Here is a 461,373-nt window from a genome sequence, read left to right on the forward strand (position 1 = left end):
GGAGTGAAAAATTTATGAGCTTTTCCATTAAAGCCGAAATGCCGTTTATCGTGCAGCAATACGCACTTTATCTTCGCAATATCCGCGGACTCTCCGCGCATACTGTTGACGAGTACTGTATGGATTTACGGACGTTTTTTAGGTTTATCAAACGGGATCGCGGTTTAGCCGGCGACGAAAATAATCTGGAGGCCATTTCAGTAAACGATGTGGATCTGGATTTAATCCGCAGCATTACTACGTTGGATATTTTCGAGTTCATGAACTTCGTGGCTGATTCTCGCAACAATATGAGCTCTACTAGACAGAGAAAATCTTCCTCCTTAAAATCTTTCTTTAAATATTTGACTGTACATGAAAAGCTTTTGATGGAAAACCCGACAGAAAATCTCACTCCGCCTAAAAAAAAGAAATCTCTGCCCCATTTTCTGTCACTCGAACAAAGTATCGAATTACTCAATGCAGTGGAAGGGCCTGATAAAGAACGAGATTACTGTATCTTAGTGTTGTTTCTCAACTGCGGCATGAGGCTTTCTGAATTAGTGGGCATCAACATTTCCGACGTACTTCACAATAATTCTACAATCCGTATTTTAGGAAAGGGCAACAAGGAACGTATTGTTTATTTGAATCAGGCTTGTCTGGAGGCAATTGAAAGCTATCTCAAAGTCCGGCCTAAAGATGGTGTCAAAGATCGGAATGCTTTATTTTTGAGCAACCGAAAGACCCGTATCAGCCCGAAAACGGTTCAATTTATTGTGAAAAAGTATTTAGATAAGATCGGGCTGAGCGGTCCTGGATATTCAGTTCATAAGCTCCGACATACTGCCGCCACTCTTATGTACCGGCATGGCCATGTAGATATACGGGTTCTGCAGGATATTTTGGGACATGAAAATCTCGGAACAACAGAAATCTATACCCATACCTCCAGCACGCAGATGGAGGACGCAGCCAACGCTAATCCTCTTTCTAAGGTGCAAAACAAAAAGAAGAAAAAAACAACGGAATCGGAATAAATATAAAATACAGTAAAAATCCGACCACCTGAATCAAATCAGGCGGCCGGATTTTTTTACTTATCGTCTTCTTTTAATTCGGATTTGTGCACTAGTTTTCCGTTCACGTAAACAAACTTGTCCTCGTCTTCTTCCTCTTCCTCAATAGAATCTGGAGCAAACAGGCCAGAAAACTCTTCTTTGATTTCCGGCTTCTCTCCCCCACTCTTTTCTTCTTCCAACTTTTTCTGATAAGGCTGAATCAGGAAGCGGTCGATTAGAGGATAAACCGTGAAATTGATCAAAAAGCTAATCAATGCAAAAACCAGGAACAGATACAAGAACAATGCAATTAACAAGGTGAGCCCCATGATGGGCACATACATGATAATGACAAAGAGCAATCCGCCAAATAAAACGGTTAAAAGCAAATTCCGGAATAAACCCGCTAGAGAAAAAATAAATGCATTTTTATAGGCTTGACGGAATTTCAAATCAAAAGTCACAAACATAACCGGCAGGTAATACTGAGCAAAGACAAAGAGAACTGACAGCACCAGACATAACCCCAGTGGAATGTAAAATATCCCCTCCGAAGCAGAACGGGTATAATAATAGAGAATAGAAAAGCTGAGGATGACATAGGCCAGATAGCAAACAATACCATTGAGCAAAAACAGCTTCCAATTGTTCTTTACCGAAGCCCAAAAGTCAGACCACACGAAAGCATGTTCTTCTCTTGCAAAATTTCGCGTTACAAACGTCAGGCCAGCCAAAAAAGGAGAGAGCAAAACGAGTGGAAACGGAACCGCATACATGGCCCAAGCATCTAACTGCAGCACCCCGTCCGCCATCGGCAGCTGAAGCATAAAATGGGTCGGAAATAAGTAAATCAGCACCATCAGTGCAACAGCCACTGTTGCCGGGATTGCAAAAATCAAATTGAGCTGCACCAGCTTTGTGAATTTTCTGAGAAAAATCTCAAAAAATCGAACCGGGGCGGCCTTTTGAGGCTCGTCCTTATTTACGCCGGGACCCGGCTTGTCATAGTTTCCAAAAATACCTAAAAATGCCAAAAATGACCAACTCCATTTTTTTAATTTTCCTATTGCTAACCCAATTTAGCCTTGGGATGGCAGTCATTATAAACTTGCTTTACGTGACTGTCCAGAAGCTGTACATAAACCTGAGTAGACGAAATATCCGCATGTCCCATCATCGTCTGAATATCCTTGACAGAGGCGCCATTTTCTAAAAGATGTAAGGCAAAGGAATGCCGAAGTGTGTGAGGTGTAATTTCCTTTGTAATGCCGGCTTCTATGGCGTAACCCTTTACAATTTTCCAAAACCCCTGTCTAGTCAGCCGCCCGCCATTGAGGTTGACAAACAACGCGCTGCCGCTCTCAGGACCCGTAATCAGGCCGCGCATGCGGTAGATATAATCGGATACAGATACGACCGCAGAGGGGTAAACGGGAATAGAACGGACTCCTTTTGAGCCATGACAGTAGAGTACGCCAGAGCGCAGATTGATATCCTTTAAGTTCAGGTTGATCAATTCAGAAGCTCTGATGCCTGTGGCGTAAAGAAGTTCCAGCATAGCCTTGTCCCTACAGCCCTTCGGCTCCGTGATGTCCGGCTGCGCCAATAAAAGCTCAATTTCCTCTCCAGAGAGTACTTGAGGAAGCTTCTTTTCGGCTTTTTCCAATTTGATCCCTTTTGCCGGATTGTGATCCAACTGCCCTCTGAATATTAAGAATTTATAGAAACACCGTACAGAGGCCAGGTTCCTGGAGATCGTTGTAGGCGAACGTTTGAGTTCATGCAACCGGTCCACATATTTCTGAATCACCTCTTCATCTGCGTCTTGAGGAGCAGTTCCTATCCCAGAAAGATACTCCAAAAAAAACATGGTATCCCGGAGATAAGATTCCCGCGTGTTTGCAGAATTAGCTTTTTGATTTGTAAGATATTCGCTGAACATGGAATAATAATCGTTCATGCCCTTACCCACCCTCTACGGAAGAAATACCGAATACAGCGCAACAGGCAAACTGCCCACCAGCGCTAACGCCACCGCAAAAACCAAAGCTGTCAGAAAATCATAACAAAACTTTTTAAAGTTCAAAGTGTCCGATTTTGATGACAAGCTCTTTTTCGCTAAGCGTTCGGAAAATACCAGTGCTTGAACCGCAAATAAAAGCAAAAGTACAGATGCAGCAGCCGCAGCCGGCGTATATAATAAAACGCATTCTGCCAAACCATGATATCCATTCGCAGATAGGAAGGATATCACCCCAATCCCGACAGCCACACCCTTGAGAAAGACAAAGGCCGGAACCGCAAATACCCCAAATACGGTCAAACCGCACAGGAAAAGGATCATAAGGCAGAGCAGCGTATTCAATAAAAGAGTGGAAAAACAGGAAAAAATCCCATATTCAGGAACTGGAATTCCGGAAAACAACAAAGGCAAAACTGATTTATCTTGAAATGCTTTTGCACAAGTGGAGAGGATTGCCCCACAAGCAACCCCTGCCAGTAAAGAAAGTGAAAGAAGGATTACCGCCCTTTTTTTAACAAGACCGTTAACCACAAAAAAAGAGTCTTGTTTGGAATCGGTATCCATATGAGACGGAACAACGTATTTCACAGCAATCACATCCGTATCAAGAATAAAGGACACGGCTCATACTATGAAAAAAAGAAACAAGCTATTCCACCCTCGTCTCTCACACAGTTGGGAATCACCGACTGTTTTCAAACAAAAAGTGAATATACAATAAAATCTTATTGTTAACTCAGGTTTGCATTTCGCCAAAAAACGCGTCTCTAAATCAAAAACTAACAACCAGGAGAATTTATGAGACATCAGAACGGTTTTTAATCCTTTTTACGAATTAACCTTACCGAAAATTCGCAAAATATGCTATCTGTTTTTCTGGATAACAGCATATATTGAGTTTTTTCATCATCCGATTTCTTCAGGTTTTATCAGTGTTTCTCGAAAACCCAATTGAAATTTTCCCGATTTGCTCATGTTTTGTCAGCAATTCGCTCTCAAACCCTTGTAACTATATACTATAATACATAAAAAAGAATTTTTCAAGTCAAAGTCTCGAATATTTTTTCATTTTATCAAGAAACCTCTAAATTTTATGTATATTTTATTATGTAAACCAATGTATATTTTGGTTTTAGGGTTATGGAAAGTTGGTACGAATAAAAATACACACAGCTGAGCTGTGTGTATTTTTATCGTTAAAACTTGACTTTACTTTTCCTGTTCACGCCTAAAACTCCCCCCAATGCGCCGGAAATCAACACAGCAGCAGCCTTCCCCGCTCCCGCAGCTGTGAAATCATTCTGAAATACCAAGAATGAGACTAGCCCCGCGCAAAGTGCAAACAACAACCCGCTTAAGATTCCAAAGAGGATTCCTTTTTCCCGCAAATAAAGGGTGGAAAAAAGACTACCCAAAAAAACGGCAATACTGGCAGCAACCGTGGTCAAGACTGTTAACGACGCCTTGGGAAGGGAGGATGTCTTTGCAAAAATAAAGGACAGGATAGCCAACAAAAGAACACTGATAAAAAGCATCAGTCCAGCAGAGAGAATTGCAGCCTTAATTTTTTTCATAAAAAAGACCTCACAGCATCAGTATGGAACATACTATGCGCTGTAAGGCCAATTCATTCTGTATATTTCTGCATTGATAAGGCTTTTTTAGGTCTGATCATCCTCATGGACGGTATCCACACTGCCAATTGCCCATCTCTTGACACGAAGCTTAGCACGGTCGCTTCCCGTCTCAATAACAATAGAATCTGTCTCGTCCTTTACTGCAACGATCCGCCCACAGATTCCGCCGATGGTCGTGATTTCATCCCCTACCTGGGCATTCTTTCGCATGGCGGCTTCTTTTTTCTTCTTTTTGTTCTGAGGACGGAAAAAGATCAAGTAAAGCGCGCCGATAAAAACAGCATAGACAAGAAGCATTATGATCAGGCTGAAACCGCCGCCCTGCTGTTCCGCTGTGGTCAAGGTCATCATTTGATTCATTTAAAGTTGCACCTCCGAGTTAATGTTTTGATTATATCAAAAATGAAAAAAACATTCAAGTAATTCTCTCGTTTTTCCGATTTATTTATTAGAGCCTCAAATTCTTTTTCCCAGAGGTTCACGGTTTGACCTGTAAAACTCTTCATAGTTTCCAGCGTCCAGCGCATTCCGGATCTTCTTCATCAGGTTATTGTAAAAATAAAGATTGTGCATGACAGTCAAACGCATCGCCAGCATTTCCCCCGCCTTAAATAAATGGTGAAGATAGGCACGGCTGAAACCTCTGCAAGTGGGACAATCGCAATTTTCGTCCAGCGGCGCCTCATCGAGTTCATACTTGGCATTCAGCAAATTGCGGCATCCCAAAGAGGTAAAGGCATGTCCATGCCGGGCATTTCGGCTAGGCATTACACAGTCAAATAAATCCACTCCGCGATGAACTGCCTCTAATATATTTGCAGGAGTGCCGACCCCCATTAAATACCGAATTTTATTCCGCGGCATATATGGTTCTACCGTTTCGATGATCCGGTACATCTCATGAGTAGGCTCCCCTACCGCCAAGCCTCCAATGGCATAGCCATCCAGGTCCATCTCAGCAATGTTCTTCATATGCTCCACTCTTAAATCTTCAAAAGTACACCCTTGATTGATCCCGAAAAGGAGCTGCTGCGGATTAATAGTTCCTTCTGCCGCATTCAGGCGTTTCATTTCTGTTTTGCACCGTTCCAGCCATCGCGTCGTCCGTTCACAGGAAGCTTTGGCATATCCGTACTCTGCCGGATTTTCAACGCATTCGTCGAATGCCATTGCAATAGTAGACCCAAGATTTGACTGGATGCGCATACTCTCCTCAGGTCCCATAAAAATTTTATGCCCGTCAATATGGGAAGCAAATGTCACACCAGCTTCTGTAATATTCCGCAGTTTCGCCAGAGAAAAGACTTGAAATCCACCGCTGTCCGTAAGCACAGGGCCCGACCAGCGAGTAAAATCCCGAATTCCCCCGAGTTTTTTTACCGTTTCATCACCGGGACGGAGATGAAGGTGATAAGTATTGCACAGTTGAACCTGACAGTCCAGATTCTTGAGATCGTAGGCGGAGACAGCGCCTTTGATCGCTCCGGCAGTGGCAACATTCATAAATGCAGGAGTCTGGACAGTTCCATGTACTGTTTGGAATTCTCCACGCCGTGCGCTGCCTTCCTGTTTTAATAATCGATACATGCATATTTCCTTTCCTTGTCAGAAAAATTGCTGCTTCAAAAAGCGAGCGGTGCTGAAGAGGATCCCTCTAAGCACCGCTTTTCTATATTTTATAAGCTCTGAAATAGAAAGTCAACCCTGAAATAATCGTCTTCTTTCACTGTGTCTGCCAAGATACCGCAAATAAGCCTGAAAAACACATTTTTCTGATCAAAATAACGCTCTCCCTTGTAACGGCAGATCTTCTTTTTTTATCTGCCTAAAAAGGAGAGCATTTTTTCTATCTTTCTTTAAAACTCATATTTTCCTTACTCAACATACATGTGCATGGGCCAAGTGAGATAACCTGCTTCATCCAGCTTTTCTGCTGTGATAAAGCCAGCCGGAGCATTTAAAATATCTGGGATACGATTTACCAAAGTTGCGCAGGTATGCGCAGGCGTATCCGGTTTAACTACATGAAATTCCGTAGTAGGTTCTCCGACAATTTTCCAATCGCACATATCTCCGTCATCAGGGCCGTAGACCTTGCCGATGCACTGCGTTTCGATAACCGGCCCCTGAAATGTTTCTGTGGTAACTACAGCGCTCATACCGATACAATTTCCCTTAGGAATCGTCACTCCCATTGTACCGCACCACAAATCAGAAGCGTAGAAATAGGGAATACATTTTTGACTGATGGATTTGATTGTGAGTCCCAGCTTATTGGCCAGCGCTTCATTGGAATTCCACACATAGGCTGGTTCCAGCGTTTCGGGATGGGCAATCTGCGCCTCGAACTCTTCGGGAGTTAGACCTACGCCATGCGCCTTTGCCAACGCAAGGCCATAATCCTCCACATTGTAACTGACTGCGCCTTCAATTTTCTGGATGCTGTGTATGCCTCCCGCCACTGAACCGATCATGTTTATCCAGAAGATGTCCTGCATTCCTGTACCGGTAATTGTGCACCCATTCTCCTTGGCCATTTTATCGAGGCGATTGGTAACCGCCGCAGAGGTGGTCCATGGATAAATCGCCTCTTCACAAGTGGTCACTACATTAATGCCGCGGGACAGGCAGCGTTCAAAATGCGGCAGCACATCTGTCATAAAGCTGAACAATGTCACTACGGCAATATCAGGATCGCATCCATCCAGAACAGCATCCGCATCTGAACAGATTGGCACATTTAATTTCACACCAAGCTCTGCAAAGTCACCAACGTCCTGGCCGATTATTTCTGGATTTGTATCAATGGCGCCCACAATTTCAGCACCCTTCTCATACAAATAACGCAGGATATATTTGCTCATTTTTCCGCATCCGTACTGTACAACACGAATTTTTTCCAAATTAATCATAACCAATTGTCATCCTTTCAATTGTCAGAATTTTTAACAGGCAACGTTGTTTTATGTTTTCACGATGGGGTACCCGAGACCTTAGAAAAAAACTGGCATTTAGTTCCGCTGTCAGAATAATCGCTAACGGTTCATACACAACATAGCTTACAATCGTTCCATTATTTAATATATTCCCAGAATCGGGTAATATATTCTTTTCCCTGTAGAATTCAGTAGATATGCCCCCCAAGCAAAGACCATGATAATCAGTTCTTCTGATGCAAGGAAGCATCCGCTTAGAGTACCAGACCGAGTATGTTCTCTTTTTCATCGTGTCTGCTTCCTGTGCTATTTTTGTAGCTGTCATTTAAAACTGCTTATCGTACACCGCTCGCCTTATAAACTGGTCTCCCTTTCTGCTTTCGCTCTTTTTTCCATCCAGTTTATTTTACTCCCTCCACAGGAGGCTTTTGTCCATTTTTGCTGGAGCAGTCTAATATGGAGACACTCTATTATTTGATTTATATGAGCCTACTTTCACTCCCGCACCGCGTGCTTTTGCCGTTTCTGCTCATACATCGCACGGTCTGCCCACTGGACCAACTCCCGCCAGTCAGGGACCTGCGTACTCTGTATCACGCCATAGCTGACAGACAAGGGATAGGCAAACCCATCCAAAGAACGGAGACTCTCGTTGATCACCTCCGCCCGTTGCACCACCCTGTCAGCGGGCAGCCCAACGAACAAAACCAAAAACTCATCGCCGCCATACCGGAACACCCAGTCACTGCCGCTTCGACAGGCGCGGTGAATTTGCTCCGCGACCGTTATAATGTAGCGGTCACCCTCTTCGTGGCCATACCGGTCATTGACGTTTTTGAGCCCGTCCAGGTCGAGAAAGCACAGGGTAAACCCGGTTTGCTGCTGTGTCATAGAGGCGAGAGTTTCGTCCGCCGCCTGCCGGTTCTGCAATCCGGTCAGAACGTCAAGGGAAGCCTGCTGGCGCAGCTGTTCCTCCTCTATTCTTCGCTTTTCCAGTTCCTGTTCCATCTGCCAGTTTTTCTCCCGGTAATCGCCCAGTTCACACACCCGCTTGGTATAGCGGGCGGCGATGTAAAAGCCGATGATGCAGAACAGACAAGACTTGAGGCTCCATAGTTTCAAAAGCAAATCATTCAGCGGTGTCGAATAGAGCAGCAGATTGATGAACAGATAAAAAAACAAACCACCCATCATCTCCAGTAAAAAGGACTGCTGTTTGGGATGCCGAAGAATCAGCCGAATCCGTTCCACTATGGCAGTCCGTTTCATGAACTGCAGAATAACGCCCGCCAACAAAAATCCCAAAAGGACCGGAATCCCTTTCTCATTGACGGCGCTGGACGTATGGTTGTCAAAGTTCTGCAGGGGCTGACTCAGAACAATGGCGACGATACTCCGGCAAATGATGGTAGTGGATAATCCATAGAGGATTCCCAGCAGCGTGCTAAATAGTGCACACCGTTTGTCTCCGTTGTCATATAGCAGAGTTTCGCCAAATAGTAGGAAAGCAAACAGAAACCAGTTGAGCACCAGAGGGAATTCCAGCACGCTACAGAGAATAAAAAACAGATAATTGATGACAAAACCGAGAAAGACCAGCCAGATACGCCGACACGGCTGTTCCTTCAACTTTTTCACCAGGGTAAAATACTGCCAGTGAAAATAAAAATAAGCGGCCGCCGTCAGCAGCAACAGTATCATGGCTGACCCTCCTTTCTCATGAACAAGACCTCATCTGTTTATCTTGGTACATGGCTTGGTCCGACCGGCGGAAAACCTCCTCCACGCTGTCATCAGGCGTTTGGGAAGCAGAGGTAACGCCAAAGCTGAAAGACAGAGGCGGACTGTACGCCTGTTCCATCCGGGTTCGGATCTCCTTCATCCGGGTTTCCGCCGTTTCCTGCGTACAACCTGGAAGCAGTACGACAAATTCATCCCCTCCAACCCTGGCAAAGACGTCTGGCTTACGAAGCCATGCGCCAAATTCCTGCGCGAATTTTACAAGGTAACAGTCACCGGCTTGATGCCCTTCCCGGTCGTTAATCTGTTTGAGATGGTCCAGGTCAATATAAACCAGAGAAAACAGCTCCTTCGACTGGAGCAGGAATGCTGTCTGCTCCATAGCGTAGCGTCTCGAAAAAACCCCGGTCAGCGCATCCACCGCACTTTTGTGGCGCAGCTCCGCCTCAGTCTGGTTCCGCTGTTCCAGCTTCTCCACCAAACCGCGGTGCTCCTCTTCCAGATATCGGACATGCAACAGTGTATACAGATGCCGGAGAAAGCGCACCAGGTAAAATTCCAGCAAAACTGTGCTTGCAATCAAAAAAACCGGCAGAAGTCTCCAGCTGATCGTGGCAATACACAGCACGCTGTCCATCAGTAGGAAGAGATTGCAGAACCAGAGGAACACCAGGAACGGCCGAGTCTCTTCGCTTTCCGATTGGGTATGCAGCACAGTGAGGAGCGTCTGCAAGCGAGGAAGCAAAAACGCGATCAGAATATTAATAATCAGTATGGAGCCGATGGTAGCAATCCGCCAAAACGGCTGCCATAAAAGCTTGTTCATCGGTGTCTGAGTAGCCAACGAGCACACGCCAATCAGGGTCATGTGCAGCGCGATGGTCGTCAGATGGGATATATTGATGATGAAAACCGCCTTCACACTGCTCAGTTTCGCTCCTGCCAGATGAGACAGCTTGCCCAGGAAGGTCAGGATATATAGCACCGGCAGGGGGATATTGGCGATTCCCCAAAGCGTGAACAGGAGCAATGGGGGCAGGATTTCCCGCAGCCATGCCCAAGCCGTATTTTTCTGCACATATCCCAATGCGGCTCTGGCGCGACGGCCCATAAGCCCATAGAGCAGCGATAGACCCACCGGAACCAGTAGGCCCCATCCGGTATAGATGATATAAGGCATTAGACTCCCTCCTTCCTGCATTTGAATGGATACCTCCATTCTCTTTTGCCCATGCAAATAAAGCAAAGTTCAACCGATTAGGAAAATAATTCATAATTGCTTCTCTCTACATCGGTTTACCGAATACGCCTTGTTTTATATCAAAGACACACATCCATAACCTGGTCCCCTGCCTTTGGAAAAAACAATCAATGCTTAAATGAGGTCGATTGGTCCTCTCATCAGCGTTTCAAATGCTTCACAGGGCATGGGCTTTGCAAAGTAATAACCCTGCCCATAATCGCAGCCAATTTCGCACAGCCGTTCCAGCTGCTCTTTTGTTTCCACGCCCTCCGCCACGACGCGCAGGCCCATGGTCCCGGCGATGGCCATGATATGTCGCAGGATGCCCTGGCTCTTGGGTTTCGTTGTTTCACTGCGGATGAACTGCATGTCGAGCTTTAAGATATCCAGTGACAGCTGATTGAGCATGTTGAGCGAGGAATAGCCGCTGCCGAAATCATCCATCTCAATCAGGAACCCCAACTTTTTCAAGGACTCCACGGCCTCAATGATTTGGCTGGGGTTTTCCGTGTAGGCGCTTTCGGTGATTTCCAGTGGGAGACGGGAAACGCCCAGCCCATACTTTTGGACCGTCTTTAGCAGAATATTCGTCAAATCCGCATTGTAGATATCGGCCCGGGATACGTTGACTGAGACGCTCAGCGGCGGATAGCCCTTGTTGTCCCATTGCCGCAGTACAGCGCAGGTTTTATCCCAGACAAATTGATCGAGCTTTGTGATAAAACCGTTTTTCTCAAACAACGGTATGAACGTTGTCGGAGATAAAAATCCCTGCTTTGGATGGTTCCAGCGCACCAGCGCCTCAGCGCCAGCCAGAACGCCATCCTGCAGCCGATACTTGGGTTGCAGGTAAACCTCAAATTGTTCTGAGGACAGTGCCGTGGTCATCTCGTTGGTGATGGTCTGCTCCCACAGCAGTTCTTCGCGCATTGCGTCGTCATAGACCGCAAAATGCTGGTCGTACCGCCCTTTGATGCTGTGGGCAGCCAGCAACGCCCTGTCGCACATCTGCTCAATGGGAACCGCCGTATCCTCTACGGCGTAAATCCCCCACTTCAACCCTACATTCTTTGCGCAGGATAGGTCGTTAATCCTGCAAATGATATTCGCAAATAAATCGTTCGTATAATTGAAGCCGTGCTCGATCATGCAGGCAAATTGATCGGCTCCAATCCGGCCGCAGATTCCCTTCCCTCCTGCGAATTCCTTGCAGATCTTTACAATTCCCTTTAGCAAACAGTCTCCGGCTTGAGTGCCGAAGACGTCGTTAACCAGCTTGAAATTTTCAACGTTGGAGCAGACGATGTCGTATTCCTTTTCCGGGGCTTCAACAAAGGTATCTTTTACCTGTTGATAAAAATATTCCTTGCTGTAAGCACCCGTCAGCTGGTCGTACCGCAGCTGGTTGACTATCGCTGCGGTTTCCCGCAAATGAATCAGGCCTGCGATCCGGTGTCGGATGATTTCCGGCCGGTAGGGCTTGGAGACGAAATCGGTCGCGCCATGAGCTAGCGCTTCCACCTCATCCTCCTCGCTGCTGCTTTGGGTCGTGACGACGACGGGAATCAAGGAACAGGCATCGTCCGCCTTGATCCGAGACAGAAAAGCATACCCGTTCATAATCGGCATGACAATATCCAACAGAATGAGAGAAATATCTCCCTCCTGTGCCTGCAGTATGCTCAGAGCTTCCTGTCCGTTCTCCGCCTCTAATATCTCATACTCCGGGAAGAGAATGTTTTTCAGCATCTCCCGGTTGAGCATGTTATCCTCCACTACCAGTATCTTTTTCTTCGCCATCATTCGCAATTCCTCTATCCTTGATTCGGTTCTTTTAAGGTTCCGCTTTTTACAAAGCAGCACCCTATCCTTTTGGACTCATCCACGGTAGGCGCCGCCGTTTTTGCTGGCATGGGCAGTTACGGCAGAGGTAATTTTCCGGAGGCGCTTACCGTCTCTTTATTTTGTTTTCTTCACGGCACAGTGACAAGCCCCGGGCAAAACAGGCGCCTGAAGCAGATGCTCTCTTTTTAGCAGTTCCAATAATTCTTCCGCCGGCATGGGCTTTGCGAAATAATAACCCTGCCCATACTCACATTGATATTGACACAGCAGCTTAATCTGTCTGCCAGAGATTGGGTTCCGGGCAGCTCTTTGCAAATCTGCATCACATTTTTCATGACAATACAGCTTTGGGCATTGCTACCCAGCTCCTCCACAAACGATTTATCAAATTCAATCTCTTTAAAGGCCAGTTTGGTCAATAAACTGCATAATTTCCGCCGAGCGACATAAGAAAGGATTCCTGCCGCGTTTAAATTTATCGTTCCATTCCATAATGTATTCCAGAGGGATCTTCTGCAGATTATCGATTTCCCTCGAGATGCCCGGAACACACCATTCAAACGTATTGGAAATCGTATCTTGTTCATATTCAAAAATATACGCCCGGTCAGCCGCATAAAAGTGGCCGATCAGTTCCAAAAATCGGTTCACCGCCACCGGTCCGGTTCTCCGGAGAGCGTCTGGATGCAGTCTACCAGGGTTTCCTCCACGGTCAAACGGCTGGAGACCCGGTCAAGCTGTTCTTTTTGCTCTGTGATATCGCGTGCGATTTCAAGCCGGCGGTCTTTTCCTTGGAACGATACCAACAGTTCTGTAATATCCATCCACTTTTGCAGCTTTTTGTTAAAATGCTCCCACCGGTAGGACTCGGTGGTCGACAGCTTGTCATTGGTGCAGAACGGGCAAGGGGGTTCCGGCCTTGGATCAGCTCATAACACTTTTTGCCATAACACTCCCTGGCATTCTTGAATCCGCACAGGGACGCCGCAGCCTGCGTCATATACAGGATATCATGAGTATCCGGGTCACTGGCATAGGCGATCAAATTTTACTGTTCCATAATCGTTCGCTCAAAAAGACATCCCGCACCGCATCCCTAATTCTTTTCTTAGGCTTTCAGCCCTTATATCCGAACCGAATCCAAAAACACGAAGATACATCTGAAGCGGGCGTGCTTTAAACACGTCAAATCCTTACAGCCACTTTTCCAGCACCAGCCGCAGCTGATCCATATCGATGGGCTTTGCCAAATGCCCGTTCATGCCCGCGTCCTTTGTCTTTTGCCGGTCGTCCGCAAAGGCGTTGGCCGTCATGGCGATGATCGGGAGCGTTTTCGCATCCTCCCTCTTCAGTGCACGGATATGTTCGGCCGCCGTACAGCCATCCATAACTGGCATCTGCATGTCCATAAAGATCAGGTCGTAGGTTCCGGCGGGCGCGTCTTTCACTAGGTTCACGGCGATTTGTCCATTTTCTGCCGTATCGACGGCCACACCGGTTTCCGATAGAATTTCCACAGCGATTTCTCGGTTCATGGCGTTGTCCTCCACCAGCAGGATCCGTCTACCCTCATATGACCCGCCGATCAGTGGCCCAGCCACCAGCCTTTCTTCTTCGGCGGCGCCGTTTATGAATTGCTTCAGCTTATAGGCGAGGCGGGACCGGAACAGTGGTTTGGTGATAAACCCATTTGCACCTGCCTCTTTAGCGGTTTCCATTTGCTCTGACAGATCATAGGCTGAAAGCATAATAATGGGCAGATCGTTTCCCACTTTCTCCCGGATCAGCCGGGTAGTCTCCACGCCATTCAGGTCCGGCATCCGGTAATCGAGAATGACCGCAAAATAATCCTGAAAAGCGGCGTGAGCCTCTACTACTTTGGCAAGAGCCGCCCGGCCGTCACCAACCCCTTCCGCTATCATTCCCAATTCCTCCAGCCGCTCACAGGTGTTGTCACAGACAACTACATCGTCATCCACCACCAGCACCGGCAAGCCGGCCAGCTCACCGTCGTCAATTTTTTCCTCCTGTACTTTGAGATAAACCGATACGATAAATTTGCTGCCCTTCCCGTATTCGCTTTCCACCTCGATTGTGCCGCCCATCTGTTCCGCAATTTTTTTACAGATAGAGAGCCCCAGTCCGGTGCCTTGGACCGCCTGGATTTTCACATCTTCCGCCCGTTCAAAAGGGTCGAACACATGGCTTAAGAATTCCGGTTTCATCCCGATCCCGGTATCCGAAACGATAAACTCATAATGCGCCGTATCCGTTCCACCGATGGGGTTTTCCCGGATTTCCAGTGAAACGCTTCCACCTTCGGACGTGTATTTTACCGCGTTCGACAGCAGGTTCATAACCAGCTGTTGCAGGCGCTGCACGTCGCTGACCACCGTCTCGTGGATGACGCCGCTGACGTAAGTGTTGAACCGGAGGCTTTTGTCCTGGAACAGCGGCTGCACCATAGTGACCACACCCTGCACCAGTTCCGCCAAGTTCACTTCCTCTTCCGCCAGCAGAATCTGGCCGCTTTCGACCTTGGACATGTCAAGCACTTCGTTGATCAGGTCAATCAGGAGTTTAGACGATACATCGATCTTCTGGAAACAGTCCATCACCCGTTCCGGGTTGTTTACGTACTTTTTGCCGATCTTGGTCATGCCCAGAACCGCGTTCATCGGCGTTCGAATATCGTGGCTCATCCGAGACAGGAAATCTGACTTGGCTCGGTTTGCGTGCTCTGCCGCCGTGAGCGCGTCCTGTAGGGCCGCTTTCTGCTCGGTCAGCTGCTTTTGCATTTCCCTCAGCTCGGTGACGTCGGTAGCGTCGATGAAAACCGTCAAATAGACCGGGTCATCAGCAATGGAATCGGTGCAGGTACTGCGGATCTGAAACCACCGCACCCTGTCATTCCGATCCTTCATGCGCAGCGTTCCCTCAAAAGGTTCGCCTTTTCGGAAACGCGGATGGTTCGCCTTGATGATCGCCCCGCTCTCTGGCTCCAAAGCGGCATATACGTCAAAGGACTCCAGATGATCCAGATCCACGTTGAAAACGTCCGTAATGCCATCGCTGGCGCCGATCATAACTATTTTGTCTTTTAGGATACGGTGCTTGACGATAAAGCCCGGGATATTGTCATACGCGACGGCCTTTTCCTGCTGAATCTGCATCAACTCCGTGACGTCGACCATAGTGGTGTAAGCCAATTGCATACCGTCCTGGTACTCATCCGTGAAAAAGCCCGTCATTTTGACCCAGTTGGTGGATCCATCGGGAAGCTTCAGAGGCACAAAAAGCTCGTAGCTCGTTTTGCCCGCCGCGTACATTTCCTCGATTCTACTATGGATTTTCTCCCAGCTGCCTTCGTTGGTCTTAAAATATTCGTCGCAGTGGTTGTGGAAGGCCGCTTCATATTCCTCCCGGGTATACCCAATCAGCTCATAATAAAAGTCGTTGGCCTCGACCACCGTGAAATGCTTGTCCACCAAATGGCGGCTGACGCTGACTTTCATGGCCTGCATCAGCATCTCCTGCTCGTTTTTCGTTTTGACCAGTTCCGTCACGTCGGTCATAACTGTGTACGAGGTACGACAGCCATCGATATATTCCTCCGTGAAATAGCTGAACAGCTTGACCCAATAGGTGGAGCCATCCTCATATTTCATGGGCACAATCAACTCATATTGATCGCCGCCCTGCGTCAGGACTTCGTTCACTTTTTGCGTCAGCAGTTCCCAGCCCTCAGGGTTGTTTCGATAGTATTCGTCAGGATGGTTATGAAACAATTTTTCATATTTTTCTTTGGAGTAACCGATAAGCCGGTAGTAATACTCATTGGCCCGCACGCAGGTATAGTGCTCATCGATGAGATGCTTGCTGACGCTGACGTTTAAGGCGCTCATGAGCATATCTTGCTCGTGAGTCAGCTTTTCAAACTCCTGCCGGGCCTGCATCATCTCGGTCACATCGGTCAAGGTAGTGTAGGCAACCCGGAGGCCGTCGATATACTCATCCGTAAAGGCCGCCTGGAGTTTCACCCAGTAGGCCCCCCTGTCGGGGTGGATAAGGGGCAGGTAAACAGAATTGCCATTTTCCCCTTTGACAAGGGCACCCATCACGGATTCCACCAGAAGCTGGAACCCTTCCGGATTATTATAGAAGTATTCATCCGGACGGTTATGAAATCTGGTATTAAATTCCTCTTGGGGGTAACCGATAAGGTCATAAAAAAAGTCGTTGGCCCAGATGAGCGTGAAATGCTCATCCAGCAAATGTTTGCTGACACTGACGCTAAGCAGGCGCATCAAGGTACTGTATTCATAATCTGCTGCTGCCTGTTTTTCCAGCCGCCGCTCTTTTTCTTCTGTTTCATTCAGCATTATTCTACACCTTCCCGATTTACGAGCCTATCGTATGTATACTGCAGCTTATCATAGAAGCCGCCGCTCCTTCTTGTTTTTCTGCCAGTAGCAGAGATACGGTCTCCGAACAGACATCGAACAAGGGATAACCCTAGGTTGCCCGACACGTCTTTTTAGAGTGCGTGCTGCCATCTGCACGGCCTTCCAGTTTTTAACCAGCAGCGCGGGATAGATCTTCCCATGGGTGGTGTCCAACAGAAATTTCAGCATAAACTTTTAGTACAGGACGCTGTTTCTGGAAAAATGGCGCAGCGCGCCCTCTGTATCCTCATCCGTTTCCTGCAGGGTTACAAGCCATGTCAGTTCCATCATAAAATAAGCTTCCCTTTCCTAAATTGGGGAATGGTATCGGCCTATTGCTCGGTTTTTGTTCCCCTACTATTGTAATGACCATCTTTGGAGTAAAAGTTACAAAATCTGTTTAAAATGGAATACGCGTTTCCTGTGTATGATTTTCTACCTTGATCATTACTTTATCAGTTTATTATAACGTGTCTGAACAACAAATGCAACATCCGTTCCATGTGTCAGGATAGATTTTCGTGTTCAACTGTGCTATACTTAATTACTAAAATAGTTGCCCGTCAGTGGGTTTGATTACAGTACACGGACGCAGAAATTTTTCTTAACAGCGAGACCTGAATCGCCTGAATTCGGATAAAAAGGCTTTTTGAATATTCCAATGGATGACGACAACGAGTTCGGGACTTTTTTGATGAAAAAATTATAAACTAAGAGAATAAAGAATTTCCATAAGAAGGAGGCCGAACGGTGCAAAATAACAGTATGGCTGATATTATCTATGACTATTTTACTTCTCGAATCCTATTCGGTTATTATCTGCTTGGGGACCGCCTTCCCTCGATCAGTTATATCTGCCGGCAGTTTCAGGTCAGTGCTCTCACCGTTCGGACAGCATTATACCGGATGCACGACGAAGGTTACATAAAAATCACTGAGCGAAAACGCAGCACCGTGATTTACCGGCCGGACAAGCAGCAAGGGCAACGCTACCGGGCCGCTTTCCTCTCCCGCAGGGAGGGCATGGAAGACATATGCCGACACTCCGATCTTCTTTTCAGTTCCATCGTTCATTACTATCTGCAAAGGCAGACTGAGGATTCCATCCATCAAATCCGGACGCAGCTGAAAAGGCGGAAGGAACATCCGGTGAAACAAATCAACATGTTTTATGCGGAGGCCATGCGGCCACTGAACAATCCCTTGGTGCTCAATTTGCACTGGGAAATAGTCCGCTATCTCCAGACGCCCTACCTGCAGCGGCCCGCCAATTTTGAAGCTTCCGACGCCGCGGCAAAGCATATCGAACAAATGCTGACCTTGATTGAAACAGGGAATACCGATCAAGCGCTGGAAGTGACCCAGGCGTTCAGCAAAAATGTCACGCAGATGTTTTTTAAGAGTCTGGCTGTCCAGCTGGATACACCGGAGCCGGTGGAGCAGATCCCCTTTGAATGGCAGATTTACCGGGAACACCCGCAGCTGTGCTACACCTTGGCCGCCGAACTAATGAGCAAAATCGATGCGAGAATTTACAAGCAGGAGGAACTTCTTCCCTCCTGCCAGGCGCTGGCCCAGGAATATGACGTTTCCCTGATCACCATGCGGCGCACGCTTGAGCTTTTAAACGACATCCGTGTCACCGAGACGATAAACGGCGTTGGAACCCGAGTCATTTCCGGCAGGCTGGCCGGCCCACCCGATCTTTCGCATTTACAGATTCGCAAATGTCTGCTCATGCTGCTGCAGGCGATGCAGATAAGCGCTCTGACCTGTGAAAATGTCGCGGTACATACCTTATCCTCGTTGGATGAAGAAGATTTCCAAGTCCTCGGCCGTGAAATCGGGCGGCTTATAAAAGAAGGAACCCCTTTCCTAACCGCAAAAAGCTGCCTTCGATTTATTGGCGATAACAGCCCCTCGGCTTTTATCCGGGAGGTGTACCGTCAATTATATTTTCTATTGCAGTGGGGGCACGCCCTGCATATGTTTTCCCAAAAACTGGATTCCGGCGGGTTTTACGAGGTCTATGCAGAAAATCTGCGCGGGGCGCTTAGCCGCCGGGATATCGAAGGCTTTGCAGGAAAACTGTCAGAACTGATGGAGAAAAGCGTTGAGGGAACCAAAACATTGCTTTTAGAGCTTGGCTTTCAAAAGAAGCAGTTGATATGGACGTGAAATAGAAACGGCCAATAAAAAGGAACAAATCTCTTAGGGTTTGCCTGCCGCAAGGGCTTCTTCCAAAATACTCGATCCTCCGTATGCATTCTCATATACTTCAGCTTTACTTGCATTTCTTTCTAAGATAAAAGTAGACACTCTCCTTCTATGAGTGTCTACTTTTATCTTGCCAGATGCAGTTGGAATTTCCCATCGTATATTGAAGCTTTCATCAGTGTCTACTCTTGCTAGATAGATTCAGGTGATGGTAGTGAACAAATCCGTCCACGATCAGGTCAATTGCTTTTTAACATTCCGCATTCCTTTCCTGCATGACCTTTGCCAGCGGAATCGTCTCACAAGTCAGTACATTCTGCTTATGGGTGTCTCTCGGCTTTTTTCCGCAGACACTCGACACCATACAGCAATCCCTTTTGCAGTCTGTTCTCATTGATAACAAAACATATCTTCCATCATTTCAACCCCCTGGCATCCTTCCCTCCAGCACGCAGTGAAAATAGAGAATCATGGGCGATATGGGGATGCAGTATGGAGTCCCGTCGGAATTTACGATGGTGAGGGGCGCGTATTCACAGTCGCGCAGTACTTCGAGAGCAAAAGCTGCATCACTTTCCCGTTCTTTCTTCTCATCGGTCAGTCCTCCAGTATCCTTCCGTCAGTGGAAATCGTCACCACCTGCCACGGAATCATCTTGCCGCTGTTTTTTAAGGCCGTGATCACGGCCTGCTCAATCCCGCCGCAGCAGGGTACCTCCATGCGGACCACCGTCACCGATTCGATATCGTTGTCACGAAGAATGGCAGTCAGCTTTTCGCCGTAATCCACAGCGTCCAGCTTTGGACAGCCGATCAGGGCGATTTTGTTCTTCATAAACTCGTTGTGGAAATTCCCGTAAGCGTAGGCGGCGCAGTCGGCGGACACCAGCAGGTTGGCTCCGTCAAAATAGGGTGCATTCACCGGCGCCAGCTTGATTTGCACTGGCCACTGGTTTAACTGGGACGCAATCGACACGTTTTGTATGGGGGAAGGCTCCCGCTCCGCCTCTGCCCTCCTAATTGCTTTCGCATTGGATCCCGGACATCCACAGGGCAACGGAGGCCGTATCAGCTCCCCCCTATTCTTTTTTGCCTCCTCCCTATTGTAAGCGTCCGCCTCCCGTTCCTCGAACGTGATGGCCCCGGTGGGACAGGCAGGCAGACAGTCTCCCAACCCGTCGCAATAATCATCTCTGAGCAGTTTCGCTTTACCGTTTGCCATGCCGATAGCGCCCTCATGGCAGGCCTCGACGCACAAACCGCAACCGTTGCATCTTTCTTCGTCTATCATAATGATTTTCCGTTTCATGCTGCATTCCTCCTTGACTTTCTGTCTTTATCATACTATACTCAAAGCAAAAAATTCCGTGGTTATTACCACGGAATTATCGAAGAAGGTTGCTTTTTATGAGAAAATCAGATTCTATATTGCCATCGGTTTCTCTGTTCAAAGGCATCAATGATGATGAGCTTGACTCCATGTTAAATTGCCTGCAGGCCAAGACAGTGGAATACAGGAAAGGGTCTATTCTGCTTGAAGCGGGAAGCAAACCGAAATATGTAGGCGTTGTACTTTCGGGCTGCCTGCACATTGTACGGGATGATATTGACGGAAACCGTACCTTGCTGGCTACCCTTGGTGAAGCCGATATTTTCGCCGAGGCCCTTTGCTGCGCGGACGCAAGGGAAAGCCCGGTTTCCGTGCTGGCCGATTCGGATGCTGTCGTACTGCTGCTCGGCTTTTCACGCATCCTGCATACCTGCCCGAATGCCTGTGCGTTTCATCAAATACTGATCGCCAACATGCTGCAAACTGTTGCACAGAAGAACCTATACCTGCAGAGCAGAATGGAGATCATCTGTATGAAGTCGGTGCGGGCAAAGATACTGCAGTATTTGAGCACGCTTACGGCGGCAAAACACGGACGAACCTTCACCGTTCCGCATAACCGTGAGCAGATGGCCGATTACCTCTGTGTGGAGCGAAGCGCGCTGTCACATGAGTTAATGCGCATGAAACAAGACGGGCTGATTGAGTATCAGAAAGACAGGTTTACTTTACTATGAGGCTCCATTTTCTATGATTTACTTGTAAAGGATGGGCCTTACCGCCAAAACATCGAAGGCTTTCCAGCTAATGGAAAAGAGCTTCGATGCGCCAAGGGCCTGCTTCCTATTTTTTCAAAACTACTCAAGTGTAATATACTTGGCCTGCTTGCCATTTAGCGGGAACACACTTTCTACCTTAATAAATCTTTGCTTTCTGAACAAGAACAAAATCAGATACTACTGGCCTTGCAGGGATTAAATATCATTGACGAAGAAAACACAAAGACACTTCTATCAAAACTTAGAAGAATATTTCAGAAACAGCGTGTTAATTGGATTGAAGTGGATTTTTCAGAATGGAATAAGAAAAACGAACATATTTTCCATGTTCTCTAGGTCTAGAAAATAATCTCTGAAATTCGAGCCGAAAAGCTTTTTGAACAGAGTGCCCAGATGACCTGCTATCCCCCAGCTCCTTTGCCATGGCGCCGAGGGAATACCCTGCACCGGACAAATGCTCCTCCAAAGCTTTGGCTAATTCTGCGTGGACGCTTCCATTCGATCTATTCTTTCTCTAAGAGTGCGAGGGCTCCCTCGCCATTTTCGGCCTTAAAGAGTTCCGTCATGCCCAGGCCGCCAAAATCGATAAACACCAGGATTCCTTGGCAGATGATGCTTTCATCGTCTACCGCCAGCAGCCTGATACATTTCGCTCTCTCTTTCCTGCCCACCCTTCTATAGTTCCATACACCGGGCTAACAACTCTTCGTACTCTTCCTGGATGTGATTATACATATCCAGCACTGCTGTACAGTTTTCCGCTACATTTCCCATGATCTCGTCGTAGTACCCGCAGACCAGGTCGACCACCTGTGGACAAAGTTTGTTATCCCGCTTCATCTCTCCAAGAATGGTCCGTATTTTTTTCTTCCCAAATGCGGCCTTATAGCTGCGGGTGCCATGGAGTGCACTGAGGACATCTGCCACCGCCACTATCCGTTGAGCCGAAGTGAGAACATCCCCAGTAAGGCCAAGGGGATAGCCACTGCCGTCAAGCTTTTCATGGTGACGAAGGGCTATCTGAACGATTTCCGAATCAATCTCATCCCCCAGAATATTCCCCGTGATTTCCACATGGGTCCGCATGACTGTCATGGCCTGGGGACTGAGCTTACCAGGAAACTCCAGTATCTCCACTGGAATGGCGATCTTTCCTAAATCGTGGAGGAGCGCTCCATAACGCACCAGCATTATTTCATCCGGCAAGGCACCCAACAGAGTCGCTATTTCCACGCTGGCACTTTCCGTGGTGATGGTATGGGTGACGGTGTGGTGGCTGCGGAAATCAATCGCAAAAACAAGCATACGCAGGTAAACGTCGATTTCTTCCCGAGTAAAAGGCACTTTTACAAGCAGCTCTGAAAGTTCTGTACGGTACGCCCCGCTGTCCATCAAGCCGGCAATATCCCACAGCTTCATGGCGCGGTACATCAGATCGATTGCCAGCGGTGAAAAACACTCGTCTCTGCGGGCTCTTTCCCAGAAATCCTCAGGAAATGCCCGGCGCTCCACCTGAAGCAGCACATCCAGACGGTCCGCCAGATGGATCAGCCCAGTAAGTTTTTTATGACGTACGTCCAAATCCCGCAGCCGAAAATACGGCACATGATGGAGCAGAATGCTGGGAGCATAGTCTTTAAGCGGCGACATATACCGCAGGAACAGATATCCATATACAGAATGCTCCCATGTGTCGCCGGTTTCAAACTGCGCCATCCGGTCGATTTCCTCGGTCTTATAAGCTCCCACATCATGAAAAAGGGCTGCGAGAGAGGAATCCCGCAGTACCTGGGGTGTGGATTCTCCTTCCGCCTGCAGCATTTTATAAACAAGATAGGCCACACGTTCACCGTGGTCCACCAGGCGGGGATCCACCCGGTTCAATGTTTCCCGCACAATATTTACTAAATTTTGGCCGTTTGGCAGTTTCATTTTCATTATCTCCTCTACATTCTCGCACCGCTAGTTTTGGGCCACAGAGGACGAAAAATCGCGTGTCCGGCTGTCTAAAAATAGGTGTGGTATTATTTGCGTTTTGGGATACCAAGGAAAAACGCAAATATTCCCACACCGCCTCCAATGTCCATTGGGATGTTACGACACTTTTTTCTATTATATAGCACTGGAACTCACAGAACAAGTCTGTGAGTTCCAGTATTGCTTTCAGTATTCAACCCACTATTCAAAAACCTGGAGCAGGAATCTGTATCCTTCTAATTCCAATTTGTCATAGGGAGCAAAGCGGATAGGGGCGCCATTGATGCAGTAACGAAGCACGCCCAGCACAGCTGCGCGCCTCAGTTCGTACTATGTTAAACTGTGTGTTGGTTTTCTACGTTGCCATCTCCGAAATGATAGGTTTTAAAAAGCCAAACTAGCCGCAGTGGGGCTCTATCAAGCAAGTAATAAACCGGATACTGGCAAATTCACTAACACCTACACGCTGTTTTTCCATTGTGTCATTCAATTTTGCATTTGAAAGGCTACAGCCCAGAAGGTCTTATTTTGAAATATCAGGTGCATGGTGTTTAAATCCGTAGTATTACTGATTAATCAACTCATAACCTCTCAAAGTTTAATGCTATTACAATCTTCTTCAGCGTACCGTCTGATTGTTGAAATGGTGTTGATGTAAGGTCTGCATGATTTCCTAAAGTATTCAAAAGAGACTCTATTCTATTAAGAAAAGAGGCATTGTCACTCATGCAGTGACGTGACAACAAAAGCATCGTTTTGTCAAATCCATCTGTAGGAATATAAAATCCATGCCTTCCATTAACTGTAATAGTATTTAATAAATCTTCAACCGACGGAGGACAGTCTGCTCCATATCCACACCAATAAAGTCTTCCTGCTCCAGGCTGAGAATAGGCATCTTTTAGTGCTGACATTAGAGATTTGTCACGCCCACTATATCCGATAACGATAAGATTTCTCTTCGCAAGTTCATGTTGCAATGCTTTTATTAGAACATCGCTCTGGGAATCAAGTTCAGCAGTGGTGTTCTTTAATGCACCATATTTATAATCGCCATGAAGAGATACACAAAGGAGCTCTTTATCTACATCGTGTCTATAAATACGATCTTGTGATTCTAACGTAACTTCCACAGGGGTCAAATTGTATTGATGCGCCACTTTAAGGGATAAACCATCAAAATTAGTCGTCCAGATGCTTTTTATCCAGCCAATCTCAGCAAGCATGGCTGCCAAGTGGTACCCCAAGCTAGGATTCTTGTTTTCCGATAAATGTTGAAAATACTTTCTTCTGTCATCATCAATAGGATACGCTTTTTCAGCAAAAAAGGAATATTCTTCATCAGAACTTGCAATAGGGTAAACCCCTTGTGAATCCAACCAATTTTGAATTGCAATACGGACGTTATCAATCTTTATATTCTTAAATGAGTCTGCTGATGACGGATTTTGAGACATAAATATTTCATGTTTCCAATCCCATATACAGTCAGAGGCAGAAGGAACACCCGACTCCACAGAAGCTCCTGCACCTAAAAGCAACGAATGCGTCGTATCCTTATTTTGTTTAAGCGAACGAATAAACTCGTCAAATTTAAGTGTCTGCATTATAAACTCCTTTTTTAGTCCCAATCTATATTTTAGTACGTATCATTTTTTCATGCAATAATTAGTTTTAACAGCCGCCCTCAGCTTTTCTAAAACTAAAATTCCTTATACAACACGACTTCTATTTCTCATCTAATGAGCTTTATTACATAGTTTCAATCTCGTTAATATTGTTTCTCAGCATACTAATTATCTCTGCTACCTTAGCTGCAATCGCTAATTCTTCCGCAGGCAATCCGATAATATTTACAGTACAAGCTCTTTCTAAACCTTCACATGCATCGCTTAGAACGCCAGTAATTTTATTTCGCAACTCTTGTCCAGCCAGTTCTCCGGGCGACTGAGGAGCTCGCTGATAATGGCCACGCACAGGGTTAATGTATGCCCCATTACTATTGCGAACTAAATCACGAATCGCACCGGTAAACATGCCTTCTGTAAAACTATTTGCATTTGGAGAATGTGCTCTTACATATTGAGTAATTTCATCTCTCGTATGCATTTGCCCATCCTGTAGCAGCTCTTTTGCGTAAAAACGAATTTCCTCTGCATTGGATCTGTAATGCGGCATAATACCCCTTCTTTCCTCTTTTTCTTAAATTATACAACCATTTTGTTCCACAGTCAATTCTTATTTTCTGAATTTCTGAAAATAAGAATTATATATTTACTTCTATTTCTATTTTTTATCAATGTCCTTCATATTTCCTTTAGAAAGTAAAAAAGGAAGGTAATGATAAAATGTATAAAAACGAAAAAACAGTTCAGCTTTCAGAATCTGAAATACAATCCATCAGAGATTTGCTACTGAAAGAAAAGCAGGACACCATCACCTATATTTTTGGAGCGTACGAATTGCTTCGTTCTCTATCCCTCGTAGTCAGATTACTTGATTACAAACAAATCAAACCAAGGTCGAAAACAAAGTGGAGCATTGAGGCCATACGCTCTATTCTCACAGATTCACTTTATTGCGAATCCCCCACTCTCTTTGATCCTGGTACAAAAGAAGCTTGTATTCGTTGTCAAAGAATACTGACCGAGCAGACAGCAGGCAGCATCCAGACGCACTTGCGTAGCTATTGCCATGTCTTTTCTGGGTTCCTCTATTGCTCGGTTTGCGGGAAATCCATGAGCGCACGAGGCGGTAAAAGAAAGGGGCTGGGGAGATCCCCTGCAAACTACTCCTGCCCGGGGAAACGGAAGCAAACTTGCAATAGCTGTTATATCTCAGAAAGCATTCTCGGCGAATTCATATTTAATCTGATACTAAACTTGTATAAGCTCATAAGACATCCAGAATCCCTCTCTTCTGCAAGAGATACAGAAAAACAGATTTTGAGAGATAACATTTTTCCCACTATTATTCATGTTGACTCACAGGATTTAAAGATGCTTTTAGAACAAAGCGCTCAAAAAATAAATCCTCTCTTTGAAGGTTTTCCTTTCAGACCAAGTATTAGCTTGGATATGATCCGGATGCTAACGGGAAGTGAAACAGACGATTTTGTTTACTTGTTGAGTCCAGAAGAAGGAATTCAAAAACTCAACGATTCATTTTACCGTGAAAAAAGTTTTAATTATTGGAGCATGATGGATGAAATAAACCCTTGGATCCTAAAAGAATTTTTACAACAATTTGTCACAAGAATTATTGTCGATCGTGGGATTGTCTCATCCGTTACATTCAAAAACGGCCTTACACTGCATTTCATTATCAGCAATCCGATCAAAAATTTCACTGATCTCTTTGACACCCAAGCAGATTGAAGAAGCAAAAATGGCAGCGGCATCTAATACGATACCGCTGCCATTTTCTGCATATTACTATTCATTTTCAAAAAACATACCGTCAGCGGTACGAAAAACAATCTTTTTAGGGCCAATTTTACATACAGATTTTGAACAAAATTCATCCTTATGTCATGACACCTTTAGCCTTTTGGCAAACAGAGAATTGGTAATAACCCACAATAAACATTATATTTTATTATATATTTATTCCAAATTCTCTCTTGTTCGAATAGCATACCGTCGGGTTTTATACTATCAGCATGCTATCCCCAAAGCTAAAAAAGCGATACTTGTTTTTTACTGCATCTTCATAAGCGTGTAGTACATTCTCACGACCAGCCAAAGCCGAAACGAGCATTATCAGCGTGCTTTCCGGCAGATGAAAATTAGTAATCAGTCCATCGAGGCCCCGAAACTCAAAGCCGGGATAGATAAAGATATCCGTCCAGCCCTCACTCTCGCAGAATCTTCCCTCTTTTTGAACTACCGACTCTATGGTCCGGCAGCTGGTAGTTCCCACGGCGATTACACGTTTTCCATTCTTTTTTGTTTCATTGATGAGGTCTGCTGTGGCCTGCGGCATATAATAATGTTCGGAATGCATTTTGTGGTTCTGTATCTTGTCCTCACTGACCGGACGGAAGGTGCCCAGTCCAACATGCAAAGTGACAAATCCCAATTGGATCCCTTTCTGCTGAATCCGCTCTAAAAGTTGCGGAGTAAAATGCAGCCCCGCCGTAGGAGCAGCCGCTGAACCAGTTTCCTTGGAATATACTGTTTGATAACGCTCCCGATCTTCTAGTTTTTCCTTGATGTACGGCGGTAGGGGCATCTGTCCAATTTGGTCAAGCAGATTGAAGAAAATACCCTCGTAATTGAAATGGATCCTTCGGTTTCCATCCTCAAGTACATCTACTACTTCACAGGTCATCAGACCTTCCCCAAAAACAAATCGAGTTCCCTTTTTAGCCCGCTTCCCGGGCTTCGAAAGAGCCTCCCAAATATCATTTCCCTTGTTTTCCAGAAGCAAAAACTCCACTCTGGCCCCAGTGTCCTCTTTAATCCCGTAAAGTCTGGCCGGCAGTACACGGGAATCATTGAGAATCAGGCAGTCTCCCGGATTTAAAAAATCGATAATTTCATAGAAATGATGATGGGCGACGGCACCCGTTTTTTTATCAAGCGTCATCAGCCGCGAAGCGTCACGCGGCTCCACCGGCGTTTGGGCAATCAGTTCTTCAGGCAGGTAGTAATTGAAATCACTTGTTTTCATTGAATTTTCCGTTTTATTTTCCTCCCTACTTGGCACGGTTTCATCGATGATAGCATAAAATAGAAATGCACGGAAATTGCGCGAAAAAATTGACAACGAGCATAAACTAATGTATGATAAGAAAGAAATAGAGGCGCAGCTTTCAAAAGTAATGGGATCGAGGTTGCCAGGACTGTTGAAGTTCTATGAAAGGGTGGGCTGCCGAAGGGAATATCCGGCAAATATTACCTGGTTGCAACGGCGAAAGCTTTGTGACTGTCATCACTTATGATGGAGTGCTATTCTTACCTACTTTTGGGCTCATCGCGTCAAAACAGCATTTCTATTATATGGGATTGGCAGCCGGTTTTCAACCGGTTTTTTTCATTCCCCTGCCTTTTTACTTTTGCAGATAAATTTCATAGGAAAGGATCGATAAAGAGATGAAAAAATATCGTGTTGGAATTATAGGGTGCACAGGAATGGTCGGACAGCGTTTTGCCACTATTTTGGATGGTCACCCTTGGTTCACTGTTACAGCACTTGCCGCCAGTGCCAACTCCGCAGGAAAAAGCTATCGTGAAGCTGTAGGAAGCCGATGGGCAATGAAGAAAGCGATCCCTGAAGCTTTAAAGGATTTACCCGTTTATGACGCTGAGAAAGATATCGAAACTATTGTCTCTCAAGTCGATTTTGTTTTCTGCGCCGTCAATATGAAAAAAGAGGATATCAAAGCATTAGAGGAAACATACGCCAGACATGAGTGCCCTGTTGTTTCCAATAACAGCGCCCACCGCAGCACTCCGGATGTTCCCATGATCATTCCTGAACTCAATGCCGACCATGCCGATGTGATTGCCGCCCAACGGGCACGCCTTGGGACCAAGCGAGGGTTTATTTCCGTAAAATGCAATTGTTCCCTCCAGAGCTATGTGCCGGCGATTCATCCTTTGATGGATCTGGAAGTCACCAAAGTCTTGGCCTGTACTTACCAGGCAATTTCTGGTGCGGGTAAAACATTCGAGACCATGCCGGAGATTCTGGACAACGTCATTCCCTTTATCGGCGGCGAGGAAGAGAAGTCTGAGCAGGAGCCGATGAAAATCTGGGGACATGTGGAAAACGGCGTCATTGTCAATGCTTCTACTCCTTCTATAACCTCTCAGTGCCTGCGTGTTCCTGTCTCTGATGGGCATATGGCTGCAGTGTTTTTCTCTCTAAAGCAAAAGGCCAGCAAAGAAGAAATTATTGCACGCTGGAATAAGTTCCGCGGCCCTGCACAGGAGCTTGAGCTTCCCAGTGCGCCCAAACAATTCATTCATTATTTCACAGAGGACAACAGGCCTCAGCCCAAATTGGACCGGGATCTGGAAGGCGGTATGGCAATTTCCGTTGGCAGGCTGCGTCCCGACACCCAGTATGACTATAAATTTGTGTGTCTTTCTCATAACACGCTGCGTGGAGCTGCGGGAGGCGCTCTGCTGATGGCAGAACTGCTCTGTAAGAAGGGCTATTTCGATTGAATTGAATTCGGAGGTAATCGTCAACTATGAAAGAACTACTCTTTACCGGGGCAGGAACTGCCCTTGTCACCCCCTTCGATAAAAGCGGCAATATCGCTTGGGATGAAATTGAAAAGTTGGTGGAATATCAAATCGAAAGTGGGATTGACGCCCTCATTGCCTGCGGTACTACCGGTGAAGCGGCTACCATGACCTCGGAAGAACATTTGAAGACGATTGATTTCATTATTCAGAAGTCAAAAGGCCGTGTTCCGGTCATTGCCGGAACAGGCAGCAATGACACTCAGTTCTGCGTAGAGCTCTCTTTGCAGGCTAAAAAACTTGGAGCTGACGGTTTGCTGCTTGTCACCCCTTACTATAACAAAACGTCGCAAAAAGGCCTGGTTGAAAGCTTCAACTATATTGCCGACAGTGTTCAAATGCCCTGTATCCTGTACAACGTACCGGGCCGCACCGGCTGCAACATCTTACCGGAAACCTATTATGAGCTTTCCAAAAACCCCTATGTGGTAGCAACGAAAGAGGCCAACGGAGACACTGTTTCCGTTGCGAAAACAGCGGCTATGTGCGGCGATGAATTGACGATATATTCCGGAGAAGATAATCAGACGCTCCCCATCATGGCACTGGGCGGAAAGGGCGTTATCTCTGTTTTTTCCAATGCACTTCCCGGTAAAATGCATGAACTGACTGCCGCAATGCTGAAAGATGACCTCCCTGTAGCCAGAAAGCTTAACAATGAATACTTTGACTTGATGAATGGGTTCTTCATGGATGTCAACCCCATTCCGATCAAGGAAGCTTTGTTCCAGATGGGGCTTATCAGCACCAATCGCTGTAGAATGCCATTGACCACCATGACGGAAAATGGGAAAGCACAGTTACTTGCCTTGCTAAAAAAACACGCTGTTCTTTGATCATAAACCGGAAGTTGAACTTTTAGGAAGGATAATCTGAAAATGACGGATTTAATCTTATGCGGCTGTGGCGGAAAGATGGGCGCTGCGGTACGAGAATTGGCCTCCGCTCGGGAAGACTGCAGAATCGTTGCAGGCGTAGATCTTGCATGCCAGAACAGCGGGCTGCATTTTCCAGTCTACCGTGCACTTTCCGAGGTCAACGAAGCCGCCGACTGTATTATTGATTTTTCTCATCCCTCTACCCTCCCCTCCATTTTGAATTACTGCAGAACTCACCCGGGCACTTCTGCCATCCTTTGTACCACTGGCTACAGTGAGGAGCAAACGGCAGACATTCGGGACGCAGCGGAGGAGCTTCCTCTTTTCTATTCCCGAAATATGTCTCTTGGCATCAACTTATTGATTGAGCTTGCCAAGAAAGCAGAGGCTGTGCTGGGTGATGCATTCGACGTTGAGATCCTGGAAATGCATCATAACCAAAAAGTAGACGCTCCCAGTGGCACTGCACTGATGATTGCCGACGCAGTAAATGAGGTACGTGAAAACAATATGAAGTACGCCTACGACCGTCATTCTCAAAGAAAAAAGCGTGAGAAAAATGAAATAGGCATGCATTCTGTCCGCGGAGGAACTATTGTAGGAGAACATCAGATCATTTTTGCAGGCCGGCATGAGATGATCACTCTGTCCCATTCCGCCCAGTCAAAAGAGCTCTTTGCATCCGGCGCTGTCAATGCAGCGTTATTTATGAAAGGCAAGGGCCCAGGACTCTATAGCATGTCCGATTTGATATGAGGAGGAAACAGGATGAATTCTACCACAGTCATCAGTACGGTTGACAACATCACTCTGATTACCCTGCAGGGCTTTCCGGCCAATGTGGGCGCCATGTCCAGAATATTTGATGAAATCGCTAAATGCGGTATCAACATCGATATGATTTCCATGGCCCCCACTCACGGCGCCTATACAGGGATGTCTTTCACTATTTCCGATAATGACCTCATCGATATTCTCTCCTTTGTCAACGCTGTAAAAAAAGAGACGGATATCAAAGTGATCGTCAGCAGCGTCAATCACAAAATTTCGATCTATGACAAGGCTATGAAAAATACGCCTGGAATTGCGGCTAAAGTTTTTAACGCCATCTCCAATACGGACGCCGACATTCGCCTTATTACCACTTCCGAGGTGGAAATTTCTCTGCTAGTCACAGAGGCGGATTTTGACACGGTCTATCAGGCAATCACAGCCGCAATGTCTTATTGATATTTTCAATAAAAATTCTGATAAAAAAGGAAGCAGTCAATTGTGACCGCTTCCTTTTTTGTCAGAATATCCAAAGTAACACTGGAAGAATATAGATCACTGCAAGTACAAGGTAAAAAGCAATGTTCAGTAGGATGGGGGATACTCGCTCCAAACAGTTTTGCAGTTTATTTAATTTTTTCTTTCTATTATAAGAAACCAAGAATACTGCTATCAGGAAAGTTACTGAACTGATCCATAGGCCTGTCCATAAACCTTGAGGGATATAAGTGACGCATACATTATTCTCCCCTTTATCCAAAGGGATTTCCAAGAAGCAGTTCCAGACCAGCTTTGGCGTCGTCTTCACCCCATTGACGGTAATCTTCATTCCCGGACTATATGGGGTAGAAAGAAACAAGCTTTCCCCTTCTTCTGCTTCGGCACGAATTTCCATCCTGCTGCCCTGTACAGAAAACACGGCATCGGTTAACTGCTTCCTCAATAATTCCGTGTTCTTTTCTTCATATCCGTAAAGGCCAAAGGAGTACAGTTCTGCTTGTTTTTTTACTCTGACGGTGATATGAACTAAGCCCTGGTCAAATTTTCCAAGCTCCAGTATGCCGTTACAGCGCTGCGTCGGGTAACTTTCCTGAACGACTACTCCATTCACTTCGATTGCGAACGTATCATTGATCTTTTCTTTTAGCTTGGTGGAAATTTCATGAAATGCATCGAAATATAGCGTTTCTCCTTGCCTGGCCTCCAGTTCAAATACCAGGCAGCCTTCTTCTCCATCTGGTTCCAGATAGACAGTCTCTCCTACCCTTGAGATATTGAGTTTTTCTGTCCGGACTGGAGCGTACGGCGTCAATCCTTCTTTTCCGGTGAGGGAGCGAAAGACGGCATTCTGGAATTCCAGTCTATTTTCATGGGTGGAAAATTCAGGCAGAATGTTTTCTGGAATCAAATAGGCTAAATTTCCTGCCCCCGTGGCAGAAATCTGAAAATTTTCATCGATAGAATACTTGTTGGAAAGTAAAACGTCACTTATCGGCGTGCCACAGCAGGAAGAGGTTTCCATCCAATAAGAACTGTAGCCTAAAAGCTTCATGGTTTTCAGGTATTCTTCATCTGTCAGAGAAGTATAATGGTCCAATGTTTTGAAGCCTGCTGCTCCCAACAGATTTACATCGCATATTTTCGAATTCTGCTTCACCCGGTACATCCCATCGTCCGGAATCATTCCTTCCAGGTTTAGCAGATTTTTTTCTCTGTCAGGAAAATTAGCAGCAGAGCCCATCAATACAGATGCATGAAAGCCACCCTGTATGATACAGATTGATACCAAGGTGAATGCCAATATCCTAGAGGAAATTTTATGGTTCAGATAAAAATGAATTGCCAGTACTATGACAGATGCAGCATGAATCGAAATCAAAAGAAGCCAAATGAGACTTTCCGGATCAAACCATAAGGTTTTTGTGTAACTGGTAATTTTGTCAAAATTCAGGAAAAGAAGCAGCAGTGACAGTGTCAAAAGATGCACAGCAGCAGCAAAGAGAACTATGGGATATCTCTTTTGCTGCCGCAAAATCCCCTCTTTTTCTTCCTGCCGATAGTCTAAAGAGGATAGGCAATCGGCAAAATACCAGAGTCCGATAAAGAGTGGAATATATCCATACCTCGCAGGAAAAGCCTGGTAGCTTCCAGTGTGCCACAGTTTGTTGATTGGTTCGACAATCAACGGCAAGGAAAGCAGGACTAGCAGTAGCAGCAAGGTTTTTCGTAAATGGCTTTTGGGAAACAAGCGTATTATGACCGGAATACTGACCACTGCAGCCGAGCACAGCAATACCGGGAGAGTCGTTTCCGCTTCTGTAAAAAAGCCTCCCCTGCGCAGCTCTTCTAAAACTCCTGCCGTACGGGCAGAACGAAAACACTGCAGCAGCGAGGGCAGCCAAACCGGAGCGGACACTCCAAGGGAAAAAAACGCAGCACAGCCGATCTGTCTGGCCGCTCTTCCCCGATCCTCAACACAATACCTGAGAAAGAGTGCGCTGATGAGAATCAAGGCAAGGAACACCATATAGCTTAGATAGTAATTGAGAACTATGGTTATGGTAACAAAAACAGTAAACAGCAAGCTTCTTTTCTCTTTGATAAGCTTGAGGAATCCAAGCATGGTCAAAGGAAAGATCAGCATCAGATCTAACCAGACGATATTTTGATAATAGAGCAGGCCATATCCACAGAGAGAATAGCTGATGCAGAGAAAGCTGTGAAGCATATGATTCAACTTTGGCTCAGCATAGCGAAAAAAACAAGAGACCGTTCCCGCCGACAGGGCAAGTTTTAAGAGAATCAATAAATTGATAAATTCATAGAGATAGGATTTATCAATAAATACTGTTAAAAAAGTAAAAGGACTGGAAAGGAAAAAGAAGAAGACTCCGAAGAAGCTCATTCCTCCTGCGTTATTCAAGTTGTAGAAGAACCCGGCTCTTCCGGAAAGGATGTCCTTCCATTCCAGCATCAGTGGAATCACCTGCTGTTTCATATCCCCCCAGGCTGCTGACTTTTCTCCAAACGGATACAATCCAAAACAGAAAAAAACCAGACCAAGAATCAGGGCTGTCAGCAGCGCCGGCAGTATATGCCAGAAAAGTTGATTTACTTTTAATTTCCATTTCTTTTCCATATTCGTAATATTGCCAGATTATTCTGACATTACTCTTACAGAACACTGAAAAATACAAAAAGATCAGGCCGGCAGCTTGAAACTGCCGGCCTGATCAAATCATATGAATCTTATCTTTTCTCATCCTGAGGCACATCGGTCATTAATTCCTTTAAAGAAGTTGCCATTCCTGCCAGGCTCTGGATATTCGAGGGAATAATAATCTTGGTTGCTCTTCCATCTGCCGCTTTCTGAAAAGCCTCAAGACTTTTCAACGCTATGACAGGATCGCTGGGATGCGCCTCATTCATCAGTTTGATAGAATCTGCCAACGCTCTCTGAACAGAAAGAATCGCTTCCGCTTCGCCCTGTGCTTCGCGGATTTTCGTTTCTTTCACCGCGTCAGCCCGGAGCACCGCGGATTCCTTCTGTCCTTCCGCAATCAGGATTGCACTGCGCTTCTCACCCTCAGCATCAAGAATTTTCGCACGACGTTCCCGTTCGGCCTTCATCTGTTTCTCCATGGAGTCTTGAATTTCCGCCGGCGGAATAATATTTTTCAGCTCTACACGATTCACCTTGATGCCCCAGGCGTCAGTCGCCTCGTCAAGAATAACCCGGATCTTCGAATTGATAACGTCACGCGAAGTCAGAGTATGATCCAATTCCATATCGCCAATGATATTCCGCAGCGTGGTCGCACTTAGGTTTTCAATGGCAGAAATCGGATTTTCCACACCATAGGCATAAAGCTTTGGGTCGGTAATCTGGAAATATACTACCGTATCAATCTGCATCGTAACGTTGTCCTTGGTAATAACCGGCTGGGGAGGGAAATCAATAACTTGTTCCTTCAGACTTACTTTCTTGGCAATCCGGTCAAAAAAAGGAATTTTCACGTGCAGACCTGTTCCCCAGGAAGCGTGAAACGCCCCCAGCCGTTCCAGAACAAAAGCATGCGCCTGCGGTACAATCTTAATATTTGCAATGACGACAATGAAAAACAGCAAAACCACTACCAAAGCAATTATGATAGGCATAATAAATCTCCTCTCTCAAGACTGATATCCTTGATGGACAATCAGCTTTACACCCTCGATTTTTTCCACAATAACCTTTTCGCCGGATGGAATCACGCTTTCTGGATCCGCTGACCGGGCTGACCAGCTGTTCCCCAGCACGGTTACTCTGCCAGCCCCAAGAAGATTGTTGATTTCCTCTGTAACTAAGGCCGTCTTACCCAATACCATATCGGCATTGGTGCTTATGGTTTTACGACTTTGAATCCTCTTTACCAGAGGCCTCGTCAGAATCAACGCTGCACCGGAAACTACAAGGAACAGAGCGACTTGAAGCCACAGCGGCGCTCCGAATAGACTTGCCACCAAAGCAGCCAGTCCTCCAGGCACAAACCAGACAGATACCAGCGCCGGTACGGCCGCTTCCACAATTGCAGCGACCACAGTGATTCCCAACCAGATATAATCCCAAACTTCCAAACGCATTCCCTCCCCCTGTCAAAGATATGTTAAATTATAATATAACTATACTATATAAGGCTTTAAAATGCAAGAAAAAGGGAACCTCCGCAAAGGTTCCCTTTTTTCCTATTAAGAAATTTATCAATACATACCGCCCATATCGGGAGCCGCAGGAGCCGCAGGAGCAGGCTCCTTGATATCCGCAACCAGGGACTCAGTGGTCAGGATGGTAGAAGCCACAGAAGAAGCGTTCTGAAGCGCAGAACGAGTCACCTTGGTGGGATCTACAATACCGGCCTCAACCATGTCCGCGAAAACACCGGTCAGTGCATTGTAACCATAGCCCACTTTATTTTCACGCTTGAGCTGCTCCACAATAACGGAACCCTCAATTCCTGCATTCTCAGCAATCTGGCGAACCGGCTCTTCAAGAGCCTTCAGCACAATAGCTGCGCCCGTTTTCTCATCGCCCTCAGCAGCTTCTACATACTCCTTCACTGCGGGAATTGCATCAATCAGAGCGGTACCGCCGCCAGCCACAATGCCCTCTTCTACAGCTGCCTTGGTAGCTGCCAGCGCATCCTCAATGCGGAGCTTCTTTTCTTTCATTTCGATTTCAGTTGCAGCGCCAACTTTGATAACAGCAACACCGCCGGCCAGTTTTGCCAGACGCTCCTGAAGCTTTTCTCTATCAAAATCAGAAGTCGTGGTTTCGATCTGCGCACGGATCTGATTGACACGAGACTTGATGTCCTCTGCATTGCCGGCTCCGTCAACGATAATGGTATTCTCCTTGTCGACCTTTACCTGACGCGCATGACCCAGCTGAGACAGCTGGGTATCCTTGAGTTCAAGACCCAGTTCCTCAGAAATAACCTGGCCGCCGGTCAGGGTGGCAATATCTACGAGCATCTCTTTCCTGCGGTCACCGAATCCGGGAGCCTTGACCGCCACACAGGTGAAGGTACCGCGCAACTTATTGAGAATCAGGGTGGTCAGTGCTTCACCCTCGATGTCCTCGGCGATGATAAGCAGCTTTTTACCAGACTGAACCACCTGCTCCAACAAGGGCAGAATTTCCTGAATGTTGGAAATCTTCTTGTCAGTGATCAGGATGTAGGGATCATCCAGCTCAGCCACCATCTTATCCGTATCAGTAGCCATATAGGGAGTGATGTAGCCGCGGTCGAACATCATGCCTTCCACGACCTCGCTGTAGGTTTCAGCCGTCTTAGACTCTTCTACAGTGATTACTCCGTCGGAAGTAACCTTCTCCATAGCATCAGCGATCAGATCACCAATCTCATCGCTGCCGGAAGAAACCGCAGCAACGCGGGCGATATCCTTAGTGCCGTCCACTTTGTGGGAATGCTTAACAATGGTATCCACGGCAATTTCCGTTGCCTTCTGAACACCCTTGCGCAGGACCATCGGGTTTGCGCCGGCAGTAACGTTCTTCATTCCCTCGCGTACCAGAGCCTGCGCCAACAGCGTAGCAGTTGTGGTGCCGTCTCCCGCAATATCATTGGTTTTTGTCGCCACTTCTTTGACAAGCTGTGCGCCCATGTTCTCATATGCGTCTTCCAGCTCCACTTCTTTGGCAATGGTGACACCGTCATTGGTGATCAGCGGAGCGCCGAACTTCTTATCCAGCACAACATTTCTGCCCTTCGGACCCAGGGTGATCTTAACCGTATCGGCGAGCTGGTTGACGCCGCTCAAAAGTGCCTTCCTCGCATCCTCACCGTAAATAATCTTCTTAGCCATGCACTGTCATATCCTTTCAGTTTTAAGTTTCATTAAACAGAACCTGACGTTTCGTTTCCGTTATTCCACTACCGCCAGAATATCGGACTGGCGCACAATCGTGTACTCTTCTCCATCTATCTTTACTTCGGTGCCGCTGTATTTTGCTGCAATAACGCGATCCCCTTCTTTCAGATACATCTTCACTTCTTTGCCGTCAACTTCTCCACCGGGTCCCACTGCAATAACACTTGCGATTTGGGGCTTTTCCACTGCTTTGGCGGCCAAAACGATACCGCTCTTTGTAGTTTCCTCCGCCTCTTCGGCCTTGAGCAGAACTCTGTCAGAAAGTGGTCTAATCGTCATAACGCACACCCTTCGGCCCGTATGCTTTTGGTTTTACCGGGCCAATCCTTTCTCCCCGACTCTTTATTGTTTTCGCACTCCCCGGGGAAGAATGCTAAAACCGCACGGATATTCCGTACGAAAAAGAAAGATTACTAGGTATCTGCCGAAAACGACGGATCTGTGATCCGCTCGACCCCGGCCTTTCTTTAGCACTCTTTATCCCTGAGTGCTAACACATATTTTAGTCATATGGTCAGTAAAAGTCAATAGTCTTTTTTTAAAAATTTGACTTTTAACAAATCCTTCATATTTTTCATCTAGTTTCCGTTTTTTCATATCTGCGTCTGCTGTCCATATTTCCAATTCTTAGAAAAAAGCTGCCGTGCCTCCCCACAGGGAACCGCACGGCAGCCGGCTAATTTGTTGTTCAGGCGTTGAGTTGATCCAATAGGCCCTCAATCATTTCCGGTCGAATTTTATCTCCACCCATCATCAAGGCGCCGCGAAGCGGCATATATCCCATCATAGCCATCATGGCATCTTTGGAAATTGCCTCGCCGCCAATATCGTCCAAGTTCATCTTTTCAAGCATCTTTGAAACTATTTCCTGACCCTTGGGGTCTGCCATGATGTCGCCGAAGGTACTGTTTATGGTAAATACCCTCTTATATTGTCTGGTTGACTCCACCCGGACCACTGCAGACAGTGCGATATCACGGCTGGATTTCCCGATCATAATCGTGAAGTCTCCCGTTTCCACGTCCCAGTCTGATATCTCTGTGTTGTAATAGGCAAAGGAACGCTTATCCAGAGTGAAAGACACCTCTTTCTCTTCACCGGGCGCCAGCTCCACCTTTTCAAACCCTTTCAGCTCCTTGACCGGACGTATCACAGAGCTTTCGTTGTCCTGGACATAGAGTTGAACAATTTCCTTGCCCGCCCTATTTCCTATATTTTCCACTTTTACACTCACATGCAGCGAATCCGTATCTTTGAGTGAATCGCGGTCCAGCCGCAGGCTGCTGTAAGCAAATTCTGTATAACTCAACCCATAGCCAAATGGGAACAGAACCTCCATATCCTTTTTGTCATAATAACGATACCCTACAAAAATGCCCTCTCTGTATTCCGTAAGGTCGCCTTCTCCGAAGTAATACAGATAGGATGGATTGTCTTCCAGCCGGAGAGGAAATGTTTCAGCCAGTTTACCGCTGGGATTCTTCTCTCCATACAGAAGATCCACCACTGCGCTGCCTACGGCTTCTCCCCCCAAATAGGCATAGAGGACAGCCTTTACATCATTTAGCCACGGCATTTCAACCGGCGCGCCACAATGAATTACCGCAATTGTATTCTTTTGAACCTTTACCACCTCTTCGATCAGTCTTTGCTGCCCGAAAGGTATTTTAAGATTCTTTCTATCGAAGCCTTCCGACTCCATCTCATCCGTAATCCCAATAAACAACACGGCGCAGTCTGCTTCTTTGGCCGCTTTAACGGCTTCTGCGAGAAGTTCCTCCTGCGGTTCCTGCGACTCGATGGAATAACCGGGAGCGTAAACTATGTTTAAATCCTTAGCCGCCTCCACAGCTCCTGTAATTTTATAACAGGTCACATGAGAGCTGCCGCCGCCTTGGAACCGCGGGTGCTTCGCAAATTCCCCCAGAAAAGCCACCTTTTTCTCTTTGGAGAGAGGCAGAATTCCCGCCTCATTTTTTAGGAGAACCATGGATTCCGCAGCCATCTGACGCGCCATTTCATGATCCCGTTCATACTGAAATGCAGTGTTAGGCTGACGGTTTTCTATGTATTGAGCCACTACTTTAAGGACGCGCTCCACTGCCTTGTTTAAATCCTCTTCGGAAAGCGTTCCGCTCAGTACCGCCTCTGTGATCTTCGTCGCATTTTCTTTTCCTGGCCCCGGCATTTCCAGATCCATTCCTGCGGCCACGCCTTTCACCCGGTCGTTCACAGCGCCCCAGTCGCTGACTACCATGCCGTCATAACCCCAATCCTCTCGCAGAATTTCTGTGAGCAAGCGGTGGTTTTCGGAGGCATATGTTCCATTGAGTTTATTGTAGGAGCACATCACTGTCCAGGGCTTGGCTTCTTTTACGGCTTTTTCGAAAGCAGGCAGATAGAGTTCCCTAAGCGTACGCTCGTCGACCACGCTGTCGCTGGTCATCCGGCGGTGTTCCTGACTGTTGGCGGCGAAATGTTTCAAGCTGGTACCGACCTGCTTGCTTTGCACACCTTTGATATACGCTGCTGCCATTTCGCCTGCTGCATAAGGATCTTCTGAAAAGTACTCAAAATTGCGGCCGCACAGAGGAGAACGCTTTATATTGACTGCCGGTCCCAGAAGCACGGCCACATCTTCCGCTTGGCATTCCTCTCCAAGAATCTCTCCTGATCTTTGGATGAGTTCACGATCAAACGAACTGGCGATACAAGACCCCGTAGGATAACTCACCGCGGTCACACTGGCATTCAGTCCCAAATGGTCGCTTTCCCCTGCCTGCTTCCGCAGTCCGCAAGGGCCGTCCGTTACCATGACAGATGGGACCCCAAGCCGTTCCACACCCTTTGTATGCCAAAAATCACTGCCTGCACACATGGCGGCTTTTTCTTCCAAGGTCATCTCTGCCACTAATTTTTTGATATCCATTTGACCAGGTTCCTCCTAAACAGATTTACTAGATTTTCATTATAACACAAGCTTGAGTAAATTTCACCAGAAAAATTTCCGTATTATAAAACAAATTGTAAATGAGGATAATTTCACAAACAACGGGCTTTCGGAAAGCATCTCCGAAAGCCCGTTGTTTACAATTCTTTTACCATAACATAGTCATCCATCACATAGCCCGAACCAATATCCGATTTTACCTGCTCCTCAACCTGAAAGCCATAATGGCTGTAGACGCCTATGGCATGTTCATTCCCCTTATTGACCGTAAGTCGGATTTTGGAAAGACCTTCCTCTCTCGTCTCCTTTTCCACCAGGGCAAAAGCCTGAGACACCGCTCCGGTACCGTGGTATTCCGGCAAAAGATAAATTTTACTCAGGAACATCTCCTCCCTGTTCTCATACCGGGGAGAAAAACCGACAAACCCGGCAGGCTTTCCCTCGATCTTGATCAGATAATACCGGTATCCCTGGGCCTTCATCTGGGCTTTTACCGCATGATCAGACTGAAATTTATCCAGCATATACTCCACCTGACCGTCTGGCAAAAGCGGATCGTATGTTTCATGCCATACCACCCGTGCAATCTCACAAAGACTGTCGATTTGCTCTTGACTTTCTACCTTTTCCAAATTAATATTCCGCATATTGTTTCCCATTCTTCCTCTATCATATATTTGCGGTGTTTTTTAGAAAGGATACCGCAGATAAACCGTTATCCTTTAAAATGAAGAGCGTTGAAGCTTGAACAATTCCAAGATTCCGACTCTTTGAAACAGTCAGAGAAAACTTCAAAATCACTTTTTTAGTAGCCTGTCCTTTTAAAATTGTTTGGTCAAGCCTCGCGATAGTTTCCCAGAAAGGAAAACCGAGGTAATTCATCGTGCAGCGCACAAATCAAGTCCAGGGTGTCCGGAGTATGGATATTTCCGGAAAAATCCAGATAAAAATCGTATTCAAAATTGCTGCCGGGAATAGGACGAGATTCAATTTTAGTCAAGTTCAGACCGTGTATTGCAAAGCGTTCCAGAACATTATAGAGTGAGCCGGTAATATGGGGCAACGAAAAACAAAGGCTGATTTTATCGGCATTCTCCGGCAAAACGGGCTTCTGAGAGATAATGACAAACCGGGTTTTGTTATTCGCGGCATTTTGAATCCCTTTCTTTAAAACAATCAAACCATATTCCTCTGCAGCCTCCTCTGAACAGATCGCCGCCGTTCCGTCGGGGCGCTCCTGCGCAACAAACTTGGCCGCAGCTGCCGTGTTGGAATATTCTACAGTGGAAAGACCGTGCTGTTCGATGTAATCAGAACACTGGGAAAGGCCTTGTGGATGGGATATAACCGTCTTTATGTCAGCGTTTCCCCGGCATGCTGCCAGACAGTGCTCCACTTTGATCCCCACTGCACCCACGATATAAAAACGGTATCGGAGGATCAGATCATAGACGGCGCTGACCGAGCCAGCTGCAGAATTTTCTACCGGCAAAACACCGAAGTCAGCCTCTCCAGATTTTACGGTTTCGAATACCTCTTTCCAGGTACTGCGAAAGACAAGTTCAGGCGCTTCAAAAAAGCGGAGGGCAGCGCGGTGGGAGTAAGCCCCCGGCACGCCCTGGCAAACCGCCCTCACATCGCTTTGTTTCATGCTGCGGTCCGCCGTCTGCTCCAGCCGGCGCAGTTCGCCTCCGCCTACCAGCATCTGATGTTGCCGTGCACGGCTTACTGCCATAATCGCAGAATAAAGCGCCGCGGCACTTCCGCCGTATCCACCAGCCTCTTCCCTGACTCGGTCAAGGATTTCCTGTTCCCTTTTTGCGTTGAGCACTGGTATTCCCGCTTGTTGTTTGATCTCAGCCACTTTCTCCGAGCAATTCATCCGTTCTAAAAAAAGCGGCAAAAGCTGCTTGTCTATGCGGTCTATCTCCTCCCGTACAGCCGAAAGCTGCCGCTCAAATTCCTGCTTCTCCATCCTGCCCCACCCTTTCTTTACAGCTTTCCGTTTTGAGCCAGAAGTTCCAGTACCGCCACAGCAGCCGCAGACTCCAAAGCAGGCACCGCTCTCGGCACAATACAGGGATCATGACGCCCCTTAATCACCAGTTTTACATTTTCTCCCGTCTCAAGATTTACAGTATCCTGTTCCCGGCTGATGGAAGGCGTGGGTTTTACTGCAGCGCGAAAAACCAGAGGCATGCCGGTGGTAATCCCCCCCAAGATACCTCCCGCATTGTTGGTACGCGTTTTCACTGCGCCCCCATCGTCATAATAAAAAGAATCATTGTTCTCATGCCCCATTTTCCGGGCTGCCTGGAACCCTGCACCAAATTCAATTCCCTTAACAGCAGGCACCCCGAACACAATGGACGAAATCAAATTCTCCACTCCGCCGAACATGGGGTTTCCCATCCCTGTCGGCAATCCTGTCACAGCGCATTCCACCACCCCTCCCAAACTGTCCAAAGCGAGGCGCGCTTCCTCAATCTGCCTGCGCATCTCCTGCCGAATAGAGGGAAACAGGACGGGAAAATATTCCCGGCTCAAACTTTTCAGAATTTCCGGTTCGATATCCGCCATGTTGAACCGCCGGTCTTCTGCCGGTCCAACTGACAGTACATGCCCGCCGATCAGAATCCCATGTCGGGAAAGAATTTGGCGGCACACTGCTCCTGCAAAAACAAGGGGAGCTGTGAGACGTCCGGAAAAATGACCGCCACCTCGGATATCATTGTTGCCCTGATATTTTACGAAGGCGGCATAATCAGCGTGCCCCGGCCTGGGAGTAACCTTTAAATTCCCATAATCTTTGGAGTGCTGGTCAGAATTATAAATCAGCGCACAAAGCGGGGCTCCCGTCAAAACTCCGTCGGAAGACATCCCGCAGACCACGTGTGGTTCATCCTTTTCCACACGCCGGGTAGCGCTGGGGTCTTGCCCCGGCGCCCGCCTTGCCATCTGCACCAAGATCTCGTCCCAATCCATCTTTTCACCCGCCGGCAAGCCGTCCAAAGTAACGCCAATGGCTTCCGTATGGCTTCCCCCAAAAACAGAGAGCTTGATCCTCTCACCCCACATCGATGACATCTGCAATTCCTCCCAACTTTCTTAAATCCTCAAAAAATCCCGGATAAGATTTTCTGACACTCCATGCGTCCGTCACACACACCTCTTTGCTGCTTCTGCAGGCGGCGGCTGCAAGGGCCATGACAATCCGATGATCGTTTCTTCCCTCTGCCCGTCCTCCGGAGAAATACGGTACGCCTTTTATCATAAGACCGTCTTCCGTCTCCGTTACCCTGCCTCCCAGCGCATTCATTGCCGCCGCCATTGCGGCCAGCCGGTCACTCTCTTTCAGGCGCAGGCGTTCAGCATGGTAAATTTTGGTCTCTCCCTCCGCTGCACAGGCGCATACAGTCAGGGCAGGCACCATGTCGGGAATCTGCGCCACATCAATGGCAAACCCCTTCAGACCGCCAAACGGCTGTTTTGCATTTGGATTCCAGGCTTTAAGAACACCGTCTTCGAAAGCAAGCTGAAGTCCAAATCTCTCAAATAGGGATACACAGGCCCGATCTCCCTGGTGGGATGACTCCAGCAGTCCGGCTATTTGAATCTTGCCGCCTCCCAGTGCAGCAAGGCACAGAAAAAAGGCGGCTTGGGACCAATCTCCTTCCACCATATATCTTCGGGCACAGTACTTCTGTCCGCCCGGAATATGCCAGCCTGTAGCGGTTTCAATAACCGAAACTCCGAAATCCGCCAGTATAGAGATAGTAAGATCCACATAGCCTTTCGATTCCAGCTCTGAAGAAAGCACAATTTCACTGTCTCCTTCTAAAAGCGGAAGGGCCAACAGGAGGCCCGTGACGAATTGAGAGCTAACGTTGCCGGGAAGCGTATAGCTTCCTGCATGCAGCTTCCCTTCCATTTTCAGCGGCAGTCCGCCCTCTGTTTGAAGCAGGACGCCGTGTTCTGGAAGAAGCTTTTGATAAATCCCCAAGGGGCGTTGCGGCAACCGTCCTTTGCCGTAAAAAGTCGTTTTTACTCCCAAAGCGGCGGCAACCGGTATCATAAAGCGAAGGGTTGAGCCCGATTCCAAACAATCGATCTCTGCTGTTTCCCCACCCAAATCCGCGGATTGAACCAACAGAGTTTTCCGCTTCTTATCATAGGAAACAATGCCTCCAAGCGCTTTCACCGCGTTTACCGTTGCGGTCAGGTCGTCGCTCAGTTCAAGGTTGCCAATTTCACAGTTGCCTTGGGACAGTGCCGCACACAACACGGCACGGTGCGCCGCGCTTTTGCTGGGTGGAATCTGCAAAATCCCCTTCAGACCGCTTTTTCGGTAGATCACGTTGGCCATCTTTGTTGCCCTCCTTCTGCTCAGTAGCCGCTTTCCGAAAGAAATATTTCCTTTTTCTAATTCAAAACTTCACTAAAATACGAAAAGTGCCTCATGCCGTTTCAAGGATCCCGATTATTCCATCACACACAGCAGCTGGCTGCGATGAATCGGATAGATGATGCTTTCCCCTATTTCCTTCAGAAGAATCAGCTGCAGCGTTTCTCCATCACTCTTTTTGTCCAAAGCTGTGGCCTCGATTATCTCTTCTTTGGAAAAACAATCCTCCACAGGCAGGCCGTATTGTACCAGCACCTTTCGAATGCGCTCCGCTGTTCCTGCCCGGGTGATTCCAAGTTTCTCCCCGACACCTGCAGCAAGCACCATTCCGATTCCTACAGCCTCCCCGTGGGCCAATTCCTGGAAATGATGAAGCTTTTCCAACGCATGTCCGAACGTGTGCCCAAAATTCAGAATCATCCGGCGGCCCTTATCCCGGGTGTCCTCTTCAACCAGCTTTTTTTTGCTGGATACACAACGGATAATGATCTCCTCCAGGTCTACGGGCTTAATTCCCTTTTCCAGCTGTTCAAGCAGGGCCAAGTCTGAAATGCAGCCGTATTTGATCACTTCTCCCATACCGTCATGAAAATAATGCTCCGGCAATGTATTCAGCGTCTGCGGATCGGTAACAACTGCACGAGGCTGGTGAAACGCACCTACCAAATTTTTGCCAAAGGGAAGGTCCACACCCGTTTTTCCCCCTACGCTGGCGTCCACTTGGGCCAGCAGAGAGGTCGGAATCTGAAGAAAGGAAATTCCTCTCAGAAAGGTAGCAGCGGCAAAGCCGCCCATATCTCCTGTTACACCGCCGCCTAAGGTGACGATAAAATCGCTGCGGGTAAATCCGTTTTCCGAAAGCGCCCGATAAATATCGCAGACCGTAGCGATCTGCTTCGAGCTTTCTCCCGCTGGGAACAAGAATTCGCTGACCCGAAACCCGGCAGATTCCAGCGAATCTTTGACGCGTTGCCCATAGAGGGGAAACACATTGCTTTCACTGACCAGCATCGCTTTGGCTCCCGGTCTTTCCAATTCCGCAGCCAATTCTCCCACCCGGTCAATTATTCCGTTTTCCACTGTCACTTGATAGGGCACTGCAGTAGCTATCTCAATCTTCATGATGTCAAAATCTTCCTTTCTCCCTGACAGGCGCTGCCCCGTACGATTCCGCTGTAGTACCCCCTGTTATAAAACAGAGTACCGAGCCGGCTTCCCGCCTTTATCCTTCTTCCTGCTTGATCCGGGCTGCAGCCTGCAGCAGGCCGCGGAGTTCCCCTTCCTCCTGCCCGGCCACAGCATCTCTGAGCTTTTCCAGATTCCCTATCAAAGTATCAATTTCGCGTAGGAGCGCTTCCCGGTTGTCCAAAAACAGGCGGCTCCACAGCTCGTCATTGATCAGGGCAACCCGCGAAACGTCCCGGTAGCTGCCTGCTGAAAAGCCCTGGTGTTCCCGGCACCTCGGACTCATCACATAGGCGCAGGCCAGCACATGCGGCACCTGAGAGGTGAATGCTATTATTTGATCGTGCTTTTCGGGGGTAGTGAGTACCACACGTCCAAATCCCATCCCTTTTGCCAAGGAAGAGACCTCTTCTACAGCCCATTCAGGCGCCCCGCAAGGAGTAATCAAATAGGAAGCCCCCACAAAAATACTGGGGTCACTGGCAGAAAACCCACTGCGTTCCTTACCAGCCATGGGGTGCCCCCCTACAAAGATAAAGTTACCGTTTGCTTGCAAGAGATTCATCTGCCGGCAAACTTGCTTTTTGATTCCACAGGTATCGGTGACAATACAATCAGATTTCAGCCTTTTTCCATACTCCTCAATAAACCTTATAACTTCCTCAGGATAGACGCAGAGATAGATCATATCCGCCTCCTCCAGGTCCTGCAGAGTAGCCTTACGGTCGATTGCTCCGCAGGAACAGGCGTCCAGCAGGGTTTCATCGCTGATATCGACGCCTAAAACCTCGTGCTCCGTACTGAGTTTCAGGGCTTTTGCCAACGAGCCCCCGATCAATCCCAAGCCTACCAGAACGATTTTCTTTTTCATAGCGCCCGAACCGTTTCTGAAAGCTTCTTCACCTTTGCAGCCAGAGCGTCAAACTGAACTGGTGTAATAGACTGAGCGCCGTCGCAGAGAGCATGACTTGGGTCATTATGCACCTCAATGATCAGCCCATCCGCCCCAATAGCAGCGGCTGCAATTGCCAGCGGCTCGATCAGCCAGTTGATTCCAGAGGCATGGCTCGGGTCCACAATAACCGGCAGATGGGAAAGCTTCTTGATTACAGGAACTGCCGAGATATCCAGCGTATTGCGTGTCATCGTCTCATAAGTACGGATTCCCCTTTCACACAGAATGACCTGTTCGTTTCCTTCTGCCATGATATATTCCGCACTCATCAAAAGCTCTTCTATTGTATTTGCAAGCCCTCTCTTGAGAAGAATCGGCTTGCGCGTTTTTCCCAATTGTCTGAGAAGCTCAAAATTCTGCATATTGCGCGCTCCCACCTGAATGATATCCACATCCTCAAACAGCGGGAGATGCTCGATGCTCATGATTTCCGTTACAATAGGCAGGCCAGTTTTCTTTTTCGCTTTAGAGAGCAATTCGAGGCCTTCCGCTTTCATTCCCTGGAAAGCATACGGCGAAGTACGCGGTTTAAAAGCGCCGCCACGCAGAAACATAGCCCCAGACCTCTTTACACTCTCGGCAATTTCACAGATTTGGTCTTCGCTTTCCACAGAACAGGGGCCTGCAATAAGAGCCAGAGAGCCGTCTCCAATTTTCTGGCCTGTAGGCAAAGAGATGACGGTATTATCGGGATGAAATTTCCTGTTGGCCTTTTTATAAGGCTCTTGCACTCTTTTGACGCTCTCAACAAATTCCTGGGCAGCCACATATTCACTGTCAATTGCAGTGGTATCCCCGATCAGACCGAGAACTGTGCTCTGGGTGCCTACCCAGGTATTGACCTGCACATCATAGTTTGTCGTCAGTTTATTGACGAATTCATTAATTGTTTCCTGCCTTTGATTGGGCTTTAATACGATAATCATGGTTTTTTCTTCCTTTCAAAAACACTGTGAATTAAAAAAGCGAAGCCTGCATCGGCTCCGCTAATAACAACATTCCATAAAAATTCCAATTTGCCTGATTCAGCAATCAAACAAAATCGGTATTCTGGAAAACGCAGCCGCAAATTGATTCCATGCACAAAAAGCCCGCGCAGTAAATCGCGAGCTAAAATAGCCATAAAATCGTTTTGCAGCCAATGAAACCATTAAAATACTTCCTTTACACACATCGGAATTTTCTTTACTATCTTAAACCAGAGCAAATTATTTGTCAAGGTTTTTATACTTTAAAGTACAAAATTCAGAGAAAAGCCTCAGCAATTCGCTTTGCAACCACACAGGCAGGCGCTCCTGCCTCCACCGTCAGGTCTGCAGCCGCCTGATACAGTGGACAACGCTGTTCATAGAGCTCCGCGATCACTTTCCGTCTGTTGGGCTTCTGAAGCAGGGGCCGCTTCCTGTCCCCCTTCAGCCTTTCCTGCAGTGCCGGAAGCGGTACGTCCAAATAAAGGATGGTACCCTTTCCGGCATGAAATGCCTGTACATTGTCAGGAAAAAGCACGGTTCCGCCTCCGCAGGCCACCACCATGTTCGTTTTTTCTGCAATTTCCCGTACTGCCGCAGCTTCCCGTTCCCGAAAACCAGCTTCACCAAAACGTTCGAATATTTGAGAAACTTTTAAACCTTCTTTGCGTTCAATATATTGGTCGAGATCACAGAACTTCCGGTTCATGAGTTTGGCCGCCCGCTTTCCCACACTTGTTTTGCCGCATCCCATAAAGCCGCACAGCACGATATTTCCATCCATAACTATGCTTTCCCCCCGAAAATCCGTCTCATCTCTTCTGCAGCGTCTTTGCAAAGTACAGCCAGCTCTGAGGCCTTGAACTGCGTGCCATACCAGATTTCATGGGCAGCCACAGCCTGAAATACCAGCATTTCCATTCCTCCGATCGCCTTTACCCCCAATCTCTCTGCACGTTGCAGCAATTCTGTTTTCGCAGGATTATACACAGCGTCAAACACAGCGGAACAACGGGAGACCACTTCCTCTGAAACAGGGCATTCACCAGTGTGGGGATACATTCCCGCACTGGTAGCATTTATAAGCACGTCAAACTCCGTCTTTTCGCTTTCCAGCGCGGCATAAGTCAGAACACGCACCTCTCCGCCCACGCCGCGATACTTCTGAAGATCAGAGCAGAGCTTTTGCCCCTTTTCAACCGAATTTTCCCTGCTAACAATTGTGAGGCTTGTCCCCGGACATTCCGCCGCCTCAAAGGCGATTGCTCTGGCGGCTCCGCCGTTTCCAAGCAGCAAAACTTTTCCCGAAAGCTCTGCACCATGATTTTTCAACGCCGCACGGCACCCGGCGCCGTCGGTTGTATATCCAAAAAGCCTTCCCTGCTTCACTTGCACCGTGTTGACAGAGCCGGAAGCTTTCGCTTTTTCCTCAACTTCATCCAAAAAGGGAATAATTGCATTTTTATGGGGAATCGTTACGTTGAAACAATCCAGACCGCATAAAACCGGTATTGCCTCCTTCAAATCCGGAACATCCAGAACCGTGTAGGAAAGCGGACGTCCGGATAACGCAAACAACCTTTCATGGATGAACGGTGACATCGTATGTCCGATAGGATGGCCAATTACGGCAATTTTTTGTGGTTCCATGGCGGAAGAAACTCCCCTTTCCCTCAGTTTTCCAAAATATTTCTATTTCGTATTGACAAAGCAGAATCGAGTCAATAAAATGTAGGTGATGGATACGGTACGGCGAACGTTACCACTCGCCGGCGTATGGATTGTATCACATATTGACCGGTTTTGTCCATATCTTCCATTTTTGAACGGAAGCCCCCAAAAACAGAATTTTATTAGGAGGAACTAGAAATGGTACTAGAAAAAGTCAAGGCGATTCTCAGCGAACAGTTTGATGTGGAGGAGGATTCTATCACTGCAGAAACCACACTCGCCGATGATCTGGGCGCAGATTCTCTTGATGTTGTCGACCTGCTGATGTCCATCGAGGATGAATTCGAAGTTGAAATTCCCGATGAAGAGGTAGAAAATATTAAAACGGTCGGCGCGCTTGTTGAGTATATTGAAGGCCATTCTAAAATCTGATTTTGAAATACTATCGCTAAGTCGAGCGTCCGAGCCTTGTTCGGACGCTTTTTTCTTGCAAAACCCTTTTATTCAAGCTATAATTTTTGCATGGAATCTTAAATATCCGCTCGAAAGGACTTGTTTTTCATGGCACAGCAGAAAAAAATGGTCGAAGATATAACTTCGATGGAAGAAGATTTTTCCAAATGGTATACGGATATTGTCAAAAAAGCGGAGCTTATGGATTACTCCAGCGTTAAAGGCTGTATGGTCATTGAGCCATATGGTTATGCCATTTGGGAAAACATCCAGAAGGATCTGGATGCCCGTTTCAAAAAAGTAGGCGTTCAAAATGTGTATATGCCTATGTTTATCCCGGAGAGCCTCCTGCAGCGCGAAAAGGACCATGTAGACGGCTTCGCGCCGGAAGTCGCCTGGGTGACACAGGGCGGCGAGGAAAAGCTTTCTGAGCGGCTTTGCGTGCGCCCAACCAGTGAAGTTCTATTCTGTGAGCACTATCAGAAGGTAATCCGTTCTTACCGCGATCTGCCGAAAATTTACAACCAATGGTGTTCTGTAGTACGTTGGGAAAAAACCACCCGGCCCTTTCTTCGTTCTTCTGAATTCCTGTGGCAGGAAGGCCATACCATGCATGAAACCGCCGAAGAAGCCCAACAGGAAACGTTGACTATGCTGCGCGTCTACGAAGATTTTTACAAAAATACTTTGGCTATCCCGGCAGTGGTTGGACAGAAAACGGAAAAGGAAAAGTTTGCGGGCGCCTTGGCTACCTACACGATTGAACCCATGATGCATAACGGCGTAGCGCTGCAGGGCGGTACCTCTCACTATTTTGGCGACGGCTTTGCAAAAAGCTTTGGCATCACCTTCACCGGCCGTGATAACACCCTGCAGAGTCCCTTCCAAACCTCCTGGGGCGTATCCACCCGCATGATAGGCGCCATCATTATGGTGCACGGCGACGATAACGGCTTGGTGCTTCCGCCTAAAATTGCGCCTATCCAGGTTGTGATTGTACCGGTAGCCCAGCACAAGGAAGGCGTATTGGAAAAAGCGGGGGAGCTTTATCACAGTTTGCAGGAAAAATTCCGCATCAAACTGGATGACAGTGAAAATTCTCCCGGATGGAAATTTGCCCAGTATGAGATGCAGGGTGTTCCGTTGCGTCTGGAGATTGGGCCAAAAGATATCGAGAAAAACCAATGTGTTCTGGTCCGCCGTGATAACCGGGAAAAGCAGTTTGTCTCTCTGGACAACTTGGAGGAGGCAATTGAAAAAGCCCTGGACGAAATCCATGATGCTCTTTACCAGCGGGCATTGGACAATCTGACATCCAAAACCTTTACCGCAAAAAATTATGATGAATTTCTGGACATTGCAGCAAATAAACCAGGGTTCATCAAAGCAATGTGGTGTGGAGACAGCGCCTGCGAAGAAAAGATCAAAGAGGATACCGGCGGTGTAAAGTCCAGATGCATACCGTTTGAAGAAGAACATCTCTCTGATGTCTGCGCCTGCTGTGGAAAGCCCGCCAAGCATATGGTCTACTGGGGCCGGCAGTACTAAATTTCTTTTCTTTATCTTCCCAGTTTTAATTAGATGCTTCACCAAAATATACCTTTACATTTCTAAAATAATGTAATAAAATGATTGTGTAATCTAACATACTTCTCAAAGTATGTAAATAATAGGAGGAGATTCCCATGGCAAAATTAAAGATCGGTTTTATTGGCTGCGGCGGTATCGCCAACCAAAAGCATTTTCCCGGAATGTCTCAGCAGACCGAGTATGTTGATATGTGCGCATTCTGCGACCTGATCCCCGAAAGGGCTGAGAAGGCAGCTAAAGAGTACGGTACGCCTGACGCTAAGGTTTATACCGACTATCATGAGCTCCTGGCAGACCCCACAATTGATGCGGTTCACGTACTTACTCCCAACATCGCTCACTGCGAGATCACGATTGCGGCTCTTGAGGCCGGCAAGCATGTGCTCTGCGAAAAGCCAATGGCTGCAACTGAAGCAGACGCCAAAAAAATGCTGGAAGCCAGAGACCGTACTGGAAAAATGCTCACCATCGGTTATCAGTACCGTCACTTCCCTGTAAACCAGGTTGCTAAGGCCGTAGTGGACGATGGCTGGCTGGGCGATATCTATTATGCAGAAGCCACTTACCTGCGCCGCCGCGGTGTTCCCACCTGGGGCGTATTTACCGACAAGTCCAAACAGGGCGGCGGCCCCCTGATCGACATCGGCACCCACGCGCTGGATCTCACTTTGTTCCTGATGAACAACTATGACGTGGACTATGTGGTTGGCACCTCCTTTGAGAAGCTGGGCCGGCTGCTGGATCCTGAGCATCAGGGCCAGGTCAACTACAGAGGCGAACATGATTCCTGGAATAACGAAACCTATGATGTGGAGGATTCCGCATTTGGCCATATCAAGATGAAGAACGGCGCTGTGATCAACCTGCGTGCTTCCTGGGCAATCAACATGGTCGGTGAGACTGGCGCTAACAATGAAGCTCACGCCACGCTGGCCGGTACCAAGGGCGGCCTCGATACGCTGGAGGACAGAGTCAGACTGAATCACGTAGTGGCCAATCAGCCTTCTGTCACCTATGTAGGCAACAAGGTAGCTTCCTATATTCCCGGTTTCAGCCAGGGCCCGGCTCCTCTTTCCAAGGAAGCCGACATTTGGGTTAAGGCGCTCCGCGGCGAAGGCGAACTCTTTGTGACCGCTGATCAGGCTTATTGCGTCACCAAGATTCTGGACGCCATCTATCAGTCTTCCAAGACCGGAAAACCTGTCTATTTTGACTGATCGGGGTTAACAGCATGAATAATATCAATTTGCAGCTCTATTCTTTCGGGTTTGAGTGTAATCTTTCTCTTTTGGATAAAATCAAATGTGCTGGAGAAATGGGTTATGCCGGTGTTGAATTCGCCCGCGGTTATGAAGAGCTTCCGGTTGAGCAGGTAAAAAAAGCTCTGGATGATGCCGGTGTCAAGGCGGTTTCCGCTCATGTGGCATTGGATTTTATGGAGCAGGATCTTCCTTATCTTGCAAAGCTGGGTGTGAAATTTGTAGCCTGCCCCATGGCTCCCTTTAACACTGCTGAAGAGGCCAAAGAGCTTGCTGAAGACCTCAACAAATTTGGTCAGATGGCAAAGCAGTACGGTATTACCATCGGATACCACAATCATACCGGTGAATTTTATCAGGATCAGGGAAAATACTTGATGGATTACCTGATTGAAAATACCGATCCTGAAACGGTTGCTTTTGAAATCGACTGCGGTTGGGCTTCTGCCGCTGGGATCAATCCGGTAGAATATATCAACCAGCACGCAGGCCGTATCGCCGGTATTCACATCAAGGAAAACGGCGGAGTGATCGGAGCGGACAAGCCTCAATCGAGGCACGAAGCTCCTAACCATCCAAAATTTGAACTGGATGAGGATGGCAAGCCGATCATTCCTCCTGAATTCAAAAAGATGATGGAAGAACGTGAAAAGCTCAATGTTCCCCAGGGAAGCGGTATTGTGGATTGGAAAGCGGTGAAAGCCGCTGCTGATGCCCAGCGCGAAGGAGTCATCTACGTAGTTGAGCGTGAAGCCAGTTACGGAGGCAAGGGCAGAATTGACTGCCTGAAAGAAGATATCGCTTGGTTGAAAGAGAATCTGTAAAAAGTTTTAAGGAAGCGGGAAATGCATTTTGCATTCCCCGCTTCCTTTCCTTTTCTGCAAATGGAGATATCCTATTGGGACATTGGCTTCAACAAGATCCATTACAGTTTTGAGGGAAGGTGCCAGATGGCACTGCCCTCTTTCCGTGAGCTATTCCCAGCTTTTTTCTCTATCCCCTTCTTGAAATCCTGTTACTTTACCAATTCTTTCTGCGCTGCGAAATCCCGGAGTAGGCGAATTTCCTTTTCTCTGTATGGAGTCCCGTCCGGGTAGAGAATACAGTGAAACCAGTTGGGTGGTTCAGGCGCCCCTTCAGGCCAATTCCAGGGAAAGTGGTACCGTGCGCTTCCCGCGCAGAGCCCCCAAAAATAAAAACCGATTTCATATTTTTGAAAATAGGGCAGAAAATTTTCGAAAGTATTCCCTTCGCTGCGGGCCAGGCATTCCGTACATAATGCGGGACGCCCATAGGAGAGAGCTCTTTCCAACTCAGGCAGGAACTCCAACGAACCTCCAGACTGATTATGATACCGATCTGGGCTGCCCGGTTGCGTGTAGTTATGAAATGTGATTACATCCGATAAATCGAACGCTTCCCAGCAGGCGGTAAGTGGCTGTGAAGGTTTAAGAGAACGGGCATGTGCAAACATTTTCTCCAAGCAGCCCCGATGTTGTGGTGCGGCCTCATTCCATAGATCCCATGCGATAATTCTCCGGTCATTGCCGTATTTTCCAATGACCTCTCCCAGGAAACTATATACAGTTTCCATCAGTTCTGCTCTTTGAAAAGGGGCTAAATGCTCAGAATCTTCCACACGCATATAATCCGATTGAGAGGCAACCATCACGGTCATGACGTACCGATCCGCCAAATCCAGGAATCGGTTAATTTTACTTTGAACTACTTCCCACAAAATGTTTCCCCACTCCTTAGACTTTTCCATTTCTTCGTTGGCAGAGCATTTTCACACCTCAGTCCTAAACATGAGTCACCTGTTCAAATATGTAACTGGAATTGGTTACAAGCAGTATGTGGATTATCTGCGGGTGGAACGTGCAAAAACTTTTCTGGAAAACACTGGGATGACGATCGGGGAGATTGCAGAGTCCTGTGGCTACATCAGCGCTTCTAGCTTTATCCGTACTTATAAAAAGTTGACGGGACAGCCCCCCGGTATCTACCGGCAGAAACTAAAAAAGAACTGAGCCGTGAAAAAGCGGTGGCGTTGGAGTGCTCCCGAAAGGAATCCTCCCAACTCCACCACTTTTATTTGCTCCCGCCCATAGTTCTCATTTCGGCTTGTTTTCCTGAAAAAGTTGTTTACCCAAACTAAACAACAAAGTTATTGTTCTATATTGACTTTATCATGATATTTAATTATAATTAGAACTGTTCTTTTTATAACTATAAAGGATGATTTTTTATGCGTGAAGTTCTGATAGCCATCAGTCATTTCAAACGGTTTTACAGTCAGACTTTCCAGCCCTTGACAGAAAAGTTTCAGTTATCGCAGCTGGAAACTGATGTGCTTCTTTTCCTCCGGAACAATCCGGAGTATAACACGGCACGCGATATTGTTTCCATGCGTGGATTTGCAAAGTCAAATGTCTCCATGGCTGTGGATTCCCTACGCCGTAAGGGATTTTTAACTATACAAACTGACACCAATAGCAGAAAACTTCAGCGGCTCAACATCTCCCCCTCTGCGTATGCCATTGCAGAAGAACTTTCGGACTGTCAGACACGTTGCTTTTCCAGGATTATGAATGGATTCTCTAAAGAAGAACGCCAAATGCTCCGTGAACAATTGATGCGGATTGACCAAAATATTCTGGCAGCTCTCAATTCGTCTTTTAAAGAAATAAATTAGTGGAGAGGATTTCTTGTGGTTTATCAGTTCTTTATCTGTTTTTTGTCAGGTATCGGCGCAGGATTGGGTACAGGTTTCGCTGGAATGAGCGCAGCCGCAGTGATAAGTCCCATGCTCATCACCTTTCTCGATATGAATCCCTATATGGCTGTAGGGATTGCTTTGGCAAGCGATGTCCTTGCCAGCGCCGTATCAGCCTATACTTATGGAAAAAGCAAAAATCTGGATATTAAAAACGGATTGGTTATGATGTCCGCTGTCCTTTGCTTTACATTGGTAGGCAGTTATCTTTCCAGCTTAGTTTCCAGCACGGCAATGGGAGGCTTCTCCACAGTGATGACTTTAGTGCTGGGCATCAAATTCCTTATCAAGCCGGTTATGACTACAAAAGCCAGTATGGAAGCTGTCAGTCCCAAGAAACGAGTGATTCAGTCTATCTTTTGTGGTATCCTGATAGGTTTGATCTGCGGCTTTGTAGGCGCTGGCGGCGGCATGATGATGCTGCTCATTCTCACCAGTGTTCTTGGCTATGAACTAAAGACCGCAGTAGGAACCAGTGTCTTTATCATGACCTTTACCGCTTTGACGGGTTCTGCCGGCCATTTTGCAATTGGCGGCATGCCGGATCTCACAACGCTTCTTTTCTGTGTACTCAGTACACTTCTCTGGGCGCGTATTGCCGCAAAGTTCGCTAACAAGGCGTCTCCTGTTGTCTTAAACCGGGCCACAGGCGCAGTTCTTACAGTTCTGGGGACAGCCATCCTCCTAGTAAATTATTGTTTTTAATTCATTTCAACTAAATCTAAAAAATTTTCTGATAAAGAGAAGCCTGAAACAGCCTTAAATTGCTGTTTCAGGCTTCTCTTATTTTGTTCAAGTTCCAGCCAGGACTCAAAGATACAGCGTGTCAAGCAACCTTGTTCCAGTAGCGGTTCGGAAAATTCGCTGTCTGACCTCTCTGATTCCAGAAGCATCCATATTTCCCTCAAAAATATTCACTAGAAAATCCGCCTCTACCAAAGCCTGATAATCCTGTCCATCGATATCTTGATAGGTATGATGATGTCCTACCAAAAAGCAGACACGTTTGATCAACTCATCAGGATATCCCAGGTTTTCCAACATGACACGTGCGGCTTCCGGCCCTTCCTTTTCCTGATATTCTCCTGCGGAACTGCCGTACTTTTCCAAGCTGGGCTTAATTCCAATGTCGTGTACCAAAGCAGCGGTTTCCAAAATATCCTGTAATTCGGAAGGAAATTGCTCTCCTTCTCCTATGGCTTTTGCAAAAGCATAGACTTTCAAAAAGTGATTTATCCGTGAAACAGAGCCCTTTTCATACCGGCTCATTTCCAAAGTAAGTTCGCTTTGCTTCATAAATCTCTCCTACAGGGAAATCCAGTACCGTCGGTTCAGAGCACCTTCCCCATCCGGCATTTTATTATCCAAAATGCCTCCGCAAGCTTCAATAGTGGCAGCCGAGGCAAGGTTTGTATCCAGACAGGTGATCAAAACTCTCTCCAACCCCATCTTCTTTGCTTCTTCCAGCCCTAGAGCCAGCATGTATGGCGCCCATCCCTTTCCGCGGCAGGAAGGACGAATTCCATATCCAATATGTCCTCCGGTTTTCAGAAGCGCATCATTCAGCATATGACGTATCGAAAGGGCGCCGGCAAGCCTTTGCATGCTATCCAAAAACAGATAAGTGGTCTCGGTGACCAGAGGAGCTGGCACATGAATCCTATGGGCTATACTGCGTTCCAGCCATGCTTCAACTCCCATATCCTCCAAATGATCCAATGCCCCGGGAATCATCTTTTCCTCACTCCACTCTCTCGCATAAGAGAGTAGCTGACCTTCCGGCATTTTCTCCGGAAGAACAAGTGAAAAGCCGGCCTGTTTTGCTCGCATCAGATAGTATTCTGCGGCCGTCATGGAATAACAGCAATCGTCTCTCAGAGAATCGTCATAGATAACAGAACCGCAGCGAAGCGTCCCTTCATAGCGAAAACCGCATTTTTCAATAACTCGGCAGGAGCGGGAATTGTTCGGGTAGTGGTAGATCGTGAGCAGTTTAAGTTTCTTCCCGGTAAAGGCATAATCCATTACCGCAGACACAGCCTCCGGCATAAATCCTTTTCCCCAGAATTCCCGAGACAGAGCATACCCCATCATTTTACAGTCAGGCACATCTGAACGGCGTCTGTCATTATGAAGGCCAAGACTTCCAATAACCCGCTTGCTCCCCTTTTCTTCCAGAGCCCATATCTCTTCTTCTCCTGCTATCCAGGCTTCCAAAATCCCACGGGACTCTTCCATGGATTCATGAGGCTTCCATCCCGCATTGGGCCCTACTTCAGGATCGCGGCAATATGTATAGAAATCGGTCAAGTCCTCCATTTTCCATGGACGAAGGAGCAATCGCTCCGTTTCCAAAACTTTCAAAATCTTCCTCTCCTCTTTTCAGCAGTCTGTTTTGAGTTTCAGTGCCATAGCCACCCAGCCCTTTTCTTCGCGGCGTTCTACCACCTGGAATTGCTCCTGCAGAACATCCAATACATCCTGCTCTCTGGTATCAATAATACCGCTGACTATAAATACTGAGTTTTCATACATAAACCAGGGAGCATCCTGACTCAGCAGAATGACGATATCCGCAACAATATTTGCTGCCACCACATGGTATTTCCCCGTAACTTTCTCCGTCAAATCTCCGCAGATTCCTGTAAAACGATCCGCCACCTGATTGCTTGCTGCATTTTCTTCCGCCGTCTTTACTGCCAATGGGTCAATGTCTACTCCAACTGCGCTTTCTGCACCCAAAAGCAGTGCGGCCACAGACAGAATGCCGCTTCCACAGCCCATATCGAGAAAGCAGTCTCCTGCGCTTATGTATTTTTCAAGTAGTTCCAGGCAAAGCCGAGTGGTTTCATGTGTTCCTGTACCAAACGCTATGCCGGGCTCCAAATTTAGGACAACTCTGCCCTGCGGGTCTACCTCTTCCTCCCAAAGCGGACGTATTAAAAGCTTCTCTCCAACCGGGATGGGCTTAAAATATTTTTTCCAGTTGTTCATCCAATCCTCCTGCGCACAGGAAGAACAGGTGATCTCAAAGGGAATCTGTTCCGCACAGAAACGTTCCCGAAGATAGGAAATCGCCTCGTTTGGATTATCCTCAGGGCTGATATAAACATGGATCCATGCTTTGGATCGATCTTTTCCCAAAAGCTCTTCGTCTATCAAATCGATATGAGCGATTTCCGTGGCTTCTTCTTCTAAATTTGAGTAATCTTCAATATAAATACCATAAGGTACAACCATGTTGGCAATATTTCCTGCTTTTTCCACCATTTGTGCCGGAACTTCAACTTTTATCTCTGTCCAATTCATTTCCAACTCTTTCATCTCTTTCCTGCCGCACGGCAAAGCATAGTCCGCTCTGTGTATTATCGGCTATTATACCTTATTTTTCTTCGGTTTTCAAGCAAAGTGAAAGAAAGGGCCCGCTTCATGACGAAACAAAAATTTTTGCTCCAAGGCGCAATTCTAACGGCAGTATCTCTCTTTCTGCGTATTACTAATATGGGATACCGCTCTTACCTCTCCCAAAAGATAGGTTCTGAAGGAATGGGGCTCTATCAACTAATTTTTTCGGTCTTTATGCTGACGGTCACACTGTCTACTTCCGGCATCAGCCTTGCGGTCACCAGAATGGTCTCTGCCGCCATCGCTGCAGGCCGCAGAGAGAGTATCCGTTCTACGGTGGCGCGCTGTTTTGGTTTCTGTCTTACAATCAGCCTCTGTATTGCGGCAGTCCTGTTTTTTCTCGCCGGCCCTGCTGCTACAGTATTCCTCGACAATCCTGACGCAGCGCCCTGTCTGCGGATTTTGGGATTAGGTTTGCCGTTCATGTCTCTCTGTACCTGCATGAAAGGCTATTTTCTTGCTGTGGATGAATCCCTTTCCACAGCTGCCTCCGATACGCTGGAACAGATCCTGACAATTCTGGCTACTGTATACCTCTTCTGGCATTTTTCTCCTCAGGGAATAGAAGCGGCCTGCTTGGCGGCTATGGCAGCCTCCACTTTGGGAGAGATGACTTCCTTTCTCTGCAGTTGGACCGCGTACCGGCACAGCCTCCACAAAAACACACCAAAGGAGAAGGTCAAAAGCAAGGGTGTACTGAAAGGGCTTTCTCACATTGCGCTTCCCTGTACGCTCAGCTCGGCGGCCAGGAGCCTTCTCAATACCAGTGAAAACCTGTTGATTCCAAAGGAACTTCAGAAATTCGGACTAAACTATTCCGCATCACTCTCCCAGTATGGACTCCTGCAAGGTATGGCAATGCCGATGCTCTATTTTCCCTCCTCCTTTCTCACCTCTTTTGCTTCACTGCTGATTCCCAAAATAGCCAAAGAGCGGGAACTACACCATGGAAAAGCTGTGGCGCATATCACAGGGAAAGCCGTCAGTTACGCCATTGCTTTCGGTTTGTTTTTCTCCGCTGTTTTTGTAGTCTTCGGGCAAAGTTGGGGAAACGCCTTTTACCATAGTGAAAGCGCCGGAGAATACCTGCGCGTTCTGGCCCCCATAGTACCGTTGATCTACTTGGACGTAGTGGTAGACAGTCTTCTCAAAGGGTTGGATGAGCAATTCAATTCCATGAAATACAATTTTTCCGACTCTCTGATCCGGGTATTGCTTGTACTTTGTCTGCTGCGTTTTTTCGGAATGGAAAGCTACATCTGCATCCTGTTTTTCAGTACAATCTTTAACGCCGCATTAAGCCTGCACCGGTTATTAAAGGTTACAAAAGTCCGTCTTTCTCTGCTTAAAAACGTACTGCTCCCTTTGCTCTGCGCTGTGCTCTCTGTAGCAATCACAAATTTTCTGCTGTCTGGTTTTTCCCTGCAAAACGCTTTTCTTCAGCTGGCGCTGCAGACGATCTTTTCCGGTGCGATTTTCACTTTCGGTTTCTTTACCGTCTGTCAGCCTGAATCCCGGTCAAAAAACTAGGCTGTGCTTCTTTCAAAGCACAGCCTAAAAGCTGAATCCAATGATTCTTTATCCAATAATCATCCGGCCTTCCGGAAGAATAGAATCTCCGCCTCTTTTGTGCCGCATCATAATAGATAATCCAAATGAAATTGGCCCCACACGCCCAACAAACATGGTGAAGCACAATAACAATTTGGAAATCCAGTCTAGCTGTGGCGTTACATTGGCAGAGAGGCCGACCGTACCAAATGCCGACACCGCTTCAAAGACGGCATCCAGCATGGAAACATCCGGATTAAGCGCCGCGATAATCCCAGCATCTACAAAAATCAAAACGATAGCCAAGCTTACCACAGTAAGCGATTTATAGACCAGGCCTGTAGCAAACCGATGTTTCAGAATAACGGACTCTTCTCTGCCCCGAATTGTGGAGATTACGGTAATCAACAGCACTACAAAAGTAGTCACTTTGATGCCGCCCGCAGTAGATCCTGGACATCCTCCAATAAACATCAGCACAATTGAGATTATCTTTGTAAACTCATTCTCTTCTGCTATGTTGACTGAGGCAAACCCGGCAGTCCGGGTATTCGTTGACTGGAAGAATGCCGCATTCAGCTTTTCAAAAAAATTCAAATCCTTCATGGAGTTGTCGAATTCCAAAACCAAGAAGGCTAAAGTGCCAATAATCAGCAAAACGGCAGTAACTCGAAGACAGATCTGTGAATGGAAATTGAGCTTCCCAGCATCTTTATGGTGAAAGCGCGGCCGGATTTTACTCTCGTAGATGTCCTGCACCACAACAAATCCCAAACCACCGATTATGATAAGAGCCGATATTGTCAGACAGACCAAAGGATCCCCTGCAAAAGCTGAGATACTGGAATTTCCTGAGACAAATCCCAGAATATCAAAACCTGCGTTACAATATGCAGAAACGGCAACGAAGATCGCTGGCCATATCCCGTCCGTCCCATAAAGCGGGACAAAACGAAGCATCAGGATTGCTGCGCCTACCGCTTCACAGGCAAAGGTAAAGCCAAGTACCAAACGCAGTAAAAATGCCATATTCAGCATATTTCCGCCGGAACTTTCGCTGACTATCAGGATTTCACGGATGCCCAGCTTTCTGCGTACCAGCAAGGTAAAACCTATTGCAAAGGTCGCAAGTCCGAGCCCGCCCAATTGTATCAGACAAAGAATAACGCCTTGTCCAAATATGGACCAATGGTGAAATGTGTCAGCTACGGCCAAGCCTGTTACACAGGTTGCAGAAGTCGCCGTAAAAAAAGAATCAAGCAGCGATACCGATTCTTCCTTGTGTGAAACGGGCAGTGCCAAAAGTAACGTGCCAACGATAATCAGCAGAAAAAAGCTGACTACGATCAGCCGTACAGGCGGGGTACTTTTCATCCGATCATTCAATTTCTGCTTTATTTCATCAAAATCAGGCATAATAGCTCCGGAATGTCCCGCCTCCGGGACAAATTAATTACGCAAATATTTTTTGGGAAGCCCCCGTTTTTTCCAACGCCAGAATAAGAGGCAGCCCCAGCGCATAACAAACCACCAATTCCCCAAGACCAACAGAAAGCGCTCCCGCTCCAAACGCCGCCCAGGAAAAATGAGAAAATGAAAATACGCCCGCCTCAGACAAGCAGGCAACTTCCAAACCAACCAGCATAGCATTTGCCAAAACAGGAGGTAAGGGTGCCAGAACAGACACGCCCTTTATCCGCAGCTTTCCCGCAGCTTGGGTACCAAAGGCGGCCAATAATGTTGCAGCCGTACCAAACACCCAGTCCACTATGCCCAACGGGCTTGCCAAATTTGACAGGAAGCAGCCCAAAGCAAGACCCGGAATAGCTGCCGGAGTGAACACCGGCAATACGGTCAAAGCTTCTGAAAAACGAAATTGTACCGGACCATAAGCCAGATTCATAGCCGCCGCCAGATAGGTCAGGACAGCATAAAGCGCCGCTATCACAGCGCCCTGCGCCAGAAAGCGGACTTTTGAGACAGTTCTCATATTTAGTTTTCCCCCTAGTATTTTTTAAGGTCAGGATTTCGCGACTGACCGCGGCAAATAACCGCATGAGTAAGGATACTCTTTTTTTGCAGAAATTGCAAGTCAAATAGCAGAAGACATCCACATGCATTAAAGTATTCCTATTAGGTCAGTGAGGGCATGTATAGTGTATTCTGGCACATCAATATACTTCGGAACCGTAAAGAAACGATTTGGCGGAAACCATGCTACAGACATATTGGCAGAGTGGGCACAGAGCACGTCGAAAGGATGATCACCTATGTAAATACTGTTTTTACAGGGGACTTTTAGTTTTTTACAAGCTAATTCCATGATTTTGGGATCTGGCTTATACAGATTAACTTCTTCTGAAAGGACAATGCAGTCAAAATATCTATCAATTCCAAAATCAATCAGTGGCTGTCGTATTTTTGTTTGGTTATTGCTGACAATTCCCAGAATTAAGTCCTTACGCTTTAAGTATTCCAAGACAGCAATGGCATTTGGAATGAGCGTATAACTACCACCATAATTACGAGATAGAATGGTAATCATTTCTGAGTTGTCCAACTCAGTAGGCAAATTTGCAGGAAGAAAACTCAGGTAGACCGAAAGTACATTCCGGAAATATTCTTCATCATTCATGCGCTGACCAGTTTCGTTTTCTTTTTTTAGCTGCTGCCCTTGCCACAATTCGCTGGCCGCATAAGCTTTCTCAATCGTTTCAACACATAATTTGGGGTAATACTGATGCGCAAACTCAAACACCTTTTCCACGATGGTAGGTTTCTTTTGAAGCAATGTATTATCTAAATCGAAAAGGACACATTTAAATGTCACAGCTATTTCCTCCATACAAATCAATTACCTTTAGGCGGTATATCCTGTCATAAGCTCTTATATTTGTGAATTTTTTGTATTCCACATAGAGGTACGAGTTCTAAATTTCGACCTCTGTTCAACCACCTAACCGTGATTTGAAATCTGAATACTCAAATTTTTTCAAACATTGCAAATCGTTGTCGGCGCGCATGGCAAATATACTGGGCAAGGGCATCCCATTAAAGGTATTGTTCTTACAAGTGGTATAAATAGCCATATCGCCAAACAGCAGCAGGTCCCCTTCCTGCAGAGGAACCCGGAAACTGTATTCCCCAATAATATCGCCCGAAAGACAGGTAGGCCCACCTAAATGAAATGGATAAGGCAGCTCATTTGCCGCGCCCGCGCCATACAGTGGCGGCTGGTAAGGCATTTCTATTACATCAGGCATATGGCAGGCTGCACTGGCGTCTAAGACGGCAATTCGGGTCTGACCGTTTTGGACGATATCTAATACCCGGGTTGCCAGGTATCCTGCATTCAGCGCACATGCCTCACCCGGCTCTAAATATATCTGCACACCCCACTTTTCCTTAGTTGCACAGATACACTGTTCCAATTTGGGGACATCATAGCCAGGACGGGTTATGTGATGCCCACCACCCAAATTCAGCCACTTCATTCTAGGCAGGATGTCTCCAAAAAGATTTTCCACTGCCTTCAGGGTAAGCTCCAGTGCATCAGCATCCTGTTCACACAATGTGTGAAAGTGAATCCCGTCAAGCATCTCTACTAACCGGGGAGTCATTTGACCATCCCACTGGGCACGAGTAGTCCCCAACCGACTGCCTGGAGCACAGGGATCATAGATGTCATGCCCCTCCTGGGTAGAACATTCCGGATTGATTCGCAGCCCAATACTTTTACCTGCATTTTTTGCCAGCCAACCAAATCTTTCCAACTGCCGCGGAGAATTAAACACGATATGGTCCGCGTAACACAGCAGTTCGGAAAACTCGTCCTCCCGATATGCTCCGCAGAACACATGTACCTCTTTTCCCGGCATTTCCTCAGCTCCCAAACGGGCTTCATATAGACCGCTGGCCTCCGTCCCGGCCAGATAAGGAGATAAAGACGGATATAAATTGTAATTAGAAAACGCCTTTTGTGCCAGCAGTATTTTACAGCCGGTACGTTGCGCTACTTTGGCCAATATTTGACCGTTTTTTTGCAGAGCAGATTCGTCCAGGATATAGCAGGGGGTGGGCAGGGTATGAAACAGTTCTTTAGGAGAGCGCCCTTTTAACCCAGAAAAAGGCGGGCGGGTATCTTTGTTAAAAATCCCCATTACTTCACCAATACCGGATCCCAGCTTTCCTTTCTTGGCAAACCGTACTGGTCTAAAGCCTTGAGAAATGGATCCGGATCGAATTCTTCCACAGTATAAACGCCCGGTTGACTCCATTGGCCGGTCAGCAGCATCAAGGCGCCACACATTGCCGGAACACCAGTTGTATAACTGACCGCCTGACTTCCAACCTCATGAAAACATGTCTGATGGTCACAGACATTATAAATATAGTAAGTCTTATCCTTCCCGTCTTTTTTTCCGGTAAAAATACAGCCGATATTTGTTTTCCCTTTCGTGCGGGGGCCTAAGCTTGCCGGATCAGGCAATAAGGCTTTTAAAAATTTAATAGGAACGATCTGTTGCCCCTCAAATTCGACCGGAACAGTAGAAAGCATGCCGACATCTTCTAAACAGCGCATATGCTCCAGATAACTCTGTCCAAAGGTCATAAAAAAGCGGATCCGCTTTACTTCCGGAATGTTCAGTGCCAAACTTTCAATTTCTTCATGATGAAGCAGGTACATGTCTTTATGCCCCACCTGGTCGAAATCATATTCCCTTTTGATACTCATGGCAGGAATTTCTATCCAGCGGCCATTTTCCCAATAACTTCCAGGGGCGGAAACTTCCCGTAAATTGACTTCTGGATTAAAATTTGTCGCAAACGCATAGCCATGATCTCCGCCATTACAGTCGAGGATGTCGATGGTTTCAATCGAATCGAATTCATGTTTTTTAGCATAGGCGCAATATGCCTGTGTGACGCCGGGATCAAAACCACAGCCCAGCAGTGCGGTCAAACCGGCTTTTTTAAACTTTTGGCGGTATGCCCATTGCCAGCTGTAGTCAAAATACGCCGAGAATCCGGCGTCTCGACAGCGTTTTTCATAAATAGCACGCCATTCTGGGTCAGCAGTATCTTCCGGTTCATAATTTGCAGTATCCATATAGTTGACGCCGCAGGCAAGGCAGGCGTCCATAATCGTCAGATCTTGGTACGGAAGCGCTATATTCATCACCAAATCAGGCTGATAGCTGCGGATCAGATCGATTACTTGCTGGACGTCATCTGCATCCACTTGTGCTGTGGTGAGCTTGGTCTCGGTTTTGGGCGCCAGCTCCGCCGCAAGTTTATCACACTTGGATTTTGTGCGGCTGGCAATACACAGTTCTGAAAACACTTCGCTTATCTGGCAGCATTTATGAATGGCGACAGAAGCAACGCCGCCGCAGCCAATTATAAGGACTTTACTCATAACCCAAATTCTCCTTCATTTGTTTTTTGTATCAAGCGCAATCAAAAATTCCCGAAGCACCTTGCAGGCAGCCGCGGTAGAGATACCGCTGTGATCCAGGGTGGAAGCCAATTCATTAAGATCAGCTCCAATGACATTGGCGGTGCAAACTGCACGCAACGCTTCGAGAAGCTGTAGGAAGCTGACGCCACCGGCTTCCGGTGTGCCGGTTCCCGGAAAGATAGACGGATCCAGGCAGTCCAGATCTATTGTAAAATAGATTGGGACATTTTGCTTTTTCAACATAGACAGGGTGTGCCCTAATCCTTCGAAGTCAAACGGATGAAAATCTGTGTGTTCTTTGGCAAATTGGAACTCTTCCCGTTCTCCGCTGCGAATCGCAAACTGATGGATGCGTCCGTCGCCAAGCAGATCCCAACAGCGCCGTATTACACAGGCATGACTAAGTTTTGCGTCCAAATACTGGTCGCGTAAATCCGCGTGGGCATCAAAATGAATGATATGCAGATCTGCATATTTCTTTGCGGCCGCACGCACCGCTCCCAAAGTAACCAGGTGTTCCCCGCCCAGCAGCAGGGGGATTTTCTCATCTTGTAAAATCACCGCTGCACGGGTTTCAATATCATACAGCGCTCGCTCCGGGCTGCCAAAAGACAGCTCCAGATCGCCGCTATCGAAAACAGCGCATTGAGTAAGGTCCGCATCTTGGTATGGGCTGTAAGTTTCCAGTCCAAAACTTTCATGCCGCATAGCAGAAGGTCCAAAACGGGCGCCGGGCCGGAAACTGGTAGTAGAGTCGAATGGTGCGCCGTAAAGTACAATCCGTGAATCCGGATACTTGGCTTCACAGCCAATAAAAGTTTCGATATTGGGGGCTAACATTATTTATCTCTCCACTTCTTGCAGCATTTCTTCCAAAAATGCAGGGAGCCAGAAAGCCCCTACATGCAGTTTGGTCGTATAATACCGGGTGTGCAGATTCAAAGTGTTCCATGCTTCACTGTTTAAATCGTCAATAGGGTGGTATTTTTTGCTGGCAAAGCCAAACAGCCAGTATCCTGCCGCATAGGTAGGAATATGTGCCTGATAGACTTTGCTGATCGGGAAGGTGCTGACAATTCGCATATGACTGCGTTGCATGGCATTGGCATCCTCCGCATAAAAAGGGCTTCCCTGCTGATTGACCATGATGCCGTCATTCCTTAAGGCATTATAGCAGTTCCCATAAAACTCCCGTGTAAACAGGCCTTCAGAAGGGCCAAAAGGGTCTGTTGAGTCCACGATAATCAAGTCATAGTTATCTTCACACCTGCGGATAAACTTCAACGCGTTTTCGAAATAGATATGTACCCGGCGGTCGTCCATCCTGCAGGCGTTGCTGGGAAGGTAAGTGCGGCAGGCTTCAACCACTTGAGGGTCCATTTCTACCAGGTCAATCCTTTCTACCCGGTCATATCTGGTTAATTCCCGCACTACGCCACCATCCCCCGCACCGATTACCAGTACATCTTTAATGCCGGGATGTACCGCCATTGGCACATGGGTAATCATTTCGTCATAAATAAATTCATCCCGCTCTGTCAGCATCACATTGCCGTCAAGCGTTAAAACACGTCCAAATTCCGGCGTTTCAAAGATATCGATTCTCTGATAATCGCTCTGTTTTGAATACAAATGCCGATTGACCCGGATGCTGTGTTTTACATCCGGTGTGTGAAATTCGCTAAACCACATTTCCACCATATTGCCACCTTTCATGCCAGCACATTAAGCCGCTTTATTTCCGGATCTTCCGGGCCGGTCATGCTGCACCCTTTTTCCTTTGCATATTGAATATGTTCCAAGATTTCGGCTGTGATGCGTTCTCCAGGAGCCAGTATGGGGATGCCGGGGGGATAACACATTACAAATTCACTACAAACGCGGCCCCTGCTCATTTCCAGCGGCAAACTGATCTTTTCCGCATAAAAGGCTTCCTGCGGGCTGGTGACCACTTCCGGCTCAATATATTCCTGGCTTAACAGCCCTGTGCCGTCTTTTTGATAGCGGCGGCGAATCTCGGCCAATGCACTGACCAGACGTTCCAGTTCCTGCGGCCGGTCCCCCATAGACAGATAGGCTAAAATATTCCCGATATCCCCAAATTCTATTTGAATATCATACTCGTCCCGCAAGATGTCATAAACTTCAATTCCCGCTAATCCAATATCTAAAGTATGGACGCTCAATTTAGTAGTGTCAAAATCAAATACTGAATTCCCATTCATCAGTTCTCTGCCAAAAGCATAATAGCCGCCTACAGCATTGATCTCTTGGCGAGCGTATTCGGCCATATCTGCAACTTGATGAAATACTTCCCGGCCCCGCAGGGCCAGATTACGGCGGCTGATATCTAGACTGGACATCAAAAGATAGCTTCCGGAAGTAGTTTGAGTGAGGTTAATGATTTGACGTACATAACCGGTATGGACGTTCGGTCCAACCAACAGCAGACTGGATTGCGTGAGGCTTCCTCCGCTTTTGTGCATGGACACCGCAGCCATGTCGGCCCCTGCCGCCATAGCGGATACAGGAAGGCCGTTTCCGAAATAGAAGTGAGTGCCATGGGCTTCATCAACCAAACAGCGCATACCAGCGTCATGCGCCATTTTTACAATTGCCCGAAGGTCGCTGCAAACACCATAATAGGTAGGATTATTCACTAAAACAGCTACAGCACTGGGATGATCTGAAATCGCTTTTGCCACCTGTTCTCGCTGCATTCCCAAAGAAATCCCCAGGCGCTGATCCACCTCTGGGTTTACATATACTGGTATCGCCCCGCATAAAACCAATGCGTTGATCACGCTTTTGTGAACATTTCTGGGTAAAATAATTTCTTCGCCGCGCTTGCAGGCGGTCAATACCATGCTCTGTACTGAACTGGTGGTACCGCCTACCATTAAAAAAGCGTGAGCCGCGCCAAAAGCATCAGCCGCAAGTTTTTCCGCTTTCTGGATCACTGAAACGGGATGGCAAAGGTTGTCCAGCGGTTTCATGCTGTTGACATCCACTCCAACGCATTGTTGCCCTAAAAAGTTCGTAAGTTCCGGATTGCCGCGCCCACGTTTATGCCCTGGCACATCAAAGGGAACAACCCGCATTTTTCGGAAAGTTTCCAAAGCTTCATAAATTGGAGCACGGCTTTGATCCAGTCGAAAGTTACCCATTTTCAATTTCAAATCTTCCCCCCGTCAACTACTTGGATAACAAAAAACGCAAGTTGCACTTTTATGCACAACTTGCGTTCACCCGAAAAAGCCATTTCTTCCTATTTCCCTACTTACCTATAATAACAGCAAAAGGGAAAATATGAATTAATTTCAGATAGACGGATTGATCAGAGTCTATATAGCAATATTACTTTTACTACTCTTATTGACCGTTTCACAAGTCTGTGCACACAAGCACATTTCGGTTATGAAGTAACCAACTTATAAAATTTGAGCTTCGAACTCAATCAATAAGGCAACGCAAAGGCCGCCAATCGGCAGTGGACCCGGCTGTCCGTATGGCCTTAACTCCAAATCAGAGTGGTCCCGATATTATTGCTTTGAAAAGACTCTAATAATTACCCTTTCAAAATTAACTAAACTTTAGCGTACTTGAAGCATTTTGTCAAGTATGAACAAGTAACATTTTTGCAAAATTGTTGGTTACTAATATATCCTCACTTTGGTGAGATGTCGGTTTGGTTTTCTTCTTCACCCTCCTTTGTCTGCCAACGCTTTAACGTTGGTAAAAATTTTTGCAGTTCAGCTCTTGCCTCTTGCTCTGTGAAATGCAAGCCATTTTCTCGATTCCAATCGTCTAAATCCTGCAAGTTATGTTCAATCAATTCCTCGACTGTAATTTCTTGCACAAATTGTCCTTGTTGGTAGCAAAAGGCACAGTATTCTTCTGATTTGCACCCATCGCTCTCCGTCCCTTTGTCACTATTTTTGATTAAGAGCATTCCGCAACTCTGGCACTGCCTTATGAAGCGACCCAGAAGAAAATCCACCGACACATCAAAAGTATCAGCAATGAGCTTCAATGTATCAATATTTGGTACAGTGTCCCCGTTTTCCCAACGGGAAACAGCCTGCCGTGTGACCGATAGCTTTTCTGCAAATTCATTTTGAGATAAGTTCAGATATTTTCGCAATTCTAAAATCGTGTTTTTCGTTTCCATTGATATAAACCTCCGTATCCATTATAGGCTTTCACATAGGGATGCACAAGCAACTTGACGTTGCTCCCCTATCTATGAGTAAAGGCTGCAATGTTTCTTTTATGATAAAACGCAAAAAGCAAATTACTTTTGTTGCCATTGATTTCTATTAAAAAAATTGTAAAGGCGTGATAAAAAAAATCGGTTTTGTTTCTTTGAATGGGGACTTGAACCCACGCAACCCGCAAAAGATTGGTAGCAAACCAAAGCCATTGTGAGCACGCTTGTAAGCGAACAGGCGAGGTGAGCATGACCTTTTGCGGAGAGGAGGAATGGCGGAGTGGTATGAGAAAAGCCCAGCCAAATGGCTGGGCTTTTTGAATGGAATGCGGTCCATTCCGACGTGTAATGATGAGACAAAAAAGATCGCCTGCCGTTTTTTCATGGCAATTTGAACTCTCACACAGGCAGCTCCGTTTAACATTTATCAGCCGTCTGAATACTTTGGGGTTACAGTTTAACCACGCTTATACCAGCGTAATTGATACCGTCCGCATTATAATATTCGATTTCATATGTGTCGCTGAAATCAGGCGTCAAGGCGAATCCTCTTTCCTCGTTGCAAAACAGTTTTTCACACAAACCGAAAAGCGGAGCCATGTGCCATTGAGGGTTATCTTCCCCGGTGATTTTCTTTACTAGCTTCCATGTTGCTTCTGTTGATTTCACTTTTATCATATGGCATGCGGGAGATTCAAGAACCGTAATCCCTTCGGGTTGATTTCTTTCCGATGTTTCCTGACAATGCATGAGGGAACGACGCGCATTATGTCCGTGATTGCACTCCTTATAATTTATACTAAGGCAAAGCATAGAATCTGGTGTCAAACTATTTTTTATATTTTTATGACCAGCCTGGAAAAGTTGATATGTATCCACGCTCGATTCTACATCCTCATTATCGGCATCTGCCTTATAACCTGCATACAAAGTCGCGGGCTTTTGGATAATTTGAAATTCGATTCCTTCAATAACTATTTTTTCTATGAGCTGTTCCATTCTATCAAGCTCCTTAACAATTTGGAATTTATGTATATTCTACAATAAACGCCAAAAAAGTCAATCGCTTTGCAACAATCGACTTCTTTCGACTTTGTGTTATAGCGACAAAATAGATGCCAGCGCGGGTACCAGGCTTGAACAATAAAAAAATGCTGTGCGCGACTTGCTCACCGCAGGTGTCTAAGGGTGAGCAAAAGGATCGCCTTGCCTAATTGCAGGAGAGACACGAACTATCACAATCGTATTCGTAGTCCAGAATACTCATAATTATATCCGAATAGTATTTGCCTTCAATAAATGCACTTTCCCGCAAAATTCCATCTTTTTTGAACCCGCATTTTTCATAACAACGAATAGCTCTATGGTTGTATTCTAAAACCTTCAGGTCAATTCGATGCCACTTCTTTATTTTAAAACCATATTCTAACAGGAGTCTGGTAACTTCTGTTCCAATACCTTTCGAGTGTTTCTGAACATCAAAAATGCCTATCCTGTATGTGGCAGAATTATCTTCTTCTGAAATGTGATGAAATCCTGCTGTACCGATGCAATGGCCGTTTAAGTCTATAATCCAGGAATAATCCGCAGTTTTGGCGCTGTTATACCAATTAACCCACGTGTCACGGTTCGGATATTCCGGTTCGGTTAGTGTTTCTCCTCCGCACATGTGTATAAATTCATGGTGCCTTCCAAGCACCAGCCTATCATCTACATCTTTTTCTTGTATTTTTCTTAGAGTAATTTGTTTCCCCTGAATTGTCGGTACTGTTTCCATAATATAATATCACCCCAACGTTATATGGTTTATTTTATCACACAGCTATAAAAAATAAAAGAAGTCAATCACTTTATAGCGATCGACTTCTTTCGACATTGGTGCGGGCGACAGGACTTGAACCTGCACGGGAGTACCACCAGAACCTAAATCTGGCGCGTCTGCCAATTCCGCCACGCCCGCAAAGGATTTGAATTCTCTAAGGAAAATCAAATGCCTATTTATTATAATGGATCAGTACTAAAACTGCAAGAGGAAATTGCCGCAAAAGCGATTGGTTTTCCTTTTCACCTGTCAGTGAAAAGATTTTCTTTTACCCCTTGAAGGAAGTCCTCCAAAGGTACCGCCGGACTATATAAAAAACCTTGAAAAACCCCGCACCCCAACTCCAGCAGGATATCCCTGGTCTTTTTGTTCTCCACATACTCTGCAACAATCTGGAAGCCGAGATTGCGGCCTAAAGCAGCCATAGAACCCACAATTTCCCGGGAACGGTCATTTTCTTCCACTTGGCGCACCAAGCTGCCATCCAACTTTACATATTGAAAATGATTGCTTCGCAAATAATTCAGCGAAGTTTGGCCCATGCTGAAATCATCAATAGCCAGCTGAATCCCGTGTCTGCCCAAAAATTCAATATTGGACGTAATGTAAGGGAGATGAATCAAAGAGGTTTCCTCCGTTACTTCCAAAACCAAATGTTGAGACACCTCCTCTTTTTCCGCTAAAGCGGCAACACGCTCCATCAATCCCCTGTCATTCAGCTGTTCCGCAACAATATTTACCGAGATTCGAAAGTCATCTCCCAAATTCGGCCGCATAGTTTGAATATCCTTACACACTGTACGGAGTACCGACCAGGTGAGCTCTTCGTAACATCCGTCTTCCTGGGCCAATTCTACAACTAAGGGCGGATAAAGCAGCTTCTCACCAAATCTCCACCTCAGCAAAGCTTCCGCGCCAATTACTCTCCCCTGTACATCCACCTGCGGCTGATAATATACCGGAACATTCCCTGCAGTCACATCCGTATGCAGTGTTCCTGTCAGGCTCTTCGCTATTACGCCCAAACTGTCGTACCGTTCCAGATAACGCTGCTGTTTCCCCTCCTGTTCCTGCATCCGAAAATGTTCCGTCAGCTTTCCGAGTAAATAGTTTTCTCTTCCTTCCTGGAGCCGTTCAGAAAGCCGGACAAACGGAATATAGAGCATTGTTCCCAAAACCACCGAGATCAGCTGTACAACAACGCCTTTCCAAGACCCTGTAGCCAAATATCCGCTAAAAAAAACCGGAGTTGTCCAATTAACAGTTTGCTGGACAATTGGCATCCATCCAATTGCCACAGCGCCATATGCGACAAGCATAGAAACAATGGGGGTCAGGATAAAAGGAATTACAAGGATAGGATTCAACACAATGGGTAACCCGAACACCAAAATCTCATTGATGTTGAAAAGGGCAAGCGGAAATGCCGAATAAGCTAACTGGCGGTTGTTTTTCTGTCTGGACGCAAATAATAAAGCAAGCAGAAGACACAGGGTGGCGCCGCTTCCGCCAATCACAGCAAAATTATCCAAAAATGATTTTGTTATGACGCCTCCAGTTTCTCCTCCGCTGAATACGGTCTGCGCAACCGGATCCAGCGCGTTCCCGCCATGAATTCCAAAAGCCCAGAGGAAATCCAATAAGAACAGAAATACGATTCCATTCCCAGGTTCATACTGCAGTCCTCCAAAAGCACGGAACAGGATTCCGCTGATGAGATCGTTCAAATTTCCCACATGAAAAAATGTCTGCAGCAAAAAATTTCCCAGCGCAAACACCATGACGCAGATTGCCACAGGGAGTATGGCCGACATGGAACTGCGAAAATGAATATCATTTCCGGCTGCATAGGAACGATAGCGTTTGTAAATACGCAGATCCAGCAGAAAGAATAGTTTCGTCGCCAGAATGGAGCACAGCATGGCGGTAAAAACCCCAGTCGTTCCAAAGCAGGACAACGCCAAAGAGCCGCTCTCGCCACCGAAGGACGCGATGAAGCTGGCAGACGCCGCCACCATCGCCATAATCCGCAAGGTTAGATTCTGGCTGGCCATAGGCGCTGAGTAGAAATAGCTGATTGCCAAGACCAAATATAACGATAAAAAACCATTTGTAGAATCAACTATGAATTGCAGGAGGGATTGCAGAAAGCCGCCGCCAAAAACTGCAAGGAAATCTTGATAGGCCGATACCGGAAAATTGAGCAGAAGCAATGCAAATGAGCCGGTCAATACGATAGGGATCACCAGAAGAAATCCCTTTTTGACTGCACTGAGTACCGGGCTGTTTTCTATTGAATACAGTATTTTGCGGATGTGCACAGACACAAAAGACCACCTTCCCGAACCCAATGTTTTCTGTATGAAAGTTATGAATGAGATATATTAACTCTTTACAGCATGTATTATTTATTATATCACATCAAAATCATGGATGGAATGGCCGAAGCGTAATTGCAAAAAATATTTTCTTAAGTTTCTTCATGAGATAAATCAACTAAGCATTCGTGGTAACCAGCTTCTGTGTCCCCTTCCGGATTCACTTTGCATTTTATAAGAAATCTGTTATAATATTTTTAAAATGTCATTTGAACTATCAAACAACTGTGAAACTGCTATATAGGAGTCGAATGCAGTCCTTTTACTATAGCTGCAAGGACATAGTGTTCTCCCTAACCCCGGACAGAAAAACCAGAAAGGATTGTCTTCACATGAAAACAGCTATCATCTATTACTCTTATACGGGAAAGACAAAAGCCATCTCTGAAAAGAAGGCCAGAAAAGAAAAGGCTGATCTGATTGAGATGAAAGACCTTAAGCATCGTTCTGTTTTTTCCGCGTATGTCTTCGGTTCTCTCGCTTCTATGATGAAGAAAAAAGCCAAAGTACAGCCAATATCCTGCGACCTTTCTACTTATGACCGGATTATCATCGCCGTCCCGCTATGGGCAGGTTCTCCTGCCTCCCCTTTTCACAACATTGTCAAGATGCTTCCGGCAGGAAAACCTGTTGAAGTAATCATCACCTCAGGCAGCGGAGATTCTAGCGGCTGCAAGGAAAAAGTGAAGGAGTGTATTGCCGCTCAGGGCGCTCGGATGACAAAATATCTTGATGTGAAAACCTCCTGAAATAAATTGACTCCATCCTGTTCATACTAAGTACAGGGTGATGAAAATGCCATACCGAGACCTTTTTGATTTAATCGACCATAATAAGCCCTCCAGAGAGTATTTTTTCTCTCTTCCCTCTCGTACTCAGATGCATTTAAGACGTCACGACAGTCTGGTAACCGATCCCCACGAATTATTTCAATATGCCGATTTCTTCTCCAAGCTGCCGCCTTCCCGGGAAGAAGCAAAAAGACGTCCTATCAGCTGAAACATAGCTGATAGGACGTCTTTTGTTCATTGCCTGCCGAAAAAATCAATGCTGGACAGGTTCATCCGAAGCGGCAAAATTGAATTTAGGAGCGACTTTATCATGCAAAGAGATCAACGCTGCATCAAAGTTATGTTTGACTTCACACTTTTTATCAAAAATCATCACTGCCTCGTCCCCCGGCTTGCATGCAGGCCATTGAGGAAGAGCCGGGCCGCTGGGATCACCGTTGCGGGCAAAATTGATCCACGCGCTGAAGACCTGATCCTCCAAGCGATCAGACACGCCGGGAAGGTTACATACAGGAACCTTATCTGCATTGTGGAATACAAACGGGATCTCGGCGCAATGCCAGGCCACATGCCCGTCGTCATAGGGGAACTCAAAGGTAAAGAGATAAGAAAAAGTAGGAGCTTCCGGATGAGCCGACTTTTTCTCTATAAAGTCTCTGGTCGGAGCCCGGAACATGGAATCCAGGAACAGCAGATCGCTCAAATCCTTTTCCGGATAAGCAGCCGTAAACAGTTGGATCAACTGCTCCGTATGTTCTCCGTATTTTTCTTCAAGCATTTTTTTCTTTTCCGAATCCGGCAGGCTGTATTTTCCCGCAATAGCCGGGCCAAATGCAAACTCTCCAAACACTGTGCCGGCCATTACCGGGATTGTTTTGGCATGCTCGGTAAAGCCCACCTCACGGGGATCTCCCACATAAAACTCATTGGGGATGGGATTTCCACCGATATACTCTCCCTGTTTTGCCAACGCAGGAGATACCTTATTGTATGCCTCCGCTAGTGTGGAATAGGGAATAGTTTCCAGCTTCTCTACCTCATCAGAACCAAATCCTAATTCTTCAAGCAGCGCCTGAACAATTTTGGTTCCATCCTGTTTTTTTCCACTGACAAATCCATCAATCAGGCCACTCTGGATTACACCTTTATGGAAGAGCCCATCCGCGCTGGGTGTCTGCATCAGAGTCCATACCTTCATGCCGCCGCCGGACTGACCAAAGATCGTCACATTTTCAGGATCACCGCCAAACGCGGCTATGTTATCGTGAATCCACCGGAGTGCGGCCACCATATCGGCATTTCCGGCATTCCCAGAATTTGCATATTTTTCACCGAAGGGTGAGAGATCCAAATATCCCAAAATATTGAGCCGGTGATTGAGGGATACGACAACTGCATCGCCGTACTTACTCATATTCTCCCCGTCATATGCCTGCTGCTCGATGGAAGAACCCGCTGCAAAACCGCCGCCATGCAGCCACAGCAACACCGGTTTTTTCGCATCCTGGTCAAGTGTTTGAGTCCACACATTCAAATATTGGCAATTTTCATCCATCGGCCAATACCGGTGCGGCACCATAACCTCTCCGTTGGGCGTATCCTGACTCAGCATCGGAGAGACAAAACCATAGGAAAGCGCGTCCTTCACTCCATCCCAAGGTTCCACCTCCGTCGGCATTTGAAACCGTTTGGCATCCGCATACTTTATGCCATGAAACGTATAAGTGCCATCCAAAATAAAACCGCGAAGCTTCCCCGCCTTGGTTTGTACAATCGGCTCCGTTTTCGAACAGACGAACATTTTTGCCATGATAAAACTCCTCCTTATCTTTTGAACAACCAAATTCATTCAACTTTGCAAGGCCGACTTTCGTTTACAGTCAAAACCTGTATTTTATTTTAACAAAATATTGTGTTACCTGCAACCATTTTCTTGTCAATAAGACGACCTGTTTTATTCAAATTCCGATTTATCCGTACTATTTCAAGCTTGCTTTTACCCTGCTTCTCTGTTATTATCACTACACCGAAAAAAAACAGTTCCCCCAGGAAAGGAAGACATGGTTTATGAATCAAAGAGTACAATACGTTTGTCCCAAATGTGGCTGTCAGCAGTATGAACACGATCAATTCCAGGCCACGGGAGGAAATTTTGCAAAGATATTCGACGTGCAGAACAAAAAATTCGTCACGATTTCTTGCGTAAACTGCGGGTATACGGAGCTTTACAAAGCGCAGAATTCTTCAGGGTGGGATATCCTGGATTTTCTGATCGGCGGATAAGCGCTTCTGTTGAAAGGCGATTGCCTCCGCCTTTTAAAAACAAATGGGAAAAGGCACATGTTCTGAAGCTATCACCGCTTCAGAGCATGTGCCTTTGTTATACAAGTGCTTTCCTGTTCAGTCTGCTACAGTACGCCTGTTCTGCCGCAGCTATTCTACCTTCTGACTGGAATACCACGGCCTGCTAAATATTCTTTTAATTCCGGAATCGTAATTTCCTTGAAATGAAACAGAGAAGCCGCCAGCACCGCATCCGCCTTACCTTCTGTAAAAGCGTCATAAAAATGCTCCATACTGCCGGCACCGCCGGAAGCAATCACGGGAATCGAAACTGCTTCCGAAACCGCCCGGGTCAATTCTAAATCATAACCGTTCTTAACGCCGTCACAATCCATACTGGTCAGCAAAATTTCTCCCGCTCCCAGCTGTTCTGCCTCTCGGGCCCATTCCAGAACATTTTTTCCAGTATCGATGCGTCCGCCGTTCAAATAAAGCGTCCATCCGCCTCCCTCACTGCGCTTAGCGTCCATCGCGACCACTACACACTGGCTGCCGAATTTTTTAGCAGCGTTCGAAATGATGGAAGGATCCTTCAACGCAGCTGAATTCATTGACACCTTATCCGCCCCTGCACGGAGAATTGCCGTAAAATCCTCCACCGTGCGGATTCCACCTCCCACAGTAAAGGGAATAAAAATGCTCTCCGCTACCCGGGAAACAATATCCGTCATAATATTTCTGGCATCCGAAGATGCTGTGATGTCCAGCAGCACCAGTTCGTCCGCTCCCTGCCGGTCATATTCAACCGCGGCTTCCACAGGATCTCCCGCATCCCGCAGTCCGACAAAATTTGTCCCCTTTACTACCCTTCCGTTTTTCAGATCCAGACAGGGGATGATCCGTTTCGCGTACATAACGATTACTTCCCCCCTTTCTCCAAATAACCGGCAAAATTACGCAGAATCTGCAAGCCTATCTCCCCACTCTTTTCCGGATGGAACTGGCAGGCAAATACATTGCCCTTCTGCACGGAAGCATGGATTTCTGCTCCATACTTTGTGGTAGAAGTAATGATATTCTCTTCCGCCTGCAGGTAATAAGAATGCACAAAGTAGACGTAAGGTTCTCCCGTCAATCCCTGAAAGAGTCCGCCGGACTTCTCCAAGTGCAGAGAATTCCAACCAATATGGGGAATTTTCAGACCACTTTCTGCAGGTAGACGCACGATTTTCCCCTTCAGGATTCCAAGACCCGGAATCTCCGGCGACTCTTCACTGTTCTCAAACAGAATCTGCAGCCCTAGGCAAATTCCCAGAAAGGGTTTCCCACTGGCAGAAAATTGGAGAATTGGCTTCTCCAGCCCCCGGCTTCGGAGATTCTCCATGGCGTCCCCAAAAGCTCCGACACCGGGCAAAATTGCCGCATCCGCCGATAAGAGGCATTCCGGATCCGCCGTAATCTCACAGGCGCAGCCAATATGGCGCAGCGCCTTTTCTACACTCTGCAGATTACCTGCTCCATAATCTATGACAGCAATCATTTCGCTTCACCTCTCTACTACAATAAAGCAAGTATATCAGAAAACATACCAAAACACAAGCTTAATTTTAGAACAATACAAAACAGGGAACCGCAGTGTGCAGTCCCCTGTTTTAGACACAATGTCTGCCAAAAATTTCACTTGGCCCACTCCATACTCCTGTTTACCGCTTTGTGCCAACGGGAAATATCCTGTTCTCGGCTACTATCGTCATAATTCGGTGTAAAAGAAGTGTTTTCTCTCCAAATAGAAGAAAGCTCCTCCAGGTTATCCCACACTCCTACGGTAAGCCCTGCCATCATAGCGGATCCCAATGCAGTAGTTTCCAAGCATTGCGGCCGGCATACCCGCGTATTCAGAATGTCAGCCTGATACTGCATCAGGAAACGGCTTCTGGAAGCCCCTCCATCCACACGCAATTCTGAAATACAGATACCGGATTCCTTTTCCATGGTTTTCACCAAATCGAAACTCTCCAAAGCAATACTTTCCAGTACCGCCCGGCAAAGATGGGCGCGTTTTGTGCCACGGGTGACGCCAAGCAGCGCTCCACGGGCATACATATCCCAATAGGGAGCCCCCAGTCCTGTAAAAGCCGGCACAAAAGAGACTCCGCCTGTGTTTTCCACTGTCTCTGCCAGCATATCAGCTTCCTGAGGGGTTTTGATGATTTCCAGTTCATCCCGCAGCCACTGAATGGCAGACCCGGCATTAAAAGCGCTCCCCTCCAACGCATAAGTCACTTCACCGCCAATTTTCCAGGCGATTGTAGTAAGCAAGCCGTTCTGTGACTTCACAGGAGCTTTGCCTGTATTCATCAGAACAAAACAGCCTGTTCCATAGGTATTTTTAGCCATACCTTTCCCAAAACAGCACTGTCCGAACAGCGCTGCATGCTGGTCTCCCGCCATGCCTGCAATGGGTATTTCCTCCCCCAGCACTGAGTCAAGGCACATACCCACAAGCTCTCCCGATTCCACCACTCTGGGCAGAGCACTTCTGGGAATTCCCAGTTCTTTCAGCATAGTATCATCCCAGCAAAGCTTTCGGATATCGAACAGCATCGTGCGGGACGCATTGGAAACGTCCGTCACATAGGAAGCGCCATCAGTCAAGGAGTACACCAGCCAGGTATCGATCGTACCAAACCGCAGACGATCTTTTTTTGCCAATTCCCGTGCAGCCGGGACATGGTCCAAAATCCATTTCATCTTAGTCCCTGAAAAATAGGGATCTATAATCAGGCCTGTAGTATCTTTTATGTAGGATTCCATACCGGAAGCCTTCAGACGTTCACATTCCGGCGCCGTACGCCGGCATTGCCAGACAATGGCATTGCAGACCGGTATCCCGGATACCGCATCCCAGGCAACTGTCGTTTCCCTCTGGTTTGTAATACTAATTGCCGCGATATCTGATGCGGTAATGCCGGCCTCCTGTACTGCCTGGCGCATAGCATACAAAGTCGTTTGCAGAATTTCCACAGCATCATGCTCCACGTAACCCGGCTGTGGGTAAATTTGTTTAAACTCTTTCTGCCCCATCCCCGCCACGCCGCCGAAGGCATCAAACAAAACGGCACGGGAACTGGTGGTCCCCTGATCCAGAGACAGAATATACTTTCCTATCAACATATCAATTCCTCCAGACGCTTCTTTTATCTTGCTAGACCTATTTCCTAAATTTTTGTTTCAGCCAACCAAAAAAACCGCCGTCTACCGAGGCTGCAGGCAAAAGCTGATAATGTTTCAGCCAAACTGGATTGATCTTTTCCAAAACCACCTGTGGGGACTTATATGCAGAAACCTTCTTTTGCTGTTTCAGATTTGCAATAATTTCCGCCAGCCTGCGATCTGAAACTTCTTCACATCCAGGCAGCAAAGAACGATAGTTTCCCGGCTTCGTAAATTTATAGGCGTACAGAAAGTCTGCCCATTCCGAAAATTCCGTCAGGCGCACAAATTTATCTGGCACATCTAAAATCAGCTTGACCGAACCTGACACCTTCCCAAAAGTTTTTTTCTTCTTTCCTTTTACAACGCCAAAGATGGGACACTCACATTTAAGCCCCAACATATCGATCAACGCTGCATATTCACCTCTTAACGTAAGATTTGGCTTAGCCCGGTAAATTTCTCCAGACTTCAGGATTCTTAACACATATTTAGACTGATAGGTTTCAACAATCATAGTTCAGAAAACCTTTCTCTCGTTCAATTTTCTATCTCTTGCTTCATCTTTTCTGGAAAAGCAACATCTGATTTTGTTGCCCAATCATACAGAAATGTATCAAAAACACCGTGGTCATCCGGTTTAATCAGAAAACGCCTCAACAGCGCTTCTTCTTCCAACCCAGTACCTCCATAATATGCATCCGCCATTCCACCTGCAATACACGCCACGGTATCGGTATCACACTTTACACTGAACACATTGCGGATGCAGCTTTCCCAATCTTCACTTTCCAAAAAGCAACGGATAGCAAGGGGCATAGTCCCCATAGCCGTGACATCAAACTTTCCAAAAGGCCGGTAAAACATCAATGGCTTGCGAACTGTATAACCATACTCTTTCCTGAGATAGCCTGCAATCTCTTTTTTAGATGCGCCAGTCCGGGCCATAAAGACGGCTGCAGCCGTAGCCATGGCGGCTTTTTGACCCTGCACATGATTATGCGTGCACAGAGAACTTATGCGGGCCTGCTCCTCTACTTCCTCCAGGGTGTCAAAATACTGGCCGATAAAACTTACACGCATCGCAGAACCATTGCCATAGCTGTTGTATCCCTTTTCCGAATGGGCGTTGAGCCAGTTCTTAAACATAGTGCCATATCCTACCCAGGAATACTTTCTTCCAAATTTCCCATATGCCCGCGCATACGGAACACCTTTCAAAATCGCATATTTGGTGGCAACCGTCAGTACAGTGTCATCTGTGAAGGTGCTCATCCCCCCAAACAAATCCACTGTTCTCCAGTCGAAATTCTTCGGTCTGCTGAATTCAAACCGCGACCCCGCGATATCGCCCAAAATTGCGCCGTACATAGTATTCCTCCGTTTTGCCCAGAGCTTCTAGAAAATCATATCATATTCTTTTATTTATTTCCATATTTCTATCCAAAACAATCTAAAATATTTCTAAAAAAGAAAGCCGTCTACAGGATTTTCTCCTGAGACAGCCCTCTCTTTCAAGATTTAGACCTCTGTAAAAACAAATTTCCCTTCGTCGTACGTGCAACGGTACCCTTTATTGGCCGCGATCACCCCTTCCAGCATTCTTTCCGAGACCGCATCCTCAATCTGATTTTGAATCACCCTGCGCAAAGGTCTGGCGCCATAGAGAGGATCGTATCCCTGTTCCGCCACCGCGGCAACAGCTTCCGGTGTGAACTCCATGCCGATTTCCATATCGCAGAGTTTTTTCCGAAGGGTATCAAGCATTTTCCCTGCGATTTGAGAGGTATCCTCCTTGGTAAGCTTGTGGAACACGATGATGTCGTCCACCCTGTTCAAAAATTCCGGCTTGAACAGGTTCTTAAGTTCTGCCATCACCAATTCCTTGGTTTTCTCGAAGTCGGCATTTTCACTGTTCGCTTTTTCCGAAAAACCCAAGCTCTTCTGTTTTTCCGTGATGAGCCTTGCCCCCACATTGGAGGTCATAATGATCACTGTATTCTTGAAGTCCACAGTCTTTCCCTGGGAATCGGTGACACGGCCATCCTCCAAAATCTGAAGCAGAATGTTGAACACATCGGGATGCGCTTTTTCGATTTCATCGAAAAGTACTACAGAATAAGGCTTCCTGCGGACAGCTTCGGTCAACTGTCCGCCTTCATCGAAGCCTACATATCCGGGAGGTGAACCTACCAGACGGGACACCGTGTGTTTTTCCATATATTCGGACATGTCAAAGCGCACCATTGCCTTTTCATCCCCGAACATGGCCTCTGCCAAAGCCTTGCAGAGTTCAGTCTTTCCTACGCCCGTGGGACCCAGAAAGATGAAGGAACCGATAGGCCTGTTTTTGTCCTTCAGTCCTACCCTGCCTCGGCGAATAGCCTTCGCAATTGCAGTAACCGCTTCCTCCTGGCCTATAACACGCTTGTGAAGTGTGTCTTCAAGCCGAAGAAGTCTCTGGCTTTCTTCCTCCGTCAGCTGTGAAACAGGGATTCCCGTCCACATCGCTACAATATCGGCAATATCATTTGGCGTTACAACACTATTGGTTCTCTCGTTCTTAGCACTCCATTCATCCTTTGCGTGCTCAAGCTGTTCCTGAAGCTCCTTCTGCCTGTCACGCAGAGACGCTGCCCGTTCAAAATCCTGAGAGTTGACTGCCGCCGCCTTGTCAATTTCGATTTCCTTGATTTTTTTCTCCAAATCCTGTAGATTATCCGGGGCGGTGAAGGTGCGCAGACGCACCCGGGACGCCGCCTCATCAATCAGGTCAATGGCCTTGTCTGGCAAATAACGATCGGAAATATACCGGGAGGAAAGCTTTACCGCAGACTCTATGGATTCTTCTGTGATCTGCACTTTGTGGTGCGCTTCATACCGATCCTTCAGCCCTTTTAAGATACTGATTGCCTCTTCCTCACTGGGTTCTCCCACAGTCACCGGCTGGAATCTCCGCTCCAGCGCCGCGTCCTTTTCAATATGCTTCCGGTATTCGCTGATCGTCGTCGCGCCGATCACCTGAAAATCGCCTCTGGCCAAGGCTGGCTTCAAAATGTTGGCCGCATCGGTAGAACCTTCAGCAGAACCCGCGCCAATGATGGTGTGCAGCTCATCGATAAACAGAATAATATTCCCATCTGCTTTCACTTCGTCGATGGCGCTTTTGATCCGCTCTTCAAAGTCTCCCCGATATTTAGTACCGGCTACCATACCCGTCAGATCCAGGGATACCAGTTTTTTGTTCTTCAACAGCTCCGGCACATCGCCCGAGTGGATCTTTAATGCAAGTCCTTCTGCGACTGCAGTTTTACCGACGCCAGGCTCACCAATGAGAACCGGGTTATTTTTCGTCCGTCTGGAAAGGATCTGAATCACCCGTTCAATCTCATTTTGGCGCCCGATCACAGGATCAATTTTTCCCTGAGCAGCCAGTTGTGTCAAATCACGTCCAAACTGCTCCAACGCCTTTCCACTGCCCTTACTCTGCTCTCCCGTACCGGCGGCATCGCCGTTTCCGCCGGAAAAAGATGTGTTGTTCAGAACACTGGAGAGCTCAGATATAATCCTATTGGGATCCACACCCAACAATTGCAGAAAACGCATTGCATAACTCTGCCCATCCTCCAGAATGGCAATCAGCAGATGCTCGGTCCCTACGTAAGAAGTATGCAGCCTTGCGCCCGCCATAGCGGCCACCTGCAAAATCCTTTTTGTCCTCGGGGTAAAATCGTCCGCATTCAGTACAGTAGGAGAGCCGGAACCGATTTTTTCCCGGATCATCTTTTCAAAGTCCTCCGCGGTAACTCCCAACTTATTGAGCACCGTGCCGGCGACGCCTGTCCCTTCCTTTAGCAGCCCCAACAGGAGATGTTCGCTGCCGATATAATCATGCCCCAGCTCTTGTGCGGAGGTGATTGCCAAATTCAAAGCACTGTTTGCTTTCTCGGTAAAGCCGTTAAAACGATACATCGATCATCACTCCTTTATTTTTGCGCAGATTTCGCGTGTCAACGTTGCACGCAGAATATCTCTTTCATTCTGATCCATAGACCGGCCTTCTCTGGCCATTAAGGTGGCGGGCTGAACCCGTACGCTCAGTGTGTTGAGTTCTTCTTCCCTGACGCCATGCAGTATGCCAGTTGAAAGCCCGAAGCGAAGGTAGGAAAGCAGTTCCATAAATTCATTGGCAGACAGCAGCTTGGCGCTTTTCATTACACCTGCCGCACGGTCAATTTTGTCCTGCAGGACGATGCTTGCACTCATTTCCTTCCTGGCCCTACGCTCTTCTTCAATCAATTGTGAGGCAATCGCATTTAAATTAGCCACTGCTTCTGTTTCACTTAGTCCCAGCGTGATTTGATTGGACAGCTGGTACAAGCCCCCTACTACCTGCGTTCCTTCTCCATAGGTTCCCCGCAGGGTTAGCCCTAACTTGGAAAGATTATTGGAAATTCTGGACATTGCCCCGTTCTCTATCAAGGCGGGAAGATGCAGCATCACGGAGGCCCGCATCCCGGTTCCGAGATTTGTAGGACACTGCGTCAAAAATCCGAATTCAGAATCAAACGCAAAGTCCAGGCTTTCTCCTAACAGCGTATCGATACGATCCGCCATCTCTGCTGCACCTTTCAGAGACAGACCTTCCCTCAAAATCTGAATCCGCAGATGATCCTCCTCATTAATCATGATTGAAACACTCTCATCCGCGGAAATAAGAATTGCTTTTCCCCGCCGGTCCGATATAAATTCCGGACTGACAATATGTCTTTCTACCAGGGAAACAGCTTCCTCTTCCGTTAGATTTTCCAAAGGGAGATAGGAAAATGTATCAGCCAAGATGCTATTTCCAGAAAGAAGCGCTTCCCGTATCTTGGCGGCAATCTCTTCCTTCTGTTTTCCAGACGCATGGGCGGGAAAAGGATAGGAACGCAGGTTCCTTGCCAGACGGACACGTGTGCTGCATACCACGTCACTGCAGTCTCCAACCTTTTCATACCATTTCTCTATCCTAGCCATTTTGCTCCATCTCCTTAATTTCGTCCCTCAGAACAGCCGCAGTTTCAAAGTCCTGTGCTTCCACTGCCTTTTTCAGCAACCGACGTTTTTCCTCCACAGGCGCTTCCCGTACAGGCATGATCTTGTTATTTAAATCTGCAATTCGAAGAGCAGATCCTCCTGGAACCTTTCCTTTGTGCTGTGTGGTACCGTGAATTCGTTGAATGACAGGCGCCAACTTCCGGCGGAAAATCTCGTAGCAATGTGCGCAGCCAATTTTGCCCGTTTTAGAGATTTCTTCAAAACTGGCTCCGCATTTCTCACACCGCAGAATCTCTTCTTCCTGTATGGTTGTTCCCAATAAGCCGCCCAGCATATTGCCGAAGCTGAAACTCCAGTCTTGAAAGATATTGCCGTACCCCTTCATTTTTGCGCAATCCGCGCAGAGATGGTACTGCGTAAGCTTCCCATTGACAATTGTCTTAATATGTGTTGTCGCCGTCTTTTTTCCACAGGATTGGCAAAGCATCTGATATCCATCCTTTCATATTTCCTGAATACTGTTGCCTAAGAAAACTTTCAAAGATTTAGGTTTTGACCACCAAAAGCATATTTTTATAAATAGAAGCACGCACTGCATCCCTGAATTCTCTGGGAATCAAGGAAAGGCTTTTGTCAGAAGCCGCTGCCTGAAGCAATGAAGCAGCTTCAGAATCAATAACGCCGTTTTGCAGCATATTTTCTGTCATAGCTCTTGCTGTTCCTCCATCCAACGAATCTCCGACTGCGTTAATAATATGCATCACTACATCCGACTTAGAAAGCTGACGTCTTGTGATTCTGATATAACCTCCACCGCCCCGGCGGCTTTCGACATGATACCCCTGTTCCGGCGTAAACCGGGAAGTTATGACGTAATTGATCTGACTTGGAACACATCCCAAGACATTGGCCAATTCGTTCCGTTGGATTTCTGCCGTTCCGTCCGCTTCATTGAGAAGCTGCATAATGTATTTTGCCACACTGTCACTGATTCTCATTGTTCTCGCCTCTAATTTGTCTTTGACTTTCTTTGACTTTCTTTGACTTTTATTATATCAATTTTAGAACTCCTGTCAAGGTCAATAAAAGTCAAAATAACTATTTTAAATTGAATTAGATTAAATTAGCTCCCAATTTCTTTCAATAGCTCACCTATTCAACTGTTTTCTTTTCATTTTAAATCCTCGAACCTTTTTGGTGCTCCGCCATAAGATAGAGTGTAAATGAAAGGAGGCGTTCTTCATGTGTGGTAACGGAGGTTGTTCTTGGATCATCATCATTCTGATTCTCCTCTGCTGCTGTGGCGGCTGTGGTTTCGGTGGCTGCGGCAATGGCTGCGGCAACGATTGTGGTTGCAATGGCTGTGGCAACTGCGGAGGCTGTGGTTGCTAAGTAACGCAACTGCGTAAAGAGCGCATTCTGCTGCAGAATATCTTGCTGAATGCCAAAAAGGCCGGCGCTGTTTTTAAAACAGCGCCGGCCACTCTTTTTTATACTATAATAATTTTATTAGTCCGGCTTAAGCGCCTCAGCCAGAGCTTTAGCAAGTTGATCCGGACAAGAGGTCTGCTTAAAGCCGCAGCGGATTCCTTTGCACCGCTCAATATAATCCTGCACCTTCATGCCCTTCGCCAACGCGGCAACCCCTTGTGTATTCCCGCTACAGCCGCCGGTAAATTGAACCGATTGAATGGTGTCGCCCTCTACTATGATATCAATTTTTCTGGAACAGACCCCTTTGGGTGTATAATGAATTTCCATCTATTTACCTCTCCCGTCTTTATGATATTTTTTTCTTTTTCAGTAATTCAAATTGATTTTCAGGCGTCAAATAGGAACCTAAAGGCAGACAGGCAGTCGTATAACATCCATGAAAATCTGTACCGCCCGTCATCGGAAGCTGATATTTTTGACAGCAGTTTAGAATCGCCTGAAGGTCCTCATCGCTGTTTCGGGGATGAAACCCTTCAATTCCTTCAAGCAACCCTTTTTCACACAGCTCCTGCATCAGATCTATACTTTCATATTCACTGGGATGTGCCAATACGGCGGCTCCACCTGCACTGTGAATCTCCTCAATCACATCAAAAACATCGGGATATTCAATACGGGTATAAGCCAAACCGTATTTGGGATGAAACAACTTTTTAAATGTATTTCCAAAAATTTCATCCGTATATCCGGCATCCATCAATGCCTGCATGACATGCTGTTTAAATATGTTGGTTGAACCGTGAGCCCTGGTAAGTATCATCGTCATCGGCATCGGATAGATATGGAGCACCTTTTGGATCGATATGGACATTGCCGCCCGTCTGTTCTCTGTAATTTTTCGTAGAAGCCCTTCCAAACGCCCCGCATTCTTCGGGTAGTAGCAAAGTAAATGCGCCCGTTTACCACGGGAATGATCCAACGTGGAAATTTCCACGCCTGGAACTACGGTTACACCTGCTCTTTTCCCCAAAACCACCGCTCTGACACTGCCGGCAAAAGTATCATGATCCGTCACTGCCAAGGTTTCGATTTGCCTGAGCTTAGCAAGATCTATGAGTTCTCCGATACCAGTAGAACCATCCGACATTTTTGTGTGACAATGCAAATCGATATTCATTTTAATCCTCCAAAGGCCGTTCAAGAAGCCGTTCTGCATAAAAACGCCTTGCCGATACATTAAACATCACGACCGATGCCACTGCAAGCAAAACGGAAAGTATGAGCAAAAAAACGGCATTTATTTTGATAATACCGGTAAACTGAACTAGGAAAAGAATCACAAAAGGCAGGATAAGATATCCCATCGTCTGCAAGGATTCGCCGGTACTGTGAACACGGGAGATAACAAGGCTTACAAATATTACGGAGAAAAAAGCCAGCGCAGGCATGAGGAAAAGCAGCAAAATGAGCCATTTCCAATTAAAAAAGAAAGGCGCGCCAAGAATGATGTCCGCTACGGAAACTGTAATGGCGAACGCTAAAAACGACAGCAGCGAAATCACGACGGAGAGCAGACTGCAGCTGGAAACTTTGGAATTGAACACAGACTTGGCATCCATAGAAGAGAGTAATACCGTTTCCAACGTTCCCTCTTCTTTTTCTCCTAAAAACGCATAGGAAGCAGACGCAACCGAACAGATAACTGGAACTGTCAGGAAAAGCATGGGACAAAGCAGGGTGGTAAATGCGTCGAACCATATCTGACGGTATCCGAGTTCTGCAGAAGCTGATTCCAGCAAAGACTGAATCGCCTCCGGCACCTGTGCATCTTCTGTGACCGGAAGAAGGCTTGTGGCAGCTGAATAGACCAATGGGATTACCACCAACAGGATCACAGGCATCAGCATCAATAAGGCGCGAATTCCTTTGCGCTGCCAAATTGCGCCTAAATCTTTCTTTGCCATGACAATCTCGGCAGACGTAAAAAAGCTGTGCAGACTAAACTTATCCTTCTTCTGCTCCGCCCCCTCCCTCTTCCTCTGAGAGGAACTCCTCTGTGCTTTCACGCGTCGCGGAGGTGACGCCCTCTTCTGTCCGTTCTTCTCCAAACGTTTCTCCCCCATTCTTCATCCCGCCGTCCATATAGGCCTTATAAATTTCTTCCAGCGTAGGTTTTAGGAGTTTTGCTTCATAAACCCTTTTTCCCGAGGATACTGCTTCCGAAACCAGGCGCGGCATGTCGCTTTCCGCCTCGATATTCTTTTGCCAAAAGCCGTCCATCCAATAAAAACCATCAGGAGGATCTTCCTCTCCAGCAAAACGAAACGCCGCCCGGTACTTCAGCCCCGCAGCCTTCCGGAGACTCTCCAAATCCCCTTTCGCCAGCAAGGAACCCTGGCGCAAAATTGCAAATCCACTGCACAGCAATTGCGCATAGGCCAGGTTCCGGGTGCAGAGCAGAACTGTTACCCCTTCTTCCTCTCTCAAATAAGAAATCAGTTCTTGAGTTCTATCCATTGTCTCTTGATCGATTCCGCCGGCAGGTTCATCAATTAAAAGCACCTGGGGGCGGTGCATCAGCGCCCTCGCCAGAGAGGCCCTGCGCACCATACCTGTAGATAAATCCGACACTTTTTCCTCCCTGCCTTCCCAAATATCCAGCTTATGCATTAGAAAAGAGGAACGGTCGATTGCATCATTGCTGTCTATCCCATTGACAGCAGCAAAAAAATTCAAGTTTGCAGAAAGCGTCATCTGACCATAGAGACGTGCGGTCTCCAATACGGTACCAGAAACTGTATGAAGCCTTTCCGGCTCCACACCAGGCGAATAGCCCATAACTGTACATTCTCCCATAGTCGGCCTGCAAAGTCCGGAAAGCAGTCTGACCATAGTCGTTTTCCCGGATTGCTCCCCACCGACACATGCAAAAATACTTCCCTGCGGAATCTGAAGATTCAGTCCGCAAAGAGCTATCCTTTCTCCGTATTGCTTGGAAAGATCATAAGCAACAATGGCATCCATTTTTATACTAAACCTTCTTTTTTCAGTGTTTACGCGCTTCCGAGGTACCATGCTCCATTAAATAAGTGGCCTCCAAATCGGAGAGGTGAAGTTTCACCGCCAAAGGATACTTATCAAAGGCAGTGCTGATCGCGAAACTTCCCCCCTTAACGGATTCATCGAACCCGCCCATGTGCCATCGAACCGCCATAGCTTCCGAGGGCTTGAGCCGTACAAATCTTTCGATCAAGAATACGGATTTTTCCCCATGGCCGTAAGGAAACGCATCTTCCACTGAGTAATACGGCTTTTTCTCCCATGCGCCGGTTTCTTCGTTTTTCACATTTCGGGTCGATATCTTATAAAACTGGGCCTTACAAACATCATGAAGCAGGGCGCACAAAGCAAAGCTTTCTTCGCTGTCTCCCTCTTCAAAATACTTTCCACGCAAAACTTTGTAGACATTCAGACTGTGCATCACAAGGCCGAATTCACAGGCACAATGAAATTTTGTACTGGCCGGAGCTGTAAAAAAATCCGTAGTTGACAGCCATGACAGCAGGCGGTCTCCGCCCTCACGTGTTACATGCTCTTTATAAATATTGCAAAATTCCTCTTTATATAAATTCTCCATCATAACTCTCCCAATTCCGTTAGATTTATCCGGCCTTTCTAATCATAGCACAAGAAAGAGGCATTTTCAAACAGAAATGGACAGGAACCAGGCCCTGTCCACACAAATTCAAAGTATTTTTCATGAGGCTTTCATTTCACAGCTGTTCTTTCATAAAAACAGCTGCATCTTCGGAAATAGAATTCCGGAGACACAGCTGTTCACTTGGGCTGTTCTTGTTTCTATTTGGTCAGGTCCATCAGGAATTTGACTGCAGCGCCAATATCGCCTTCCGGATCGTCCCCCACTTCCCGTTCAATCGTAAGGAAGCCCTGATAGCCAATTTCATGGAGAGCTTTGAGATAATTGGGAAAATCTACATCTCCCTCACCCAAAGGCAGTTCAATATAGGAGGCGTCTCCCAGCATTTCCGCCTCTTCCAAACCGTAAAGCACCTCGGGTTCCACGTGATGCAGCCTGCGGCCGTCCTTTGCATGGGTATGCACAATATAATCCTTTAACGTATAAACCGCCTGAACCGGATCGTCACCAGTGACCATCACGAAATTAGCGGGATCTAAATTGACAGCCACACCGGTAGAGTGAAGTCCATCCAAAAACTCCTTGAGCACCACCGCCAATTCAGGGCCCGTTTCGATGGCAAAATGCGCCTTCAGCGTATCGGCATATTCGGCAAGCTTTCCACAAGCATCCTGCATAATTGCGTAGCGCGGATTTTCCTTTGCCGTAGGCACCACCCCAATATGGGTGGTGACAACATTGGTCTCCAAGTCCATCGCCAAATCCAAGATCCTTTTAGATTGTTCAATCAGCTGAGGATTCCATGCAGGGTCGCCAAAACCCTTTCCAAGATCCCCGCACAGTGCGGAAATGACAAGCCCATGATCTTTCACTGATCTCAAAAAATCCCGGCGGTTTTGCGCCGTCATGTTTTCCGGCGCCATTTCACCTTTCGTGGCATACACCTGAATCCCTTTGGCACCCAATTTTTCCGCTTTGTCCAAAGCTTCCGGAAACTCAGTACGGAAAGAATCCAGCATCACTCCGATAGAAAAAGGATACATCCTTCACCGCTCCTTTAAAATTCAGTATTAATTCAATCTAAGACAATTTCCCGGTGCTGATCCGCAGAGTCATAGATCGCCTGCATCATCTGGGCTGTAATAACTACCGTATCAATGTGGGAAGGCAGCTTTTTCCCAGTTTTTATGCAGTCAATAAAGGCATCAATTTCGTTTTGAAAATGATCCCGCATCTGGAACACAGGCTTGTATTCCACCAGCGCCCCATGCTCCGCCGTATACACAGTAAAGTCCTTTCCGTACTGCAGACGGATTCCGGCCTTATCCCCCATGAAATCGATATACTGTTCCGCTACGCCAATATTCTGCGCCCACGCCCCGTTTAAAGTGATCACCGGGCCAGAGGTACGAATCAATCCGGTGACGGAATCGTCAACGTCATAGATGCCGTTATAATCCGGAGGCCCCGCCCACATATCAGTATAAGCGTATTCCTCCATATTCTTTCCCAACTTACAGAAAGTCTCCCCAGTTACCGTACGAACTGCCGGATCACCGCAGCAGTACATGACAATATCCAAATAATGGACGCCCCAATCGATCAATGCGCCGCCTCCGGCAATCGCCTTCGTGGTAAACGCGCCCCCCAAGCCTGGAATGGAACGATGCGCCCGGAAACTCACATAGACATGATGGATATTTCCCAGTTTTCCACTGTCGATATATTTCTTGATGAGATTGACACTGTCATTAAACCGGTTAACTACGCCGATATTGAGGATTTTCCCTGTCTCGTGCTGAACTTTCTGCATTTCCAAAGCTTCTGCATAAGTTCTGGCAGCAGGTTTTTCACAAAGTACATGCTTACCTGCTCGAAGCGCGTCAATGGCAATCACAGGATGCACGTTGTTGGGGGTACAAACGGACACTGCAACTACTTCCGGATCTTTTAAAACCTCATGATAATCAGTAACTGCAACTCCGCAATCATATTTCTCAACGGCAGCCTGCGCACGTTCCGGAATGATATCGCAGAAATATTTGATTTCCGCCTCCGGATTGTTTAAATAAGAGGGAATATGTGCGGCATTGGCAATAGTACCGCAGCCGATGACAGCAACCTTCATCTTTATGACGCTCCTTCCTTTTCTAAAACCCTTCTTGAGTTCACCGTGATTATAGCACCAACCTTTATTCAGTGCAAGGAATTTGTTTCATTTTCTCATCAAACAGAGTTACTTTCCCGCTCTTTTCATTCTCTCTGCACAAACGTCCCCCTAGTTCTCTCATTTACATTCACCCCAACCCATGCTATACTACACTGTAAAGAAAAGATTAAGGGAGGCTTGTTTATGACGAATGAAACCATCGAATTACTGCTGAAAAGGAAATCCATGCGGGTTTTCGAGCAGAAACCCATTCCCGAAGACATTAAAGCGTCTATCCTTGCCGCAGCCATGCGTGCACCTACTGCAGGCAATTCTATGCTGTACTCCATTTTGGATATCACCGACCAGAAACTGAAGGATAAATTGGCAGAAACCTGTGATCACCAGCCTTTTATCGCATCTGCACCCATGGTATTTATTTTCCTGGCCGACTATCGCCGCTGGTTTCGCAAGTTCCAACAGGCGGGGTGCGAGGCCGTGCCTGCGCCGCGTCTCAGCGACCTGATTTTGGCAGAAAATGACGCAGTCATCGCCGCCCATACCGCCTGCGTTGCGGCAGACAGCTACGGGATAGGCTCCTGTTACATCGGAGACATCATCGAGCAATGGGAAACCCACCGCGATCTGTTCCATCTGCCCCAATATGTAGCGCCTGTCTCTATGCTCGTGTTTGGCTACCCCACCCAGCAACAGAAAGATAGGAAGCAGTTGACCAGATTTCCCAAAGAAATGATTGTATTCGAGAACGGATATCACGATCTGACAGACGAAGAACTGATGGAATATTATAATAACGACAAAGCCAAAGCTTTTTGTACACGGAAGTACACATCAGATTTTGCTCTGGAAATGGAACGCTCAGCCAAGGAAATTTTAAAAAACTGGATGGGCAAATAAACAGAGCCCGGGAAGGCCCGCTGATTCTTGTAGAAAACAGCAAGGGGCTGTGACGCAATGAAAAAGCGTCACAGCCCCTTTTAATGAAGAACGAGGTGGGATAAAATGTTGAAAACTTTTTGATAAATGTCGATTCAGCGGACAACAAAGCAAGGCATAGAGCCTTTTGTTTAAAACATTTTTAGATTTCCGAAGGTTTAAGCAATAAGTTTACCGTGAAGTTGGGAGCGAGTGCGGTTTTGCTGAATTTTGTTGTGGTATTTGTTGATGTTGCACCCCATGGCAACGATCAGAGTTTCGGTAAAAACATTTTTGTTGCCCCAGTGCAAAAATCGCTGGAACCCGTAATCCTGTTTCACAACGCCAAAAGCGCCCTCACTCTGGATGGAGCGGTTGCTGCGCAAAAGAATTCCCATCGGTGAAATGATACGCTCCAGAGATTGCTGCCTCTGCTCTATAAACCGTTTGGAACCTTGCATCTTGCGGTTGCCCTTTGCTCGGGTGCAGCTTTTCTTGTGAGGACAGCCGGTGCAGTCCTCACATTCGTAATAGGTGACTATACTTTCAAAATCGGACTTGCTCTTTCGTTTGCCCTCATACACAACGCGCAGCTTTTTGCTGCCTTGGCAAGTGTATTCATCAAGAATCTTATCGTAGAACATATTCTCTCGAAGTGCCATATTACTCTTGAATTTCTTGGTTTTTGAGCGCTCATAGTTTTGAGGCTTAATGTAGCATTGTGTTGTTTTCTTTTCAAAATAGGTGTAAATTTCCTCGATTCCGAGTATATGTGCCATAATTAGCACTGGTTAGTTGTTTTTTCATCAATCCAATTATACCAAAAAATGAGCCTTTTTGCACTACGCTGTAGCGCTTAAGGCTCGTTTTTTTAGGCTTTTTGTCACAGCACCTTCATTATTGTGCTGCTTGTAACGCTTGTTGATAACTTCCCATCAGTCCGTAATAGTTCATCATATCGGGAAACTGGTTTGATGGGTGCCAGTAGTCCAGCGCGATCAGGGGGTGACCGTTTAGCTCGCTTAAAAAGAAAAGGTCCGCTGAGAAAGTTTCAGGGCGGGCGTAGTCTTTGACTGTTTTACCCAGGATAATATTCAAACAGGAAATGGTATATCCGCAAACGATCATGGTGGGATCAATGAGTGTTATCTGTTCCAGAAGCTCTTTTTGATCGGTTTCCGCGTAGTGGCGGATGGCGTTCATCTTTGAGTTTTTTTTCCCTCCGCTTTTGCGGACATTCATCACCGCAATTTGATGGTAGATGGGATCGCCCCGTTTTATCCCCTTTTCCACTTTGCTGTAAGGAAAGACAGAGGTTGCTGTAGTGTGAAAAAGGCCCTGCGTCCATTCGCTAATGCGTTTCCAGGTTGTGTGCTTGCCAACGGATTCCTCTGCCAGCAGATAGGAAACCAAACTCCAGTCGGGGTCACCGGGATCGCTGTAAGCCTCTTTCAGGAGATAGAGAGGCCGTATCTGTTGGGAGAACCAAATATCAGGGCAAACCACACCGTCCCGGACAAAGATCTCTTCCCGGTGGTTGATTTCCTCACAGGGTTCTTTTTGCTTCCAGCACTCAAACAGCGCTTCGCTTTGCTGGCAATACCGTGCGGCTTTTTCAGTGGATGTCATGGGATACCTCCGTTTCGTATTTTTCCGCCGCCTCCCGCAGCGCCCGGCCCACCCTCTGGCGCAGGGCAGCGGGCTCCAGCACCTCTACGAAAGGCGCATACTGCAGCGCCCAGTAGAACATAGCCTCCTGGTTGACCTTTACCGTCACATCCAGGGTATCTTCCGTCTCGTGGGAATATTTCGCCGCCGGGCCGAACCAGTCCTCCAAGTCGTTGAGCAGGTGCTTCTGGACCCGGAATGTCACACGGACACTCTCCCCGGCAAAAAGGTAAGGGTGCTCCGCCATGTGCTGGGACAGGTGCAGCCCTTGTTCCAAGCCCTGCACCTGTTTGGAGTCCTTCACCGATGATTTCAACAGGCGGATGTCCGAAATCCTGTCCACCCGGTAGTGGGATACATTGGAATGGGGCTCCGTGTTGGCAATGAGATAGTACCGGCCATTGGCCGCCACCAGTTGGTAGGGGTTGACCACATACTCCTTGGGCTTTCCCGACCCGTCCAATTTAGGGTGGAATTGATGGTCCGTCCCTGCCTGACAGTAGTGAAAGCTGACCTGCCGGCCTTTTTCCATGGCCTCGTCCAGCAGGTCGATGGTGTAGAACAGCTGGCGGTTGTCCAGCCGGTTGTGGGGCAGGGCGGCGATGTGCTTCACCCTGGCCTGGAAGTACCGGCTGGAAAGTCCTTCCAGCTTTTCCGCCAATTCCCGGCACTGGCTGTAGGGAATGTGCTTGGAGAACAGCAGACTGTCAATGAGGAGCCGCAGTTCTCCATCAGTGAATTCCCGATTCAGGTACCAGTCGGTAAGGAGGGGTTCTTCCTCACCGTCGGACTTTACCCGTACCGACTGGCTGCACCCCACGTCATAACCCAAGTCGATCAGATCCAAGAGGTTTCGGCGGATGGACTTCCGGTCTGCCTTCATGTCATACTCCCGCTCCAAAATCTCTCCGATCTCTTTTTGAGAGAGCTGGTGGTCCTCATCGGTGTAGCGCTTAAGAATGTCCAAAATGTGAAAGATCAGGAACTTTTTCGGTTGGGTGTTCATGGGATCACCTCCTGGTTCCATGGTATCAGGACTGGTGGGGAAAAAATTGGACACAAATGGGAGTATCCTTATTATAACACCAGAAAAGGAGCGTGTCACTAATGAATGTGTATGAATGGGTAGAGAGCCCGGATGTCCGGGAGCACTTAGAGAAAATCCACTATGAATTCACCTTGCCGGTAGCGTTCTATGTGGTGAGGGCAAACCAGCAGAGGGCTTTAGAGGAGAAGATCGCGGCGTGGGAGGAACTGCTTGCCACCATGCCGGACTGTCCTTTTTCGTTCGAATCTAAATCTGGGGAAAAGATTGAAATCGACAGTTTTCACAGGTCAGCTCGAAAATATATAGAAGAACTGCGGAACTTGCTGGAGGATGTTTGCCGGAAGGATGAGAAAGGGGTATATAAGGTCGCGGCTCCTCAGCGTTATAAGGAAGGAAAAGGGGTGGCCCTGTCGGAATTTTTAGAAGAGAACTGGAAGGAATTCAAGGGGAAGAGCATTTTACCGTCTGCAAAAATATGGAAAGGAAAACGGAAATGTCTGTTCTTCTATGTGAATCCCCAAAAACAAGTGATAACTATCGGCAACGATCATCCCTTACAACAATACTGGGTGCCATTGCCCACCCCCTTCCGTCGCGGGGATATTTTGGATATAGGCTTATCTACTCCGGTTGTGTTGGAGTATATTGGCAGTTGGAGCGAGGATGAGTTGTTGGAAAATGGTTTGTCCCCCAAAATATTTGATGAGGATGAGGACAAAACAACAGGAACGGCCTATAGTCTGTTCAAAGAGAAAAGTGAGGACACGCCCAATATGATAGAAGATATTCTTGTCTGCCCCCTGAGGCTGCGCTATTACCGCAAGCCACTGGAGGAGAGCGAAACGCTGCTGTTGGCAGTGAGCAACTATCTGAAAGGAAATCTAACTCTGGACCAGATGTGCATGGCCTATCATGTCCTGGCCAAGGAGTGGGAAGCCCGGGCTTTGCGAAAGGATTTCGGGGAGCTCTATGATGAGGATGTTGTCTGCGCCGCCGGGCTAGAGAAACTTGGGTTTGAGGAAGGCTGGGAAGATAATGAAGAAATATGGAAAGAATAACGACGTCCAAGAGAAATGATTGATATGGAGTTTTTTGCAAGGGCCGGGAGTGATCCCGGTCTTTCAGCTTGTCGAAAAAGGTCGTTTCGCCAAGCTGGGCAATTTTGCGAGGAACTTTGCAGTAATGAAGGTAGCCATTTGCGTGCAAAGCGGGAGAGGGAAATGAATTCTATTTTTCCTGGAGGAACCCTGACGGTTCCCGCAGAACCCTGGTTCTGTCCACTCCCTTCCTCCCCCCGAGTTTTTCACCAATAGGGTTTATCGACAGACGAAAAGGACGCCGAAAGGCGTCCTTTTTCATGTGACCAGGTCTATAAGCCGAGTTCTGTCTTGAACAGTCATCTATCTTGGCCGGGCGTTGCCGCCAGGCTCACGCCACCTCCACGGAACGCGCAGGGCTACGCTTGATGTTCCTCCACGGTGTTGCTCCGAATAGGGTTTACAGGGCCGTGCAGTCTCCTGCACGCCGGTGAGCTCTTACCTCGCCTTTCCACCCTTACCGGGAAAATCCCGGCGGTATTTCTCTGTTGCACTATCCCTAGGGTCGCCCCCGGCGGCGGTTAGCCGTTATTCTTGCCCTGAGGAGCTCGGACTTTCCTCAGACGCGCACTTTCGCACTGCGCCCGCAACTGTCCGGCCTGCTCACATGTTTTTATTTTACGGGACTTCTGCAATTTTGTCAATCCATAGAATATCGAACTTGCATCGCATGAAAAAGGCAATGCTGAAAACGGGATATCTATCTGCCTATCCCTATCGTACCCGGTTGCAAAAAAACAAAACTATTCCTCGGGGTTTCCCCTGTAGACGCTGCCATTGGAAAGAAAGAAAATGCGCCGGAACAGATACGCCCGATAAATTGCATTAAAAATCTATATGCCTTACTTAATTACGTATTTCTGTTCCTTTTAAATATTCTACATACTGTTGTATTTCTTTTTCTGTAGAATCATATGGAATTATATTTATAAACCCTTCTCTACATAAAATTTTGTAATACCCATACTCACTTTGCCCCTTTTCATATACCTCAGAATTTATGCTTTTCCCCAAAGCAATGTAATTATCAATATGCAATTTTTCGCATATTTTTTTATTGATTACTGTTGGATTTATCAATGCTGTCTGAATATATCCCATAGAATATATATTTTCAAGTTTTAAATCGTTGCGTGCATCCATAGAAATTAAAACCAAAGCGTCTATATTACTATCTAATAATTTTTCATATACTCCTCTTGAACGATTAAATAAATATGCAAAAAACTCTTCAAATGAAGTTGAGGCATTTATAAAAAGTACGCCTACATTAAAAGGAATATATCCAGATAAATTTACTCCTCTACATTTATTGATTATTCTCTTTATGTTTTGTCCTGTTTGATAATAATATGTGCTTGCTTGTAAAATAATGGCATCTGAATCTTGTTTTAATTTCTCTGAATTTCTCAAATCAGGAAACAACGGTTTAATAAGTTTCTGCCCATCAATAATTTTTAATCCGCTTTCTTTTATAAAAGGGTCACAGGTAAGGGTTTTCACTTCTGAATTTACTATATATTCCTTATTTGAATCTATATCTCTCAGTAAAAATGAATATTCAAACTTTTTCCCATTATCATAAATGGAAATACTTTCATCAAAAATCTGTTGTAACATATCTACTGAGTTAGTCTTAATAAGTCCAATATATAAATAGTAGAACCATACTACTTCACTGATGCTCTGATTATACTTAATATATGAGAATACACCACCTTCTATTGATTTGCATTTTTTAAGAAATGATTTCACAATATCATCTTTGTTAGTAAGTGCCTTTATTAATATAATCAGTTCTAATATCATAGACTCAGGTGTATTCGGGTAATTATTGAATGGATGATTTGAAGGATAATTCAATTTCTCAAGCTCACATTTTACAAACGCAACAGCATTTGTATATACTTTTTCTGTATTCAAAATTTCTACCTCCAGTTTTCCTTATGATACTGGTTATTACTAATGCAATTATTATACATCAGAACAAGTCCTGATTCCAATGGTAAGTATAGAAAAGGACGCCAAGAAAAGTATTTCTACCTTCCTTGGCGTCTTTTCCTAAACAACACCTGCAATGGCTAGTCTTATGACGTGTTTTTAATTACTTTCTTATGAAGCGTTAGCAAAAAGCGCATCTTTCTTTTTTCAATAAGTCTTTTCCGAAAGCATGCGGTTCTTTTCATCCCAAAGCCTTTGAGAAAGATCCACATAGTAATTATGAGGATTTTCAAAGCGGGTAACCTCTTCCCAAAGAGTATCCACCTGCGCCATGCAGTAGGCACGGATCGCTCCCAGCGCCCTGGGCGTATAAACACATTCCCCGCCCTTAAAAATTTGCGTCAGCAACGGCACTGCCCGGAAATTTTCCACCGTCTTCCGTTTCCAGATATGATCCGGGTCAAAAATCGTATAGGGCTTCTCATCCTCAATCACCTCGTCATGCATGGTGATGACATCCGCAATCGCCTTATCGGTTTCCCGATCAAAAAGTCGCCAGACATTTTTAAAACACGGTGTGGTAATCTTTGTCACGTTTTCACTGATTTTTATCTTCGGAATCAGGCTGCCGTCCGCCCTCTCGACAGCGGCAAGCTTATACACGCCGCCGAATACCGGTTCTGATGACGAAGTGATCAGGCGCTCGCCAACCCCAAAAGAATCCACCTTTGCCCCCTGCATCAGCATATCCCGGATGATATACTCATCCAACGAGTTGGATGCACAGATTTTGCAATCCTCAAATCCAGCCTCGTCCAGCATCCTTCTGGCTTTTCTGGAAAGGTAGGTGATATCGCCGCTGTCGATGCGTATGCCTGCCGGACGGAAGCCTTGGGGTACCAGCACCTCGTTGAACACTTTGATTGCATTGGGAACACCCGATTTTAAAACATTGTAGGTATCCACCAAAAGCACACAATTGCCAGGGTACTCCGTAGCATAGGCTTTGAACGCCTCATACTCGCTGTCGAAAAGCTGCACCCAGCTGTGGGCCATCGTACCCAGCGCCGGCACACCAAAAAGCTGGTCGCTGATTGTACATGCAGTACCCGCACATCCGCCAATATAGGCGGCACGGGCGCCGTAAACCGCCCCGTCAAACCCCTGCGCTCTGCGGGAGCCGAATTCCATTACGGCCCTTCCCTGCGCTGCACGGACAATACGATTGGTTTTTGTGGCAATGAGGCTCTGATGATTGATGCAGAGCAGAACCATTGTTTCAATAAACTGAGCTTGAATAGCCGGTCCGCGTACCGTTATAATTGGCTCTCCCGGAAAGATAGGGGTGCCTTCCGGCACAGCCCACACGTCACAGCAAAATTTGAAGTTCTTCAGATACTCCAGGAATTCCGCGTTAAAAATATTCTTGGATCGCAGATAGTCGATATCTTCCTCTGTAAACCGAAGCTCGGAAAGGTATTCCACCAGCTGTTCAACACCAGCCATAATGGCAAACCCGCCGTCATCCGGAACCTTTCGGAAAAACATGTCAAAATAACAGATTCGATCCTTGAACTCATTGGCAAAATACCCATTCGCCATGGTAAGCTCATAAAAATCGGTCAACATGGTGAGATTCTTTTCTCCATAAAAACTCTTACTCATTTTTAAATCTCTTTTCTTCCGAATTTTTCAGCAGCCCGTTCCGCGCCAGCCTGTAGAATCCTTCTTATTATATCAATTTTCAGTAAAAAGTACAGCTCTATTTTGCACTTGCAAGCTCTAAAGAAACACTGATCTTTTTAAAATAATTTGTATATTTTCCAAATGCATCCATAAAATATTCGGGAAAACAGATTGATTTTTTCCCATTTTTCTTTATAATATATAATAAAGGTTTAAAATGGATTTATAATTATTATATAGAAATCCGAGGTGGATGGCCATGAGATTGAGAAGCCAGCCCTTAGGCAATAAAAACTTGATTGGTGCCCGGGTAGAAGCTGCACGAAAGAGCCAGGGCATGAAACAGAAGGAACTCCTTGCTCAGCTTCAGGTACGGGGGGTAGACCTGAATGCTTCTGGCCTCTCCAAATTAGAAGGTCAGATCCGTTTTGTGACTGATTTTGAACTTCTGGCTTTGTCCGATATTTTAGGCGTCTCAGTAGTATGGCTTTTAACCGGCGAAGATAAATAGTGTTACTGCAAAGGGTTCCGCTTTGAAGCGGAACCCTTTTTCTATTCCCAGCGTGTATAAAAACCATCCTTATCAATACTATAATGTTAGGAGTGATGGATTTTACCAATCCACAATAACTATAGGCTGCTCCCGGAAGGCGGAAATCATGTTTCAAAAAAGTGAAATCAAACGAATCCTGCCATTGCTGCTATTTTTTCTATGTTATACGCTTTTGTTTATCATTTGGGTTAAAACTTTCTTTTATACTTTGCCTTTCCTGCTAGGTTTAATCCTTGCAATTCTCATTCAGCCATTTATTGGCTTTCTGGAAAAGAAGCTGCATTTTCCCCGTACTGTAGCCTCTCTAGCTGTTACCCTTGTTGTCCTCACAGCAGTATTTGCAGCCATTGCTTTTTTAGGATTTTTTGCCATCAAGGAGATAGCATCCTTCCTTATCACAGTTTCCAGCGGAAATTTTACTGGGTTCTCCGAACCTGTCACACATTTTTTGAACCGTATTGGAGAATTTCTCGGCCAGTTCAATATCGATTTTGTAAACAGTAATAAACAGGAACTTTTGGAGCTGGTCCAAAACAGTATGGATCTCATTGCGGCATGCTTGAGTACGGTGTTGTCAGTAGTCACGTCACTTCCCACGGTAATCACGCTGTGCATTGTGCTGATCTTCTCTACCTTCTTCCTCGCCAGAGATCTGAAGCAGCTGCAGGCATGGGTGAAATCCATCATCAGTGCAAGCGCTGTATTTCACCTGAAAAGCGCTGCAGAAAACAGCAGCGGCACAGGAAGAAAATATATGCTTTCCTACCTTTTAATCTACTTTATCACCTTTTGCGAAACCTATGTCATTCTCACCATTCTTGGAATCCCCTACCCGTTGACCATCAGTCTGATTACTGCCGTTGCCGATCTTCTTCCAATTCTTGGTCCCGGAATTGTTTTTACCCCTCTGGCTATCTATCAGCTTCTGATCGGCGCCTATTCCCGGGGAATAGGCCTTCTTATCGGCTGGCTGATTATCACCTGTATTCGTCAAATCATCGAACCAAAGCTGGTATCTTCAACGGCGAAAGTACATCCGCTGGGAATGCTCTGCGCCATATATTTTTCCTTGGTTTCAGGAAGCATTTGGGTCTTATTCTACGTGATGGGGCTTCTTATACTTTATTCAGCGTTCAAAGAAACAGGGGCTCTTCCCTCGCTTACCCACAATAACAAGAACACCCGGTCTGAATTCTGATTTCAGACCGGGTGTTCTTGTTATTGCAGTAACTTAGATCCTTATGCACGTTCAGAGAGCAGTTTTTCAGAAGCAGCTAGCCGTACACAAATACAGAGCAGATGCATTGCCCCGGCAAGTTCTTCTTCCGGCGGGAAGGTGGGCGCGATACGGATATTGCTGTCATTGGGATCCTGTCCATAGGGGTAGGTGGCCCCCGCATCGGTCAGGATCACGCCCGCTTCCTTGCAAAGCCCTACCACACGCTTAGCACACCCATTCATCACATCTAGATTTACAAAATAACCGCCATTGGGTTCACTCCATTTGGCAATGCCTAAATCCCCGAGTTCTTTTTCCAGAACATCTACCACCAGTTTGAACTTTGACTCCAAAATTTTCCGGTGTCCCTGCATCAGGGATCGAACACCGTCGATATCGTGCAGAAAAAGGATGTGCCGGAGCTGGTTAAGCTTATCGGGACCAATTGTCTGCACATTGAAGCGTTCTTTCAATTCGGCAATATTATTTTTGCTGGCAGCCAGTGCAGCCACTCCTGCGCCAGGGAAGGAAATCTTTGAGGTTGAAGCAAAAAAAAGCACATTGTCTTCTGTTCCTTGTTTCAGGCATTCCTCGTACAGATTCAGCAGCGTATCCGGCGTATCCGTCAAGTCATGAACGCAGTAAGCGTTGTCCCACATAATACGGAAATCTTTCGCGGCGGGATGCAGGGATGCAAAACGGCGCACTGTTTCGTCAGAATAGGTGATGCCCGTGGGATTGGAATATTTCGGCACACACCAACAGCCTTTGATCGTCTCATCCTCCTGTACCAGCCGTTCGATTATATCCATATCGGGGCCGGTTTTCAGCATGGGGACAGGAATCATTTCAATGCCGAAATATTCTGTAACGGCGAAATGCCGGTCATAGCCGGGAGCTGGGCACAGAAATTTCACAGAATCCTGCTTGCACCAGGGAGCATATCCGCTGTAGCCGTGAGTATATCCCTTGGAAACACAGTCAAACATCATCTGAAGGCTGGAATTATTCCCCAATATTATCTGCTCTGCAGGTACGCCAATCATTGCACTGAAGATCCCTCTCATTTCGGGAAGGCCATTCCAAACGCCGTAGTTCCGGCAGTCATCTCCATCGGAATTAGCAAATTCACTTCTCGCCCGAAGTGCTTCCAGCACGCCCAAAGCCAAATCCAGCTGCTTGGCACAGGGCTTCCCCCGGGCCATATTCAGTTTCAGTTTGAGCGCCTTGAAATCCTCATACTGTCCAAGGGCATTATCATGCAGCTTTCGAATTTCTTCATTTCTCATAGCGGCCAGTTTCATCTAAAGCATCTCCTATAATTAGGGTCTTGAATAAAAACATTTTCAGTAGATTCATTTTTTCAAATCAAACTTCCTGTATTTTAATATATCAGGCAATAAAATGCAAGATTATTTGTGCAGTCCTGCATTTTTTCTGTTTTGCATCATTATACTGCGGTTTAAACAGCTTTTCTGTGCAATCTCATAATATCCACAGAACGAAATGAAAACCCGCCGTTCTCCTGTAATTTCAAATTGTAGTTTGCTTTGTTTCGTGGTATAATATCAGCGATATTTTTGTAATAAACCGGGAATATAACAGCAATGGAGGATCTGTATGGGCGGATTTTTTGGAGTAGCATCAAAAGAAGACTGCATGTTTGATCTGTTTTTCGGCACCGATTACCATTCCCACTTAGGCACACGACGGGCCGGTATGGCTGTCTACAGTGATGAAAAAGGGTTCGACCGTGCAATTCACAACATCGAAAATTCTCCGTTCCGCACTAAATTTGACAAGGATATTGGCTGCATGGAAGGACGCCTCGGCATCGGCTGTATCAGTGATTACGAGCCACAGCCGCTGATCGTCCGCTCGCATCACGGCACCTACGCCATCGTAACCGTAGGCAAGATTAATAACACAAATGAAATCGTGAAGCAGCTGTTCTCTTCCGGTCACTCCCATTTTCTCGAAATGAGCGGCGGCGACATCAATGCTACTGAATTGGTCGCCGCTGTGATCAACCAAAAAGATAATTTAATTGAAGGAATTCAGTACGCCCAGGAAACTATCGAGGGTTCCATGACAATGCTGCTTCTGACTCCGAAGGGAATTTACGCAGCCAGGGACAAGCTAGGCCGCACACCGGTCTGTGTAGCGCAGAAGGACGGCGCCTGCTGCATCTCCTTTGAAAGTTTTGCCCATCTGAATTTGGGGTATACCCAAGAGCGGGAATTGGGACCTGGTGAAATTGTTATCGTGACACCGGAAGGAGCAAAAACTCTGGTCAAGCCCGGAAAAGACATGAAAATCTGCACCTTTCTTTGGGTATATTACGGATACCCTTCCTCTTCCTATGAGGGCATCAGCGTGGAAAAAATGCGTTACCGCTGCGGCGCCATGCTGGCGAAGCGGGACAATGTCAATCCCGACACTGTGGCTGGCGTCCCCGATTCAGGCACCGCACACGCCATAGGTTACGCCAACCAATCGGGAATTCCCTTCTCCAGGCCCTTCATCAAGTATACGCCGACGTGGCCGCGTTCTTTCATGCCCACCATTCAAAGTCAGAGAAATCTTATCGCAAAAATGAAATTGATTCCTGTCCACGATCTTATTCAGGACCGGAGCCTGCTTCTCATCGATGATTCCATTGTGCGGGGTACACAGCTTCGGGAAACCACAGAGTTTTTGTACCAAAGCGGCGCCAGGGAGGTGCACGTGCGTCCTGCTTGTCCTCCTCTGCTCTATGGCTGCAAATATCTGAATTTTTCCCGTTCCACCTCCTTAATGGATTTAATTACACGCCGTGTCATCCGGGATTTGGAGGGCACCGGAGAACCTACAAATATAAAAAAGTACTCCGATCCGGAGGCTGCAGAATATCAGCAAATGGTAGATATCATCGAAAAGAAATTGAGCTTCACCACGCTTCGCTATCACCGGCTTGACGACATGATCGAATCGGTGGGGCTGGATAAGTGCAAACTCTGCACGTACTGCTGGGACGGCAAGGAATAAAAACAGGCATAAAAAACATCCTGTCGGAAATTTTCCGGCAGGATGTTTTTCTGATTTCTGTCGATTAAAATTCAGCCGAACCTGTGGTGCGGGGGAACGGAAGCACATCACGAATATTGGAAATGCCCGTAAGATACATGACCAGACGCTCGAATCCGATACCAAAGCCGGCATGTTTATTGCCGCCATATTTCCGCAGGTCAAGATACCACCAATAATCCTCCTCATTGAGCCCCAACTCCCGGATCCGGTCCAGCAGCACATCATAGCGTTCCTCACGCTGACTGGCTCCTACCAGCTCCCCAATACCGGGCACCAGCAGATCTGTCGCGGCCACAGTGCGGCCGTCATCATTAAGCCGCATATAGAAAGCCTTGATTTCTTTCGGGTAATCCGTAACAAAAACCGGTTTTCCAAAATGCTTTTCCGTCAGATACTTTTCATGCTCCGTCTGAAGATCCACACCCCAGGAAACCTTGTATTCGAATTCATCGTTGTGCTGCTCCAAAATTTTCACCGCATCCGTATAAGACACTCGCACAAAGTCAGATTCCATTACATGGCGAAGCCTTTCCAGCAGGCCCTTATCCACGAAAGCGTTGCAGAATTCCAAATCCTGAGGGCAGGTTTCCAGCACATAGCTTACTACATACTTGATCACCGCTTCGATCACATCCATATCGTCCGTCAGGTCGGCAAAAGCCATTTCCGGCTCGATCATCCAGAATTCAGCTGCGTGGCGCTGCGTATAGGAGCGTTCCGCACGGAACGTGGGCCCGAAAGTGTACACCTTTGAAAAGGCCATGGCCATACATTCCGCTTCCAACTGTCCGGAAACCGTCAGAGATGTCGGCTTTTGGAAAAAATCCTCTTTGTATTCCACCTTGCCTTCTTCTGTACGGGAAGGATTTTCCAGGTCCAGAGTGGTCACCTGGAACATCTCCCCGGCTCCCTCGCAGTCGCTGCCTGTGATAATGGGAGTATGGGCGTAGACAAAACCGTTTTCCTGAAAAAACTTGTGTACCCCAAAAGCAGCAGCGGAGCGGACACGGAACGCCGCACTGTAAAGGTTTGTGCGGGGCCGCAGGTGAGCAATCGTCCGCAGATACTCCACACTATGACGCTTTTTCTGCAAAGGATATTCCGGTGTAGATGCTCCCTCAATTTCAATTTTACTCGCATGGATCTCAAAGGGCTGTTTAGCCTCAGGCGTCGCCAGCAGCATCCCGGTAACTTTGAGGGCAGCCCCCACGTTTTGAGATGCAATTCCTTTAAAATTCTCTATCTTCCCATCTTCGAAAACAACCTGCACGCCCTTGAATGAGCTGCCGTCATTCAAATCGATAAATCCCAACGTTTTGGAATCGCGGATCGATCTGGCCCATCCGCAGACAGTCACTGTCTTTCCCTCGTAGGAGGAAAGATCCTTATAAAATGCCGCTACTTCGTCTCTTTTCATACTGCCGCAGCCCGTCTTTGACGGGATGCTCCCTCCATTTCTTTCATCCAATTCAAGATATCTTTTCCTAATCATACCGCAAGCATATCGCCTGTTCAAGGAAAATATAGAAAAAAGCGCCGAATTCTGAGAATTCAGCGCTCTTGGCGGAGAGGATGCGACTCGAACGCACAATGCCTTGCGGCACACCACATTTCCAATGTGGCTCCTTACCATTAGAATACCTCTCCGTATCCTCGGCTTAAATATTATAGCCAATCTATTCCAAAAAATCAAGAGAAAATTACAGAAAATTTTTGGAAATATATTTTTGTGAAAAACGATGTTAAAAATAGATAAAATTATCAAAACTAAATTTGAAACTCGGTTCAATATTTGGTATAATGTGGTAAAGTTTATCCTATGGAGTGAATTTTCTTGAACAAAAAATATGCCGCACGTGCGGCGGCAGTTATCGAAATCGGTTCCAACAATGTTAGAATGCAGATTTCACAGATGTCCAAAGGCGTCTTTTCCACACTGGACAATCTGGAATATCCGGTAAACCTCGGGCATGATGTTTTCGGAGACGGCTATATAAGCTTTGACAGTCTGCGTGAACTTTCAGCTGTGCTGGGAAAATTTTCCGAAGCCCTGCTCTCCTACGGAATTGAAAAGCCCAAGGTCATATCCTGTACCGTTATGCGCGAGGCAAAAAACCGATCCTTAGCGGCGGACCAACTGAAGGTACGCAATGGAATGAATGTTTCTGTGCTGGAGGACAGCGAAGAAAAGGCATATCTCTACTCGGAAATTGTTCAGAAATTGGAAAATGCTGAATATCTCAAAAACTGCCATTCTTTGATTGCCTTTATAGGCTCCGGCAGCATCGGCATTGCCGTATATGACGGAAACAAGGTAATTTATTCTCAAAATATATCCATGGGTGCATTAAAGCTTCATGACGTGATGGCAAAACTGCACCGGGATGTGGACGATTTTCATCAGATCATTGAAGAATATTTGGATACGGTTTTAAACCGCATTCACATCTCCGAATTTCATATTCAAAATTTGATTCTAACCGGTTCAGAAATCCATCAAATCGCCCGCCTCTGCGGTGCAAAAGGAGACGGCGCGCCTTACCGGATCGAAACCAAAAAACTCACTTCCCTGTACTATACCATCCGTTCCATGTCGCCGGAAAGCATCGGACAACGTTATGGAATTTCCACTGAAAAAGCTGCTGTTTTTTACTCGGCGCTCTCTATTTACTGCGGCATGCTCCGCTTTTGCAAAGAAGCTTCTGGTATTATCTCCCCTGCCGTTGACATTTCCGAGGCAGTGGCACGTTATCTGCTCGCGCCAAAAACCGCACCGGATTTTCGTGCATATCTGCGGGAAAGCGCGCTTGCTTGCGCCGAGGTCACAGCAAAGCGTTTTGGCTGCAATTTGGAACATTCTGAACGGACCAGCAGCTTTTCCTGTAAACTATTCGACAAACTGAAAAAGCTTCATGGACTGGATCCTTCCAAACGCCTGATTTTAGAATTAGCATCCCTGCTGCACAGCTGCGGCAGCTATGTCAGTGTACGGCAGCATAATAAGTGTACCTATGACTTAATCAAGGGTATGGATATTTTCGGTTTGCGGCAGTTGGAGGTTTCCGAAATTGCCTTCGTTGCAGGCAGTATTACAGAGAACTTTGCCGCAGAAAGCAATTCAGAATTTGTACTTTTACCGGAAGAGGAAAAAATCATCATCTCTAAACTTGCCGCCATATTCCGAATGGCGAACGCCCTGGATAAATCTCATCAGGGAAAACTCAGCAATTTGCGGGTTAATTTAGAGGAAGACCGTGTTTTGTTCCGGGCTGACGCAGTTGACGGCAATTACATGCTGGAAAGATGGGCATTTGAAGAATCCGCAGGCTTCTTCAAAAACGTATTCGGTCTTTCCCCGGAACTAATTGTAAAATTAGACATGATTTGAGAGGTGTTTTCCCCATGGCAGAAAAAACGATGCCCTATTACAACCGGGAACTCAGTTGGATGGATTTTAACACCCGCGTTCTCGAAGAAGCTTTCAAAAAGGAAAATCCATTGATGGAACGGCTGCGTTTTCTGGCAATCACCGGCTCTAACTTAGATGAGTTTTTCATGGTACGAGTCGCAGGAGTCAAAGCCCAGGTCAATTCCAACTACAAGAAGCACGATGACTTCGATCTAAGTCCGGAAGCGCTTCTCAAAGAGTTGGAAGAAAAGACTCATCGATTTATGGAACGGCAGTACTCCTGCCTGCATCGATCTATTTCCCCTATTTTAGAGAAAAACGGCATTCGCTTTTTAAATGCCGAGCAGATGGACGGGCAGCAGAGAAACTATATGACGGAATTCTTCCATAAGATTCTTTTTCCTGTGCTTACCCCCCTCGCCGTGGATGCCAGCCGTCCCTTTCCGCTGCTTGCCAATAAAAGTTTGAATATTGCAGTATATCTCAAAGGAAAAGAGAAGAGCAAGGAGAACAAAAATGAGGGAGAAAAGTGCTTTGCCATCGTACAGGTCCCCTCTATTCTTCCTCGCTTTTTAGAACTGCCCGAAAAAGCCGGACGCTCCTTTATTCTGCTGGAGGATATCATCATCGACAAGTTGGAAGAGTTGTTCGAACTGCATGATATCAAAGCTGCCTGTCCTTTCCGGGTTACCAGAGATTCTGATTTGGAAATTGATGAAGAAGCTGAAGATTTCATGAATGAAGTAAAGAAATCCATCAAGCTGCGTAAGCGGGGCCGTCCGGTTCGGCTGGAACTGCTGCAAAAATGTGATAAAGATATCCGAAGCTTCCTGATTGATATGTTAAAAATCAAAAAAAATGAAATCTACGAGCTTCCTGGTCCTCTGGATCTCACATTTTTCTCCAAATTTGCCAGCTTACCCGGCTGCGAACAGCTTTGTTTCAAACCGATCCAACCTGTATCGCCTGCCTGTGATTTCTGGGGCAGTGAAGATATTTTTCAAACCATTCGGGAAAAAGATAGAATGGTACACCATCCCTATGAAAGCTTCGATTGTGTGGTAAAATTTATTGAACAGGCTGCCGTGGACGAAAATGTGTTGGCTATCAAGCAGACGCTTTACCGGGTCAGTGGAAATTCCCCAATTGTCGCAGCGCTGATTAAGGCCGCTGAAAACGGGAAACAAGTCACTGTTTTGGTTGAATTGAAGGCCAGATTTGATGAGGAAAACAATATTAATTGGGCACAAAAACTGGAAAAATCAGGGTGTCATGTTATCTATGGCCTGCAGGGCTTGAAAACCCACTGCAAAATTGCTCTGGTTGTGCGCCGTGAAGAGGACGGCATTCGTCGCTATCTGCATCTGGGAACCGGCAATTACAATGATTCCACAGCAAAAATTTACACGGATATCGGCCTTTTTACCTGCAGCAGCCAATACGGCGCCGACGCCTCTTCTCTATTCAACGTCATTACCGGTTATTCCCGTCCTCCCGAGTATAGGCATTTTATTGTCGCCCCCCACGGCATGCGGAATTTTTTTATCCGCATGATCCGCCAGGAAATCGAAAATGCAAAAAAAGGCCTGCCTTGCGGTATCACTGTCAAAGTAAATTCTTTGGTGGATTCTGAAATCATTTTTCTCCTTTATGAAGCGTCTCAAGCCGGGGTTCCTATCAGGCTGGTGGTACGTGGAATATGCTGCCTGGTCCCTGGTCTGCCAGGTATCAGCGAAAATATCACCGTTATCAGTATCGTTGGGCAGCTTCTGGAGCACAGCCGTATTTTCCGCTTTGAAAACGGCGGGGTTCCGCAGATCTTTATGGGCAGCGCAGATTGGATGCCCCGAAATTTAGACCGGCGTATCGAACTTGTCTTTCCCATCGAGGATGAAGAATTAAAACAGCGTGCTTTTGAGATCCTTGAGACTCTCTGGAATGACAATACCAACGCGAGGATTATGCAGCCAGATACCACATATCAGCACGTAAACCGGCGCGGAAAGGCAGTCTGCAGCAGTCAGCTCACTTTTTACCGTCAGGCACAGGAACGGCTGAAAGAACTGCAGAAGCTGGAAAAGGACAGTCCGCTCATTCCCATCCACACAGCAGAATAGTTAAACTAACCCCCTATAGAAAGGATGCGTAAAAATGAAGCGAGTAGGTATTTTAACCAGCGGCGGAGACTGTCAGGGCCTGAATGCTGCAATCCGCGGCGTGGCAAAAGGGCTCTATTTTGAATTCGGCTCTGACGTCGAAATTTATGGAATCAAAGACGGTTATAAAGGTCTCATCTTCGGCGAGTACACGCTGATGAAGGAATCTGATTTTTCCGGCATTTTAACCTTGGGAGGCACCTTGCTGGGCACCTCTCGTCAGCCCTTTAAGACTATGCGGGTCATAGATGAAAACAGCGTTGACAAAGTGAAGTCCATGAAGGAAAATTACAAAAAGCTCAAGCTGGACTGTCTGGTGATTCTGGGAGGCAACGGCACTCAGAAAACAGCAAATCTACTGCGTAGCGAAGGGCTGAACGTCATTCACCTCCCTAAGACAATCGACAACGACATATGGGGTACGGACGTCACATTCGGGTTCCATAGCGCCGTGGAAATTGCCACCAATGTGATCGACTGTATCCATACCACCGCCACCTCTCACGGCCGCATTTTTATTGTTGAGGTGATGGGTCACAAAGTAGGATGGCTCACATTGTCTGCGGGAATTGCCGGCGGCGCAGACGTTATCCTGCTGCCTGAAATCCCCTATGACATCGATAAAATCGCCAAAACTCTCAACAATCGGATTGACAGCGGTAAAAAATTCTCTATTCTGGCCGTCGCGGAAGGAGCTCTTTCCAAGGAGGAGGCCGCTCTCTCTAAAAAGGAATTCAAACGCGCCAGGGCGGACTTCAAACATCCCTCCATTGTTTACCGGATCGCGGAAGAGCTGCAGGATAAGATCGACAATGAAATCCGCGTTTGTGTGCCGGGACATTTTCAGCGCGGCGGCAGTCCCTGCGCCTATGATAGGGTACTGTGCACCCGTCTGGGCGCCACAGCCGCCCGCTTCATCAAAGAGAAGAAGTTCGGTGTCATGGTTGGAATGGTAAACGGCGAAACAGTACCCGTCCCGTTGGAGGAGGTCTCAGGAAAGCTGAAATCTGTACCTGTGGACTGTGGAGAAATTCTGGCTGCCAGACAGATTGGTATCAGCTTCGGCGATTGAACAGGAGAACAGCTTTGAAAAACAAAGCGGAAAGGTTGAAACACATGAAATATTCAGTCAGTCTTTATAGCTTTTATAATGCCTTGAAACGAAATTTAATTACTCCTTTTGCCTGCATTGAACAGGCAAAAGACTTGGGGTTCGACGCCGTGGAAGCAGTGGACTTCGTCAACTTTGACTGCGTACCTGAGGAACGATTGGAGCGGGCAGCGGAAATCCGCAGCGAGGCAGAACGGTTGGGCCTGGAAATATCGGCTTTGGCGATCGGCGCTGACTTTATCAACGGCAGCGATGGCGACACGAAAAAGGAGATTGAGCGCGTGAAGTCCTATGTTGACGTAGCCGCTGCGCTGGGCGCGCCGCGGATGCGGCATGACGTGACCCAGGGATATCCAAAAAATTCCGGAAAATACTGCAGTTACGAGAGCCTGCTGCCGAAACTCGCAGAAGCCTGCAGGGAGGTTGCAGAGTATGCCGCCTCCAAAAATGTGATGACAATGACAGAAAACCATGGATTCTACTCTCAGGATTCCGAGCGTGTAGAAAAGCTCTATACCGCGGTAGGACACCCGAATTTCGCCCTGTTGTGCGACCTGGGCAATTTCCTTTGCGCCGATGAAAACCCCGCCTTGGCGGTGTCCCGCGTTGCGCCGTATGCACGTTACGTTCACGCGAAGGATTTTATTGTAAAAAGCTTTTTCGATGCCGATCCCGGCGAGGGCAGCTTCCGCAGCCGTGCCGGCAACTATTTGCGCGGTACGATCATCGGACACGGAAACGTACCTGTCAAGCAGTGCCTTCATATCCTGAAAAGCGCCGGTTATGACGACACCATTTCCATTGAATTTGAGGGGATGGAGCTCCCTGAAGACGCTCTGCGCATTGGGCTTGCAAATCTGAAAAAATATTGGAACGAGGTTTAAACGCAATGAATGTTAGAGAACTGTTTCTTGATCTGGTCTCCTATCCTTCCGCTTCTGATGAAAGTGCCGTCTGTACTCCCAGTACCCCCGGCCAAAAGGTATTGGGCGCCCGCATCGTGAGCCTGATGAAAGAGATCGGTATCGAAGATGCTTTTCTGGACGAAAAAGGATATGTTTATGGCAGCATCCCTGCAACGGATCCCAGAGAGCATACAATTGGATTCATCGCTCACATGGATACTTACGGCGGTGTCAGCGGGGAAAATATTAAGCCGCAGATTATCGAAAACTATGACGGATCGTCTATTCCGCTGCAGGGCGGACTGTGCCTTTCTCCCGAAGAATTCCCCTCTTTGGGGGAACAGGTCGGAAAAACACTGATTACCACAGACGGCACCACTCTTCTCGGCGGCGACGACAAGGCCGGGATAGCAGAAATTCTTGTTGCCGCTGAAGAGCTGATTCAGGAAAAGAAACCTCATGGGTCTGTCAAGATTGCCTTTACGCCGGATGAAGAGATTGGAGCCGGGGCGGAGTATTTTGACGTGAAAGGCTTCGGATGCGACTACGCTTACACGGTAGACGGCGGCGGCCTGGGTGAACTGGAGTATGAAAATTTTAATGCAGCCTCTGCCGTCGTGGAAATCTCTGGATTGAGCATCCATACCGGCGCCGCGAAAGGAAAGCTGGTTAACTCTATGTCCATCGCCATGGAATTTTGTGGGCTACTCCCCCAAGCTGCAGTACCGGAACATACTGAGAACTATGAAGGGTTTATCCATCTGGATGCCATCCATGGGGATGTGGAGAAAACCGTTATGCAGTTTATCATCCGAGATCATGACAGGGCGCTGTTTGAACAGAAAAAAAACTTGATGAAAGCTGCTGCAGACTTCCTCAATGAAAAGCATCCGTCAAAGCCGGTAACACTGGTTTTAAAGGACACTTATTCCAATATGAAGGAACAAATCCTTCCTCATATGGAAGTGATAGAGACGATGCGGCAAGCTATGCATGAAAATGGCGTAACCCCTGTTACCCTGCCGATCCGCGGCGGTACAGACGGCGCCCGGCTTTCCTATATGGGTCTTCCCTGTCCCAACATCTGTACCGGAGGCGCCAATGCGCATGGAAAACAGGAATATGTGGTAGTAGATGATATGGAAAAGATCAAGGACATTATTAAAACTGCAGTTTACATCACCCCGTAAGCGAAAAGGAGAATGGTATGCTGAGATTTGGCACAATCGGCTCCGGTTGGATCACCGACGAATATATTCACGGTGCAAAGGACAGCGGCCTGTGGGAACTCACTGCCGTCTATTCGCGTACTCCTGAGAGAGGCTGGGAATATGCGAAAAAGCATGGAGCCGCCGAAGTCTTCACTGATATCCGGGCAATGGCCGCTTCCGATTGCATCGATGCTGTCTACATTGCCAGCCCCAACGTGATGCATTATGAGCACTGCAAAGCTTTTCTGGAAAACGGCAAGCATGTTATCTGTGAAAAACCGCTGTGCGCCCAAGCTGAAAAAGCAGCCGAGCTCTACAGGCTGGCCGAAAAAAATCACGTGATTTTTTTGGAGGCCATCATGTTCCTTCATCTCCCACAGCGCAAGCTTCTGGAAGATGCATTGAAGAAAATCGGCGATATCTCTATGGCTAAAATAGATTTCTGCCAGCGATCCTCCAAACTGGATACTTTCCTGAATGGGGAACTGCCCAACATTTTCAACCCGCAGCTGGAAACTGGGGCGCTGATGGATCTGGGCGTTTACTGTGTCTATCCAGCTCTCCATTTCTTTGGAAAACCACAGAGTTTTCATATTGATACGGTACAACTGAAAAGCGGAGCAGACGGCTGCGGTGTGATCACCATGCGTTACCTCAACAGGCTTGTCACTCTCACGTATTCAAAGCTGGGGCAGGCTGGAGCCAATACAGACTTCCAGGGGACAGAAGGCAGCGTCCGGGTGGATTCTATCTCCCGAATCGCTGGCGTCTCCCTTTGGCACAAGGATACCACTGTGGAAACGCTTTGCGGAGATGATGAGAAGTACCGGCTCATGGGTTGGGAAGCAAAGGACTTCTACCGCTATATTACAGAGCCTGAAAAAAGCCGTGCAGAATATCAATACTGCGTAAAGCTGAGTATAGATGTGGCCGAATTCTTGGAGGAGGCCAGAAAGAAAGCGGGAATCCGTTTCCCGAGCGACCCCAAATAGAAAAACATCCCCCGATGACAAATAAAACCGCTGCTTCAGCAGCGGTTTTATTTTGTTACTTTCAGATAATCTTTGATCGCTTCATATCTCTTCTTCCCGATCCCTTCCACTTCCATAATTTCCTCCACAGAAAAGAACTGTCCACACTCTTCTCTATACTGTACAATTTTTTGTGAAAGTTTTTCCCCGATTCCAGGAAGACGCTGCAACTCTTCCGCAGTAGCAGTATTGAGATCGATACAGTCTGATACGGCAGTTGGCGGCAGTGTTGAGGGAGCAACCCCCTCTTGTGCTGAGGAAACATCTGCGGAGGGCTTCGGCTCCGTCCAATCAATTTCAAGCGCCTGAAAAGAAGATGCATTTCCCACCAGCAGGGCTGCACAGGCTAACACAGCAAAAGCTCCCAACAGGAATATCTGAACTCTGCATTTCAACTCTTTTCGCCTACTTTTCTTTCAGTTTCGAGAGAAAATCGGTAAAATAACTCGGAAGCGGAACAGAAAACTCCAAATAAGTATCGCTTCGCGGATGTTGAAAACCGATCAAACCGGCATGCAGACATTGGCCGCAAAGAGAGGTGATTACTTTCTTGGGGCCGTAAACGGGATCTCCGGCAACAGGATGCCCCAAATAGGCCATATGGACCCGGATTTGATGAGTCCGGCCAGTCTCAAGCCTTAGCCGAAGCTGTGTAAACCCTTCGAACCTGCGGACCACAAAGAAATGTGTCACCGCATTTCTGCTGCCAGCAGTTGAGGGGGGCATCACAGCCATTTTTTTTCGTTCTATGGGGTGACGGCCGATTGCGGCGTCTACCGTTCCCTGTTCTTCCCGGATATTTCCATACACGACCGCGTTGTATTCGCGGGTAAAGGTATGCTCCTGAATCTGCAGCGCCAATTTTTGATGAGCAAAATCATTTTTTGCCACAATAAGAAGGCCGCTGGTGTCCTTATCAATTCTGTGCACAATTCCCGGACGCATTACTCCGTTAATTCCAGAAAGGCTGTTTCCACAATGATATAGCAAAGCGTTTACAAGAGTGCCGCCGTTGTGACCGGGCGCCGGATGTACCACCATTCCCTTCGGCTTATTGACTACCAACAGATCTGCATCTTCATATACAATTTCCAGGGGAATATTCTCCGCCTCAACATCCAGAACTTTGGGCTCCGGAATCCGGACTGTAATTCTGTCTCCACGAACGGGACGTGCACTTTTCAGCACTGGTTCACCATTACAGAAAACTAAACCCTGACTGATCAAATTCTGGACAGCTGAGCGGGTCAGTTCGGGAAGTTCTTCTGCAACCAGTTTATCAAGCCTTGCATCCCCCGTTTGGACGATCCATTCGATTTCCTTGCTCATGCCTGATCCCCATGCGTTTTTCCCATCTCTTTCTTCTCTTCTCTTGTACAGAACAGGACATGGATGACAAAGAGCACTGCACTGACCGTAATGCAGCAGTCGGCAAAGTTAAAAATGTAGTCAAAAAACAGAACATGGATAAAATCCACCACATAACCATAGAGGAAACGGTCAACCAGATTGCCGAATCCGCCTGCCAGGATCAGCGCTGAAGTGGCATAACTGAAAAAGCTGTGATTGCGGTATCGGAAGAGCAGGACAATAATCACAGCAGAAGCCACCAAGGTAACAAGTACTACAAACCAGATATGGCCTTTAAAAAGGCCGAAGGCCGCACCTGTATTCTCTGTATAAGAGAATTCCAAAAAACCTGGAATCACCGGAATTGCCCCCATAGGCTTCAAATATTGCAGAACAAAGTATTTGGTTACTTGATCCGCTGCCAACAGCAGTGCAGCAGCCGTCAGCACTATGAAAGCGTGAAATCCTTTTCGACTTATCTTCTCCTGTTCCAAACTGCAAACTCCTTTTTGAATGGGATAACGAAAAGGCGCAAAGAGTCTCTGTTTGCGCCTTTTTTCAAACTGATTTACCTGCTCGCCTGCCTTCTTTACCTTTTGTGCTTTTTCTTTCCGAATTCCAGTCCCTCTCCAAATTCCAAGTTGCTGAAATGAGAACTTTTTTCTTTTCGCAGAGTCTCAGGAATATCGGAATAAGCCCTTACGTCAATGCCTACGTCGGTAAGATCATCGTCAGCTGGGAAATTCGTGTCAGTGGAAGCAGCTTGTTCCTGGGCGTAGTTGATACGATCATGCAGGGTAGGCTCATGCGCTTCATATGAAAGAGCCTCTTCAAAACTCATCTGCTGCCGCTGGAGAGCCTCCTCTTCCGAAGTATCGTCTTGGGTACTGCTTTCTGAAACCACCTCCGGCTGCTCTTCGAACTCAGGTTCTTCCTGAATTTCCCTTTCAGGTTCTTGTTTTTCCGCAGGGCGGACCGGTGGATTTTCTTCTTCAACAGCCGGAGCAGGCTGTTCCTTTTGGCGAAATGCCGGAATATGATTGATACACTCCAAATGCTTCTTGTACATTTCCAGCAGGGAAACCCGGAAAGCCGAAACCTGGCGCTTTATTTCTTCCAATTCATTCTTCTTATTTTCCGCTTGTGCCATATAATCCTTGGCTGCTTTGGCAGCATCCAATTTGGCATTGTCCATTAGCTTTTTAGCGCTGCTCTCCGCATCTTCCAGAATGATCTGTGCTTTATCCTTTGCTTCCCGAACAGAATCCTTCGCCAGCTTTTGCGCGCTGAGAAGCGCTTCCTTGATACCATCTTCCTCGTTGCGATAAGATTCGACTTTTTCCGCCAGAATGGAAAGCTTTTTTTGTAAATCAGAATTTTTCCCCTGCAGTTCAGAGAGCTTTGCAGTCAACTCTGCCGATTTTTTGGCAGCCTCATCCCGTTCCGCTATGAGTTCCTGAAAAGAATCGACTACCTCGTCGATAAAATTATCGACGTCCTCCGGTTTATATCCGGAAAACCCAGCTTTTCCAAAACTCACCTCATTGATTTCCTTCACAGTCAACATCCCGCTGTCCCCCTTATCTATATTTCCTGCACTGTACCGACAAACGTCCTTTGCCAGTCAAAGGACCGAGCCGGTCAATTACGAATCTTCCCTTTCCACGAACAGATATCTGGTCGCCTTCGCTTGTCTTCATCGAAACAGATAGCACTTCCAGATGATTCAAAGCAACCATCCCTGATAAAATCAATCCGGAAGCCTTTTCGCGGCTGGTTTTGCACAATAGGGCCACGATACAGTCCAATCGCTGGGAGGCGACCACTCCCGAAATTTCCTGAAATTCATGTCCCAAAGGCAGAGGCATTTCCGCCCCTTCCTGAACCCGAACACCCACATTTCCAATTTTTCTGAGATTGAGGCAGAAATAATCTGCCAGTTCTGACCGAACAAACACCACACAGCGGCCGGATTCCGGAAGGATATCCCCCACTACACTACGCTCCACTCCCAAAGACATCAGAGCTCCCAAAAAGTCCCGGTGTGTAAGGGCGTCCTCTTTTCGATAGAAAAAAGTCAGCGGCATAAGGGGAAATAAATTCTGATCCGGCTCCAAATAATCTGGAAAAAGCCCCAACAGCTTTCGCTCTGCTTCCTCATAGCCGCCCCAGAACATTGGGGTGCCAGCAGCAGCGCCGCGTTTCAAAAAATCCCAGGCAAAAGCGGACTCATTCTCATTCAAAAAGCCCAAAAAGCAGGGCCTCTTTTGAGACCGCTTTCCGGCGTCTGCCAACTTTGCCAAAAGCAGCTCTTTCTCATTCTGTCCCATCGTTAAAAATAGAGCCCGCTGTTTTCCAACTCATCCAGCACATCATCACCGGTGAGATCCACGTTATAGGGCGTAATAATAAAAGTATTTGTTGCAATCCTCTTGATTTTCCCGTTGTTGGCATAAGCAACGCCGCTGAGAAAATCTACAACCCGGCGGGATACGTCCTTCTCTGTTTTCTCCAAATTTAAAACCACGGTATGACGCTTCAACAACTCGTCCGCAATGGCACGCGTCTCTTCCCCAAAGGAAACCGGCTTAAACAGTACCACCTGAAGCTGTGCCTTGGCATTTATATTGACAACCTTATTTTCCTGCGGCGTCCGGGACGAAAAAGATGAAAATGAGGTACGGCGCACCGGTTCGTCATAGGAATGATCATATTCCTCTTCCGGTTCATCTTCATAATACTCTTCATACTCATCATCCGGCGGATTCCACATCTTGTGCAATTTATCGACAAATCCCGGCATGTTATCAACCTCCCGAAACCGGTGTATAGTTTGCTCAGCGTAACTTTCTTTTTCCAAAAAGAGACGAGCCTATACGGACCATGGTAGCGCCGCAGGCGATCGCCTCCTTATAATCGGAAGACATTCCCATTGAGAGACAATTCATATTAACATTATCTATTTTTTTCGCTCTTATGTCAACATAATATTGATGCATGGAAGAAAAATACGCATAAAGTTCCGTACTTTTCTCACAAATGGGAGGAATTGCCATTAAGCCATTGATCTGCAGTCCCGGCAGCGCCGCCGCTTCGCTCACAAAGTCAAACAATTCCTCCGGCAAGACGCCTCCCTTATTCTCTTCACGCCCGATATTTACCTCAACCAACGTATTTATCATGAGGCCCGCCCGGTTTGCCTGACGAGATATCTCCTCAGCAAGTTTCATACTGTCCAAAGATTGGATACAGCTGACTTTCCCAACCAGGTACTTTACCTTGTTTGTCTGCAGCTGCCCGATAAACTGACAGTCGCACGATCCCAGCTGCAGCAACTCATATTTATCCAGCAACTCTTGTACTCTGTTTTCCCCAATACAGGTAAGCCCCTGGGAAATAGCGTAATTGATCACCTGAACGGGCACCGTTTTGGTTGCCGCAAGCAAGGATACCTCGTCCGGATTTCTTCCAGATTTTAACGCTGCTTCGGCTATTTCCTGCCGGATTACAGCAAAATTTTCATCAAAATATCGATACTGTTCATCGAACGAGTTTTCCATCATAGAGATCCGTCCCTTCCGTCACCACTTCATCGTAGAGCTGAATGGTGGAATCTGTTACCAGCCTGTCCCGGTCTTCCTCACTGAGCTCTGTTTTGCAGATCGCATATCCGTTAACTGTTTTATCGGAAAACACCTGTACAAATTTCAATGTACTTCCGTATTTGACAAAAACGCCCATGACATCTTTTTCAATTTTCGTCACCGGATTTCCTGCGTCATCTAATACGACTTCCCCGTCTTCATCGTATAGCGTATACGCAACGTCTCTGAAACGCAGCGCTTCCTTTCTGACCAGAACTCCGGAATATGTTTTTACATCAATCTGAATGGATTCATTTCTCAACAGCGCAATTCCCGGATCCATATAGGAACATTCAAAAATCACCGCTGTTTCCCCTGTTGATTTGTCTTTATTGGAGGCTGCAATCGTTGCAGGAATTTGTTCCGTACTGGCAAAGGGGATTTCCAGATACACATTCGTAATCCCTTCCAGCTTAACCATGTCGCTTTCGGAGAAAACACAGGCGAGATACCAATTAAAATCGCTGCAAATCTTTCCTATTGCATCTGTTTTCTTTTCTGAGGTAACATTCTCCTGCTTCTCTTGCAGCGTCCTGATTTCTGTAACTGTCAATTTCTTCACTTGATCAATATCTACTGCATTTTCAAAACCGTCAAGCGAGCTTACAAAATATCCTGCAGTATCTGCCGATATCACGTCTACCTTATCTCCCGCCGATGCAACCAGGGAATCCCTTTGCGATTGTAACGCGGCAATCCGCTGCTCATAGTCCTCTCCGCTTTCATCTCCCGTGAGCAGCTGTTTACGGTTTAAAGCCGTTTGCAGTTCTTCCTTCAAAGAAGCAATCTTGGAAAAATCATTTTGGCGGGCTTCCACCAGAATCTCACCCAGAGCAGTATAGATCTGTGTGCCAATTACAGAAGGATTGGAAGCATAATAATCGCTTGGTCCGGTCAACAAGCTCAGGTTTTCTATTTCCCTGTCAATACTCGCAAGTTGATTTTGAGCTGCTGCATCGCTTTCACTGGCATAAATATCGGCGATAGCCTCCCCCTTTGAGACCCGGACTCCGTCTGCCACATGATAGCTTAGAATCCCGCTGTACGCCTCATGAATCACACTTTCCTTCCGGACAGCAAAGCCTTTTGTCTGAAGTGTATCCGACACCGAGGCATACATGGCCGTCTCGGTTGTGATTTCCTTGTGGCGGATTGTATAGACCTGATATCCCACATAAATCAGAACCAAAATGGCAATTGCCATAGCTGCAAATTTTCTGATCTTTTTGCTGTTCACCTCTGCGTTCACTCTCCTTTTTCAGAAAACAGACCGGATTGCTCCCAAATTCTAAAGGCTTCCTGTAGAAGTTCCTGCTCATCTTTCCAATCATCTACATAGAGAAATATTGCATCCTGCTCTCTGTTAAACCAGGTGAGCTGCCGCTTGGCGTAGCGGCGGGTTTCGCGCTTTATATTTTCTACCGCTTCCTCAAGAGAAAGTATGCCGTCAAAAAATGGAAAAAGTTCTTTATAGCCGATCGCCTGGGCAGCCGTAAGCGGACGGCGAGACTCCCGTACCACCTGATAGAAGGCCTTGGCCTCTTCCTCCAGTCCTGCGCTCATCATGGCTTCTACCCTGCAGTTAATCCGGTCATATAGCTTTTGCCTGTCGCGAAAGGATAAACAGAGCACCAGGGAACGATAGCGCGGCGGCACCCTGCGGGAACGCTCTTCCTGCTCGGAGAAGCGTTCCCCTGTGGCAAGACAGAATTCCAAAGCCCGAATAACCCGCTTCTCGTTGTGGGGATGGATTTTTCGGGCTGCCTGGGGATCCAACCCTGACAGCCTTTCATAGAGCGGTTCAATACCGTTCAGCGCCGCCTCTTCTGTCAGAGAAGACCTCAAAATCTCATCTCTGCCCCGCTCATCAAAGGACACTCCGCGCAGAAGTGAACGTGCATACAGGCCGGTCCCTCCCACCAAAATCGGATGTTTACCGGCCGCGCATATCTCATGGATCGTCTGCTCTGCCATTGTCACATATTCAGAAACGCTGAACGCTCTGTCCACATCACAGAACCCAATCAGATGATGGGGCGCCGCGTTGAGCTCATCGGAAGACGGTTTCGCAGTTCCAATGGACAGCCCCCTATAGATCTGCATGGAATCGCAGGAGACAATCTCGCCGCCATACCGGCGTGCTAAAGCAATTCCCAATGCAGTCTTGCCAGAGGCCGTCGGTCCCAGCACTGCCGCCAATGCTATCTTCTTTTCCAATGGCAGCTTCTCCTTTCCCAGTCAGGCCCTTCCAAACTGCCGTTCGATATCCTTCTTACGTATCAGGATAAAAACCGGACGGCCATGCGGACAATATCGAACCTGCGGATTTTCCTCCAATTCTCTGGCCAACGCGATCAATTCTTCCCGGGAGGAAGTATCTCCCGCCTTGATGGCGGCACGGCATGCTACATTGTGGTATACCCAATCAAGTCGTTCCGTTGTCAAATCTGTTTTAAAAGATGCCAGATATCCGGCAATCTCCATGATTGCTGCGGAAGCATCGGCGCCGTCCAGCAAAAGAGGTGCGGAACGGACAAGTACGGTTCCCGCTCCGAAATCCTCCACTTCAAATCCAACCTGATACAGTTGTTCCGCATGCTCCAGAACCGCTGCATACTCTTCCTTCGCAAGCGTCACTGCTACAGGCTCCAGCAAGGTCTGCGCTTCTCCTCCATTTTCCCGGGCTTTCAGCTTTTCATAAAGCAGACGTTCATGGGCGGCGTGCTTATCGATCAGCATCAGGCTTTCGGAATCATACTCCAGGATGAGATAGGTGCCGAAAGCCTCTCCAAGCAGCCGGACATGAAATTCCTTTCCAGGCTCATTGGGTTCTGGGCACTTTTTTTCTTTCGGATCTGCAAAAGAAGCGGCTTCTTCCCTTACAAAAGCAGGATTCGATTTATTCTCAGAAACCGGCTTTGCATCGGCCTCTGAACTAAGAGCTTCCTGCTGGGGAAGCGGCGCAGAATCCAAAACATTTTTGAGGAACCGTTCAAAAGAAGAAGGCATCTCCTGTGCCGGCCCAATCGCTCCGCTGTCCTGCAGCAGACCGCCGTTGATGGCCTCCCGCTGCTGCGGCGCCGCTTGTTTGGGGAGTTCGGATGCGGAGTGGGAATGTATCGGAGGCTGGGGCTGATGAGGCAATTCAATATTTTGCGACATATTCTGGCCCTGCCGGGGAAAATGAAGCTGTTCCTGATGCTCTGCAGGCGTTTCAAAGGGTAAAACCGGCTTGCGAAAACTCATAACTTTGGGTTTGTCTCCCACAGCCAGCGCTGATTTCACCGCATGATAGACAGCGTCAAAAATTGGCCGCTCATTGACAAAACGTACTTCCAGCTTTGCTGGATGCACGTTGACATCCACCGCCTCCAAAGAAAGTGACAGATGCAGGACACAAGCAGGAAACTTTCCTACCATAATGGAACCCTTATATGCCTCTTCCAGAGCGACCCCTGCCGTCCGGCTTCTGATATAGCGGCCGTTGATAAAGAAATTCTGCATGCTGCGGTTGGGCCTGCTGCCCGACGGCGCACTGACAAAACCTGCCACCTTGATATGATTGAGTTCATACTCTACAGGAAGCAAAGTGGAATAAAATTCCTTCCCATAGACCGCATAGATCGCAGAAGAAAGCTTATTGTCTCCGGGCGTATGAAGCTGCTCTTTACCATCCCGCAGAAAGCGGAAGGAAATTTCCGGGTGAGAAAGCGCAATTTTATCTAAAATTCCAGCAATGGCATTGCCTTCCGTGGAATCCTTTTTTAAAAATTTCATCCGGGCCGGGGTATTGAAAAACAAGTCCCGCACGAGAATTGTCGTCCCTTCAGGACATCCCGCCTCTTCCAGACTGGGGGCTTCTGCACCTCCGCCTGTATACCTGCAGCCGGTTTCAGCGCCTCTGGCACGTGTGAGCAGCTCTACATGAGCGACTGCGGCAATCGATGCCAGAGCCTCTCCACGAAAGCCCAGGGTCCCTATCGCGTCCAGATCATCCTCGCGTACAATTTTGCTGGTAGCGTGCCGGAGGAATGCCGTGGGGACGTCTTCCGGAGCAATTCCGCATCCGTTGTCTGTCACCCTCATAAATGTGATCCCGCCATTTCGGATTTCCACGGTGATGACGCTTGCGCCGGAATCCACAGAATTCTCCACCAATTCCTTAATTACCGAGGAAGGTCGTTCCACTACCTCCCCCGCCGCTATGAGCTCTGCAATCTGTTTCTCCAAAACCCGGATTTTAGGCATGTTTTTCCCCCTTTCTGGCAGTCTTTACGACAGGTCTATCAATTTGAGAAGAAGCCCGGTACTTTCCGAAGGAAAGGCGGGCATTTTATGCCCGAGGGCTTCTTCCAGATAAGGGCTGAACCACTGTGAAGCCCTTATTTGAGCATATTTCTCAATTCAAACAGCACATTCATACACTCGATGGGCGTCAGGGTATTGACATCTACACTGCGCAGTTTCTGCAAAACTTCTGAATCCACCGAATTCATTGTCAGCTGAACCGGTTCTTCCAGGACATGCAGTGAGGCACGGTATTCTGAAGCAGCAGGATCTGCAGCCTCTAACTCGGCAAGCACCTGCTTGGCCCGCCGAATCACCTTCTCCGGTACCCCTGCCAGCTTGGCCACTTCAATGCCGAAGCTGTCGTCAGCACCACCCCGTACGATACGGCGCAGAAAAGTGATATCGTCACCGCGCTTTTTCACGGCTATATTAAAATTTTTCACTCCCGGCAGTAAGTTTTCCAGCTCTGTCAGTTCGTGATAATGAGTCGCAAACAGAGTTTTCGCCCCTACCAGCTTTTTGTCGTGGACGTATTCCAACACTGCCCTCGCAATGCTCATACCATCAAAGGTAGAGGTTCCGCGTCCGATTTCATCAAAAATCACCAAGCTGTTGGACGTGGCATTTTTTAATATATCAGCCACTTCTGACATTTCGATCATAAAGGTTGACTGACCGGCCGACAGGTCGTCCGAAGCACCAACACGGGTGAATACATTGTCGACAATCCCGATTTCCGCTACGGTAGCCGGAACAAAACAGCCTATCTGCGCCATAATGGTTATGATGGCCGTCTGCCTCATAAACGTGGATTTTCCCGCCATATTGGGTCCGGTAATAATTGCCACCCGATTGTCGTTCATATCCATATCCACGTCATTGGGTACAAAGGGAGTGTCCTGAAGCAGAGCTTCCACCACGGGGTGGCGGCTGTCCTTCAGATACAGTTTTCCGCTGAGATTGAGCACAGGCCGAGTATAATCGTTTTTGACGGAAACAGCGGCGAAAGACTGAAGTACATCCAGAACAGCGACCGCTTTTGCAGTTTCCTGCACTCTGGAAAGCTGCGCGGCAATTTGTGTACGCACGTCTTCAAAAAGTCTGGATTCGATGGCAATGGAACGGTCATGAGCCCCCAAAATTCTGTTTTCCAGTTCTTTGAGCTCCGGCGTTATGTAACGTTCTCCGTTTGTCAAGGTCTGCTTTCGGATATAGTCGTCAGGAACCTGGTCCTTGTAGCTGTTGGACACCTCGATATAGTAACCAAACACCCGGTTATAGCCTGTTTTCAGCTTGGGAATTCCAGTTCGTTCCCGTTCTCGGGACTCAACGGCAGCAATCAGATCTTTGCCTCCGTTCATATCATGGCGTACCTCATCCAGTTCAGGATTATAGCCCTGCCGTATGATACCGCCCTCCCGAATCGTGAAAGGCGGATCATCCACAATGGCGGCTTCCACCAGCCGGCAGATATCCTCTAAGCCATCCATCTGCGCATTGAGATTCCTCAAAAGAGTCGCATCGCAGCTTTCCAGCAGCTGTTTGATACCGGGTATCCGGCTTACCGCCGTGCTCAGGGAACGCAGCTCTCTTCCGTTTGCAGAGCCATAAACAATGCGCGTCATGATTCGCTCCAGGTCATAGATACCTGTCAGCCGTTCGGTGAGTTCATCTAAAAGCGGACGGTTTTGTGTCAGCTCTTCCACTGCATTGAGCCGCAGTGTGATTTTTGCGGGACTCAAAAGCGGCTGTTCCAGCCAAGCCTTAATCAGCCGTTTCCCCATTGCGGTTTTCGTTCGGTCCAACACCCAGAGAAGGGAGCCCTTCCGCTCCTTATTCCGCAGGGTCTCTGTCAGCTCCAGATTTCTTCGGGCATTGAGATCCAGGCCCATTACCGCTGAGTCGGAAGCCAGCTCAAGTTCAGACATACGTTCCAGACCAGTAATCTGCGTGCGGGAAAGGTAATCAAACAATGCGCCCAGAGCCAGTACGGTAAGCGGCCTCTCTGACAGAGAAAGCTCTTCCATGCTTCTTCCTTTGAACTGATGCGAAACCGCCTGCTGCGCCCGAGCTTCGGTATATACTTCAAAATCCAGGCATTCAACTGCGGCAGAAAGCTTATCTCTGAGAAAATCCTCAAGTCCCGATAGGTCGGTGGCCTGAGGATTCAGCAGGATTTCGCTCGGCATGTAGCGCGACAGTTTGTTCTGCAGCGTATGGGTCAGGACATCCAGATCAGGAGCATGGCATTCATCCACATAGAGCTCTCCTGTGGAAATGTCGGCAAAACAAAGCCCTGCCGCATTTTCCTCATAGTAGAGTGAACAGATGTAATTGTTCTTTGACTCATCGAGCATGCTGTTTTCCAGCACCGTGCCTGGGGTAATTACCCGAATGACGTCGCGCTTTACCAGTCCTTTGGCAAGCTTCGGATCCTCCATCTGTTCACAGATTGCCACCTTGTAGCCCTTTGCAACCAGCTTCGCTATATAGGTTTCCGCACTGTGGAAGGGAACGCCGCACATGGGCGCCCGCTCCTCCTGACCGCATTCCTTCCCGGTCAGCGTCAGTTCCAGTTCCCGGGAAACGGTCTTCGCGTCGTTATAGAACATCTCATAAAAATCCCCCAGCCGGAAAAAGAGGATTGTATTGGGATATTTTTCCTTCGTTTCAAAATATTGCTTCATCATCGGGGAAAAATCCGCCATTTTTATCAACCATTCCTTTCGGGGTAAGCCCAATCCCTTTTCACAAAACCAGTATCAGTGACAGCCGGCGCAGGAGGCGCAGTTCCCGCCGCAGGAGGCAGCATCATAATCACAGGTTTCCGGATCTTCTCCTTCCGCACACATCGTGATAATTGCCGTGAGACGCTGTACCTTGGCGTCCAATTCCGTCTTAGCATCATTATAGCGCTGCATGTTTTCATTCTGCATGATTTTGGCATAAACAGCGCGGAATTCCTCGTTCAGGCGTTTTAAAGTTTCCTCGTCTCTATCTTCCTTCTGCGCTTCGTTGTTGATTGCCATTCTTTTCAAATTGAATTCTCCAATCGCATCCTGCAGCGCCTGATCCTCATCGCTTGCCTGGCGCGCCAGCTGCATATTGAGATAGCTTTCATCCTTCTGAAGCTCTCTGCCGATTTCTCTTGCCAGTTCGATCATATCCATTTTTTGTTCCTCCAAGACTATAAAAAATTTTAAAATTCTTACTTTTCCCGGTATCTTGCAGCCATAGGTCGCTAGTCAACGAATCAGCTCGCCGTGCAGTTGAAACCCTCTTGCATCGGTAACTGTAATTTCAGCGAAATTGCCGATCAGCGCATCTTCCCCTGAGAATTCCACTGTATGGCTGCCGCCTGTTCGCCCTGACAAAAGACCGCTTTTCTGGTTCCGGTCCTCTACAAGCACCCGTTCATTAGTCCCCACCATTCTTTTACTCCGCCGGACAGCTATTTCCTCCTGGGTTTCAAGCAGTTCGGCGAACCACTTTGTTTTTTCTCCGTAAGTGACGGGATCCGGCATTCTGGCAGCTCTCGTACCCTCGCGGGAGGAATATATGAAGGTGAACAGATTCGTAAATTCCACCTCACGGATTAACGAAAGCGTATCCTGAAACTCCGCGTAAGTTTCTCCTGGAAAGCCCACAATGACATCGGATGTAAAGCTGATATCCGGCATGACTTCTCTGGCATACCTGATGAGGGACAGATACTTCTCTCTGTCATATTTCCGGTTCATTTCCCGCAGCACCCTGTCGTTCCCGGATTGGAACGGCAAATGGATATAGTGGGGAATATGCCGGCTGTGGGCCATAACGTCGAAAAGCTCTTTGGAAGCGTCTTTGGGATGCGAAGTCATAAAACGGATACGGTAATCCCCGTCAATTTCGTCCAGGCTGCGCAGCAGGGAGGAAAAATTCACGCCTTCCTCCAGACCTTTTCCATAGGAATTCACATTCTGGCCAAGCAGCGTGATTTCCTTATAACCCGCTTCTACCAAAGAACGGAACTCCTGATAAATCTCTTCAGGCCTCCTGCTCTTCTCCCTCCCCCGTACATAAGGGACAATACAATAGGAGCAAAAATTGTCGCATCCGTACATGGCTGTAACCCAAGCCCTGGTTTTCCCATCTCTGCGAACCGGAATGCCCTCCATGATTTCCTCTTCCTCATGTCCCTGAAGAAAAACACGTTCAGAATTGACTAAAACATCTCTCAGCATTTCCGGGAGCCGGTGAATTACATGCGTGCCAAAAACCAAATTCACGAAAGGAAAGCTCTGCTTCAAACGCTGTGCCACGCGTTCCTGTTCTGTCATACAGCCGCAGACCGCTATAATCGTGGAAGGATGACGGCGTTTCAGATTTTTTAGAGCCCCGACATTGCCAAACACCCGGTCTTCTGCATGTTCTCTCACCGCACAGGTGTTGAAAAGAATGAAATCGGCGTCCTCCGGTTCAGAAGTAAAGGAAAAGCCCATTTCAGCCAACAGCCCTTTTATTTTTTCCCCGTCCGCCACATTTTGCTGGCATCCATAGGTGCGCACATAGGCCAAAGGATTTTCTCCACGAGCCCGTACCTTCATAATCTGAGCTATCTCTGCAGCAAATAATCCCTGCCGCGAAAGTTCTTTCTGTGCAACGGCTTTCTCCAAAAAACGTACACTCCTCTGATTTTGGCATGTTATTTAATATACCACAAACTGCAGAAAACTGCAAGATAAACACTAGCAATAGCATAGCATATTTCTATGGAACTCCCTGTGGTATTGCTTTCGAAATCTTATCTGCAAGCACACTACAAAAAGACGCTTTTCCCGCAGCTTCTGGCTGGTTAAAAGCGTCTTTTGCTCCCGTTATTTAAGAAATGCCGTTCCGCAGCAAAAAATGTGAAAGTTTCTTTTACTCACCTTCCTCATCTCTGATTCCCCGTTGGTTCCTACGATATTGCGCGGGCGGAATTCCGTTGGCATTTTTAAAAATTCGATAAAAATAGGTGATATCCTGAAAACCAACTTGTTCAGAAATTTCCCGAATGGGCAGATCAGTTTCTTCGAGCAGCCGCCGTGCATTCCCTATCCGCACAGAGACCAAATATTCCGCCACCGACTGGTTCATCTGTTTTTTAAACAGCCGGCCCAAATAGGCTGCTGACATTCCCACTGCCGGAGCCACATCTGCCAGTGAATATCCAGGATCTTGATAATTCTGATCCAACAGTTCTTTCACAGAAAGGGAAATCATATCCTGTCGAGCGCCGCGCTTTTGTTCGTAAGCTTCCTGCAGACGCGCCATGATCTGCTGCAATTCTTTCACGATATCTTCCGCTGTCTCCAAAGTGGACAGCTGGAACACCTGCATGTCAAAAGCTCTTCCGTTCCCAATAGCGTTATTTGACAGAAATTTCTGCAAGGCGTCATCTAAGTCAATAATAAACTGCATCAAATATTTACGGTAAAGATTGTAAGAGCATGCAGTTAAAAGGGAGAAAAAAGCCTGTATTTTCAGGGCAGCTTGAGAAAATCTGCCGTTCATCAGTTCCAGCACGATTTCTCTGGCTTCGGTCTCCGGATACCCCAGATCTGCCTTTGATTCCCGTTCCTCCAGTTCGCGGGACCAACACACACTCTGTCCGGAAAGCAACTGCTGGTAAGGCAGCATATCTCGCAGAGCGGCATATTGTACCGCCGATCCATAAAAATTGTTATAAACGTCCGACACAAACACCGACAATGAAACTTCCAAGGACTGTTTTACCTGTCTCAGTACCTCTTTTAATCTCTGCCATGCCAAGACGTCCTGACCCATCTGTTCAGTACTGCAGATTGCGGCGATGGTTCCGTCATTTTCATATACGCAAAACACCGCTCCGAAAGGCTGTAGCAGCTCTTCCAGAATATTACAAATTCCATACTTCAAAAGGCTCTGCTCAGAATTTGTAGCGTGTTCTACCAGGAAGCAAGAACGATAACGGTCTATTGAAAATAGAAGTACCCTCCAGTTCCCAAACGTGTCTGGAAACTCCTGACATAAAATGTCCCGGCTACCAACGCCTTCATTCAAAAATTTAAGATAGACTTGCCTTTGTTTTTGCTGCGCATCCTTCCGTTGCTGTTCCTCCGCCTGAAGTATCTGCTGTTTTTGCTTGTTAAAAACAGCCAAAAGTCTTTTTGACAACAGGAAGAGCAGCCCCAGCATCACAGACCCTCCCACGGCCAGCCCCACAAAAAGATAGGTACGCTCCTGCAGGTTCAGCAGATCATAAAAACTGCTGCAGGAAGCGCTGACCACCAGCAAGTATTGATCGGAAAAAAAATTTTCCCAGCAGACAATTTGCTTTTTTCCATCCACCCTGGTGATCAGATATTTTTTGTCTTGATTCTGCAATACATCGCGAATCACCGGCCTTTGGGAATAATCAGAGAACAATACGCCTTCTTCATCTGGCAGGAAAGCGGTTCCCTCTCTGTCAATCAGAGTAAACGTTGCCGGAACCCCTCGAAAGGAAAGAGCAAATTCCTTCAAAAAGTCTTCTTGCCGGACATTGATCATCACGATATCGCCCCGTTCAGAGGGTTCCAGGGTATCATAGCGTATAAAAGAGACCAGGTTGACCGTCTCATATTTTGGATAAGCCACCGTCACTTGGCGGAAAACCGGCTGCATAAAGCTGTAATTCCGGTGATTTTCAATTAACTCCCTAGCAGACACATCGTAGAAATCCTGTAGCTTGTAGAGAGAGTAGGGGGCATTCCCGCTGGATACATAAACAGTTTCACCAAGCGCATTATATACATAAATAGAGTCAATCCAGGCATTGGATTTACGATAAGCGGTCATCTGCTTCAGCCCTGAAAGCAGTTCTGAAGCTTCCACGGAATCATAATTGGAGAGGCGAAACACTCTGCTGTCTGAATAAATCTGTTCATGCACGTTTTTTACAGAAGAAGTGATCGCTTCTCCGCCATTCAGGCTGTAATCCAGTTTAGTCCGACAGAACAGATAGATCTGGTGCTCCATAATGCCGGTAAACAATGCATACATAGCATAAAGCATCAAACCGACCAACAGCATCAGGCAGAGCGCCCATGCAAGAATTTTTCTATAAAGCGGTTTTCTGTCCTGCAAACACACTCTCTCCCTTCATCCCTTCCAGCTTTGCGGTTCATCCTAGCACATTTCTCTCAGGAAAGTCAACCGGTCAAGTTCCACCCTACCCTTTTGTACCAACACTTTGACTGCTCCCTTCTCCGCTTCGTTTAAAAAGAGTGGGGCCGTTTTTTGAAGCGTTTCACCGGGCTGCACCGACAGAGTGCCAAGGGGGCTTCCATCCTGGGTCAGAGACAGTTCAGCTTCTTCCCGACAGACCAATTCCAAAGAAACCTGGTCGCCAGCCTGAAGTTCCGCCGCTGTGTAAACAGCGAACTCCCCTGTACGCAGCTCGAGAGTGTTCGAATCCCAGCCACTGTCAAAGCCCCGCTTTTTTCCCTTTTCTCTGCCGCGCAGAATCCCCATGCCGGTACCCATCCGGTACTGCATCCAGTTGTCTTCCTGGCGCAGTCCGCTGAAGGAAATTCCCTTTCCGGGAAATTGGTCAAAATCCACCCCCAGGATGGCAAAACCTGGCCTGCGGCACACTGCGTCAGTTATATAACGGTTCTTTCGGCAATCCTCAAAACGGATATTCTGCAGGTATTCTGTAAAAATCTGCTGTGCACGCTGGTAGGAAGGCCGTGGTCCCCCTGCTGTATAGCCGATAATTTCCTCCCAACCCTCCGGACGTTTTACCGATAGGGGCGAGCAATCGCTTTCCATTCGCTTCCATGTCCAGAGATTGTAGCCAAAGCCCAAGGAAGCGGCCAGGGGATACATAGCAGTGAACCACTCCATACAATTCTCCCCGGTTTCCCCCAGCCACAAAGGCTGGTCCAGCCGCTGGGATGTCTCCAAAAACACCCGATAGCAGCTCAAATCCGGCAAGCAGCCGTAGCGGTGAAAATGAATAACCATATTGTCGTCAAACTTCTTGCAAAAAACGGCAGGGTCGGTAGACCAGTGATGCCCCTCTATGGAAAGCATATGCCTCTTGTCATGCCTGCGGATCCGGTCGATAGCCTCCTCATAAAACTGGATCAGCCGCGGCACCAAACCGTCATAATTTACCATATTCCCCGAAGCAGGCCGAATGGGCTCATTAAGCAGATCATACCCACCCACAATCCAACGGTCTGCGTATCGATCTGCCAATTTTCCCCAAATCTCAAGAGCTTTATTCCAGCTATCCGCATCCAGAAACAGACGCGGCACATCATCGATGGAATCATCGATATTCGCGCCAGTCTGTCCACCGGGCGCACCATGCATATCCAAAAACACATAGATTCCGAACTCCTCGCACCAATCGATGCAGCGATCCAAGAGCTGGAACCCCTCTTCCCTCCAAAGGAGTCCCGGCTCCTCTTCCAGCAACACTCTAGAGGTAAATGGGATCCTTACGGAGTTGTAACCCAATTCTGCAAGATGCCGCACATCCTCTCGGGTAATATAATTTTCCCGGAATTCTTTCCAGAATCTTTCGGCAAAATCAGAGCCAGTTAATTCCCGCACCACTTCCTCTATCCGGCGCGGGCGTTCAAAGCGATTCCCCTCCCCGCACATCCACATGTACCCTTCACAGAGCAGCCAGTTGCCGAACCCCCAGCCGTTGAGTATAACCTCTTCTCCCTCGCCATTGAGTACCCGGCAGCCCTCTGTGTGCAGAAAGCCTTTCACCCTATTCCTGTCCATAGCCTGTGTCAACATTTTCAGTCTCCTCCCGCTTTTATAAGAGAAACATGGAAGGGCATTGGAAAAATATTCCAAATGCCCCGTTCTTGTATGTTTTGGAATTTTTATGAAATCCCCTTTTCGGTATAATATTCCAGCATTTGTGTCTTGATCTCGCTGACCAGCGCATCAATTCCCGCGTCAGTAAGGGCTTTGCGGTACTGTTCGATTGCCGCGTCCACGTCTTCCACCAAACCAATATTTAACGGCGTGCCGTACTGCTGTGCAACCTGAGTCACCGCAGCCAGTTCTGCGGATACCTCGGTTTGATCCAGAACTGCAGGGCCGAACTTGTTGTCTACTGCCAGCTCTTTGATTTCCGTCATCAGAGGAGCAAAACCCTCCCATTCGGTAGCGCTGGTCCGGATCAGAGGTTCTGTACGCATGGCCCAACCGATACTGGCCGGATCGTATACGGCGCCTTCCGTTCCGGGAGCCGGGGCAATAATTTTTTCGCCCTCCAGTTCATAGTTATATCCTTTCACCCCGTACATGAACGTATCATAAAGTGCTGAATCTGTCTTTATTTCCTCCAAAATTCTCAGGCAGCGCTCGGGATTGGGCGCAGATTTTGGAAGGGCAAAGCCGTCCTGATTGATCACGTTGGGAATCACATATCCGTTCAGGTTATAGAAGCCCCAATAATCAAAGGTGAAATCCGGATTTGTGCCGCCGATGCTATTGATTAAGTAAGCCAGTCCCTCTGGATTTTCAATGGAGGTAGCCGAGGTACCCACCTGGATATTGTCCCAGGTGCCCACTGTGGCAGAAAGGGCATTGCTGGACCACCAGCCACGGTCGGCATAATCCTTCATCCGCTTGGACCACTCCACATACTCGTCGGTAAAGGGATACGCGATGATGTTCTCGATGTCATCATAGGATTTCACCATGACCAGATCAGAACCGGAACCGGAAATAGGTTCGAAACCGTAGATAGCCCGGAAAAGCTGCTTCATCCCATACTCTGGGTTGCCGTTATAGGGCATGATATCTGTCTCGTTGGCCTTGATGGTATCCATATACTTTTCGTAGGTTTCCAGGCTGGTGATGGGCTGCAGGTTATATTTTTCCATCAGATCCTTCCGGTACATGACACCATAGGGGATGTACCCGTGACGGCTGGCCGGAATCCCATAAATTTTCCCGTTGGCCGTGATGGAGGAAAGCTCCGCCTCGGAAAAATAGGCGTAGGTTTCGGGCATATATTCCGGGAACATCTCGGTGATGTCCAGAAAAGCTCCATTTTTGGCATAGCGGTTATAAGATCCCGCGCTGACATAGACCAGGTCTACTTTCTCCCCGGAGGTCAATATCAGGTTCAGCTGGTTGTCCCAATCGTTGAAACCGACATAGTTAAGCTGGATCGTGGTATTACATTTTTCCTTCAACTGGCTGTTAAAGGCATCCATCACCTTGCTGGTATCCTCGCTTGTATTGCCGCTGCAGTACCAAATCAGCTCCGTCTCCTTCTCATAGGGGTTTGTCTCCGCCGTTTGAGAGGTGACGCCTGAATTTTCGGAGATGGAAGCGGAGCCGCCGGTTTCAGCTGTTCCGCACGCGCTGAACAGCGCAGCAACCATCAGCAATGCAAGCACGAACGATAGTTTTCTTTTCATGTTTTTCCTCCTAATATTTCATTTATGTAAAATGGGAAATCCCATTTTATCCCTTTACGGAGCCAATCATCACACCCTTTACAAAATACTTCTGAACAAAGGGATACAATAAGATAATCGGACCGGTAACCACTACCGCTGTCGCCATTTTCAGGGTTTCGCTGGGTGTTTGTATCACTCCTGTAGCGACGCCGGAAGCCGCCGCTTTTTTCAGATATTCCGCGCTGGAAAGCAACTGGTACAACAGATACTGCAGGGGATACATCTCTTCCCTTGTGATATAAAGGCTGGCAAAATACCAGTTGTTCCAGTAACCCAAAGCAATGAAAAGCCCCACTGTGGCCAACCCCGCCTTGGACAGCGGAAGAATCATTTGCCAAAAAATTTTCCAGTCTCCCGCGCCGTCTATTTTGGCCGCCTCAACAATGGAAAATGGGATAGATTTGATGAAATTGCGCATCAGCATCAAATACCAGGGCGTCAACAAAGAGGGAAGGATCAGCGCAAGATAAGTGTTTTTCATATTGAGATAGGTCACCATGAGAATATAGGTTGGGATCAGCCCGCCGGAAAACAGCGTGGTGAAATATACAAAAAAGGAAAGCTTGTTCCGGTAGGGAAAATCCTGCCGTTGAAGCACATACCCTCCCATAGAGGTAAGCATCAGGGAAAGCCCCGTGCCAAGAGCCGTAATGCCAATCGTCACCAAATAGGAACGCAGGATACGTTCCCAGCCTGAAAAGATGGAGCGGTATGCGTCAAAACAAAAATCCCGCGGCAGAAGGCTGAATCCATAGCGCACCACGCTCTGCTCACTGGACAGAGAGCCGGAAACGATCAACCAGAACGGAATCAGGCAGATCAGCGATACCGCCGCCATAAAAAAGTATCCTAGCAGGCTGAAGCTGCGTTCACCCTTGTCCGCCCGAATTAGATTTTTCTGTCCCCTCATCTCTTGTCTCCCCCTTTCTTAAAACAGCGCATATTCTTCGTTTTTATGTTTCACAATAGTGTTTACCACAACGATCAGGATAAACCCAAATACCGATTGGAACACGCCCGCGGCGGAACCCATTCCGACATCGAAATTTACCGTCAGCGACCGATAAACATAGGTATCGATGATATCCGTGGTGGAATACAGAAGCCCATTGGTACCGACCAGCTGGTAAAACAGCTCAAACTGGCCCTTTAAAATGCCGCCCAGACTGAACATTAACAACAGCGCAATAGTGGGCTTAAGGATGGGCAACGTTACATAGCGAATTTGCTGCCATTTGGTGGCCCCGTCAATGCGGGCGGCCTCATAAAATTGCGAATCGATTGTGGTGATGGCCGACAGATAGACGATGCTGCCGTAGCCCAAACCCTTCCATACATTGACTGCCACAATGATGGGCGGCCAAGCCTGCGGGCTGTTATAAAAATTGTACTTCGACAGGCCCAGCGCCGAGAGCGCGGTATTGACAAATCCGTTATCAATATTGAACAGGTTATAGGCGAACAGCCCCACCAATACCATGGAGATGAAATAGGGCAGAAAAATGATCGACTGCGAAGTCTTCACAAAAGCCCTGTTTTTCAGATCACTTAGAAATACGGCGCAAGCCAGCTGGAACAGGTTTCCTAAAAACAAAAATGCCAAATTATAAAGAATAGTGTTTCGAACCAGGGAAAGCAAAATTCCCGATTTGAACAGATATTCAAAATTCTTCAGCCCGACAAACGGGCTTTGGAAAAAACCCAAATTGAAATCAAATCTGGTAAACGCCAGATAGATTCCCACCATCGGAATATAAGAAAAGACCACGAAAAACAGAATGATCGGCAAAAACATCAGCCAGAGCACCTTGTGATCCCGAAAGTCCTGAAGTAACCGAAATCTGCTTTTCTTCTCTGTCTGAAGATGATTAATATTAGCCATTTGTCCCTTCCTTTCCCAGCGGCTATCGATTCAACGCAAGATGTACCGCTGTGGTTATCAGTATAGAAATTAGAAAAATTTTTTCAATTTTCATTTTTAAATTTACTTTGCCAAATTACCGTTTATCTATTAAACCCTCTGAAAACACTGTATTTTCAAGGCATTTCGCCTGTTTGGTGTTCCAGCCTTATGTATTTTCCCTTGTTTTTGCCCTTACGAGCCGAAACAAGGGAAAGTTTTTTTAGTCTCCGCCGACTACCTTATCCAGCAGTCTTGCGGAAGTACGCTTCGCTTCCCTTGTAGCGTGAGCGTAGATGTTCATTGTGGTACTGACATCGGCGTGTCCGAGAAGCTCCTGCACATCCTTCGGCGCTGCCCCGTTTGAGAGCAGATTGCTCGTGAATGTGTGGCGAAGCTGGTGGAAATGAAAGCCTTCCAAGCCCTCGACCTTTTTGCTTGCCGTCCTGCACATGATCCCTACCGTACTCGGTGATTCGTATGCGCCGTCAGGTCTGAGGCAGACAAAGGATATTTCCTTATAGTCCTCTGGGATTTCTTCTGTTCTCGGCAGGCTATAAACCTCGTAGTAAGTGCGGTCTTTTTCTTTTACCTCGGTGTAGTAGTTGAGGTGGTAAAGCCCGCCATACTGGAAGCGGTTTTTGTGCTGTTCGGTTTTTGCCGCTTTGAGGATTGCCGCCAGCGTGTCGCAGAAGTCCACGGTACGGACTTTCTTCCGCTTGGTCGCTCCTATCTCGGTTTTGTGTCTTGCCCCGTTGTAGCGCATACTGCGGCGCACCGTAAGGTACTGCTTGTCAAGGTTGATGTCCTGCCAAGTCAAGCCGCAGACCTCGCCAATGCGAAGCCCCGTGTAGTAGGCAATCTGAATGGGCAGTAAAGCAGGATTGTCTTTCCTTTTCAGAAATTCCTCCAGCTTCAGATACTGCTCATGGCTGAGCGTGGGTGTGGAAGCGGTATCACCGTCCTCGTCTGAAAACAGGTCATAGTCCTCTTTCTTGCCCCGCCATACCACATACTGCATCGGGTTGAAGGTAATCAGCCGTTTGGGGAATACCGCAAAGCGGAACGCCCCTTGCAAAACTGCCGAGAACAACCGTAAGTATCCCTTGCTGAGTGCTTTTGCCGTAGTGCCGTCGGGATTTGTTCCTCCGAAGCTGAGAAAATCCATATACGCCTGCAAATGGTCGGCGGTGACGGTTTTCAGCTTTCGGCTGCCGATAGGGTGCTGCTTAATGCGATTGACCGTACCCTGATACGCCATTACCGTACCATTGCTGAGACTGCCGGGCTTTAGTTCTTCCTCCACCCACATATCCAGCAGCATTCCCACCGTGGTGTTTTCGGATTTTGCAACGAATTTCTTTTCCTCGTAGTCCTCCATCGCCTTGCGGAGCAGGGCTTCCGTTTCGGATTTGCTTTCTGTTCCCACGAACTCACGCTGTACCAGATTTCCGCTTTCATCTTCGATATAGAAGCGGTAGTACCACTTTTTGCCTTTCTTTCTTACAGAACCTTTTGCCATAGATAAAAACTCCTTTCTATCCGTGGCAATCGGGACTTATGACTATGGTGTGCGTAAAGTAAAGAATGTCACTTCTGCCGGTTGGTTTCAATCGGCGTATTTTTTTTCAAGGTGCCACGGAATTTTCTTTTTCGGACAGCCTGTTCTCGGCTTCCGTCACTATCCCGAAGAGGTCGCCCATGGATACTTTGGTGCGTCCCTCATCGTAGATATGTAAAATTCCATCTAAAAATCTCTTCATATCTTCGATAGGTATTTCCATTTCTTTGCGGTACACTCTTTCTTCGATTGCTCCAACCTCAATCGCATACCGCATAATCGACTGTTTCAAGCCTTCGTCCTCCGCCACACGGTCAACCTCCGCCATAGCGTTGGCAAAGTAGTGGCACAGCACCGAGTACAGGTCAATCATCTTGCCGAGGAATGTAGTAAGAAGCTGCTGATGCGGTTCTCCGCTGACCGTAGAGGAAACTGTATCAAGGTACTTTTTGATATGCTCCTCAATGTCCTTTTGGCAGAGCGTGCGGGCGTCATATTCCTTTTCCTCAGAAAGCCCTGTCAACCATTCGGAAGTGGTAAGCAGCGCATCGGCAAGACCGTTGATAATCATAGTACGCTTCGGGTCAACGCCGTCTGCTTCATACCGCTGAATGGTGGATTTGTTTACGCCGATACGCCTTCCAAGCTCCGGCATGGTAAGGTTTAGCTCTGTTCGGCGCTCCTTTACCCGTTCACCGACCTGTTTTGCGGTGAACTCAATTTCTTTTTTCAAGGTTTTCACCTCCTGCAGGTATCATTATAGCACATCAAAACGCAGATTGCAACCCTAAAACGAGATAAATATTAAAAATAATTCCTGAACAGTTGCAAAATGGGTTGACATGAGATAGCAAAATAAGTATAATTAGGATTGCACAGTTGCAAAACAAGTATTTCAAAAGGAGGATGAGATAATGAACGCAGTTAAAATGGGTATGACCATCGAGGAAGCCGCCGAATGTACGGGTATCGGCAGAAACACAATGCGGAAATTGGTGGACTGGGGCAAGCTGCCTGTCTTAAAGGTAGGACGCAAGACCATTATCCGCAGGGACACACTGGAGCGTTTTATGACGGTCAATCAGGGCAGAAACCTGCTCAGTCAGAACGATGTCCGCAAGGTCGAGTAACCGTTCTCTTAAGCCCTCGGCGTTTGAGAGCGAAATACACCCCTCGCACAAATCTGACGATTTGTACTCAGGGTATTTCGCCCCTGCGGGGAGCTTGTGATAACGCTGACACTTCCGTTTTCAGCATTATCACAGAGAAAACCGCTGCGGCGATTTTCTCTGCTGTTCCGTCAGCACAGCCGCCGAAACAGCGGCAACCGTCAAGACGGTTGCAAAATGAGAATGGTATATTTCAAAGAAAGGTTGGATTATGGCAAGACACAGCTTCATACAGATGTCGAAGCTGCCCAATGTCAAAGGACGAATATCGTATATCACCAGCCACGCAAAACAGGAAAACCTATACGCCACCTACCGCACCGCAGACAATGCGTTTTGGAGCAACCTTGCAAGGGAGAGCCAGCAGGAGTTTCAGCGCAGCGGCACAGAGGGGAAATGTATCGAGGCAAGGGAGCTGATTATCGCTCTGCCCGAAGTTTACACGCAATACGAGCCGCAGCAGGTGCTTGAGGATTTCACAGACGAGTTCCGCAGGCGGTATGGTGTAGAATGTGTGTCGGCATTGCACCACAATAAGCGCAAGACCAATTACCACATTCACCTGATTTTCAGTGAAAGGAAGCTGCTTCCTGAGCCTGATGTAAAGGTTGCCACAAGAAGCGTATTCTTTGACGAAACAGGGAAACGGGTACGCACCAAGAAGGAAATCACTGGAGAGGACGGACAGATCAGAAAGGGCTGTACCGTTATCAAAAAGGGAGAGGTTTACGAAAGTCATCTGTTTACCGTAAAGGATGACCGCTTCAAGAGCGAGGCTTTTCTTCGGGAGGTAAAGGAGGTTTACACGGAACTTATCAACCGTCACATTTCCGACCCTGAACAGCGCCTAAAGGTGTTTGACAAAAACAGCGTGTACCTGCCCACAAAGAAAATAGGCAGGAACAATCCCAAAGCCGCAGAGATTGAAGCCGACAATGCCGCAAGGCAGGAATGGAACAGGACGGCGGATATGGCACTTGTATCGGGGATTGAGGAAGCTAAGATTTTGGAGGTTAAGCAGACCGAGATACACGACAAGGTTAGCAGTTCTATCCGCAAGAGCGGCTGGCTGCCAAATCTGTTCCGCCGTATCGTGCGCAAGGCAAAGGACTTTTTACAAAACCTTATCCGTGAACACGGGATTCCGCCGAAGCCCACGCTCAGTATCAATATGGCAGAGTTCCGCACCATGCGAAATCTGATGATACGGGTACAGGACGAAGCGAGAGCAATCCGCAGCTTGCAGAAGGAAGTTCCCAAACTAAAAGAACAGCTTTCCGAAGCAAAGGGCATTTTCAAAGGCAAGGAGCGCAAGGCTCTTACCGAGCAGATACAGCAGACCGAGAAGGAAATATCCGAAAGGCTGGATAAGCTCCCCGATATTCTCAGGGAGGACGGATATCCCGATGTGCAGGCGTTTATGGCGACCTATCGGGAAGCGGAAGCTGTTGTGGAACAGTACAACCGTGACCTTGCTAAGTGGGAGCGACAAGTGAAAGAAAAGAGCAGACCGCCGAAGCCGCCCGAAAGGGAGAGCGTCCGAAACAGGCTCAGGCAGTTGCAGGAACAAGGCAGACAGCAAAAGCCACGAAAGAAATCCTTTGACAGAGACAGCCGATAGGCAATGAAAAACCGCCGCTATGGTCTTACCCATACACGGCGGCATACATATAGAGATTAGTGTTCCTGCTTCTTTATAATGGTCACTTTCAAATTCTCCGCTTCTATCAGCGTTTCCTGCTTGCATTTCGGGCAGTAGAGGGGATAGTTTTTCAAGACCGTATCTTCTCGGATTTTTAGTCTTGTTTTACCTCCGCAAATAGGGCACAACCTACTTTTCGCACATTTCACTATCTCCTTTTGACTTAACTGCATTCTCAATAGTGATATTTCTTTCGCTTCACAACGAGAAAAAACGCAGAGATTGCAGCCGCCATAACTTCTGCAACTACGATTGAAATCCAAACACCGTCAATCTCCCAAATGAGCGGCAGAAGCAAAACGGCGGCTATTTGAAACACCAATGTCCGCAGAAACGAAATCAATGCGGAAGTCAAACCGTCATTGAGTGCGGTAAAGAAGCCTGAACTGAAAATAGCAAAGCCCATAAATATGAATGACAGAGCAAATATTTTGAATCCCGATACCGTCAGATTCATAAGCTCTGCATCATATCCAACGAAGATGTTTGAAAGCGGCAGCGCCAATAATTCCGCTGCGGCAACCATGCCGACACCGAAAACACCAATCATAATCAAGCTTTGGCGAAGAAGCCCTTTTGATTCCTTATAATTTTGCGCACCGTTGTGATAGCTGATGACAGGAGCCACACCAATGGAATATCCAATGAAAGCTGCGGAAAAAATCATGCTCACATACATCATCACACCGTATGCGGCAACACCATTTTCCCCGGCATATTTCAAAAGCTGGATATTATAAAGCATACCCACAATGCTCATAGAAACATTGCTCATAAACTCCGAGGAACCATTTGCGCAGGCTTTTAGAATTGCTTTTCCGTCAAAACTCGTTTTTCCAAGCCGCAAAATGCTGTTGTTTTTTCGGAAGAAGTAGAAAAGCGGAATAACGCCGCCGACAAACTGGCTCATAGCAGTAGCAATCGCCGCACCTGCAAGCTTATATTCCTGCGGCAGTAAAATAACCAGCACAGCGTCAAGAACCATGTTTGTAACGCCTGCCAAAACTGTTACCGCAAGACCAAGCTGCGGTTTTTCAGCAGCCGGAAAGAAGCTTTGAAATAAAAGCTGCAACACATAAAAGGGCAGAGCGGCAAGAATAATGCGGGCGTAAACAACGCAGTTTTCCAACAGTTCACCCTCTGCGCCCAGCAATGCAGATATCGGACGAATGAAAACAATGCCTAATATTGCAAAAATCACGCCTAAAGCAAAAGAAACATAAACGAAAAGCGAGAAATATTTGTTTGCTTTTTCCTTGTCGCCTTCTCCAAAGATTTTGGCAACAAGTGCCGTACCGCCCGTGCCAAACATAAAACCGACAGTCGCTACAATCATCAAAAACGGCATAATGAGATTGACCGCCGAAAAAGGCGTTTTGCCCGCAAAGTTTGATACAAAGAAGCCGTCAACCACGCCATAAACAGAGGTAAATATCATCATGGCGATAGACGGCATGGTAAAGCGTATCAGTTTACCGTAAGTGAAGTGATCTGAAAGTTGTATCCTCATAATTTTTCCCCAAACCACCGTGCTGCGAAATCAGCAACAGCCGGTGTTAATTCTTTTATGCTCCAATCGCTTGTATTGATAATCAAATGATATGCATCTCGTTGTCCCCATGCAGAGGAAGTAAGTATTTCTCTTGTCTGTGAGCGCACTTTGTCAACTTGCTTTATTTTATGAAGCAGTTCTTTTTCTGACAGATTTTCGTCTTTTCCAGCACGCTCCATACAACGCCTGACCTTTGCGTCCATCCGGGCGCACACAAAAATATTAAAGGGGTGATATTGATCTAATAAAATATCTGCGTTCCTGCCCACGATAATGCAATCCTTTCCAAGTGAGGCGATTCCCTCAATCACCTTCTTTTGTTCAAGCAGAAGATCTACCTTATTTGCCTGCAAGTAGGGCAGCGTACAGAATGTTGAGCGAAACGTGACCGGGAAGTTTTGCCAACCGTGATTGTTCAATACTTTTTCAACATATTCACTATCATTACCGCTGTTTCGAGCAATAGCGGTAATGATTTCATTATCGTAATAATCAAAGCCCATCCTATCGGAAAGGCGTTTTCCAAGTTCTCTCCCGCCGCTGCCAAACTCACGGCTTATCGTTATAATTTTCATCTGTTTTACTCCTAAATCCTAAAATACCGGGGATTGAAGCTATCAAGCGTAATGGTTGACATCAGTTCCCGAAAGTGATCGATTTCAAAATCTTTTCCTGTACACATGATCTCATAGGTTACGCCCCGGTAAGAAAGCCCATATCCTGTTGGGCAATAAGCGTTGCGGAGATAGAATAAACGGCGCTTTTGACGCTGCTCATTGTTTGACGCTGTTTCGTCCAGCATTTCAAAATCCACTACCTGCTCATAGCCTTTATATAGAACCTTTAAGGTTTCGACAGCACGGCTGCCATACCCTTTGGATCGCAACGAAGGATCAATGGCAAGAAAGAATAAATAAGACATATTTTTGTGTGTTTTTACCGCCATGAATCCAACAAAAGTGTCCTCATCGTAAAGTGCCCAGAAATCAAAATCATCTTCCTTTGACATTTCGATCATGGTATCCGGCGAAAGATATTCTTCCGGCGGAAAAGCCTCTTTTGCCAAAAGATTAACCTTTTCAATATCACTAAAATCTTTTGTGACAGCGATGGTTCGTAATATCATAAATCCTCCCAACAACTTGCCTGCGGCAGCTATGGTATGCCGCATTATTATAACTTTTCAACTTGCTCACGGAACGAATCGATATACTTTTCCATAAATCCGATATGAGTGTTGATTTCTTCTTCCGTCCAAGACGCAAAAGCGGCAGCTTCCGCATCAAATAACCGGGCTGTTGTTTTTTGCACATATTCCTTTCCGGCATCGGTAAGAACAACTTTTTTCGCCCTGCCGGAGTGCTGCTCCAAATAGATAATGTGTTTCTTTTCTAAATTGCGTATGGCGGAATTCACCGTCTGCTTGCTTACGCCGGATTGCTTGTAAATATCACTGAGCAGACAATCCTCGCCGTTGTCGTAGATGGTATAAAGCACGATGGAAGCACTATCCGTAAGACCTAATTTCAAAGACGCATGATGATAGAGGGCATCTAACTCGGCGTTAAGATAATTGATACGGTGAATTCTGCTACAAATCTTTGTTTCCATATTGCGCCTCCAAAAGTATGAAATCGTACTTGCAAAGTGGATTATAGTATGATTTCGTACTTTTGTCAATAGACTTCAAAGAAAAGTTACAAATGACGGTATCGATACGTATATATACAAGTTACAAAGAAAGCGGCAGAGTTTTCACACCCTGCCGCCTGTCTACTATGCGTAAATGAGTTCTTTATCCACAATCTCCATCGCACATGCCCGTATGTTACCCAGCCGCTCAACCCATTCTAAAGCATTGTCAGCCTTTAGTTGTTCCGTTATGCCCTGCAATTGTTTCATATCCTCTATGAGCCTTTCAAAGCGTTCCTGCGCCTGTTCGTTGATGTCGGCAAGATAAGTGTTGAGTTTGCCGCTGGTCAAAAGCGTTGTGTAGGTCGCTTTTCTATGCTCTTTTAGGTAGCATTTGTGTTGCTGCCCCCATATCCCGATAGGCTTTTCTTCTTCGGGTGGTAAGGTAAGGCATGGCAGATAGTAATCGTCTTGCAGTTCGTACCAAAGACCGTTGTTTTCATCATAAATGCACTTGTCCATCTTGAAATCCTCCAGTATAATATATTCGCACATATGTCACATTCCCCCGATTGCCGCTTGCTGTTATAGCTTGTTATCAGATTTTTCTTCCCTTATTTTTGCCCTTATGAGGTGGCGAGGGAAGCATAAACACAAGTGAAATCGTATAAAGGGATAAGGCGGACACATTGCGATAAATCCTTTATTTGGGGGCGTTTTGGAGGATTTTATTAAAACCCTATGAGGGGCAGTAACCACCTATGAAATCGTGGTTTTCAAATTACAATTTTACGATTGAAAAAACAATACAAACTTCGCAAAAACCGTAAAACTGATATTGATAAATGTCAAAGAAGCAAGAAAGCTAACTTTTATCTTCTCTTCTCTGTTCGATGAATTCCTGTATTTCAAATATCAATGCCTTTGCTTTCAACGCAAAAAGCGGAGCATGCTGCTCCCGCAGCATAACTCCGCCTCCTCCCACACAATTTTCTGCAGGAAACCTTTACAATAGTTTTAGCCAGAAGAAAAGACACCCATTCGCTTTTTCCGTCATAGAGTAAAGGGCGTCGGAATCTCCGACGCCCTTTACTCTATGGCCTCTGGCCGAACCCTATTTCATCAGAAGCGCGCTTCTTCCGATTCTGTAAAAATTCCCATCCAAAACACCACAGCAAAACCAGCTCTTTCAAATTCCCTCTACCTTTGTTCCACCCGCAGACCGGACGGAAAGCACATAACAGGAGCCCTCTCCAAATACCTCTTCCATGTTCGTGCGGTACTCCTCCAGAAGATCAAGGGGTACAAAAGCCTGAATCGTTCCGGCAAAGCCGCCGCCGTGCACCCGGAACGCCCCCCTGCCGGCCAAGAAACGCCCGCTCAGGGCAAGAGCAAGGCTGACGCCCTGTTCTTGTGGAGAACCCACAGCAAACACATTTTGCAGCCGCTGGAAAGAAGACCGGCCCGACTCCAGGATTTTCTGTTTAAACCCATCAAAATCTCCGGCCTTCAGCGCCTCGGCTTCCTCTTTGGCCAGCCTGTCATCGTCAAAGAAATGCATGGCGCGCAGCACCGCCCTGTCGCCGGCTTCACCGCGCACAGCAGGCAGCTTATCATAGAATTCCTGTTCCTCCACATCCCGTAAGTACTCCTTGCCGAAAAAGCCTGCAACCCGTTTCATCTCCGCCGGAATCGCCGCGTATTCCCCGGTCAGGTTGGCATGATTTCCTCCGGTGTCCACCACGCACAGAGCATGCCCGCAGGCGGAAAAGTCAAAATCAACCTTTTCAATGACGGGAGAAGAGGGATCTTTGAAATCAATGGAGGTAAAACCACCCACTGAACAGGCCATCTGATCCAAAAGCCCTGACGGTTTTCCAAAATAGACATTCTCTGCATACTGTGCAATAATGGCGGCTGTAACAGGATCAATCCGGCCTTCATTGTACAAATGGCTGATAACGGTCACCACCAATACTTCAAAGGCCGCGGAACTGGAAAGGCCGGAGCCTTTGAGAACCCTTGTCATGGTATAGCATTCAAAGCCGCCTACCTTGTAGCCAAGCATCTGACATTTGGCACAAATCCCCTTGAGCAGTGCCAGAGAGGTCCCTTCCTCCTCTTCCTTCCGGGTAAGATCTCCCAGGTCAAACGTATCCATTCCCGGATATTCTGCCGATTTCAAAGAGATGCGTCCGTTTTTCTGTTTTCTGGCAAGACCTACGATATCCAGATTCACGGCAGCTGTCAGCACTCTTCCATGATTGTGATCCGTATGATTTCCCCCGATTTCGGTTCTGCCCGGCGCACTGAAATATGCTGCGCCCTCCGCAGACCCGAAATTCTCTTCAAACCCCTTCTGCAGCTCCTCGTACCGCTGTCTTTGCGACTGTGCTTCCCCGCCATACAACTCTTTAAATTCTACAACCATTTCAATACCACCCTTCTTTATTCTTCCACCATTTGAAGCAAATCCGCTTCAGAAAGTACGGGAACTCCCAGCTCATTTGCCTTTGTAAGTTTGCTTCCTGCCTCTTCTCCAGCCAAAACATAGCTAGTCTTTTTCGACACAGAAGAAGTCACTTTTCCGCCGTGCAGCTCAATCAGCTCCGACGCTTCTTTGCGGCTCATGGTCGGCAGAGTTCCAGTAAGCACAAAAGTGCTTCCAGCAAGGGCGCTACCCTTGCGCTGTTGTTCCGTCCTCATATTAACGCCCAACTCCCGAAGCCGCGCAATCAATGCTTTAGCTGATTCTTTCGAAAAGAATTCTGCAACCTCTTTCGCCATGATGCCGCCAAAACCTTCAATTTGAGCAATTTCTTCCTCTTGTGCCTGCATCAGTTCATCCATGGTGGGATACGCGCTGCAAAGAATCTTTGCAGCCTTTGCGCCAATGTGAGGGATACCAAGCGCATAAACCAAACGATAAAGGTCAGCCGATTTTGATTTATCCAGAGAATTCACTAAATTTTCGGCGCTTTTCTTCCCGAACCGTTCCAAATCCTTTAGCCTGTCCGCCTGCAGCAGATAGAGATCGGCAGGTGATGCAACCAGACCTTCCGCCAAAAGCTGTTCCAAGATAGCCGGTCCCAGCCCGTCAATATCCATAGCATCCCGCGAGGCGAAATGAATGAGGTGACGCAGCAGCTGTGCCGGACACTGAGGGTTAACGCACCGGACCGCGGCCTCTCCCTCCAACCGCGATACCGCCTCCCCACAGGAAGGGCAGATTTCGGGCAGGAGGAAAGGAATTGAATCCTCCGGATTCGAAAGCACAGCCACGACCTCAGGGATAATTTCCCCTGCCTTGCGAAGCACCACCCGGGATCCTATCCGGATATCCTTCTCCGCAATAAAATCCTGATTGTGCAGCGTTGCCCTGCTGACCGTCGTACCTGCCAGCGTCACCGGCTCGAACCGGCCGGTGGGTGTCAGAACGCCGGTTCGGCCCACATTTATTTCGATATCCACCAATACAGTCTCTTTTTCTTCCGGCGGATACTTAAAAGCTTCCGCCCAGCGCGGGAATTTCGCCGTACTGCCCAGCTCTTCCCGCTGCAAAAAATCGTTGACCTTCACCACAGCGCCGTCTATGGGATATTCAAAGCTGCCCCGCTTCTCTCCGATTTCCTGAATAAATGCCAGCACCTTTTCCATATCTTCCGTTTTGAGATAGAGCGGCGGCACCGAAAAGCCCAACTGCTTCAAACGTTCCAGGGACTGGTCATGCCGGGTAAGTTCTTCTCCCCTGAGCCGCTGAACATTGAACACGAAAATATCCAGTCCTCTTCCAGCCGTAATTTTCGGGTCCTTCTGACGCAGGGAACCGGCAGCGGCATTCCTGGGATTTTTAAAAGGCTTCTCCTCCAGAAGTTCCTGGCGTTCACAAAGCTTCTCAAAGCTTGCGTCGGACATATATACTTCTCCGCGTACTTCCAAATAAGGAATCGGTTCCTTCAGCTTTTTGGGCACGGTGCGAATGGTTCTGATATTTTCCGTGACGTCTTCCCCGGTCACGCCGTCCCCTCTTGTGGAACCCCGTACGAACAGGCCATCCACATATTCCAACGCCACGGAAAGGCCGTCAAATTTAGGCTCTACCACATATTCCGGATTTGCCACTGTTTCCCGCACTCTCCGGTCAAATTCCCGCAGCTCTTCTTCGGAGAAGGAATCGTGCAGGCTTTCTAACGGAACTTCATGCGTCACCGGGGCGAAGGTATTGTAAATAGCCCCCCCCACCTTCTGTGTGGGAGAATCCTCCGTGGCAAGTTCGGGGAACTCCCCTTCCAAAACCTCCAGACGCCGGTACAGAGCATCATACTCAAAATCAGAAATTTCCGAAATATCTTCTGTATAATACTTTTCTCCATAGTAGCGAAGTTTCTGTCTGAGCACCTCTATTTCTGTTTGTGCTTCCTTGAATTCCATAATTTCCTCTTGTCTTCTCACCCGTCCGCTGCGGGCTGATTTAAAAACCCCGTGGTGAACTGCGGCACTTCTCCCACGATCACAGTTTCTGACAACACGGTAGAAATTTCTGTTTCCTCGTAGACTTCAAACCGCTTTGACTGAGAAAACACACTGGCACGCACAACCATGGTAATGCGGTGACAGGTCTGGTTCACTCCAGCGGAGAGAAATTCCGTATGAAAAGTGATATCGGCTGATCCCTCAAAATTAAGACGTATTGGCACTGGAAAACCTCTTCCATTGAAAAGGCCCACCTCACTGAGACTTCCTATAGGGACAGAAACCGAACATTTTCCATTCAATTCCTTCGTCAGCTCTGTGAGAATGTTTCCTTTCAAACGGTTGATAGCCTCCGAGTCCGCACTCACAGCCGAAACCTGGCCGCTCCCGCTTCGGGATACTTCTACAAAAGAGCTTTTACCGCTTTCCAATTGGTTATTCACAGCCCGGTTCACAGTTGAGACTAAATAATTTCGTGCCGTTTCTTTGGTGAGCTCCTCGGAAATAGAAGAAAGGCCCTTCTCGGAAACTGCAGCACAAATCACGGCAAGCACCCCCAAAAACACCAAAACCAGACGAAAACGACAAACTCCCTTTCTTTTCTTGCCGCGACGGCTTCGTGTGCGGAACCGTCTTCCTATGTATCGCATAACACCACCCCGCTTTTCCCATAGTACGCAGGGCAGCCTGTCTGTGTTATTGCAACGATAGCTTCCGCAGCCGTCGTAGAGTTTCCGCCACTGGAAGGCCCACTACGTTGGAGTAGTCTCCGCAGATTGAGCGGATCAGAGTAACGCCTTTTCCTTCAATCCCATAGGAACCAGCTCTGCCGCGGGATTCGCCTTCCCTGACGTAGTCCTCGATTTCCTCATCCTCCAACGAATAAAAATCCACCCGTGTCCTTTGATGAAACACCTCTGTATAGCCGGGCGCCAGGATACAAACGCCTGTGTAGAGGTCATGGCTTCTGCCTGAAAGCCGCCGCAGAGTAGCCTTGGCTTCCGTATCATCTTTGGGCTTTCCCAGCATTATCCCGTCAATACTGACCATGGAATCCGCCGCTACGATAACCTGATCTGGGTGCAGCTCTGCCACCGCTTCCGCTTTCCGTTTTGCCAGACATTCCACCGTCTCCGCAGGGCCATAAGTTTCCGGAACCGTTTCTTCGGCGCCGGAGACCACCACTTCGAATTCCACGCCTGCTCTTTCCAGCAGCATTTTCCGGCTGGGCGAGGCGGAAGCCAGAATAAAGGGTTTACTCTTCATAGCCATTGGGATTCATCCTCTGCCAACGCCAGGAATCAGCGCACATATCATCCAGCGTTTTTCTTGCCTTCCAGTGAAGCTCTTCCAAAGCCTTGGTGCAATCCGCATAACATGCCGGAATATCCCCTGGACGCCGGTCTGTCACCTCATAGGGGATCTCTTTTCCCACTGCTTTTGAAAAAGCTGATATCATCTCCAAAACAGAATATCCCATACCCGTACCTAAATTATAGATGTGCAGCCCACATTTTTCCTGTTCAAACAATTTCAACGCCGCTACATGTCCCTCTGCCAAATCTACCACATGGATGTAATCCCTCACGCCCGTACCATCCGCCGTGGGATAATCGCTGCCAAAGACACGTACCTTCTCAAGCTTTCCTACTGCTACCTGCGTGATGTAAGGCACTAAATTATTGGGAATTCCATTGGGGTCTTCGCCGATCCTTCCGCTTTCATGCGCTCCCACCGGATTAAAATAGCGTAGGATAACAGGATTAAACCCGGAGTTTGCCCGGGCATAGTCGGTCAAAATCCGCTCGATCATCAGTTTTGTGGTTCCATAAGGATTCGTAGTGGACAGGGGAAAATCTTCCCTGATAGGAACCGATGCGGGATCTCCGTAAACCGTGGCGGAAGAACTGAACACAAAATTTCCTACCCCGAATTCCCCCATGACTTTCAGCAGAGTCAGAGTGGAAATTAAATTGTTTTCATAGTACCGCAAAGGGATGGCAACAGACTCACCCACCGCCTTTAGACCGGCAAAATGGATTACTGCATCAATCTTTTCTTTCTGAAATACCTCACGCAGCTGCTCCTCGCAGCATACGTCGTATTCATAAAAAGAAACCTGCTTGCCGCTGAGTTCCTGAATCCGGTCTACCGCAACTCTTTTGCTGTTGCAGAGGTTATCCACCACAACCACGTCATACCCCTTATCAAGAAGTACAATTGAGGTATGTGATCCGATGTATCCGGCGCCTCCGGTAACGAGCACCTTCATAGAGAAAAACCGCCTTTCCATTGATGATTACTTATCGTTTCACGTCAAAAGCTTGTCCAATCTACAGATTTATATTATAGGGAACTTTGCAAAAAAAGACAATAAGTTTTCCAAAGAAAGGCAGGCAAAACGCAAATAAACGCAAGAGAAATGCGCACACTTTCTAGTACGGTTTTAACCGAATCAATGGAATCCAGGAGTTTTGACGATGAATATGGATGGGCTGATTTTTCTCACAGGCAGCTGTGCCTATCCCACGCTGGAAATGATCTGGCGCGGGCATACTCATTATTCTATGGCGATTGCAGGTGGAATCTGCCTTTATCTGATTGACAAGATTTGCTGCGGCCGCCTGAAAAGCCGCAGTATTGGGTGCAAATGCTTGGCAGGAGCAGGTATTATAACCGGGGTGGAGCTATTTACCGGCCTGGTCGTCAACAATCTTCTGCATTTTAATGTTTGGGATTATTCTGATGTGCCCTTCAACCTGCTTGGACAGGTATGTCTTCCCTATACAGTCCTATGGGCTGCGCTTTCCCTGCCTGCTATGGCGCTTTGCGAACTGTGCAGGCGTTCCTCTGTTTTATCCTGAAACAGACAGAGAAGTTTCAAAAAACCATTGACATTCTACCGAGTCTTATGGTAATATATTACTCGCGTCAGATGTGGAGAGGTGTCCGAGTGGTTTAAGGAGCTAGTCTTGAAAACTAGTGATCCCGCAAGGGACCAAGAGTTCGAATCTCTTCCTCTCCGCCACATGTCTATCAAGTTACATACTTTATGGTATAGATTTCACCTTGGAGAAGTACCCAAGTGGTGAAGGGGCTCCCCTGCTAAGGGAGTAGGTCGGGTAACCGGCGCAAGGGTTCAAATCCCTTCTTCTCCGCCAAACCTGCGGCCGGTAATTTGCGGCCGCAGGTTTTTCTTTTCATATTTTGTGCCGCACCCCAGTTTTATCAGATACCAATTCCGGCACAGTGACATAATAAAGCCGTAGACAGAACCGAGTTTAGGGGGATACTAATGGTTTCTATAACAACTGACAGCAGAAATTTTGAATCCAATCGAAACTACAGCTTTGATATTTTGCGAATTTTTGCCTGTTTTATGGTAATTGTCAACCACACCAATAGTTGGGTTTTTATGACCTACTTCCCATCAGCTTCGGGGCATCTTTCTTTAGCGTTGTTTTTTATTTCTAAAACTGCCGTTCCAATTTTCTTTATGATCTCGGGGGCTTTACTATTAGGGAAACGGGATACGTATCGAATTGCATATGGAAAAAGAGCTTTCCGCATTTTTCTGGACATTCTGGTCTTTTCAATCATTTCTTTTTGTATTACCAATCATGGGTTCAACGGTTTTTCTTTTGATACCATACGTTCGATGATTAACAATCCGATTATCACGCCTTATTGGTATCTCTATTCTTATCTGGGCATTATGTTAATGCTGCCCTTTTTGCAAAAAATGGTACAAGCCCTCAACAAAAGGGATTATATTATTTTGTTAAGTCTTCTATTTATATCAAGGCCCTTCTTATCTTTTTTATCATACCTTGGCCTGTTGCCCGCGATTTCAGACTTTTTTTCAAGAAATCTTTTTTCAGGGGAAATATTTTATTTCTTATTAGGATATTTTATTATGAATAATATTCCTGATTGGTCCCAAAAAAAGAAACTCAACTGCCGTATTATGATTGCCTGTCTTATTCTGTTTTTAGCCGGCATCCTGTTTTGTTGGTATCGAACAGGCCTGGAGTTTTATCAAAACGGCAAATTTACCTTACGATTAGATCACATCTACAATTTGCCTATTTTCATTCCTTCCCTTTCGCTTTTTATATTGACCATCTTATTGTTTCAGAATGTCCAGTTCCATGCGATAAGTTCCAAGTTCATACGTACTGTAAGTCAAGCTACTTTCGGGGTTTATTTAACTCATAATATCGGCATTACTTTATCCCGTCCGGTTCTACAGTTTTTGTGTTCCAATATGAATGACTGGATTGCCGTACTTATTACGGATTTCATTATATTTACTTGCTGTACGATCATTATTTATCTTTTGAGAAAAATCCCCTTGATAAAAAAATTATTATAACGATATTGTATTAATTTTTTCGGATAGGCGTAAAAAGAAAACCCGGATCAGAAAGAGGAACGTATATCTTATACGATGTACTTCTCTCTTAGTGATCCGGGTTTATTTCATCCATTGAAACAAAATAAGTCCGACTTCATCTTTCCAGTCCGCTTTTAGTTATGAAGCGGTCTGAGGTTTGACCGTACTCTGAATCTTCGTGCCGGAAATCCATCCATGGAGGTAGTCCCTGCCGGTACGGGAAGAACGGTTGAGCGCCGTTTCCAGAAAAAACAGAAAAATGACCGACAGATACCAACCTGCCAACAAAAACAGGTAGAACAGCTGCTTTTCCGCCGGAGCCACAGTGAACTGTATCAAAAGAAAATTGGATATAAATAGAAATAGTACGGCTTCTCCACATACTGCTCCATAGCGCAGTAAACTGCGCCACAATACCACTCTGCTTCCATCCCGATTCGCAATACAGAGCTTAGTCATCCTTTTACCAAGGCTTTTCCCCTTCCAAAGCCACTGAAACACACCAAAGTACAGCAGGTAAGCGGCGGCAAAAAGAAAGTCATCCCAGAAATCCGATACCGGCAGAACCCAGTCCAAAAATCCTGTAAAAATCGAAACAAAAAACAGATCTACGGCAAACGACAAAAATCTCCGGGTAAAACTTACCCTTTCCCCCTTCTTATAGGATTTCTCATCAATCTTATCGCGGTCCGGAAGGATACGTTCCAACAACTTCGTAAAATAATATCCTAACATTCCTCCCAGCGTGTTGCAGAGCAAATCATCCACATCAAACAGCCGGTAAGGTCTGGGATAAATTCCATAAAGTCCGGAAAGCTGCGTCAGTTCAAAGAAGAGACTGAAACAAAAGCAGAATATTACCGCCGGCAGAGGCTTTTTTCGGAAATAATACCGCAAAAAACATCCGAAAGGAAATAGTAACGCTATGTTAAAGACGAATTGCAGCGTAAAATTGCTGGTAAGAGCCGGAAAATAAGTAGCAGGCTCTGAAACCCGGAAACCGGTTTCCTTGGAAAGTTCCCGAAAAAAACTGAAAGGAATCAGCTGCACTTTCGGCGTAGTTAACTTTGCCACCTCTGCGCGGTCAGGCAGTGGAAGGATAACCAGAAAATAGGCGCATAGCAGATAGAGCACAAAGGAATAAGCCAGAAAAAAACGCAGAAAAGTAACACTGCCGAATTTTCGATAGTGATGAATCAAAAAAGGCAACGTTATCAGTGCTGCCGCAAATGGGAAAAAAATACATGCCTCCCAAATTATGTTCAGGTAAAAATCCATCGTTTTTTCTTCCTTCTCTTCTGTGTCTTTCCGCCAAGACTTTCAACAGCCTCTATACGGATGCACTCTCTGACAGAATGCCAGTCTCAGGGCTCCGTTCTGCCAACAGCCCGCAGAAAACCGGTCAAGGAGCGGTTAGCTACCAATTCTTCTGGAAAGTGAATCTCTTCCAACATGTTCAAGGCGCGTTCGAAATGTCCTACCGAATAAGCGCTATGGGCATCGGAACTTACCACGATTCCTACTCCCAATTCTGCACAGGTCTCTGCAATTTTTCTGCATTCTTTCTGAACTGCCAAATCCGCCTGAAAGCTGAGATTGTTGATTTCTATCAGTTTTCCGCAGTCCCTGGCCGTTTTACACACCTCTTTCCGGTCAAAACGCAGACCTGCCCTTCCCGGATGCCCTATAATATGGACTTTGGGATTCCGCAGCACATTGCAGTACATCTCGGTATGCTGTATCACACTGCCGCTATCCCGTCCCGGAAAACTATGAACACTTGCAATCGCATAGTCCCTGGTATCCAACAGCATATCACAAAGAGAACGGCACTCATTTCCCCCATCCCGAAAGCCGTCAGGCGGAAAATCGTTCCAAAAAGCCAAATTTCCCTGAAAATCCACAATGTCAATTTCCACACTAGCCAAAATAGTGACCCCATGGATTTTTCTTGGCAAAGCCGCCATGTTCATCATCGCACCCCAGGCAGGCATGCCGTCTGCACGAATTGGAGTAAGCAGCGAATTGAAATGTTCCGACATACCAATCGCTTCCAGTCCTATCTCTGCAGCGCAGGCCGCGTTTTCAGAAATCGTGGAAAATGCATGCTCTGAAAAAATAGAATGGGTATGAGGGTCAACCTTAATCTGATACAAAACAGCGCCTCCTTTCTAAACGCTTGAACGAGGGCCCACACTGTCCGCCCTGCGGTATAAAAAAGCGTTTCTCAGTTTACCCGTACGCTCCAGCGCACCGACGGAATATAAAACATTGACAGCCGCAGAAGCTGCTTTTGCCGACATTCTTGCAGCGGACGCGAAATCCCGCACGGTAAAAGTCTCCTGCAGGCTCTCTGGGAGGAAACGCCGATACTCCTCCAGAGAAGTGATCCACAGCTCTTCCAGGAGGTTCACAGGCATCCTGTCAAACCGGGTGGAGCCCCGCTTTCCCCCGTTTCCCCAACCATTTTTCAGACGGTATTCCTCAAGTTCCAGCATCACGATACACAACCGGAGATTGGGAGCAGAGAGAAGGGGCTTGAGCTTATATAATTCCGGAAGTATTTCACAGGCTGACGCACTCTTGGGGCTTTTTCTGCGGGGACTGTCTGTTCCGTCCTCCTCTATCCAAATCAGCCACTTTCTAGCCGGCACCGGATAGACTACCGTGACAGGTCCCAACTCCAAAAAGAAAGCAAGTTTTTCCCGAAGCCTGTCAAATCCCCTGGTCTGAATTTCAAAGATACCCTGTTCATTGCAAATATCCGCCACGTACGGACCTACGGGAACTTCCTGATTTTCCTTCCGCGGCTCGAAATACTGTTTTAAAACTGCGTGCAGCGTTTTTTCTCCCAGGGTTCCGATTCCTGTCCGCTTTCCGGCTCCATCCATACATTCACTACACGCTTCCAGAAACCGGGCGGCAGAGTCTTTCTCCATACTCAAACCTGTTCTTCCAAATGAAACAACCGGGCAAAATTTCCGTAGAGTATTTTCCGGTTTTCCTCCTCGCTTAACCCCAAAGCAAAGAAACGTTCCAGCTCTGTTTTGGGAAGCCACATGGGGAAGTCCGTACCAAACATCGTGCGTTCCACTCCAAAATGTGCGATATTCTCCAAAGCCTGTTCCCTCGTAACCACAAAAAGGGAACTGGAGGTATCAATATACACGTTGGTCCCTTTGAGATCCCGACGGGCAGCTTCCCACTCGGAATATCCGCCCAAATGTGCCGCAATACAGGTAAAATCCGGAATTTTTTCCACCACATTCATCAGCCTTCGGGGAGAGGAGAAATCTGTGCGGCTGTCGCCCGTATGGAACAGGACAGGCAGACCCCGGCGATTTGCCTCTCGGTAAACCGCGATCATCCGGTCATCGTCAATGTGAAACTTCTGAAAATCCGGATGCAGTTTGATACCCACCAAACCCTTTTCCTGAATATCGTCGAATTCCCCATTGATATCCTCGATATCCTGATGCCAGGCGCCCAAACCTAAAAACTCAGGATATTCTTCACATTTTTTCCGGATAAACTCATTGATGGAACGGACCTGTTCCACCTTGGTGGCTACGGAGCAGACTAGATACCGGTCGATCCCGGCCTCTCTGCCTCTTTCACGCAGGACGTGGGGCAGACCGACATTCTGCATCCTGATATCATAGAAATCCCCTACTGAAGCGGTCGCCTTCTCCGCAATTTTACCCGGATAAATATGCGCATGAGCATCTGCGGCCCGGTACTTTACGCCATTGTGTATAACAGCCATTTATCTCATCCTTTCCTGCCTTGCCTGTTCTGATTCCCGTTGAGAATAAATACAGCCGCAGTAATTCTGGCGGTAGAGTCCGTATTCCCGGGAAAGCTCAATGGAGCGTTTATAGCCATCTTTTTTCTTAAAATCCGCCGGAAGGTGCGCAATACCATACAACGCTCCGATTTCCTCGCCGATTTGATTGAGAACCGCTGCATTTTTTAAGGGGCTGATAGATAAAGTTGTCGTAAAAAAGTCGCAGGACAGCTTCTGTGCTGCCTTCGCGGCGGCCTCCAGCCGCAGACGGTAACATTGGCGGCAGCGGCTCCCGCCCTCCGGCTCTCCTTCCAATCCTTTCGCAGTCTCTTCAAAGGCTTCCCCTTCATATCCGCAGGACACCAAGGTGACCGGATGCACCACAGGCATGGAAGATGCCAGCCGCTCCAGTTCTGCTTTCCTTTTTTCATATTCCTCTATTGGAGAGATATTGGGATTATAATAGAGAAGATTAATGGAAAAATAACGGGAAAGATATTCCAGCACATAGCTGGAACAGGGAGCACAGCAGGCGTGCAACAAGAGCTTTGGGACTGCAGCGCCATCCTGTAGCCGCTTCACAATCTTGTCCAATTCTTTGGAATAATTTCTTTTCGTCTCTATGGTAAGCACCTCATTTATTATGGAAAACGGAACAATTAAAAATTTTAGCACAGGTACTGAGTGATTGCAAGCGGCAGAAAAAAGCTGAGCCGGCAAAAAATCAAGCAGAGAAAAGCTTTTGCTTTTCTCTGCTCATTTTTTAGCAGCGGCCTGTTATTATTTTACAGTCACATTAAGTAAAATTGGCTTTTATACCCAGCGCAAATCCGTCATTTTGTCTTCAAAGGTGATAGAGCGATTGAGCACGTCGCAAGCTTTGACCAGGCCTTCATTCTTACTCATGAGGCTGTCCTCATGCTCAATGGAAAGCACATAATCATAGCCCACCAGACGAAGCTGGCTTACAAAATCCTTCCAGAACAGCTCGTCATGGCCATAGCCGATGCTGCGGAAAATCCAGGAACGATGAATCTCATCGGCATAGGAATGGGTATCCAGTGTACCGTTGATTGCAGCATTGATGGGATCAATTTTTGTATCTTTCGCATGGACATGGAAAATCGCCTCACCGCCCAGCTCACGGATGACCTTCAACGGATCCATCCCCTGCCAGACCAGATGGCTGGGATCCAGGTTGGCGCCGATTTCCGGACCCACCGCGTCCCGCAGCTTCTTTAAAGTATAGGTATTGTATACACAGAAGCCCTGATGCATCTCAAGGCCGATTTTATTGACGCCATGCGCTTTTGCAAAGGCCACAAAATCCTTCCAATAGGGAATCAATACCTCGTTCCACTGATACTCCAGAATTTCCAGATAGTCATTAGGCCATGCACAGACCACCCAGTTGGGATTTTTCGATTCCGGACAGTCTCCGGGACAGCCGGAAAAGGTGTTGATTTGATGAATCCCAAGCTTTTCAGCCATAAGCACCGCATCATGCAAATCATCGTCAAACTGTTTTGCAATCGCCTTGTTGGGATGAATCGGATTTGCGTGGCAGCTCAAAGCGCTGATTTCCAGACCGGATTCCTGAATGGTATCCACGAACTCCTGGAATTTCGCCTCATCGTGCAGCAGCACGCTGGGATCGCAATGATCTTTGCCGGGATATCCGCCGCAGCCGAGCTCTACCATCTGGGCGCCCAGGGATTTAAAATAGGCCAGAGCCTCTTTCAGCGGCGTCTCGCCGATGACATTGGTCAGTACACCGAGTTTCATAATGACAGCACACTCCTTTGTATTTTATCGGATTGGCAAAAAAACAGCTTGCACACCGATTGCCTTTGGATACAGTATATATAATCCCTCCCAAAAAAGCAATCCCGCAGCAGAAATTTCTCCTTGGCGCCAGCAGGAAAAGGCTTTCTATTTTTGACGCTTTCCTGTATAATCAAAAAGCATGCTAAAGGGGGAATGGTAATCTATGGAACAAAAACAGAACTTCAAATCCACACGGCTGGCTTGTTACAGAGGTTATATTGTACAAGGGATCGTCAACAATCTAAGTCCGCTGTTCTTTGTTATTTTCCAAAAGGAGTTCGGCATCTCCTATGGGATGATTTCTTCCCTGATTCTCTTTAACTTTGTTACGCAAATCATCGTGGACATTCTTTGCGTCAAATTTGTGGACCGCATCGGTTACCGTATCACCGCTGTTGCTGCGCACGTCTGCGGCGCAGCAGGGCTGCTTTCCCTGGGAATCCTTCCCAGAATCCTGCCGTTTCCCTTTTTGGGTCTGGCGATTGCCACAATGATCACCGCTGTGGGCGGCGGGATGATCGAGGTTATCATCAGTCCCATCATCGATTCTCTTCCCAGCGATGCAAAAGACGCCAAAATGAGCCTTTTACACTCGTTTTACTGTTGGGGCCAGGTCGGCGTAGTGCTGATCACTACTCTGGCTGTAAAACTGATTGGAGAAGAATACTGGTGGCTACTTCCCTTGTTCTGGGCGCTGGTACCAGCCTATAACATCATGAAATTTGCCAAGGTGCCTCTGATGCCCACCATTCCAGCAGAAGAGAAAATCCCGCTGGGCGCTCTCTGCCGCTCAAAAATCTTTTTTTTAGCCATGGTGCTTATGCTTTGCGCCGGTGCGTCCGAACTTGCCATGAGCCAGTGGAGTTCTCTGTTTGCAGAAAAGGCGCTGGGCGTTCCAAAAGTTTTGGGAGACCTGTTAGGGCCTTGCCTCTTTGCCGTGTTCATGGGAATCGGCAGAACGATTTATGGAATTTGGGGTGCAAAGCTTAACCTGCACCGGGTTTTAGCGTTGAGTTCCGTGCTCTGTGTTCTCTGTTACCTTGGGGCTTCCTTGGTACCGAATCCCATGATCGCCCTGCTTTCCTGCGCTCTGTGCGGCTTCTCCATCAGCCTGATGTGGCCCGGCGTTCTGAGCACCACCTCTGCAGCATATCCAAAGGGAGGTACCGCCATGTTTGGCGTTCTGGCTGTATGCGGAGATATCGGTTGTTCCGTCGGGCCCGCGCTGACCGGCGCTGTGAGTGATTTTGTCAGCCGTTTCGGAGCCTTTGCCGCTTCCCTGTCTGTGACAGCCGATCAACTAGGGCTGAAAGCCGGCATGCTTTCTGCCATAGTCTTTCCCTTGATTTTGCTTCTCTGCCTCGTCTTGTTGAAGCGGGCTCTGCAGAAAAAGAAGCTGCCTGGCTGAACAAAGTAAGTTTCCCTATCCCGATAAAAAAGAGACGTCAAGAAGCAATAAACTGCTTTCCTGACGTCTCTTTTGTCAACGCCTTATTTAGACTTCGCTATAGATTCCAGCAAGCCGCCGCAGGCAATGATATTCTTGATAAACGGCGGAAAAGGGTGGGCCTGATAGGTCTTCCCCGTCGACTCATCCGTGATGAGGCCGGTGTCAAAATCCACAGCAACAATGTCTCCTGACCTAATCTCTTCCGCTGCTTCAGGACACTCCAGAATAGGCAGGCCGATGTTGATGGAATTCCGATAAAAAATCCTGGCAAAGGTAGAAGCTATCACACAGGAAACGCCGGAGGCTTTCAGCGCAATGGGAGCATGCTCCCGAGAGGAACCGCAGCCAAAATTCTTTTTAGCCACCACGATATCCCCTTGTTTCACCTTCTTGACAAAGTCCTCGTCAATATCCTCCATACAGTGCGCCGCCAGCTCACTGTGGGAGGAAGTATTCAGATAACGAGCGGGGATAATAACGTCTGTATTCACGTCATCCCCATATTTATGTACGGCACCTTTTGCATCCATATCACTCGCTCCTTTCTTCACAGCACGGCAGGATCCGTGAGATAACCGGTAACCGCACTGGCCGCCGCTACAGCGGGAGAAGCCAGGATCACTTCGGACTCCGGATGTCCCATACGTCCTACAAAGTTTCGGTTGGTCGTGGAAACCGCCCGTTCGCCTTCCGCCAAAATTCCCATATAACCGCCCAAACAAGGGCCGCAGGTAGGCGTGCTGAATACCGCGCCTGCTTCAATAAAAATTTCCGTCAGCCCTTCCCTGACACAATTCAAGTAGATTTCCTGTGTGGCCGGGATGACGATACAGCGTACCCCTTTGGCGATTTTGCGGCCCTTTAGAATACTGGCCGCCATTCTCATGTCTTCCATCCTGCCGTTGGTGCAGGAACCGATCACGCTTTGATCGATCCTGACGTCGGAAACTTCACCGATGGTTTTTGTATTTTCTGGCAGATGAGGCATGGATACCGTGGGCTTTAAAGTGCTCAGATCAATTTCCACCGTTCGCTCGTACACCGCGTCTGGATCTGCCTCATATCTTTTGATGGTTCCCTGATAACGATCTTGGCAATAGGCCAGCGTCTTTTCATCTACAGGGAATATACCGTTCTTAGCCCCTGCCTCAATGGCCATATTGGCTATCGAAAAGCGGTCGTCCATCGACAGAGACGCAACCCCGTCTCCAGTAAACTCCAGAGACTGATACAGAGCGCCGTCCACCCCGATCAAACCGATCAGATGCAGAATTACATCTTTTCCACAGACATAGCCTGTGAGGCGGTTTTTCAGCACGACCTTTATGGCAGAAGGAACCTTGAACCAGGCTTTCCCTGTGATCATCCCCGCCGCCATATCCGTTGAACCCACACCCGTGGAAAATGCTCCCAGTGCGCCGTAAGTACAAGTATGAGAGTCCGCGCCGATCACACAGTCGCCGGGGCCCACCAGCCCCTTCTCCGGAAGCAGCGCATGCTCGATGCCCATCTCTCCTACATCAAAAAAATTGACAATATCATATTGATTGGCAAATTGTCTGGTTTGCTTGCACTGCTGCGCTGCTTTGATGTCCTTATTCGGCACAAAGTGATCCAGCACCAAGGCAATCTTACTGCGGTCAAACACGGCGTCTGCGCCGCACTTTTCAAACTCATTGATAGCTACGGGCGAGGTGATGTCGTTGCCCAATACCAGATCCAGCTCTGTCTCAATCAACTGGCCGGCTTCAACGTGTTCAAGGCCCGCATGGGCAGCCAAGATCTTCTGCGTCATCGTCATTGCCATAAAAATTCCCCCTCTTATTTCGTCTGCAGCAGTCCCAACGTCTCAGTATCTCGCCGGATTATCTTATTTGCCACAGGCGCCGTTTGTCTTCAGCAACAGATATTCCATGGAGTCCTCTAAAGCTTTCCAGCTAGCTGCCACCACGTCGTTGGAAACGCCTACCGTAGTAAAACTTCGAACCCCGTCTGTAGAAGTAATCAGGACACGCACACTGGATCCGGTAGCATTTTTTCCATCCAAAACACGAACCTTGTAATCCGTCAGTTTAACATGGGACAACACCGGATAGAAAACCTCCAACGCCTTGCGGAGGGCCTGGTCCAATGCGTTCACAGGGCCGTTTCCTTCGGCCGCCATAAGCTGAATTTCCCCGCCCACGCGAACCTTCACCGTCGCGCTTGCCCCACAATCTTTCTCTGCGGCAAAATCCGTATAGATGTGATAATACAGCAGTTCAAAAAAAGGTGAAAAAGGAGCCAGAAGCTTACGCACCAACAGTTCGAAAGACGCGTCAGCCCCTTCGAACTGATATCCCAGACGCTCCAGTTCCTTGATCCGCTCCAGAACCTCCTGGACTTCACGGGATTCTATTTTGGCGTCCGGAAAAATTGTTTTGATTTTAGCCAGAATAACCGCTCTGCCGCTGATTTCCGAAGCTGGAAACCGTCTGCTGTTTCCCACCAAAAAAGGGTCCACCTGTTCAAAGGAGCACGGAGCTTTCAGCACGCCGTCTGCATGCATGCCTGCTTTATGAGAGAAGGCGTTCTCTCCCACATAAGGCAGATTGGCGGATAAATCCAAATTGGATACTGCCGCTAATTCCCTGGCAGTATGGGTCAACGCGGCCAACTTTTCCTGCGGGATACAGTCGATTCCCAGCTTGATCTGAAGGTTGGGAATCACAGCAGAAAGATTGGCATTCCCACATCGTTCTCCGAAACCTAGAAATGTTCCCTGTACCTGAGAAGCTCCCTTCAGCACAGAGACGACACTGTTGGCCACCGCCATTCCACAGTCATCGTGAAAATGTACGGCAACTGGCACAGAAAGCCGGGAAACCGTCTCTGCAACGATTTCAGCCGCCTCTTCAGGAAACACGCCTCCATTGGTATCGCAGAGACAGATCATACCTGCCCCTCCGGCCACTGCCGCTTCTGCCATGCGCAGCGCAAAATCTGCGTCGTCTTTATAGCCGTCAAAATAGTGTTCGGCATCGAAAACAACTTCTTTGCCATGGGCCTTGAGATAGCGGCAGCTTTCCCGGATCATCCGAAGATTCTCTTCTTCCGTTGTCTCCAACACACAGTCCACGTGAAACCGCCAGCACTTTCCGAAAACTGTACAGAAATCCGTCCCCGCCTGCACCAAAGACCTGAGATTTTCATCATCCTCCGGCCTTCTGCCTTTCCGACAGGTGCTGCCGAAAGCGACCAGCTTCGCATACCGCAGAGGGATTTGGCGGGCACGCTGGAAAAATTCCAAATCCTTGGGATTGGAGCCAGGATTTCCGGCCTCTATGCACTCTACTCCCAATTGATCCAGTATCTTTACGATCTTGAGCTTGTCTTCCACAGAAAAAGTAACGCCGCTGCCCTGTGCTCCATCCCGCAAAGTGGAATCGAAAATTGAGACGCGCCTCATCTCAGCCCTCCGTCTTTGTCAGCTTCTCATCATTTTGGAGTCTTTTATAGAGCGCCATGCAATCATCATAGTACGCCATGGCCTTCTCATCCTTCTCAAAGGCAGTCCCTCGTTGTGTACGAAGTGAAATCCGCAAATCGTCAAACAACGTACGAATGTCTTCGTCACTGGCCATCTCTGTTCCCACACCATTCAGCTTAAACTCTGCAAGCGCTTTAACGTCGTTCCAATTCACCATGGCATTCTCATAATCGGTGGCGTCTTCCGGCATGGGCGTACCGTCATTGTACAAGAAATACCCTCCGAAATTCGTCTTCATCGAATCAAAAGCCGGTCCGTTATGAATATAGAGAATACTCTCACCTGTCGACGCATCCGCCGTAAATTTCACCACAGAGGCCTGCTGCTGAGTCGGATCCGTCTGCGCAGTTGACTCTGAAAATATGTAATTCACCACTGTGACGACTGTTTTTCCATCTCCATTGCGGTCTTCCGCATACTGGGTCAAGTATTCCTCCAGCTGCGTTACCGCCGCATCCGGCATCGTATAAGAGGTCATCAGGGCTATAGTGTAGTCCGGGCTTACCTTAGTGGCAATTGAATAGACAATGCTCCCCAAAAGCAGGACACAGATAGCGCCAACCAAAAGCTTTACCCTGTTGTAAAACCACCAGTTCTGCCGTTTTTCTTTCGGCGTGGTAGGCACAATCTCATTGGCATGGATTGTATCCTCGCTTTCATCCAACAGATATCTTTCTCTTGCCATGGCGGAACGACCTCCAATAATTTTCTATCGGTTTAACTTGATTTAAGCTGCCTAAAACACGTATAAAAGCTCTTTAGTTTAGCGGTTTCATCGTCGGAAATAATAAAACGTCCCGAATAGACTGAGCCCCTGTGAGCAGCATAACCAGACGGTCCACTCCCATTCCCATACCACCGGTGGGCGGCAGGCCATATTCCAGAGCCGTCAGAAAATCCTCATCCACATCGCAGGCCTCATCATCACCGGCAGCTTTCAATGCGGCTTGGGCTTCAAAGCGGGCACGCTGGTCTATCGGATCGTTCAGTTCGCTGAATGCATTGGCATATTCCGCCCCCATGATAAACAGTTCGAAACGCTCTGTATACTCCGGAGCATCCTTGTATTTCTTCGCCAAAGGAGAAATATCTACCGGATGCCCAGTCAAAAACGTGGGCTGCACCAGCTTCTCCTCGCAATAAGTCTCAAAGAACAAGTTCAGAATATCGCCCTTCTTGTGGCGCTGTTCATATTCGATATGATGCTCGTCTGCCAATCTCCGGGCTTCCTCCAGCGTCTCTACCTGCGAAAAATCCACACCGGCATACTGTTTTACAGCTTCAAGCATACTGATTCGGGCAAAAGGCTTATCCAAATCGATTTCAATGCCATTGCGCTCCACTTTTCCCGTACCCAACACCTTATGCGCCACAGTGCGGACCAAATCCTCTGTAATATTCATCATGCCTTCGAAATCGGTATAAGCCTGATAAAGTTCCAGCATCGTAAATTCAGGATTATGACGGGTGTCCATTCCCTCATTGCGGAACACCCTGCCGATTTCATAAACACGGTCAAAGCCGCCGACAATCAGCCGCTTTAAATGCAGTTCCAGCGCGATACGCAGATACATATCGATATCCAATGTATTGTGATGGGTGATAAAAGGCCTCGCAGAAGCGCCTCCTGCCTGCGTATGGAGAACCGGGGTCTCCACCTCCAGGAAGCTCAATTGATCGAGATATTCCCGAATCGCAGTAATAATGCGGGAACGCTTGACAAATACATCCTTTACCTCGGGATTTACAATAAGATCAAGATAGCGCTGACGGTATCTTGCATCCGTATCCTTCAGGCCATGATACTTTTCAGGAAGCGGCAACAGAGACTTTGACAATATCGTCATGGAAGAAGCCTTGATGGAAATTTCTCCCCGGCGTGTCCGAAAAGCTTCACCGGTCACTCCTACAATGTCCCCGATATCCAGAGAAGAAGTGAGCGTGCGATAGGCATCTTCTCCCAACACGTCGATTTTGACATAGAGCTGAATCCTGCCGGAAACATCGCGCAGATCCATAAAAGCGGCCTTCCCCATGTCACGCCAACTCATAATGCGGCCTGCTACAGAAACCTGTTTTCCTTCAAACTCTGTTTCAAAATGATCGACAATTTCCTGTGCCTTCTGCTTTACATCAAAAGAGGTCAAAAAATAAGGGTTCTCACCGTTCGCCTGCATCTTCGCAAGCTTTTCCCTGCGAATCCGCAGAATCTCGCTGAGATCTTGTTCTTCCTCTGCCTGTACTGCCTTTTCCTTGTGCTCCGCCATCTTCAATTCCCCTTCACTGAATTTTGATTTCAAAAAAGGAGCATCCCTGGGAGGCTCCTTCAAGTCTTATATCAGGCTATGGTGACAATCTTGTATTTGGAAATTCCTGCAGGTGTCTCAACAGATACCACCTGACCGGATTTGCGGCCGATCAAAGCCTTCCCCACTGCAGATTCATCCGAAATCTTCCCGTTTCTGGGATCCGCTTCATTGGAGCCCACAATTTTAAAATCCCGTTTTGATTTTCTTCCATCAGCAGCCGTAATTGCCACTTCAATCCGTGATCCGATGTGAACCGTCTCATTATTGAGCTCGCTTTCATCGATCACCACAGCATTTTTCAGCATCACTTCCACGTCTGCGATGCGGGCCTCCATCATCGCCTGTTCATTTTTAGCCTCGTCATATTCACTGTTCTCGGAAAGATCACCAAAAGAAAGTGCTACTTTAATCTTCTCCGCAACTTCTTTACGTCTCACTGTTTTCAGGTAGTCCAGCTCTTTTTCCAGAGCTCCGAGCCCCTCTTCTGTTACAAAATACTGCTTCTCTGCCATAACTCTCATCCTTTACAAGTGCGGCTGCAACTCTCTGCAACCAATTGTTTTCTATTATAGTTAGAAAGGCTGTCAATGTCAATGAAAAAACTTTTAACAAATGGCAGCTTCACCTCATAAAAAACAGAAGTTGGGAGACGCCGGTACGGCGTCTCCCGCTTTACTGCCCATTTAGTATACGCTGTTATTTCAATAATACCCCATAGGATCTGTTAAGCTATCCTGATAAATCACTTCGAAATGAAGGTGAGGGCCGGTGGAATTCCCCGTGCTGCCTACATAGCCTATAACCTCATTCTGCGCCACAGATGCTCCAGTGACTGTACCCAGCTCGCTCATATGTGCATAACGCGTTTGGTAACCATTTCCATGATCCAGAAAAACACAGTACCCATAACTGTCATTCCAGCCGGCATACTGCACAGTGCCCCCGTCGGCGGCTACGATGGCTTTGCCATAAATGTCTCCGCCCGCTATATCGATTCCACGATGTCCTCCTTCACCAAAATAACAGGTGAGATACGTATAGCCAGGCATGGGCCAAAGAAAACTTCCTGTACCGGACAGTCCTCCGGAACCTATATTTCCCAAACTTCCGCTGCCAATGCCATCCTGCCGAAGCTGTTCCTCCAGCTGCGCGATCGCCTCCTCGTTTTCCGCTATCTGAGAACCTAAAATTTCAGAGCCCGCAAGGACGGTCGCTTCCTCATTTTCTGCCTCCGCTACCAGCTGCTGTGCTTCTTCATACAAGGCGTTCAGTTCGGCGCTCTTCCGTTCCAGCGCTTTTTTGCTTTTATTGAGTTCCGATTTATCGCTGTTGATTAAAACAAGCTCATCCTCCACGCTGCTCATCTGTTCTTTCAGGGAATTGATGAGCTCCTGGTCTGAAGCTGATATCGATTTCAGCATTTCCAGCCTATCAGCATAGTCCATTATATTTTTGCTGCTGAGGACAATCTCTATGGCGGGAGATTGTCCGGACATATAAATGGCTTTTACCCGCTCCCGAAGCAGCTCCACATTTTTATCGATTCCGGCCTGCTTTTCAGCAATGGCATCTTCCGCCTCGGCAATCTGCTTATTCAAACGGTCAATTTGCTGTCTATAAAGATCAAGCTGACTCTGCACGGTTTCAATTTGTTGATAAAGGGTATCCCGATATCCCTTTTTTTGAGCCGTGTCTTCCTTCAGTTTCTCCAATTTGGCATCGTTGTCTTCCTTTTGCTCTTCCAGCGCAGCCTGTCTTTCCTGAAGTTCCAAAAGGGATTCAGCAGAAACGCTCATTCCTGTGCCAAACAAAAGCGCCAGTGTCAGCATGACAGCTGCAGCCGGTTTCCAGAAACCATTCAGCTTTCTTTCAGACAATTGCATTCTCTCCTTCTTTTTTCAGGTATTTGCTGATTGAAATCACGCCGCCCATAATGCCAAACAACATACCAACCGCAATATAGGCCACATAAAGCAACCAGATATACGGATCAATATCCATTGCAGTAATAAAAGGCACAATGCCATATACCACCTGTACCGCCTTATCATAGGCAAAATAGAGCACTGTTGCTGAGATAGCCCCTGACAATATACCGATGACAATTCCTTCTACTATAAATGGAATTCGTACAAATCCGTTGGTAGCGCCCACCGATTTCATGATGTTGATTTCCATCCTGCGGGAAAACATAGTCACCTTTACCGTATTCGCAATGATAAACAGCGAAACGATACTGAGCACAAGCACAATACCGATACTGCAGTACCGCACAAGTCTATCCAAATTACTGAGCTTTGTCGCTATATCGCGGAAATCAGAGGCTTTTGATACACCGTTTATGTTTCTCACCTGTTCCATGGTCTGGTCATAAAGACTCAGATCCACCATGGAAATAATGTAAGCATCCGGCAAAGGGTTTTCATCCCCCAGCAGACCATTGAACAGGTCTGTACTCCCATCCATGTCCCGCATCATGCGCTCAAGCCCTTCATCCTTGGTGACAAGAGTGCATTCGGAAATATTGTCTATCTTCTTAATTTCCTCGCCGACTTTTACGGCAGTCAGCGAAGGGAGGCCGTCTTCCAGGTAAACCGTAATACTGTTGTTGCCTTCAATGGATTTCATCGTCATAGAGAGATTGACGGAAAGCAGGCCTGCAATTCCCGTCATCAACAAACAAGAAATCAGTACGGCCACAGAGGCAATACTCATGGTTCTGTTTTTCCAAAGGCTTTTGAGACCTTCCTTAAATAGATATCCGATACTATGCATCAGCGGCGCACCTCCTCGTTCCCATTCTGCATTGAATCTGCGACGCTATCTCTCCTGTTTCTGAGAATTTCCTGCGCTATTTCTTCTGCATCATCTTCTTCATCCACATAGGGTTCCGGCATCACGGCTGTCTGGCTGAACTCTTCTTCACTGACCTCCACAGGATTGTAATCTTCCTCGCCTTCTGCATAGTCGTCAACTGCATCAAACTCCCCGGTATCCGCTGCCGGTGCTTTGGCGCTCTCTTCCCGCATAGCGGCTGTATCCGCCACAATTTCACCACTGTGGATTTGAATAATACGTTTATGAAAATGTTTCACCAAGGAATGTTCATGCGTAACCATCAGTACAGTGGTTCCACGCCGGTTGATCTCACTGAGCAGATCAACTATTTCAAAGGAAAGCGCGGGGTCAATATTGCCGGTAGGCTCGTCCGCAATGATCATGGATGGATTGTTTACCAGCGCCCTGGCAAGTCCAACCCGTTGCCGCTCTCCGCCGGAAAGCTCAGTAGGATAATGCTTTGCCTTATGCTGAAGTCCAACCAGACTCAAAATGTAGGGAACACGCTTTTTTATAGTTTTGGGAGAAGCTCCCACCACCCGCATGGCAAAAGCAACATTGTCATAAACCGTCATATGATCAATCAGACGGAAATCCTGAAATACAATGCCCATCCTTCTGCGTATGTATGGTATTTTTCCCTTTCTGAGCCTGGAGACATCCACGTCATCCACGATAATCTGCCCGGAATTGGGACGCTCTTCACACATGATCAACTTTAAAAAAGTACTTTTTCCGGCGCCGGAGGAACCGACAATAAAAACAAATTCCCCTTTATCCACCTTCAAGTTGATATTATGCAAGGCTTCCGTACCATTGTTATAGATCTTCGATACATTTCGAAATTCAATCAAATGGATCCCTCCATATCTTTCTTCCGCCTGCAAACCCAGCGGCTGTCCGTTACTTTTATCCTGCAATCTATCATGAATCCACAGGGTTCCTATGCGCTAACGCAACGACACCCATCGGCATAGCAACATTATACCAACGGGTGCCGTGTTTTTAATTCCAATTAAGAAATTATTTGTAATCGAACTGTAATGTCTGTAATTTTTTGTTAACAGTTTTCAGCCGTTTTCCTGATATTTCAGAACTTAACGGGATTACTCGACAAATACTTCTTTACCATCAATGCTACCTTAAAAACAATGGCGTCTTCAAATTCTCTTAAATCAAGTCCGGTTATTTTCTTTATTTTTTCCAGACGATACACCAGCGTATTACGATGCACAAACAGTTTGCGGGACGTTTCGGATACATTCAAATTATTCTCGAAGAAACGCTGTATGGTAAAGAGAGTTTCATGATCCAACGAATCAATTGAACCGCGTTTAAAAACCTCTTTCAAGAACATATCGCAGAGAGTGGTGGGCAGCTGATAAATCAGCCGTGCAATTCCCAGATTATTATAACTTACAATTGCTTTTTCTGTATCAAAGACCTTCCCTACTTCCAAAGCGACCTGCGCTTCTTTGAAAGAACGGGCCAGCTCCTTAATGCTGCCGACAACTGTACCAATCCCCACCGTACAATGCGTATAGAACTCACTGGAAAGCGTATCTACAATAGAATTCGCCAGCTTGTCCAAATCCTTCTCATCAATGTTGGGTTTAATTTCCTTGACCAACGCAATATCTGTTTCGTTGACATTGATGATAAAGTCCTTATTTTTATCCGGGAAAAGATTCTGAAGGACGTCATAGGCCGAAATATCATTTTTATCTGTAATTTTGATCAGCATACAGACACGGCTCACATCAGAATCAAAGTGCAATTCATGGCTCTTCAGATAGATATCGCCAGGCAGAATATTGTCCAAAATCACATTTTTAATGAAATTCCCGCGGTCATATTTCTCGTCATAATATTGTTTGATGCTGTTGAGCGACACCGCCAAAATTTTAGCATACTTTTGAGCCTCCGGATCAGTGCCTGCCACAAAAACAGCATACTCAGCACGGGGACGACCGCCGAAGGCTTTAAAGGTATAATCCTCCGCCTGAAAAAGGTCAGGAGAGGCAAAATCTTCTAATGCTACATTTTCATTGACTTCCCCAATCTTACCCAACTCACTGCAGGCGATGATGACTGAGGACTCATCGATCACACCGATAGTACGGTCAATCGTGTCCCTCATCTGGTGGATGATTCCCTGAAACAATCTATTGGACATGGTTCTTCCCCTTTCTTCGATGAAAAGATTTTTCTCACCGAAACAGCATTGCTGTATTTTGTCATTACTGCCAAATTCAAAATCGAACGGCAGGGAAATTCATACGCTTTTATTTTACAGAATTGACAAGTAAAATTCAACCTTTTTTTGAAAAAAGCATGCTCACAGAGCAGGAAAAGTCCTGTAAAAGCCTGAAATTCATCCTCAATGTGAAAAAACAGGGATACCGGAATCCGGTATCCCTGCACAGGTTCAGGAAATTTTAGTTCAGAATGGTCTTCTCGGTTTCCTTATCAAAGAGATGCATTTTGTTCAAATCAAATGCAATCTTTGACTTATCCCCGGACTTAGCTGTAGAAGTGGGCTCAACACGGGCGGTAATGGCATTGCCTTCACAGTTGAGGTACAGATAGGTTTCAGCGCCCATCAACTCGGTAACTTCCACGTCGGCAGTGGCATGTGCACCGCCAACCTTCTCGATGAACTCAGGCTCGTCATGTACGTCCTCAGGACGAATACCAAACACAACCTCTTTGCCTACATAGTTGGCAACTTCAGTTCCCTCAGCCTTCTTGGCAGGGATCTTAATGGTGCATGCACCAAAGGTCAGAGTATAGTCAGAACCGCTCTTGCCCAAGGTAGCATCGATAAAGTTCATCTGCGGAGAGCCCATAAATCCGGCCACGAATTCGTTTACAGGATAATCATACAGGTTCTGAGGAGAATCCACCTGCTGAATGAAGCCGTCCTTCATAACCACGATGCGGTCGCCCATGGTCATAGCCTCTGTCTGGTCATGTGTAACATAGATAAACGTGGTGCCCAGTCTCTTATGAAGCTTGGCAATCTCCGTTCTCATCTGCGCACGGAGCTTTGCGTCCAGGTTGGAAAGCGGTTCGTCCAGCAGGAAGACCTTAGGATCACGAACAATAGCACGTCCCAAAGCAACACGCTGTCTCTGGCCGCCGGAAAGAGCCTTCGGCTTACGGTCGAGCAGATGGGAAATGTCCAGAATGCGAGCAGCCTCTTCCACGCGGCGCTTGATTTCATCCTTCGGGGTCTTACGAAGTTTCAAGCCAAAAGCCATGTTGTCAAATACCGTCATGTGAGGATACAGAGCATAGTTCTGGAACACCATGGCGATGTCTCTATCCTTAGGAGCGATATCGTTGGAGAGGGTATCGCCTATGTAAAGCTCGCCCTTGCTGATTTCTTCCAACCCGGCAATCATTCTCAGCGTAGTGGATTTACCACAGCCAGAAGGACCGACCAAGATGATAAACTCTTTATCCTCAATATCGAGGTTAAAGTCAGTTACAGCCGTTACGCCGCCGGAGTAGATTTTATAAATATTCTTTAGAGTTACACTTGCCATTCAAATTTCCTCCTGTTTTTAAACGCCGCATGCAGATGACCTACGACGTTTTTTATTGCTATAAGTATATCAGATAAATTTCCGAGTGGATATTCTTTAATTACCCAAAGATTTTTCCTCAGGTTTATGAACTTTCTATAAAATCCAAATTGCTATAGTGTTTTTGGTGCATGTTGCTATTGGAAAATGGAAGCAATTTCGGACTGTTCCAGCAGTCTCGCCTCCCCTTCCTGTAGTGTTTCATCCAGAGAAAGACCGCCTATCTTGAGTCTCTTCAGAGACACCACCCGGTTGTCGCACGCTTCGAACATCCGTTTTACCTGATGATATTTTCCCTCTCTGATCTCCACAAACGCCATCTTCCGGCCCTGGTATTCTTCCTCCCACAGGCGTGCAGGCGCAAACGTGATATCTCCCTGCCGGATTCCGTTTTTAAAGGCTTCCACATCCGCAGCAGTGACCGGGTTTTGTGTTGACGCCGCATATCGTTTGTACACATGACTTTTGGGAGAAAGCATCCTATGGGCAAATTCACCGTCATCTGTGAGGATCAGCAGTCCAGTGGTATCCTTGTCCAGCCTTCCTGCCGGAAAAAGTCCGCGGCGGCTGAGCGGCGGCGGCAGCAGATCCAAAACCGTCCGGCTTTTTCGGTCTTCTGTCGCCGAGAGCACGCCTGCGGGCTTATTCATCATAATGTAAAGGAACCGTCGATAGACAATTTCCTTCCCCTCTACTGTGACCTTGCTGTTTTCCGGATCAATTTTACAATCCGCTGTGGAGGTAGGCTTCCCGTCTACCATCACAGCGCCTCTTCTCACCAAACGGGTTACTTCTTTGCGGCTTCCTATTCCTTGGGACACCAGAAACTTATCCAATCGTTCTGTCATTTTTTACATTCCTTCCTTAGAACGGAAACGTACAGTTCCCATCAGTCAGTAGGAAAGGCCTCCTCCGGCACGGCTTCTCCTGCCGTCGATTCCACGTTCTCTGCATCTTCCCCGCTGACTGTACTTTCTTCCTGCGCAGCGGAAGAAAGCTGGGCGTCGCCCTGTACTGTGGAGCTTTCCGTACTGCTCTCAGACAAACTGCTTTCCGTCATGCCGCTTTCAGGACCGCTGCTTACCGTTTGACTGGAAGCGGAGGATACGTCGTTTTTCTTACCCGTTTCACCATAACGGGCGCTGTCTGCAGCAAATCCATGCATGAAACCGTCCACTTCAGCACAAGCCAGATCCCCGCCGACAATAAGCTTTCCATAGACCAGAAGCGTTGCATAGACTTCCTGTTCGCCTGGATAATTGGTCACTTTATATTTATATTGCGTGCAGGTTTCTCCCGCATAGGGCTTCAAATCAAATCCCTGCGCCTTTTGCATCACATTATACGTTGTGTAAACATCGTTGAACTGTGCAGGTATCATTACTTCCCGGGTCTCCGCGGGCTCCGTATCCACCTGCCAGCCAAAGCTCTGCAGATAGGCGACCCGTTCTTCATTCGTTTCGCCTGAGATTTCTTTTACCGGTTCCGTTTCTCCGTTTCCGCGCAGGAGAAGACATGCGCCTACCACTACTGCGGCGAGCAGTAGAAAGGCGATGATGCGTTTTTTGTTGGCTTTTAGCGATACTACCATCTTTCACCGTTCCTCTCTGATTCATGCTGTTGATAGATATGAGAGGATCCGTGTCTTTATGCAGGGCTTTTCCCTCTGCTGCAGAAGCGCCCTGTTATTGAAGATTTTCCAGTACGTCTTCAAACCTTACTTCCATGATTTCCAGCGGGACAGGTTCCGCCGTACATAAGGTAAAAAAAGCATCTTCAAACTCTGCGCAGACAAAATTTGCCCTGCCGGAACAGAGTTCCGGCGTTTTTCCCAACATTCTGAATTCCGTTGAGAGAATTCCCTGCGCGAATCCAAGGCCAGTGTATTTCATATAGCTTTCTTTCATGGTCCACAGCTGCGTCAAATTTTCATTTTCCCGGCTGCCGGAAGAAACCAGAAGATATTCCGCAGGAGTACAAATACGTTCCTTCAGTCTCTGAGAAAACTCGCGCTTTTTTTCCACATCCAAGCCCACCTCACAGGTCTGCACCGCACACGCCACGATCCCTCCGGAATGGGAAAGGTTGAAATAAAATGGATTTCCTTTCAGAAAAGGCTTTCCGTGAGGGCCGTATACCAGCAGCTCTCTTGCATCTTTACCGGCCCACTCCGGAAGTTCCCTGCGGACAACCCACGTGAGCAGCGCGGAAGCAGCCATACGCTCTTTTTCTGCCGCCTTCTTTCGGGTAGACTCCTGTACCAGCCTTGTCACGTAAACCATTACAAGCCTCCAGGTTACGGGGCTGTTTTCTCTTCAAACAGATGCTCCCGTGTAATATTCTTCAGCCATTTCCCGCTGCGGTAATGCTTGATCACCCAAGGCCATTTCACAAACTCGTCGGTACACAGCAGAAAATAGACCCACAACACCGGCAGCTTCAGGACAAATGCCGCAAGGCATCCCAGTGGGATGGCATAGACCCACATGTCGACGGCGTCGCACAGGAAACCGAAACGGCTGTCCCCCCCCGCTCGGAAAACTCCGGCAATCAACGTGGTGTTTACCGCAGCGCCCATGACATAGTATGTATTGATCAAAAGCATATACTTCAGATAATGCATGGCTGTCTCTGAAAGGGATGCATAGCGCAGCATGAAGGGAGTAATTGCCAAAATCAGCAGTCCGCCTAAGACCCCGCTTACAATTGTCAGCTTTACCAGCTTTTTCGCATCGGACGCCGCTTCCTGCAGCTTGTTTTCTCCAATCTTCTGTCCCAGCAGAATTCCTCCAGCACTCGCAAGTCCAAAACAGAGAACGGTCCCGAAGTTCCGCACCACTACAACTAAAGAATTAGCCGCTACCGCATCGGAATCCAGATGGCCGATGATCGCTGCATACAGGGAAAATGCCACACCCCATAGGACATCGTTGCCCAGCGCAGGCAGTGACAACCGGATAAAATCAGAAAAAAGCAGCTTGTTCCGAACGAACAGATAGGAAAATTTGAGCTTGATATCTTTGCTTTTAAAGGATACTACAAAACAAAGGATCAGTTCCAAAAACCTTGAAACAGAGGTTGCAATGGCGACGCCCAATACCCCAAGCTTTGGCGCGCCGAACAGGCCGAAGATAAAAACCGCATTGAGCAGCACATTTGTGACCACTGCGAAAGTATTGAGAGCAGTCCCCACCGTTACCCGGCCGATGCTGCGCAATACAGATAGATACACTTCAATAATGCCCCAACAAAGATAGCAGATACTGAGCACCCGCAGATAAGAGGCTCCCAGTCCAATCAGTTCCGGATCCGCGGTAAATACACGCATCATCCACTCTGGAACTGTGAGAGCCAGCACCGCAAAGGCGGAGGAGATCACCAGGGAAAAGCGAAGTGCAATGCCTTCCACTGCCTGAATTGCCTTCTTATCGCCTTTTCCGTAGTATTGCGCACAGAGCATCGTAGCGCCCGTGCCCAACCCATAAAACACCATGAACAACACATTCGCATACTGTGACGCCAATGAAACAGACGCAATGGCCGACTGCCCCACAAAATTCAACATGATCACGTCCGCCGAGCTGACCGCTGCGCTCAGCAGATTTTGAATGACAATCGGTACCACCAGTTTGCCGATCTGCCCATAAAAGGGATCCTTCAGCTTTTTCATCTCTCTCCCAACTCTCCCGCAAAAAAGCTTTGTACTTTCTTCAATATTTCGTAAATAATGGCATCATTCCATAGAAACCATAATGCTTTTAGTATAGACAGCCTATGCCCCTTTTGTCAATCACAAGTTCAACTGCCTCTCTTTGCAAAAATATTTTTAATAAAGAAAAGAAGAAAGCTGCGCTAAACACGCAGCTTTCTTCTTTTAGAAAAACCAATTTTACTTTCTCGGATTCTTAATCGCTGCCTGAGCCGCTGCCAGACGGGCAATCGGCACACGGAAGGGCGAGCAGGAAACATAGGTCAGCCCAACATTGTGGCAGAACTCGATGGTGGTCGGGTCACCGCCGTGCTCACCGCAAATGCCGAGCACGATGTCAGAACGAACAGACTTGCCCTTTTCAGCAGCCATCTTAACCAGCTGGCCTACGCCCTCCTGGTCGAGACGGGCGAAGGGATCGTTCTCATAGATCTTATTCTCATAATAAGAGTTGAGGAACTTTCCAGCGTCGTCTCTGGAGAAACCAAAGGTCATCTGAGTCAGGTCATTGGTGCCGAAGGAGAAGAATTCAGCCTCTTCTGCAATCTTGTCCGCGGTAAGAGCAGCACGAGGGATCTCAATCATGGTTCCGACCTTGTACTTCAGGTTGGAGCCTGCTTCCGCAATCACTCTGTCGGCGGTATCGGTCACTGTCTTCTTGACAAACTTCAGTTCCTTGACTTCGCCGACCAGCGGGATCATGATCTCGGGAACGATGTCCCAATCCGGATGCGCCTTGTTCACATTGATGGCAGCCTTGATGACAGCCTCAGTCTGCATAGCGGCAATCTCAGGATAGGTGACGGCCAGACGGCAGCCGCGATGGCCCATCATGGGGTTGAACTCATGCAGGGAAGAAATGATAGCCTTGATATCCTCAACTGTCTTGCCCTGGGTCTTGGCCAGCAGCTCAATGTCCTTTTCCTCGGTGGGAACGAACTCGTGCAGCGGCGGATCCAGGAAACGAATATTAACGTGCTTGCCTTCCATGGCTTCGTAGAGCTTTTCAAAGTCGCCCTGCTGCATGGGCTCCAGCTTAGCCAGAGCTGCGGTTCTCTGCTCAACAGTATCAGAGCAGATCATCTCACGGATGGCGGCGATACGGTCGGGATCAAAGAACATATGCTCGGTACGGCACAGGCCAATGCCCTGGGCGCCGAACGCAGCAGCCTGCTGGGCATCCTTCGGAGTGTCGGCGTTTGTGCGGACCTCCAGCTGACGATACTTGTCGGAGAGCTCCATGATCCGGCCAAAGTAGCCGCCCTCAGCGGAAGCGGGAACCGTGGGGATGGCTTCTCCATAAATATTGCCGGTAGAACCGTCCAGAGAAAGATAATCGCCCTCATGGTAGGTTCTGCCGCCCAGTTCGAACTTCTTGTTGGCCTCGTCCATCTTGATGTCGCCGCAGCCGGAAACACAGCAGGTTCCCATGCCTCTGGCCACCACAGCAGCGTGGCTGGTCATGCCGCCGCGCACAGTCAGAATACCCTGGGCATAATGCATGCCCTCGATATCCTCAGGAGAGGTCTCCAGCCGGACCAGAATGATCTTTTCCCCCTTGCTGCCTTCCTCGACGGCATCCTCGGCAGTGAATACGATCTTGCCGCAGGCAGCTCCGGGAGAAGCGGCCAAAGCGCTGGCCACAGGAGTGGCAGCTTTCAGAGCCTTCTGGTCAAACTGGGGATGCAGAAGAGCGTCCAGCTGCTTGGGATCGAGCATCAGCAGAGCCTCTTCCTCAGTCTTCATTCCCTCGTCGATCAAATCGCAGGCAATCTTAATGGCAGCGGCAGCGGTACGCTTGCCGTTTCTGGTCTGAAGCATAAAGAGCTTGCCATGCTCCACAGTGAACTCCATATCCTGCATATCATGATAATGGTTCTCCAGCGTCTGGCACACAGTCTGGAATTCTTCAAATGCAGCGGGGAACTTCTCCGCCATCTGGGCGATGGGCATGGGCGTACGCACGCCGGCCACAACGTCCTCACCCTGGGCATTGGTCAGGAATTCGCCCATCAGCTTCTTCTCACCGGTAGCGGGATCGCGGGTAAACGCAACGCCGGTACCACAGTCATCACCCATATTGCCGAAAGCCATCGCCTGTACGTTAACGGCGGTGCCCCAGGAATAAGGGATCTCGTTCTGCATTCTGTAGAAGTTGGCTCTGGGGTTGTCCCAAGAACGGAACACCGCCTTGACGGCGCCCATCAGCTGCTCCTTGGGGTCGGAGGGGAAATCGCTGCCGATCTTTTCCTTGTACTCGGCTTTGAACTGTCCGGCCAGCTCCTTCAGGTCTTCGGCGGTCAGCTCAACGTCCTGCGTGACACCCTTCTTCTCCTTCATCTCATCGATGAGTTCCTCGAAATACTTCTTGCCGACTTCCATGACGACATCGGAGTACATCTGGATAAATCTTCTATAGCAGTCATATGCCCATCTGGGATTGCCGGACTTCTTTGCCAGAACCTCTACCACTTCCTCGTTGAGGCCCAAGTTCAGGATGGTGTCCATCATGCCAGGCATGGAAGCACGGGCGCCGGAACGTACGGACACGAGAAGAGGATTTTCCTTGTCGCCGAACTTCTTGCCGGTAATCTTCTCCATTTCGACGATGTTTTTCATGATCTCCGCCTGAATTTCGTCGTTGATCTTTCTTCCATCCTCGTAATACTGGGTGCAGGCTTCCGTAGTGATCGTGAAGCCCTGCGGCACAGGGAGACCAAGATTGGTCATCTCTGCAAGGTTTGCACCTTTACCGCCAAGGAGCTCTCTCATAGATCCGTTGCCTTCGCTGAACAGATAAACATACTTGTGGCTCATTGGTAACAACCTCCTAAAAATGTTCAACCGGACTTTTAGCCCTCCGGATTGACAGCAGAATAAACCGTTCCAGGGTTCCGATGGCTTGTCCCGTACGGTTTCTGTTAAGAATTATAACAAAGATTGCCGGAAAATTCCATAGCTAATTAGAAGAAAATCAAATATTTTTCCCATCCTGTGCCGAGAAGTGGAAGATTTTCAATCCCAGACAAAATTCCGCTTGAAAAAAGACGGTCATACTGGCATAATAATGTAATTGGCAAGCAGAAAATATTTTTATTTTTCAAAAAATGCTTTAGGCGGGTGAGACCTTCTTGCCCGCCCTTGAGTTTTGTTCAAATACTCATCCGAATTTACCTCTTGAAACAGGAAAGGAAACTTCTCCATGCTGAACTTTTGGAAAAAGGACATTTCTCCTTCCGGCCCGGTAGAGTTTTTGGTAGCCGGACTTGGAAATCCGGGCAGACAGTACGAAGGCACCCGGCACAATGCCGGATTTATGGCTCTGGATGCCATTGCAGCGAAAAATCATACCGAGATCAAAAGGGTCAAGTTTAAAGGCGTCATCGGGGAATGCCGGCTGGGCGGCATGCGGACCCTGCTGCTGAAGCCTTCCACCTTTATGAACCTCAGCGGTCAGTCTGTTCAGGAGGCCATGCAATTCTACAAGCTTCCGCCGGAAAGGGTGCTCATTCTGTTTGATGATATCAATTTGGAACCTGGAAAGCTGCGGATCAGGCGCAAGGGCAGCGACGGCGGACATAATGGTATGAAAAACATCATCTATTTGAGTGGTTCCGATCAATTTCCTCGTATCAAGCTGGGAGTGGGCCAAAAACCGCACCCCGACTACAACCTGGCCGACTGGGTGCTCTCCCGCTTTTCCGAGCAGGAACGCGAAGCGTTGGAAACTGCATTCCAAAATGCGGCTGCAGCTTCCGAACTTATCGCCAAAGGAGAAATTGACAGAGCCATGAGCCTTTACAATTGAGGAAAGGATACGCTATGAAATTTATCCAGCAAATGCTTCAACAGTATCCCGAGTTCACAAGACTGTCCGAGGCTGTAAAAGCGGGCGAGCTTCCAGCTGCCGTGACAGGTGTCTCAGGGATTCATAAGTGCTGTCTGATCAACACGCTCTGTACACAATTCAAAAAAAGAGCTCTAATTCTGGCGGCAGATGAAGCTGAAGCGCAGCGTTTCTATGAAGACTTATACGCCATGGGCAGAAAGCCTGTTCTTTATCCGATCAGGGATTTCAGCCTCCGGGATACAACTGGCGTATCTCACGAATACGAGCGTCTCCGGCTGGAAGCGCTGACAAAGCTGCAGAACGGAAGCGCCGATTGTGTGATCGCCTGCATTGACGCAGCCCTGCAGTACACCATCAGCCCAGACAACCTCTCCAGCAGGCTGTTCCCTGTATCCGCAGGTATGGAAATGAAGATCGACGATTTGCTTTCCGCCCTTATCAAATGCGGATATACCAGGGAAGATCAGATTGAGGGGCCCGGGCAGTTCAGCCGCCGGGGAGGGATTGTGGACTTCTTTTCCCCCAGCGACCAGTTTCCCGTCCGCGTGGAATTCTGGGGCGATGAAATAGACTCTGTTTCCTATTTTAACACGGATACACAGCGCCGTACGGAATCTGTGGCAACTGTAACCCTCGCTCCCTGTGTGGAGGTGATTCTGGACCGTCCAGACCTGCTGGCCGGGCGTATCGGAAAACTGCAGTCCAGTCTGCGGGGGAAAAACGCGCCGAAAGCAAAGGCCGTACTTTCCTCTGAAGTGGAAAAGCTGGAAAACGGGCTTCATCTGGGCTCTTTAGATAAATTTATCACCCTTATCTATGACCAGACGGCCACACTGTTCGACTACTTTCCTCAGGAGGAAAGCCTTCTCTTTTTCTCTGAAGGAAACAAACTGAAGGAACGCGTGCGTACCACCCTGTGGCAGTGGGGAGAAGACGTCAAAGACTATCTTGCAGAGGGCGTGCTGTGCAAAGGGCTCGATCTCTACAGCCGGGATTGGGAATATGCGTTGGAATACGCATCAAAAGCCTCCGCCCTGTTTCTGGACGTTTTTGCCCGGGGCAGTTATGAGGTGCCTGTGAAAGCCCTGCTCAACATGACAGCCAAGCAGCTTTCTGTCTGGGGGGGCGGCACGCAGCTGCTCGGTGAAGACCTCTCCGCTCTCCTTGCCCAGGGCCGGGCCTGCGTGGTGTTGGCAGGCACTGAAAGGGCGGCAGAAACGCTGGCAGAAGACCTTAAGCAGTCAGGGCTTCCCGCCTCTCACCTGGAGAGCCCTTCCACTCTCGCCAAGGGCACTGTCACAGTGACCTCTGGAAGCCTTTCCGCCGGTTTTGAGTTTCCGGAAGCAAATTTTGCGCTCATCTCTTTCGGCAGGTTGATGGCCGCAAAGGCCAAAAAGAAAAAAGATAAAAACAGCAAGGAAATCTCCTCGCTTTCCGAGCTTTCTCCCGGTGATTATGTGGTACATTCCGCACATGGAATCGGTGTCTTTGAAGGGATCCACAAGCTTGAGATGAACGGTATTGTAAAGGATTATATCAAAGTTCGTTACGCCAAAAACGACACCTTGTATGTTCCTGTCACACAGCTGGATCTGGTTTCCAAATACATTGGTCCGCGGGAAGACGCCGCCGTAAAACTCCACCGCCTCGGGGGAACGGAATGGCAAAAGCAGAAAATCAGGGTCCGTGCCGCCGTAAAGGACATCGCCAAGGAGCTTATCCAGCTCTATGCGGAACGTATGCACCAAAAGGGCTTCGCTTTCCCGCCGGATGGAGAATGGCAGCACGATTTCGAATCCCATTTTGAATTCGAGGAAACAGAGGATCAGCTGCGGTGCATCAACGAGATCAAGGACGACATGGAACGCGAAGTGCCCATGGACCGTTTGCTCTGCGGCGACGTAGGCTTCGGCAAAACCGAAGTGGCATTGCGCGCTGCCTTTAAATGCATCACTTCCGGCAAGCAATGTGCGCTTCTGGTTCCCACCACAATTCTGGCATGGCAGCATTACCAAACGATTCTGAAGCGCATGGAAGGATTCCCAGTCGATGTGGAGCTTCTCTCCCGGTTTCGCAGCCCTAAGCAGCAGGATGAAATCCTGCGGAAGATCAAACGCGGCAGCATTGATATCGTGGTAGGGACTCACCGGCTGGTTTCAAAGGACGTCCGGTTCCGCGATCTGGGCCTTGTGATTATCGACGAAGAACAGCGGTTCGGCGTGGCGCAAAAGGAAAAGCTGAAAGCCATGTGCAAAAGCGCCGATGTGCTCACTCTCTCCGCCACACCTATCCCCCGCACACTGAATATGGCGCTTTCAGGTATCCGGGATATGTCCGTCATCGAGGAAGCGCCCCATGACCGGCATCCTGTGCAGACCTATGTTCTGGAGTACGACCCGGGCGTGATTACAGACGCAATCCGCAGAGAACTTCGCCGGGGAGGGCAGGTTTACTACCTTCACAACGACGTGGCCTCTATTGCGCGTACGGCCGCCCGAATTCAGCAGAGTATTCCGGAAGCTAGGATCGGCATCGGTCACGGCAAAATGAACGAGGAGGAGCTTTCCGAGGTTTGGCGGCAGCTGCTGGATCACGAGATCGACGTCCTGGTGTGCACCACTATCATCGAGACAGGCGTGGATGTGCCCAGCGCCAATACCTTGATCATCGAAAACGCAGACCGCATGGGACTTTCTCAGCTGCACCAGCTGCGCGGGCGCGTAGGAAGAAGCAGCCGCCGGGCTTACGCCTATCTCACCTATACGCGCAACAAGGTGCTCTCCGAAATTGCGCAAAAACGGCTTTCCGCCATCCGGGAATTCACAGAATTCGGTTCCGGATTTAAAATCGCAATGCGGGATCTGGAAATCCGGGGAGCGGGAAACATTTTGGGCGGCGAACAACACGGCCATATGGAAACAGTCGGCTACGACATGTACATCAGGCTGCTGGGCGAAGCAGTCAGTCTGATGAAGGGCGAAGAGCCGGAAAACCCAATAGATGAAGAATGCCTGATCGACATGCAGGTACAGGCTCATATCCCTGAAAGCTACATCGACAGCACCAGCCTGAGATTGGAAGTTTACCGCCGTATTGCGGAAGTCAGAAAGGAAGAAGACGCTTTTGATGTGACAGACGAGCTGATCGACCGTTTTGGCGAGCCTCCCGCCGCCGTCAAGGGGCTGATCGATATCGCCTTGCTGCGCAACACTGCCTCCCGTCTGGGTATCACAGAGATCAAACAGCAGGGAGACGCCCTTTTAATCTATAAAAAGAAGTTCGATATGCTGCAGGTTTCCAATCTGATCAAAGCAATGAACGGCAGGGTTTTGCTGAGCGCTGGAAGCCAACCGTATATCAGCGTCAAAATAGGCCCGGAAGCCCCCCTCGCTGTTCTGACCGGAATTTTGAAGATCATGGAACAAACCACAGAAAACGATTCGGATAAAACCTGACAGCATGCCGCCAGCATCCCTCTGTTTTTGACAATTCCTGTAGACAAAACCTGCTGTTTGCGGTATAATGTTTTGCGTTCGACGTAAATTCAAATTTGTGAAAGGCATGATAACCCATGAGAAACACACTGAAAAAGCTGACCGCCGCCTTGCTGGCGCTGGCAATGTGTCTGACCTTTGCAGGCTGCTACGACGAAAACAAGACCTGGGCCGCAAAGAAGGGCGACTCCACCATGCCCATCGGCGGATATATCTATTATCTCTACTCTTCTTACGGCGAAGCATCTTCCAAGGTGAACTCTGACACCGACGTGCTCAAGGGCACCATCGATGGCAAAGAAGCAAAATCTTGGATCCGTGACCAGGCCCTCAACCGTCTGAAGGCTTTCTACTACGTCAGTGACAAATTCGACGAGCTCGGCCTGGAACTTACAGAGGAAGACAAAACCAGCATTGACAGCCTCACTTCCGGCCTGTGGCCCTATTATCAGACCGCAATGGAAACGTTTGGAGTTTCCAAGGATTCCTTCAACCTGGCCTATTCCACCTACAGTGTCAAATATCAAAAAGTGTTTGAAGCCATGTATGGGGAGGGCGGCGAACTTGCCATTCCTGAGGAGGAGCTCAAGACCTATTATACCGACAATTATTACAGCTATGAGTTTTTCTATGCGCCCCTTTCCAAATCCAACGAGGACGGAACCAGTACAGACCTAAGCGACGATGAAAAAGCGGAGCTCAAAAGCACCTTCGAGAAATACGCAGAACAAGTCAACAACGGCAAGACTACCGTCAACGAGGCCGCTAACGACTATGCGGAAAAATCTTTAACCGATTCCACTTATAACTCTCCCATGCCGGCGATCAGCACAAATATTAACAGTACCATTCTGAACGCTTTGAAAACGCTGGATGACAATAAAGCTACTTTTGTGGAAACCTCCACCAACTATTATGTACTGCGCAAACTGCCTGCTGCCGACAAATTTGAAGAGCTTCTCTCCAGCGATTCTGACAGGCTCAGCCTTTTGAGCTCTATGAAAGGCGAGGATTTTGACAAGTATGTTTTGGAGAAAGCTGCCGAAGTGCAGGATGTGGAAGTGAATGAAAAGGCGCTCAACAGTGTCAACCTCTCCACTCTGGTCAACGACAATAATAAAAAAGGAACCGCAAGTTCGTCTGCAGAATCCTCTGCGACTGAATCCAGCGAGTCCTGACTTCCCGCCTCTGCCAGTAAATAAAATTCTCCTTTTGAACAAGTTTTGTTCGAAAGGAGAATTTTTTTAATTCCTGTACCGGGGATCAATTTCCAGAACAAATGAAGAAGGTTCCCCCCTTTCCTTCTATCCTGTCTTTCCTGCAGGTTCCCTCTTTTTTCCCCGCACTCTTGGCTCTACCGCACGTCGAACCGTATATTCAAAAATATCCCCGTCATTTTTGGCAACGAGCTTTGTCAGCCAGGAAGCTACGTTCTTATTATCCAAAAATCCAGTATCTCCCAAAAGAGATTCAAAGTCCGGAATTTCTGCAAGCCGCAGCTCAATGGATCCGTCGCGGAAGAAAAAGATCTTTATCTTCCGTCCATTGGAATTTTCCAAAAATGGCAGCAAGACTTTCAGCACCGTGTTGCCATCTTCGTCTCTGGCAAATCTGGCGCTGGCGGCCACCAAATAAGGTTCATGGTTTACCGTGATATTAGAGCAGGCAGGCTCTCCCCCAAAGCTTAACTCAATCCGGTTTTTCTCCGTCCCTTCCCCCACAGTCAGGAAAAAGCGGTTCTCCCGAATAGAGAAGGACAGCATATCGATGCAGGTGGTATAGTTATTCTGAAGCAGCTGCGTAAAGAGCGGCAGCAGCCGTGCTCCGCAAGGTGTCACCTCATAGGTTTTCCCATCCAGCAGCACACATTCCTGAGGCAGTGCGCTGCTTCTCCCCAGGGAAGGGAAAAAGCCTCTTTTCTCCTCGTGAAACATGCCGTTAAGGTTATATGCAGCAGCCTCAAAGTTTCGAAGTTCTGCCAAGGATTTCTTGTCAGGCGGAATTGCCCCGGGAGGGGAGAACGAATCCGAAGCAAAATACTTTTCGACAAGTGAAATAATCGTGGAGGTTTTAAAGAGGCAATCATTCCCCCCTGTCGTGACGATTACCATACTCACATCGGGCATTACAATGATATTTTGTCCTAAAATTCCGTTAAACAAATAGGAACCGGGCCGCTTTCCCATCCAGGTTTGATATCCATACCCCTGCTCCCCCATCTCCGGCGGAGTATCAATCTTTTTCGAGGTCATCTCGTCGATGAACTGCGAGGATATCAGGCGGCGGTTTTCCCAAATCCCTTTTTGTAGCATCAGCTGTCCTATTTTTGCCATATCTTCCGGACAGAGATAAAGCCCCCAACCGCCCTTTTCAATTCCCCTGGGACAGGTTTCCCAATGAACCCGTTCAATCCCCAAAGGGACAAACAACCGCGGCCGCAGAAACTGCATCAGCCCCATACCGGCGCGTTCCTTTACTACTGCCGAGAGCATATAGGTATTCATGCTGTTATAGGCAAACTCTGTGCCCGGATCAAACCTCACGCCGGACTCAAAAAACTCTTTGATCCAATCTTCCGTGGTCACCGCACCAGCTTCATTAAAATTCACCCCGCTGCTCATGGTGAGAAGATGGCGGATGGTGATGGTCTTAAACCTGCGAAATGCCAATGGATTTCCCAATGGAGTGAGTTTGCCGGGAAAGATATCACAGAGCTTTTCGTCCAGAGAGAGCTTTCCCGCATCTGCCAGCATGCCGATTGCCAAGGCTGTGATTCCCTTGCACATAGAATGAGTGACATGCCATACATCGCTGCGATAGGGCGCATAGGAGCATTCCGAAATAATCTTTCCATTTCTAAGCACCAGGATTGTATGGGGGTTGATTGTGGGGTGGACCTGCGCTTCTCTGAGGAACTGCGTCAAATGGCCTGAAGATATTCCTTCCCGCTCCGGCGTACTTCTGGAAAGCCGGAATTCTCTTTTTACCGTACTCCTTCTATAGCGGGCTTTCTGCGGTTTGAACTTAATTTTTGCAACTTGTTGTTTTTGCTTGAAAATATCCAAAAAAAGGCCTGCCGTACGCCTTTGCATGCGAAAGTCCATCAAATCACATCCCTTCCATTCTAGTATAGCGGATAAATGTGAAGAAATTATAACAGGAGCCCGGAATGTTTCCAGACTCCTGTTATTTTACAACTGTTCTTCTGTTTCTTTACGCCTCAAAATAGGCCTTGAATCCCTTATAAGCCATATAGACGTCCAATTTGGAAACGACTTCAAAAGGAGAGTGCATCGAGAGCACCGGCACGCCCACATCGATCACGTCCGCATTGAGCCTGGCCACCTCAAGAGCAACCGTACCTCCGCCGCCCTGATCCACCTTGCCCAGCTCACCAATCTGCCATACAACATCATTGTCATCGAAGATCCGGCGGACCCAGCCCAAAAATTCAGCGGATGCATCATTGCTGCCGCCCTTACCGCGAGAGCCGGTATATTTGGAAATACCGATTCCGCGATTCAGATAGGTGGAATTGTTCGCCTCAAAAGCATAGGCATAATTGGGGTCATAGGCCGCGGACACGTCGGCGGAAAGACAGTTGGACTTTGAGAGAACATGCCGTGCCTCTTCTCCGTCCTGCGCAGCCAGGTCAGCCACAAAATAATCCAGATATTCCGAGGCAAGACCCGTATTTCCTACACTTCCGATCTCTTCCTTATCCGCCAAAACAGTAATGACCGTCTGTTCCGGAACTTCACAATCAAGAATCGCCTCTAAGGCAGGATAGGCACAGACACGGTCGTCGTGGCCATAGGCGCCCACCATACTGCGGTCAAAACCGATGTCCGCCGCAGGGAAAGCAGGAACAAATTCTAGCTCGGCGGAAATCAGGTCTTCCTCCACAATGCCGTACTGCTCATTCAGAATTTTCATCACATTCAGTTTGAACAGCTGCTCGCCTTTTTCGTCTCCCACCGGCAAACTGCCGGCGAGAATGTTCAAATCCTCACCGGTAAAGGCTTCCCCCAGCTTTTTGGCCATCTGATCTTTGCCCAAATGCGGCAGTATATCAGTGATGCAGAACTGGGGCTCCCCAGCCTTTTCCCCCACGCTCACCGTCAGTTCGCTTCCATCCCGGCGCACAATCTTCCCATGCATGGACAGAGGAATGGCAGTCCATTGATACTTCTTAATCCCGCCGTAATAGTGGGTTTTCAGCATAGCAAGCTCATTCGACTCATACAGGGGGATCGGCTTCAGGTCGATCCTAGGACTGTCTATATGTGCCGCAGCGATACGCACACCGTTTTTTGTTCCCTGCCTGCCGATTACCGCCAGGCAGATGGCTTTTCCCCGATTGTTGTAGTAAACCTTATCCCCGGCCTGATATTTCTGCGCAGCGTCAAAAGGCTTGAAACCGGCTTTCTCAGCAGCCTCCACAGCAAAGGAAACTGTCTCTCGTTCGGTTTTGGAACGATTCAGAAAATCTTTGTACCCTTCACTGAATTCATCCGCCTTCCTCAGTTCCTCCGCGCCGGCCTTCACAGCGCCGTGCCTGCGGTCGCTGAGCAAATCCAGAGCCAGTTTTTCCACATTAACCGTTTCTGTTATTTTATCCATACCTAATATCTCTCCTATCCTACTTCATTTTTAAAGGCAGTATTGTTTGACCAAGCCTTTTTAACAGTACCGCTTTTTCCTGAAAATGTCAATTGTTGAAACTCCATTCTATGCCGCCAGTTTCGCACAATTTTTAGAATTCCCCCATTTTCCCCGCTCATGAGAGGCAAAATAGGGAACCCTTTTATTTGTAAAGCTTTTGATACATTTTATAGTTTTCCTTTACTCTTCGGAGGTACGCCTTTGTCTCCGGAAAGGGGATGGTATGCAGGCTTTTTCCATCATCGGAATATTCGCCGCCCTGCAGCCAGCCTGACACATTTCCCATCCCTGCATTGTAGGCGCAAAGCGCCACATCCAGACTGCCGTACTGATCCAAGAGCAAGCGCAGCAAAGCACATCCGCAATGAATATTGTCGGAAGGATCAAAAAGGTCTTTTCCTCCATTTTCAGGGGGATGCAAAGAAGAAATCCAATCAAACGTGGCTTCCGTCAGCTGCATCAGACCATGCGCGCCGGCATGGGATTCCGCCTGTTCGTCGAAACCGCTCTCTGCTCTTATCACAGCATATACCAAGTTTTCTTCCAGCCCAAACTCAGCCGCCTCCCGCCGTACAATTTCTTCATAAGGGCGGGGATACAGCCATTTCATCACTTGCTCTATGACCTGCGGCCCTCCAATTACCATGCCCGCACTGAACAGGCAGATCAGGACGAGGCCTATAAGACAGCCTTTCTTCATAGGGTATCTGAATCTCCTTGCAGTTCTTCAAAAATTTTGGAAACAGCGTCCCGAAGATTTTCCTCTCCCCTATTTTCCACCACAAAATCGGCACGGGAAGTATAGAAAGCATTTCCCTGCTGTGCAGAAAGCCGCAGCGCAGCCTGTTCCTGTGAAATGCCGTCCCGCGCCATGATCCGGGAAGTCCTTATTTCTTCCGGAGCGCTTACAGCAATAATACGGCAGCATACGGCGTCCAATCCCGCTTCAAACAGGGTTGGGGCATCCAGAAGAATAATTTTTTTTCCAGACCGTTCCTCCTCCTCTACCTGCTTCCACATCTGCCTCAGGATCCTGGGAAACGTGATTTTCCCCAGAATTTTTTTCCCCTGGTTGGTGCGGAAAGCCCGCTGCGCCACCAGCGCCCGGTTGAAACCGCCATCGACGAGAATGTCCTCCCCAAAGGCCCGTGCCAATTCCAGAAGACAGGCTTTATCATAGACCTGCGAGCTTCGTGTCAGGGAGTCACAATCCACCGCGCCGCAGCCCAATTCACAAAAAAGTTGGGAGACTGTACTTTTCCCAGCACCACTGGGACCTACCAGGCCGACCAGACGCCTGGTTCCGGGACGTGCTATTTGAAAGCCCGCTGAACGAATCAGCCTGTTATAAACGGCCAGTCCCACGCCGCTTTTGGATGGAATGTGTGCGAATACCCGTTGTGCGCCGATTTCATCCAGATAATGAAGCGCTGAAAAGAGAAGATGCGCCTGTTTTTCCCCATCATACCGGGTGCCGTAACTGACAAAAGGCACTTTCAGCTTTTCTGTGTCCTCATCAAAGCAGAGCGCATGACAGTTTTGTTTCGAATTGACAAAAGTCACATACTCTTCCGGTGAAGCGTCGACAATCACCACATCTGCTTTGGGAGAATAATGCTTGTATTTCATTCCGGGAGACGCTGCGCTCTTACCCTCCTGCAGCCGATGAACGACTGCGTCGTCCACCTCTACCTCTCCCAGAATACTGCGCAGCTGAGAGACCGTAACGCCGCCGGGCCGCAGGACTCTGGGCGTACCTTCCGCCAGGGTGATCACCGTAGATTCCACTCCCACGGCACAATCTCCTCCATCCAAAAGCGCATCCACCCTGCCGTTTAAATCCTCCTGCACATGGGCGAACATAGTCGGGCTCGGTTTTCCCGAAAGATTTGCCGAGGGGGCTGCCAGAGGTACGCCAGCAGCCTGAATTACGGCCCTCGCTATGGGATGGGATGGGAAGCGAACCGCAACCGTATCCAAACCGCCGCTGGTTTCCTCAGGGATCAGCTCTGATTTTTTTAAGATGATAGTCAAAGGTCCCGGCCAAAACGCCGCCGCCAGCTTTCTGGCGCTTTCCGGCACTTCCCGTACCAGCGGCTTCAGCTGGGTAAATTCGCTGATGTGAACGATAAGAGGATTATCGGAAGGCCTTCCCTTCGCCTCGTAGATCTTCCGCACCACTTTTCCGTCCAGAGCATTCGCCGCCAGGCCGTACACCGTTTCCGTAGGGATGGCAACCAGCCCCCCGCTCCGCAAGATTTCTCCCGCTTTTTCGATATCATTTGTATTGTGTCCACTCAAGATTAATGTCTTCATTTAAAAACCCATTCCTTGATTTTTGCTGCAAACCCTTTTACTGGGATTCCTCCAGTTTGGCGGCCCGGTCTGCCGCTATGAGAGGATCGATCACCTCATCGAGAGCCCCATTGAGAACATCCTCCAGCTTATACAGGGTCAAACCGATACGGTGGTCCGTTACTCTGGCCTGCGGATAATTATAAGTTCTGATCCTCTCGGATCTGTCTCCTGTTCCCACCTGGCTTCTCCGCTCCTCCGCCACCTGGCTGCTGGCCTTTTCCACCTCTTGGGCCAAAAGACGGGCGCGCAGTACTTTCATAGCTTTATCCTTGTTTTTATATTGGCTGCGTTCATCCTGACATTCCACCACCATACCAGTGGGAAGGTGAGTGATACGGATCGCGCTGCTGGTTTTATTGATGTGCTGTCCTCCTGCGCCGCTGGAACGGAAGGTATCGATCTGCAAATCCTTAGGATCAATCTGCACATCCACATCTTCCGCTTCCGGAAGCACAGCTACAGTGGCGGTCGAGGTGTGAATCCGTCCCTGCGCCTCTGTTTCCGGCACGCGCTGAACCCGGTGGACGCCGCTTTCAAATTTCAACCTGGAGAAAGCGCCCTCCCCATCGATCATAAAACTCACTTCCTTAAAACCGCCCAATTCGGTTTCATTGAGGTTTACAAGCTCGGTTTTCCAGCCTTTCTTTTCCGCGTACATACTGTACATGCGGTAAAGATTGGCGGCAAACAGCGCCGCTTCCTCGCCGCCTGCCCCGCCCCGGATTTCCACGATCACATTCTTTTCGTCGTTGGGATCCTTCGGCAGAAGCAGGAGTTTCAGCTGTTCTTCCAGCCGGGCAAGCAGTTCCGAGTTTTCACGAATTTCTTCCTGAGCCAGCTCCCGTAATTCTTTCTCCGACGTCTCTTCCAGAAGTTCTTTGGCCTCGGCCAGAGACTCGACACAGCCCTGATATGCTCGATACGCCTCTACAATGGGAGTGATCTCCTTATGCTCCTTCATCAGCGCCGCATACAGTTCCCGGTCGGCAGCGCTCTGCGGATCATAAAGCTTCAAATTCAATTCCTCATAGCGGTTTTCAAATACCTGAAGATTCTCAAACATAGGATACAACCTTTCCAAAGAGTAGAACTATTCCTGAAAAGCAGTGAAACATTCTGTATTCTTTCACCGCGCTCATCTTTTTATCTTTCAAGGGTTCTCACTTGTAAAAAAGCTATAAGGTGTCTTCCTCTTCTTTTCGAATAATCTTTTTGATGTTCTTTTCACATTTGAGTCGGGGAACCATCACTTCTCTGCCGCAGCCGTTGCACCTGATCTTGAAATCCATACCGGAACGCAGAACGGTAAACTCCATACTGCCGCAGGGATGCGGCTTTTTCATTCTTAAAACATCTCCTACCCGAACATCCATGCCCAGAACCTTCCTTTCTCTTCTCGCTGAATAAAACTGATTTTACATTATACACTGCTTCCCCCTCTTTTGCAAAGAGAGGATTTTAAGACCAGCCGCTGAAAAGACAGTTACGGAAAGAGCGGAAATATCCTGCCGGATACCCCCGCTCTTTTTCACTGTTCTGTCAATCAGAATCTATTCCTGAGGGGTCGCCGCCACTCCCCCTGCAGAAGACTCTTCTTTCGCCGTTGTGGGCACTGCATTTTTATCAGTAATTGTCACATACACGCTGTAAGATCCCACAGACCAGCAGGAATCCGCTCCCGACACCGTAACAGTAACAGGCACTTCGATAATGCCGGTCTGTTCGGCGTAATTCGTCATATCCACCGTACAGGAAACAGAATCGCCAGTAAGCTTGCCCACCTGCGCCTCAGAACCTATTAGAATGACCTCCAGAGATTTTGTGGTCAGCTCCACATTCTTTCCTGCCGGCTTCTTGGTCACAGAAATATTGGCAGTGGTCACCCTGGCCTCCTCATAGCCGTTGAGGTTTACCGTAACCTTGGCGGTACTCATATTGCCTTCTGCCAGATTGGTAATATTTTTTGCTCCTGCCGGAAGAGGAATTTCAGATTCAAACTCATTCTTTTTGTTCGGCGAAAGCTCTGAAAAATCAATCACATCCGTCAAGGCAATCTCCTCTATGGAACTGAGCACCTCTGTCGGGGCTGCAATATCTATCTGCGCAGGCTCAACTGTGATACGCCCGGCAGGGAAATTCTTGGGTCCGTTAATGGTATTTGCAACCACAGGCACAGTTTTCTTCGGCATGACCGGAATGGTGATTTCTACCGTTTCCGTGCTCATAGAGAGATACATGCCGGAATAATCCGTAATCTTTTGATTGTTCTGGTCATAGAGCGTGAGAGAACAGGAAGAAATCACTTTGTCTTCCCTCAGGGTATCGGGCACGGTATATTCCGCAGCAACCCTGCTTATTTTATTGACAGAGGATTCCGGTCCGGATATCGTTACCGAATCTTCTGAGAAAGTGGCAGTCCCCGCATAGTAATGAGAATCCGCACTATACTTTACGTTATCCTCAATCGGGAAGGTCACCTCTCTGTTACGGTCAAATTCCACGGTAATTTCCTCAGGATTTACCGCTACTATACTGTAATCGGAAATGGCGTTTTTCTTTTCCGTCCGAACGGGCAATACTATTTTCTGCAGCGTGTTGCCTGTCGTCAGCTTATTGGACGTAGGGTTCAAAGTAGCGCTGACAGAAAAATTATCTGCTTTCAGCTTGTTGACAATCATACTGTTTCCCGTCACAGAAATGTCCGCTGTGGTGTAAGAAGAATTATACACCTTTAAACCCTCTTCTTCCGCGGCGGCGGAAAGCTTTACCTCGATCGGCACATCGTAAATCACATAGGGGCTGCCATCGCTGCCGGCTTTCATAAAAAACCAGATGACAACCGCTGCGAGAATGGAAAAGACAAGCACAAAGGTATTATGGTAAAAAATGTTGCGCAGGTTCACCTTGCGCTCCTTTTTTGGCGGCTTTCCGCTTTCCGGCATGCGTTTATTTTCTTCACCCATCCGTCAGGCCTCCTTTTTCGAAGAGCTGAAGCCCAGCTTTCCGAGAATCCGTTTCCCACCCGAGGCAGCCCCTTCTGAACTGCTGATCAGCAGCTGTTCCAGCTTTTCCCGCAGGGTTACCCGATTGTAATTCCGGGTCAACCTGCCATTCAAGGCGATGGAAATCTGACCGGTTTCCTCTGAAACCACTACCACCACAGCGTCGGAATTCTCACTCATGCCCAGACCGGCCCGGTGCCGGGTGCCTAAATCCGCACTGATGGAAATGTTGCTGGAAAGCGGAAGGATACAGCCGGCGGAATAAATCCTTCCCGCCCGGATAATCATGGCCCCGTCATGTAAAGGCGCCTTGTTGAAGAAGATATTCGCAATGAGCTGGGCAGATGGATCCGCCTCGACAATCGTACCGGTCTCCACAATTTCACCCAGCTTGGTATGCCGCTCAAATACAATCAGCGCTCCCATACGCATCTGTTGAAGCACTGCAGTGGCGTCCACTACGCCCTCAATCGCCTTACGGATCTGCGTCTTGTCGCTCTCCTTCTCCTTGACGCCGACAGCGTTTGCCAAAGACTGCCCTACTTTGCTGCGCCCCATCTGCTCCAGCGCCTTCCGGATTTCAGGCTGGAATACGATGAGCAGTGCAAGGAAAGCAAACTGAAAGAAAGTGCGGAGAATGGTGCTGAGCATCAGCAGCTCAAACTGGGAAGAGAGCAGGAATATTACCACAAGGATGATAATTCCCTTGACCAGCTGGCCAGCCCTGGTCTCCCGCACCAGCTTTATGGCGCTGTAGATCAGAATTGTGACAATGATCACGTCAATGGCATCTTTGAAGGTAAATTGACGTGCAAGGTTTAGCAGAAACTGGCCTTTCTGCACTATGTAGTCTGCCAAACTGTCCATTTTCGTCAATCCTTTCTGTATCAAGCTGAATCATACCGTTCACGCAAAAGGAAAGCAAGACCGGGATACTGCCGTAAAAAAACAAAGCCGCCCTGCCTGTCCAACGTATCTCCGAGTGTAGAAAAGGCTTTCTCTTTTTCACAAGCCGCCTACCAAACTGCCAGAGCCGTCTGATAAGACGTTTCCCCTTGTTCCCAATATCACAACTGGGCTATTCATGCGAAGACTGGCTCCGCATGAAGCCCAATTTTTTATCATTCTACCATAAAAAAAGCGCAAATAAAAGGTTTTTTCGTTTTTTGGTCAGATTATCTCCCGTTTTTTCCCAACCGATAGCCGCGTATGCGCGACAGCAGCAGATCGATCTCCTCCCGGCGGGTAAATACAGAAGGCGAAACCCGCACAGTGCCTTCCTCTGTGCCCATTTTCTCGTGGGCAAGAGGAGCACAGTGCAGCCCGCACCTCACCGCAATACCGTTTTGCGCCAGATACTCTCCAACGTTTTCACTTGTTTCCCCTTTGATATTAAAAGAGAGCACAGGAACAAAAAAAGGTTCCCGCGGAGGCATTGTATACAATTCAACCTGGGAAATAGCGGCTAAACGGTCATATAAATATTCGATCTTTTTCATTTCTGACCTGAAGATATTCTGCTGTCCCTTTCTTTTTACAAACTCAATTCCAGCCCGAAGGCCAAGAATTCCGGGCACATTCTGGGTACCGGGCTCATAACGCTCCGGAGGGTCATCAGGCTGAAGCAGGCTGCGGGACTGCGTACCTGTTCCTCCCTCTGTCAAGGTGGCCAAACGATCCTGAGGATTACGCAAAATCAATAAACCCGTCCCCATGGGTCCATACAAACCCTTATGACCCGCCACACATAAATAATCGATCCCTCCCGCGGTAACGCTGATCGGTACCAGCCCGGCCGTCTGCGCACAATCCACACAGATTTTAGCTCCATACTGGTGAGTGAGGGCCGCTATGCGTTCCACTGGAAGCCTGATGCCAAACACATTGGACGCATGGGTACACACCACCAGCTTTGTGTTGGGCTGCATCGCTTTCCGAAAAGAATTCAGCGTGGCGTCATTGTCACCGGGAAAAGTTTCCGCTACCGTGTAAGAAATACCCTTGTCCGCCATAACGGTCAACGGACGCATAACCGCATTGTGTTCCAAATCGGAGACAACGACATGATCTCCGCTTCTTAAGCTTCCCTTTAACACCAAATTCAGGGATTGAGTACAGCTTGGCTGAAAAACGACGCACTCCGGCCCGCTGGCGCCAAAAAAATCTGCCGCTGTACGGCGGCAATCATAAAGCGCCTGTGTCGTACGCATGCTCATTCCATAGCCGCTACGGCCAGGGTTCGCCCCAAATTCCCGCAGCGCCTGCTGCATGGCTTCTCGTACTGGAAGCGGTTTTGGGAATGTTGTGGCGCTGTTATCGAGATAAATCACCCGCCATCATCTTCCGTCTGGTCCAGCCGTTCTATAACGCGGATCCCATTCTCACGCAGGATCCTCTCTGCCTCGTCTGTTCTGTCCGGCACATATACACCGTAGCCACAGCCTGTCTCCCGAGTCTTGGGAATGCGTTCCACATAGGAACGTATACCGTAGCCAAATAAAATTTCTTTACCTTTCATTGCATAAGTGACGGAACTGACTATGATTAAAGGCTTGCCCAAAAAATCACCTCATTTATAACTGACGATTTTGTCGCTTGCGATATCTTATGCAGGCAGCAAAATTTCGGTTACGCCTGAAGCACAGACGGCAAGTCAAGCAGAAGGCTCCTCTTTGAAGGAAGACGCTCCGGATTCTCCAAACAGCGACAAAAACAGAAGAAACGGCAGCACATAGGGCAGGGCAAGTACATATCTCATACTGCAGTATAGCGGCGTGGCCACCAAAATCGTCAGCCAAACCCCGGCTGCAGGCAGATAGGCCAGAAGCGTTCTGTAGTTCTTCCGGTATAATAGCAGGAGCGCTCCCGCAAGCAATATCCAGACTATCGTTCCCGTACTGGGAAAATCCATGGTTTGCTGCAGAAAACCGCTGAGGTCCACACCGGTCCACTGGAAAAGCCAATTTACCTTTGTCACACCCAGTTCTCTTGCAGCGTTGGCGATGCCGCCAACCGGTATGGTCTTCGGTTCCCAGTTCCAATAACCATAGGTCTGCATCAGGTAAGCCCGGCAGTATTCCCCAAAATTTCCAGGCAGCAAGGAAAACCATAAGCGGAAAAATTCTCCCTTATGGGCGTTTAGATACTCCCGGTTCAATGAATTTTTCGCAGGGTCAGCCAGAAAAGGATCATATCCTTGCAGCTTTTCCACGTCGAATAATCTTTCCAAGCTTTCTTGCTGCTCCGGGGTGATCGTTCCATTGAGCTTGACGGTACGGGCAATCTGCTGAACCGGAATCGACAGCGATTCGCTGAAAGGACCCTTCTTGACACCGCAGGCATAAAACGCATTCAGCACCAGAGGCACCAACAGAGCGCCGCACAAAAGGGCCGGCAGTGTCCGGCGAAGCTTTTTCCGGAAACAGACCAGCAACACAACGGTGGAGAGTATTAGCACATAGTAGCCGTTATGCCGGAAAATTCCCATCAGGAAAGAAACCAAAACATATCCCGCAGCGCCCTTGAAGCTTTGCAGCTTTTCCCCCCTGCTTTCCACCACATCCCAGGTGTAGAGCGTATAAAGCAGTACAGCAGCAGCAAAGGGTACGTCCTTCCAAAGCGTAAAGGAAAAATCCGCAAACATAGGCGACAGGGCAAACCACAAGACCGCGATTACAGGGACTGCCGGATGAGGCCTTCTGCGGCAGAGCCAAGCAGTTCCATAACCCACAGTAAAGGCGCAGAAAAACATCTGTGCCAGAGAAAATACCGCTACTCCCACCGTGGGGCCGCCCACCAGCATCCCCAATTTGACAAAAAGACGAATTAGCAATGTATAAACAACCGGGTGATAATCTGTCAGCGGCGTAATGCCCATGGCCTGGCGCAGCGTATAAAAAGAATCAATGCTCAGACTGCCGGGATAATAGACCAGAAAGCTGATCAACCAACAGACAAATACGACCAAAAAAGCCAGCAGCCCGGCCTTGCGGGGGCTGAACCGGAAAGTTTTTTTCACACCGATTTTTTCACTCCATTGAACCAAAAGAGGAAGAAGGACAGCGAGTACAACAGTAAATAGCACGAACAGTCCCAGCAGAAAGAGAAAATCAGAGGAGCGCAACGCCAAAAAATCCTTCGTTTCCACCTGTATCTTCCTGCCCACTACTGCGGCAGCAGCCATAGCAGCGCCGAATACAGCAGACAAGACGACGGCACGCCTTTCCCGGGAAACCAGTATTTTATCCGAACACCATAATACCGTCCCAGCCAGTAGAAGCACCCAGACCACATTCCAGCGCCCTGTGAAAAAATAAGCGGCAATCAACCCTACTGACAAAGAAAGCGCCACCTGTGCCGAAAACAAAAGTGGATTTTTCTTTTCTCTTCTCAAACTCTGTTCCACAGGCATTGTTCTCCTTTACTTGTTCAGGTTGTTTTTCCAATGACGGACCTGATTCAGTTTAAATTCAAAGTCCTGCTTTTCCTGCTGGGTTACCACACTTAGAATCAGGCCGCCGAAATACGACATCACCGCAGCCAGCGCGGCAAAGCCGCTGACGATCAAAGTGGGAAACCGTTCCACCAGTCCGGTTTTGGCAAAGCCCACCAGAACAGGAAGAAATAACGCAAGCGCCAACAACAACAGCAACGCGGAAAAGGCGCCGAAAAATTTCATAGGCTTATAGTTTTTAAACAATTTCCAAACCGTTTTAATCACTTTCCAGCCGTCGGAATACGTGTTCAGCTTGGATTCGCTGCCCTCCGGTCGGTCCCGATAAGTCACCACTACATTCCGCAGACCCATATTCTTATCCAAGGCATGAATGGTCATTTCCGTTTCAATTTCAAAGCCTTTGGAAAGCACGGGAAAGGTTTTGACGAATTCATAGCTGAATGCGCGGTATCCCGTCATGATATCCCGAACATCACTGTGAAACAGGGTACGGATCAGCCCCCTGACCAGCACATTCCCGAAATTGTGAAACGGCCGTTTGTTCTCCGTAAAATACGTGGAAGAAAGCCTGTCGCCAATGACCATATCGGCTCCCTGCTCCAGAATTCCAGATACCATTTCTCTGGCGTTTTCTGACGGATAAGTGTCGTCTCCGTCAATCATCAGATAGCATTCGGCATCGATATCCCGGAACATACTCCGTATCACATTGCCCTTCCCTTGCCTGTACTCATACCGTACCACCGCTCCTGCATCCCGGGCAAGTTCATCCGTATGATCAGAAGAATTGTTGTCGTATACATAGATTACCGCTTCCGGAAGCTCCCGTCGGAAATCCGACACTACCTTGCGAATCGTCCTGCTCTCGTTATAACATGGTATCAAAACCGCAATTTTATCCATCTCGATCTCTCCTCTTTTCCCTAGCCTGCGCTGCCCGGCGATTTGTCCGGTAGCATTGCAGATACAATATTTTAGGACAGCAGGCAGACCGCCGAGGCCGACATTCCCTCCCCGGAGCCTGTAAAACCCATCCCCTCTTCCGTGGTGGCCTTTACACTGATCTGTTCTGTGGTGATCCCGCATGTCTCTGCAAGTTTTTCCCGCATTTGCAGAATATAAGGCGCCAATTTAGGTCTCTGTGCCATAACAGTGGCATCGATATTTTTGATTTCATGGCCCGATTCCCGCACTCTGCGGCAGACCTCTGAAAGAAGCAGCAGGCTGTCCGCTCCCCGGTACCTCTCCTCAGTGTCCGGAAATAGTTTTCCGATATCTCCCAAAGCAGCCGCACCCAATAACGCATCGGCTACCGCATGGGCAAGTACGTCTGCATCAGAATGTCCCAAAAGCCCTTTTTCAAAAGGAATTTTTACACCGCCCAGAATCAGCGCCCTGCCTTCTGTCAACCGATGAACATCATAACCGCTGCCAATTCTCATTTTTTTCTCTCCCGCCAGAAAGGCCTCCGCCGAAAGCAGATCCTCCGGTGTCGTAATCTTGAGATTTTTGTAATCGCCCTGAACCAGATGCACTCTTCCTCCGGCAGCCTCCACCAGCTGGCAGTCATCGGTAAAGGTCCTTCCGGAACTGGCCGCCCGTTCCGCGGCATAGAGATAAAGCGCCCGCTCAAAGGCCTGTGGCGTCTGCACCGACATCAATTTTTCCCGAGGCGGCGTTTCCAGAACAAATCCTTCTTCATCCACCAGCTTACAGGTATCCTTTACCCGGACAGCTGCTGCGGAAGCTCCATATTGGAGTGCATCCTCACATACCGCCTGAACCAAATTCGAAGTGACCAGCGGCCGCGCCCCGTCATGAATCAGCAGATAATCGCAGTCCTCCAAAACATGGATTCCGTTCAAAACCGAATCCTGGCGTTCCGGCCCTCCGGCTATCAGCTCAACCTGCTTTGGCGACGCTGCCGCTATCTTTTCTATTTTTTCCCGGTCCTCGTCCCGGCACACCACCGCAAGCCGCGCAATCAACGGGCATGCACAAAGGGCGTCTAAAGAATAGGAAAGTACCGGCCGTCCCGCCAAATTCATCAGCACTTTAGACTGTGAAGCACCCATTCGCCTTGAGCTGCCGGCAGCTACAATCACCGCGCCGAAGTTATTCTGCAACATGCTCTGCCTCTTTCTTCAGAATTTTCTTAATTCTGGAATATTATACCTCATTTCAGCGGTTCGTCAACATAATCGACGAATTCTACCATTTTCAGTACTTTCTATTGTACACAGCATAACTTACAGCCTTCAATAGCGCGGTAAAAAGTAGAAGCCCCAGCGAAACATAAAAAGCCGGCATATTCCACAGAGCCGCCGTACAGGTAACAAACAGCATTGCCAAAATCAGCACATCCACTACAAGCCCGCCGCTTTTATCGTGCAAAAACCGATCTCTTTCCTCTTTCTTGCTTTTTTCTTCCTCCCACAGCAAACGCTGATTGGCAAGCATCTTATTGCTCCGCACTATCTTGGCAATTACTACGCCCATACCGCCGAAAAAGATAATTCTGCTGACTGCCGTTGCAAGCCGTGTCATTTTTCTGGAATCACCCAGACCAATCATGCCCACTATAACCATATAAGCCAGCATTCCTGCGAAAATGATCCACAAAATCCTGACTCTCAGCTTAACCTGTTCCGAATATGATTTATGCCTGCATCTGTTCATATTTTCTCTCCTCCAGCTCCTTATTTTCCTGCAGGCAATATAAATCTTCCACTGTGGTCTCAAACACTAAAGATATCCTGTAAGCCAGCATCAAGGAAGGGTTATATTGTCCTTTTTCCAGTGAAATGATAGTTCGGGAAGAAACGTCGACCAATTCAGCCAGCTCCTGCTGCGTCATGCCTCTCAACTGCCGGTACTCTCTTATCCTGTTTTTCAGAGATTTCACCCCTTTCAACAACATGAAGCACGCTTCGCATGAAGTTTACTTCATGTTAGCATTTTTTCAGTATTCTGTCAACAGTTCGAGGACGCTATTGGATAAAAAAACATAGAACGCGAAGTTTTACAAAGATTTAACGTTTGACAGTACCCTTTCTCGTCTCTTTTTCGTAAAAACGGATTGAACTTGTCAGATGTTCTATGGTAATATTATGATTGTTAAGGAAATGAAAAAAACAGGTAAAATTGAATCAGGGGATGTATTTGTGGATATCTTTTCTTTGTTCACGCTGTTTGGAGGGCTGGCATTTTTCCTTTATGGAATGCATGTAATGTCAAGCGGTCTTGAGAAGATGGTGGGAGGGAAGCTGGAACGCATCCTGAAATCCATGACTTCCAACAAGTTTAAAAGCCTTGCTTTGGGCGCTGTGATCACCATTGCTATTCAGTCCTCTTCCGCCATGACCGTCATGTTGGTAGGCCTCGTCAACTCCGGCATTATGCAGCTGGAACAGACGGTGGGCGTTATCATGGGTTCCAATGTCGGCACCACGCTTACCGCCTGGATTTTAAGTGCAGCCGGCATTCAGGGGGACAATGTGTTTATGCGTCTCCTAAAACCGGAATCCTTTGCCCCAATCATCGCGTTGGTCGGCATTGTGCTTATCCTCTCTTCCAAAGAGGGGAAAAAGAAAGACGCAGGTTCGATTCTGGTGGGTTTTTCCATTCTGATGACAGGTATGACCTTCATGAGCGATTCGGTAAGTCCGCTGGCGGACATGCCTGTTTTCAAGGATATTTTGGTCATGTTCCAGAATCCCTTGGCAGGTATTCTTCTGGGAGCCATCGTGACGGGTATCATCCAGAGTTCAGCCGCATCAGTCGGCATTCTGCAGTCTCTTTCCATGACGGGGAGCATCACTTTTGGGATGGCGATCCCCATCATCATGGGACAAAATATCGGCACCTGTGTCACGTCGCTAATCTCCAGTATCGGCACGAATAAGAATGCAAAACGCGTGACTGCTGTGCATGTCTATTTCAATGTGCTTGGCACCGTCATCTGCCTTTCGGGCTTCTACGCTCTCAATGCGTTCTTCCATTTCGATTTTATCGACCAGCCTATATCCACCGTCGGCATCGCTGTAGTACACAGCCTCTTCAACGTCCTCACCACGCTGATCCTGCTGCCCTTTTCCAAGCAGCTGGAAAAGCTGGCCAAAATTACCATTCGGGAAAAAAGCACAAAAGAAGAGCTTTTGGACGACAGACTTCTGCTCTCGCCTTCTTTTGCCATTGCCGAATGCCGTAACTTGACAGTAAAGATGGCGAAAACAGCCCGCGATTCCATGTTGACCGGTATCGGCCTGATTACAGATTATGACGCTAAAACAGCGGACCTCCTCACCCAACGGGAAGAAGAGATTGACCTCTATGAGGACAAGCTGGGTACCTATCTGGTTAAACTGAGCAGCAAAAGCCTATCCCACAGCGACAGCAACGAGGTTTCCGAGCTGCTACATGCAATCGGCGACTTTGAACGGATCGGCGACCATGCCGTCAATATTCTGCGCGTTGCCACAGAAATTCACGATAAGGGCTTGGCTTTCTCAGAGGATGCACAGAATGAGCTCAAAGTGCTGACGCAGGCAATCGTTGACATTTTAAACCTAACCGTAGACGCATTTGAAAAAGACGATTCTGCACTCGCTTCCCGTGTAGAACCTTTGGAACAGGTGATTGACGGCTTGAAACTGGAACTGAAAAACCGTCATATCCGCCGTCTGCAAAACGGACAGTGCACAATTGAACTGGGGTTTGTTCTTTCCGACATCCTGACGAACTACGAACGTGTTTCAGACCATTGTTCCAATGTGGCTGTTTGTATTATTCAGATTAAGGATTCTGTAATGGATACCCACGGATACTTAAACGAAATTAAAACTGCCGGCGGACAGGATTATACGGATGCATTTAATCTCTACCAAAAGCAGTATCAGCTGCCTGTTTCCCATCAACAGGAATTGGCGGAAGTTTCCGTACCCTAAAGTAAAAAAGAATAGATTGCAAAGACGCCCTGAAACCTGATGAATCAGCAGGTTTCAGGGCGTCTTCCATTCTATATAAACGGTTGATCGAAGGACTCCGGCAAAAAGCAAACGATATAGTTTGGCTGTACAGGAGAATCATGCGATATACTTTCCCGGACGGCCTAAATTTTGAAGTGCCTTTTCTATATAATTAACTATTTACCTTCTTTCATGGCAAAACAGCTGAGCTTCCCGGCTTGGCTAACCGAAGCCAGAAAAACCTCCTCCGGATTCTTGTAGCCCATCTGCCGCAGCTGCTCCCTCAGCCATTGGGGATCCTTTCCCGCAAGGCTCAATTCCCGCTCCATAACCTTTCCGTCCACGATCACATTAAACGGCAGGGTTTCCTTTTTTACCGGCAGCTTCATGTCATCGGGCGTAGCAGGCCGATATAAGCTTTTCGGAAGAAAACTCACGTTTCCGTTCTGTTCAAAAATGGCGGTTTCAATCTGGCTTAAATCATAGAAACCGGCTATGCGGGCCATTGCCAGCAGTTCATTCACGTCCAATCTCGCTTTCTTCATCTTGGCTTTACTCAGCCGTCCGTTTGTCATGAGGATGATAGGCTTTCCTGCAAAGAATGCCCTTGCTTTATTGGATTTCGTGCTGATATAAGAAATGAGCACCGCCACAATACCATAGATGATCATAGCCGTGGCAGGCTGAACCGGATCTTCCAAATCCGTGGCCAGCTCCGCCGCTATCGAACCAATTGTAATGCCAATGATGTAGTCAAACATACTGAGCTGAGAAATCTGTTTATTTCCCATTATCTTTGTCAAGATAAAAAGGATAACCAGCGAAACCACGCTGGAAATCAGAATTTGTAGCAGTACCATAGAGAAACCTCCACTTCGTGCGGATTTTTAACTATGGTACGTCATTTTCTTCTTTTTATTCCCGACTACCGCTCCAATCCTGTATCCTGTCATAACAACAGTCTATCGCATTTGACAGGATCTTTTTTGCAGCTTCTGCATGGACTTCGCCAGATTTACATAATTCCGTTTCCGCCTGCCTCGCTGCATCAAACAGGACCTGAAACAGTTCATGGTATCCATCCATTTCCTTCATCCCTTTTCTCCATTAGAATTGATTTTCAATTCAAATTAAATTTGTTATGAATACTATCTATATAGTAGAACAAATTATAAAATAATGCAAGAAGAAGATTGAAGGGACTGACCAACCATGGGAACCTTTCTTCCTAAACCTTATAGACGGCAGCAGGTAACCATCCGGCTGACCAGTGATAACCTGCAGAAGATTGATGAGTATGCGGAACGCTTGGGCCTGACCCGGAGTGAATTTATCGACCAATGTGTTGCTTTTGCTCTTGCCCATATGGATGAATCCAAACTGAAAGATGTATAGCATGTAGGCTGGCTTGAAAGCGAGAAAGTATTTTTGATACTTTTTCGCTTTTTTTCTGCCTGTACGTACCCGCATTTGCAGTTCGGTTTCTCCCATAACTTTTTTGCTTTCCCACTTGACTTATCGAGAATATTGTATATAATCAATATATACGATATTTCATCTGCAGAAGACTATATCGAGGTAAACTATGGATATTATTCTCAGCAATCAAAGTGGAAAACCCATTTATGAACAAATCTGCGAGCAGATCAAATCCCTGATTATTTCCGGGAAGTTATCGGAAGGGGACGCCCTTCCCTCCATGCGTCTGCTCGCAAAGGAACTGCGCATTAGTGTAATCACCACCAAACGGGCTTATGAAGAGCTGGAACGGGAAGGCTTTCTCTATTCTGTCCCTGGAAAGGGAAGCTTTGTGGCCGGCAAGAACATGGAGTTTGTTCGGGAAGAACAACTGCGGAAGTTGGAGGAACATCTCAATAAAGCAGTAGAAATTGCACGGATGTGCGGCATGTCTCAAAAGGAACTTTGCACTACAATCGCCATTCTATTTGAGGAAAACCAAGGCTGAATCCTTCAGCCTTGCCAGCTTGTCGAAAAAGGCCGTTTCGCCAAGCTGGGGAATTTTGCTAAGTAACTTTGTGTCTTAAAAATATCCATTTTCCTGCAAAATTTCTCTGAATCAACGCGGAAGAGGGACCCTGATGGTCCCCTTCCACACCTTTCCCCCTTCCGAACGGGGTGGATTTTCGGTTTATCGATAGCCTTAACCAAGGCTGAATCCTTCAGCCTTGCAGCTTTGTTTTTCGGCCATACAGAATTCGGTGTTCCAAGGCGGAGCAAAGGCTCCGCTGATGCCGGAAAATTTTGGCCGGAGAAAGGAAGATGATCACGACAATGAAAAATGCCATTGACCTCCGGGGCCTCCGGAAAGAGTATAAGGGCTTTACCCTGGACAACATCAGTCTTTCCCTTCCCATGGGATGTATCATGGGTTTTATCGGAGAAAACGGCGCCGGTAAGAGTACGACGATCAAGGCCATGCTGGGCCTGATCGGAAAGGACAGCGGGGAGGTACTGCTTTTGGGAAAGGATCCGCTGAAAGACCGCACTGTGATGGAAGATATTGGCCTGGTGCTGGATTCCGGCTTTTTCCCTCCGGAAATGAATGCAAAAGCCCTGGGAACCGCCCTGTCCTCTATTTATCGAAACTGGGATTCTGCGGCATTCCAGGCGTTTCTCAGCCGCTTTGAGATTGATCCTGCCAAAAAGGTAAAGGAATACTCACGGGGTATGGTCATGAAGCTTTCCCTGACAGCCGCTCTATCCCATAAAGCGAAGCTGCTAATCCTGGACGAGGCTACCAGTGGTTTGGACCCTATTGTACGGGATGATATCCTCGACCTCCTGTTCGAATTCATTGAGGACGAGCAACACAGCGTCTTCCTCTCTTCCCATATCACCGATGATCTGGAAAAAATCGCAGACTATGTCGCCTTCCTGCACAAGGGAAAGCTGGTGCTCTCCGCAGAAAAGGACCTCCTGCTGGACAGTTTCGGAATCCTGAAATGTTCAGAAGCGGAGCTGCAGTCACTTTCTCCAACATCTGTCACCGGAATGCGCAAAAGCGAATTTGGCGTCACTGCGCTGGTAAAGAAATATGAGTTGCCAGCCCGCTATCAGGTTGAACCCGCTTCCCTGGAGGATATCATGCTTTACAGCATCAAGGGGAAAAGGCAAGGAAAGGAAGGTCTGTAAACACATGAAAGGTTTGCTATATAAGGATTTTGCCAGCACAAAAAGGGAAACATGTATCTGTGCCTTGATGTGCGTGATCTTTCTGGCCTTTGCTGTTGTGACGGGATCTCAAAGTGTTTTAGCCCCCACGATTGGCATAATGATTGCTTTTGGAGCCATGTCCCCCACCTATTCCCTTCAATATGATAAGACTTCCGGCTGGAACCGCTTTATTTCTGCATCCCCCATTTCCCGGAACAAAGTTATCTTCTCCAAGTATGTCTTCGGCCTGGTTGACGCCGCCGTCTTCACTCTGCTGACCATGCTGGCCAATGTCCTCACGGGAAACGCGTTGTCCTATCTCTGGCTGTCAGCCGTCCTGCTCCTGATCTTGGCTCTCCAAGCCATCATGCTGCCGGTTTGCCTGAAATTGGGTCAGAATGCCGTAGCCGTTATCTTTATGCTTCTGGTCTTTGTCCCCATTGGAATTGGAGCAGTACTTTATAAGACCGGTATCATCGACAAGGCCTTCCTGGATTCCATTTCAGCGGCCGCTGCCGCCGCCTCCCCTGTTTTGCTGTTTGGAATGCTCGCAGTTGCCGCTGCATTGCTCTATGTGATTTCCTACTTACTTTCCTGCCGGTTTTTTCAGAAACAGGAATTTTAATACTCCCTTTCGCCATACTTTGCTTGTGCCTGATGCCTCCGCGTGGTATAATGCCCCTATTGACCGGTAATCGATCCGGATAAAGGAGAAATAAAGTATTATGTCAAAAAAGAAGGATGAAAAAAAAGGCAGCAGGGCAAAGCGCCATATGATCGCCATTGTCCTTACGCTGATTGCGTTCGTTGTGTATGACTATGTCATGCTGCCCGCCTACAACATTCAGTCCACGGAAACCTGGTTTACGGTGTGCGCCGTACTGTTCGTGTTCGGCCTGTTAGAGCTTATCCTCAATGCGGGGCTGAAGTTGGAGGCCGCCGCCTCCCAAGGCTCTGAGATGCGGGGCGCGGTTGGCAGCTTTACCATTGTGACCGATTCCCAATCCGGCAAAAAAAGCCTTGGAAAGTATTTTATTTACGCAGCTGCAGCTGTTGCTGTAGTGGGCGTGGTAGGTTCCTTCTTTTCTTCCGAGTTGTTCCATGCAAAGCGATACGCTTCCATCGCCGGCGATATTGAAACCAGAAATTTCATTGAGGACACCCCTCCTTCAGAAACCATCTCAGACATCGCTCTTATGGACACAGACAGCGCCCGCATTATCGGCGCCAGGGCGCTGGGCTCGCTCAATGAACTTGTAAGCCAGTTTGAAATCAACGAGTCTCTTTATACGCAGATCAATCTTGGGGGTAAACCCATGAAGGTTACCCCCCTGGAATATGCTGATTTCTTCCGCTGGTGGGCCAACCAGGGCACAGGAATTCCTGGATACATCGCTGTGGATCCCGTAGCAAATACCAGCAAATACGTGGAACTGCAGCAGCCCATGCAGTATGCGGAATCCGCCTATTTCAGCAAGGATCTGCGCCGGCACCTCCGGTTCCGGTACCGTACCGCTATGTTCGGCAAGAGTTACTTTGAAATCAGCGAGGACGGCACGCCCTACTATGTCACCGCAGTGCTGAAAAAGGATGTGTTCCTGTTTGGCGGAACCACTGTGAAAGGCGCTGTGATCCTCAACGCGATTACCGGAGACACCGAGTATTACGACGTAGACGATATTCCCAACTGGGTGGACATTGTCTATGACGGAGACCTGCTGACCCAGCTCTACGATTGGTACGGTGAACTTTCCGGCGGATTCTTCAACAGCGTTTTTGCCAAAAAAGACTGCAAGCATGTCACGGCGGATTTCGGTTACAAAATGTTCGACGACGACGTCTGGGTCTTCACAGGCGTCACCAGCGTCGCCTCCGACCAATCGAATATCGGCTTTGTGCTGATGAACTCCCGTACCGGAGAGATCCGCTACTATGGGATTCCCGGGGCAGAAGAATACTCCGTCATGCGTTCTGCAGAAGGTGAAGTACAAAATTTGGGATACACAGCCTCCTTCCCCTCCGTTATCAATGTAGAGGGCCAGCCCACCTATATCATGACCCTCAAGGACAAGGGAAGTCTGGTCAAACAGTATGCGTTGATCCATGTGGAACGGTATAATATCGTCGTTACTGCGACCACGCAAAGGGAAGTTATGGCCAAGTATAAAAATGCTCTGGCCGAAAACGGAATATTGGAAGGCTCCGGTGTTCCCGCAGAGGATTCCACCATGGAGACCGTGACCGTGGACGATATCAAATACCTCGTGCAGGACGGCAATTCCTATGCCTATCTGATTTCCGGAAAGAAGATTTACAAGGTGGACTGTGCAGAATTTGAGACAATTGTGCTGGTACAGCCCGGTGACAGAGTTAAGCTTTCCGCCGCCGAGGAGGACAATGGTATTCAAGTCGTCATTGACTTTACCCCCATGGGTTGAAAAGCATAGAAAGGGCTGGAGAGCGGCTTTGAACTGCTCTCCAGCCCTTCATTTATGTACAAGTCAAATCTTCTTAATCCATTTCTTACTGCCGAGCCGGAACACACACCAGACAGCTTTGATAAATTGATCAATCTTCAGGAAGGTATAAATCCAAAACGCGGGCAGATGCCATACAAGGCCCGCCAGATAGCCGAGAGGAATGGAGGCGATCCACAGAAACAGGATATCCGCAAGCATCAAGAATTTTGTATCCCCGCCGCCCCGCAGTACGCCTTTTGTGAGAATAGAGTTCATGGATTGAAAGATGACGATCACGCCCACAGCCAGCATCAGCTGTTCGGCAATGGCTTTGGTTTCCCCCGTCACATTGTAGCAATTGATCACAGGCCAGCTGAGAATCATAATAAGGCCGCCCGCCAAGACGCCTATCACGGTACCGAGCCCCAGGAAAGTGACGCCCTGCCGCTGTGCCCTTTCTGTGTCCCCCGCGCCAAGGGTATGGCCAGTGATAATGGAACTGGCGTTGGAGATCCCCTGGATAAACACTGTGCTCAGCTGCTGCACCACCATAGTAATGGCGTTTGCTGATACAAACTCCTTGCCGATCCGGCCCATCACCATTGCCACAGCGCTGTTCCCGAAGGCCAGCAGCCCATCGCTCACAAGCACGGGGATGCTGATACGCAGGTAATCTTTCAGGAGATCGCCGCATTTCATCAGTATCATTTTGACGCGATAGCTTACTTTTTTGTCAAAGAAAAGAAAATAGCCGCAGATAAAGAGGAACTCAAAGGTACGTGAGATCAGCGTTCCCACGGCCGCGCCTGCCACCTCCATGCGGGGCGCCCCCAGTTTGCCGAAGATAAAGACCCAGTTAAAAAAAATATTGATAAAAAACGCTATCACGGAACACAGCAGGGGCAGCTTCACCTGGCCCACGCTCCGCAGAACGATTGTAGTGGTCAGAGAGAAACCCAACAGCCAATAGCAGGGTACGGACCAGCGGAAATAACTGACGCCTGCTCGAATGACCTCCTCGTCTGAGGTGTAAATCCGCATCAAGGCGTCTGGCGCTATTATGGTTGCAGCTGTAAACAAAAGCCCAAAGACGAAGCAGAGCCTGTACATGATGGTGATTGTCTTGCGCAGGGAATCCTTGTCCTGCATCCCCCAAAAACGGGAGGTGAGCACCGACGCGCCCATCCCAATTCCCATACAGCAGATATGGAAAATGTTGATAAACTGGTTTGCCAGGGAAGACGCTGAAAGCGCCACCTCCCCCATACTGCCCAGCATGATGGTGTCCATCATGTTGACCCCGATTGTAATCAGGCTTTGCAGGGAGATTGGGATGGCGATTACCGCCACCGTTTTATAAAACTCCCTGTCTCCCAAATAAGGACGTATTCTTTCCTTCATTGACAAACTACTCAATCCTTCACAAAAAGTTTCAATTGCAACAAATTAATTTTACCTGATTTTTCTCTTGATGGCAAGAACAATCCAGTTGCAAATGCAATTATTTTTTACATTGTACTTTCCGAGTCAGTATCGTATAATAAAAAAACAAAGTAGTTTATGGAAAGCAGCATAAATTTTCTGAAGGGAAAAAGAAAATGAATATTGAGATTCGCAGACTTACTCCCGACCTCGCGGAGGATTACGCCCGCTTCTTTGATGTGACGCCCCACAACGTGAACACCAATAGCGGTAAATGCTATTGCGTAACTTGGCGCAGCGATGATTCCTATGTTGGGAACGGCGACCATTGGTTTCCGACTTGTGAAGAAAGAAGGGAGCGCGCCATTCAATTTGTCAGTACCGGTAGTCTGCAGGGCTACCTCGCATATTGCGGCGACGAGATCGTGGGCTGGTGCAACGCAAATGGGAATTGCCGGTACTGCATCGATTATCTGCGTTCTTATTGGCCCATAGAGGAATACCATGCGGGCATCAGAATTAAATCCGTATTCTGCTTTGTAATTGCACCGAAGATGCAAAGAAAGGGCATTGCCACGCAATTGTTGGAGCGTGTCTGCAAAGATGCAGTCAACGATGGTTATGATTTAGTCGAGGCCTACGTCGATAAGATACTCAATGATACAGATGAAGATTTCAGAGGATATCTGGCAATGTATGAAAAATGCGGTTTTACCAAATACGCTGAACGAGAAGGCAGAGTAGTTGTACGGAAAGTTTTAAAATAGTCAATCGTTTCTTTAAAGCGGGGATTTCATGATGGCCAAAAACAAAGATAAAATTTTGATGCAATATAGTTCCGGAAAAGAACGTGGCAGGCCGACCAGCGATAGAAATACAAGTCTTGAGTTTCATTACACGAAAAAGCACTTAGAGGGTTTTGTAAAACCCGATGACAAGGTGCTTGAAGTAGGCTGCGGAACTGGGTATTACGGCTTATATTTTGCTGATAAATGCAGCGCGTATCATGGGATAGACATTGTTCCGATTCATATAGAGTTATTTGAACGTGCTATTAAAGATAGAGGATATGCAAATGTAACCTGTGAACTCGGGGATGCAACTAATCTGGATACTATCAGCGACAGCAGTTATGACGTTGTTTTGTGTTTGGGTCCTTTGTATCATCTTCCACAGCATGAGCGGGAATTCGTCTTTAGCGAGTGCAAAAGAGTATGCAAAGACGGCGGCATCCTCGCTTTTTCTTACATTAACAAAATTGGCGTATATGCAGGCGCCTGCATTTATGACAGTACCCACTATCCAAATGAAACCGCCAATGAGTTGGTACTTTTAAAAGGCGAAGATGATCTGAGACCCGATACATTTTTTTATACTACTCCGGAAGAAATAAAACGGCTTGCTCAAAAGCATGGATTATCTGTCATAAAGAATTTGGGAACAGACTTTTTTATCGCTCTTGGGATAGTAAATACTATGACAGATGAACAGTTCGAGATCATGCGGCCTTTGTATGACCAAATGACAACCCATGAAAGCTGCACAGGCATGAGTAACCATGCCCTGATCTTGTGTAAAAAATGAACGTTTTGTTCCTTCCGTTTGTATCAATGCTCCGAATACTCTCAAAAGAAAGGAACGTGACCTGTGTTATGCAGCTTTTGTTTAAACAGCGCTTTTTTTCCTGGTTTGACAGCTATGACATCTTCGATGAGACCGGAGCCGTTGCTTTCACCGTTAAGGGAAAGCTTTCCTGGGGACACTGCCTTGAAATCTATGACCGAACCGGTTTCCATGTCGGCACTGTAAAGGAGGAAGTGCTCACCTTTCTCCCGCGATTCGCCCTTTATCAACAGGGGCAATATTTAGGGCAGATCAAGAAAGAGTTCACCTTTTTTCGTCCCTCCTATACGCTGGATTGCAACGGCTGGCAAGTGAACGGGGATCTGTTTGCCTGGGATTACACAGTGACCGATCCTGCCGGAAATCTGATCATGCAGGCGTCAAAGCAGCTGTTCCAATGGACGGATACCTATGTGATCGACGTGGTGAACCCTGCCGACGCTTTACTTTCTCTGATGATTGTTTTGGCTATCGACGCCGCAAATTGTTCGCAGGGAAACTGAGTTTAAGTCCCATTCGCAGGCAACGTTAAGACTAAGGAGGAATTGTTTTGAAATGCAAGCTGTACCAGACCCCGCAGGATTTTTTAGAGGATAACAGAGGTTTTCTGCTGAAGTATGAGGCTGCCGTGCAGCTGAACATGGGAAATGCGCAGTCCCATAGCGGAGAGGCCTGCCACCCCGGCCTGCTGTTCGGCCGCTACGAAGAACAGGGAGAGCCCCTCCTTCTCTTCGGCAACACGCTGCCCTGGAACTTATGTCTGAACGCTGTCCCCGGAGAGACACACGCCCCAGCCGCTGCGACAGAGCTGGCGAAGCATTTGAAGCAAAGCGGCATTGTGATCCACGGTCTTAACGCCCGGAAAGATTTATGCGAAGCCTTCCTTCCCGCCTATGGCGGAACCTTTCACATGAGGACAGGCATGGATGTTATGGTGCTGGAGGTACTCATTGAACCTCCCCGGGCGCCCGGCCATGTCCGAAAGGCAGTGCCCGCCGATCTGGGTATGTTAACAGAGTGGGGGCTTGCTTTTCAGCGGGAAGCAGTCCATGAAAGCCCGTCTGAGAAAGAAATTCAGGAAAAATTCTCTCAATATGTGGAAAAAGAGACAGTTTATCTGTTCGAGCAACCGGACGGAACTGCCGTCTCTCTGGCGGCTTCCAACCGTGCGCTGCCTCATGGGGCCGGTATTTCCTGGGTCTATACTCCCCCGGAACATCGGGGACATGGCTATGCGCAGTGCACAGTGGCAGAAATTTGCCGGGAAAAGCTGGCGGAGGGAAAAAAATACTGTACTCTGTTTGTAGATAAAGCAAATCCCATATCCAACAAGATTTATCAGAAAATCGGCTTTCAAATTCTGGAGGATTGTTTTGACTACAAACTGAATGAGGAGGATGGAGTATGATACTTTCCGGAAAAGAAATTGAAAAACACATGGGGAAAGAGATTGTCATCGAGCCTTATGACCCCAAACGCCTGAATCCCAACAGCTATAACTTGTCCCTCCATCACGAGCTGCTGGTCTATGAAAACAGGCAGCTTGATATGAAGATGCCCAACCCAGTCAAAAAACTGATTATTCCGAAGGATGGCCTTCTTTTGGAACCAGGCAGGCTGTATTTGGGACGTACCAACGAATTCACAAAAACTGATCGCTTTGTTCCCATGCTGGAAGGGCGTTCTTCCATCGGCAGACTGGGGCTGTTTATCCATGTCACCGCCGGATTCGGCGATGTGGGTTTCGCCGGATTCTGGACCCTGGAAATCTTCTGCGTACAGCCTATCCGCATTTACGCCGGCGTGGAAATCTGCCAAATCTATTATCACGACATCCACGGCGAATATGAACGGTACAGCAGCGGTAAATATCAAAACAATACTGGAATTCAGCCAAGCCTTTTGTATCAGGATTTTAAAGAGTAGGTCCTTATGAAACAATTCTTTCATGGCAAGATTGAAAATTGGTCCGACTGGGGCTGTGTGTTCCAGTCCATACCAGCCTTTGATGGATTGATCCGGGAAATTTTCCGGCGCGAGGCTCTTCCCTGTTCCGGGATTTCAAATTTAACGCCCGGCACAAACGCAGTTTTTCGTGTGGGAGATTATGTGATAAAAATATTTTTCCCGATGGAATCCGGGCTCGATCCTCTCCCAGACTTCCAGAATGAAGCCGCCGTTTGCGGCCGTTTGGCAGACCTGGACGTTCCCATGCCCCGACTCGTTGCTCAAGGAGAAATTCAGGATAGCTATCATTTCTACTATCTCATTTCTGAATATTTTCGGGGACAGGAAGCAGGAAATTTTCTGTCCACTGCTTCCCGTGAACAAAAATTGGATTTCATTCAGCAGCTCCAGAGGCTATTGCAGCTGCTGAACCGTCCCGCCGACGGCTTAATTGCCCCTGTGGATCTTCTAGACCGGGCGGTTAACAATCCGCGGCTGGACAAACTGCCTTCCTCTTTGGCAAAGGAAATGAGGCAGCGTGCCCGCAGCCTGCTTCTTTCCCCTAGAGTGCTGGTGCACGGTGATTTAACAGGAGAAAATCTGCTGGTGGACCGAAACGGCCGTCTGGCTGTGATCGACTGTGCCGACGCCTGTCTTGCGCCTTCCTGGTACGAGTTGGCGCCTCTTGTCATCGAACTGTTCCGCTGCGACGCCGAATTGCTCCGCGCCTTTTCCGAAGGGAATCCTCTGCCTTTTTTGAAACAGACGCTCGACTCTCTGTGCCTGCATGATTTTGGAGCCAGCCTGCTGCTGGAACTTCAAAAACGGGAAAAGATCAAATTCACCCATCTGGAAGAAGTAGAAAAATTTCTATTGGGGAGGGTTTCTTAATGATGTGGATCCTTTTTGCGTTCGGTTCCGCCTTTTTCGCAGGACTTACCGCAATCCTTGCGAAAATCGGTATCCGGAACATGGACTCCGATTTGGCTACCGCCCTCAGAACCGGGGTTGTTCTTATTTTTGCCTGGCTGATGGCCTTTCTCACTGCCGGTGTCCCAAATTTTTCTTCGATTGAACCGAAGACGCTTCTCTTTCTTGTGCTGTCCGGTATTTCCACCGGGGCCTCCTGGATCTGCTACTTCAAGGCGCTGCAACTGGGCGATGTGAACAAAGTGACGCCAATCGACAAGAGCAGCATCTTGCTGACGATGCTGCTGGCCTTTCTCTTTCTGGGAGAACCGCTCAATTGGGGAAAGGCTCTCTGCATGGTTTTAATCGGCGCCGGTACCTTCCTGATGATTGAAAAGAAACGGAACACAGAGGAACCGAAAGCGGGGAAACACGGTTGGATGTTCTATGCGGTTCTTTCCGCCGTCTTTGCCGCGCTGACCACCATCCTGGGAAAAATCGGCATCGAACACATCGATTCCAACCTGGGTACGGCGATCCGAACCATCTTCGTGCTGCTCATGGCCTGGATCATCGTATTCACCCGAGGGAAACAAAAAGGGATCCGGCAGATCGATACGAAAAGCTGGTTCTTTCTGATCTTTTCCGGCGTTGCCACAGGCCTGTCCTGGCTCTGTTATTACCGGGCGCTGCAGACTGGCCAGGCTTCTCTGGTAGCTCCCATTGACAAGTTGAGTATCCTGTTTACTGTGGCGTTTTCCTGGTTGTTCCTCAAGGAAAAGCTCACCTGGAAATCTGCCGCAGGGTTGGTACTTATTGTGGCAGGCACCTTGCTTCTGCTTGTTTTTTAGTTTCCCAGTCAGACTGCAAACTGCCAAAAGAGGATAGGAAAAGACAAGATTCTTTTCCTATCCTCTTCTTAACTGTTTCTCACACGCTCAGTCCTCAATCACGATACCCAACGCAGCCAGCAGATTTACCGCCTCAGGAAGTGAAAATTTTGCTTTCTGCGCTCTGTTATTGGTCAGAGAAAAGCAATAATCTGCAGCCCCTCTAAAATCCGCTGCTGACAAATTATTTTGTGAAAAGGACGAACCCTTTAATAAGGCTTCCCGAAAACTGCTCTCTGAGAGATCGCATTCGTCAAAATAGCTGCCGGCCAGATCACAGCCGGTAAAATCAAATTTTCTCAGGTTCAATCGATAAAACACACTGTGACGAACCGTGCAGCGTTCCAAAAGATCAAAGGGCAGAAAGCCCATTTCCCGCTTTTTCTCCTCTAATAGATCTGACCAATTGACTCCCGTTAAAGAACAAGCACGAAAGGTGTTGCCCAATGCCTCTGTATTTTTTATGTGGAGCCCAGAAAACCGGCATTTGATGAAAACGCAGCCGCTGAACAGGCAGCCTTTCAGCAAAAGCTCCTGAAATTTGCAGTTTTCAAAGATACAGTCTTCGAAAACGCACTTCTCAACGCTCTGATCTTCCAATATCAGTTCCTGAAATTCTTCTCCGATATACTCTTTCATCAAAGCTTCCTCCGCCAGAATACCAAAAGAGGCCTTTCAAGATCATCCTTGAAAGGCCTCTGGAGCTGGTGAGCGGACTTGAACCGCTGACCTGCTGATTACGAATCAGCTGCTCTACCAACTGAGCCACACCAGCACAAAGCAATCATACTTTTTTGACCGCTTCGTTATTATACTAAAAAAAAAACTGCTAGTCAAGGCAAAGTTACACTTTTTTAATATTTGAATCTATGCTACAATAGCCAGTGGATATTTTACGAAAAGAAACGGGTTTTGAATATGGGATATCAACTGAATTTGGGAGACTGGAATGCAATTTTTGCCGTACCCAGTGTTTTGGTGGACAGGCACCTGAAATTGGCCGGCAAAGAGCAGCTTCAGGTGATTTTGTGGATTCTCCGGCACACAGGAGAGCCCTTTACTCCGGAAACGCTCTCCTCTGCTTTGGGGATTAGTATAGATAGCGCGCTGGATGCGCTCGATTATTGGACAGACTGCGGCCTGCTTGCCGCAAACGGGGAGCAGCTGCATCCTCCTGTTTCAAAACTCCAAGAAGCTGACGTTACCAAGGCTGCTGCCCCGTCCGTTCCCGCAGTGCCTCTGAAGCGTGAGTCGGCAGCTGTGGAACCGGCAATACCAGAAAATCTTGCCAAGGAAACAGTCAAGACACCTGCTTTACAAAAACCGAAAAGGCTTGTCAAGCCGGATGGTCTTTATCTGGCCACCAGGATGAAGGAATCTGATGAAATCCGTTTTCTCATGCAGGAAGCGGAGATCACATTGGGAAAAACCATTTCCCCCGCTCTTTCCTCTACCCTGCTTTCTCTTTGCGATGATTACGGCCTCCCGGTTGAAGTGATCGTCATGATCCTTCACTATGCCAAAGATGTGGGAAAAACAGGAACCGCTTACATTGAATCCGTAGCCCGGGACTGGGCGCAGAGCAACATTTTCACACTGGAGGCCGCTGAAGAAAAGCTGCAGGAGCTCAGTGAGCGCAGGCTGGCTTGGGGACGGGTGGAATCCGCTGCGGGGCTTTCCCGCCGTTCGCCCAGCAAGAAAGAGGAAGATGCCGCCTTCCGTTGGGTGAAGGAATGGAAGTTTTCCCAGGAAATGCTGTCCGGCGCCTATGAGCGCTGCGTGGACAACCTGGGAAAATTCCACATCGGTTATATGAACAAAATTCTTGAACGCTGGCACAAAACAGGCTTCACCTCAATGGCCCAGGTTACAGCAGACGAACAGTTTAGAAAAAATGAAGAGGAAAACAAGAAAAGCTACGATATCGACGAACTGGAACGCATGAGTTTCTTTGACCCGCCGGAGGATTTATAAATGGGATACGGAAAAAGAATTTACGAGGAAGCTTGTGCAGAGCTGGCCCGCAGAAAAACGCGGGCGGAGCAGACCGCCGAGATGGGCCTGCAGAATTTCTACCGCCAATGCCCCAGGGCAAGGGAAATACGAGAAGAAATGGCGGTGAATTCAGCCAGGGCTGCTAAAACGGTGATCAGCGGCGGAGACGTACGGCGGGAACTGGAAAAGTTGAAGGCGACCGGCCTGGCCCTGAAAGCAGAATTTTCCGCTTTGCTTTCCCAAAATGGTTTTACAGAGCGGGAGATCACGCCGCAGTATATCTGCGAAAAATGCCGTGACACAGGTTTTCAGGACGGCAGGATGTGCAGCTGCCTGAAAGCGCTGCAGCGGCAGATGGCCTATGAAAAGCTTTGTATGGATGTACCTCTCTCCGAAAGCACCTTTGACTCCTTTTCATTGGAATATTACAAGGAAGACGAACGAACCTATCAGCAGATGAGTAACATTCTCCGTGTCTGCAAGGAATATGCAGGAAAATTCCGGGCCGACTCATCCAACCTCTTCTTCAAGGGCGGCACCGGCCTTGGAAAAACCCATCTTTCCCTGGCCATTGCGAATGCCGCCGTCCAAAAAGGGTACGGCGTCATCTACGGTTCCGCGCAAACCTTTGCCGTGGCGTTGGAAAAGGAACGGTTTGACAGAACGGATCTGGATGGCGCTGGAGACACCAATTCCCAGCTCATCGCCTGCGATTTGCTTATTCTGGACGACCTGGGTATGGAATTTCCTTCAGCGTATGTCAACGCTGCGCTTTACAATGTCATCGACACCAGAATGTTGGCGAAACGTCCTACCATCATCAGCACAAACCTGACGCTGAAGGAGTTGGAAAAACGGTACGGGGAACGCTTTGTTTCCCGCATCACCGGAAATTACGGCATGCTGGAATTCATTGGAAGCGATATCCGCAGACAGAAGCGAATGCAGCGAAAAAACAAAAAACAGCTTTGAACTCGAAGGCAGCAAGGCTGGATTTCAAGAGACATGGGCTGCCGGTACGAAACACAGACGAGGTAATCCCATGCCTCTGACTTGCAGGCATTCTTTAAGACGGTACGCAGGCAGACACTATGAGGAAATGTTAGGCCCGTTTTTTGCAGCTGATAAAATATTTCTTGCGCAAATGAAACCCTCGGAACGGAGACTGATCGGTCATGAGCGACAACAACAGCATTCTGGAGCTCTCTTTCGCCATGGGAGAAACGCTCCTGGTGAACGGAGCGGAAATATCCCGTGTCCAGGAGACGATGGAGCGGGTGGCAAAATCCTTTCACGCAGACGCCTTTAACGTTTATGTGATTTCCAACGCCATCTTCGCAAATGGTGTGGAAAATGGAGTAAAGCACACCACTCAGCTCAAACATTTTCCCAATACGGCCATACATTTTGGACGGATCTCCGCTGTCAACCAGCTCTCCCGCGAAATAGCTGCCGGGAAACACAGTGTGAAAGAGTCCTTCCGGATCCTGGAGAATATCAAGGGGCTCCCCTATTCTCCCCTGCCGCTGGCGGTTTTGGCCTGTGGTGTAGGAAGTGCCGCCTTCAGTTATTTGTTTGGAGGCAGCCCCTTTGATGCGCTCACCGCATTTCTCTGCGGCCTTGTTCTGGAGCTTTATCTGCATTTCACCTCCACGCACAGCCTCTCCAAATTTTTAACCAATCTCTCGGCCAGCGCTTTTGTAACGCTTTGCAGTGTGCTGCTTGTGCTGTGTGGATTGGGAAACAATATCGACAAGGTTATCATCGGCTCCATCATCCGGCTTGTGCCAGGGGTGGCTCTGACCACTTCCATTCGGGATTTCTTCAACGGCGATTATCTCAGCGGTACCATCCGTATGATCGACGCCGTGCTGGTAGGCGGCTGCATCGCCGTTGGCGTAGGCGTAGTCATCCGGCTGATGTCTATCATAACAGGAGGTATGCCTCTGTGATTTCTTGGTCTGTCTTACTCAATTGGCTCTTCCAGACCGGCGTTGCCTTTATCGCTACGATCGCCTTTGCCATTATCTTCCACACGCCGAGAAAAGAATATGTATTCGCCGGGATTACTGGAGGGGCCGGCTGGCTGGTCTACCTGGCCTCCATGGGCTTCGGGGCAGATACTGTAATCGCCTCCTTTTTCGCCTCAGTAGCCCTTGCCTGGCTTTCCCGGATTTTCTCTTTTGCACGCAGGGAACCTGTTACCATCTTTTTGATCTGCGGCATCTTCCCCATTGTCCCCGGCGCCGGAATCTATTACACTGGCTATCATTTCTTTATGAGCGATAATTCCCTGGCCCTGAGCAAGGGCTTGGAAACCATAAAAATAGCCATCGCCATCGCTCTGGGCATCGGTATCGTCCTCTCCCTGCCCCGGTTCTTTTTTACTTTACGGCGAACAACGGCTTGCAAGAAAGGAGCGTCCTCTTGAAAACCGTAGTCATAGCAGAAAATGACGCCAATCAGCGATTGGATAAATTTCTGACGAAATCCTATCCCAACCTTCCGCAGTCAATGCTTTACAAAAGTATCAGAAAAAAGGATATTAAACTGAACGGGAAGCGGTGTGAAATTTCCACACGCCTTCAGCCAGGCGATGTGCTGAATCTTTATTTGAAGGACGAATTTTTCCAAAAAGACGAACGGGAACACGATTTTATCAAGGCGCCCAACAAGCTCAATATTCTCTATGAAGACGGGAACCTGATGCTTCTCGATAAAAAACCCGGCCTGATTGTCCATCCGGACGAAAACTATCATTTTGATTCCCTGATCGCCAGGGTAAAGCATTATCTCTATGAAAAAGGCGAATACCTTCCGGAAGAAGAAAGTTCCTTTGCTCCGGCGCTCATCAACCGGATTGACAGAAACACCGGCGGTATCGTGATGGCTGCCAAAAACGCTGAGACTCTTCGGATTATGAACGAAAAAGTAAAAAAGCGGGAGATGCATAAGCTCTATCTCTGCGTGGTATGCGGTCATTTGTCGGAAAAAGAGGGATTGCTCACGGGATATCTGGAAAAGAATGAGGCGCAGAACCGGGTCTATATCAGCAAAAAACCGACAGAAAATGCAAAAAGCATCCGAACTAAGTATCGTGTTCTGGAAGAACGAACCGAATCTTCCCTGTTGGAAGTAGAGCTGCTCACCGGACGGACCCATCAAATACGCGCCCACTTCGCTTCCATTGGCCATCCTCTGGCCGGGGACGGGAAATACGGCAAAAACTACGTAAATAAAAAAGCTGGGTATCCCTATCAGGCGCTCTACTCCTACCGGCTGATTTTTGATTTTACCTCGGACGCTGGAATTCTCAACTACCTCAACGGAATGGAATTTACCGCACAGGATGTGTGGTTTCTGGAAAAATTCCGCTCTCTTCCTCTTTTGGAACCAAGGGAATCAACGGCAGAACCGCGCCAAAAAAGCCCCCTCGGCAAATCCGTTTTTCCGGCTAACGAGAAAGCTGAATGCCGGACAGTTTCCGAGAGCCCAGGCTCCCAATCATCTCGGTCCGGAGAAAGGAAGAAAAATAGAACATGAGAGTGATTCATTTGATCGGCGGCGGCGATACAGGAGGCGCCAAAACTCACGTACTCAACCTTCTGAAAGAGCTCAACCGGTATATTGATGCACGGCTGGTCTGCTTTCGCAAGGGAGAGTTTTCTGAAGATGCGGAAAATATGGGAATCCCCATTGACGTCATAGAATCCGGAAATCCTATTGTGGGTTTGAGGGAACTGAAAAAATTGATCGGCAATCAAAAGATTGATATTATACACTGCCATGGCGCCCGCGGAAATCTGATGGGAAACCTTATCAAAAAATATGTGCACGCCCCTGTAGTAACTACAGTGCACAGCGATTACCGGTTGGACTACCTTGGGCGGCCCGTTGCCAGGCTCTCTTACGGTACCACCAATATGCTGGCCTTACGCAGAGTCAATTATTATATCGGTGTTTCCGATCCCATGACCGACATCTTGATCGAACGCGATTTCCCCGCTGATCGAATCTATACCATCTATAACGGCATTGACTTTAAAACGCCAATCCGCACAATGAGCCGGGAGGAATACTTTCAATCCCTTCAGTTTCCCGTGGAAGACGGCGACGTGGTTGCCGGGATTGCCGCCCGACTTTCCCCGGTAAAAGATATTCCCACCCTGCTGCGGGCCATGAAGCTTGCAGCTGAACAGAACCCGCACCTGAAGCTTGTGGTGGCGGGAGACGGCGAGGACCGGCAGAAGCTGCTGGACATGGCTCAGGACTTAGGCATCTCCCAGCGGGTCTGTTTTGCTGGCTGGGTCAGCGACATCAATTCCTTCTACCATGCTATCGACATCAACCTTCTCACCTCTATCTCCGAGACCTTCCCCTACGCTTTGACGGAAGGAGCCCGCATGAAACGGCCTACCATCGCCTCCAGGGTAGGCGGCGTTCCAGTGCTGATTGATGACGGAAAAAATGGTTTTATCTTTGAGCCGGGCAATGAAGCAGAGCTGGCAAAACACCTAGTTACCTTAGGAAGCAGCCAGGAGCTGCGCAGAAAAATGGGTGAGCTTCTCTATGAAAAGGCCTCCAGAGACTTTTCCATCGACCGTATGGTGGAGCATCAGCTGGAAATCTATGAGAGTATTCTCAGGCGCAGCGCCAGGCGGGAAGAAAAGAAGCAGGCTGGCCTGCGGGACGGAACAATCGTCTGCGGCGCATACGGCCACGGGAACGCCGGAGACGACGCAATCCTGAAATCAATCATTCAATCCGTCAAACAAATTGACGAATATATGCCTATAACGGTGCTTGCCAAAAACACCCAGAGCATCAAAAAAAGGTACCGGGTAAATTCTGTCTATACCTTCAATCTGTTTGGCATGATACGTGCCATGCGCCACTCCCACCTCTATATCAACGGCGGCGGTACCCTCATTCAAAACGCCACCAGTTACCGGAGCCTGTGGTACTATTTGTTCACCTTGCGTATGGCTAAATTTTTAGGAAATAAAGTGGACATGTATGGTTGTGGCATCGGCCCCGTGTCTGGCGAGAGAAACATCCGCCTGGTGAAAAGGGTTCTGGACCGCTCAGTGGATACCATCACGCTGCGGGAAAAGGATTCTGTTCAGGAGTTGAAAAGCTTCGGCGTTCAGAAGCCGGATATCATCCTCAGTTCTGATCCTGCTCTGATTCTGGCTCCTGCTCCCGATGAGGACGCAAGGCTCTATTTGGAACGGCACGGACTCTCTCCCGACGGGAAGTATCTGTGCTTTATGCTGCGTACTTGGTATGGCTTCTCCGAAAGGGCGCAGGCCTTTGCCGCCTGCGCCGACTATGCTTTCGAAGTCTATGGCCTAAAACCTGTATTTCTCTCTTTGAATATCTTTCATGACACGGAAGCAGCGAAGCAGGTCTGCGGGCATATGAGAAACCCGGCGGTGATTTTGGACGACCGTGCTGAGCCGGAGCTATTGATATCTGTGTTGGCGCATATGAGCGCCGTGATCTCCATGCGACTGCACGGGTTGATTTTTTCTTCCGTCAGCGGCGTACCTCTGGTTGGAGTCTCTTATGACCCAAAGATCGGCTCCTTTCTCGATTACCTGCACTGTGGAACCTGCCTTGATCTGGAAGACGTCACTGCAGAAAAGCTGATGCAAGCCACAGACAGTGCAGTCTCTCTTATCCCGGAACGGGAACAGCTCAAGGCAAACGCTAACCGGCTCAAATCCATGGAGCGAAAAAATATTGAAGCAGTGGAACGTCTGCTGCGTAGCGAAACAAAACAATAAATAATACAAAATCAAGATAATCAACAAAAATTATGACACCCAGTGGCACCCCAGCCACTGGGTGGTTTCGTCTCTTTATTCCCGCTCCATAACTGCATCAACGATGAGCTGCCACTCCTTCTCCGGCAGCAATTTCATATCTGTGATATGTTCCGCAACATAATTTCCTATTTTTCCCGCCTCTGCCTCTTTCAGCAGGTTGTCAAACATACCGCTGAGAGACATCTGACTGCCCTGCAGGCTGCCGCAATGAGGACAGGTATTGGCCATGTAAGAGAAGCCTGCTTTTTTACTATACCTCATCTGAATATTCTTATACTTTTGAGAGAGATAGGCATCCAGCGTGTCCGCCACAGACAGCCTGACAACGCTCAAATCGTAAAGCTTTGAAAACACTGGATCAGCCAGATAAAAATCTATCTGCGGAAAATAGCTGTGAAGCTTAATCATCCTGCCGCATTTCCAGCATACATGGCTGTCCTCGTAGATGTCAATCCCCTTTTGCTGCAAAATCATATAAGACAATCCGGCAATCGTCTTCGTATTTCTGCAGTCAGGATAATTACTACAGCCAAAGAAAGGACCGTATTTACTGTATCTGTGTACATAATAACCGCCGCAAGCCTCACAGTGTGTATTCAGCCGCTGTTTTCTCCGACTTGTCCTTTCCTGAGGAGGGATACCCGGATTGTTCTCTGGATGCAGAATGCCTTCAAGTGTCTCTTTGAATTCATCCCGCGAACAAATCGGCTGCAGAGATACGACAGCTGCACCTTTTGAAGAAGCTTTCCCTATTCCAAATCGGTTGCAATAGATTTCATGCTCTCCTTCCAACAGAAAATCCAGCGGTTTTTCCACACTGATGTATTCGCATCCATCCCTCTGCTGTATTCGAAGATACCCGGCTCTTTCCAGATCCTTGAGACAGCTGCTGATAACCTGCGAATAGCCATGGTCCGGTTTGTCATAGATACCGTCGTAAACGGCGTAGCTCATCCTCCGCACATCAAGCGACTGTTTCGGGATAGCAACCTTGAAATCACCTCCGCAAGCCTGGTAGATCAGATAATAGGTACGCACTACAAATTCAGTGTAGTTTCCTGTCGGATTCTGCCTCTGCGCCTGGAAATACGCTTTTCTACCCTCATTTCGCCTATTTGATCTCATCAAATGCCTCCCCTATTTGCAAATTTCATGCCGTCATTCTTACATCCCTACTGCAAACAGCTTTTCTACGCCCTCTAAACGACCGAATTTTAAGAGCCCCCTGCACAGATATTACAGGGATCCCCATGCCCGGAATTTTTAGCTTCTGAAACGGAACCAGACAAAATCGTTTTGGATCGGGAAAGCGTAGGGCAGCTTTCCCGGCTGTGATAAGATTTCCCTTTCGGCGTCCAATACACGATTCCGTACCCGGTATTTTCCTCAGTAGAGCGCTGTTCCTCCAGTTCTGCAAGCTTCCTGGCTTCCTCTGCTTGGCGTTCCGCCTCCGCCTTATCCGCTTTTAACGTATTTATGACGCCGACGGCCGCTGTCAGTATGCCATAGCGCTGTACTTTTTTCTTTGCGCTTTCCGGAAGCCTCGAATAGGCCGAGTAAACCCTCATCACTGCTTCTTCTTTTTCCAACGTGACTTCCCCAATAGAAAGAATCAATTGATCAAGCTCGTCCGCACTGAGGCAAAAATCCAACTCCTCTTCAGCCTCTTCCAATACAGCCAGATTTGTTACAAACTGCTTTGCTTCATCGTTTAAAGCATCGTATGCCATTCGGCATTGTTCAATCAGCTGTGCTTTCTCCAGTGTTACTTCCCCGACAGCATCCACCTGATCTGCAACCGCTTCTGCCTGTTTTTGATAGGATGCTTCTATCTTTTTAATTTCATTTTCAGCCCTTACGAGATTGCTTTCAAGGGTGACATACTGAAGAGCTCTGTCCGAAAGGGCATTATACGCCGTTCTGCACTCCTCTACTGAGGATTTATCTGAATACGACAGTTGATTTAAATCCAACTGCCCAATTAATTGATCAACACACTCAGCATCCTCCTTCAGCTCCGCAATTAATGACTTATCTTCTACTTTCACAAGTACCGTGGCGTTAACTCCATTCTTTTGTACTTGGCGAATTTGTATTTGAGCCGTCCCTTCCAAGTCAAAAGACACCAGTTTGCATGTTAACTTGTCCGTTTCGTCCGGTATAACAGACAGCACATCCGGATCTGAACTGATATATTCCACTTTCCCATATTTGCACCGTTCAGGATCCGCATGGAACTTTAGATTGTCTTCAGAATGAATATCCATTACGAGAGAAGTTTGATCTGTATAAAAAGATTGTACAGTGGGCAATGCAGATTGATAAAACACAACACCAAGCAACGACACTAAAACAATCCCAGCTATTAAGAAAATTAAGTTTTTCTTCTCCCTTTTCATTGAAAAAACCGACTTTCATATTTATTTTCACCATAATTATATCTTATTGGTTAATAATGTCAAGATTTTTACAATACGTCCTCTGGAACTCATGTCATCCTCCTAACATTCATACATAATACATAGCAACTCCTTATAGTAATTTCTCCTTTGATTTGAGTTTCTGCACTCTTGCATCTGGGATATCACTGCAAGGATTGCGTCATTTTGATTATGCTCCACCACCGGATCTCTCAAAATTCAAAACATCAAAAAAAACCGAAAAAAGGGGTTGCTTTTTTCGAAAAGATCAGATATAATATAACACGTTGTCCGGGTGTGGCGCAGTTGGTAGCGCGCTTGACTGGGGGTCAAGAGGCCGTGAGTTCAAGTCTCGCCACTCGGACCAAATAGAGCTTTTTCGGCCTTTTCGGCTGGGAAAGCTCTATTCGTTTTAAATGCGAAACTTGATAGAGAGAGCTTTGTCACACTGTCCATTCATAAGGCTAAAATTAGTGTACCGAAGGGGGGATTTGCATGTCTAAAATTGAATATGATAATTTCCCGAAGTTTTTGGTTTCTGCCGGTATTGTCTTATTTGCACTCCCTATCGTAATAGTTCACTTCTTCTTGCAGGAAAATTCTGTGCTCTTAATTTCCGAACAGGAATTATCTCAACTTTCTTCAACAGCCAGTCAAGTCATTATAGCAAAGCAAAATTTATGTCTTTGGCTCACCAATAACATATGGATTCTGTCGATCGTTTGCATTTTATGTGGCGTCGTTCTTTTAATTCTGGGGTGTAAAATGTGGTATTCACGCCAGAAAAAAACTGATGCTAAACAAGACTTAGATCTTCAAACAGCTGAGGCACAATATAAAAAGATGACAATGGAAGAAAAAGACGAGAAAATTGCCAACGAAGTATTAGCATTGGAGCGTCCCAATATGATAGAGGGCTCTCCCGATGACGGCCGGGAACTTAGCGTCGAAGAAATACAAATGCGGCAAGCTGCTGTCAGAAAAGAGAACCGTTTGATTTACAGTCAAATTACGCAACGTTATAAAGCTGTAGAAAAAGCGGTTAGCGATAGAATTAAAGAGGAACTAGGAGCCAAATACGAAGTACAAGATAATATAAAGATTAACAACCTCGAATATGATCTCATTGCCATTTCAAAAAATCCAGACCTCCATGATTACATTTTTGAAATAAAATATTCATTTTCAAAAAATTCATGGAATTCCAGCACTTTTCATTATATCCCGCAACATATGGCTGACCAAGCAACAAACTATAAAGCCAGTACAGGCAGGAAAGCTGCCGCCATCTTATTGGTTGTTACCTTAGAAGATCAAGTGACACAAATTGAAAGTATGTTAATCAGGAGAATGCAGAAATTGAATCCTGCTATGACTATCCGAGTGATAGCTGAAAATAAAATCGGCTTGCTGAATGCAGAAAACATTTTGTAAATACCGCTTGTTCGTTGACATGGCCGACTTTTACAGTAAACACAAAAAAACTGCTGCAAACCTTATCCAGTCAGGAACAACTCTGGTGAAAATGCTCTGCCGTCGCCGCGGCATATGCTTCTACAGAATGATGTTCCGACCGTCTAGCTTTGCAGCAGCTTGCTTTGCCGGGAACGAGGAGGTTATCGTCTCAGCATAAGCTCTTTCGCCATTTCTCTGAGGTCTTCTTCCGAATGAATCTCATCTTTGTGAATCTCAATGGCTTCCCGCACCTCTTCAGGCAGGTCCTGCAGTCCAAGATCATTGTCCAGCAAGGTAGCAAAAGGGAATGCCATCGCGCCTCCGCTGGGGTTTCCGCCCCAATAATAAGGATACATAAAAATCACCCCCGAACATAGCTTTTGCTGTCCGGGGGCGATTAACCTCTACTTTTTCTTTCAATATCTGGTTGGCTTACCAATTAAAACAGGTCAGGCGTTTTCAAAAAATTTCTCATGAATTGCTTCTACGGCACGTTCGCCGTCCGCCTTATTGATCAATACAGAAATCTTGATTTCGCTGGTGGAAATCATCTGAATATTTACATTTCTGGTGAACAATGCTTCAAACATCTCAGCGGCTACACCAGGATGGGATTCCATACCGGCGCCTACAATAGAAACCTTCGTGACCTTGTCGTCGGAGACGATCCCAGAGGCGCCCAGCAGTTCAGCATAGCTGTTGAGCAGATTCATGGCGTCTTCCATCTTATTCTTTGCCACAGTAAAGCTGATATCCTTCGTGCCATTGCGGCCAATAGACTGCAGAATGATGTCCACGTTAATGCCTTTAGAAGATAGCTTCGAAAAAATCTTAAACGCAAGCCCGGGCTTATCCGGCACTCCGATAATGGATATCCTTGCTATATTGTCGTCCTTGGCTACGCCGCTGATGAGCATTTCTTCCACGTTGTTTTCCTCCCTCACGATCGTCCCTCTCCGACGGGTCAAGCTGGAGAGGACCTCGAGTTCAATGTTATATTTTTTTGCCATCTCCACGGAACGGTTATGCAGAACCTGCGCCCCCAGCGTGGCAAGCTCCAGCATTTCATCATAGGAAATATAATCGAGCTTGATGGCTCCGGGAATTTTCCGAGGATCAGCCGTATAGACGCCATCTACATCCGTATAGATCTGGCACAGGTCAGCATGCATGGTAGCCGCGATAGCCACAGCGCTGGTGTCGGAACCGCCCCGTCCCAGCGTGGTCATGTCGCCGTAACGGTTTACGCCTTGAAATCCTGTAATCACCACGATTCGGCGTTTGTCGATTTCCTTTTTGATACGGGAGGCATCCACCTTTTTGATACGGGCATTGCCATAATCAGAGGTAGTATCAAAACCGGCCTGCCAGCCCAATAAAGAAACTACCGGATACCCCATGCGTTCGATAGCCATTGCCAGCAGCGAAGCGGAAATCTGTTCTCCGGCAGAGAGCAGCATATCCATTTCCCGCTTAGAGGGCTTCTCATTGATTTCCGCAGCTTTGGCGATGAAATCATCTGTGGTATCTCCCTGCGCGGAAACCACCACCACCACGTCGTTGCCTTCCCGATAGGTAGAGGTAACAATGTCCGCCACATTGTTGATACGTTCGGCATCGCGGACGGATGAGCCGCCGAATTTCTGCACGATCAGTGCCATAAAAACATTCCCTTCCTGCCGGCCGCAGCCTAAAACCGGGGCCAGTTCCGTATAATTTCACAGGTTTCCCTGGATGAAGGCCTATTACCCTTTTTAACCTATTTTATTCAATTACAATTTTTGCTCCGCTTTGTGCGGCGCTTAAAAGCTCAACACGCCATCCGTCAATTCCTTTGTCTTCCAAATGACTGATACAGTTTTTGCTAAAGGCGCCGGCATTTTCCGAGTCAATCATGGCGATGATGGTGGGACCTGCACCGCTGACGTAGGTTCCCAGGGAACCCAGTTCATAACTCATACGAAAAACGTCGTCATAATGGTCAATCAGACTGCTGCGGTATGGCTGATGAATCCGGTCCTGCACCGCTACACGAAGATTCTGAAGCTCTCCGGAAAACAACGAAGCCGTCATAAGTCCGGAACGGGATAAATTGTAAACGGCGTCTTCGCGGGAATACTCTTTCGGGAGTGCGGCTCGCGCCTTTTCCGTTTTGAGTTCAAAAGGAGGAATCATCACTGCAAATCTGATTTTTTCGGAGACAGGCACGCTGACGCTGTAGACCCGTTCCCCTTCCATAGCGGAAGCAACCAGCCCGCCCGAGAGAGCCGGGCTGGTATTGTCCGGATGCCCCTCGATCTTCGCCGCCAAGTTAATTAAATCGGTATGGGACAGGGGATTTCCAAGGAAGCGGTTTGCTCCCAGGATTCCCGCCACAATACAAGCCGAGCTGCTTCCCAGGCCTCTGGCCATCGGAATGTTGTTCTCCTGAACAATTTTCAGCCCAGGCAGCTTCTTCCCGCAAATCTCATACAGATGGCTGGCCGCCCAGAAAATGAGATTGCTGCTATCCCTGGGGACGTCGGTGGAATCGGTACAGGTAATCTCCAGAGAGTCTGATTCCTCCATCCACACCCGGTTCTGCATCGTCAGAGCAATTCCCAGAGAATCAAAGCCCGCACCCAGGTTGGCGCTGGTGGCAGGCACATCGATACGAATCATCAGTTACAGGCCCCCGTTCAAAAATCGGATATCTTGATATGGTTCAGCGGTTCCACACCCAGCTCTTTCAAGCGGGCAAATCTTGCTTCCAACTCTTTCACTTTCACATCCTTTACAGTAAAACCAATCTCTCCCTCTTCTTCCTCCCTGCGGATCAGGCGCTCTGCTCCTTCAAAGACCTGTTCCACAACCTCAAAGGCAGCGTCGGAATCATTGCCCTTGGCCCGGATAAACACATCTTCCACCATGTTTTCATAAGGCTCTACATAACCGGGTTTGGCGTCCTCCCAGAACAGATATTTTCTCGCTTTGAAATGTTTGACACAGTCGATCACATCTGCAACTACAGCGCTGGCCGTGGGCAGTTTTCCCGCCCCTTTTCCGTAAAAGACCACGTCGCCGGTGGCGTCCCCGCGCACCATAATGCCATTAAACACATCGTCCACACTGGAAAGCTGGCTCTCTCGGCTGACAAACATGGGGCAGACCTCAATCTGAATCTTTCCATACTCCAGCGTCTTTACTTCCCCGATCAGTTTGATCACACCGCCCCAAGCCTCGGCATATCCCACATCTCCCAGCGTGACATGAGTGATTCCCTCTGTATATACATCACGGGGATATACGTGGGTGCCAAAAGCCAGGGAAGCCAAAATGCAGATTTTGCGGCAAGCATCGTCGCCTTCTACATCCGCAGCAGGGTCTCTCTCGGCATATCCCAGCTGCTGGGCCAATTCCAGCGCCTCCTCAAAACCCATGTGCTCCCGAATCATCTTCGTAAGAATAAAATTTGTGGTCCCATTTAAAATACCGGCAATCTCACTGACCTCATTGGCAGCCAGGCACTGGCTGATGGGACGGATAATCGGGATGCCTCCCCCCACGCTTGCCTCAAACAAAAAGTTCAAATTATTCCTTTGGGCGATAGCCAGCAGCTCCGCCCCTTTGGCCGCCACCAGCTCTTTATTGGAGGTCACCACGCTTTTTCCATGCTCCAGGCAGGCTTTGACATAAGGAAAAGCAGGTTCGAGACCGCCCATCACTTCCACCACAATCTTCACGCTGTCGTCATTCAAAATTCTGTCGAAATCTTTGGTGAACCTATCGCAATAGGGCAAATCTGGAAATTCACGGATATCTAGAATATATTTAACGTTAAGCTCTTCTTTAGCGCGCTTTGCGATACTCTCCCTGTGAGAAAGAAGCACCTCCAAAACACCGGATCCCACAACGCCATGCCCCAGAACTGCTATATCTGCCATGATTATTCCCTCTCTTCATAAATCTTTCCCGGATCTCTCTCCAAACCTTCGTACCCAATATTTTACCATTTCATCGGCCTTATCTTGATTCAGTCAACGATGCTTTCAATTTTAACGACCCCGTTTACTGCCTTTAGCTGTTCCAAAAGCGCATCCGGGGTCTGAGACATTCGTCCGATTCTGGCTGAAACAGAGACAAAAGCTCTGCCTTTTACCGGGATATTTTGGTTCACTGTGAGAATATTCGCGCCTGCCTCATAAAATACCGTCAGCAGGCTTACCAGAACACCTGGACGATCTACCAGGATAAATTGTACCGTTAAAATTCCTGTATTCTCCTTCTTGATGTAGGGAAAAACAGCATCCTTATATTTATAATACACACTGCGTGAAATTCCGGCAAGCTTTACCGCCTCAGAAGTATTGGCCGCCTCTCCGCTTTCCAACAGAGAACTGGCAAGAACCACCTTTTGATAGACCTCAGGCAATACCCTTTCATCAATTACAAGGTAAGAATTCTGTTCCATTGTCCACCACCAATAAACGTTTGTATCGCAGCAAGAAACAGTTTATCACACCACACTGGAAAAATCAAGTGTTTTTTCTGCCTTTTTCCACAGACAATTCCGATTATCGCCGACAGTATTCCGGAATCATCGTATCGGCAGATGTCTTAAAAAGACAACCATACTTTTTTACAATGCACAAAATGCCGCGCAACACCCTTATGAACCAAAAACTGCCGGGAAAATTCCGGCAGTTTTTACTGAAACAGATTTAATTGCAAAAGGACTCTTCCATCACTCCCCGGCAGGTTCCGGAGGCGCCACAGTGGAGTTGTCAGGCGGCAATGTAGGCGTCGGTTCCTCCGTTGGCGGCGGCGGTGGTTCGGGCTCTACCGATGGCGTAGGAGTCGGATTGTCTGACGGCGTCGGTTCCACTTCGCTGGACTCGCCGCCTGAACTGGGATCATCGGAAGAATCCGGAGGCAGCTCAGATGGAGTCGGCGTCAAAGACGGAGTAACCGACGGTGTCACAGAAGGTGTGACGCTTGGCTCTATAGATGGTGTAATGGAGGGCGAGGGGGATGGAGACGGAGAAGACGGCTTTTTGCCGTAGGCGATGTGATCTGAACCACCATTACAGGTGCGCGGAACATTATTGGGGGTATACCAGCCGGTGGCAGTGTCATAACAACTTCCCCCTGCCAAAAGCCCGCTGCTGCGGCAAAACGTGGCCTGCACCACATCGTCGCTGAGGTTATAACTATAATCCGACCAATCGTAATTATCCAGCATATACTGCATCACAGCACGCCAGGTGTATTTGTGAATGGTGGAGTCCTCCAGATAATCCGGATTGGGATAGCCGTTCCAGATACCGGCCACACAGAATGGCGTGCCGCCGATAAACCAATAATCGTACATATCATCGGTAGTACCTGTTTTGCCGAACACGTCAACCGGAAGTTCCTGCATGATACCGGTAGCCGTACCGTTCGGCCCCTCTGTAGGGCGGTGCAGCAGCTTATTCATGACAGTGGCGTTATCCGCAGTCATGACTTGCTCTCCCTGCTTTTCGCGGTTATCTAAAATGACGTTGCCGTCATGGTCTTTGATATAATTATAGGTGTAGGGCTTGTTGTAATAACCGCCGTTCCCAAAAATCTGAAAAGCAGCGGTCATCTCCCGCACCGTGGCGCCCTCGGAAAGGCCGCCCAGCGCCATAGCCGCCAAGCTATGGGAATCCTCCTCTGTCAGTTTCTGGAAATGAAGTTTGTTTGTAAGCCAGTCGAAACAGGCCTCCGGCGTCACTTCCTGACAAAGCCAGGCAGCCGGTGCGTTCTGAGATACCTCGATAGCATGGTCCACGTTCATGGTACCCTCGTATTCCAGAGAGAAGTTGGCCGGCCATTGTTCCGTCGGGTCATCGAGGATATTGGGGATGGGCTCGTCCTTAAGCACCTTGCCGTATGTGATGGCATCGGTGTTAAGGCCCACGCTGTAAGCGCTAATGGGCTTGATGGCGGAACCTGTCTGCCGGTAACTTTGCGTGGCGTTGTTCCACAGCCGAATACCGGTGCGCTGGTTGCGGCTGCCTACCACAGCCATTACTTTTCCGGAATAGTCCATCATAAAGAAGCCGATTTCCGTATTGGGATCCTCCGGCATGCTTTCCGAACCCAGGAAGAAATTCTCAATGTCCGTTTGCATTTTCAAGTTCATAGCGCAGTGGATTTCCAAGCCCGAATTGTAGATTTGGTCCACAGCGTAGTCATAAGCCCATCCGTATTTTTCCATCAGATCGGCTGCAATGTCCTCAAACATGGTATCGATATACCAGTTCCATTTTTCCGCATCCTGGTTCTCGTCTACGTCGGTGGTTTCCAGCTCAGCGCCTACAAATTTCATCGTTTGCAGCTCAGCCATTGCCGCATCGTATTCACCTTGGGTGATCTTTTCCTGATCCACCATCTCGCCCAGCACCGTTTTGGCCCGGCCTTTGGATTCCTCCGGAAAAATCAAAGGGTTGAACTGGTAGGGGTTTTGGGTGATGCCCGCAATCAGCGCGCATTCCGCAATTGAACATTCCCCGATACTCTTGTCAAAATAGCAGTTGGCCGCGGCCTCTACGCCCTGGCACTGGCCTCCGTAGTTGACCACATTGAGATAAGCTTCGAGAATTTCATCTTTGCTGTAGCCCGGCTTTCTTTCCCCATCCTCCGCAGTATAGCCGTTCTCCAAATTGAGAGCGGTGAAAATTTCCTTCACTTTCCGCAGAATGCTCACCTGATTTTCATTGGTCAAATTCTTGATGAGCTGTTGGGTAAGAGTAGAACCGCCGCCTCCACCTGTATGGGTAAAGAGCTTCAGCACCGCACTGGCCGTCGATTTCCAGTCCACGCCACTGTGTTCGAAAAAACGCTTATCTTCGATAGCGATCTGCGCATCCTCCATCGCTTTCGGAATCTCGCTGAGCGGTGTCCAGACGCGGTTTTCGTCACTGTAAAAGGTCGTATATTCCGTCGAAGTGCCGTCGGGATTATCCAAATAGACAAAACTGGAAAATTTCAGCTTCATAGCGGAGATATTCGGCGGCACCGAATTCTTGAAGCTGAAAATGAAAGTGGCAACCGAAATAAACACTAACATTCCCGAAAGGAATAAAATGCACAGCAGGGTCTTCACAGCCTTCCACACCATGCCGCCAACTGTCTTCGCCGTGGCCCCGGCTGTCTGCGAAAGTTCTCCCTCTGCACGCCCCGAGGGTATCTCCATCGATGTAGTGTTGTATTTATTGATATCTTCTCTGTTCAGCACGGCGTACCTCCCTAACAGGTTTAGACTCCCACCCCTGGTATATTCGCCATAATTTGGCACATAATAAGCCGGAGGTGATTGCTCATGAGTGGAAATAGACCAAAAAACTACAAAAAACCAACCCTAATTCTCTCCATTGTCACGATGACCGCCTTGGTGGTGAGCGCTGCTGCTTTCTCTTTGAAGCAGAATACAGCAATTGCCGTACAGGGCGATCCCGCAAAAAATGCTAGTAGCTATTATACCCTAAACAGTTTCTCAAGTCAAGAAAGCCAGGACTCACAAGCTTCCAGCACGGCGGTCCGGGAAACAGAACATTATCTGATAACAGTGTGCGACGGAAAAATCGGAGTATACAAAAATGGAGCTTCCGATCCTTTTTTAACCGCCGATGTGGATGTATATCTGCTCCCCGAGGAAGATCTCAAGCTTCTGAGAAAGGGAATTGCCACTGACAGTTTTATGGAAGTAAAGGCGATTCTGGAAGATTATGAATAGGGCGGCCTTTCTTTCCTCGCTTCGAACTGCCTTTCTGATAAGAGAGACGTATTTCATCGGAAATACCTTACACAGATTCCTGCAATCACGAAAATTAAGAACTATCCCCCAAGCAGGGCGGCATGCTTGGGGGATAGTCTCGCTGGCAAAGAATTTCATCTATCTCAAGGAGGAAGCGCCATCTCCCGATCCCGAGTATAAATCTTCTTTTCCTTTTAGAACACTTTCTTTAAATTGATCTGCCTCTTAGGACTCTGGTACCCTAACGACCTGTAAAACGCATGGGCTTCTGTACGAGATTCACCGGAAACCAGCCGAACGCCTGCAGCGCCTGTCTCTGCGGCCCACTTTTCCCCGGTTTCCAGCAATACTCTCCCGACACCTTTTCTTCGATACTGCGGGCTGACTGCGATTCCCATGATGTTTTTCATAGACGGGGCATACAGGACATCATAGTCCACCAGATGTGCATAGCCTATGACTCTGCCTTCTAATTCTGCCACAAAAATCTTATTCCGACCGTCGGCCAGCAGGCTGCAAAGCTTTTCCCTTGTAGCCTCTTCTGGATAATCGTACCCCATACTTTCCCGGTTCATCCGGGAAAGCGCGCCACAGTCTCCCGGTACTGCATCGCGAAGCAACAGCTTCCCATTCATCTTTCTTCGCTCCATTCCACACATATCTGTACCAAAACAAAAGGAGGAGTTCCTTTTCAGGTTCCCCTCCCAGCAAATCAAACCTCTGCTGCGGCATCCCCTGCAGCTGCAGAAACTTACTAATTTAGCTTTCTTATTTCCCCAGCGCTTTTTTCACAGTTGCCTCAATATTCTCTGCCGACAGGCCAAACTCCTTCAGCAGGTCAACAGCAGGGCCGGAATGGCCGAAGACATCATTCACACCTATTTTGATAACAGGTGTGGGACAGGCTTCGGAGAGATAGGAAGCTACCGCCTCACCTAATCCCCCTATCACATTGTGCTCCTCTACCGTAACAATGCGGCCGGTCTCCTGCGCAGCTTTAAGGACCAGTTCGCGGTCGAGAGGCTTAATCGTATGCATATCAATCAAACGCACATCGATTCCATCCGCTTCCAAAGCCTTCACCGCCTTGACCGCCTCACCCACCATCAGACCGGAGGCAATCACGGTGATATCCTTGCCGTCCCGCAGGGTGATACCCTTGCCAATCTCGAATTTGTAATCGTCATTGTTGTTGCAGCTTTCCACTGCCAGACGCCCCAGACGAATGTATACGGGACCGTAATACTCCGCCGCCGCTTTTACCGCAGCCTGCATCTCGTAGTGATCTGCAGGATTCAATACTACCATTCCGGGAATCGTGCGCATCAGGGCGATGTCTTCACAGCACTGGTGGGTGGCGCCGTCCTCACCCACAGAGATGCCTGCATGGGAGCCTACAATCTTTACATTCAGATGAGGATACCCAACAGAGTTGCGCACCTGCTCAAAAGCACGGCCTGCAGAAAACATAGCGAACGATGCCGCAAAGGGAATTTTCCCGCAGGTGGAAAGACCGGCCGCAATGCCGATCATATTACATTCCGCAATGCCGCAGTCGATAAAACGTTCCGGATATTTCTTTTTGAAAATACCAGTTTTAGTAGCCTCCGCCAGGTCGGCGTCCAGCACCACAATATTTGAATTGGTTTCAGCAAGCGCGGTTATCGCTTCGCCGAAGCTCTCTCTCGTTGCTTTTTTTACCATTTCAGCCATTGATCTGACCATCCTTTCTATTCATCGGACCTGAAACACATGCTGTTCCATCGCACAGCACAAACAGTCTGAACACTTTTTCAGGCCTGCAAAGCTTTCAGACTCTCTGTAAGCTCCTTTTTAGCAGCCTCATACTCGTCGGCGTTGGGGGCTTTTCCATGCCAGCCCACCTGATTTTCCATGTAGGAGACGCCTTTTCCTTTGGTGGTCTTGGCAATGATTGCAAAAGGTTTTTCCTTACAGGCTCTCGCCGCTGCAAAAGCTTCTTCCAAATCATCAAAATTGTTGCCGTCAATCGTCATGACCTCAAAACCAAAGGCTTCAAATTTCTTATCAATGGGTTCGGGGCCTCCTACCTCTGCTACAGGGCCGTCGATCTGCAGGCCGTTGCTATCCACGATGACACAGAGGTTCGAAAGCGCATGGTGGCCGGCAAACATCGCAGCCTCCCAAACCTGGCCCTCTTCGATTTCCCCGTCGCCCAGCAAAGCGTAAACCCGGTAGTTTTTTTCGTCCAGTTTTCCCGCCAGCGCCATGCCTACAGCAGCGGAAATCCCCTGCCCCAGCGAGCCGGAACTCATGTCCACACCTGGGGTGCCTTTCATGTCCGGATGGCCCTGCAGCATTGCTCCGATATGGCGGAGCTTCTGAAGCTCGCTCTCAGCAAAATAGCCGCGCTGCGCCAAAGTAGAATAGAGCCCTGGGGCACAGTGGCCCTTGGAGAGCACAAAGCGATCCCTGTCTGCTTTTTCAGGATCCTGAGGATCGATATTCATTTCTTTAAAATAGAGATATGTGAAAATATCCGCCGAAGAGAGCGAGCCTCCCGGATGGCCAGACTTTGCATGGAACACGCCTTCTATGATACCAAGGCGTACCTTTGCCGCGGTGATCTGAAGTTCCTTGCATTCTTGTGCGTTCATGTTGATAAACCAGTCCTTTCCGCCATGATTCCTTTGTTTTGAAACAAACAGTATTCTTTCAAAAATTGTAGCTTATTTCCTATAAAAAAGCAATCGAAACTTTTAAACCGGCTGCCCGTTGTCATGTTTTCCGTGGTATACTACTTTCCAGAAAAGAAAGTTTTCTGTTTTAATTCGTTGAGAACAACCTCTTGCTGCGCCACATTAAAAACACACCTGAAAGGGGCAATGATGATGAACTACCCTTGGCTCTATGACGAACTGGCCTCTAAGCCCGGCGTTACAAAAGATTATAAGGTCGAATGGCAATGGACTCGTTATCAGGTAGGAGGAAAATTATTTGCCGCAATTTGCAGAGACGAAGATGGGCAGGATTCTCTTGTTACACTGAAGTTGGATCCGGCAGAGGGAGCTTTCCTGCGGGATCAGTATGCGGATATCACTCCCGGTTACTATATGAACAAGGAGCATTGGAATTCTGTCAATCTCAACGGCGCTGTTCCGGATAACCTTCTGAAAGATATGGTAGAAAAATCCTACAGGCTTGTGTTGGGCGGTCTTTCCAAAAAAGCCCAGCGGGAAATCCTGGAAGGAAAATCCGAATCATAAGCTACTTCCTTTTCGTAAGCATTGCTGACAATTCATCTTACAATGAGCCGTATTCTTTTTTCTTAGAGATTGAAAAAAGAATACGGCTCATTGCCTTCATGGATCAAAAGAAAAACGCCGCCCCGGAGGGCGGCGGTAAGAGGGGAGTTAATCTATGAAAAAGCAAATTTTCGTTTGCTGTACCCATAGGATACCCGAAATTTATGAAAATCATTTGAAAAAACTCTGACTTTTTCTGGAAAGTTTTTTTACTTTTTTAGAAACTTTCCTTTATCTCCCTTCTTCCTGCGCCCGACGCTCAGTGCGCCGTTTTGCCTTCCATTCCTCCACTTGGCGTAACCGCTCTCTGGCCCGCAGCTCGCTGCCCTCTCCTGTGGGACGGTAATATTTTCTGCCCTGCAGGGAATCGGGCAGGCACTGCATATCGGTCAGCTTTTCTTCCGTATCGTGAGCATACTGGTAACCTTCGCCATAATGCAGTTCCTTCATCAAACCAGTGGGAGCGTTCCGGATCACCAGCGGCACTGGCTCCGCCAGCATTTGCTGGGCGTCCTGCTTGGCTGACTCATAGGCCAGGTACAGGGAATTGGATTTCGGCGCCAAAGACAGATAAACCACCGCATGGGTCAAATTCACGCTGCACTCCGGCATCCCGTTAAAGTGGCTGGCTTGATAGGCGGCAACCGCAACCTCCAACGCACGGCTGTCTGCCATGCCAATATCTTCACTTGCAAAGCGGATCAGCCTTCTGGCCACATACAGCGGATCCTCTCCCGCCTCCAGCATCCGGGCCAGCCAGTATACCGCCGCGTCCGGATCGCTGTTGCGCATGGACTTGTGCAGAGCGGAAATGATATTGTAGTGTTCCTCCCCTTTCTTATCGTACAGCAGTGATTTTTTGCTGATGCACTGCTCTAGGGTTTCGCGGGTGACTCTTGTAATCTCACCTGTCCTGTCGCCGTTGAGGACCACCATTTCCAGAGTACCCAGAGCTGTGCGTGCATCTCCGTTGGCGAAAACGGCAATCATCCCCAGCATCTCGTCGGAGATGACAATTTTCTGTCCGCCAAAGCCCCGAGGATCTTGAAGGGCACGGCGCAGCAAGTTCTGCAGAGCCTTCTCCGGCAGGCTTTGCAGTACAAACACCTTGCACCGGGACAAAAGCGCCGAGTTAATTTCGAAGGAAGGGTTTTCCGTGGTTGCGCCAATGAGCACGATGCTCCCCTTCTCTACAAAGGGCAGGAAGGCGTCCTGCTGCGCCTTATTAAAGCGGTGGATCTCATCGACAAAGAGGATGGTCTTTTCCCCCATCAAGCGGTTTTTTTCCGCTTCGTTCATCACTTCTTTGATCTCCTTAATACCGCTTGTCACCGCGCTGAAATTGATGAAATTTGCTTTTGTCCTCCCGGCGATAATCCGGGCCAACGTCGTTTTCCCAACTCCCGGCGGGCCCCAAAAAATCATGGAGGAAACCCGGTCCTGATCGATGAGCTGGCGCAGCACCTTGCCTTCTCCCAGCAGATGCTCCTGTCCGGCAAACTCCTCCAGCTCCCGGGGACGCATTCTGGTGGCGAGAGGAACATCCTGTGGATCCGGTTCGAAAAATGTCTGCTGCCTCATATTCTCTCCTCCTTTGAGTTTTCCTGTGTCCGGCAAAGAGCCCGGGCGTGCTGCAGATGAATACCAATATGCCCTGCTGCCAAAACGGCATCCGCCAGCAGAGCCCAAATCACTTTTCCATAGACACCCAGACAGAAAAATGCAGCCACGGGAAGCGTTGCCCCAGCCAGCGGGATTCCCAGGAAGCTGCTGTAAAAATCCTGCAGGGTTCTTTCACTGCGGAAATAGCGGATCCACCAGCATTCATAACACGCCATCAACGCTCCGGCTGCCGCCAGCCAAAGCGACCACAGCGTCCAACCTCGGGGGTTGAAATCCGAAAAAAGAAGAGCTGACGCCGTCACACATACTTCGCCTGTGCGTTCCAGAAAAAGCAGCACCCGATTTTCTCCCTTCGGATCATAACCCACCGGTTTTCTGCCGGCCCAGAACAGGTTGGGCAGAAAGAGCAGGAGCAGGAAAAGCAAGCCGGTATAGGAAAAACCAATTTGTCCCATTTCTTCCCCTTCAATGAGACCCAGACTGGGTCAGCCTTCCGCCTGCCCAGTGCAGAGCCTTCTTCCACCGGGCATCCACCCCTTTTCCGTGGCCGCCCCGGTTCCATTCCATCGTCACAGCGAAGCCCTTTCCGGAAAGAATACTCACCGCTTCCCGGGTCCGCTCTCCCACAGTGCGCAGCAGGGGCGGCCCCCCGAATTCCTCCCGGTCTCCCAGGGAAAGATAAAACTCTGTGCCGTTGCTCAGCCTCATTTCTCGCAGATATCCGGCAAAACCCTCATACCACAGAGAGCCTGAAAGAGAAGCATACCGTCCGAATGCTTCAGTCTGCCCGGCTGCCCACAGGGCGAACAGGCCACCCAAAGAATACCCCAGCAACGCCCTTTTGTCCCTGTCTGCCGTTGCGCCGAACTTCTCTTCTAAAAACGGCAGCGCCGCCTCTGTCAGAAAGGAGAGATACCCGACGGCTTCGCCGGTGAATTCTTCTTCCCGGAGCCCAGGAGAAGGCCAAGGCGTAAAATCCCGGTTTCCCTCGGACTCAGCGAAAAACAATAGCATGGGCGGCAGCTCTACTGCAAACCCCGGCATTTTGTCTTTCATTCCCCAGCCGCATAGAACCGATACAGGCAATTTTCCCTTTATACCGCCATTGGGCACAAAACAAGCGCACTCTCTGCCCTGCAGAGAGAAGAGATTCATCCGCCCCTCCATATGGATACCTTCCTTCCCCGCAATCATTGATCTGTTTTTATGATAATCCTTTTTTCAGGGAGATGCAATCCCTCCTTCCCTGCGGTACTCGCTGGGAGAACGCCCGGTACGGCTTCTAAATACCTTGGCAAAATAAGCGGGCGTGGAAAATCCCACGCTGAGAGCCGCCTCCGTCACCGTACATCCCTCCTGCAGCAGAGAGAGGCTGCGCCCGATTCGGTAATCCAGCAGATAGTCGAACAGCGATTTCCCCATTTGCCGCTTGAAAAAGCGGCAGCATTCGCTCTTGCAGAGACCCGCCTGCCGGGCCACATCTTCCAACGTAAGTTTTTTCGCGTAATTTTCATGAAGATAGGTGAGTACTGCCCGCAGGCGCTCAATTTTTTCCAGGTCCTCCGGCAGCGCTTTTTTTGCTTCTTCCCCATAGTTCCGGTACAGTTCGCCCCAGATACCCAACAGCAGCCGCTGTACCTCCAGTTCAAACAGCTCCGGCTTTTCCTGAAACAGGCCGTATATCTGCCAGAAGCTGTCCAGCGCCGCCTGCTGCCAGACGGATTCAGATGTCAGCAGAATGGATGACAGGCCTTTCTTATTCACAATTCCTTCCACATACTTTTTTCCTATCACGCTCCCCTCAAAACCTGATAGAAGCCTGGGATGAAAGGTGAGGGAGAGATATTCACAGTCGATTTCTCCGGACATAGCGCCGGCATGCAGGGCGTCTGCATTGCAAAACAGCCCTTCTCCCCTGTGCAGCAGATACCGGCTGTCATTGACCCGGTAATCAATTTCTCCATGCAGTACCAGTGTCAGCTCCACTTCATCATGCCAATGCCAGGGAAAGGCTCCAGACAGATAGGAGGACAGCTTTTTCCGGCTCAAATTCACCGGAAAGCTGTAAGTCCCGTGGTTTTTCAGCTCGCGCCGTTCCCTGTCAATCTGTAATTCCATGACAACTCCTCAATATAATACTCACAATTCCCACTATTCTTGTTGCTGTAACTCTTCTTATCTCATTATAATGATCACAAAGACAAAAAACAATCTATTCTTGCAGCCAAAGGAGGATTTTTATGGCAATTCTGGTATTGGGCGGAGCCGGATACATCGGCTCACACACTGTATACGAACTGATCGGCAGCGGCGCAGACGTGGTGGTGGCGGACAATCTGGAAACCGGACATCGGGAGGCGGTACATCCCCAAGCCCGGTTTTACCAGGGCGATATCCGAAGCAGGGACTTCCTCGACCGGCTCTTCCAGCAGGAAGCTATCGATGCGGTGATCCATTTTGCCGCCAATTCCCTGGTGGGAGAGAGTATGATGAATCCTCTGAAGTATTACGACAACAATCTGTGCGGCACCAAAGTTCTGCTGGAGGCTATGGTGGCTCACAACGTTCGCAAAATCGTCTTTTCATCCACCGCCGCCACCTACGGCGAGCCGGTAAATATTCCTATTTTGGAAACCGATCCTACCCATCCCACCAACACATATGGCGAAACGAAGCTTGCCATGGAGCGAATGTTCCACTGGGCGGGAAAAGCTCACGGTCTGCGGTATGTATCCCTGCGGTATTTTAATGCATGCGGCGCACACAAAAGCGGAAAAATCGGGGAGATGCACCAGCCTGAAACTCATCTGATCCCCATCATTCTTCAGGTTCCCCTGGGAAAAAGAGAAAGCGTCTCTATCTATGGTGAAGATTATGATACCCGCGACGGCACCTGCGTACGCGACTACATCCATGTCACCGATCTGGCGCAGGCTCATATTCTGGCGGTAGAATACCTGAACAGGGGCGGTGAAAGCGACATCTTTAACCTGGGAAACGGCGTGGGCTTTACCGTCAAAGAGGTAATTGAATGTGCACGGAAGGTAACCGGCCATCCGATTCCTGCCATTTCTGCGCCAAGGCGTGCCGGAGACCCGGCCCAACTCGTAGCCTCCAGTGAAAAGGCCAAGAATATACTGGGCTGGAATCCCCAGTATGATGACCTGGAGACTATCATAGCCTCTGCCTGGAATTTCCATAGGAAAAGGTAGGACAGAGCAGTTCCCTTTTTGAAAAAGCAGTGCCGCAGGAACGGTTTCTTCGTCCCTGCGGCACTGCTTTTTCCCGAACATCAATTCTGCTCCCGCAGTCTTTTCACAGCTTCCTGCAGTTCGTCAAAGCTGCGGATATCCATATCCATCAGCCTTTTCCTCTGTTTTCCGCTGAGAGACTGAAAATACTCAAAGCTGGAAATATCCTGATCCAGCAGATCGGTCAGATCCAGATGCATTTCGCTCATCACCATCACCTCCTGCTGGTTTATGGTTCCACAAAGGACGGCACTATAACCATATGTCCAGCTCTTATCCGGCAGCTTAACGCTGCAAAGCGTTCTTAACGGCACGCTGTTTCTTTTAGAATTGCAGGAGGTCGTATTCCGGCAGAGTTCAGTCAACTCCACAAAACTGCAGCGTCCCTTCATCCGTATTGAGGACAGCCATTCTGCCCATAGGGAGAATCCCATGATTTTCCCCATGTCCAAAATCATCACAGTAGGCCACGGGAACCCCATATTTTAAGCCAAACCGCTTCAGCCTCTCCAACAGCTCAGCCGGCACATCTAAACTGTAATGCCCAAACAAAAGTCCGGCTGTCCGAAAGGCCAAACCGCTCTGCTCAAGATGGGAAATGAGAGCGCTTACATGAGCCACGCTGCTGAATCTTTCATGGTCCTCCAAGAAAAGCAAATACGGCCCGCCATCCAGTCTGGGAAAATATTGCCCGCCTGTCAGTAGGGCTGCATTCCCCAGATAACCGCCGGCCAAAATTCCCGTTCCCTCCCCGGGGCAGAGCAGGCGCCATGGGGCGCTGGGCACAAACTCCTTTGCAGGGCCTTCTACGAAATGAGAGAAAAACTGCTGCTTGTTATATGGCGTAAGATTTTCAAACATTCCAGGCAACGCGCCGTAATAGGTGACCAAGCCTGTCTTTCGGGTAATGGCGCTGAGGATGGATGTACCGTCGCTGTAGCTCACATAAAATTTCGGATGTGCCCTGATGGCAGAATAATCCAGATAGGGCAGTACCTCCTCTCCTCCCTCACCGCCGCCGAACAGTACCATTTTAACTTCTTTTTCCCTGGCCATGCTGTTGATATCTTCGGCACGCTCTTCCTCTGAGGCCAGATACCCATAGGTATTTCGAAAAAAATGATCGCCCAGCCTCACCTGAAACCCCAAGCTGCGTATCGCATCCAAAATGGGGGCATATCTTTCCCGCTCAGCCACATGGCAGGGGGCTACCAGCCCAATGGTATCTCCCTGGCTCAAGCATTGGGGCCGCATGTTCATACGCTTCCACCTCTATTTCTCATCGGGAGCCCCTGCTCTTCAGGGCACGGCTCTCCTCTGGGGTACATCCTTCCAAGCTATATCGCGCCTTTTCATAGAGCTGGTGCAGTGTTTCATCCGCTATGCCCGCTCCAGCTTCCAGCTCTGCAGGGGCAGCCCAGTCTTCGGGCTTTTCCTTGGAACCCCTAAGTATGGTCTTCCGGTATCTCCTTCGTATTGCCGCATTGGGAGAAAAATCCAAGGCGGAGATTTTTCTGTGCCGGCGTTCCCCTTCCAGCCTTTCCTCCTCCTCCTGATTGCCCAGGAACTGTACCACATCTCGGTTATCCGTATAAGACGACCTGAAATTCTTGAAAATCTGGTAGATGCCATAAAGGATCAGTGCTGCGATACCTCCCACTGCCAGCGCATAAAAGAGATAGGAGACAAAGGGAGGAATCTGGAACCAAGGTTCCCTCTCCTCTCCCAACAGCTCCTCCGGTATTTCAAAGCCGGAGGGCTGTTCCTCCATTACCGTTTCAGGCTGTGCTGCCGCCCCCATATGGTTCAGCCGGGAAAAATCCACTCGAAAGGAACCGGTACTCAGTACGGAAGCAGGCAGCAGCAGCGCGCCCGCCAAAAGCACCAGAGCGGCCACCGCTATTCCTGCCGTGCGTACAATCCGGCGAACCGGAAGGCCGTGCATTCCCCTGTTAAGCTCCAGATATTCCTCCACACGGCCAATCCCGCTGTAGGCCAGGAACAGCAAAAGATACAGCGCTGCGCTGAATACGGAAAGCTTCTGCAGCGCTGTCTGTCCCGTACCGGCACTATAAAGAAAGGGAACCAAAAATACCAGGAGAACCGCCAGGTGGGGCACGTCAAACGCAGATTCCTCCTTCTCTTCGGAGAGCCTGGACCGCCCACGGAAGAAACAGAGCACAGCCCCTGCGATAAAGCCCGCCACCGTGCCGGTAAGCAGCCAGGAAATCCCGGAAATCATAAGAGACGCCAAAAGAAACTGCCAGAGAGCAGGCAGTTTTTTGGCCGCATAAAAGCTCAAAAGTATCGGAACAAAAAACAGCAGTCCCCGACAGTAGACAGCAAGTTCCACGCCCTCACCCTGTATGATATTCATAACCATGGCGTAGGCGATTGCGGTGATCAAAGCACAGTGAAAACGAGAGAGAAACCGCATCAGCAAAACCCTGCCGTTTCCGGCGTCCAGCCATTCATATACCTTCTTCACAGAGCCGCCTCCTCACACATCCATCCATATGGTATCCACATTTTGAGGGATCTCACGAGGCTTGCGCTCTTCCCGATAGGGGATGATCTGCACAGCCTGCCCCTTGCCCACAAAACTGGAGAAAGTCTCAGCCAGAGCCTCAGACTGATTTCTTGAGACCAGCACATAGAGATCATCCTCCCTGCCGCTTCCCTCCCGAACCGGAAAAAAGCTGGCAATCGGCGTCAGATCATTCTGGGCCTGCACACAGGCGAATTTCTTTCTCAGAAACAGGCTGCTGCCCGCTCCTGAAACAGTTTCCAGCCGAAGGGGCTTTCCGGTAAGCACATCCGGGCCGTTGCTGCGCACGCCGATTTCCACACCAGCGGAGAGCAGCTTTTCACAGAGGGAACAGGCAATGCGCACTGCGGCCTCGTTGAGCACATCCGCCTGCTGTACCCCCAACCCCTCCATGTCAAGCAGCACCACCACCTTTTGGGACAGAGTGGACTCGTGAATATTGGTCAGCAGCTTTCCCTCCCGGGCCGTGGCCTTCCAGTTGATATATTTCATAGGGTCTCCCCTGGAATATTCCCTCAACCCGGCAAATTCAAAGGGATCGTCATACACTTTTTTCCTGCTCAATACGGACCCCATGATGCGGGAAAAAGGAATCATGATCTGCCCTGTAGGCACTGGCTTCGGCAGCACATAAAATTCCGTATTCTGCGCGTTGCGTGTCAGATAACGCTTCGTCAGAAAAAGATTTGAGGCGTTGATGCCTGCCTCGTCAATACGGAAATACCCCCGGCGCACACATTTAAACTCCAGAGTACGAGTGATTTTCTGCCGCACGGACAAGGCAAACACATCCCTGCGGTAAGAGCGGTCGCTGACCGAGGAATTCTGACCGTCTGAAAATTGAAGCCTCTTGTCCATGTGAAAATCAATTTCCACAACTGGCATAGGCAGCAATTTATCGTTTACAATAACCTCTGTCAGGGTGGAAGTTTCCTCTTCCGTCCGGTATTCCTCCCGAAAAGCGACGCCGGCGGACAAGCCCCGGTTCCAGAGCCTGTCATAGAGAAAAGCCTGAACCAGATAAAGCAAAAACAGAATCAGCAGAACTACAAAGACCGTCATATCACTTTGTCCACTCCTCTGTGGGCACTTCCACACTGTGCAGCAGTTCTTCCACTACCTGCTTTTGTACGGCGGTAGAGTTCATGGCGCCGCTCACAGAAAGCCGGTGGGCAAGCACTGGGACCGCTACCCCTTTCACGTCCTCCGGGGTCACAAATTCCCTTCCCTGCACCAGCGCATAGGCCTGCGAGGCACGCAGCAGTGCCAAAGTACCACGAGGGCTGACGCCCAGCTCTACATTCCGAAATTCCCGGGAGGCTTGGGAAAGGCCGGCCAGGTACTCCATCAGCGCCGGATGCACATAGATTTTTCGCACTGATTCCTGCAGGGAGGCAATCTCCTCCTTGGTACAGACCGCCTCCAGAGACTGCAAAGGTTCCGCGTCCCGGAAGCGTTCCAAAATCGCAATTTCCTGACGCTTTGTAGGAGGCTCCATGGAAATACGCATCAAAAACCGGTCCAGCTGTGCCTCCGGCAGCGGATAGGTGCCCAGTGTTTCCACGGGATTCTGTGTGGCGATCACAAAGAAGGGGCTTTCCAGGGTCCGCGTCACACCGTCCACTGTCACCTGCTGCTCTGCCATACATTCCAGCAGGCTGGACTGGGTGCGGGGTGTAGCGCGGTTGATTTCATCCGCCAGCAAAATATTGCAGAAGACCGGTCCGGGACTGAATACAAATTCTCCCTTTTTCTGGTCAAAAAAATTAAGGCCAGTCACATCGGAGGGAAGCAGGTCCGGCGTAAACTGAATCCTGCCGAACCCGGCATTCACCGATTTGGCCAGGGAACGGGCAAGCACAGTTTTTCCCATTCCGGGCACATCCTCAATCAGCACATGTCCCCCCGCCAGCAAAGCGGCCAACAGCAGATTCACCGTGTTTTCCTGCCCCACCATAACCTTTCCGATATTTTCTTTGATCAAAGACGGTATCTTTTCCATCGATTATGCATTCCTTTCCTGATGCCGGTTTCCAGATTCCAGTATACCTTCACAAAACTTGTTAGGAGGGTAACTGTTTTTTTATTCTACCAGAGAACTCCATAAAACACAAGGAAACTTTCCTTGACAAGGAAGAAAAAACATGATATTGTATCTGTAAATTAAAAGTTGAAAGGGCGGGTGTTTTTTGTTGTCGGTATCTGCGTAAAAAGGCATAAGGGCTTGGCTGTCTGTGGCCAGGTTTATTTGTTATTGCCTGTTTTCCAGAACCGAACACAAAGAACGCCGCCATTTGACAGAGCAAATGGCGCGGAGTTTCCCGCGCTTTTTTTCTGCCCTTTTTTACAGAGGATCCCGATAATTCTCTCTTACGGCGGCAGGTCTGCATAACAGGCAGGTCTGAGAAAAGGCGCCATACCGGAAGGAGACAAATTTTTTCCCGTTTGGGTTCATTCTCTCTCCGGCTTCCAAACATGATAGAAAGGCAGAAATAATTATGAGTAGCAGAACTGATTCCGTTTTGGAATTCGATCAAATACGAACTATCCTGGCAAATTACGCCGTTACAGAATACGGACAGCAGCGTTTAGGCAGCCTTTCCCCCACTTTGGAGGAATCCAAAGTGCTTGCCGCGCTAAGAGATACCTCAGATGCCCGCAAGGTCATCGATACTGTGGGAAACCCACCCCTCACCGCCATGAAGGAATTGCGGCCCATGCTCACTATTGCAGAAAAGGGAGGGATGCTCCTGCCGGAACAATTGGAACGGATTCAGCAGTTTATCTCTTCCTGCAGGAGGATGAAAACTTACTTGAAAAAGGCGGAGGCTGCCGATGTGCCCCTGGCCTCCTGGGGCGCTTCCTTTGATACGCTGGATTTCCTTTGGGATGAGATCAACTGCGCCATTCGAAACGGCATGGTGGACAGCGGAGCTTCCAAAGAACTGCGGGATTTGCGCAGAAAGCTGGAAAACCTGAATCTGCGGATAAAAACACAGCTTGAAGAGCTGCTGCGCAAACGGAAAGAGTATTTTTCCGACAGTTTTATCAGCAACCGGGACGGGCATTTTACTTTGCCGGTCAAAAAGGAGTACAAATTCCAGGTGCCCGGCCTTGTGGTCGGAAGTTCTTCCAGCGGAGCCACCTATTTTATCGAGCCCACCTCCGCCTCCAAGCTGCGGGGAGAAATTTCCGCGCTAAAGGCAGCGGAGAGCGCCGAAGAAGATCGGATACTCTATGCCCTCACTTCTCTGGTAGATGATTGCCGCGCTCCTATCCTGCAGAATATAGAGGCCATGGAAGCCCTTGATTTCATCTTTGCCAAGGGGAAACTCAGCGCAGAGATGGACGCAGTCTGTCCCAGGATCAACCTGGAACAACGTTTTTCCATCAAGCAGGGGCGACACCCGCTGCTGAACCGTTCCTCCTGCGTTCCCCTTGATTTTTTCTTGGGAGACGGCGTCCAGGGGTTGGTCATCACCGGTCCCAATACCGGCGGGAAGACCGTGTCCTTGAAGACAGTGGGGCTTTTCACACTGATGGCCCAGAGCGGCCTCCACCTTCCCTGTTACGAGGCGGATATTCCGCTGTGTTCCGCCGTACTCTGCGATATTGGAGACGGGCAGAGCATTTCTGAAAACCTTTCCACCTTTTCCGCCCATATCACAAATATTATCGCCATCCTGCAGGAAGCCAACGCGCAGAGCCTGGTTCTGCTGGATGAACTGGGCTCCGGCACCGATCCCGCTGAGGGCATGGGGCTGGCAGTAGCGATTCTTGAGGAGCTTCGGAAAAAACGCTGCCTTTTTGTAGCTACCACCCATTATCCTGAGGTGAAGGAATATGCCGAACGTACACCGAACCTGCTGAATGCCCGCATGACCTTTGACCGGGAAAGCCTTAAGCCCCTCTATCAGTTGGAAATCGGCGAAGCTGGCGAAAGCTGTGCCTTGTATATTGCCCGTAGGCTAGGCCTGCCCCGTCATATGCTCCAACGGGCTTTTGAGGAGGCGTACCGGAACCGTCCGGCAAATACGACTGCCCCGCCGGACATCGGTTTTTTGGAAGGCGCGGCGGAAGGGGAATTCTCCCAATCCGCCCAAAGCGTCCTTCCCAAACGAAATGCTTCGAAGCAGAGCAGCCATGCTCTCAAGTTCCACGTGGGGGATTCCGTCATCGTCTATCCGAAAAAGGAACTGGGGATCGTGTGCCGCACCGCCAACGAAAAAGGGGAAATCGGGGTACAGATACGCCGGGAAAAGCGCATGGTCAGCCACAAACGGCTGCAGCTGAAGACGCCGGCCGACCAGCTCTACCCTGAAGATTACGATTTTTCCATTGTCTTTGACAGTGTGGAAAACAGGAAGGCACGCCATCAAATGGAAAAACGCCATGAGCCCGGTTTGGAAATCAGACTGGAAGAGTTTTGAGGAGGAGATGATTTACCTGAATGATTTTTCGATGAAACACACCGAATGGGGTGCTCTCACCGCATTGACAAACCCTTTTCTTGAGGAACTGGGACACAGGAATGACGGTTTTTGGGATGATGGGGTTTCTCAGGCGGAACCCCACATGCTCTTTTGGCAGGGAGAACAGATTGGTTTTTGTGCCGTTGAACCTCAGCCGGAGGGAAGCGGAATGCTGCGGGCCTTCTATCTTCTGCCCTCCTACCGTTTTACAGCTCAGGCAAGCTTTCAGGCGGTATTGGACGCATGCCGGGTTTCTTCGGCCATGGTTCCCAGCAACGACGAGTTCTTTCTCTGCCTTTCCCTGGAAACCATGCGTGTTCAGGGCGGTTCCCTGGACCTGCAGGCCTATAACATGACTTACGGGCCTCCCCGCAGGGAGGCTGAGTACGGACCGGAAAGCTTTTCCCCTGTAAGCGACTTGGACGAGATGCATGCTCAAACAGAAAACATGTGGAGCGGCGAACCGCTTCCGGAGGACGCACGCTTTTACAAGGTGGTGGAGCATGGAGAAGTATTGGGCTATGGCAGCCTCTACCCCCGCAGACTTGATCAGGAGTATCTGGACGTGGGGAATTATGTGCTTCCCAGCCACCGCGAAAAAGGTGTTGGCAGAAGCATTCTGATCCAGCTTTCCCGGAAAGTCCTGGCCGAAGGGAAAAAGCCCTCGGCCGGCTGCTGGTATTACAACCACAGAAGCATCTGCACCCTGATAAGCAGCGGTTTTCTGCCCAACAGCCGTATCTTCCTGGTTCATTTTACCTCCAGGAATACCGGAACGAGCTCTGGAGTTCAGTTATGAAAAGAGACGTTATCCACCATACTCTGGCGCCTGTTTTTGACGGAAATTCCCGAATTTTGCTGTTGGGGACCATGCCCTCTCCCAAATCCAGGCAGGAAGGCTTTTATTACATGCATCCCCAGAACAGATTCTGGCCTGTTCTGGGAGCTGTACTTAATCTTCCCGTTCCGCCGGACAGGGAGGGAAAAAGAGCATTGCTGCTTGAAAATCACATTGCCCTGTGGGACGTACTGGCCTCCTGTGAAATTTCCGGGTCGGCTGACAGCAGCATCCGGCAGCCAGAGCCAAATAATTTTTCTCTCATTTTTTCCAAAGCAGATATCCGAATGGTTTTCACCACGGGAAAAACTGCTCAGCGTTGGTTTGAACGGTTTTCAGACCGGCAGAGCATCTGCCTTCCCTCCCCCAGCCCTGCGAACAGGCGCGTCAGCTGGGAAGAGTTGCTGAAAGCCTACCGGCGGCTTCTGGATTATCTGGAATAAACAGCCGGCAGCCAACTGTTTCTGTCTCTACCTTATATATTCACATAAACTATAAAGCTGCGCTATAAGCATCCTTAGCTGACGATGAAACGGCACTAATCAGAAGTCTCTTTTTCGAAACCAACAAACCTATTCCGTATAAAAGCAGGATACACCGTAAAAACACGGCGTATCCTGCTTTTTTTAATGAAAAATCACGATGTATGAATCACCATTGAATTCTGACATTCTGCCTGTCTGTAAAGTATCCGTCGGCACCCTGGCGGGCCATATCCACCATCCAATCCAGCTTATCCACCACATAGCAGAGCAATGGAATCCCTGCTTTCTGTGCGGCGGCAAAATATTCCCTTTCCTGAAATGGCGCGATAGCCACTCCCGCCAAATCCTTTTCCTTTGCAAAGGCCATAACCTGACTCGGGTCACGCTTTTCAGCAGCCGGCATTCGATACAGGATAAGAAAGATGTTCCGAAATCCCAAGTTTTTGACGCTGTCGTATTCCCTAATGCTGTAAATATAAGGGAGAAAGCGTTCTATCAGGTCAGGATACCGAACACTGATCATGCGCAGGCCTTCCGTATTGCGTTCCTTAAAGTCAGGAATCACCCGAACTTCAGGATGGGAGCGCATCCAAGCGGCCAGCGTATCCAAATTCATCGGTGTGAGAGATCCAAAAATCTTAGTCTGCATAAATTGGCTGAGCGTGGAATAGGGAGGGTACTCCCCACCCCAACCGTGGACACAAGCCAGCTGCTGGTCTGCGGTCCAGGAAAAATCCACCTCGATCATACGGTTTCCCCAGCCATAAGACTCCTCCATAGCCTGCAGGGAATTGGACACCAAAAACTGTCCAGTCTGTCCGCCTCCGTGCATGATATACCGCAAATCGTCTATATTACAGCCCTGTTCAAACTTTTGATAGGACCCTAAATAATTATAAATAATCTGAGCCGCCTCGGCACGGGTGGCTTTCCCCCAAGGCCGAAAAGTGCGATCCTCATAACCGGAAAGCAGTCCTGCGCCGGATACCTTCGCCACTTCCTTTGCCGCCCATCCTGCACAGGAGGAAGCGTCGCGGAAATTCATCGTCCGGTTCTTAGGCAAAACTCTTCCCATGGCATTTTTATTGTAGCGCCACAGCAGTACCGCTATCTCCTGACGGGATATGGGGGAATTCGGCGCAAAACGGTTATCCCCTACTCCGTTTGCTATCTTTTCTTTGACGCTCCAATAGACGTATTCGGCATACCATGCATTGTTATCCACATCTGAAAACTTGCCCTGCAGTCTCTGAGAGTTGATTTTTTTCCCAGAAACCAACGCCAAAAGCTTTAAAAACTCAGCCCTAGTCACCGGATCCTCCGGATGGAACTTTCCATCCTCCTTGCCCCCCAGCACTTGCCGCCTTGCCAGGTAATTAACTGGAAGCGCATACCACTCCGATCCCTGAACATCGGGAAATTGCCGCTCATTTTCGAAAGCCAAAGCAGGCAATACTGAGCCAAGCAATAAGAGGCCCGCAAAAAAACAAGCGGCTATCCTCCTGCCAAAGTTCTTTCTCAAAGCCTCTCCTCCTCATTACTGTTCCTTTACCACTGTATTTTTATCGTCTGCTTATTTGTTATAAAGCCGTCCGTTCCCTGCTGTGCAAGAGATCGCATGGTGGTTGGGCTGTCAATGACAAAGGAAAGCAACGGAATCCCAGCCTTCTTAGCCTCTGCCTCATATTCTTCGATTTTTTGATCCGGAGAAACCGCGATAGCCGTCAAAGCCTTATCTCTGGCAAACGCTACGTTTTCCTTCACCTTACCCCGTTCCGCAGCTGTCATTTGATAAAAGATGAGAATCATATTTTCATATCCCAAATTGTGGATTGCCTCATAGTCCGAAGTGTGATAGAGATAGGGAATAAATTGACCCAGCAAATCCGGATAATAAGTGCTGATCAGCCGCAGCCCCTCCACGCTTCGCTCTTTGAAGTCCGCCACTATCTGTACTTCCGGATGGGCACGCAGCCAGCTGCTCAGGCTTTCCATGCCCATCGGAGTTAAGGCGCCATAAATCTTCGCCTGCAAAAACCCATTCAAAGTGGATTTCGGCGGATAGGCGCCGCCCCAATTGTGCAGGCAGACCAGTTGATTATCCGTAGTCCAGGAAAAATCCAGTTCCACAATTCGGTTTTGGCTGCGGGACGCCTCCTGCAGAGCTTCCAGAGAATTGGAAACCTGATACCTGCCGCCTACCTCACCGCCGCCATGCATCACATACCGCAAATCATCCAGAGAACATCCGCGCTTATACTCCCGGTAGGCGCTTAGATATTTGTAGAGGATTTGAGCCGCTTCCGCCCGGCTGGCATTATTCTGAGGGCGGAAAGTTCTGTCGCTGTATCCACGGATGATACCTGCACCCTCTACGGCTTCTACCTCTTTCTTAGCCCAGCTGCTTACGGCAGAGGCGTCTTTAAAATATGTTTTCTGGTAGCGGGGCATAATTTTTCCCAAGGCATTTTTATTATACCGCCAGAGGATGACGGCTATCTGTTGACGGGTGATGGGACTGTCCGGGGCAAAGCAGCCGTCCCCTACTCCGTTAATAATCTTCTCTCTGACGCCCCAGTATACGTATTTCGTATACCAAGCATTTTCCGGCACATCAGAAAAGCTGCCTCCAAGCCTTTGGGAAGTCAGATCCTTCCCGGATGCCATCGCCAGCAGTTTTAAAAATTCAGCACGGGTAATCTGGGCTTCCGGATGGAATTTTCCATCCTCCTTGCCGCCAATAATTCCCACCCGCGCCAGGTAGCGCACCGGCTCTGCATACCAAGCATCCACAGGAACGTCCGGAAAACCGGCCACAGCCTCCGCAGCGGCTGCGGGGCAAACAGCATTCAGAATAAAAACGCCGCTCAAAACAACAGCTACAGCTGTTCTCCAAATCTTTCCTCTCATTACCTTTTCCCCTTCTGACTTTCAAGCCAGTTTTCAGTCATCTATCCGATATCTGCGGTCAAAACGGCTTTTCTTACGGTCATAACAGATGTATTTCAAAATCCAAGCAGCAGCCAATACAATGGCGGGCCAAAAGCACAGCTCAGACCAAAAACGGCAACCTAAACCACCCAACAAAAATATAAGGGCAAGCACTAGGCAGAAACCTGCCGAATCTCTGCGCAGCTTTTTTTCATTATAATGCGCCCTCTCCGCAGGCAGCTTGAAATTATACCCAGGCACCATATTGCAAGCATGATTTCCCAAAAAAACAAACGCCAAAAAATACAGAAAAAAAATAAGCGCCAGTCCAAAACACAGAAGATAGAGCTCGTTCATTTTGCCCCTCCTTTTATCCTTTCCAAAACGGATACGGTAAAGTATAGCATATTTAACCGAAAATGGCAAAAACAGAAAAACAACCTAAAACTTCAAAGCATCAAAAAAGAAAGCCGGGATACCCCGGCCTTTTCCCAACATGATTTTTATCCTGCCTGCCGAGGATTTTTCTCCAAATTGCCCTCAGGCTTCCTTTCAGCCTCTCGTTCCTTCCTTGACTTGATTACCTTAAGACGGGAGAATTCCTCTCGTTCCTTTTCCTCCAAGGCTTCCGTAATCACCTTGACTGTAGTTTCAAGCATGGGAATGCTCACATTTTTCAAAGCGTTTGCTCTACGCTGAGTCTTGACGATAGCCTGTGCCAGCCGAAAAGCGCTGTTTTCCACCTCGGCCAGCATCGCCGTCATCCTCTTGGCCTCACAAAAGCACCGGTAGGCGTCGTCCAACTGAGAATTGCTTTGAGAAACCCCATACGAAAGACGCCTGGGCGGCTCCTCATATTCCACAATTGGTATATCCACGCCCATGACACTGCGAAAATGAATTCTGCTGATGCCGTTATCCACCGGCACCGCCTGGACCAGATCCCCTACCGTACCCAGCGTCCGGTTTGCCAGCTCCAACTTCTGATAGGCCTGCTGGTAGGCAGAACCGATTTCGCTGCGCAGCAGTTTGGATTTATCCAACAGGCCCATCATTTCCCGAATGAGAACATTGCGTTTGCGGTCCAAAAGGTCGAATCCCATAGAGGAAAGCGCCAATGACTTCTTCGCCGCCATCAGGTTCCCTTTGGTCGCAAAAATCTGTTCGCTCACATTACGTCACTCCCCTGTTCCAATAATGCCTTTGCCTCTTCCGGACAGTAGTGAGCTTCCAACATATCATTGTCCACCCGGTCCAACTCGCTTTTGGGCAACAGGGACAAAAGCCGCCATCCCAGATCCAGCGTCTCTTCCATAGCGCGGTCCTCTTCGAAGCGCTGTGCGATAAATTTTTGTTCGAAAGCCTCCCCAAACTTCAGATAGAGCTGATCCACTGTGGAAAGATCCTCCGCCCCAATGACGGAGGCCAGGGCACGGGTATCCTGTACATGAGCATAAGCGGCAAACAGCTGATTTGACACGGCGGAATGGTCGGCACGGGTATAACCTTCTCCAATCCCATCCTTCATCAAACGGGAGAGGGAGGGAAGCACGGATACCGGCGGATAGATACCGGTGGCATCCAGAGAACGGTCCAAAACAATCTGCCCCTCCGTAATATATCCGGTCAAATCCGGTACCGGGTGGGTAATGTCGTCGTTGGGCATGGTGAGAATCGGTATTTGCGTGACCGAGCCATCTACCCCCTGAATAATCCCGGCCCGTTCGTAGAGGGAGGCCAAATCAGAATAGAGATACCCGGGATAGCCCTTCCTGCCAGGAATCTCCCCTTTCGAGGAGGAAAATTCCCGCAGGGCCTCACAGTACGCCGTCACATCAGTCATAATGACAAGAATGTGCATTCCCTGCTCAAACGCAAGGTATTCTGCAGCCGTCAAGGCGCAGCGGGGCGTCAGAATCCGTTCGATGATAGGGTCGTTTGAGAGGTTCAGGAACATGACGGTTCTATCCATAACGCCCGCCTCTTCAAAAGAACGCCGGAAATAATCGGCCACATCGTTTTTCACACCGATAGCCGCAAAGACAATACCGAATTTGGAGCCGTCGTCCTTGGCCAGCCTGGCTTGGCGCACAATCTGTACCGCCAGCTTGTTATGCTGCATGCCCGGACCTGAAAAGATGGGAAGCTTCTGCCCTCTGATCAGCGTCATCAGACAATCGATAGAGGATATTCCGGTATGAATATAGTTGAGCGGATAGACCCGGCCCACCGGATTCAGCGGTTTTCCGTTGATATCCGCCTTCTTTTCCGAAAAGAGCGGCCCCAGACCGTCAATGGGACGTCCGGCGCCATCAAAAATGCGGCCGGGCAATTCGGGCGAAAGCGCCAATTCCATGGGACGACCCGTCATTGTCACACTGGTATCGGTCAGACCCAGGCCATTGGTTCCCTCAAAGACCTGAATCACACAACGGTCTTTTTCTATCTGCACGATTCTGCCGGTACGGAAACTGCCGTCCGGGAGACGCAGGCGCACCATCTCATCATAACTGCCTCCCGATGCACCTTCCAGTACGACAAGGGGCCCATTGATTTCAGAAAGGCCTGTCAATTCAATACTCACAGCAGTTCCTCCTCGTTGTCAAAGCGCTTGCAAAACCTGATCGACCTCGGCATCATATTCATCAAACAGCTCGAGCCGGTCATTGGGAATCTCATATTTCATCTTCGTAAGGCGGCTGAAAATACCGGTTTCCAGAATTTCGGAAAGCGCCACGGCGTGCTTCTGCACCCCACGTCCCGTGATGGCGTCACGGGCGCCGTGATACAGATGCAAAATCACTTCCATCATGCGCAGCTGTTTTGGCAGCGGCACAAAGGTATCCGCCGGGTGATAGGCATTTTGCTGTAAGAAACCGGTGCGCACCAGCTTTGCCGTCTCAATAATCAACTTCTGATCGTCGGGCAAAACATCCGAACCGATCAGTTTGACAATCTCCATCAGCTTGTTCTCCTCGTGGAGAAGCCCCATCAGCTCCTGCCTTCGTGCCAGAAAGGAACGTCCTGCATGTCCGGCGTACCAGTCCGCAAGGTCGTCGGCATATTCGCTGTAGCTGTCGTTCCAATTGATGGCAGGATAATGCCGGGTATAGGCCAGCGATTTATCCAACGCCCAGAAACAGCGTACGAACCGCTTTGTATTTTGGGTAACCGGCTCGGAAAAATCAGCCCCCTGCGGAGAAACAGCCCCGATAATGGAAATGGATGCATCCTTTCCACCCAGCGTCCGGATCATCCCGGCCCGTTCGTAAAATTGTGAAATCCGGCTGGGCAGATAGGCTGGGAAGCCTTCCTCTGCCGGCATCTCTTCCAACCGGCCGGAAATTTCACGGAGCGCCTCGGCCCACCGCGAGGTGGAGTCTGCCATAATCGCCACATGGTAGCCCATATCCCGGTAATATTCCGCCAGTGTGATTCCCGTATAAATGGATGCTTCTCGCGCCGCAACCGGCATGTTGGAGGTATTGGCGATGAGTACCGTGCGGGCTGTCAGAGGCTGTCCGGACTTAGGATCTACCAGCTCGCTGAATTCCTCCAACACCTGCGTCATCTCATTGCCCCGTTCTCCGCAGCCCACATAGACGATAATATCTGCGTCGCACCACTTTGCAAGCTGGTGCTGAGTCATCGTCTTCCCAGTGCCGAAGCCTCCCGGAATTGCCGCAGTGCCGCCCTTGGCAATAGGAAACAGCGTATCTATCACCCTCTGCCCGGTAATGAGAGGCATGGTGATGGGCAGACGTTTCCCAATTGGACGCGGCGTTCGGATGGGCCATTTTTGACAAAGCGTCAGCTCGTGCCGCTTTCCCGCTTCATCTTCCAGAAGCACCACGGTATCTTTGACCCGGTAAAGGCCATTCCCTGCCGCGGACACCACCTTTCCCCTCAGGCCGGGCGGGACCATACAGCGGTGTTCGATCAGAGGCGTTTCCGGGCATACCGCATAGATCTGCCCTTCCTCAAGCGTCTCCCCTTCCCTGACGCAAAGCGTGACCTGCCACTGCTTCTCTTCATCCAGGGAAGGAAGGTTGGCCCCCACGTCGATCATTGCGCCGGACATCTGCATCAGCTCCGGCAAAGGACGCTCAATTCCATCGTAAATATTGGACAGGATCCCGGGACCCAGCGTGGCGGAAAGAGGCGCTCCAGTACCCAGTACCGGCGCGCCGGGAGCAAGCCCCGTCGTAGATTCATACACCTGAATTGTGGTCTTTTCCCGGGTGATGCCGATCACCTCACCGATCAGGCGCCGCTCCCCCACATAGACCATTTCCAGCATCTTAAAATCAGATGCATTCTGCACCGTCACCACGGGCCCGTTGACAGAAAACACCACATTGCCTATCAAATCTGTTCACCTCGCTGTTCCTGCGAAAGAAAGAGTCCTGCATTTTCATAGAACCACTGCCGCTGTGCCTCCAAAGCTGCATCCAGAGTTTCATCGGCTTTCCAGCCGGTCAATTCCAGCACAAACCGCAGGCCGCCCAACCTGATGGTCTCGTCTTCTTCGACTCTGGCCGGCATTCCGCAGGCGAGCAGCAGTTCCCCACTTTGGTGCAGATCGGCAGGCCTGACCTGCAGCAAAACGGGTTCCCCATCCTTCCGCAGCTTTCCGGCTTTTTCCGCTTTTTGACGCAAAAATTCCGAATATTCCTGTCCCGAAACGAATTCGCTCAGGCTCTCCTCTGCTTTTTGAAAGACCTCGTCGGTCAGCTGGATTCGGCGTTCATAAAGCTGGCGGCGAAGTTCCGCACGGCGCTCTGAAACAGCGTGCGCCGCCGCAGTCTCTATCCGGCGGCTCTCTTCTTCCAGAAGATGGGCCGAATCCCCGCGGGCGTCGTCTTCATATTTTCCGAGTTCAGAAACGCGGTATTCCTTCAGTTTCCGATCGATTTCGGCAATCTGAGCGTTGGCCCTCTGCATAATACTTTGGCGGAATCGCTCGCATTTTTCTCTGACATCCCGCTGATCTTCCTGCACTCCAATCCCCCCTACAGCCTGATCCCTAATGCTTCCCCGATGTAACGCTCTAAAGAGGAGCCCACATCCCCACCATGGCGGTCCGGAATTTCAACGATCAAAGGCCGTTTATAATTTCTTTTCCGTTCATTGAAAAGCGCCGGACAGAGATTCATCAGTTTACCGGTCACCAGGAGAATCCCCACATCGGGGTCCTGTACCGCCAGCTGCACGGCAGCCTCAACTTCTTCGGCCTCATGCGCCACAACGCCCTCGATCCCCGCCAGACGCATTCCCATCTGCGTATCAATATTGTCGCTGATTAAAAAAAACTTCATACCATCGTCCATGTACGCGGGTTAACACAACTCTCATGGAAAGCGGCGCATGAACCCACGATCGCCTTTCTTCCGTTTCTCCGTTCTCTCGCACGGATATTCCTTACAGACGGTTGATAATCAAAATAGAGATCAGAAGGCCGTATATAGCGATACCTTCGCCCAAAACCACAAAAATAATCGCCTTGCCAAAAGCCTTGCTGTTTTCACTGACGGCTCCAATCGCGGCAGGCGCCGCAGCAGCCACGGCAATACCTGCTCCCAACGCGGACAGTCCTGTAGAAAGAGCTGCGGCTAGGAACCCCATCCCTTGAGCCGAGGTGCCGGCAATCGAAACCGCCGCATCGGCCACGGCGCCGGATTCTGCAGCAAAACCGGTCATCGGAAGCGCGATTCCGCACAGGCAAACCGCTCCAAACACACAGAGATTCATCCAAATCCTGCGCCGGGCGGCTTTCCCGGTCAGACGGCCGCGGGCCACAGAAAGCAGCGGGGCACACATCAGAAGAAGCGTTAAAAAGCAAACCAAAATAGCAATCCAAATATTCATTGTTTCTTTCCCTCCAGAATTTAATTCATGAAAAGCCGTAAGCTACGGCCGCTGTGCAGAAAGTGAAGAAAATGGAATCCCCTGCCCTTCGAAGTAATGGCTGAACATCTCATAGAATTCCAGGCGCAGTACCTGAATTCCCACAATAAACCCTTCAAGCGCCATGACAAAAATATTTCCGCCGATGAGCATCAATACACTGCCGGAGCCCTGCATCATATCGGTCAAGGTCAGCACCACCGCCATCATGCCCGCATGGCTGATGACAAACCCGCCAACCCGCAGGAAGGACATCGTGTTTGTCACAAAACTCAAAAGCACCTCTAAAAGCTCGAAAACCCCCTCTACCAGGAAGCCGCCCAAACTCTCCCCCCGCGGAAGAAAAGAATCTCCGCGAATCAGCCGCCCTAAAGGCTCCTTCAAGAAAATCACCAGCACCGGCAGGACACAGCAGGACAGGAGCACTGGATTTCCAAACCAGTTCTTGCCCAGAACTATTCCGACCACGCCGGTAAGAACCGCCGAGTAGAACACAAGACCGGCCAGCCCGTTTTGAGAAAAAACCGCACGCTCGACGTCATGGGTCTTAATCCCCAGGGCAATGTTCATACAGATTGACAACACAATCAGCACAACGCCCATGCCTATGGCAAAGAACAGCAGGTTGTTCATTGTGATAGGATTCATGATCTCAATCGGCTTTTCCGCAAAACCCAGTGCATGATAAAGCGGGTCGAGCAAGTTTTCCAGGCCAAACACCGACCCATAGAGCAAGCCGAACGCAGCGGAGGAGGCGCCGATACGGATAAGTATCTGTCCGAACGCCCTATTCTTCCTTCTGGCAAGGAACAGTCCCAGCAGAGCGATTACAATTCCCTGGCCCAGGTCACCGAACATGATACCGAACAGAAGGGTGTAACTCACTGCTAAGAAAGAGGTGGGGTCAATTTCTTCATAAGAAGGGACGCCGTACATCTCCACAAACATTTCAAAGGGCCTGGAGAAACGATTGTTTTTCAATAAAGTTGGAGTTTGGAAACGTTTGTCGCTGTCATGGGGCTTAAAATCAACCGTCACATCCTTCACTCCGGCAAACCGCTGCCCGAAGGACTTTTCGTCTGAACTGGGAATAAATCCAGTGATATGGAACATATCCTGATAGGCTCCCACATACTTTCGAAATTCGAAAGAACGGTTCAGATCAGTGAGGCGTGTATAGGCGGCCAGAATAAAATCCGCATTTTCCTGCATCAGCTGGGTAAGGCTTTCATTGATTGCCTTCAGATCACGGTCAGTCTGCTCCAAGCTTTGCTGCAGGCTTCTGCGCGCCTCCTCCGGCGTTCCATGAATCGTCTGCGGAACCCAGATCCGTTCAAAGTAAAGAGAGGCAAAGACATCGTCAATCTCCGCAATGTTTTCTTCCATTGTGAAGTAAAAGCCGTAGCAATAATCCCTGTCCTCGCTCAGAGACACAAACAAAAACAGCCGGTCGGCATAATAATCCAGTTTTCGAAAGCTGTCTACGGGCAGCCTGCCAAACCGGACTTTTACATATTTGCAGGAAAAGATATCGTCAATGCTGACATCCAACGTTTTCAGCCATTCCAACATCTCGAGCGCCTGACGGTTTTCCTCTGCAAACCCGGTAAGCTTCTTCTGGAACTTAGCGAGCTCCTCAAACTTTTCCCGCAGCTTCGCAATAGACTTTTCCACCTCCTCCGGCGAGGCAGGCAGCGATACGGCGGGTTTTTCCACCGGCTTCAAATCGAATCCGGTCAGCCTGGAAAGCTCTTTCATTTGCTCCAGCAGCGGCTTGTATGGGTTCTCCTGAGAAATAGGAGAAAAACCTTTCACCTTACCGGCAAGCTGAAGGGGCTGTTCTGGATGAAACCTCTCCGCATCACTCAAACACAACAACGCATCATCCAGCGATTCCATCCTGCCGGTCAGCTGTACAAGCGTCATTTTTGCAATCGCCATGGTATGAAAACTTCCTTTCTCGAGACGCTGGGGAAAGCTTTCCAACTCCCGCTCTAAGCGTCCTTTCTGCTATATTGAACAAAAAAATCCCTGCCGCCGTTCTTCCGTTTAACATTTGGCTGTTTTCCTGAAAAAAACTCTGCCGAACCATTCTTCTCATCTGCTACAGAACCAGCATTGAGGTGATTTCCTCAGCCGAAACGCCGTAGCGCACACCTTCAATAATTGTGGTGATATTATCCAATTCCAGCTCGCTTAAAATCATAAACGCCGTAAAGGCCGTTGGAGCGTCTGAGGCAAAGTGCAGATATCGCCTGGCCAGATGATAGGAAATGCAGTCAGCCTTATACTCAATAAAGAGAAAATCATCCTCCCCGAAATATTTTGCATATCGGGATTGGTTCAGCAAGCTGAGAAACTGTCCGGCCGTCTGTGCAGAAAGCAAGGCGTCCAATTCGCTCCCCCGCACTCTTTTCCAAGAAGGCAGCAGCATGCCGCGAAGGCGTTCCGGATTCGTGTCCGGAAAAAATTTTTTGACCCGGTAAATACACCTGATATTGTAAAGCTCCACACGGGTCTGGAGCAGCTCATGAAGCTGCTGCCTTACCCTGCCCCGGAAATAGCGGTCAATAATCTTTTCCAACCTCTCATAATACCCGGTCAGCAGCGCCGCCTCACAAGCGGTATAATCAATCCTTTCCCCAGTATTGGAAGATTGACAGGCTCGCAGCTCTTCCGCATAAGGGGTTCGCTCCAGCACCTGCAGCACATCCTGAAAACTGTGGGCTTTGGCAAGCGCGGCAAAGGAGAAACTGGCGCTGTGCTCGAGAAACGCCGGATACCGTGTCACGTAAAGTTCAGGATGACCGGCATTGATAAGACGAACCATCTCCAAAATCTGCTCGATCTCCGTCTCTCCCATCAGCTGGCGATAATAACTGCCTGCGGTAGCCGAATCGTAGTGGATCAGGCGGGCGTATTGATTGTAACGGGCCTTTCGCAGCATGCTTTCCAGCTGGCCCCGATGAACTGAGGTGGGCTGTACTGCGGAAAGAAGTTCCTGGTACGCCGTCTCTTCCTTCAAATAAGCCGCAATTTCCGGAACGCTTCTCCGGTTGATCATCTCCCGGTACTGCTCAGGGGTCAGATGACGGCTATACATGGCTTTTGCCTTTGTCATAATCGCTTTGCTTGACAGAGCTGTCAGCATTCCCTGCGCCCCCTATTCCTGCCTGCAACGTTTAACAATCTCGTCCACCCAGAACCTCTCCTGCTGGCGGAAGCTTTCCTCCAAACGTTTCATAGAATCCCCATAGCGCGCTTCGAGCTTCTGGAGCTCTAATTCGGCTTCCTGTCTTTTCCGATGCTCCAACTTCTGTATTGTCTGCTTTGCCCTTTCCCGGTAACGGGCAGAAAGCGCCTCCTTCTCCTGCACGATTCGCGCCCGTTCCGACGCACTTCTTTCCTCGGCGGCCCTCACCGCTTTCTGTGCCTGGCGATCAAATTCTACCAGCTCTAAAATTACTTTTTCCAAAGCAGGAACACCTCCTCGTTCAATCACTGAGCTCTCTGTAACAATACTTATTAGATTACACCTAATCTTGAAAAGATTCAAGAAATCTTAATAAAATTATCTAATTACTGTGATATCAACTATGATTTTTGACATTTGCCTCTAAATTTCTCCGCTTTCAGGGGTTGGGTACAGGTAATCATTCCGCCGAGGGACAAATTCCGGCTGACACGCTTGCTTACTGCAGTCTCAGTCTGTCGATAAACCGAAAATCCACCCCCGGTCGGAAGGGGGAAAGGTGTGGAAGGGGACCATCAGGGTCCCTCTTCCGCGTTGATTCAGAGGAATTTTGCTCATAAATGGCTGTTTTTAAGACACAAAGCTACTCAGCAAAATTCTCCAGCTTGGCGAAACGACCTTTTTCGACAAGCTGGCAGTAAGAAAGCGTCCCTAAAAAGAGACGCTTTCCTACTGCTCAGTATATTTTCAGCTACGCGCCGGCATCTGGAATTGTTCCAGCGCCTGGTTCAAAAAATTGTTAAACGGCTGCATTGCTTGGTAAACCCCAACCGCTTTCTGTACAAATTGCGGATCAGACAGTTCCTCATCCGCTATAGGATACTCTAAATACCAGCTCTTATTTTTCAGGTACTCGGCCTGAGGGTGATTGGGATCAAAACCGTAAGGCACCTTTTTAAGCGCGTTTCCTTTCACAATAAATCTCTCTGTAAATGAGGTTGCAGAAAGAATTTCCTGCCATTCCTCTCCGCGGTCTGCGATAGCCGCTCTCACCATTGCAGTAGCATCCCGAAACATATCAGCAAACAGACCGCCTCCTAGGAAGGAACGTCCTCCTGGTCTGAGCATCAAATAATACCCAACGGGTATGGGGAGCTTTCCCTTGGCAGAAATATGAGCCCGGAATGCCGGAAGATAGGGGGATTTATCGTTGCTAAAGCGGGTGTCCCGTACAAGCTTAAACGTCAATTTCCCAGGTTCTGTAAGCAAGACAGTGGGATCGCTTTTCTTCAGTTCCAGCATCAGCGTTTCCACCAGTTCTTCAAAGATGCCGTTTGCTGCCTGATATTGTTGTTTGTGGTCGTGAAACCATTCCCTGCAATTGTTCTGCTCTAAATCGTATAGAAATTGTAAAATAAGATTCTGGTTCAATGGTCAAACTCCTTTTTCATAATTTTGATTCTGCACAATATCCAATCGAGACTCCGCTTTTCCGCCGTCCCGCACGGTGGAAAAGCTTTTTGAGGCCATAAGCTCACGGAGCCATTTGACGGTATGCTCCGGCGTACGGTAGGCCGGAAGGTCTGCAAAAAGCTGTGAGAGCTCATCCAGCTGCTCCATAGCGTCGGTACAGCTGACAATCTCTTCATAACCGCATTCCTTGAGATTTTGAAACACAAGCCGGGAAGGAGCGATCCTGTGTGTCTGTACGGCATAATTGATTCTTCTGCTGCAGGAGCAGGAACCCGAACCGCTTAGACCGCAGTACTCCGCCAAAAAGGAGGCCACCTTCCTACGAACCCGCGAAAGCCTCTGACGGTATGCTTCTGGGGTAAATCCCAAAATTTGTGCGGCAATGCGGCTGTCCAACCGGAACATGGTACCCAGCACATAAACACAACGGCTTTCCGTATCCAGGCACTGCAGCATCACATTGGTGCAGGAAAGCTTCAGTTCCCGCTCCAGCAGCTTCCGGTCAACCCCGCCGCTCAAATCCGGCGCATCCTTCTCCCGGCCGGAGATGATATCCTCTCCATACTCCTCAAAGCTCAGGGAATGTTGGGAAAACATGCCCTTCCGGTAACGCTTCAGATGATTTACCGCAATGCGAAATACCCAAGTATTTAAACTGCTCTCCATCCTGAAAGAAGAGAGATGGGTCATCACCTGAATGAGGATTTCCTGGGTAGCGTCCTCTGCGTCTGGAAGCATACCCAGCATCCGTAGGGAGAGGTTAAATACCATGTCCTGTACGCTGTTCAAAAGTTTTTCCAATGCTTTTTGATCTCCGGAAACTGCCGCGGCAACAATTTCCTGTTCCTGTTTCAATGATTCCACCATATATATTTTCCTTTCTTGAGGCCGCCGGCTTGGAAGCAGGCTTTACCGGTCTGTTTTTCCTTTTTCTGCCCCCGCCCTATCCAGTCTCATCTGTTTCATTAGATACCGGAAATTCTTCCATGTGACAGCTTTCTAAAAATTTTTCATACTATCCTATCATTTTTCCTTCCCGACACAGCATGATACCTTGTCCTGTTCCTCACGTATTTCCCATATATGTCCGGCGCTCACACTCTGTACTACGATACGTCTACAAAGAAATTATCCGTTTGACAGGGAGCGAAACACCTTCCCATTTTCAATCTTACAGTGTATAATGATGAAACAAAAGGGTAATGAGCACAGGCTCTGTTCTCCGCGGAAGGGGGCGGTTTCGGCTATGTCTGATCTGGAGAATCTGTTGGATACGTTATCGGAAACCTGTATCTATGTCATCGAGGAAAAAAGCCACCGGCTCCTCTACTTCAACTGTCTAAGCAGTGATACAAGCTATGGCAGCGCCGCGTTAGGAAAGATTTGCAGCGAGGTTTGGCCCGAGTTATGTGCCAATTGCCCTCTCAATGCGATGGAAAAAGACCTCCCAGGCCATATTATTTGTTACAGTCCTCTGCTGAAAGCTACTGCAGATATTACGGCTACCCGCATTATCTGGGGAGAAAATACGCCGGCAGTTGCAGTGGTCGCCCGGCCGCACCAGCTGAATATGAGCGGGAAACAAGTCCTCCGAAAAGTGGAACAAGTCTATGTTAAAAGCCTTGTCACTGTATTTGATGAATGCATCATTGTCAATCTGTCGGAAGACTATTATGTAAACTGCCAAAAGGACCCTCTGTGGAGCGGCATTCCTGAACAGGGGGACTTTGGAGAAGAAAATCGAAGGTATGCCAAAAAAGCGGTTCATCCCGACGACCGCCAAAGCTTTCTCCGTGCCTTTTCCCGGGAAGCCATGCTGAAATTTTTCGGGGAAGGAAAGAAAAAAATCACGCGCCGTCTTCGCAGAATGACGGAAAGCGGCGCTTACCATATGGTGGAATTTACCGCTACAAGAATTGAGCAGCTGGGAGACGAGCAGTATTGGTGCGTACTGGTCTACCGGGATATCCAGGAAGAGTATCAGCTGGAGCAGCAGCGCAATCTGGAAGTCAGTCAGCTGGCCACCGCAGCCAGAAGCGCTTACCAGATGGTAATCGCGGTAAACCTGACGCAAAACACTTATCACATGCTGGAATACAATCGATTTCCGGTGAAAAACCCGGGCGTGGAAGGCACCTTTCAGGATCTGATCCGCAGCGAGCTTTCTACTGTCCATCCTAACTACCGGGAAGAATTCCTGCAGAAATTCTCTCACGCTTCTCTGATAGACGCCTTTTCCCGTGGAAATCACATCGTGTCTATGGAGGTCCCCCATTTGGGGGATGACGGCAGCTGCCACTGGAATTTTACTCAGGTCGTGCACGTGGACACTCCGTATACTGACGATATGATCGAAATTACCCTCTCCAGGAATATAGATGAAGATCGCCGTGTTCAAAAGGAAGCGTTGGAAAAGGAACGCCGCTCCAAACAGCTGTTGGAGGAGGCACTGGAAAAAGCGGAAAAAGCCAGCAGCGCCAAAAGCGATTTTCTCTCCAAAATGAGCCATGACATTCGTACTCCGCTTAACGCCATCCTGGGAATGACAGAGCTGGCGCAGAGGCATACCGGAGAAGAGGATAAGCTAAAAGACTATTTGGGGAAAATTTCCGCCTCCGGGACCCATCTTTTAGGCCTGATCAATGAAGTGCTGGACGTCAGCAAAATTGAAAGTGGTTCCGTTCAGTTGGCCAATGAGAACTTCAGCATGAACCACCTGGTCCAGGAGACAGCTGAACTCGTACGCCTTTCTATGGAGCGGAAGCATCAAACCTTCTCGCTTACGACCGCGCAAGGCCTGCACGATCAAGTGTTGGGCGACAACCAGCGGTTGAAGCAGGTGCTGGTAAACCTTTTGGACAATGCTTCCAAGTACACAGACGATGGAGGTCGAATCACCCTTTCTGTAGCTGAACTCGAAAAACAGGACCAGCGAATGGGAAGCTATTGCTTTGTGGTGGAAGACAACGGCATCGGTATGAAGCCGGATTATCTGGAGCACATTTTTGAACCATTCAGCCGGGCTTATGACAGCAGGCTCAGCAAAATCCCCGGCACAGGGCTTGGCATGACCATTGTAAAAAACCTGATTTCTATGATGGGAGGCACGATTCAGGTAGAAAGCGAGTACGGAAAAGGCACGAGCTTTACCGTACTTTTGCCGTTAGAAAAATGTGCCGCTCCTGTATTTACGGACGCCTCCTGCCCCACAGCGGCGGAGGAAACTTTCCCCGGGCTCCGTGCTCTGCTGGTTGAGGATAATGAGCTCAACCGTCAAATTGCCAAAGAAATGTTGGAACTGCTTCTTGTTGCGGTAGATACTGCTGAAAACGGGCAAGAAGCTGTAGAGGCCATTCGGAACCATGCTCCGCTTTATTATGACATTGTCTTTATGGATGTACAGATGCCGGTACTCAACGGATATGAAGCCACCAGAGAAATCCGCAATTCCGGAATGGACCGCATTGGAGAACTTCCAATCCTGGCCATGACTGCTGATGCCTTTGCGGAAGATGTCAAAAAAGCGCTTGTTGCAGGGATGAACGGCCATCTAGCAAAACCAATTTCCATTGATGGGCTGAAAAATGCCCTTTCTAACTGTCAGGCCTGGAAACAGCGTAATTCAGAACAGAGTCCTGCACAATGAAATAAACAAGTAAAAGGCCAGGGGTAGATGTGAAGCAGATTCTTCTTCACATCTACCCTGTTTTCCTATGAAGTTGTACCGAAGACTTTCGCTCTTTCATCATAAAATCGGGCAGGCTTTTCGATCTTCGCAGATTTCACGGCCGTACCAATTCCCGTTCTATGCTCCGGATGAACCGAAATACCTCTGCAGCGCCTCGTGCGCTGTCCCAATTGCTGATTCTGGAATAGTACGCGGCAAACAGCAGCTCAATACACTCCATCACATAGGGGATTGTTTGGCACTCCGCCAGATTCATAGAAATTTTATTATCGTATCCGGAAAAAGTGCAATCCTGAAGTTCCAGCCAGTCTTTCTTTCTGGCTGTCGGATTTTTTTCCTTTGCCAGCAGCCCCAACAGAAAGTAGCAGGGGTCAAAAATTCTGATATTGCGTTGTGTCAGATCGAAATCAAGATACCCCGATAATTCATCCCCATCAAAAAGAAAGTTTCCAAAATGAACATCCCGGTGGATCAGTTGGCAGGGAAGCTGTGCATAATACATCTCCAAGCTGGTTTGCGCATGGACAAACTCCAGCTCTTCCACCAAACTCCATCCCGTTCGGGCCAGTTCTTCCCGTACCCAGCCCTTTGTCTCGTCCAACAGGCTGTTCTCCTGCAGCTTCAGCTCATCCTCACAGTGACGGAACGCCAACTGCAAGATCCCAATCGTTTCCCCCATTTTTCGGGCAAGCGTCCTGTTCTGCCAAATATCCGAGAGAGGCTTTCCCGGCAGCTTCCTGGTCAGCAGATAACAATTTTCCCCATACTGCACCAAACTTTTTCCGGATATGGTACGGACAACCCTGGCAGTAGGAATCTGCAGCCGCCTTAACGCCTCCAATACCCGCACATTCTGTTCCAATTCCTCCGGATTCAGGTACTCCTTCAACACATAGCGTCCTTCCACCTCCCAGGCGGAAGGATGAATTCTGTGCATTTCTCCCTGATCCAGCCCCCAGGCCCGCAGCACTTCTTCCATGTCTTCTCTTCTCCTATTCCGTTCTCTCCAGTACAGATGGGTTCTCAAAGGGAAAGTACCGTTCTCCGGATAGTTTTTCCGCCGTACTCCATCTCCCTACCGCTTTTTAGTACAGGCAGAGAAGTAAAAGCGTTCCAGTGGAACGCCTTCCGACAATCAGTTCCCTCTGGGACGGCTTTTACTCAGGCTCTTTCAATTCAGAAACTCTGATTACAGCAGGTTTCCCCTTTCATCATAAAAAGCGTCACAGTAAATCAATTTCCCCGAAACCTCGTTTTTCACTTTATCGTCTAAAAACAAGATTTGAATATGGGCGTTTTCAAAAGGATTATCAGATACGGTGATTCCATAAGGCTGTCCGCTCTCAAAGCCAAACCTCGAATAATATGCGCCGCCCAGCAATACAATCCAGGGATAACCGGCGCTTCTGGCTCTTTGAATGCTCTCTTTTACCAGACAGGAACCTACGCCTTGATTCTGATACTCCTGCCTTACCCCCAACGGACCCAAAGCCAAACCTTTACTTTCACCAATCGACGCCATTGTCAGCGCATTGTAGCCGATGATCTTATCCTTTTCCCGCGCAATAAAGCAGAGGCCCGGAAGATACCCCTCCGAACGCAACACTCTTTCTGCAAACTCCCATTCGTTGAAAATCTCATCACTTTCTTTCCGAAAAAAAGCGCTTTTCAGTGCATCCTTCGCTTCCTGCAGATACTGAATTTCAAAAGTTTCTATCTTCACAATTTTCTCCTCAAATCTCCTCAAGCTTTTTTGCTGCTTTACGCACGTTCTTTTTCCTTGTCAACTCGGGGTTGAAATACAAAAACAGACGAATAACTTTCATTTTTTAAGAATCCTTTGCAGACTGGTCATATCTGGCAGCAGATTCACCGTTTGAAATTCCCCTTTATAAAACACAGCCCAGTTATTGAATACACAGGGCAATTTCTTTGCCTTTTGCAGGCTGTCCACCGGACAAAAGGTGACGGGAACTTCGTTTTCTTCGCAGTATTTCTTTATCGTCTCCACATTTTGATAGACAAAAGGACACTGCATCGTATAGTAAATCGTCAGTTCTTTGTTGGGAATTATTTCGTTTTTTGCCGTGGATGCAAACCGAGGTTTTGTACCGTCAAAAGAAAGCGCAAGCAATTCATATCCCGAACCGACAGTATCCACAGTCTCAAATCCAAATTTTTTTGCAAACGCCTGGTCAGAAAGCCAGGCTTTCTGTTTCTTGGCGCCCAGCATACAAACGCCGGATTTTCCATGATTCCTGGCATCGGATAAGCAGTACTCCATCAGCATTCTTCCGTACCCCTTCCCTTTTTCGCTGCCGGAAACCCACAAGCAGTACAGATATAAATAATTGTCGCCGATGACAGGAACCCATGCTGTTTCCAGAGGCGCATACTCGATAAAAACCGTGGCCTTTGCATTCAGCTTCCGGAACACATGCCCTTCCCCCAGCCGCTCCGAAAGCCATTGCCGTTTCGCCTCTACTCCGGGGTGGAGCTTTTTGCTGCGGATAATGCAGCATAAATGCTCCTCCGAAAGATTTTCAGCCGTCAGATTTACAAATTCAGCATCCATAGATTTCCTCACTTTCACGTCCGCTTATCGCTTTAGCCCTTCAGGACTTGTTCTTTCTTGACATTCTACCACACTTTTTTCTATCAGAAAAGAGGAAAGGGCTGCCAAACATTTCATAGGTTAGCATATGGATGAAAAGCCTTGTAAATAGTACATTCGGCCATAAACCCTTTGTCCGTCCCAACTCTTTTAAGACTTAAATTACGGCAACTGTTGGGGTGAAATAGTTGCCTGCGAATCCAAATATTCCCCTGGTTTTGCTATAGAAAAGCTCCCCTCGAAGAGCCGCAGGAGAAGAGAGGGAAGAGAGAGAAGAAGAGAGGGATCTAACTGGATATTAAACCCATAGTGTTCCAGCCTCTTTCATTGACGTCAAAGGGGAATAATGATAGAATGAACTGAATTTTGCAGGCACAAACGGTTGGAAAGGAAGGATTCTCATTTCATCTATCAAAAAAGAACTCACTGCACTTTTGTGTTTGTTGACGGCACTGATTCTTTTCTGTGCCGGGTTTTCTTCTGTGCTGCTCCCCGAACGTCTCGATTACGGCGCTACCTGGGGAATGTATGAAAAGGAAAAGAAGCATTCGGTTGATTTCATGTTTTTCGGGTCTTCTCTGGCTTATTGCGATATCATCCCCTCTGTAATCTATGAGGATACCGGGCTCACCTCCTATGTAATGGCCGGCCCGGAACAGACCATTCCACTGACTTACTGGTATTTGCGGCAGGCCTGTTCCACACAGTCTCCAAAAGTGGTATTTATCGAGGCCACCGGCATGTTCTTTTCCAGCCATTCCAAATCTGTCAAAATCAACCTCACCTATATGCCGTGGAGCATCAACCGGTTGGCCCCTACTTTTACCGAAGCAAGTGAAGACGAACGGGCCGGCCTGTTATTTCCCCTGTATGCTTACCACGACCGCTGGGACAGAATGACCTGGGACGATTTTTCCAGGGGCATCCTGGGCTACGATCCCGACCCTTTGGCGGGATATACCTTTCTGGATGCTGCCAAACCCATCGAAACCATAAAGGACAGGCCTTTTGAACTCCAGGAAGATCTCTATTCCCGCAATTTGAAATACGCTGAAAAAATAGCCGCTTTTTGCAAAGAACGGGACATTCTTCCCATTTTCTATCTGACTCCCAACACTTCCCGGCCAAGCGCCGAACTCACCGCGAAGCTCAGAACTGATTTTGAAGGTCTGGGTGTGGAGTTTAGGAATTATAACGATGCTTTCGATTCCCTGAACCTCGATCTTTCCACCGATTTTTTTGATACTTTGCATTTCAATTACAGAGGAGCCTGCAAGTTCTCCGCATATTTGGCTTCCGAACTGAAAGAATTCGGCCTCACTCCCTCTGCAGATGCTGACGCGGCGCTCTGGCAGGAGCGCATCCGTCATTTTTCCGCCCTGAAGGACAAGGCGGACAGCGGCCCCGTCAAGCTCAGCGGCGCGGCGGATACCCCATCGTGAGCCGGTTCACGCAGATTACACGAAAGGGCGGTTTTGTTTGAATTTCAATTCGCTTTCCTACCTCATCTTCCTGGTGCTGAATATTGTCGTCTATTATTTGCTTCCCGGCAGATTCCGGAATCTCCAGCTGCTTGCAGCAAGCTATTATTTCTACATGTGCTGGAATCCCAAATACGCTCTGCTCATGCTGTTTTCTACCGCCGTCACCTATTTTTGCAGCCTGTTTGTGCAACGCTCCGTGTGGGGCAAACGGCGGTTCTGGCTGGTTCTCAGCCTCCTGCTGAACCTTGCCATCCTGTTTTTCTTTAAATACTACAATTTCGCTTCCAACGTGGTCACCCGGGCCCTTTCCTTCGCCGGACTCCAGATGGACATCCCTTTCCTGGATGTGCTTCTTCCGGTAGGCATCTCCTTCTATACCTTCCAGGCGCTCGGCTATACCATCGACGTGTACCGGAAAGATATTGAAGCTGAAAAAAGCTTTATTGATTACGCGCTGTTTGTCTCCTTTTTCCCCCAGCTTGTCGCCGGACCCATTGAGCGTTCCGGGAATATCCTGCACCAGCTCAAGGAATACCACCCCTTCCGTTTCGACAACATCAAAGAGGGGATTCTTCCCGCTCTGTGGGGGCTTTTCAAAAAGGTCGTGGTCGCCGACAACCTGGCCGTCATCGTCAACCAGGTTTACAACTCGCCCAAAGAGCACACTGGGGCGGAGTTCCTGGTTGCCACTGCCGCCTTTGCCTTTCAGATTTACTGTGACTTCTCCGCCTATTCCGACATTGCACGGGGCTCCGCAAAAATGCTGGGCTTTAACCTGATGCAGAACTTCAACTGTCCCTACTTTGCCGTATCCATCAAGGACTTCTGGCGGCGCTGGCACATTTCCCTGTCCAGCTGGTTTAAGGATTACCTTTACTTTCCCCTTGGGGGCAGCCGCTGTTCCAAATGGCGGCACCGACTCAATATTATGATTGTGTTCGCCGTCAGCGGCCTTTGGCACGGCGCCGCCCTCACCTTTGTGGCATGGGGCCTTCTCAACGGACTCTACCAGGTCCTTTCCGACCTGTTTCAGCCGGCCAGGAAGAAGCTTCTCTCCCTGCTTCACATTTCCGATGAGAACAAGGGATACAAAGTGTTCCGGATCCTTGTCACCTTCTGTCTCACCTGCCTTGCCTGGGTATTGTTCCGGGCCAATTCCCTGTCTGACGCCATGCAGATCTACGGCGCCATCTTCCGTATTCCTCTGTCCGGCATTCACGGCAGCCTGGCCGCTTTCGGCGTTTCCTTCCCCACCCTGGTCCTCATGCTCTTATGCGTTCTCGCCCTGCTTGCCGCCGACTGGTTTATCCACAACAGGAAACTCCCTCAGAAACTGAACAACACCCTCGTCCTGCGCTACGCCGTCTATTTCATCCTGATCGCCGTCATGCTCCTTTTCGGCTCTTACGGCGACGGCTACGACCCTCAGGATTTTGTCTATTTCCAGTTCTGACCTCCCACTCCCCACTCCCCACTCCCCCTCCGCTTGAGTTCCCGGAGCCTTCTTCTTTGCTCCTTTGCTTCGTTCTTAACTGATTTCTGCAGAATTCTTCTATCGATTGCAGGGTACAGGCACTTTCCCCTTCCATAGCTCATAAATATGAATCATCACGGATAAGGGGATTGAAATTATGTTTTTATCACAGCTCTTGAACTTTCTCTCCAGTATCGTCTATCTGATTTTGCATGTAACCGGGGGAGGCACTTTCCCAAAAGCTCTTTCCGCCGCCCAGGAACGGGAATGCCTGCAGCAGATGGCCCAGGGAAGCCAAAGCGCCCGGCAGACTCTTATTGAACACAATCTGCGGTTGGTAGCGCACATCATCAAGAAGTATTATGCAAATCAAAACGACCAGGAAGATTTGATTTCCATTGGGACCATCGGCCTGATCAAAGCCATCGACAGCTTTGATGCGGGCAAAGGGATCCGGCTTTCCAGCTACGCCTCAAAATGCATTGAAAATGAAATTCTCATGTTTTTCCGCAGCGGGAAAAAGACCGCGCAGGACGTCTCTATCAACGAGCCCATCGACACCGACAAAGACGGAAATGCCCTAACCATACTTGATACTATGGCCACTGACGATACTATCATCGAAAATATAGATATCAAAATGAAAAGTGAACGCCTCTATGGTTTTATCCAGCACGCTTTGACACCCCGGGAGCGGGAAATTATACTTCTGCGCTATGGCCTCTGCGGACACAAACCTCTCCCCCAGAGGGAGGTCGCAAAACATTTAGGCATCTCCCGAAGCTATGTATCCCGTATAGAAAAAAAAGCTCTTGAAAAACTGAAGGACGAATTCGACGCCGGAGAAAAAATTTCTGTTCGGAAATAAAGCCAGGTGATATCGCAAACCGTTCGCAGTTCAACAGCAAACCAATATAAAAAGCTGATACTGCCCCACCACTTTCTCATTTGGGAATTTATCATTCCCTGCCTTGACGGCAGAGACACAATCAAGTATCATAAATACGACGTATTTTTCACATATTCGGGGGAGAGAGAGGGCGGGAAAACTTGGATAATCAATCTGACAACAGCTTCGGACAACGCCTGGAAAAGGCAAAATCACTCGCAAGCCATCTGATGCATTTGCATTATTGTGAGGACAGCGCCGAAGAAGTTGCCCGTTATTTGGCACCGCAGGTTTCATGGCTGGGCGCCGGCGAGGGGGAATATCTCGTCGGGCATGACGCGGCCGCAGAAATGTTCCGGCACTATCAAGGCTCTATCCCAAAATGTGAGATTTCGGGGGAAGAGTACGATGTCGTCACACCCGTCCCGGGTATCTATGTGGTGACCGGCCGGATGTGGATTACTACCGCGCCCGGTGTAAAGATGTATCTGAGGGTACATCAGAGAGTGACCTTTGTCTTCCAGGAGACAGAACAGGGGCTGCTCTGCGCCCATATTCACTGCTCCAATCCGTACGAGGATATGGTGAGCGGGGAGCTTTTCCCGGAAAAAATCGGCAGGCAGTCCTATGAGTTTGTTCAGGAGCGGCTGGCAGAGCTGGAGGCCCAGACCCTCCAGCAAAACCGTCAAATGGAGGTTGTGATGTCCTCCATCGCTGGAGGGCTGAAAATCAGCAGGGATGACAGTGCTTATTCCTACGCCTTTGTAAGCAAAGAAGCCGCCGCCCTGTTCGGCTATACGGTGGAAGAATTTATGGAAGTCACAGGCGGCACTGCCGTTGGCGCTGTCTATCCGCCAGACCTGGAGCAGGCCTTGGCTGACTGCGAAGAAGCTTTCCGGGACGGCGGCCTCTCCTACTCCACCCGATATAGGGTACGCTGCAGGGACGGCAGCCTGAAGTGGATTATCGACAGCGGAAAAAAAGCAAAGGACTCAGAGGGCTGCTGGATGGTCAACAGCCTGTACCTGGATATTACCCGCGCCGAGGAGGACGCCCAGCGGCTGAAAGTCCAGTCTCAGCTGCTTGCCAGTATCTATGACACGGTACCCTGCGGCATTCTTCGTTTTGTGTACCACAACAGCGATGACTGCGAACTGGTCTCCCTCAACCGTGCAGCCCTCTCCCTCTTGGGCTATCAAAGCATGGAAGAAGGTCTCAAAGACTGGAAAAACGGCGTTTTGGGCAACGTGCTGGAAGAAGATCGGGAAATGCTTCAGCAAACCTACAGGCTGCTCCATAAGGTGGGCGACCGCCAGGACCGGGAATACCGCGCCCTGTGGCCGGACGGATCTATTCACTGGCTGGACGGCACCACCATGATTGTGAGCCTTACTCCGGAAGGATGCCCCGTGATGCAGCGGACAGTGGTGGATATTACCTCTCGGGAACGCCTGCAGCGGCAGCTGGAGCAGGAGCAGGAAATGTACCGCGTTGCTATGGAATCCAGCTCTGACGTCATGTTTGAATATCTGTTGGATACCGATACCTTTATCAGCTATGAGCCCAAGTCTCCCCAGGGCGTAGTCCGCCGCGAGCTGCCCAATTATTCCCAGCTGCTTCAGGACAAATCCTTTATCCATCCGGAGGATGCCCCTATGGTGCTCGACAATATCTGCAACGGCCGGGGAGAAATGTTCGAAGTACGGGTCATCACGCCGGATACCGCTCCCGGGGACTACCGATGGCATCAGGTAAACAGCAGGCTGATCCGGCACGAGGGGCACCCCAGCCGTGTAGTGGGGACAATCCGGAATATCCACGCCATAAAAGAGACCCTTTCAGAAAATACGGAACGCCTGCATATGAGCCAGTCGGCGCTGCAGGTTATCAGCGGCGTATATGTGGGCATTTTTTATGTAAACTTAACCGAGGATCATTACTACGCTGTTCGTCTGCCCCAGCTCAGCGATTCCCTCTCCTTTTCCCGCACAGGCAGCTATTCTTCCGATTTTTGCAGCCGCCTGATCCCCCACATAGGCGAATCCGACCGTTCCAGGATATTGCAGCTCTTCAGCAGGAATACACTTTTGCAGGATTTTCCCAAAACCAGCTATCAGACAGAAGTGGAATTCCGCCAAAGCGACGTTTCCAACTCCAACTGGATGCGCCTGGGAATCTATCCCGTCTCTATGGAAAAGGCTGAACAAAAAATTGTGATTATCACCCTGCGTAACGTCAGTGAAGAAAAACGGCAAGAATTGGAGCGTCAGGCAGAGGAGAAGGCGTCAAAGCAGGCGCTGGAAGCCGCTTATGAGGGGGCGAGACATGCAAACCAGGCTAAAACGGAGTTTCTTTCCCGCATGAGCCACGATATCCGCACACCCATGAACGCCATCCTGGGAATGTCGGAGATTGCCAGGCGCCATCTGGATAACCCGGACAAGCTGGATGACTGCCTGACCAAAATTCAGGTATCCGGCGACCATTTGCTGAGACTGATCAACCAGGTCCTGGACATGTCCAAAATTGAATCGGGCAGCACATGCCTCAGCGAAAACGGTTTTTTGCTCAGCACCATGCTGGAGAACGTGCGGGAAATTATCCTCCCGGATACTCAGCGAAATAATCAACAGTTTACGATGCATACCTGTTTGACGCATGACTCTGTCTGCGGTGATGAGACGAGGGTACAGCAAATCCTGCTCAACCTGCTCACAAATGCCGTAAAATATACGGGAGCCGGAGGCCACATCTCCCTTTCTGTAGAAGAAAAGCCATCCGGACATTCGGAAGTCGGCTGTTTTGAGTTATCCGTAGAGGACGACGGCATCGGTATCGCTCCGGAATTTTTGGAAAAAATGTTTGTCCCCTTTGAACGTGCGGAGGATCCACGGATACGCACAGTTCCGGGCACAGGCCTTGGCCTCTCCATTACCCAGAACCTGGTGCAGATGATGAACGGCACTATCCGGGCTGAGAGCGGCCTCAATCAGGGCACCCGCTTTACCGCAACCATATTTCTTAAACTGGAGGAGCAAAGCTCTTCCTTTGTTCCCTGCGAAGCCCCGCATGAGGAATCCTCCGCTTTTCCGCCCGGAGTAAGGATTCTTTTGGTGGAGGACAATGAAATTAATCGGGAAATCGCCTGGGAACTGCTCTCTATGGCGGGTCTGGAGGTCGCCTGTGCCGTTGACGGAAGACAGGCCGTGGAACTGTTCCAGGAAAACCCGCCGGACACCTACTCCCTGATTCTCATGGATATCCAAATGCCCGTGCTCAACGGCTATGAGGCAACAAGGGAAATCCGAAGCATGGCGCTGCAAAGGCCGGACGCCGCCCGTATCCCCATCATTGCCCTTACGGCCAACACCTTTGCCGACGACGCCTATCGTGCCCGTCAAGCCGGGATGAACGAACACGTGGCAAAGCCGCTTGAGGTAAACAGTCTTCTTGCCACCCTACACCGCTGGCTTCCCTGCCCGTAATTTTCAACATGAAAAACAAATAGCTACTCATAGAAAAAACCGGTCTGTCAGCCTGCTAATAGGCTGACAGACCGGTTTTTTTCCTATTCTTTCAGGACAAGGTTTTCCGCCGTCAGACCATCTCAAGCGCCTGGGAGAGATCCTCCAGCAAATCCTCAATGTGTTCCGTACCGATGGAAAGGCGGACTGTGTTCCCACGGATACCTGAATTCAAAAGTTCCTCTTCCGTCATCTGTCCATGTGTGGTGGAAGCCGGATGAATGACCAGGGATTTCACATCCGCAACATTGGCCAGAAGGGAGAAAATTTGAAGTCCGTCGATAAACCTTTTGGCAGCCTCCGCCCCGCCTTTGATCTCTACGGTAAAAATGGAAGCGCCGCCTCTTGGAAAATATCTGCGGTAAAGCTCGTAGCCGGGATTGCTTTCCAGGGAAGGGTGGTTCACCCGCTCTACTTTGGGATGACTGTTCAGATAATTCACGACCCGCAGAGCATTTTCCACATGTCGTTCTACCCGAAGGGAAAGGGTTTCCAAGCCCTGAAGAAACAGAAAAGCATGGAAGGGCGACAGTGCCGCGCCGGTATCCCGCAGCAAAACCGCACGTAAATAGGCAGTAAATGCAGCGGAGCCGGCGGCCTCTTGAAAACTGATTCCGTGATAACTGGCGTTCGGTTCTGAGAGCTGAGGAAATTTTCCAGAGCTGCTCCAATCAAAACGCCCGGATTCCACCACCACGCCGCCCATAGCCGTACCGTGCCCGCCTATAAACTTGGTGGCGGAGTGTACCACCAAATCTGCCCCGTATTCGATAGGACGCAGCAAATAGGGCGTTGCAAAGGTGCTGTCCACTACCAGAGGAATCCCATGGGCATGGGCGATTTCGGATATTTTTTCCAGATCGATCAGGTTTGCATTGGGATTGCCGATGCTTTCCACAAAAATCGCCTTTGTATTCGATTGCACCGCTTGTTCAAACCCAGTTTCCTTCGCTGGATCCACAAAGCTCACCGAGATTCCCCGGTCCGGCAGGGTATGGGTAAAATAGTTGAAGGTTCCTCCGTAAAGAGTAGAAGCGGCCACAATATGATCTCCGGCCTTGGCCAGCGCCTCTATGGTATAGGCAATGGCAGCAGCGCCCGAGGCCACGGCCAGGGCGGCCGTACCGTTCTCCAGCGCTGCAATTCGTTTTTCGAACACTTCCGTCGTGGGATTGGTCAGCCGGCCGTAAATATTTCCCGCATCCGTAAGCCCGAACCGTGCCGCCGCATGGGCGCAGTTTTCGAACACAAAGGATGTACTGGCATAGATGGGAACCGCTCTGGCCCCGGTTGCGGGATCTGGCAGCTCCTGCCCCGCGTGGAGCTGTAGCGTTTCAAAATGAAGCGATCTATCTGACATTTCTATTTCATCCTTTCTGTACTGACGGAGAACCGTCTGTTTAGCCTATGTTTTCTGCATCCGTTCTAAAGGCATGCAGGTGCTCTTTCAATTCCAGCAATTTCCAGAAGACCTTCGGATTCCATTCTACTGTCCCAGTCTCCGCGATGAAATTGCGCAGCAATTTCCAGAAGACTTTCGGACCCCATTCTCCTATCCCAGTCTCCGCGATGAAATTGCGCAGCAATTTCCAGAAGACTTTCGGACCCCATTCCCCTATCCCTGCCTCCGCGATGAAATTGCGCAGCAATTTCCAGAAGACTTTCGGACCCCATTCTCCTATCCCAGTCTCCGCGATGAAATTGCGCAGCAATTTCCAGAAGACTTTCGGACCCCATTCTCCTATCCCTGCCTCCGCGATGAAATTGCGCAGCAATTTCCAGAAGACTTTCGGACCCCATTCCCCTATCCCTGCCTCCGCGATGAAATTGCGCAGCAATTTCCAGAAGACTTTCGGACCCCGAAAGTCTTCTGCATTCGTCCATTCCGAAAATTACGACGCAGCATCAATTGGAACAATCCCTTCATCAGCTGCCTCCTTTAATTTTAAGTTTTCCTATGGGATTAGTATGATTATAGGCAGTCTCTTTCCTTTTGTCAAGTTTTCTTTCCGTATTGACTTCTTCTAAGATTTTGTCATTTAAAAAGCCGGCATACGGAACCGCCTATTTTACAGGCATTCCCGCCCTGCGCCAAAACCAGCCGTAAGACGGAAACCATCCATAGCCGGAGGTATAAAACGTAAGTACGTCGTCCCTTTTTGAATCCAGCAGCAAAAAGAAGCTTCCGCTGATTGCTTGCCGCAGAAAAGCCCGAAACAACAGGATACCAGCCTCGTAAGTTGCGCCGCCATCTCCCCGAGCGGCCCTCTTTCACCGCTTCTTCTAAAAAAAGAAGTAGGAAGCGGTTACATGCCGCTTCCTACTTCTTTCAATTGCCGGATTACTGTTCTGCGCCCAGCTTTACAGCCTTGCGGTTGAACTCCAGCATATCGGCCTTGCGGGCCGGAATGCACTTTTGAATCGCCTTGTCCAGAGTCTCTTCCTTGCAGAAGCCGTAGTCTCCTTCCGCCATGCAGACCTCATGGAACAGCTTTCCGATCAAAATCATATTGGCGAGGCCGCTTACGCCGTTTTCTTCGGCCAAGGTGGAGGACGGCACATAGTACACGTTTATATCTGTACGCTCCACTTTTTTATCAATCAGGCTGCTGTCCAAAATGACCGTGCCGCCCGGCTCCACCGCATTGATAAATTTATCCAGAGAGGGCAGGTTCATAGCCACCAGCACATTGGGCGCCGTGACCAGAGGGGAACCGATGGGTTCGTCAGAGATGCACACGCTGCAGTTGGCCGTGCCGCCGCGCATTTCAGGCCCATAGGAGGGCAGCCAGGAAATTTCCTTGTTTTCAAGCAAGCCGGCATAAGCGGCCACCTTACCTGCAAACAGCACGCCCTGCCCGCCGAATCCGGCAAAGACCATATTCAGATCTTTCATTTCACCTTAACCCCCTCTTCAATATCCTTGTAAACACCCAGCGGATAATAGGGAACCATGTTGTCCTCCAGCCATTTTACCGCCTCAATGGGAGAAAGCCCCCAGTTGGTCGGACAGGTGGAAAGCACTTCTACAATGGAATATCCCTTGCCGTCAATTTGATTCTGGAATGCCTTCTTAATGGCCTTCCTGGCGGCATTGACATTTTTTACATTGTTGACCGCCACCCTCTGGGCAAATGCCACGCCGTCCAGAGTAGAAAGCATCTCACAGACCCTGACAGGGTAACCAGCCGTATTGGTATCACGGCCGTAAGGAGTGGTCTGGGTGACTTGCCCCGGCAGGGAGGTGGGCGCCATCTGGCCGCCGGTCATGCCGTAGATTGCGTTGTTGATAAAGATTACGGTGATGCTTTCGCCGCGGGTAGCGGCATGCACCGTTTCCGCAGTACCGATGGCGGCCAGGTCGCCGTCGCCCTGGTAGGTAAAAATCACATTGTCAGGCCGGGCACGCTTAAGACCCGTAGCTACAGCCTGAGCCCTGCCATGAGGAGCCTGCACCATATCGCAGGAAAAATAATCGTAGCACATTACCGAACAGCCCACGGACGCAACGCCCACGGTTTTCCCCTCCACGCCCAGCTCATCCAGGGCCTGAGCCACCAGACGGTGGACGATTCCATGCGTGCAGCCGGGACAATAATGCAGCGGAGCATCCGTCAAAGAAGACGGTTTCTGAAATACAATAGCCATAAGGTAGATCCTTCCTTTCTTACACTGTGCTGCAGCCAGATTGCGCAGCCAAAATCCGGGATATCTTGAACCCGAAGCGTAAAAACACGTTTGCTTTGATATGTTCGCTTCTTCTTTATTTGAGAAGCTTTTCTACCTCGCCCAGAATTTCTGCGGGAGCCGGAATCATACCGCCGGTACGGCCGTAAAAATGAACCGGTACCCTGCAGTCAATCGACAGCTTCACATCGTCTACCATCTGGCCCATGCTCATCTCTACAACGAGCATCTGTTTTACGTGGCCGGCAGCCTTGCGCAGAGCGTCCACAGGGAAGGGCCACAAGCTGATGGGACGGATCAGCCCCACCTTCAGGCCCTTTTCCCGCGCCTTGTTCACCGCGCCGCGGGAAACACGGGAAGAGGCGCCGTAAGCCACGATCACCAGTTCAGCGTCGTCCACCAAATACTCTTCCACACGCTGCTCATTCTTTTTCACAGTTTCGTAGCGCTCAAAACGCTCCTTCACCAGCTCTTCCAGCTTATCCGGCGTCAAATACAGGGAATTGATGATGTTATGCGTACGCTTTCCGTCGTGGCCGCTTGCCGCCCAGGGCTTCTCAACAGGCTTCTTGGCCCCTTCTTCCGGAAGAACCACAGGCTCCATCATCTGGCCCAGCATGCCGTCCGCCAAAATCATGGCGGGCATACGATACTTGTCTGCCGTATCAAAGGCATCCGAGACCAGGTCTACCATCTCCTGTACTGTGGAAGGGGCGTAGACCAGCAGCTGAAAGTCACCGTGGCCGGTGGCCTTGGTGGCCTGCCAATAATCCGCCTGAGAGGGTTGGATACCGCCCAGACCAGGGCCGCCGCGCTGCACGTTGATGATAAGCGCCGGCAGGTCGGAGCCTGCCATATAGGAAATGCCCTCGCCCTTCAGGCTAATTCCGGGAGAGGAGGAGGAGGTCATGGCGCGGATGCCTGCCGCCGAGGCGCCCAGCACCATGTTGATGGCTGCGATTTCAGATTCCGCCTGCAGATATGTACCGCCAATTTTGGGCATCCGCTTGGACATATGTGCAGCCAGCTCCGTCTGAGGAGTGATAGGATAGCCGAAGAAGTGATGGCAGCCAGCCCGGATAGCGGCTTCAGCCAACGCCTCGTTGCCCTTCATCAATACTTTTTCCGACATAATGAGTTCTTCCTTTCTTGCGCGTATCGCGCAGGCGCTGTACTTGAGGAACCGGAACTCTCTCCGTACCCGCCAGGACCGCGCAGCCAAATTTTACCGCAATTATTTCTCTACCGTGATGGCTGTATCAGGACACATGGTGGCGCATGCAGCGCAGCCGACGCACTTATCGGGGTCGATAAGCTTTGCCGGATGATAGCCCTTGCTGTTGAGCTTATCCTTTGCCAGAGCGATAATTTTCAGCGGGCACGCGTTTACACACATGGAGCAGCCCTTACAGACTTTCTCGTCCACAATGATTCTTGCCATTTTATTTCCCTCCTTGGCTAAATCTACCTTCTATAATAAACTTTATGGAAAACATAATGAATCTGCCTTTATTCCCAGAGAAAGCGCACAAGCCGGCTGATCTTTCTGCAGCCCGCCGGCAGCTGCGCCTCCTTCTCCAACGCAAAATCGGGAACTGTGGAATAAAGCAGCGGCAGCCCGGTCAGACGATGCGTCTCTTCCGCATAGGGCATGGAATCCAGCACGGTGGAAAGCTTCGTCTCCACGCCCAGATGGGAATTGTTCACAAGGCCCGTAGCCTTTAGACGCGAGGCCGACTCAATTTCCCGCAGCAAAGCCGCGGCTTCTTCCGGCTTCTGAGAAAGCACCCGGTAACGGTTGATCACATAGAGCATTTCATAGCCGGCCGCCTCCATCTGTTCATGCAGGCCTCCCAACGCAGTGATGCCGGCATCATCTCCGCCCACATCAAGGAACACCTGTCCCCCGCCCTCAAAGATGGAATAGATCTCCGGCGGCAGAGTCGGCGTATCCAGCGTGGTGCCCGCAAACACCGGGGCTATCAGCCGGATTCCCCTGCTTTCCAGCAGCTCTCCATATTCGGAGGAGCGGAAATAAGGGTTTACAATATCCATATCCACCACAGTGACCTGCCCGCCTTCCTGTGCGGCCTCCAGCGCCAGATTCAGCGCCAGATTAGTCTTGCCGCAGCCGTAATGCCCGCAGACCACTGTGAGTTGCAGTTTCTTTTGCATACTCGGTTTCCTTTTTTATCTCTCACTTTTCGGCCTGTTGGCCTATTGTTGCTTTTGGAATTACAATATATAGTACCACAAACACATCCTGAGTTCAACAAAAAATGCTACTTTAAAGTGGTAAAATATTGGAACAAATACGATTTTCGTCACTTTTCATAGTTTCATTTAAAAACAGTTCACAATTGACTTACAGAAAGTTTAAATTCTCCTGATACTCCCTTCATATTTATCCGGTAGACTAATGTCATCGAAAGAAAGGGAGGCGATATTACCGGAATTGGAAAGCCAGTCCATACTTCGTTAACTTACTTTCTTTAATCATACTGTCCTTCTATCGGGCAAGAACGGCAGCCGTCGTTCCGCCCAGCGTCCGATAGATGCGGCAGACCAAAAATTCCACCCCTGTGAAATTCACAGGGGTGTTTCTGATTTTATTTTAAAATTAGCCTGTACTTTCCTTCTTCGCGCCACGGAATTCCCGTTCCAAAAAAAGGCTTCCCGCTGAAACTGCGGCTTCGTGCCAATTCGCTGGATACTGTAACTGAATGTGGGCCGAATTGTTAAAATAAAATTCAGACCTGGTGGAACAGTAAAATTGGGCGGAAAAGAAACCGTTTCTTTCTTTTCAATCCTGGCCCCGAAGGGAGTGAAAAATATCAAACGATTTAAATTCAATCAAAAATCAATTGCAAAAGCCATTCGGACGTTTTCCCTTTCGGTAGGAGCAACAGCAATCTGTATGCTGACTGCATCCGGTTTCCTTGGTCCGGGACTTCCTGCACAGGGCAATGTGCTGGAGGCCTCCGCTTTTAACAGCAGCGGAACTTTAAAGGACAGCGGCGTCATAGCAGCTTCCTCTCATGAGGAAACCCGCTATGTGATTCCTCTGGGCACCACCTTTGGAATCAAGCTGTTTACCGACGGTGTTATTGTTGCCTCTCTTTCTGACATTTATACGGAAACCGGCCTTTGCTGTCCTGCCGCCGAAGCTGGGCTGCGTCCGGGAGATTACCTTCTGGAGGCCGATTCCAAGCTGTTGGAGAGCAACACAGATCTCGCAAGGATCATCGGAGCCAGCGAAGGCCGTGAGCTGCGTCTCAAGGTGCGCCGTGAAGACGAGGTATTTGAGACCTCGGTGACGCCTGTTTATGGAGACGGATCATTTAAAACCGGCATGTGGGTGCGCGACAGCGCCGCAGGCATCGGAACCCTCACCTTCTACGACCCTAAAACCGGCATTTTTGCAGGTCTGGGCCACGGCATCTGCGACATGGACACCAGCGGCATCATGGCCCTGAAAAGCGGCGAGCCCGCAGAAATTACGCTTTGCGGAATCACCAAGGGCGAGGTCAACAACCCAGGTCAGCTCAAAGGTTACTTCTCTTCAGAGGAAGCGCTGGGAACCCTCCTTGCCAACAATGACGCCGGAGTTTACGGCACGTTAAGCACCGTGCCCGCAGGCGCGCCGATTGAAGTACTCTCCCGGAAAGACGTAAAAAAGGGAGCTGTACAGCTTCTCTGCAGTCTGGATCAAAACGGTCCTCAGCTCTATGACGCTCAAATTGAGAAGACCGGTCCTGCAGATCAGAAGACAAAAAACCTCGTAATCAAGGTTACTGATCCGAGGCTTCTCTCTCTAACCGGAGGAATCGTACAAGGCATGAGCGGCTGTCCTATTCTGCAGGATGGCAAGCTTGCCGGAGCAGTGACTCACGTGTTCACGGAAGACCCAACCACAGGATATGGTATATTCGCAGAGACCATGTGTGAATATGCTGTTGGATTTGGTTTGTCGAAGTAAATCGAAGTCTTAGAATCTCCGATTTTCGGCGGCCCTTCGCTGTTTTTCGTCAAGTTATTTTTCCTGATTTTTCCCGTAAACCTCTTGCCATGCCCGCAAGCATATGGTAAAATCGTATCACTTCAAAAAAATACCAGGAGGTTCGTCATGGAAAAACAGCTAAAATTACTGATTAGTACGGAAGACGGCGAATGGGGCCGTGAACCGATGCAGAGATTGGCGGAAAAAGGAGGAGTAGCCGTCTTCGTCAAGCGGGACGGAACAGAGCTGATACGACGGATCAAAGACGAAAAGCCACAGGTCGTCCTTATGGATATGTTTATGCCCGGTTATGACGCAATGGGTGTGATGCACGCCATTTCAGAAGACACCGCCACAGAAAAACCCATGTACATAGTCGCCGCTTCCTGCCCAATGCCCAGCCTTGAACGGGAACTGATCAATCAGGGAGCCACCTATTTTGCAATTTCCCCGTTCAACAAAACTGAGATGATCGAACGCATCTACTCCCTCTATTCCATGAAGGGCAAACATTTTGAAAGCGAACCCTCCAATCCTTCTCTCCGGGTCCAAGTCACGGAAATCCTTCACCAGATCGGCGTTCCTGCTCATATAAAAGGTTACCATTATCTGAGAGATTCTATCATGATGGCCATAGAGGATCCTGAAATCATCAATGCAGTGACAAAGCAATTGTATCCCAGTGTGGCCAAGCAATATAATACCACCAGTTCCAGAGTAGAGCGCGCCATTCGCCATGCCATAGAGGTGGCTTGGGACCGCGGAAACGTAGATGTTCTGAACTCCTATTTCGGATACACCATTCACAGCTCCCGCGGCAAGCCTACCAACAGTGAGTTTATCGCCATGATTTCCGACAAACTTTGCCTTGAGATGGCCAGTGCTTCCTGACATTCATAGCATACTTGATTACGACAAATTTTTTGTCGAAATTTGTGACCTAACATCACTTTATTGTAAACAAAATGTGAACCGACACTAAATATAGTACGGAATCCAAGTTGATATAAATTTGGATTCCGTACTTTTTTCGTTTTTTATACAATTTGTCTATTCCATTATTTGCTGTTACTGCTATTTCATCAAGATATTCGGTTTCGTGCTTGGGTACCTTAAAAATCCGCCCATTGCAGAATACAACGGGTACTATCGTTTTATGGCAATTCTTTTTGCATTACTACTGCTGTATAAGTATCTTTCTTGCTCTCTATACCAATTTCAACAAATCCGTTCTTTTTCCAAAAAGCTTCACTTTGTCTGTTCCCCTTGGCAAAAGCCAAACGGACACAAGAATATCCCAGTGTTTCAATATAGGAAAAGCATTCGTTGATAATGGAGGTGCCCGTCCCTTTACCTTGATCGGATTTATCAAGCATAAATAAGCCAATAAAGGCTGTAGAGGAATTGGGGTAATCCAAAATCAAATCGAGAATGGCTACGAGTTTTGTATGGCGGAAAAACCCGATATAATATTTATCTTTATAGGTCTTGTTAGGCGGCAATGCTCTCATATCCTCAATAATACTCTCTTTCGTTACAAACGGTGGACAATATTGATAGTAGATAGAGTTGGTAATAGACAAGTCATAAATTGCATTTATATCTGTTTCTGTTAAAAAACGCACGACAAATTCACAAGACAGCTTGGTGATGTCCAATTTATTCCCTCCAAACATTATTATACGTTATTATACATCAGGAATAGATCTACTCACAAGTCAGAAGTATTCAAAAGAAGGTGGGACGGTAAAGTCCTTTTTCAAAATTTCATTCACTTTCTGCACGCTGGGAAACTTCCCAAAAAAGAAGCGGGACCCTCGCCGCTTCTTTTCGCTTAGGCAAAAGTGTTTACACTTCGGCGGGTAGTGCGCTCTGTGCAGAAGACCAGCAGCAAAGCCAGCAGCAGCAGGAAGGCTGGAAAGAAAAAGAGGCCAAAAGTTCCTGCCGCAGCTCCAAACAACGGCGGCATAAAAGTGGAACCCAGATAGGCCGACGCCATCTGAACCCCCATCATGGCCTGTGAAAGGTCTTTGCCAAACACCTCAGGCGTACGGTGCAGCATGGAGGGGAATGTGGGCGCACAGCCAATGCCCACAAGGCAGATGCCCAAAAACAGCTTCCATTGGGGCAGCGGAAGAAGCAGAAGCAATACGCCGCAAAGGACGCAGGCCTCTCCGGTACGGATCAGCGTCCCCGTCTTTATCCGGATTGAGACAAAGCCTGAAACAAGCCTTCCCAGAGTGATCCCAAGAAAAAACAGAGAGCTTAAGGCAGCGCCGGTATCCGCGTTGACTCCATAAACCGAAACGGCGAAGCTGCTGGCCCAAAGATTGGCCGTGGTCTCCAGGCTGCAGTAGCAAAAGAATCCCAACAGTGCCGGCTTCGCGCCGGGAATCCGCAGCACTTGCCGCAGGGGCAGGCTCTTCACCGCAGCCTCTGCCTTCAACTGTGCACCTGAAGCCTTCTTCCAAAGCGGCAGGGTAAGAACCAGCACCAACACAAGCGCCGTCTGCAGAAGGCCGATGGTACGGTAGCCCATGCGCCAGCCGCCTTCCTTGGCCAGCCAAACGGCCATGATCACCGGCCCGCTGGTGGCGCCGATTCCCCAAAAGCAATGCAGCCAGTTCATATGCATAGCCTTATAATGGAGCGCCACAAAATTGTTCAGGGCAGCGTCTACTGAACCTGCGCCCAATCCCAGCGGTACCGCAAGCAGGCAAAACCATATTGCAGAATCGGAAAAACCAAAACCCAGCAGCGCCGCAGCAGTCAAACCTACGCTCACCAAGGTGACTGTTCCGGTGCCGAATCGTTTGATCAGCCTTGTGCTCATTAGGCTGGAAATCACGGTGCCGCAGGAAACGATCATGGAGATCACGCCCGCAAAGGAAAGCTGTACACCCAAATCCGAATGAACAGCAGGCCAGGCAGATCCCAAAAGAGAATCAGGGAGTCCCAGACTGATAAAAGAAATGTAAATGATTATGAGCAATACAGTTAACATCCTATTTTCTCCTTATTTCCAGCTTTCCCTGCAGCCTCCCGCGCCCAATCCGTAGGATCTCCGAACAGCTGGCGGCGAAGCGCACGCAGCAGGAGTTCTTCTATTCCCAGTTCATAATCCTTTTCCGGACTGGACAGAATCTCAGCGAATACCTCATATCCGCCGCCCAGACGAGTCCTTGCCCGTTCCAGGATGGGCTCTCTGTCCTCCGGTATGAAAAAATCCCCATAGAGCGCACATCTACCGGGAGCAGCTACGCTGCACACAATCGCCAGCAAGTCCCCTACTGCCGACCGTACCTGGTCTCTGTCTTCATAATCCAACGCAAACCAATCTGTGCCAAAAGGCAGAGATCCTATCTCGCCGGCAAAGCTGCAATGCCCCAAATAGGGCGAGCCATTGACAATCAGGCCCATCCCCGGAGGAAAATTCCGAGGAAAATATATCCCCGATACCGGATAGGAACAATTCCCTTCTCCGAACAGTCTTCTGTAATAGCCATAAACCGTGGCATTGATATCATTGTAGAACACTGCGGGCACCCCGTATTTTTTGCGGCAGCCCTGCAGCAGCTCCGTCCCCAGCAATGTTTTATGGTCACAGAGGGTGATCTCTTCCCCCACCGCCTCTCCCGGCAGCCCAAAACCGATCAGCCGAATCCCGGCAACAGCCTGGAATGCCTTTTCCAACATTTTTCCAAAGCTATCCGGCTGGAGTAGATTGAACCAGGCGTTGTCCTGATAAACGCAGTTCCCCAGCAGATCGATCACATGCAGTCTGACCAGGCTTCGGCCCCGGTCTTGAAAACTGTAGAGTGCCAGCGCGTGCCCATAGCTGCCCCGATACCGGTACAATGTGGAAGGACGCCCTCCCTCTGACGGCATCCTCCCCTCTTCCTCCGCCTCGCCGTTCTCCTGGAGCCCTGCCAGCACATTGTTTACCGTCATCTGACTTAGCCCAGTCTCCTGTGCCAACTGATATTTCGTCGCCTCACGCAGTTTCCACAGCGCCTGACGTATCCGGCTCTGGTTCACTTTGCGAAGCAAGGGTGCATTCGCCTTTTGCAATTTCATACCTCCCCATTTATTAATTCACTTATTAAAAGTATTATAATAAGTGAATTATACAAAGGCGAGCTTGTTTTGTCAAGCTCGCCTTTGTTTCAGCTTTCCAGCTGTGCCGTATAGAGATGGTAATAATTCCCTTCCTGCCGGAGAAGCTCTTCGTGAGTGCCCATCTCCGCAATTCCCTTGTTGGAGATGTAAAGGATGCGGTCGCAGTTTTTAATGGTGGAAAGCCGGTGAGCAATGATAAAGGAAGTTCTCCCCTTCAGCAGCGCCTGCAGGCCTTCCTGAAGCAGCCGTTCCGTCTTGGCGTCTATGGAAGAGGTGGCCTCATCCAGCACCAGAATTTTCGGATCGGAAAGCAGGGTACGCGCAAAGGCGACCAGCTGTTTTTGGCCCTGGGAAAGTCTGGAACCCCGTTCGTTGACCTGCGTGTAATACCCGTCTTCCATTTCACTGATAAACTCATGGGCACGTACGGTTTTGGCCGCCGCGATAACCTCCTCGTCCGTGGCGTCCAGCCTGCCGTACCGGATGTTATCCATAATGGTTCCGGAGAAAATGAAGCTGTCCTGCAGCATGATGCCCATCTGAGAACGCAGGGAATGCAGCGTCACTCCGGCAATGTCGTGCCCGTCCAGCAGCAGCCTTCCGCTGTTGATATTGTAGAACCGGGAAATCAGGTTGACCACAGTGGTTTTTCCCGCGCCGGTGGGGCCTACCAGGGCGATGGATTCTCCCGCCCTCACCTGAAGGTTGAAATTTTCCAGGATATTCACGGCGCCGTCATAAGAGAACGTCACATTTTCAAAGGTGACGTTGCCCTGGATAGGAGGCAGCTCCGACGCATCCGGAGCGTCGTCCACAGTGACCGGCTCGTCGATCATTTCGAAAATACGCTCCAGATACGCCACTGCGTTGATAAAGGTGTTATACAGGTTGGCCAGGTTCAGGATAGGCTGCCAGAACCTCCAGGCATAGGAAGAGATGGCGATCAAGGTGCCGATCTGTACCTGCGGCCCAAGCATCATCAGCCCTACAAGATACATGGCGCCCACCACCCAAGTGGAGATATTGTCCACGGAGTACCACACCAGGTTGGAGGTGTACTGGGCCTTCATCCAGGTTTTATAGCAGTTCTTGTTGAGTTTGTCGTATATCCCGGCGTTTTCCTCTTCCCGGGTGAAGGCTTGGGTGATCTTCATCCCGTCCAAGCTCTCATGGAGGTAGGCGTTCAGGTTGGAGCTCTTGTTGGAAACATCCTGCCAGGCTCTTCTCTGGGCAGGTTTAATCAGCAGCACCAACACCAGGAACAGCGGCACGCCCGCCATCACGATCAGCGCCAGTTTGACGTCGCAGGCGAACATGAAGATTGCAATGAGGATCAGGTTGAAAATTTCCAGCACGAAATTGATAATGCCGTTGGACAGCGCATCGGACACGCTGTTTACATAATTTATCACACGGGTGAGAATTTTCCCATGTGGCCTGTCGTCATAGAACTGGAAGGAGAGCTTCTGCAGATGCTCAAACAGATCCTTCCTGATGTCATAGATGATCTCCTGCCCCACCACGATCATGTATTTGGAACGCGCCCGGGCAAACAGGATGGAGAGGATGATGGATACCAGCATCAGCACAGACAGCAGCACCAGCTCGCCTATATTCTTTTCCGGCACCGCCACGTCGATTGCCCGCTGAATCAGCAGGGGACCGACCAGGGCGCAGGCAGCGGAAATGGCGGAATAGAGCAGGGACAGTATCATTTTTTTCTTGTGCCGGCCAATGTACACACCGGCGCGCAGCAGGTGCTTTATATTAAACGGGGTTTCCAGGTTTTCGTCTACGTCAAACCGGTTTCTCGCCATTTCAAATCGCCTCCCCTTCCGTCTCTTCCATGCCGTTCTGCAGCAGGAACACTTCCCGGTAATAGCCGGGTTTCTTTGAAAGCTCCTCATGGGTGCCGTATTGGGTGATTTCCCCATGCTCCAGCACGGCGATCTTATCCGCACGTTTGGTGGTGGAAATACGCTGGGCCACGATGATTTTTGTGCAGGGGAAGTCCAGGCTGGAAAGCTGCTCCTGAATATATTTTTCGGTCTCCAGGTCCACCGCAGAGGTGGTGTCGTCCAGGATCAGGATGGATGGCCGGACCGCCAGAGCCCTGGCCAGGGCGATCCTCTGCTTCTGACCGCCGGAAAGCCCGGTGCCGCGCTCTCCAATCACCGTATCAAATCCATCCGGCAGCTTTTCCGCAAAATCCACATCCGCCATTTTTGCAAACCTCTTAACCTCCTCTTCAGAGAGGGAGGTATCCCCATAGGCAATGTTCCCGTCTACCGTGTCGGAGAACAGGAACACCTCCTGTGTGGCCAGCCCCACGGAGGCCCGAAGATCGTGCAGGGGATACATTCCTACCGGCACGCCGTCCACACAGACCTCCCCCTTCGTCACGTCGGAAAACCTGGGAATCAGGCTGACCAGAGAGGACTTCCCGGAGCCTGTGGGACCCATAATGGCCAGAGTCTCGCCCGGCGCTACATGCAGGCTGATATCCTTCAGCACCTTTGCACCGTGAAGCGTCAAGTCCACATTCCGGAACTCCACCTCCCCCCTCAGTCTTCCTTCCACCTTTTTTGCATCTGCACGGGAAGTGATGGTGGATTTTGAATAATAGAGCTCAATAATCTTGTTGGCGCTGGCAAAAAAGCGCTGCAGGTCATTGATATGCATCCCCAACATGCGCATGGGGTTGGTGAGCGTCCAGCAGAGGGAATTAAAAAGGGTAAACGTCCCGATGCTGATGCGGCCCCAAATCAGGAAAATACCGCCTACCAGCAGAACCGCAATGGCCAGAGACTGGGAAACCCCGTCGATATAAGGGCTGAATTTCAGCCACAGCAGGGAAGCCTTGGTATTGGCCGTCTTATAGGCTTCATTTTTTTCGTCAAACTTCGCTATCTCATAGTTTTCCCGGGCAAAGGCTTTCACCACCCGGTTTCCGGAGATGTTTTCCTGCGCGCTGGTGTTCAGCTGGGAAAGCCTCTCCCGCAGGTCCACATAGAGGGGCTGCACCTGCTTGGCAAAACGCTTTGTCAGCAGGAAAATGACCGGCGTCACCACCAGCAGCGACAGGGCGAACAGCCAGTCCGTCACCAGGAAGCAGATGGAGGTGGTGAGAAACAAAACCGTACAGTCGATGAGCTGGCGGATGATCCAGGCGACCATAAAGCGCACCATATCCATGTCTCCGGTGAGGCGTGTCATCAGGTCCCCGGTGCGGTTCCGTGAATAGAAATCCTGGTCCTGCTCCTGCATGTTCCGGTACAAGTCTTTCCGAAGCTTGTAAACCAGTTTCTGAGAACAGGTTTCATAGGTGATTACGGAAAAATAGGCCATCGTTGTGCGCAGCAGCGTGTAGCCGATGAGCACCGCCACCAATACAATAAGGCGCTGCCTTGCCTCCTCCGTCACCTGCCCCGTCTCCATCAGCGGCTTGAATACCGTGTCCATAATGTTCGCCGTGATGAGAGAGGTGCCAAGCACCATCACCGCCAGCACCACCGTGGAACACAGCGCCGCTATGTACCGTTTCCGGCAACCCTCCAGATTCTTCCAGACCCATTTGAGCTGAAACATAATTTTCCTCCTCCCTTTACCGCACCTCAATTTGAATGCGGAAAAAGAAATTGCATCAAGCTTCAACTATTATAGCGGACAGGCCAAAAAAGGAAAGAGGATTTGGCAAATTTCCTTTCGGCAGAGTGCCGAATTTTGCAAGTTATCCAGCGCTATTTTGCACAGTAATCCCTTACATCCGGTAAATCCGAAAAGAATCCTGGTATTCTGCGCAAATTATTCCCAGAATCCTGCACAGCGCTTTCTCTTTCGGAGATGGAACAAGCGCCGTACAAATCCAATCTGACCTATGGTTCTTCTGTAAGAAACACAGCTTCTTTTTCCTTTAGAATAGAAGTTAGGCCAATAAACCGGCAGACGGCGCCCAATAAAAACACGCTTTCATGCGCATACTATCAATTATTTTCAATGGCAGGCTTTCTGCAGACAGGCCTGCCACCAGAAAAGGGGATATTCATGAAATTCGACGCCGTGTATTATGAACCCGACAGCCTATCCTATCCGTTGGGAGAACAGCTGAAGGAACAATTCTCCGACTTGCCGTGGATCCCGGTGGAGAGCCACAACTCCATAGAGGAAATGAGGAAGAAGGAAAATGCCGAGTTTGGGAGAATGAAGCGGAATTTAGTCATCGGGATTCGCAAAACTCATAAGTATACAGAGAACCATAAAGTATCTGATTATCTGGTTCCCTACACCTCCTCCGGATGCAGCGCCATGTGCCTGTACTGTTATCTGGTATGCCACTACAACAAATGCGCCTATCTCCGCCTCTTTGTCAATAGGGAGCAGATGCTGGAACGCCTGATCAAAAAGGGCCGGAGCAGCCCTTCCCCGCTGACTTTTGAGATCGGCAGCAACAGCGATCTTATCTTGGAGAACACCATAACCGGCAATCTTTTATATACGATACCCCGTTTTGCCAGAGAGAACGCCGGCATGCTTACCTTTCCATCCAAATTCCACATGGTGGACAGCCTGCTCGAACTGCCTCATGAAGGAAAGGTAATATTCCGTATGAGTGTGAATCCACAGCCGCTTATCGCCCGATATGAGCTTGGAACTTCCAATTTAAAGAAAAGGATAGCGGCGGTGAACAGCATGTGCGAGGCCGGCTATCCCTGCGGGCTGCTGCTTGCGCCGGTTATGCTGGTGGAGGGGTGGAAAGGGCTGTACACAGAACTTTTGGAGCAGCTCAGGACAGGCCTGACCGAAAAAATGCAGAGACAAATGTTCCTGGAAATTATCCTGATGACCTATTCCTTTGTACACCGTGCTATCAACAACGCCGCCTTTCCAAACACTCCCGATTTATACGACAGCAGCCTGATGATCGGCCGGGGAAAGGGAAAATATTGCTACCGGCCAGAAGCAAGGGCAGAAGCGGAATTATATTTGCGCACCGAGATAAAAAGAATTCTGGGAAACGTCGCAATTCGTTATATCAGCTGACGCAGCTAGAACTGCTTCCCGCCGCCACCGGCAGCTGGGAAGAAGGATTGACTCCTTTTCTCTCAAGAAAAATTAAAAAAACGGAATGAAAAGCTTGACTTTCCAAATTTTTTTGGTATAATAACTATTGCTGTCCGATAGTACAGCAAGTGAAGCGGTATTGTGTAAAGGTAGCACAGCAGACTCTGACTCTGTTTGTCTGGGTTCGAATCCTGGTACCGCTGCCAAATGGCCTCGGTTTTATTCAGAAAAATCCGAGGCCGTTTTTACGAGGTGTGGCTCAGTTTGGTAGAGCGCTACGTTCGGGACGTAGAAGTCGCAGGTTCAAATCCTGTCACCTCGACCACACTCAGCCCTTCAAATTTGGCTTTATTGCTGGATTTGTAGGGCTTGTTTTTTCGTCTTAACCTTCGTTTGGTCATTGTTTGGACATCACATCAACCAAAAAAAGCCCCCGGCCTCTGGAACAAACCAGGAAGCCGGGGGCTCTCACTATGCCCAGGAGAGGGTACGCCCGGGCAGTCTTATTCTGCATCTGCGGGAGCAGGCTCCTCCGCCAGCATTTTAATCAACCTGACGGCGCTGTACCGGATGTTGAGAATCCTCACGCCGTTTACGGGAGCCTCTTCGCCCTCCAGGGTCCCCCGGTCGATCAAAGCCTGTACATAGGGCCTGCCCCAGGCCGGTACGTCGTCAATGGTGCGGTAAATGGGGTCCTCCGCCTCCAGAGCGCGTTTTACAAGAACCGCCGCCTTCGCGTCACTGTGCCGCAGCTCCAGGTCTCCCGCCGTGCCGCCGCGGATGACGCCCTTGTCCATCAGCTCCTGGATGTCCTTTCTCCAGTAGTCGGGCACTTCGCTGACCTTATGGTAGGTGGGGTTAGCGTAGCCGATTTCCTCCCGTGCGATCTTCCTTGCCTCTGCTTCCGTCAAATCCGGTTCCTCCTTTTCCGTGTTCAGCCCAGGCAGATCCGCCGCAAGATACGGGGCCGGGTCAATCCTGACGTCGTCTGTGTTGCGCACCTCGAAGTGCAGGTGATTGCCATAGCTGTTCCCGCTGTTGCCCATGTTGCCGATCTGCCGGCCCTTTTCCACCTGCTGCCCATCAGATACCTTCACCCCGCTCAAATGGGCGTACAGGGTAAAATAGCCGTTGGGATGCCTGAGCTTCACGCAGTTTCCATAAGAAGCGTTCCCACTGGAGCCCTGGTCGTTCCCATAGCCAGTCTGGCAAAACACCACCGTGCCGCCGCTGTGGGCAATGATAGGCGTTTCCGGGTCGGTTTTCCAGCCCAGGTCAACGCCGCCGTGCCCATTCCCAAACCCTTGGGTGATGGCGTTTTCCTGGGAAGAAAACACCCTGCTTTTCGTGCTCACGGGGTTCCCTCCTTTCGTGAGAGACGGGTAATCCTTGTAGGCATAATTGCCGTCAAACGCTTTCCCTCCGATCACCAGGTTGTCCGTAAACTGCCAAATACCGTAGGGCTTCCCATAGCCGCAGGAGGTATCCCAGTCCGCCACCCATTTGTCGTATTTGTCCAGAACAGGACTGCCGAGCTTTCCCCGCAGCCAGGATAGAAAGGAATAGATTCCCACATATAGCCCCGCCGCCTCCATCGCCCTGCAGTAGGTATCGCAGATCACCGCCAGATCGCACCCGGCCTGCTGAGAGTCCTCCACGTCATACCAGACGCCGTAGGCGGGCTTTCTGCCGTTCAAAACCCGTAGGGTATGGGCGGCTTCGCTTTTGGCCATGTCCGCGTTTTTCGCATAGGAGTAGAGATAGGCGCCCCAAGGCATGCCCGCCGTGTCGGCTTTTCTGACGTTCTCTGCAAAGCACGCGTCGTCCTGGAAGGGATAATCGCTCCCGTACCCGCAGCGGATCAGGACAAATTGGATTCCCGCAGCCTTGAGCGCCTGAAAATCCACACTGCCGTTCATTTCGGAGACGTCCACGCCTTTTATCGCCATCACAAGTCCCCGCCCTTCGTGAGCTGTTTCCCAATCTGGTTGGCGCCGGTGGCGGCCAGCCCGGAGACGATTCCCACGGCCGCGGCCGTGAGGAAATCATTGGCCGGGAAGTCAGGCATAAAGAGCATGCCTACGACCCCCAGAATCCCGCCTAAAAGCCCGCAGACAATGGGGATGAGTCCGTTGTTGTCAAAGGGCGTGGCCTTCACCACCACCCCCGCCAGATAGCAGATCACCGTAATCGCCGCCACGCTTCCAATTCCCGTCAGTTCCATTCAAGTTCCCCCTTTGATATGTTCCAGTTCCGAATTGACATCATCCAGCCTGTGATGCGCCGACTTGATGGCATTCTCCGCCACCGCCATGCGCTCCACCACCTGGTTATGCTTTTCCACTTTCTTTTCCAACTGCTCCAGCCGGAAATTGGTCATCCTCGCGCTGCCGAATATTCCCAGCAGGGAACCGATAAACGTCCCCGCCAGGGACAGCAGCGCCACAACTACAGTGCTGTCCGTAACATCACTTCCTTTCTGCTCAGGCTTCAGGGAGAAGCCNGCAGATCACCGTAATCGCCGCCACGCTTCCAATTCCCGTCAGTTCCATTCAAGTTCCCCCTTTGATATGTTCCAGTTCCGAATTGACATCATCCAGCCTGTGATGCGCCGACTTGATGGCATTCTCCGCCACCGCCATGCGCTCCACCACCTGGTTATGCTTTTCCACTTTCTTTTCCAACTGCTCCAGCCGGAAATTGGTCATCCTCGCGCTGCCGAATATTCCCAGCAGGGAACCGATAAACGTCCCCGCCAGGGACAGCAGCGCCACAACTACAGTGCTGTCCGTAACATCACTTCCTTTCTGCTCAGGCTTCAGGGAGAAGCCTGCTTCGGCCGCCGCTCAGTTCGACCCGCCGGCATGTGTTCCTCCGTTTATTTTATTCTCCATCCCCCCATACCCATATGCCTTCACATACAGGGACACAGGCTTAGAGGAGTCGGCGCAGGAGATCACAATATTCCTGCTGGAAAGAGACAATGTGGATCGAGACAGATTGACAACGCCCTTGCTGGAGTCGCTTCCTGTCAGAATCAGCTGTGCACTTTCCCCTTTGTCTATTCCGGGGATAATAAAGTAAGGCACGAATTGCTGATAGTCCTGAAGGATCAGATACCCTCCTGTGGCTGCCAGTGAATTAGCCGCCACACTTACCGTCGTGGCCCCCGCCGATGTCTCATCCAGCCTTTCCGGCAGAAAGCCCACATATTCCTCTCCAGGAACCAGCAGCCCCGTTTCCATCTTCACCATCACCGGATTAAACACAGCCATCACATCACCTCCCAAATCAGCGCCTGATAGGTAAGGTCGGCCGCCGGGAGGGAAGAGCAGGTAAAGGTCAGGCTGTCCGGCGCCTGGGCCGTACAGCGCACCCCGGCCTGGCCCGCCTCCTCCCAGCTGTCCGGAGCTGGGCAGGGGAACACTGCGTTGTCCGCCGTGACCCCCAGCGCCGCCACCGTCTGTACGCCGTCCGTCCACCCGGACGCAGCCAGCGTCACGGTAACGCAGAGGGCCTTTTGCGCTTTCTTGTCCCAGCCTTCTATTTTCTGCGCCAGAGGGACCCCCTGGGCGTCGTACACCGCCGCCGCAGAGGTCACCGGGTACAAATTTTCTCCCGCCGCCGTCTTCAGCGGCTTGATGATAGCCATAAAACCACTCCTATCTTATCAGCGGGCTGCCGCCCAAATACAGTTGTACCGCCTGTTTCGTTCCCAGATACGCCGTCTTGATCACCCCCGCGCCGATGGAAGCACGCAGAGATTCTTGAATCGGAGCTATCGCATACAGATTGGCAAACAACGGACTTTCTGCTGAAAAGCTGCTGCCGTCCACACCGCATTCAAATAGGTAGCTCTGGTAATTGTCTTCCGTGGAAATCCGGCAGCCATAGCCTTCAAGGAAATTATTCATTTCCTCAATCACCAGACTCACAGACGCCGCGGTGATACTGTTTTTGTATCCTCCACCGGGAAGGGGGACGCTTTTAATTTCACCAGCCAAAACCTCATAGAGAGTGGGAAGGAAGACTGCAAACTCCCCAACAAAATCGTTCATTTCAGTCGAATCTTCATTGCTGATGAAAAAGTTCCTGATTTTATCCAGGAATCCCGCGTTCATAAGGATATTGGGATCCCCTTCCGGAAGGGGGAGAGGCGTATTTTTCAGATAGTTCAGGATTTCTGCTTCACGAGTAGAAGTGCCGCTCGGCATGTTGTTTCTCACCCCACAATCAGATACAGCGTCTCCGGGTCCTTGACGGCTATGGCGTCATACTGCGCCTGAGAGCCGCTCCAGATGGCCTTAACCGTGGCGGACCGGGGATATTCCTCCGCCGGACGTCCCCCCAGCCTGTCGGCATTCAGCGCGGCGTCCTCTATGGGCAGGGCGTCCCCTTCCGCGTAAACCAGAGCGTCCGGCAGCTGGTTCGCCGGCACCTTTCCCTGTACCAGGTCCGGTTTTCCTTCCAGCCCCGCGGTATGGGCATCCGCCAGCTCCTTCAGTTCGGCAAGGTTGACGGTCACTGGATCAGTACCGTCAGGATTCCTGCTCACTTCCAGCCCTCCCGCCGTTATCTTAACGGGGCTGGCGTCCGGCAGTACAGTCAGTTTTTGTCCCTGTCCAGAAAAGACCTGCAGCTCGGATATCTTGCTTTCGGATTCCTCCACCCGCAGCCCGTAGCCTTCGGGCAGATAGAGCTTTTGGAAGGCAAATTGAGCGGGGCTCGCCTCCGAGGTGATCCCCAGCGGGACCGTGGTGTCCGTGGTGCTCAGCGTCACCTTGACGTAGGCGCAGTGGGAGGGCACCACAACGCTGCCGCCGTCGCTGACGTTCTTGTAGGAATAAGATTTCCCGTCGCTGAGATACCAGTCCAAGATGGGCGTTTTCCCGCCGTCATAGCAAAAGAGCACGTTCGTCAGTTTCTGACCGTTGTCCACGCTGACCTTCCTGCCCGGGTTCACTGGGATAAAGTCCGCCGTGCGCACCTTGGAGGAGCTTGCTTCCGGTTCTCCCGTGTCACGATTGATTCCCCCGGCTTCCAGTGCAGGAGAGGAGGTGCTTTCCGGATTTCCTCCCAGCGGATGATTGTCCGGATCCGACACTGCTTGCAGCAGCGCCAGAGCGGGGGTGCGCTTTACAGCCCCGTCCTGCCTGGCGTACAGCTCCGTCTCCACTGTGAGCAAGCCTGCCTCCGGCGCGTCTCCCGCCCATTGGCCCGCTTCTCCCCTGTCTCCTTTCGGCCCCTGGATCCCAGGATCCCCCTTGTCTCCTTTTAGGCCTTGCGCTCCCGTAGAGCCGGTCTCTCCCTTAGGCCCTTGAGGCCCCGCAGGGCCAACCACCAGCCCAAGATCCACTGTCCTCAAAGCCATAACGCCCTCCTTATTCGTAGGTGGCAATCAGATGTCCGTTGTCGTCGATAGCCAGGGAAGGGGTCTTGCCATCCGCTCCCGCTGCGCCGGGGGTGCCTGTGTCTCCTTTTTCTCCCTTGGCTCCGGTCAGTCCGGTGTCTCCTTTGGGCCCTTGAGCTCCCGCAGCGCCGGTGTCGCCTTTTGCTCCCGTATCGCCTTTGGGGCCTTTCAGGGTGCCGCGTTTCGTCCATCCGCTGTCCGTCTTTTCGTAAATGTCCCCGGCAACTGTGTCCAGCGCCCAATCTCCCACGATTCCCAAGGATGCTCCAGGGGCAGCGGTTACATTGTGCATTTGACTGCCGACGATTTTTCCAAGATCTATTGTCTGTGCCATACCATTTCCTCCATATTCATTTCAAGGTCATTCGTAACTCACCAGCAGATGACCCGCCGAATCGATGGAAAACACCGGCGTCCTTCCATCCGCTCCCGTTTTTCCGGGAGGCCCCTCCGCATTTCCGCAGTCAATTGTCTCCCCACTTGCCATCGTCAGAACAAGGTGACCATCCTCCCGGACTGCCGCACTCAGAATCGTTTTTCCTTCGGCGCTCTGGTCCTGCAGCAGCCGAACCGCCTTGATGTTGTTGAGAATTGCCGTGAACAGCGGATTGAATGTTCTAGACGCAGAGGCAGGATCTGAATCCAGAAGGGCAGGGATTTTCTCCGTGTATTCCGGAAAATCCGCAAGCTGATAATCTTTCCGTTTCATGAATATCCCCTTTCCATAAAAATTCACCTATTTTTTACACTCGCTGTCCCCCCTGCGCCATCGACATATTCGTGCCCTGAAAGGTCATACACCACCGGCCCCCTCCGGGTTCTCCGGCTGTCTCTCCAAAGTGACAGTCAGGTTTTTCTTCCCGTCCACCAAGAGCCGCTGGGCTATATCAGTGATGCTGGTGTACCCTGTGTAAACAGCGCATTCCTCACCCCCGCAGGAAACGGTCAAGGTTTCCAAAGCCCCGGGGGCCTCCAGCAGTTCCCTGTAACTGTCCAGCCCATTCTGGGATCCGCTGTCCTCAATGGACAGCCTCCAGGGACTGGCACTGAACAAATTCGCCAAATTATAGCTCTCCTGCACCGAGGTGGCCGCAAAGGACGTACCATTTTTCAAAGTGACAGTAAACATTAAACTTCCTCCAATTCTTTCAGCATGTTCCATTCTGTTTCGTCGATAATTTCAAGCGCCCAGTCTTTCGGAATATAAATTTTGTGCCGCTTCCGGGAATCCTCCGCCCGGTATATTCGGTTCCAGTGGTAGGCGTTTGCCAGAGCCCTGGCTTTGTGCATCACACAAATAAAAGTAGCACGCCTGTCCGGCGTGCCGAAAATCTGGTAATTATAGGCCGAGCACCAGGAGCAGCCCTCCGCAATGGGGCAGGAAAAGCATTCGTCGGTGCTCTGGGTGCGCCGGTCGATACACTGTAAACAGTGGGCGCAGTTTTTGTGTTCCTCCGAACGCAGAATCCCCGTGTCCACATGCCCAACGGTAAGGGGCTTAATCCCCTCTCCCAGGGAATTTGGCATGTACCTGATACAAGGGTAAATGTTCCCGGTGTAGTCCACGGAAATCATGTCCCCGGTGCCCCCGCACCAATTTTGTAAATCTTTGGGATCCTTCGGGTGGAAAAAGTTTTCCTCAAACATGGAAATGTAAGCTTCCTTTTCCAGCCCATGTTCCAACACATACTCCGAAAGGTGCTTGAGCTGTCCATAGAGGATGCGGGCGTGGGAAAGTTCCCAGCCTTCTTCGTAGACGCAGTTTAAATTGATCTCCCGGTATCCGTTTTCCAGCAGGGACTTCACCGCCTCAAAGCTGTGCTCCACGTTTTGGGGGCAGAGGGTCATTTTGGAGCCCATCGTCCCGCCCAGCACGTCCACAAAATGCCGCACGCCCTTCATGGCCAGGTCGTAGCTGCCCCGGCCGTCAGGAAATACCCGGCAAGCGTCATGGAGTTCCTTGTTGCCGTCGATAGAAATAGAAAAGGAGAGATGGGACATATGCTTTTTCAGATATTCCTGTACTTTTGGTTGGAAATAATGAGTCCCGTTGGAACAAATGGAGATACAAAATCGTGTAGCCCAGGGATGCTGCAGCCGGATCAATTCCCCGATGAAGTAATCGGTAATCTGGTCAATGAGTTCGATTTCCAACAGCGGCTCCCCGCCGATGAACTCAATGATAACCCCTGGGGAAAGTTCCGGATTGATGTACTCGTTGTCCGAGAGGATTAGGTCAATGAATTTTTTTGCCGTTTCAAATCGCATCACGTGATTTGCTTTCACACCCTGGTAGCAGTAGGTACACCGCAGAGAACAGGCGTCCGTCACGGCAAAGGTCACGGTGCGGGTGAGGACGCCCCGTTTGGAGACGCCTCCTCCAGACGACTGGTTGACAGGAAACAGCCGGGCAAGCCTGTCCTGGAACTGCTCCGTCCGGCGGGTCATGCCCCTTCCCCCTGGGACAGCGCCACCTCTCCGGTCTGGTAGTCCAGCGTCCAGTTTAAAAGCCCTTCCTTTGCCCGGGGCAGCACAAATTTCTGCTCGAATTCCTTTTTCGCCGCCTCGAACTGCACAAAGAACTCCCGGTACTCGTCGTGGTACTTCCGGAAGCTCTCCCCGGTGATGTCCGCCCCCTGGCGCAGCATGGCCTCAATCAAAGCCCGCCTTGCCTCCACCTCAAACCCCAGGCTTTCGATGTAGTCGATCAGTTCTCTTTCCTTCACCATAAACGTCTTCATGTTGCATGTCCTCTTTCTGTTATATTTTGTATAGGTCAAAACGGTTTTTAAAATAAAAACAGCAGGGGAGAAGCCTCCTCTGCTTGCAAACCCTTATGTGCTGGTAGCTGAACCGTAGCACTGGGCCGCGCAGGTCCCCGTGCAGGTGGCCGTGCAGGCGGTGGAGCAGGAGGCCTTGCACTGTCCGGAGCACCCGGAAGAACATCCGGAGCATCCGGAACAGCCCCCGCAGCCCGAACAGCCCGAGCAGCCCCCACAGCTGGCGGAACACCCTCCGGAGCAACTTCCCCCGCAGCCGCTGCAGGTGTTGGAACAACCAGAGCAGCCGCTGCCGCAGCCTCCAGAGCAAGAACCCCCGCACCCGGAGCAGCCTCCGCAGCCCTTGCACCCGGCGCTGCAACCTGTGTTGCAGTCCCCGCTGCAGCCTCCGCAGCCGGTACAGCCCACGCAGCCCACATGACAGCCTGTGCAGCTGCCCAGACAGGCTGTGGTGCATCCACCGCCGCAGCCGTTGCTGCAGCCCTTACAACCCGTGCAGCTTCCCGTGCAGCCACTGCAGGCGTTGGTGCACCCGCTACTGCAGGAGGCACATCCGGAGGAGCACCCGGAACAGCCATTACAGCCTGTACATCCGGAACTGCAGTAACTGCCGCAGCTTGCAGAGCAGCCTCCGCAGCCGCTGCTTCCACTGGATCCTCTGCACCCGCTGCAGGTGCTGGTGCAGGTGGCGGCGCAAAGCCCCGAGCAGGCCCCCCGGCAGGAGCTGGAGGAGGCCGTCATGCCTTCCGTGCCATAGTTCGCAACCTTGTCCAACAAGGCCCCGTCAAAGGCGGCAGGGATGGGGTCCCCCGCACCGGAAGGCGTTTCTCCCCCCGGCGTAATCCCCTCCACCAGCAAAAGGCCGGGAATGTCCGCAACCTCCAACAGGGGATTAATCACCTTTTTCCCGTGCTCCGCCAGCACCCGGCCCCCGGATTCCGGCTGGATCGTAAACTCCCAGTCCGCCCCGGAAAAGGAAGCGAGGCTCCCGTTTCCGGAGCGCCTTGCCATCTCCGTTTTCACCGCTTGCTTCAATTCCGCGATCTGTTGTATTGTCAGCATTTTCTCACCCCCAGACCGCGTTCACGGCAATCCAATCCGTTCCGTTATAAAACTTCAAAATGTTCCCATTCCCTGTGTCAATCCACCCGAGCTTCACATTCTCCGGCGCTGCTTCCTGCGCAACTAGCCCACCTTGGGCATTGAGGTATGTATCCGGCACCTTCCCGTCCGCCCCCAGGGGGGCCACGCCGTTCGCCTCGCCTTTTTCTCCCCTGCCGATGTAATCCATGTCCGGCAGCTGCGCCTCCGGCACTTTCCCGTTTACAAGGTCCGCCTTGTATAGATGATTTGCATGGATATTGTCCACCAGCTTCTGGAACAGCGGGTTGAATACCTCCTCCGCGTTGCCGGGATCGCTGTTCTGCAGCCTGCGGATTTGTACCGTATATTCCGGCGATTGCGCCGGGTTGTAATAACTCTCTGGCATCCTTCCGTTCCCCCTGTTCCTATAGCTTGCAGTCAAAGACGAATTCAAACTCTTCGTCTTCCTCTTTGAACTTCGGCAAGGTGTTCCTCAGCATATAGAGGGCGCCGTCCCCGGACACCAGCGCCATTTCATTCAGGCCCATGCCGGCCAGTTCTCCCTCCGGGACCACGATGCTGAACCGCGCCGTGGTCTCATCCGGATAGGCCGGTTCCGCAACCGGGTAGCGTCCCACCTCGTTGTGGAGGGATGCCTGCGTTTCAGAGGGGATTAGGGGGTTCCCCGCTTCGTCCTGCCCTCCGGTTCCCAGTGCAATATACCGGACAGGGGAGAGTGCCTGCAGCGATCCGCTGAGCAGCCCGCAGAGGCGTCTGCGCAGCTCCAGGCAGATCACATTGTTTTCACTTTCCATTTAAAAATCCTCCTTTTTTGTCTGTCCCGCACGCAGCCGTTTTGTGCCATCCAGCAGATAGGTCCCGTCCAGCCTCCAGACAGGAGAATGCATGGTGACGGAAGCGCCGGACCGCACCGGGAGCCTGCATGCCCACCGCAGCCGGAACGCATGGGGAAGGAAGAGGCCGAACCTCCAGAAACCCGGCTTCCAGCTTCCGTCCAGAAGCCTGCTGCCGTCCAGGGGTACCGGCTTCAACGCCCAAAAATCCACGCCCGCCCTTATGGTAAACAGAACGGGCGCAAGGCTCTGCTCAAGCAGGAATTCCGACAAATAGGGAATCTGAAAGGAAAAGGAGACTCCCGCCGGCAAAAGCTGGTCCAATATGGCCTTGATCTCCGCTTTGGAAGCCGGAGACTGTTCCAGAACCTGCGTGCCGGCGACCCGCATCCTCACCCGTCTGTCCCGGTCCTCCCTGTCGCGGATCGTGAACTCCCCCGGTCCGCATTCCATGATGTTCTGCAGCGCCACAGAAATGTCCGGCTGAGTGCCGTCCCCCCGGTCCCGGGCCATTTTATGATACAGCAGCACCCGGTATCTGGCGTCGTCCGCGCTTCCCCGCGGCTGGCCCACCTTTTCTCCGTGCAGGTCCAGGGTTTTTCCAATCGCCGTGCGGATATCCTGGCTCTCCTCCGTCAGGGCGGCAGCCTCCCGCAGCTCCTCCAGAGCTTCCGCTGAAAGCTGCAGCAGCTTGTAGTTGTTGCTCTTTGGATCCTTCCGGTATACGTCGGGCAGCTTCCTTACCAGGTCACTGGTCTTCATAGGTTTCCACCTCCACCGTCACATGCTCCGGGGGAATTGTAGCCGCCTCCATTGCCGTACAGGAGATGTTTGCGGCGGAAAACGTCTCCCCGTCCGCAGAGAGCTCCAAGCTCACCACGTCACAGACCCCGGGCACGGAGAGCACCGGACCGTACAGCCTGGACAGGATCACATCCGCTCCGTTGGAAAGCTTGTCCAGACAGGCGGAAATTTCCGCTTTCACCTGGTCGCTTCCTCCTTTAGGGAAGGAATCGTCCACAGCGATTCTGACCTTTGCGTACAGGATCTTGTCCAGTACATGGGAAAACCGGATAAGATGGGGCGTGCCGCTTTCATCCTTCACCTCAACGCCCACACTTCCCCAGGCCTTAATGCCGGCCGGCTTCCTGCGGAAAATCGCCTGGGCAATCTGCGCGTCAAGTTCCGACGGGGCAAACACGGCGCATTCAAAGGAGCCCGGAGGACGTCCAGCCGCATCGGTCTCCTCCCCGTCGTTTTCCATCACCGTGCAGGCGCGGACTCCGGAAACCCGGAGAACCGCCGCCCGGATCGCATCGGCGGTGGAACTGCCCGTGCCGGACCTGGCCTGGCGGTACCTGGTCCGGAGTTCCGGATCCGTCTCCTCGTCCTTTCCGGATTCCTCTATGCCCAAATGGCGCAGCCCGGTCACGCGGGCATCAGCCTCCACAATCCTGACAAGAGAGCCTGCAGGCACATTCCCGCTTTCACCGGGTTCGTTAGCGTAGAACAGCGCTTCCGCCGTGCCGTCATCCCCCAGAACGGTATCCTGCTCCGTGTGGAATTCCAGACCATCTTCCGTCGCCGCCAGAAAGCCCGCAGGGACAGCGTATCCCGGAAGCCCTGTGAGCAAAACCCGGTGAACCGCCCGTGTCGCCGGGTTCCTCCCGTTGAGCCCCGCTTCTATGACGAGGCGCTGCAAACTGGACCCCGTTGCGGTGTTGGGGAAGATCGCATAGTAAATCCGTTCCAGTTCTTCATAAGCCTGCGCCAGGTTTTCCACCTCAAGCCGGATATATTTCCCGAAGGGCGTTTTCTCGTCCGTCTCAATATCCGCCCCAAACAGAGCCCTTGCCCGTTCCACCCGTTTTGCCAGCAGCTCTTCATACAGGGGCCGCTGAAATCCTTTTTCCGTCAATGCCGCCATACGTTCCCCCTTTATACCATCCTGCTGCCCGTCACTGCCTCCCCGCTTCCGCTGCGGGCGCTGAAGGTGAGCAGCAGCCTCCGCTCCGAGGTCATCTCACAGGAAAAACTCTCCAGAGAAAAGCTCTCATCCACCTGCTGCAGCCCTGCCAAAAGCTCTCCCCGCAGCGTTTCCCCGTCCGGATGCTTCCCTGTCAGCAGGGCCCTTCGGTCGATGCCCTCCTCGGGGTTCCCCGCCCATTCGCCCCGGTTTGTCCCCAAGACGCATTCGCAGGTCTGCCGGAGCAGCTCGTTCCCCTCTATCATTCGGATCCGTCCGCCGCGCAGCTCCAAATCACCGCCGTGGTCCAACGCAAAGCCCTTCATACGATCACCCCCGCCACCACGCTGTCCTTGATTTCGTGATGCCCTGCCGGCGGCGTTTCGGACCGCCCGCGCCGGGCGCCGGAAATGTCCCGCTCACACACCACGCACAGGGCGATCTCCCCCGCCCGGATCGGCTCCATCACAAGATGCCGCCCCAAGCCCCCTGCGGCGGCGCAGGTCTCGCCCCAGCCCAGCTTGTACCGGGCATTCCAGAGGATGGGCACTCCCAGCACCGGGGGCTGCGGCGTCCCCTTTCCGCCCAGAGGCTTCTGCAGCGTCAACGGCTGCACGTCGGCCACCCCTTTTTCTAAATCCACCCGAAGCAGCCTTGCCAAATAGGCTGTATGGGTATGTAAAAGAGCCTGCTCAGCGATACCGCTGCCCAGGCCCCCTAAAGAATTTGCCATACCTCAAATCACCGTCAATTCCGTAATAAAATCCGTGCCGTTATACACGTGCTTTCCCTCCAGCACATGGAAGGCCCCCGTCACATCCCTTGTCCTGAGATTTACCAGAGAACCCGTCATGGCCCGGTGCTGCAGCAGCAGCTTCAGCCTGTATCCCTTCCGGATCTCCGTCTCCCCGTCCTCCTTGAGCTCCTCCTGAAAGGGCTCCGGACTCTCCAGCAGCCCGTGGGAGGAATCCAAATCAAAACGCAGCCCGTTTGTGCTCTCCCGCACGTCCTGCGCATAAATCTTCCCGCGCTGGATATAGGTGGAGATGCCGCAGGTCCGGGCGTACCTGTCAATGCTCTGCATGATTCCCCCGCTCACCGTCACAGCGTCCTCATAGATGTGATCCTTCCGCGCCCGGAACACGGCGATCGGCAGCCCCAGGCGTTCCAGCAGAGCCCTCAGAATGTAGGATGCGCTGGTCCCGGCGGAAAAGGATATGTTCTCCACGTCCTTTTCCTTCAGAGCGGGATTGTCCACGGCGCTGATGACCGTCTTCCGGTCCACGCCCACCCAGGGACTCTTTACGTCCGAGATGACGCCGGAAAAGATCACGCCGGTATCGTCCCCATATCCCGCTGTCAGCGTGACTGCCTTGTCCAGCTCCAGCCGTTCCCGTGTGGCCCGGCTTAAATTGTATACGGTAAATTCCGCCTCATTGGCGGTGGTGTCGTCGTCAAAAGGAACGGTAAACTCCAAATCCAGATTGGCAAGGTCAATAACGGACCCGCCCGCTCTCAAAACCGCTCTGGCGCCGAACAGCCCCGAAGGCGGCGAGGGTACCGATTGGGAAAGATCCTCCTTCAGCAGATCCAGCGCCCGGATCACCCTGGAATACCGTTCCCTTTCCCCTCGGGGTCCCAGCGCTTCCCCGCTGTATCTTTTGTCAGCCAACAGCGCCGCCCCCTTCGTCGTCCACGGTCAGGAACACCGTCTCCCCCAGGTTTTCCCAGGTCACGGCCTGCTCCTGCCCGGATTCATCCAGCGGCGTCAGGTCCAGCGCCGGGAAAACCCCGGCCCGGTACACGTCCCGGAACAGCGGCATCCCGTAAACCAGGGGTTCCCCCGAGCAGAGCAGGGATCCTGCGCTGTCGTACAGGCTAACGGTAAAAAAACAGGCGGTCCGGTTGTAATCCACGAAAAAGGTATAGGCCCTGCCCGCCAACACGATATCAAACCGATAGGGGATCAGATTTTTGTTAATCTCGATCCTGTCTCTCATATCACTTCCTCCTGTTCCCTACCCAAAGCCTCGCCCCCACCTGCATGGAGGTGGGATCCCCGGATATGGAAAAGGCCTGTGGATTCCTGGCAATCACGTCGCTGCAGGTGAACCCATAGGTCTTGGTGGGATACGGCGCATGAGGGGCAGCCACCAGATCCCAGATGGTGTCCCCCGCCTTCACAGTATAATAGACTTTTTCCTCCGTACTGTTTTCCTGAATCTGCTGCGTCCCGGCGTTTTGCCGCGGGTCGGAGGACTGGCCAACATAGGAATTTCTGGCAAACCTCCCGTGCTTCAGCTCCATCTCAAAGGTGAGCCCCGCCATCACACTGCCGGGGTGCCCCGTGTCGAACCTGGTAATAAGCATGTTTTTGTCGTAATTCCGCCCGGCATAGGTCACCGGTGTTGCGGTGGCGGCCAACTGCCGCAGCTTTGCCAGTTTCTGCGCCGCATCCGGCCCCACCACCTCCCCCTGCAGCTTGATCACAAAGGGCTGAGGCCGCAGATGGTCCGCAACCGCCTCCCCATCCTCCACCGGATGGCTGGAAAGCTCATATTCCTGTTCGACCCTTTCCCCGTCCTCATCGATAAACACATAGATCCCGTTGATCAGCGCCAAGCAGCCCCCTCCTTTCCATAAAAAAGAAGCCCGCCGCGTGGCAGGCCTCCTCTTTTTGATCTTTTTACACCCTGGGCTGATCGTCGAGCCCCAGAGTCTGTTTCAGGGCGCTCTGCAGCACCTGCGAGAAATTGACGTTCTTCCGCTCCGCCGCGCTGTTCAGCCATGCGGGGATGGTCAGCGTTTTTTTCACTGAAACATTTTTCACCTGCTGGCGGACAAGAGGCATATAAACAGAGATCAGCGCAGGGACTTGGTTCTTCTCCAGATGGATTTTGCTGATTGGCGTTGATTCGGGAATCTCTTCTCCATCAGCCTCCATCCCATAAATGTGCAGTCCCATCGCCTCCTCCGCGTTACGCAAGGCTTCCTCCTGCGTCTGCGCGCAGGGCAGGCAGCCGGGGAGATCAGGAAACTCGATAGAGATTCCGTCCTCTGCAAAATCCAGTATGGCGATATAGGAATACGTGTCCTTCATTGCCGGTTCTCCTTTCTGTACAAACTAGAGGGAAAGCGGAAGCCCGTCAGGGGAATTTTACCCCTGACTGCTTCTCTATGTTTCTTACTGTTCCCGCCGGGATATCCTTTTTCGGGTGGGTTACCGTTACCCGCCCTTTCTTTGTGGGATGCTTGAATTGATGATGGTCCCCAACGCAGCTCACTTCGTACCAGCCATCGTCCTGAAGCATCTTGATAATTTCCCGCGAGGAATAGCTTTTCATTCCGCCTTCCCCCTTTCACTGTACTTATTATAGCACGTATTACGATACGTGTCAATAAGAAAAGAGAAAATTTACACGTGTTTTCTTACGTATAAATCATAATAGGTATAAGAATTCCGCCCTAACAGTTATCGGGACAGGGCGTTTTTGGCGGTTCACCATAGGATTTTAAAAATTTGTTCCTATGAAAAATTATAGTCTTGAAATCCCATCCCTATCTCTGCTATTTTTTCATCCTTGACATGGATGGTCATGCTATACACTTTTCGACCTTCCTTTATCATTCTGGCGTAATCATAATGTCCTTTTTCATCTGTTTCTAAATAAACTAGCTTTCCATCATCATCTTCATAATAGGAATACGTCAAGCCTAAGCACTCCTTACCTTTCAAGAAGTCGGGGGAATGCTTTATCGCTTCTTCTACAGTATATTTTTGTTTAAGATCAGCAATATTTGCTTTCTCTTCTTCTGTAGCAGAGCGCCAGTAGATGATTGTCCAATAAAATTTGTCTATATCATACTTTTCAAAAGCTGTTGTTGCCCTATCTCCTATTTTCACACCACATCTTGTTTGAAAATCCCCGCCCTTTTCTGCATTCAGCCTCGTTAAATAGATCGAACTGTCTTCCGACGTAGGGAAATCTATCTCTTTACCACTATCGTCATAAAAGGAAAAGTCCTCTATTGAAACAGTATTTGCAGTTTGTGAACACCCAGCAAACACAAGTAGCAGCAGCAGGCAAACAGATACTGTTAAACCTTTTTTCATGCCATCATTTCCTCTCCCCATTTTACTTTTATAATATCACAAAACAAGGAAAAGAAACAGCATTATTCACATGTGGCTATACCTCTAATACCGCCGGATTCCTTCGGCTCTCCCGGGCCGTGTAATCATCCAGCGCGCCCAGAACCCACGCCCGCACCTTTTTCTCCATTTCCCGGTCTGTCGCCGTACCGCTGCCGAAGTTGGCGATAAACTGCGGGGCGTACTGGCTGTTGTCCACATAGCTTCGGGAAGAGCCCGACACCGCGGAAGGCCGGTAACTGATCTCCGGCTTTGGAAGCGGGCGGCTCCGGTCCGGCAGATCTGTTACGCCCAGGGCGCGGGCTGTGGTGCGAAGCAGTCCCAGGGAGCGGGTTCGCCGGCCCGGGTCCCAGGAAATGACGGTTTCCGGATACTGATCCTCCGCCAGCCAGGAAAGCTGTTTTTGCCGGACAACGCCGCCCGCGGCATTTTCCCCAATTGCTCCTGCTTTAGCCCCGTTCGCCACACTCTCATAGACAGTTTCCGTCCTCACGACCTCCACATGCGCCGTGATAGGGTTTTCATTAAAGATGCCCTGCATGATGTCCAAAGCATTGTTTGCCACGGTCTGGCTGTTTGCTATTTCCCCCATTTTGGGGGCCGTCAGCGTGGACGCCGCAGATTTTGCATCCATGCTCTTTACAACATCCCCGATTTTCCCATTGGCTATATAGGCCAGCTGCCCGTCGTTATTGATCGCAAGCCCCATTTCGTCCAGCAGGCTTTGCGACAGCTCCACTCCCAGATTGTTGAGAGTCGCCGCAATCGCCGGTTTCTGCTCATCCGATACGGACTGCAGCTGGCTGAACAGCAGCATTGCCTGCACCCGCACAGCGGGCTCCTGCTCCATCAGGGACTGGACCAGCGAACCGGCGGCGTCTGTCCCCAGCTGGGAAAGCATGGTTTTAACCTGCGCCTCACCGGCTACCGCCGCCTCGTTAATCTGCAGGAATTGCCCGGCGGCGGAATTGTAAATCAGGCCATAATTCGAGGCCAAAGCATTCGCCAGTTCCATCGGGATCATTTCCCCTGTTTCCCGGACAGCCGCCGAAATGCTGCCCCGATAGGCCATGTTTCCCGCAATTTCAGAGGCCATCAGCCCCCACATATGCTCACCGGAAAGCTTTCCCGACGCCGCTTCCAGCCTGTAGCCCTCTTCCAGCCCCTTTGTGATGTTCTGCGGCGGGATCTGCCCGGCCCTGTAAAAGGTCTGGGCAATTTCCTCCAGCATAGACAGCTTCGGCCGCATGGATTCGATCATCTTATCAATGGCTCCGGAATCTCCCCAATCCATCGAGGCAAACGCCTCTGTGACCAAATCGGGAATTCCGCCGGCCAAAAGATTCTGCAGGTTCTCCGGATTTTGGAGCAGCTCCTGCATCCTGCCGTTCATGCCTTCGTCCAGAGCCTTGGAAAACTGATTGAGAGGCTCTTCGAAATTCGTCTGCAGCGTCCCCAAATCCACCCGCAGGCTGTCCAGCACATAGCTGCCCCGGTTTTTCGCATCGTCCGTCAGGATGCTCTGCAGCATCCTGTCGTATTCCGCGCCGCCGTCAGGGTATTCCAGCCACAGCTGCCCCAGCGTCATGGTGAGCGAGGTGTCCGCATGGTCCAGGTTTTCCTGAAGCGCCTCCGTTGTCAGGCGGGAAACCTCGGCAAAGCTTTCCGCGTCCAGCCCTTCCCGGGGCGCGTCCAGCTGAATTTTCGCCAGCCTGCCGTGGATCTCCACCTCGGCCAGCTTGTCCGTATAGGCCTGCAGTTCCTTCCTTTTCTCTTCTATGACCGCGAATTCCTCCGCGCTCAGAATATTGTCCGACAGCGCGTCGTTGGTAAGCTGGGCCAGCTCGTCGCCCAGGCGGGTCATCTCCGCGCCGGTTTCCTCCTGGAATTTCTTCGTAAACGACTTCAAGTTGTCCGAAGCCGCGCTTCCCGGCGTCAGGGTAGCGTCGATCGCCAAAGTGGCTGTAAACTGGCTTTGCTGGAGCAGGTGGAGGCTCTCCTCGATGAAGGTCTCCATATTTTCCCGGAAGCTTCCGGTTTCTTCTTCCGTCAGCTCCAGGCCGATTCCCACTTTCCAGCCTGTCTTTTCAATCTCCTGGATCGCGGTCTCCAGATCGGAATAGATTTGATCCAGCTCCGCTTTTGCTTCCACCACCGCCCCCAGCTTCATGGTCCATCCGTTGGTGGTAAGCCGTCTGGCCACGTCCTCGCATTCCTCCATCGACAGCCTGACATCCCCAAAATGTTCCTTCAGGCTGTCAGCCGCGGCCTTTTCGCGCATGGCCTTAAGAGCTATCCCGGTCACTGCCGCCGCAGCTCCAACCAGCTTCAATTGTACAGGGAGCTTTCCAAGAATTCCCAACACGCCCTTGCCGCTCCCCAGGGATTTCGCGATCCCGCCAATCCCCTTGGTTACGCCGCCGATCACCTTTAGGGCGGGGCCCGACGCAGCAAGAATACCGCCCAGGCCCAGGAGATCGCCCTGCTGTTTGTCGGACAGGCCGCTGAACTTCTCCGCCGCGTTCCCTATGAACTCTACCAGCTTGGTTACCAACGGCAGAAGCTTTTCGCCCGCGTCTATCCCCGCCAGCTTGAGCTTATTCAGTTCCTTCTGCATTCGGGCTGCGGGGTCGCTGTCCATTTTTTCAAATGCCGTTTGGGTGGATCCCGCACTGTTCTTCATCTGCTCCAGAATGGAGTTGTATTCCGCGCCCCCGTCTTTCATGATGGTCAGCGCGGCCTTTCCGGCCTCCTGGCTTCCAAACATATCGGAGAGCTTTTTCCCGCTCTCCTCGGCGTTTGTTTTCAGGAGGTCCAGAACTTCGGTCATGGACTTTCCCTCGTTCAGCAACTCGGTAAAACCAAGCCCGGTCATTTCCCGAAGCGCCTTGTCCGCCTTGGTGCCGCTGGCTCCCAGCTCATTGAGCATGGAGTTAAAATAAGTCGTGGATTCCGCCGTGGCAATACCGTTCTTGGTCAGGTCGGCCATTGCCGCGCAGGTGTCGTCAATCCCAACATTGAACGCCTTTGCCGTGGGGATCACCCGGCCCAGGTTGCTGGCCAGCTGGTCTACCGTGGTCTTGCCGACATTCTGCGTCGTGATCAATTTATCCGAAACGCTCACAGCCTGGTCCGCGCTCATCTCATAGGCGTTCAGGGCGGAGGTGACAACGTCCACGGCTTTTTCCGTGGAGGTAAAACCGCCTTTCGCCAGCTTTACCATATCTCCGGTGAAGGCAATGGCGTTTCCGCTGTCCACACCGGCCGATAGAGACTGATACAGGGCTTCGTTGAGGTCTGTGACCGCCACGCCCGTTTCCCTGGATGTCTTGGTAATACCGGATTTCAGCTTATCGTAGGAAAGCACTGTTTCGTCGGCAATCGTGGAAACCTTGGCATAGCTGGTTTCTGCATCCATGTAGAGCTTGGTGGCGGCAGTCGCCGCCGCTGTCAGCGGGACGGCAAGCTTCGCCGTCAATTTTGACCCCAGGCCATCCAGCTTCCCGCCGAAGTTCTGGAGGGAATCCCCCATCCCCCGCAGTTTTCCCGAGGAGGCGTCCGCTGCCGTCCCAATCCCCAGCACATGGGAGGCGGCGGTTTTGGCAGGGGAGGAAAGGCCGCGCAGCCCGTCTCCCGCCCGGTCCGTGGCGGAGACGACGGAGGTTTTCATCCGGTCGGCGCTTTTGCCGACCTTTTCCACAGGATCGTCCCGCACCTCGAAGGAAATCTCTACTACGTCCTGGCGTATTACATTCTTCCCCGCCACATTATCCCCTCTTCCTGGCTTCGTTCTGAATCTGGATATAATAATCCAGCGCCGCGTTGGCTTCGCCAACCTCCTCCGGCGTCATCTGGTTCCAAACCGTGTTGTAACTGAGGCCTCCGTCAAAAATCAGCCTCCACATGGGCCAGTTTTCACTTGCCCTGTTTTTCAGCGTCTGCGTCTCCGGATTCTCCGCGAAACTTGCCGTTCGCTACCCCCAGCCCCCAGGTAACGACCTCGTTGAGCGTCTTCATATCCGGAAAAACATCGTCGTCCGCCGTAAGATGGGGCGGGTCCACAATGACATTTTCAAAAATATAGGCAGCCAGCTTTTCGTTGCTGGTCACGCCCGTACCGTCCATATTAATGGAGTCCTGCATTTTCAAAGCGGCGGAAAGGCCGTTGAATTGGGCGGTAAACAAAGTCCCGTTGAATTTTCTTTTGACCTGATAGGGTTTCAAGTTTCATTCCTCCTAAATTAAAAAAAGGGCCGCACGCTTTGCAGCGCACGGCTTTCCCATACTTTTCCTACGCGGGCTCTACCACGTAATCAAACACCTTAAACTGGAGCTCCCGGTCCTCTGCCTTGGCGCCGTTCTTCACATCCGGCACCTTGAGAATGCGCGCCTTGGTGCCTCCGAACCTCTCTCCCAGGCTCTTATTGGTTGCCCATACCGGCACCACTCTGCGGTTGCGGGCCAACTCCAGCAGGAAATTGTACTGCGGGCAGGTAGCCTGCACCGTAGCCGTCACCGTGCCCAGATCGTTGTTCCTCTCGTTGATGATCACGTCGCCCTGGGCGCCCACAACGGCCTCAAAGTCGTCCTCATCCTTCGAGCCGCTCACCATGCTTTCTCCAAATCCGGTGATGATTACATCGTCCACCGTAAAGGTGCATTCCTTTGCGTTGTACTGTTTTGTCATCCTGTCTTCCCCCTTCCCTTAAACAATGATGCTGCCCTTGACCTTAGCTGTGTGAATAGCGCCCAGCAGGGAAAAGCTGAACCTTCCCAGCGTGTAGCGCCGGGCCTGCCTGTCAGCCGCGCTGGTCTCGCTGCGCCTGCCATAGTTTACGCTGTAGGCGGGTTTTCCGCTGTCATCGGTGTCGATAATCAGGTTCCCGTCGCCGTAGCATTCTTTCATGACGGTCACACAGACGTTTTCCAGCTGGGTGATCCCGCTGTCCGTATAGGCCACCTTGTCGTTCTGGTTGAATACCTTCTGGCTCCCGTACTGAATGCGGTAGATCACATAGTCCTTGCTGTCGATAATGTCGATGTACTCGCCGCCCAGGGTCTTGCCCTCCGTGGTCACATTGTCCCCGGCCTTGGTCACAAAACAAAGGCAGCCCGCGTCATGGGCCGTCTTGATCTGCGTATCGTCCAGGGCTTCCGGTTCCAGCTCCTTTAAAATTTGATTTTTGCAGGTGTAGGTGCCGGGGTCCTTCTGGGCGATAGCCCCTACCAGGGCCGCAGCGGCATAAGCGTTTGTCCCATGCTTAAAGCAGACCGTGCGGTCCCTGGGCGCGGTTTTACCCGCCTCCAATTCCACCGTTTTTCCCGGCGCTTCAGACAGGTCCTTCACCGTGGCAAAGTACATGCGGTCCGTCTTTTCCACCGCGTCGGAAATCTCCTTGATTGTGCTGTCCGCTTCAGTCCCCGCCGTGGGCACTACCAGCTGCCGCCAATCCTTCCCCAACAGGGAGAAAACCTTCACCGCACTTTTTTCCTTCGCGCCGCATACCGCAATCTTGAACCGCTCCGTACTCTGGGCATACATCAGCTTTGCCGCATCATGGACAGGCGTCCCCGCGGGGAACACCGCGGCCACCTCGTCCGCGTCCAGGCATTCGGTATAGGGGATCTCTTTCTCCTGACCGCCCACCAGGATCAGAGGGATCCCAAAACCGGACTTACCCACCGATTTGGAAAGGGAAAGCTCCACGTCCACATCATAGGAAGCGAGGTTCCCGGTATCGGTATCCGCGCCGCCCACAACAGTATCCCCCGCCGCCGTTTCCCCGGCCAGCAGGGCCCTTGTTTTTTCTGCCATATCTCTATCACTCCTTGTTAAATTCAATGGTTTCAATGGCCCCCGCCACATCGAACACAGTTTCCTTTGAAGTGTGCCGGAGCAGGAAGGTCACATCGAAGCCCTCCCGGTATTCGTATTGGATGGAAAGAAGATTGTCCCGGTTCCCGATATTTCCCAGGCCTTGTACGACGATCCCCCGCTCTGCCAAGTACAGGTTCCCGGACTCTGTGGAAAGCCACTCGTAAGCGTCCAAAGCTATCTGTGCAGCTTGAAAGGGATCTTCGGACTGAACCGTGAAGCTCCATATCTGCGCCAGGTCTTTGAACTCTCTGCCGTCACGGTCCCTGGCCCAGCCTTTCCCATCGGAAACCACCGGCGTTGTCACGGTAAAGGACACATAAGGATAAGAAGGGGATGGCCCCGTCTGGTTGGAGGCGATCACCTCACAGCCCAGAGCCCTTTTCATCCCCTCCGCGATATCCGTCTGTACTTTCTTCTGATTCTCCAAATTTGCTCACCCACTTCAAAACGTACACGCACACGTCCGCATATTCCGTCCAATCGGCATCCTGGACCGGCTCATACAGGTTTCCCCGGTATTGCACCTTTGCCCCCTCCAGCGCGTCCGGCAAAGGCGCCGGCACATAGAGCTGACAGTCCCTTTCCGTATAGGTCCCGCCGGAATCCTGGATACGCTTCTGGGACATGGGAACGACGGCCCCTGTTCTTGTTTCCGGCTCCGGCTTCTCCAAAGCCCGCCAGTAGCCGCCCACATATTCGCCTCCGGAAGACGGCCGCAAAAGCTCAAATTCACAGGAGTATTTCCGCAGCAGGCGGGTAAAATTGAAAAGTTTCGGCATCATTCCACCTCGTAGCTGATACTTTCGATCAACCCGCCCGTGTCCACCAGAGGATTGGAGCCGCCCTTGCGTTCCCGGGTCATGGAAGCGTTTGGCGGATTGGACAGATCGCGTGCATACTTTTTGATCTTACCGGCAAGCTCCAGGCCAACCCCCTGCAAAAACTTGTCCATTGAAATCCCTCCCGCCAGGGCAGCGCTTAAATTGCCGTCGTACTTCTCCAATACATCCTCTGCATATTCGTCGAATCCGGCCCGAAGAAAGGAACGTTCGGGAATCACGATTTCCGTGGTGCCTTTTTTCAGGGGGAATCCATTCCTGGCAAACCAGGCCCGCATTTTCGGCGTCACCTTAATCCGGCAGCCGTATTCATGGATTCCGGCGAGCCAAGCGTTTTCCCCGGTACTCCCCACAGTCACCTTCCGCCCCTGCAAATCCTTTACCGCAGCCTGCATGTCTGGAAATTTGTTCTTTGCCGTGGTCCACTTTACCGCCAATCGCTCCACCGCCTCTTTGCCGGGATTACCCTGCCCTCCGGTTTCAGCCACGGGCTCAACAGGGCTTTGGCATAGGAACGCAGGAGCAAGCCTTTGTTGGCGCTGTCCATCGTTTGGGACATTCCTCCCAGGCTTTCAGACGTGACCCCGGCCGTGGAGGCCATCAGGTCGATATACTTCAGAACGAACAGCTTCACGGCGTTGGGCAGCTCCTTTTCCTTGGAAAGCGTGGTATGCTCCCAAACCCATTCCAAAGCCGCGTCCGCCATCAATCCCGTTTCCGGGCTGTCGTCCGGCAGCGGAATCTCCAGCCGCGCCCAATCCTCGGCGTTCATTCCGCCAGCACGCCGGAGGCGCGCAGCGAGGCAAGCAGAGCATTGAGCGTCGCGGCAAGAGCCGCGGCGTCCGCATCCTGCGCCACGTCCGCAACCGCCGCGCCGGGAGCCGTATATGCCTCAGCGATCCCCTGCTCCATATGGTTCAGGTGTTCCGCGTCCAGGGGCGTTTCATGGTCTGCCCAGGTCTGTTTGGTATAAGGCATTTGTCACCCCTCCTTATGCGATGGTGATAGTCGCGGTCACAAGCCCGTTGGGATTCGGGATGACCGGGATAAACACGCCGCTGGCCTTGGTCCAAACCGCCACCGGGTCCGGCGTCGCCCAACGGGTCAGGGTGATAAACTGCTTTGCCGACTTCTCCGTATAGGGACCGGCTTCCTCTTCCTCGGGCGTTACGCCCCACAGGCCCGCGCCCAGGGCGCCGCTGTTTCCAGGCTCAAACAGGCTCATGGCGTTCTCTGCAAAGAAACGGCTGGTCTTTTTCTTGCCCGTTTTCTGAGAATCCTCGTAGGTCACATAGCGCTGGTCATCCACCGTAAGCGTCAAGCCGCCGAACATATCGGAAAGCAAAGCATTGAGCTGCGCAGCGGATGTGAACACGCCCACCCCTGTGGAGCCGTGAATGGCTTTCTGGATGGCTTCGTTCTTCTGCATCAGGCGCAAAATCTTGGTGGAGGTCACGCCCTTGGTCAGCGCATGGCCGTTTTCCGCTCCAATATCCACCCACTTCTGAATATCTCCCAGAATGTCCGCCGTGGGTTCTTTCCAGTTTGCCGTCACCTTATTCCCGGCGGGTACGCCGTAATCCATCTGGATCTTCACGCCGTTTTCCGCAATGGTCACCTTGCCGGTCTGCAGGGCTTCCATCTTCATGGCTTCGGTGCGGGTCTTCACCGCTTCGGCCATATTCCCCATATCGTCCCACAGGGTATTGATCAGCGCGGTATCCTTCACCCCGTGATTCAACAGCAGACGGGCCTTTTCGGAGAGATTGATCTTCTCTTTGATCAGAAGCTTTTCCACCGTTACGCGGGTCAGGTCTTTTCTTGTGCCGATACGGGCCTCGGTATCAAAACCGTGGACCTCCGCCGCATAGGGTAAATTTGGTTCGTCCGCCAGCCGCATATATTCGGCCTCCAGGTGTTCGGTCTTCCGGTCCGGGAACAGGGCGTCCCCCATAAAGCTGCGCTGGATGGGATAATTCTGCGAGAACTCCAGCAAGTCCTTGTCAGAAATCAGTTCCAAAAGATTCATCTGTTATTTCCTCCTTTACTTCGTGGGTGTCTCGGGAACCGCAGGAACCCAATCGTCAAAATACAGTCCCTTCGCCAGAAGCGCCTCCTGGGCCTCCGCCGTAGGCTCGGCGGGAAGCTGCTTGCCCAGCAGATGGCCCGAGGTCACAATCGCGCCCACACGGTCCCCGTTGGTCACGTTGGCGTCCTCGAACAGCACCCCTTGCGCCGTGGCGTCATTGGCCGGGATGACAGTTCCCGCAGGAACGATCTTAAACTTCCCGTCCTGTTTCCCCAGGGAGGCGGGCACCTGTACGGTCTTTTTGATCAGCCCCACCTCACTCCCGATAAAATTGGGCCTTGCGGCGGTGCTTTCCGTATGGAAGTAACCGCCGGTCGCATACTCTGCCATGTTGTTGTCCTCCTTACAGTTTGATTTTTTCCGCATACCGCTTTGCGGCGCGAATCCCTATGCCGGATTCCTCCAGCTCTGCCTCCGTCCCCTTGCCGGGGATTCTTCCCGCGGACTTAAAAGTGGCTTCCACCTTTGCGTCCACATATTTCTGCACCAACGCGCCAAACGCTTTCACCCGTGCGTCGATCTGTGCCTCGTCGTCGCCCAGCACGAAATCCACCAGCTCCAAGGCGTTATCTCCGCCGTCGTCCAGTCCGGCTTTTTTGATGGCCTTGACTGCGTACATGCGGCTCCGCTCGTTCTGCAGCTCCGCCTCCCGCTGGGCCAGCTCCCTTTCCCTCTCGGTAAGGTCGGCCTGCTTTTTTTCGTCCTCGGTCATATGGGCCTTTTTCACGCTGTCCAACTCCCGGCGCACCTTTTTCAGCTCGGCTTCGGCCTCCTTCTTGGCTTCCGCCACCGCCTTGGAAATGCGCTCCGACACGTCTTCCTGCGTATCAGGTTCCGCGCTCAACGGCTCTGCGTTCCTCCCCGCGGCCTCTCCCGGCTGCATGGTTTCTGTCTCTTCCGCCATCTCTTTTCCTCCTTTGGATCGTAAACCCGCGCCCTTCCGGCGCCCTGTTTCTGTCTTTGGGTATGAAAAAACCACCCCGGCAAACGCCGGGGCGGTCTGTTCCTTATTTTCTGCGCTGATCGTGCCGGCCGGGCCGCAGCCCCGCCAACCATCAGTATTTTAGTATCCTACAGCTCGACCTTTTTTGTATTGGAAGCCATTACGAATAAACCAGTCCTTCCGGCGGCGTATGACCCGTCCGAAATCCTGGAAGAACCTCAATGCGGGAAATATGGCAGGCGTGTTTACAGTCTTCACACCAGATATCTCCGTAGCCAAGACGCTTCTCGGGCACCACCACGGAAAAGGAGCAATCCGTATGGCTGCCGCCGCAATGCGGGCATTTCCCCGGCGGGCCGCCGTGGGTAATCGCCTCCAAATTTTTCAGCCAGATCATCCTTTCACCTTCTTTTGGATTTCATTCCGCTTCTAGAGTAAACCATTGAAACCCTGCTGAATGAATCGTACTATATCCCCTAATGCGGCAGCTTTAAGCGGGCCTCGAAGTCATAGTCATCACCGTTTTTCACGGCTTCTTCAGCCTGCCGCAGGGTTTCCCGAATGGTCTCCCAGGAATAATTCAATGCCTTTGCCCGCTCCACATAGCTTTGAGACCGTCTCGCCATTTCTTCCTCACAAAGCCTTTGCCAGGTGGCCTCCATGCGGTCCCTGTCCATATCCCCGTCGAACATCAGCTCATCATATTCATACGGTTTAGCCTTTTTTGTATTGGAATCCATACCTTTTGGCCCCCTCTAGCAGTTTCTCCATAAAATCCACATAGGCTTCCGGATCCCTATCATACCCCGGATGCAGGCCCTGCAATGCTTTCCTGAATTTATTGAAACCATTCACATTGCTGTCTCCCACCTTTTCAAACAGGTACACCGAACCATCATTGCCCACAGCCGTCATCATACGCAGCTTATCATTTGCCAGAAAAGCTGTGACGTCCCCCATCGAGAATGTCTCCCCGCTGGGATGGTTATGAATCACGATGTAATTCTGATTGAAACGAGGCACCTTTACTTTACCCAACATACCAATGCGGCTGTCCAACAGGCCCATCTCCGAATCATAGGCGCGAAACGCCTCCGTGCCCACGGGCTGATCCATGACGACGCGGAGCAAGCTCTGGTGGGATTCCTGCAACTTACGATTATTCTCCGGGGACAAAAAGCGGCTCTCCACCAGTGCTACCCGGTTGATGCTCTCTCCCGTCACAGGCAGATATTCTATGTTCACTGTATTCAGTATATCCCCATTTTCCGGGGATTGCAACGGTTTCATCCCGTATTCCAGAAAACATCTGCAGTTGATATCCTGCCCCGCCACTCCGGATTGACCGGGGGCTTTCGCTTTTACGCCGCCGCCCAGATCGAACTCCTGATCCACAGGTACGGAAACGCCCTCCATCTTTTGATGGTCCGCCGGACCGCGCCGCACCGTCTTCCAGCCGCTCTTAGTCCTATAGCGGGCATTGGGCCGCACCCGTTCGTCTTTCATGGTGCGCCAGGTTTTCACCATCTGCAGCCCAGCCGCTCTGGCAGCACTGTCTACTTCCAGGGCCGAGTCATGGAAGCCCGCTTCACGGACCCGGTGCGTTTCCGTCCGCACGATACGCACGGCCTTTTTGTAGTTTCCCTCCACCTCCCCCGCCACCCGGCGGGCCATCGTGGAATAGCGGTCTCCCTGGGTCAGTCCCGTGCCCAGCTGCTGCTTGATGTTGTAGATCACCTCCTGGCGGTGCTTTTCCAACCGGTCATTCAGGGTCAGGCCGGAAACAGGGTTGATCACGGCCCGCTTCACCACCTCCGGCGTGACGCCGCGCACTCCCCGCAGGGCATCCCGCAAGGCAGCGGAATCGGCGCTTTTCCCCACAGCCTCCTGAAAATCCCTCCAACACCGGGCATAGGTCTGCTCGATAATGTCCCGGACTTCCCGCTTCACCTCGGGCTCGTGGGCGTTTACGATCTTTTGGGTTTCCTCCAGAAACCGGGCGAACTCCCCTTTTTGCTGAAGTATGGAGAAATCCAGCCTGTCATCCACGGCAAACCGCTCGTACTCCCCCGCCACAAAGGCCCGGAGATCCTTCAACAGGTTTTGGTATACCCGCCGGATTTCGCCCTCCGCCTCTTTCGTCCGGTGTTCACTGATCCGCCTGGCCTGTGTCAGCAGCCTTTGAAGTTCCGGCATTCACAGTCACCTGCCCTTCCTCCAGCGGTGGGATATCCTCCTTCTCGTTTTCGATCTCCTGCAGCACCTCGTCCACGTCGTCAATGCCGGAGAAAGCCAGTCCATAAACCACACGCTTTGGAAGTCCCGCGGCGATCATCGTCTGCGCCGCCTGCGCCTCGCTTACCAGATCCAGCGGGAAGTTCCGGCTGAACTTCATGTCCACCTCCAGGGGATCAAATCGAATTCCTTTTTTGCCCCAGGCTTTCGCAAGGGCACGGAATAGGTAAATGCCCGCTTTCTGCATTTTGGACTGAAACATGCCGCATTTGCTTTCCAACCCCGTGAGCCGGAATTTCAGCGCCACGCCGGAAGCCGTCCCGAAGGATTCATCGTTGAGATTCGGGGTCTTTGAAAACCGGTAAATATTGTCCTCCAGACGGTCCAGGTGCTGTTGGGTCTGCGTGCCGCTGGTGTCCTTCGTGATAAAGCCCACATGCCCATCCACGCCTGGATCTGTGGAATACTGGATAGACCCGCTTGACTGCGCCTTGTCGATGTCTCCATCTTCCATCTGGACATTCTTATATTCCATGTAGGCGTTGGCAAAGGATTCGATCTCGTTGCTCTCGTCGGAAAATACCCGGTCGTAATCGTCGATCTCGCCCAACACTTTTTCCGCATCCCCCAGCATTTCCAGGTTGTTCGGGACTCCCTGCAGCGGGCATAGCTCATACAGGTTTTCCTTTGTCTCGCCGGTGTCCTTCAGCGCGCCGTAATCTCCCCGGTAAAACCGGATGGTTTCCCCATCGTAAAATTCCGCCGTCCAGTATTCGACGTTATCCAGGTCCTTGTGCTGGCAGTAACGCACCGCAAAATCCGGCTCCGTGATATCTCCCATCTCGGAAAGCAGGATCGTCTCCCAGGGCGGTGTGGGCATCGCCCGTTCCCGCCCTTCGGGATCGTGGTATAAGAGCCTGCCGGAATAGCCGCAGACCGTGGCGAACTTGGTGACCTCCATATCCACATCCGGGAAGCTGTTCAGGTACACGAAGTCTGCCAGAACCTTATTCGCCCTGCCCACTGCCTCCTCGCCGCCCGTGTCCGCCTTGCTGTCCTCCGACCTGTTGTAGCTATAGGAAATAGGCTTGCCCGCAAAGTATCCGATCTTAAAGTCGCAGATCTCGCCAAAGAAGTCATTGTTCACCCGGTTGTTGATGGTGTCCTCTTCGAACCGCGGCTTTCGCTGGAAAATCGGCACCGCTTCCTGCAGCACCTCGTATCGTTCATACAGCTTTTTCATGCAGTTCCGGCAATGCTTGTGCTTGTCTATCATACTGTTGAGCAGCTCTTCCGAAATGCCGTCCTGCTTGATCTTGGCCGCTTCCGCCCCGTAATCCGGGTATAGTTCCTCTCTTTTCCGCACCGTATCCCCCCTTCCGCGTCACAATCTACGGGCGGCACGAGCTATGCCGTGACCGCTCAAGACCGTATTGACAAAGTAACGTATTTCATCCATCGCATGGTCGTTCTCCTTGATTGGCTTGTCCTCGTTCTTCTTGTCATCCCAGCGGTAGGAAGAAAACTCCGACACCGCGCCGGAGCAGCAGTCGCACACCGCCACCTTTCCCTCCTGAAACGCGCCGGCGGTCTTCCTGATTCCATCCAGCACATCGTTCCTGGCATGGCGAACGAAAAAGCGTCCGTGCTTTCTGATACAGGCAATAAAAGAAGCCGCGCTGGGGTCCACAACCACCATTTCAATTTTCCGGTCCCCAGCCAGCTTTTCAAGCTCCTGATAATATTCCTCGTCGGTCAACTGCCGGCGCAGCTCCCGCCCATTATGGTAAAACTCTTTGAAGCGGTACCATACCCCATCACACAGGCCCCATAGGCCCATGCTGCAGGGATTCAGCGTGCCGTAATCGATAGAGATCGCATACTTGACATAGTTCCTCGGTACGCTCGGCACAATCCCCAGGCCAGCGGCCACCTCGGGGTAAATCAGTCCCTCCGCCACCGTCCATTTCCCAAGGATATACCTGTCCCGGAACACACCCGAATACATGTTTTCGTACCGCTCCTTGACCTCTTGGGGCAGCGACGGGTTATCGTCCAGCAGGAAATGCAGATGCAGCCGGTTTTTCTTGTGCTCCCGGTCTATGACCCATTCCTCATTGAACCAGTGCCGGGGATTCTCCGGGTTGCAGTTAAACCAGAACCGGGAGCCCTGTACAGAACACCGGGCCAGCGCCTGCTCCACAAAGGACCGGGGCATCAAGGCCACCTCATCCAGCAGCACCCCGGCCAGCGTCACGCCTTGGATCAGCATATAGGAGCTTTCGTCCTTTCCGCCGAATACAAAGAAACGATTTGTCCGGCTGCCCCTTGTTACCGTGAGACAGTGCGTGGAAATGGAGTAATTCAGCCGAAACCCGTTTTTGGGGAAGTATGTCACCCCCATGAGCGGCTGGATCACGTTGCGGACCGCGCTTTGCACGCTTTTGCCGCAGATCGCAAAGTTCTGCTGGTCAAAGTTCGACATGGCCCAAAGCAGAAAGGAGAGGGACATGACGCTGGTCTTCCCAGAGCGGATCGCACCGTCGCACACCAGGGCGGTATATTTAGTCTTCGGGAACAGCAATATCTCCAGCTGCTTTTTCGAGAAGGCCATCGTCTATCACCTCTTTTATAGACCGGCTCAAAGGATCGTCGGCCAGCTCTGGACCAGCCTCTCCAAACCTGACCTTTTCTTCCAGCTCCAAGCGTTTCTGGTCGTATTCCACCTTGTGCTGGTCCATTGGGTTCGCCATAAAGTAGGTGGAAAGCCATTGCAGAGCCTTATCCCTGTTAGCCAGCTTCACGCTGGCCCCGTCCCGGCCCACCTTGACCTCCTCCAAAACCGAGCCGTCCACCTGTGAGGACTCCTTGAATCGAACGGCGTTTACTTCTTTCATCAGCGGCACTTTCTCCCCGGTCTCCGGGTCTGTAACCTGCACCGGGCCGAACGCCGCCATCACCGGGACCTCTTCCCGGCCCCACTCTATGTAATCAGACAGGTCCGCAAATGCGATCCGCATCTGCTTTTCCACCAGATCGTCCACATCGGCAAAGAGAGACTGTCGCTTGATTTCCTTTAACCGCTGGATTTCTACCCGAATCCGAGGATTTGTCAGGGTTGCGGGACCTTCCGTCAAGGCCGTGGAATAGGCGCAGCCATATGCCTTTAGGTAAGACTGTGTGGCGTTGAAGCTCTTCACATAGTAAAGACAAAAAAGCTTCTGTTTCTCGGTCAACTCCTCGTTGGCCTCAACAGAAGCGATCATTTTTTTCTCTGCCGCTCGTTTTGCTTTCCGAGCGTTCGCTTTCTCTTTCCGAACGTTCGCCTCCCGCTTACTTCCCTCTCCATCCCACTTATAGGTACTTTTCCAGCGACGCACGGTGCCAGCGGGTATTTCCAGCTTACGGGCAATGTCGGCCAGCTTTTCGCCATCACGGTAAAGCTGCTCGGCTTCTACCGCTTTTTCATTCTGCTTTCCTGCCACCGGTTTCCTCACCCGCTCTCCAGCAGCTCGGCATACTGCGCTTTGAGCCTGTCCAGATAAGCCTCCTGCCTCTCGGTACGGCTTTCCAGCGCCGCCAGCTGCTTAATCTGGCCGGCAAGAATACGCCTTGTATGGATCCGGTAAGGGCATTTCACACGGCCGCACGTATGCTCGCCGGTGCGTCGGAACGCGTCATATTCACATGCAGTAGGATAAGGGCAAAGCATCGCGTCACTTCCTTTGTCACTATAAGTCACAATATATCACAATTTGTTTCTCCAGAATATTCCAGGGATACAATAGCAATTGTCGATTTTACGCTAAATTTGACAACTATTGTATTGGAGGTTTTTTCTTATGAACAAAATGATTAAAACTCTCAAACCGCTCGTACAAGGAGGCTATCACACGGATATCCGATATCTTGTGCGCGCCATGCAGATCATCCTGGACGCCGGGAAATTTCCCAAGAATCTCTGCGATCTGGTGGCTGCTCAAGAAGAAACCACCCGTCTTGCCGTCCGAAAAGGATTTTCCCGGATCGCCAAGATAATCTGGAAAAACAGTGCCGGAATCCTTCACGAGGAAGGTGAGAAATGCCCCCTGCCTTTCGACGTACTGCACGATCTGGCCTTCCTTTTATCCGACGGGGAAATCCTGTGAGCATGAGAAAAGCGTCCTGCCGAAGCAAGACGCCATATGTATCTTCCGTAAGCCTGTAATCTATACTGGCTCTATTATTATTATAGACGGACACGGCGGACATGGCGGACACGGCGGACAAAATTATTTGCAGTCAGTAAAGATTCTGTCATAGGTTTTTCTCAAGCTTTCTGCTGCGCTGGGAGGATATCCAAGTTTCCTTGCAATTTTAGGCCAGGGAGGAAGTTTTCCGTGTTCAATAACTGCTTTGGCAATCCTCCGTTGCCTGCTTTCAGGTAATAGCGCTATAAAGGATTCAATCTCAAGTTTTTGCCTCAAAAGGATCTCTCGCTGTTGGGCCATATCAGGAGGGATTCCCTTGATAGAAACCGCGTGCTGGGTATAAGGGTAGTCCTCACTGGAACCGGAAACCGTATCTGTCACCGGCTCACGCATCCGTTGCTCCAGTTCCTTAATCTCCGCGCAGATATCCGGATACTGCTCTAAAAGCTCTTTCGTCAAGTTCTTTCCTCCCATTCGTCGCAAAATCCATCCGGCTCCTTGGTAGTCAAATAATTCTGGCAGATAGGCTTGTCTATGTCGCATTGGTACCAATCGCAGGAGCCGCAGCACTTGATCCCATACCTCTCCGCCAGCTCAAACCAGCTGCACACCTCCCGCCTGACCTCTTCCGGAGCGCTCCTGTGGTCGCACCTGTCCCGCATAGGGCAGCAGCTGCAGGGGCTCATGGAGCGAACTCCTTCGGCGGTTCTGGAAGTTCCATCCAATGGGTGATATCAGTGATTTTGTACTTTGCAATTTCGTCAAAATCATAGCAGTTAAATGCCTGATGCCTTGATGAAAAATGCAACACATATTGATTTACGGAATTTTGAAGCGCCAAATAATCCCCGCTTTCCTCTGGAAGCCTGTCCTTGACGCTGATCCAGTCACTCGTCGCATAGTGACCCTCCAATCTCTTTTTCAACTCTGTCCAAGCCTCATCTGTGAGAGGACGGCCACAAAATGGACAAAAGCTGATTGTTTCACCTTCCCATCCGTAATGCCGATCAAAGTAGTAAATAGCATCTTCATGCACTCTAAATTCGTGTGGCATTCCATCTTCCCATTCTAAACATCCATCCTGAATACAACGCTCACAGCTGGGCCATTTTGTATTTTCAATCACGGTCTATCTCCTTTGATTCGGCCTTGCGCTTAGCATAAAACTCCGTACGCTTAGCGTTGTACTTTTCTTTTGCCAATGCTACTTCTTCCTCAAGGCGCTTAACCTCGGCAGATATTTCCGGTTTGACTTGTTTTCTTTCTTTATAACGAAACATTTCATTTGTGAAATTGATTGCCTCGGCAAAGTCGGAAGCCAAACGCTCCACGGCCTTTTGAGCTTGCAAGGCTTTTTCCGCCTGTTTTAACTCTCTAATCTCTCCCCGACAATACCAGCGCATTTCCCGTCTGGTCTCTACGGCTTTTTCTGCACGTTCTTTCTTTTTCCGTTCTTCCCGTATTTTTCTGTCTTCGCGTTCCTCCCACTTCTGTTGTTGGATTAAGAACCTTTCCACCCATATGTCAAGATCGGTGTCGTCGGCGAAACTGCAACACGGAGGTTCTATTGGTTCATTGCCATAACATTTCCAGCCTCCCGGGCAGATTTCATTTTCAAGTAAAGGGCATCCGTCGCAACTTTCTTTCTCAGCAAAATCTTTCCAGAGCATTTATTCCGCCTCCTTTGGCTTGCGGCGGTAGGCAAGTCCAAGCGCATCCAAAACTCGTCTTGTTGTTACCCTATCGTATTCTTTTACTTCCTCGGATAACTCCGAATATGGAATCATATCAGGATGATCGGTTACTCCCTGACGTTTCTTCTCTTCCCACCAGCCATTATGTACTGCTTCACAGATTTCCTCGAACCGTTCTTCTGAAAGCGGCTCGTTCTTCTCCTTTTCTATCTGTGCTTGGTTGGATGACTCGGGGATAGAGAGCTCCTTGATTCCCATGCCGACTGCTTCTAAAAAGTTGTCAATCTTGTCACCGTCCACACACAGTTGACCGCCTAGTGAACGGAACCAATCATTCTTTAGATGATTAATCGCTTCCTGTCTAGTCATTTTGAACTCTCCTTTAATTAATTATGTTTCCTCTATAGATATTGATGGCATAGTCGCCGTACTCTCCGGCACGGCCTTTCGGTTTATAGATAGGTTTCATTTTTCACGCTTCCTTTCCAATCCCGCCGGGTGATCAGCTCCGGGGCGTCGTCATGATGTTGTAGATTGCCTGAAAGATAGGGTAGAACTGCTGGGGCACTACGGCGTTGCCTAAGCATTTAAGTCTGTCCACCCTATGGGGAATCCCATCAGCCACTCCATAAGGGCGGGATTCGAGCGTCCACCATTCCCCTGCGTCAAATTTCGGCGCTCCTCCTCTGTGATTATTCCTGCATCCCGCAGCGCCTCCATCTGCCGGAAATTCCCCGTTCCTCCGCATAACGGCGCTCCTGTCGTTGGACGCGGCCACAACAGCGATCCTTTCCCCTGCAAAGAGCGCCCCGACTTCACTAGCCTTGAAAGTGTATGCCCTCGCGGCGTAACCCGCCTGTTCGAGATTCTCAAGTATTTCGTCAAGTACAATTCGAACCAGTCCGGAAACATTCTCGCCAACGACCCAAGCAGGCCGGAGCTCCGAAACAACGCGGAGCATTTCAGGCCAGAGGTAACGGTCATCCTCCTTGCCTCTTCGCTTTCCGGCAACAGAAAAGGGCTGGCAGGGGAATCCCCCGGAAATAACGTCAACTGTCCGTATACCTGTCCGCTCATAAAAACTCTCCTTTGTCAGCGTCCTGATGTCCCGCCAGCGGGGAACCTCCGGCCAGTGCTTTTCCAGCACCTTTGTGGGGTAATCCGCCCATTCGCATTGGCCCACGGTCTTGAACCCGGCCATTTCCGCCGCCAGGTCCAGCCCTCCGATTCCGGAAAACAGGCTCAAATGGGTCAGTTCTCTCATGATTCCCTCAACCCCAACAAAACGTCCGCCGAAACCCCCAGCGCCCTGCAAAGCAGCCCCAGCCTGGCCGCAGTGGGCATGACACCCCGGGCGTATTCCTGTATCGTGGTATAGGGAATCTCTGTCCTCCGGGATAATTCCGCCAAGCTCATGGCGCTGCTGTTGATGGCCTCCGCCAGCCGGCTCTTTACTTCTTGCTCATATTCCATCATAGCCGGTCCTCCCGCCGCACGTTTTCCCGCCGGCTCATACTCTCCACTTCCTCGCTAATTCTATCATCGCTCTTTCATAGGCCAGCGGGGAAATCCCCAATTCTATCAGCTTCTGTTTCTCCGCCTCGTATCTCTTCAAACGTTCTTCATAGCTCACGGTCTTTTCCTCCCATCAAATAGTTGAACCAGTTCCCGGCAGTGAGGGCATCCGCTCTTTTCCGCCGCGGTGAGTCTGTGGCTCATGGTATTTCGTATTCGGATGTTTTCCTGATATATTTCGTGAAACCGTTGTTCTTGCCGGAAATCATCCACCAGCAGTTTTTTCTCGCGCCTTGCCTGTTCCCGGCCGATGATCCTGTTTCTGAATTCCCAATGCAGAATCCGCAGGGAGAGGAACAAGAGCTGTTCCGGCTGGCTGTATCCCTCCGGCAGCCCGCAGCCCGTCATGGCCAGGCGTTCTATTTCTTCTATCCTGTGTCTCATCTTTCCTCCTGTGCGGAACCTGCGGAACGCCGCGGTACAGCTGTTCCGCGCAAAATATTCAGCGTTTCTGCGGGTTTGAGGCCTCCCGCGGAACTGCGGAACAGATTTACACGATTTCTCCTATAGGGAAAACTTTTTATTTTATGGGGAAATTTAAAAATATTTTATCTCTATAAGATGGTATGTTTTTCTGTTCCGCGTGTTCCGCAGTTCCGCAGGCCCAGTATTTATGCGGGTTTGCGGGATTTTCTTCGTTCCGCGGAGGATCCGCGTGTTCCGCATCAAAACAAGTCGTCATCGGCGGTGATTTCCCCCGTGTCCACCCGCAGGCAGACGCATTCGGTGCGCACCCCGTTGATCCGCCGGGAACAGGTCATGGCCCGGCCCCGGGTCTCGATGAGGTTTTCCTCCTTCAGATAGGACAGCAGCGCCGCCGGGGAGAAGCCGGCTTCCTCCGCCACTTGATTGAAAACTTTGCGGATGATGCACACCTGCGCCCCGCTGATGACGCCGTACACGTCGCCCTGCTCGTTGTCCTGGCGCAGCCGGTTGGCGTTCTGGGCCGCCCAATCGCAGAAATACTCGTATCCCCGCCGCCCGCTGGATACCGCCGCCCTGCTGGCCAGGAATCCGGAGATTTCCTGCACCGTGACGGCGTTCCCGTCTTGAAAGAGCCAATCGGTTGCCAGCTCGTCCGCCGTCAGGATCACCGCGGCAGCCATTGCCTGCTTTTCCGTGGTGTCGTTTTCGGAAAGCACCCGGAAATGCTTCTTGTACAGCTCTGCCGCCAGTTGGGCATTGTCCTCCTGATAGAGCTTTTCCACGAACTCCCGTCCCGCAAAACCGTAGTTCTTGCGAAGCACTCCGGCTGTAGCATGCCCGTCCTCAATGATCCTGTGGGCGGTCCGGCATTCTATCTCGATGACCCGGTTCACCGCTCCCGCGCCGCTGGAAGCCCCCGTGATGGGCGTCTCTCCGCTGGTGAGGATACAGTTCTGCCAGGTGGGCGTCTGGTCCACGCCGCCGTTCTTGTTGCCCCGGGTGCGTCCCACGCCTTCCGCCAGGGCATATACATCAAAATTGAGCTTTCCACGTCCATCCCTTGCAAGCTGCAGTTCGTCCACGATCAGCGGCAGGTGGTTCAAAAACGCCGCCAGCTTTTCCCGGCCCACCACCGTGCTGTTAAAGGTCTGGATGTACCGCCCCATCTCCGGGTTCCCCCAGACGGAGGCCGCCAGCATCAAGGCCACGGTCTTTCCCGTGCCGGATTCCCCGCCCCAGAGATGCACAAAAAAGGGCAGGGACCCGCAGGGCTTCACCAGCACGGACGCGAAGGAGGCCGCTAAAACGATCCGGGCCATCACGTTCCCCTGCCGGAGGGAAAGCGCCAGCTCCAGCCATTCCCGGCGTTTTCCAGCGCTCCGGATGCTCTCGAAGATGTGCCGGAAATTGGCGTCACCGTCGAAGATCAGGCCGTCCACATAGGGAGAAAAGCCCTCGCTTTCGATATATCCCAGCCGGGAGACGCTTTTGCGCTCCGGGATCAGGTCATAGTTCAGGTTTTCCAGGTCGGATATGTAATGCACCAGGGCCCGGCTGTTCTCACTGGTGACGGCAATGCCCATGTTGGCCAGCTCCAGAATGCTGTTGTTGGAAGCCAGCAGCTTCTTGTCCGCCACCACCTCCCGCCAGCGCCGGTCCCCCTTGCAGAAGGCCAGCTTCAGCTTCTCCACGCCGGTGTCGATGTTCACCAGCCGCTCCACCGGCAGGATGGGATGGGGGCAGGCAATCTCCTCCCCGAATTTTCCCCGGCGGGACACCCCGAAATCGTCCGCCTGCCATTCCCCCGCGTCCAGCTCCAGCTTTTGGCCGGTGAACTCCGTCACCTGGTCCACATACACCATGCGCTCGTTCTGTTTTTTCGATTCCAGATAGGTCTTGAGCATCCGCTTGAACCCGCTGGCGCCGATGCCCACCTGCTTTGCATATTCCGCCAGTTGATTGGTGGCCACCTCCCGCTCAAAGGGGTTTGAAATGGACAGTACCGCCTCATAAGGCTCCGGGGTGGAAAAGTCCTCTTTCTGATAGTCAAATTCCAAGTTTTCACCTCCAGGGATTTTCCCGGAACCAGTGCTCCAGTTCGTCCAGCCGCCCCAGGAGCTCCCCGGCACGGCCCCCGCGGGGGAGCATAAACAGCTCCTGCCGCAGGTCGATAAATTCCCGCTGGCGCTCCAGATAGGCGCTTTCAAAGGCCTGCTCCCGCTGCCTGCGGCGATAGGCGGCGTGCTGCCGGGCTCTGGCCTCCAGCCGCCGGGCGGGCCCGGCAGCCAGCCCCAAAGAAAAATCCCCGTTGAGCTTCAGGGCGGCCTCCCGGGGGCTGATGGAAAACAGCCTGCTCACAAAGTCGATGACGCTGCCGCCCTGATCGCACACATAGCACCACCAGCCCCGGCCATTATGGTAGAGCTGCAGGCTGGGGTGGCTGTCCTCATGGAATGGGCAGCGGATTTTGCGCTGCCTGTCCGGCTCAAACCCGTACCGCCGTGCCGCCTCCTCCATGGATACCAGCCGCCTCACTTCCCCGAATAGGTCCATGCTCATCCCTCCAGTTTGTTCTTCAGCCAGTAATACAGGATTCCATATAGGATGCGCCCGGTCTCAGCCGGACGGCAGAATTGCACTGTAACGTTGTATCTAGCTTGCCAGGAAAGCAGGCTGCCGTAAAGGGATTTCGGGTTGAGTCTGCTTTGATAGTTGTGGGAGAATACATCTTCCCAAGAAGCGTTCTCGATAAGCAGGAATACCTTGATGCCGTTTGCCTTGGCCCGGATGAATTCCCGTTCGAACCTCTCCCTGCCCACAGTGAAATTCCCCGCGATTTCGTCCAGATTTGCCTTCCGTTCAATCACGATTTCATCCTGCAGGGAAGTTATCCCCGGGACGCCGCCGCACCCCGGGAAAGCATTCATAGGGACAAAGGCCGTGTAATCTCCTTGATCCAGCTTGCCTCTCTCCACAGGACATTTTAGGGATTCCAGGGATTTTTTCACATGGTCCCACACCTGCTCCCTGGTATCGGCCAGTATTCCCATTTGTTTGAGAATGGCTGCCGCCTCTTTTTCAGTAAAACGCCGCTTCATGGCGTCAGAAAGGGAGGTCTTCTTCCGTCAGCTCCTCAAAGCTTCCAGAAACTGAATGGATTTTCTGGCGTTCCGGAAGGTCTCCCTCCCAGGGGGGAAGCTTGTCCTGCTTTTCTGGAGAAAGAAAATACTGCACCTTCAGGTAACCGTCTTTGTCTTCTCTTAGTTTTGCTCCGCCGACAGCTCCAATCCAAGAAAGCGTCTCATAGTTTCCTTCCTCAATCCCAAAACTGTCGAAAAGGTCCGTCAGGTTGCGGTTGAAATATTCATTCTTGACGATGTAGTGATTGATCCTGATATCCGACCCGTTGGGCTGGATCGCCACCACCAGCATAGGGTTTCCCGCCTGGCTTTCTTTTTCCTCCACACCCACAATGGATACCCGGTAATCTCCGGGTTCCGTGCGTTTCCGTTCTTCTCTTCTGTACCCGTCAAAAATGCTCATTTCTGTTCCTCCTTGGTTTCGTCTAAATAGGTGGCCTGCATATCCGCCAGATGAGTCAGCAGGGCCAGGGGGTACTCTCCGTAAGCTCCGGTCAAAGCATAGCTCCCGCCTTTTACCGCTTCGTCGAATCCGCCCATATGCCAGCGGATCGCCATCGCTTCTTCCCGTGACAGCCTCATAAACCCGCTGATGATATATACGCTCTTTTCACCATGGCCATAGGGGAGCTGGTCGTTCACCACATAAAACGGGTACTTCTCCCATTGCCCCTGCCCGTTTTTACGGTTTCGCATCTCAACGGCATAGAAGTCGGCCTTGCAAATGTCGTGCAGGAGCCCGCAGACGGCCATCGTCTCCACAGACGGTCCTTTCAAAGCTGCTTTCCCCTGGGATTCCAATCCGCAAAGCGCCCGCAGCCGCTCAAAAACATGGATGCTGTGCTCCGCCAGCCCTCCCTCATATGCCCCGTGATACCGTGTGCTGGCCGGGGCGGTGAAAAAGTCTGTCTTTTCCAGCCAGGCCAGCAATTTGTCCGCTCCCTCGCGGTGGATCTCTTTTCGATAGATCTCAATGAATTCCTCTTTTTTGGTCATAACGCTTCCCACTTTTCACAATAAAGTTTGTCCAGCCCGGTGTCTTCCAAATACCGGATAAAATCCCGGATGATTCTCTCGATGGGAACCGTTTCCCCGGGAGTATAGGATTCCACGCATACGTCTTTGCCTGTGTACACTACATAATCAAAACGTTTGGCTTCCGGTACACAGGCGAAATACATGGGGTGTTGGGGACTATCCAAATATTTTCCGACCTGATAACCCCGGCTGAATTTGATGTCAAAAATAATTCCCGCCTGCAGCCCGTCCAACCTGCCGTAGAGCAAAAACGGGATCCCGTCCACCAGGATATCCCGATAGGCCGGCACCTGGAATTGACACCCGCGCACTCTATTTCCAATGCCGCGAATACCTTCTTCCCATTCGTGACCTTGGGGCAGTTCAGCCCCCGCACAGAATTCCGTTACCATGTTCTCAAATTTGATCCCGTCCAGCATGGCCTGGTTCGGCCTGGTTTTTTCCCGGCGCAGCGTCCGCAGGAATTCCCTGTGAGCGCTTTCCGGGTCAAAGGCTTTGAATTGCCACTGCCATGCAGACAACAAGGATTGTGTCATGAGCAGCCTAGGCTTCTTCGACATACGCTTTCGCCGCCTTATCCCATTTCAAGCCCAGATCCTTTGTCCTGGCTGACAGCATAGCCCGGGCTTCCCGTTCGCTGGAAAGGGCATGCTCCAACTTTTTTAATCCCTCCGCGGCCGCTCCGGCGCTTCCGGCGTCTTCAACCCCGGCGACGATCTGTTTTACCTGTTCCATGGCAGCCTCGTATTTTGCCTGGTTCTCTGCTCCTTCCGACGCTTCCCGGACAATGTTTTCACGCGCTTTTTGGAAAAGATGTGTAATCAGGTCGTTGGGCGTGGATTCCGTCAGTTCCGGGACCTCGACCAGGCCGCTGATCCCATAGCATCCTTTCGCAAAATACTGCTCTGTCGGCGTAAATCCCAGGTAGCGCTTGTTCCCTGTGATCATCATGTAGCATCCCAGGTCGCAGGGCTGCCAAACAATGTTCCGGGCCGAACCCTCGCACATCAACCGGTATTTGGTGACATCCCCGTCCTTTTCCTCCACTGTATGAAAAATGTAGATCACATTCTTTTTCATGACCGTCCGCAATACGTTGGTGAATCTCACAAACTCTGCTTTTACCGCTCCAAATCCTTTCTGGGAGATGGCGTTGCTGCTTTTTTGCTTATTCACAGTGGAGTTGTCCCGGATAGCCCAGTCTTGCAAGTAAGTAATGAAGGCTCCTCCTGTGTCGATCACGATAGTTTTGGCGTCCTTCACCAACTGGGAGGTCTCAATATCGTCTCGGATTTCCTCATAGGTCTTTCCCATGATAGTCGGCTTACGGTGCCTTGCTTTGACACGGCTCACACCTTCGTCAAAATCCACCAGCACCGGATCCGGCGCTGACAGCGCCAGCGTTGTCTTGCCAATACCAGGCGATCCGCTGATAATCATGGAAAAATTTTTGCCTTGAAAATCCATTTCATTGGGCATATATACCGCCATTATTAATCCTCCTATGCCGCCCCGTCCCGGCTCTCTATGTAGTCCGCAAACTCGCTCTTGCTGCTGTGAATGTACTCCGACACAATTCCGGATTTCTCGTTCTGCTTCTGGGGGAACGGCGTCTCATACTCATGGCAAAAGGCCTCCATAGCGATCCGCCCCTGCTCCTCCGGCGGCAGGTTCTGAAACCAGAATTCCAGCGCAAACCGCCGCTGCTCCTCCCTGCTCCGGTTGATAAAGCTCCAGTACCGGCCCCGGCAGGCCTCCCGGTAGTACTCCGTCCGGCATTCCAGGCACAGCAGCTGCCCGTCCACTTCCTTCAGCCCCCGGTGCCACCCGCAACGCTCACACCTTGCCCCTTCCTCCGGCAGCTCCGGCGCCTCCGGATAGCTCCCCGCTCCCAGTCCCCGGGTCTCTATCGTGTTCACCATTTGACAAACACTTCCTTTCTCATATTACTCTCTGGGCAGGGTGAAAGAATCTTAAGTAACCCGGCCCAGTATATAGTTGAGCCCGTTTTCTTTCTCTACCACGCGGAATACAATCCACTTTCCTGTTTTGAGCTTTTCTACCAATTCGGATATTTCCATGGTTTCATAAACCTCTTTTACTTCTCGTAAGATTGCTTTCATTGACTTTTTTCCTCTTTTCTGCTATATTCTATTTAGGTTATTTTTTGTGCGCCGCTTTTCCGATGCCAGTCGGAGAGCGGCTTTTCTTATTGCTCCGGGTTGTGCAGATAGTCCACCGCCCCCTCCCGCCTTTTCGGCTCCGGCAGCGCCCTGCGCTCCCTCTTGCGGGGCCTGTCCATCAGGTACCCCATCGCTCCCAGCACCAGGCTGGTCAGGCCCAGCGTTCCTAATATGTAAATCATGATAGGTCCCCTCCCAGTTCTCTATCCGCTGCTTTTTCCAGGAACAGCTGCTGCTCCAACGAATCGATGTCCACCAGTTTTTTTCTTCCCACCTGGAAATAAGGCAGAACTCCCGTCAATACGCTTTTCCGTATCAGGTCGTATGTAACCGCCGTTTTCGGATCCTGCTTTTTCAGTTCAAACGCCGCGTGCTTCATATCTCGTAACCGCATTCTTTCACCACCTTTCTCCCATCATTTCCTTTCTTCACGCTCCGGCCCTACCTACAATAGGCATTCATCTTGCTTTCTGTTTTGTAGCTGTACCAATTGTCTTTTGTTCCCGCCCCATCTGTTTTACCTCCCTTCTCCCCCTCCTTTCTCACTCCGCCGGGTCATATAGTCCGAGTAAAGTAATCACTCGCCATATGTTTAAGAAGGTTATAGATATCCACAAAATGTTGTAAACCACCTCTTTAAATTCTCGTATTTAACACCATATATAGTGTTGACGTTTCCTTCCCATAAAGATATAATAATTCCGTAGAAGGGAGGTGAACGAATGAATAAGAGACAAACGAGTCCTAGAGCTGCATCTGCTGCATCAAAGGTATTGCGTGATGGCCGCACAAGTAAAGCCAGTAAAACCGCAGCCGGTAGTGCTTTGTCACAGACACGCAGTAGCAAGAAAAAGTAAATCGTTCTACCAACTGGGCCGGATGTTGCAGCATCCGGTTCAATTTTTTGCTTTGTCACTGGTAGCAAAAAGATCTTTTACCTCCACATCGGGGAAAAAATGCTGTTGAATTATTTGTACTTCCGGCCAGGTAAATTGAACCTTGCCTAATAATCGGTTAGTCAGCGATTTGCTGCACACCCCTATGCTGTCAGCTATCGTTTTCTTTTTAATTCCGCGTTTTGCAATTTCCCCTATCAAAACTGGATAAGTTACCATTTCATTTCACCTCCTTCTTAAGCCGGCTTGTCGTGCGGGGCGGGTGGGCAATTTTTTTGGTCGTGCAGGGTTTGGCTGGCAAGCAGTAGTTGAATGGAATGGTCTACTATCACCTGATTCTGATGATCCAACTTGCACAGATCCTCTGCCATTTCTCTGGCTTCCCTCTTTTTCTTTGGTTGTAACATGGCGTCACCTCAAATCTTATGCTATTTGGGAAATGTCATTTGAAACTTGCAGATCACTTATAGATTTTTCAAGTTCCATTATTTCCTTTTTCAAAATGTCTTCGCTTAATTGTAGACGAGATAACTGGGATTCCTTTTTGAAAAGTTTGCATTGGTATTGTTTGATTTGTCGGCTTATTACAGAATTAATCTTAGGTGGATTGTTTGATTTTAAATACGCACGTTTAATGGAATCGTCCACACATTGGCGGGAAACGCCGTACATATCTGCAATTTCCTGCAAAGTGTACCCCTCTATCCTTAAATTTAAGTATTTCTGCTGTGTAGGTGTCAGCCGAGTTTGATCAATCTGCAGTAAGGAATCTCTCAATTCAGCAAATCGGTCTACTCTTTTTGCTTCGCTTTTCAAATGAATTTTACAGTCGTGGCAAATTACGTCTTTTGAAAGAGTAGGTTCACCACAATATTGGCAGGGAGCGGCTTTCGAATAAGGATTAATCAAACCTGTTCTATAAGCGTGCTGTACATTTTCCTTTGCTGTACACCACTCTAAATTCGTCACATCATTGTTAGAAGGATTGCCGTCAAGATGATTTACCATAGGCAAGTTGTAGGGATTCGGGATGAACGCCTCCGCAACGAGTCTATGGACATAAAAATGTTTTTGCTTTCCAGATACAAAAGCTGTTACACAAAGGTATTTTCCGTCCTTGCCAGTTTTAATTTGCTTTGCCAGTTCCTTGTGGGAACCCTTCATTCTGTAGACTTCTCCAGAATCCGTTACTTCAAATAAGCCTTTATGAACCATACGTGAGCTCAAGGTTTCTCCTCCTTTTGTTTTCATTGCCCACATTATAAGTGATTTTGAAAACAAAGTCAATAGGGTTTGAGTAAAAAAAGTTGGCAAAGAAAACATCAAATTTTTGTTTTCAACGTGTTGACATTGAAAACAGACCTGTTATAATTAAGCAAGATGGAGGTGAAAATGTTGAGTAACAGCCTATCTAAACGATTAGTTAAGATTCGAGAAACACTTAAAATAAGCCAAGATGAATTAGGCACCAAGATAGGAATTTCAAGATTTTCTGTTTCGAACTATGAATCAGGTAAAAGAAATATAACCGAGCGTGTAATTAAAGATATTTGCCGCGAGTTCGACGTAAACGAAGAATGGCTCCGCACCGGCGAAGGAGAGATGTTCGTTGAACTGCCGGAGGGAACCGAATTGGGGAAATATATTGCTGATGTAATTGGTGGAGAGGACGATTTTATTAAAAACATTATCATCTCCTATATGAAGCTTGATGAAAAAAACAAAAAAATAATCCGAGACTTCGTAAAAAGTCTCGGATGCGAGGGTAAGGCATAAGAATTATCTGCCTGCAAGCCGTTTGATGATGCTATAGATTTCCAGCAAAATCTTTCGATTTTGTATGTAGTCCAACAAGTGAATGATTTTTTCTTTACATTCTTCACTGCTCATAACGGCACCCTCCAAACGCCAACCAGTTTTTTGTAAGCTCATTATAGAACATCTGTTCGCAATATGCAAGCACAAAGTAAAGATATTCTGTAATGAAAAATGTGGAATTAAAGTGAGATTGCGTATTTTTCCTTTATTTACATGTTAATACGATACAAATCATAAATCAAATGAAATATATTCACACTAAACCATTCGCGGTCAAAAATCGACCGTTCGAGGACACTTACAAAAATTACCAGTGCTGCAAATTCACGGTACTTGTTTTTGATACCGTGGAAACAATTATGAAAGAGGGCTTGAGGTAATGAAAAAGAAAATTTTGGCAATGCTGCTGTCCGTAGCCCTGTTGGCCGGCGCGATTCCGGTCACAGCCTCCGCCGCCTCTGTGGAGCAGTTTTCCGACGTCAAAGCGAGGGACTGGTTCTACGACGCGGTGGAGTACGCCGTCTCAAACGGACTGTTTCACGGCACCGGCGAAACCACCTTCAGCCCGGAGCAGTCCATGACCCGCGGCATGTTCGTCACTGTGTTGGGGCGGAAATCCAACGTGGAGCAAAGCCTGTATACGGAGCAGCAATTCGAGGACGTGAAGGCAGGGCAGTACTATGCCCCCTACGTCAATTGGGCCGCCAGCAACGGAATCGTCAATGGTACGGGAGCGGGGAAATTCAGCCCGGACGCCCCCATCACCCGGGAGCAGATCGCAAAAATATTGTACGGCTATGCCCAGAAAACGGGAAACGATACCACCTTCCGTTCAGACCGCTTCAACCAATTCTTCGACAAAAGCAATGCGTCCAATTATGCTGTCGAAAGCCTGGAATGGGCGACCACCCATATGATTATAAACGGGACGGACGATGGATATCTGATCCCGAAATTAGAGGCGACCCGGGCGCAGGTGGCGCAAATCCTGTATTGCGCCGATAGAATCCTTGTGAATACCGAAATCACGGATGATCCAAAGCCCACGGACGAGCTCCTCACCTTGAGGGACGAAGCCGGAAACGCCACCCTGTCCATCCCGATTCCCGCGACCTGGAAAGACCGGTATACCGCCACCGGGCGCAGCGACGGCCTGGGGGCCACCTTCTATTCCACCAATAACCTCTATACCGGCCACGGCGGCATGCTGTTCCAGCTCAGCGCATATGCCGGCCGTGAGGAGTATATCCATATTCCCTCCACCCATTTTCTAACCCAGGTCACCGTGGATGGAGTCAACTATCACATCGTGTGGCGTGAGCCCACCGATTACCAGTACGACATGGAATACCAGCAGGAATACCTGCAGATGCAGGCGGATATCCCGCGTATGATCGAAGGAATTGAGTTTTTCGTCCCCATCGCCTCGGAGCAGCCGGAGCCCGGCGCCGCGGTGTATTGGGTCGTAAACGGCGCGGTTTACCATTCCACAGACCAGTGCCCCTCCCTCTCCCGTTCCAAAAACATCCAAAGCGGAACGGTGGAAGAAGCCGCTGCGGCTGGGAAAACCAGAGCGTGCCCCAATTGCCATTAAATTGAAATAAAAAAACCGCCCGCTCCGTCTAGCACACGGAACGAGCGGCCACCACCGGACGGGCCGGAGGTACAGAATCAACTGCATTGATATTGTACCCTATCCCGTCCCCAAAATCAAGAGGGCGGGATTTTTGCGCCCAGAAACAGGAGGCAGGACATGGCAAACATCACAAAACGCGGAGCGTCCTACCGGATCCGCTGCTCCTGCGGGTACGGGCCAAACGGGAATCAGGTCATGAAATCCATGACCTGGACCCCGGATCCCAAGATGACAGCGAAACAGATTGAAAAAGAGCTGAACCGTCAGGCCGTTCTGTTCGAAGAAAAATGCCGGAACGGCCTTGCAAACGGAAACACAAAATTCCAGGATTTTGCAGAGCAGTGGTTTGAAGAATACGCGAGGTCTCATTTGAAAACAAAAACCCTGGAAGAGGCCAAAGCGCTGACAAAACGGGTATATCCGGCTCTGGGCCATATCAAAATCGGGAAGCTCAGGCCCGAGCATTTCCGGAATTTTTATAACAGTCTGGGGCAGCCCGGGCAAAATAAGCGGACAAAGGAGGGACTGTCCGCAAAGACCATTTGGAACTATCATGCTTTTTGCTCGAGCATTTTAGGGTATGCCGTAAAAAATGAGATCCTTTTGCGCAACCCCTGCGCCGCAGCCGCGCCGAAAAAGCCGGCCAGTGAGATCAATTGCCTGGATGACGTGGCGGCCAGAAAGTTTCTCGACGCGCTGGAGAAGGAGCCCGTACAGGATAGAGCCTTTTTTACCCTGGCTCTTTTGACTGGCTACCGGCGCGGAGAGATGCTGGGCCTGGAATGGCCGGATGTAGATTTTGAAAACGCGGTGATAACCGTGCGCAGAACCTCTCAATACCAGTCTAAGGTCGGCATATACACCGATACGCCAAAGACAAAACGATCGCAGCGCAGCACCAAAGTTTCGGCAGCGCTGATGGATCTGTTGAGGGAGCTGAAGGTAGCCCAGGCCACAAAGCGGCTGCAGATGGGAGACCTCTGGAACCCGGAATGGGAGCGGCATCCCCGGTTGTTCACAACAGAATACGGATTTCCTCTGCACCCTGGCATACCGGGGAAGCATATGTCCGGCATCCTGGAAAGAAACGGTCTGCCCCGAGTCACATTGCATTCACTCCGGCACACCAATGCCACCCTGCTGATTTCCGGCGGAGTGGATGTCCGCACGGTGTCCGGACGCCTGGGGCATAGCCAGGCCAGTACCACCATGAATATTTACGCAGAAACGATTCAAAGCGCCGAAGCGGCAGCAGCAGATGTCCTCGATAACATCCTGCTCAAAAAGGCCTGAAGCCCCGTCATCCAACCAATTTTCTGGTCATTGTTTGGTCATTATCTGTCCAAAACCAAAGCAAATCCACCTTTGCTATTTCTCATTGGCCCCTTGTTTTATCCGCGCCATTCCTAACTTTTTATCATCCCATAAAACCCCCGAAAATTCAATTTTTGAAATTCAAATCCTGTCACCTCGACCAATTTGTCGAAAGAAGTCGATTGCTGAAAAGTGATCGGCTTCTTTTATTTTTACTGATGTAATGCTATACTTAGGGACATAGTGGTTATCTTCCCGATACTATGAAAAAACATACCATCTTACCTTTTTTCTAGACATAAAAACTTGATAGAAAAGTGATATTGCTATATTATATAAAAAACTATTTTTACTCAAGGAGCAGTTATGATGGAAGCTTTTTATATCGATGAAAATGGGACTAGACAAATGTTAGAAATACCTGACAATGCCACAAACCTAACAGAATCACTAAATTCGAGTCGCACGGTAAGATTACTCCTGAAGCAACATGAAGAACAATGTAAACAAAACAAAAGGCTGTTCTGGATATCTATAATTACTTCGCTCATATCAGCAGGTGCCCTTATTGTATCAATCATTGCATTAATCGGATGATTTCTTTTTTCGTAATGCAAAGTCACCGAATAAAACCGAGAAAAACAGCTTTTGAACCCCTCTGTCTACTTTTCTTCTTGTTTTATCGGCAGCCTTCATAGTATAATGGTTAAAAACCATGGTTTGGAGGGAGTTGAATCTTATGGCTTCTTCTCCTCTTTGGAAAAACACCGGTTCTCCCGTGCAGGCCATGGATACAGGAAAAAAATTTCTCTGAATCAGGAAAGGAGTGTCGTTCATGAAATGCTATTACATCGTTGGGCTGCGGGTCAATCATCGAACGGGAAACGCGGTCAAATTACAGGAAGTTCTGACACAATTTGGATGTAACATCAAGCTTCGCGTCGGCCTTCACGAGACCAGTGAGGAATACTGCTCTGACGACGGCGTCATCATGCTGCAGGCCTGTGGCGAACCCGATACCATCACCGCCATGCTGGATGCCTTTAACCAACTGGAAGGCGTCAGCGCAAAAATGCTGGACCTCAACTAAAGACGACAAAACAGGGCCGCATGGAGGAATTATTCCATGCGGCCCTCTAAGGAGAAATACCCATGCCTTTTTCAAAAGAAACGTTGAATTTCCTTGTGGAAAACCGGCTCAATGACAGCCGAAGCTGGTTTCACGAGCACAATAAAGAATACCGCAGCCTGGTTTTGCAGCCGCTGCAGGAATTGGTGCTCTCCCTCACCCCGGCAATGTTGGAAATTGACGGCGAATTCATCACAGAACCGCGGGTGGACAAGACAATCAGCCGTATTTGGCGGGACACCCGCTATACGCACGATCCCTCCCTATACCGGGAAAACATGTGGATCATCTTCAAACGCGGCAGGATGCACACCACTGAATTTCCCGGAATCTATTTTGAAATCACGCCGGACGGCTTCGGTTATGGCTGCGGTTTCTACCACGCCTCCACCTCTTACATGAACACCCTGCGTAAAAGCATCCTGGAAGGCTCCCCCGTTTTTCTAACTGCCCAGAAGGCTTTCTCCGCCCAAGACATTTACCAAATAGAGGGAGATCTCTTTAAGCGGCCCAGATACAGGGAGTATCCGGATTCCCTCCGGGAATGGCTGGAACGCCGCAACATCAGCCTGAACGCAGAAAGCCATGATTTTGAGCTGCTCTTCTCCCCCGGGCTTTCGGAAAAACTCATAGCAAACCTGAAGCTCCTTGCGCCAATGTACCGTTTCCTGCTGGAAACCGCCCTCCGAGAGCAGCGTGAAGGCACCGCCTTGGAACTGCTTCAGCGGAACTGACCGCCGCTACATTGTATGGTACTGTCTGCGGTATTTCGCAGGCGTTATGCCTTCCATTCTCTTAAAGGTGCTGACAAAATTCCCCGCATAGGAAAATCCAACCGCCAGAGCAATCTCCCCTACAGGGATCCTGCTGCTTAAAAGCAGCTCCTTGGCCCGGGAGATTCTGTATTTCAGCAGATATTCATAGGGGGTATACCCTGTGGTGGCTTCAAAGAGCTTTACCAAATGGCTGCGGCTGATAAATGCTGCTTTTGCCATCATCTCCAAATCGATATGGCCTTTATAGCTGCTGTGGATAAATTCCAGAACCTTGGCAACCGCCTCGTTCTGGTCGGCCATCTCCTCCGGTATGACAGCTACCAGCTGGTGGAGCATCACGGCGATCAGCTCGGAAGCAATGGTCTCAAAATCGGTTTCCCGCTGAATTTTCAAATCCAGAATCCGCTGGATATTGTCCCGGCACGCTTCCGCTACCGCACCGGACAGTACGCCGCAATTTTTCTGCCGGATATACTCTGCAAATTTTTCAGAGCCTGAACCGGAAAAGTGAAGCCAGTAAAATTCCCACTGTCCGCCTTTCGGCGTCCTGTAGGAATGGGGACAGCCGGGCGCAACCAATGCCACGGAGCCCGGCTGCAGCTGATAGATACTGCCGCCATACTCCAAAACACCTCTTCCGCCGATCGTACAGAGAAGCAGGCAGTTGTCATTCCCCGTTTCCCGTTCTATGTGATAGCGGTCATTGCAAAAATGCCAGCCTGCGGACTGCACGCAGTAATAAAGCCTGCGGGCAAGAACGCTGGGTGAATGTGCAATCAGCCGTACCCTCCCGAAATCTCCGTCCCTATCATATTCCAACTTCCCACCCCCTTTTCGTCATTGTACCACGGCTCCGGCTCCCAAGGAAGCAAATTCTACCATGGGCCACAAAAATTAGCAAATCGTATTTCTTTTCTCTTCAGAACTTTTCATTTCCTTTCTCTTGGATTATGCTACTGACTAAGAGGGCGCCGGATGGTTGGAAAGCCTGCAGCGGCAGGAACCCGCATTGCATGCAGGACCATCCTCCCAAATACAGAGAGGGCTGGACGGGAGAGACGGATTGTTTGCCGGCCGTTTCCTTCCATTCCTCAGAGAAAGGAAGCTTTTAGACAGTATGGCAGAAATGACAACACACGAGCGGGTTCAGCGTATGTTTGAACACCGTGAAGCAGACCGTGTCCCCATTACAGACGACCCTTGGGCGGGAACGATCCGCAGATGGCATCGTGAAGGAATGCCGGAGGGCGTCGATTGGCGGGACTATTTTGGAATTGACAAAATAGAGCGTATCTCCGTGGACATCACGCCCCGCTATGAGGAAAAAATCCTGGAAGAGACCGAAGATTACATTATTTCCACCACCCCTTGGGGCGTCACGCTGAAAAATTTTAAGCTGGAGGATTCCACTCCCGAATTCCTCGATTTTACAATCACCACTCCCGACAAGTGGGAGGAGGCAAAAAAGCGCATGCTGCCTACGCCCGACCGGATCGATTGGGATCTGCTCAAACGGAATTATCCCAAATGGAAGGCAAACGGAAGCTGGATTCAGGCTGCATTTTGGTTCGGTTTCGACGTTACTCATTCCTGGACGGTGGGTACGGAAACCTTCCTCATCGCCCTGTTGGAGGAACCGGAATGGGCCATGGATATGTTCAACACCTATCTGGATATGTGCATCTCCCTGTATGAACAGATATGGGACGCGGGATATCAATTTGACAGCATCTTCTGGTGGGACGACATGGGATATAAAAACTCTCAGTTCTTTTCGCTGAATACCTATCGGGAACTTCTAAAGCCTGTCCACAAACGCGCTGTGGAATGGGCGCATTCCCGGGGCGTCAAGGCCCATCTGCACTCCTGCGGCGACATCATGCCCTTTGTGCCGGAGCTGGTGGAAATTGGTGTGGACGCTCTCAACCCGCTGGAGGTTAAGGCCGGTATGAAGCCTAAAGAGCTGAAGCAGCGTTTTGGTTCCGACCTGGTTTTCCACGGAGGGGTCAACGCCGTTCTCTGGGACGACAAAGAGGCCATCGGGGAGGAAATCCGAAGCCTGATTCCCACGATGAAGGAAAACGGCGGCTATATTTTCTCCTCCGACCATTCCATTCCCAACTCAGTCAGTCTGGAAAACATGTGGAGCATTATCAATCTGATCAAGGAAGTGGGCAAATACTAAAAGCTTTTCTCCTCCGTAGCTGAAGGACAAGAGCAAAAGGGGCCGCTGCAGATGACTCTCTGCAGCGGCCCCAGCTTGTCGAAAAAGATCGTTTCGCCAAGCTGGGGAATTTTGCTGAGTAGCTTAGTGTCTTAAAAATAGCCATTTATGAGCAAAATTCCTCTGAATCAACGCGGAAGAGGGACCCTGACGGTCCCCGCAGAACCCGGGTTCTGTCCATACCTTTCCTCCCTCCGAAACCGTTGGCTCTTACGTTTATCGACAGACTGAGGGCCGCTGCAGATGACTCTCTGCAGCGGCCCCTTCTTTTTCTTACTTTAAATGCCAAATATCCTTGTTGTACTGATCTATCGCACGGTCAGAGGAGAAGAAGCCTGCTTTTGCAATATTCACAAGCATCTTCCTGGCCCATGCGGTACGGTCCTCATACTCGCCGAGGGCCTTTTCCTTTTCTGCAATATAGCTCTTCAGATCCAGCAGCGCCATGAACCAGTCTTTATGGGTCATATCCTTATAGAGCCGCGCCAGATTTTCCGGATCCCCCAGCCGCATCATCTCCGGGCTAATGATAAAATCGACCAATCCGGCAATTTCCGGGTCGGCAGGATAGAAGTCCCCAGGATGGTAGGCCTGCTTTTCATAGAGCGCTATCACCTCTTCGCTGGACTTTCCAAAGATATAGATGTTCTCCTCGCCAACCAGGTCGTGAATTTCCACATTGGCTCCGTCCATAGTCCCCAGGGTCACTGCGCCGTTGAGCATGAACTTCATGTTTCCGGTACCGCTGGCCTCTTTGGACGCCAGCGAAATCTGCTCTGAAATGTCGCAGGCAGGAATCAGCTTTTCCGCCTTGGTCACATTGTAATTTTCCACCATCACAATCCGCAGCCAGGGGCTCACCTCCGGATCCTTCGCAATCATATCCTGGAGACAGAGGATCAGATGGATGATATCCTTTGCGATGATATAAGCAGGGGCAGCTTTGGCGCCGAACAGCAAGGTGAGCGGCCGCTTCGGTTTGTTCCCAGCTTTAATCTGCCGGTACTTCCAGATGATATAGAGGGCGTTCATCTGCTGGCGTTTATACTCATGCAGACGCTTGATCTGGATGTCATAAATGGAAGTTTCATCAATGCTGATCTGTTCGGAAGCTTCCAGATATTCCTTCAGCGCATGCTTATTATTTTGTTTGATCTCCAGCAGCCTGTTCAGCACGGTTTCATCGTCCCGGAAAGCCAGCAGCTTTTCCAGCTCGCCCGCGTCCTTTTTCCAGCCGCTTCCGATCAGCTCGGTGATAAGGGCGGAAAGCGCCGGGTTACAATGCATCAGCCATCGGCGGAAGGTGATGCCGTTGGTTTTGTTGTTGAACTTTTCCGGATAGATGTCATGGAACACCTTCAGCTCAGAGGATTTCAGAATCTCCGTATGCAGCGCCGCCACGCCGTTGACAGAAAAGCCATAGTGTATATCCATGTGGGCCATATGCACCAGGTTGCCGTCATCGATGATTGACAGTTTGGGATCCCCATACTTTTCCCTGACCCGGCGGTCAAGCTCCCGGATGATGGGCATAAGCTGCGGAACGGCTTCCTCCAGATAGTCGACAGGCCATTTTTCCAGCGCCTCCGCCAGAATCGTATGGTTGGTATAAGCGCAGGTTTGGGTGACGATGGAGATCGCTTCCTCCATGGAAATACCGTCCTTCATCATCAGCCGGATCAATTCCGGAATGATCATGGAAGGATGGGTATCGTTGATCTGGATAACGGCGTGCTTCGCCAAATCCCGCATGGCATAACCCTTCCCGGCAAGCTCTTTCAGGATGAGCTGGGCAGCGTTGCTGACCATAAAGTATTGCTGATACACCCGCAGCAGGCGGCCGGCGCGGTCGCTGTCATCCGGATAGAGGAACAGCGTCAGGTTATGGGGAATGTCGGTCTTGTCAAAATCAATGCCGTCCTTCACCATAGCTTCATCCGGCGCCTCAATATCAAACAGATGAAGCTTATTTTTCCCGTTATCATAGCCCGCTACGTCGATGTCGTACATGACGGAACGCAGGGTAAAATCCCGAAAGGGCACTTCAAAGCTGACTCCTGTCTTCTGCAGCCATCCTTCCGGCTTTATCCAGGGGTTCGGCCTTTCCGCCTGCTTGTGGTCCTTGAAATACTGTTCAAACAGGCCGAAGTGGTAATTCAGCCCCACGCCGTCCCCGCTGAGGCCAAGTGTGGCTACGGAATCCAGATAGCAGGCCGCCAGGCGTCCCAGACCGCCGTTCCCCAGAGAGGGTTCTGGCTCCAGCTCTTCCAAATCGGACAGCTTTTTTCCGGCTTCCGCCAACACCGCCCTGACTTCATCATACATTCCCAAATTGATCAGGTTGTTGGACAGCAGCTTTCCGATGAGAAACTCCGCGGAAACATAGTAAAGCTTCCTGTCCCCCGTTATGGCCGGCACAGCCTGCAGCCTTTCCTTGGTCAGCTGAAGCAGCGCCTGGTAGATCTCTGTGTTTTCGGCCTCCTGAAGCGTCTTCCCGCCCAGCTTCTGTGTCAATTCTTCTTTCAGCGCCATATCGAATCCTCCTGTCATCGTCATTTTTCAGCGGTCGCGGCCATAGAGCTTTGTCAGCCGCGCCATCTTTTGGGCCAGAGCCATATCCATCTGATCCTTTGTCATCCTCCAGCGCCAGTTATTGCCGCCCAGGGTCGAGGGTGTATTGATACGCGCCTCGCTTCCGAGATTCAGATAGTCCTGCATGGGAACGACTGCCAGGTCGGCCACGCTTCCCAGAGCAGCCCGGATGAAGCCCCAGTTTCCGTCGGTATCATCCGGAAGCCCCATATATTCCAGAGCCAGGGCCACGTCTTCAGGACCTGCCGTAGAAAACCAGCCCCGCACCGTATCGTTATCGTGAGTTCCGGTATAAACCACACAATGATTCTGGTAATTATGGGGCATATAATCGCTCTCTTCCCGGGAATCAAAAGCGAATTCCAGCACCTTCATGCCAGGATATCCGCTGCTCTTCAGCAAGCGCTTTACCGCGGGCGTCAGATACCCCAGATCCTCCGCAATGATGTTCGCGTTGCCCAGCGCCTTGTTAACTGCGCCTACAAACGCCATGCCGGGCCCTTGCCGCCAGCGTCCGTTCCGGGCGGTTTCATCTCCATAGGGTATTGCGTAATAGCTTTCCAAGCCACGGAAATGGTCGATACGCAGCACATCCACTAAAGTGAGATTTGCTTTCAGCCGTTTGATCCACCACTGGAAACCATCTTTTTCCATCTCATCCCAGCGGTAAAGCGGATTGCCCCAAAGCTGGCCGTCCTCTGAGAAGGCGTCCGGCGGGCATCCGGCCACCTCGGTGGGCACATTGTTCTCATCCAGCTGAAACAGCCCGGGATTGGCCCATACATCTGCGCTGTCCATGGCGACATAGATCGGCGCGTCCCCGATAATGGAGATTCCCTTCTCATTGGCATACTTTTTCAGTTTCGTCCACTGCTCAAAGAAAAGATACTGTACGAAGATGTGATACTCGATATCCTCCGCGCATTTCGCCTTCCATTTTTTCAGCGCTTCCGGACGGCGCATCCGGATATCTTCTTCCCATTCATTCCAGGCGCGAAGCCCCATCTGGGCCTTCACCGCCATGTAGAGGGCATAATCCTCCACCCAGCCGGCGTTCTTCTTGCGGAATTTTTCCAAAGCCTTTTTGTCCGTGAAATTGGAAAAAGCTTTCCGCAGCACCTTTTCACGGTGCTCATAGATGGTGCCGTAGTCCACCTGGGTTTTGCTTTCTCCCCACTTGACCTTTTTGCAGCGTCCTTTTTTCAGCAGTCCCTGCTCGCACAGGAATTCCAGATCTACAAAATAGGGGTTGCCGGCAAATGCAGAAAAACTCTGATAGGGGCTGTCGCCGTAGCTGGTGGGGCCCAGCGGCAGAACCTGCCAGTACTTCTGCCCCGCCTCCGCGAGAAAATCTACCCATTTGTAGGCGGCCTTTCCAAACGTGCCGATTCCGTACTTAGAGGGCAGGCTGCTCACAGGTAGAAGTACGCCCGCCGCTCTGGTCATCCAGGTTTTCGCCATGGTGTTACACTCCTTTTATACGCGCAGAACCAGAGGTTCCCCTGTGGTCTCCGCCTTTTTATTCTTTACAGTGACAGTGCTGTCATCCAAAAGATTCCGGTATTCCCCATCCGGCAGGCCGATTGCCGCTTCACCCTGTTTTCCCTTCAGGCTGAACACTCCCGCAATTGTCTGACTGCCCAGGCTCCAACGGATGGAAACCAGATCCGCCGCGTCGTCCGCCTCCATCTCGAAAATGCCTGTACCGAAGATTTCCTCCTTCTTCAAAGCGCACAGCTTCTGAAGAAGAGGGGTGATGGAAAGACCGGTATTCCAGTTCACAGTATCCTTCACAAACAGGTCGGGACGGTGGTCGCTGCATACCTCCTGTCCGCCGTAAATCAGGGGCATGCCTTTGAGCAGGAAATAGAAAGCTGTCCAGTTGCGCAGCATTTTTTGATCGGGTATCAAAGCCTTTGCCCGCTGGCGGTCATGGTTTTCCAGGTTACGCAGCTTGACATAATTCGCCGGATAGATCGCCTCTTGCTGCCAGATCGCGTCGGTATAAACGCTGAGCGGGATTTGTCCCTGCAGGTAGGCGTCATATTTTCCGCGGATGTCATAATCATAGCAGAGATCGAACGCGCTGTAGACCTCGCAGTCTGAAGCGGCGTAAAAGCCGCGGTTGCGGTTATCGAGAATGAATTCCGGTTCCACCGATTCCGAAAGCCAGATACAGCCCGGGCGCACCTGCTCCACCGCGGCCCTTGCCTTCAGCCAGAAATCCATGGGCACCAGCGGGGCCACGTCACAGCGGAAGCCGTCGATATAGTTTGCCCAGAAGCAGAGGGTTTCGATCTGATAGTCCCAAAGCTCCGGATGAGAATAATCCAAATCCACGATATCCGTCCATTCCGCGGTTTTGTTGCCCATTTTCCCGTCCGGCTTCCGGTAAAACCATTCGGGGTGGTTTTCCACCAGCCAGCTGTCCGGGGAAGTGTGGTTGTACACCACATCGATGATGCATTTCATGTCTCTGCGATGGATTTCCCGAACCAGATGTTCAAAATCCTCCATCGTGCCGAATTCCGGGTTGATCTTGCGGTAATCCGCAATTGCATAAGGACTTCCAAGGTCGCCCTTTCTTTCCTTCTGGCCGATGGGATGAATGGGCATGAGCCAAATGACGTCGGTGCCCAACGCCCGGATGCGGTCCAGGTCCTTCTCCAAGGCGGCAAAGGTCCCTTCCTCTGTGTGATTGCGCACGAAAACCGAATACATTGTTTGACGGCGCAGGTCAGTGCTGGTATTCCTCATAGTATCTTCTCCCTTTCTGGCAATATTGTCCGCTTCTTTTTTCTGATATCGTTTTCTGATAACGTTTTCAGAATTTGCCCTTTATTATACCTGTTTTCCTGTTATAAAACAAGAGGTTCCTCCAACTTCACAAAACTTTCCCCTTCGAAGAACTCCGCGGGAAACACCAGATGGCTGCTCTGCCTTCCCTGTTCGATACAGCCAATCAGCACCCCGACTCCGCTTTCCGCCATAGCCTCACCCGGCTGTCTGACCGTCGCGAGAGACGGAACGGAAAAACGTCCCGCTTCAATCCCATCGAAGCCGATCACCGCGATATCCTCTGGAACCCGCAGGCCCGCCTCATGAATTGCCCGCATGGCGCCCAGCGCCAGCACGTCTGCAATACAGAACAGGCAGGTGATATGTTCTTCCTGTCTGAGCAGTTTCTTCGCGGCAGAGTATCCAGCCTCCATACTGAAGGAGTCCGCCTTGATAATACGCCCCTCTGCAGAGCCGCAATCCCAAAGCGCCTGCTGAAACGCGCTGACCCGCAGGCCGCTCACACTGGTCTCCCTCTCATGGAACCCCATCACCGCAACTCTGCGGTGCCCGGCACGCCATACCCGACGCCCCACCTCGTAAGTCTCCCGGTAATCGTCGATGGAAACGCTGGAATACCGGCTGTCCTCCACCCGGTCCCGGTTCATCATCATGGCCAGCATCACATAGGGAACGCTCAGCAGATCCAGCTTTTCCCTGCCATGCTCAAAATTTCCACCCAAAAAAAGAATGCCCATTGGTTTCTTTTCCTTAACCAGGGAGACGGCCTCCTCCACCTCATCCTCCAGCGGGTCAATCGGGTGCAGGTACATCAGATACCCTTTTTCCTCTAAAACCCTCTGAACCACGTCCAGCATACGTACAAAGAATGGGTTGGAAAAGCCCTTTACCACAATCCCCACCGCTTTCACGGCTTCCCGCTTCAAATTTCTGGCGCTGTTATTGGGAATATAGTGGTATTTCTCAATCGCCCGCAGTACCTTTTCCCGGGTCTCCTGCCGGATATATCCTTGACCGTTTAAAACACGCGACACCGTACTGACACTGACGCCTGCATGGCGTGCGATATCCTTCATATTTACTTCCATATTTCCTCGCAGTCTTTCTTTCTCCCTTCACATTCGCTGATTTAGTATAACATCCATACGGAATACCCGCAAGGGGATTCCTGTTGGGAATTGCCAAATTTTGGAAATAGCGTTATAATTCCACTAGTAATAAAGTGAGGGAAAACGACATGACTAAGCTTGAAATTTTACACCGTTTTTTTGGTTACTCATCCTTTCGTGAAGGTCAGGAATCCCTGATTGACGCCATTCTTTCCGGATGTGACGCAGTGGGCGTCATGCCCACCGGCGCCGGAAAATCTCTCTGTTTTCAGATTCCCGCGCTGCTGTTTCCGGGCATTACCCTGGTGGTTTCCCCGTTGATTTCCCTAATGAAGGATCAGGTAAACTCTCTGGTACAAAACGGCGTACGCGGCGCCTACCTGAACAGCTCTTTGACCTATTCCCAATACCGGGCGGCCCTGCGCAACGCAAAAGCAGGCGTCTACAAACTCATTTATGTGGCCCCGGAAAGGCTTTTGACTCCGGAATTTCTCGACTTTGCGGCACACGCCGATATTTCCATGGTCACCATAGACGAAGCTCACTGCGTCTCTCAATGGGGTCAGGATTTCCGCCCGAGCTATCTCAGCATCCCGGAATTCATCCGGCAGCTGCCGAAACGTCCGGTGGTGTCGGCTTTCACTGCAACCGCCACCCCAAAGGTCCGGGAGGATATCCTTCAGCTGCTCGCCCTGCAGAATCCCACTGTGATGCTGACCGGCTTCAACCGCCAGAATCTATATTTTGAGGTCCGGCATCCCAAGGACAAACTTGCTGAAACGTTTCGCATACTGGAGGAGCATCCTGGAAAAAGCGGCGTCATCTACTGCTCTACCCGCAAGGCGGTGGAAGAGGTGTGCAGCGCCCTGATTCAGAGGGGATATGCCGCCGTGCGTTACCACGCCGGGCTTTCCGATGAGGAACGGCAGAGCAGCCAGGAAAGCTTTCTCTACGACCGCACGCCCATCATAGTCGCCACCAACGCCTTCGGTATGGGAATTGACAAGTCCAACGTCTCCTTCGTTATCCATTACAACATGCCGAAGGATCTGGAAAGCTACTACCAGGAGGCAGGCAGGGCCGGACGCGACGGCGCTCCGGCAGACTGCATCCTGCTCTACAGCGGCCAGGACGTAATCACCAACCGCTTCCTCTCCTCCCACGCAGAAGAAAACGAACAGCTGAACGAAGAAGACAGAGCCCTGGTACTGCAGCAGACGGAAGAACGGCTGAAAGCCATGACCTTCTACTGCCATACTACCGGCTGCCTGAGAGAATATATCCTGCGCTATTTCGGAGAACGCAGTTCAGCAGGGTACTGCGGCAACTGCTATAACTGCAATCACCTGTTCCGGGAGGAGGACGTGACGGAACCTGCCAAAACCGTCTGTACCTGCGTCAAGGATTTAAACGAACGGTACGGGGTCAAGCTGGTATGCGACGTGCTGCGGGGCAGCAAAAACGAACGGGTGCAGCGGCTGGGGCTCACACGGCTTTCCCTGCACGGGTCGCTGGCTCACCTCAAGGAATCCCGGCTTCGGGAAATCGTCCAATTCATGGTGATGGAAGGATACCTTTCCCTCACCGCCGGTGATTATCCCGTCTTGGGGCTGGGCTCCAAAAGTGCAGAGCTGCTGCAGGGGGACGCCGTCATCCGGATGAAGCTGCCGGAAGAGGCAAAACCCCGGAAAAAGATGCAGACGGCGGCTCCTGCTCCCGCGCAGACCGCGCCTGGCACGCATGACCCCGTCCTGTTCGAACGGCTCAGGAATCTGCGCGCCAGATTGGCCGCCGAACAGCACATCCCCTCTTATGTGATCTTCTCCAACGCTTCCCTGGAAGACATGTGTATCCGCCTTCCGGAAACCTCGGAAGAATTTCTGCAGGTTTCCGGCGTCGGCGAAAAAAAGCTGGAGCATTACGGTTCCTATTTCATGGAGGAAATTTCCGATTATCTCCGGGAAAAATCGTCCTGAAAAATGCCGTTCCCCTGCTGCGGCCCGGCAGAAAGAAAGCGCCGGCTCTGTCCTTTGACAGTGCCGGCGCTTTCTTGTCTTCCTCCATACCTCTACGAAGCCTCCCCCTTGTACACAGCCGCTGCATGCACAAGGCGAAAGCTTACAAATCCGTTTATTGTTCTTTCAGAAGCCCTGAACCGGACCAGCCGGGCTGAAAACAGGTAAGAAAACCGAATAAATGCTTTGTTTTTATTCTTTTGCTAGTGCCGCCTTATGTGATTACAAACTTATTTCACTTGGGTATACCATGTCGGGACAGTGCTATTCATATGATCAAACCACTTTAAGACATTTTGATTTAATTCTAAAATGGAAGAGAGTCTATCCGGCGCAAAATATTTGGACCATACAATCGAAGTGATTGCACTGGCAGAAAGATAATATGCAAGAAGTTTCCAAAAATCCTCGGGAACATGATTGTCAAAATAACCGTCAATTTGACCGGATGCAAAATAAGGATATTCCATACCGATTCGATTAAACTCATACCATGGGTCTCCGTAATTCTCAAAATCAACAGTATGCCAATCTATAACAAAAAGCTGCCCGCTTTTTGATTGAATGAGATTCCCTAAATGATAGTCGCCATGATGATAACACTGCGGCCGTTTTTGAAGCATATGCCTATTGGTGTCAATGTAGTTTAAAATAATATCGTTTCCCTCAAACAGGATACCTTCCCTGCGAAATGCTTCCAGTCTTTTATCCATGGTTGAAAAATACCGCGTCTCCCAGTCTTCAGTATTTTCCGGTGCATTGAGAGTATGGATTCTTTGCAGTATCCTTCCCGATTCTTTCCCTAATTCATATTGTTTCTCTTTGGATAATTTGGGTATAGCAATTTCAGCTTCTTCTCCGTCTATCCAGGACAATAAAGTATATACACTCGATTCGTTATTGCAAACTCCAAAGTCTATTGGCGACGGCATTGGAATATTCAAATGGAAAAGTTTTTTCATCAATTCGTATTCAGCTTTTTTTCTATCAAATTCTTTATATTCCGCTAACCGCAATAAAAAATGCTCCCCATTTTGGGCAGTGACAAAGTATTTTTCATCACTTGACATACCCTTTTTGATGGGCTGAATGTCTTGAAACTTAGTTGCCATTGGAATATCTTTCAAAATTCTCACTCTTTCACAAAACAAATACCAGCATTCATTCTTCTGTTATTCCCGCACAATCCTTTTTCCTTCTCCTGAAACTGGATGATAATGCCAAAAAGAGCCTCGGTCAATTGATCCGCCCCCGTCAAATAATGTAAGTATAAGTTAAGGGGTATCATATCAATCGAAGACCTTGGATCTTCTCCCTGGAAGTACAACTATCGCGACCGAATCTGGTTTTCTTTTCTGCAAAATTTATCCCGCTTATTTTTTTCTCACAAAGGCCTTCTTCGGCATCTTACAGATGGGGCAGGTCCAGTCGTGAGGCAGCTCTTCAAACCCAAAATTCGGGTCGCTGTATACATAGCCGCACACCGAACAGACAAAGCTTTCCCCGCTGCTCTTGTCGAAAGTCAGCTCCGGCGGAAGATAGGTGGGCGATTTTCTCGGGGAGGCGCCGCCCAGTTTTTCCACATAGTAACGATAGGTCATAGGTGTTCCCACCGATACGTCGCTGCCTGCCACAACCTCGGCCAAAAATACAGTCTGTCCCGCCAGCTGCACCTGTTCCTTCACCTGGCACAGAAACCAGCAGCAGGTGTTCTCCTTGATGACGGGCACACCTTCCAGCAGCACCTTGTGGCGGACATTTTCCAGCTTATCCGTCTTTCTACCGGACACGAGTCCCAAAGCGCCGATTACCGTGGCCGGGGTAGCTTCAGAGAGCACGGAAATGGAAAAGACGCCACTCTTCTCGATACACTCGCAGCTGTAGTTTTCCCGATTCATGCTCAACGCCACCAGAGGCGCGTCAGATGGGGTGGCTTTAGAAATCTGCATCACGGTATTCACAATGCAGGCATTGGGTCTTTTGGCGTCCTTTGTGCCGATTGCGTATATGCCATAAGAAAGATTGCTGAGAACCTGTGGTTTCACGTTCCAATACCTCCGTTTTTTTATCGCTCACTCTATCATATCGGAACAAGCTTTCAAATATTCTTGATTTTGTCCCAATATGCTTTGAAACTTTGTTCGTTTTTATTGTCTCCGAATTCATAATACCGGACCCCCAGCAGCGCGTCCGGCAGATACTGCTGCGGCAGCCAATGGTAAGGGGCTTCGTGGGGGTACTGGTAAAACTGCCCCTTTTTCTGCACGTCCTCCCCGTCATAGTGTTTATTCTGCAGATTTCTCGGAATACTGCCCGCTTTTCCCTTCCGAATGTCCTCTATCGCCCTGTCCAGCGCTGTGTAGGCGGAATTGGACTTGGGTGCGGTGCTGGTCAGCACCACCGCGTCCGCCAGTGGAATCCGTGCTTCCGGCAGGCCCACCATCAAGGCGGTATCCACGGCAGCTTTCACAATGGGGATGATCTGCGGCCAGGCCAGACCCACATCCTCACAGGCACAGACCAGAAGCCTTCTGCAGGCGGAGGGCAGATCGCCCGCTTCCAGCAGCCGTCCCAGATAGTGCAGCGCCGCATCCGGGTCCGAACCGCGCATGGATTTTTGAAACGCGGACAGGATATCGTAATGCTCGTCTCCCCCTTTGTCATACCGCAGGGCGCTTTTCTGGGTCAGCTCCCTTGCGCTTTCCAGGGTGATCCGGATTTCTTCCTCCCCGCCGTCGCAGGCCAGGGTACAGAGCTCCGCGGCGTTCATGGCCTTGCGCACATCGCCGCCGCAGGCAAAAGAAATATGGCGGCAAACGCCCTCCTCAGGTACAATGTCCTGCTGTCTTTCCACCGACAGAATGGAAAAAGCCCGCTCTACCGCCTTTTCAATCTCAGTTTGCTCCACAGGCTTAAATTCAAACACGGTGGAACGGCTGAGAATGGCGTTATACACATAGAAATAGGGGTTTTCCGTGGTGGAGGCGATCAGCGTGATGCTGCCGTTTTCAATGAATTCCAACAGGGTCTGCTGCTGTTTCTTGTTAAAATACTGGATCTCATCCAGGTACAGCAGAATGCCGTTAATCCCTTCGAAGGTGTCGATGCGGGCCACCGCGTCCTTGATATCCGCCGTGGAGGCGGTGGTGCCGTTGAGCTTCACCAGATGCCGCTCCGTATTCTTTGCGATAATGGAGGCAACCGTCGTCTTCCCAACACCCGAAGGGCCGTAGAACACCATATTGGGGATTTCCCCTGAATCGATGATCTTCCTCAGCGCCCGGCCGGGTCCCAATATATGCTTTTGGCCCACCACCTCGTCGAGAATGGCTGGACGTATGCGATCCGCAAGCGGAGCCGGCACCGAAATCCCCCCAAACCTTTCGCCTTTTCCAAAGCGTATTTTTCCTTTTCTGATTCTATCATATCATCTTTCGTCAAAAATCGCAAACGTTTGTTTGCGATTTTTTCAGAAAGAAGCCGGGATGCAAAACGAAAACCTTCATTCTGCATCCCGGCATAGACATAACAGGATTTCTTTATTGATACAGTGGATATTTTCTGCACACAGAGTCCACCAGTTCACGGATGGCCCCAATATTCTCTTCGAAATCGTCCCGCATGCTTCTGCTGATGCATTCGGCGATCACATCCATATCCTCTTCCTTCAGGCCCCGGGTGGTGACGGCAGGCGTGCCCAACCGCACGCCGCTGGTGGTGAAGGGACTGCGTTTTTCACCGGGAACCGTGTTCTTGTTGGCGGTGATATAAACATCGTCCAGTCTCCTCTCCAATTCTTTGCCGGTCAGCTCAGAGTCGGAAAGGTCGACGAGCATCAGGTGGTTATCCGTACCGCCGGAAACCAGCTTAACCCCGCGCTTCAGAAGCCCGTTTGCCAAAGCCTGCGCATTGCTGATGATCTGCCGGCCGTACTCCTGGAACTCAGGTTGCAGCGCCTCGCCCAGGCACACCGCCTTTGCGGCGATGACGTGCATCAGCGGGCCGCCCTGGGTACCGGGGAAAATGGCCTTGTCGATCTGCTTGGCAAATTCTTCCCGGCAGAGAATCATGCCGCCCCGGGGACCGCGCAGCGTCTTGTGGGTGGTGGTGGTGACCACTTCCGCATAGGGCACAGGATTCTGGTGGCAGCCGGAGGCCACCAGACCGGCAATGTGGGCCATATCCACCATGAGATAGGCGCCGCAGGCATCGCAAATCTCCCGGAATTTCTTGAAATCAATGGCTCTGGGGTAGGCGCTGGCGCCTGCCACGATCATCTTGGGCTTGACCTCCATAGCCTGTTCCATCAGCTTATCATAATCAATACAGCCCGTTTCCGGGTCTACGCCATAAGCCACAAAATGATACAGCGCGCCCGACATATTGACCGGCGAACCGTGGGTGAGATGTCCGCCCTCCGCCAGATTCATGCCCATGACCGTGTCGCCTGGCTGAAGCAGCGCAAAGTAAACGGCCAGATTGGCCTGCGCACCGGAGTGAGGCTGTACGTTGGCATGCTCGGCGCCGAACAGTTTACACGCTCTCTCCCGGGCGATGTTCTCTACGACGTCCACGCACTGGCAGCCGCCATAATAACGCTTTCCAGGATATCCCTCCGCATATTTGTTGGTGAGCACAGTGCCCATGGCGGCCATCACCGCAGGAGATACAATATTCTCCGAGGCAATCAGCTCGATGTTTCTCTGCTGGCGGGCAAATTCCTTCTGCATGGCTTCGCCCACAGCCTCATCCTTACCTGTCACGAAGCCAATGGTATCCATCAGATCGTTAAACATTTGTAAAACATCCTTTCTTCCCCGCACAGCGACGGAGTTGCTTTCATCCATTCCTGGATTACAGTGCTGAATCGATATGATTATTATACCGCAAACGCCCTCTGATGGCAACACAGAGCGGAAATTTTACGGCAGGACCAGGACATTGAGCAGAACCAGAAACAACAGATGGGCTGGATAAAACACATAGAAGAAATACCGGGGCATCCTCCTTCCCCTTTTCCCGTTGTAGAAAAACAGCGGTACGGCGGCAAACACCGCCCAGATCTGGAACATGCTGCCGTGCGCCGCGCAGTAGAGGACTGTGCAGGCTGTAAGAAGCGCAGCTGCCAACAGCCCCCGTTTCCACCCGGCATCTTCATTTTTTTCCTCCCCGAGGAAGGCCCGGCTGCAGAAATAGAAACAGAGAGGCAGCGCCACGCCGTATGCGCCATAGCTGAAGCCGCCCAGCTCCGCCCCTAAAGCCAGCAGGGCGGCGCCGAAGAAAAATCCCCCGCCCCGCTCCGCACACCACAGCGCTCCAAAGGCCAGCAGCAGGGAAAACAGGATGTTTTTCATGGGAAAGAGAGTGCCGAGCCTTTCGGGGCCGTACAGGAAGAGCTCATAGGGCAGCTCAGAAAGCACAGCGAACACAGCCAGGCGAAGCGCGTATTTTTTTCGATCCGACGTGTGGCGGAAGCCCTCCGCCAGCAAAAAAGAAAAGATGGGAAAAGAAATCCGCCCAAAGGCCCGGAGAAGCGGAATTTCCGGGAACAGGAGATATCCCACATGATCCACAGCCATAGCGAGTACGGCGATCCACTGCAGTGCCGCAGAAGTCACAAAGCCTCCCCCCCTTTTTTCAAAAAATCAATTCTTTCCTGTTATTGTCACACGCCCCGTCCGGCTTGTCAATATACGAAAATTGTTGTAAAATGAGATATCGTAAAAAATCATGGCCGCCGTTTCCTCTGCCGAAAGCAGCGCCCTGCCTTGTGCTGCCGCAGTCCTCACGCACGCGTGTGCCTCAAGGGTCCGGTTTACCGTTCAACTCAATAGATATGCGCCCGATTCAAGGAAATGAAAGAGAGGTACTTCCCTATGACAAAGAAAGAATTGGCCCTGTTGGCTGTGGAAGCCCTGAAAAAAGAGTATCCCGATGCCATTTGCTCCCTGGAATACCAGGACCCGCTTCAGCTGCTCATCTCCACCAGGCTTTCCGCCCAATGCACCGACGCCCGGGTAAATCTGGTGACCCCGGCGCTCTTCGCCCGTTTTCCCACGCTGGAGGCTTTCTGCGAGGGCACGGAAGAGGAAATTGGGGAGCTGATCCATTCCTGCGGCTTCTATAAAATAAAATCCAAGGACATCCTGGCTGCCTGCCGGATGATCCGGGATGAATTCGGCGGCAGAGTGCCGGACACCATCGAGGAACTGACCCGCCTGCCGGGCGTGGGCAGAAAAACCGCCAACCTGGTGGTGGGTGATATCTACGGAAAGCCCGCCGTGGTGACGGATACCCACTGCATCCGCATCACAGGCAGACTGGGACTGACAAAAAACACTGCGCCCGCAAAGGTAGAAGATGACCTGCGCGCCGTACTGCCGCCGGAGGAATCCAACGATTTCTGCCACCGGCTGGTGCTGCACGGCAGAGCCGTGTGCACCGCCCGGAAAGCTATGTGCGAAAACTGCTGCATGCAGGAATTCTGCAAAAAAAGCGGCTTGAACCCGCCTGCCAAAAAAACTGCGGCAAAGAAAAATAAGGAGCAGAGTAAAAAAGCTTGATTCCATTCGTCTATCCGCTTTCTTTGTCGGAAACAGGAAGAGATCCCGCTGTACCGGTTCCAAATAAAACCGGAACGGCGGGATCTTTTTCATTTCCAGTGGAAGCGTCCCTCTTTTCTTTTGGAGGCACCGCTGGACTGCCTTCTGCCAGCAAAATTTCCAAAACGGCGCATAACTCTGGACGGCTGTTGACAAACCCAAAAAAGAGGACGATAATGATTTCGGCAAAACCCGTCACATTTCCAGTATTATCATCTTGTTTTTTGGAGGAATTACTCTATGAAGTATGATTTTGAAACCCTGATCGACCGTTCCCGATGCGGATCCGGAAAATGGGACGGCATGCGGGAAAAGAAAGCCGACCTGACCCCGGGCGTCGTCCCCTTCTCCGTGGCCGACATGGAATTCAAAAATGCGCCGGAAATCGTAGCTGGACTGAAGGAATATCTGGACACCCATATTCTGGGCTATACGCACCCCACTGAAGCCTATTATGCCGCCGTCTGCTCCTGGATCAAGGAGCAGCATGGGTGGACCGTGGACCCCGCTCACATCGTCTGTTCCCCCGGCGTGGTCCCCGCCCTGTTTATGCTGGTGGCCGCGCTTTGTGAAGCAGGAGACGGCATCATTGTCATGCCGCCTGTCTATTACCCCTTCTACGGCGCCGTTAAAACCAACGGCTGCCATGTGAAGACCTGTCCGCTGGTGTATGAGAACGGCGCCTATTCCATCAATTTTGAACTTCTGGAAAAGGTTGCCTCGGAAAGCGACAGCAAACTGCTGATTTTCTGCAGCCCACACAACCCGGTAGGGCGCGTCTGGAGCCCGGAGGAACTGCATCGGGTGGGCGAAATCTGCCTCAGGCACGGCGTAAAAATCATCAGCGACGAAATTCATTGGGACATTGTTATGCCAGGCCACACCCACACGCCCTTCCCTATGGCCGGCGAGTTCGGAGACAATCTCATTGTATGCACTGCGCCCAGCAAAACATTTAACCTGGCTGCCATGCAGACCTCCAATATTATCCTTCCCGGCGAAGAGGACCGGAAGAAATTCCTGGCTATTAAGGAGAAATACTGTGTGGAGAGCATGAACGCCCTGGGATTTGAAGCCTGCAGGCTGGCCTATACCCTGGGGAAGGGCTGGATGGAGGAAATGCTGCAGGTTATCTGGGACAACTTCAAGTTTGCCTCCGCGTATTTGAAGGAGCGGCTGCCCATGATCAAGCCCATCGAACTGCAGGGAACCTATCTCATGTGGCTGGACTGCACCGCTTTGGGAAAGAACAGCAAGGAGCTGGAGGAGCTGATGGTTCAGAAGGCCGAGCTGTTTTTGGACGAAGGTTATATTTTCGGGGAGGGCGGCGAAGGCTTTGAACGCCTAAACCTGGCCTGTCCAAAATGGGTGCTCAAAGCCGGTTTGGAGCGCTTGGAACAGGCTGTGAAGGCATCCTGCTGAAGGCCCAAGCCTGCGAGACTCCTGCTGCAGGGATTTCCCGGCTTTCCTCCTGTAGGCAAAATCCATATCGAGAAGGGCTGCGGCAAAAAATGCTGCAGCCCTTCTTCTACCGTCATATTTTTGACATAAATTGGATGTAAAATAAATCCTGAAAGGGAATGCTACGCCAATCCCAGCGCCTTTTTGGCCAACTGGTCGGCCAAATCGTTATACACATCTCCGGAATGCCCTTTCACTTTTACAAAAGTTACAGGCAGGCGTTTACCTGCTTCCCGGCAGAAAGCCGCGTAGGCCTGCGTTCCCGGTTTATTGGCCTTCCAGACCCCTTGCGCCCATTTTCCCACCCCTTCATAGTCATGGTGGATTTCCAGTGCCGGGATTTCGTGCTCCAGACAGTGTCGGATCACCTCTTCTGCTCCTTTGATTTCCCCGGCCACATTATGCATTTCCGCAAGCTGGGAGTCATTATATTTCTTTGAGAACAGAATTTTTTCCCCCCTGTAAAAAAGCACGGCCCCGCAGGAAAACTCCCGGGTATGAGAATTATAGCTGCCGTCCACATAAGCCACAGCTTTGTCCTGTTCTTCCGGCGGGGGTTGTCCCTCCGAAGGCCCGTCGGGCTTCGGCTTTTCCAACGCGGTTCTATTTAAAAAGTCCTGCGCCTCCTGCATGGTGGGAAAGCTTTTGTATTCCGCGCCTTTAAATCCAATTACCTGCGCCCTGCAGTCATCCCATGTTGTAAAGATCCCTGTGGTTCTTCCCGCTCGGACCGCATAATATTTTTTTGCCATCAGTATCTCCATCATTTCTTTCAGGTTTTTTTCAGGTTCCGGCTGTAGACTCATCTCAAGCGAAACCCGGCCTGCGCGGTTATTATAGCGCAAACCGTTTCGGCACGCAAGTTGAGCTTATTGCCTGGCTGCTGCGAAAATTGTCGGCTGCAGATGAATTTTGTTTGACACGGTTACAATTTTGTTATAAAATCACCTTGGATTCAGAGAAACCTTTTCGATTTCAATTTGCCATAAAACATAAAATAAATCAGTATATTACAGATGAGGAAAGCAATTTTCAGGTGACCTGAAATTGGTCTGTTCCCATTGAAACGCGGTGAATTCCAATGAAGAGACAAATTCGATACCTGGTATATTTCCTGGCAGCGGTATTTACCGCAGCTTTTCTTGCCGCCTGTTCTGCGGGCGCAGAAGAAACTTCGCAGGAAGCTTCTCCGCAGCAGGAGCTTACCGCTGTTTCCGAATCGGAAACAGGGAACGCCCGCCGTACTGCCGGGAAAGATTCAGCCCCGCTGATTGATTACGTCAGTCATAAAACAGCGGAAGGGGCTTCCGGCACTTCTTCCACAGCGGACTCTTCGGGAGAAATCCGTGTTCTTGACGAAGGGGTGACTATGCGGGAAACCCCTCTCTTTTCCAAAGCCAGCGAATACAGCGACCGGCTTTCCGTACTTGCCGCTGGGGAGACGGTTTACGTGACTTGTGAAAGCTTTGCGCTTTGGTATGCCGTTGCCGATGAAAACGGACAGCAGGGCTATGTGTATACCGGCGACATTCAACTGAAAAAAAATGGAGAGCTCCAATCAACCAATGCCGCGGAAGAGGCGGTAAAGCAGAAGTTTGCCCTGCTGCGTGAAAAATTGCCGGAGGGGAAATACTGGAACCATATGGGTACAGATCTACCTTTCGGGGAAGGCGATCCATGGTCGGTGACCGACGAACCCTGTGAGCACAGCATTTACGGAGAGCTCTATTGCAATTTCTACGACGGCGCTACGCTCAACCTCTTTCCCCAATATGGCTATCTTTGCCAATGCCTCGGGTTTGCCAGTTTTCTCAGCGATCAGGTATTTGGGAAGGACGCCCCTCTCCATTACTTTTATGATTACGATCAGCTGCGTGTCGGGGATCAGATACGCCTGAATGAATATGAGCACTCTATGGTGGTGGCGGAAAAAACCGACGAGTATGTCAAGGTTGCCGAAGTGAATGCAGATTATGAAGATTGCCTGATCTCCTGGTCCCGGGAAATCAGCCGGTATGAACTTGACGAACTCTCCTGGGATCTGGAATTTATCACCCGGTATCCTGTCCTGCGGGATGAGGAAGGCGTCCTGCTTTCCGCCGAACAGGTACAGGAGGCTGAGAGCAGCTACAGTCTGGACGGCTGGGCCTATGAAGAGGAAGAATTTGGGTATGATGACTGGGATGACGAATGGTAAAAGCGGCGGTTTCTTCGGTCGGCAATCACGGAATGTAAGACCTCAATTTGCAAAAAAACGGCGCATGGCAATCAACCATGCGCCGTTTACTTTTGCCATATGCCGGGGAAATACTGTTTATTCTCCGGAAAAAAGCGGGGTAGAAAGATAGCGGTCCCCGGTATCCGGCAGCAGCGCCACAATGGTTTTCCCGCAGTATTCCGGTTTGGCTGCCAGACAGACCGCAGCGCTTAGGGCTGCCCCGGATGAGATGCCTACCAGAATTCCCTCGCAGGCTGCGAATTTACGTCCCATCTCATACGCGTCTTCATCAGAAACCTGCACCACTTCTTCGCAGAGGGAGGTATCCAGTACCTTAGGCACAAAACCGGCGCCGATTCCCTGAATCCCATGAGGGCCGCTCCTCCCTTGAGAGAGCACCGGGGAACCGGCAGGTTCCACAGCCGCCAACCGGATCTGGGGATTCTTGGACTTCAGATAACGGCCGACCCCCGTCAGCGTTCCGCCTGTGCCTACTCCGGCAACAAACAGGTCCACCCTGCCCTCTGTCTGCTTCCAAATTTCCGGCCCTGTAGTTTCAAAATGCGCCTGCGGATTGGCCGGATTGTCAAACTGGCCGGGAATAAAGCTGTTAGGCGTCTGCGCCTTCAGTTCTTCCGCCTTCCGAATCGCGCCGGCCATCCCCTCGGAACCGCTGGTCAGGACGATCTGTGCCCCATAGGCTTTCAACAGGTTTCTGCGTTCCACACTCATCGTCTCCGGCATGGTGAGGATCAGGCGGTATCCTTTAGACGTGGCCACCGCAGCCAGGCCGATTCCCGTATTCCCTGAGGTCGGTTCAATGATGACGGAACCGGGCTTCAGCTGTCCGTTCTTTTCCGCCTCTTCAATCATGGCCCGGGCGATCCGGTCCTTTGCGCTGCCTGCCGGGTTAAACCCCTCCAGCTTCACGAACAGCTGGGCCTGCAACCCGCAGGCCCGGGTAAAACGAACCGGCTCCAACATGGGGGTAGAGCCTATCAGCTCCGTAATTCCGTGGGCTATTGTTTCCATAATCTACGCTTCCTCTCTGACTTGATAGCGCCATCGCAGGCGGGGGAACCGCCCCTATATTTCCTACCAAACTAATATGATTTGAATTATACTCTTATTCGCCCATTTGTCAAGCCTTTTCCGCATTCTGCGTTCTCTGCGGCAAAGCGCTCAATACCAGGGAAATTGTAAGATTTACTTGTTGCTATTAGCTCCAGGATCAGTTATAATGATACAGAATATTGTCCCTATTTCGATACAAGGAGCTAAGCGCTATGAAGCATAAAAAAAAGCCGGTCATCATCGTTTCCATCTGTCTTGCCGTTGCCATTGCGGCCTTCTGCCTTTGGTTTTTCTGGCTGAAGGATTTGGTCACCCTGTCCGGCGCCACTCCTGTTTATGTCAACTCCGTTTCCACTATAGTAGGGCTTGACACAGGGACAAATCCACGTTATTCCGGCATTGTGGAGCCGCAGAAAACCTATAAGATCAACAAGGATGAAAGCAAAACCGTAGCTGAAATTTTGATTGCCGAAGGCGATGAAGTGCATGTGGGAGACCCCCTTTTCCGCTATGACACGGAGGAGATGCAGCTCTCCCTCTCTCAGGCGGAACTGGAACTCGAAGGGATTGCCAACCAGATCAGCACGCTGAAAAGCCAGAAATCCACTTTGGAAAGTGAGAAAAAAAAGGCCAGCGATGACGACCAGTATTCCTATACGGTGCAGATTCAGTCCGTAGAACTGCAGATCAAAACCGCAGAATACAACAGCTCGGTCAAAAAAAGCGAGATCGATAAGCTGAAAAACTCCTTGGAGAACGCTGAAGTTCTGTCCGAGGTAGAAGGTGTCGTCAAGGAAGTGAATATCACACCCAAAACAGATGCCACCGGCCAGCAGCTTCCCTTTATCAGCATCCTGTCAAGCGGCGAATTCCGGGTGAAGGGCACTGTTACGGAAATGAACCGCGGCTCTCTGGCAGCGGGCCAGGCAGTTGTCGTCCATTCCCGTGTAAACCCCGACATCACCTGGAGCGGAACCGTGGAAAGTGTGGATTCTGAGCCTATCTCCAACGCCAATAACGGCAACGTCTATTATTCCGGATCCGGAGACAGTTCCGCGAAAAGCTCCAAATATAATTTTTATGTAACACTGCAAAGTCTGGACGGCTTAATTCTGGGCCAGCATGTATACATTGAGCCGGATCTGGGAGAAAGCGCGCAAAAAACCGGCCTCTGGCTGCCCGCATTTTATGTGGCCCACGATGAAAACGGCAGTTTTGTCTGGGCGCGCAGCGGCAAAGATAAGCTGGAGAAGCGCACCGTCATCCTAGGCGATTATGACACCGAGAACGACATGTATGAAATCGAGAGCGGAATCAATGAGCAGGATTTTATAGCCTTTCCCGATGAAACTTTAAAAGAAGGATTGCCCACTACCACGGATTCCTCCGTATCGCTGCCCGGAACTGATGAGAACGGTGGAACAGACGGCGTTCCCGGCGGAATGGATGCAGGTGGGATGGACGGTGGAGCCGCCATTCCCCAAGAGGAGGGAGGCGGCATGGATATGCCCTCTGAGGAAGGCGCTCAGTCCGTTTTGGAGGAGGACGGCACTGCAGACGGCGAAAATTTCCCGGCCGACGGTGCGAACACGGAGGGACTCGAGGGATGATGCTTGAGCTCAGAAACATCTATAAAACTTATCTGCAGGGCAAGCTCGAGGTTCCCGTTCTGAAAAATATTTCCCTATCCGTGGAGGAAGGGGAATATGTGGCCATCATGGGGCCTTCCGGCTCCGGTAAGACTACCCTGATGAATATCATCGGCTGCCTCGACAACCCCACCTCCGGAGACTACCTGTTGGAGGGCGTCAATATTTCTCAGAACAACGATTCCAAAATGTCAGAGGTCCGGCTGCACAGCATCGGCTTCGTCTTCCAGAGTTTTTACCTGCTTTCCAGGGAATCCGCCCTCGAAAACGTAGCGCTTCCCCTTCTGTACGCAGGAGTCAAGAGACAGGAGCGGCTGGAAATCGCCCGGCACGCTCTGGAACGTGTGGGCCTGGGAGACCGCACCGGCTTCAAGCCCACCCAGCTCTCCGGCGGCCAATGCCAGCGGGTTGCCATAGCCAGGGCCATCGTCAATAATCCAAAAATCCTGCTGGCCGACGAACCTACCGGCGCTCTCGACACCAAATCAGGCGAACAGATTATGGAAATTTTTAGGCGGCTCAACGAGGAGGGCGTCACCATTGTGATGATCACCCATGAGCCGGATATTGCCAAGCACGCGCACCGTACGCTGCATATTCGGGACGGCAGGCTGATGGATGAATTCGGCAACTTTATCAATCCTGTCGATGAAGAGGAGACGGTCGATACCGTCGGGACAGAGCCTGCGCCCTCCCTGCCCGAAACCGTATCGGAAAAGAAGCCTCCTGTGCCGAAACAGCAGCGGCAGAAGCACGCCAAACCGAAAACTGGAAACAAAATGCAAAGTGATCCGGCCCATTCGGACATGCCGAACGAACCGGAGTCCGACTCCAAAAAGTCCGCCGCAAAGACTGCTTCTCCGGTTCCGGCAGCCGTTCCTGTTTCACAACCCCAAAGTCCAGCGCCTTCCGCACCCGCTCTGTCGGATACCGCAGTTCTCAAAGAGGAAATTTCTTCTCTGCTGGAACAGGCGCTCTCTTCCGAAGAGCAGGGTATCCCCCCTGAAAAACATGCCGCCGGGGATAAGGCTCCCGCCCTTCCGGAAAATCCGGCCAAACCCGTACTTCCAGCTGCAGCCGAACCTCTGAAGCCCAAAACCGCAGTCTCCTCTCAGCCTGAACGGGCGGCAGGCAATTTTGGAGCGCCCATCGCCACGGAGCTGGACCTAGGCATCATAAAAAAACGTGGAGGCAGCACCTGGGAGAAGGAGCCGGCGAAACAGAACTCTGTTTCGTCTCCGTCCGAAAAGGAAACCCACAGGCCGCAGGGTAGTTTTCATACTCCTATCCGCACCGAGCTTTCCGGCCTCGAGCCAGGATCCGGCAAAAGGGGCGGTACAACGCCTGCTTCCAACCGTGAGAGGGATAAAGCATGACTATGAATAAAAAGACCAGAAACAAGCTTATTATCATCTCTGTATCCATTTTTGCAGCCGCTGTGGCCGCCGTTGGAATCTGGCTCGCCGTCCAATATCAGAATGACCGCAAAACCACGGAAGTAGTGCCGGTAAACCAGATTTCCACCACCTATTGGGGGGATCAAAGCAACTCCTCCGGCATGGTCGCAAGCGATTACGTACAGGAGCTGTATCCCTCCAACGATAAAATCATCAGTGAAATTTTCGTGCAGGAGGGCAGTACGGTAGCAATTGGAGATAAACTGCTTCAATACGATAAAACCAAGCTGGAATTGGACGTCGAGTCCAAAGAGCTGGCTGTCAAAGAGGCTGACCTGAAAATCGATACCGCTCAAAAGCAGCTGAAAAAACTGCAGAATACCAAGCCCGCCCCTTCCTCGAAACCCACTACAGTTCCCATTCCCACCGCCAAGCCTACTGTGAAGCCGGAGCCCACCATCCCTCCCGCGGACGTAACTCTATACAGCCGCCTGGATTTGGATTCCATCCCTTATGCGGGCACCGGAACTTCCGATGACCCTTATATCTTCTTGTGCACGGACGACTGCACCATGACCTCCGATTTTCTTCTCTGGCTGTTGGGCACCGGAACCACACCGGAACCGGAGCCCACACCGACTCCCTCTCCCTCACCGGACGACGGCAGCTCAGACGCAGAAAGCGAGCCTTCCTCTGAGGAGGAATCGGAGGGCGAAGAAGATGTCTTCCCCACTCCGGAACCCAGTTCCAAGCTTGTCTCCCCCTTTGCCGCCATTTTTGAGGTGCGCGAGGCGGACTCCAATTACGGCGACCTCCTCTCCGCCTTTCAATTGGATGGTACAAAGCTCTCCGCCGGATTCCAAATTTCCGATACTATTACCGGTTCCAATTCCCTGGATTCCGTGGCCGACCTTTTCGACGCTCCAAAAACCAACACGGACACTGAAGACAAGGACGACTACGATTCCATGGGCTACACTGCGGCAGAACTGAACAAACTGATTGCTGAAAAGAAGCAGGAGATCAAGGAGCTTCAGCTGCAGCGCAAGCAGGCCAAGCTGGATCTGGACCGTGCAAATCTTGCCCTGGAAAACTCCACGGTACTCAGCAATGTGGACGGCGTTGTCAAAACGCTGACCGACCTGGATACAGCTTTTGCCAACAACGCTCCCTTCCTGGTGGTATCTGGGGACGACAAATATTATGTCAACGGCGTGATCAGCGAGAACCTTTTGGGCAGCCTGAGAGCCGGGGACAGCATCACCGCCAACTCCTGGGAAACCGGCCAGATGTATAACGCTCAAATTGTCAGCATCTCCGACTATCCCCTGGATGCCGGAAACAACTACTATTACGGCGGCTCCGGAAATCCCAACAGCTCCTCCTATGAATTTACCGCTGTGCTTGACAGCGGCGAGGGTCTGAGAAACGGGATGTACCTCGACCTCACTATGAATGTGAAGAGCAGCGAGGAAAACTCCGACGCCCTCTATCTCTGGAAGCCCTATCTGAAGGATGACGAAAGCGGCACCTACGTCTATAAGGTGGGCCCGGACAACCGGCTGCTCAAGCAGTATGTGGAAACAGGCAAGAGCATCTACGGCGGGGAATACTATGAGATCAAGGCGGGGGTGACGCTGGAAGATTACCTGGCTTTCCCCAGTACCGACGTTCTGGTAGGCAGCCGCGTGAAGCTGCAGGATTCGGGAGAGGAGGAGTTTAATCCCTTCGGCGAAAACAGTTCCTCCGGCACGCCGGAAAGCGGCACCTCCAGTCTGGAATCCGCGGACAACTCCAGTTCCCTTCCTGATGAATCGGGAACTGAAGGTGAAGCGCCCTCTACAGACGCTAATGGTGGCGGCGGCACCGTCATCGGCGGCGCCGATGGCGGCATATACTTCAAAACAGAAAACGGAGGGGGTGTAATCCTTGATTGAAAACATACGGCTGTCCTTTCAGGGTATCTGGTCCCACAAACTCCGTTCCGTGCTGACCATGCTGGGCATCATCATCGGGATTGCCTCCATCATTTCCATCGTTTCTACCATCAAGGGTACCAACGAACAGATCAAGCAAAACCTGATCGGTTCCGGTAACAATGTGGTGCGCATCCAGCTCTACCAACAGGACGCCGATTATGTATACGACCCCACCTATGAAGGAATTCCCGACGGGATTCCCACCCTTTCCGATGAAACCTACAGCCAGATTCTGGAGCTTCCCGATGTGGAGGGAGCCTCTGTTTACAACCGCCGGCAGAACTACAACAATTCCTTTTATTACGGGAATACAGAACTTTCCGGCTGTGAAGTTTACGGGATTGACAACACGTATTTCTCCACCTGCGGCTATAAGGTAAAACGGGGCAGAAGCTTTGTTCCCAAGGACTTTCAGGATTTCCGGCCCGTTGCCGTCATCGACAGCAATACGGCCAAGCTGCTGTTCCAAGGAGAAGAACCGATAGGGAAAACTATTGAATACGATTCCATCGCGCTGGTGGTCATCGGCGTTGTGGAGGAGGATTCCAAATTTGAACCCGTCATCAATACTCTGGAAGACTATTTCACCTATGCCCAGTCCAATTCTGCGGGCAAAGTTTTCCTCCCCAACAGTATTTGGCCCATGTTCTTTTCCTACGACGAGCCTCAGGAAGCCGCGGTACGCGCCGCAAGCACAGAAGCCATGTCCACTGTGGGGAAAAGTGTTGCAGACCTGATGAATGCCACGAACACGAATGGGAGTATTGTCTATAAGGGTGAGGATACCCTGCAGAAAGCCAAAGACCTGCAGGATCTAAGCAACGCAACCAACCAGCAGCTCATTTGGATCGCCAGTATTTCCCTGCTTGTAGGCGGTATCGGCGTGATGAACATCATGCTGGTGTCCGTGACGGAACGGACACGGGAAATCGGCCTGAAAAAGGCCATCGGCGCCAAAAAGAGACGAATTCTCTGGCAGTTTCTCACAGAAGCCGCCGTGCTTACCAGTTTGGGAGGCTTAATCGGCGTGGGCGCGGGGATAGGCCTCTCCGAGCTGATCTCCACGCTGACAAAGGCGCCTGTATCCATCAGCATCCCCTTTATCTTTTTGTCGGTGCTGTTTTCCATGATCATCGGCATCATCTTCGGGCTGCTGCCCTCGGTGAAAGCCGCCAATTTGAATCCCATTGACGCGCTGCGCCACGAATAAGACAGCTTTGTTTTTTGACTCTGCAAAAAAGCCGCTCCCTGCCGCATACCAAAACACGGTACGCAGCGGGGAGCTTTCTTTTCTCATGCCGGGGTTTCCATTGCCATACGCCAGGCGCTGCCGGAAGGCAAACTGTTCTCCCCCGCATCTGTCAAATTTTTATTCCAAACTGAAGGGAGTTTCTGTTATGCAGCATCTTACTCAATCCATTTTCGTGAAAAATCTGGAGCTCAAAAACCGGTTGGTCATGCCTCCCATGGCCTCGGCCCGTTCCGGGCAGGACGGTTCCGTCACATCATCCCTCTGCAGCTACTATGAAGAAAGAACCCACGGGGGAAACATCGGCCTTGTCATCACCGAGCACGCTTTCATCAGCCCGGAAGGCCGTGCCAGCGCCGGACAGCTTTCTGTAGCGGAGGATTCCTTGCTCCCGGGGCTGGCCCGCCTGGCGGAAACCCTCCATCGGAATCATACTCCTGTTTTTGTGCAGCTGAATCATGCAGGGAGCAAGGCCTCTAAAAACGATTGCCCTGCCGTGGGCCCCTCTGCAGGCGCAGGCCCCCTGGAAGGCGCCTTTGAATCTGAATTTCAGGAGCTCTCCCCTGATGGCATCGCCGGTCTTGCCGACAAATTCAGGAAAGCCGCCCTGCGCGCCAAACAGGCAGGCTTCGACGGCGTGGAGCTTCATGCCGCGCACGGCTACCTGCTGAATCAATTTTACTCTCCACTCACCAACCGCCGCACGGATGTTTATGGGGGCCAGACGTTGGATAGCCGGATCCGCTTTCTTCTGGAAACGCTCAAAGCCGTCCGCGGCGCAGTGGGAGAAGAGTATCCCATCGCCGTCCGGCTGGGCGGGTGCGACTATAAGGAGGGCGGCAGCAGCATTGCGGACAGCGTCTCCGCCTGTATCGCTCTGGAAAAAGCAGGCGCGGACCTGCTGGACATTTCCGGCGGCCTCTTTGGCTATATGGTTTCAGACAGCCGCGAACCCGGATACTTCCGAGATATGACCGCTCAAATCAAGCAAGCCGTTCAGATTCCTGTACTCCTTACCGGAGGCGTCACAACGCCTGAACAGGCAGAAAAGCTGCTTGCAGAAAAAGCTGCAGATCTCATCGGCGTGGGACGGGCCCTGCTGAAGGATCCCAGTTGGGCAGACGCCGCGTTCTCCTCCCCCACGATTTGAGAAATCAAGAAAAAAGGCCGTCCGCTCCGGGAATGTAATTCCTCATTGCCCTGCTTCCGTACCTGACGGCCAGACGTCTATACTGCCGATTCCGGTTCTCATGATCCAACTGCGTACCAACGGCGTGTACATAAACCACCGCTTCCCCATCTTCAGGGCCAGTTTTACCCGCAGATGGGCAGTCTTTCTGCGGTACCGGGCCGCTGTCCTCTCGGCGGTTCCACCCTCCAGAAAAGCCTCTGCCAACATGCTGCCGCTGAGAATAGCGCTGCTGATTCCCTCAAAAGAGCTTGGGCTGATAAAACCGGCTGCCTCCCCAATCAGGTAGACCCCGTCCTTCCCAGTCTGAAAATCTCGAAGCCTTCTGGGACGCAGCGCCAGGCAGGCCTCGGTTTTTATGCATCGCGAAAAATCAAAACCAAGATAGTTGGCCAGCCGCTTTTTCTGCCGTTCGAAGGCCTCACGGCAGCCCTCAGGGGCAAAACAGCCGCCGAATATGAAACTCCCGTCCTTGCAGATTGACCAGGAGCAGCTCTCGCTCGTCTCTTCATCAAAGACGCAGGAATAGAACGGAGCATCTGCGCCGCTGTTGCGGTACCATTGCTGTATCGCAACATAGTGCTTGACCGGATGGTCAAAAAAATTTTTTCTCACCAGGGAATTCGCGCCGTCTGCGCCCACCAGCTGCCGGGCCTGTATCCAATCCTTTTTTCCTTCCCCGCTGACCAGCAGCCGAAAGCCTTCGCTTTCCCGTTCCAGCTTCAGGCACCTTCCCTTCCGCTTTTCCACCGTGCCGGGTACCAGAGAAACCAGCCAGCGGTCAAAGGCATAGCGGTCGATATTCAGGTAATGCCTGGAATAATAACGGATTTTTCTGCGGGCCACATCGATGGTTTTGACAGAAAAAATCTGTGGATCCACCAAAATGCTTTTGGGCAGAACCAAATCAAAATGCGCCAGAGCCTTTTGGGCGTCCGGCGCCAGGAGGCCGCCGCAGGGCTTTGAATTGTGTTCCTCCTGGCCGTCCAGCAGCAGGATCTTCAGACCCTGCCCGGCCATCAGCCTTGCAAAGGTGGCCCCGGCCGGTCCAGCACCTATCACGGCAATATCAAACATTATATTTTTCTCCTTCGTCTGCGGGCCTATGGAATCTCCTGTCGGACTTGGAAAAGAAACACTGCAGTTCTTTCCCTGCAGGTATAGAGACTTCGTTGTTTTCATTCTAATATCGGCATAGGAAAATGTCAAACAAATTGAATGCGGACGAATACGTTTCTAGTGAAATCCAGAGCAAAGAACGCTTAAGTGGAGGAACGGTATGAAATATGTAATTGCATCATCCGATATGGCAAACGAAATTTACCATGTTTTACATACAGCTATTAAAACAATTTATCCCAAGTATTATCCGAAGGAAGTAGTGGATTTCTTTTGCAGACATCACAGTAAAGAACATGTTTTGAAGGGCATCGCGTCTGGTAACATGGGCGTATTGATGGAAGGCAATGTGATCGTTGGAACCGGCTGCTTTGATCAGAACCATATTACAGGCGTATACGTGCTGCCTTCTTTCCAAAAGCGGGGCTTCGGCTCGCACATTATGAATTGTTTGGAAAACGAAATTTCCAGAAAATACGATACCGCTGTCTTAGACGCATCTCTACCCGCTGTGTGCTTGTATGAGCATAGAGGGTATAAAACTGTAGGACATGGAGTTCATGAGCTGGAGAACGGCGCCAAACTGGTTTATGAGATTATGGAGAAAAAAATCAGAAGCTGATCAGCAGACAAAACAAAGCAAGGGAAATCGGGCAGGCTTTTATTTGATGAGTTATACTGTCCTTACAGCAGGAGGCGGTACGAATGGAATGGACAGATGCCATACAGAGCGCAATCAGCTTTATAGAGCAGCATATTACCGACGACATCACCGCAGAGGATGTTGCAAACCATGTGCATATCTCTTCTTTTTACTTTCAAAAGGGATTCAGCATGCTTTGCGGTTATTCTGTGACGGAGTATATCCGAAACCGCAGGTTGGCTCTCGCCGGCGGAGCCCTTGCCGCAACAGATATGAAAATCATTGATATTGCGATGAAATATGGCTATGATTCTCCTGACAGCTTCACAAAAGCGTTCACAAGATTTCATGGTGTATCGCCTGCTATGGTGCGGAAGAATGATGTCACAATAAAGACTTTTGCACCGCTGAAATTAGAAATTTTATTGAAAGGCGGTTATCTCATGAACTACAAAATTATTGACAAGGAAAGCTTTACAGTGCTTGGTGCGTCCAAAAAATTCGAATATGAAAATTGCAAGCAGGAAATCCCTATGTTTTGGCAGGAGCATTATGCAAAAGGACATGGAAAATATGTCGGGGGGATGTTCGGAATCAATATAGATGAACAGATGGGCAATGACAGCTTCGAATATCTGATTGCAGACTTGTATAACCCCAACACGGAAATTACAGAGGGCTTCGTGACCCGGACGATTCCTGCTTTTACCTGGGCTGTTTTTTCCTGCGACGGACCGCTGCCAACGGCACTTCAAGATGTGAATACAAAAATCTTTTCAGAATGGCTTCCGGCATTGAAAGAATATGAATTTGCGGCAGGCTATTGTGTGGAAATGTATGACGCGGCAGACAAATACCCCAGAGGAGTACAGGATGAAAACTATCATTCAGAAATTTGGATTCCAATTCGGAAGAAATAATCCCCGCCAATTACCCCTTCATTAGGAAAATGTGATTTTTCGAGTACACCGCGCAGCGTTGAAACACTGCGCGGTGTTTCTCTTACCGGCTGTTTCTGCCGGACGCTGCCCTGTCCTTAAAGCCCATGAACGAGCGAAAAGCTTGCTCCCACTTGCTGTTTGTGCTATGATAACCCACAAGACAGAAGGAGGAATGAATATGGAACAGCAAATCAGATTGATTGCCAGCGACCTGGACGGTACATTGCTGCGTGATGACAGGACTCTCTCCTCCTATACGCGCTCTGTACTGAAACGCTGCAGGACCGCAGGCATCCTGTTTTTTGCTGTTACAGCACGGCCTCCCCGGGCATTGGAAAGCGCGATTCCAGGCCTGGAATACGACGGAGCGATCTGCCACAACGGAGCTGTGGCAATTCTCAACAATGAAATTGTCTGGGAACAGGGAATCGAACCCGCTCTGACCGCTGAACTGATACGGCGCCTTCTGGCTGAGTTTCCCGGCATACAGCTGGCGGCGGAAATCGGCGGCGATCTCTACGCCAATTTCCGGGCCACCGATATTTGGCCCGGTGCCCCCTACCTTTTAACCGATTATGCCTCTTTGCCGGACAGGCCTTCAGAAAAATGGATCGTGGCGTTATCCGCGCCGGAGGAAGCTGCCGTTCTGGAACGAATGGTACCGGAAAGCCTTTCCGTAGTAGTCTCGGAAAACCGGATTGCCATGATTCAGCCTAAAGATGTGGACAAGGGAAAAGCGCTGGAGGCGTTGTGGCAGCGCCTGGGGCTCTCCGCCTCTCAAGCCGTGGGCTTCGGCGACGATTGGAACGATCTCTCCCTGCTGCATGCCTGCGGCACAGGCATCGCCGTGGAAAACGCCCTGCCTGCGGTGAAAGCCGCTGCAGACGGGGTCTGTCCCTCCAACAGGGAAGATGGGGTTGCTCAATGGCTGGAAGATCACCTGCTTTAAATCCCGAAACGCCCAGGAATCAGGGGAGGAGAAAATAAATGATGCTGCAAATCGATCTTTGGAGCGAAACGTTTGCCGAAAAACTGAAGGAAGCGTTTGGCACTCGATTGAAATTTTTAGGATATCAGGGCAGCTATGGGCGCGGAGAAGCCGCTCCCCAAAGCGATATTGATATCGTGACCGTGCTGGACCATGTGGACACGGATGACCTGGATCGATACCGCCTGCTGGTCCGTGAAATGCCCCACGGGGAGCTGGCCTGCGGATTTCTCTGCGGAACAAGGGAACTGTATCATTGGCCCAAGTTCGACTTATACGGCCTTCTGCTGGACACCAAGTCCGTGTGGGGAAATCTTCTTGATTGGATTCCGGCGCTGACTGCCGACAGCCTGCGGGAGGCCCTGCAGATCGGCGTTTCCAACCTGTATCACGCCGCCTGCCACACTTACCTCTATCACGAGAATCCGAAAACCGCCTTGTCTGCGTTGGGAAAACAGGCCTTCTTCTGCCTGCGTTTCTGCTCCCTTTTGAAGGACGGCGTTTACCGGGCCGCTAAAAAAGATCTTTTCCCCTGCCTGGACAGCCGGGAGAAAGCGCTGCTCTCCCTCTCCCTGGAACCCGAAAGGACTGCCGGATTCTCTGACAAGGAGACAGCCGACGCCTACACGCTGCTGCTCCAATGGTGTGGGGACATCCTCTCCAAAGAGGAAGAAAGCAGCCGGGGAGAATAAAAATCATGTTTATCAACAGCATAGTTAAAACAAACGCGCCTCTGCCGGAGCAGGACGCGTATCTCCGGAAAATACCGGCAATCTCAGGGCTTAGCAGGCTGGATTTGAACTGTCCTGTCACGTTCCTGGTTGGGGAAAACGGCAGCGGCAAATCCACCCTGCTGGAGGCTGTGGCAGTAGCCTTCGGCTTCAATCCGGAAGGCGGCTCCCGCAACTTTCACTTTTCCACTGAAGATACCCATTCCGCGCTTTCTCAGCTGCTCTGCCTCTACAAAGGGCCCTACCGCCCGAAAGACGGCTTTTTCCTCCGGGCCGAAAGCTTTTATAACGCGGCAAGCGAGGTGGACAGACTGTCAAAAAACAACCTCTATGGCAGCAGTCCGGACAAAAGCTACCTGCAGAATTTTGGCGGGAAGTCGCTGCACCAGCAATCCCATGGAGAAAGTTTCCTGGCCCTGGTGCTCAACCGCTTTTGGGGAAATGGCCTGTATCTTCTGGATGAACCGGAAGCCGCGCTCTCCCCTGCCCGGCAGCTGACCCTGCTTTCCGAAATCCACCGGCTGGTGAAAAAGAATTCTCAGCTGCTTATCGCCACCCACTCTCCCATCCTTATGACTTACCCTGACGCTGAAATCCTGCTGCTGAGCGACGGCCCCATCCGGCCGGTCGCTTATGAAGATACTGAACATTATCAGATTACGAAGAGCTTTCTCGAAAATCCTCAGCGAATGCTCCGGATTTTACTGGAGGAAGAGCCAGCCGAGGGCGCTGCCCTTTCTGATTAGCCAGCGGTCCTTTTCCCTCAGCGCCACACCCAGAACCTCTCCCTGTTCCACGGCAAGCCGGCTGTCTGTGATGTCGCCGCTTTGAACCCCCTCCGGCCCCTCGTGGAGAAACCCATTAGGGATTTCCAGCACGGATCCGGTCTTCCGATGACGGCGGCAGCTGAATATTTCCCCCTTCTTCAACACTTCCACGGCATTTTCCGGCCATACAATGGCAATCCCCTCTTTCGCTTGCTGAGAGCACGGCGCTGCCGTTTCGGGAAAGCTGTCTGCAAAAACCCAGTCCCACATCTCTGTCACATTGTCCAATATCACCATGTTCAGCTGCCCAAGGTTCTTGACCACGTTTCCCCCGTCAAGGGATGGGCAGTTACATCTCGCCTCATAAAACGGTGCGTTGTCGATGCAGCTGAAACGGTAATTGGCGGTAGGAGAATGGCCTAGAAAGGCGGAAATAATTTTTGGTACTGACGAAGCTCAATATCAGAAGTCCCGTATTACTACTGGATTGTATACGCTTGGCTCTGTTATTTTGAGAATCAAAAGCTTATTTTTCAAGATAAAGTAATCTGTTAACCTTATCAATGAAACCCGTGTGGAGTTCCTTTAATGCATAATTTGCCCAAGAGGGGAATAGAGTCTTCTGACAGGCGAAGTGCAATGTAGTAAGAATAGAAACCACATTATCTATGATCATTTCTGAGATGTCAAACTTACCATATTCCTCAAGAAAGGCTTTTTTTGCCACCTCGGACAGTGAAAAACACACATTTCTTATATCTGCATAAGCATACCCTTTTCCAAGCAGATTGTAATCGAGCATCATTGCTGATGTACGATTTTGCGCAACTATCAGATTTGTATAGTAGAAATCATTATATGTTAAGGTTCGTTTGGCTTTGTTCAGAAGTTTTTCGATTATGTCAAAATTGCTTTCTATCAATTTCCAAACGGGAAGCTCCGATGAATTGGTTTCTAATTTGATTTTCTCTATATTCTCAAATGTTAAGAGATCATTCTCATCATAGAGCGGCACACAACTATTTTCTTCTATATATTCATATCCTCTGTGGTGCAACAGCTTATACCATTTGGCTATCAGTGTGGCGATTTCTGCATCGTCCAAATCTTTTTCTATCCCTAACCTATATGTATTGTTACTACAAACATCTTCTATCAACAGGGCTTTATCCGTGGAAGAAATAAAATTTAACGTGGGAATATTTAATGACGAGAGAATTTTGTAATTACCAATTTCTCTGCGAAACTCACGCCTTTGAAAAAGCTTCATTACATATGATTTGTTTTCACAGTTAATGCGTGCAACTATAACGCCATCTTTTTCTTGTAATATATTGATGGACTTATAGTCTATATTCATTTTGGTAAGTTCAAATATTATTTGGTCCATATGCTAATCACCTGCTTTCATAAAGAACAACTTCAACATGTGCTGCCATAATTTCTTTCCGTCTATAAAAATTAATAAAAAATCCCGCAAGAAAAGCTTGCGGGATTTTTTGGGATTTTAGGAATCCTTAGATTTCTGCAAAATACTTAATGGTGCGAACCATCTGGCTGGTGTAGCTGTTCTCGTTGTCATACCAGGAAACAACCTGAACCTGATAGAGGCCGTCGCCGATTTCGGTGACCATGGTCTGGGTAGCATCAAACAGAGAACCGTAAGTGATGCCGATCACGTCGGAGGAAACCAGCTCTTCTTCGGTGTAGCCGAAAGACTCGGAAGAAGCAGCCTTCATCGCAGCGTTGATGCCTTCCTTGGTAACGTTCTCGCCCTTGACAACCGCAACCAGAATGGTGGTGGAGCCGGTGGGAACGGGAACACGCTGAGCAGAGCCGATCAGCTTGCCGTTCAGCTCGGGAATCACCAGGCCGATTGCCTTGGCAGCGCCGGTGGAGTTAGGAACAATGTTCACAGCCGCAGCACGGGCACGACGCAGGTCGCCCTTGCGGTGCGGGCCGTCCAGAACCATCTGGTCGCCGGTATAGGCATGAACCGTGGTCATGATACCGCTCTGGATGGGAGCATAGTTATTCAGCGTATTGGCCATGGGGGCCAGGCAGTTGGTGGTGCAGGAAGCAGCGGAGATGATGGCGTCGTCCTTGGACAGGGTCTTCTCATTCACGCTGTACACAATGGTCTTCAGGTCGTTGCCCGCGGGTGCGGAAATAACAACCTTCTTAGCGCCGGCATCAATATGAGCCTGGCTCTTATCCTTAGAGGTGTAGAAACCGGTGCATTCCAGAACTACGTCTACGCCGATCTCGCCCCAGGGCAGATTCTTGGCGTCTTTCTCCGCATAGATCTTGATGGTCTCGCCATCGACAGTGATGGAATCCTCACCGGCGGTGACCTTGTCGCACAGAGCATAGCGGCCCTGGGCGGAATCGTACTTCAGCAGATGAGCCAGCATTTTGGGGCTGGTCAAATCGTTGATTGCGACGATCTCATAGCCCTCGGCGCCGAACATCTGGCGGAAAGCCAGGCGGCCGATACGGCCAAAACCGTTGATTGCAACTTTTACAGACATAAATGATAACCTCCTGAAAATTTTAATAGGGATTTATCAATCTTGTCTTATTCTAATGCATTTTCCCCCAGAATACAAGAGTTTGACAGAAAAATAACGCAATTTTATTGTGTTTTTGCACTCACGCTATCCAGTCAGCCGGCTTTTGACGCAGCGCCGCCCGGCTTCTGCTTTTTCATGGTGAGGGAAATCCGCTTTTTCTGCACATCCACTTCCAGCACAGTCACTTCTACCACATCCCCCACCGTCAAAACCTCGGAGGGATGCCGGATAAAGCGGTCTGTAATCTGAGAGACATGCACAAGCCCGTCCTGGTGGACGCCAATATCGACAAACGCGCCGAAATCCACCACATTGCGTACAGTGCCGGTCAGCTGCATGCCGGGCTTCAGGTCGTTCATATCCATCACATCTGTACGCAGCAGCGGAGGGGGCAGTTCATCCCGCGGGTCTCTGCCGGGTTTCTGCAGCTCCGCCGCAATATCCCGCAGGGTGGGCAGGCCCACGCCGCAGGCTTCCGCGGCTTTCTGTTCTCCAAATTCCTTCATCCTCTGGTTCAGTTCGGAGAGGCGCCCCACATCCGCAAGCGTATACCCGCACAGGGACAGAAGCTTTTCCGCCGCCCGGTAGGATTCCGGATGCACCGCCGTGCGGTCCAGCACATTTTCACTCTCCGGGACACGCAGAAAACCCGCGCACTGCTCGAAGGCCTTGGGTCCCAGCTTTGAAACCTTCAAAAGCTCCTTCCTGCTGTGGAAGCATCCGTTTTCTTCCCGGTAAGCCGTCACGTTTTTCGCCACAGTGGGGCTGACGCCGGCCACCCGGCGCAAAAGGGAGGGCGACGCTGTGTTCAAATCCACCCCCACGGCATTCACGCAGTCCTCCACCACGCCGTCCAGGGTTTCAGAAAGCCTGGCCTGGGGCATATCATGCTGATACTGACCCACGCCGATGGCCTTGGGGTCTATCTTCACAAGCTCTGCCAGCGGATCCTGAAGCCGCCGGGCAATGGAGACCGCCGAACGCAGAGACACGTCAAAGTCCGGGAATTCTTCCGCTCCCAGCTTGGAGGCGGAATAGACGGAGGCCCCTGCCTCGCTGACCACCATATAGGAAACCTCTTTCCCGTATTCCCTGAGAAAATCGGCCACAAAAACCTCAGATTCGCGGGAGGCCGTACCGTTGCCGATGGCGATACAGGTGACGCCGTGGCTGTCGCAGAGACGGCGCAGCACCTTTTTGGATTCCTCTGTTTTGTTGTGAGGCTTTGTGGGGTAGATGACGCCCGTTTCCAGCACCCGGCCGGTTCCGTCCACCACCGCCAGCTTGCAGCCTGTCCGGTAGGCTGGGTCAAAGCCCAGGGTCACCCGGTTTTTGACGGGAGGCTGCATCAGCAATGGGCGGAGGTTCAGCGCAAAGGTGCGAATTGCCTGCTCATTGGCGGCATCCGTCAAGTCGCTGCGGATTTCCCGCTCCAGCGAGGGGAAAATCAGCCTGTCCCAGGCGTCCTCAGCTACCTCCTGCAGCAGGGCAGCAAAGGGATGCCCCGGCCTCACTGCACAGCGCAGAACCAGGGACACGGCCTCCGCATCGCCTGCCTGAACAGAAACCTTCAGGATTCCCTCCTTTTCCCCGCGGTTAATGGCCAGCACCCGATGGCTTTGCAGCCGCCGGATGGGCTCTTCATATTCATAATAAAGCCGGTATACCGTATCTTCTTCGGTAGCGGCTTCAGAGCGCAGCGTCCCGTTTTTCTGCATCTGCAGCCGCAGCCGTTTCCGAATGTCCGCATCGTCGGACAGGTTCTCCGCCAAAATATCCCGGGCGCCGGCAAGCGCCTCTTCCGGCGTCTCCACTCCTTTGTCCGGATCTGTAAAGCGCGCTGCCAAAACCAGCGGGTCACTGCTGTCCGCCTTTCCGGAAAACAGCAGCTCCGCCAGAGGCTCCAGCCCCTTGTCCCGCGCAATGCTGGCCCTGGTCCGCCTTTTGGGCCGGTAAGGCCGGTAGAGGTCGTCCACTTCAGCCAGTGTGGAAGCCGCATCGATGGCTCCTGCAAGTTCCGGAGTCAGTTTTCCCTGTTCCTCGATAGAATTTTTCACCTCGGCCCGTCTGTTCTCCAGACCCCGCAGATAATTGAGCCGGTCCGACAGCATGCGTATGGTCTGATCGTCCATCGTTCCATGCTGCTCTTTCCGGTAACGTGCAATAAATGGCACTGTGTTTCCCTCGTCCAAAAGCTGTACCACGGCAGCCGCATGCTCCGGCCGCACCTTGAGTTCCTGCGCCAGCTGCGCTATCATTTTTTCCGTCTGTTCCACTGCAATAACCACTCTTCCTTTCTCAAGACCACGGCTTCCCCCACATCCCGCCGAACCAAACCGGCGGCGCCCTCCAAGCGGCACAGACAGCCGGACAAGGGAAAAAACGGCAGAAAGCCAGTGGCCGAACGGGTTCTATTTTAGCATAGACTGCCCGAAAACACAATTGAATCTCCGGTTTTTCCTCATGCGGCTGACGGGTAAAAAAGAAGGTTTCTCCCCCCAAAAAACTGTCGGCGCCGTACCTGGATTTTCAAGGTATGGCTTTCTGGACGGCCAGCCTTGACAGTTCAGATGCGGCATGGTATCCTGTGAGTCGATTTCAGGAAATTTTTGACTCCACATTCCAGAAGGGCGGTACAAATCTGCAATGAAACGACGAGCCTCCATCCCCATTGTTTTGGTTCTGATGTTCTTCCAGCTTATGGCTTCCAACATGGTGCATCCCGTCACCCCTACCTTTTTCAAGGATCTTTCCATGCCCACTTACCTGTTCGGCGCTGCCTTTGCGGCTATGGCGGTCACACAATTCCTGTTCTGTCCGTTCTGGGGCCGTATGGGCGACAGTGTGGGCAGAGTGCGGGTACTGGTCTTCTCCACGCTGGGCTATGCGGTGGGGCAGCTTGCCTTCCTGCTGTCCGGTTCGGTGCCTACCATCTTGTTGGCACGAATGCTGTCCGGCCTGTTTGCCGCAGGCACCACGGTAAACTTTATGGCCTACATTGCAGACGTCTCTCCAGCCGGCCAGCTGGGACGCAATATGTCTGTCTGCGCCGCCGTCACTTCTGCAGGCACTGCGGCCGGATACCTGGTGGGCGGCGTCATCGGCGATCTCTCCGTTCATGGCACCTTTCTCGCTCAGATTGCCATCCTCTGCACGGTGGCCGCCGGAATCGGCCTGCTGCTCCGGGACGGCCCCGCCTATCAAAAGCAGCCGCTGGCCCTGAAAAGGGCGGCAAACCCCTTTTCTGCATTCCTGGAAGCCCGCGGGCTGCTCACGCCCAGGGTCTGCGTATTCCTGTTTGTGGTGTTTGCCTCCTGCTTTGCAACCACCTCCTATGACAATTCTTTCAATTATTATATTAAGGATCAATTCAGGTTTCCCCCCTCCTATAACGGCCTGATTTATGCCGTGGTAGGACTCATCGGCCTCATTGTCAATTTCACCCTGGGCCTGCGCATCCAGCGCCGGGAAAACTGCCGGGGCCCATTGGCCATCATCCTCGCGCTCAGCGGATTCACGCTGCTTTCTTCTCTTGCCCTGTCCCAAATTGCCCCTTTTATCGCCCTGAATATGCTCTTCTATGTTTTCAGCTCCATGTACCTGCCCCTGCAGCAGGCCCTGATCATCCGGGAGGGAAAAGAGGGAAACGGACAGATTTCCGGAGTATTTTCCTCCGTGCGGGCGATGGGTATGATTGCGGGTTCATTAACCGCCGGATTTTTTTACGGAATTTTCCCGCGTCTGCCGCTGCTTGTCAGCGCCTGTGCGTTCTTGCTCGCCGGATTGGTATGCCAGATAGGTGCGGTCCATAAAAAAGCGAAAGGCGGAAAATGAGATGCAGAGAAGAGAATTGCTGTTAAGCTACGCCCCTCTGGCAGATTTTATAGCCCGCATGAACGGCGACGGCTGCGAGGCGCTGATCCACGACGTCCGCGACCCTCTTCACTCCGTTATCTACATCACCCAGCCCACACTGACCGGCAGATCTCTGGGAGACGGCATGACCGACTACGCCGTGGAGCTGGTGGAAAGCCGCCGGTATCTGACCGATCCGTTTGTGGTGAATTATGTGGGCGGCTCGCCGGAGCAGATTTTCCGTTCCTCTACCTATTTCATTCGGGATGGAAAGGAACTTGCGGGCCTTCTCTGCGTCAATATTGATATCAGCAGCATTCTGGAAGCCAGGAAGATTCTGGATCAGGTACTGATTCTGGATCCTGCCCTCCTGGGCCAGGGAAGCAGGGAAACCTTTTTGTTGGGAAGCTCTGCTGTGGAAAAAATAAACGCCGTATGCGCCCAGTTTGCCGGCGCCCATGCGCCGGAGCGCTGCCCCACGGAAGTGAAGCGGCGGATCGCCCGTCAGCTGCAGGAATACGGCGTTTTCGAATTGAAGGGACAAGTCAGCGAAGTTGCAAAAAGGCTGGGAGTTTCCGAAAAAACCATCTACCGGTATCTGAAGGAAGTTTGAATTTTCTTCATGAGATTGAGTATTTTTTCTCAATTTTCGCCGGAATTATCTCACCATATTTTGTAAAATAATCGACAATTTTCCGCAATTTATGTGGTAAATTCCCGATTTTACACTTTAGGCAGATAAATTATTGACACTTTATTCTTAAACGTGCTATACTTCTATCACAAACAGCAAGGGTGCTGTAAACGTTACGGGAACTTGCGTTTTCGAGCGTTTTCAGCGCCCTTTTCCTTTTCACTATGGAAATTACGGAGGAACAGAAAATGATGAAAAAAAAGATTGAGACAAATAACGCCCCTGCAGCGATCGGTCCCTATTCCCAGGCAGTAGAAGCTGGAAATCTGGTATTTGCATCCGGCGCCATCCCTGTGGAGCCTTCTACCGGAGAATTGGTGGAAGCCAAAATCGAGCTTCAGGCGAGAAAGGCTTTCGACAATTTGAAAGCTGTGCTGGCCGCTGCCGGCTGCAGCCTCGACGATGTGGTGAAAACCACCGTATTTCTCAGCAATATGGAGGACTTTGCAACGGTCAACGGTATCTATGCCGAATACTTTTCCGGCGAAGTGCTTCCCGCCCGCTCTGCCATTCAGGTGGCGGCTCTTCCCAAAAAGGCAATGATTGAAATCGAAGCCATCGCCTGCAAGGCCTAAGGTGTACAGCAGAAGCCGGCCCAAATCCGGAACCGGTGAGAAAGGATGATCAACATTATGCAGCTTCTTTCCAAAGAAAAGGACATTCTCCCCATTCGCGAACAGTATCGTATTTTTGATGAAATTCTGCTGGACCGCATTCAGAACCTGATGCCCCGCCTGATGCGGGAATGCGGTGTCGATATGTGGCTGGTGATCTGCCGGGAATATGCGGAGGATCCGGTCTTCAAAACGCTCACTCCCATGCTGGTCAAAAACGCTTCCCGCACCAGCTGCTTTCTGTTCTCGCTGGACGCTCGGGGAAACTATGAGGCGCTGAGTCTTTCCCGCCCCGATCCCCGGCTCTTCCCCTTCTACAAGCAGGCCTATGATCCAAAACAGGAAAGCCAGTTTGAGGCCATCCGCCGCGCCGTGGAGGAACGTTCGCCGGAACACGTGGCGGTGAACATCTCGGAAGACTGCGCCCAGGCTGACGGGATGACAAAATATCTATGGGATCAGCTCGTCCCTGTACTGGACGGAAAAATGGCGGCTGACGACCGGATTGCCATCCGCTGGCTGGAAACCCGCACCCCAAAGGAACTGGAACTCTATCCTTCCGCCTACCGCATTGCCATGGACGTCCTGCGGGAGGCTTACTCCCGGGATGTGATCCAGCCCGGCGTCACCACTACCACCGATGTGGAGTGGTTTATCATGCAGCGCATCAACGATATGGGGCTGGATGCCTGGTTCTCTCCGGACGTGGACCTGCAGCGCAGAGGCGGCAGCGAGGAACGGATGAGCGGAGTTGTCATCGAAGAGGGCGATCTGCTGCATACCGACATGGGCCTTACCTATCTGGGCGAGCTCCATACCGATTCCCAGCGTCTGGGCTATGTGCTCCGCAAAGGGGAAACTGAAATCCCCGCAGGGATACTGGCAGGCTTTGCCAAGGGCAACCGTTTTCAGGACATTGTCCGCAGCGCGTTTCAAACAGGTCTCACCGGAAACCAGATTTTCGCCAATGCGGTTGCCCAGGCAAAGGCTGAAGGGCTTCGCCCCATGCTGTACAGCCATCCCATCGGCGTCTACGGCCATGGTGCAGGCCCCAGTATCGGCATGTACGACAACCAGGGCTTTGTCCCCGGCCACGGCGAAGAAATCATGCATGACGACACCTGTTATGCGCTGGAGCTGAATGTGACTGAGCAGGTACCGGAATGGGATTCCCAGGATGTCTGCTTTATGCTGGAGGAAACGATTGCCTTCACCGGCGGTGAAACCCATTTTATGGACGACGGCCGCAGGACCATCATCGCCATCTGACAGGCGCATCCAGACCGATTTACTATCAGGAAGCGAGGGCTTTTTGTGTACGATGTAAAACAAAAAATGAACCCAGGGTTCCGCTGCCTGCAGGGCGGTCTCTTTTCCGCCGTCTCCAAAGCAGACGTAGGCAATGTGGCCGATGAGATGCAGAAGCGGGGCGTAGACATGCTCAGCTGGGCAGATCCTTTTATGCCGGACGCCGTCATGCCGGAACACGTAAGGCAGAAAGCGCTGGAACAGATTCAGGAAGGAAAGGCAGTACATTACACCACCCCCATCGGCAGCAGCGAACTCAAAGCGGCTATTGCAGAAAAACTCCGCCGTTTTAACGGCTTTCAGGTAGATCCGGAACGCAATATCCTAATCACCCCGGGTTCCGATTCCGGGCTCCTGTTCGCCATGATGCCCTTTCTTTGCCCGGGGGATGAGGTTTTGGTGCCGGATCCCAGCTATCCCAGCAATTTCCTCAATCCCCAGCTGTTAGGGGCAAGGGCTGTTTCCGTGCCTCTTCTGGAGTCGGAAAACTTTGCTTTGGATTTGGAAGCCTTCCGGGAAAAGGCAACGCCCAGAACGAAAATGGTGCTTCTGACCAATCCGAACAACCCCACCGGCACTGTTTTCACCCGCAGCCAGCTCACTGCCCTTGCGGAATTCATCGTAGAGCGCGACTTGATTCTGGTAGTAGATCAGGCCTTTGAAGACAGCGTTTTCGACGGGCGGGAAATGGTGAGTATGGCCTCTCTTCCCGGGATGTGGGAACGTACCGTCTCTGTGTTCTCCGTCTCCAAGGGAATGGGGCTCAGCGGCCTTCGGGTGGGCTATCTCGTTGCGGACGACCGAATTATGGACGTTCTCTTCGGCTGCGCAGTCAACGTGATCGGCGCCACCAACACGGCGTTTCAGGCGGCAGCTGTGGAAGCTTTCCGCAATCCGGATTTTATCCAGGAGTATAATGAGATCTTTGACCGCCGCAGGAAGAGAGTGTTCGAACTGCTCAGCGGTATTCCCGGCGTCAGGCTGAGCCTGCCGGAAAGCGCTTTTCTCACCTGGATCGACGTAAGTGCCCTGGGAACTGCCCCGGAGGTAGCGGCCTATCTGCTGGAGCACGCCAAAGTGTTCGTCAACGACGGCACTCCTTATGGGACATTGGGTGCGGGACATCTCCGCATCGTCCACGGCTGTTTCCGGGATGACCAGCGTGTCTATGCTGCAGTGGAAAGAATCCGCCATGCCCTGCTGGAACTGGGACGAAAAAAAGGGATTTCCCACTAAGGAACGCTCTCCTTCCCCCAGAAAGGGCTGTGCTTCGATCAGAGATACGACAACTTATTTCTTATTGTGGAGGTATGGAACATGGATCAGGACCAGAGAGCCGGCAAGCTGGCTCATACGCTTGTCACCTATTCGCTGAAGGTAAAACCCGGAGAAAAGGTACTGATTGAGACCAGGGGCGCGGACCTTCCCTTTACCGCGGATCTCATCAAAGAGGTCTACGCTGCAGGCGGGCTCCCCTTTCTGAGCATCAAATACCCCTATCTGGAAAGGGAAATCATGAACGGCTGCACCGGGGAGCAGATGGACCTGCTCTACCGCCTGGAAGCCGACCGTATGCATGAGATGGACTGCTATATCGGCATCCGCCTGCCGGAAAACGCCTATGAGGAAAACGGCGTCCCCCTGGCCCAGGTGGAATGCTACAACAACCGGTACGATTACAAGCTGCTGATGGAAGACCGGGTGCCCGGAACCCGCTGGGTGGTGCTCCGGTATCCTACCCCGGCCATGGCCCAGGCCGCCCAGATGTCCACCGCGCAGTTTACGGATTTTTACTTTGACGTGTGCACGCTGGACTATGCACGCATGTCCAAAGCGATGGATCCCCTCAAAGAGCTGATGGACCGTACGGATAAAGTCCGCATCACCGCCAAGGATACCGACCTCACCTTCTCCATCAAGGGAATCGGCGGCGTAAAATGTGACGGCCTGTGCAACATTCCCGACGGTGAGGTCTATTCCGCCCCGGTCATCGACTCCGTCAACGGCTTCATCACTTACAATACCCCTTCCCTGGTGGACGGCTTCAGCTTTGAGAACATCCGGTTGGAATTTGAGAACGGAAAAATCGTAAAAGCCACGGCCAACAACACAGAACGTCTCAACGCCATTCTGGACACAGACGAGGGAGCCCGCTATATCGGAGAGTTCGCAATCGGCGTCAACCCCTATGTGCTCAAGCCTATGAACGAGACCCTTTTCGACGAAAAGATTATGGGCAGCCTGCACTTCACCCCAGGAAACTGTGTGGAGGGCTGCGAAAACGGGAACCGTTCCAAGGTTCACTGGGATCTGGTTCTCATTCAAACGCCCGAATGGGGCGGCGGCGAAATCTATTTTGACGGCGTGGCCATCCGGAAGGATGGACGTTTCGTTCCGGACGCGCTGCAGGCGCTGAATCCGGAAAACCTCAGATAGAAGGGAGAGCTTTCCATGGTCAAATACACCCTCAAGCGGCTTCTGATGGCAGTTGTGACGCTCTGGGTCATTATCACCATGACCTTCGTGCTCATGCATGCCATTCCCGGCAATCCCTTTGCCGATGAAAAGCGTATCCAGCCGGAGATCATGGCCAATCTGAACGCCAAATACGGCCTCGACAAACCTCTTATTGAGCAGTACGGCATCTATATGTCCAATCTGGTCCGGGGCGATTTCGGCGTCTCCCTGAAATATCAGAACCGCACGGTGAACAGCCTGATTGCCCAGGGCTTTCCGGTTTCCATGACACTGGGCGCAGCCGCCTGCCTTATTGGCATTGGGATTGGTATTCTGTTCGGGATCATAGCGGGCATTAACCGCGGAAGGCTGCCGGACTATGCGGTTATCATCCTGTCTATCCTCGGCGTCTCGGTGCCTTCCTTTGTGTTTGCCAGCATTTTCCAATACATCTTTGGCGCCAAGCTGCAGTGGGCTCCTGTGGCGGGCTGGGGTGCGCCGGTCTTCCTGATCTTGCCCACTCTGGCGCTTGGTCTCCGGATGATCGCCTACATCGCCCGGATGATGCGCACCAGCATGCTGGACGTGCTCAGTCAGGACTACATCAAAACGGCCCGGGCCAAGGGCCTCACCGAAGGGCAGGTCATACGGCGTCACACCATCCGCAATGCCATCACCCCCATCATTACGGTGGCAGGCGTCATGGTAGCGGGCACCCTGGTGGGTTCCTTTGTCATCGAAAACATATTCAACATTCCCGGCATGGGAAAATACCTGGTCAACGCCGTGAAGGACAGCGATTATACCGTTATCCTGGGCATGACCGCCTTCTATGCCATGATTCTAGTCGCCGTCACCTTCGTGGTGGATATCCTGTATGTCATCGTGGATCCCCGCGTCAAGCTGGACTGAGGAAAGGAGGAAGCTCTGATGAAAGAATTAACTCAGGAACTGTTCCTCCCTGTGGGGAAAAACCCGGACAACGCAAACCGTATCACCCGCCCTACCACCACCTATTTCAAGGATGCCTGGCGCAGGCTGAAGCAGAACAAGATCGCCATCTCTTCCCTGATTCTGCTGGCGTTAATCCTGCTGATGGCTATTTTCGCCCCTCTGTTTTCCCAATATGACTACAGCTCCCAGGATATGTTTGCCGTCAACCAATGGCCCAGCGCTGAACACTGGTTCGGTACCGACAGCCTGGGCCGCGACCTCTTTGTACGCTGCTGGTCCGGCGCGCAGGTCTCCCTGTTTATCGCCTTTGTTTCCACTATGGTCAACGTGTTGATCGGCATTGTGTACGGTGGTATTTCCGGCTATTTCGGCGGCCGTGTGGACATGGTGATGATGCGTTTGGTTGAGATCATTTACTCGGTGCCTGACCTGCTTTGGGTCATCCTGCTGATGGTGGTCATGGGGCCGGGACTTCATACCATTATCATAGCCATTTCCATCACCGGCTGGGGGTCTATGGCCAGAATCGTGCGGGGCCAGGTGCTACAGCTCAAGCAGAGCGAATACGTGATGGCTGCCCGCACCTTGGGCGCCGGCGGAGGACGGATCATCCGTAAGCACTTAATCCCCAATACCATGGGCCCCATCATCATCGAACTGACTTTTTCCATTCCCAGCGCCATTTTCACCGAGGCAACCCTGAGCTATCTGAGCCTGGGCGTGCCTGTGCCTCTGGCCAGCTGGGGCACGCTTGCCAACGAGGGCGCCCGTGTCCTGCAGCTGATGCCCTACCAGATTCTGTTCCCCGCACTGCTTCTGTCCCTGACCATGCTGGGCTTCAACCTGCTGGGAGATGGGCTGCGGGATGCGCTGGACCCCAAACTGAGAAGATAAAGGAGAACATTCCATGAGTGAAGCATTGCTGAAAATTGACGATCTGCATGTCTCCTTTGCAACCTATGCCGGAAAGGTGCAGGCCGTCCGCGGCGTGGACCTCTCACTGGAGAAGGGGGAAATTGTAGCGGTAGTCGGGGAATCCGGCTGCGGAAAAAGCGTTACCGCTCAGACTATCATCCGTCTGAACCCCTCCCCACCCTGCAGTATTGACGGCGGCAGCATCCTCTTCCAGGGCACAGACCTGACAAGCCTGCCGATCAAGGAAATCCGCAAACTGCGGGGCAGTAAAATCGGGATGATCTTTCAGGATCCCATGACCTCCCTGGACCCTACGAAGCAGGTGGGAACTCAGATCATCGAGGCGATACGCCGCCATGAAAAAGTGAGTAAAAAGGAAGCCTTCGCCCGTTCCGTGGAGATGCTGGAACTGGTGGGCATCTCCAACCCTGTGGAGCGCATGAAGCAATATCCCCATGAATTTTCCGGCGGTATGCGGCAGCGTGCGATGATTGCTATGGCGCTGGTTTGCCATCCTGAACTCCTGATCGCCGACGAGCCCACCACCGCTTTGGACGTGACCATACAGGCACAAATTGTGGACCTGCTGCTCTCCCTGCGGGAAAAGCTGGGCACCTCCATTCTCATCATCACCCACGATATGGGCGTTGTGGCCGATATCGCCGACAGGGTCACAATCATGTATGCCGGCATGGTGGTGGAGTCCGGTACAGTGGAGGAAATTTTCTACAACCCTCGCCATCCCTATACCTGGGGCCTCCTGAAATCCATTCCGAAGCCCGGCGTCAATGGGAAGGAGAGGCTCATCCCTATCGATGGAACGCCGCCCGATCTTCTGGACCCTCCTGTGGGATGCCCCTTTGCGGATCGCTGCGACTATGCAATGGCCGTCTGCCGGGAACAAATGCCGGAGACCACACAGCTTTCCGACACCCATCAAACGCGCTGCTGGCTCCGGCATCAGCTGGCGCCTAAAATCAAAAATCCAATCACAGGGAGGGAAGACTGATGCTCCTGGAAGTCAACGACCTAAAAAAATATTTCAGGACAGGCCGAAAAACATACCTGAAGGCAGTAGACAATGTCTCCCTCTCCATTGCCCAAGGAGAAACGCTGGGGCTGGTGGGAGAATCCGGCTGCGGCAAAAGCACCTTCGGGCGCACCTTAGTAGGTCTCTATGAGCCTACCGGAGGCTCTATCCGCTTTGACGGCCGAGAGGTCTCCCATCTTTCCGGAAAAGACCGGCTGGCCTTTACCAGAGATGTACAGATCATTTACCAGGATCCCTACGCCTGCCTCAATCCCCGCATGACTGTGGCGGACATTATCGGAGAGGGGCTTGAAATCCATCATATGGAAAAGGGCGCGGCGCGGCAGAAACGCATTTTTGAGCTGCTGGAACTGGTGGGCCTGAACAAAGAACATGCCAACCGTTTTCCCCATGAATTCTCCGGTGGACAGCGCCAGCGTATTGGCATTGCCAGAGCTTTGGCCATCAGACCCCGTTTTATCATCTGCGACGAGCCCATCTCCGCCCTGGACGTCTCCATTCAGGCCCAGGTGGTCAACCTCTTCGAAGACCTGCAGAAGGAAATGGGACTCACCTACCTCTTCATTGCCCATGACATCAGTATGGTGGCGCACATTTCAGACCGGATTGCGGTGATGTATCTGGGCGCTTTGATGGAACTGGCGCCCTCTGAAGAGCTGATGGAGCAGCCCCTGCACCCCTATACCAAAGCGCTGCTGTCTGCCGCTCCCTTTGCCGACCCGCAGAAAAGCCGGGAACGGGAGCGCATCAAGCTCAGCGGTGATGTACCCAGCCCCATGAGTGCCCAGACCGGATGCAAATTCTGTTCCCGCTGCCCCATTTGCCAGGAACAGTGCCGGACAGAAGCGCCTTCCATGCGGGAGGTCAAGCCCGGGCATTATGTAAACTGTCACTTTGCAGAAGCGGAGCTTCCCGCATGAGAAAGGAATGTCTATGATGGATTACACTATATTCCGCCGCAGGCGTGAGGAATTGGGCAGCAGCCTTCCCGACCAATCCGTCTTGTTCCTCTTTTCCGGACAGCCCAAACAAAAAAGCATGGATTTGGACTTTCCCTTCGCGCCGGACCGGAATTTTTATTACCTCACCGGGCTGACCGAGCCGGGTTACATTTTGCTGATGACCAAGCTGCACGGAAAACTTTCACAGCAGCTGTTCCTTGCAAGGCCCGACCCCTATCTGGAGCTGTACCACGGAAAAATGCCCACCGCAGAGGAACTGCAGAAGCAGGCTTGTCTGGATCAGGCCCATTATCTTGACAAGCTGGACTGGGAGTTGGGACGTCTGTTCTCCCGCAACAGCTTCGAAGTCCTCTGCATGGATTTCCACAAGCGGGAACTGGATACCACGGCTTATCCGGAACACGACCTGGCAAAAAGAATTATCTCTGCTCACCCCTATCTGACGATGAAAAACATCGCCCCGGTCATCAACAATATGCGGCGTGTGAAGACGCCGGAAGAGATCGCTGCTATCAGGGAGGCTGTCCGTCTGACAGGTCTGGGAATCGAAAGCATCCTGCGCCATATGAAGCCAGGCATAGGTGAATGGCAGCTGCAGGCCTATTTTGATTTCGAGCTGAAATTCGGCGGAGCCATGGGCAACGCCTTTTCTCCAATCATCGCCTCCGGCAGCAACAGCGTAAGTCTGCATTATGAACGCAACGACCAGGTTCTCAGCAAGGGCCTGCTCCTGCTGGATTTGGGCGCGGAATATCAGTATTACAGCGCAGACATCAGCCGCACCTTCCCCATCAGCGGGAAGTTTACCGCCGAGGAGCGCTACTACTACGAGGCCGTTCTCAAAGCCCAGGAGGCCATTCTCCAGGCTTTGAAGCCCGGCTACCCAATAGACGACACCCTGGAGCTTGCCAGGGATACCATGTACCCCTACTGCCGGGAGGCCGGAACCGCAAAGGACCGTGCCGACATGGTAAAACTGCTTCCCCACGGCGTCTGCCACTATCTGGGGCTCGATACCCATGACGTGGGCGACCGAGTGGAGGTCTGCGAAGGAATGACCGTGGCTATCGAGCCCGGACTTTATTTTCCCGAAAAAGGGTTCGGCATCCGCATTGAGGATGACGCGCTCGTCACGGCCGGCGGCTGTGAATTGATTTCAGGCCAAATCCTCAAGGATCCAGACGAAATTGAGGATTTCATAAATGGTAAATTGTGAAAAGGAAAGATGAGGGAACAAGCATGAAAAGAAAATCACTTTCTCTGACCGCTCTTGTGCTGGCGCTCTGCCTGGTGCTGGGAGCCTGCGGCAGCGGCACGGGTTCTTCCGTTCCGGCAGATACCAGTTCCGCAGGGGACGGCTCTGCCGCTTCAACCGGCGCCGCCGGCGAAGGCGGCTCCGGCGCAGAACAGAACCTGCGCGTGAGCATGGCCGGCGCATTGACCGACTGCAACCCCTTGACCGACACTACCAATGAGGGCGCAGAAGTGCTGGGCTGTATCCTGGAAGGCTTAGTACGCCAGGATAAGGAAGGCAAAATAGAGCAGGGTTCCGACCTTGCTGAAAGCTGGACCATCAGCGACGACGGGACCATCTATACCTTTAAGCTGCGCGACGCCACCTGGTCGGACGGCGTTCCCATCACAGCGGCCCAGTTTGCCTATGCCTGGGAAAAGGTGCTCAATCCTGAAACCGCCTCTCAGTTCTCCTATATGCTCTATAATATCAAGGGCGCGGAGGAGTACAACACAGGTAAAATCACTGATTTCAGCCAGGTCGGCGTCAAGGCAGTGGACGAAAAAACCCTGGAAGTCACCCTGACTGCTCCTGCCGACTACTTCCTCAGCATGCTGGTCATTCCCGAATTCGGCCCGCTGCCCGAAAATACTGTAGAGGATATGGGTTCCAACTTCTTTCTGGATGTGGACCACATGGTCTTCAACGGACCCTATGTGATGACAGAATGGATTCCCGACCAGAGCATGAGCTTTAAGAAGAATGAAAACTACTGGGATGCCGATTCCGTCAAGCTGGACACGTTGAAAATCGAATTCGTCATCGAGACAAGCACCATTGTCAACCTGTTTGATACCAACCAGATCGATGTGATGCTGGTACAGCCCGAATTTTTAGATCTCTACCGCGACCGCCCCGGCTTTATCAGCGTGACGGAACCTGTGACAGAATTTGTCAAGTTCAACTGTGAAAACGAGTATTTTTCAAATGAGAAAATCCGCCGGGCTTTCAGCATGTCTCTGAACCGTGTCAGCTACCTCAACGACTTCATGAAATCCGGTTCCACACCTGCCTACGGTTTTGTCCCCCCCTCCATCACCGGCACAAACGGCAACGATTTCCGCAGCGAGGTGGGCGATCTCTACTACGACATCGGCACCAATGACGGCGCTCTGGAAGAGGCAAAGAAGCTTCTGGAGGAAGGCCTCAAGGAGGTCGGAAAAAGCTTTGAGGAATTTAACCAGGGTCTGAGCCTGGTGATCGGCGAGGGCGACGCCAACCTGAAGACCGCCCAGGTCTTCCAGCAGTTTTGGAAAACCAACCTGGGTGTGGATGTGGAGGTCCGCTCCATGAAATACGCCCTGCGCGAAGACGCCTACAACACCGGAGATTGGACCATCGCGAAAGAGGGTTGGGGAGCCGACTACAACGATGCCCAGAGCTTTCTGGAGCTGTTTGAGAGCAACAGTCCCTACAACGACTGCCACTATTCCAACCCGGATTACGACAAGCTGATGGATGAATCCAAAAGCTTGACGGGAGACGATAGACTTGCCAAAATGCAGGAGGCAGAAAAGGTACTGGTAGGCGATGATGCTGGAATTGCCCCCACCTTCTTCCAAACCCGCAGCTGGGTTACCCAGGACAACGTGAAAGGGATCGTCCGCCACGGTATCGGCCTGCGCACAGATTATAAATGGGCCTATATTGCCTGATTCAGGCTCAGCTTTGAACAAAAATAGAAACGCCTGGGAAACCCATTAGAGTTTCCCGGGCGCTTCTCTTTTTCCCTCAGTCTTACCGTTCTTTCAAATCCTCAAAATAGGACTTATATTCGATTCTGTATCTGCTCTCCGGAAACAAAAAGCGGTGCAGCGCCACAAAATAATCGTCTGTCATGCTGGCAATATAGTCTGTTACGATCTGGTTGGGTTCTTCCTGCAGGTAATCGTAATCCTGATAATACCTCAGTTGTCTTTGTACATAGTTCACATGATGGCGGTAAACAGGCGAACCTTCCTCTCCCCTTTTCAGATCGTAAAGGAGTTTTTCGTACAGCTCCCTGAACATGGGACGGACGCTGCTCTCATACGCCTGGTTCACCTTCTCGTTTCTGTAGATCAGCTCATAATTCTCCCGCTTTGCCGTTTTCAGATCCCGGTAGGTCTGCGGACTCAGAAGGAGATAATTCTTTCCATAGCTGTTTTCCAGAATATCCACCGTCATATTATTGATGATGGCAGCATTCTCCGTGCCGATTTCCTTCGTGGTAAAATGCGTTTCCCCGTCAATAATTCTGGCGGTGCGCGCATCCTGCCTGTCCTTTCCCAGATAAGCGATCATGTCGCAAATCCGCACCACACAGCCCTCCAGGGTAGAGGGCACCAGACCGCCGACCGCTTCTTCTCCCCGGGTATAGCAATCCTCCACCCGGCGGTCAAACTCAGCAAAATCCGGCAGGGGCTGGGGACGATATTCCTGCTGCTCAAATTCACCGTTGTGACAGAGAACCCCATCCAGTGTCTGCAGGCTCAGATTTCTGCGGAACAGCGTGTCCAACACACGTACGCTGTGCACGTTGTGGCTAAAATACCGGCCCGTATGCTCATACAACAACTCGCTGAGGAAGCGTTCCCCCGCATGGCCGAAGGGTGTGTGACCGATATCGTGTCCCAGGGATATGGCCTCGATGAGATCCAGATTAAGGCCGAGCACCGCGCCGATGTTCCTGGCGATTCTGGATACCAGCTGGACATGCAGCGCCCTACGGGTGATGTCATCGTTCTCATAGAAGGAAAAGACCTGGGTTTTGTCCGCGTAGCGGTTGTAGAGCGGCAGATGCATGGTTTTCTCCACATCCCGCACAAAAGCAGGCCTCCAAAGGGTGGGAGAATCCGAAGCGCGCAGGTAACGCCGCATCACCCGACTGTCCGGAAACTTCCAGGGATTCTCCCAATGCTTTTCCCGATCCTCCTGAATTCTCTCCTGCAGGCTTTTACTCAGCCCGTTGTAATTCAGCGCCATAGATAGACCTTCCTTCCTGTTTTTCCCCTTGCCCGCCTTTCCTACCGCATTTCGGCCTGGAAAACGAAGTCGCCGAGAGCTTCTTTTCATCCTTCTGTAAAACAACAAGGCCTCTGCCGTTTTCATTCCTGAAAACGGCAGAGGCGCAGGCCAGCAGTCTGTTCTTCATTGAGCAGCCACGGAATAAATCACGCCAGTAGGCTCAACACCCATCCTGCGGAAGGCCTTTGGACATTTGCGCGCCAAGAGCCGCATCACAGGATTGATCCAGCGCTTCCTTAAATAGAGAGCTTGGCAGAGATGCGGTACAAGTTTTCGTCGAACACACGAGGCATATTCAAAGCCTCCGTGATATCGAAATCCACAATCTGTTCGCCCTTCATGGCCACCACACGGTTGCCCACACTCTTCTGCAACAGCTCCACGGCGTGATAGCCCATACGGCTGGCCACCACACGGTCGCGCAGGGTCGGGGAACCGCCGCGCTGCACATGTCCCAGAATCGTGGCACGGCTTTCAATGCCCGTCTCCTTCTGAATGCGTTCGGTGATCTCCTGGGTCTTTCCTACCCCTTCCGCCACTACGACGATAAAGTGCTTCTTGCCGGTTGCCTGCGCAGCCTTCATGCGGTCCACAATATCCTTCTGGAAATCATAAGGGATTTCAGGCACCAATGTGGCAATGGCTCCCACGGCAATCCCGGTATGCAGGGCGATATCGCCGCAGCGGCGTCCCATGACTTCTACAACGCTGCAGCGGTCATGAGATTCGGTGGTGTCACGGATGCGGTCGATCATCTCCATCGCGGTATTCAACGCCGTGTCGTAACCAATGGTATAATCGGTACAGGCGATATCGTTGTCAATGGTACCGGGAATCCCAATACAGAGCACGCCGGCGCCGGTCAGGTCTCTGGCGCCGCGGAAAGAGCCGTCTCCGCCGATCACCACAACGCCGTCTATTCCCAGATTACGGCAAGTTGCAGCAGCTTTCTGCACGCCCTCCGGCGTATTGAATTCGGGGCTGCGGGCAGTAAAGAGAGCCGTGCCTCCATGCTGGATGATATCGGAAACACTGCGCATGCTCATCTCATGGAGATCCCCATTCAACAGGCCGTTATAACCCCTCATGACCCCATACACCTTCATGCCGAATGAGAGGCCTGAACGCACCACCGCACGCACTGCGGCGTTCATTCCGGGAGCATCCCCACCGCTGGTCAATACTGCAATACTTTTCGCACCCATTTTCTTTTCCTCCAACTATTTCTGATCGGGCACCGCCCGTTTTGATAAACTGTATCAACATTAATTATAACAAACGTCAAAAAATTATCAAGAGGTTCCGGCAAGATTTTACAGGGCAACTCGGCAAATTTCATCCCTTCAACGCCATTGTCCCCGAAATGCCACATTTTCTTCTCCCAGCAGCTTTTCCAGCGCTGTGAGCAGCGGCCGGTTCACCTCCACCCGGTACTTGGCAGAAGTGCGTACCAGCTTACCCGTATTCCGCATGGCGATATAGACGTCGCTGGCCCCTTCAAACAGCTCAATATACTGCAGCGCCTTGCGATATCTGGGGTCATGCTCCGAATCCACCTTGAGATACAAGCCCTCCCGCACCGGCTTTTGAGGCTTGTCAGATCCTCCGGCAGCGGTGCTCTCCGGCGGGCGTTCCAGCCCGTCGCAGACAAATTTGGGCTCTTTCTCCTCTGTAAAGCTCAGACGCCCCCGTGCTTCCACGACGGAACCTTCAAACAGCAAGTTCCCATACTGCTCCAGAGTCCTGGGGAAAACCAGGGCCTCTATGGTTCCATACATATCCTCCAGGGTGACAAAAGCCATACTGGCATTGCTTTTCGTAATCTTCTTTTTTACCCCTGTGATAATGGCCAGCAGCGTCACGCGCTGGTCATCCTGGTATTTCTCAATCTCCCGCTCCGCACTGAGAAAAATCTCGTCTATTCTGGCATAAGCTCCCGTGCGGTACAGGGTGGAATAGGACGCCATAGGATGGCCGGAGAGGTACATTCCCGTGACCTCCTTTTCCATGGCCAGCTTGTCCTGGGGCGGAAAATCGTCCGCATGGGGAAGGGATGGTTCCCCGCCTTCGCTGGCTCCGGCAGTGTCGAAAAAGCCCATCTGGCCTTCCACATTCTTCCGCCTGTCCTCTTCCAGACCGTCCAGCACGGGCCCCACTGCCAGCAGCATCTCCCGGCGGTTATTGCCCAGGCCGTCCAGAGCGCCGCTCTTTATCAAGCTTTCCACCGCACGGCGGTTCATATCCCTGCTGAACATCCTCTTGCAGAAATTGTAAAAGGAAGTGAAATCCCCGCCGCTCTTCCGTTCTGCGATCATCCTGAGGATCACACCTTTCCCCAGGTTCTTTACGGCCAGCAGGCCAAACCGTATGCTCTTACCCACTACGGTAAAACCGTTTTCGCTGTAATTTACGTGGGGCGGCAGCACAGAGATATCCAGACGTTCGCATTCCTCGATATATTCCGCCACCTTGCCGGTCCATCCCAGAACGCTGGAAAGCAGCGCCGCCATATATTCACAGGGATAGTGATATTTCAGGTAGGCGGTCTGGTAGGCCACCACCGCATAGGCGGCGGCATGAGATTTGTTGAACGCATAAGAGGCAAAATTCTGAATTTCCTTAAACAGCGCTTCGGCTGTGGCTTCATCCACTCCGCGGTTTACGCAGCCCTCCACCTCCCAGGAACCGTCCTCCCGCCGCTGCCCGTGCAAAAATACCTCGTGTTCCCTGTTCAGCACATCATGCTTTTTCTTTGACATGGCGCGCCGTACGATATCAGCGCGTCCCAGAGAGTAACCCGCCAAATCCCGGAAAATCTGCATCACCTGCTCCTGATAGATGATACAGCCATAGGTCACATCCAGAATATTCCGCAGCCGTTCATGGCGGTAGGTAATTTTTCCGGGATTCTTCCTGTTCTCCAGATAGGCGGGAATAAACTGCATGGGGCCGGGGCGGTACAGGGAGATGATGGCGGTCAGATCTTCGATGCTTTCCGGCCTGGCCTGCACCAGCAGCCGCTTCATTCCGCCCGACTCAAACTGAAAAACCCCTTCGGACGCTGCGGCGGAGAGCATGGCAAACACATTTTCGTCGTCCTCCGGAATACGCTCCATGGAAAACTGCGGTTCCCTGCGGCGGATCATCTTTTCTGCATTGTCGATCACAGAAAGGTTTCTCAGGCCCAAAAAGTCCATTTTCAAAAGCCCCAGTTCCTCAATGGTCGTCATGGTGAACTGGGTAACCACCGCGTCGTCATTCTTCGCCAAAGGCACATAGTCCATCACCGGTCTGTCGGTGATAAGCACTCCGGCCGCATGGGTGGAGGTATGCCGGGGCATGCCCTCGATCTTTCTGGCCATATCCACAAGCTCTCTGACCTGATCGTCGCTCTCATACTTTTCCCGGAACTCAGCGGAAACCTTCATAGCCTTATCCAACGTGATATTCAGCTCCATAGGCACCAGCTTCGCCACCTGGTCCACCTTGCTGTAGGGGATGGCCATAGCGCGCCCCACATCCCGCAAAGCGCCCCGTGCGGCCATGGTACCGAAGGTGACGATTTGCGCCACATGGTCGGCGCCGTATTTTTCCACCACGTATTCAATGATCTCATCCCGGCGCTCATCGCTGAAATCAATGTCAAAGTCAGGCATACTCACCCGTTCCGGATTCAAAAAGCGTTCGAAAATAAGGCCGTAACGGATGGGATCCACATTGGTGATTCCCATGCAGTAGGCCGCCAAACTTCCCGCGCCGGAGCCGCGGCCCGGCCCTACGGGGATATCCACGCTTTTTGCATAACGGATAAAATCCCAGACAATGAGGTAATAGTTTACATAACCCATCGTGCTGATGGTTTCAATCTCATAGTCCAGCCGGTCCTTCAGACTCTGGTCCGGGTGTTCCCCATACCGGCGCAGCAGCCCTTCCCTGCACATACGTACAAAAAATTCCTCATTCCCGCTGCCGTCCGGAGTTTCAAAATGAGGGAGCTTTGTCTTTCCGAATTCAAATTCCAAATGGCAGCGTTCCGCGATCTTCACCGTGTTGTCGGCTGCCTCAGGCAGCTCCGGAAACAGGGCCCGCATCTCTTCTTCCGTCTTGCAGTAGAATTCCTCTGAACCAAATTCCAGGGTATCCGCATCTTCAACCGTCCGGCCTGTCTGAATGCAGAGCAGGATGTGATGCATTCTGCTGTCCTCAGGCGCGATATAGTGGCAATCGTTGGTCACCACCAGCGGGATTCCCGTTTCCCGGGACATGCGGATGATATTGGGGTTTACATAATGTTCTCCATCCAACCCGTGATCCTGCAACTCCAGATAAAAATCCCCTTCGCCGAAGATGTCCCTGTACTGCAGCGCAGCTTCTTTGGCCCCCTCGTAATCATTTCTGGCAAGGGCCCGGGGAATCTCGCCCGAAAGGCAGGCGGAAAGGGCGACAAGCCCTTCATGATACTGCTGAAGCAGTTCAAAATCCACCCGGGGCTTGTTGTAAAACCCCTCTGTCCAGGCTTTGGATACCATCGTAATCAAATTCCGGTAACCGGTCTCATTCTCGCAGAGCAAAACCAGATGGCGGTTTTCCGCGTCGAATTCGTGAACCTTATCAAACCTGGTGCGCTTTGCCACATAGACCTCGCAGCCGATGATCGGCTTGACGCCCCGCTTTTTTGCGGCCTTATAAAAATCGATCACACCGTACATACAGCCATGGTCCGTGATAGCTACGGCGTTTTGACCCATTTCCTGAATGTGGTCCAGAAGCCTTTCTATCCGGCATGCACCGTCCAAAAGACTGTATTCTGTGTGCAGATGCAGATGTACAAAAGCCATACAGGACCTCCTTTTCCCTGTTCACTCCACCTGGAGCCAAAAATAGTATTCCATACCGATATTGTTTTTTTCCGTCCCCCAATAGGTTTCGATGCAAACCAGGTAATTTCCCGGCTCCTCCAAAGGAGTGAACCAACTCTTTTTCTCCGTGTATCCTTGGAATTCATCCGTATAAATCGTGAAATAAAAGGATCCGTTTTCCGAATTCCCTTCATACTTGGCTGTGATATCGTCGTTGTAGGCAAGCAAAGGGGCCTCTTCTCCGATTTCTTCAGGAACCAGCCGCCTCTCTTCCCTCTTCTTTCCATCCTCGGTCCGGTAGATCTCATTTCCAAGAGGGATAACGGATTCCTCTCCGCAGCGGATTGTCACGGAGCCCACCTCCGGCGGCCCGTTTCCGATCCTTCCCAAAACCAGGTACAGGATGCCCAGGATTCCCAGCAGCACAACGGCTGCTCCGCCGAATTCCAAGAGCTTTCGTTTCATAGTGCCTCCCAATATGTTTCCATACTATTTTCTATCGCCCTTTTTATATCATAAACAACTTTAGCTAGGTATGTGATTTTCAAAAGCCCAGCTTCTTTGTTTCCATAATTTTGTTTACATAATATTTTCTATGCCTTTTTCTCCTGCAATCTTTTCCCCCAGCTGCAGCAGCCGCTGAAGACGGTGATTGACGCCGCTGCGGCTGATTTTCAAAACCTCCCCCAGCTCCCGCAGCGTCATTTCCGGGTTTTCCAGCCGGAGCCGCGCCAGTTGCTGCAGCTCTTCTGGCAGGGAGCCGATTCCCACCGTATCGCTGATCACCGCAATAGCCGCCGTCTGCCTGGCGGAGGCGGAATAGGTTTTATCCATATTGGCGGTTTCAAAATTAGTCTTCCGGTTGATATTATTCTTGGCTTCCTTATACATTTTTACCTGCATCAGTTCCATAGATGCCGCGGAAGCCCCCAGATAGGTCAGCAAATCTTCGATTTGTCCGCTGTCTTTCAGATAGACCACATAGGAACTTTTTCTCTCCGCAACAGCAGGAGCTGCCGGGAAAGCCTCCGTCTCCTCCAAAAGCGTACAAAACTCCCGCGCCAAATTCCGGTAGGGTACAGAAAATTCCAGATGATATTCCTTATTGGGGTCCGTAGCTGTTCCGCAGGCCAGAAAAGCCCCCCGCAGGAAAGCCTGTACACAGCAATCGCCTTCAAAATTCCCCCGGTTGATTCGCAGGCTGGGCTCTCTTCCCGTATGTCCAAAAATTTGCAGAAGCTGTTCTCTGGAGGCGTCATCCACAAGCTCTACCCGGTAGGCGGGCTTTTTTCGCCTACTGACCGCAAAGCTCATCTCCACCTGAACACTGGCGGCGGCAGCTGCCAGTTCCGACATTCTCCGCGCCACATCCCCATGTTCAGTCACATAAGCGGAGTTTTTGAGGGAAAAGCATTTTGAAAAAAGCCAAATACCGTAGCATTCAGCCTTTAAGCAGCAGAGCTTCCTATTCTCCACTTTACATAATTCATGTTTGATTTCTGAGGAAAACGACATCGTACTCTGCACTCCCAATTCCATAGCCCGGCGGCTCGAAGTGCGGGCCGCCCGCATACAATCTCTTCCGCCCTTTCCGGCACAATGTGACTCAATGCAACATTTTTCGCAGTTTCCCGGCAATCCCGGCATAGTCCACTGCTGAAAAGTCGGTGGTGTCCACCAGGATACGTTCCCCCAGAGAAAAATCCTCCATCCCCCGGGCTTTGATTCCTCCACAGTACTGCTCCAGGCTCAGCTGCGGTTCCAGCTCCTTCCCGCCGGGCCGCTCCGGGTAACAGGTGTTCACTACATGGCCACGGTGTCTGCCGGGATCCTTTTGCCTCTCCAGAAAACGTTGGTACAGCACCTGTACTTCTCCCGTCAGCAGGACAGTGACAGCACGGTACCGATAGCGCCGGAACAGTTCCTCTATTCCCGGCATGGAGACGGCTTCAAAATTGTTTTCCAGCAGAAAAGGGCTTCCGAGCCGCATCATCTGTTCGGCAAAATAGTACATTATCTCCATACTGCCCATCCCCAAAGCCACCTTTTCCTCCCTGCTGCGGAAGCCGACAGTATCGAACAGCAGCTCCTTGATTTTGTCCTTAGACATCATGGGCAGCCTCAGTTCTTTTGAAAGGTAGGCGGCAAGCGTACTCTTCCCTGAAGCCGGGATTCCCGTCACCAGCACCCCAACCATAAAGCGTTCCCCCTGTGGTACGGCAATTTAAAACTTTTGAATATCCCTATGGGTAATACTGGTTCTGATTCCTTTCCGGGACAAATAATCGCACATATACTGTGCCAGCGCCACGGAACGGTGGTGCCCGCCGGTGCAGCCCACCGCTATCACCAGCTGGCTCTTCCCCTCCTTCCCGTACAGGGGCAGAAGATAATCCACCATGTCGGTAAAGCGGGAGACAAACCCCTTCGTCTCTTCCTTTTCCAATACATAATCCCGCACCGGCGCATCCAGGCCCGTCTGGGGACGGAGCTCCTCCACATAGAAGGGGTTAGGCAGGCAGCGTACATCGAAAACCAGGTCAGATTCCATGGGGATCCCATATTTAAAGCCAAAGCTGATGCAGTGCACAGACAGGGAATCGCTGGCACTGCTGAGAAACAGCTCGGTGATGCGCGTTTTCAGCTGCGCCGGGGACACGCCCGAGGTGTCAATGACATAATCGGAGCATTCTTTCACAGGCTGAAGCATCTCCCGCTCCAGCTTTACCGCCTGCTCCAGCGAGCCGTTCAGATCATCGGAAAGCGGATGCTTGCGGCGCGTCTCTTTGAAACGGTTGACCAGCACCGCGTCAGAGGAATCGAGAAACAGGATCTTATATTCCCGTTTTTCCCGCTTTAATGCTTCCATTGCGGTAAAGAAGGATTTGAACAGCTCCCCGCCCCTGGTGTCGGTCACCACAGCCACCCGGCCCATCAGTCCCTCCGATTTGACACAGAGGTCGTAAAATACAGGAATCAGCGCCGGCGGCAGATTATCCACACAGAAAAAGCCGATGTCTTCCATCGCATGCATTGCCCGGGTTTTGCCTGCACCGGAAAGTCCTGTCACCACAACAAATTCCATACTATTTTCCCTCTTTCCGCATGTTTTTCTTTATCCACTATAGATTCCTTTTTTAAGAAGCACTTGGAGACTGCGCCGCGCCTATTCCGTCATGCGCACTTCACACTCCAGCTGAATCCCTTTTTCCCGGTATACCGTCTCCCGAATCCTGTCGATCAGCTGCAATACGTCCCCGCAGGACGCATTGCCCAGATTCACAATAAAGCCGGCGTGCTTCGGGCTTACCTGCGCCTCCCCCACGGTGAGCCCCTTCAGCCCGCAGCCTTCGATCAGCGCGGCGGCGTAGGCTCCTTCCGGCCGCTTGAAAACGCTGCCCGCACTGGGCATGTCATAGGGCTGCTTTTCCTTTCTGCGCTGCATCAATTCTTCCATCTTTCCGGAAATTTCTGTACTGCTCCCCGGTTTCAAGACATACTCTACCGACGTGATGATGTCCCCAGTCCCCGTATAGCGGCTTTTCCGGTAGGAAAATTTCAATGCTTCCCCTTCGGCGACTCCCTTTATTCCCCCGGCAGACACAGAATGTACCCGCCGGACCACGTCTTTCATCTCGCCGCCGTAAGCTCCCGCATTCATATAAGCCGCTCCGCCCACGGAACCTGGGATTCCCCAGGCAAATTCCAAACCCGTCAGGCAGTTCTCCCGGGCAAAGGCGCACACACTGGCTAAAGTAGCGGCCGCACCGGCCCGCACCGCCGCGCCGCCTATCAATTCTACCTTTCTGAAATCTCCGGAAAGGGAGAGCACCGCCCGGCGAATTCCCTGGTCCGAAACCAGAAGGTTGGAACCGTTGCCCAGTACAAAATAGGGTGTGTTTGAATCGTGCAGCGCTCCCAGCATACAGCTCAGCTGTTTGACCGTTTTCACAATGTAAAAACGGTCGGCAGGTCCGCCGATGCGAAAGGTGGTATGCAGCTTCATGGGTTCATCCCTGCGGATTTCACAGCCGCACGCTGCGGCTGCATGGTCGGTCAGCATGTAATCAGGCATCAAATCTTTCCTCCCGGAATTCATTTTCTGGATCGGGAATGGATCAGTAAGGTCTGGTCTCAAATATATTCGTATAGGCCCTGAGATAATCGTTCAGCCGCTTCTCGGAGGCATTTAAAATTAGTTCCTCAGGGAAATCGATTTCCTCCAGCATCCGCAGTGCATGGGAAAAATTCCCCACCTGTGCCTCAAAGTGGGCGTCGGAATTCACAACCAGGGGCACGCCGTATTTCTTGCAGGCCAAAGCGATCTTTGTGCAGTTGGGAATATTCCGCTTTCTGGCGTCAAAAGAGTGGTTGTTGATTTCCACCAGCTTGTGATTTGCTCCGAATTCCTGGATCACCCGGTCGTAATCGTAGGCAAAATTCGGGTCCCCGCTGTGCGCGATCACATTGACCCGGGGATCCTTCGCCACCTGCAGCCACAGATGGGTGCATTTTTCCACATCCGGATCACGAAGCTCTTCCAGTCCGAGATTGTGAATGGATGCTACAATCCAGTTGAGCTTGGGCACATCCCGTTCCTCCACATCCAGCGCACCCTCAAAATCCAGGACATTTGCTTCGATACCGCCGATCGTCATCACGCCCCGGTAGTAAAGCGGCAGCTCGCACAAACAGCCGAAATACCAATCTCTGGGAGAGCCCGGCATCGTTTTGGCATGATCGGTCACCGCCAGGGCATAAAGCCCACGGTCGGCGGCAGCCCGCACCATCTCGCTGAAAGTGCTGTAGGCGTGGGTGGAAGCCAGGGTGTGGGTATGAAGGTCGGCAATTATATTGTATCCCATCGTTTGGGTCATCCTCTCTTACGTCTTGAAAATCTGCAGATTTCAGATGTCCAGGTCGCGTTTGATATCGTCGCTCTGCAGCACGGAAATATCCATGCCCAGGCTGGAGAGCAGCTCCTGCGCCGCATTGTAGCCCATTTTTTTCTGCCGGTTATTCATGGCGGCCACCTCAATGATCACCGCCAGATTTCTTCCCGGCTTAACTGGAATCGTCATCACAGGCACGCGGATCCCCAGGATTTCCGTGTATTCGCTGTCAATGCCCATCCGGTCGTAAACCTTAGTGGCATCCCAGATTTCCATATTGATGCACATATCTATTTTTTCGGAGAGCTTCACCGCGCCCATACCAAAGATGCGCCGGGCATTGATGATACCGATCCCCCTGAGTTCGATAAAATGGCGGATATTCTCCGGCGCCTGCCCTACCAGAGATTTGCTGGAAACCCGCCGGATCTCCACTGCGTCGTCCGCGATCAGCCGGTGCCCCCGCTTGATCAATTCGATGGCGGTCTCACTTTTTCCCACGCCGCTGTCGCCCACCAACAGAATGCCTTCGCCGTAGACCTCGATCAGTACGCCGTGCCTGGTGATGCGCGGCGCCAGCTCCACATTCAACAGGGATACCAGGTCAGCCACCACATTGGAGGTGGAATCCCGGGAGGACAGCAGGGGAATATCATACTTTTTCGCCGCGGCCAGCATATCCTCGCTGGATTCAATGCCCCTGGCCACAATGACCGTGGGGGGATGCAGGGCAAAGAAATGATCGATTGCCTCCGCCTTTCGCTGCTTGCCGAAGCTTTTGAGCATTTCGATCTCAGAACGCCCCAGAATGGTGATGCGGTTGGGATCAAAATATTCACAGTAGCCGTTCAACTCCACACCGGGCCGGTTGACGTCTCTGGATTTAATCAGAATTTCATCCGCGCTCCTGGGCAGATAGACCTCGCTAAGCCCCAATTCCTTAATGACCTTTGCCAATGCTATGGTATATTCCTCGACCATATCAATTACGTCCCCTTCCGGTTGTTTTTTTCATGAAGTTGCTCTGCTTTTCCCAATGTATTCCGTCCGGTACCTGCCGACGGGTTCCTCTCTCCAGACACAGACTTCCTCTTAGCGTTCCGGGCCGAATCTTCCGCCATCGTTCCAATCCTGCCACAGACCGTACTCATCAACAATTTCCAGCATTTCCTCAAAGGCTAGAGCGCCCGGCGGCACTCCTTCCAATCGTCCTCTCTTGGCCTTGGACTGAAAGTGATCAGAATTTTCAAAACCATGTGCTCAGCCAGGGACCGCACTCTACTGCCAGGTAATGGTTTTTTTCCGCTTTGGGATGCCTCACTTCTTTCGGACTCTGCCCTGAGATTTTTCCTCGCAGGCACAGCGGTCCGCCATATTGGCGGGATAGCGGCGCTTACTGAACGCTGAGCTTTTCCAGCTGGACGGCACGCATAACATCCAGGGCCTCTACCAAAGGCAGATTACTGAGGCTGACATAGAGGCCCGCAGTCCGGTCAAAAAACTGGTATAAATACATTCAAATTCTTTTCCCCAGCAGATTTTCCATCCCCAGCGCAAACCATCATCCGAATCAAGCTTTCTTTTCTATTATAAGGGAAACTGACCGAAAAATAAAGCATCTCACGTTTTTTGGCGGAAAGAAATTCGGAACCTCTTTGGTATCCAGACTCCTGTAAAATAGAAAACGCAGGACAATACCGAGGCGATCACCCAACCCGCCGGCCAGGACATCCAGATTCCCCGGGCCCCCTGTTCTGCGGAAAAAAGATAGGCCAACACTACCCGCAGCACAAGATCAGTAAAGGTAGCTACCATAAAGCACTTCATAGCCCCCGCCCCCCGCAGAATGCCGTCCGCCATCAGCTTCACAGCTATGAACAGGTAAAAGGGCGTGACAATCCGCAGAAAATCTGTGCCAGCCTGCATGGCCTGTACGCTGGCGGTATCCATAAACAGCGTCAGTACGCCGGAGCTGAGAAAGCAGTAGACCGCCGTAAAGGGCAGCGCCACAAGGAGCGCCATGATCAGGCCGGAACGAAACCCCCTCTTCACCCGTTCAGGCTTCCCGGCGCCGATGTTCTGAGCGGTAAAGCTGGACAAGGAATTGGATAAAGCCGTAAACGAAGTTAACGCAAATGTATTCAGTTTCACCGCTGCGCTGTAACCGGCAATGACGGAAGAGCCGAAGCCGTTGACCAAATTCTGAATAAACAGGTTCCCCACGGAAATAAAGCTTTGCTGTAAGATACTGGGCACCGCAATCACCGCAATTTTTCGAAATACGGAAAAAGAAAACAGCCTGCCGGGCTCTTTGGACTCCATCCGCCTCACCCGGCGCAATACGGCAACCAACGCAAACACAGAGGCCGCGCCCTGTGCCAGAAAAGTAGCCCAAGCCACGCCGGCCACCCCCATATGAAATACCGCTACAAACAGGAGGTCCAGTCCGATATTCCCCAAAGAGGAAGCTATAAGGAAATAGAGCGGGGTACGGGAGTCCCCAAGAGCCGTAAAAATACCGGAGGCAATGTTATAGAGGAACAGGAAGGGAAGCCCCCAGGTATACACGTTCAGATAAAGAGCGGAGTCCCCAAAGATATTGGAAGGAGTCCCCAGCACCGCAAGAATGGGAACCCCGAAAAAGGAGCCCAGTATAGTGAGCAGCAGGCTCAGCCCGCCCACCGACAGGATAGAGGTGTTCACCGCTGTCTTCATATTGCCCAGATCTCCCGCGCCAAAAAGCTGGGAGATCACCACGGAACAGCCGATATTGCACCCCAGAGCAAAGGCCATAAAAATCATCGTAACTGGAAAAGAAGCTCCCACCGCAGCAAGGGCATCCTCTCCGGCAAATTTTCCGGCAATCACACTGTCTGAAATATTATAGAGCTGCTGGAATGCCACGCTGAGCAGCATAGGCAGCGTGAACCTCACCAGGATTCCCGCAGGCCTTCCCTTTGTCATATCCGTTGTCATCCGCAACATCCTTTCTGAACCCGACCCATCTTATAAAACTTCTAAATAAACTTTCAGATCATTCCGTAACGCCGCAGTTTTCGTCCCGTGAGTGCGTTTTTCGCGCTGCTCCGGCTGAAAAACAGAGAAACAGATAGCAAATATTATAGCATGAATCCTATTTCAAAAGCACAACAGGAAAAGAAATTACGATTTAAACAAAATTTTATTTAAAACTCCACTATATATCCAGCAAATTTTCCCCTTGCTTTTTTCACCATCTCGTACTATAATAATAAAGCTGAGTCAAGTACCACAGCAAAATATCGCGGGGTGGAGCAGTCCGGTAGCTCGTCGGGCTCATAACCCGAAGGTCGTCAGTTCAAATCTGGCCCCCGCAACCAAATTTGCCCCGGAACCACTAGGTTCCGGGGCTTCTTCTGTGTCTGGAATATTTGCCGTTTTTGCTTCTGACCCTTTTTCAGACCCATACGGGGAAAGAACCGGAAAGGTTTAGAAACTACTCGAGAGAATGTTCCCCATAGTACTGGCCGCTTCTTTCTGCGCGGCGGTGGTGACATGGGCGTAGGTGTCCAGCGTAAAGCCCGCGCTGTAATGTCCCAGCATCCCGGATACCGTTTTTACGTCCACGCCGTTCTGTATCGCTAGGGTGGCAAAGGTGTGGCGTAGATCGTGGAACCGTACTTTTGGAAGCCCTGCTCTCCCCAGCACCCGGTGAAGCATGTTCAACACACTGTCCGGGGAGATCGGCCCACCTGTGGGGGATGGAAACACATACTCACCGGATACCTTCTGGCGCTGGCCTGTCAAAATTTCTATTGCATCTGATCCTATTGACAGGGTGCGGTAGGAATTTTTCGTTTTCAGTGGGGCTTCTACTACCTCACCATTGATTCTGGTAATTTGGCGGCGGATGGTAAGTGTTGCATAGTTCAGATTTACATCTTCCCACTTCAGCCCCAGTAGCTCACCCCGGCGAAGTCCGGTGACCAATTCCAGATAGTACATCTCGAACACACCGCTGTTCCTGGCTTCCCGGAAAAATGCTGCAAGCTGTTCCGCTGTAAGTGTTTTCATTTCTCTATGCTCCACCTTGGGCAGGGCGCAGGAATCAGCTGGATTGGTTGAAATCAACTTTTGACTCCTGGCCAATTCCAAAGCGGAGGAAATGATCTGGTGGATATTGCGGACAGTCTTGGGGCTGAGTCCCTTGGGTTTATTCTTTGACTCGACACGCTCCACCCTGCCGCCCTCCAACAGCTTCTTGTACAAAGCTTGCAGTTCCAGTGAGGTCAGCTTGTTCAGCGGGATGTCTCCGATGGCCGGCTTGATATGGTTTTTGATGTAGCCTTGATAGGTCTGGTGTGAAGATGGACGCACCTTGATTTTAGCGTAATTCTCAAACCATACGTCCATCCATTGCCCTACCGTATACCGTCCGGCTTTCACTACATCCAGACCCTTGTTTTCCTCAATGGCCTGCTTTAACTTCTCTTTCGTTTCCGCCTGCGTTTTTCCAAGGACATTTTTGTAAATGGGCTTTCCAGTGTCAGGATCACGCCCAGCAGTATACCGCCCCTCCCATCGACCATCTTTTCGCTTCCGGATATTGCCTTCGCCGTTGGCTCTACGCTTTGCCATGAAAATCGCCCCTTTCTGTAACCACAGACCATACCATAAAGGCGGTGACAATGTCCACCTCAAATCGTTCAAGTTATCAGAAAGTTATCAGTTCAGACACAAACAGGCAGAGAGAAGAAAAACGCCTTTCTTTGTTTTCTGCGGTGCAGATTTTCAGCTATCGTTGGAGCCCAAAGCTATTATGGAAGCTGTAAGGTGAGCTGAGTTAATCAGGCCCATTTCCAGAATAAGGTCTCGGCATACGGGTCAGCATACTGGATAAGGGCTCTGTTTCTAGATGCGGCGGGCAAACCAGCTTTGGAACAGCATAATGGGCTATTTTTTAGCATACGTCCTTGACCTGCCGTCCGGCTCTGCCGGACGGTGTCTTTCGGCGGTTTGCAGCCTCTGGCAGCATACCGCCTTTATCCTGCTCCGAAATCGGAGGGGCCTTTTGTCCCTTCTCCCACGATGTGTTTTGCCTTTCTCCCCCTTTAAGGGGCTGGGGGAAAGCCGGGTTTGCCCGGCTCCTGCGGACGGTGTATAGCCGGACGCTATGCTTGCCCTGCCCAGAGACAGGAATTCCTCCTGCTTTCTGCGGGGTGTTCTGTGGTTCTGGCAGTTTTCGGAAACTTCCCCAGATTTGCCCCAAAAAGGCGGCTTTCCCTGTGGGTGGTGTCCCCCGTTCCTTATTTCCACCGGAAACCCGCTCAAAAAGGCTCGGAGGCCCCCTCTCGTTCGCATCTGCCCGCACCCTTGCTCTGGATAGCTGCGCTTCGTTCCAAAAGTCCACCGCTTCCTGGATAGGACGGATCGTGTAGAGTAAGCTGCCATTCCGCTTTTGGCCATCCTTTGTGCAAATGGACGTTGGCTCTGTGGTAATGAGTTTCTTTGCTTCGAGCCCCCGGACATGTTTGCTCACTATGTTCTTGCTCATTCCTACCGTCTTACCAATGGTGGAATAGCTGGGATAGCATTGAATTACTGAAAGATGAGGCTTCTGCTCCACTTGGATCAGAAGCCTCTCATATCACTATCAATACGGTTTCCGCTATATCTCCCAAGCTCTTGCGGAGATCGGTTATTTTGTCGAGTTGCGTATCCCAAAACGCTACCGCTTTCTCGGCAATTTGACCTATATCGTACCGCCTACACCTTTAAATTTATCTACAAAGGCAGCCATTTTGTGGTAAACGGTTTGCTTTTTTGTTAAATATCTAGGGTTTAATGGACTCATTTTAGGAAGCACTTCATTCAATTCTGTTCCGTTTTCACTGGCATATCCCTTTTTCAAAGAAGTAAGGATGTAACGCCTTGCAGCATCTTGGTTAAGCTCCTCGGTATGAATTAACTCCTTGGCCTCTCTTTTTTGTTCCGCTTGAGCAAACGAGAAAAAAGAATCAATAATGCTCGCTCTGTCTTCAATTTTGTCCAAGTCTGTTTGATTAATAAAATCGATTACCAAGCTTTCCTTTGCGCGATTACCCAAACTGGAGCGAATCAAGCGTCGCACATCTTCAACCAAGGTTTCTTTGTTTTGTAGTTTTTTGTTTTTCTCAAATATGAGTTCAAGAATATAATCGAGATTAATCTCCTGTGATTTTAAGAGGTCTACCTCAAAAATAACATCATCCCAATCAACCGAAGACGCTCCCTTTTCCTTGTCAGCCCCTTCTCTGCGGAGCCAGTCGCGAATATCGTTATAGGCAGAGCGATAATCCTGAATGATTCTTTCTTCTGGCACAGTTATTTCTTGCATAGCCGCAATGTCCTCATCGTCTACATTACGCGCAGATTTGAACTCTTCAACGGCTTGAGGGTCTTGTAAATCAACCGATTGTAATGCCTTTAAGCTCACAAACTCATCGTAGTTTTGCAGTATATTCTCAACCCGCAAATATTCACCAAACAGCTTGGAAAAGTCCTTTTTATCCTTTTCGGTTACAATGCTGTCGATAATCGGAAAGCGTTCGTTCAGTTCCTTTACCAGTTCTACATATCCACGACAAGCCTCGCCGGTAGCAATGTTGGTAAAGCCTTGCATATATTCTTTATAGCTTTTTTCAAGCACAATATTTTTTGTATGGTCATCGCCAAAACATTTAATAGCATCAATGGTAGCCTGTTCCAAATCTCTAAAGGTGACGATGTTTCCAAAGGTTTTTGTTGAGTCATAGATACGGTTGGTTCTTGAAAATGCTTGTATCAAACCGTGATAGCGGAGGTTTTTATCAACAAATAGTGTATTTAAAGTTGGTGCATTAAAGCCTGTCAAAAACATTCCGACCACAATCAAAAGATCAATTTCCTGTTTCCTTACCCGGTTTGCAAGGTCACGATAATAGTTTTGAAATTCCTTGCTTTCTACGCCAAAATTCGTTTTAAACATAGCATTATATTGTTTGATAGCATAGGTTAAAAACTCTTTTGCGCTGCTATCCATGGCTGTGGGCTCAAATGTTTCATCCACAATTTCGCCAATGGCATTTTGCTCCTCGTTGGGGGCATAGGAAAAAATTGTTGCAATTTTTAATTGTTTTTCGCTTTCCGCTTGCAAGCGGTTTAACGTTTCATAGTAGAGCTTTGCCGCATCTACACTGCTCACAGCAAACATGGCATTAAATCCTCTTGCCCCGGCATGAGAGCGGTGTGTCTTTACCCAGAAATTATTAAGAATATACCGGGAAATCTCTTTGATTCTTTCGGGGTGAAGCAGCCCCTCCTTCGTTTCGGCGGCGGTCAGCTTTTTCTCATCCTGCTCCATTTCGATCGACTTAAACATAGGGCGAACATCGTTATAATCCACCTTGAATTTAAGCACTTTTTCATCCCTGATGGCATCGGTGATAACATAGGAGTGCAGTTGACGCCCAAACACAGAAGCCGTGGTTTCAGCGCCGAGTGCATTTTCGGGAAAAATAGGTGTGCCGGTAAATCCAAACTGATAATACTGTTTAAACTTCTTATGAATGTTTTTTTGTGCTTGGCCAAATTGTGAACGATGCGCCTCGTCAAAGATGAAAACGACTTGCTGATTGTAGACAGGTAAATCCGCTTCGCTTTTCATCAAATTATTTAACTTTTGAATGGTTGTTACAATGATTTTATTGTCATCTTTTTCGATATTGCGTTTTAGCCCAGCGGTGTTCTCAGAGCCGTTGACGCTATCGGGAGAAAACCGCTGATACTCTTTCATTGTCTGATAGTCCAAGTCTTTTCTGTCCACCACAAAAAACACTTTGTCTATAAAATCCAGTTCCGTGGCGAGCCGTGCGGCTTTAAAGCTGGTTAGCGTTTTACCGCTGCCTGTGGTATGCCAGATGTACCCGCCGCCTTCATTGGTTCCCCATTTTCCAGCATGGTAGGCGCTTTTTATCTTCCACAAAATTCTTTCCGTTGCAGCAATTTGATACGGACGCATGATGAGCAGATTGTCGCTGCTGTCAAAGACAGAATATAGCAGGAGTACGCTCAGCAAGGTGTTTTTTTGAAAGAATGTTGCGGTAAAATCCTTTAAATCTTTAATCAGAGCATTGTCAAACTTTGCCCAATTCATGGTAAAATCAAAACTGTTTTTATCTCGTTTTGTGGTGTTGGCAAAATAGCGGCTATCGGTTCCGTTGGAGATTACAAAAAGTTGCAGATACTTAAACAGAGAATTTTCCGCATTGAAACTCTCCTTGCTATATCTATTGACTTGGTTAAACGCTTCCTTGATAGAGACCCCACGCTTTTTTAGCTCCACTTGAACCAAAGGAAGCCCATTTACCAAAATAGTAACATCATAGCGGTTGGCATGGGTTCCGGTTTGTTCAAATTGCGAAATGACTTGCAGTTTGTTTTTGACTATATCCTTTTTGTCCACCAGATAAATGTTTTGAATATGTCCATCGTCAAAAACAAAGTCGTAGATATAATCGTTATGAATTTTACGTGTTTTGTCGATGTGGCTGTCACTTGGTTTATCTAAATACTCCTCGCAAAAGCGTTTCCACTCGTCATCTGAAAACTCCATCTTGTTTAACAATTGAAGCTGAACCCGGACATTTTCAAACATCGCCTTTGGGGTAGTGAGTTTTGGGAGATATTCATAACCTTGGTTCACCAAATCGGCAATTAACTCACGCTCTAAATCTGCTTCGGTTTGATAACTGGTGCCCTGCTGTTCAATTTTTGTATAGTTATCTAAAACGATAAAGCGATTCGATTCAGCAATTGTTTTACAATCTGTCATATATCTCTCTCCCAGTTATTGAACCTGTGGTTTTTCTTGATTTCCTTCAGTAAGTACGCCAGAACTCTTTTGTCATTTTCCGTTAACTCGACAATCTCTTCCGCTGAATGTTTTGAATGGCTGGAAATATTAATAATCCTACTCTCATAGGGATTGGCCCTGCCATCCTCCATTTTAGGCAAAAGCTCTGCCCAGTTTTTATAACCTAAAAACGTTGAAGTTTTTTCTAAAAGGTTCCTAAGGAAGTTGAAATGATATTTTTGTATTTGACTTGTCTGAATGGCCTTTTCAATTTCAGCTTTTAAGAATAGATGGTAGGAAAACGGAGCATCGTTATTTTGAACCGATAAGTTATATTGGCCATCTTCCTCTTTTTTTAGAAAGTATTTTTTAAATGTCGCTTTTTTGAACTCGTTAAAAAGCACGTTATAAAAGAGAGGGTTATGGGTGGTAATAATAAACCTGAGTTCGGATTTGCTTTCTTTGATCAGCTGAGCCAGATTTACCGCCAATTCAATCAAGTGATTATCATCTAATGAGCTTACAGGGTCATCTATAAATACATATTCTAAACAGTCAAACTGATGCGTTTCTCTATCATTTGCATCTGGAACATTTAAAACATCAACGACCTGCTCAAGCAGCGAATAAAAAACACTCCAAACAAAACAGCTCTCTTCTCCTTTGGAAATTTTGATGTGATCGGAACGCTCGTCATTACCACGTTCATAAGAAAAGGTTACTTCCGTAAAAGCTGGTATCGTCTTTTCTGTCCCATTGTCCTGAATGGTGTACGGCGCATTAAAATGCGGCGTCAATTTTTCATCGGTGTAATGTTGAAAGTTTTCAATGATACGGCCATCTTGCCCTTGGTCTTCAAAGACCCAATGCGTAAAAACATTTGGCTGTATTTTAAGCTTAGGAGCAAGGTCATTTACTAAATCATTGTCCCAATAGAACAAATCTTCCGTAAAAGCATTATAATAGATTATTTTCTTGCTCTCGAATCCAGCTTCATCAGCATCGGATTTAGGGACAACCAGTTCTTTAAATTCCCTGGAAAGCCTTGTCTTGCCTGTTCCATTAAAGGCATAAATTAGTTGTACTTTTACATCGGATGTGCTTTCAGCTTTGGCTTTTATTATGTGCTTTGCGTTTTTTAATTCCTGCGCAATTTCATTTAAACTTTTCCCCATACTATACCTCTATTTCAGCTTTTGGAAAGGTAAGCAGCTTATCACGGTAGTATTCATATTGTTGCTGTCTTGCCTTGATCTCAGCAGGCAGACCGCTTGAAATGTCGTTGCAAAGCGTATCAAAACGGTCGAGGATGTCCACGATGCGTTGTTGTTCGGAGAGAGATTTATCGATATCGTTAGGGTACGGAATTGGAATATCGGTTTTCTTTAAATTTTTATTATACAGCCTCTCTATCGTTCCGCCCTCAGCAATATACCACTTTGCTATTTTGTAAAAGTGAAACAAATACTTGTTTAATACACGGGCTTCATTATTTTCAATCCAAACAATATTACTGTCCTGAAAATAGGCATCTTGCCCATCAAAAACAACAGCCTTCCCAATGGTTCCGCTTGCTGAAATCAGGATTTCTCCAACTTTAGGATAATTATATTTTGATTTATATTCATTGAAAAGTTCACGAGAAATATAAGCATTTGCTTTTTTGCCAAATGTACCTATCTTGTAGAACGGAATGTCGCCTTTATCGAGAGTTTGTTCTTTCAAAATTCGATTGCACATACGTACTTCACCAATATCTCCCAGTTTTATCCATTCAAATCTATCGTCATCGAACGCAAACAGTCTATCCCTATAATACTCATACTGCTTTTTTCTCGCTGTAAGCTCTGCTGTAAGCTCCGCTGTAAGCTCCGTGAAATTGTCCAGAATGCGGACAATTTCCTTTTGCACAGGGAGCGGGGGGAGGGGGATTAAAAAAGTAGAATACTTTGCAATCCACTGTCTAGAGTGATCGACTGGCTCATATTTAATACTTTTCATAAAAGATTAACAGGCACTCGCCGTATCTCTCCATAACTCTCCCTAAGTGATACCCGTATTACCTTTTTGGGATTTCTACTTTCCCTAACTCGGCCTATCACTCCACAGCACTCCGTAAGTTTAGTATTACGATAGTATAAAGAAAAGCCTTAACCATTCATTCGTGGTCAAGGCTTTCGTTTTTACTGTATTTCTTCTATTTCACCAGTATCTTTGTTTACATGGTATTCTTTAAGAAGCATACCGCTGAAAAGCAATTTTGCATCATGTTCTTCTTTGTCAACATATTCATACACAGATACATCTAATAGATTTCCCATAACAGAGATTTTTGTCGTTGTCTTGTAATTGAAGTTGACTATTGCATGGATTTCATCATCACTCTTGAAATATTCTTTGTAGTAATCCAATGCGTAGTCTTGCATTTCGATATTTTCTGCGATTGTAGCAATTCTCCAATTCCCAGTAACATCATTAGGAACATTGGTAACTACAAAGGAAATATCGTCTTTGGCTGTGCTTTCGTCCTGTGTTTTATCTGACTGTTGTTCAGTTGAATTGATTGCGTCTTTTGCTCCGTCCTCAACGCCGTCCTTTGCTCCTGTGTTTCCAAAGATAGCGGCCAGAATAACAACAATTATTACCCAAAACCACCACTTCTTGAAAATAGGTTTCTTGCCATTGCTTTTGGTTGCTTTATCTTTCATAATGCCATACCTCCAAGTTTGATTGATATTAGCATTATAGCAGAGTGTAACACAAAAGTACAGTATAAAATCAACTCACTATTGTGTCATAGTTTCGAGGTACTTGTCAATACTATAATGTAATCAAAACCAATGGAGGATTTGCATTATGGAGAAATTTATCGTGACACCTAAAGAAGATAAATCTGTCACAATGACGATACGCATAGATAGAGCCTTGCAAGAGGAATATAACGATTTAGCAGCGAAAACAAATCGTTCCCGTAATGAACTTATCAGCATGGCTTTACAATATGCTTTAGACCACATGGAATTGAAAGATGAATGATGACTAAATGAGAGCCTTTGGATTTTGTCCTCTGACTCTCAATTATTTATGCGTTCAATCGCAAGAACTCATTTACCTTTGTTGCAACTTCCTCTTGCTGTTCCTCAAAGCTGTGAGCGTAGATATTCATTGTGGTTGAACAGGTTGAATGTCCTAATGTCTTTGATATTTCAATGATGTTGATTTCCAGATAATTCAGCAGAGTAGCACATGAATGTCTCAACCCATGAAGCGGAATAATCGGTAATTCCTCTAATCCCTCGGCCTTTGCTTTATCTGGATTATTCTGCACCCATTCATTATAGCGGTGTAAGTGCTTCGTGAAATACTGATAAGGTGTTGTATGCCCCATAAGTTTTCCATCTGCTTGAATGAACAGATTACCACCATTGCTCAAATCGCCTTGCCATGCAGTACCATGACTAAAGCGTGTTTGCATGTACTCTGAACGATACCGCCATAGAAGCGGGATTACATCATCTGGGATAGATACCTTTCTGACAGATTTCTTTGTCTTAGGCTCTTTATAATCAAATCCGTTTTCCGTCATACCCACCGATTTTGAAATAGAGATTTTCTTTTCCTTAAAGTCAATGTCATTCCAGTGCAAAGCAAGTGTTTCGCCTTTTCTGAATCCACAGAACAATGAGAGGGTAAAGAACACTTTGTATTGTGTAGGCACAGTATAGGATTCTGTGTACTCATTCACATAGTATGGTTTACCTGTATCATCAATACGCTGATGGCCTTTGTAGGTTACCTCGTATGACATATCCAGAGATTTCATAAACATCAATGCTTGCTTTGGAGTAAAGAACTTTAAGCCCTCGTCCTCGTCTTTTCTCTTTGGTTTTTGTGCGTCTTGGCAAGGATTGTTCTCAATCATGCTGTAACGCTTGGCTGTCTTAAAAATCAGATTCAACACATTAGCAAATCTCTTTATTGTACCTGCGGAATAATCGTCAACCAGAGTTCTATAAAAGGCTTCAATGTGTGGTGTTTTGATATGAGCAATCTTGTCTCCCTTAAAGTAGGGAATGATTCTGCTTTCCAAAATCTGTTTATATCCTGCATAGGTACCATAAGCAATGTTATCTTTAACACTCTCAAGCCATTTGTATGCAAAATCTTCAAATGACATTTTTTCTGCGTTGTAGTCGTAGCCATATTTCAGTTTATCTTCCATATCCATGGCATACTTCTTCGCTTCTCGTTCTTGTTGTTTGGGTGTTGCTGACTGATTGACTGAATATGTAAGATTCTTAACCAGTTTGTTTCCCTTTTTATCGTATCCTTGACAGATAACTATGCGATAAACAACTCTACCGCTTTTGTACTCAACTCTTTTAACAGATGCCATTCTTAACACCCTTTCTCAATTTGATTTTTGTAACGATAGAAGGTCGGCTTCGTCATACCTAATTCTTTCATCAGTTCAAATGGTTTCTTTTCCCCTTGCTGTACTAAGCGGTAGTGGGTAGCAAATTCTTCAAGGTTCATAACTCTTGGTCTGCCATAATCGTCCCATTCTCCACGAGCCTTTTTCTGTTCAATGCCTTCTCGTTGCCTTTTCTCTTTTTTCTCAATTTCAGCCTGTGCCATGCTTGCATACAACTCAATCATCATATTATTGATAGTCTCTAACATCATACGAGCCATTGAGTTTTCCATAGCTGACAGGTCAATCAATGTTGTGGGTAATTCTAACACCATAACACGAATACCGTTGTCCTTAAAGAATCGTAATTCCTTTAGTGTGGCTTCCTTGTTTCGTCCTAATCGGTCAAGCTCTGTGACGATCAGCACATCACCACTTTCAAGGATTTCATCTTTCAGCATTGTGTAGCGTGGTCGGTTGAAGTTCTTTCCTGTCTGTTGGTCTGTGTAGACCTTGCCCTTATACAGAGAAATTGCATTATCAGCACAATACTTGGTGAGTTCTGCAATTCCTCTGTCTAAGTGCTGGTCCTTTGTGCTTGTCCTGTGATAAGCTACATATTTCATTCAGACACCCCCTTATCGTATAAATCACAGTTTCCACCATCAATAACGGTAGAGGGCTTTTCTTCGTACATCTCACATTTAGAAACATTGCATGGCATATTCGTATCGTCATATTTGTATAGGCAATCCGTACACACCAAATCAGCGTTTCTGATAAGCTCAAACTTTAGCTTGTCATTCTTAAACTTATCGTTCATCTGAACACCTCATTTCTTTATCGAACATCTGTTCGTTTCTGATTTAATCATATCAGGCAAGTCTCAAAAAGTACACACTTTTTATGAGAATAATCAAAAGTTTTTACGCATACTTTCTGATACTTATTTGAGGTTTCATTTGCATGGTTTCAAAAAGTATAAATTCTGATACCACATCAACAAGCGGCCATTTTTCTCTTTTCTTGCCAGTACCTTTTAACGCTTTCGCTCCGTCTAATGGAAGCACTTCCATAATGAATATTCTGTTTTGGTGTGACAACTTCAAGATTCTCAATACAGTTATTTGTTTTGTCCTCGTCCTTATGATTGATTTGCATACCCTTTGGAATAGGACCAACATGAGCCATATACACCAAGCGATGAACCAAAGTCTGTTTATACTCATTTTCATCATTGTATAAGGGAACTCTTACATAACCAGAACTATTCCTATTTGGCTTTAAGATTTTGTCATTGTCGATACTGTAAACCTGCCCGTCAGTAGAAATAAGATACCTTGAAAATCCCTCTGCCTGTTCCCATTCAACAGGGGTATTGCTTTTATGCTGTGTTGCTCTCTTTGTCATTGCTCTCAACCTCCGTTTCGCCGGTATTGAGAAACTCAATGAATTTATCCACATTCACAAGAAACTTATTACCGGACTTAATATGCACGATTTTGTTCTGTTTGCACATCTGCCAAAGTGCTTTATATGAAATACCAGATTCATCTGCAAGAGTCTGTAAAGGCACCATACGAGGAATGCGTACATCTGATACAATAAAGTTAAACTCCTGCTCTGGTAGAGTGTTCGTATTGTTTGCATTATTCTTCTTTGCCATTTTTGTATTCTCCCTTTCGATTAGGGACACGAATACAAATTCATCTGAACTATTGTATTGTTGCCCATGTTTTGTGTTTGCTCCGTCTGGACAACTGGACTATTCTTTAGTGACCGATTTATTATATTCTCAATTTTATGTTTATCCCCAGAGGTTCTCTGTTGACTTCTGGTGGACTTTTATCCTATACCATAGGAATACATTACCTTATGACTTCTGATTCAATCTGGATTATCCTGTGTTATTCTGGGATTATCCTTTATGCTGTCTGTTCGTCTGGATTCCATGCGGAAGGCTTCTTAAACGCATTGACCTGTTTTTCAATGTTTCTAAGGTGGAATCCCTGCATATACACAGAAGCAAGCCCCTGTTCAGCTTCTTTCAGTTCAGATTCTTTCAATCTGTCAAAAGCCTGTTCAGCAGAAGATTTACTACCCTCAAAAGCACGCTCCCTAATCTTTGCAGATACCATATCAGCATAAGCGGGATATTTAAGCAGTTCCAGAACAGCCTTGCTACCGACAACACCAGAATTGATAGAATCCGTCAAAACCTTAGTAATACGGTTTGCATGATTGCTGTTCATTACCTTAGGCATCTGAGACATAAGCTGAAGTGCTTTGCTCTGTACTGCCTGTGTATCGTCCTTTTCATTTGCATAGTCATAACCACGATTGCGGATTTCCTCAACCCTGTTATTCATACGGTCATACACAAAAGCATTTTCAGCAACCATATCGTGAAGTTTGCCCTGGAGCTTTTCATAGATTTCATTTACCATGTTCTTATCAACACGCTTATACACAGAAATAAAATCTCTGACGCTTGCAACCAGAATACGCACATCATCAATGGTCTTTGTTTTTCTGAACTGTTCAAGCAGTTTATTGTAGTTCTCAACGATAGTCAGTCCGTTATTTGCAATAGTATTGACTTTAGCCATTTTCTTCTTCCTCCCATTCGTTATTTTCGTTCTCGTCTGACACAATCACAAATCCTTGCTCTTTGTAATATAAGTCATACGCACCTTGCGTTACCTCTGTGGTAACTGTTCCGTTTGTAATCTTTACCATAGTTATTCGTCCTCATTTTCATCTGGGGCATTGTTCCATTCATCTTCCCAGTCATCTTCGTTCCAGTCCTCGTTTTCTTTACCGTATGGAACAATCCTAATCACAGTAGGAGCAGTATCTTCTGTACCGTCTAAAAGAAAAGCAGTATTTGCACCATAAGCCTTGTCAATGATGTACTTACAAGCATTGAATCGGTCCTTGTTATATCTGTCATTGGCAATCTGGATTATGCTTTGCAGAGCTTCAACGGTAGAAGATTTAAGCAACCTCTGAAATTGCTCCTTTTGTGATTTCTGCTCTGCGGTTTGCTTAGGTCTGCCTTTTGGATTACCACTTTGTCCTTTAGCATAAGGCATAGAAAATCACTCCTTCCTACATATCATAGATGTTCACGCTCCTTGTTGTAGGATTCCAGTTCTCTATGAATTTCTGTTTTACTTTGTCTTGTGAGAGATGAGATAAAATCTCTTGCTTTTCCTGTATCTCTGCTTTGAGAGATTCAATCAGCATATTGTAAGCCTGTGTTCCCGTTCTGGGTTTGTGCTTCAATGTAATGTCTGCTGATATGCGTTCTACCTGCATTAGTGAACACCCCCTTACTGTTAATGTACTGTTATCTGTTTGTGTATCTGTCTCATATAATTATGGACAAGATTTGATTTTTGCAATTTGCTCAAATGCTTTGTGAAACACCTTTTACACCCCAATGAATGGTGGTTTATGCTCAATTTATGAGATTTTCAGTTTTTCAAGTTTGGGGTCACAGGGTAACATCGAATGTTACTTTTCAGACCTGTTTTATCCTAAAGAGTTGTGCATGAGTTTGAGCGTTCTAAGCACATCTTCTGGAAAACCCATATTTTTCTCTCGATAAAATGAAACAATGCGTTTTGAGCTATCAGGCTGTTTCTTGAATACATACCACTTCTTTAATGCCTTGCGTAATACCTCGGTATCTACAATGAGTTCCTTACACTTAATCAAAGTTTCGCTTACTTCCTTTCGTGGAGTAGAGCAAGTTAAACTTTCAAATATCTCTTGCACACAGGCATTCAGCATAGGGGTAATATTCTTTTTGCATATTTCATCAAATGTCACTTGATACTGGTCAATCAGCGTTTTGATTGCTTTTCTCGTAAGAATATCCTCTAATGATTTCTTGGTTGAATACATACGGTCAAGCATTCTGTCTAAGAACACCAATTCCACACGAATCAGATTTGACTCAACTTTAAGATTACCTGCTTGTCTTTGCTGAAAGGTTTTGTCATACACCTTTAACACCCATTCATGGGGTTTAGTTGTTGTGATTCCTCGTTCTGGTTTCCTGTGTGTTTTTCCGTTTGGGTCGGTTTCCTTATACACAGTAACCTTTGCAAAAGACCTCTCAAACAATCTAATCACATCTTTTGGCTTGCAATTACCAACGCATTTTATCGTTAGATTGCATTCCATTTTTGTGACACTCATCATTGAGAGAAATTCATCAGAATACTTATCCTTTAAGTGCTTTTGCAAATATGACCTCATGTGCTCAATGACTTGGTTTCTTACCAATTCGATTTTGATACAATCAGATAGTTGAAATGGCTGAACATTATTTGGCCTGATTGCGTTAGGCAAATTAACATAAGCAGACAGTTTGCCACCCCAACAAGATATTTTCATTATGTCATTTCCAGATTCATTCGTGAGATTTTCCTCTGGAAGATTTATGCTCTCTAAGCCTTTTATTGTAAGTTGCAGTTGAAAATTCATTCCGTCTGCACCTTGTAGTTTCTTCGTTCCCATTTTCACACCTCACCCATTGCTTTCTTTATATCTTTAATCAGTGAAGCGGTTTCCTTAATGATTTCCTCAATTAAAGCAATGTAGCTTTCTGCATAATAGTTTCTTTCGTCAGTCTTTGCTCCGTTCATATTCAATACCTCACATTCTTTGCTCACATATATTCATCAATGCAATTCACATCAATGCTGTTCAAGATTTCCCTTAACTTGATAAACTCTTCCTTAGAGAAAGTGATACCACGCAAAGGATACTGCAATCCGTCTCTGTCAGATACTCGCCACGCTCTAATATCAAACACAGGCTTTTTGTCGTTCCACTTTACAATCGACACTTCCTTTGAGAATCCACGAAAGCCCACCATGATAGTGTCAATATGTTCCTTTACTTCGTATTCGGTAACCTTACCAGCATTACACGCAAATTCATGCTTATTTGTTTTGTTATCCATTTTCCTTGTTCCTTTCATTTGCTATTTGATTTTGGGCAACAAAAAAGAGAAGCCAGTTAAACCTCGTCTAAAGGTAACTTTGCTTCTCTAAGCATTCAAAATATTAAATTAACTGGTCTTTTCCGACCTGTATATATTATACCACATTATTTTCTGAAAGTACATAGGTAAAATAAACTTTTTTCCTTATTTTTCCGACAATTTTCTTGAGGTCATTTTTATATATAATCCTCAGATTAACCAGATTGACCCCAGATTGATTTTAATAGATTAACCTATATTTTATATATCCTATTCCTAAAATTCAATTCTGGATTATTTGGGAACTTCTGATAATACCTCTTAAATAAACAGTAATAGAATAGTATAAAGTTGTTTTGATTATCTGTAAAATACAAAGAAATTTAAGGGCAAATAAACTGAAACTCATTTGTTCAGTTTTGCATTGTGCAGTATGAGCAGTAATTGTCATAAAAGCTTTTAACTGCAATACTTTGTTGACCTTTTCTACCTTGCAAAAAGTGAAACTCAATGCTGTATTTTGCTATATTGCTTGTGATGTCAGTATTACGCTTGCTGAACAAACAAGCACAATCCTTTAAATGATACACATATTTGAATGATATATATTTAATTTTTTCCGGTTTTACTCTTAGCATTTTCGTGGCTGAAGATTTAATTTTAAAGCTAAAATCCACCCAGTGAAAAGATGTGGTAAAATCATCAAAAATAATTGTTGGATTTTCTTTTGATGCAACATATATTCCATCTACTTCACTTGTGTACCCCAATATAAAAGATTGTCCGGCAGTTAAAACGGGTGTTTTAAAGCTATCATTGTAGTTAGTGTCTTTAACAATATATTTTGTGGGTTGTTCATAATCTATCACTGAATCTAATTTGTCATACTCTACCCCATCGGGGCAAAGTTCCTTTATAAGTTCCTCTAGTTTACTCATCATCACACCTCGATTTCGGCAATAATCTCATCAATCTCAGCACGAAGCTTATCAATTTTTGCGACAATTGTTTTAATCTCAGCGTTTAATACATTGATATCAATGACTTCCCGTGTGTCCTTCGCCTCCACATAAGAGCTTACGGAAAGATTATAATTTGCCTCGGCAATCTGATCCTTATCCACAGACTTTGCCACGTGGGCAATATCCTCCTTGCGGTCAAACAGTTCCAGAATTTTTTCGATATGGTCTTTGGTCAACACATTGTTGTTGGTTTCCTTTTTGAAAAACTCTTCGCCGCTTGCATCAATAAACTGTACCTTTGTATCGCTTTTATGCTTGGACAAAACCAAAATATTCACAGCGATAGAGGTGCCATAGAAAAGGTTAGACGCAAGGGAAATAACCGTTTCCACAAAGTTATTATCCACCAGATATTGTCTGATTTTTTGTTCTGCACCGCCACGGTAAAAGATACCTGGAAAACAGACGATAGCGGCACGCCCCTTGCTGGAAAGATAGCTCAGGCAGTGAAGCACAAAAGCAAAGTCCGCTTTAGATTTGGGCGCCAGTACACCGGCGGGAGCAAAGCGGTTATCGTTAATCAGGGTGGGGTCATCGCTGCCCACCCAGTTGATGGAATAGGGAGGATTGGATACAATGGCATCAAAGGGCTTCTCGTCTCCAAACTGCGGGTCAGTCAGTGTATTTCCAAGGGCGATATGAAACTTGTCATAGTTTACATTGTGCAAAAACATATTCATACGGGCAAGGTTATAGGTGGTGTGGTTGATTTCCTGCCCAAAGAAACCGTCTTCGATAATATGAGCATCAAATTGCTTTTTCGCTTGCAGCAGCAACGAACCGGAACCGGCGGCTGGATCGTAAATTTTGTTTATCAACGTTTGCTTGTGGATTGCCAGCTTTGCAATGAGCTTGGAAACGCATTGAGGGGTAAAAAACTCCCCTCCCGATTTGCCTGCATTGGCAGCATAATTAGAGATTAAGTATTCATAGGCATCGCCAAAAAGGTCAATCTGGTTATCCTCGAACCTGCCAAAATCCAGATCTTCCACGCCTTTGATAACAGCGGCTAAACGACTGTTTTTGTCCCTGACCGTATTGCCCAAGCGATTGCTTGTGGTGTCAAAATCGGCAAATAAACCTTTGATATCCAGCTCGGAAGGATAGCCGTTGGCGGAACTCTCAATGGCATCAAATATTGTTTTTAATTCGGTATTTAAGGTATCATTGGAATTCGCATTTTTAGCAATGTTGGCAAATAACTGACTGGGGTAGATAAAATACCCCTTTGTCTTGATTGCATCCTCTTTGATTTCTTCGGTTATGATGCTATCGTCCAGTTCTGCATACTTGACGCTCTCATCGCCGCCTTCAATGTAATTCGAAAAGTTCTCGCTGATGAAACGATAAAAAAGCGTTCCTAAAACATATTGCTTAAAATCCCATCCATCTACGGAACCACGAACATCGTTCGCGATTTTCCAGATTTTGGATTGCAGTTCGGCTCTCTGTGCTGCACTTGACATTTATAGTCCTCCATGTAATCTTAATGAACAATATTCAAACCTTAGAAAGTCTGAGTTGCTTATATTTTTCTTTTACTATCATAAAGTCACTGTGAAGCGAATTTTCTGAAATGTGTAAAACCTCCCAAGATTACAGTTTTCTGCTTTCATTATACAGCGTTGCTGCGAACAATACAAACAAAAGTCAAAAATCTGGCAATTTATCGTTCCATAGACTCCTCTACATAAACGCTTATATAGAGCTCATTTTCTTTGTTTCCTGCATCCCACTTTTTGACCCACTTTCTGACCCAGAACAGGAAAGAAACGGGTGGAGTGGTCAGGAGCCGACCTTCGGGTTTTTGGGACTTTTCCGAGAGAAAAGTGTCCGAAAGCACCGAAGACAAGCCGATAAATGCCCTGACCGCAGCTCATAACCCGAAGGGCGCTGCTCGCCGGTGGCGAGCGTCAAGCGCTGACCGGAGCGGAGCGCAGACCGTCAGTTCAAATCTGGCCCTCGCAACCAAATTGGCTCCAGAACTCAGCGTTTCCGGGTTTTTATGCCTTTTATTCTACTGACTCAAATTTTGAAACGCAAAGACAACAGCGAAGTCACTCAGGACACGACGCCTAATTGTCCTGTAGCGCAACGCGCATATTGCTAAAATATATAATTATACAACATTATTGAGAGGCTTCTGCTCCAAGTGGCGCAGAAGCCTCTTATATTGCTGTCAATTTAGAAAACGGAATACTAGCCGGGATGCTCTCGTTGTCATATCTTGCAAGATGATTTAAATTGGTCTATACTTAAATAAAGAAAATCCCCCGTGATTGGAGAAGTATATGAAGTTCATTTACTACCCCACGAAAGAAGAAGTGGAAAAATATTATGGCACGGATGAAACCATAATGATGCTGGTTTCCTACGATGGAGAATCCGCAGTTGTATCGCCCTCCATTGAGACCTTTGAACATCACACTTTGTTGGCGCAGGCCGGGATTCGGGAAACCGACATTGATAAGTATTTCCGTATTGTCTTCGACAATGTAGCCGCAGACTGGACGTTCGTCTGTCCCCCAAATTATCGCGGTATCACCGATAAGCAAAAACGTATCGCGGAGTTCTACAAAGACGGCTTCCGTTATATTTCCCAAGCTCTTGCGGAGATCGGATATTTCGTGGAGTTGCGCATCCCAAAACGCTACCGCCGCCATTTTGATATTATGAGCGAAAAAATTACAGAATAAATTTTCTATGCAACAATCTTAAATATCATTAAAAAAGCGGTATGAGCAGAAATTGTGTCCTCTTCTTGATCCCTTTCTGGAAATGAGGCGCATGAAACAAGGCGTAACTGAGCGAAGATCAGATAAGAGAATCTAAAGATGGCGGCCGAAAAAGCAAAAAGAACGTTCTGAAATGAACGCAGAGACCAGGCTCCCCGTTTTGGGAAGTCTGGCCTCTGCGTTTTCCTCATTACATTTTACTGTATGCCCTTCTTCCCTCTTTCCAGTCCGCTCAAACAATTCCGCTGGGATAGGGTCCCACACGGGTTACGGAGAGAAAGGCATTGCAATATTGATCAGTGGCGGGCAAAGTTACAGGCGTATTGCCATCTCCAGAATCCACTCTCAAAGAGACGCGGGTTCCCGCGCCCATCCGGCGGACAATGGTACCGCTGACCAGTACATTGGCGGACAATGGAATTTTCCCGCTCTGGTCTGTGCCGCCCGGCAGAAAAGTGATTGTGGCGTAGGCGGGCATTCCTGTAGTAGCCATCGCAGCATAATCAATCTGGTAGAGTCCAGCTTGGTTAACTTCCAGATATTGATTTCCCGTAAGCAGCCGGGTGTCATGAAGAGCGCCCACCTGATCAAAGGCTACGATTCCATAATTGGGTGCGGTAAACCTTTGGGCTCCATGACTTGAAACAGAGCCCGCCACCGCCAGTGACGGTCCTGTAGGCCCGGTTGGGCCGGTGGGACCGGTCACACCGTTGGCGCCTGTTGGACCGGTAGGCCCTATGGGACCGGCAGGGCCTGTGCTTCCAGTGGGGCCTGCTGGTCCTGTCGGTCCAGTTGCACCTGTGCTGCCGGCAGGGCCGGTGGAACCAGTCGCTCCAGCAGGCCCTGAAGGTCCCATGCTCCCAGTCGGTCCGGTTGCACCTGTAGCGCCTGCCGGACCAGTCGCCCCTGTACTGCCCACAGGACCGACAGGACCGGTCGCACCCGTTGGGCCTTCCGGCCCCATACTCCCGGCTGGTCCGGTTGCACCCGTAGCGCCGGGAAGACCTTCAGGCCCTTGCTCCCCTTCGGGTCCTGCAGGTCCGATGGGGCCTTGAGGGCCTTCCGAACCTGTATTCCCCTGGAGTCCTGCTGGGCCCGTCGGTCCAGTGGGACCGGCGTCTCCCCGGTTCCCCTGAGGGCCCATGGGACCCTGCCGTCCCGCCGGACCTGTTGCGCCAGCCGCGCCGGCGGGGCCCTGCGGGCCCTGGGGGCCTTCCGGACCTCTTATGCCGGCAGGCCCCTGAGAACCCGTGGGTCCCTGCGGACCTCGCGGACCTGCGGGACCTGTCGGACCGGTGGGACCTGTGACTCCGGTCGGCGCAGGCGGCCAAGGAGCGGGTGGGCAGGGATCACAGGGCGGAAATGGCTGCGGGCAGGAACAGGACGGAAACGAGTCCTGATGAGGAGGGCTGCAGGGCGGTTCCGCTGGCGGGAAGGGCTGAGGGGGACAGGAGTCGCAGGGTGGAAATGGTTGCGGACATGCGGGAAACAGATCCGGGGGAGGGCAGGGCTTGGGGGGACAGGAAGCCGGAAAAGGCGGCGGATTTCCTGGTGGACAGGGCGGCTGCAGTCCCTCAAAACCGCTGTTTTGTCCGCTCTGGTAAGTAAAAAAATGATCTGGCTTGCTGTCGGGCCAAGGGTCTTTTTTCCAATTTGCCATAAACAAACCTCCAGGATAAGCACACAGGCTGTCAAACAGCCTTTCTCTCAAATGCGTGCCAAAGCAGGGAGTTTTCATCCCTTGCTCCATCCTATTCCGCTCTTTTGAATTTGTAGCAAGTCCTCCCGTATTCCTTTCTGTCACGACCGCATCAGCCCTGAATCTTTTCTACGGGCAGGTGCATATGGGCATTGGCTTCGTTCCATTTCACCGGGAAGCCCGCCCCATGGGAACAGAACACAGAGTCAGGAGAATTTTCCACATCCCGCTCCGGATCATACCCGATCTTTTCCACTATGGCAGCTGCGTCCCTGCAGGGTTCATAGCCGCCAAATTCCAGGGAAAGCCTGCCCTTTCCCCTGGTAAAAGCAGTAAATTCCCGGGGATAGCCCATCATCGTCCGAATGGGAGCACGCCCCCGAAGGGCCATTTTACCCTCTACTTCCAGAGGCGCCCCGCATTCGCCGCCCATACGCAGCAAATCCGACTGTACCCGGCCAGCCTCATCAAATTCCACCTCTGCAAAAAAGCGGTACCACGGTTCCAGCAAAACCGTTTCAGCCTGCATCAGCCCCTGGCGGACCGCCCGGTAGACCGCTTCCCGAAAGTCTCCGCCCTCCGTATGCTTCAGGTGGGCCCGACCCGATAACAGCGTTATCTTCACATCTGTCAGCGGCGCTCCGGTCAGCACCCCTGTATGCTGCTTTTCCAGTACGTGAGTCCTGATGAGATTCTGCCAATTGGAGCCCAGAAAATCCAACGGGCATTCACTGGCAAACACAATACCGCTGCCCCGCTGTCCCGGCTCCAGGCGCAGATGCACTTCTGCATAGTGCCGCAAAGGCTCGAAATGGCCGCAGCCCACCACCGGGGCCGCGATGGTCTCCTGGTAGAGCACGGAACACGGGCCAAAGGAGATTTGTTCACTGTACCGTTCCCGGAAAATTTCCTCCAACGCCTCCAGCTGGACCTCTCCCATCACCCGCACCTCCAGTTCCTGGGTGCGTTCCCGCCACTCCACACCGAGAAGCGGTTCTTCATCCTCCAGTTCCCGGAAGCGTGAGAGCATCAGCGGCGCGGGAACAGAGGAGGAGAACAGCACCTGGGAGCGAAGCAGAGGCTGTAAAACAAAGGGCTTTGCCCGTTCCGCACCCAACCCGGCCAAGTCCCCGGCCTTTACCTGCCGAATGCCGGTTACCGCACAGAGCATACCGGGACCCGCCTCTTGTATCAGTTCATATCTGGAACCCGAATATCTTCGCAGTTCGTTGCACTTTTCCCTCTCTCCACCGGGAACCGTGAGCAGTTCCTTTGGATGCAGCGTTCCCTGCTCCACCTTGAGAAAGACAACCCGTCCGCCCCTGTCATGACGTACCTGATAGGCCCGCCCTGCAAAGGGAGCCTCCCTGTTTCCAGTACCGGCGGGCGCCAGTAGCCGCAAGCCCCGGAGTAACTCCTCCACGCCTGTCCCGTTCAGGGCCGAGCCGGAAAACACAGGAAAAACCCGCCGCTCCCGAACCAGGTTTTTCGCCTCTTTCAGCCACAGCTCCCGATCATACCCAGTCTCCAAATAGCGTTCCAGAAGCGAATCGTCCAAACCAGCCAGAAGCTCTGCCGTCTCCTCTTCCATCTGCCCGTCTTCCTCAATCCCACTGAAAAACGGGACAAACCTGTTTCCCCCCAAGCGTTCCAGCTGCCCAAACACCCTCATGAGGTCCGCTCCGGCGCGGTCCGTCTTATTGAGGAACACAAACACAGGAACAGAGGCGTCGTTCAGCAGCCTCCACAAAGTCTCCGTGTGGGCCTGTACCCCTTCAGCGCAGCTCACCACCAGCACGGCGCAGTCCAGCACCCGGAGACAACGCTCCATTTCCCCGGAAAAGTCCACATGGCCAGGAGTATCGATAAGGGAAAAGGAACGGCCTTCCATAGAAAAATCCGCCTGGCCGGAAAATACAGTGATCCCCCGTTTCCGCTCAATCTCCGCCTGATCCAGAAAAGCAGTGCGGGCGTCCACCCTGCCCGGCGTCCGGAGCACTCCCGCCTGATAGAGCATCTGCTCGGACAGCGTGGTCTTCCCCGCATCCACATGGGCAAGGATCCCCAAAACCGTGTTCGACTCCAGCATTCTTTAACCAATCCTTTCCGATCCGCATCACTGCAAAAGCCTCTCTGAGGATCCATTATAAGCTGTACAGAGCAAAGCCGCAAGCCTCGGCCCACAGCTGGAAAAACACCGGAGCCGGAAACTCTCTGCGCCTCTGCCGGCATGATGTGCTCGCAGGCTCCTAAGACAGGCCTCTGAACAGCTGGTGTTTTCGGTCATTCCGTGCGTCCACGGCCTACCCAAGACAGTCCCACAGACGCTGTACCGCTTCCTCCATCCGCTCCCTTTCCATCCCAGTATAATTCATCACCAGGCAATGGGGCTCCGCCCTCCGGGGGTCCATGTAATACTCCGACAGGCAGGAAATGGCAACTCCCCTCTGTTCCGCACGTTTTACCAGCTCCTGATCGGAAGCCTCTGTCTGCACCTTCAGCAGGAAATGCAGGCCTGCGTCTGCCTCACGCATCTCCGCTCTGTCTCCCAGCGGGCTTTTCCGGACAGCTTCCTGCAGGGCATCCCGCCGGCGGCGGTAAAAATGCCTGGTCCGCGCCAGATGGGATTCAAAATAGCCTCCGTCGAGAAACTTCGCCAGGGTCAGCTGTTCAAAGCTGGGCACCGTGCAGGAATAAAACCCCAGCTTCCGGGAAAACGCTTCGCTCAGCCGTTTCGGCAGCACCATATAGCTGATGCGGATGGCTGGGGTCAGGCTCTTGGAAAAGGTATTGATAGTGATCACCTTTCCCCCCTCGTCGATGCTCTGCAGAGAGGGTACCGGCCTGCCGGTAAACCGGAATTCGCTGTCGTAATCATCCTCAATGAGATAGCGTTCCGGTTCCTCCGACGCCCACTGAAGCAGCTCCCTGCGGCGGGAGACAGGCATAACCAGGCCTGTGGGGAAATGGTGGGCAGGAGAAAGATGGGCCGCATCCGCCCCCTTTTCCCTCAGCGCCCGGACAGAAAGCCCCTGTCCATCCAGCTCCGCTCCCACAACCGCCGCTCCGTTAGCTTCATAGACTTGAGCGATCCTGCGGTAGCCCGGATCCTCCACTGCAAACACCTTGTCCCTGCCCAGAAGCTGCACCAGCAGGCCATAGAGATATTCGGTGCCCGCCCCCACCACCAGCTGTTCCGGCTCCGCCGCAATGCCGCGGAACCTGCCGAGATAGGCTGCTATCGCCCTGCGCAGGGCCAGCGTACCCCCGCCCGGCATGGGGCGAAGCAGGGCTGCGTCCCGTTCCGTCAGGACCTCCCTCATCAGCTTGGCCCATACGGAAAAAGGAAACTGCTCCCCCGGCACTCGATTGGTCCGGAAATCTGCAAACCACTCCGGCTCAGCTTCCTCTGCCTGCAGAGCGGCTGGGGGCACAGCTTTGCGGATTTCCGTAACGGGAAGGCTTTCTACAAAATATCCCCTGCGCTCCTCCGCCCGCAGATACCCTTCCAGCAGAAGCTGGGCATATGCGTTTTCAACAGTGGCCACGCTGACTCCCAGATGCTCCGCCAGCCCTCGCTTCGAGGGCATCTTCTCTCCGGCCCGGAGCCTCCCTTCCCGAATATCCTCCCGGATTCTGCGGCAGAGAAACTCGTAGAGCGGCAGCTCTCCCCGGCGGTCAAGCGCATAGGTCAGCATGTGTCCCCCTCCTCCATCTGGTATGCTTATTTTCTCACGAAATGGTTATTTCTATCAGCTCAGATTTGAGTATGATAGAAAACAAACCATTTGTCAAGTGAAAGGTGGCTGACAGTTATGATAGAACAAAAGGAAGATCGCGGCGCTCTCAACAGAAATTTGGCCCAAATGCTCAAGGGCGGCGTGATCATGGACGTGACCACGCCGGAACAGGCCAAAATAGCGGAAGCCGCAGGCGCCTGCGCTGTAATGGCTCTGGAACGCATTCCGGCGGATATCCGCGCAGCCGGAGGCGTCTCCCGCATGAGCGACCCCAAAATGATCCGGGGGATCCAGGCTGCCGTTTCCATTCCGGTAATGGCGAAATGCCGTATCGGCCATTTCGCAGAGGCGCAGATTCTGGAGGCAATTGAAATCGATTATATCGATGAGAGCGAGGTGCTCTCTCCCGCCGACGACGTATACCACATCGACAAAACCAAATTCAGGGTGCCCTTCGTCTGCGGAGCCAGGGATTTGGGAGAGGCGCTGCGCCGCATCCAGGAGGGCGCCTCCATGATCCGTACCAAGGGAGAACCCGGCACAGGGGACGTGGTGCAGGCGGTTCGGCACATGCGTAAAATGCAAAGCGAAATCAAGCGTCTCACTTCCCTCCGGGAGGATGAGCTGTACGAAGCCGCCAAGCAGCTGCAGGTTCCCTATGAGCTCGTTTGGTCCGTACACAAAAACGGAAAGCTTCCGGTGGTCAACTTCGCTGCGGGCGGCGTAGCCACACCGGCAGACGCCGCACTGATGATGCAGCTGGGTGCAGAGGGCGTATTCGTGGGCTCCGGCATCTTCAAATCCGGCAATCCGGAAAAACGGGCGGCCGCCATCGTGAAGGCCGTCACCAACTACAACGATGCAGCGCTGCTGGCGGAGCTCTCGGAAGACCTGGGGGAGGCCATGGTGGGCATCAACGAACAGGAGATCGCCCTGCTCATGGCGGAGCGCGGCCAATGAGCCGCATTGGAATTTTGGCCGTACAGGGTGCCTTTCTGGAACATGAACAGGTCCTGTCCCGGCTGGGGGTCCCCTACTTTGAGCTGCGCCAAAAAAGGGACCTGGAGGAATCCATGGACGGCCTCATATTACCGGGCGGTGAGAGTACGGTGATGGGAAAGCTGCTGCGGGAACTGGAGCTTATGGAGCCGCTGCGTTCCAGAATCTTGGCGGGCCTTCCGGTGTTAGGCACCTGTGCGGGTCTTATCCTGCTGGCAAAACAGCTTGCGGGAGGCGAGACGACACATCTTGCCTCCATGGATATCTGCGCTGTGCGGAACGCTTACGGCAGACAGTTGGGCAGCTTTGCTGCGGAACAGGAGTTCGGAGACTTTGGACGAATCCCCATGACCTTTATCCGTGCGCCCTATATTTCCGCCGTCTCCGGCAAAACAGAAATTTTAGCGCAGGTGGACGGCCGTATTGTAGCGGCCCGGGAGGATCGCCAGCTGGTCACGGCCTTCCATCCGGAGCTGACGGAGGATTTGACGGTGCACCGCTATTTTCTCGACCAGCTCGTTGCTTCCAGATAAGTACAGAAACCGCGGAGTAAATACTCCGCGGTTTCTTTTTGGCCGACTTCAGTTGGAAGAAGAGTTGGAAAACTTCTGCTTTACCTTCTGTATTTTCTGTTCTTCAGCCTGCTCGGTGGGATACCAGCCCTTCTGAGCCATCTTTTTGTAAAGCTCGTCCTGCATGCAGAGGGAATCGTTCAGCGCTGTATTGAAGGCCTGGTGTACATTGGCGGTGGAGGATTCTATCGTGCCGTGCAGAAACAGATCGCAAACACCCTTCTCTGTCAGAAGGATATTTTCCATAATGCATTTATCATCCATGTTTTTTTATTCCTTTCTGTTAGGTGCGGGATTTTATACAGGCCGCAAACAACTGTCCAAAGGAAGATTTCAATTGGTTGGACAGCCTGCGGCGGGGTTGCAGCCTTTCGTCATCCCGGCGGCTGCCGGAGTCAGACCAGGCTGTAGAAGCTGCCGAAAATCTGCCGGTGCTTGTCCATCATCTGCTGCGCATACTGCTTGAGATCGCTGTCCTGTAACTGCTGCACAGCCTCCTGGCATTGGGTCATGGAAAATTTCTCATGGCCCAGAGCGTCTTCGATATAGAGCAATTCCTTGGGACTCATTGACACATACCTCCTTTTCTGATTCCGGGCAGTTCTCCTTTGCCCGTTCCCTGTTAGTATTTATGGCCGGGACAGCATCTATGCGTGACAAAACATTGAAATTCTGTGCATTGCTTGACTTCCAAAACCTTTCATGCGACAATAATTTCGACAAAATCATTCTTTATTTGAGGAGGATTTCTTCATGAAAATCATCAAAGAATTCAAAGAGTTTATCTCGCGTGGCAACGTGATAGACATGGCCGTCGGCGTCATCATCGGCGGCGCGTTTACCGCCATCGTAAACGCGCTGGTTGACAACATTCTCAACCCGCTGATCGGCATTATCACCGGCGGCGTGGATTTTTCCTCCCTTTCCATCACCATTGGAGAAGGAGAAAATCCCGCTGTGTTCGCCTACGGCTCCTTTATCACTGCTGTGATCAACTTCCTGTTGGTGGCTCTGGTCCTCTTTCTGATCATCAAGGCCATGAATAAGTTCCATTTTAAAAAAGAAGAGGAAGTCCCCGCGGCTCCCACTACCAAAATCTGCCCCTTCTGCAAATCGGAAATCGCCATCGAGGCTTCCCGCTGCCCGCACTGTACCTCTGAACTTGCTGCGGAGGAGACAGAATGATTGCCGGCGTCTCAGCAGTTTGCCCAGATTTCCTGTTTTTATTTTTCATTTCTTTCTGACTTACCTCTTGCCGGACAGAATGTTTTGTGCTACTATGGCACTGTCTATCGGAAAATACCGGATCACAGCAAAAGGCTGTTGCTTTTTGCTGTGATTTCTGTTGCACTACTGAAAATTTCGTGCTGAATGTATCAGGAGAGGCAACGTTGGCAGACTTGAAAAACAAAAGAAAGGGAACCGCAGGCTATAATGCAGCTTTTAAGCTCCGCACAGGCCTGTGTGCATGGATGGGTTTCATGAAGATTGTGATCGTAGGCGACGGCAAAGTGGGTTCCGCATTGACGGAGCAGCTTTCCAAGGAAAACCACGACGTGGTCGTCATCGACAGCAACAAAATGGTGCTGCAGGAAGCGCAGCAGGCGCTGGATGTCAACGTGGTACACGGAAACGGAGCCAGCTTGAAAATCCAGAAGCTGGCAAATGTGGATACCAGCGACCTGCTGATTGCCGCCACCTCTGCGGATGAGATCAATCTGCTCTGTTGTATTGTGGCCCGGAAGCTGGGCTGCCGTCACACCATCGCCCGGGTGAGGAACCCGGAGTATTACGGCCAGCTCTATCTGCTGAAGGAAGAGCTGGGCCTCAACATGATGATCAACCCGGAGCGTTCCACTGCCAACGAAATCTTCCGGCTGCTGCAGTTCCCCTCCTTCCTCAAGAGGGATTCCTTTGCAAAGGGCCGTGTGGAAATTGTGGAGCTGGTCCTGCAGCAGGACAGCCCTCTGGCGGGCATTAAGCTTTCCGAACTCTACCGGGCCGTCAAGGTAAAGGTGCTGGTCTGCGCTGTGGAACGCGGAAAAGAAGTCGTCATCCCCGACGGCAACTTCGTTCTCTGCCCTGGCGACAAGCTCTCAGTCACCGCCTCATCCGGGGATTTGGCGAGGCTCATCCGGAACTTAGGCCTGGCCCAAAGAAAAATCCGGGACGTGATGATAATTGGGGGCAGCCGCATCGCTTTTTATCTGGCGGAGGATCTGATTGCCTCCGGCGTCAATGTAAAGCTGATCGAAATCGATGAGAAACGGTGCACAGCTCTGGCGGATATGCTCCCCAAGGCCACCATTATCCACGCGGACGGCTCCGATCGGTATGTGCTGGATTCCGAAGGCCTTTCCCAAACGGATGCCGTGGTGACGTTGACCGATATTGATGAAGAAAATCTCATCATCTCCATGTACGCCAACTTTTTGGGTACGTACAAGGTGATCACAAAAATTAACCGCACTGAATTCACCGAGGTGCTCAAAACCAAGGGGATTGACTGTGTCGTGAGTCCCAAGGATTTGTGCTGCAACGACATCGTACGCTACGTACGGGCCATGGAAAACCGCAAGGGAGAAGCGGTTCTCACGCTTCACCGGATTGTAGAGGACCGGGTGGAGGCCCTGGAGTTCCGCGCCAACAAGCAGCTTCCCCAACTGGGCAAACGGCTCTCTCAGCTGACCCTGAAGCCCCATATTCTTTTGGCCTGTATCAACAGGAACGGCCGCCTGATTATTCCCAAGGGCAGCGACACCATTGAACGGGATGATATCGTAATTGTTGTGGCGGAAGCCGATAAGCTGATCAACGATCTGAGTGAAATCTTCGTGGAGGAAGCCTGACGCCATGAATCGCAGAATGATCCTTTACCTCATTTGCATTATCCTTCGCATTGAAGCGGTGTGTATGATTCCCGGCCTGCTGATTTCCGTTTATCAAAACGAGGCTGCCTCTGTGTTGGGCCTCGGAGTCGGCATTCTTCTCTGTGCCCTCTGCAGCCTTTCCTCCTTTTTTTTCCGGGTGGAAACCAAGACCATTGGCGCACGGGAGGGCTTTCTCTGCGTCTCCCTTTCCTGGGTCGCCGTTTCCCTGTTCGGGGCGCTTCCCTTTTTCGTCAGCGGGGCCATCCCGAATTTTGTCGACTGCATTTTCGAGACGGTTTCCGGTTTCACCACCACCGGCGCCAGTATTCTCACTAACGTGGAGGCCATGCCCATGGGGCTGCTCTACTGGCGAAGCTTTACCCATTGGCTGGGCGGCATGGGCGTGCTTGTATTTCTTTTGGCAGTGGTGCCCATGGGGCGCGGCAAGAACTCCCTGCTGCATGTGATGCGGGCGGAAAGCCCCGGGCCCCAGGTAGACAAACTGGTTCCCAGGCTCCAGAACAGCGCCAAAATCCTGTATGCCATCTACATTGCCCTCACCCTCATTCAAATCGTCTTTTTGCTGGCAGGCGGAATGCCTCTGTTCGACAGTTTCTGCACCGCTTTCGGTACGGCGGGCACGGGCGGCTTCGGTGTCAGGAACGACAGTATGGCCGGGTATAGCCCCTATTTGCAGACGGTATGCACTGTATTCATGGCCCTGTTCGGCATCAATTTCAGCATTTTCTACCTGCTCCTGCTCCGGCAGTTTTCCCGGGTGTTCCGCAACGAGGAGCTGCGACTTTACCTGCTGGTTATGCTCAGCGCCATCGCCCTCATCACAATCAACACCCTGCCCAATTTTGACGGAAATGTAGGAGAGGCCTTCCACCATGTGGCGTTTACGGTTTCTTCCATCATGACTACCACCGGTTTTGCTACGGTGGATTTCAACCTCTGGCCTGTTTTCTCCAAAATGCTGCTGGTGCTGCTGATGATTTTCGGAGCCTGTGCGGGTTCCACCGGAGGCGGCATCAAAGCAGCCCGCGTCGCGCTCCTCTTTAAAGCAGCCCGGCGCAACATTCGCCGCATGCTGCGTCCCCGTTCCGTTTCTCAGGTGCATATGGACGGCCAGCTGGTAGACGAGGACACCATCCAGGGCACCTACAGCTACCTCACGGTGTACGCTCTGATCGCCGCGTTCTCCATGCTGCTGATCGCTGTGGACGAATTCTCCCTGGAAACCAATGTGACGGCTGTGATGGCCTGCCTCAACAACATCGGTCCCGGCATGGACGTGGTGGGTCCCATCGGGAACTATGCTTCCTTCTCTAATTTCAGCAAATTGATTCTCAGCTTCGACATGCTGGTGGGCAGATTGGAAATCTTCCCCATGCTGATGCTCTTTGTTCCCGCTGCCTGGCGCAGGAATTAAGCGCCGTCTCAATTGAAAAACTCCCTTTTACCTCGTCGGGGTAAAAGGGAGTTTTGTTTCACTTATAGAACGGCGGCAGCCAGCGCCTGCCATCCCCCCAAAAATCTGGAAGACGGAAAAGTAAGACTGACAAGGAGAACAGCTAAATCCATCCTGTTTTTTCAATCTTTTTACACGGCATAAAGAGGAACGGTCGTATAACACTGGTTATCCCAGTTTCATACAACCGTTCTGTTTTTTACTATGGTAACTGCTTTTTATTCAACACGGAGCTTGGACTTCTTACTGTTAAAGGATTTTAAGCTTCCTTTTTGCTGGCATTGTATTCAGAAATTTGGCCATTGAGTTCTTCAATTACCTTCTCAATTCCCGCCTCATTGAGTTTCTGACGCAAAAGAGGCAAGCCTTCTTCCGGATCAACAGTTCCCATATCCAGCGGCACTTTATAGGTGGCAAGCACATTGGCTATAGCCGCAATTTCAGCAGAGATGTTCTCATTATTAATTGTAAAACCAGCAAGAGCGGGAATGACAGATTTGTCATACAGTTCCGTTTCTTTTTCATGCGCCACGTCCCAGTCCTCCAAATTGGGATACTGAAGATCGATATTGTTCATGCCCATGCCAAGATTAATGGTTCCAATATTCTCCGACGGATCTACGCCTTCAGGGCGCGTCAGCTTTCCATCCTCAGTCAAAGCGTAGTTCACTCCTTCTACGCCATTATACATCAGATGATAAGCCTCTTCATCCGTGAGGATATATTCCAGGAACATCAAGGAGCGTTCTGGATTTTTTGAATTGATGCTGATTGCGGTTCCGTTACCGGCGGGAGCCTTTCTTTCAATCAGATTATCTTCTAAGGACCAGAAACTGATCTCCCAATCCGGTTGCTCACGTTGCATCTGCACATAAAGATTGCGAATGCCTGGATAATTAGAACGGGCAACTGCACTGGTACCCGCTTTAAACTGATCCAACGACCCGGTTTTTTCCGAAAGGACGCTCTTAGACCAAAAGCCTTTTTGAAACCAGTCTCTTTGCCTGGCTACAAATGCTTCGTATTCCGGAGTATCTGCGATAGAAAAAACTTCCTTGCCTTCGTCCATCTTATAAGTGATAATTCCCATATCCCCGCCAACAATCGGTCTTGCCCAGTCAGTTTCGTACTGCAGGGCTGAGTAGAGGGGCGCTGATTCCGTACCGCTCATCGCATAGGGGAACATACTGGGCTCATTTTCTTTGACAGCGGTCAGGAACGCCTCCAGATCGTCATAGGAATGGATTTCCGGACAATTGTACTTTTTTCTAAGATCTTCACGAACCACAAGGTCGGCAGTCTCCACTTCTTTTGTGAAGGAAGGAACCATACAGAGATTCCCATTCACTTTTAAGTGATCTATCATATCCCGTTCTTCTATCATCGAAAAAACTTTTGGAGCATAGGCAGGCATCATTTCATCCAAATTCATAAATGCGCCTTTTGCACCCTGCTCAAAATAGAACGCCCAATCCGCCGTATAGATCATGTCGAAATTCTCCCCAGACGCCAAAACAATCGGGATTTTCTGCGTCCAGTCACCCCAGGAAATCGCTGCCGCCTCAAGGGTTACATTAATTTTTTCGCCCAGTTTTTCATTGAGGGCGTCCAATGCTGTCTGGGCTTTTCCTGTAGGAGCGTCTCCAAGATAGTAGTATTTCAGAGTGATATGTTCGGAAATATCCGGCGCGCCGTCACCAGTGTTCTGATTTTCTCCACTTGCCTCCGAACTCCCTGTTTCAACGCTCTGTGTTTGTCCGGCAGACGAACCCTCCGTACCGCCGCTGCAGCCGGAAAGAACCGAGCACAGCAGCGCCGCTGCTAGAAGCAGTGTGAACAACCTCTTCATTTTCGTACCTCCCATAAATAAAATTTATCTGTGATAAAACCACAAAAGTGGTTTTATCCTTTGACAGAACCAACCGTCAATCCCTTTACAAAATACTTTTGCACAAACGGATACAGCAGTATGATGGGGCCTGTAGTGATCACAGCCATAGCCATTTTAAACGTTTCATCCGGCATGTCCGCAACGACCAACCCCGCTTTGGAAGCCGCATCCCGCAAACCCGTGATACTTGTCAGCATCTGATAGAGCAGATACTGCAGCGGATAAAGGTCTGCTTTATTTATGTACATCATGGCATTGTACCAGTTGTTCCAATAGCCTAAAGCTGTAAACAAGCCTATCGTGGCAAGTCCTGCGCCGGATAGAGGCAAATAGAATTTTACAAAAATAACAAAATCATTGGCTCCGTCCAGTTTTGCAGATTCCATGATGGAATCCGGAATACTCTTCATGAAGTTTCGCATCAGAAAAATGTTCCAAGCTCCCAGCAGGCCGGGCAAGATCAGCGCCAGTATGTTGTCCTTCAGATTCAGATACTTGACAACTAGGATATAGGAAGGGATCATGCCGCCGCTGAAGATGGTCGGGAAGTAGAAGAACAGGGCGATTTTATTTCTGAACTCAAAGTCCTTCCTCATCAGGACAAAAGCGGACATAGCCGTTATGAAGAGGCTGATCCCACCTCCCAGAACCGTAATAAATATCGAAACACCATATGCTTTGAAAATTCTTTCGGGGAGCTGAAACACCATCTTATACGCTTCCACAGAAAATTCGGACGGCCACAGGGAATATCCACGGGCGATTATCTCACTTTCACTGGTAAACGATCCGATCACAATCAGCCAAAAGGGCAGAAAACAAATCAACGCGATTACGAAGGTAAAGGTATAAGAAATAACACTGAAAAACTTCTCATCTATGGTTTTTTTCAAATCCTCACCCCCTAAAACAACGAGTAGTCCGGTTCCACTCTTTTCACAAGATAATTTACTCCCACAATCATCAGGAAACTCAGCACCGACTGATACAGTCCGGCAGCAGTTCCCATCCCAGGTTCAAATGTTTGCGTCAGCATTCTGAACACATAGGTATCAATGATATCTGTTGTGGAATATAGAAGAGAGTTTGTGCCGATAACCTGATAAAAAAGTTCAAATTGGCCTTTCATAATGCTGCCGACCGCAAACAGCGTCACAATTATCATCGTCGGTTTGAGGAGCGGAATGGTAATCCAACCGATCTCCTGCCATTTATTGGCGCCGTCAATCTTCGCAGCTTCATAGTACTCGCTGTTGATCCCTGTCAGCGCCGCTAGGTAAATCACCACCCCATAACCTAATCCCTTCCATTCGTGGAAAAACACCAACAGGTATTTCCAGATACCGGGATTGCTGTACACGTCTACAGGTTCTTGTCCCCAGCTGATCAGGATGTTGTTTACTACGCCGTATTCAAAGTTAAAAAGGTTATAGACCAGCGCCGCCAACAGCACATAGGAAACAAAATACGGCAGAAACATAACAGACTGTGTGATTTTCTTAAACCATTTCCCAGCCAGCTCGCTGAGCATTATGGCGACAAGCACTTCCATCACAAGACTGACAAGGATGAACGCTATATTATAAAGAATCGTATTCTTTGTAACTTCCCACAGCGTTCCGGAAGAAAACAGAAATTCAAAATTTCTAACCCCCACCCAGGGACTGTCAAATATGCCCTGCTGATAGTTGAAATTCTTAAATGCCAGTACAATACCGCCCATAGGCAGATAGCAAAAAACAATGAAGTACAGAATGGCGGGCAAGATCATCAACCAAAGAATTTTCTGTTTTCTGATACTTCTGAAGAAGTATCGAAACCCGTGTTTTATCAAAACAGGACCTGTTCCGTTCAATTCGTTTTTCACAATGGTCTGCATATATTATCCCCCCTCAAACTCGGCTTTGCTTTCCGTTCTGATACTTGCCCGAACATGGATCCCTTTTATCAAAGGCGAAGAGTTTTTCCAGTCCGGCGTATCCCTGTACCTGATATGCAGTCCTGTATGCTTCCGCTCATCAAAGCCGTTGTTTAGGCGTCTGGGCAGCCTCCAAACAAATTGCCGGATTGCTTTTGCGTTTACCCGGCCCGGAAAGCTGCCGTTTTTATTCCACAATGCCGGTTTCTCTCATATTCAGATAGCCGGCCTGCAGCGCCTGCCTCCATGACAAATTGTTCAGAGTGTCCTGCTCCACTGTAGCATACTCTATTTCCAGAGCTTGAGCAGTCTCTAAACAGCCTTGTAAATCGAGCGCGCCGGTTCCTGGAGAAGTAAATACAGGTACGACAATATGACGTCCGTCCGGAGCCTGCGGACGCTCCGTGGTGACGGCAGGCACATAATCCTTGATATGTACCATGGCCAGACGGTCACCCAATTCTTTCATAATAGATACCGGATCATAACCTCCAAAATCAGCCCATCCAGTATCCAGTTCAAATTTTAGATACTGCGTATTCGCTGCCATCAGATAGTGCGCCGGCGCCCCTCTGACCATAACGGAAAATTCCGCATCATGGTTGTGAAAAGCTAAAGAAACGCCCTCTTTCTCCAATTCTTTGGCAACGCTGTCCATAGCCTCGCATTCTTTCATCAGTTCGTCGTAAGTCGGCTGCCGGTCAGTTCCTCCAAAGCGGTACGCACCCGCACGGCCGCAATAACATACAGCCATAGAAACCCCTATCTTTTTTACTTTCCTGAGAATTTCTTTGGGATCGGGAGCCTGATCCTGCAGAAAATTACAGCTAACGGCCAGAGGCTTCATACCAATTGCTTCCACACGCTTCAGGTTTTCTGCCGGATCTCCTTTCTCAAACAGCAAATCTCCGCCTTCAAAGGCTCGGTATCCTATCTTTGCATAATCTTCCAGTGTTTGGTAAACATCTCCCGCCTCCGGCAGAAAACCGATAAAGGCGGCTTTCATTTTTTTCATAGTGATGACCATTCCTTTCTGCTGCGCCGCTAAACCTCAAAGGAATATGAGCGCTCCTTGGCGCATGAACAACATAATAAACACGACCGTTTCCGCCTCAATCTTGTCGTATCAGCCTTCCTCCTTTAAAGAGCCTGTCCCCAAAAAATCAACCGCTCTATTAATCTGACGAAAATATAACATGTTTGATCCGCCATTAAAATAAGACTTTTTTTACATCATTGACTTTTTTTGTCAACATTGCCACATCCCTTTCCTTTCAGCACGGTAATTGATATAATGTCTGCAAATTCCAAGCAGAGTAGGAAGGGTATCACCGTGAAAAAAGGCAAACCGTTTCTGAATTCCAAAAAGAAGCCTCTGGTATCAATTTTGGCGATTATTATTGTGTTCTGTCTCATATTCGGCTGCAGCCAGTTGCTGGTAGGGATCATCTTTTTCGCGGAAGGGCGGGAAATCATTATATCGTTAAATCAAAAATCCATTGAAAAACAGATTTCCCTGTACTTTCAACAGCTGGAGCTTGAATTGCAGATGGTGGAACAACTTCAAAAAGACCTCATAACCGGTCCCGACGTGGTATATCTGAATCTGGGGCCTTATTCTCCTTTTGAGACCAACGTTGCAATCGCAGTAGACCGGCTGACGACGCAGATGACCACCATCCGAAATGGGAATCGATATATCGAAAGCCTGTCCTTACATTTTCAGAATCCGAAAAGAACGCTGCGTGCCGGCAGTGTCTGTTACGCCCGTTTTGACGCCGATCATATCAGCTCGCTTCAATCTGCACCCGGAAAACGGTTCAAAGTTCTGGATGGAAGCCTGTCTATGGCGGCCTACCCTGCTTCCGCAACTCCAGAAAATTTCGTCTGCTGTTCAGAAATTGTTTTTAACAGCGATTTAATCGCCAGTGAACTAAAGAACTTTCTGTTTTCAGAAGATTCCCACAGCATTCTGGCATTTACCGAATACAACTATTCCATTTCTTCAAATCCTGATATTTTCGACAGTTTTTCTGACAGCAGGCCAATGGATACCCATCCGGTAAAGCTGAATGGAATATCGTATATGCCTGTTACATACTTTTCTGATTTCTTTCATGCAAAATACACGCAGCTGATCCCGGAAGAAAAAATACTGATGGAAGCAAACCGCTTATTTATTTTCCTATGGGCGTTCTCCGCCTCCATCTTTCTTCTTACCATACTCCACTTCATGCTCCTGTACCGCTTGATTAACCGGCCGGTCAAAGAGCTGGAAAAAGCCATTCACAAAGTTCAAAGCGGCGACTTCTCAACAAGCCTCTCTCACATCGGCACACGGGAATTCTTTCATATTTACGGCGGCTTTAACGAGATGACCAAAAGTATTTCCTACCTGATTGAAGACGTATATGAACAGCAAATGCTGAAGCAAAAGGCAGAACTGCGCCAGCTGCAGGCACAGATCAACCCTCATTTCCTCTATAACAGCTTCTTTATCCTGAAAAGCAGAATCACTGCCAAAGAGTATGAAGATGCCGGTCATTTCGCCGATATGTTGGGAATTTACTTTAAATTTATCTCAAAAAACAATGCGGATTCCATCAGCCTCGGCGAAGAACTGGCGCACGCAAGGGCCTATGCATCCATACAGGCGGTTCGTTTTAAAAACCGCACGGAGATCCGTTGGGAAGAAATTCCGGAGCAATTCTGCAAGCTGCAGGTTCCGCCGCTGATCCTGCAGCCCATTCTAGAAAACGCATTCAAATACGGACTGGAGGATATGGAATTTGACGGCCTTCTGGAATTCCGTTCCTCTCATGACAGTGGGTATCTGCACCTGACCATTGAAGACAATTCAGAAAGCTTTGAAAAAAACCGTGGAAAAATTGAAATGCTGCAGCAGGCTTTCAGCAGCGGGATCGGTCAAATGGAACCTTCCGCACTTTTAAATATCCACCGACGGCTTCAGCTGTTTTTCAAAGATCCCCACTGCGGGCTCACCCTTGAACAGGGCGAACAAGGCGGTATGAAAGTCACTGTAAAAATCCGCAGATAGATCCGCGGAAAACAGCTTCTACGAGGAGGGGCCAACTGTGATTAAAATAATGATCGTTGACGATGAAGAAGAGATTTTGAACAGTATTTTCCGCTTTTTAAGCGAGAAGCTGCCGCAGTACGAATATATCAAAACTACTTCCAGCAGGCAGGCCAGAGAAATACTAAAAACCGACATGATCGACATTCTGCTTACAGATATCAAAATGCCGCACTGGGATGGCTTTGAACTTTCCTCTGTCGCCAAAGAAACCAATCCGGACTGCCATGTGATCTTTCTCACCGGTTATAGTGATTTTGATTTCGCCTATCAGGCCATCAAAGCAAAATGTGACGATTTTTGCCTGAAAAACGACCTCAACGAGGAGGTCATACATGCCATTCAGAAAACGGCCAAGATCATCGAACATCACCATGCTGCGGAACAGCTTAAAGCGCCGGATACACTTTTATCGGATCTAAAAAACCATCACAGCATTGAGTTTGTACAGCAGTATATCCGGGATCATATCGACAGCGACATTTCACTGAATAAGCTTGCACAGGTGGTTTATCTCAGCCCCGCCTATCTGTCCCGGCTCTTCAAAAATGTTACCGGATCCAATATCACTGAATATCTGTTGCAGGTTCGAATCAAAACCGCAAAAAATCTACTGATCAGTTCTGAAAAGCAGATACAGGATATCGCTCTTGCCGTAGGAATAGATTCACCCGTTTACTTCACAAGAATCTTTAAAAAGGCCACTGGGTTCACCCCAGTAGAGTATCGCTCACTCTTCTACGGAAAAGGCAAGTTAAATTGAGTTGACGAAACAGAAAAAAGACATGGCTTACAGAATTCCCACAGAAGGAAGCAGCATTGCGCCATTCTGAAAGGAACCGGTAACCCATGTCCGAAACAATCGTACAGCAAAACGAAGCAGTGATGAAAGGAGAGGTAAGAATTTTGATGTGCAGAAGAGACGTTCTGTGAACGTCCGGCGCAGGAAGCGAAAAAACACCGCATGCTGTCCGCTTCGGGCGCAATGCCTGAAAGTAGCCATTATAACAGGAACCCTGCCGCCTTTTCAGACGTCTCACTCCCCGCGTCGCGTCTGAAGGAGCCTCTTTTGAATCGTCCGTCACCGGACGGCATCGCCGCCAGGAAGCCAGTGTCAAGAGAAATACGCAGATCCGTTTGCAGACTCCGGCCAACTTCTCCATCCCAACGTCTGCCAACGAAAGTGCGAAAAACTCTTGACACTATTTTTTTTCCTGCTGCTCCAGAAACTTCCGGATATTCAGCACTGTCCTGGGAGAGAGAAAATGCTCAATTTTCTCCACCTCTTCCAGTTCATCCTGCGTGCCGTTGATCAGGCACAGCAGCCTGCCGATGGTTTCGTGCCGCTGTACCAGGTATTCCCCCAGCTTTTTCCCCATGGGGGTCAGGGTGATGTATCCATACCTGGGAAATTCAATCAATTCCTGCGCCCTCAGATTGCCGGCCATCTTGGAGGCAGAGGGCGGTTTTACATGCAGCGCCTGCGCCAGAGAAGAAATGCGCACCACCTTCGATTGCTCCGACATCCTGCAGATCATCTCCAGATAGTCCTCCATGGAAGAGGTGATCAGCCCGTGCTCCATCATGGTGTAACCCTTCAGCGTATAGAAGCCTTCCTTGTCCAAATTTCCGCCTCCCGCCTGTAACAAGTCCACAGGTTTTGAATATAGTAGAGATGAGAAAGAAAATTTCCTTCCCCTAACAAGTATTCAGGAGTGAATTGATATATGCAGAACAGAATCAGCCTCGGAAATTTAAAAGAGGGCGAAACCGCCGTCGTGCGTGAACTTTCCGCCGGAGGGAGTCTCCGACGCAGGCTTCAGGATATTGGACTTATCAAGGGCACCAGGGTGGAGTGTATCGGTATCAGCCCAATGGGCGACCCCGCCGCTTATCTGATCCGCGGTGCGGTCATTGCCCTGCGCAGCGAGGATGCCGCCGGAATCTTCGTGGACGACGTGGGCGGGACCTGCGTCAGAAGATCAAATAGGCTCTTAACCAAGAACGCTGGAAGTATGGTGACCGAATGACGGCGTGATTCCAGGGAGCCGCCCCGAAACAGAACGGGACGGCCCCTTTTCTATCTTCTTACCAAAATGGAACAGGGGTGTGATCTAAATGGGTCTTTCCAAAGACTCCACAGGCATCAAGGCCGCATCAACAGAGCTGGTAATCAAGAAAGTCAATGAGACCGATCATGTCATTGCACTGGCGGGAAATCCAAACGTGGGCAAAAGCACGGTGTTCAATGAACTGACCGGCCTCCACCAACATACGGGGAATTGGCCCGGAAAAACTGTCACCAACGCCCAGGGATACTGTACCTACAGGAACCGGGGATATGTATTGGTGGACCTTCCAGGCTGTTACTCTCTGATGGCCCATTCGGCAGAAGAGGAGGTGGCCCGGGACTTCATCTGTTTCGGAGGCGCCGACGCAGCAGTGGTGGTATGTGACGCCACCTGTCTGGAACGAAATTTGAACCTTGTGCTGCAGACCATGGAGATCACCAGGAACACCGTGGTATGCGTCAACCTGCTGGACGAGGCGAAAAAGAAACGGATTAAGGTAGATCTCGAAAAACTTTCTCAGCTTCTGGGAGTCCCCGTAGTGGGAACTGCGGCCCGCAGCCGCAAGGGCCTCGACAAGCTGCTTCAAGCCATGAGTTCCGCTGCGGGCAAGGAGTCCCTCCCCCGTTCCCCTGTGGTGACCTACTCCGAGAAGACAGAACAGGCGCTGGGCAGGCTGACCCCTCTGGTGAATAAAATCTGCGGAGACGCCGTTGATCCTCGTTGGCTCTCCCTGAAACTGCTGGAGCGGGAAGAGAACCTTCTTGTATCGATCGGCAAATATCTGGGGTTTTCCCCACAGGAAAACCCGGAGATTTCCGAAGCTCTCTGTCAGGTGTGGGAGGAACTGGCCAAAGCGGGCTGGACGCCGGAAGAGCTGAAGGATGATCTGGTTTCCGGCGTGGTGCAGCAGGCCGAACGGCTGGCCCGGGCAGTGGTGACCGTAGAGCATGAGGGGTACAACGCCCGCGACAAGCGCATCGACCGCATTCTCACCAGCAAGCTCACAGGATTCCCCATCATGTTTCTGGTTCTCCTGGTCATTTTCTGGCTCACCATCACCGGGGCAAACTACCCCTCCGAGCTGCTGAGCGGCGGCCTGTTCTGGCTCGGCGACCGATTCAGAGAGCTGCTTCTGCTGTGCAGCGCTCCGGAATGGCTGGTCGGAGTGGTGGTGGACGGCGTCTACCGCACCCTTGCCTGGGTGGTTTCCGTAATGCTGCCTCCTATGGCCATTTTCTTCCCCTTATTCACCCTGCTGGAGGATTTGGGCTATCTTCCCCGGGTGGCCTTTAACCTGGACAAATGCTTTCAAAAATGTGGAGCCTGCGGAAAGCAGGCATTGACGACGTGTATGGGATTTGGCTGCAATGCCGCCGGCGTAATCGGCTGCCGCATCATTGATTCCCCAAGGGAACGGCTGATCGCCATGATCACCAACAGCTTTGTGCCCTGCAATGGCCGTTTTCCCACGCTCATCGCCATCATCACCATGTTCTTCGTAAGCACTGCCGGAGGCTTCGGCGCTTCGGTACTCTCCTCCATGCTGCTGGTCGCCGTGATTGTTTTCGGCGTGCTGATGACCTTTGCCGTATCCAAGCTGCTTTCTAAAACCATTTTGAAGGGCATCCCCTCTTCCTTCACGCTGGAGCTTCCTCCCTACCGGACGCCGCAGGTGGGGAAGGTGATCGTGCGTTCCATCTTTGACCGCACCCTTTTTGTTCTGGGCCGAGCCGCGTCGGTAGCCGCTCCGGCCGGGCTCATCATCTGGATTATGGCGAACGTTCAATTGGGGGACGCCACTCTGCTGGCCCATTGTTCCGGATTCCTGGACCCCTTTGCAAAACTGCTGGGGTTGGACGGCGTCATCCTGCTGGCCTTTATCCTCGGCCTGCCCGCCAATGAAATTGTAGTCCCCATCATCATCATGGCTTATATGGCCCAGGGTTCCCTGGTGGAGATGACCGACCTCAACGCCCTGAAAACCCTGCTTGTAGAGAACGGCTGGACCTGGGTAACCGCCATATGCACCATGCTGTTTTCCCTGATGCACTGGCCCTGCTCCACCACCTGCATGACCATCAAAAAAGAGACGCAGAGCCTGAAATGGACTGTGGTCGCTTTCCTGGCGCCCACGCTGGCAGGCCTTGTAGTATGCTTCCTGGTCGCCTCTCTCTCAAAACTTTTTTTGTGAGGTCTTATATTTCAAATAATTGACGGCAAAAAAGGGAACACTGGAAACAAAACGTGAAAGGAAGGATCATCATGATCGAAGAAGATACCGTCAAGCTCCTGAGGGAATGCAATTCCGGCATCAAAATGGGTGTGGAAAGCATCGATGAAATGCTGCCGAAGGTAAAAGACAGCGGCCTGCGCTCCGCTCTGGAGGAATCCCGCCAGGCCCACGGCAAGCTGGGAGACCGCACCCATTCCCTTTTAAACGAATACCATGACGAAGGAAAGGATCCCAGCCCCATGGCCAAAGGTATGTCCTGGATGAAGACCAACATGAAGCTTCTGGTGGAAGAAGACAGCGACAAAGCCGTGGCTGATTTGATTACAGACGGCTGCAACATGGGCATGAAGTCTCTGAACCGTTATTTAAATCAGTATCAGGCTGCGGAAGAGCAGGTTAAGGATATTGCCAAGGATTTGGTAGGACTGGAGCAGGATCTGGTAAAGGACGTCCGTCCCTTCCTCTGATTCAGCAAAATCACCCTCAAAACAGGAAAGGGCTGCCGCGAAGCAAATTTCCGCGGCAGCCCTTTCCATTGAACAATCCTTGAAAAACCTTAGTTTCCCATTGGGTAATACTGCTGATGAATCCCCTCCTGAAACTGATAGCCCAGCTCCTTCCGGTACTGCTGGGGGCTTTTTCCCATCTGGCGGTGAAAGCTGTAGCCGAACTGCTGCCTGCTGTTGTAGCCGGTTTCGCAGGCGATGTCCGTAATGCTCAGCTCGCTGTTTTTCAGGAGGAAACAGGCCTTTTCGATACGCAGCCGGTTGGCGTACGCCATAACGCCGCAGCCGAAATGGGTGGAAAACAGCGTCTGCAGATAGGCCTGGTTCAGCCCCACAGACTCCGCCACTTCCTTGACGCAGATGTCCCGGTCAAAATGCCGAAGCAGGTATTCCTTTGCTTGATTTACATATTTGGCTCCCACGCTGCTCTCCCTCTCCCTGCCGGCGCAGGAGGAAAGCTCCAGCAAAAGCCGGGCAAGCAAAAGCTCAGTCAGGCAGGAATCATGGTTTCCCGGGTTTTGCAGCGCTTCCAGCAGATCCCGCAGCGCGCCGCAGACATTTCCCCCGTCGTAGAGAAACAGGACGGGAGCCTCCTTTTTCAGAAAAGTTCGGAAGGAGACGCTTTTTTCCTGTAACTTCCCCAAATCCAGGCCGAATTCTTCAGGGGAACAGCTGAATTCCAGGTTCAAAAGCGTGCAGGGCGAGCCGCTGTCCACATTCAGGGAATGGGGCACCAATTGATCCAGAAAAACAAAGTTTTTCTGCCCCAGCTTTTCCCTTCTTTCCCGGGCTTCCACCCAGCATTCCCCATCCACCACGTACATGATCTCACAGCGCGGGTGGCTGTGCAGGCCCATGTGGAATTCCCGTATCTGCGCGCCATAATAGGCCTCCACATTCGCATGCCTGTTATCCGCATAGTAGATGCTCACCGCTTCTCCTCCCTTTTTTCAACAGTTTCATTTTAGCTCTATCCGAAAAGAAATACAACGATTTCTTCCATTTTTATTCCTTTTTCCAAGCATTCATTCCACCCCGCGTCCCATAATTTCCTATGATAGGGCAAAAGGAACCTCTAGGATTCCGAATTCTGAAGGGAGAGAATCAAACTATGAGTTTTAAATTGGCCATTATCGGCGCGGGCAGCCTCGTCTTCGCCCGGACCCTCTTTACGGACATCATGTCCGTTCCCGAATTCCGCGGCATTGATATCGCCTTTACCGATATCAACGCTGACAATCTGGAAAAGGTTACCCTGCTCTGCCAGCGCGATTTGGAGGCAAATGGGATTTCTACCAAAATCCAATCCACGCTGGACCGCCGGGAGGCCTTCCGGGGCGCCAGATACATTGTCAACTGCGTACGGATCGGCTGCCTGGAGGGCTTTGAAACCGACGTGGACATCCCGCTGAAATACGGCGTGGACCAGTGTGTGGGCGATACGCTCTGCACCGGGGGCATCATGTACGGACAGCGCACCATCGCTGAACTTCTGGCTTTCTGCAAAGACATCCGCGAAGTGGCGGAGCCCGGCGCCCTGCTGCTGAACTACTCCAACCCCAACGCCATGGCCACCTGGGCCTGCAATAAATACGGAAAAGTACATACCATCGGCCTGTGCCACGGAGAGATCCATGGCGAGCACCAGATCGCGGAGATTTTGGGAATCCCTCATAAGGAACTGGACTTCATCTGTGCCGGTATCAATCATCAGACCTGGTACGTCTCGGTCAAGCACCACGGCGTGGAAATGCTGGACCGTATCCGCGCCGAATTCGGAAACCACCCAGTTTACAGCAAGCAGGAAAAAGTGCGGCTGGATATTCTCAAACGGTTTGGCTACTACTCCACGGAGTCCAACGGCCATCTGTCCGAATATGTGTCCTGGTACCGGAAGCGCCCGGAGGAGATCGAGCAGTGGATCGACACCTCAGACTGGATTCACGGGGAGACAGGCGGCTACCTGCGGCAGACCCGGGAGGAACGCAACTGGTTTGAGACGGATTACCCGAAAATCCTCCAAGATCCTCCCAAGAAATACGACGGCTCCTGCCGCGGAAAAGAGCACGGCTCCTATATCATGGAAGCCCTTGAAACCGGACGTGTGTACCGGGGACACATGAACGTGATGAATGAGGGCTGTATTTCGAACCTGCCCTATGAATGCGTCGTTGAGGTTCCCTGCTATGTGGATGGCAACGGTATCTCGGTACCCAAGGTAGGCGACCTGCCGCTGGGCTGCGCTGCCATTTGCTCCCAGTCTATCTGGGTACAGAAGCTGGCTGTGGAAGCCGCCGTTTCCGGAGATGTGATGCTCCTGAAACAGGCCGCCATGATGGATCCCCTGACCGGCGCAGTCTGCAATCCTCCTGAAATTTCCCAGATGATCGACGAAATGCTGATCGCTCAGGAGCAGTGGCTGCCCCAATACGGCGAAGCCATTCAGGCGGCAAAAGATTACTTTGCAAAAGGCGACGTCATTCCCACGAAAGAGGGATACCGCGGCGCTGTCCGCCTGCGCGAGCTCTCCGCGGAAGAGGTGGCGGCCAAACGCGAGGGACGCACCATCACCGCAGAATAAAGCAAACCTTCGCCAGTCGCCCGCAGCCTGGCGGCGAAACGAGGAAGCCTCAGGTTTTTTCCTGAGGCTTCCTCACTGTTTTTATCTTAAGGCTTTTGGTACAGCTCCCTTTTCTTCAGGCCGAATCTTTTGGCGCCCCGGATCCAGCTCTGATTCCCGGCAGCCAGATAAAGCCATCTGGGGAGCCCCACGCTGGCAAATTGGAGAGAGGGAAGCTCTTCCTTCCGGTTCACCGCCTCCGCCAGCGAGGAAATAACTCCGGTAAGCGGTTTGAGCAGCGCTTCCGGCATCTCCGCGAAGCCTCCGGCGCCGCCCAGGCCGACGCCGCCCTGCCAGGAAATCCCCGCTTTCCTGCAAAAACAAGATACCTGCTCCAAGGCAATCCGGTTTTGTTCCCCCTCGTAAAAGCCGCACTGAGCAACGGCATAGAGAGACAGGGCCCTCCTTTGCTGCTCCCTGCGGTCCATCTCCCATTCCATAAAAAAGCGCAGCAAATGAGAGGGCAGACTATCCACATACAGCGGGAAAATCACGACGGCGGCTTCACAGTCTGCCAGCGCCTCCCAAGTCTCCGGCCCGGTTCTGACAGTATCCACCCGGACGCAGGGGCCTGTAAGCCGTTTCTCCAGAAGCTGCAGAATCTTCTCCGAATTACCCCCCGCCGCTTTCGGACTGCCGTGAATCAACGCGGTCACAGCTCTCCCTCCCTTTCAAACGCCAGTTCCTCCGGCGAACGGCCGAGCCGTACCGTAACGCTCTGTGCGTTCAGATTCAGTCCGTTGGCCTCCGCCAGCCGCCGGAAGACGGCCTGTTCTTCCGGGGAAACTTCCTCTCCATACCCGAAAACCCGCAGCCGGAACCTGTCGGGATAGCGGGGCTTGTGATGCATCTCTCCCTTTCGTAGCTCAAAGAAGGGCAGAATGTACCCGATGTTCCGGTCCAGCACATTCTTGACAAAGGGACTGAACCCACCGTAAACCACCCGGCTCAGGATGAGATATTCCCCGCAGGCTCCAAGGCGTTTTCCAAAATCGCCATACCCATCCGGAATAACGCATTTTCCAGGCGTTTTGCACCAGCAGCCAAAGCAGCCGACGCAGTTACGGACCGGTCCCTCCTCCCCGACAATGAAGCTGTCCCGTGCCAACTTCGGGTACAGGCTTTCAAACCGGGAGGGCTCCAAATCGTGCAGCACTACTTTCATAGCTTCCTCCTATGTTTACAACGTAAACTTAGATGCAAAACAAGCATACCACCAAATATTACCATTGTCAACATTGTTTTTTTTCAGTACACCTGCTATACTGAAGCCATTCTGAGAGGCATGGAGGATTTCAATGGAAAAGAAAGCTTATCACCATGAAAACTTGAGGCAGGAGCTGATCGACGCCGGGGTGAAAATCGTCGCCCAGGAGGGCATCCGGGCCCTTTCCCTGCGGCGTCTTGCGGCGGAATGCAATGTCAGCCATGCGGCGCCCTACAAGCATTTCAAAAATAAAGACGACATTTTGGCGGCGCTGACGCAGCCCGTTCAGCAGCTGTTTGCTCAGAAGCTGCTGGACGGGCTGAACGCCCTGGAGAACAGCGATCCCCAGGAACGCCTGGTGGAGATGGGCGTCAACTATGTACGCTTCATGGTGGAAAACCCGGAATACCTGAAATTTTTGTTTTTCACCGGGGTGACCGGCCGGGCGGAACCGGAACAGCTTTCTCCGGACGCCGCCGCATGCGGAGACCCTCTCGCCATCTTTCGGGACACGGCCGTAACCTATCTCCAAAGCGCAGGGGTAGATTCCAAGCATTACGAGTATGATTTGATCGCCATGTGGGGCCTTGTCCACGGCCTTTCCGTAATGCGGGTGAACAGAAACTGGGTTCCGGCAGAGCCCTATCCGGAGGCCGTCCGCACCATCCTGCGGGACCGGGTGGCGTTTCTCTGAAACCGTCTGCCCGTATTTTCCCGGCGGAATCGGCATATACTGACAGCGAGACAACTGAACGCGGGAAGGAGCCGATCCCATGATAAAACTGAAGCCTCTTCTGCTGAGCCTTTTGATCAGCCTGGGAACAGGCGGGCTGGCAGCCCTGTTTACCGGAAATTCCATGGAATTCTACCAAAGCCTGAAGCAGCCGCCCCTCTCCCCGCCGGGCTGGGTATTTCCTCTGGCCTGGACCATCCTCTATTCCCTCATGGGCGTTGCTGCCTATCTGGTGTGGATGCGGGACAGTACCGGCCGGAACGGGGCCCTGTTTTTCTACGGGCTGCAGTTGATTTTTAACTTCGTCTGGCCACTGCTCTTCTTCAACGCCCGTGCCTATCTGGCCTCCCTCATCTGGCTCCTGCTGCTCTGGGTTCTCATCCTCATCACCACGGCCCGTTTTTTTCAGGAAACAAAGGCGGCCGGCTGGCTGATGATCCCCTATCTGCTCTGGGTTGCCTTCGCCGGCTACCTCAACGCCGGCGTCTGGCTGCTCAACGGCTAATCTCCCTGGGTCAGGGCGGAGCGGGCAGCCAGAATAAACCGGGGCCTGTCCAGCGGATCCGGCCCCAGTCTTTCCCGCTCCTCCCCCATTCCTTCCGGACAGTCCTCATAATGGGAAAAACGGGAGCCACAGCTTCCCTTTCCCGCCGTGGCAACGGCAAACTCCACCGGAAAATCAAAAGTTTCAGCTGCGGGCACCAACGCCGTCAGACAAAAATAGCCGTCCCGCAGTTCCGGGCTTTCAAAGACGCCGCGGTGGGCCGTCAGCAGACTGATTGTCTTTCCCAAATATTCCTCTGGGGCGTCCAACTGCAGCCGTACAATGGGTTCCAGAAGCTTTGTTCCCGCTGCCCGCAGTCCGTCCATCAGGGCCATGG

Annotated in this window: 441 protein-coding genes, 9 tRNA genes, 1 other RNA gene, 4 pseudogenes and 1 riboswitch (1 of these 456 running past the window's edge); of the genes and pseudogenes, 127 read left to right on the forward strand and 328 right to left on the reverse strand. The window is 49.8% G+C overall.

Features of this window, described 5'->3' with window-relative positions:
• The first annotated feature begins 14 nt into the window (after positions 1 to 14).
• Positions 15 to 1,019, forward strand: coding sequence for a tyrosine recombinase XerC (locus BN3911_RS11895; protein WP_066865931.1), 1,005 nt, complete (start codon positions 15 to 17; stop codon positions 1,017 to 1,019).
• A gap of 56 nt (positions 1,020 to 1,075) precedes the next feature.
• On the opposite strand, the gene BN3911_RS11900 is transcribed toward BN3911_RS11895, so the two are convergent.
• The 12 genes from BN3911_RS11900 to BN3911_RS17625 all read right to left on the reverse strand — a co-directional run bounded on the left by BN3911_RS11900 (position 1,076) and on the right by BN3911_RS17625 (position 13,288).
• Positions 1,076 to 2,074, reverse strand: a complete 999-nt coding sequence (locus BN3911_RS11900) for a DUF624 domain-containing protein (RefSeq protein ID WP_066865935.1) — start codon at positions 2,072 to 2,074, stop codon at positions 1,076 to 1,078.
• A gap of 35 nt (positions 2,075 to 2,109) precedes the next feature.
• Entirely contained in the window at positions 2,110 to 3,000 is an 891-nt protein-coding gene (locus tag BN3911_RS11905; protein ID WP_066865941.1) for a site-specific tyrosine recombinase, read from the reverse strand.
• A gap of 15 nt (positions 3,001 to 3,015) precedes the next feature.
• Positions 3,016 to 3,651: a stage II sporulation protein M gene (locus tag BN3911_RS11910; RefSeq protein WP_187127740.1), complete on the reverse strand. Its 636-nt coding sequence runs from the start codon at positions 3,649 to 3,651 to the stop codon at positions 3,016 to 3,018.
• A gap of 608 nt (positions 3,652 to 4,259) precedes the next feature.
• Positions 4,260 to 4,637 carry a TIGR04086 family membrane protein gene (locus BN3911_RS11915; protein WP_066865947.1) on the reverse strand — a complete coding sequence of 126 codons (378 nt, stop codon included), beginning with the start codon at positions 4,635 to 4,637 and terminating at the stop codon, positions 4,260 to 4,262.
• Positions 4,638 to 4,724: 87 nt separating this feature from the next.
• Entirely contained in the window at positions 4,725 to 5,060 is a 336-nt protein-coding gene (gene yajC / locus BN3911_RS11920; protein ID WP_242871121.1) for a preprotein translocase subunit YajC, read from the reverse strand.
• Between the two features lie 96 nt (positions 5,061 to 5,156).
• Positions 5,157 to 6,287 (reverse strand): tRNA guanosine(34) transglycosylase Tgt, encoded by a 1,131-nt coding sequence (gene tgt / locus BN3911_RS11925; protein WP_066865950.1) that lies wholly within the window; start codon positions 6,285 to 6,287, stop codon positions 5,157 to 5,159.
• 287 nt (positions 6,288 to 6,574) lie between these two features.
• Positions 6,575 to 7,612, reverse strand: coding sequence for an NAD(P)H-dependent amine dehydrogenase family protein (locus tag BN3911_RS11930; RefSeq protein WP_066865953.1), 1,038 nt, complete (start codon positions 7,610 to 7,612; stop codon positions 6,575 to 6,577).
• A gap of 519 nt (positions 7,613 to 8,131) precedes the next feature.
• Positions 8,132 to 9,337, reverse strand: coding sequence for a GGDEF domain-containing protein (locus BN3911_RS11935; protein ID WP_066865955.1), 1,206 nt, complete (start codon positions 9,335 to 9,337; stop codon positions 8,132 to 8,134).
• Between the two features lie 16 nt (positions 9,338 to 9,353).
• Positions 9,354 to 10,556, reverse strand: a complete 1,203-nt coding sequence (locus tag BN3911_RS11940; RefSeq protein ID WP_066865958.1) for a GGDEF domain-containing protein — start codon at positions 10,554 to 10,556, stop codon at positions 9,354 to 9,356.
• 195 nt (positions 10,557 to 10,751) lie between these two features.
• Positions 10,752 to 12,422 carry a two-component system response regulator gene (locus BN3911_RS11945; RefSeq protein WP_066865961.1) on the reverse strand — a complete coding sequence of 557 codons (1,671 nt, stop codon included), beginning with the start codon at positions 12,420 to 12,422 and terminating at the stop codon, positions 10,752 to 10,754.
• Between the two features lie 441 nt (positions 12,423 to 12,863).
• Complete coding sequence (locus BN3911_RS17620; protein ID WP_242871122.1) at positions 12,864 to 13,103, reverse strand: hypothetical protein; 240 nt, start codon at positions 13,101 to 13,103, stop codon at positions 12,864 to 12,866.
• An 8-nt stretch (positions 13,104 to 13,111) separates the two neighbouring features.
• Entirely contained in the window at positions 13,112 to 13,288 is a 177-nt protein-coding gene (locus tag BN3911_RS17625; RefSeq protein ID WP_242871123.1) for a hypothetical protein, read from the reverse strand.
• Between the two features lie 95 nt (positions 13,289 to 13,383).
• Here BN3911_RS17625 and BN3911_RS17630 point away from each other — a divergent pair, with 95 nt between their 5' ends.
• Complete coding sequence (locus tag BN3911_RS17630; RefSeq protein WP_066865971.1) at positions 13,384 to 13,644, forward strand: hypothetical protein; 261 nt, start codon at positions 13,384 to 13,386, stop codon at positions 13,642 to 13,644.
• A 13-nt stretch (positions 13,645 to 13,657) separates the two neighbouring features.
• Here the strand turns inward: BN3911_RS17630 and BN3911_RS11965 are convergent, their stop codons facing one another.
• Positions 13,658 to 16,846, reverse strand: coding sequence for a PAS domain-containing hybrid sensor histidine kinase/response regulator (locus BN3911_RS11965; protein ID WP_242871124.1), 3,189 nt, complete (start codon positions 16,844 to 16,846; stop codon positions 13,658 to 13,660).
• 813 nt (positions 16,847 to 17,659) lie between these two features.
• On the opposite strand from BN3911_RS11965, the gene BN3911_RS11970 reads away from it, so the two are divergent.
• Positions 17,660 to 19,087, forward strand: coding sequence for a GntR family transcriptional regulator (locus BN3911_RS11970; protein WP_066865974.1), 1,428 nt, complete (start codon positions 17,660 to 17,662; stop codon positions 19,085 to 19,087).
• A 636-nt stretch (positions 19,088 to 19,723) separates the two neighbouring features.
• Here the strand turns inward: BN3911_RS11970 and BN3911_RS11975 are convergent.
• A complete protein-coding gene (locus BN3911_RS11975) occupies positions 19,724 to 20,434 on the reverse strand; it encodes a 4Fe-4S dicluster domain-containing protein (RefSeq protein WP_066865976.1) in 711 nt (236 codons plus the stop codon).
• A gap of 98 nt (positions 20,435 to 20,532) precedes the next feature.
• On the opposite strand from BN3911_RS11975, the gene BN3911_RS11980 reads away from it, so the two are divergent.
• Complete coding sequence (locus tag BN3911_RS11980; RefSeq protein ID WP_066865979.1) at positions 20,533 to 21,192, forward strand: Crp/Fnr family transcriptional regulator; 660 nt, start codon at positions 20,533 to 20,535, stop codon at positions 21,190 to 21,192.
• 545 nt (positions 21,193 to 21,737) lie between these two features.
• Here the strand turns inward: BN3911_RS11980 and BN3911_RS17210 are convergent.
• The 4 genes from BN3911_RS17210 to BN3911_RS11995 all read right to left on the reverse strand — a co-directional run bounded on the left by BN3911_RS17210 (position 21,738) and on the right by BN3911_RS11995 (position 25,389).
• Complete coding sequence (locus tag BN3911_RS17210) at positions 21,738 to 21,905, reverse strand: response regulator (protein ID WP_154669703.1); 168 nt, start codon at positions 21,903 to 21,905, stop codon at positions 21,738 to 21,740.
• 4 nt (positions 21,906 to 21,909) lie between these two features.
• A complete protein-coding gene (locus BN3911_RS11985; protein ID WP_187127741.1) occupies positions 21,910 to 23,166 on the reverse strand; it encodes an HD-GYP domain-containing protein in 1,257 nt (418 codons plus the stop codon).
• A gap of 626 nt (positions 23,167 to 23,792) precedes the next feature.
• Entirely contained in the window at positions 23,793 to 24,818 is a 1,026-nt protein-coding gene (locus BN3911_RS11990) for an SIR2 family protein (protein ID WP_066865985.1), read from the reverse strand.
• A 145-nt stretch (positions 24,819 to 24,963) separates the two neighbouring features.
• A complete protein-coding gene (locus BN3911_RS11995; RefSeq protein WP_066865988.1) occupies positions 24,964 to 25,389 on the reverse strand; it encodes a hypothetical protein in 426 nt (141 codons plus the stop codon).
• Positions 25,390 to 25,559: 170 nt separating this feature from the next.
• Here BN3911_RS11995 and BN3911_RS12000 point away from each other — a divergent pair, with 170 nt between their 5' ends.
• The gene (locus BN3911_RS12000; protein ID WP_066865991.1) at positions 25,560 to 26,588 is read left to right on the forward strand and encodes a recombinase zinc beta ribbon domain-containing protein; all 1,029 of its coding nucleotides are present in this window, start codon (positions 25,560 to 25,562) and stop codon (positions 26,586 to 26,588) included.
• Between the two features lie 271 nt (positions 26,589 to 26,859).
• On the opposite strand, the gene queA is transcribed toward BN3911_RS12000, so the two are convergent.
• Positions 26,860 to 27,885, reverse strand: coding sequence for a tRNA preQ1(34) S-adenosylmethionine ribosyltransferase-isomerase QueA (queA, locus tag BN3911_RS12005; protein ID WP_066865994.1), 1,026 nt, complete (start codon positions 27,883 to 27,885; stop codon positions 26,860 to 26,862).
• Positions 27,886 to 28,005: 120 nt separating this feature from the next.
• Positions 28,006 to 28,174, forward strand: a riboswitch (Lysine riboswitch).
• 133 nt (positions 28,175 to 28,307) lie between these two features.
• Here queA and asd point away from each other — a divergent pair.
• From asd to BN3911_RS12025, 4 genes are read left to right on the forward strand one after another with little or no spacing between them, the layout of a single operon-like run.
• Entirely contained in the window at positions 28,308 to 29,387 is a 1,080-nt protein-coding gene (gene asd, locus BN3911_RS12010) for an aspartate-semialdehyde dehydrogenase (protein ID WP_066865996.1), read from the forward strand.
• A 26-nt stretch (positions 29,388 to 29,413) separates the two neighbouring features.
• Positions 29,414 to 30,304, forward strand: coding sequence for a 4-hydroxy-tetrahydrodipicolinate synthase (gene dapA, locus BN3911_RS12015; protein WP_066866000.1), 891 nt, complete (start codon positions 29,414 to 29,416; stop codon positions 30,302 to 30,304).
• Positions 30,305 to 30,346: 42 nt separating this feature from the next.
• On the forward strand, positions 30,347 to 31,102 hold the full coding sequence (dapB, locus tag BN3911_RS12020; RefSeq protein ID WP_066866003.1) for a 4-hydroxy-tetrahydrodipicolinate reductase: 756 nt from the start codon (positions 30,347 to 30,349) through the stop codon (positions 31,100 to 31,102).
• Between the two features lie 12 nt (positions 31,103 to 31,114).
• Complete coding sequence (locus tag BN3911_RS12025) at positions 31,115 to 31,576, forward strand: ACT domain-containing protein (protein ID WP_066866005.1); 462 nt, start codon at positions 31,115 to 31,117, stop codon at positions 31,574 to 31,576.
• Between the two features lie 61 nt (positions 31,577 to 31,637).
• Here BN3911_RS12025 and BN3911_RS12030 read toward each other — a convergent pair whose 3' ends face one another.
• The 16 genes from BN3911_RS12030 to aroE all read right to left on the reverse strand — a co-directional run bounded on the left by BN3911_RS12030 (position 31,638) and on the right by aroE (position 49,662).
• Positions 31,638 to 34,256 (reverse strand): YfhO family protein, encoded by a 2,619-nt coding sequence (locus BN3911_RS12030; RefSeq protein WP_066866007.1) that lies wholly within the window; start codon positions 34,254 to 34,256, stop codon positions 31,638 to 31,640.
• Positions 34,257 to 34,366: 110 nt separating this feature from the next.
• Positions 34,367 to 35,275, reverse strand: coding sequence for an SPFH domain-containing protein (locus BN3911_RS12035; RefSeq protein WP_066866009.1), 909 nt, complete (start codon positions 35,273 to 35,275; stop codon positions 34,367 to 34,369).
• 15 nt (positions 35,276 to 35,290) lie between these two features.
• Complete coding sequence (locus BN3911_RS12040) at positions 35,291 to 35,734, reverse strand: NfeD family protein (RefSeq protein ID WP_082942263.1); 444 nt, start codon at positions 35,732 to 35,734, stop codon at positions 35,291 to 35,293.
• Positions 35,735 to 35,857: 123 nt separating this feature from the next.
• A complete protein-coding gene (groL, locus tag BN3911_RS12045) occupies positions 35,858 to 37,483 on the reverse strand; it encodes a chaperonin GroEL (RefSeq protein WP_066866013.1) in 1,626 nt (541 codons plus the stop codon).
• A gap of 60 nt (positions 37,484 to 37,543) precedes the next feature.
• Complete coding sequence (locus BN3911_RS12050; protein WP_066866015.1) at positions 37,544 to 37,828, reverse strand: co-chaperone GroES; 285 nt, start codon at positions 37,826 to 37,828, stop codon at positions 37,544 to 37,546.
• A gap of 409 nt (positions 37,829 to 38,237) precedes the next feature.
• Positions 38,238 to 40,478: a glycoside hydrolase family 3 C-terminal domain-containing protein gene (locus BN3911_RS12055; RefSeq protein ID WP_066866017.1), complete on the reverse strand. Its 2,241-nt coding sequence runs from the start codon at positions 40,476 to 40,478 to the stop codon at positions 38,238 to 38,240.
• 158 nt (positions 40,479 to 40,636) lie between these two features.
• Positions 40,637 to 41,146 (reverse strand): GNAT family N-acetyltransferase, encoded by a 510-nt coding sequence (locus BN3911_RS12060; RefSeq protein WP_187127742.1) that lies wholly within the window; start codon positions 41,144 to 41,146, stop codon positions 40,637 to 40,639.
• A gap of 188 nt (positions 41,147 to 41,334) precedes the next feature.
• Positions 41,335 to 42,474 carry a prephenate dehydratase gene (gene pheA / locus BN3911_RS12065; protein WP_066866020.1) on the reverse strand — a complete coding sequence of 380 codons (1,140 nt, stop codon included), beginning with the start codon at positions 42,472 to 42,474 and terminating at the stop codon, positions 41,335 to 41,337.
• A 17-nt stretch (positions 42,475 to 42,491) separates the two neighbouring features.
• Positions 42,492 to 43,586 (reverse strand): chorismate synthase, encoded by a 1,095-nt coding sequence (aroC, locus tag BN3911_RS12070; protein ID WP_066866022.1) that lies wholly within the window; start codon positions 43,584 to 43,586, stop codon positions 42,492 to 42,494.
• The gene (gene aroA, locus BN3911_RS12075) at positions 43,567 to 44,865 is read right to left on the reverse strand and encodes a 3-phosphoshikimate 1-carboxyvinyltransferase (RefSeq protein WP_066866024.1); all 1,299 of its coding nucleotides are present in this window, start codon (positions 44,863 to 44,865) and stop codon (positions 43,567 to 43,569) included. Before aroA ends, aroC begins: the two co-directional genes overlap by 20 nt.
• A gap of 114 nt (positions 44,866 to 44,979) precedes the next feature.
• The gene (gene aroB, locus BN3911_RS12080) at positions 44,980 to 46,026 is read right to left on the reverse strand and encodes a 3-dehydroquinate synthase (RefSeq protein WP_066866026.1); all 1,047 of its coding nucleotides are present in this window, start codon (positions 46,024 to 46,026) and stop codon (positions 44,980 to 44,982) included.
• A gap of 100 nt (positions 46,027 to 46,126) precedes the next feature.
• Positions 46,127 to 46,960, reverse strand: coding sequence for a prephenate dehydrogenase (locus BN3911_RS12085; protein WP_066866028.1), 834 nt, complete (start codon positions 46,958 to 46,960; stop codon positions 46,127 to 46,129).
• Complete coding sequence (gene aroF / locus BN3911_RS12090; protein WP_066866031.1) at positions 46,957 to 47,970, reverse strand: 3-deoxy-7-phosphoheptulonate synthase; 1,014 nt, start codon at positions 47,968 to 47,970, stop codon at positions 46,957 to 46,959. Before aroF ends, BN3911_RS12085 begins: the two co-directional genes overlap by 4 nt.
• Positions 47,967 to 48,167 carry a hypothetical protein gene (locus BN3911_RS17215; RefSeq protein ID WP_147578594.1) on the reverse strand — a complete coding sequence of 67 codons (201 nt, stop codon included), beginning with the start codon at positions 48,165 to 48,167 and terminating at the stop codon, positions 47,967 to 47,969. The genes aroF and BN3911_RS17215 overlap by 4 nt, the downstream gene beginning before the upstream one ends.
• 122 nt (positions 48,168 to 48,289) lie before the next feature.
• The gene (locus BN3911_RS12095) at positions 48,290 to 48,796 is read right to left on the reverse strand and encodes a shikimate kinase (protein WP_066866033.1); all 507 of its coding nucleotides are present in this window, start codon (positions 48,794 to 48,796) and stop codon (positions 48,290 to 48,292) included.
• A gap of 2 nt (positions 48,797 to 48,798) precedes the next feature.
• Positions 48,799 to 49,662 carry a shikimate dehydrogenase gene (aroE, locus tag BN3911_RS12100; RefSeq protein WP_066866035.1) on the reverse strand — a complete coding sequence of 288 codons (864 nt, stop codon included), beginning with the start codon at positions 49,660 to 49,662 and terminating at the stop codon, positions 48,799 to 48,801.
• 219 nt (positions 49,663 to 49,881) lie between these two features.
• On the opposite strand from aroE, the gene acpP reads away from it, so the two are divergent.
• The 4 genes from acpP to BN3911_RS12120 all read left to right on the forward strand — a co-directional run bounded on the left by acpP (position 49,882) and on the right by BN3911_RS12120 (position 53,809).
• Positions 49,882 to 50,115, forward strand: a complete 234-nt coding sequence (acpP, locus tag BN3911_RS12105) for an acyl carrier protein (protein WP_066866036.1) — start codon at positions 49,882 to 49,884, stop codon at positions 50,113 to 50,115.
• A 129-nt stretch (positions 50,116 to 50,244) separates the two neighbouring features.
• Complete coding sequence (gene proS / locus BN3911_RS12110) at positions 50,245 to 51,684, forward strand: proline--tRNA ligase (RefSeq protein ID WP_066866038.1); 1,440 nt, start codon at positions 50,245 to 50,247, stop codon at positions 51,682 to 51,684.
• Between the two features lie 137 nt (positions 51,685 to 51,821).
• On the forward strand, positions 51,822 to 52,943 hold the full coding sequence (locus BN3911_RS12115; protein ID WP_066866040.1) for a Gfo/Idh/MocA family protein: 1,122 nt from the start codon (positions 51,822 to 51,824) through the stop codon (positions 52,941 to 52,943).
• 14 nt (positions 52,944 to 52,957) lie between these two features.
• Positions 52,958 to 53,809: a sugar phosphate isomerase/epimerase family protein gene (locus BN3911_RS12120; protein ID WP_066866042.1), complete on the forward strand. Its 852-nt coding sequence runs from the start codon at positions 52,958 to 52,960 to the stop codon at positions 53,807 to 53,809.
• Between the two features lie 191 nt (positions 53,810 to 54,000).
• Here the strand turns inward: BN3911_RS12120 and BN3911_RS12125 are convergent, their stop codons facing one another.
• The gene (locus BN3911_RS12125; RefSeq protein WP_082942264.1) at positions 54,001 to 54,723 is read right to left on the reverse strand and encodes a glycoside hydrolase 5 family protein; all 723 of its coding nucleotides are present in this window, start codon (positions 54,721 to 54,723) and stop codon (positions 54,001 to 54,003) included.
• 1 nt (position 54,724) lies between these two features.
• Between BN3911_RS12125 and BN3911_RS12130 the strand changes: the two genes are divergently transcribed.
• The 3 genes from BN3911_RS12130 (at position 54,725) to BN3911_RS12140 (ending at position 56,466) form a co-directional block, all read left to right on the forward strand.
• Entirely contained in the window at positions 54,725 to 55,015 is a 291-nt protein-coding gene (locus tag BN3911_RS12130) for a helix-turn-helix domain-containing protein (RefSeq protein WP_082942265.1), read from the forward strand.
• A gap of 218 nt (positions 55,016 to 55,233) precedes the next feature.
• Positions 55,234 to 55,680, forward strand: a complete 447-nt coding sequence (locus BN3911_RS12135; RefSeq protein WP_066866048.1) for a MarR family winged helix-turn-helix transcriptional regulator — start codon at positions 55,234 to 55,236, stop codon at positions 55,678 to 55,680.
• 15 nt (positions 55,681 to 55,695) lie between these two features.
• Entirely contained in the window at positions 55,696 to 56,466 is a 771-nt protein-coding gene (locus BN3911_RS12140; RefSeq protein WP_066866050.1) for a sulfite exporter TauE/SafE family protein, read from the forward strand.
• A 105-nt stretch (positions 56,467 to 56,571) separates the two neighbouring features.
• On the opposite strand, the gene BN3911_RS12145 is transcribed toward BN3911_RS12140, so the two are convergent.
• Genes BN3911_RS12145 through prmA form a run of 3 tightly spaced genes read right to left on the reverse strand, consistent with a single transcriptional unit; the run spans position 56,572 to position 59,085 of the window.
• On the reverse strand, positions 56,572 to 57,057 hold the full coding sequence (locus BN3911_RS12145; RefSeq protein ID WP_066866052.1) for an HD domain-containing protein: 486 nt from the start codon (positions 57,055 to 57,057) through the stop codon (positions 56,572 to 56,574).
• A 9-nt stretch (positions 57,058 to 57,066) separates the two neighbouring features.
• A complete protein-coding gene (locus BN3911_RS12150; protein WP_066866054.1) occupies positions 57,067 to 58,125 on the reverse strand; it encodes a GNAT family N-acetyltransferase in 1,059 nt (352 codons plus the stop codon).
• Positions 58,126 to 58,143: 18 nt separating this feature from the next.
• Complete coding sequence (gene prmA, locus BN3911_RS12155) at positions 58,144 to 59,085, reverse strand: 50S ribosomal protein L11 methyltransferase (RefSeq protein WP_242871125.1); 942 nt, start codon at positions 59,083 to 59,085, stop codon at positions 58,144 to 58,146.
• Between the two features lie 105 nt (positions 59,086 to 59,190).
• Here prmA and BN3911_RS12160 point away from each other — a divergent pair, with 105 nt between their 5' ends.
• Positions 59,191 to 60,696, forward strand: a complete 1,506-nt coding sequence (locus BN3911_RS12160) for an oligosaccharide flippase family protein (RefSeq protein ID WP_066866056.1) — start codon at positions 59,191 to 59,193, stop codon at positions 60,694 to 60,696.
• 48 nt (positions 60,697 to 60,744) lie between these two features.
• Here BN3911_RS12160 and BN3911_RS12165 read toward each other — a convergent pair whose 3' ends face one another.
• The 13 genes from BN3911_RS12165 to BN3911_RS12225 form a co-directional block, all read right to left on the reverse strand.
• Positions 60,745 to 62,133 (reverse strand): TrkH family potassium uptake protein, encoded by a 1,389-nt coding sequence (locus BN3911_RS12165; protein ID WP_066866058.1) that lies wholly within the window; start codon positions 62,131 to 62,133, stop codon positions 60,745 to 60,747.
• A 37-nt stretch (positions 62,134 to 62,170) separates the two neighbouring features.
• Entirely contained in the window at positions 62,171 to 62,707 is a 537-nt protein-coding gene (locus BN3911_RS12170; protein ID WP_066866060.1) for a QueT transporter family protein, read from the reverse strand.
• Between the two features lie 129 nt (positions 62,708 to 62,836).
• Entirely contained in the window at positions 62,837 to 63,562 is a 726-nt protein-coding gene (locus tag BN3911_RS12175; RefSeq protein ID WP_066866062.1) for an HAD family hydrolase, read from the reverse strand.
• A gap of 103 nt (positions 63,563 to 63,665) precedes the next feature.
• Entirely contained in the window at positions 63,666 to 64,877 is a 1,212-nt protein-coding gene (gene nspC, locus BN3911_RS12180; RefSeq protein WP_066866064.1) for a carboxynorspermidine decarboxylase, read from the reverse strand.
• A complete protein-coding gene (locus BN3911_RS12185; RefSeq protein ID WP_066866066.1) occupies positions 64,877 to 66,136 on the reverse strand; it encodes a saccharopine dehydrogenase family protein in 1,260 nt (419 codons plus the stop codon). The genes nspC and BN3911_RS12185 overlap by 1 nt, the downstream gene beginning before the upstream one ends.
• 15 nt (positions 66,137 to 66,151) lie before the next feature.
• Positions 66,152 to 67,018, reverse strand: a complete 867-nt coding sequence (gene speB, locus BN3911_RS12190; protein ID WP_066866068.1) for an agmatinase — start codon at positions 67,016 to 67,018, stop codon at positions 66,152 to 66,154.
• A 3-nt stretch (positions 67,019 to 67,021) separates the two neighbouring features.
• A complete protein-coding gene (gene speE / locus BN3911_RS12195; protein ID WP_066867852.1) occupies positions 67,022 to 67,876 on the reverse strand; it encodes a polyamine aminopropyltransferase in 855 nt (284 codons plus the stop codon).
• A 14-nt stretch (positions 67,877 to 67,890) separates the two neighbouring features.
• The gene (locus tag BN3911_RS12200) at positions 67,891 to 69,345 is read right to left on the reverse strand and encodes an aminotransferase class I/II-fold pyridoxal phosphate-dependent enzyme (protein ID WP_066866070.1); all 1,455 of its coding nucleotides are present in this window, start codon (positions 69,343 to 69,345) and stop codon (positions 67,891 to 67,893) included.
• A gap of 500 nt (positions 69,346 to 69,845) precedes the next feature.
• Positions 69,846 to 70,349, reverse strand: a complete 504-nt coding sequence (locus BN3911_RS12205; RefSeq protein WP_066866072.1) for a zinc ribbon domain-containing protein — start codon at positions 70,347 to 70,349, stop codon at positions 69,846 to 69,848.
• A 489-nt stretch (positions 70,350 to 70,838) separates the two neighbouring features.
• Entirely contained in the window at positions 70,839 to 71,387 is a 549-nt protein-coding gene (locus BN3911_RS12210) for an LCP family protein (RefSeq protein WP_066866074.1), read from the reverse strand.
• A 211-nt stretch (positions 71,388 to 71,598) separates the two neighbouring features.
• Positions 71,599 to 72,165: a GNAT family N-acetyltransferase gene (locus tag BN3911_RS12215; RefSeq protein WP_066866075.1), complete on the reverse strand. Its 567-nt coding sequence runs from the start codon at positions 72,163 to 72,165 to the stop codon at positions 71,599 to 71,601.
• 99 nt (positions 72,166 to 72,264) lie between these two features.
• Positions 72,265 to 72,348: transfer RNA gene (locus tag BN3911_RS12220), tRNA-Leu, on the reverse strand.
• 104 nt (positions 72,349 to 72,452) lie between these two features.
• Positions 72,453 to 74,537: a PTS sugar transporter subunit IIC/EAL domain-containing protein gene (locus tag BN3911_RS12225; protein ID WP_066866077.1), complete on the reverse strand. Its 2,085-nt coding sequence runs from the start codon at positions 74,535 to 74,537 to the stop codon at positions 72,453 to 72,455.
• A gap of 383 nt (positions 74,538 to 74,920) precedes the next feature.
• On the opposite strand from BN3911_RS12225, the gene BN3911_RS12230 reads away from it, so the two are divergent.
• Positions 74,921 to 75,337: a flavodoxin family protein gene (locus tag BN3911_RS12230; protein ID WP_066866079.1), complete on the forward strand. Its 417-nt coding sequence runs from the start codon at positions 74,921 to 74,923 to the stop codon at positions 75,335 to 75,337.
• A 295-nt stretch (positions 75,338 to 75,632) separates the two neighbouring features.
• Here BN3911_RS12230 and BN3911_RS12235 read toward each other — a convergent pair whose 3' ends face one another.
• A complete protein-coding gene (locus tag BN3911_RS12235) occupies positions 75,633 to 77,189 on the reverse strand; it encodes a carboxylesterase/lipase family protein (protein WP_066866081.1) in 1,557 nt (518 codons plus the stop codon).
• A gap of 257 nt (positions 77,190 to 77,446) precedes the next feature.
• Between BN3911_RS12235 and BN3911_RS12240 the strand changes: the two genes are divergently transcribed.
• Positions 77,447 to 77,662, forward strand: coding sequence for a zinc ribbon domain-containing protein (locus BN3911_RS12240; protein WP_066866083.1), 216 nt, complete (start codon positions 77,447 to 77,449; stop codon positions 77,660 to 77,662).
• Positions 77,663 to 77,817: 155 nt separating this feature from the next.
• Here the strand turns inward: BN3911_RS12240 and hisF are convergent, their stop codons facing one another.
• From hisF to BN3911_RS12320, 16 genes are all read right to left on the reverse strand, one after another.
• Positions 77,818 to 78,576, reverse strand: coding sequence for an imidazole glycerol phosphate synthase subunit HisF (hisF, locus tag BN3911_RS12245; protein WP_066866085.1), 759 nt, complete (start codon positions 78,574 to 78,576; stop codon positions 77,818 to 77,820).
• Positions 78,577 to 78,581: 5 nt separating this feature from the next.
• Positions 78,582 to 79,202 (reverse strand): imidazole glycerol phosphate synthase subunit HisH, encoded by a 621-nt coding sequence (gene hisH, locus BN3911_RS12250; RefSeq protein ID WP_066866087.1) that lies wholly within the window; start codon positions 79,200 to 79,202, stop codon positions 78,582 to 78,584.
• Positions 79,203 to 79,339: 137 nt separating this feature from the next.
• A complete protein-coding gene (gene glpK, locus BN3911_RS12255) occupies positions 79,340 to 80,836 on the reverse strand; it encodes a glycerol kinase GlpK (RefSeq protein ID WP_066866089.1) in 1,497 nt (498 codons plus the stop codon).
• Positions 80,837 to 80,873: 37 nt separating this feature from the next.
• The gene (locus BN3911_RS12260; protein WP_066866091.1) at positions 80,874 to 81,392 is read right to left on the reverse strand and encodes a hypothetical protein; all 519 of its coding nucleotides are present in this window, start codon (positions 81,390 to 81,392) and stop codon (positions 80,874 to 80,876) included.
• Between the two features lie 23 nt (positions 81,393 to 81,415).
• Positions 81,416 to 82,246 carry an ADP-ribosylglycohydrolase family protein gene (locus BN3911_RS12265; protein ID WP_066866093.1) on the reverse strand — a complete coding sequence of 277 codons (831 nt, stop codon included), beginning with the start codon at positions 82,244 to 82,246 and terminating at the stop codon, positions 81,416 to 81,418.
• 150 nt (positions 82,247 to 82,396) lie between these two features.
• Positions 82,397 to 84,847 carry an ATP-dependent Clp protease ATP-binding subunit gene (locus BN3911_RS12270; RefSeq protein ID WP_066866095.1) on the reverse strand — a complete coding sequence of 817 codons (2,451 nt, stop codon included), beginning with the start codon at positions 84,845 to 84,847 and terminating at the stop codon, positions 82,397 to 82,399.
• 6 nt (positions 84,848 to 84,853) lie between these two features.
• Complete coding sequence (locus BN3911_RS12275) at positions 84,854 to 85,894, reverse strand: protein arginine kinase (RefSeq protein ID WP_242871126.1); 1,041 nt, start codon at positions 85,892 to 85,894, stop codon at positions 84,854 to 84,856.
• Entirely contained in the window at positions 85,887 to 86,402 is a 516-nt protein-coding gene (locus BN3911_RS12280) for a UvrB/UvrC motif-containing protein (RefSeq protein WP_066866097.1), read from the reverse strand. Before BN3911_RS12280 ends, BN3911_RS12275 begins: the two co-directional genes overlap by 8 nt.
• Before the next feature lie 58 nt (positions 86,403 to 86,460).
• Complete coding sequence (locus BN3911_RS12285; RefSeq protein ID WP_066866099.1) at positions 86,461 to 86,913, reverse strand: CtsR family transcriptional regulator; 453 nt, start codon at positions 86,911 to 86,913, stop codon at positions 86,461 to 86,463.
• A gap of 511 nt (positions 86,914 to 87,424) precedes the next feature.
• On the reverse strand, positions 87,425 to 87,676 hold the full coding sequence (locus BN3911_RS12290) for a TIGR03905 family TSCPD domain-containing protein (protein WP_066866101.1): 252 nt from the start codon (positions 87,674 to 87,676) through the stop codon (positions 87,425 to 87,427).
• Positions 87,677 to 87,695: 19 nt separating this feature from the next.
• Positions 87,696 to 88,526, reverse strand: coding sequence for a PHP domain-containing protein (locus BN3911_RS12295; RefSeq protein WP_066866103.1), 831 nt, complete (start codon positions 88,524 to 88,526; stop codon positions 87,696 to 87,698).
• A gap of 1 nt (position 88,527) precedes the next feature.
• Positions 88,528 to 89,313 carry an ABC transporter permease family protein gene (locus BN3911_RS12300; RefSeq protein ID WP_147578596.1) on the reverse strand — a complete coding sequence of 262 codons (786 nt, stop codon included), beginning with the start codon at positions 89,311 to 89,313 and terminating at the stop codon, positions 88,528 to 88,530.
• Between the two features lie 40 nt (positions 89,314 to 89,353).
• Positions 89,354 to 90,373, reverse strand: a complete 1,020-nt coding sequence (locus tag BN3911_RS12305) for an ABC transporter ATP-binding protein (protein ID WP_066866107.1) — start codon at positions 90,371 to 90,373, stop codon at positions 89,354 to 89,356.
• Between the two features lie 22 nt (positions 90,374 to 90,395).
• On the reverse strand, positions 90,396 to 90,989 hold the full coding sequence (locus BN3911_RS12310) for a hydrolase (protein ID WP_372496227.1): 594 nt from the start codon (positions 90,987 to 90,989) through the stop codon (positions 90,396 to 90,398).
• Between the two features lie 218 nt (positions 90,990 to 91,207).
• Entirely contained in the window at positions 91,208 to 92,050 is an 843-nt protein-coding gene (locus BN3911_RS12315) for a sugar phosphate isomerase/epimerase family protein (RefSeq protein WP_066866109.1), read from the reverse strand.
• Between the two features lie 32 nt (positions 92,051 to 92,082).
• Positions 92,083 to 93,135 carry a Gfo/Idh/MocA family protein gene (locus tag BN3911_RS12320; RefSeq protein ID WP_066866111.1) on the reverse strand — a complete coding sequence of 351 codons (1,053 nt, stop codon included), beginning with the start codon at positions 93,133 to 93,135 and terminating at the stop codon, positions 92,083 to 92,085.
• A 225-nt stretch (positions 93,136 to 93,360) separates the two neighbouring features.
• On the opposite strand from BN3911_RS12320, the gene BN3911_RS12325 reads away from it, so the two are divergent.
• Complete coding sequence (locus BN3911_RS12325) at positions 93,361 to 94,074, forward strand: nitroreductase family protein (protein WP_066866113.1); 714 nt, start codon at positions 93,361 to 93,363, stop codon at positions 94,072 to 94,074.
• A 197-nt stretch (positions 94,075 to 94,271) separates the two neighbouring features.
• Here the strand turns inward: BN3911_RS12325 and BN3911_RS12330 are convergent, their stop codons facing one another.
• From BN3911_RS12330 to BN3911_RS12340, 3 genes are all read right to left on the reverse strand, one after another.
• On the reverse strand, positions 94,272 to 94,871 hold the full coding sequence (locus BN3911_RS12330) for a transposase (protein ID WP_066866115.1): 600 nt from the start codon (positions 94,869 to 94,871) through the stop codon (positions 94,272 to 94,274).
• Positions 94,872 to 94,989: 118 nt separating this feature from the next.
• A complete protein-coding gene (locus tag BN3911_RS12335) occupies positions 94,990 to 95,721 on the reverse strand; it encodes a uracil-DNA glycosylase family protein (RefSeq protein WP_066866117.1) in 732 nt (243 codons plus the stop codon).
• Positions 95,708 to 96,766, reverse strand: a complete 1,059-nt coding sequence (locus BN3911_RS12340) for a helix-turn-helix transcriptional regulator (RefSeq protein ID WP_066866119.1) — start codon at positions 96,764 to 96,766, stop codon at positions 95,708 to 95,710. The genes BN3911_RS12335 and BN3911_RS12340 overlap by 14 nt, the downstream gene beginning before the upstream one ends.
• A 101-nt stretch (positions 96,767 to 96,867) precedes the next feature.
• On the opposite strand from BN3911_RS12340, the gene BN3911_RS12345 reads away from it, so the two are divergent.
• Complete coding sequence (locus BN3911_RS12345) at positions 96,868 to 97,866, forward strand: hypothetical protein (RefSeq protein ID WP_066866121.1); 999 nt, start codon at positions 96,868 to 96,870, stop codon at positions 97,864 to 97,866.
• A gap of 298 nt (positions 97,867 to 98,164) precedes the next feature.
• Here the strand turns inward: BN3911_RS12345 and rnpB are convergent.
• From rnpB to BN3911_RS12360, 3 genes are all read right to left on the reverse strand, one after another.
• Positions 98,165 to 98,511, reverse strand: an RNA gene (gene rnpB, locus BN3911_RS12350) — RNase P RNA component class A.
• A gap of 240 nt (positions 98,512 to 98,751) precedes the next feature.
• Complete coding sequence (locus BN3911_RS12355; RefSeq protein ID WP_066866123.1) at positions 98,752 to 99,828, reverse strand: hypothetical protein; 1,077 nt, start codon at positions 99,826 to 99,828, stop codon at positions 98,752 to 98,754.
• 225 nt (positions 99,829 to 100,053) lie between these two features.
• Complete coding sequence (locus BN3911_RS12360; RefSeq protein WP_066866126.1) at positions 100,054 to 101,511, reverse strand: nicotinate phosphoribosyltransferase; 1,458 nt, start codon at positions 101,509 to 101,511, stop codon at positions 100,054 to 100,056.
• Positions 101,512 to 101,869: 358 nt separating this feature from the next.
• On the opposite strand from BN3911_RS12360, the gene BN3911_RS12365 reads away from it, so the two are divergent.
• Together BN3911_RS12365 and ytvI are read left to right on the forward strand one after the other, a co-directional pair.
• The gene (locus tag BN3911_RS12365; RefSeq protein ID WP_338086370.1) at positions 101,870 to 102,043 is read left to right on the forward strand and encodes a hypothetical protein; all 174 of its coding nucleotides are present in this window, start codon (positions 101,870 to 101,872) and stop codon (positions 102,041 to 102,043) included.
• A 148-nt stretch (positions 102,044 to 102,191) separates the two neighbouring features.
• Positions 102,192 to 103,283, forward strand: coding sequence for a sporulation integral membrane protein YtvI (ytvI, locus tag BN3911_RS12370; protein WP_066866128.1), 1,092 nt, complete (start codon positions 102,192 to 102,194; stop codon positions 103,281 to 103,283).
• A 41-nt stretch (positions 103,284 to 103,324) separates the two neighbouring features.
• Here the strand turns inward: ytvI and BN3911_RS12375 are convergent, their stop codons facing one another.
• Complete coding sequence (locus tag BN3911_RS12375; RefSeq protein WP_338086369.1) at positions 103,325 to 104,593, reverse strand: aspartate aminotransferase type Ic; 1,269 nt, start codon at positions 104,591 to 104,593, stop codon at positions 103,325 to 103,327.
• Positions 104,594 to 104,924: 331 nt separating this feature from the next.
• Here BN3911_RS12375 and BN3911_RS12380 point away from each other — a divergent pair, with 331 nt between their 5' ends.
• On the forward strand, positions 104,925 to 106,331 hold the full coding sequence (locus BN3911_RS12380; protein WP_066866132.1) for an amidophosphoribosyltransferase: 1,407 nt from the start codon (positions 104,925 to 104,927) through the stop codon (positions 106,329 to 106,331).
• Between the two features lie 64 nt (positions 106,332 to 106,395).
• Here the strand turns inward: BN3911_RS12380 and asnS are convergent, their stop codons facing one another.
• Positions 106,396 to 107,790 (reverse strand): asparagine--tRNA ligase, encoded by a 1,395-nt coding sequence (gene asnS, locus BN3911_RS12385; RefSeq protein ID WP_066867862.1) that lies wholly within the window; start codon positions 107,788 to 107,790, stop codon positions 106,396 to 106,398.
• A 144-nt stretch (positions 107,791 to 107,934) separates the two neighbouring features.
• Positions 107,935 to 108,020 (reverse strand) — tRNA-Ser (locus BN3911_RS12390).
• Between the two features lie 187 nt (positions 108,021 to 108,207).
• On the opposite strand from BN3911_RS12390, the gene BN3911_RS12395 reads away from it, so the two are divergent.
• Genes BN3911_RS12395 through BN3911_RS12420 form a run of 6 tightly spaced genes read left to right on the forward strand, consistent with a single transcriptional unit; the run spans position 108,208 to position 116,157 of the window.
• On the forward strand, positions 108,208 to 109,761 hold the full coding sequence (locus tag BN3911_RS12395) for a Ppx/GppA phosphatase family protein (protein WP_066866134.1): 1,554 nt from the start codon (positions 108,208 to 108,210) through the stop codon (positions 109,759 to 109,761).
• Between the two features lie 14 nt (positions 109,762 to 109,775).
• Positions 109,776 to 111,899, forward strand: a complete 2,124-nt coding sequence (locus BN3911_RS12400; RefSeq protein ID WP_066866136.1) for an RNA degradosome polyphosphate kinase — start codon at positions 109,776 to 109,778, stop codon at positions 111,897 to 111,899.
• Positions 111,900 to 111,933: 34 nt separating this feature from the next.
• Entirely contained in the window at positions 111,934 to 113,010 is a 1,077-nt protein-coding gene (locus tag BN3911_RS12405) for a 6-phosphofructokinase (protein ID WP_066866138.1), read from the forward strand.
• A 44-nt stretch (positions 113,011 to 113,054) separates the two neighbouring features.
• Positions 113,055 to 113,933 carry a sugar phosphate isomerase/epimerase family protein gene (locus tag BN3911_RS12410; RefSeq protein ID WP_066866140.1) on the forward strand — a complete coding sequence of 293 codons (879 nt, stop codon included), beginning with the start codon at positions 113,055 to 113,057 and terminating at the stop codon, positions 113,931 to 113,933.
• Between the two features lie 5 nt (positions 113,934 to 113,938).
• Positions 113,939 to 115,144 carry a peptidase T gene (pepT, locus tag BN3911_RS12415; protein ID WP_066866142.1) on the forward strand — a complete coding sequence of 402 codons (1,206 nt, stop codon included), beginning with the start codon at positions 113,939 to 113,941 and terminating at the stop codon, positions 115,142 to 115,144.
• Between the two features lie 17 nt (positions 115,145 to 115,161).
• Positions 115,162 to 116,157: a Gfo/Idh/MocA family protein gene (locus tag BN3911_RS12420; protein ID WP_066866144.1), complete on the forward strand. Its 996-nt coding sequence runs from the start codon at positions 115,162 to 115,164 to the stop codon at positions 116,155 to 116,157.
• Positions 116,158 to 116,204: 47 nt separating this feature from the next.
• Here BN3911_RS12420 and BN3911_RS12425 read toward each other — a convergent pair whose 3' ends face one another.
• The 20 genes from BN3911_RS12425 to BN3911_RS12525 all read right to left on the reverse strand — a co-directional run bounded on the left by BN3911_RS12425 (position 116,205) and on the right by BN3911_RS12525 (position 140,170).
• The gene (locus BN3911_RS12425; RefSeq protein WP_187127743.1) at positions 116,205 to 116,549 is read right to left on the reverse strand and encodes a ComEA family DNA-binding protein; all 345 of its coding nucleotides are present in this window, start codon (positions 116,547 to 116,549) and stop codon (positions 116,205 to 116,207) included.
• Positions 116,550 to 116,601: 52 nt separating this feature from the next.
• Positions 116,602 to 117,525: an RluA family pseudouridine synthase gene (locus tag BN3911_RS12430; protein ID WP_066866148.1), complete on the reverse strand. Its 924-nt coding sequence runs from the start codon at positions 117,523 to 117,525 to the stop codon at positions 116,602 to 116,604.
• Positions 117,522 to 118,040: a signal peptidase II gene (lspA, locus tag BN3911_RS12435; protein WP_242871127.1), complete on the reverse strand. Its 519-nt coding sequence runs from the start codon at positions 118,038 to 118,040 to the stop codon at positions 117,522 to 117,524. Before lspA ends, BN3911_RS12430 begins: the two co-directional genes overlap by 4 nt.
• A gap of 95 nt (positions 118,041 to 118,135) precedes the next feature.
• Positions 118,136 to 119,113 (reverse strand): DivIVA domain-containing protein, encoded by a 978-nt coding sequence (locus tag BN3911_RS12440; RefSeq protein ID WP_066866150.1) that lies wholly within the window; start codon positions 119,111 to 119,113, stop codon positions 118,136 to 118,138.
• Positions 119,114 to 119,126: 13 nt separating this feature from the next.
• Positions 119,127 to 119,849, reverse strand: coding sequence for a YlmH/Sll1252 family protein (locus tag BN3911_RS12445; protein WP_207644522.1), 723 nt, complete (start codon positions 119,847 to 119,849; stop codon positions 119,127 to 119,129).
• Between the two features lie 29 nt (positions 119,850 to 119,878).
• Positions 119,879 to 120,349 (reverse strand): cell division protein SepF, encoded by a 471-nt coding sequence (locus BN3911_RS12450; protein WP_066866154.1) that lies wholly within the window; start codon positions 120,347 to 120,349, stop codon positions 119,879 to 119,881.
• 34 nt (positions 120,350 to 120,383) lie between these two features.
• The gene (locus tag BN3911_RS12455) at positions 120,384 to 121,109 is read right to left on the reverse strand and encodes a YggS family pyridoxal phosphate-dependent enzyme (protein WP_066866155.1); all 726 of its coding nucleotides are present in this window, start codon (positions 121,107 to 121,109) and stop codon (positions 120,384 to 120,386) included.
• Positions 121,087 to 122,427 (reverse strand): biotin/lipoyl attachment domain-containing protein, encoded by a 1,341-nt coding sequence (locus BN3911_RS12460; RefSeq protein ID WP_187127745.1) that lies wholly within the window; start codon positions 122,425 to 122,427, stop codon positions 121,087 to 121,089. Before BN3911_RS12460 ends, BN3911_RS12455 begins: the two co-directional genes overlap by 23 nt.
• 8 nt (positions 122,428 to 122,435) lie before the next feature.
• Positions 122,436 to 123,407, reverse strand: a complete 972-nt coding sequence (miaA, locus tag BN3911_RS12465) for a tRNA (adenosine(37)-N6)-dimethylallyltransferase MiaA (RefSeq protein WP_242871128.1) — start codon at positions 123,405 to 123,407, stop codon at positions 122,436 to 122,438.
• A 21-nt stretch (positions 123,408 to 123,428) separates the two neighbouring features.
• Positions 123,429 to 125,438 (reverse strand): DNA mismatch repair endonuclease MutL, encoded by a 2,010-nt coding sequence (gene mutL, locus BN3911_RS12470; protein ID WP_066866162.1) that lies wholly within the window; start codon positions 125,436 to 125,438, stop codon positions 123,429 to 123,431.
• A gap of 134 nt (positions 125,439 to 125,572) precedes the next feature.
• Entirely contained in the window at positions 125,573 to 128,188 is a 2,616-nt protein-coding gene (mutS, locus tag BN3911_RS12475) for a DNA mismatch repair protein MutS (protein ID WP_066866164.1), read from the reverse strand.
• A 54-nt stretch (positions 128,189 to 128,242) separates the two neighbouring features.
• A complete protein-coding gene (locus BN3911_RS12480; protein ID WP_066867868.1) occupies positions 128,243 to 128,650 on the reverse strand; it encodes a YlbF/YmcA family competence regulator in 408 nt (135 codons plus the stop codon).
• A gap of 75 nt (positions 128,651 to 128,725) precedes the next feature.
• A complete protein-coding gene (gene miaB, locus BN3911_RS12485) occupies positions 128,726 to 130,066 on the reverse strand; it encodes a tRNA (N6-isopentenyl adenosine(37)-C2)-methylthiotransferase MiaB (protein WP_082942349.1) in 1,341 nt (446 codons plus the stop codon).
• Between the two features lie 316 nt (positions 130,067 to 130,382).
• Positions 130,383 to 132,608, reverse strand: a complete 2,226-nt coding sequence (locus BN3911_RS12490; RefSeq protein WP_147578599.1) for a helix-turn-helix domain-containing protein — start codon at positions 132,606 to 132,608, stop codon at positions 130,383 to 130,385.
• Positions 132,609 to 132,650: 42 nt separating this feature from the next.
• A complete protein-coding gene (locus BN3911_RS12495; protein WP_066866170.1) occupies positions 132,651 to 134,282 on the reverse strand; it encodes a glycoside hydrolase family 5 protein in 1,632 nt (543 codons plus the stop codon).
• An 89-nt stretch (positions 134,283 to 134,371) separates the two neighbouring features.
• Entirely contained in the window at positions 134,372 to 135,925 is a 1,554-nt protein-coding gene (locus tag BN3911_RS12500) for an extracellular solute-binding protein (protein ID WP_082942269.1), read from the reverse strand.
• Positions 135,926 to 135,971: 46 nt separating this feature from the next.
• Positions 135,972 to 136,877, reverse strand: coding sequence for a carbohydrate ABC transporter permease (locus tag BN3911_RS12505; protein ID WP_066866174.1), 906 nt, complete (start codon positions 136,875 to 136,877; stop codon positions 135,972 to 135,974).
• A gap of 18 nt (positions 136,878 to 136,895) precedes the next feature.
• Positions 136,896 to 137,849 (reverse strand): ABC transporter permease, encoded by a 954-nt coding sequence (locus BN3911_RS12510; RefSeq protein WP_066866176.1) that lies wholly within the window; start codon positions 137,847 to 137,849, stop codon positions 136,896 to 136,898.
• 241 nt (positions 137,850 to 138,090) lie between these two features.
• Positions 138,091 to 139,389, reverse strand: coding sequence for a tyrosine-type recombinase/integrase (locus tag BN3911_RS12520; protein ID WP_066866179.1), 1,299 nt, complete (start codon positions 139,387 to 139,389; stop codon positions 138,091 to 138,093).
• A gap of 106 nt (positions 139,390 to 139,495) precedes the next feature.
• Positions 139,496 to 140,170, reverse strand: a complete 675-nt coding sequence (locus tag BN3911_RS12525) for a helix-turn-helix domain-containing protein (RefSeq protein WP_462392427.1) — start codon at positions 140,168 to 140,170, stop codon at positions 139,496 to 139,498.
• A 172-nt stretch (positions 140,171 to 140,342) separates the two neighbouring features.
• Here BN3911_RS12525 and BN3911_RS12530 point away from each other — a divergent pair, with 172 nt between their 5' ends.
• Together BN3911_RS12530 and BN3911_RS12535 are read left to right on the forward strand one after the other, a co-directional pair.
• Positions 140,343 to 140,558 carry a helix-turn-helix domain-containing protein gene (locus tag BN3911_RS12530; protein WP_066866183.1) on the forward strand — a complete coding sequence of 72 codons (216 nt, stop codon included), beginning with the start codon at positions 140,343 to 140,345 and terminating at the stop codon, positions 140,556 to 140,558.
• A 250-nt stretch (positions 140,559 to 140,808) separates the two neighbouring features.
• Positions 140,809 to 142,218 carry a MobA/MobL family protein gene (locus BN3911_RS12535; protein ID WP_066866185.1) on the forward strand — a complete coding sequence of 470 codons (1,410 nt, stop codon included), beginning with the start codon at positions 140,809 to 140,811 and terminating at the stop codon, positions 142,216 to 142,218.
• A 56-nt stretch (positions 142,219 to 142,274) separates the two neighbouring features.
• On the opposite strand, the gene BN3911_RS12540 is transcribed toward BN3911_RS12535, so the two are convergent.
• From BN3911_RS12540 to galE (BN3911_RS12590), 11 genes are all read right to left on the reverse strand, one after another.
• Positions 142,275 to 142,472, reverse strand: coding sequence for a cysteine-rich KTR domain-containing protein (locus BN3911_RS12540; RefSeq protein WP_082942270.1), 198 nt, complete (start codon positions 142,470 to 142,472; stop codon positions 142,275 to 142,277).
• Between the two features lie 2 nt (positions 142,473 to 142,474).
• Complete coding sequence (locus BN3911_RS12545) at positions 142,475 to 143,809, reverse strand: MATE family efflux transporter (RefSeq protein WP_066866187.1); 1,335 nt, start codon at positions 143,807 to 143,809, stop codon at positions 142,475 to 142,477.
• Complete coding sequence (locus tag BN3911_RS12550; RefSeq protein WP_066866189.1) at positions 143,806 to 144,426, reverse strand: cytidylate kinase-like family protein; 621 nt, start codon at positions 144,424 to 144,426, stop codon at positions 143,806 to 143,808. Before BN3911_RS12550 ends, BN3911_RS12545 begins: the two co-directional genes overlap by 4 nt.
• Positions 144,427 to 144,437: 11 nt before the next feature.
• On the reverse strand, positions 144,438 to 145,022 hold the full coding sequence (locus tag BN3911_RS12555; protein WP_082942271.1) for a GNAT family N-acetyltransferase: 585 nt from the start codon (positions 145,020 to 145,022) through the stop codon (positions 144,438 to 144,440).
• A 2-nt stretch (positions 145,023 to 145,024) separates the two neighbouring features.
• Positions 145,025 to 145,462: a MarR family winged helix-turn-helix transcriptional regulator gene (locus tag BN3911_RS12560; protein ID WP_066866191.1), complete on the reverse strand. Its 438-nt coding sequence runs from the start codon at positions 145,460 to 145,462 to the stop codon at positions 145,025 to 145,027.
• A gap of 165 nt (positions 145,463 to 145,627) precedes the next feature.
• Complete coding sequence (locus BN3911_RS12565; RefSeq protein WP_066867877.1) at positions 145,628 to 146,005, reverse strand: TnpV protein; 378 nt, start codon at positions 146,003 to 146,005, stop codon at positions 145,628 to 145,630.
• A gap of 667 nt (positions 146,006 to 146,672) precedes the next feature.
• Complete coding sequence (locus BN3911_RS12570) at positions 146,673 to 147,914, reverse strand: galactokinase (RefSeq protein WP_066866193.1); 1,242 nt, start codon at positions 147,912 to 147,914, stop codon at positions 146,673 to 146,675.
• 17 nt (positions 147,915 to 147,931) lie between these two features.
• Positions 147,932 to 149,914 carry an NAD-dependent DNA ligase LigA gene (ligA, locus tag BN3911_RS12575; RefSeq protein ID WP_066866195.1) on the reverse strand — a complete coding sequence of 661 codons (1,983 nt, stop codon included), beginning with the start codon at positions 149,912 to 149,914 and terminating at the stop codon, positions 147,932 to 147,934.
• 17 nt (positions 149,915 to 149,931) lie between these two features.
• The gene (locus tag BN3911_RS17705) at positions 149,932 to 150,606 is read right to left on the reverse strand and encodes a sporulation protein YunB (protein ID WP_082942272.1); all 675 of its coding nucleotides are present in this window, start codon (positions 150,604 to 150,606) and stop codon (positions 149,932 to 149,934) included.
• 46 nt (positions 150,607 to 150,652) lie between these two features.
• Positions 150,653 to 151,228, reverse strand: a complete 576-nt coding sequence (locus BN3911_RS12585; protein WP_066866198.1) for a Maf family protein — start codon at positions 151,226 to 151,228, stop codon at positions 150,653 to 150,655.
• A complete protein-coding gene (galE, locus tag BN3911_RS12590; RefSeq protein ID WP_066866200.1) occupies positions 151,212 to 152,228 on the reverse strand; it encodes a UDP-glucose 4-epimerase GalE in 1,017 nt (338 codons plus the stop codon). Before galE (BN3911_RS12590) ends, BN3911_RS12585 begins: the two co-directional genes overlap by 17 nt.
• Positions 152,229 to 152,442: 214 nt before the next feature.
• Between galE (BN3911_RS12590) and BN3911_RS12595 the strand changes: the two genes are divergently transcribed.
• The 4 genes from BN3911_RS12595 (at position 152,443) to BN3911_RS12610 (ending at position 154,331) form a co-directional block, all read left to right on the forward strand.
• Entirely contained in the window at positions 152,443 to 152,820 is a 378-nt protein-coding gene (locus tag BN3911_RS12595) for a putative ABC transporter permease (RefSeq protein WP_187127747.1), read from the forward strand.
• Between the two features lie 75 nt (positions 152,821 to 152,895).
• A tRNA-Ser gene (locus tag BN3911_RS12600) sits at positions 152,896 to 152,984 on the forward strand.
• Between the two features lie 43 nt (positions 152,985 to 153,027).
• A tRNA-Ser gene (locus BN3911_RS12605) sits at positions 153,028 to 153,117 on the forward strand.
• Between the two features lie 134 nt (positions 153,118 to 153,251).
• Positions 153,252 to 154,331: an acyltransferase gene (locus tag BN3911_RS12610; RefSeq protein ID WP_066866204.1), complete on the forward strand. Its 1,080-nt coding sequence runs from the start codon at positions 153,252 to 153,254 to the stop codon at positions 154,329 to 154,331.
• A 159-nt stretch (positions 154,332 to 154,490) separates the two neighbouring features.
• On the opposite strand, the gene BN3911_RS12615 is transcribed toward BN3911_RS12610, so the two are convergent.
• From BN3911_RS12615 to BN3911_RS12640, 6 genes are all read right to left on the reverse strand, one after another.
• On the reverse strand, positions 154,491 to 155,561 hold the full coding sequence (locus tag BN3911_RS12615; protein ID WP_187127748.1) for a VanZ family protein: 1,071 nt from the start codon (positions 155,559 to 155,561) through the stop codon (positions 154,491 to 154,493).
• Between the two features lie 155 nt (positions 155,562 to 155,716).
• On the reverse strand, positions 155,717 to 156,508 hold the full coding sequence (locus BN3911_RS12620; protein WP_066866208.1) for a PHP domain-containing protein: 792 nt from the start codon (positions 156,506 to 156,508) through the stop codon (positions 155,717 to 155,719).
• 15 nt (positions 156,509 to 156,523) lie between these two features.
• On the reverse strand, positions 156,524 to 157,291 hold the full coding sequence (locus tag BN3911_RS12625; protein ID WP_066866210.1) for a DUF8091 domain-containing protein: 768 nt from the start codon (positions 157,289 to 157,291) through the stop codon (positions 156,524 to 156,526).
• A gap of 2 nt (positions 157,292 to 157,293) precedes the next feature.
• On the reverse strand, positions 157,294 to 158,118 hold the full coding sequence (locus BN3911_RS12630; RefSeq protein ID WP_066866212.1) for an amidohydrolase family protein: 825 nt from the start codon (positions 158,116 to 158,118) through the stop codon (positions 157,294 to 157,296).
• Positions 158,119 to 158,721, reverse strand: coding sequence for an epoxyqueuosine reductase QueH (locus BN3911_RS12635; RefSeq protein WP_242871130.1), 603 nt, complete (start codon positions 158,719 to 158,721; stop codon positions 158,119 to 158,121).
• A 231-nt stretch (positions 158,722 to 158,952) separates the two neighbouring features.
• The gene (locus tag BN3911_RS12640) at positions 158,953 to 159,924 is read right to left on the reverse strand and encodes a sugar phosphate isomerase/epimerase family protein (protein WP_066866214.1); all 972 of its coding nucleotides are present in this window, start codon (positions 159,922 to 159,924) and stop codon (positions 158,953 to 158,955) included.
• A gap of 205 nt (positions 159,925 to 160,129) precedes the next feature.
• On the opposite strand from BN3911_RS12640, the gene BN3911_RS12645 reads away from it, so the two are divergent.
• Positions 160,130 to 161,374 (forward strand): MFS transporter, encoded by a 1,245-nt coding sequence (locus BN3911_RS12645; protein ID WP_066866216.1) that lies wholly within the window; start codon positions 160,130 to 160,132, stop codon positions 161,372 to 161,374.
• 83 nt (positions 161,375 to 161,457) lie between these two features.
• On the opposite strand, the gene leuD is transcribed toward BN3911_RS12645, so the two are convergent.
• The 16 genes and pseudogenes from leuD to ppdK form a co-directional block, all read right to left on the reverse strand.
• Complete coding sequence (gene leuD, locus BN3911_RS12650; RefSeq protein WP_066866218.1) at positions 161,458 to 161,946, reverse strand: 3-isopropylmalate dehydratase small subunit; 489 nt, start codon at positions 161,944 to 161,946, stop codon at positions 161,458 to 161,460.
• A 17-nt stretch (positions 161,947 to 161,963) separates the two neighbouring features.
• On the reverse strand, positions 161,964 to 163,223 hold the full coding sequence (gene leuC / locus BN3911_RS12655) for a 3-isopropylmalate dehydratase large subunit (protein WP_066866220.1): 1,260 nt from the start codon (positions 163,221 to 163,223) through the stop codon (positions 161,964 to 161,966).
• Between the two features lie 63 nt (positions 163,224 to 163,286).
• Positions 163,287 to 164,864, reverse strand: coding sequence for a citramalate synthase (gene cimA, locus BN3911_RS12660; RefSeq protein ID WP_066866223.1), 1,578 nt, complete (start codon positions 164,862 to 164,864; stop codon positions 163,287 to 163,289).
• A 1-nt stretch (position 164,865) separates the two neighbouring features.
• Positions 164,866 to 165,630, reverse strand: a complete 765-nt coding sequence (locus BN3911_RS12665) for a hypothetical protein (RefSeq protein WP_066866225.1) — start codon at positions 165,628 to 165,630, stop codon at positions 164,866 to 164,868.
• Between the two features lie 73 nt (positions 165,631 to 165,703).
• Complete coding sequence (gene lysS, locus BN3911_RS12670) at positions 165,704 to 167,212, reverse strand: lysine--tRNA ligase (RefSeq protein ID WP_066866226.1); 1,509 nt, start codon at positions 167,210 to 167,212, stop codon at positions 165,704 to 165,706.
• Positions 167,213 to 167,283: 71 nt separating this feature from the next.
• On the reverse strand, positions 167,284 to 167,766 hold the full coding sequence (greA, locus tag BN3911_RS12675) for a transcription elongation factor GreA (protein ID WP_066866228.1): 483 nt from the start codon (positions 167,764 to 167,766) through the stop codon (positions 167,284 to 167,286).
• Positions 167,767 to 167,955: 189 nt separating this feature from the next.
• Positions 167,956 to 169,131, reverse strand: coding sequence for a murein hydrolase activator EnvC family protein (locus tag BN3911_RS12680; RefSeq protein WP_187127749.1), 1,176 nt, complete (start codon positions 169,129 to 169,131; stop codon positions 167,956 to 167,958).
• Complete coding sequence (gene ftsX / locus BN3911_RS12685; protein ID WP_066866232.1) at positions 169,124 to 170,029, reverse strand: permease-like cell division protein FtsX; 906 nt, start codon at positions 170,027 to 170,029, stop codon at positions 169,124 to 169,126. The genes BN3911_RS12680 and ftsX overlap by 8 nt, the downstream gene beginning before the upstream one ends.
• Positions 170,030 to 170,292: 263 nt before the next feature.
• A pseudogene (ftsE, locus tag BN3911_RS12690) lies at positions 170,293 to 170,946 on the reverse strand (cell division ATP-binding protein FtsE); the annotation flags it as partial.
• A gap of 236 nt (positions 170,947 to 171,182) precedes the next feature.
• Entirely contained in the window at positions 171,183 to 172,268 is a 1,086-nt protein-coding gene (locus tag BN3911_RS12695) for a PucR family transcriptional regulator (protein WP_066866234.1), read from the reverse strand.
• 262 nt (positions 172,269 to 172,530) lie between these two features.
• Positions 172,531 to 173,643 carry an ABC transporter ATP-binding protein gene (locus tag BN3911_RS12700; RefSeq protein ID WP_066866236.1) on the reverse strand — a complete coding sequence of 371 codons (1,113 nt, stop codon included), beginning with the start codon at positions 173,641 to 173,643 and terminating at the stop codon, positions 172,531 to 172,533.
• 176 nt (positions 173,644 to 173,819) lie between these two features.
• Positions 173,820 to 174,530 (reverse strand): pseudouridine synthase, encoded by a 711-nt coding sequence (locus BN3911_RS12705; RefSeq protein WP_066866238.1) that lies wholly within the window; start codon positions 174,528 to 174,530, stop codon positions 173,820 to 173,822.
• Positions 174,531 to 174,571: 41 nt separating this feature from the next.
• Complete coding sequence (locus BN3911_RS12710) at positions 174,572 to 175,273, reverse strand: DUF4830 domain-containing protein (RefSeq protein ID WP_066866240.1); 702 nt, start codon at positions 175,271 to 175,273, stop codon at positions 174,572 to 174,574.
• A 94-nt stretch (positions 175,274 to 175,367) separates the two neighbouring features.
• The gene (locus BN3911_RS12715; RefSeq protein ID WP_066866242.1) at positions 175,368 to 175,964 is read right to left on the reverse strand and encodes a 4'-phosphopantetheinyl transferase family protein; all 597 of its coding nucleotides are present in this window, start codon (positions 175,962 to 175,964) and stop codon (positions 175,368 to 175,370) included.
• 14 nt (positions 175,965 to 175,978) lie between these two features.
• Positions 175,979 to 177,352 carry an MATE family efflux transporter gene (locus tag BN3911_RS12720; RefSeq protein WP_066866244.1) on the reverse strand — a complete coding sequence of 458 codons (1,374 nt, stop codon included), beginning with the start codon at positions 177,350 to 177,352 and terminating at the stop codon, positions 175,979 to 175,981.
• Between the two features lie 219 nt (positions 177,353 to 177,571).
• On the reverse strand, positions 177,572 to 180,208 hold the full coding sequence (ppdK, locus tag BN3911_RS12725; RefSeq protein ID WP_066866246.1) for a pyruvate, phosphate dikinase: 2,637 nt from the start codon (positions 180,206 to 180,208) through the stop codon (positions 177,572 to 177,574).
• Between the two features lie 385 nt (positions 180,209 to 180,593).
• Between ppdK and pth the strand changes: the two genes are divergently transcribed.
• The 3 genes from pth to BN3911_RS12740 all read left to right on the forward strand — a co-directional run bounded on the left by pth (position 180,594) and on the right by BN3911_RS12740 (position 185,913).
• Entirely contained in the window at positions 180,594 to 181,199 is a 606-nt protein-coding gene (gene pth / locus BN3911_RS12730) for an aminoacyl-tRNA hydrolase (protein WP_066866248.1), read from the forward strand.
• 14 nt (positions 181,200 to 181,213) lie between these two features.
• Positions 181,214 to 184,696: a transcription-repair coupling factor gene (mfd, locus tag BN3911_RS12735; RefSeq protein WP_066866250.1), complete on the forward strand. Its 3,483-nt coding sequence runs from the start codon at positions 181,214 to 181,216 to the stop codon at positions 184,694 to 184,696.
• Positions 184,697 to 184,812: 116 nt separating this feature from the next.
• Complete coding sequence (locus tag BN3911_RS12740; RefSeq protein ID WP_066866252.1) at positions 184,813 to 185,913, forward strand: hypothetical protein; 1,101 nt, start codon at positions 184,813 to 184,815, stop codon at positions 185,911 to 185,913.
• 126 nt (positions 185,914 to 186,039) lie between these two features.
• Here the strand turns inward: BN3911_RS12740 and BN3911_RS12745 are convergent, their stop codons facing one another.
• The 15 genes from BN3911_RS12745 to BN3911_RS12815 form a co-directional block, all read right to left on the reverse strand.
• A complete protein-coding gene (locus BN3911_RS12745) occupies positions 186,040 to 187,839 on the reverse strand; it encodes a serine hydrolase domain-containing protein (RefSeq protein WP_066866254.1) in 1,800 nt (599 codons plus the stop codon).
• Positions 187,840 to 187,948: 109 nt separating this feature from the next.
• The gene (locus tag BN3911_RS12750) at positions 187,949 to 189,358 is read right to left on the reverse strand and encodes an aminopeptidase (RefSeq protein WP_066866256.1); all 1,410 of its coding nucleotides are present in this window, start codon (positions 189,356 to 189,358) and stop codon (positions 187,949 to 187,951) included.
• Positions 189,359 to 189,542: 184 nt separating this feature from the next.
• Positions 189,543 to 190,100 carry a lytic transglycosylase domain-containing protein gene (locus BN3911_RS12755; protein ID WP_066866258.1) on the reverse strand — a complete coding sequence of 186 codons (558 nt, stop codon included), beginning with the start codon at positions 190,098 to 190,100 and terminating at the stop codon, positions 189,543 to 189,545.
• Positions 190,097 to 191,716 (reverse strand): L-threonylcarbamoyladenylate synthase, encoded by a 1,620-nt coding sequence (locus tag BN3911_RS17790; RefSeq protein ID WP_066866260.1) that lies wholly within the window; start codon positions 191,714 to 191,716, stop codon positions 190,097 to 190,099. The genes BN3911_RS12755 and BN3911_RS17790 overlap by 4 nt, the downstream gene beginning before the upstream one ends.
• Positions 191,717 to 191,753: 37 nt before the next feature.
• Entirely contained in the window at positions 191,754 to 192,821 is a 1,068-nt protein-coding gene (gene prfA, locus BN3911_RS12765) for a peptide chain release factor 1 (RefSeq protein WP_066866262.1), read from the reverse strand.
• Between the two features lie 112 nt (positions 192,822 to 192,933).
• Positions 192,934 to 193,131: a DUF951 domain-containing protein gene (locus BN3911_RS12770; protein ID WP_066866264.1), complete on the reverse strand. Its 198-nt coding sequence runs from the start codon at positions 193,129 to 193,131 to the stop codon at positions 192,934 to 192,936.
• A gap of 177 nt (positions 193,132 to 193,308) precedes the next feature.
• Positions 193,309 to 194,721, reverse strand: a complete 1,413-nt coding sequence (locus BN3911_RS12775) for a CdaR family protein (protein WP_066866266.1) — start codon at positions 194,719 to 194,721, stop codon at positions 193,309 to 193,311.
• 3 nt (positions 194,722 to 194,724) lie between these two features.
• Positions 194,725 to 195,627, reverse strand: coding sequence for a diadenylate cyclase CdaA (gene cdaA / locus BN3911_RS12780; protein WP_066866268.1), 903 nt, complete (start codon positions 195,625 to 195,627; stop codon positions 194,725 to 194,727).
• Between the two features lie 308 nt (positions 195,628 to 195,935).
• Positions 195,936 to 197,090, reverse strand: coding sequence for an aminotransferase class V-fold PLP-dependent enzyme (locus tag BN3911_RS12785; RefSeq protein WP_066866269.1), 1,155 nt, complete (start codon positions 197,088 to 197,090; stop codon positions 195,936 to 195,938).
• The gene (locus tag BN3911_RS12790; protein WP_242871131.1) at positions 197,087 to 197,320 is read right to left on the reverse strand and encodes a putative Se/S carrier protein; all 234 of its coding nucleotides are present in this window, start codon (positions 197,318 to 197,320) and stop codon (positions 197,087 to 197,089) included. Before BN3911_RS12790 ends, BN3911_RS12785 begins: the two co-directional genes overlap by 4 nt.
• Before the next feature lie 93 nt (positions 197,321 to 197,413).
• Positions 197,414 to 199,165 (reverse strand): DUF6020 family protein, encoded by a 1,752-nt coding sequence (locus tag BN3911_RS12795; protein ID WP_187127750.1) that lies wholly within the window; start codon positions 199,163 to 199,165, stop codon positions 197,414 to 197,416.
• Positions 199,166 to 199,180: 15 nt separating this feature from the next.
• Positions 199,181 to 200,119 (reverse strand): glycosyltransferase family 2 protein, encoded by a 939-nt coding sequence (locus BN3911_RS12800; protein WP_066866273.1) that lies wholly within the window; start codon positions 200,117 to 200,119, stop codon positions 199,181 to 199,183.
• Between the two features lie 71 nt (positions 200,120 to 200,190).
• A complete protein-coding gene (locus BN3911_RS12805; protein ID WP_066866276.1) occupies positions 200,191 to 201,345 on the reverse strand; it encodes a bifunctional 2-C-methyl-D-erythritol 4-phosphate cytidylyltransferase/2-C-methyl-D-erythritol 2,4-cyclodiphosphate synthase in 1,155 nt (384 codons plus the stop codon).
• Between the two features lie 91 nt (positions 201,346 to 201,436).
• Positions 201,437 to 201,895 (reverse strand): hypothetical protein, encoded by a 459-nt coding sequence (locus BN3911_RS12810; RefSeq protein WP_066866278.1) that lies wholly within the window; start codon positions 201,893 to 201,895, stop codon positions 201,437 to 201,439.
• The gene (locus BN3911_RS12815) at positions 201,876 to 202,112 is read right to left on the reverse strand and encodes a helix-turn-helix transcriptional regulator (RefSeq protein WP_066867886.1); all 237 of its coding nucleotides are present in this window, start codon (positions 202,110 to 202,112) and stop codon (positions 201,876 to 201,878) included. The genes BN3911_RS12810 and BN3911_RS12815 overlap by 20 nt, the downstream gene beginning before the upstream one ends.
• A 268-nt stretch (positions 202,113 to 202,380) precedes the next feature.
• On the opposite strand from BN3911_RS12815, the gene BN3911_RS12820 reads away from it, so the two are divergent.
• Positions 202,381 to 204,162 carry a Na/Pi cotransporter family protein gene (locus BN3911_RS12820; protein ID WP_066867889.1) on the forward strand — a complete coding sequence of 594 codons (1,782 nt, stop codon included), beginning with the start codon at positions 202,381 to 202,383 and terminating at the stop codon, positions 204,160 to 204,162.
• A gap of 197 nt (positions 204,163 to 204,359) precedes the next feature.
• On the opposite strand, the gene BN3911_RS12825 is transcribed toward BN3911_RS12820, so the two are convergent.
• Positions 204,360 to 205,043, reverse strand: coding sequence for a DUF421 domain-containing protein (locus BN3911_RS12825; protein ID WP_066866280.1), 684 nt, complete (start codon positions 205,041 to 205,043; stop codon positions 204,360 to 204,362).
• Between the two features lie 352 nt (positions 205,044 to 205,395).
• Here BN3911_RS12825 and BN3911_RS17015 point away from each other — a divergent pair, with 352 nt between their 5' ends.
• The 5 genes from BN3911_RS17015 to BN3911_RS12850 all read left to right on the forward strand — a co-directional run bounded on the left by BN3911_RS17015 (position 205,396) and on the right by BN3911_RS12850 (position 209,795).
• The gene (locus tag BN3911_RS17015) at positions 205,396 to 205,578 is read left to right on the forward strand and encodes a ribbon-helix-helix protein, CopG family (RefSeq protein WP_082942273.1); all 183 of its coding nucleotides are present in this window, start codon (positions 205,396 to 205,398) and stop codon (positions 205,576 to 205,578) included.
• A 190-nt stretch (positions 205,579 to 205,768) separates the two neighbouring features.
• Complete coding sequence (locus tag BN3911_RS12835; protein WP_066866284.1) at positions 205,769 to 206,149, forward strand: GntR family transcriptional regulator; 381 nt, start codon at positions 205,769 to 205,771, stop codon at positions 206,147 to 206,149.
• Positions 206,150 to 206,463: 314 nt separating this feature from the next.
• A complete protein-coding gene (locus BN3911_RS12840) occupies positions 206,464 to 207,336 on the forward strand; it encodes an ABC transporter ATP-binding protein (RefSeq protein WP_308211541.1) in 873 nt (290 codons plus the stop codon).
• Between the two features lie 4 nt (positions 207,337 to 207,340).
• The gene (locus BN3911_RS12845) at positions 207,341 to 207,982 is read left to right on the forward strand and encodes an ABC-2 transporter permease (protein WP_066866288.1); all 642 of its coding nucleotides are present in this window, start codon (positions 207,341 to 207,343) and stop codon (positions 207,980 to 207,982) included.
• 100 nt (positions 207,983 to 208,082) lie between these two features.
• Positions 208,083 to 209,795, forward strand: coding sequence for a hypothetical protein (locus tag BN3911_RS12850; RefSeq protein ID WP_066866290.1), 1,713 nt, complete (start codon positions 208,083 to 208,085; stop codon positions 209,793 to 209,795).
• A 63-nt stretch (positions 209,796 to 209,858) separates the two neighbouring features.
• Here the strand turns inward: BN3911_RS12850 and BN3911_RS12855 are convergent, their stop codons facing one another.
• Positions 209,859 to 211,217 carry an MATE family efflux transporter gene (locus tag BN3911_RS12855; protein WP_066866292.1) on the reverse strand — a complete coding sequence of 453 codons (1,359 nt, stop codon included), beginning with the start codon at positions 211,215 to 211,217 and terminating at the stop codon, positions 209,859 to 209,861.
• A 197-nt stretch (positions 211,218 to 211,414) separates the two neighbouring features.
• On the opposite strand from BN3911_RS12855, the gene BN3911_RS12860 reads away from it, so the two are divergent.
• From BN3911_RS12860 to BN3911_RS12890, 7 genes are all read left to right on the forward strand, one after another.
• Positions 211,415 to 212,005 carry a GNAT family N-acetyltransferase gene (locus BN3911_RS12860; RefSeq protein WP_066866294.1) on the forward strand — a complete coding sequence of 197 codons (591 nt, stop codon included), beginning with the start codon at positions 211,415 to 211,417 and terminating at the stop codon, positions 212,003 to 212,005.
• Between the two features lie 28 nt (positions 212,006 to 212,033).
• Positions 212,034 to 212,822: a class I SAM-dependent methyltransferase gene (locus BN3911_RS12865; RefSeq protein WP_082942275.1), complete on the forward strand. Its 789-nt coding sequence runs from the start codon at positions 212,034 to 212,036 to the stop codon at positions 212,820 to 212,822.
• 68 nt (positions 212,823 to 212,890) lie between these two features.
• The gene (locus BN3911_RS12870) at positions 212,891 to 213,364 is read left to right on the forward strand and encodes an LURP-one-related/scramblase family protein (RefSeq protein ID WP_066866298.1); all 474 of its coding nucleotides are present in this window, start codon (positions 212,891 to 212,893) and stop codon (positions 213,362 to 213,364) included.
• Between the two features lie 47 nt (positions 213,365 to 213,411).
• A complete protein-coding gene (locus tag BN3911_RS17645) occupies positions 213,412 to 214,269 on the forward strand; it encodes a GNAT family N-acetyltransferase (protein WP_066866300.1) in 858 nt (285 codons plus the stop codon).
• Positions 214,266 to 214,787, forward strand: coding sequence for a dCTP deaminase (dcd, locus tag BN3911_RS12880; protein ID WP_066866302.1), 522 nt, complete (start codon positions 214,266 to 214,268; stop codon positions 214,785 to 214,787). Before BN3911_RS17645 ends, dcd begins: the two co-directional genes overlap by 4 nt.
• Before the next feature lie 6 nt (positions 214,788 to 214,793).
• Entirely contained in the window at positions 214,794 to 215,699 is a 906-nt protein-coding gene (locus BN3911_RS12885; RefSeq protein ID WP_066866304.1) for an aminoglycoside phosphotransferase family protein, read from the forward strand.
• A gap of 2 nt (positions 215,700 to 215,701) precedes the next feature.
• Positions 215,702 to 216,568, forward strand: coding sequence for an EamA family transporter (locus tag BN3911_RS12890; RefSeq protein WP_066866305.1), 867 nt, complete (start codon positions 215,702 to 215,704; stop codon positions 216,566 to 216,568).
• 87 nt (positions 216,569 to 216,655) lie between these two features.
• Here BN3911_RS12890 and BN3911_RS12895 read toward each other — a convergent pair whose 3' ends face one another.
• Both BN3911_RS12895 and BN3911_RS12900 read right to left on the reverse strand, forming a co-directional pair.
• Positions 216,656 to 217,246: a pentapeptide repeat-containing protein gene (locus BN3911_RS12895; protein WP_066866307.1), complete on the reverse strand. Its 591-nt coding sequence runs from the start codon at positions 217,244 to 217,246 to the stop codon at positions 216,656 to 216,658.
• Between the two features lie 60 nt (positions 217,247 to 217,306).
• A tRNA-Thr gene (locus BN3911_RS12900) sits at positions 217,307 to 217,382 on the reverse strand.
• 143 nt (positions 217,383 to 217,525) lie between these two features.
• Here BN3911_RS12900 and BN3911_RS12905 point away from each other — a divergent pair.
• The 6 genes from BN3911_RS12905 (at position 217,526) to csaB (ending at position 224,391) form a co-directional block, all read left to right on the forward strand.
• Positions 217,526 to 218,581, forward strand: coding sequence for a DnaD domain protein (locus tag BN3911_RS12905; RefSeq protein ID WP_066866309.1), 1,056 nt, complete (start codon positions 217,526 to 217,528; stop codon positions 218,579 to 218,581).
• Positions 218,582 to 219,574: an ATP-binding protein gene (locus BN3911_RS12910; RefSeq protein WP_066866311.1), complete on the forward strand. Its 993-nt coding sequence runs from the start codon at positions 218,582 to 218,584 to the stop codon at positions 219,572 to 219,574. It abuts the gene before it with no gap.
• A gap of 203 nt (positions 219,575 to 219,777) precedes the next feature.
• A complete protein-coding gene (locus tag BN3911_RS12915; RefSeq protein ID WP_066866313.1) occupies positions 219,778 to 220,554 on the forward strand; it encodes a threonine/serine exporter family protein in 777 nt (258 codons plus the stop codon).
• Positions 220,551 to 221,033, forward strand: coding sequence for a threonine/serine exporter family protein (locus BN3911_RS12920; protein ID WP_242871133.1), 483 nt, complete (start codon positions 220,551 to 220,553; stop codon positions 221,031 to 221,033). Before BN3911_RS12915 ends, BN3911_RS12920 begins: the two co-directional genes overlap by 4 nt.
• Positions 221,030 to 222,145 carry an RluA family pseudouridine synthase gene (locus BN3911_RS12925; RefSeq protein WP_082942276.1) on the forward strand — a complete coding sequence of 372 codons (1,116 nt, stop codon included), beginning with the start codon at positions 221,030 to 221,032 and terminating at the stop codon, positions 222,143 to 222,145. Before BN3911_RS12920 ends, BN3911_RS12925 begins: the two co-directional genes overlap by 4 nt.
• Complete coding sequence (gene csaB, locus BN3911_RS12930; RefSeq protein WP_066866315.1) at positions 222,142 to 224,391, forward strand: polysaccharide pyruvyl transferase CsaB; 2,250 nt, start codon at positions 222,142 to 222,144, stop codon at positions 224,389 to 224,391. Before BN3911_RS12925 ends, csaB begins: the two co-directional genes overlap by 4 nt.
• A gap of 75 nt (positions 224,392 to 224,466) precedes the next feature.
• Here the strand turns inward: csaB and BN3911_RS12935 are convergent, their stop codons facing one another.
• Positions 224,467 to 225,558, reverse strand: coding sequence for a topoisomerase DNA-binding C4 zinc finger domain-containing protein (locus tag BN3911_RS12935; protein WP_066866317.1), 1,092 nt, complete (start codon positions 225,556 to 225,558; stop codon positions 224,467 to 224,469).
• A gap of 89 nt (positions 225,559 to 225,647) precedes the next feature.
• Positions 225,648 to 226,832, reverse strand: a complete 1,185-nt coding sequence (locus BN3911_RS12940; protein WP_066866319.1) for a hypothetical protein — start codon at positions 226,830 to 226,832, stop codon at positions 225,648 to 225,650.
• Positions 226,833 to 227,144: 312 nt separating this feature from the next.
• On the opposite strand from BN3911_RS12940, the gene BN3911_RS12945 reads away from it, so the two are divergent.
• Both BN3911_RS12945 and BN3911_RS12950 read left to right on the forward strand, forming a co-directional pair.
• Positions 227,145 to 227,220, forward strand: a tRNA-Pro gene (locus BN3911_RS12945).
• A 128-nt stretch (positions 227,221 to 227,348) separates the two neighbouring features.
• Entirely contained in the window at positions 227,349 to 228,287 is a 939-nt protein-coding gene (locus tag BN3911_RS12950) for a hypothetical protein (protein WP_066866321.1), read from the forward strand.
• A 182-nt stretch (positions 228,288 to 228,469) separates the two neighbouring features.
• On the opposite strand, the gene BN3911_RS12955 is transcribed toward BN3911_RS12950, so the two are convergent.
• The 6 genes from BN3911_RS12955 to BN3911_RS12985 all read right to left on the reverse strand — a co-directional run bounded on the left by BN3911_RS12955 (position 228,470) and on the right by BN3911_RS12985 (position 235,551).
• Positions 228,470 to 228,664 carry a hypothetical protein gene (locus tag BN3911_RS12955; protein ID WP_147578603.1) on the reverse strand — a complete coding sequence of 65 codons (195 nt, stop codon included), beginning with the start codon at positions 228,662 to 228,664 and terminating at the stop codon, positions 228,470 to 228,472.
• A gap of 93 nt (positions 228,665 to 228,757) precedes the next feature.
• Entirely contained in the window at positions 228,758 to 229,969 is a 1,212-nt protein-coding gene (locus BN3911_RS12960) for an aspartate kinase (RefSeq protein WP_066866325.1), read from the reverse strand.
• Between the two features lie 103 nt (positions 229,970 to 230,072).
• Positions 230,073 to 230,969 carry a homoserine kinase gene (gene thrB, locus BN3911_RS12965; RefSeq protein ID WP_066866327.1) on the reverse strand — a complete coding sequence of 299 codons (897 nt, stop codon included), beginning with the start codon at positions 230,967 to 230,969 and terminating at the stop codon, positions 230,073 to 230,075.
• A gap of 17 nt (positions 230,970 to 230,986) precedes the next feature.
• The gene (locus tag BN3911_RS12970; RefSeq protein ID WP_066866329.1) at positions 230,987 to 232,231 is read right to left on the reverse strand and encodes a homoserine dehydrogenase; all 1,245 of its coding nucleotides are present in this window, start codon (positions 232,229 to 232,231) and stop codon (positions 230,987 to 230,989) included.
• 89 nt (positions 232,232 to 232,320) lie between these two features.
• A complete protein-coding gene (locus BN3911_RS12975) occupies positions 232,321 to 232,758 on the reverse strand; it encodes an ACT domain-containing protein (protein ID WP_066866332.1) in 438 nt (145 codons plus the stop codon).
• 273 nt (positions 232,759 to 233,031) lie between these two features.
• Positions 233,032 to 235,551, reverse strand: coding sequence for a transglycosylase domain-containing protein (locus BN3911_RS12985; RefSeq protein ID WP_066866336.1), 2,520 nt, complete (start codon positions 235,549 to 235,551; stop codon positions 233,032 to 233,034).
• A gap of 84 nt (positions 235,552 to 235,635) precedes the next feature.
• On the opposite strand from BN3911_RS12985, the gene BN3911_RS12990 reads away from it, so the two are divergent.
• Complete coding sequence (locus BN3911_RS12990; RefSeq protein WP_147578604.1) at positions 235,636 to 236,049, forward strand: hypothetical protein; 414 nt, start codon at positions 235,636 to 235,638, stop codon at positions 236,047 to 236,049.
• A 215-nt stretch (positions 236,050 to 236,264) separates the two neighbouring features.
• Here the strand turns inward: BN3911_RS12990 and BN3911_RS12995 are convergent, their stop codons facing one another.
• The 3 genes from BN3911_RS12995 to BN3911_RS13005 all read right to left on the reverse strand — a co-directional run bounded on the left by BN3911_RS12995 (position 236,265) and on the right by BN3911_RS13005 (position 238,706).
• Positions 236,265 to 236,705, reverse strand: a complete 441-nt coding sequence (locus tag BN3911_RS12995; protein ID WP_066867896.1) for a GNAT family N-acetyltransferase — start codon at positions 236,703 to 236,705, stop codon at positions 236,265 to 236,267.
• Positions 236,706 to 236,838: 133 nt separating this feature from the next.
• Positions 236,839 to 237,783, reverse strand: coding sequence for a transketolase family protein (locus tag BN3911_RS13000; protein ID WP_066866340.1), 945 nt, complete (start codon positions 237,781 to 237,783; stop codon positions 236,839 to 236,841).
• Positions 237,784 to 237,863: 80 nt separating this feature from the next.
• Positions 237,864 to 238,706, reverse strand: a complete 843-nt coding sequence (locus tag BN3911_RS13005) for a transketolase (protein WP_066866342.1) — start codon at positions 238,704 to 238,706, stop codon at positions 237,864 to 237,866.
• Positions 238,707 to 238,937: 231 nt separating this feature from the next.
• On the opposite strand from BN3911_RS13005, the gene BN3911_RS13010 reads away from it, so the two are divergent.
• Positions 238,938 to 239,315 carry an MmcQ/YjbR family DNA-binding protein gene (locus BN3911_RS13010; protein WP_412268083.1) on the forward strand — a complete coding sequence of 126 codons (378 nt, stop codon included), beginning with the start codon at positions 238,938 to 238,940 and terminating at the stop codon, positions 239,313 to 239,315.
• A 270-nt stretch (positions 239,316 to 239,585) separates the two neighbouring features.
• Here BN3911_RS13010 and BN3911_RS13015 read toward each other — a convergent pair whose 3' ends face one another.
• From BN3911_RS13015 to BN3911_RS13030, 4 genes are read right to left on the reverse strand one after another with little or no spacing between them, the layout of a single operon-like run.
• On the reverse strand, positions 239,586 to 240,935 hold the full coding sequence (locus BN3911_RS13015) for a replication-associated recombination protein A (RefSeq protein WP_066866346.1): 1,350 nt from the start codon (positions 240,933 to 240,935) through the stop codon (positions 239,586 to 239,588).
• Complete coding sequence (locus BN3911_RS13020) at positions 240,932 to 241,432, reverse strand: hypothetical protein (RefSeq protein ID WP_066866347.1); 501 nt, start codon at positions 241,430 to 241,432, stop codon at positions 240,932 to 240,934. The genes BN3911_RS13015 and BN3911_RS13020 overlap by 4 nt, the downstream gene beginning before the upstream one ends.
• 10 nt (positions 241,433 to 241,442) lie before the next feature.
• Positions 241,443 to 242,144 carry an alpha/beta hydrolase gene (locus BN3911_RS13025; protein ID WP_187127751.1) on the reverse strand — a complete coding sequence of 234 codons (702 nt, stop codon included), beginning with the start codon at positions 242,142 to 242,144 and terminating at the stop codon, positions 241,443 to 241,445.
• Between the two features lie 54 nt (positions 242,145 to 242,198).
• Entirely contained in the window at positions 242,199 to 243,095 is an 897-nt protein-coding gene (locus BN3911_RS13030) for an AraC family transcriptional regulator (protein ID WP_066866351.1), read from the reverse strand.
• Positions 243,096 to 243,217: 122 nt separating this feature from the next.
• Here BN3911_RS13030 and galE (BN3911_RS13035) point away from each other — a divergent pair, with 122 nt between their 5' ends.
• A complete protein-coding gene (gene galE / locus BN3911_RS13035; RefSeq protein ID WP_066866353.1) occupies positions 243,218 to 244,189 on the forward strand; it encodes a UDP-glucose 4-epimerase GalE in 972 nt (323 codons plus the stop codon).
• Positions 244,190 to 244,269: 80 nt separating this feature from the next.
• Here galE (BN3911_RS13035) and BN3911_RS17225 read toward each other — a convergent pair whose 3' ends face one another.
• From BN3911_RS17225 to BN3911_RS13055, 5 genes are read right to left on the reverse strand one after another with little or no spacing between them, the layout of a single operon-like run.
• Positions 244,270 to 244,599, reverse strand: coding sequence for a hypothetical protein (locus BN3911_RS17225; RefSeq protein WP_147578605.1), 330 nt, complete (start codon positions 244,597 to 244,599; stop codon positions 244,270 to 244,272).
• A complete protein-coding gene (locus BN3911_RS13040) occupies positions 244,586 to 245,488 on the reverse strand; it encodes a S66 peptidase family protein (RefSeq protein ID WP_066866355.1) in 903 nt (300 codons plus the stop codon). The genes BN3911_RS17225 and BN3911_RS13040 overlap by 14 nt, the downstream gene beginning before the upstream one ends.
• Positions 245,489 to 245,507: 19 nt before the next feature.
• Entirely contained in the window at positions 245,508 to 246,716 is a 1,209-nt protein-coding gene (locus tag BN3911_RS13045) for a hypothetical protein (RefSeq protein WP_066866357.1), read from the reverse strand.
• A 12-nt stretch (positions 246,717 to 246,728) separates the two neighbouring features.
• Positions 246,729 to 247,838, reverse strand: a complete 1,110-nt coding sequence (locus BN3911_RS13050; RefSeq protein WP_066866359.1) for a DUF58 domain-containing protein — start codon at positions 247,836 to 247,838, stop codon at positions 246,729 to 246,731.
• A gap of 1 nt (position 247,839) precedes the next feature.
• On the reverse strand, positions 247,840 to 248,778 hold the full coding sequence (locus BN3911_RS13055) for an AAA family ATPase (protein ID WP_066866360.1): 939 nt from the start codon (positions 248,776 to 248,778) through the stop codon (positions 247,840 to 247,842).
• A 496-nt stretch (positions 248,779 to 249,274) separates the two neighbouring features.
• Between BN3911_RS13055 and BN3911_RS13060 the strand changes: the two genes are divergently transcribed.
• From BN3911_RS13060 to BN3911_RS13070, 3 genes are read left to right on the forward strand one after another with little or no spacing between them, the layout of a single operon-like run.
• Positions 249,275 to 251,206, forward strand: coding sequence for an endonuclease MutS2 (locus BN3911_RS13060; RefSeq protein ID WP_066866362.1), 1,932 nt, complete (start codon positions 249,275 to 249,277; stop codon positions 251,204 to 251,206).
• 7 nt (positions 251,207 to 251,213) lie between these two features.
• On the forward strand, positions 251,214 to 252,047 hold the full coding sequence (locus BN3911_RS13065; RefSeq protein ID WP_187127752.1) for a GNAT family N-acetyltransferase: 834 nt from the start codon (positions 251,214 to 251,216) through the stop codon (positions 252,045 to 252,047).
• Positions 252,044 to 252,529, forward strand: a complete 486-nt coding sequence (locus BN3911_RS13070; RefSeq protein WP_066866366.1) for a DNA-deoxyinosine glycosylase — start codon at positions 252,044 to 252,046, stop codon at positions 252,527 to 252,529. The genes BN3911_RS13065 and BN3911_RS13070 overlap by 4 nt, the downstream gene beginning before the upstream one ends.
• Before the next feature lie 208 nt (positions 252,530 to 252,737).
• On the opposite strand, the gene BN3911_RS13075 is transcribed toward BN3911_RS13070, so the two are convergent.
• The 14 genes from BN3911_RS13075 to BN3911_RS13140 form a co-directional block, all read right to left on the reverse strand.
• Positions 252,738 to 254,093, reverse strand: a complete 1,356-nt coding sequence (locus BN3911_RS13075; RefSeq protein ID WP_066866368.1) for an S-layer homology domain-containing protein — start codon at positions 254,091 to 254,093, stop codon at positions 252,738 to 252,740.
• A gap of 26 nt (positions 254,094 to 254,119) precedes the next feature.
• A complete protein-coding gene (locus BN3911_RS13080) occupies positions 254,120 to 255,481 on the reverse strand; it encodes an S-layer homology domain-containing protein (protein ID WP_066866370.1) in 1,362 nt (453 codons plus the stop codon).
• Between the two features lie 33 nt (positions 255,482 to 255,514).
• On the reverse strand, positions 255,515 to 255,859 hold the full coding sequence (locus BN3911_RS17850) for a DUF3784 domain-containing protein (protein ID WP_066866372.1): 345 nt from the start codon (positions 255,857 to 255,859) through the stop codon (positions 255,515 to 255,517).
• 146 nt (positions 255,860 to 256,005) lie between these two features.
• Positions 256,006 to 256,674: a V-type ATP synthase subunit D gene (locus BN3911_RS13090; RefSeq protein WP_066866374.1), complete on the reverse strand. Its 669-nt coding sequence runs from the start codon at positions 256,672 to 256,674 to the stop codon at positions 256,006 to 256,008.
• A complete protein-coding gene (locus BN3911_RS13095) occupies positions 256,671 to 258,086 on the reverse strand; it encodes a V-type ATP synthase subunit B (RefSeq protein WP_066866376.1) in 1,416 nt (471 codons plus the stop codon). Before BN3911_RS13095 ends, BN3911_RS13090 begins: the two co-directional genes overlap by 4 nt.
• A gap of 18 nt (positions 258,087 to 258,104) precedes the next feature.
• Complete coding sequence (locus BN3911_RS13100) at positions 258,105 to 259,871, reverse strand: V-type ATP synthase subunit A (protein WP_147578607.1); 1,767 nt, start codon at positions 259,869 to 259,871, stop codon at positions 258,105 to 258,107.
• Positions 259,868 to 260,503, reverse strand: a complete 636-nt coding sequence (locus BN3911_RS13105; RefSeq protein WP_066866378.1) for a V-type ATP synthase subunit E — start codon at positions 260,501 to 260,503, stop codon at positions 259,868 to 259,870. The genes BN3911_RS13100 and BN3911_RS13105 overlap by 4 nt, the downstream gene beginning before the upstream one ends.
• Before the next feature lie 11 nt (positions 260,504 to 260,514).
• Complete coding sequence (locus BN3911_RS13110; RefSeq protein WP_066867902.1) at positions 260,515 to 260,820, reverse strand: V-type ATP synthase subunit F; 306 nt, start codon at positions 260,818 to 260,820, stop codon at positions 260,515 to 260,517.
• A gap of 103 nt (positions 260,821 to 260,923) precedes the next feature.
• Positions 260,924 to 261,370, reverse strand: coding sequence for an ATP synthase subunit C (locus tag BN3911_RS13115; protein WP_066866380.1), 447 nt, complete (start codon positions 261,368 to 261,370; stop codon positions 260,924 to 260,926).
• A 42-nt stretch (positions 261,371 to 261,412) separates the two neighbouring features.
• The gene (locus tag BN3911_RS13120; protein WP_066867905.1) at positions 261,413 to 263,350 is read right to left on the reverse strand and encodes a V-type ATP synthase subunit I; all 1,938 of its coding nucleotides are present in this window, start codon (positions 263,348 to 263,350) and stop codon (positions 261,413 to 261,415) included.
• Positions 263,351 to 263,513: 163 nt separating this feature from the next.
• Positions 263,514 to 264,560: a V-type ATPase subunit gene (locus tag BN3911_RS13125; RefSeq protein ID WP_066866381.1), complete on the reverse strand. Its 1,047-nt coding sequence runs from the start codon at positions 264,558 to 264,560 to the stop codon at positions 263,514 to 263,516.
• Positions 264,561 to 264,572: 12 nt separating this feature from the next.
• Positions 264,573 to 264,884 carry a hypothetical protein gene (locus tag BN3911_RS13130; RefSeq protein ID WP_066866383.1) on the reverse strand — a complete coding sequence of 104 codons (312 nt, stop codon included), beginning with the start codon at positions 264,882 to 264,884 and terminating at the stop codon, positions 264,573 to 264,575.
• 465 nt (positions 264,885 to 265,349) lie between these two features.
• Positions 265,350 to 266,033 (reverse strand): DUF2461 domain-containing protein, encoded by a 684-nt coding sequence (locus BN3911_RS13135; protein WP_066866385.1) that lies wholly within the window; start codon positions 266,031 to 266,033, stop codon positions 265,350 to 265,352.
• Between the two features lie 3 nt (positions 266,034 to 266,036).
• Positions 266,037 to 266,942 carry an RNA polymerase sigma factor gene (locus tag BN3911_RS13140; RefSeq protein ID WP_066866387.1) on the reverse strand — a complete coding sequence of 302 codons (906 nt, stop codon included), beginning with the start codon at positions 266,940 to 266,942 and terminating at the stop codon, positions 266,037 to 266,039.
• A 379-nt stretch (positions 266,943 to 267,321) separates the two neighbouring features.
• On the opposite strand from BN3911_RS13140, the gene BN3911_RS13145 reads away from it, so the two are divergent.
• Complete coding sequence (locus tag BN3911_RS13145; protein ID WP_066866389.1) at positions 267,322 to 269,721, forward strand: hybrid sensor histidine kinase/response regulator; 2,400 nt, start codon at positions 267,322 to 267,324, stop codon at positions 269,719 to 269,721.
• A 136-nt stretch (positions 269,722 to 269,857) separates the two neighbouring features.
• Here the strand turns inward: BN3911_RS13145 and BN3911_RS13150 are convergent, their stop codons facing one another.
• The 3 genes from BN3911_RS13150 to BN3911_RS13160 all read right to left on the reverse strand — a co-directional run bounded on the left by BN3911_RS13150 (position 269,858) and on the right by BN3911_RS13160 (position 272,338).
• Positions 269,858 to 270,742: a phosphotransferase enzyme family protein gene (locus tag BN3911_RS13150; RefSeq protein WP_066866391.1), complete on the reverse strand. Its 885-nt coding sequence runs from the start codon at positions 270,740 to 270,742 to the stop codon at positions 269,858 to 269,860.
• Between the two features lie 210 nt (positions 270,743 to 270,952).
• Complete coding sequence (locus BN3911_RS13155; RefSeq protein ID WP_187127753.1) at positions 270,953 to 271,486, reverse strand: GNAT family N-acetyltransferase; 534 nt, start codon at positions 271,484 to 271,486, stop codon at positions 270,953 to 270,955.
• A gap of 99 nt (positions 271,487 to 271,585) precedes the next feature.
• A complete protein-coding gene (locus BN3911_RS13160; protein ID WP_066866395.1) occupies positions 271,586 to 272,338 on the reverse strand; it encodes a GNAT family N-acetyltransferase in 753 nt (250 codons plus the stop codon).
• A gap of 473 nt (positions 272,339 to 272,811) precedes the next feature.
• On the opposite strand from BN3911_RS13160, the gene BN3911_RS13165 reads away from it, so the two are divergent.
• From BN3911_RS13165 to BN3911_RS13180, 4 genes are all read left to right on the forward strand, one after another.
• Positions 272,812 to 273,819: a hypothetical protein gene (locus BN3911_RS13165; protein ID WP_066865016.1), complete on the forward strand. Its 1,008-nt coding sequence runs from the start codon at positions 272,812 to 272,814 to the stop codon at positions 273,817 to 273,819.
• Positions 273,820 to 273,856: 37 nt separating this feature from the next.
• Positions 273,857 to 275,314 carry an MBOAT family O-acyltransferase gene (locus BN3911_RS13170; RefSeq protein WP_066866397.1) on the forward strand — a complete coding sequence of 486 codons (1,458 nt, stop codon included), beginning with the start codon at positions 273,857 to 273,859 and terminating at the stop codon, positions 275,312 to 275,314.
• A 178-nt stretch (positions 275,315 to 275,492) separates the two neighbouring features.
• The gene (sigK, locus tag BN3911_RS13175; protein ID WP_066866399.1) at positions 275,493 to 276,203 is read left to right on the forward strand and encodes an RNA polymerase sporulation sigma factor SigK; all 711 of its coding nucleotides are present in this window, start codon (positions 275,493 to 275,495) and stop codon (positions 276,201 to 276,203) included.
• Positions 276,204 to 276,385: 182 nt separating this feature from the next.
• Positions 276,386 to 279,709 carry a hybrid sensor histidine kinase/response regulator gene (locus BN3911_RS13180; protein WP_066866400.1) on the forward strand — a complete coding sequence of 1,108 codons (3,324 nt, stop codon included), beginning with the start codon at positions 276,386 to 276,388 and terminating at the stop codon, positions 279,707 to 279,709.
• 112 nt (positions 279,710 to 279,821) lie between these two features.
• On the opposite strand, the gene BN3911_RS13185 is transcribed toward BN3911_RS13180, so the two are convergent.
• From BN3911_RS13185 to BN3911_RS13215, 7 genes are all read right to left on the reverse strand, one after another.
• Positions 279,822 to 281,108, reverse strand: coding sequence for an O-acetylhomoserine aminocarboxypropyltransferase/cysteine synthase family protein (locus tag BN3911_RS13185; RefSeq protein WP_066866402.1), 1,287 nt, complete (start codon positions 281,106 to 281,108; stop codon positions 279,822 to 279,824).
• Positions 281,109 to 281,148: 40 nt separating this feature from the next.
• The gene (locus BN3911_RS13190; protein ID WP_066866404.1) at positions 281,149 to 281,586 is read right to left on the reverse strand and encodes a hypothetical protein; all 438 of its coding nucleotides are present in this window, start codon (positions 281,584 to 281,586) and stop codon (positions 281,149 to 281,151) included.
• A 503-nt stretch (positions 281,587 to 282,089) separates the two neighbouring features.
• Positions 282,090 to 282,644: a 2-oxoacid:acceptor oxidoreductase family protein gene (locus tag BN3911_RS13195; RefSeq protein ID WP_066866406.1), complete on the reverse strand. Its 555-nt coding sequence runs from the start codon at positions 282,642 to 282,644 to the stop codon at positions 282,090 to 282,092.
• Positions 282,641 to 283,396: a thiamine pyrophosphate-dependent enzyme gene (locus BN3911_RS13200; protein ID WP_066866408.1), complete on the reverse strand. Its 756-nt coding sequence runs from the start codon at positions 283,394 to 283,396 to the stop codon at positions 282,641 to 282,643. The genes BN3911_RS13195 and BN3911_RS13200 overlap by 4 nt, the downstream gene beginning before the upstream one ends.
• A gap of 115 nt (positions 283,397 to 283,511) precedes the next feature.
• Entirely contained in the window at positions 283,512 to 284,567 is a 1,056-nt protein-coding gene (locus BN3911_RS13205; protein ID WP_066866410.1) for a 3-methyl-2-oxobutanoate dehydrogenase subunit VorB, read from the reverse strand.
• A gap of 102 nt (positions 284,568 to 284,669) precedes the next feature.
• On the reverse strand, positions 284,670 to 284,876 hold the full coding sequence (locus tag BN3911_RS13210) for an indolepyruvate ferredoxin oxidoreductase subunit alpha (RefSeq protein WP_066866412.1): 207 nt from the start codon (positions 284,874 to 284,876) through the stop codon (positions 284,670 to 284,672).
• Between the two features lie 68 nt (positions 284,877 to 284,944).
• Positions 284,945 to 285,610, reverse strand: a complete 666-nt coding sequence (locus tag BN3911_RS13215) for a hypothetical protein (RefSeq protein WP_066866414.1) — start codon at positions 285,608 to 285,610, stop codon at positions 284,945 to 284,947.
• A 742-nt stretch (positions 285,611 to 286,352) separates the two neighbouring features.
• Between BN3911_RS13215 and spoIVB the strand changes: the two genes are divergently transcribed.
• Complete coding sequence (gene spoIVB / locus BN3911_RS13220) at positions 286,353 to 287,414, forward strand: SpoIVB peptidase (protein WP_147578608.1); 1,062 nt, start codon at positions 286,353 to 286,355, stop codon at positions 287,412 to 287,414.
• A 147-nt stretch (positions 287,415 to 287,561) separates the two neighbouring features.
• The gene (gene spo0A / locus BN3911_RS13225) at positions 287,562 to 288,326 is read left to right on the forward strand and encodes a sporulation transcription factor Spo0A (RefSeq protein ID WP_066866418.1); all 765 of its coding nucleotides are present in this window, start codon (positions 287,562 to 287,564) and stop codon (positions 288,324 to 288,326) included.
• A gap of 263 nt (positions 288,327 to 288,589) precedes the next feature.
• Here the strand turns inward: spo0A and BN3911_RS13230 are convergent, their stop codons facing one another.
• The 5 genes from BN3911_RS13230 to BN3911_RS13250 form a co-directional block, all read right to left on the reverse strand.
• On the reverse strand, positions 288,590 to 289,093 hold the full coding sequence (locus BN3911_RS13230) for a GNAT family N-acetyltransferase (protein ID WP_066866420.1): 504 nt from the start codon (positions 289,091 to 289,093) through the stop codon (positions 288,590 to 288,592).
• Positions 289,094 to 289,269: 176 nt separating this feature from the next.
• Positions 289,270 to 290,439, reverse strand: a complete 1,170-nt coding sequence (locus BN3911_RS13235; protein ID WP_066866422.1) for an MFS transporter — start codon at positions 290,437 to 290,439, stop codon at positions 289,270 to 289,272.
• The gene (locus tag BN3911_RS13240) at positions 290,433 to 291,512 is read right to left on the reverse strand and encodes an ROK family protein (RefSeq protein WP_147578609.1); all 1,080 of its coding nucleotides are present in this window, start codon (positions 291,510 to 291,512) and stop codon (positions 290,433 to 290,435) included. Before BN3911_RS13240 ends, BN3911_RS13235 begins: the two co-directional genes overlap by 7 nt.
• 89 nt (positions 291,513 to 291,601) lie before the next feature.
• Positions 291,602 to 293,371 (reverse strand): ABC transporter ATP-binding protein, encoded by a 1,770-nt coding sequence (locus BN3911_RS13245; protein ID WP_066866427.1) that lies wholly within the window; start codon positions 293,369 to 293,371, stop codon positions 291,602 to 291,604.
• A 1-nt stretch (position 293,372) separates the two neighbouring features.
• Positions 293,373 to 295,142 (reverse strand): ABC transporter ATP-binding protein, encoded by a 1,770-nt coding sequence (locus tag BN3911_RS13250; RefSeq protein ID WP_066866429.1) that lies wholly within the window; start codon positions 295,140 to 295,142, stop codon positions 293,373 to 293,375.
• 456 nt (positions 295,143 to 295,598) lie between these two features.
• On the opposite strand from BN3911_RS13250, the gene BN3911_RS13255 reads away from it, so the two are divergent.
• The 3 genes from BN3911_RS13255 to BN3911_RS13265 all read left to right on the forward strand — a co-directional run bounded on the left by BN3911_RS13255 (position 295,599) and on the right by BN3911_RS13265 (position 296,940).
• Positions 295,599 to 296,594 carry an SPL family radical SAM protein gene (locus BN3911_RS13255; RefSeq protein ID WP_066866431.1) on the forward strand — a complete coding sequence of 332 codons (996 nt, stop codon included), beginning with the start codon at positions 295,599 to 295,601 and terminating at the stop codon, positions 296,592 to 296,594.
• Between the two features lie 153 nt (positions 296,595 to 296,747).
• Positions 296,748 to 296,821, forward strand: a tRNA-Gln gene (locus BN3911_RS13260).
• Positions 296,822 to 296,863: 42 nt separating this feature from the next.
• Positions 296,864 to 296,940: transfer RNA gene (locus BN3911_RS13265), tRNA-Pro, on the forward strand.
• Positions 296,941 to 297,118: 178 nt separating this feature from the next.
• Here BN3911_RS13265 and BN3911_RS13270 read toward each other — a convergent pair.
• The 46 genes from BN3911_RS13270 to BN3911_RS13490 form a co-directional block, all read right to left on the reverse strand.
• Positions 297,119 to 298,564, reverse strand: a complete 1,446-nt coding sequence (locus tag BN3911_RS13270; RefSeq protein ID WP_066866433.1) for a peptidoglycan DD-metalloendopeptidase family protein — start codon at positions 298,562 to 298,564, stop codon at positions 297,119 to 297,121.
• On the reverse strand, positions 298,564 to 298,839 hold the full coding sequence (locus tag BN3911_RS13275) for a phage holin family protein (RefSeq protein WP_066866443.1): 276 nt from the start codon (positions 298,837 to 298,839) through the stop codon (positions 298,564 to 298,566). Before BN3911_RS13275 ends, BN3911_RS13270 begins: the two co-directional genes overlap by 1 nt.
• A complete protein-coding gene (locus tag BN3911_RS13280) occupies positions 298,840 to 299,061 on the reverse strand; it encodes a hypothetical protein (RefSeq protein WP_242871057.1) in 222 nt (73 codons plus the stop codon).
• 106 nt (positions 299,062 to 299,167) lie between these two features.
• Complete coding sequence (locus BN3911_RS13285; RefSeq protein WP_242871057.1) at positions 299,168 to 299,389, reverse strand: hypothetical protein; 222 nt, start codon at positions 299,387 to 299,389, stop codon at positions 299,168 to 299,170.
• A 72-nt stretch (positions 299,390 to 299,461) separates the two neighbouring features.
• The gene (locus BN3911_RS13290; protein ID WP_066866446.1) at positions 299,462 to 299,890 is read right to left on the reverse strand and encodes a hypothetical protein; all 429 of its coding nucleotides are present in this window, start codon (positions 299,888 to 299,890) and stop codon (positions 299,462 to 299,464) included.
• Complete coding sequence (locus tag BN3911_RS13295) at positions 299,890 to 300,267, reverse strand: hypothetical protein (RefSeq protein WP_066866447.1); 378 nt, start codon at positions 300,265 to 300,267, stop codon at positions 299,890 to 299,892. The genes BN3911_RS13290 and BN3911_RS13295 overlap by 1 nt, the downstream gene beginning before the upstream one ends.
• A gap of 10 nt (positions 300,268 to 300,277) precedes the next feature.
• On the reverse strand, positions 300,278 to 300,829 hold the full coding sequence (locus BN3911_RS13300) for a hypothetical protein (protein WP_066866448.1): 552 nt from the start codon (positions 300,827 to 300,829) through the stop codon (positions 300,278 to 300,280).
• An 8-nt stretch (positions 300,830 to 300,837) separates the two neighbouring features.
• On the reverse strand, positions 300,838 to 301,986 hold the full coding sequence (locus tag BN3911_RS17500; protein WP_066866449.1) for a phage upper tail fiber protein: 1,149 nt from the start codon (positions 301,984 to 301,986) through the stop codon (positions 300,838 to 300,840).
• A gap of 10 nt (positions 301,987 to 301,996) precedes the next feature.
• A complete protein-coding gene (locus tag BN3911_RS17230) occupies positions 301,997 to 302,359 on the reverse strand; it encodes a collagen-like triple helix repeat-containing protein (RefSeq protein WP_066866450.1) in 363 nt (120 codons plus the stop codon).
• Between the two features lie 27 nt (positions 302,360 to 302,386).
• Positions 302,387 to 302,734 (reverse strand): hypothetical protein, encoded by a 348-nt coding sequence (locus BN3911_RS13315; protein ID WP_066866451.1) that lies wholly within the window; start codon positions 302,732 to 302,734, stop codon positions 302,387 to 302,389.
• Positions 302,735 to 302,818: 84 nt separating this feature from the next.
• Positions 302,819 to 303,154 (reverse strand): hypothetical protein, encoded by a 336-nt coding sequence (locus BN3911_RS13320; protein ID WP_066866452.1) that lies wholly within the window; start codon positions 303,152 to 303,154, stop codon positions 302,819 to 302,821.
• Positions 303,154 to 304,473, reverse strand: a complete 1,320-nt coding sequence (locus BN3911_RS13325; protein ID WP_066866453.1) for a radical SAM peptide maturase, CXXX-repeat target family — start codon at positions 304,471 to 304,473, stop codon at positions 303,154 to 303,156. Before BN3911_RS13325 ends, BN3911_RS13320 begins: the two co-directional genes overlap by 1 nt.
• A complete protein-coding gene (locus BN3911_RS13330; RefSeq protein WP_066866455.1) occupies positions 304,470 to 304,766 on the reverse strand; it encodes an argonaute/piwi family protein in 297 nt (98 codons plus the stop codon). Before BN3911_RS13330 ends, BN3911_RS13325 begins: the two co-directional genes overlap by 4 nt.
• Positions 304,767 to 304,859: 93 nt before the next feature.
• Positions 304,860 to 305,867 carry a hypothetical protein gene (locus BN3911_RS13335; protein WP_066866457.1) on the reverse strand — a complete coding sequence of 336 codons (1,008 nt, stop codon included), beginning with the start codon at positions 305,865 to 305,867 and terminating at the stop codon, positions 304,860 to 304,862.
• A gap of 4 nt (positions 305,868 to 305,871) precedes the next feature.
• Positions 305,872 to 306,294 carry a hypothetical protein gene (locus BN3911_RS13340; protein WP_066866459.1) on the reverse strand — a complete coding sequence of 141 codons (423 nt, stop codon included), beginning with the start codon at positions 306,292 to 306,294 and terminating at the stop codon, positions 305,872 to 305,874.
• 19 nt (positions 306,295 to 306,313) lie between these two features.
• Positions 306,314 to 306,703, reverse strand: coding sequence for a hypothetical protein (locus BN3911_RS13345; protein ID WP_066866461.1), 390 nt, complete (start codon positions 306,701 to 306,703; stop codon positions 306,314 to 306,316).
• On the reverse strand, positions 306,704 to 307,504 hold the full coding sequence (locus BN3911_RS13350) for a hypothetical protein (protein WP_066866463.1): 801 nt from the start codon (positions 307,502 to 307,504) through the stop codon (positions 306,704 to 306,706).
• Entirely contained in the window at positions 307,491 to 308,669 is a 1,179-nt protein-coding gene (locus tag BN3911_RS13355) for a baseplate J/gp47 family protein (RefSeq protein ID WP_066866465.1), read from the reverse strand. Before BN3911_RS13355 ends, BN3911_RS13350 begins: the two co-directional genes overlap by 14 nt.
• 11 nt (positions 308,670 to 308,680) lie before the next feature.
• The gene (locus BN3911_RS13360) at positions 308,681 to 309,034 is read right to left on the reverse strand and encodes a contractile injection system sheath initiator (protein ID WP_066866467.1); all 354 of its coding nucleotides are present in this window, start codon (positions 309,032 to 309,034) and stop codon (positions 308,681 to 308,683) included.
• Positions 309,031 to 309,441: a hypothetical protein gene (locus tag BN3911_RS13365; protein WP_066866469.1), complete on the reverse strand. Its 411-nt coding sequence runs from the start codon at positions 309,439 to 309,441 to the stop codon at positions 309,031 to 309,033. The genes BN3911_RS13360 and BN3911_RS13365 overlap by 4 nt, the downstream gene beginning before the upstream one ends.
• A gap of 3 nt (positions 309,442 to 309,444) precedes the next feature.
• On the reverse strand, positions 309,445 to 310,380 hold the full coding sequence (locus BN3911_RS13370) for a phage protein (protein WP_066866471.1): 936 nt from the start codon (positions 310,378 to 310,380) through the stop codon (positions 309,445 to 309,447).
• On the reverse strand, positions 310,373 to 310,708 hold the full coding sequence (locus tag BN3911_RS13375) for a phage baseplate plug family protein (protein WP_066866473.1): 336 nt from the start codon (positions 310,706 to 310,708) through the stop codon (positions 310,373 to 310,375). Before BN3911_RS13375 ends, BN3911_RS13370 begins: the two co-directional genes overlap by 8 nt.
• 1 nt (position 310,709) lies before the next feature.
• The gene (locus tag BN3911_RS13380) at positions 310,710 to 311,330 is read right to left on the reverse strand and encodes a type IV pilus assembly protein FimV (RefSeq protein WP_066866475.1); all 621 of its coding nucleotides are present in this window, start codon (positions 311,328 to 311,330) and stop codon (positions 310,710 to 310,712) included.
• 64 nt (positions 311,331 to 311,394) lie between these two features.
• Positions 311,395 to 311,808, reverse strand: coding sequence for a type II toxin-antitoxin system HicB family antitoxin (locus tag BN3911_RS13385; protein WP_066866477.1), 414 nt, complete (start codon positions 311,806 to 311,808; stop codon positions 311,395 to 311,397).
• A gap of 46 nt (positions 311,809 to 311,854) precedes the next feature.
• Positions 311,855 to 312,052: a type II toxin-antitoxin system HicA family toxin gene (locus BN3911_RS13390; RefSeq protein WP_066866479.1), complete on the reverse strand. Its 198-nt coding sequence runs from the start codon at positions 312,050 to 312,052 to the stop codon at positions 311,855 to 311,857.
• A gap of 182 nt (positions 312,053 to 312,234) precedes the next feature.
• Positions 312,235 to 312,822, reverse strand: coding sequence for a hypothetical protein (locus BN3911_RS13395; protein ID WP_066866481.1), 588 nt, complete (start codon positions 312,820 to 312,822; stop codon positions 312,235 to 312,237).
• A gap of 76 nt (positions 312,823 to 312,898) precedes the next feature.
• Positions 312,899 to 316,627 carry a phage tail tape measure protein gene (locus BN3911_RS13400; RefSeq protein WP_066866483.1) on the reverse strand — a complete coding sequence of 1,243 codons (3,729 nt, stop codon included), beginning with the start codon at positions 316,625 to 316,627 and terminating at the stop codon, positions 312,899 to 312,901.
• Between the two features lies 1 nt (position 316,628).
• Positions 316,629 to 316,766 carry a hypothetical protein gene (locus tag BN3911_RS17235; protein ID WP_154669705.1) on the reverse strand — a complete coding sequence of 46 codons (138 nt, stop codon included), beginning with the start codon at positions 316,764 to 316,766 and terminating at the stop codon, positions 316,629 to 316,631.
• Positions 316,767 to 316,776: 10 nt separating this feature from the next.
• Positions 316,777 to 317,085 (reverse strand): hypothetical protein, encoded by a 309-nt coding sequence (locus BN3911_RS13405; protein ID WP_066866485.1) that lies wholly within the window; start codon positions 317,083 to 317,085, stop codon positions 316,777 to 316,779.
• A 67-nt stretch (positions 317,086 to 317,152) separates the two neighbouring features.
• Positions 317,153 to 317,548, reverse strand: coding sequence for a phage structural protein (locus tag BN3911_RS13410; protein ID WP_066866487.1), 396 nt, complete (start codon positions 317,546 to 317,548; stop codon positions 317,153 to 317,155).
• Between the two features lie 18 nt (positions 317,549 to 317,566).
• Positions 317,567 to 318,676: a DUF3383 family protein gene (locus BN3911_RS13415; RefSeq protein ID WP_066866489.1), complete on the reverse strand. Its 1,110-nt coding sequence runs from the start codon at positions 318,674 to 318,676 to the stop codon at positions 317,567 to 317,569.
• Positions 318,677 to 318,683: 7 nt separating this feature from the next.
• On the reverse strand, positions 318,684 to 319,166 hold the full coding sequence (locus BN3911_RS13420; protein ID WP_187127754.1) for a phage neck terminator protein: 483 nt from the start codon (positions 319,164 to 319,166) through the stop codon (positions 318,684 to 318,686).
• On the reverse strand, positions 319,102 to 319,521 hold the full coding sequence (locus tag BN3911_RS13425) for a hypothetical protein (RefSeq protein ID WP_147578613.1): 420 nt from the start codon (positions 319,519 to 319,521) through the stop codon (positions 319,102 to 319,104). The genes BN3911_RS13420 and BN3911_RS13425 overlap by 65 nt, the downstream gene beginning before the upstream one ends.
• Positions 319,518 to 320,015 carry a hypothetical protein gene (locus BN3911_RS13430; protein WP_207644523.1) on the reverse strand — a complete coding sequence of 166 codons (498 nt, stop codon included), beginning with the start codon at positions 320,013 to 320,015 and terminating at the stop codon, positions 319,518 to 319,520. Before BN3911_RS13430 ends, BN3911_RS13425 begins: the two co-directional genes overlap by 4 nt.
• Complete coding sequence (locus tag BN3911_RS13435; protein ID WP_066866494.1) at positions 320,006 to 320,350, reverse strand: head-tail connector protein; 345 nt, start codon at positions 320,348 to 320,350, stop codon at positions 320,006 to 320,008. The genes BN3911_RS13430 and BN3911_RS13435 overlap by 10 nt, the downstream gene beginning before the upstream one ends.
• The gene (locus BN3911_RS13440) at positions 320,347 to 320,556 is read right to left on the reverse strand and encodes a hypothetical protein (RefSeq protein ID WP_066866495.1); all 210 of its coding nucleotides are present in this window, start codon (positions 320,554 to 320,556) and stop codon (positions 320,347 to 320,349) included. Before BN3911_RS13440 ends, BN3911_RS13435 begins: the two co-directional genes overlap by 4 nt.
• Before the next feature lie 13 nt (positions 320,557 to 320,569).
• Complete coding sequence (locus BN3911_RS13445; protein WP_066866497.1) at positions 320,570 to 321,607, reverse strand: major capsid protein; 1,038 nt, start codon at positions 321,605 to 321,607, stop codon at positions 320,570 to 320,572.
• A 15-nt stretch (positions 321,608 to 321,622) separates the two neighbouring features.
• Complete coding sequence (locus tag BN3911_RS13450; protein ID WP_066866500.1) at positions 321,623 to 321,997, reverse strand: hypothetical protein; 375 nt, start codon at positions 321,995 to 321,997, stop codon at positions 321,623 to 321,625.
• 13 nt (positions 321,998 to 322,010) lie between these two features.
• Positions 322,011 to 322,571, reverse strand: a complete 561-nt coding sequence (locus BN3911_RS13455; RefSeq protein ID WP_066866502.1) for a capsid assembly scaffolding protein Gp46 family protein — start codon at positions 322,569 to 322,571, stop codon at positions 322,011 to 322,013.
• Positions 322,572 to 322,770: 199 nt separating this feature from the next.
• Positions 322,771 to 323,007: a hypothetical protein gene (locus tag BN3911_RS13460; protein WP_066866504.1), complete on the reverse strand. Its 237-nt coding sequence runs from the start codon at positions 323,005 to 323,007 to the stop codon at positions 322,771 to 322,773.
• Between the two features lie 79 nt (positions 323,008 to 323,086).
• The gene (locus BN3911_RS13465) at positions 323,087 to 323,350 is read right to left on the reverse strand and encodes a hypothetical protein (protein ID WP_066866506.1); all 264 of its coding nucleotides are present in this window, start codon (positions 323,348 to 323,350) and stop codon (positions 323,087 to 323,089) included.
• Positions 323,325 to 324,806, reverse strand: coding sequence for a phage minor head protein (locus BN3911_RS13470; RefSeq protein ID WP_066866507.1), 1,482 nt, complete (start codon positions 324,804 to 324,806; stop codon positions 323,325 to 323,327). Before BN3911_RS13470 ends, BN3911_RS13465 begins: the two co-directional genes overlap by 26 nt.
• Positions 324,760 to 326,211 (reverse strand): phage portal protein, encoded by a 1,452-nt coding sequence (locus BN3911_RS13475; protein ID WP_066866508.1) that lies wholly within the window; start codon positions 326,209 to 326,211, stop codon positions 324,760 to 324,762. Before BN3911_RS13475 ends, BN3911_RS13470 begins: the two co-directional genes overlap by 47 nt.
• 18 nt (positions 326,212 to 326,229) lie before the next feature.
• Positions 326,230 to 327,459, reverse strand: coding sequence for a PBSX family phage terminase large subunit (locus tag BN3911_RS13480; RefSeq protein WP_066866509.1), 1,230 nt, complete (start codon positions 327,457 to 327,459; stop codon positions 326,230 to 326,232).
• Positions 327,410 to 328,330 carry a terminase small subunit gene (locus BN3911_RS13485; RefSeq protein ID WP_066866510.1) on the reverse strand — a complete coding sequence of 307 codons (921 nt, stop codon included), beginning with the start codon at positions 328,328 to 328,330 and terminating at the stop codon, positions 327,410 to 327,412. Before BN3911_RS13485 ends, BN3911_RS13480 begins: the two co-directional genes overlap by 50 nt.
• Positions 328,331 to 328,338: 8 nt before the next feature.
• Positions 328,339 to 328,557, reverse strand: coding sequence for a hypothetical protein (locus BN3911_RS13490; RefSeq protein WP_066866511.1), 219 nt, complete (start codon positions 328,555 to 328,557; stop codon positions 328,339 to 328,341).
• Between the two features lie 130 nt (positions 328,558 to 328,687).
• Here BN3911_RS13490 and BN3911_RS13495 point away from each other — a divergent pair, with 130 nt between their 5' ends.
• Positions 328,688 to 328,993 (forward strand): hypothetical protein, encoded by a 306-nt coding sequence (locus BN3911_RS13495; protein ID WP_066866512.1) that lies wholly within the window; start codon positions 328,688 to 328,690, stop codon positions 328,991 to 328,993.
• A gap of 123 nt (positions 328,994 to 329,116) precedes the next feature.
• Here BN3911_RS13495 and BN3911_RS13500 read toward each other — a convergent pair whose 3' ends face one another.
• From BN3911_RS13500 to BN3911_RS13590, 22 genes are all read right to left on the reverse strand, one after another.
• A complete protein-coding gene (locus BN3911_RS13500) occupies positions 329,117 to 329,494 on the reverse strand; it encodes an ARID/BRIGHT DNA-binding domain-containing protein (protein ID WP_066866514.1) in 378 nt (125 codons plus the stop codon).
• On the reverse strand, positions 329,491 to 329,721 hold the full coding sequence (locus tag BN3911_RS13505; RefSeq protein ID WP_066866516.1) for a hypothetical protein: 231 nt from the start codon (positions 329,719 to 329,721) through the stop codon (positions 329,491 to 329,493). Before BN3911_RS13505 ends, BN3911_RS13500 begins: the two co-directional genes overlap by 4 nt.
• Positions 329,718 to 330,161 (reverse strand): DUF551 domain-containing protein, encoded by a 444-nt coding sequence (locus BN3911_RS13510; RefSeq protein ID WP_066866518.1) that lies wholly within the window; start codon positions 330,159 to 330,161, stop codon positions 329,718 to 329,720. Before BN3911_RS13510 ends, BN3911_RS13505 begins: the two co-directional genes overlap by 4 nt.
• Positions 330,154 to 330,705, reverse strand: a complete 552-nt coding sequence (locus BN3911_RS13515) for a hypothetical protein (RefSeq protein ID WP_066866520.1) — start codon at positions 330,703 to 330,705, stop codon at positions 330,154 to 330,156. Before BN3911_RS13515 ends, BN3911_RS13510 begins: the two co-directional genes overlap by 8 nt.
• The gene (locus BN3911_RS17410; RefSeq protein ID WP_066866524.1) at positions 330,706 to 331,098 is read right to left on the reverse strand and encodes a hypothetical protein; all 393 of its coding nucleotides are present in this window, start codon (positions 331,096 to 331,098) and stop codon (positions 330,706 to 330,708) included.
• 133 nt (positions 331,099 to 331,231) lie between these two features.
• The gene (locus tag BN3911_RS13525; RefSeq protein WP_066866526.1) at positions 331,232 to 331,993 is read right to left on the reverse strand and encodes a DNA cytosine methyltransferase; all 762 of its coding nucleotides are present in this window, start codon (positions 331,991 to 331,993) and stop codon (positions 331,232 to 331,234) included.
• Positions 331,990 to 332,205, reverse strand: a complete 216-nt coding sequence (locus BN3911_RS13530) for a helix-turn-helix domain-containing protein (protein WP_066866533.1) — start codon at positions 332,203 to 332,205, stop codon at positions 331,990 to 331,992. The genes BN3911_RS13525 and BN3911_RS13530 overlap by 4 nt, the downstream gene beginning before the upstream one ends.
• Positions 332,206 to 332,239: 34 nt before the next feature.
• Positions 332,240 to 332,362 carry a hypothetical protein gene (locus tag BN3911_RS17710; RefSeq protein ID WP_278308688.1) on the reverse strand — a complete coding sequence of 41 codons (123 nt, stop codon included), beginning with the start codon at positions 332,360 to 332,362 and terminating at the stop codon, positions 332,240 to 332,242.
• Positions 332,359 to 332,688, reverse strand: a complete 330-nt coding sequence (locus BN3911_RS13535; RefSeq protein WP_066866535.1) for a hypothetical protein — start codon at positions 332,686 to 332,688, stop codon at positions 332,359 to 332,361. Before BN3911_RS13535 ends, BN3911_RS17710 begins: the two co-directional genes overlap by 4 nt.
• A gap of 281 nt (positions 332,689 to 332,969) precedes the next feature.
• Entirely contained in the window at positions 332,970 to 334,787 is a 1,818-nt protein-coding gene (locus tag BN3911_RS13540; protein ID WP_066866537.1) for a DUF927 domain-containing protein, read from the reverse strand.
• Positions 334,788 to 334,791: 4 nt separating this feature from the next.
• A complete protein-coding gene (locus tag BN3911_RS13545; protein ID WP_082942280.1) occupies positions 334,792 to 335,289 on the reverse strand; it encodes a CHC2 zinc finger domain-containing protein in 498 nt (165 codons plus the stop codon).
• The gene (locus BN3911_RS13550) at positions 335,286 to 335,780 is read right to left on the reverse strand and encodes an ERCC4 domain-containing protein (RefSeq protein WP_066867912.1); all 495 of its coding nucleotides are present in this window, start codon (positions 335,778 to 335,780) and stop codon (positions 335,286 to 335,288) included. The genes BN3911_RS13545 and BN3911_RS13550 overlap by 4 nt, the downstream gene beginning before the upstream one ends.
• A gap of 52 nt (positions 335,781 to 335,832) precedes the next feature.
• Positions 335,833 to 336,273 carry a DUF669 domain-containing protein gene (locus BN3911_RS13555; protein ID WP_066866541.1) on the reverse strand — a complete coding sequence of 147 codons (441 nt, stop codon included), beginning with the start codon at positions 336,271 to 336,273 and terminating at the stop codon, positions 335,833 to 335,835.
• Positions 336,270 to 336,866, reverse strand: a complete 597-nt coding sequence (locus BN3911_RS13560; protein ID WP_066866542.1) for an HD domain-containing protein — start codon at positions 336,864 to 336,866, stop codon at positions 336,270 to 336,272. Before BN3911_RS13560 ends, BN3911_RS13555 begins: the two co-directional genes overlap by 4 nt.
• Positions 336,863 to 337,468 (reverse strand): hypothetical protein, encoded by a 606-nt coding sequence (locus BN3911_RS13565; protein ID WP_066866543.1) that lies wholly within the window; start codon positions 337,466 to 337,468, stop codon positions 336,863 to 336,865. Before BN3911_RS13565 ends, BN3911_RS13560 begins: the two co-directional genes overlap by 4 nt.
• Positions 337,452 to 338,399 carry an ATP-binding protein gene (locus BN3911_RS13570; protein ID WP_082942283.1) on the reverse strand — a complete coding sequence of 316 codons (948 nt, stop codon included), beginning with the start codon at positions 338,397 to 338,399 and terminating at the stop codon, positions 337,452 to 337,454. The genes BN3911_RS13565 and BN3911_RS13570 overlap by 17 nt, the downstream gene beginning before the upstream one ends.
• A gap of 11 nt (positions 338,400 to 338,410) precedes the next feature.
• The gene (locus BN3911_RS13575) at positions 338,411 to 338,830 is read right to left on the reverse strand and encodes a hypothetical protein (protein WP_066866545.1); all 420 of its coding nucleotides are present in this window, start codon (positions 338,828 to 338,830) and stop codon (positions 338,411 to 338,413) included.
• 51 nt (positions 338,831 to 338,881) lie between these two features.
• The gene (locus BN3911_RS17245) at positions 338,882 to 339,031 is read right to left on the reverse strand and encodes a hypothetical protein (protein WP_154669706.1); all 150 of its coding nucleotides are present in this window, start codon (positions 339,029 to 339,031) and stop codon (positions 338,882 to 338,884) included.
• 86 nt (positions 339,032 to 339,117) lie between these two features.
• Positions 339,118 to 339,273: a hypothetical protein gene (locus tag BN3911_RS17250; protein WP_154669707.1), complete on the reverse strand. Its 156-nt coding sequence runs from the start codon at positions 339,271 to 339,273 to the stop codon at positions 339,118 to 339,120.
• Entirely contained in the window at positions 339,270 to 339,485 is a 216-nt protein-coding gene (locus BN3911_RS13580) for a hypothetical protein (RefSeq protein WP_066866547.1), read from the reverse strand. Before BN3911_RS13580 ends, BN3911_RS17250 begins: the two co-directional genes overlap by 4 nt.
• A 502-nt stretch (positions 339,486 to 339,987) precedes the next feature.
• Positions 339,988 to 340,206 carry a hypothetical protein gene (locus BN3911_RS13585; protein ID WP_066866549.1) on the reverse strand — a complete coding sequence of 73 codons (219 nt, stop codon included), beginning with the start codon at positions 340,204 to 340,206 and terminating at the stop codon, positions 339,988 to 339,990.
• A 204-nt stretch (positions 340,207 to 340,410) separates the two neighbouring features.
• Positions 340,411 to 341,214, reverse strand: coding sequence for an HNH endonuclease (locus tag BN3911_RS13590; protein ID WP_187127755.1), 804 nt, complete (start codon positions 341,212 to 341,214; stop codon positions 340,411 to 340,413).
• A gap of 165 nt (positions 341,215 to 341,379) precedes the next feature.
• Between BN3911_RS13590 and BN3911_RS13595 the strand changes: the two genes are divergently transcribed.
• From BN3911_RS13595 to BN3911_RS13620, 5 genes are all read left to right on the forward strand, one after another.
• Positions 341,380 to 341,763 carry a helix-turn-helix domain-containing protein gene (locus BN3911_RS13595; protein WP_066866553.1) on the forward strand — a complete coding sequence of 128 codons (384 nt, stop codon included), beginning with the start codon at positions 341,380 to 341,382 and terminating at the stop codon, positions 341,761 to 341,763.
• Between the two features lie 421 nt (positions 341,764 to 342,184).
• A complete protein-coding gene (locus BN3911_RS13600; RefSeq protein ID WP_066866555.1) occupies positions 342,185 to 343,399 on the forward strand; it encodes an S-layer homology domain-containing protein in 1,215 nt (404 codons plus the stop codon).
• A gap of 159 nt (positions 343,400 to 343,558) precedes the next feature.
• Entirely contained in the window at positions 343,559 to 344,734 is a 1,176-nt protein-coding gene (locus tag BN3911_RS13605) for a site-specific integrase (RefSeq protein WP_066866557.1), read from the forward strand.
• Between the two features lie 856 nt (positions 344,735 to 345,590).
• Positions 345,591 to 345,845, forward strand: a complete 255-nt coding sequence (locus BN3911_RS13615; RefSeq protein WP_066866561.1) for a CPF_0552 family protein — start codon at positions 345,591 to 345,593, stop codon at positions 345,843 to 345,845.
• A 62-nt stretch (positions 345,846 to 345,907) separates the two neighbouring features.
• Positions 345,908 to 346,618, forward strand: a complete 711-nt coding sequence (locus tag BN3911_RS13620) for a DUF2461 domain-containing protein (RefSeq protein ID WP_066866562.1) — start codon at positions 345,908 to 345,910, stop codon at positions 346,616 to 346,618.
• A gap of 6 nt (positions 346,619 to 346,624) precedes the next feature.
• Here the strand turns inward: BN3911_RS13620 and BN3911_RS13625 are convergent, their stop codons facing one another.
• Positions 346,625 to 347,479 carry an AraC family transcriptional regulator gene (locus BN3911_RS13625; RefSeq protein WP_066866564.1) on the reverse strand — a complete coding sequence of 285 codons (855 nt, stop codon included), beginning with the start codon at positions 347,477 to 347,479 and terminating at the stop codon, positions 346,625 to 346,627.
• Positions 347,480 to 347,777: 298 nt separating this feature from the next.
• Here BN3911_RS13625 and BN3911_RS13630 point away from each other — a divergent pair, with 298 nt between their 5' ends.
• Complete coding sequence (locus BN3911_RS13630; protein ID WP_066866566.1) at positions 347,778 to 348,845, forward strand: uroporphyrinogen decarboxylase family protein; 1,068 nt, start codon at positions 347,778 to 347,780, stop codon at positions 348,843 to 348,845.
• Positions 348,846 to 349,157: 312 nt separating this feature from the next.
• Here BN3911_RS13630 and BN3911_RS13635 read toward each other — a convergent pair whose 3' ends face one another.
• The 4 genes from BN3911_RS13635 to BN3911_RS13650 form a co-directional block, all read right to left on the reverse strand.
• On the reverse strand, positions 349,158 to 351,416 hold the full coding sequence (locus BN3911_RS13635; protein WP_066866567.1) for a glycogen/starch/alpha-glucan phosphorylase: 2,259 nt from the start codon (positions 351,414 to 351,416) through the stop codon (positions 349,158 to 349,160).
• 27 nt (positions 351,417 to 351,443) lie between these two features.
• Positions 351,444 to 352,922, reverse strand: coding sequence for a 4-alpha-glucanotransferase (gene malQ, locus BN3911_RS13640; protein WP_066867916.1), 1,479 nt, complete (start codon positions 352,920 to 352,922; stop codon positions 351,444 to 351,446).
• Positions 352,923 to 352,952: 30 nt separating this feature from the next.
• Complete coding sequence (locus BN3911_RS13645; RefSeq protein WP_066866569.1) at positions 352,953 to 354,233, reverse strand: alpha-amylase family glycosyl hydrolase; 1,281 nt, start codon at positions 354,231 to 354,233, stop codon at positions 352,953 to 352,955.
• 101 nt (positions 354,234 to 354,334) lie between these two features.
• Positions 354,335 to 355,363, reverse strand: a complete 1,029-nt coding sequence (locus BN3911_RS13650) for a LacI family DNA-binding transcriptional regulator (RefSeq protein ID WP_066866571.1) — start codon at positions 355,361 to 355,363, stop codon at positions 354,335 to 354,337.
• Between the two features lie 149 nt (positions 355,364 to 355,512).
• Here BN3911_RS13650 and recQ point away from each other — a divergent pair, with 149 nt between their 5' ends.
• Entirely contained in the window at positions 355,513 to 357,360 is a 1,848-nt protein-coding gene (gene recQ, locus BN3911_RS13655) for a DNA helicase RecQ (RefSeq protein WP_066866573.1), read from the forward strand.
• A gap of 269 nt (positions 357,361 to 357,629) precedes the next feature.
• On the opposite strand, the gene BN3911_RS13665 is transcribed toward recQ, so the two are convergent.
• From BN3911_RS13665 to BN3911_RS13690, 5 genes are all read right to left on the reverse strand, one after another.
• Positions 357,630 to 358,526: a phosphotransferase family protein gene (locus BN3911_RS13665; protein WP_066866577.1), complete on the reverse strand. Its 897-nt coding sequence runs from the start codon at positions 358,524 to 358,526 to the stop codon at positions 357,630 to 357,632.
• Positions 358,527 to 358,772: 246 nt separating this feature from the next.
• Positions 358,773 to 359,444: a flavin reductase gene (locus BN3911_RS13675; protein WP_066866580.1), complete on the reverse strand. Its 672-nt coding sequence runs from the start codon at positions 359,442 to 359,444 to the stop codon at positions 358,773 to 358,775.
• A 53-nt stretch (positions 359,445 to 359,497) separates the two neighbouring features.
• Positions 359,498 to 360,763, reverse strand: a complete 1,266-nt coding sequence (locus BN3911_RS13680; protein ID WP_066866582.1) for a replication-associated recombination protein A — start codon at positions 360,761 to 360,763, stop codon at positions 359,498 to 359,500.
• A 175-nt stretch (positions 360,764 to 360,938) separates the two neighbouring features.
• Positions 360,939 to 362,195, reverse strand: coding sequence for a serine hydroxymethyltransferase (locus BN3911_RS13685; protein ID WP_066866584.1), 1,257 nt, complete (start codon positions 362,193 to 362,195; stop codon positions 360,939 to 360,941).
• 126 nt (positions 362,196 to 362,321) lie between these two features.
• The gene (locus BN3911_RS13690) at positions 362,322 to 363,017 is read right to left on the reverse strand and encodes a TraX family protein (RefSeq protein ID WP_066866586.1); all 696 of its coding nucleotides are present in this window, start codon (positions 363,015 to 363,017) and stop codon (positions 362,322 to 362,324) included.
• Positions 363,018 to 363,275: 258 nt separating this feature from the next.
• On the opposite strand from BN3911_RS13690, the gene nth reads away from it, so the two are divergent.
• Together nth and BN3911_RS13705 are read left to right on the forward strand one after the other, a co-directional pair.
• Positions 363,276 to 363,962 carry an endonuclease III gene (gene nth, locus BN3911_RS13695; RefSeq protein WP_066866591.1) on the forward strand — a complete coding sequence of 229 codons (687 nt, stop codon included), beginning with the start codon at positions 363,276 to 363,278 and terminating at the stop codon, positions 363,960 to 363,962.
• A gap of 279 nt (positions 363,963 to 364,241) precedes the next feature.
• Positions 364,242 to 365,423 (forward strand): MalY/PatB family protein, encoded by a 1,182-nt coding sequence (locus tag BN3911_RS13705; protein ID WP_066866596.1) that lies wholly within the window; start codon positions 364,242 to 364,244, stop codon positions 365,421 to 365,423.
• Positions 365,424 to 365,584: 161 nt separating this feature from the next.
• Here BN3911_RS13705 and BN3911_RS13710 read toward each other — a convergent pair whose 3' ends face one another.
• The gene (locus tag BN3911_RS13710) at positions 365,585 to 366,214 is read right to left on the reverse strand and encodes a ribonuclease H1 domain-containing protein (RefSeq protein ID WP_178354386.1); all 630 of its coding nucleotides are present in this window, start codon (positions 366,212 to 366,214) and stop codon (positions 365,585 to 365,587) included.
• 329 nt (positions 366,215 to 366,543) lie between these two features.
• Between BN3911_RS13710 and BN3911_RS13715 the strand changes: the two genes are divergently transcribed.
• Positions 366,544 to 367,659, forward strand: a complete 1,116-nt coding sequence (locus BN3911_RS13715; protein ID WP_066866598.1) for an SH3 domain-containing protein — start codon at positions 366,544 to 366,546, stop codon at positions 367,657 to 367,659.
• Positions 367,660 to 367,776: 117 nt separating this feature from the next.
• Here the strand turns inward: BN3911_RS13715 and cysK are convergent, their stop codons facing one another.
• On the reverse strand, positions 367,777 to 368,712 hold the full coding sequence (cysK, locus tag BN3911_RS13720) for a cysteine synthase A (protein ID WP_066866599.1): 936 nt from the start codon (positions 368,710 to 368,712) through the stop codon (positions 367,777 to 367,779).
• 254 nt (positions 368,713 to 368,966) lie between these two features.
• On the opposite strand from cysK, the gene BN3911_RS13725 reads away from it, so the two are divergent.
• The 5 genes and pseudogenes from BN3911_RS13725 (at position 368,967) to BN3911_RS13745 (ending at position 376,178) form a co-directional block, all read left to right on the forward strand.
• Positions 368,967 to 370,364, forward strand: coding sequence for an efflux RND transporter periplasmic adaptor subunit (locus tag BN3911_RS13725; RefSeq protein ID WP_066866602.1), 1,398 nt, complete (start codon positions 368,967 to 368,969; stop codon positions 370,362 to 370,364).
• A pseudogene (locus BN3911_RS17855) lies at positions 370,361 to 371,062 on the forward strand (ABC transporter ATP-binding protein); the annotation flags it as partial. The gene BN3911_RS13725 and the pseudogene BN3911_RS17855, both read left to right, overlap by 4 nt.
• 713 nt (positions 371,063 to 371,775) lie before the next feature.
• Positions 371,776 to 373,737, forward strand: a complete 1,962-nt coding sequence (locus BN3911_RS13735; protein WP_147578618.1) for a hypothetical protein — start codon at positions 371,776 to 371,778, stop codon at positions 373,735 to 373,737.
• Positions 373,730 to 374,989 (forward strand): ABC transporter permease, encoded by a 1,260-nt coding sequence (locus BN3911_RS13740; RefSeq protein ID WP_066866606.1) that lies wholly within the window; start codon positions 373,730 to 373,732, stop codon positions 374,987 to 374,989. Before BN3911_RS13735 ends, BN3911_RS13740 begins: the two co-directional genes overlap by 8 nt.
• A 187-nt stretch (positions 374,990 to 375,176) precedes the next feature.
• Positions 375,177 to 376,178 (forward strand): NADH:flavin oxidoreductase, encoded by a 1,002-nt coding sequence (locus BN3911_RS13745; RefSeq protein ID WP_066867922.1) that lies wholly within the window; start codon positions 375,177 to 375,179, stop codon positions 376,176 to 376,178.
• A 42-nt stretch (positions 376,179 to 376,220) separates the two neighbouring features.
• On the opposite strand, the gene BN3911_RS13750 is transcribed toward BN3911_RS13745, so the two are convergent.
• Entirely contained in the window at positions 376,221 to 377,294 is a 1,074-nt protein-coding gene (locus BN3911_RS13750) for an FAD-binding protein (RefSeq protein ID WP_066866608.1), read from the reverse strand.
• 202 nt (positions 377,295 to 377,496) lie between these two features.
• Between BN3911_RS13750 and BN3911_RS13755 the strand changes: the two genes are divergently transcribed.
• The 5 genes from BN3911_RS13755 to BN3911_RS13775 all read left to right on the forward strand — a co-directional run bounded on the left by BN3911_RS13755 (position 377,497) and on the right by BN3911_RS13775 (position 381,385).
• Positions 377,497 to 377,958 (forward strand): GNAT family N-acetyltransferase, encoded by a 462-nt coding sequence (locus BN3911_RS13755; RefSeq protein WP_066866610.1) that lies wholly within the window; start codon positions 377,497 to 377,499, stop codon positions 377,956 to 377,958.
• Positions 377,959 to 378,041: 83 nt separating this feature from the next.
• Positions 378,042 to 378,899, forward strand: coding sequence for an AraC family transcriptional regulator (locus BN3911_RS13760; protein ID WP_066866612.1), 858 nt, complete (start codon positions 378,042 to 378,044; stop codon positions 378,897 to 378,899).
• Positions 378,900 to 379,098: 199 nt separating this feature from the next.
• Entirely contained in the window at positions 379,099 to 379,869 is a 771-nt protein-coding gene (locus BN3911_RS13765; protein ID WP_066866613.1) for a Cof-type HAD-IIB family hydrolase, read from the forward strand.
• 38 nt (positions 379,870 to 379,907) lie between these two features.
• Positions 379,908 to 380,600: a nucleotidyltransferase domain-containing protein gene (locus BN3911_RS13770; RefSeq protein WP_082942286.1), complete on the forward strand. Its 693-nt coding sequence runs from the start codon at positions 379,908 to 379,910 to the stop codon at positions 380,598 to 380,600.
• A 5-nt stretch (positions 380,601 to 380,605) separates the two neighbouring features.
• Positions 380,606 to 381,385: an AAA family ATPase gene (locus BN3911_RS13775; protein ID WP_066866615.1), complete on the forward strand. Its 780-nt coding sequence runs from the start codon at positions 380,606 to 380,608 to the stop codon at positions 381,383 to 381,385.
• On the opposite strand, the gene BN3911_RS13780 is transcribed toward BN3911_RS13775, so the two are convergent.
• From BN3911_RS13780 to BN3911_RS13795, 4 genes are all read right to left on the reverse strand, one after another.
• Positions 381,341 to 381,730, reverse strand: coding sequence for a hypothetical protein (locus BN3911_RS13780; protein WP_066866617.1), 390 nt, complete (start codon positions 381,728 to 381,730; stop codon positions 381,341 to 381,343). The genes BN3911_RS13775 and BN3911_RS13780 overlap by 45 nt on opposite strands.
• Positions 381,731 to 381,932: 202 nt before the next feature.
• On the reverse strand, positions 381,933 to 382,796 hold the full coding sequence (locus BN3911_RS13785) for a hypothetical protein (protein ID WP_066866619.1): 864 nt from the start codon (positions 382,794 to 382,796) through the stop codon (positions 381,933 to 381,935).
• Positions 382,797 to 382,923: 127 nt separating this feature from the next.
• On the reverse strand, positions 382,924 to 383,937 hold the full coding sequence (gene gap, locus BN3911_RS13790; protein WP_066866621.1) for a type I glyceraldehyde-3-phosphate dehydrogenase: 1,014 nt from the start codon (positions 383,935 to 383,937) through the stop codon (positions 382,924 to 382,926).
• A gap of 134 nt (positions 383,938 to 384,071) precedes the next feature.
• Positions 384,072 to 386,237: a Tex family protein gene (locus BN3911_RS13795; protein WP_066867929.1), complete on the reverse strand. Its 2,166-nt coding sequence runs from the start codon at positions 386,235 to 386,237 to the stop codon at positions 384,072 to 384,074.
• Between the two features lie 388 nt (positions 386,238 to 386,625).
• Between BN3911_RS13795 and BN3911_RS13800 the strand changes: the two genes are divergently transcribed.
• From BN3911_RS13800 to BN3911_RS13855, 12 genes are all read left to right on the forward strand, one after another.
• A complete protein-coding gene (locus tag BN3911_RS13800) occupies positions 386,626 to 387,813 on the forward strand; it encodes an MFS transporter (protein ID WP_066866623.1) in 1,188 nt (395 codons plus the stop codon).
• 1 nt (position 387,814) lies between these two features.
• Positions 387,815 to 388,447, forward strand: a complete 633-nt coding sequence (locus BN3911_RS13805; RefSeq protein ID WP_066866625.1) for a helix-turn-helix transcriptional regulator — start codon at positions 387,815 to 387,817, stop codon at positions 388,445 to 388,447.
• 272 nt (positions 388,448 to 388,719) lie between these two features.
• Entirely contained in the window at positions 388,720 to 389,103 is a 384-nt protein-coding gene (locus tag BN3911_RS13810; protein WP_066867932.1) for a RidA family protein, read from the forward strand.
• A gap of 45 nt (positions 389,104 to 389,148) precedes the next feature.
• Positions 389,149 to 390,411: a M24 family metallopeptidase gene (locus tag BN3911_RS13815; protein ID WP_082942287.1), complete on the forward strand. Its 1,263-nt coding sequence runs from the start codon at positions 389,149 to 389,151 to the stop codon at positions 390,409 to 390,411.
• A 45-nt stretch (positions 390,412 to 390,456) separates the two neighbouring features.
• Positions 390,457 to 391,686, forward strand: a complete 1,230-nt coding sequence (locus BN3911_RS13820; protein WP_187127756.1) for a pyridoxal phosphate-dependent aminotransferase — start codon at positions 390,457 to 390,459, stop codon at positions 391,684 to 391,686.
• Positions 391,687 to 391,767: 81 nt separating this feature from the next.
• Positions 391,768 to 392,886, forward strand: a complete 1,119-nt coding sequence (locus tag BN3911_RS13825; RefSeq protein ID WP_066866629.1) for an aminopeptidase — start codon at positions 391,768 to 391,770, stop codon at positions 392,884 to 392,886.
• A gap of 15 nt (positions 392,887 to 392,901) precedes the next feature.
• Positions 392,902 to 393,819: an ABC transporter permease gene (locus tag BN3911_RS13830; RefSeq protein ID WP_066866631.1), complete on the forward strand. Its 918-nt coding sequence runs from the start codon at positions 392,902 to 392,904 to the stop codon at positions 393,817 to 393,819.
• An 18-nt stretch (positions 393,820 to 393,837) separates the two neighbouring features.
• Positions 393,838 to 394,755, forward strand: coding sequence for an ABC transporter permease (locus BN3911_RS13835; RefSeq protein ID WP_066866633.1), 918 nt, complete (start codon positions 393,838 to 393,840; stop codon positions 394,753 to 394,755).
• Positions 394,756 to 394,768: 13 nt separating this feature from the next.
• On the forward strand, positions 394,769 to 395,785 hold the full coding sequence (locus BN3911_RS13840) for an ABC transporter ATP-binding protein (protein ID WP_066866635.1): 1,017 nt from the start codon (positions 394,769 to 394,771) through the stop codon (positions 395,783 to 395,785).
• The gene (locus BN3911_RS13845; RefSeq protein WP_066866637.1) at positions 395,785 to 396,747 is read left to right on the forward strand and encodes an ABC transporter ATP-binding protein; all 963 of its coding nucleotides are present in this window, start codon (positions 395,785 to 395,787) and stop codon (positions 396,745 to 396,747) included. Before BN3911_RS13840 ends, BN3911_RS13845 begins: the two co-directional genes overlap by 1 nt.
• A gap of 13 nt (positions 396,748 to 396,760) precedes the next feature.
• Positions 396,761 to 398,005 (forward strand): M24 family metallopeptidase, encoded by a 1,245-nt coding sequence (locus BN3911_RS13850; RefSeq protein ID WP_187127757.1) that lies wholly within the window; start codon positions 396,761 to 396,763, stop codon positions 398,003 to 398,005.
• A 23-nt stretch (positions 398,006 to 398,028) separates the two neighbouring features.
• Positions 398,029 to 399,738 (forward strand): peptide ABC transporter substrate-binding protein, encoded by a 1,710-nt coding sequence (locus tag BN3911_RS13855; protein ID WP_066866639.1) that lies wholly within the window; start codon positions 398,029 to 398,031, stop codon positions 399,736 to 399,738.
• Positions 399,739 to 399,820: 82 nt separating this feature from the next.
• On the opposite strand, the gene BN3911_RS13860 is transcribed toward BN3911_RS13855, so the two are convergent.
• The 12 genes from BN3911_RS13860 to BN3911_RS13910 all read right to left on the reverse strand — a co-directional run bounded on the left by BN3911_RS13860 (position 399,821) and on the right by BN3911_RS13910 (position 413,816).
• The gene (locus BN3911_RS13860) at positions 399,821 to 401,047 is read right to left on the reverse strand and encodes a deoxyguanosinetriphosphate triphosphohydrolase family protein (protein ID WP_066866642.1); all 1,227 of its coding nucleotides are present in this window, start codon (positions 401,045 to 401,047) and stop codon (positions 399,821 to 399,823) included.
• A gap of 278 nt (positions 401,048 to 401,325) precedes the next feature.
• Positions 401,326 to 402,294, reverse strand: coding sequence for a 6-phosphofructokinase (gene pfkA / locus BN3911_RS13865; RefSeq protein ID WP_066866644.1), 969 nt, complete (start codon positions 402,292 to 402,294; stop codon positions 401,326 to 401,328).
• Between the two features lie 138 nt (positions 402,295 to 402,432).
• A complete protein-coding gene (locus BN3911_RS13870) occupies positions 402,433 to 405,927 on the reverse strand; it encodes a DNA polymerase III subunit alpha (RefSeq protein ID WP_066866646.1) in 3,495 nt (1,164 codons plus the stop codon).
• A 21-nt stretch (positions 405,928 to 405,948) separates the two neighbouring features.
• Positions 405,949 to 406,413: a hypothetical protein gene (locus BN3911_RS13875; protein WP_066866649.1), complete on the reverse strand. Its 465-nt coding sequence runs from the start codon at positions 406,411 to 406,413 to the stop codon at positions 405,949 to 405,951.
• A gap of 114 nt (positions 406,414 to 406,527) precedes the next feature.
• Positions 406,528 to 407,520 (reverse strand): DNA-binding protein WhiA, encoded by a 993-nt coding sequence (whiA, locus tag BN3911_RS13880; protein ID WP_308211552.1) that lies wholly within the window; start codon positions 407,518 to 407,520, stop codon positions 406,528 to 406,530.
• 34 nt (positions 407,521 to 407,554) lie between these two features.
• Positions 407,555 to 408,145, reverse strand: coding sequence for a P-loop nucleotide/nucleoside kinase family protein (locus BN3911_RS13885; RefSeq protein ID WP_066866651.1), 591 nt, complete (start codon positions 408,143 to 408,145; stop codon positions 407,555 to 407,557).
• A gap of 27 nt (positions 408,146 to 408,172) precedes the next feature.
• A complete protein-coding gene (rapZ, locus tag BN3911_RS13890; protein ID WP_066866654.1) occupies positions 408,173 to 409,033 on the reverse strand; it encodes an RNase adapter RapZ in 861 nt (286 codons plus the stop codon).
• Positions 409,034 to 409,114: 81 nt separating this feature from the next.
• The gene (murB, locus tag BN3911_RS13895) at positions 409,115 to 410,023 is read right to left on the reverse strand and encodes a UDP-N-acetylmuramate dehydrogenase (protein ID WP_066866656.1); all 909 of its coding nucleotides are present in this window, start codon (positions 410,021 to 410,023) and stop codon (positions 409,115 to 409,117) included.
• A 43-nt stretch (positions 410,024 to 410,066) separates the two neighbouring features.
• Positions 410,067 to 410,813 (reverse strand): phosphatase, encoded by a 747-nt coding sequence (locus tag BN3911_RS13900; RefSeq protein WP_066866657.1) that lies wholly within the window; start codon positions 410,811 to 410,813, stop codon positions 410,067 to 410,069.
• A gap of 42 nt (positions 410,814 to 410,855) precedes the next feature.
• Positions 410,856 to 411,821, reverse strand: coding sequence for an HPr(Ser) kinase/phosphatase (hprK, locus tag BN3911_RS13905; RefSeq protein WP_066866661.1), 966 nt, complete (start codon positions 411,819 to 411,821; stop codon positions 410,856 to 410,858).
• Positions 411,822 to 412,233: 412 nt separating this feature from the next.
• On the reverse strand, positions 412,234 to 412,356 hold the full coding sequence (locus BN3911_RS17715; protein ID WP_256192032.1) for a hypothetical protein: 123 nt from the start codon (positions 412,354 to 412,356) through the stop codon (positions 412,234 to 412,236).
• Positions 412,357 to 412,460: 104 nt separating this feature from the next.
• On the reverse strand, positions 412,461 to 413,816 hold the full coding sequence (locus tag BN3911_RS13910; RefSeq protein ID WP_066866662.1) for an MATE family efflux transporter: 1,356 nt from the start codon (positions 413,814 to 413,816) through the stop codon (positions 412,461 to 412,463).
• 306 nt (positions 413,817 to 414,122) lie between these two features.
• On the opposite strand from BN3911_RS13910, the gene BN3911_RS13915 reads away from it, so the two are divergent.
• A tRNA-Met gene (locus tag BN3911_RS13915) sits at positions 414,123 to 414,199 on the forward strand.
• 109 nt (positions 414,200 to 414,308) lie between these two features.
• On the opposite strand, the gene BN3911_RS13920 is transcribed toward BN3911_RS13915, so the two are convergent.
• The 5 genes and pseudogenes from BN3911_RS13920 to BN3911_RS13945 all read right to left on the reverse strand — a co-directional run bounded on the left by BN3911_RS13920 (position 414,309) and on the right by BN3911_RS13945 (position 422,399).
• Positions 414,309 to 415,457: a tyrosine-type recombinase/integrase gene (locus BN3911_RS13920; RefSeq protein WP_066866663.1), complete on the reverse strand. Its 1,149-nt coding sequence runs from the start codon at positions 415,455 to 415,457 to the stop codon at positions 414,309 to 414,311.
• Positions 415,458 to 416,571: 1,114 nt separating this feature from the next.
• Positions 416,572 to 419,670, reverse strand: coding sequence for a type I restriction endonuclease subunit R (locus tag BN3911_RS13930; protein ID WP_066866666.1), 3,099 nt, complete (start codon positions 419,668 to 419,670; stop codon positions 416,572 to 416,574).
• Positions 419,667 to 420,866 (reverse strand): AAA family ATPase, encoded by a 1,200-nt coding sequence (locus BN3911_RS13935; RefSeq protein ID WP_066866668.1) that lies wholly within the window; start codon positions 420,864 to 420,866, stop codon positions 419,667 to 419,669. The genes BN3911_RS13930 and BN3911_RS13935 overlap by 4 nt, the downstream gene beginning before the upstream one ends.
• 1 nt (position 420,867) lies before the next feature.
• A pseudogene (locus BN3911_RS13940) lies at positions 420,868 to 421,623 on the reverse strand (restriction endonuclease subunit S); the annotation flags it as partial.
• Between the two features lie 251 nt (positions 421,624 to 421,874).
• Positions 421,875 to 422,399, reverse strand: a complete 525-nt coding sequence (locus BN3911_RS13945) for a Sec-independent protein translocase family protein (protein ID WP_066866669.1) — start codon at positions 422,397 to 422,399, stop codon at positions 421,875 to 421,877.
• Between the two features lie 148 nt (positions 422,400 to 422,547).
• Here BN3911_RS13945 and BN3911_RS13950 point away from each other — a divergent pair, with 148 nt between their 5' ends.
• Positions 422,548 to 422,727, forward strand: a complete 180-nt coding sequence (locus tag BN3911_RS13950; protein WP_009532310.1) for a hypothetical protein — start codon at positions 422,548 to 422,550, stop codon at positions 422,725 to 422,727.
• A 46-nt stretch (positions 422,728 to 422,773) separates the two neighbouring features.
• Here BN3911_RS13950 and BN3911_RS13955 read toward each other — a convergent pair whose 3' ends face one another.
• From BN3911_RS13955 to BN3911_RS14010, 12 genes are all read right to left on the reverse strand, one after another.
• Entirely contained in the window at positions 422,774 to 424,087 is a 1,314-nt protein-coding gene (locus BN3911_RS13955) for a tyrosine-type recombinase/integrase (RefSeq protein WP_066866671.1), read from the reverse strand.
• 2 nt (positions 424,088 to 424,089) lie between these two features.
• Positions 424,090 to 424,731, reverse strand: a complete 642-nt coding sequence (locus tag BN3911_RS13960) for a recombinase family protein (protein WP_066866673.1) — start codon at positions 424,729 to 424,731, stop codon at positions 424,090 to 424,092.
• A 373-nt stretch (positions 424,732 to 425,104) separates the two neighbouring features.
• A complete protein-coding gene (locus BN3911_RS16860; RefSeq protein WP_074039141.1) occupies positions 425,105 to 425,515 on the reverse strand; it encodes an HNH endonuclease signature motif containing protein in 411 nt (136 codons plus the stop codon).
• A complete protein-coding gene (locus tag BN3911_RS17415) occupies positions 425,490 to 425,771 on the reverse strand; it encodes a hypothetical protein (protein ID WP_154429971.1) in 282 nt (93 codons plus the stop codon). Before BN3911_RS17415 ends, BN3911_RS16860 begins: the two co-directional genes overlap by 26 nt.
• A gap of 259 nt (positions 425,772 to 426,030) precedes the next feature.
• Positions 426,031 to 426,714, reverse strand: a complete 684-nt coding sequence (locus BN3911_RS13980; protein ID WP_066866679.1) for a hypothetical protein — start codon at positions 426,712 to 426,714, stop codon at positions 426,031 to 426,033.
• Positions 426,707 to 426,844: a hypothetical protein gene (locus BN3911_RS17260; RefSeq protein WP_154669708.1), complete on the reverse strand. Its 138-nt coding sequence runs from the start codon at positions 426,842 to 426,844 to the stop codon at positions 426,707 to 426,709. Before BN3911_RS17260 ends, BN3911_RS13980 begins: the two co-directional genes overlap by 8 nt.
• A 2-nt stretch (positions 426,845 to 426,846) precedes the next feature.
• Positions 426,847 to 427,200 (reverse strand): DUF5681 domain-containing protein, encoded by a 354-nt coding sequence (locus BN3911_RS13985; protein ID WP_066866681.1) that lies wholly within the window; start codon positions 427,198 to 427,200, stop codon positions 426,847 to 426,849.
• 442 nt (positions 427,201 to 427,642) lie between these two features.
• Positions 427,643 to 428,635, reverse strand: coding sequence for a hypothetical protein (locus BN3911_RS13995; RefSeq protein ID WP_147578621.1), 993 nt, complete (start codon positions 428,633 to 428,635; stop codon positions 427,643 to 427,645).
• 2 nt (positions 428,636 to 428,637) lie between these two features.
• Complete coding sequence (locus BN3911_RS17720) at positions 428,638 to 428,763, reverse strand: hypothetical protein (protein ID WP_276778557.1); 126 nt, start codon at positions 428,761 to 428,763, stop codon at positions 428,638 to 428,640.
• A 23-nt stretch (positions 428,764 to 428,786) separates the two neighbouring features.
• Positions 428,787 to 429,083, reverse strand: coding sequence for a PC4/YdbC family ssDNA-binding protein (locus BN3911_RS14000; RefSeq protein ID WP_066866686.1), 297 nt, complete (start codon positions 429,081 to 429,083; stop codon positions 428,787 to 428,789).
• Between the two features lie 434 nt (positions 429,084 to 429,517).
• Positions 429,518 to 430,042: a restriction endonuclease subunit S domain-containing protein gene (locus BN3911_RS17505; RefSeq protein WP_066866688.1), complete on the reverse strand. Its 525-nt coding sequence runs from the start codon at positions 430,040 to 430,042 to the stop codon at positions 429,518 to 429,520.
• A 2-nt stretch (positions 430,043 to 430,044) separates the two neighbouring features.
• Entirely contained in the window at positions 430,045 to 431,592 is a 1,548-nt protein-coding gene (locus BN3911_RS14010; protein WP_066866689.1) for a type I restriction-modification system subunit M, read from the reverse strand.
• A gap of 825 nt (positions 431,593 to 432,417) precedes the next feature.
• Here BN3911_RS14010 and BN3911_RS14015 point away from each other — a divergent pair.
• Positions 432,418 to 432,822: a hypothetical protein gene (locus tag BN3911_RS14015; RefSeq protein ID WP_066866691.1), complete on the forward strand. Its 405-nt coding sequence runs from the start codon at positions 432,418 to 432,420 to the stop codon at positions 432,820 to 432,822.
• Positions 432,823 to 433,093: 271 nt separating this feature from the next.
• Here BN3911_RS14015 and BN3911_RS17725 read toward each other — a convergent pair whose 3' ends face one another.
• Entirely contained in the window at positions 433,094 to 433,567 is a 474-nt protein-coding gene (locus BN3911_RS17725) for a hypothetical protein (protein ID WP_276779446.1), read from the reverse strand.
• Positions 433,568 to 433,585: 18 nt separating this feature from the next.
• Positions 433,586 to 434,146, reverse strand: a pseudogene (locus BN3911_RS17860) (collagen-like domain-containing protein); the annotation flags it as partial.
• 53 nt (positions 434,147 to 434,199) lie between these two features.
• Here BN3911_RS17860 and BN3911_RS17655 point away from each other — a divergent pair.
• Entirely contained in the window at positions 434,200 to 434,469 is a 270-nt protein-coding gene (locus tag BN3911_RS17655) for a hypothetical protein (RefSeq protein WP_066866700.1), read from the forward strand.
• A 203-nt stretch (positions 434,470 to 434,672) separates the two neighbouring features.
• Here the strand turns inward: BN3911_RS17655 and BN3911_RS14040 are convergent, their stop codons facing one another.
• Both BN3911_RS14040 and pdxR read right to left on the reverse strand, forming a co-directional pair.
• Positions 434,673 to 436,649 (reverse strand): elongation factor G, encoded by a 1,977-nt coding sequence (locus BN3911_RS14040; RefSeq protein WP_066866703.1) that lies wholly within the window; start codon positions 436,647 to 436,649, stop codon positions 434,673 to 434,675.
• A gap of 214 nt (positions 436,650 to 436,863) precedes the next feature.
• On the reverse strand, positions 436,864 to 438,258 hold the full coding sequence (gene pdxR, locus BN3911_RS14045; protein WP_066866705.1) for a MocR-like pyridoxine biosynthesis transcription factor PdxR: 1,395 nt from the start codon (positions 438,256 to 438,258) through the stop codon (positions 436,864 to 436,866).
• A gap of 117 nt (positions 438,259 to 438,375) precedes the next feature.
• Between pdxR and pdxS the strand changes: the two genes are divergently transcribed.
• Both pdxS and pdxT read left to right on the forward strand, forming a co-directional pair.
• Positions 438,376 to 439,260 carry a pyridoxal 5'-phosphate synthase lyase subunit PdxS gene (gene pdxS, locus BN3911_RS14050; protein ID WP_066866708.1) on the forward strand — a complete coding sequence of 295 codons (885 nt, stop codon included), beginning with the start codon at positions 438,376 to 438,378 and terminating at the stop codon, positions 439,258 to 439,260.
• Positions 439,257 to 439,832 (forward strand): pyridoxal 5'-phosphate synthase glutaminase subunit PdxT, encoded by a 576-nt coding sequence (gene pdxT, locus BN3911_RS14055; protein WP_066866710.1) that lies wholly within the window; start codon positions 439,257 to 439,259, stop codon positions 439,830 to 439,832. Before pdxS ends, pdxT begins: the two co-directional genes overlap by 4 nt.
• Before the next feature lie 48 nt (positions 439,833 to 439,880).
• Here the strand turns inward: pdxT and BN3911_RS14060 are convergent, their stop codons facing one another.
• A complete protein-coding gene (locus BN3911_RS14060) occupies positions 439,881 to 440,135 on the reverse strand; it encodes a spore coat protein (RefSeq protein ID WP_066866712.1) in 255 nt (84 codons plus the stop codon).
• A 131-nt stretch (positions 440,136 to 440,266) separates the two neighbouring features.
• On the reverse strand, positions 440,267 to 440,440 hold the full coding sequence (locus tag BN3911_RS17420) for a hypothetical protein (RefSeq protein WP_187127758.1): 174 nt from the start codon (positions 440,438 to 440,440) through the stop codon (positions 440,267 to 440,269).
• A 184-nt stretch (positions 440,441 to 440,624) separates the two neighbouring features.
• On the opposite strand from BN3911_RS17420, the gene mscL reads away from it, so the two are divergent.
• The 3 genes from mscL to BN3911_RS14080 all read left to right on the forward strand — a co-directional run bounded on the left by mscL (position 440,625) and on the right by BN3911_RS14080 (position 444,176).
• Positions 440,625 to 441,056 carry a large conductance mechanosensitive channel protein MscL gene (mscL, locus tag BN3911_RS14065; protein WP_066866714.1) on the forward strand — a complete coding sequence of 144 codons (432 nt, stop codon included), beginning with the start codon at positions 440,625 to 440,627 and terminating at the stop codon, positions 441,054 to 441,056.
• A 215-nt stretch (positions 441,057 to 441,271) separates the two neighbouring features.
• Positions 441,272 to 442,720 carry a Trk system potassium transporter TrkA gene (gene trkA, locus BN3911_RS14075; RefSeq protein WP_242871134.1) on the forward strand — a complete coding sequence of 483 codons (1,449 nt, stop codon included), beginning with the start codon at positions 441,272 to 441,274 and terminating at the stop codon, positions 442,718 to 442,720.
• Positions 442,721 to 442,724: 4 nt separating this feature from the next.
• Positions 442,725 to 444,176 (forward strand): TrkH family potassium uptake protein, encoded by a 1,452-nt coding sequence (locus tag BN3911_RS14080; RefSeq protein ID WP_066866719.1) that lies wholly within the window; start codon positions 442,725 to 442,727, stop codon positions 444,174 to 444,176.
• A gap of 298 nt (positions 444,177 to 444,474) precedes the next feature.
• Here the strand turns inward: BN3911_RS14080 and BN3911_RS14085 are convergent, their stop codons facing one another.
• The 4 genes from BN3911_RS14085 to BN3911_RS14105 all read right to left on the reverse strand — a co-directional run bounded on the left by BN3911_RS14085 (position 444,475) and on the right by BN3911_RS14105 (position 449,039).
• Positions 444,475 to 445,827, reverse strand: coding sequence for an ABC transporter substrate-binding protein (locus BN3911_RS14085; protein ID WP_187127759.1), 1,353 nt, complete (start codon positions 445,825 to 445,827; stop codon positions 444,475 to 444,477).
• A gap of 290 nt (positions 445,828 to 446,117) precedes the next feature.
• The gene (locus BN3911_RS14090) at positions 446,118 to 446,999 is read right to left on the reverse strand and encodes a carbohydrate ABC transporter permease (RefSeq protein ID WP_066866726.1); all 882 of its coding nucleotides are present in this window, start codon (positions 446,997 to 446,999) and stop codon (positions 446,118 to 446,120) included.
• Between the two features lie 11 nt (positions 447,000 to 447,010).
• The gene (locus BN3911_RS14095) at positions 447,011 to 447,877 is read right to left on the reverse strand and encodes an ABC transporter permease (RefSeq protein ID WP_207644533.1); all 867 of its coding nucleotides are present in this window, start codon (positions 447,875 to 447,877) and stop codon (positions 447,011 to 447,013) included.
• Positions 447,878 to 448,211: 334 nt separating this feature from the next.
• Positions 448,212 to 449,039 (reverse strand): sugar phosphate isomerase/epimerase family protein, encoded by an 828-nt coding sequence (locus tag BN3911_RS14105; protein ID WP_066866729.1) that lies wholly within the window; start codon positions 449,037 to 449,039, stop codon positions 448,212 to 448,214.
• A gap of 318 nt (positions 449,040 to 449,357) precedes the next feature.
• Between BN3911_RS14105 and BN3911_RS14110 the strand changes: the two genes are divergently transcribed.
• Together BN3911_RS14110 and BN3911_RS14115 are read left to right on the forward strand one after the other, a co-directional pair.
• On the forward strand, positions 449,358 to 451,082 hold the full coding sequence (locus BN3911_RS14110) for a sensor histidine kinase (RefSeq protein ID WP_066866731.1): 1,725 nt from the start codon (positions 449,358 to 449,360) through the stop codon (positions 451,080 to 451,082).
• A 37-nt stretch (positions 451,083 to 451,119) separates the two neighbouring features.
• On the forward strand, positions 451,120 to 451,884 hold the full coding sequence (locus tag BN3911_RS14115) for a helix-turn-helix domain-containing protein (RefSeq protein WP_147578622.1): 765 nt from the start codon (positions 451,120 to 451,122) through the stop codon (positions 451,882 to 451,884).
• Positions 451,885 to 452,323: 439 nt separating this feature from the next.
• Here the strand turns inward: BN3911_RS14115 and BN3911_RS14120 are convergent, their stop codons facing one another.
• Positions 452,324 to 452,746, reverse strand: a complete 423-nt coding sequence (locus BN3911_RS14120; RefSeq protein ID WP_242871135.1) for a metal-dependent transcriptional regulator — start codon at positions 452,744 to 452,746, stop codon at positions 452,324 to 452,326.
• Positions 452,747 to 452,848: 102 nt separating this feature from the next.
• Here BN3911_RS14120 and BN3911_RS14125 point away from each other — a divergent pair, with 102 nt between their 5' ends.
• From BN3911_RS14125 to BN3911_RS14135, 3 genes are all read left to right on the forward strand, one after another.
• On the forward strand, positions 452,849 to 453,151 hold the full coding sequence (locus BN3911_RS14125; protein ID WP_082942295.1) for a FeoA family protein: 303 nt from the start codon (positions 452,849 to 452,851) through the stop codon (positions 453,149 to 453,151).
• A gap of 88 nt (positions 453,152 to 453,239) precedes the next feature.
• Positions 453,240 to 455,384, forward strand: a complete 2,145-nt coding sequence (gene feoB / locus BN3911_RS14130; protein WP_066866735.1) for a ferrous iron transport protein B — start codon at positions 453,240 to 453,242, stop codon at positions 455,382 to 455,384.
• A 71-nt stretch (positions 455,385 to 455,455) separates the two neighbouring features.
• The gene (locus BN3911_RS14135; RefSeq protein WP_066866737.1) at positions 455,456 to 455,893 is read left to right on the forward strand and encodes a hypothetical protein; all 438 of its coding nucleotides are present in this window, start codon (positions 455,456 to 455,458) and stop codon (positions 455,891 to 455,893) included.
• A gap of 89 nt (positions 455,894 to 455,982) precedes the next feature.
• Here BN3911_RS14135 and BN3911_RS14140 read toward each other — a convergent pair whose 3' ends face one another.
• Positions 455,983 to 456,864, reverse strand: a complete 882-nt coding sequence (locus tag BN3911_RS14140) for an AraC family transcriptional regulator (protein ID WP_066866739.1) — start codon at positions 456,862 to 456,864, stop codon at positions 455,983 to 455,985.
• A 179-nt stretch (positions 456,865 to 457,043) separates the two neighbouring features.
• Here BN3911_RS14140 and melA point away from each other — a divergent pair, with 179 nt between their 5' ends.
• Positions 457,044 to 458,513, forward strand: coding sequence for an alpha-glucosidase/alpha-galactosidase (gene melA, locus BN3911_RS14145; protein WP_066866741.1), 1,470 nt, complete (start codon positions 457,044 to 457,046; stop codon positions 458,511 to 458,513).
• An 86-nt stretch (positions 458,514 to 458,599) separates the two neighbouring features.
• Here the strand turns inward: melA and BN3911_RS14150 are convergent, their stop codons facing one another.
• Positions 458,600 to 459,208 carry a hypothetical protein gene (locus tag BN3911_RS14150; protein WP_066866743.1) on the reverse strand — a complete coding sequence of 203 codons (609 nt, stop codon included), beginning with the start codon at positions 459,206 to 459,208 and terminating at the stop codon, positions 458,600 to 458,602.
• A complete protein-coding gene (locus BN3911_RS14155) occupies positions 459,205 to 459,717 on the reverse strand; it encodes a flavodoxin family protein (RefSeq protein ID WP_066866745.1) in 513 nt (170 codons plus the stop codon). The genes BN3911_RS14150 and BN3911_RS14155 overlap by 4 nt, the downstream gene beginning before the upstream one ends.
• Positions 459,718 to 459,850: 133 nt before the next feature.
• On the opposite strand from BN3911_RS14155, the gene BN3911_RS14160 reads away from it, so the two are divergent.
• Both BN3911_RS14160 and BN3911_RS14165 read left to right on the forward strand, forming a co-directional pair.
• Positions 459,851 to 460,453, forward strand: coding sequence for a TetR/AcrR family transcriptional regulator (locus BN3911_RS14160; RefSeq protein ID WP_066866747.1), 603 nt, complete (start codon positions 459,851 to 459,853; stop codon positions 460,451 to 460,453).
• A gap of 79 nt (positions 460,454 to 460,532) precedes the next feature.
• Positions 460,533 to 460,997 carry a TspO/MBR family protein gene (locus BN3911_RS14165; RefSeq protein ID WP_082942296.1) on the forward strand — a complete coding sequence of 155 codons (465 nt, stop codon included), beginning with the start codon at positions 460,533 to 460,535 and terminating at the stop codon, positions 460,995 to 460,997.
• On the opposite strand, the gene BN3911_RS14170 is transcribed toward BN3911_RS14165, so the two are convergent.
• Positions 460,994 to 461,373, reverse strand: partial view of an elongation factor G gene (locus BN3911_RS14170; RefSeq protein ID WP_066867957.1) — the 3' end only. Its footprint extends 1,588 nt past the window's final position; only the last 380 of its 1,968 coding nucleotides appear in the window; its start codon lies off the right edge, out of view; it ends in the stop codon at positions 460,994 to 460,996. The genes BN3911_RS14165 and BN3911_RS14170 overlap by 4 nt on opposite strands.

Source organism: Neglectibacter timonensis (assembly GCF_900048895.1).
GTDB classification, from domain to species: Bacteria; Bacillota; Clostridia; order Oscillospirales; family Acutalibacteraceae; genus Acutalibacter; species Acutalibacter timonensis.

Bases quoted from the DNA above. Each gene is read 5' to 3' on its own strand.
- BN3911_RS13245 (WP_066866427.1), bottom strand. From the start codon at position 293,371: ATGGCGAGAAACCGGTTTGACGTAGACGAAAACCTGGAAACCCCGTTT.
- BN3911_RS13850 (WP_187127757.1), top strand. From the start codon at position 396,761: ATGATGGATTACACTATATTCCGCCGCAGGCGTGAGGAATTGGGCAGC.
- BN3911_RS12560 (WP_066866191.1), bottom strand. From the start codon at position 145,462: ATGGAAACAAAGATTTGTAGCAGAATTCACCGTATCAATTATCTTAAC.
- BN3911_RS11895 (WP_066865931.1), top strand. From the start codon at position 15: ATGAGCTTTTCCATTAAAGCCGAAATGCCGTTTATCGTGCAGCAATAC.
- BN3911_RS13350 (WP_066866463.1), bottom strand. From the start codon at position 307,504: ATGAAGACCAGTGACCTGGTAAGGAAGCTGCCCGACGTATACCGGAAG.
- BN3911_RS13020 (WP_066866347.1), bottom strand. From the start codon at position 241,432: ATGGGACAAATTGGTTTTTCCTATACCGGCTTGCTTTTCCTGCTCCTG.
- BN3911_RS12440 (WP_066866150.1), bottom strand. From the start codon at position 119,113: ATGTTGACTGTGAAGGAAATCAATGAGGTGAGTTTTGGAAAAGCTGGG.
- BN3911_RS13335 (WP_066866457.1), bottom strand. From the start codon at position 305,867: ATGCTGACAATACAACAGATCGCGGAATTGAAGCAAGCGGTGAAAACG.
- BN3911_RS13785 (WP_066866619.1), bottom strand. From the start codon at position 382,796: ATGGACCAAATAATATTTGAACTTACCAAAATGAATATAGACTATAAG.
- BN3911_RS12060 (WP_187127742.1), bottom strand. From the start codon at position 41,146: ATGCGGAATATTAATTTGGAAAAGGTAGAAAGTCAAGAGCAAATCGAC.
- BN3911_RS12625 (WP_066866210.1), bottom strand. From the start codon at position 157,291: ATGGAGAAAGACTCTGCCGCCCGGTTTCTGGAAGCGTGTAGTGAATGT.
- proS (WP_066866038.1), top strand. From the start codon at position 50,245: ATGGCACAGCAGAAAAAAATGGTCGAAGATATAACTTCGATGGAAGAA.
- BN3911_RS12770 (WP_066866264.1), bottom strand. From the start codon at position 193,131: ATGGATGTTCGGGTAGGAGATGTTTTAAGAATGAAAAAGCCGCATCCC.
- BN3911_RS13215 (WP_066866414.1), bottom strand. From the start codon at position 285,610: ATGCAAAAGAAACTGCAACTCACAGTGGTCTGCGGGCATTACGGCTGC.
- BN3911_RS13205 (WP_066866410.1), bottom strand. From the start codon at position 284,567: ATGTCGGAAAAAGTATTGATGAAGGGCAACGAGGCGTTGGCTGAAGCC.
- BN3911_RS12645 (WP_066866216.1), top strand. From the start codon at position 160,130: ATGGAACAAAAACAGAACTTCAAATCCACACGGCTGGCTTGTTACAGA.
- BN3911_RS17250 (WP_154669707.1), bottom strand. From the start codon at position 339,273: ATGATTTACATATTAGGAACGCTGGGCCTGACCAGCCTGGTGCTGGGA.
- BN3911_RS13450 (WP_066866500.1), bottom strand. From the start codon at position 321,997: ATGGCAGAGTATGCGACCGGCGGTTACTTCCATACGGAAAGCACCGCC.
- BN3911_RS13375 (WP_066866473.1), bottom strand. From the start codon at position 310,708: ATGAGAGACAGGATCGAGATTAACAAAAATCTGATCCCCTATCGGTTT.
- BN3911_RS12885 (WP_066866304.1), top strand. From the start codon at position 214,794: ATGAAACAATTCTTTCATGGCAAGATTGAAAATTGGTCCGACTGGGGC.
- BN3911_RS13885 (WP_066866651.1), bottom strand. From the start codon at position 408,145: ATGGTTGGGGTGCTGGTGACGGGAATCCCGGCTTCAGGGAAGAGTACG.
- BN3911_RS17850 (WP_066866372.1), bottom strand. From the start codon at position 255,859: ATGAACGAGCTCTATCTTCTGTGTTTTGGACTGGCGCTTATTTTTTTT.
- BN3911_RS11935 (WP_066865955.1), bottom strand. From the start codon at position 9,337: ATGATACTGTTGCTGCTGACGGCGGCCGCTTATTTTTATTTTCACTGG.
- BN3911_RS13385 (WP_066866477.1), bottom strand. From the start codon at position 311,808: ATGAAGGACACGTATTCCTATATCGCCATACTGGATTTTGCAGAGGAC.
- BN3911_RS12555 (WP_082942271.1), bottom strand. From the start codon at position 145,022: ATGCGGCATACCATAGCTGCCGCAGGCAAGTTGTTGGGAGGATTTATG.
- BN3911_RS13455 (WP_066866502.1), bottom strand. From the start codon at position 322,571: ATGGCGGAAGAGACAGAAACCATGCAGCCGGGAGAGGCCGCGGGGAGG.
- BN3911_RS12095 (WP_066866033.1), bottom strand. From the start codon at position 48,796: ATGGATGGAAATATCGTGCTGTGCGGCTTTATGGGATGCGGCAAAACA.
- BN3911_RS12740 (WP_066866252.1), top strand. From the start codon at position 184,813: ATGAGAAACACACTGAAAAAGCTGACCGCCGCCTTGCTGGCGCTGGCA.
- leuD (WP_066866218.1), bottom strand. From the start codon at position 161,946: ATGGATGCAAAAGGTGCCGTACATAAATATGGGGATGACGTGAATACA.
- BN3911_RS12455 (WP_066866155.1), bottom strand. From the start codon at position 121,109: ATGATGGAAAACTCGTTCGATGAACAGTATCGATATTTTGATGAAAAT.
- BN3911_RS14010 (WP_066866689.1), bottom strand. From the start codon at position 431,592: ATGTCAAGTGCAGCACAGAGAGCCGAACTGCAATCCAAAATCTGGAAA.
- BN3911_RS13495 (WP_066866512.1), top strand. From the start codon at position 328,688: ATGAACAAAATGATTAAAACTCTCAAACCGCTCGTACAAGGAGGCTAT.
- BN3911_RS13015 (WP_066866346.1), bottom strand. From the start codon at position 240,935: ATGAGGCAGCAGACATTTTTCGAACCGGATCCACAGGATGTTCCTCTC.
- BN3911_RS13555 (WP_066866541.1), bottom strand. From the start codon at position 336,273: ATGAGCATTTTTGACGGGTACAGAAGAGAAGAACGGAAACGCACGGAA.
- whiA (WP_308211552.1), bottom strand. From the start codon at position 407,520: ATGCGGGCGGCCCGCACTTCGAGCCGCCGGGCTATGGAATTGGGAGTG.
- BN3911_RS12705 (WP_066866238.1), bottom strand. From the start codon at position 174,530: ATGACAGAACGATTGGATAAGTTTCTGGTGTCCCAAGGAATAGGAAGC.
- BN3911_RS13605 (WP_066866557.1), top strand. From the start codon at position 343,559: ATGGCAAACATCACAAAACGCGGAGCGTCCTACCGGATCCGCTGCTCC.
- BN3911_RS12260 (WP_066866091.1), bottom strand. From the start codon at position 81,392: ATGATTGTTGAAACCTATCAGTCTAAATATGTGTTAAGAATCCTGAAG.
- BN3911_RS13300 (WP_066866448.1), bottom strand. From the start codon at position 300,829: ATGCCGAGCGGCACTTCTACTCGTGAAGCAGAAATCCTGAACTATCTG.
- BN3911_RS13275 (WP_066866443.1), bottom strand. From the start codon at position 298,839: ATGGAACTGACGGGAATTGGAAGCGTGGCGGCGATTACGGTGATCTGC.
- BN3911_RS13360 (WP_066866467.1), bottom strand. From the start codon at position 309,034: ATGAAGGGCTTTGCGTTGGACCACGGCGGTGATTTGGAGCTGCGCGGC.
- BN3911_RS13835 (WP_066866633.1), top strand. From the start codon at position 393,838: ATGAAAGAATTAACTCAGGAACTGTTCCTCCCTGTGGGGAAAAACCCG.
- BN3911_RS17235 (WP_154669705.1), bottom strand. From the start codon at position 316,766: ATGTGGAGGCTGATTTTTGACGGAGGCCTCAGTTACAACACGGTTTGG.
- BN3911_RS11945 (WP_066865961.1), bottom strand. From the start codon at position 12,422: ATGATGGCGAAGAAAAAGATACTGGTAGTGGAGGATAACATGCTCAAC.
- BN3911_RS12290 (WP_066866101.1), bottom strand. From the start codon at position 87,676: ATGGAAATTCATTATACACCCAAAGGGGTCTGTTCCAGAAAAATTGAT.
- mutL (WP_066866162.1), bottom strand. From the start codon at position 125,438: ATGCCTAAAATCCGGGTTTTGGAGAAACAGATTGCAGAGCTCATAGCG.
- BN3911_RS12275 (WP_242871126.1), bottom strand. From the start codon at position 85,894: ATGGCTAGGATAGAGAAATGGTATGAAAAGGTTGGAGACTGCAGTGAC.
- aroB (WP_066866026.1), bottom strand. From the start codon at position 46,026: ATGAAGATTGAGATAGCTACTGCAGTGCCCTATCAAGTGACAGTGGAA.
- BN3911_RS13595 (WP_066866553.1), top strand. From the start codon at position 341,380: ATGTTGAGTAACAGCCTATCTAAACGATTAGTTAAGATTCGAGAAACA.
- BN3911_RS12130 (WP_082942265.1), top strand. From the start codon at position 54,725: ATGTTTCCCCACTCCTTAGACTTTTCCATTTCTTCGTTGGCAGAGCAT.
- BN3911_RS13795 (WP_066867929.1), bottom strand. From the start codon at position 386,237: ATGATAGCGCAGCTGGCGCAGGAACTCAAGGTGCGGCCGGAGCATGCG.
- BN3911_RS13575 (WP_066866545.1), bottom strand. From the start codon at position 338,830: ATGGTGAACACGATAGAGACCCGGGGACTGGGAGCGGGGAGCTATCCG.
- BN3911_RS12710 (WP_066866240.1), bottom strand. From the start codon at position 175,273: ATGGTAGTATCGCTAAAAGCCAACAAAAAACGCATCATCGCCTTTCTA.
- BN3911_RS12035 (WP_066866009.1), bottom strand. From the start codon at position 35,275: ATGCCTATCATAATTGCTTTGGTAGTGGTTTTGCTGTTTTTCATTGTC.
- BN3911_RS12935 (WP_066866317.1), bottom strand. From the start codon at position 225,558: ATGAGATCAAATAGGCGAAATGAGGGTAGAAAAGCGTATTTCCAGGCG.
- BN3911_RS17410 (WP_066866524.1), bottom strand. From the start codon at position 331,098: ATGACTAGACAGGAAGCGATTAATCATCTAAAGAATGATTGGTTCCGT.
- BN3911_RS12990 (WP_147578604.1), top strand. From the start codon at position 235,636: ATGAGTGGAAATAGACCAAAAAACTACAAAAAACCAACCCTAATTCTC.
- melA (WP_066866741.1), top strand. From the start codon at position 457,044: ATGAGTTTTAAATTGGCCATTATCGGCGCGGGCAGCCTCGTCTTCGCC.
- BN3911_RS12335 (WP_066866117.1), bottom strand. From the start codon at position 95,721: ATGACATCCACTGAAAAAGCCGCACGGTATTGCCAGCAAAGCGAAGCG.
- BN3911_RS13755 (WP_066866610.1), top strand. From the start codon at position 377,497: ATGAAATATGTAATTGCATCATCCGATATGGCAAACGAAATTTACCAT.
- BN3911_RS13945 (WP_066866669.1), bottom strand. From the start codon at position 422,399: ATGAAAGATAAAGCAACCAAAAGCAATGGCAAGAAACCTATTTTCAAG.
- BN3911_RS13620 (WP_066866562.1), top strand. From the start codon at position 345,908: ATGCCTTTTTCAAAAGAAACGTTGAATTTCCTTGTGGAAAACCGGCTC.
- BN3911_RS13490 (WP_066866511.1), bottom strand. From the start codon at position 328,557: ATGCTTTGCCCTTATCCTACTGCATGTGAATATGACGCGTTCCGACGC.
- BN3911_RS12160 (WP_066866056.1), top strand. From the start codon at position 59,191: ATGACGAAACAAAAATTTTTGCTCCAAGGCGCAATTCTAACGGCAGTA.
- BN3911_RS13750 (WP_066866608.1), bottom strand. From the start codon at position 377,294: ATGTTTGATATTGCCGTGATAGGTGCTGGACCGGCCGGGGCCACCTTT.
- BN3911_RS12855 (WP_066866292.1), bottom strand. From the start codon at position 211,217: ATGAAGGAAAGAATACGTCCTTATTTGGGAGACAGGGAGTTTTATAAA.
- asnS (WP_066867862.1), bottom strand. From the start codon at position 107,790: ATGAAAAGAGACGAAGTAGCGGCATTTTATAAGGATCTTTCCTCCTAC.
- gap (WP_066866621.1), bottom strand. From the start codon at position 383,937: ATGTCTGTAAAAGTTGCAATCAACGGTTTTGGCCGTATCGGCCGCCTG.
- groL (WP_066866013.1), bottom strand. From the start codon at position 37,483: ATGGCTAAGAAGATTATTTACGGTGAGGATGCGAGGAAGGCACTTTTG.
- BN3911_RS12215 (WP_066866075.1), bottom strand. From the start codon at position 72,165: ATGGAAACAGTACCGACAATTCAGGGGAAACAAATTACTCTAAGAAAA.
- BN3911_RS12955 (WP_147578603.1), bottom strand. From the start codon at position 228,664: ATGTATCCTTATTATTGGGGCGGAAACCCCAGCGGAGGCGCGATGGCA.
- BN3911_RS17415 (WP_154429971.1), bottom strand. From the start codon at position 425,771: ATGGCAAAGAAGAATAATGCAAACAATACGAACACTCTACCAGAGCAG.
- BN3911_RS13355 (WP_066866465.1), bottom strand. From the start codon at position 308,669: ATGGCGGCATTGACGGAAAAAGGATTTCAGCGGCCCCTGTATGAAGAG.
- BN3911_RS13860 (WP_066866642.1), bottom strand. From the start codon at position 401,047: ATGGCGCTGAATTACAACGGGCTGAGTAAAAGCCTGCAGGAGAGAATT.
- BN3911_RS12430 (WP_066866148.1), bottom strand. From the start codon at position 117,525: ATGAGCAAGGAAATCGAATGGATCGTCCAAACGGGGGATGCAAGGCTT.
- BN3911_RS13270 (WP_066866433.1), bottom strand. From the start codon at position 298,564: ATGGCGATAAAAGGCGTGGACGTCTCCGAAATGAACGGCAGTGTGGAT.
- BN3911_RS13250 (WP_066866429.1), bottom strand. From the start codon at position 295,142: ATGTTTCAGCTCAAATGGGTCTGGAAGAATCTGGAGGGTTGCCGGAAA.
- BN3911_RS13830 (WP_066866631.1), top strand. From the start codon at position 392,902: ATGGTCAAATACACCCTCAAGCGGCTTCTGATGGCAGTTGTGACGCTC.
- BN3911_RS12870 (WP_066866298.1), top strand. From the start codon at position 212,891: ATGCAGCTTTTGTTTAAACAGCGCTTTTTTTCCTGGTTTGACAGCTAT.
- BN3911_RS13920 (WP_066866663.1), bottom strand. From the start codon at position 415,457: ATGGCAAAGCGTAGAGCCAACGGCGAAGGCAATATCCGGAAGCGAAAA.
- BN3911_RS12545 (WP_066866187.1), bottom strand. From the start codon at position 143,809: ATGAGGATACAACTTTCAGATCACTTCACTTACGGTAAACTGATACGC.
- BN3911_RS17720 (WP_276778557.1), bottom strand. From the start codon at position 428,763: ATGAACGGAGCAAAGACTGACGAAAGAAACTATTATGCAGAAAGCTAC.
- BN3911_RS12050 (WP_066866015.1), bottom strand. From the start codon at position 37,828: ATGACGATTAGACCACTTTCTGACAGAGTTCTGCTCAAGGCCGAAGAG.
- BN3911_RS12640 (WP_066866214.1), bottom strand. From the start codon at position 159,924: ATGAAACTCGGTGTACTGACCAATGTCATCGGCGAGACGCCGCTGAAA.
- BN3911_RS12200 (WP_066866070.1), bottom strand. From the start codon at position 69,345: ATGGGTAACTTTCGACTGGATCAAAGCCGTGCTCCAATTTATGAAGCT.
- BN3911_RS12115 (WP_066866040.1), top strand. From the start codon at position 51,822: ATGGCAAAATTAAAGATCGGTTTTATTGGCTGCGGCGGTATCGCCAAC.
- BN3911_RS12210 (WP_066866074.1), bottom strand. From the start codon at position 71,387: ATGGAACAGCTCATAGAAAAAATAGTTATTGAAGGAATCGAATTTCAA.
- speB (WP_066866068.1), bottom strand. From the start codon at position 67,018: ATGTTAGCCCCCAATATCGAAACTTTTATTGGCTGTGAAGCCAAGTAT.
- BN3911_RS11940 (WP_066865958.1), bottom strand. From the start codon at position 10,556: ATGCCTTATATCATCTATACCGGATGGGGCCTACTGGTTCCGGTGGGT.
- BN3911_RS12995 (WP_066867896.1), bottom strand. From the start codon at position 236,705: ATGAATGGGAAGCTGTTGCTTCGCGATGCAGTACCGGGAGACTGTGGC.
- prfA (WP_066866262.1), bottom strand. From the start codon at position 192,821: ATGTTTGAGAATCTTCAGGTATTTGAAAACCGCTATGAGGAATTGAAT.
- BN3911_RS13210 (WP_066866412.1), bottom strand. From the start codon at position 284,876: ATGGCAAGAATCATTGTGGACGAGAAAGTCTGTAAGGGCTGCTCCATG.
- BN3911_RS17215 (WP_147578594.1), bottom strand. From the start codon at position 48,167: ATGGCTATTTTAGCTCGCGATTTACTGCGCGGGCTTTTTGTGCATGGA.
- BN3911_RS12860 (WP_066866294.1), top strand. From the start codon at position 211,415: ATGAATATTGAGATTCGCAGACTTACTCCCGACCTCGCGGAGGATTAC.
- nth (WP_066866591.1), top strand. From the start codon at position 363,276: ATGACAAAGAAAGAATTGGCCCTGTTGGCTGTGGAAGCCCTGAAAAAA.
- BN3911_RS13120 (WP_066867905.1), bottom strand. From the start codon at position 263,350: ATGGCGATTGCAAAAATGACGCTTGTACAGCTGACCGGCAGGATGGAA.
- BN3911_RS12320 (WP_066866111.1), bottom strand. From the start codon at position 93,135: ATGAAGGTTGCTGTCATCGGCTGCGGTACTATTGCCAATGCCGCACAT.
- BN3911_RS13615 (WP_066866561.1), top strand. From the start codon at position 345,591: ATGAAATGCTATTACATCGTTGGGCTGCGGGTCAATCATCGAACGGGA.
- BN3911_RS17790 (WP_066866260.1), bottom strand. From the start codon at position 191,716: ATGAAGACATTAATCTTGAGTGGACACAATACAAATGATATCGAAAAA.
- BN3911_RS13080 (WP_066866370.1), bottom strand. From the start codon at position 255,481: ATGAGAGGAAAGATTTGGAGAACAGCTGTAGCTGTTGTTTTGAGCGGC.
- BN3911_RS12845 (WP_066866288.1), top strand. From the start codon at position 207,341: ATGAAAGGTTTGCTATATAAGGATTTTGCCAGCACAAAAAGGGAAACA.
- hisH (WP_066866087.1), bottom strand. From the start codon at position 79,202: ATGATTGCTGTCATAGATTATGGAGCAGGTAATCTGCAGAGTGTAGAA.
- BN3911_RS12895 (WP_066866307.1), bottom strand. From the start codon at position 217,246: ATGAAAGAGTATATCGGAGAAGAATTTCAGGAACTGATATTGGAAGAT.
- BN3911_RS13240 (WP_147578609.1), bottom strand. From the start codon at position 291,512: ATGAAATTGCAAAAGGCGAATGCACCCTTGCTTCGCAAAGTGAACCAG.
- BN3911_RS12540 (WP_082942270.1), bottom strand. From the start codon at position 142,472: ATGCAGTTAAGTCAAAAGGAGATAGTGAAATGTGCGAAAAGTAGGTTG.
- BN3911_RS13550 (WP_066867912.1), bottom strand. From the start codon at position 335,780: ATGGGAATACTGGCCGATACCAGGGAGCAGGTGTGGGACCATGTGAAA.
- BN3911_RS13055 (WP_066866360.1), bottom strand. From the start codon at position 248,778: ATGGAAAAGATACCGTCTTTGATCAAAGAAAATATCGGAAAGGTTATG.
- BN3911_RS12775 (WP_066866266.1), bottom strand. From the start codon at position 194,721: ATGGGTGAAGAAAATAAACGCATGCCGGAAAGCGGAAAGCCGCCAAAA.
- BN3911_RS13390 (WP_066866479.1), bottom strand. From the start codon at position 312,052: ATGAAAAGCTATTCCTCGCGGGAAATTATCAAGATGCTTCAGGACGAT.
- BN3911_RS13440 (WP_066866495.1), bottom strand. From the start codon at position 320,556: ATGCCTTATACCAAACAGACCTGGGCAGACCATGAAACGCCCCTGGAC.
- aroA (WP_066866024.1), bottom strand. From the start codon at position 44,865: ATGGCCAACGTGATCTACCGAAAAAGCGGTCTGAAGGGGATTTTGCAG.
- BN3911_RS13765 (WP_066866613.1), top strand. From the start codon at position 379,099: ATGGAACAGCAAATCAGATTGATTGCCAGCGACCTGGACGGTACATTG.
- BN3911_RS14135 (WP_066866737.1), top strand. From the start codon at position 455,456: ATGATCGAAGAAGATACCGTCAAGCTCCTGAGGGAATGCAATTCCGGC.
- BN3911_RS17705 (WP_082942272.1), bottom strand. From the start codon at position 150,606: ATGCGATACATAGGAAGACGGTTCCGCACACGAAGCCGTCGCGGCAAG.
- BN3911_RS13480 (WP_066866509.1), bottom strand. From the start codon at position 327,459: ATGGCCTTCTCGAAAAAGCAGCTGGAGATATTGCTGTTCCCGAAGACT.
- BN3911_RS12715 (WP_066866242.1), bottom strand. From the start codon at position 175,964: ATGGTTTACGTGACAAGGCTGGTACAGGAGTCTACCCGAAAGAAGGCG.
- pdxT (WP_066866710.1), top strand. From the start codon at position 439,257: ATGAGCCGCATTGGAATTTTGGCCGTACAGGGTGCCTTTCTGGAACAT.
- BN3911_RS13150 (WP_066866391.1), bottom strand. From the start codon at position 270,742: ATGGAAGAAGTGCTGCGGGCCTGGGGGCTGGATCAGGGAGAAATGCAC.
- BN3911_RS13855 (WP_066866639.1), top strand. From the start codon at position 398,029: ATGAAAAGAAAATCACTTTCTCTGACCGCTCTTGTGCTGGCGCTCTGC.
- pdxS (WP_066866708.1), top strand. From the start codon at position 438,376: ATGATAGAACAAAAGGAAGATCGCGGCGCTCTCAACAGAAATTTGGCC.
- BN3911_RS12185 (WP_066866066.1), bottom strand. From the start codon at position 66,136: ATGAGTAAAGTCCTTATAATTGGCTGCGGCGGCGTTGCTTCTGTCGCC.
- BN3911_RS17715 (WP_256192032.1), bottom strand. From the start codon at position 412,356: ATGTATTTATACCAGTTTTTTGACCGGACTGCGGGCCTCTATGTCAGC.
- cysK (WP_066866599.1), bottom strand. From the start codon at position 368,712: ATGGAAACAATAGCCCACGGAATTACGGAGCTGATAGGCTCTACCCCC.
- BN3911_RS12915 (WP_066866313.1), top strand. From the start codon at position 219,778: ATGAGCGACAACAACAGCATTCTGGAGCTCTCTTTCGCCATGGGAGAA.
- BN3911_RS13415 (WP_066866489.1), bottom strand. From the start codon at position 318,676: ATGGCAGAAAAAACAAGGGCCCTGCTGGCCGGGGAAACGGCGGCGGGG.
- BN3911_RS13810 (WP_066867932.1), top strand. From the start codon at position 388,720: ATGAAAAAAAAGATTGAGACAAATAACGCCCCTGCAGCGATCGGTCCC.
- BN3911_RS13010 (WP_412268083.1), top strand. From the start codon at position 238,938: ATGATGAACTACCCTTGGCTCTATGACGAACTGGCCTCTAAGCCCGGC.
- BN3911_RS12665 (WP_066866225.1), bottom strand. From the start codon at position 165,630: ATGGCAAGAGAAAGATATCTGTTGGATGAAAGCGAGGATACAATCCAT.
- glpK (WP_066866089.1), bottom strand. From the start codon at position 80,836: ATGTTGATAGGAAAGTATATTCTGTCTCTGGATCAGGGGACCACCAGT.
- miaB (WP_082942349.1), bottom strand. From the start codon at position 130,066: ATGAAGGTACGGGCTCGTGGAGAAAATCCTTTGGCCTATGTGCGCACC.
- BN3911_RS17230 (WP_066866450.1), bottom strand. From the start codon at position 302,359: ATGGCACAGACAATAGATCTTGGAAAAATCGTCGGCAGTCAAATGCAC.
- BN3911_RS13025 (WP_187127751.1), bottom strand. From the start codon at position 242,144: ATGGAGGGGCGGATGAATCTCTTCTCTCTGCAGGGCAGAGAGTGCGCT.
- BN3911_RS12865 (WP_082942275.1), top strand. From the start codon at position 212,034: ATGATGGCCAAAAACAAAGATAAAATTTTGATGCAATATAGTTCCGGA.
- BN3911_RS12500 (WP_082942269.1), bottom strand. From the start codon at position 135,925: ATGAAAAGAAAACTATCGTTCGTGCTTGCATTGCTGATGGTTGCTGCG.
- BN3911_RS11965 (WP_242871124.1), bottom strand. From the start codon at position 16,846: ATGCTGAATGAAACAGAAGAAAAAGAGCGGCGGCTGGAAAAACAGGCA.
- BN3911_RS13465 (WP_066866506.1), bottom strand. From the start codon at position 323,350: ATGGATTCCAATACAAAAAAGGCTAAACCGTATGAATATGATGAGCTG.
- BN3911_RS12230 (WP_066866079.1), top strand. From the start codon at position 74,921: ATGAAAACAGCTATCATCTATTACTCTTATACGGGAAAGACAAAAGCC.
- BN3911_RS13235 (WP_066866422.1), bottom strand. From the start codon at position 290,439: ATGTTAACTGTATTGCTCATAATCATTTACATTTCTTTTATCAGTCTG.
- asd (WP_066865996.1), top strand. From the start codon at position 28,308: ATGAAAAAATATCGTGTTGGAATTATAGGGTGCACAGGAATGGTCGGA.
- BN3911_RS13515 (WP_066866520.1), bottom strand. From the start codon at position 330,705: ATGCTCTGGAAAGATTTTGCTGAGAAAGAAAGTTGCGACGGATGCCCT.
- BN3911_RS13870 (WP_066866646.1), bottom strand. From the start codon at position 405,927: ATGGCTTTTGTACATCTGCATCTGCACACAGAATACAGTCTTTTGGAC.
- BN3911_RS13960 (WP_066866673.1), bottom strand. From the start codon at position 424,731: ATGAAATATGTAGCTTATCACAGGACAAGCACAAAGGACCAGCACTTA.
- BN3911_RS13955 (WP_066866671.1), bottom strand. From the start codon at position 424,087: ATGGCATCTGTTAAAAGAGTTGAGTACAAAAGCGGTAGAGTTGTTTAT.
- BN3911_RS12170 (WP_066866060.1), bottom strand. From the start codon at position 62,707: ATGAGAACTGTCTCAAAAGTCCGCTTTCTGGCGCAGGGCGCTGTGATA.
- BN3911_RS13345 (WP_066866461.1), bottom strand. From the start codon at position 306,703: ATGGAAAGTGAAAACAATGTGATCTGCCTGGAGCTGCGCAGACGCCTC.
- BN3911_RS12400 (WP_066866136.1), top strand. From the start codon at position 109,776: ATGGCAGAAAAAACGATGCCCTATTACAACCGGGAACTCAGTTGGATG.
- BN3911_RS13200 (WP_066866408.1), bottom strand. From the start codon at position 283,396: ATGGCTATTGTATTTCAGAAACCGTCTTCTTTGACGGATGCTCCGCTG.
- BN3911_RS12405 (WP_066866138.1), top strand. From the start codon at position 111,934: ATGAAGCGAGTAGGTATTTTAACCAGCGGCGGAGACTGTCAGGGCCTG.
- BN3911_RS12135 (WP_066866048.1), top strand. From the start codon at position 55,234: ATGCGTGAAGTTCTGATAGCCATCAGTCATTTCAAACGGTTTTACAGT.
- BN3911_RS12610 (WP_066866204.1), top strand. From the start codon at position 153,252: ATGGTTTCTATAACAACTGACAGCAGAAATTTTGAATCCAATCGAAAC.
- BN3911_RS11905 (WP_066865941.1), bottom strand. From the start codon at position 3,000: ATGAACGATTATTATTCCATGTTCAGCGAATATCTTACAAATCAAAAA.
- ligA (WP_066866195.1), bottom strand. From the start codon at position 149,914: ATGGAATTCAAGGAAGCACAAACAGAAATAGAGGTGCTCAGACAGAAA.
- BN3911_RS12175 (WP_066866062.1), bottom strand. From the start codon at position 63,562: ATGGAGGAAATAGCTGTGACATTTAAATGTGTCCTTTTCGATTTAGAT.
- BN3911_RS13585 (WP_066866549.1), bottom strand. From the start codon at position 340,206: ATGGTAACTTATCCAGTTTTGATAGGGGAAATTGCAAAACGCGGAATT.
- BN3911_RS13195 (WP_066866406.1), bottom strand. From the start codon at position 282,644: ATGAAAGATCTGAATATGGTCTTTGCCGGATTCGGCGGGCAGGGCGTG.
- BN3911_RS12585 (WP_066866198.1), bottom strand. From the start codon at position 151,228: ATGGCTATGAAGAGTAAACCCTTTATTCTGGCTTCCGCCTCGCCCAGC.
- BN3911_RS13630 (WP_066866566.1), top strand. From the start codon at position 347,778: ATGGCAGAAATGACAACACACGAGCGGGTTCAGCGTATGTTTGAACAC.
- aroE (WP_066866035.1), bottom strand. From the start codon at position 49,662: ATGGAACCACAAAAAATTGCCGTAATTGGCCATCCTATCGGACATACG.
- BN3911_RS13410 (WP_066866487.1), bottom strand. From the start codon at position 317,548: ATGACAAAACAGTACAACGCAAAGGAATGCACCTTTACGGTGGACGAT.
- pth (WP_066866248.1), top strand. From the start codon at position 180,594: ATGCTGAACTTTTGGAAAAAGGACATTTCTCCTTCCGGCCCGGTAGAG.
- BN3911_RS12695 (WP_066866234.1), bottom strand. From the start codon at position 172,268: ATGTCCAATAGATTGTTTCAGGGAATCATCCACCAGATGAGGGACACG.
- BN3911_RS12810 (WP_066866278.1), bottom strand. From the start codon at position 201,895: ATGAACAGATGCAGGCATAAATCATATTCGGAACAGGTTAAGCTGAGA.
- BN3911_RS12480 (WP_066867868.1), bottom strand. From the start codon at position 128,650: ATGGATATGATCGAACTGGCAAGAGAAATCGGCAGAGAGCTTCAGAAG.
- BN3911_RS13875 (WP_066866649.1), bottom strand. From the start codon at position 406,413: ATGAAACGAAAGCTCTTGGAATTCGGCGGAGCAGCCGTTGTGCTGCTG.
- BN3911_RS13760 (WP_066866612.1), top strand. From the start codon at position 378,042: ATGGAATGGACAGATGCCATACAGAGCGCAATCAGCTTTATAGAGCAG.
- BN3911_RS13125 (WP_066866381.1), bottom strand. From the start codon at position 264,560: ATGCTGACAGCTCTGTCAAGCAAAGCGATTATGACAAAGGCAAAAGCC.
- BN3911_RS12755 (WP_066866258.1), bottom strand. From the start codon at position 190,100: ATGAAGAAAGGCTGTCTTATAGGCCTCGTCCTGATCTGCCTGTTCAGT.
- BN3911_RS12835 (WP_066866284.1), top strand. From the start codon at position 205,769: ATGGATATTATTCTCAGCAATCAAAGTGGAAAACCCATTTATGAACAA.
- acpP (WP_066866036.1), top strand. From the start codon at position 49,882: ATGGTACTAGAAAAAGTCAAGGCGATTCTCAGCGAACAGTTTGATGTG.
- BN3911_RS12975 (WP_066866332.1), bottom strand. From the start codon at position 232,758: ATGGAACAGAATTCTTACCTTGTAATTGATGAAAGGGTATTGCCTGAG.
- BN3911_RS13470 (WP_066866507.1), bottom strand. From the start codon at position 324,806: ATGCCGGAACTTCAAAGGCTGCTGACACAGGCCAGGCGGATCAGTGAA.
- aroF (WP_066866031.1), bottom strand. From the start codon at position 47,970: ATGATTATCGTATTAAAGCCCAATCAAAGGCAGGAAACAATTAATGAA.
- BN3911_RS13705 (WP_066866596.1), top strand. From the start codon at position 364,242: ATGAAGTATGATTTTGAAACCCTGATCGACCGTTCCCGATGCGGATCC.
- BN3911_RS12595 (WP_187127747.1), top strand. From the start codon at position 152,443: ATGGATGGGCTGATTTTTCTCACAGGCAGCTGTGCCTATCCCACGCTG.
- BN3911_RS13815 (WP_082942287.1), top strand. From the start codon at position 389,149: ATGATCAACATTATGCAGCTTCTTTCCAAAGAAAAGGACATTCTCCCC.
- BN3911_RS13160 (WP_066866395.1), bottom strand. From the start codon at position 272,338: ATGGATGCTGAATTTGTAAATCTGACGGCTGAAAATCTTTCGGAGGAG.
- BN3911_RS13110 (WP_066867902.1), bottom strand. From the start codon at position 260,820: ATGAAGTTTTTTTTAATCAGCGACAATATTGATACGCAGATGGGAATG.
- BN3911_RS12535 (WP_066866185.1), top strand. From the start codon at position 140,809: ATGGCAAGACACAGCTTCATACAGATGTCGAAGCTGCCCAATGTCAAA.
- queA (WP_066865994.1), bottom strand. From the start codon at position 27,885: ATGAAAACAAGTGATTTCAATTACTACCTGCCTGAAGAACTGATTGCC.
- BN3911_RS12295 (WP_066866103.1), bottom strand. From the start codon at position 88,526: ATGAATATCGATTTGCATTGTCACACAAAAATGTCGGATGGTTCTACT.
- BN3911_RS13060 (WP_066866362.1), top strand. From the start codon at position 249,275: ATGAGTAGCAGAACTGATTCCGTTTTGGAATTCGATCAAATACGAACT.
- BN3911_RS17505 (WP_066866688.1), bottom strand. From the start codon at position 430,042: ATGAGTAAACTAGAGGAACTTATAAAGGAACTTTGCCCCGATGGGGTA.
- BN3911_RS13330 (WP_066866455.1), bottom strand. From the start codon at position 304,766: ATGAAGACGTTTATGGTGAAGGAAAGAGAACTGATCGACTACATCGAA.
- BN3911_RS12205 (WP_066866072.1), bottom strand. From the start codon at position 70,349: ATGGAAACGAAAAACACGATTTTAGAATTGCGAAAATATCTGAACTTA.
- BN3911_RS13715 (WP_066866598.1), top strand. From the start codon at position 366,544: ATGAAGAGACAAATTCGATACCTGGTATATTTCCTGGCAGCGGTATTT.
- BN3911_RS13525 (WP_066866526.1), bottom strand. From the start codon at position 331,993: ATGAGAGAACTGACCCATTTGAGCCTGTTTTCCGGAATCGGAGGGCTG.
- BN3911_RS12565 (WP_066867877.1), bottom strand. From the start codon at position 146,005: ATGGACAAGTGCATTTATGATGAAAACAACGGTCTTTGGTACGAACTG.
- BN3911_RS13435 (WP_066866494.1), bottom strand. From the start codon at position 320,350: ATGAACGCCGAGGATTGGGCGCGGCTGGAGATTCCGCTGCCGGACGAC.
- BN3911_RS12410 (WP_066866140.1), top strand. From the start codon at position 113,055: ATGAAATATTCAGTCAGTCTTTATAGCTTTTATAATGCCTTGAAACGA.
- cimA (WP_066866223.1), bottom strand. From the start codon at position 164,864: ATGAGGCGCGTCTCAATTTTCGATTCCACTTTGCGGGATGGAGCACAG.
- rapZ (WP_066866654.1), bottom strand. From the start codon at position 409,033: ATGGAATTTGTTGTGGTGACAGGACTTTCCGGTGCAGGCAAAACCCGG.
- BN3911_RS13005 (WP_066866342.1), bottom strand. From the start codon at position 238,706: ATGAACGCACAAGAATGCAAGGAACTTCAGATCACCGCGGCAAAGGTA.
- BN3911_RS14015 (WP_066866691.1), top strand. From the start codon at position 432,418: ATGAAGTTCATTTACTACCCCACGAAAGAAGAAGTGGAAAAATATTAT.
- BN3911_RS12800 (WP_066866273.1), bottom strand. From the start codon at position 200,119: ATGGATAAAATTGCGGTTTTGATACCATGTTATAACGAGAGCAGGACG.
- BN3911_RS12000 (WP_066865991.1), top strand. From the start codon at position 25,560: ATGTATAAAAACGAAAAAACAGTTCAGCTTTCAGAATCTGAAATACAA.
- BN3911_RS12570 (WP_066866193.1), bottom strand. From the start codon at position 147,914: ATGGTTGTAGAATTTAAAGAGTTGTATGGCGGGGAAGCACAGTCGCAA.
- galE (WP_066866200.1), bottom strand. From the start codon at position 152,228: ATGAAGGTGCTCGTTACCGGAGGCGCCGGATACATCGGATCACATACC.
- BN3911_RS13290 (WP_066866446.1), bottom strand. From the start codon at position 299,890: ATGGCTGTGTTTAATCCGGTGATGGTGAAGATGGAAACGGGGCTGCTG.
- BN3911_RS12520 (WP_066866179.1), bottom strand. From the start codon at position 139,389: ATGGCAAAAGGTTCTGTAAGAAAGAAAGGCAAAAAGTGGTACTACCGC.
- BN3911_RS14000 (WP_066866686.1), bottom strand. From the start codon at position 429,083: ATGGATAACAAAACAAATAAGCATGAATTTGCGTGTAATGCTGGTAAG.
- BN3911_RS12085 (WP_066866028.1), bottom strand. From the start codon at position 46,960: ATGAAAAAGAAAATCGTTCTGGTAGGCTTGGGATTGATCGGGGGCTCG.
- BN3911_RS13070 (WP_066866366.1), top strand. From the start codon at position 252,044: ATGAAAAGAGACGTTATCCACCATACTCTGGCGCCTGTTTTTGACGGA.
- mfd (WP_066866250.1), top strand. From the start codon at position 181,214: ATGAAATTTATCCAGCAAATGCTTCAACAGTATCCCGAGTTCACAAGA.
- BN3911_RS12910 (WP_066866311.1), top strand. From the start codon at position 218,582: ATGGGATACGGAAAAAGAATTTACGAGGAAGCTTGTGCAGAGCTGGCC.
- BN3911_RS13145 (WP_066866389.1), top strand. From the start codon at position 267,322: ATGTCTGATCTGGAGAATCTGTTGGATACGTTATCGGAAACCTGTATC.
- BN3911_RS11975 (WP_066865976.1), bottom strand. From the start codon at position 20,434: ATGAAACGGAAAATCATTATGATAGACGAAGAAAGATGCAACGGTTGC.
- BN3911_RS13530 (WP_066866533.1), bottom strand. From the start codon at position 332,205: ATGATGGAATATGAGCAAGAAGTAAAGAGCCGGCTGGCGGAGGCCATC.
- BN3911_RS13980 (WP_066866679.1), bottom strand. From the start codon at position 426,714: ATGGCTAAAGTCAATACTATTGCAAATAACGGACTGACTATCGTTGAG.
- BN3911_RS12305 (WP_066866107.1), bottom strand. From the start codon at position 90,373: ATGGATGCCATTGTTGCTTATGATCTTTCCAAGCAATACGGAGAAAGG.
- BN3911_RS12325 (WP_066866113.1), top strand. From the start codon at position 93,361: ATGACGAATGAAACCATCGAATTACTGCTGAAAAGGAAATCCATGCGG.
- BN3911_RS14080 (WP_066866719.1), top strand. From the start codon at position 442,725: ATGAATCGCAGAATGATCCTTTACCTCATTTGCATTATCCTTCGCATT.
- BN3911_RS13065 (WP_187127752.1), top strand. From the start codon at position 251,214: ATGATTTACCTGAATGATTTTTCGATGAAACACACCGAATGGGGTGCT.
- spoIVB (WP_147578608.1), top strand. From the start codon at position 286,353: ATGCTGACTGCATCCGGTTTCCTTGGTCCGGGACTTCCTGCACAGGGC.
- BN3911_RS13030 (WP_066866351.1), bottom strand. From the start codon at position 243,095: ATGGAATTACAGATTGACAGGGAACGGCGCGAGCTGAAAAACCACGGG.
- BN3911_RS13645 (WP_066866569.1), bottom strand. From the start codon at position 354,233: ATGAGGAATACCAGCACTGACCTGCGCCGTCAAACAATGTATTCGGTT.
- tgt (WP_066865950.1), bottom strand. From the start codon at position 6,287: ATGTATCGATTATTAAAACAGGAAGGCAGCGCACGGCGTGGAGAATTC.
- BN3911_RS12750 (WP_066866256.1), bottom strand. From the start codon at position 189,358: ATGGATAAAATAACAGAAACGGTTAATGTGGAAAAACTGGCTCTGGAT.
- pheA (WP_066866020.1), bottom strand. From the start codon at position 42,474: ATGGAGAAGCAGGAATTTGAGCGGCAGCTTTCGGCTGTACGGGAGGAG.
- BN3911_RS13910 (WP_066866662.1), bottom strand. From the start codon at position 413,816: ATGACAACGGATATGACAAAGGGAAGGCCTGCGGGAATCCTGGTGAGG.
- BN3911_RS13565 (WP_066866543.1), bottom strand. From the start codon at position 337,468: ATGTCGAAGAAGCCTAGGCTGCTCATGACACAATCCTTGTTGTCTGCA.
- BN3911_RS13900 (WP_066866657.1), bottom strand. From the start codon at position 410,813: ATGGGATACAATATAATTGCCGACCTTCATACCCACACCCTGGCTTCC.
- BN3911_RS12940 (WP_066866319.1), bottom strand. From the start codon at position 226,832: ATGAAAAGGGAGAAGAAAAACTTAATTTTCTTAATAGCTGGGATTGTT.
- BN3911_RS13560 (WP_066866542.1), bottom strand. From the start codon at position 336,866: ATGACCAAAAAAGAGGAATTCATTGAGATCTATCGAAAAGAGATCCAC.
- BN3911_RS13340 (WP_066866459.1), bottom strand. From the start codon at position 306,294: ATGCCAGAGAGTTATTACAACCCGGCGCAATCGCCGGAATATACGGTA.
- BN3911_RS13935 (WP_066866668.1), bottom strand. From the start codon at position 420,866: ATGGGGAAAAGTTTAAATGAAATTGCGCAGGAATTAAAAAACGCAAAG.
- BN3911_RS12495 (WP_066866170.1), bottom strand. From the start codon at position 134,282: ATGTTGACACAGGCTATGGACAGGAATAGGGTGAAAGGCTTTCTGCAC.
- BN3911_RS12950 (WP_066866321.1), top strand. From the start codon at position 227,349: ATGTCTAAAATTGAATATGATAATTTCCCGAAGTTTTTGGTTTCTGCC.
- mutS (WP_066866164.1), bottom strand. From the start codon at position 128,188: ATGGCGGATTTTTCCCCGATGATGAAGCAATATTTTGAAACGAAGGAA.
- ppdK (WP_066866246.1), bottom strand. From the start codon at position 180,208: ATGAGCCACAAGTATGTTTATCTGTTCAGCGAAGGCAACGGATCTATG.
- BN3911_RS11995 (WP_066865988.1), bottom strand. From the start codon at position 25,389: ATGCCGCATTACAGATCCAATGCAGAGGAAATTCGTTTTTACGCAAAA.
- sigK (WP_066866399.1), top strand. From the start codon at position 275,493: ATGTTTTTATCACAGCTCTTGAACTTTCTCTCCAGTATCGTCTATCTG.
- BN3911_RS12505 (WP_066866174.1), bottom strand. From the start codon at position 136,877: ATGAGGGGACAGAAAAATCTAATTCGGGCGGACAAGGGTGAACGCAGC.
- BN3911_RS12055 (WP_066866017.1), bottom strand. From the start codon at position 40,478: ATGGATATCAAAAAATTAGTGGCAGAGATGACCTTGGAAGAAAAAGCC.
- hprK (WP_066866661.1), bottom strand. From the start codon at position 411,821: ATGGTCGAGGAATATACCATAGCATTGGCAAAGGTCATTAAGGAATTG.
- BN3911_RS12850 (WP_066866290.1), top strand. From the start codon at position 208,083: ATGTCAAAAAAGAAGGATGAAAAAAAAGGCAGCAGGGCAAAGCGCCAT.
- dcd (WP_066866302.1), top strand. From the start codon at position 214,266: ATGATACTTTCCGGAAAAGAAATTGAAAAACACATGGGGAAAGAGATT.
- BN3911_RS13650 (WP_066866571.1), bottom strand. From the start codon at position 355,363: ATGGAAGTAAATATGAAGGATATCGCACGCCATGCAGGCGTCAGTGTC.
- BN3911_RS12330 (WP_066866115.1), bottom strand. From the start codon at position 94,871: ATGGCACATATACTCGGAATCGAGGAAATTTACACCTATTTTGAAAAG.
- cdaA (WP_066866268.1), bottom strand. From the start codon at position 195,627: ATGGACAGTTTGGCAGACTACATAGTGCAGAAAGGCCAGTTTCTGCTA.
- prmA (WP_242871125.1), bottom strand. From the start codon at position 59,085: ATGAAAGAGTTGGAAATGAATTGGACAGAGATAAAAGTTGAAGTTCCG.
- BN3911_RS12285 (WP_066866099.1), bottom strand. From the start codon at position 86,913: ATGAGAATCAGTGACAGTGTGGCAAAATACATTATGCAGCTTCTCAAT.
- BN3911_RS12120 (WP_066866042.1), top strand. From the start codon at position 52,958: ATGAATAATATCAATTTGCAGCTCTATTCTTTCGGGTTTGAGTGTAAT.
- murB (WP_066866656.1), bottom strand. From the start codon at position 410,023: ATGCCTGATTACATGCTGACCGACCATGCAGCCGCAGCGTGCGGCTGT.
- spo0A (WP_066866418.1), top strand. From the start codon at position 287,562: ATGGAAAAACAGCTAAAATTACTGATTAGTACGGAAGACGGCGAATGG.
- BN3911_RS13600 (WP_066866555.1), top strand. From the start codon at position 342,185: ATGAAAAAGAAAATTTTGGCAATGCTGCTGTCCGTAGCCCTGTTGGCC.
- BN3911_RS13930 (WP_066866666.1), bottom strand. From the start codon at position 419,670: ATGACAGATTGTAAAACAATTGCTGAATCGAATCGCTTTATCGTTTTA.
- BN3911_RS13995 (WP_147578621.1), bottom strand. From the start codon at position 428,635: ATGGGAACGAAGAAACTACAAGGTGCAGACGGAATGAATTTTCAACTG.
- BN3911_RS12375 (WP_338086369.1), bottom strand. From the start codon at position 104,593: ATGAGAAATGAAGAAATTCGAAAGCTGCATGATAATGCCCTTGGACAG.
- BN3911_RS11915 (WP_066865947.1), bottom strand. From the start codon at position 4,637: ATGAAAAAAATTAAGGCTGCAATTCTCTCTGCTGGACTGATGCTTTTT.
- BN3911_RS12310 (WP_372496227.1), bottom strand. From the start codon at position 90,989: ATGATGGAGAATTTATATAAAGAGGAATTTTGCAATATTTATAAAGAG.
- BN3911_RS13845 (WP_066866637.1), top strand. From the start codon at position 395,785: ATGCTCCTGGAAGTCAACGACCTAAAAAAATATTTCAGGACAGGCCGA.
- lysS (WP_066866226.1), bottom strand. From the start codon at position 167,212: ATGGCGGAGCACAAGGAAAAGGCAGTACAGGCAGAGGAAGAACAAGAT.
- BN3911_RS12550 (WP_066866189.1), bottom strand. From the start codon at position 144,426: ATGAAAATTATAACGATAAGCCGTGAGTTTGGCAGCGGCGGGAGAGAA.
- BN3911_RS13255 (WP_066866431.1), top strand. From the start codon at position 295,599: ATGAAATTCGACGCCGTGTATTATGAACCCGACAGCCTATCCTATCCG.
- BN3911_RS14060 (WP_066866712.1), bottom strand. From the start codon at position 440,135: ATGGATGATAAATGCATTATGGAAAATATCCTTCTGACAGAGAAGGGT.
- BN3911_RS13775 (WP_066866615.1), top strand. From the start codon at position 380,606: ATGTTTATCAACAGCATAGTTAAAACAAACGCGCCTCTGCCGGAGCAG.
- ftsX (WP_066866232.1), bottom strand. From the start codon at position 170,029: ATGCATAGTATCGGATATCTATTTAAGGAAGGTCTCAAAAGCCTTTGG.
- pdxR (WP_066866705.1), bottom strand. From the start codon at position 438,258: ATGCTGACCTATGCGCTTGACCGCCGGGGAGAGCTGCCGCTCTACGAG.
- BN3911_RS12365 (WP_338086370.1), top strand. From the start codon at position 101,870: ATGAAACAGAAGGAACTCCTTGCTCAGCTTCAGGTACGGGGGGTAGAC.
- BN3911_RS16860 (WP_074039141.1), bottom strand. From the start codon at position 425,515: ATGACAAAGAGAGCAACACAGCATAAAAGCAATACCCCTGTTGAATGG.
- leuC (WP_066866220.1), bottom strand. From the start codon at position 163,223: ATGGCAATGACGATGACGCAGAAGATCTTGGCTGCCCATGCGGGCCTT.
- dapB (WP_066866003.1), top strand. From the start codon at position 30,347: ATGACGGATTTAATCTTATGCGGCTGTGGCGGAAAGATGGGCGCTGCG.
- BN3911_RS12630 (WP_066866212.1), bottom strand. From the start codon at position 158,118: ATGGCTGTTATACACAATGGCGTAAAGTACCGGGCCGCAGATGCTCAT.
- BN3911_RS17625 (WP_242871123.1), bottom strand. From the start codon at position 13,288: ATGGATATTACAGAACTGTTGGTATCGTTCCAAGGAAAAGACCGCCGG.
- BN3911_RS13320 (WP_066866452.1), bottom strand. From the start codon at position 303,154: ATGTTTACTGTCACTTTGAAAAATGGTACGTCCTTTGCGGCCACCTCG.
- BN3911_RS17245 (WP_154669706.1), bottom strand. From the start codon at position 339,031: ATGAAAGCAATCTTACGAGAAGTAAAAGAGGTTTATGAAACCATGGAA.
- BN3911_RS13840 (WP_066866635.1), top strand. From the start codon at position 394,769: ATGAGTGAAGCATTGCTGAAAATTGACGATCTGCATGTCTCCTTTGCA.
- BN3911_RS12380 (WP_066866132.1), top strand. From the start codon at position 104,925: ATGGGCGGATTTTTTGGAGTAGCATCAAAAGAAGACTGCATGTTTGAT.
- BN3911_RS17015 (WP_082942273.1), top strand. From the start codon at position 205,396: ATGGGAACCTTTCTTCCTAAACCTTATAGACGGCAGCAGGTAACCATC.
- BN3911_RS12300 (WP_147578596.1), bottom strand. From the start codon at position 89,313: ATGGCAAAGAAAGATTTAGGCGCAATTTGGCAGCGCAAAGGAATTCGC.
- BN3911_RS12905 (WP_066866309.1), top strand. From the start codon at position 217,526: ATGGGATATCAACTGAATTTGGGAGACTGGAATGCAATTTTTGCCGTA.
- BN3911_RS12240 (WP_066866083.1), top strand. From the start codon at position 77,447: ATGAATCAAAGAGTACAATACGTTTGTCCCAAATGTGGCTGTCAGCAG.
- BN3911_RS14105 (WP_066866729.1), bottom strand. From the start codon at position 449,039: ATGAAAAAAATGAAAGCCGCCTTTATCGGTTTTCTGCCGGAGGCGGGA.
- BN3911_RS11930 (WP_066865953.1), bottom strand. From the start codon at position 7,612: ATGATTAATTTGGAAAAAATTCGTGTTGTACAGTACGGATGCGGAAAA.
- BN3911_RS13635 (WP_066866567.1), bottom strand. From the start codon at position 351,416: ATGGCGCTGAAAGAAGAATTGACACAGAAGCTGGGCGGGAAGACGCTT.
- BN3911_RS12510 (WP_066866176.1), bottom strand. From the start codon at position 137,849: ATGGCTAATATTAATCATCTTCAGACAGAGAAGAAAAGCAGATTTCGG.
- pfkA (WP_066866644.1), bottom strand. From the start codon at position 402,294: ATGGGTGCGAAAAGTATTGCAGTATTGACCAGCGGTGGGGATGCTCCC.
- BN3911_RS13050 (WP_066866359.1), bottom strand. From the start codon at position 247,838: ATGACGGTCTTTGTAGTTCTGCTGATTCTGTTTTTGCTTTATCTGGTT.
- malQ (WP_066867916.1), bottom strand. From the start codon at position 352,922: ATGACCAGAGCGGCGGGCGTACTTCTACCTGTGAGCAGCCTGCCCTCT.
- yajC (WP_242871121.1), bottom strand. From the start codon at position 5,060: ATGAATCAAATGATGACCTTGACCACAGCGGAACAGCAGGGCGGCGGT.
- BN3911_RS12970 (WP_066866329.1), bottom strand. From the start codon at position 232,231: ATGGCAGATATAGCAGTTCTGGGGCATGGCGTTGTGGGATCCGGTGTT.
- BN3911_RS13535 (WP_066866535.1), bottom strand. From the start codon at position 332,688: ATGAGACACAGGATAGAAGAAATAGAACGCCTGGCCATGACGGGCTGC.
- BN3911_RS12530 (WP_066866183.1), top strand. From the start codon at position 140,343: ATGAACGCAGTTAAAATGGGTATGACCATCGAGGAAGCCGCCGAATGT.
- BN3911_RS13325 (WP_066866453.1), bottom strand. From the start codon at position 304,473: ATGACCCGCCGGACGGAGCAGTTCCAGGACAGGCTTGCCCGGCTGTTT.
- BN3911_RS14095 (WP_207644533.1), bottom strand. From the start codon at position 447,877: ATGATCTTGCCCGCCATTCTGTACTTCATTGTTTTTTGCTATCTGCCT.
- BN3911_RS11990 (WP_066865985.1), bottom strand. From the start codon at position 24,818: ATGCAGACACTTAAATTTGACGAGTTTATTCGTTCGCTTAAACAAAAT.
- mscL (WP_066866714.1), top strand. From the start codon at position 440,625: ATGAAAATCATCAAAGAATTCAAAGAGTTTATCTCGCGTGGCAACGTG.
- BN3911_RS13580 (WP_066866547.1), bottom strand. From the start codon at position 339,485: ATGCGGTTACGAGATATGAAGCACGCGGCGTTTGAACTGAAAAAGCAG.
- BN3911_RS13315 (WP_066866451.1), bottom strand. From the start codon at position 302,734: ATGAAACGGAAAGATTATCAGCTTGCGGATTTTCCGGAATACACGGAG.
- BN3911_RS13825 (WP_066866629.1), top strand. From the start codon at position 391,768: ATGGATCAGGACCAGAGAGCCGGCAAGCTGGCTCATACGCTTGTCACC.
- BN3911_RS13425 (WP_147578613.1), bottom strand. From the start codon at position 319,521: ATGATGCCGAAACTTTTCAATTTTACCCGCCTGCTGCGGAAATACTCC.
- BN3911_RS12315 (WP_066866109.1), bottom strand. From the start codon at position 92,050: ATGTATCCTTTTTCTATCGGAGTGATGCTGGATTCTTTCCGTACTGAG.
- BN3911_RS11980 (WP_066865979.1), top strand. From the start codon at position 20,533: ATGAGAAAATCAGATTCTATATTGCCATCGGTTTCTCTGTTCAAAGGC.
- recQ (WP_066866573.1), top strand. From the start codon at position 355,513: ATGACTAAGCTTGAAATTTTACACCGTTTTTTTGGTTACTCATCCTTT.
- BN3911_RS13570 (WP_082942283.1), bottom strand. From the start codon at position 338,399: ATGGCGGTATATATGCCCAATGAAATGGATTTTCAAGGCAAAAATTTT.
- BN3911_RS12360 (WP_066866126.1), bottom strand. From the start codon at position 101,511: ATGAGTAAGAGTTTTTATGGAGAAAAGAATCTCACCATGTTGACCGAT.
- BN3911_RS13140 (WP_066866387.1), bottom strand. From the start codon at position 266,942: ATGGTGGAATCATTGAAACAGGAACAGGAAATTGTTGCCGCGGCAGTT.
- BN3911_RS13395 (WP_066866481.1), bottom strand. From the start codon at position 312,822: ATGAAAAAAGGTTTAACAGTATCTGTTTGCCTGCTGCTGCTACTTGTG.
- thrB (WP_066866327.1), bottom strand. From the start codon at position 230,969: ATGATTCGTATCGATGTGCCTGCCACCAGCGCCAACCTGGGTGCGGGC.
- BN3911_RS17420 (WP_187127758.1), bottom strand. From the start codon at position 440,440: ATGAGTCCCAAGGAATTGCTCTATATCGAAGACGCTCTGGGCCATGAG.
- BN3911_RS12030 (WP_066866007.1), bottom strand. From the start codon at position 34,256: ATGGAAAAGAAATGGAAATTAAAAGTAAATCAACTTTTCTGGCATATA.
- ytvI (WP_066866128.1), top strand. From the start codon at position 102,192: ATGTTTCAAAAAAGTGAAATCAAACGAATCCTGCCATTGCTGCTATTT.
- BN3911_RS12960 (WP_066866325.1), bottom strand. From the start codon at position 229,969: ATGGCACTGATCGTGCAGAAATTCGGCGGCTCATCCGTCCGCGATGCC.
- BN3911_RS13685 (WP_066866584.1), bottom strand. From the start codon at position 362,195: ATGTTTAACGATCTGATGGATACCATTGGCTTCGTGACAGGTAAGGAT.
- nspC (WP_066866064.1), bottom strand. From the start codon at position 64,877: ATGGGGATTTTTAACAAAGATACCCGCCCGCCTTTTTCTGGGTTAAAA.
- BN3911_RS12280 (WP_066866097.1), bottom strand. From the start codon at position 86,402: ATGCTTTGCCAATCCTGTGGAAAAAAGACGGCGACAACACATATTAAG.
- hisF (WP_066866085.1), bottom strand. From the start codon at position 78,576: ATGTACGCGAAACGGATCATCCCCTGTCTGGATCTGAAAAACGGAAGG.
- BN3911_RS12825 (WP_066866280.1), bottom strand. From the start codon at position 205,043: ATGGTACTGCTACAAATTCTGATTTCCAGCGTGGTTTCGCTGGTTATC.
- BN3911_RS14165 (WP_082942296.1), top strand. From the start codon at position 460,533: ATGATAAAACTGAAGCCTCTTCTGCTGAGCCTTTTGATCAGCCTGGGA.
- aroC (WP_066866022.1), bottom strand. From the start codon at position 43,586: ATGTCATCGATGTGGGGTGAGAGGATCAAGCTCTCTGTTTTTGGGGGA.
- BN3911_RS12270 (WP_066866095.1), bottom strand. From the start codon at position 84,847: ATGTATCGTTTTAACGGCTTTACCGAGAAAGCAAACAGTGCTTTGAAT.
- BN3911_RS13365 (WP_066866469.1), bottom strand. From the start codon at position 309,441: ATGGCAAATTCTTTAGGGGGCCTGGGCAGCGGTATCGCTGAGCAGGCT.
- BN3911_RS12265 (WP_066866093.1), bottom strand. From the start codon at position 82,246: ATGTACGGCGCAATTTTGGGCGATATCGCGGGGTCGCGGTTTGAATTC.
- feoB (WP_066866735.1), top strand. From the start codon at position 453,240: ATGGGTCTTTCCAAAGACTCCACAGGCATCAAGGCCGCATCAACAGAG.
- BN3911_RS13545 (WP_082942280.1), bottom strand. From the start codon at position 335,289: ATGAGCATGGACCTATTCGGGGAAGTGAGGCGGCTGGTATCCATGGAG.
- greA (WP_066866228.1), bottom strand. From the start codon at position 167,766: ATGGCAGAGAAGCAGTATTTTGTAACAGAAGAGGGGCTCGGAGCTCTG.
- csaB (WP_066866315.1), top strand. From the start codon at position 222,142: ATGAGAGTGATTCATTTGATCGGCGGCGGCGATACAGGAGGCGCCAAA.
- pepT (WP_066866142.1), top strand. From the start codon at position 113,939: ATGAATGTTAGAGAACTGTTTCTTGATCTGGTCTCCTATCCTTCCGCT.
- BN3911_RS12450 (WP_066866154.1), bottom strand. From the start codon at position 120,349: ATGCCGGGATTTGTCGATAAATTGCACAAGATGTGGAATCCGCCGGAT.
- BN3911_RS12025 (WP_066866005.1), top strand. From the start codon at position 31,115: ATGAATTCTACCACAGTCATCAGTACGGTTGACAACATCACTCTGATT.
- BN3911_RS13000 (WP_066866340.1), bottom strand. From the start codon at position 237,783: ATGGCTGAAATGGTAAAAAAAGCAACGAGAGAGAGCTTCGGCGAAGCG.
- BN3911_RS13745 (WP_066867922.1), top strand. From the start codon at position 375,177: ATGCAGCATCTTACTCAATCCATTTTCGTGAAAAATCTGGAGCTCAAA.
- BN3911_RS13985 (WP_066866681.1), bottom strand. From the start codon at position 427,200: ATGCCTTATGCTAAAGGACAAAGTGGTAATCCAAAAGGCAGACCTAAG.
- BN3911_RS12345 (WP_066866121.1), top strand. From the start codon at position 96,868: ATGAATGTGTATGAATGGGTAGAGAGCCCGGATGTCCGGGAGCACTTA.
- BN3911_RS12805 (WP_066866276.1), bottom strand. From the start codon at position 201,345: ATGTTGCAGAATAACTTCGGCGCGGTGATTGTAGCTGCCGGCAGCTCA.
- BN3911_RS13295 (WP_066866447.1), bottom strand. From the start codon at position 300,267: ATGGCTATCATCAAGCCGCTGAAGACGGCGGCGGGAGAAAATTTGTAC.
- dapA (WP_066866000.1), top strand. From the start codon at position 29,414: ATGAAAGAACTACTCTTTACCGGGGCAGGAACTGCCCTTGTCACCCCC.
- BN3911_RS12745 (WP_066866254.1), bottom strand. From the start codon at position 187,839: ATGGACTTTCGCATGCAAAGGCGTACGGCAGGCCTTTTTTTGGATATT.
- BN3911_RS12720 (WP_066866244.1), bottom strand. From the start codon at position 177,352: ATGAAAAAGCTGAAGGATCCCTTTTATGGGCAGATCGGCAAACTGGTG.
- BN3911_RS12165 (WP_066866058.1), bottom strand. From the start codon at position 62,133: ATGCCTGATTTTGATGAAATAAAGCAGAAATTGAATGATCGGATGAAA.
- BN3911_RS14155 (WP_066866745.1), bottom strand. From the start codon at position 459,717: ATGAAAGTAGTGCTGCACGATTTGGAGCCCTCCCGGTTTGAAAGCCTG.
- BN3911_RS13770 (WP_082942286.1), top strand. From the start codon at position 379,908: ATGATGCTGCAAATCGATCTTTGGAGCGAAACGTTTGCCGAAAAACTG.
- BN3911_RS13710 (WP_178354386.1), bottom strand. From the start codon at position 366,214: ATGGCAAAAAAATATTATGCGGTCCGAGCGGGAAGAACCACAGGGATC.
- BN3911_RS13800 (WP_066866623.1), top strand. From the start codon at position 386,626: ATGAAACGACGAGCCTCCATCCCCATTGTTTTGGTTCTGATGTTCTTC.
- BN3911_RS12840 (WP_308211541.1), top strand. From the start codon at position 206,464: ATGATCACGACAATGAAAAATGCCATTGACCTCCGGGGCCTCCGGAAA.
- galE (WP_066866353.1), top strand. From the start codon at position 243,218: ATGGCAATTCTGGTATTGGGCGGAGCCGGATACATCGGCTCACACACT.
- BN3911_RS13115 (WP_066866380.1), bottom strand. From the start codon at position 261,370: ATGAATATTTGGATTGCTATTTTGGTTTGCTTTTTAACGCTTCTTCTG.
- BN3911_RS17260 (WP_154669708.1), bottom strand. From the start codon at position 426,844: ATGGTAAAGATTACAAACGGAACAGTTACCACAGAGGTAACGCAAGGT.
- BN3911_RS14125 (WP_082942295.1), top strand. From the start codon at position 452,849: ATGCAGAACAGAATCAGCCTCGGAAATTTAAAAGAGGGCGAAACCGCC.
- BN3911_RS13725 (WP_066866602.1), top strand. From the start codon at position 368,967: ATGAAGCATAAAAAAAAGCCGGTCATCATCGTTTCCATCTGTCTTGCC.
- BN3911_RS13460 (WP_066866504.1), bottom strand. From the start codon at position 323,007: ATGATCTGGCTGAAAAATTTGGAGGCGATTACCCACGGCGGCCCGCCG.
- BN3911_RS14160 (WP_066866747.1), top strand. From the start codon at position 459,851: ATGGAAAAGAAAGCTTATCACCATGAAAACTTGAGGCAGGAGCTGATC.
- BN3911_RS17500 (WP_066866449.1), bottom strand. From the start codon at position 301,986: ATGGCTTTGAGGACAGTGGATCTTGGGCTGGTGGTTGGCCCTGCGGGG.
- BN3911_RS13040 (WP_066866355.1), bottom strand. From the start codon at position 245,488: ATGAACATGCGGCCCCAATGCTTGAGCCAGGGAGATACCATTGGGCTG.
- BN3911_RS12235 (WP_066866081.1), bottom strand. From the start codon at position 77,189: ATGGCAAAAATGTTCGTCTGTTCGAAAACGGAGCCGATTGTACAAACC.
- BN3911_RS13735 (WP_147578618.1), top strand. From the start codon at position 371,776: ATGACTATGAATAAAAAGACCAGAAACAAGCTTATTATCATCTCTGTA.
- BN3911_RS12890 (WP_066866305.1), top strand. From the start codon at position 215,702: ATGTGGATCCTTTTTGCGTTCGGTTCCGCCTTTTTCGCAGGACTTACC.
- BN3911_RS11985 (WP_187127741.1), bottom strand. From the start codon at position 23,166: ATGAAACTGCCAAACGGCCAAAATTTAGTAAATATTGTGCGGGAAACA.
- BN3911_RS12700 (WP_066866236.1), bottom strand. From the start codon at position 173,643: ATGGCAAGTGTAACTCTAAAGAATATTTATAAAATCTACTCCGGCGGC.
- BN3911_RS13950 (WP_009532310.1), top strand. From the start codon at position 422,548: ATGGAGAAATTTATCGTGACACCTAAAGAAGATAAATCTGTCACAATG.
- BN3911_RS12340 (WP_066866119.1), bottom strand. From the start codon at position 96,766: ATGAACACCCAACCGAAAAAGTTCCTGATCTTTCACATTTTGGACATT.
- BN3911_RS13185 (WP_066866402.1), bottom strand. From the start codon at position 281,108: ATGTCAGATAGATCGCTTCATTTTGAAACGCTACAGCTCCACGCGGGG.
- BN3911_RS13445 (WP_066866497.1), bottom strand. From the start codon at position 321,607: ATGAATCTTTTGGAACTGATTTCTGACAAGGACTTGCTGGAGTTCTCG.
- BN3911_RS13505 (WP_066866516.1), bottom strand. From the start codon at position 329,721: ATGAGCCCCTGCAGCTGCTGCCCTATGCGGGACAGGTGCGACCACAGG.
- BN3911_RS14040 (WP_066866703.1), bottom strand. From the start codon at position 436,649: ATGCTGGAGTCGAACACGGTTTTGGGGATCCTTGCCCATGTGGATGCG.
- BN3911_RS13805 (WP_066866625.1), top strand. From the start codon at position 387,815: ATGCAGAGAAGAGAATTGCTGTTAAGCTACGCCCCTCTGGCAGATTTT.
- BN3911_RS12145 (WP_066866052.1), bottom strand. From the start codon at position 57,057: ATGAAGCAAAGCGAACTTACTTTGGAAATGAGCCGGTATGAAAAGGGC.
- BN3911_RS12420 (WP_066866144.1), top strand. From the start codon at position 115,162: ATGCTGAGATTTGGCACAATCGGCTCCGGTTGGATCACCGACGAATAT.